This is a genomic window from Micromonospora sp. PLK6-60, from assembly GCF_019890675.1.
GTDB lineage: Bacteria > Actinomycetota > Actinomycetes > Mycobacteriales > Micromonosporaceae > Micromonospora.
Genome location: NZ_JAIOAA010000005.1, coordinates 1 through 424,954, shown reverse-complemented (window position 1 = coordinate 424,954; position 424,954 = coordinate 1). Strand labels below are relative to the sequence as shown.

Sequence of the window (424,954 nt, the reverse complement as noted above, 5' to 3'; positions counted from 1 at the left end):
GGTGCGGAACACCGCGACCGCCCCGCGCCGCAGCACGATCAGCGACTCGCCGGGGTCGTTCTCCACGAAGAGCAACTGCCCCTTGCGGTAGGTGCGCGGCACCGCCGCCGCGATGACGCGTTGGCGCACCTCCGGCTCGAGGCCGGCGAACATCTCGACGCCGGTCAGCGCGTCGCCCGGCTCCGGCAGGCGAACCTCCACGGCCCAACCCCTCCCCGGTCAAGGACCACATCCACGCACCGGGTGAACCAGGCAGTCGCCGGTACGAGGTCGACTGAACCGGTCCGGCGTCCGGTAGCGGTACACATCAGATCATGACGGTCCGGTCGCGTGCTGTACACCCCTCAAAACACTTCCGTGACGACCGGCGGTCCGCCCTGACGTGCGGATCCGTCGCCGATGACGGTCGTGGCCGTCGACCCGCGCCCCGCCGTCGGGTCGGCCGGCCCGGTGGGCGAGGATGGCGGGGATGGCCTACCGCTACTTCTACGACTGCGAATTCATCGAGGACGGCCGCACCATCGACCTGGTGTCGATCGGCGTCGTCGACGAGTACGGCCGCGAGTTCTACGCGGTCTCCACCGAGTTCGACGACTCCCGCGCCGTGCCGTGGGTCCGTCGCAACGTGCTGGACCGGCTCCCGTCGCCGGCCGACCGCGCCTGGCGCTCCCGGGCGCGGATCCGCGACGACCTGTACGAGTTCCTGGTCGAGCCGATCCGTGACCGCCCGGGCGAGCAGATCGAGCTCTGGGCCTGGTACGCCGCGTACGACCACGTGGTGCTGGCCCAGCTCTGGGGCTCGATGACCGGGCTGCCGCGGGAGATCCCCCGGTTCACCCGGGAGCTGCGCCAGCTCTGGGACGACCGGGGCCGGCCGAGGCTGCCCGACGCCGAGGCGGAGCGGCACGACGCGCTTGTCGACGCCCGGCACAACCTGGCCCGGTGGCGGGCGATGACCGGCCGCTGAGCGGGTCGCCGTAACTGGCCGGCTGTCCCAGGTTTGACCCGTTCCGTCCCGGGCACCGTCCCGCCAGAGGGACGCGAGGGGGTACGCCATGACCGACGAGTCGACCGCGGCCGACGGCCGCCAGCGGGTGACCGAGCTGATCCGGCAGGCGCGGATCTGCATGCTCACCACCATCGGGGTGGACGGCCGGATGATGAGCCGACCGATGGGGTTGCAGGAGGCCGAGTTCGACGGCGACCTGTGGTTCTTCGCGCACGCCGACTCGGCGAAGGTGCGCCAGATCCGGGTCAACCCGGAGGTGAACGTGGCCTTCTCCGACCAGCGGCACCACGCCTGGGTGTCGATCGCCGGGACCGCCCAGGAGGGCTTCGACCGGGCGCGCGCGGAGCGGCTGTGGAATCCGCTGCTCAAGGCCTGGTTCCCGGACGGCCTGGACACCCCCGGCCTCACGTTGATCAAGGTGCACGCCACCTCGGCCGAGTACTGGGACTCGCCCGGCGGCACGGTGGTCACCCTGTTCGGCTTCGCCAAGGCGGCGGTGACCGGCAAGCCGCCGAAGGTGGGCGAGAACCACGGGGTCGACTACTGACGGGTAGCCGGTCCGCCGGGCGGGACGCGCCGGGCCGCGGTGCCGGCACCCAGCCAGGGCGGCTACAGTTCGCGGTGACGGCCCGCCCCGGGCCGGCAACGGCGCCGACGGTCTGATTCCGACCCATATCCTGGGGCTTGATCCGGGCTTCACCTGATGCTCCAGGAGGATGAGCAGATCATGCGTATCGGCGTGCTCACCGGCGGCGGCGACTGCCCAGGGCTCAACGCGGTAATCCGGGCGGTGGTCCGCAAGGGCGTGGCCACCTACGGTCACGAGTTCGTGGGTTTCCGGGACGGCTGGAAGGGCCCGCTGGAGGGCCTGACGAAGCCGCTGGGCATCGCGGAGGTCCGGGGCATCCTGCCACGCGGCGGCACCATCCTCGGCTCCTCCCGGACCAACCCCTTCAAGATCGAGAACGGCGTCGAGCGGATCAAGGAGAACCTCGCCGCCCAGGGCGTGGACGCCCTGATCGCGATCGGCGGCGAGGACACCCTCGGGGTCGCCACCAAGCTGCACGAGCTGGGCGTCAACGTCGTCGGTGTGCCGAAGACCATCGACAACGACCTGGGCGCCACCGACTACACGTTCGGCTTCGACACCGCGGTCAACATCGCCATGGAGGCGATCGACCGGCTGCACACCACCGCGGAGAGCCACCACCGCACCCTGGTCGTCGAGGTGATGGGCCGGCACGCCGGCTGGATCGCCCTGCACGCCGGCCTCGCCGGCGGCGCCAACGTGATCCTGCTGCCCGAGCGGCAGTTCGACGTCGACCAGGTCGCCGGATACGTCGAGAAGCGCTTCCAGCACCAGTACGCCCCGATCGTCGTGGTCGCCGAGGGCGCCCAGCCGCTGGACGGCCAGATGGTGCTGCACAACCAGGAACTCGACTCGTTCGGTCACGTCCGTCTCGGCGGCATCGGCCAGTGGCTGGCCGAGCAGCTGGAGGCGAAGACCGGCAAGGAGGCCCGCACCGTGGTCCTCGGGCACATCCAGCGCGGCGGCACCCCGACCGCGTTCGACCGGGTGCTCGCCACCCGGCTCGGCCTGCAGGCCATCGACGCGGCGCACGAGGGCGACTGGGGCAAGATGGTCGCGATGCAGAGCACGGACATCGTCCGGGTCCCGCTGGCCGAGGCCACCGCGGAGCTGAAGACCGTCCCGCTGGAGCGCTACGCCGAGGCCGAGGTCTTCTTCGGCAGCTGAGCGGTAAGGAGGGGCCCCCTGTTAACGCCTCGTGCATAGCAGGGGGCCCCGCTTAACAGTCGTCGGACGAGGAGGCGCGGGTGGTCGGCGAGCGGACCGACAGGGGTGGGTCGGCAGCGGGCGGGCACACGGTCGCGGTGATCGGCGCCGGCAAGATCGGCGAGCTGATGCTCTCCGGGCTGCTGCGCTCGGGTTGGCCGGTGGAGCGGCTGCTGGCCACGGCCCGCCGCCCGGCCCGCGCCGAGGAACTCGCCGCCCGCTACGGCGTACGGGTGGTGGACAACCTCACCGCGGTCGACGAGGCGGCGGTGCTCGCCATCTCGGTCAAGCCGCAGGACGCCGGCGCGCTGCTGGACGAGATCGGCGCCAAGGTGCCGGCCGACAAGCTGGTCATCTCGCTCTGCGCCGGCCTGCCCACCAGCTTCTTCAACCGTCGGCTGCCCGACGGCACCCCGGTGGTGCGGGTGATGACCAACACCCCGGCGCTGGTCGACGAGGCGATGACCGCCATCTCCGCCGGGGCGCACGCCACCGGCGCGCACCTCGCCCTCGCCGAGGAGATGTTCACGCCGCTGGGCGCCACCATCCGGGTGCCCGAGTCGCAGCAGGACGCGGTGACCGCCCTCTCCGGTTCCGGCCCGGCGTACTTCTACCTGCTGGTCGAGGCCATGGTCGACGCCGGCATCCTGCTCGGCCTGCCCCGCCAGGTGGCGCACGAGCTGATCGTGCAGACCGCGATCGGCTCGGCGGTCATGCTGCGCGACTCCGGGGAACACCCGGTCAAGCTGCGCGAGGCGGTCACCTCGCCGGCCGGCACCACCATCTCCGCCGTCCGAGAGCTGGAGAAGCACGGCGTACGCGCGGCGCTGCTGGCGGCCCTGGAGGCGGCCCGCGACCGGGCCCGCGAACTAGCCGCCCAAGCCGACTGACCGCTGGCCTGCCGCATCCCTCGATCGTTGGCAGCGGAGCAGCACGACACGCCGAGGCGGCAACAGCTGAGCCGCCAACGATCAACGGGTGCGGGCAGCTGCCGCGTCTGCCGGCCGGCACGCGGTGGGCTGAGTGCCCCATACTGCTCGGGTGTTCACTCTCGCCCAGTCGCGACACCTGGTGGCGACCCTGCGCCCGCGGATCAACGAGCTGATCCGGATCCGCGCCGACCTGGCCGAACTCCGGGCGGACCTGGCCGACCACGGGATGAGCGTGCTCGGCGGGCTGCCCGAGGTGAAGGCGCTGGAGGCCCGGCTGCACGGCGTCCTGGACGAGCTGCACGAGCACGAGATCCAGGTCAAGGGGATCGCCCCGGTGCTGCTGGACTTCCCCGGCGAGCGGGACGGCCGGGCGGTGCTCTGGTGCTGGCTGGAGGGGGACAGCGACGTGCGCTGGTACCACCGGGCCGAGTGCGGCTTCGCCGGCCGCCGCCCGATCTGACCGGCCCGGCGCACCGGGCCCCGGCCGCCGTCGAACAGGGACCGGCGCACCGGGCCCCGGCCGCCGTCGAACAGGGACCGGCGCACCGGGCCCCCGGCCGCCGTCGAACAGGGGCCAGCGCACCGGGCCCCGGGCGCCGTCGGGCGGGGGTCAGCGCGCCGGGCCGGGCCTAGATCGAGGAGCGGTCAGCGCGCCGCGGAGTCGGGGAACAGGTCGCCGGTGGCCTCGGCGACGGCGAGCACCACCAGGTTGTCCCGGTAGTGCCGGGCCCGCCGGTCGAAGTCGCCGGCGCAGGTGATGAGGCGCAGCTCCGGGCCGGGCGTCGGGCCGTACACGGTGGTGGTGGGGAAGTTGTCCTTGCCCACCACCAGCGTTCCGGTGACCCGGAACGCCACCGGGACGCCGCCCCGCCACACCTCGATCCGGTCGCCGGGACGCAGCTCGGCCAGGCGCGCGAAGACGGCCGGGCCGTCCACCGAGTCGACGTGTCCGGCGATCACCGCCGGGCCGGGGTCGCCGGGGCCGGACCGCCGCCGTACCAGCCGGCCTCGGCGAAGTCGGCTGGCGGCACCAGCGCCCCGGACCGGTCCAGCCCGAGCACCGCCAGCCGCGAGTCGAGGCCGATGCGCGCGACGCGTACCCGGGTGGGCTGGCCCTGGGGGCGGCGGACCGTGGGGTCGGCCTCGGCCCGGCACCCGTCGGCGCAGCCGGCCACCCACCGGCCGGCCGGGGCCGGCGGCGACTGCGCCACGGCCCCGCACCCGGCGGTCAGGCAGAGCGCCGCGACCAGCCCGGTGGTCCGGCGACCCCCCCAGTGCCGCCGGACCACGTCATCCCCGCCCCGCTCGGGGCCGCCGGCGGACCAGCAGCACACCCGCCACCACGGCCGCCGCGAGCAGGCCGCCGGCGATCATCGGGTACGCCCCGACGCCCGCCCCGGCCGAGCCGCCCGCGCCGGTCTCCACCCCTCCGGTGGGGGCCCGCGAGCCGCCGCGCGCGTCCTCGCGCAGCTCGGTGACCAGCCCGCCGCGCTCGGCGTCCAGCACCAGCAGCGAGTAGACCGCGCCCCGGGCGAGGGTGACCTCGGCCTGGGTGCTCGGACCGTTGGCGCCGGCCAGCCGCAGCCGCCACCGCCCCGGCTCGACCTCGCGGTAGTCGGTGGTGGTGGCGAACCGGACGGCGTCGGCGATCGCCGGCCCGTCGGCGGCGGCGACGTCGAGCACCGGGGTACGCACCGACGCCTGCACCACGCGCACCTTGGCCCGCCCGGCGGCGGGGGCGCTGAGATCGTCGGTGAGCACCCGCAACCCGAGGTCGGCGTGCCGGCCCACCCCGGCCACCGTGTACGCCCGGCCGGCGGTCACCGAGACCTCGGTGGTGAGCACGGGTGGCTGGTCGGCGGGGGCGCCCGCCGTGCGCATCGCCACCGCGTACCGGCCCGCCGGCAGCGGCAGGTACTGCGACACCACCCCGTACGCCACGGCGGGGAAGCGGCGGGGCTGGTCGGCGTCCGGCGCGGACAGGTAGACGTCCACCGCCGGGGTGTCGGGGGACAGGTGCGCCAGCCGGACGTACCCGACGGTGGCCGGCGCGGCGGCGGCCGGGCCGGGCCCGGCGACGACGCCCGACGCGGCGCCGAGCAGGAGCGCGCCCGCGACGGCCAGTAGCCGGCACGGTCTGAGCAGGGGGAGCGGCATCTCACCTCCGACGTGGTCCGGGGGGCGGTGCGCCCCGCCCGCCCCAGGGTCCCGTCCACGGGACTGTGGCGCAAGTCGACCGCCCGGTACGTCGGGTTCCTGACCGCGGCGGTCGCCGTTTGGTGGATGTTGCAGCGAATTATCTCTATGGGCGGTGGGCGGAAAACCGCAGGCTACCGCCGGGTACGATCTTATTGATATCAATCTCCCACCACCACTTCCCACCCCCAGGAGTGCCCCGTGCGGAGATCCCGTCTCGTTACCCTCGCGCTGAGCGCGGCGACGTCCCTCGCCGCCACGCTCGCGCTGGCCGCCCCCGCCCAGGCCGCCCCCACCGACAACTACGTCGCCCTCGGCGACTCGTACGCCTCCGGCGTCGGCGCCGGCAGCTACACCTCCGAGAGCGGCTCCTGCCAGCGCAGCACCAGCGCCTACCCGGCGCTCTACAACACCGCGGTGCGGCCGGCCTCGTACCGCTCGGTGGCCTGCTCCGGCGCCCGCACCACCGACGTCATCAACAACCAGCTCTCCGCGCTCAGCGCAAGCACCACGCTGGTCAGCGTGACCGTCGGCGGCAACGACGTCGGCTTCGCCAACATCATGACCACCTGCGTGCTCTACGGGGAGTCGCAGTGCGTCGCCGCCGTGCAGGCCGCCCAGGACAAGGCCCGCGCCGACCTCGCCCGCCTGCTCGGCAGCGTCTACAGCGGCATCCGGAGCCGGGCGCCGTCGGCCCGGGTGGTGGTGGTCGGCTATCCGGTCTTCTACCAGCTCGGCACGGTCTGCGTCGGGCTCAGCGCCACCTCGCGGGCGAAGATCAACGAGGGCATCAACCTGGTCGACGACATCACCCGCAGCGCCGCCCAGGCGGCCGGCTTCGCGTTCGCCGACGTCCGGTCGATCTTCGTCGGGCACCAGCTGTGCAGCTACGGCGACAAGTGGCTGCACGCCCTGAACATCACCAACATCGGCATCTCGTACCACCCGACGGCGGCCGGCCAGTCCGGCGGCTACTACCCGGTGTTCCGCAACGTCGCCGGCTAGGTGCAAGGAGGGTGCCCTTGTTAACGCCTCCGGTAGAGGAGGGGCCCCCTGTTAACAACCGCCGCCGCGGAGCCGGGCAGTGCGCCCGGGCTCCGCGGTCGGTGCGTCAGGCGGGCAGAACCTTGTCGATCGCGCCGCGCAGCTCGGGGGAGTCGGGGGCGACCTGCGGGGCGAACCGGGCGGCCACCGTACCGTCCGGCGCGACCAGGAACTTCTCGAAGTTCCACCGCACGTCGCCGGTGTGCCTCTCGGCGTCCGGGGTGGACGCCAGCGCGGCGTAGAGCGGGTGCCGCCCGGGGCCGTTGACCTCCACCTTCTCGGTCAGCGGGAAGGTCACCCCGTAGTTCACCTCGCAGAACTCGGCGATCTCGGCGGCCGTGCCGGGCTCCTGGCCGGCGAACTGGTTGCACGGCACGCCGAGCACGGTCAGGCCCCGGCCGGCGTACTCCTCGGCGAGCGCCTGGAGGCCGGCGTACTGCGGGGTGAGGCCGCAGCGCGAGGCGACGTTGACCACCAGCAGGGCGCGGCCACGGTACTGCCCGAGGTCGGCGGGGCCGCCGCCGAGGGCCTCGATCTCGATGTCGAAGACGGTCATGCCGCGAGGCTACGCGCCCGTGCCCGGCCTGGCCGCGCCGGTGGCGTGGCGTGTCCCGGTCCGGTCCGCGGCCCTCGTCGGGGGCGAACCATAAATCGACGCATGCACATCTTGACGAAGTGATGACGCCGTGAGTAGCGTCTCTGCAAACATCTGGAAAGTTTCCTAACTATTAGGGGAGGCGCCATGAAGAGATCGCTCCGCCGAGCCCTCTGGGCCGGTGGCGCCGCGGTCGCCCTGGCGGTCGCGGCCGTCCCGGTGGCGACCGCGGCCGCCGCCGGCAGCGTGACCGCCACGTTCACGAAGGTGCAGGACTGGGGGACCGGTCACGAGGCGCGCGTGACGGTCACCAACGGCACCAGCGCCAACGTGGACACCTGGCGCATCGAGTTCGACCTGCCCTCGGGCACCGCCGTCGGCAGCTTCTGGGACGCCGACGTCACCCGCAGCGGCAACCACTACGTCGCGGTCAAGAAGAGCTGGGCCGGCCCGCTCGCGCCCGGGGCCAGCTTCAGCTGGGGCTACAACGGCACCGGCCCGTACTCCGGGCCGTTGAACTGCACGGTCAACGGCGCGTCCTGCGGCGGCGGCACCCCACCGCCCACCACCGCGCCGCCGACCACCACGGCGCCACCCACCACGGCCCCGCCGACCACGCCGCCCCCGACCACCCCGCCGCCCACGACCCCGCCGCCGACCGGCGGGAAGAAGGTGGTCGGCTACTTCGCCGAATGGGGCGTCTACGGCCGCAACTACCACGTCAAGAACATCCACACCAGCGGCTCCGCCGCCAAGCTCACCCACATCCTGTACGCCTTCGGCAACACCACCGGCGGCCGGTGCACCATCGGTGACAGCTACGCCGACTACGACAAGGCGTACACCGCGGCGGACAGTGTGGACGGCGTCGCCGACACCTGGGACCAGCCGCTGCGCGGCAGCTTCAACCAGCTGCGCAAGCTCAAGAAGATGTACCCCAACCTGAAGGTGCTCTGGTCCTTCGGCGGCTGGACCTGGTCGGCCGGCTTCACCCAGGCCGCGCAGAACCCGGCCGCGTTCGCCGACTCCTGCTACGCGCTGGTCAAGGACCCGCGCTGGGCCGACGTCTTCGACGGCATCGACATCGACTGGGAGTACCCGAACGCCTGCGGCCTCCAGTGCGACAGCAGCGGCCCGAACGCGTTCAAGAACGTGGTAAACGCGCTGCGGAGCAAGTTCGGCGCCAACTTCCTGGTCACCGCGGCGATCACCGCCGACGGCAGCAACGGCGGCAAGATCGACGCGACCGACTACGCCGGCGCGGCGGCGAACCTCAACTGGCTGATGCCGATGACGTACGACTACTTCGGGGCGTTCAACGCGCAGGGGCCGACCGCGCCGCACTCGCCGCTCTACTCGTACACCGGGATCCCGCAGCAGGGCTTCTGGTCCGACGCGGCGATCCAGAAGCTCAAGTCCAAGGGCGTGCCGGCCAACAAGCTGCTGCTCGGCGTCGGCTTCTACGGCCGGGGCTGGACCGGCGTGACCCAGACCGCCCCGGGCGGCAGCGCCACCGGCGCGGCACCGGGCACGTACGAGGCCGGCATCGAGGACTACAAGGTGCTCAAGAACACCTGCCCGGCCACCGCGACGGTCGGTGGCACGGCGTACGCCAAGTGCGGCAGCAACTGGTGGAGCTACGACACCCCGGCGACCATCGGCGGGAAGATGAGCTACGCCAACACCCAGGGACTCGGTGGCGCGTTCTTCTGGGAGCTCTCCGGAGACACCAGCAACGGTGAGCTGATCAGCGCCATCCGGGGCGGTCTCGGCTGAGCCGAGCGCCGACGCACCATCCCACCCGACGGGGAGGGGCCGCTCCGGCCCCTCCCCGTCCGCGCGCCCCGGGTGTAAGGAGGGGCCCCCTGTTAACGCATTCGGTAGAGGCGGGGCCCCCTGTTAGCACCCGCTGCGGCGTCCACACCCCTGCCCCCGCAACAGCGGGAGGCGGGCCTGAGTGCGGCGCCGGCGGAGAGCGGGTGTTAACAGGGGCCCCCTGCTATGCAGAATGCGTTAACAGGGGGCCCCTCCTTTCAGCTCAGAGCCAGAGGGCGGGGACGTTGGGGGGTTCCCAGCCGACCAGCGAGGTGTGTGCCTGGCGGCACTGCCAGACGCGGCCGGCGTAGCTGACCCGCGCGCCCACGGCGTACGGGGTGTTCGGCTGCCACGCGGGCGCGGTGCCGGTCGGCGACGGGCTGGGCGGGGTAGGCGTGGGGCTGGGCGGGGTCGGCGTCGGGCTGGGCGGGACGGTGGGGCTGGGCGACGTGGTGGGGGAGGGCGTGGTGGTGGGCGTAGTGCCGCCGAAGGTCACGTCGGAGCAGGTGTAGAAGGCCTCCGGGCTGTCCGAGCGCTGCCAGATCGAGTAGATCAGGTGCCGGCCGGTGCGCTGCGGCAACCGGGCCGCCATCCGGTACGCCCCGTCGGTGAGCGCCGGGTCGGTGGCGGTGTGGAACAGCTCCAGGTCGGCCCAGCGCAGCGGGCCCGTCGGGTCGTAGCCGGTGCGGGTGACGTACAGCTCGAAGGTGCCGCGGTGCGGCGCGGTGGCCCGGTAGGCGAAGGTCCAGGTGCCGCCGGAGGGCAGTGCGGTGGCCGGCCAGTCGGCGCGGGCCAGGTCGAGGCCGCGGTACTTGTCCCGGTTGGCGCTGCACAGCCGGCCGTCCGGGATGAGCTGGCGGTGCCGCCCGGCGGCGTCGGCGATGTTCACCTCGTTCCAGTCGTACAGGGCCTGGGTGCCGCCGGCCGCCACCGCCGCCCGGCAGGCGGGCGAGGTCGGCGACTCCGGCCCCTCCAGGAAGCAGGCGTACGGGCGGCTGACCGGCGACTGCATCGAGCCGTGCGCGCCGGCGGAGTCGACCAGGGTGAGCGACAGGAGCAGCGGGGCGGTCCCCACGGCGGCGACGGCGAGGCCGAGGCGTCCTCGTTTCATCGAAACCTCCAAATCAGTTAACAAACTTAACTAAAGAGTGTCGACGAGGCGGCCGGGAAAGGCAACCATCGATGGCTTGCTCCCATCTGCCGGTATGGCAACCCTCGAGGTCAGGTTCCGGATGCCGTCGCCGTACGCTTTCTGTCATGCGCCATGAGTGGCATCAGTTGAGCTACCCCGCGGTGGGCAGCCCCGCCCTGCAGACCAGCCGGCCGACCGTCGACTCGGCGGAGGACGCCGCCCTCGGCCTGGACCGGTGGCGCGAGCTGCCCCGCGCGCAGACCCCGCCGTGGCCCAACCCGGCCGAGGTCGCCGAGGTGTGCAAGGTGCTCGACACCGTCCCGTCGATCGTCGCGCCCTACGAGGTCGACCAGCTGCGGCAGAAGCTCGCGCTGGTCTGCGAGGGCAAGGCGTTCCTGCTCCAGGGCGGCGACTGCGCCGAGACGTTCGCCGACAACACCGAGAGCCACCTGCTGGCCAACGCCCGCACCCTGTTGCAGATGGCGATCGTGCTCACCTACGGCGCCTCGCTGCCGGTGGTCAAGGTGGCCCGGGTCGCCGGGCAGTACACCAAGCCCCGCTCGCTGCCCACCGACGCCCGTGGGCTGCCCGCGTACCGGGGAGACATGATCAACGGGCTGGAGGCCACGCCGGAGGCCCGGGTCGCCGACCCGCAGCGCATGATCCGGGCGTACGCCAACTCGGCGGCGGCGATGAACATGCTGCGGGCGTACCTCGGCGGTGGGCTGGCCGACCTGCACGCCGTGCACGACTGGAACAAGGGCTTCGTGCGCAACTCCCCGGCGGGAGAGCGCTACGAGGCCATCGCCCGGGAGATCGACCGCGCGCTGGCCTTCATCCGCGCCTGCGGGATGACCGAGGAGGAGGCGCTGCGGACGGTCACCCTCTACTGCTCGCACGAGGCCCTCGCGCTGGAGTACGACCGCGCGCTGGCCCGGGTGTCGGGCGGCCGGGCGTACGGGCTGTCCGGGCACTTCCTCTGGATCGGCGAGCGGACCCGGCAGATCGACGGGGCGCACATCGACTTCATCTCCCGGATCGCCAACCCGATCGGGGTCAAGCTCGGCCCGACCACCACCCCGGACGAGGCGCTCGAGCTGTGCGAGAAGCTCAACCCGGACAACGTCCCCGGCCGGCTGACCCTGATCAGCCGGATGGGCAACCACAAGGTGCGCGACGCGCTCCCGCCGATCGTCGCCAAGGTCACCGCCTCCGGCGCCAAGGTCGTCTGGCAGTGCGACCCGATGCACGGCAACACCCACGAGTCCTCGAACGGCTACAAGACCCGGCACTTCGACCGGATCGTCGACGAGGTGCTCGGCTACTTCGAGGTGCACCGCGGCCTGGAGACCCACCCCGGCGGCCTGCACGTCGAGCTGACCGGCGAGGACGTCACCGAGTGCCTCGGCGGCGCCCAGGGCATCGAGGACCTCGACCTGCCCGACCGGTACGAGACCGCCTGCGACCCCCGGCTGAACACCCAGCAGTCGCTGGAGCTGGCCTTCCTGGTGGCGGAGATGCTCCGTGGCTGAGGCGAGGAGTGAGCTTGCGAGCCCCGCAGTCGGCGGCCGAAGGGATGACAGTGGCTGACGCGAGGAGCGAGCTGGTCGACCTGCGTTCGGACACGGTGACCCGGCCCACCGCCGGGATGCGGGAGGCGATGGCCACCGCCGAGGTCGGCGACGACGTGTACGGCGAGGACCCGACGGTCACCGCGTTGGAGGCGGAGGTCGCCGCGCTCTTCGGGCACGAGGCGGCGCTGTTCGCCCCGACCGGCTCGATGGCCAACCAGATCGCCCTGCAACTGCTGGTGCCGCCCGGCGACGAACTGCTCTGCGACGCCGACGCGCACGTCGTGACGTACGAGATCGGGGCCGCGGCCGCGTACGGTGGGATCTCCTCGCGGACCTGGCCGGCGGTCGGCGCGGACCTCGACCCGGACGTGGTGGCGCAGCTGGTGCGGCCGGACGGCTACTTCGCGGTGCCGACCCGGGCGATCGCGGTCGAGCAGACCCACAACCGGGGTGGCGGCGGGGTGATCCCGCTGGGCGTGCTGCGCCGGCTGCGGGGGGTCGCCGACGAGCACGGGCTGGCGCTGCACTGCGACGGCGCCCGGATCTGGCACGCGCACGTGGCCGACGGGGTGCCGCTGGCCGAGTACGGTGCGCTCTTCGACACCCTGTCCGTCTGCCTCTCCAAGGGGCTCGGCGCGCCGGTCGGCTCGCTGGTGGTGGGCAGCGCGGAGCGGATCGCCCGGGCCCGGGTCGTCCGCAAGCGGATGGGCGGCGGGATGCGGCAGGTCGGCGTCCTCGCCGCCGCCGGCCGGTACGCCCTGGCGCACCACGTGGCGCGGCTCGCCGCCGACCACGCGAAGGCGGCCCGGCTGGCCGAGGCGATCGCCCCGTTCGGGGTGCTCGCCGGGCCGGTCCGGACCAACATCGTCCCGCTCGACCTGACCAAGCACCCGCTCGACGCGCGGCGGTTCGCCGCCGCCGCCCGCGAGCGCGGCGTCCTGGTCTCGGTGCTGGGCCCGAACACCGCCCGCCTGGTAACCCACCTCGACGTCGCCGACCCGGACATCGACCGCGCCACCCAGTCCCTGACCCAAACCCTCCGCGCCTGACCCCACCCCCGCCCCCGCGTGCCGCACGCCGGCCCCTCCCGCGTTGATCATGAAGTTTGCGTCGTGGATCGCCCGGAACTCGACGCAAACTTCATGATCAGCGCAGCCCAGGGAGGGCGGGGTGGGTCAGGGGTGGAGGCGGGTGAGGGTGGCTATGTCGGCGGCGTGGCCGACGTGCTTCTCCGTCGGGGTTTCCACGACGACGGGGATGCCGGCGGTGGCGGGGTGGCGCATCAGCTCGGCGAAGGCCGGTTCGCCGATGGTGCCCTTGCCGATGTTCTCGTGCCGGTCCCGGGTGGAGCCGCACAGGTCCTTCGAGTCGTTCGCGTGCACCAGCTTGAGCCGGTCGGCGCCGACCGTGGCCACCAGGGTGTCCAGCGTCGCGGTCATCCCGCCCTCGGCCGCCAGGTCGTGCCCGGCCGCCCAGGCGTGGCAGGTGTCGAAGCAGACCCCCATCATCGGGTGCCGCTCCACCGCGTCCAGGTACGGGCCCAGGTGCTCGACCCGGGAGGCCAGCGACCGGCCGCCACCCGCGCTCGGCTCCACCAGCAGCATCGGCCCCCCGACGGCGGCCGCCTCGTCGAGCAGCGGCAGCAGGCTCTCGCGTACCTGCCGCATCGCGGTCTCGGCGTACCCGGCGTCCACCGCGCTGCCGGCGTGGAACACCACGCCCCGGGCGCCGATCGCGCGGCCCCGGCGCAGCGCGTGGGCCAGCGTCTGCGCCGACCGCTGCACCGTGGCCGGGGTGGGTGAACCGAGGTTCACCAGCAGCGACGCGTGGATGTAGACCGGCACGCCCCGCTCGTCGCAGCCGTCGCGCAGCAGCGCGTCCTGGGCCGGGTCGCCGGGCGGCAGGGCCCAGCCCCGGGAGTTGGAGACGTAGACCTGCACCACCCGGGAGTCGGCCGCGTCGACGTACGGCAGGACCGCCCGCGCCAGGCCCCCGGACGTGGGGGTGTGCGAGCCGACCGGCCGGTGGGCGGCCGGCGCGGCGGGGGCCGGGCCGGTCACAGGCAGCCGATCGTGACCGGGGTGCCCGGGGGCACCTGCGCGTTCTCGCCCGGGTTCTGGAACCGCACGGTGCCGTTCGGGTTGAACTGCACGTTGACCGGGAAGCCGAGGCCCTGGAGCTGCTGCTGCGCCTGCGGGCACGGCAGGTCGATCACGCGGGGCACCACCACGGCGGGCGGGCCCTTGCTGACCTCCAGCTTGACCTGCGCGCCCTTCTCGACCCCGGTGCCGTCGGCCGGGCTCTGCCCGAGGATCTCGTCCTTGGGCTTGTCGGAGTCCTTGTACGTCTCGACCGGCTCCAGCCCGAGCTGCGCCAGCGCCGCCCGGGCGTCGTTGACGTTCTTGCCGACCAGTTGCGGGACGCTGATCGGCGCCCGCCCCTTGCTCACCACCACGGTGATCTTGTCACCCGGCTTGACCTGCGCGTTGGCCTTCGGGCTGGTTGCCACCACGACGCCCTTGGGCAGGTTGTCGTGGTAGCGCGGGGCGCCCTTGACCACCACCAGCCCGGCGCTCTTGAGATCCGAGTCGGCCAGCGTGAAGTCCTTGCCGATCACGTCGGGCAGCGGGAAACGCTCGGGGCCCAGGGACAGGGTGAGGGTGATCGTGCCGCCCTTGAGGATCCGGCCGGCCGAGGCGGGGTTCTGCCCGATCACCTGGTCCTTGGGGGCCTTCTCGTCGTACCGCGCCGGGGCGTACTCGAGGTTGAAGCCGGCCTCGGCGGCCCGCGACTCGGCGTCGGCCTTGCTCATGCTGACCAGCTGCGGGGCGACCGTGTACCGGCCCACCCCGAACCACCAGCCGCCCAGCGCGGCGAGCAGGCCGAACACCACCACCACGGCGGCGATGCCGAGCCGGTTCTGGCCGTCGCCGCCGCCCATCCGGCCGCGCAGCGCGGCCAGCTTGCCGCCCAGCGCGGAGCCCTGCGGCGCCGCCCGGCGCCGGTGCGGCGGCTGGGCCGGCGCCTCGGGCAGCCGCGCCCAGGCCGGCCGCTGGGCCGGCTGCACCGCGGCCACCACCATGGTCGGCTCGGCCACCGGCTGGTCGTCGCTCACCCGGCGCAGCACCGCGGTGTGCGAGTTGTCCGGCGTGCCCAGGCCCTCCCGTGCGGTCTGCACCTCGCTGAGCAGCGCGCCCGCGTCGGTCGGCCGGGCACCCGGGTCGCGGCGGGTGGCCCGCGCGACCAGCTCGTCCAGCTCGCGGGGGAGCCCCGGCACGAGCGTCGAGGGCGCCGGCACGTCCCGGTCGACGTGCTGCCAGGCGATGTCCACCGGCCGGTCCCCGTCGTACGGCACCCGGCCGGTGAGCATCTCGAACAGCACGATGCCCGCCGAGTAGACGTCGGTACGGGCGTCCGCCCGGCCCTCGGTGACCAGCTCGGGCGCCACGTACGCGACGGTCGCCATCAGCTGGTTGCCGTTCTCCTCGCTGGCCTCCACCGCCCGGGCCAGCCCGAAGTCGGCCACCTTCACCACGCTGTCGACCAGGTTGGCCGGCCCGCCGGTGGGGGCCTCGGCGACCAGCACGTTCTCCGGCTTGACGTCCCGGTGCACCAGCCCGGCCCGGTGCGCGGCGGCGACCGCGGCGAGCATCTGCTCGGCGATGGCCAGCGCCTCCTCCGGGTTGAGCCGGCGCCGCTCGGCCAGCACGTCACGCAGGGTGCGGCCGCGGACGTACTCCATGACCAGGTACGGCAGCCCGGCGTGGTTGCCCTGGTCGTAGACCGCGACCACGTTCGGGTGGGTCAACCGGGCGATGGTCTTCGCCTCGTCGGTGAACCGCGCCACGAAACCGGCCAGCCGGGCCGGCGACTCCGGTGCCTGGCTCGGATGAATGATCTTGACCGCCACGGTGCGCTCGAGGCGCTCGTCGGTGGCGGTGTACACGGTCGCCATGCCGCCACGCGCGACGCGACCGCGAATGCGGTAGCGCCCGTCGATCAGCGAGCCCAGCAACGTGTCGGCGACCTGTGTGTCCATCGGCAGGCAGTCTATGTGTCGGAGGCGTGAACGTTGAACAGGATGCTACAGCCGAGGGTCCGGCACGCCTGTCCCGCCGCGCTGACGCAGGTCACGGGGGTGCCGGTGGTGGCCCGCCGGTGGCACGTGGCAGGGTGGTCAGGTGACCGATTCCGTGCCCTCCGGGCAGCCCGCCGCCGCGGGACCCGCCGACCCGGCCGCCTGGCTGACCCTGCCGGACGTGGCCGAGCGCCTCGACCTGTCGATCAGCAAGGTGCACCAGATGATCCGGGACCGGGAGCTCGTCGCGGCGCGCCGCGACGGCGTCCGCCGGATCCCGGCCGATCTCGTCGCCAACAAGCAGGTACTCAAGCACCTGCCCGGCGTGCTGAACCTGCTGGCCGACGCCGGCTATGACGACGAGGCGGCGCTGCGCTGGCTCTACGAGGAGGACCCCACCCTCCCCGGCACGCCGGCCGCCGCGCTCGCCGGCGACCAGGCCCGCGAGGTCAAGCGCCGCGCCCAGGCCCTCGGCTTCTGACCCCGCGCGGGCCGGGCCGGCGTCGCGCAGGCCGGGCGGCGTCGGCCCGACATGCGGCATGTCGCGCGGACCCCATTGGCCGGGCGGCCCGGAATGCGGCATGTCGGGCTCTTCTGCGGATCTCCGCGCCCCACGGGGGAGCCGCGCCCCACGGGGGAGCGAGGTCAGAGGGTACGGCGGGTGGCGGCGATGGCCAGGTCCACCAGGGCCTGGCGGGCCTCGGTCTCCAGGTCGACGGTGCCCAGCGCGCCCAGCGCGGTCTCGGTCAGCGCGGCGATCCGCTGCTCGGTGCGCGCCAGCGCCCCGCTGGCCGTGATCAGCTCCCGCAGCCGGGCCACCCCGGGCTCGTCCAGCTCCGGGTCGCCGAGGCGGGCGAGCAGCAGCTCCCGGCCCGCCTCGTCGGCCGCCGCCACGGCCGCCGCCACCAGGTACGTCCGCTTGCCCTCGCGCAGGTCGTCCCCGGCCGGCTTGCCGGTCTGCGCCGGGTCGCCGAACACCCCGAGCACGTCGTCGCGGAGCTGGAACGCCTCACCCAGCGGCAGCCCGTACGCCGAGTAGGCGGCGCGGACCGCCTCCGGCGCGTCGGCCAGCGCGGCACCGAGCAGCAGCGGCCGCTCGACCGTGTACTTCGCCGACTTGTAGCGGGCCACCTTGCCGGCCCGCTCCACCGAGATGTCCCCGGTGGCCTGGGTGAGCACGTCGAGGTACTGCCCGACGGTCACCTCGGTGCGCATCTCGTCGAAGACCGGCCGGGCCCGGGACACCGTGCGCGGGTCCAGGCCGGCGGAGTGCAGCAGCTCGTCCGACCAGACGAGGCACAGGTCGCCGAGGAGGATCGCCGCGGCGTCGCCGAAGCCGTCGGCGTTCCCGCCCCAGCCGGCCCGCCGGTGCCGGGTGGCGAACCGCCGGTGCACCGCCGGCTCGCCCCGCCGGGTGTCCGAGCGGTCCATCAGGTCGTCGTGGATCAAGGCACTGGCCTGCACGAACTCCAACGCGGCCAGGGTGCTCACCACCTGGTCCGAGTCGACCCCGCCGGCACCCCGGTAACCCCAGTACGCGAAGGCGGGCCGTAACCGCTTGCCGCCGCCCAGCACGAACCGTTCGATCGCCTCGGCCACCGGCGCGAGGGCATCGTCCACCCCCCGCATCCAGGTGCGCTGCTGGGCGAGGAACTCGGCGAGGGCCTTGTCCACCCGCTGGCGCAGGCCGGCGCGGTCGACGGGGGACACGGGAGCGGCGTCGGTCACGCCACGACGCTAGCCGGTCGCCGGGGCGCCCGCCGCATCCCGGGGCCGGCGGATCGGTCGAGGTGGGTCGGCGCGTCGGCCACCCGGACCTGGCCGGCCGGCCATCGGCGCGCGGCGGGGCAGCCAGGGCCGGGCCGCGGCGGCGAGCGCGTCGTGTCGGCGTACCGCCGGGTCGTCGGCCCGCCCGGCCAGCCGGCGGCGCACCTCGGCCAGCTCGCCGACGGCCCGCGGCGACCCGGCCCGGACGGCGTCGAGCAGCGCGGCCCCGGCCACGGCGCAGGCCGCCTCCAACTCGCCGAGCTGGAGGTGGCCGCGGGCCAGCCAGGCGCCGTAGACGGCGGCGGCGCGCGGCCGGGCCGCCCGGCGGGCGGTGCGCAGCAGCGGCACGCCGGCGCCGGCCCGGTCGAGCGCGACAAGCGTGCGCCCGGTCATCGCGGCCAGCTCGGCGGCGTCCAGCCAGTAGAGCCAGGGCGGCTCCCGGTCCGGCTCCGGCGCGACGGTCACGCGCCGGGCCGCGTCGAGCGCCGCGCCGGCGGCCCGGCGCCGCCCGCCGAGCGCGGCGGCCAGTGCCACCCGGTGCAGCAGCAGGGCGCGCAGCCCCGGGCTGGCCGCCCGCCGGGCGCCGGCGTATCCGGTGCGGGCCAGCAGCAGCGCGCCCGCCGGGTCGCCCGCGCCGGCCAGCAGGTGACTGGCCGAGCCGAGCACGTGCCCGGCCAGCGCCCGGTCCCCGGCGGCCGCCGCCGCCCGCAGGCCCAGCCGGTACGCGGCCAGCCCGCCGGCCGGGTCGCCCGCGTCGGCCGCCAGCCACCCGGCGAGCTGGGCCGACTCGGCCAGCACCGGCAGCAGCCGACGGCGCCCGGCCGGGCCGGCCCCGGACAGCCGGCGCACCGCCCCGCGCAGCCGGTACGCCCCGAGCGGCGCCAGGTCGGCCCCGCCGGCCAGGTCGTCCCACCGGCGCAGCTCGGCCAGCCCGGGCGCCCGGTCGAGGAGCTGGGCGGGCGGCTGACCGGCGGGCGTGCCGTCGCCGACCTGGGCGGGCAGTTGGCCGGCGGTCGGCGCGGCGAACAGCCCGCCGCCCGGGTCGGCCAGCCAGCGCCGGGCCACCGCGAGCAGCGCCGCCCGCGGCCGGGAGCCGACCCGCGCCCCGGGCGGCGGACCCGGGTGCCGACCGTGCGCCGCCGCGTCGGCGAGCAGCCCGGCCGGCACCCCGAGCACGGTGGCCAGCCAGGCCAGCCAGAACTCGCCGGGCAGCCGCAGGTGGCGCTCCCACCGGGAGATCTCGTGCCGGGTCAGGGTCGGCACGCCGGCGGCGGCGCACAGCTGCGCGGCGAGCCGCTGCTGGCTCCAGCCGCGGGCCGTCCGGAGCTGGGCCAGCAGCGTCCCGAGCGGCGGGGGCGGGGTCATCGGTCCTCCGAAAGGCGTCGGCGCGGCGGCGCCGACCGTCCCGAGTACGGACGCGCGTCGCCGATCGGTGCTGATGACCCCCGGGTGACCCCCGCGCGTGCCCCTGGCCGGCCCGGCCGGCCGACCTCGCGCTGCCCCCAGTGATATCCCAGGGGTACGACGCCCCCGCCCGACACGGCCCGCTCCGACGGGTGGGAAGGTCGTCGGCACGGGGCGTCCGGGCGGCTAGAGTCGGGGCGTGGCGCTCGGTCTTCCCTCCGTCCTCCCCAATCCCCAACCGGCGATCGGGGAGCTGATCCGCGACGGTCAGCCGACGTTCTCGTTCGAGTTCTTCCCGCCCAAGACCGAGCAGGGCGAGCGGCTGCTCTGGCAGGCCATCCGCGAGCTGGAGTCGCTGCGCCCCTCGTTCGTCTCGATCACCTACGGCGCGGGCGGGTCGACCCGGGACACCACGGTCGCGGTCACCGAGCGGATCGCCACCGACACCACCCTGCTGCCGATGGCGCACCTGACGGCGGTCAACCACTCCGTCGCCGAGCTGCGCAACGTGATCGGCCGGCTGGCCGGCGTGGGGGTGCGCAACGTGCTGGCCGTGCGGGGCGACCCGCCCGGCAACCCGGGCGGCGAGTGGGTCCCCCACCCGGAGGGCGTGCAGTACGCCGAGGACCTGGTCCGCCTGGTGCGCGACGCCGGTGACTTCAGCGTCGGGGTGGCCGCCTTCCCCTACAAGCACCCGCGCTCGCCCGACGTGGCCAGCGACACCGAGCACTTCGTCCGCAAGTGCCGGGCCGGCGCCGAGTTCGCGATCACCCAGATGTTCTTCGACGCCGACGACTACCTGCGGCTGCGCGACCGGGTGGCCGCCACCGGCTGCGACACCCCGATCCTCGCCGGAGTGATGCCGGTGACCCAGCTGAGCACCATCGAGCGGTCCGTGCAGCTCTCCGGCGCGCCCTTCCCGCCCGCCCTCGCCGAGCGGTTCGAGCGGGTGGCCGACGACCCGGAGGCGGTGCGCCGGCTCGGCATCGAGCAGGCCAGCGAGATGTGCGCGCGGCTGCTCGACGAGGGCGTCCCGGGCATCCACTTCATCACCCTCAACCGGTCCACCGCGACCCGCGAGGTGTGGCAGCACCTGCGGATCGGGGCGCGGGTCTGACCCCGGGTTCGCGACACCTGGACGCTGCTGCGACGGTTGACCGGTGGTGGGCACACAACTGAGCTGGGACGAGTACGCCACCGCCTGGGCTCGGCTGCACGGCGGGTTCGACCCGCGGGTGGCGGCGCCGGTGGTCCGGAGCTGGCTGCGCTTCGCGTACCACGTGGGTTTCATCCTGGGCCGGCTGCGGGTGGGCCCGACGGCGGTGACCGCCGTGGGGGTGCTGCTCTGCTTCTGCGTGCCGCTGTTCGCGGTGCGGCCGGGAAACGGGCCGTTCGTGGCGGCGCTGTTCGTGCTGGCCGCCGCGGTGGCCGACAGTGTGGACGGCGCGGTCGCCGTGGCCACCGGCCGGACCACCCGCCTCGGTTACGTCTACGACTCGCTCGCCGACCGGCTCGGCGAGGTGGCCTGGCTGGCGGCGTTCTGGCTGCTGGGTGCGCCCGGCGCGCTGGTCGTCGCGGGTGGGGCGCTGTCCTGGTTGCACGAGTACGCCCGGGCCCGGGCGGTCGCCGCCGGCATGCGGGAGTTGGGCGCGGTGACCGTGGGGGAGCGGCCCACCCGGGTCTGCGTGGCCCTGGTCGGGCTGCTGCTGGTCGGGGCGAGCGGCCTGATCGCCGCCGACCTGACCGCCGGGACCAGCACCATGGTGACCGCGGTGTGGGTGCTGCTGGCCGGCTTCGGGCTGGGCCAGCTGCTCTCCGCGATCCGCCGCGCCCTGGCCGACGCCGGCTGACCCGCGCGAGGTGTTAAGAGGGGGCCCTTCCTATACCGCAGGCGTTAACAAGGGCACCCTCCTTACCCCCAGGCCGGGCCGATCTCCTCGGCGACGATCTCCGCGGAGAGGGTCACCATCGGCAGCCCGCCGCCCGGGTGGCTGGAGCCGCCCACCAGCCACAGCCCGCGCGCCGGCCCCCGGTTGGCCGGCCGGAGCAGCCCGCCGGCGGTGCCGTAGATCGACCCGCCCGGCGCGGCGGCGGCGGTGGCCAGGTCGGCCGGGGTACGCACCTCGCGGAAGAGCAGCCGGTCCCGGACGTCCACGCCCCGCTCGGCCAGCACGTCGAGGATCCGGTCGGCGTACGCCTGCGCGAGCCCCGGCCGGCGCCAGTCGACCGCGCCGGCGGCGGTGCCGTGCCGGGCGGCGTTGACCAGCACGAACCACGCCTCGTGCCCGGCCGGGCGGGCCGCCGGGTCGTCGGCCACCGTGACGAAGACCGTCGGGTCGAGGGCCGGCCGGGCCCGCACCCCGCGCCCCGGGTCGCCGAAGACCGCGTCGAACTCGGCGTCGTAGTCGCGGGGGAAGAAGACGTTGTGGTGGGCCAGCCCGCTGTCGCCACGCACGCCGAGCAGCAGCACGAAACCGGCCAGGCTCCGGTCGGTGAGCCGGGCCAGCCGGCGCGGGTGGGGCAGCAGGTCACGGTAGAGGGTGAGCGCGTCCACGTTGGCCACCACCACGTCGGCGGGCAGCGGCGCGGCCGTCCCGGCGAGGCGTACCCCGTGCACCCGCCCGCCGGCGGCGTCGATCCGGGTGACCGCGGTGTCGGTGCGGACCACCACGCCCAGGTCCAGGCAGCGGGTGAGCAGGGCGTCGGCGAGGCTGCCCAGCCCGCCGCGCAGGTACCAGCCGCCGTAGGCCAGCTCGGCGTACGGGACGGCGACCAGCGCGGCCGGGGCGCGGCGCGGGTCGGCACCGGTGTAGGTCGCGTACCGGTCGAGCAGCATCCGCAGCCGCGGGTCGGCCAGGTGCCCGCGGCCCAGGCCGCGCAGCGTCCGCCCGGGGGCGATGGCGGCCAGGTCACCCAGCCGCCAGGCCAGCGCGGCCAGGTCCCGCGGCGAGTCGACGCTGCGCCGCAGGATGTCCCGGTGCGAGGCCGCCCACACCCGCTCGGCCCGCCGCCACAGCCGCCGCCAGTCGGCCGCCGCGCGGTCGCCGAACGCGGCGCCGATCCGGCCGGCGAACCCGTCCGGGTCGGCGCACGAGTCGAGGGTGGACCCGTCGGGGAAGACGTGCCGCACGATCGGGTCCAGCGGCACCAGGTCGAGATATTCGTCGAGCTTCGCGCCGGTCGCCTCGAACAGGTCGTGGAAGACCTGCGGCAGGGTGAGCAAACTCGGCCCGGTGTCGAAGTGGAACGACCCCTCGGCGGTGTGGTGGGCGTACCGGCCGAGCTTGCCGCCGACCGTGCCGGCCTGTTCGAGCACGGTCACCTGATGTCCGGTGGCGGCCAGCCGGGCGGCGGTGGCCAGCCCACCCACGCCGGCGCCGACGACCACGATCCGCGCCATGCCGCGCCCCCTTAGCTGACCGGGCGACCGCGCCAGGACAGGCGGCGCCGCTTCCGCAGATGGTACGACCGCAGCGTCAGCCAACCGAGGACCACGACCGACACGGGGTGTGCCAGCGCGTCGGGCCAGGCCCGCCCGCCGGTCGCCCGGGCGCAGACCACCCGCCCGGCGACGCCCGCCAGGTAGGCCAGGAACGCGGCGCCGGCCACCGCCGGCGCGCCGGCCGCCAGCGCCGCCACCGCCAGCAGCGGGGGAGCGGAGTAGAGCAGGAGCAGCAGGGTCAGCACCAGCGCCGCGGCGCTCGGGTGCCCGAACGAGGCCCACAGCGACTTCGAGTAGCCGTCGCGCAGCTGCGGCCAGTCCTCGTACATCCGGCAGGAGGCGAGCCGCGCGCCGTCGGCCAGCGCGATCCGGCCGCCGGAGCGCTTCACCGCCCGGGCCAGCTCGATGTCCTCCAGCACCTTGTCGGCGACCGCCGCGTGCCCGCCGGCCCGCAGGTACCCGGCCCGGTCCACGACCAGGAACTGCCCGCCGGCCGCCGCCAGCGACGGCCGCGGCGAGCGTTCCATCGCCCGCAGCGGCAGGAAGGTCAACCACAACCACTGCAACAGCGGCTGCACCAGCCGGTCAGCCGCCGTCCGCACCACGATCCGGGGGTACGCGGACAGCAGCGCCGCCCGCGCCGCGCGCAGCTCGGCCACCGCCGCCGCGACGGCGTACGGGCTGAGCACCACGTCGGCGTCGACGAAGGCGAGCACGGTCGGGGCCGGGTCGGTCCGGGTGGCCAACTGCCAGCAGGCGTGCGGCTTGCCCAGCCAGCCCGGCGGCGGGGCGACCCCGGTGAGCAGGGTGACCCGTGGGTCGCCGCCGGCCACCGCCCGGACCACCTCGGCGGTGCCGTCGGTCGAGCCGTCGTCCAGCACCACGATCCGCAGGTCGGGCACGCCCCGCTGGGCGAGCAGCGCGCGCAGGCAGGGGGTGACCCGGTCGGCCTCGTCGCGCAGCGGCAGCAGCACCGCGACCGGTTCGCCGACCTCGACCGGCCCGTCGGGCGGCCGGCGCAGCCAGCGGGTGGCGTTCACCCAGGAGTGCCCGGTCAGCGCGACCACGCCGACCAGCAGGACGAGGGCGGCGGTGGTCATCGGGTCGCGTCGGCCTCGGCGGCCGGTGCCGGCACCGGCCGGGCCCGGTCGGTCCGGGCGGCGCGACCCCGGGCGAGCGTCACCGCCAGCGGCACGGCGACCACCGCCATGCCGGCCGCGCCCCACAGCGCGGAGGCGGGCAGGTCGAGGAAGACCGCGTGGGCCAGCACGCTGGAGGCGTACGTCCACAGGTAGAGCGCGTACATCGGCCGGTCGGCGGGCCCGGTGCGGCCCACCGTCGGACCGGCCAGCGGGCGCAGCGCCGCCATCACCAGCACCCCGAAGAGCAGCCAGCCGAGGTAGTTGCTGACCGGGATGCCGGGCAGCCCGGGCAGCGCCGGGGTGGCGTCGAGCCAACGCCAGTGGCCCTCCGCGACCATCTGCGGGTCGAGGAAGAGATCCCAGGCGGCCAGCCCGACCGCGCCCAGCGCGACCCGCGCAAGGAAGGGCCCCTTGTTAACGCCTCCGGTAGAGCCGGGGCCCCTTCTTAACACCTGAGTGAGCCGGACCGCGGCCAACCACGCCGGCCACGCCATCCAGGTCCAGGCCAACGGGATGATCAACGGCACCCCGGCCAGCTTCGGGCCGAGCTGCCCGGAGTAGTCGTAGCTGCCGAACGGGAAGCCGGTGGCCACGCCGAGCGCCTCGATCGCGAAACCGCCCCCGGTGGCCACCGCGACCAGCGCGACGGCGGCGCGCGGGCCCCGGCTGAGGGCCGCGTGGGTCACCGACAGCAGCCAGCCCAGCACCACCGTCGCCACGGTGAGCCGGTTGCGGGTGACCCCGCCGGTCAGCGGGTAGCAGATCTGGGCGAGGACCAGGACGGCCAGCAGCGCCCAGGGCAGCAGCCGCCGGTGGCTCACGGCGTGCCCGGCCCGGGCCGGCCGGCGGGCGGGTCGGCGGGCGGGCCGGCGGCGCCGAAATGATCACGCCGGCCAGCCGGCCCGGGCCGGCCGGCGCCCGCCGGCTCCAGCGGCAGGTCCCGGCCGAGCACGCCGAACGGGCGCTCGTCGCCGGGGAAGTGGAAGTGGCGCAGCAGGTCGACGAAGCCGAACCGGCGGTAGAGCCGCCACGCCCGCGACCGCTGCTCGTCGGCCTCCGGGGTGGAGAGCAGGGTGGTGTCGCCGTCGGCCAGGTCGAGCAGGGCGCGCAGCTGGCGGGCGCCCAGGCCGTGCCCCTGGGCGGGCGGCCGGACGTGCAGCTCCACCACCTCGAAGCAGTTGCCGAGCCAGCGCTTGCGGGCCGGCGGGTCCAGCGCCCGGGACACCTGGTCGTGCCACCACTGCCCGGCCGCGCCGAGGTAGCCGTACCCGAAGCCGGCCAGGTGCCCCTCGGAGGTCAGCCCGGCCACCGCGCGGAAGCCGGGGCGGCGGACGTGGGTGGCGATGTAGCCGCGCCGGGCCTCCAGCAGGTCGGCACGGTAGCCCATCGCCTCGCCGTAGACGGCCACCACGTCGTCCAGCCGTCGGACGAGATCCTCCGGCGTCCACCGGACCAGCCTCATGCGTGCCCCTTCGTTCCCACGCCGTCCGCGCCGGACCAGCCCAGCACCGAACGGTCGCCCACCACGTCGCGCACCTCGAACCGGGCGAAGAGCTCCTCGGCGTACCACCCCTCGGTCGGGGTGCGGGCGATCGCGGCCCGGTGCTCCGGGTGACGGTACGCGAACGCCACGAGGTCCGCCGCGTCGCGCCACACGCTGACCGTGCCCTGCCAGCCCAGCGGCGCCTCGCCCACCCCGAACCGGGCCAGCAGCCCGGGCGCGGCGTGCAGCGCGGCGGCCACCGGCGGGACGGCCCGCCAGAAGGTGACCGCCCGCGCCGGACGCAGCCGGGCCCGGGTCAGCGCCAGCACCGGGCCGTCGACCCGGCCCCCCGGCGGGTCGCCGAACGGCCGCCGGCCGGACCACTCGCCCCGGCTGGTCAGCGGGCGCAGGTCCAGGCGGGCCGAGGCGCGGGCGACGCGGGCCCAGGAACGGCCGACCGGCGTGGTGTCGAAGCCGGCCGCCGCGGCCGGCGAGTCCCAGACCAGCAGGGCGGCCCACCGGGTCAGGTCGGCGTCGCCCGGACCGAACCCGGTGCCGCTGCCCGTGCCCAGCAGCTTGCCGAACCGTACGCCGGGGAGGCGGCGCAGCCGCGGCGGATGCGCCGCCATCCGGGTCAGCACCCGGGGCAGCGCCGCCCGCGACGTCCGCCACACGTGCAGGGTGACCAGCTCCGGAACCGGCCCGCCCGGCTCACTCCTCGCGCTCACGGTGCCGTCTTCGGTTCGCGACTGCGGGGCTCGCAAACCCGGCTCGCTCCTCGCGCTCACGGTGCCGTCTCGGTTCGCGACTGCGGGGCTCGCAAACCCGGCTCACTCCTCGCGCTCACGCCACCTCGGCCGCGGTGCCCGCGGTGATCCGCAGCAGGTCGGCGTACGTGGTGGGGAAGACCGCCCGGGGCACCCCGCCGGCCGCCCAGATCTCCGGGTACTGGTCGAGGGCGGTGTCGACCAGGGTGCGCAGCGGGCGCGGGTGGCCCACCGGGGCGACCCCGCCGATCGGCTGGCCGGTGTGCTCCCGGACGAACTCGGGGGTGGCCCGGCGCAGGCGGGTCACCCCGAGGGACGCGGCCAGGCCGGCGGTGTCCACCCGGTGCGCCCCGGAGGTCAGCACCAGCAGCGGAGTCCCGTCGGCGTCGAAGATGAGCGAGTTGGCGATCTGGCCGACCTGGACGCCAAGCGCCTCGGCCGCCGCGGCGGCGGTGTGCACCGCGTCGGGCAGCAGGCGTACCTGGGTGGCGGCGCCGGCGGCGTCCCGCGCCTTGGCCTCGTCGAGGGCCCGCTGTACCGCCTGCACGTTCGGGTGTGGCTGCATACCGGCCATTCTCCCCGGCGCGTCCCGGGGCCGTGCGGTCAGCCCACGCCGGTGGCGCGGGTGGCGATCAGCACCGCGATGCCGTCGAGGATGCGGGCCAGGCCGAAGTCCAGGGTCGGGTCGCCGACGGTCCCGGCCGCGGCCGGGCGCAGCGCGGCGTCCAGTGCCGGGTAGCGGTCCTCCCGGCCGCGTACCAGTACGGTGAAGGCGGCCTCCCGGCCCTGCCCCGCCGGGCCGGCCGACGCGTGCTGGGCCAGGTTGCGGGCGTGGCCGAGCAGGAGCACCGCGACGTCGAGCCGTTCGCCGCCGGTCAGCCCGGTGTCGGCGAGGGCGGCCACCACCCGTTCCAGCCAGGCCAGCTCGTTCGGCCCGGGCACCCGGGGGGCGACGGTGGCCGCGTGCGCCCACGGGTGGCGGCGGAACCGGTCGTACATCTGCCGGGTCCAGTCGTCCAACTGCCCCCGCCAGTCCACCCCGGTGGGCGGGGGTCCGGGCTCGCCGATCGCCGTCTCCAGCATCAGCGCGACCAGTTCGGCCCGCCCCGGCACGTACCGGTAGAGCGCCATCTTGGTGACCTCGAGCGACTCGGCGACCCGCTGCATGGTGAGCCCGTCCAGCCCGTCGGTGTCGGCGATGGCGATGCCGGCCCGGGCGATGGCCGCCAGGGTGAAGGCGGGGCGCGGCCCGCGCCGCGGCCCGGCGGGGGCGACCCAGAGCAGCTCGTAGAGCCGCCGCTTGTCGATGCCACCGCTGTCCACCGGCATTCCTCCTGCGCCTCTGGGGAAACGTGGCCCACGGTAGTCCCGGGCCCGGCTGCCGTCCCCTACCCGGCTACGCGGCGCGGGCCGCCGGCCGGTGGCCGGGCCAGGCCGGGGTGGTCCGGGTCCGGCCGGCGGCGTCCACCAGCAGGGCGGCGTACCCGTCGAGGGCGGCCAGCCAGTCGAGCGCGTCGGCGCCGCGGGCGACCGCCGCGGTGGCGTACACGTCGGCCCAGAGCAGCTCGGGGCCGACCACGGTGACCGACCGGACGGCCTGCGCGGGCCGGCCGGAGCGGGGATCGGTGATGTGCGCGCCGCGCCGCGCGGTCCCGGAGGTGGCGACCGCGCCGTGGGTCAGCTCCAGCACGTCGAGCAGCCGGTCGGGGCGGGCGGGGTCCTCGACGCCGACCCGCCAGGCCGGCCGGCCCGGCGTGGTGCGCAGCAGCACGTCGCCTCCCGCGTTCAGGCACAGGTCGTGCCCCGGCAGGTCGGTGAGCCACCGCGCGGCCCGCTCCACCGCCCAGCCCTTGACCAGCCCGGACGGGTCGTAGCCGAGACCACCGCCGGGCAGCGGCAGGCGGCGGGCGTCGAACCAGCCGCCGGTGCGCGCCCGGGCCTCGTCGCAGCGCCGCGCCACCTCGCGCACCGCCGGCGTGGCGGTGGCCGGGTCGGGGGCGGCCCCGCCCAGCCGGCCGATCTCGCTGTCCGGCCGGTACGTGCTGAACACCGCGTCCACCTCGCGCAGCTCGGCGAAGAACCGCTCCACCCGCTCGGCCACCGCGTCCGTGTGCGCCTCGGGGCCGCGCAGGTGCGCGCTGACCGGCAGCCCCATCACCTGGAGCACCCAGGCCCGCCGGTCGAGGTCTATGGTCGTGGTCATCGCGTCCTCACTTCAGGTGCGCCGCGTCGATCGCGGCCTGCAGGGACTCGCGGTAGCCGTCGCTGGTGACGGTGGCGCCGGAGACCGTGTCGATCTGCGCGCTCTGCGCGGCGATGGCCTCCTGCCGCAGGATCGGCACCGCGTAGTCGTTGATCTGCTGGTCCCGGAAGTTGCCGTCGGGCACCCGCACCGCCGTGACGTCGGTGATCTTCCCGCCGGAGACGGTGATCCGGACCTGCACCGGTCCCCACCGGGTCTGCGCCACCGACCCGGTGACTGTGCCGCCGGACGACGAGCCCGACGAGGAGCCGCCGGACGAGGAGCCGCCGGACGACGGGTCCGCGCCGGTCGCGCCGTCGTCGGTCGCGCCCCACGGTGCGCTGGCCGTGCCGTCGGAGCCGGCGGCGACCGCGCCGCCCGCCCCGCCCGGCCCCATCGTGCTGGTCCGGTAGCTGAACAGCAGCACCACGGCGGCGACCGTGGACAGCAGCCAGAGGGTGATCCGTCGCATGGATCCGTCCTTCCCGCCCGTCACCAGGCGAACTTCTCGTGGTGGACGTGCGCGTCGGGCACGCCGGCGGCCCGGGTCGCGGTGCGGACGGCGTCGACCCAGCCGTCCGGGCCGCAGAGGTAGACGTCGTGGCCGGCGATGTCCGGCGACAGCCGGCGCAACGCCTCGGCGTCGGTCAGCCCCTCGGCGTACGCCGGCAGCCAGGACGGCCGCCGCCCGCGCGGCCCGACCAGGTGGTGCACGACCAGCCCGCGCGCGGCGGCCAGCCGGTCCAGCTCGGCGGCGAAGGCCAGCTCCCGCGGGGTACGCGCGCGGTAGAGCAGCACCGCCCGCCCCGGGGCGTACGGCAGCTCCCAGAGCAGCGCCAGCAGCGGGGTGATGCCGACGCCGCAGGCGAACATGGTCACCCCGCCGCCGCGCCAGTGCTCCCCGGTCAACCGCCCGTACGGCCCCTCGATCAGCACCTTCGTGCCGGGGCGCAGGGTGGCCACCCGGGAGGTGCCGTCGCCGAGGTCCTTGACCGTGATCCGCATCAGGTCGCCCGAGGGCGGCGCGGACAGCGAGTACGGGTGCGCCCGGGACCAGCCGGGGCCGGCCAGGAACCGCCAGTTGAGGAACTGCCCGGCCCGTACCGGCAGCCGGTGCAGGTGCCGTCCGCGCAGCCAGACGGAGGTGACGCCGGGCGCCTCGGGGACCACCGCGGCCACCTCCACCCGGTGCCGCAGCGAGCGCCAGGCCGGCAGGCCCAGCCGGTACACCAGCACGCTGGCCAGCGCCAGCAGGTACACCGTCCACCAGTAGGCCCGGGCGACCGGCGAGCCGACGAGGTCGGCGCCGGTCCAGAGCTGGTGCGGCAGCGCCAGCGCGATGCCCAGGTACGCGTACAGGTGCAGCAGGTGCCAGGACTCGTAGCGCAGCCGCCGCCGGGCCGCCCGGACCGAGGTGACCACCACCAGGACCAGCAGCGCCAGCGCCGCGGTGGCCAGCAGCATCCCCGGGTACGCGGTGACCAGCAGCCACGCCTGCGCGAGCGGGTTCTGCCGGGCGGTGCCGGCGTACCCGAGGGTGGTCAGCGCGACGTGCGCGAGCAGCAGGTGGAAGGAGGCGAAGCCGGCGAGCCGGTGCCAGCGGGCGATCCGGTCCTGCCCGAAGCGCCGCTCGATCAGCGGCACCCGGGCCATCAGCACCACCTGGATGAGCATCAGGTCGGCGCTGAGCAGGCCGGTGAGCCGCCCCAGCGAGGTCAGGCCGGTGGCGACGCCGGCGACCAGTTCCTGCACTCCCCGGTCGGCGGTCCAGAGCGCGGTGACCACCAGCAGGCTGAGCGCGGCGGCGCTGCCCACCAGGTCCGCCCACCAGCCGGGCGCGGCGGCGGGCGGGCGGTGCGGGGCGCGCCGGTCCGCGACGGCGGCGGTCACCGGCGGGTCTTCCGGGTACGACTGACGGTCATGACCACCACCCTGCGCGGCGGACCTCCGCGCCGGCTTTGCCGGCCCTGTGTGCGGGCTGAGAAGTTCCGGGGCCCGCCGGGGCATTTTCGTCGGACGCGCCGCCCGCCACACGTTGCGTTTTTGTCGGTGGGGAGGTGTACTGTCAGCGGTAGTTAGAACGAGTGTTCGATTGAGTCGTACGCTCGTTCCAATGATCTCCGGGAGCGGTGTTTCGCGGCGCCGGCTCCCGGGAGGCGCGGTTCCGCGGACCGCGCCGGGGCACCGGGCAGTCGCGAGCCCGGTTCCCGTCAGGCAGGACCGTCGTCCGCCGCCCACCGACCCCCGGGCGGCGGACGACGGACCCGCCGGTACGCCGGCCGGGTGTGGTGTGGGGAAGCGTCCACACCCGGCCGGCCACCACCCGGTGCGTCTTCCTCCGCACCACCCGCCCCGGGCGCGCCGCCCGGCGGACTCCGGTCCGTCGCCGACGCGCCCGACCCGGCCACGTGGAGGAGACAGCCATGCCGACCAGTCCGGCGCCGACGGTGCCCGCGCACGTGCTGCCGCACCGCACCCCCGCCCAACTGCTCGCGGTCGCCCGGCACGGGCTCGCCGAGGCCACCCGGACCGGCCCCGACGGTCTCCGGTACGCCGCCGCCCACCTCGCCGCGCTGCGCGCCGCCGCCGCGGTGCTCGCCGCCCGGGCCCGCCCGGCGCCCGCCCGGCGCAACCGGATCACCAGCGTGTGGGTCCTGCTCTGCGCGGTCGCCCCCGAGCTCGACGAGTGGGCCCGCTACTTCTCCGCCGGCGCGGGCAAGCGGGCCGCCGCCGAGGCCGGCATCCCCCGCGTGGTCACCGCCCGCGAGGCCGACGACCTGCTCCGCGCCGCCGAGGAGTTCGTGACGCTGGTGGAGGCCATGCTCGGCGTGGCGCACCAGCCGGCACTCGACGGGCTGGCCGCCTGACCCGTGGCGTCCGGCCACCGGCGGGAGGACAGGTGGCCGGACGTCACGCCGCACTCGACCATCAGCACAGGCACGACCGGGGGCGTACGCCCCCACGGCAACACGACGGGGGGTTGGTCCGATGGCGGGCCGCATGGTGCTCGGCTCCGCCGCACTGGCCGCGCTGGTGCGTCCGGCGAGCGCACCCGATCCGGCCGGCGGCCACCGGGTGCTACCGGTCGCACCCGAGCTGACCGGGCTGCTGCCCAACCGTGGCCTGCGCCGGGGCAGCACCATCGCGGTGGCCACCGGGCAACCGCGCCGCAGCGGTGGCACCTCGCTGGTGCTGGCGCTGCTCGCCGAGGCGTCCCGGGCCGGCTCGTGGTGTGCCGTGGTGGGCGTGCCCACGTTCGGCGCCGGCGCGGCCGCCGAGGCCGGCATCGCCCTGGACCGGCTCGCCCTGGTGCCGAACCCGGGTCCCGACTGGCCGACCGTGGTCGCCGCGCTGATCGACGGGGTGGACGTCGTGGTCACCGCCGTGCCGGCGACCGTCTCCGCCTCGGTGGCGGCCCGGCTGGCCGCCCGGGCCCGGCAACGCGGCAGCGTGCTCGTCCCGTACGGCCGGTGGGACGGTGCGGACGTCACGCTCCAGGTGGTCCGGGGTGTCTGGGAGGGGCTCGGGCCGGGCCGGGGCCGGCTGCGCCGCCGCGAGGTCACCGTGTCGGCCCGGGGGCGTGGCGCCGCCGCCCGCCCCAAGGAGGTCAAGGTCTGGCTGCCCGGGAACACCCTCACCCGGGTGATCCCCCGGCCGGCCCGGCTCGCCGATCCGTCCCGCCGGGGCGCGTTGACCCTGGTCGGCTCGGCATGACCGGCGCACCGGTACGCACCCTGCTGCTCTGGTGCCCGGACTGGCCGGTCGTCGCCGCCGAGATCGTCGACGGGGTGCCGGCCACCGACGCGGTCGCCGTGCTGCACGCCAACCGGGTGGTGGCCTGCTCGGAGCGGGCCCGCGCCGAGGGGGTCCGCCGGGGGTTGCGCCGGCGGGAGGCCCAGGGGCGTTGCCCGCAGTTGACCGTCGTCGACCACGATCCGGCCCGGGACGCCCGGGCCTTCGAACCGGTGGTCGCCGCGGTGGAGGAGGTGGCCGCCGGGGTCGAGGTGGTCCGGCCCGGCGCCTGCGCGCTGGCCGCCCGGGGGCCCAGCCGCTATCTCGGCGGGGAGGAGGCGGCCGCCGAACGCCTGATCGAGCAGGTGGCCCAGGCGTGCGCGGTGGAGAGTCAGGTCGGGATCGCCGACGGGGTCTTCGCCGCGGGGCTGGCCGCGCGGACGGGCCGGGTCGTCCCGCCGGGCGGGACCCCGCGGTTCCTGGCCGGGCTGCCGGTGGCGGCGCTCGGCCGGCCGGCCCTGACCGACCTGCTGCGCCGGCTCGGGGTGGGTAGCCTGGGCGACTTCGCCGCGCTGCCGGCCGGGGACGTGCTGGCCCGGTTCGGCTTCGACGGTGCGCTCGCCCACCGGCTCGCGGCGGGGCGGGACCACCGGCCGCTCGCCGTCCGGCAACCCCCGGTCGACCTGGCGGTGACCGCCGACCACGACGAGCCGCTGGACCGGGTCGACGCGGCGGCGTTCGCCGCCCGGGCGCTGGCCGAGCGGCTGCACGAGCGGCTCGCCGCGCACGGCCTGGCCTGCACCCGCCTCGGCATCGAGGCGGTCACCGCGCACGGGCAGGAGCTGCACCGGGTCTGGCGGCACGACGGGCTGCTGACCGTCACGGCCATCGCCGACCGGGTCCGCTGGCAGCTCGACGGCTGGCTCTCCGGCAGCAACGGCCGGTCCGGCGCCCGTCCGGCCCGGCCGACGGCGGGCATCGTCCGGCTGCGGTTGGTGCCGGACGGGGTGCTCACCCGGGCGGGCCTGCAGGCCGGGCTGTGGGGCGAGGCGGGCGAGGAACGCGAGCGGGCGCACCGCGCGTTGAGCCGGGTGCAGGGCATCCTCGGGCCGGAGGCGGTGGTCACCGCCGTGCTCGGCGGTGGTCGCTCGCCGGCCGACCAGGTGCGCCTCGTCCCGTGGGGCGACGAGCGGCTCCCGACCCGCCCCGGCCCGCCACCGCTGCCCGCCACGGCACCCTCGAACGGCACGGCACCCTCGAACGGCACGGCGTCCTCGGGCGGCGCGGCGCGGTCGGGTGGTGCGGCGCGGTCTGGTGGTGCGGCGCGGTCGAACGGTGCGGTGCGGTCGGGCGGCGCGGCGCGGTCGGCGAGCCCGCCGAGCCCGCCGTGGCCCGGCCGGATCCCGCCGCCCGCGCCCGCCGTGGTGCTGCCCGAGCCGCTGCCCGCCACCGTGCACGACGCCACCGGCGAGCCGGTCACGGTCAGCGCCCGGCTCCAGGTGAGCGCCGCGCCGGCCCGGCTGGTCGTCGGCACCGCCCGACCGGCCGAGATCGTCGGCTGGGCCGGCCCGTGGCCGGTGGACGAGCGCTGGTGGGCGCCCGCCGAGGCCCGCCGCCGGGCCCGGTTCCAGGTCTGCCTGGCCGACGGGTCGGCCCTGCTGCTCGCCGTCGAGGCCGGTCGCTGGCTGGTGGAGGCGAGCTATGACTGAGCGGTCCCGATGAGCTTCCACAACCCGAAGCTGCCCTGGTCGGAGCTGGAGCGGGTGCTCTCCGGCCGGCCTGCCGACAACCGGGCGCGGGGCGGGAACGGGCGGGCCCGCGAGGAACGGCACCTGCACGTGGTCGATCCGCTGGCGGTCGACGCTGACGGCGGCGACTCGCCGGCCTGGAGTCGCAAGCGCCAGGAATACCGGCCGCCCGAGCTGGACCGCCCGGACGACACCGTCGCCTACGCCGAGCTGCACGCGCACACCAACTTCAGCTTCCTCGACGGGGCCAGCCACCCGGAGGAGTTGGCCGAGGAGGCCGCCCGGCTGGGGCTGACCGCGCTCGCCGTCACCGACCACGACGGCTTCTACGGCGTGGTGCGCTTCGCCGAGGCGGCCCGCGCGCTGCACCTGCCGACCGTCTTCGGCGCCGAGCTCTCCCTCGGGCTGCCCGGCCCGCAGAACGGCGAACCCGACCCGCTGGGCCGGCACCTGCTGGTGCTCGCCCACGGCCACGAGGGGTACGCCCGGCTCGCCGCCACCATCTCCCGCGCCCAGCTGCGCGGCGGGGAGAAGGGCCGGCCGGTCTACGGGGAGCTGGAGGAGATCGCGCAGGAGTTGCGCGACCACGTGCTGGTGCTCACCGGTTGCCGCAAGGGGCACGTGCCGGCCGCCCTGCTCACCGAGGGGGTCGACGCGGCGGCCCGGGAGCTGGACCGGCTCACCGCGCTGTTCGGCGCGGAGACCGTGGCGGTGGAGCTGACCGACCACGGCCACCCGCTCGACGCCGACCGCAACGACGCCCTGGCCGAGCTGGCCGCGGCGGCGGGCCTGCCCACCGTGGCCACCAACAACGTGCACTACGCCACCCCGGGCCGGCGCCGGCTGGCCACCACGCTGGCCGCGGTGCGGGCCCGGCGCAGCCTGGACGAGATGGACGGCTGGCTGCCCGCCGCCGCCACCGCCCACCTGCGCAGCGGTGCGGAGATGGCGGCGCGGTTCGGGGCGTACCCGGGGGCAGTGGCGCGGGCCGCCGAGTTCGGCGCGGAGCTCGCCTTCGACCTGCAACTGGTCGCGCCACGGCTGCCGGCGTACCCGGTGCCGGCCGGGCACACCGAGATGAGCTGGCTGCGCCACCTCACCCTGGCCGGCGCGCACGAGCGCTACGGCCCGCCCGAGGCGCATCCCGAGGCGTACGCGCAGCTGGAGCACGAGCTGCGGATGATCGACGAGCTGGGCTTCCCCGGCTACTTCCTGGTGGTCTACGACATCGTCAGCTTCTGCCGCGAGCAGGACATCTACTGCCAGGGTCGGGGCTCGGCGGCCAACTCGGCGGTCTGCTACGCGCTGCGGATCACCAACGTGGACGCGGTCCGGCACCGGCTGCTCTTCGAGCGCTTCCTCGCCCCGGAGCGGGACGGCCCGCCCGACATCGACGTGGACATCGAGTCCGACCGCCGGGAGGAGGTGATCCAGCACGTCTACGCCCGGTACGGCCGGGAGCACACCGCCCAGGTCGCCAACGTCATCTCGTACCGGCCCCGGTCGGCGGTGCGGGACGTGGCGAAGGCGTTCGGCTTCTCCCCGGGGCAGCAGGACGCCTGGAGCAAGCAGATCGACAGGTGGGGTTCGGTCGCCGCGATCGACGTCGAGGACATCCCGGAGGAGGTGGTGACGTACGCGAACGAGTTGCAGACGTTCCCCCGGCATCTGGGCATCCACTCCGGCGGGATGGTGATCTGCGACCGGCCGGTGATCGAGGTCTGCCCGGTGGAGTGGGGGCGGATGCCCGGGCGCAGCGTGCTCCAGTGGGACAAGGACGACTGCGCCGCCGTCGGCCTGGTCAAGTTCGACCTGCTCGGCCTCGGCATGCTCTCGGCGCTGCACTACGGCTACGACATGATCGGGATGTCCCTCGACCTGGGCGACATGACCCTGGACGATCCCGAGGTCTACGACATGCTCTGCCGGGCCGACTCGGTCGGGGTGTTCCAGGTGGAGAGCCGGGCCCAGATGGCCACCCTGCCCCGGCTCAAGCCCCGCGAGTTCTACGACCTGGTGGTGGAGGTGGCGCTGATCCGCCCCGGCCCGATCCAGGGCGGCTCGGTGCACCCGTTCATCCGGCGCAAGAACGGCCAGGAGCCGGTCACGTTCGCGCACCCGTTGATGCGCAACGCGCTGGAGAAGACCCTCGGCGTGCCGCTGTTCCAGGAGCAGCTCATGCAGCTCGCCATCGACCTGGCCGGCTTCGACGCGGCCGGCGCCGACCAGCTGCGCCGGGCGATGGGGGCGAAGCGTTCGGTGGAGCGGATGGCGCAGATCGCCGACCGGCTGTACGCCGGGATGGCCGAGCGGGGCATCACCGGCGAGCTGGCCGACGACGTCTACCGCAAGCTCACCGCGTTCGCCAGCTACGGCTTCCCGGAGAGCCACGCGATGAGCTTCGCCTACCTGGTGTACGCCAGCTCCTGGCTCAAGCGCTACCACCCGGCCCCGTTCCTGGCCGCGCTGCTCAACGCCCAGCCGATGGGCTTCTACTCGCCGCAGACCCTGGTCGACGACGCCCGTCGGCACGGCGTGGAGGTGCGCCGGCCGGACATCAACGCCAGCGGCGCGCAGGCGGTGCTGGAGTCCACGCCGGAGACCCGGTGGGGCAGCGCGCCGGGCGAGCCGCCGCACGCCTGGGGGCTGGGCGGGCCGGCGGTTCGGCTCGGGCTGGGCAGCGTCCGTACCCTCGGCGGCGAGGTGGCCGAGCGGATCGAGGCGGAGCGGGCGGCGCACGGCCCGTACGCGGACATGCCGGATCTGGCCCGGCGGGTCGGCCTGACCGCCGCGCACCTGGAGGCGCTGGCCACCGCGGACGCCTTCGCCGGTTTCGGGCTGACCCGGCGGCAGGCCCTCTGGGCCGCCGGCGCCGCCGCCCAGGACCGGCCGGGCCGGCTGCCCGGCACGGTGACCGGCGCGACCGCGCCCACCCTGCCCGGGATGGCGGCGGTGGACCGTCTGGTGGCCGACGTCTGGGCCACCGGACTGTCCCCGGAGAGCCACCCGGCCCGGTTCGTCCGGGACCGCCTCGACGCCCTCGGCGCGGTGCCGATCGCCCGGCTCGGCCGGGTAGAGCCGGGCCGGCGGATCCGGGTCGGTGGGATCGTCACCCACCGGCAGCGGCCGGCGACCGCGGGCGGGGTCACCTTCCTCAACCTGGAGGACGAGACCGGGATGCTCAACGTGACCTGCTCGCCGGGGCTGTGGCAGCGCTACCGGCGGGTCGCCCGGACCAGCGCGGCGCTGGTGGTGCGGGGCCGGTTGCAGCGGCACGAGGGGGTCACCAACCTGGTCGCCGACCGGCTGGACGCGATCGACCCGCCGGTCGCCCCGGCCTCCCGCGACTTCCGCTGACCCGGTCACCGAGGCCGACCTGCCGCAGGTCGGGGTGTCACGGCCGCGGGTGAGCGCAATCTGCGGCAGGTCGGGCTGTCGTGGGCGCGGGCCGGCCGGAGATGCCGCGCGCTGTTCGGGATCATATTGTTGATCACACTGGTGCGGATGAAGTTCCGCGACAGGTTCGTGTTCCACGAGGAGGAGAGCAAGTGACGGGGAACCACGGTCACAACGGCGTGGCCAACTCGCGACGCACCCGGCTGGGCGCCGGTTGGCTGCCGATGCACCACACCGAGTCGCGGGAGTACGAGGTGACCGACGGTCCGGTCGCCAACGACCGACGCTCCCGGGCGGAGGACGAGGCCCCGGCGGGGGGCGAGTCGTAATGTAAGGAGGGGCCCCTTGTTAACGCATTCGGTAGCGGAGGGGCCCCCTGTCAACAACCCCCGTCGTGACTAGGCTCGGCGGCGTGGAGCAGACCCGAACCCTCACCCCGCGCACCGCCGTGATCTGGTCGGTGCTCCGGGGCGAGCTCGACCGCCGCCCCGGCGAGCGGCTCACCGTGCTGGACGTGGGCGGCGGCACCGGCGGCTTCGCCGTGCCGCTGGCCGAGGCCGGCCACCAGGTCACCGTGGTCGACGCCAGCCCCGACGCGCTCGCCGCGCTGACCCGCCGGGCCGCCGAGGCCGGGGTCGCCGACCGGGTACGCGCCGTGCAGGGCGACGGTGACGCGCTCGCCGGGCTGGTCGAGCCGGCCAGCGTCGACCTGGTGCTCTGCCACTCCGTACTCGAGGTGGTGGACGACCCCGCGCCGGTGGTGGCGGCCCTCGCGGCCGCGCTGCGGCCGGCCGGCGCGGCCAGCGTCCTGGTCGCCGGCCGGGCCGCCGCGGTGCTCGGCCGGGCGGTGAACGGCCACCTGGACGTCGCCGCCGCCCTCGCCGCCGACCCGCACGGCAGCGCCGGGCCGCGGGACACCCTGCGCCGACGCTACGACGCCGAGGGCGCCGCCGCGCTGCTGGGCGCCGCCGGGCTCGCCGTCGAGGAGATCCACGGGGTACGCGTCCTGGCCGACCTGCTGCCGGCCGCCGTGTCCGACGGCCAGTCGCCCGCCCTGGTGGAGCTGGAGCTGGCCCTGGCCGGGCGGTCGCCGTACCGGGACCTCGCGGCCCAGCTGCACCTGTTCGCCCGCCGGCCGGGATGACCGGCCCGGTGCCGCCGGCCGACCCGCTGGCCCGGGTAGCCCCCGCGTACGGCGGCGGCAGCCTGGCCGACGTGCTGCCCAGCGCGCTGGCGGTGCTCGGGGTGCCCGGCGCCGCCGACCCGCTCGGCCTGGTGCCCGGGCTGCCCGGCGTACGCCGGGTCGCGGTGCTGCTGGTCGACGGCCTGGGCTGGTACCAGCTCCCGACCGCCGCCCCGTACGCGCCGACCCTGGCCGGCCTGGCCGCCACCGCCGGCCGGCCGCTCACCGCCGGCTTCCCGTCGACCACCCCGACCAGCCTGGTCACCCTCGGCACCGGCCGGGCCCCGGGCGCGCACGGGGTGCTCGGCTTCACCGTGCGGGTGCCGGGCAGCGACCGGGTGCTCAGCCACATCGAGTGGGCCGACGACCCGGAGCCGCTGCGCTGGCAGCCGGTGCCCACCCGGTACGAGCAGGCCCGCGCCGCCGGGGTGGCGGTGACCGTGGTGAGCCGTCCGGAGTACGGCGGCAGCGGCCTGACCCTGGCCGCCAACCGGGGCGGCGACTACCGGGGCGCCGCCGACGTGGACGCGCTGGCCGCGCGGATGCTCGCCGCGCTCGCCGCCGGAGCCGGGCCGACGCTGGTCTCCGGTTACCACCCCGACCTCGACCGGCACGGCCACCTCAGCGGCGTCGACTCGGTCCCGTGGCGGCTGGCCGCGACCGAGGTGGACCGGCTGCTGGCCCGCCTGGTCGACGGGCTGCCACCGGACGCGGCGCTGCTGGTCACCGCCGACCACGGGCAGCTGAACGTGCCGCCGGACGACCGCTTCGACCTGGACACCGACCCCCGGCTGCGGGCCGGGGTCCGGGTGGTCGCCGGCGAACCGAGGGTGCGCTACCTGCACGTGGCGCCGGGCGCGGTGCCGGACGTGCGGGCGGCCTGGTCGGCCGTGCTGGGCGACGCCGCGCGGGTGCTCACCCGGGAGGAGGCGGTGGCCACCGGCTGGTTCGGCCCGGTGCCGGCGGAGCACCTGCCGCGCATCGGTGACCTGGTGGTGGTCTGCCAGGACCGGTACGCGGTGCTGGCCACCCGCTCGGAGCCGCCGATGGCGTCGCGCCTGGTGGCGTACCACGGGTCGGACACCGCGGCCGAGATGACCGTCCCGCTGATCGTGGTGCGCGGCTGACCTCCCCGCCTGCCGCATCCTGGCCTGTCCGGCGGTGGTGACCTCCCCGGGTGCCGCATCCTGGCCTGTCCGGCGGTGGTGACCTCCCCGGGTGCCGCATCCCGGCCTGTCCGGCCGCGGCGGCCGACCCCCGGCGGGGGTGTCGGGGGTGGCCGCTAGCCTGCGGACATGGGTCGCAGCCAGTCGTTGCCCCGAGGCGGTGATCCCCGCTTCGGGCCGGACGCCGACGACTCCGGCTGCCCGATCCTGCACGTCGACATGGACGCCTTCTTCGCCTCGGTGGAGGTGCGCCGCCGGCCCGAGCTGCGCGGCCGGCCGGTGGTGGTCGGTGGGATCGGCCCGCGCGGGGTGGTCAGCTCCGCCAGCTACGAGGCCCGCCGCTACGGCGTCCGCAGCGCGATGCCCACCGCGCGGGCCCGGGCGCTCTGCCCGCACGCGGTCTACCTCCCGCCGGACTTCGCGCAGTATTCGGCGGCCTCGCGGGCGGTGATGCGGATCTTCCGGGACGTCACCCCGCTGGTCGAGCCGCTCTCGCTGGACGAGGCGTTCCTCGACGTGGCCGGCGCCCGCCGGCTCTTCGGCGCCCCGGCCGAGATCGCCCGGCTGATCCGCCGCCGGGTCGCCGAGGAACAGCGGCTGAGCTGCTCGGTCGGGGTGGCGCCGAGCAAGTTCGTGGCCAAGCTCGGCTCCACCCGGGCCAAGCCGGACGGCCTGCTGGTGGTCCCCGCCGACCGGGTGCTCGACTTCCTGCACCCGCTGCCGGTGGACGCGCTGTGGGGCGTGGGGGAGCGGTCGGCCCAGGCGCTGCGCCGGCTCGGCCTGGCCACCATCGGCGACCTGGCCGAGGCCCCGCACGGCATGCTGCGCCGCGCGGTCGGCGAGGCGTCCGCCCACCACCTGCACGAGCTGGCCGCCGGGCGGGACCCGCGCGCGGTCAGCCCCGAGCAGGTGGAGAAGTCGATCGGCGCCGAGGTCACCTTCGACGTCGACGTGGTCGATCCGGTGGAGATCCGCCGCAGCCTGCTGGCGCTCAGCGAGAAGGTGGGGGCCCGGCTGCGCGGGGCCGGTCAGGCCGGCCGGACGGTGTCGCTCAAGGTGCGACTGTCCGATTTCCGGACGGTCAACCGGTCCCGCACGGTCGGCACCCCGACCGACGTGGCCCGGGAGATCTTCGACACGGCGTGGGCGCTTTACACCGCCCTCGACCCGGGGGAGCCGATCCGGCTGGTCGGCGTACGGGTGGCGGGGCTGGCCGGGGTGACCGGGACGCCCCGGCAGCTCACGCTGGGTGAACCCGAGCGGGGTTGGCGGGAGGCGGAGGCGGCGGCGGACGCCGCGGCTGCCCGATTCGGGCGGTCCGTCATAGGTCCGGCCAGCCTGCTGGGGCGGCGCGATCATCGACGAAATGAAAATCCACCCCGGCCATAGGTCGTCCCGCTTTCCGACGCGCGACCCCCCTCGTAGACTTGCGGGTAAGCAGCCGGTTGGCTGCCACGGTCTGTCGGCCCGCCCGGGCCGACCAACGTGACCGGGGAGGAGTGCCGTGCCGCTCTCGGAGCACGAGCAGCGGCTGTTCGAGCAGATCGAGCGGTCGCTTGCCGAGGACCCCAAATTCGCCTCGGCCGTGCGCGCCAGCGATCCGCGTTTCCACGCGCGGCGTCGCCTGCTCGTCGCTGCCGGTGTGGTCATCGTCGGACTGGGCCTGCTGGTCTACGGCGCGGTGATCAAGACTCCGCCACTGGCGGTGGCGGGCTTCGTCGTAATGTTCGGGGCGCTGATCTACGGGGTGCAGTCGCACCGCCGGGCGCAGTCGCCCGACCTGCACGTCGTGGGCGGCACGACCAGCCGCCGACGCCCGCGTGGTCGGGCCGGCCGGCGCCCGTCGTTCCTCGACCGGATGGAGGAGAGGTGGCGGCAGCGCCCGGAGGGGCACCGCTGACCCACCCCGACCCAGCCACCCCGCACGGCCCGGCCGCCTGACCGGATCCGGGCCGCGCACCTCAGGCGCCGCCCGAGGTGTCTACACCGCAGGCCGCAACTTCGGGGAAGATGCTGTCTCCCGTCCACCGGAGACAGCAACTTCGGGGAAGTTGCGGCCGTCTGTCGTCGCCGTGGCCGGCCGGCCACGGCGCCTCCTCCGCCGGCGGGATCGGGCCGGCGCCCGGCCGCCGGCGGGATCGGGCCGGCGGCCGGGCGGGGCGGGGTCAGCGGGTCGCGCGGCCCGCCAGCAGCCGTCGCGGGCTCCACCGGCGGAGCAGCCGGTAGCGGCTCTGGCTCATCGTCGACACCACGGACGACGATCGATCCGCCAGGCCGGTGCGCCAGCGCAGCAGCACCGACGGCGGCAGCACCGCCGCCAGCAGCCGGGTCCGCCGGTCGGCCCGCGACGCCAGCTCGGTGCGGACCGCCCGCAGCGCGGGGTGCAGCTGCTCGCCGGTGAGCGGCTGCGGGGCGTACCGGGCCCGCTCCTCGGCACGGCCGAGCAGCCGGACCGCGTCACCGGCCGTGAGGTTCTCGCCCAGCTCGGCCCGGACCAGCCGGTCGGCGGTGGCCCGGGGCGTCTCCGTCCCGATCACCCGTACGCCGTAGTCGACGAGCGTGTCGAGCAGCTCGTCCCAGGCGGCGTGCGCGTCGGCCCGGGCCCGGTCCTCGTCGGCGCCGAGGACCACCATCCGGGCGTCGCCCGGCGCGGCCCCGTCGACCGCGGTGCTCACCGCCGGTCGCGCCGGCCGCCGGCTGGCCTGCCGCCGCCGGCGCAGCGCCAGCCGGCGCAGCGCCGGGAACGCCAACAGCAGGAGCAGGGCGAGGCCGCCCGCGACCCACCAGGGCCAGACCGGTGCCTGCGGCGCCTGCTCCCCGGCGCCCAGGCTCAGGCCGGAGTCGGGGTCCCGGTCGGCGTTGTCCCGCTGCTGCGCGCCGGTCGACGGGTCGACCCCGGCGGGGGCGCCGCTGGCGCCCGGCGCCGGCGCGGCCGGCTCCGGCGCGTCCACGTCCGGCGCCCACGCCGAGCGGGTGGAGCCCTGCACCCCGTACGCCGGGGTGGCGTCGAACGGCACCCAGCCCATCCCGTCGAAGTAGACCTCCGTCCAGGCGTGCAGGTTCCGGTTGGTAAGCGTGTACGTGTTGCCCTCGGCGCTGCTGCCCCGGGTGAACCCGACGGCGACCCGGGCCGGGATGCCGGCCGCCCGGACCAGCCAGGCCATCGCCGCGGCGTACTGCTGGCAGTAGCCGACCTTGTTGGTCAGGAAGTCGACGATCTCCTCGCCGCTGCTGCCCTCCTCGGTGGTCACCCGATAGCTGAAGCCGTTCGACGCGGAGAAGTGGTCGTAGATCGCCAGGACCTTGTCGTACTCGGTCTGCTTGCCCTGGACCAACTCCTTGACCAGGGCGTCGACCTGCCGCACCGCGGGGGTGACGGTCAGCCGCTTGATCGGGTGGTCGGACGGCAGCGGCCGGACCTGGCGCAGCAGCTCCGGAGAGTACGTCGAGCGGACGAAGTCGAACGCGTAGCGCTTGCCCCGGGAGTTGTCCCGGTTGGAGAAGAGGATCTGCATGTTCGGGTCGTACAGCCAGGCGCCGCTGAGGTCCTCGGTGCGCACCGGCTCGGTGTAGACCGGCAGCATCGGCATGTTGAGGTTCTTGCTGACCTCCACCGTGGCCCGGTACGTCCGCTGCACCACCCCGCGGGCGGTGCGCTCCGACGGGTCGGGCAGGGTCCGGTTGGCGGGCTGGCCGGTCGGCGGCCGGGCCTGGAAGCCGTTGGGCCGCAGGTCGTCGACGACCCCGAGCCGCAGGTAGAACGGGTCGGGGTCGGTGGTGGTGACCTTGACCAGGTCCATCACCTGGGTCTGGTTGAGCTGGCCGCTGAGCGCGGCGAACAGGTCGATCCGGCTCGGTGAGCCCTGACCGGGGCGACCGGTGCCGGTGCCGTCGCCGGTGCCCGAGTTGAACGAGTTGAGCAGGCCGCCGGTCATCCCCGGCACGGCCAGCGGCAGGGCCACGGCCAGCGCCACGCCCAGCACCGCCAGCCGGCGGCCGGCCGCGGCCAGCGGCGACGCCTCCCACACGTCGATGTCCCGGCCCTCGCCGGTGAACCGGCGGCCGAAGCGGCGTACCCGGTCGACGTTGTCGCTGATCAGCAGCCACAGGTAGCCGGCCGCGCCGATGGCGAACGGCAGCGCGGGCACGCTGTCGACGTAGACCGCGACCGGCACCGAGTAGATGGCCAGCATCGGCAGGCCGGCCAGCGCCGGCCGGCGCAGCCCGACGGCCAGCACGTCGACCAGGACGGCCACCCCGCCGATGCCGAGCACGGTGATGAACAGCAGCGGCTCGGTGTCCGGCACCTTCACCCCGTACGAGCGCATGTCCTGCGCCGACGCCGACAGCAGCTCGCCGAAGTGCGCGAAGGTGGCCGGGGTGGGCAGGAACAGCAGCGCCTCGGTGCCGCCGGGGAAGATCCAGGTCAGCGCGAGCAGCAGGCCGGCCAGCATGCCCAGGATCTGCCCCCAGAGCGGCGCCCGGACCAGCCGGGTCAGCGCGGCCACGCCGGCCACCACGGCCACCGCGAGGGTGGCCTCGATCAGCCAGGTCCAGCGCTGGAAGATGGTGGACAGCGGGGCCGCCGCGAGCAACGTGGCCGCGGCGGCGACGAAGCCGAGGCTCCGGTGCCCGATCATGAGGTCGTCCTCCCGGTCATCGTCGGCCTCCGGCCACCGTCTCGGCCATCGCCGCCCGCAACGCGAAACCCTGCGAGCCGCGCCCCACCTGCGGCCAGAGCCCGGCCAGCCGGGCGCCGTGCTCGACGCCGATCACCCGCCACCCGCTCTGCAGCAGCGCCAGCGCGGCGGCGTCGTGCGCCCGGTCCGCCTCGGCCCGGGCCTTCGTCGGCAGGTTCAGCCAGGTGGAGCTCTCCAGCAGGAACGCCACGCAGGTGGCGTTGTTGGCGCGCAGCCCGGCCAGCAACTCGGCCTCGGCGGTGCTCAGCGAACCGAGCAGGGCGATGATCAGGCCGCCGTCGGCGCGCTGCCGGACCTGCTGGACCAGCGTGCTGAGCTCGATGCGCTTGTCCGGCCGGACCTCGGCGAGATGGTCCAGGATCAGCCCGTCGCCGTCGCCCGCGTCGGCGTTCACGTCCACCCCGGCCCCGGTGACCAGGCGCAGCTTGTAGCCGGCCTGACGCAGGTGCACGGCGACACTCGCGGCGGCCGAGACCGCCCACTCGAAGCTGGCCGTCGGCCCCTCGCCCCGGTGGCCGTACGCGCGGGTGTCCAGCACGACGGTGGCCCGGCTCTCCCAGGGCTGCTCCTCCCGGCGCACCATCAGCTCGCCGGTGCGGGCGGTGGACTTCCAGTGCACCCGGCGCAGGTCGTCGCCCATCCGGTATTCCCGGGTGGCGGCGTCGTCCTCGCCGTGCACCGCGACCGACCGGGCCCGGCTGTCGCCGCTGCCCGCGTACTCCCCGGGGAGCCGGGCCGACGGCAGCGGGGTGACCTGCGGGATGACCGTCAGCCGGTCGGTGCTGGGGAAGGCCCGGGACAGCTCGCACAGGCCGAACGGGTCGGTCATCCGCACCACCAGCGGCCCCACCTCGTACCGGCCGCGCACGTCGGCCCGGACCGTGTACGCCACCGAGCTGGCCTGCTGCGCGCCGAGCCGCTCCAGCACCACCCGGGGCCGGCTGCCCAGGGCGTACGGCAGGCGGTCCTCCAACAACAGCGTGCCGGTGGGCAGCCGGGACATGTTCTGCAACCGCAGCACCACCCGGGAACTCGCCCCGACCGGGGTGCGGTGCGGCTCCAGCGACCGGTTGCAGGCCAGCTTGTAGCGGCTGCGCCCGACGTACGCGGCGGCCAGCAGCGGCAGCACGGCGAGCAGGACGGCCACCCGCAGCAGGTCCTTCTCGCCGAGGATGGCCGCGGAGACCGCGGCGGCGATCGCGGCGGCCAGGAACGACCGGCCGCGGGTGGTCAGGCCGCGCATCCCCTCCCGCACGTCACGGCCTCCGCGGCTCGTACGGGCCGTGCCCGTTGTTCGGCGGGGCGGGCCGGGTGTCGTACGGCGAGCGGCGGCTGCGGTCGTGCGGCAGCGGCAGCCGGTGCACCAGCTCGGCGACGACGGCGTCGGTGGTGCGCCGGGCCAGCTGGGCGTCGGCGGTGGGAATGATCCGGTGCGCCAGCACCGGCACCGCCAGCACCTGGAGGTCGTCGGGCAGCACGTAGTCGCGGCCCTCCAGGGCGGCCACCGCGCGGGCGGTGCGCAGCAGCTGCAACGTCGCCCGCGGGGAGGCGCCCAACCGCAGGTCGGGGGACTCGCGGGTGGCGGTGACCAGGTCGATCGCGTATTGCTTGACGGCGTCCGCGACGTGCACCTGCCGCACGTGGCCGATCAGCCGGCGGACGGTCGCCGCGTCGGAGACCGGGCGCAGGTCCTGCAACGGGTCGACCGCGCCGTGCCCGTCCAGCATGGCCAGCTCCGCCTCCGGACCCGGGTAGCCCATCGCGATCCGGGCGGTGAACCGGTCGCGCTGCGCCTCGGGGAGGGGGTACGTCCCCTCCATCTCGATCGGGTTCTGGGTGGCGATCACCATGAACGGGGTCTGCAGCTGGTAGGTGACCCCGTCGACGGTGACCTGCCGCTCCTCCATGCACTCCAGCAGGGCGGACTGGGTCTTCGGCGAGGCCCGGTTGATCTCGTCGCCGACCACCAGGTTGGCGAAGACCGCGCCGGGGCGGAACTCGAAGTCGTGGGTCTCCTGGTTGTAGACGCTGACCCCGGTGACGTCGCTGGGCAGCAGGTCGGGGGTGAACTGGATCCGCCGCACCGAGCAGTCGATGGACCGGGCGAGCGCCTTGGCCAGCTTGGTCTTGCCGACGCCGGGCACGTCCTCGATGAGCAGGTGGCCCTCGGCGAGCAGGACGGCCAGGGCGAGCCGGACGGTCGCTGTCTTGCCCTCGATGACCCGCTCGATGTTGCCGACGATGGCTTCGCTGGCGGCGCGGAACTCGTCGTGCGGCAGCAGACCGCCCACCTCGTCCCAGGTCTGTTGTGTCACGGGCCTCCTCCTCGTCGCTGAACGGCAGCTCTGTAATAGAGCACCTGGACCCGCCGTAGGGTTCGCGACGTGCGAGCCTCGTCTGCCGCAGGAATCTCACTGGCCTTCAGGCTAACCATGTTTCTCGTGATCGCCGACCCGCGCAGGCAGCCGGTCGGTTACGCCCGGAATATTCGCCCGTCCGGGGACGCACGGCGCGACCGGACGGCCACGCGGCGTCTCCACCGCGGTCGCGGCGCGTGGACGCCCCGCCGTGCGGGCCCGCCGGGCGGGGTACACTGCCCGCATGGCCGGAGTCTTCCTGCTCCTTACCGAGCCGTGCTGATGCGCTGAGCGCGCGACAGCACGGCGGCCCCTCCTGCGCGAGGGGCTTTTTTGTGCCCGGAGCAGACCGCCCGAGACCCGAACCGACCGCCATGACCGCGCCGAGGAGACGCCATGAGTGAGGCAGCCGCACCGGCGAACGACATTCCCCCGTTCCGGTACACCGCGGCCCTGGCCGACGAGATCGAGCACCGTTGGCAGGACACCTGGCAGCGGGAGGGCACCTTCCAGGCGCCGAACCCGACCGGCCCGCTGGCCGACCCGACCCACCCGCGGGCCGGCGCCGAGAAGCTGTACGTGCTGGACATGTTCCCGTACCCGTCCGGGGCGGGCCTGCACGTCGGTCACCCGCTGGGCTACATCGGCACCGACTGCTTCGCCCGCTACCAGCGGATGGCCGGGCGCAACGTGCTGCACGCGATGGGCTTCGACGCGTTCGGCCTGCCCGCCGAGCAGTACGCGGTGCAGACCGGCACCCACCCCCGCACCACCACCGAGGCGAACATCGAGCGGTACAAGGCGCAGCTGCGCCGGCTGGGGCTGGGCCACGACGAGCGGCGCTCGGTGGCCACCATCGACACCGACTTCTACCGCTGGACCCAGTGGATCTTCCTGCAGATCTTCAACTCCTGGTACGACGCCGACGCCCGCAGGGCCCGGCCGATCGCCGAGCTGATCGCCGAGTTCGAGGGCGGCACCCGGTCCACCCCGGACGGCCGCCCGTGGTCCGAGCTGACCGTCGCCGAGCGGCGCGCGGTCGTCGACGACCACCGGCTGGCGTACGTCTCGCAGGCCCCGGTGAACTGGTGTCCGGGGCTGGGCACCGTGCTGGCCAACGAGGAGGTCACCGCCGACGGCCGGTCCGAGCGGGGCAACTTCCCGGTCTTCAAGCGCAACCTGAAGCAGTGGATGATGCGGATCACCGCCTACGGTGACCGGCTGCTGGACGACCTGGACACCCTGGACTGGCCCGAGCCGATCAAGCTGATGCAGCGCAACTGGATCGGCCGGTCGACCGGTGCCCACATCGACTTCCCGACCGAGATGGACCCGGTGCGGGTGTTCACGACCCGGCCGGACACCGTCTTCGGTGCCACCTACCTGGTGCTGGCCCCCGAGCACGAGCTGGTCGACGTGCTGACGCCGGCGGCCTGGCCGGCCGGCACCAAGGACGGCTGGACGGGCGGGCACGCCGCGCCGCGGGAGGCGGTCGAGGCGTACCGGAAGGCCGCCGCGGCCAAGACCGACGTGGAGCGGCAGGCCGACTCCCGGGAGAAGACCGGCGTCTTCACCGGCGCGTACGCCACCAACCCGGTGACCGGGGGGCGCATCCCGATCTTCATCGCGGACTACGTGCTGGCCGGCTACGGCACCGGCGCGATCATGGCGGTGCCCGGCCAGGACGAGCGGGACTGGGACTTCGCCGAGGTCTTCGACCTGCCGATCGTGCGCACCGTGCGGCCGGCGGAGGGCTTCGACGGCAAGGCGTACACCGGGGAGGGGCCGGCGATCAACAGCGCCGCGCCCGAGCGCGGCCTGGACCTGGACGGGCTGGGGGTGGCCGAGGCCAAGGCCCGGATCATCGAGTGGCTGGAGGCCAACGGGCACGGCACCGGCGCGGTGACCTGGCGGCTGCGGGACTGGCTGTTCTCCCGGCAGCGCTACTGGGGCGAGCCGTTCCCGATCGTCTACGACGAGACCGGGGCGGCCATCGCGCTGCCCGAGTCGATGCTGCCGGTCGAGCTGCCCGAGGTGGACGACTTCGCGCCGCGCACCTTCGACCCGTCGGACGCCGACAGCGACCCGGAGACCCCGCTGTCGCGCCGCCGGGACTGGGTGGAGGTGGAGCTGGACCTGGGCGACGGGCCCAAGCGCTACACCCGGGAGACAAACGTGATGCCGCAGTGGGCCGGCTCCTGCTGGTACGAGCTGCGCTACCTGGACCCGACCGACTCCGAGCGCTTCGTCGACCCGGCGAACGAGGCGTACTGGATGGGCCCGCAGGGCCCGGGTGACTGCGGGGGCACCGACCTGTACGTCGGCGGCGCCGAGCACGCCGTGCTGCACCTGCTGTACGCCCGGTTCTGGCACAAGGTGCTGTACGACCTGGGCCACGTCTCGTCGTTCGAGCCGTTCCGCAAGCTGTTCAACCAGGGCTACATCCAGGCGTACGCGTACCGCGACCCGCGGGGCACCCCGGTCCCGGCGGAGGAGGTCGTCGAGGTCGACGGCCGGTTCTTCCACGGCGAGCAGGAGGTCCGGCGCGAGTACGGCAAGATGGGCAAGTCGCTGCGCAACGTCGTCACCCCGGACGAGATGTGCGCGGCGTACGGCGCGGACACCTTCCGGGTGTACGAGATGTCGATGGGCCCGCTGGAGGTCTCCCGTCCCTGGGACACCCGGGCGGTGGTCGGCTCGTACCGGTTCCTGCAGCGGGTCTGGCGGGCGGTGGTCGACGAGCAGACCGGGCAGACCCGGGTGGTGGACGCGCCCGCCGACGAGGCGACCCGGCGGCTGCTGCACAAGGTGGTCGACGGGGTGCGCGGCGACATGGCGGGGATCCGGTTCAACACCGCGATCGCCAAGCTGATCGAGCTGACCAACGCGCTGACCCGGCTGCCGGAGACCCCGCGCGAGGTGGCCGAGCCGCTGGTGCTGATGCTGGCCCCGTTCGCCCCGCACGTCGCCGAGGAGCTGTGGGCCCGGCTGGGGCACTCCGGTTCCCTGGCGTACGCGGACTTCCCGACCGCCGACCCGGCCCTGCTGGTGACCGAGACCGTCACCTATCCGGTGCAGGTCAACGGCAAGGTGCGCGGCCGGATCGAGGTGCCCGCCGACGCGGCCGAGGACGACGTCCGCGCCGCCGCCCTGGAGGCGGTCGCCGCCACCCTGAACGGCAAGCCCCCCCGCAAGGTCATCGTGGTCAAGGGCCGGATGGTCTCCGTCGTCGCCTGACGCACCCACCTCCACCCGCCCTCCCCGCGCCTCGGTTGGCGGGGAGGCAGCAACTTCGTGGAAAGAGTGGCCTCCCGACGCGGGGAGGCCACTCTTTCCACGAAGTTGCGCGAATCTCGCGTTGGCGGTCAGGGTTCCCGGCGGTGCACGACCAGCGCGGCGACCACGGTGGCGACGACCGGCCAGACGGCGAAGACCACCCAGGAGCCGGGAACGGTGGCCAGGTGTTCGTTGAGCGCGATGTACGGGTTCGCGACCAGGCGCTCCCAGGCGGGCACCGGCAGCGCGTTGTGGATCGCGGCCGTCCAGCGGTTCGTGATGTCAAAGGCCAGCGGCAGCAGGAGCAGCAGCGTGGTGGTGACGACGATCGCCGGGGCGGTGTGCCGGACCAGCGCGCCGACGCCCAGCCCGATGAGCGCGCAGAGCGGGAGCAGCAGCGCCGACGCCGCGACGGCGCGCAGCGCCTGGGGTTCGGCGATCGACGCGCCGGCGTGCCGGCCGGCGAGGATGGCCTGTGACAGCCAGAACGCGGCCGTCGAGGCCAGCACGCCGACCGCCAGCATCACCCCGGCGAGCACCGCCACCTTGGCCCCCACCACGGCCCGGCGGTCCGGTACCGCCGCGAACGTGGCGCGGATCTGGCCGCTGGCGTACTCGCCGGCGATCATCAGCGCGCCGACCGTGCCGGCGGCCAGCATGATGAACAGCCAGCCCTCCTCGGGGAAGGCGTCGTGGATCGGGTCGAACGCGGCCTGCCGCTCGGGAGAGTAGTCCGGCCAGTTGTGGTGGTCGGCCAGGGCGGCCCGGGCGCTGAAGAGCAGGGCGGACACGGCCACCAGCGCCAGCGAGCCGTACGTGGAGCGCAGCGACCACAACTTGATCCACTCGGCGGCGAGCAGGTCGCGGAAGCGGGCGGCGGGGTCGGCGGCCCGCCGGTCGGCCGCGGTGACGGTACGGGGCGGCATGCTCATCGCTGGTCTCCTGCCAGGTAGTCGACGTGGTCGGCGGTGAGGTCCATGAACGCCTCCTCCAGCGAGGTGGCCCGGGTGGCCATCTCGTGCAGCGCGATGCCGTGGGCGAAGGCCAGCTCGCCCAGTTCCGCGGCGGTCAGCCCGGTGACGGCGAGCGCGCCGTCGCCCGCCGTCGTCACCTGCCCGTCGGCCTCCCGCGCCACCGAGGTCAGCCGCGCCGGCTCCGGGGTACGCACGACGACCTGCGGGCGACCGCCCCGGGCGGCGAACTCCGTCAGGCTCTCCTCGGCGATCAGCTTGCCGCGCCCGATGACGACGAGGTGGTCGGCGGTCTGCTCCATCTCGCTCATCAGGTGGCTGGAGACCAGCACGGTGCGCCCCTCGCCGGCCAGCCGGCGGAACAGTCCGCGCACCCAGCGCACCCCCTCCGGATCGAGACCGTTGAACGGCTCGTCGAAGAGGAGCACCGGGGGGTCGCCGAGCAGCGCGGCGGCGATGCCGACGCGTTGCTTCATGCCGAGGGAGAAGCCGCCGATCCGGCGCCCGGCGACGTCGGCCAGGCCGACCTCGCCCAGCACCTCGTCGACCCGTGAGCGGGGGAGACCGTTGCTGCGGGCGAGCGCGGCCAGGTGAGCCCGGGCGGTACGCCCGCCGTGCACGTCACCCGCGTCGAGCAGCGCGCCGACGTGGCGCAGCCCGCGGGGCCGCTCGGCGAACGGGCGCCCGTTCACCAGGGCGGTGCCGCCGCTGGGCCGGTGCAGGCCGATGACCAGCCGCAGGGTGGTGGACTTGCCCGCGCCGTTCGGACCGAGGAAGCCGGTCACGTGTCCGGGTCGGACGGTCAGGGTCAGCCGGTTGACAGCGGTGGTGCCGCCGTACCGTTTCGTGAGGTCATGTAGCTCGATCATGCCGTCGACGCTGCCGTACGACCGGCGACCTTTCGTCGGGCCTGCGGCCACACCGGCCTGGGGCGGATGCGCCCGCAGGCGTACGCCCGTGGGCCGATGACCGCACCGCCGCCGGCTCGCTACGTTGGTTCCGTGCAGGCCGTCGCCCCGCGTCCCCGTGCCGCCGCCCAGCGGTTGCGGACGATCGTGATCTGGGTGGGCGTCGCGCTGCTCCCGGTCGTGGTGCTGCTCGCGTCGACCGTCGGTGGGCCGGGTCCCGGGCTCGGCGTCACGACGCTCGGCGGTCCACTGCCGTTCCCGGCGCATTACCTGCTGCCGGCCCTGGTGGTCCTCCTGCCCACGGGCCTGCTGGGGCGTCATCCGCTGCTCGCCCTCGGGTTGACGCTGGCCGGGTCGGCGGTGGTGACCGTGACGATATGGCGCGGGGACGACGACTACCTGACCGTCGTCTGGTATCTCCAGTTCCTCGTCGTCGACCTGGTGCTCGGGCTGGTCACCGCGCGGGCCCCGCGCCGGGTGTCGCTGGCCGCCGCCGGGGTGGTGCTGGTGGTGCAGGTCGCGGCGGGCTTCGTCAACCCCGCCGTCGACCCGGTGGACCGGGCCGTCGTCTCCGCCCTGGCCGTGGTCACCGCCTGGGTGACCGGGAACTCGGTCCGGAACCGTCGCCGGCACGCCGAACAGCTGCGGGCACACGCCGCCGCCGAGACGGTCGCCGCCGAGCGGCTGCGCATCGCCCGTGAACTGCACGACGTGGTGGCGCACAGCATCGGGGTGATCGTCATCCAGGCCGGAATGGGGGCCCGCGTCATCGACACCCAGCCGGGGGAGGCCCGCGCCGCGCTCGCCACCATCGAGCGGACCAGCCGGGAGACGCTCACCGGGCTGCGCCGTACGCTCGGCGCGCTGCGCCGTCCGGACGGCGCAGCGGCGCTGGACCCGGCGCCCGGACTGGCCGATCTCGACCGGCTGGTCACCGCGGCGGCGGACGCCGGGGTGCGGGTGGCGGTCCGCCGCGACGGCGAGCCCCGGCCGCTGCCCGCCGAGGTCGACCTGGCGGCCTACCGGATCGCGCAGGAGGCGCTGACGAACGTGGCCCGGCACGCGGCGGTGGCCCGGTGCCGGCTGACGATCGGGTACGCGCCCGACGCGGTCCACGTCGAGGTGGTGGACGACGGCCGGGGTGGCCCGCTCGGCGACGAGGGACACGGCATCGTCGGGATGCGGGAACGGTCGACCCTGCTGGGCGGCCGGTTCTCCGCCGGCCCCCGCCCCGAGGGCGGCTTCCGGGTCGCCGCGTGCCTGCCGGCCCCCGGGGCGGACGGGTGAGCGTCCGCGTCCTCCTCGTCGACGACCAGCCCCTGGTCCGGGCCGGACTGCGGGTGTTCATCGCCGACGCCCCTGACCTCGAGGTGGTCGGTGAGGCGGGCACCGGCGCCGAGGCGGTCCGGCTGGCCCGCGAGACCGTGCCCGACGTGGTGCTGATGGACCTGCGGATGCCGGGCACCGACGGGATCGCGGCCACCCGGGCGATCAGCGCGGCCGGCGGCCCGACCCGGGTGCTCGTCCTCACCACCTTCGACGACGACGAGCACGTCCACGCCGCCCTGCGCGCCGGGGCGAGCGGGTTCCTGGTCAAGGACATGGCGCTGGAGGAGATCCTCGGCGCGGTCCGGGTGGTGGCCGCCGGGGACGCGCTGATCGCGCCCGGGGTCACCCGCCGGCTCATCGCGGAGTTCGCCCGCCGCCCCGACCTGCCGCCCCGGCCGCGCGGCCTGCCCGGCGTCACCGAGCGGGAGCGGGAGGTGCTGACGCTGGTCGGGCGGGGACTGTCCAACGCGGAGATCGCCGGCGCACTGGTGATCAGTCAGGCCACCGCGAAGGCGCACGTGGGCCGACTCTTCACCAAGCTCGGCGCCCGGGACCGGGTGCACCTGGTCATCGCCGCGTACGAGGCGGGCCTGGTCTCGGCGTCGAGGTGAACGGGCCGCGGGTCAGCCGCGCAGCGCCGCCTCGACCGGGTCGCGATGGGCGAGCAGCCAGCGCTGCCAGGCGCGTACCCCGTCGACGGCGCCCGCGGCGCGCAGCCGGCGCATGCCGGGCTCGTCCCGGTCGGCGCCGGCGTCGATGCCCCGCCAGGTGCGCTCGATCTGCTGGAGCATGACGTCGACCAGCTCGGCGCGGGGGAGCGCGGCCCCCGGAGCCGCCGCCGCGTAGGCGTCGCAGAGCAGCCGGCAGCGCCGGCCCAGCTCCGCCGGGTCGGCGCCCTCGCCGAGCGCGGCGAAGTGCCAGCCGGCGAACGCCACGTCGGCGATCCGCCGGCCCGGCGCGGCCAGGTCCCAGTCGAGCAGGGTCACCGGCAGCGGCCCGGCGGGGGAGTCCCGGTAGACGGTGTTCTTGGGCGACAGGTCGAGGTGGCAGACGGTCTCCGCGCCGCCGGCCAGCGGGGTGCCGGCGCAGGCGTCGTGCAGCGTACGGATCAGCTCGGCGAGCCGGGTCAGCGCGGCGTCGGAGCGGAACTCGGCGCTGACCGGCTCCCGCCAGGGGACGTGACCGTCGACGTGGCCGAGCACCTGCCGGCCGTGCTCGTCGTAGCCCAGGTGGCGGGGCGCCAGGCCCGGCGCCGCCCGCGCCAGGTGCCGCAGCAGCGCCGCGACGAAGTCGGCGTTCGCCGGCCGGGTACGCCGCACGGTGTCCCCGACCCGGAGCACCTCGTTGACGAACCCGCCCGGCAGCCGCTCCACACCGTCCATCTCAGCTCGGTGCCTCCCGCCGCCGCCGCTCGGCGCGCCACCACCGGTGGATCAGCACCGCGCTGGCGATCAGGCCGAGGCTGGCCGGGGCGGCGGCGTACCAGTTGACGTGCCCGGGTGAGGTGGCTGCCGCACCCAGCATGGCGTAGCCGATCGCGGTCGGCGCGGAGGCGAGCACGCTGCCGACCAGGAACGGCGTCACCCGCGCCGCGGTGGTGCCGTAGCCGTAGCTGACCAGCCCGAACCCGGCGATCGGCAGCAGCCGGACGGTGGCCACGCCGAGCACGCTCTGCCGGGCGAACCAGCCGTCCAGGCGGGCCAGCCGGCCGCGGACCCGTTCCGCGACGAACTCCCGGCCCAGCGCCCGCCCGACCGCGAAGCCGATCGCCGCGGCGAGCAGCGCGGCGCCGAGCGCGTACGCGGCGCCCTCGACCGGGCCGAAGATCGCGCCCGAGGCCAGCGTGATGAAGGTGCGGGGGACCAGCGCCACCAGCAGCAGCGCGCCCCCGACGATCGCCACCACCGGGGCGAGGCCGCCCAGCGAGTCGGCCAGCTCCGGCAGCCGGGCCGGGTCCGGGCGGGGCAGCGCCGGCAGCAGCGCGGCGAAGGCGGCCAGCAGGAGGAGCAGCAGCGCGAACCGCCGCGCCGACGGCTGGCCGAGCAGCCGCCGCGCGGCGCGGATCATGCCCGGGCGGCGGCGGCCACCGCGGCGCGACGCTCGTTGCGCAGCCGGTCCGACCAGGTGTCGTCCAGCGGCGGGAGCTGGTGCACGCCGGTGGCCCAGCGCAGCAGCAGGTCGGCCAGGGCCGGGTTGCGGGCCAGGGCCGGGCCGTGCGAATACGTGCCGAGCAGCTTGCCGCGCCACGCCCCCTCGGTCACGCCGTCGTTGCCGATCCCGGTGGTGACCCGGGCCAGCGGGGCGACCTCGGGGCCCAGCCGGGTCCGGCCGCCGTGGTTCTCGAAGCCGGACAGCGCCGGCAGCCCGAGCCGCTGGTCGATCTCGCCGGCCAGCTCGCCGACCGCCCGGGTGGGGCCGCGGTCGGAGGCGAGGTCGAGCAGCTCCAGCCCGGCGTACTTGGTGCCCTTGGCGAAGAAGGAGGTGCCGAGCAGCTGGTAGCCGGCGCAGACGCCGAACACCACCGAGCCCTGGGCGACCGCCCGGTGCAGGCCGCCGTCGGCGAGCAGCCGCTGGGCGCCCAACGCCTGCGGGCCGTCCTCGCCGCCGCCGATCAGGTAGATGTCGGCGGCCGCGGGCAACCGCTGGTCGGAGCGGATCTCCAGCACCTCGACCGGCATCCCGCGCCGCTGCGCCCGGCGGGCCAGGATCAGCGCGTTGCCCCGGTCGCCGTACGTGGACAGCAGGTCGGGGTAGACCCAGACGATACGCAGGCTCTCAGTTGACACGGTCCAGCTCCGCTCGGATGTCCTGGAAGGCGGTGTAGTTGGCGATGACCTCGAGCCGGCCCGGCGGCACCGCCCGGACCGCGTCGTCGAAGCTGCGGACGTGCTGGAACGGCACGTCGTTGACGTCCAGCCGGACGGCCAGGTCGTACGCCCGGTCGCCGGTGATCAGCACCTGCCGGCCGCGCAGCGGGGCGAAGTCGACGTCGAACAGCCAGGAGGTGTCCAGCCCGTCGGGGTCCCGGGCGTTGATGGAGAGCAGCGTCGGCGCCTCGTCGGCCATGTCGAACGCCTCCAGCCAGCTGGCCGGGTTCTTCGCCAGCAGCAGCCGGATGTTGCGCCCGTCCCGCTGGACCTGGGCGTACCGGCCGGCCACCGAGGCGACCGAGCCGAGCCGGGACACCGCGTCGACCGGGCGTACGCCGAACTCGGCGGCGACCGCGAGGGCGGTGGCGGCGTTGCCGACGTTGACCTTGCCCGGCAGTTGGAGCGTGACCTTGTGCCAGGCGCCGGTCGGGTCGGTCACCCCGTCGTCCTCGACGGTCCACTGCGGCTCGGGGCGGCGCAGCGGGCAGCCGCTGCACCACCACTGCTCACCGGAGCGCTGGATGGTGGAGCCGCACTCCGGGCAGACCCACGAGTCGTCGAGCCAGCGCTGGCCGGCGCTGAACCAGGTGACGTGCGGGGGGTGGATCCCCCGGGCCGGGTCGGCCGGCGGGGTGGCGGCCCAGACCACCATCGGGTCGTCGGCGTTGGCGACCACCCGGATGTCGGGGTGCCGGACCAGGGCTGCGCGCCAGAGCTGCGCCATCATGGCGACCTCCTTGGCCCGGTCGAGCTGGTCCCGGCTGAGGTTGAGCAGCGCCACCACGTGCGGCTCGGTGGCCTCCAGCACCTGCGCGAGGTAGTGCTCGTCCACCTCCAGCACCGCGTACGGGGTGCTGCCGGCCCGGGCCAGCGCGGAGGTGTGCCCGGTGGGCATGTTGGCGCCGAAGGAGTTGGTGGCGACCCGGCCCAGCACGCCGACCGCGGCGGTGGTCAGCCGGGTGGTGGTGGTCTTGCCGTTGGTGCCCGAGACCAGCGCGATGGCGCGCCCGGCCGACAGGTGGGCGAGCAGGTCGGGGTCGATCTTCAGCCCGATCCAGCCCCCGATCACCGAGCCGTCGCCCCGGCCGGCGGCCCGGGACAGCGCTCCGGCCGTCCGGGACACGGAGCTGGCCACCTTCGCCCGCAGGGGCATCTTCGCGTCCGTCACGCGAGCGAGGTTACCGGACCGGCGGACCCGCCAGATCGCCGCCGACGGCGAACCGTTCGGGCGGGGCCCCGCGCGCGTCCGGTCAGCGGGACGTCCGCCGGACGGAGTCGATCAATGTCGGGAAGCGGACGCGGCGCACCGGCCCGCCACCCCTCCACTCCGCTCCACCGGGTTTGACGTGCGGTTTTGTCGGCGAGCGCGGCGCGCCACGCGGGCGATTCTGGTTGCAGGTGGAGGGAAGTGGAGTAGAGTGGGGCGCGATGGTGAGGCCGGGAGGGCCCACCGGCCCGGGGGGTGAGCGGCGCCGCGAACGCCGCTTGGAAGGGCGAGGGGGTTGGGCCGATGTTCCTCGGCACCCACACCCCGCGCCTGGACGACAAGGGCCGGTTGATCCTGCCGGCGAAGTTCCGGGATGAGCTGGCGGGGGGTGTCGTGATCACCAAAGGGCAGGAGCGCTGCCTCTACGTCTTCCCGATGCCCGAGTTCCAGCGCATCGCGGAGCAGTTGCGCGCGCAACCGATGACGAGCAAGGCGGCCCGGGCCTACAACCGGGTCTTCTTCGCCGGCGCGCACGACGAGGTCCCCGACAAGCAGGGCCGGGTCACCATCCCGTCCCACCTCCGGGAATACGCCGCGCTCGACCGCGATCTCGTGGTCATCGGGGCGAGCACCCGGGTGGAGATCTGGGACAAGACGGCCTGGGAGACCTACCTCGCCGACAGCGAAGACGACTTCGCCGACATCGAGGAGGGGGTGCTGCCCGGCGGTCTGTAGGGCGTGGCGACGCCCGACGTACTGCGAGATCTCCAGCCGCTTTCGAGTTCCTGGCGCCCCTTCCCCGGTGCCAGGCGCACGATCCGTAGGAGGGCCGCGGCCTCCGGCGGGCGGGAGCGGATGGGGATCTGGCGGTACGACGGATGGCGTCGCCCGACGAGCAGGACGCGGAAGGAACGGACGGTTCAACCAGTGGGGGTCGACATGGGGGAGCTTCGCGGCACGCACGTGCCCGTGCTGCTCGAGCGGTGTCTCGAGTTGCTGGCCCCCGCGCTGGGGCGGAACGGACGGACGGTCCACGTCGACGCGACGCTGGGGTTGGCCGGGCACGCGGAGGCGGTCCTGGAGGCGCACCCGAACACGGTGCTGATCGGCCTGGACCGGGACACCGAGGCCCTCGCCCACGCGCGGGTCCGACTGGCCCGGTTCGCCGACCGTGTGCACCTGGAGCACGCCGTCTATGACGAGCTGCCCGAGGTGCTCGACCGCCTGGGCTACCCGGCAATCGACGGCGCGCTGTTCGACCTCGGGGTGTCCTCGCTGCAACTGGACGCCGCCGACCGGGGGTTCGCGTACGCGCAGGACGCGCCGCTGGACATGCGGATGGACCAGACCCGGGGGGTGACTGCCGAGGAGGTGGTCAACACCTACTCCCATCCGGAGCTGGCCCGGGTGCTGCGGGTGTACGGCGAGGAGAAGTTCGCCGGACGGATCGCCTCGGCGATCATCCGCGAGCGGGAGCGGGCCCGGATCACCTCGTCGGCCCGGCTCGCCGAGCTGGTCAGGGAGAGCATTCCGGCACCAGCCCGACGAACCGGTGGACACCCGGCCAAGAGAACGTTTCAGGCTTTAAGGATCGAGGTAAACAGAGAGCTGGCGGCGCTGGAGTCGGCGCTGCCGGCCGCGCTCGACAAGCTCACCGTGGGCGGTCGCCTGGTGGTCCTGTCCTACCACTCGCTGGAGGACCGGCTCACCAAGCACGCGCTCGCCGATCGGGTCCGGAGCACCGGCCCGATCGACCTCCCGGTCGAACTGCCCGGGTCGGGTCCGACGTTCCGGCTGCTCAGCCGGGGCGCCGAACTCCCCGGGGAGGCGGAGGTCGCCGCCAACCCGCGGGCCGCCTCAGTGCGGCTGCGGGCGGCGGAACGCATCGACCCGAACGCGGCACAGCAGGGGCGTACCGACCGCGAACGGTACCGCCGGCGGGTCAAGGCGATGCACCAACCGGGGACGGCGACGACGGGATCCGGGGCGGATCCCGCGCCGCCGGGGGACGGCAGTGGGACGGACGAAGAGGGGGAGGGGACATGAACGTAGACGAGCGCGACCGCCGGGACCGGACCGGCGGCGGGCAGCGTGCACCGCGGTCGGGGGGCCGGACCGCGGCGCAGCGGGCCACGCGCGCCGAGGCGAGCACGCCGGACCGGACCGGCCGGCCGGGTCAGACCCGGGGGGCGCGGGAGTTCCCGACCCAGGGCAGCGCCGCGCTGCGGCCGGTCGAGCGGCCGGCCCGGCGGGAGACCGAGCCGGCCACGCCGCGGCTGCGGGTCGCCCCGCCGCCGCCGATCTCGGTGCCCCGGGCGCCGTTCGCCGCCCTGATCGTGGCGCTGGTGGTCGGCGGGGTGCTCGGCATCCTGCTGGTCAACACCAAGATCAACGAGAACGCCTTCCGACTGGAGAAGCTGCACGAGCAGCAGGCCAAGCTGGACCTGGACCAGCAGCAGCTGGAGAAGCAGATCGCCGAGGCGGAGGCGCCGGGCAACCTCGCCGCCAACGCCCGCAAACTCGGGCTGGTCGAGTCGGACGAGCCCGCGTACATCCGGCTGCCCGACGGCCGGGTGATCGGGGTGCCGCAGCCGGCCGCCGGCAGCAGCGCGCAGGGCACGGGGGGATAGCCAGGTGTCCCCCAGATCGGAGGACCCGCGCCGGGACGCCACAGGCTCCCGGCGCGGTTCGTCGGCCCGTACCGGCCGGGGCGCGGAGCCGCGGGCCGGTGAGCCGGGCGTCGGCGGGATCTCCGGTGCGCGGGCGTACACCCCGCGCGGGCGGACCGTGCGGGAAAACAGTGAGCAGCGCGACCCGGTCGACCGGCCGGAGCGGGCCGCCCGGTCCGTCGCCGGCGGGGGCGGCCAGCGACGTACGCCGCGCAGCAGCCGGGCCGCGGACCCGTTCCGGCCGGCGTTGCAGGTGCTCGACGGCGGCCGGACCGGGCAGGCGCGGGCCGGCCGACGGGACGCCCCGGCGGCCGGCCGGACCGGCGTGGTCCGCACCGTGCGGGCCCGGCCGGTCGGCGCGGAGCCCTTCGACGACGACGAGCCGCCGGCACCGCGCCGCCGGCCCGGCCCCCGCGCGCCCCGCCGGCCGGAGCGCCCCGCCGCCCGGCGGCCGTCCCGCAAGCCGCGCCGCCCGCCGAAGCTGGCCGACCCGACCCGCCGGCTGCGGCTGGGCACCCTGCTCACCCTGGCGCTGTTCGCCACCATCGGGATCCGGCTGGTGTTCCTCCAGACCGCCGACACCCCGGCGTTCGCCGGCGGCGGGGTCAGCGACCGGCTGAACCGGGTGGAGCTGCCCGCCCCGCGCGGCGCGATCTACGACCGGTCCGGCGCCCTGCTGGCGCACAGCGTCGAGGCCCGGTACGTCTCCGCCGACCCGGTCCTGGTGGAGAACGTCGGCGCCACCGCGAAGGCGCTCTCCCCGCTGCTCGGCGTGCCGGTCTCCGAGCTGGTCGAGAAGATGCGGCCGCGGACGCTCAACGGCAAGGTGCTCCGGTTTCAATACCTGGCCCGCGGCGTGCCGATCGACAAGGCGAAGCAGGTCGCCGCCCTGGAGCTGAAGGGCATCTACCTGCACCGGGACGAGCGTCGCGAGGTGCCCGGCGGCGATCTCGCGGCCAACCTGATCGGCTTCACCGGCCAGGACATGGTCGGCCTGGAGGGCATCGAGGCCAAGTACGACGACCTGCTGCGCGGTGTCGACGGCAAGCGGGTCTTCGAGGCCGGCCAGGGCAACCTGGCCGCGCCGATCCCGGGGGGATACAGCCAGACCACCCCGGCCCAGCCGGGCAGCTCGCTGGAGCTGACCATCGAACAGGATCTGCAGTACCAGGCCCAGCGGATGCTCAAGGCGCAGGTGGACAAGGTGCGCGGCAGCGTCGGCGCCGCGGTGGTGATGGAGGTGCCCTCCGGCGAGGTGCTGGCCCAGGCCAGCCACCCGACGTACGACGCGGCCGACCCGACCCGCAGCCGGCCGACCGACCGGGAGGACGCCGCCACCAGCTTCGTGGTGGACCCCGGGTCGGTGCACAAGGCGATCACCTTCGGCGCGGCGCTGCAGGAGGGGTTGATCACCCCGGAGACCACGCTGCCGCTGGCGAACACCATCCAGAAGGGCGACCAGGTCTTCCGGGACAGCCACCGGGCCAACGGCCGGGCGATGAGCATCCCCGGAATGCTGGCGTACTCGTCGAACGTCGGCACCATCACCGTCGGCGAGATGCTGGGCCCGGACCGGTTGATCGACTACCAGAAGCGGTTCGGCCTGGGCCGGGCGACCGGCGAGGGGATGCCGGGTGAGGCGACCGGCCGGCTGCTCCCCGCCGACCAGTGGAGCGGCTCGTCGCACGGGTCGGTGCCGATCGGGCACAGCGTGGACGCCACGCCCCTGCAGATGACCGCCGCGTACGCGGCCATCGCCAACAACGGCACCTACGTGCAGCCGCACCTGATCCGGGCCACCATCACCAAGGGCAAGCGGACCCCGGCCCCACCGCCGGTCACCCGACCGGTGCTCAGCGAGCGCAACGCCGTCGCGCTGCGCACCATGCTGGAGGCCGTCACGACCGTGGACAACGCCACCGGCCTGGCCGCCGCCGTGCCCGGCTACCGGGTCGCCGGCAAGACCGGCACCGGATGGCGCTACGAGAACGGGGTCAAGCAGCCCGGGGAGGTCGGCTCGTTCATCGGCATGGCCCCGGCGGAGAACCCGCGGTACGTGGTGGCGGTCTTCGTGTGGAGCCCCAACGGCGGGGGCGGCACCGTGGCGGCGCCGGCCTTCCGCGACATCATGGGCTTCACCCTGCGTCAGAAGCGGGTGCCGCCGAGCACCACGCCGGCCCCGAAGTTCGTGGTCTATCCCCGGTGACCGGCCGGAACGGGACATCATCGGTGGGTGGGGACGAAGCACCGGGGCGGCTGTGCGGTCGGAACCGGAAGACCGGGTAGGGTCTGACGCCGTGCCCGGCAATCCACGTCCCCAGACCGTGCATCCCGTCCGGCTCGGCGACCTCGCCGCCCGGTTGCGGGCGAGCGCGACGAGCGAGCCCGCGAGCCCCTCGGCGGCGGGCCCGGAGCAGGCCCCGCCGCTGTCGCCGGACGCCGCCGACGTGGCGGTGACCGGGGCGACCCACGCCAGCCAGGAGGTCCGCCCCGGCGACCTGTACGCCGCGCTGCCCGGCGCCCGCCGGCACGGCGCGGAGTTCGTCGCCCAGGCCGCGGCGGCCGGCGCGGTGGCCGTGCTCACCGACCCGGCCGGCGCCCCGGCGGCGGCCGAGGCCGGCCTGCCGGCGCTGGTCGTGCCCGACCCCCGGGCGGCGCTCGGTGTCCTCGCCGCCGCCGTCTACGGCGATCCCAGCGCCGGGCTGACCATGATCGGGGTGACCGGCACCGCCGGCAAGACCTCCACCGCCTACCTGATCGAGTCGGGGCTGCGCGCGGCCGGCCACGTCACCGGGTTGATCGGCACCGTGGAGACCCGCCTCGGCGACCTGGTGGTGGACAGCGTCCGCACCACGCCGGAGGCGACCGACCTGCACGCGATGCTGGCCGCGGCCCGCGAGCGCGGGGTGACCGCCGTGGTCATGGAGGTGTCCAGCCACGCGCTGGCGATGGGCCGGGTCGGCGGGGTCCGGTTCGCGGTCGGCGGCTACACCAACTTCGGCTCCGACCACCTGGACTTCCACGCCGACGTCGACGACTACTTCGCGGCCAAGGCCCGGCTGTTCGACGGGCGCTGCGCGGTCGAGGTGCTCAACCACGACGACCCGGCGCTGCGCCTGCTGTTCAAGCCGGCCACGGTCAGCTACTCGGCGGCCGGCGACCCGACCGCCACCTGGTACGCCACCGACGTCAGCGGCGAGGGGTACGCGCAGCGGTTCACCGTGCACGGCCCGGACGGGGTGACCCTGCCCACCGGGGTGGCCCTGCCGGGCCGGCACAACGTGGCGAACGCGCTGCTCGCGGTGGCCGTGCTGGTCGCGGTCGGGGTCGATCCGGCCACCGCCGCCGCCGGGGTGGCCGCCTGCGGGGGCGTGCCCGGGCGGCTGGAGCTGGTCAGCGGCGACGCGCCGGTGCGCGGGGTGGTCGACTACGCGCACAAGGCGAACGCGATCGAGGCGGTGCTGGCCGCGCTGCGTGACCTCACCTCCGGCCGGTTGATCTGCGTGGTGGGGGCTGGCGGCGATCGGGACCGGGGCAAGCGGCCGGTGATGGGCGCCGCCGCGGCCGAGGGCGCCGACGTGGTGCTGGTGACCGACGACAACCCGCGCACCGAGGACCCGGCGACGATCCGGGCCGAGGTGCTGACCGGGGCGTACGCGGCGGGCACCGAGGCGCGGATCATCGAGGCGCCCGGCCGGCGGGAGGCGATCGCCGAGGCGGTCCGGTTGGCCGAGCCGGGGGATGTGGTGGCGTTGCTGGGCAAGGGGCAGGAGCGGGGCCAGGAGGTGGGTGGCGAGGTGCTGCCGTTCGACGACCGGGTGGAGTTGGCGGCGGCGCTGCGCGCCCGCTACGGCGACCGGGTGGGGCAGCGATGATCCCGCTGACCCTGGCCGAGGTCGCCGCGGCCGTCGACGGGCGGCTGGTGGCCGCCGACCCGGACGCCCGGGTCACCGGTGGCGTCGAGTTCGACTCCCGCAAGATCGGCCCGGGCGGGCTCTTCGTGGCCTTCCCCGGCGAGCAGGTGGACGGGCACGACTACGCCGCCGGCGCGGTGGAGTCCGGCGCGGTGGCCGTGCTCGGCACCCGCGAGGTGCCCGGGGTGCCGATGGTGCTGGTGTCCGACGCGCTCGACGCGATGGGCCGGCTGGCCCGCGCCGTGGTCGACCGGCTGCCCGGGCTCACCGTGATCGGGCTGACCGGCTCCTCCGGCAAGACCACCACCAAGGACCTGATCGCCCAGCTCGCCGTGCGGCTCGGCCCGACCGTGGCGCCGCCCGGCTCGTTCAACAACGAGCTGGGCCACCCGTACACCGCGTTGCAGGCCACGCCGGAGACCCGCTACCTGGTGATGGAGAAGGGCGCCCGCGGGGTGGGGCACGTGCGCTACCTGTGCGAGGTGGTGCCACCGCGGATCTCGGTGGTGCTCAACGTCGGGGTGGCGCACCTCGGCGAGTTCGGCTCGGTGGAGACCATCGCCCTGGCCAAGGGCGAGCTGGTCGAGGCGCTGCCCGCGGACGGGCTGGCGGTGCTCAACGCCGACGACCCGCTGGTCGACGCGATGGCGGCGCGGACCGCCGCCCGGGTGGTCCGCTACGGCGAGTCGGAGCGGGCCGACGTACGCGCCGTGGACGTGACGCTCGACGAGCGCGGACGCCCGGCGTACACCCTGGTGACGCCGGAGGGCAGCGCGCCGGTACGGCTCGGGCTGACCGGCCGGCACCAGGTCTGGAACTCGCTGGCCGCCGCCGCGGTCGCCCGCGAGCTGGGCATGCCGCTGGCCGACCTGGCGGCGGCGCTGGGCGAGCTGGGCCTGGTCTCGACCCGGCGGATGGACGTGTTCGAGCGACCCGACGGGGTCACCGTGATCGACGACTCGTACAACGCCAACCCGGCGTCGACCGGCGTGGCGCTGCGGGCGCTGGCCAGCATGCGGGGCACGGGGCGTACCGTCGCGGTGCTCGGCTACATGGCCGAGCTGGGCGACTTCGAACGCGAGGGGCACCGGCAGGTGGGCCGCCTCGCGGCCGAGTTGGGGGTCGACCGGCTGCTCGTGGTGGGCGAGCCGGCTGCGCCGATTCACGAGGGCGCGACAGCGGTAGGCGAGTGGGGAGGAGAGTCGGTGCTGCTCACCGATCAGGCGGCGGCCGTCGAGGTGCTGCGGGGCGAGCTACGGCCGGGCGACGTCGTCCTGGTCAAGGGCTCCCGGTACCGGACCTGGGAGGTGGCCGACGCGCTGCGCGCGGACGCCCGGGAGGGTGCCGCATGAGGGCGGTGATCGTCGCCATCGGGGTCGCCTTCATCATCTCGCTGTTCGGCACCCCGATCGCGATCAAGGTGTTCACCCGGCTGAAGGCGGGCCAGCCGATCCGGGCCGAGGGCCCGGCCATGCACCAGGGCAAGAAGGGCACGCCGACGATGGGCGGCGTGGTGTTCATCCTCGCCACGGTCATCGCGTACGTCGCCGGCCACCTGGCCCTGACCACCCTGCCGGACCAGCAGATCGCCCAGGTCGAGCCGACGATCACCGCCCTGGTGCTGCTGGGGTTGATGGTCTTCTCCGGCGCGGTCGGCTTCATCGACGACTTCCTCAAGGTCCGCAAGCGGCACAGCGGCGGCCTGAACAAGCGGGGCAAGCTCGCCGGCCAGATCCTGGTCGGTGCGGTCTTCGGGATCGTCGCGCTCTATTTCCCGAGCACCATGACCGACGTCAGCGGCAAGGCCACCAACACCGAGACCGTCGCCAGCACCACGCTGAGCTTCATCCGGGACATCCCGGCGCTGGAGATCGGCAAGATCGGCTCGGTGATCGTCATCATCATGGTGGTGATGGCGGCGACCAACGGGGTGAACCTCACCGACGGCCTGGACGGGCTGGCCACCGGCGCCTCGGTGATGGTGCTGGCCGCGTACGCGCTGATCGCGTTCTGGCAGTACCGGCACTGGTGTGCCGACCCGAACTACACCGAGAGCTACTGCTACACCGTGCGGGACCCGCTGGAGATCGCGTTGATCGCCGGGGCGGCGGCCGGGGCCTGCGTGGGCTTCCTGTGGTGGAACACCTCACCGGCGCGGATCTTCATGGGCGACACCGGCGCGCTCGGCCTGGGCGGCCTGATCGCCGGCATGGCGATGTCCACCCGGACCATCCTGCTGCTGCTGATCCTGGGCGGCCTCTTCGTGATCATCACGATGTCCGTGGTGATCCAGATCATCTCCTTCCGGACCACCGGCAAACGGGTGTTCCGGATGTCGCCGTTGCAGCACCACTTCGAGCTGGCCGGCTGGAGCGAGGTCAACATCGTGGTCCGCTTCTGGATCATCGCCGGCATCGGCGTGGCCATCGCGCTGGGGCTGTTCTACAGCGAGTTCTTGGCCGCCGTCAGCTGAGCCTGAGGTGTAAGGAGGGGCCCCTTGTTAACAGACGTCTGTTAACAAGGGGCCCCTCCTTACACCTGGGCGACACGCCGAGCGGGCCGTTCACCGGCACCGGCCCGCGGGGAACCGCAATGATGAACGGGTGGGGGAGGACCGAGGAACCGGCACGACGACCGACGCGGCGACCCGGCGGGCGGCCGGCGCCGGGCGTACCACCGACCCGCCCGCGCCGCCGGGGCTGACCGCCGCGGCCGGGCTGTCCGCGCTGCGCGGCCTGCTGGCCCGGCCGCTCGCCTCGTACTACCTGCTGCTGTCCAGCGCCGGCCTGCTGCTGATGATCGGCCTGACCATGGTCTTCTCGGCCACCAGCGTGATGGACTTCGCGGCGGACGGCAACGCCTCGGCCTCGCTGGCCAAGCAGGCGGTCTTCGCGGTGATCGGCATCGTCGCGTTCTGGGCCTGCCAGCGGCTGCCGGCGAGCACCTACCGCTCGGTGGGCCGCACCGTGCTGGCCGTCGCGATCGGCCTGCTGCTGGTGCTCAACCTGGTGCTCGCGTACGGCCGGCTGACCGGGCAGCAGGAACCGTCGCTCGGCCCGCTCCAGGCCCACCTGAACTGGCTGTACCTCGGCCCCGTCCAGTTGCAGCCCTCCGAGCTGGCGAAGTTCGCGCTGGTGCTCTGGGGCGCCCGGTTGATCGTCCGCAAGGGCGCCGCGCTGGGCTGGTGGAAGGAGTTGGCCACCCCGCTGTTCCCGGTGGTGGGGCTGCTCGCCGTGCTGGTCGGCTACAACGACCTGGGCACCATGCTCTGCCTGCTGGCCATCGTGGTGGGGCTGCTCTGGGCGGCCGGCGTGCGTGGCCGGGTGTTCGCCGTGCTCTCCGCGGTCGGGCTGGCCGGCATCGGGTTGCTGATCGCCGCCGCCTCGCTCGGCGCCGGCTCCGGCGAGCGGGACGCCACCAACTACCGTTTCGCCCGGCTCACCTCCTTCCTGGAGGACCCGGAGAAGTGCAAGCTCGACGGCTGCTGGCAGATCTACCAGGGGCGGTTGGCCATCGAGCACGGCGGCTGGTTCGGCGTCGGGCTGGGCAAGAGCAGCCTGAAGTGGGCCTGGCTGCCCGAGGCGCACAACGACTTCATCTTCGCGATCATCGCGGAGGAGCTCGGGGTGGTCGGCTGCACCGTGGTGCTGGTGCTCTTCGCGGTGCTGGCGTACAGCGGGCTGCGTATCGCCCGGCGGGTCGAGGACCCGTTCCGCCGGCTCGCCGCCGCGGCGGTGACCACCTGGCTGGTCAGCCAGGCCGCGATCAACATCGGTGGCGTGGTGGGCCTGCTGCCGATCACCGGCCTGCCGCTGCCGTTCATCTCCGACGGCGGCAGCGCCCTGGTGGTGACCCTGGCGGCGGTCGGCATGCTCGCCTCGTTCGCCCGCGCGGAACCCGACGCGGCCCGAGCCCTGCATGCCCGTCCGCCGGCCCGATGGGTCCGACTAGTGTGGGCCCCGTTGCCGCCGCTTCCCGGCCGGCGCCGCCGACCGGCGACGCCGCCGGCTCCCCGAGGGTCCGTGCCCCGGTCGCGCGCGCGGCGCGAGGACGACCAGGCCGCGCCCCGCGGCGCCCGGACGGGCCGGGCGGGGACGGCGAGCGAGAGGAGACGCTGATGGGTCCGCTGCGTTCGGTGGTGCTCTGCGGAGGGGGCACGGGTGGCCACATCTACCCGTTGCTGGCCTTCGCCGACTGCCTGCGCCGACACGACCCCGGCGTCCGGATCACCTGCCTGGGCACACCCCGCGGGCTGGAGAACGAGCTGATCCCGCCGCACGGCTACGACCTGCGCCAGATCCCCGCGTACCAGCTGCCCCGCTCGGTCAACATGAACCTGGTCCGCACCCCGGACCGGATGTGGAAGGCGGCGCGCGCGGCGGGCAAGGTGATCGACGAGGTACAGGCCGACGTGGTGGTCGGCTTCGGCGGGTACGTCTCCGTCCCCGGCTACCTCGCCGCCTGGCGCCGCGAGCTGCCGATCGTCATCCACGAGGTGAACGTGCCGCCGGGGGTGGCGAACCGGATGGGCATGAAGTTCACCAAGCACGTCGCGGTGGGTTTCCCGCACCAGCCGGCCCAGGCCGAGTCGCTGCGCGAGGCCCGGGTGGTCGGGGTGCCACTGCGCCGGGGCATCGCCACGCTCGACCGGGCCGCGCTGCGCGATGCCGCCCGCGCCCACTTCGGACTCCGGCCGGACCTGCCGGTGCTCTTCGTCGCCGGCGGCTCGCAGGGCGCCCGCTCGATCAACCTGGCGGTCTCCGGGGCGGCCAAGGAACTGGCCCGCAACGGCGTGCAGGTGCTGCACGTGATCGGGGCGCGCAACGAGCCGGTGCCGATCCCCACCGACCTGCCGGTGCCGTACGTGACCCTGCCCTACCTGTCCGAGATGGAGCTGGGCTACGCGGCGGCCGACCTGATGCTCGCCCGGGGCGGGGCGATGACCTGCGCCGAGGTGGCCGCGATCGGGCTGCCCACGATCTACGTCCCGTACCCGCACAGCAACCAGGAGCAGAAGCGCAACGCGCTGCCTGTGGTGGAGGCCGGCGGCGGGCTGCTCGTCGACGACGGCGAGCTGACCCCGGACTGGCTGGAGCGTACGGTGATCCCGCTGGTGCGGGACCCGCAGCGGCTCGCGGCGATGAGCGCCGCCGCCGCCGGGTACGGCCGCCGGGACGGCGACGAGGCGCTGCTGAGGTACGTCTACGAGGCGGTGGCCCGATGAGGCATGCCGCGACCGAAAGGCACACCGCATGAACACCGCGCAGTTCAGCCCGGCCGGCACCCGTACGGCGGAGGACCTGGGCCGGATCCACCTGATCGGGGTCGGCGGCGTCGGCATGGCCGGCCTGGCCCGGCTCCTGCTCACCCGGGGCCTGCCGGTCTCCGGCAGCGAGCTGCGGGAGTGGCCCTCGCTGGCCGGCCTGCGCGCCCTCGGCGGGACCATCCACATGACCCACGAGGTGTCCAACCTCGACGGCGTGGACACGGTGGTCTATTCGACGGCCATCCCGCAGGACCACCTGGAGATGGTCGAGGCGCGCCGGCGCGGGCTGCTGGTGCTGCACCGCTCCGAGGCGCTCGCCGCGGCGATGACCGGCCGGCGCACGGTGGCGGTGGCCGGTACGCACGGCAAGACCTCCACCACCTCGATGGTGACCATGGTGCTCCAGCAGGCCGGTGTGGACCCGTCCTTCGTGATCGGTGGCGAGATCTCCGAGGCCGCCTCCAGCGCCCACCACGGCACCGGCGAATACTTCGTGGTGGAGGCGGACGAGAGCGACCGGTCGTTCCTGATCTACCGCCCGTACGTGTCGATCATCACGAACGTCGAGGCGGACCACCTCAACACCTACGGCGACCTGGCCACCCTGGAGGCCACCTTCGCCGAGTTCGCCCGGCTCACCGACCCGGAGGGCTTCATCATCACCTGCGCCGACGACCCGGGCGGGCGGCGGCTGGCCGAGACGCTGCGGTCCGAGGGGCGCCGGGTCTGGACGTACGGCGAGGCGCCCGACGCCGACCTGCGGATGAGCGAGATGGCCTCGTCGGCCCGGGGCGTGCGCTTCCTGGCCGAGGTGGACGGCACGTCGCTGGGCGAGATCCGGCTGCCCATCCCGGGCCGGCACATGGGGCTCAACAGCGCCTCGGCGGTGCTCACCGCGTACCTGCTCGGGCTGCCGCTGACCGCGGCGGAGGCCGCGCTGGGCGCGTTCCCCGGGGTGCGGCGGCGCTTCGAGCGCAAGGGCGTCGCGGACGGTGTGCTGGTCTACGACGAGTACGCCTACCACCCGACCTCGATGCGGCTGGCGCTGGAGACGTTGCGCGAGGTGGCCGGGGAGGGCCGGCTGATCGTGGTGTTCCAGCCCTACCGGCTCTACCGGACCCGGGACAACCAGGCCGAGATCGCCGCCGCCCTGGGCATCGCCGACGAGGTGGTGCTGCTGGAGGTCTTCGGCCCCGGTGAGCTGCGCGGGCCGGGCGAGGGCTCGGTGGCCCTGATCGCGGAGGTGCCGCTGCCCGCCGACCGCAAGGTCTTCGTCGACTCGTGGGACGACGCGCCGGTCGAGGTGGCGCGCCGGGCGCGGGCCGGCGACGTGGTGGTCACCATGGGCGCGCCGCCCATCTCGCTGATGGGGGACCAGTTGCTCGACGCGCTGGCCGCCCGGGCCGAGGGCGCCGGCACGGCCACGCTGGGCGCGGTCGCGGCGGACCCGGCCACCCCGGCCGGATGAGCCCGGGGCCGGCGCGCGGCCGGAGCGCCGGCGGCGACTCCGGCGGCCCCCGGCGCGGGCGGCCGGCTCGCCCAGGTACGCCCGGGTCGGGCGCACCGGTGCGGCGTTGGCAGCTGATCCGGGCCGGTACGGACGCGGTGCCGCCGTCCACCCGGCGGTTCATGGCCCGGGCCCGGCAGCGCCGGATGCGGGCCGCGTTGCCCTGGGCGGTCGCCGCCGGGGTGCTGGCCCTGGCCGGGTTGGTCGCCTGGACCCTGCTCGGCACCGGGCTGTTCGGGGTGCAGCGGGTCCGGGTGGAGGGGGCGAAGCTGGTCACCCCGGTCGAGGTGCGGGAGGCGGCCGGGGTGCCGGACGACCAGCCGCTGGCCCGGGTGGACCTGGCCGCCACGGCCCGGCGGATCGGTGCCCTGGCGCCGGTGGAGCGGGCGACGGTGCGCCGGGACTGGCCGGACGGGCTGGTGATCCGGGTGGTGGAGCGCCGGCCGGTGGCGGCGGTGCCGCAGGGGGATCGGTACGCGGTGGTCGACGGCAGCGGGGTGGTCTTCCGGACCGCCGACGAGCAGCCGCCCGACCTGCCGCTGCTGCGGGTGGCCCGGCCCGGCCCGGACGACCCGGACACCAGGGCCGGGCTGGCGGTGCTCGCCGCGGTGACGTCGCCGCTGCGCGCCGTGCTGCGCGAGGTCGACGTGGACGGGCTGGCCCGGATCAGCCTGCGCCTGGCCGGTGACCGGACGGTGTTCTGGGGCGACGCCAGCCGGGGGACCGACAAGGCGCGGGTGGCCGCCGCGCTGCTGGGTCGGGAAGTCGACACCATCGACGTCAGCGCGCCGGACGTGGTGACCTTCAAGTGATCGGGCGGTCACCGCGACCGGCCCGTGGTCCGGGTCGGCGGGGGGCGGGACGTGAACCGTCCCGCTCAGGGCGGCGACACGCCGGGCGGGTCCTTGGCTCTCGGCGTGGGTGCGCTTACGTTGCCCCGAAGAGGATCAGTGGTTGACATAACTGTAAGCCTCTAGTAGAGGGTTAGGGTTCACCCCCGATCCTCCACTGGGGACTGTCGGGTCGGCCGCCGGTCTGGCCAAGCCGTACCCGGTCGGCCCACGCCAATCTCGACGGAAAGGACCGGAGATGACACCTCCGCACAACTACCTGGCGGTCATCAAGGTCGTCGGCATCGGTGGCGGCGGCGTCAACGCCGTCAACCGGATGATCGAGGTTGGGCTCAAGGGCGTCGAGTTCATCGCGATCAACACCGACGCGCAGGCGCTGCTGATGAGCGACGCCGACGTCAAGCTCGACGTCGGCCGGGAGCTGACCCGCGGGCTCGGCGCGGGCGCCAACCCCGACGTCGGCAAGAACGCCGCCGAGGACCACCGCGACGAGATCGAGGAGGTGCTCAAGGGCGCCGACATGGTCTTCGTGACCTGCGGCGAGGGCGGTGGCACCGGCACCGGCGGCGCGCCCGTGGTGGCCAACATCGCCCGCAAGCTGGGCGCGCTGACCATCGGCGTGGTGACCCGGCCGTTCTCCTTCGAGGGCAAGCGCCGCCAGGTGCAGGCCGAGTCGGGCATCGACGAGCTGCGCAACCAGTGCGACACGCTGATCGTCATCCCGAACGACCGGCTGCTCGCGCTCGGCGACCGCAACATCAGCATGATGGACGCCTTCCGCACCGCGGACCAGGTGCTCCTCTCCGGTGTCCAGGGCATCACCGACCTGATCACCACGCCGGGCCTGATCAACCTGGACTTCGCCGACGTCAAGAGCGTGATGAGCGGCGCCGGCAGCGCGCTGATGGGCATCGGCAGCGCCCGGGGCGAGAACCGGGCCGTCGAGGCGGCCGAGGCGGCCATCTCCAGCCCGCTGCTGGAGCAGAGCATGGACGGCGCGCGGGGCGTGCTGCTCTCCATCGCCGGCGGTTCCGACCTGGGCCTGTTCGAGATCAACGACGCCGCCCAGCTGGTCACCGACGCGGCCCACCCGGACGCCAACATCATCTTCGGTGCGGTGATCGACGACGCGCTCGGCGACGAGGTGCGGGTGACCGTGATCGCGGCGGGCTTCGACGGCGGCACGCCCGCGTACAAGGCGGCGGAGCCGGCCCGCAAGACCAACCAGAACCAGCCGGCCCAGCCGAGCACCCCGGTGGCGTCGCCGACGCCGATGCCGGCGCCGGCCCAGTCGCCGCGTCGGGTGCTCTTCGACGACGTCGACGTGCCGGACTTCCTCAAGAACGGGTCCTGAGCCGTACCGATGACGCAGTACGACGCCACGGTGCGGCCGGACCGACGGGCCGAGCTCGCGGCCGCCCTGGGCCAGGTCCGGTCCCGGATCGCGGACGCCTGCCTGGCGGCGGGCCGGGACCGGTCGGCGGTCACCATGATCGCGGTCACCAAGACCTACCCGGCGGGCGACGTGGTCGCGCTGGCCGGGCTCGGGGTCACCGACGTGGGGGAGAACCGCGACCAGGAGGCGGCGCCGAAGGCCGCCGAGGTCGCCGCGGCCGGGGTCGCGCCGCGCTGGCACTTCATCGGCCAGTTGCAGCGCAACAAGTGCCGTTCCGTGGTCCGGTACGCCGACGTGGTCCACTCGGTGGACAGCGTCCGGCTGGCCGGCGCGCTGGCCCGGGCCGCCGCGGCCCGGGACCGGCCGCTGGAGGTGCTGGCCCAGGTCAGCATCGACGGCGACCCGGCGCGCGGCGGGGCGGTGCCGGACTCGGCCGACCCGGATCGTGGGCTCGGCGCGGTCACCGGGGCGCTGGCCGGGTCGCCGGGGGTGCGCTTCGCCGGTCTGATGGCGGTGGCGCCGCTGGGCTGGGAGCCGGAGCGGGCCTTCGCCCGGCTGGCCGAGGTGGCCGCGGCGGTCCGCCGGGACCATCCGGGCGCCACGGCGCTCTCCGCCGGAATGAGCGCGGATCTGGAAATCGCCATCCGGTTCGGCGCGACACATGTCCGCGTCGGCAGCGCGTTGCTCGGAATGCGCCCCACGCTGCGGTAGCCTGACCGCGAGAGAAGCAAATTACATCAGTGTTGTTTTGGATCGGCTTCCCCGTTGTTCGGGGGGCGTGGCGGGCGGAACGCGAACCGGCCGCCAGGGGATTGCCGATCCGATCCGGTGGGCATCATCGTTGTCCACTCGTGATCAAGCGACACGGCACGGGGGTGCGTGCCGCACGGCGGACGGAAGGGCGCGGGATGGGTGCACTGCGCAAGGCGGGGGTCTGGCTCGGGCTCGTCGAGGAGGACGACGAGCGGGGCTACGACGACGGCGGCTACGACAAGGGTGGCTACCGCGAGTCGCGGTACCGGTCGAGCAGCCGGTACGCCGAGGATTTCGCCGACGACGAGGACGAGGAGTCCGAGGAGCCGCCGGCGCCGCGACCGCGGCTGGGCGAGCGCGGCCGGCTCGGGGAGCGGTCCACCGGCCGTGGCCTGGACGGCGACCGGGGCGACGACGACCGCCCGGAGCGGGTGGAGCGCGTCGAGCGGTCCAGCGTGCGGTCGATCACCCGGTCCGGGGCCGGGGAGACCTCGGGGGCGCTGACCTACCACACCCGGGACAACCTCGCCCTCGCGCCGCAGGCGCAGCCGCGGGAGCGGGTCGTCCCGGTGGAGGAGGAGCAGCGCTACCAGATCACCACGCTGCACCCGACCACCTACCGCGAGGCGCGGACCATCGGCGAGCACTTCCGGGACGGCGTTCCGGTGATCATCAACCTCACCGAGATGGACGAGGCGGACGCCCGCCGTCTGGTGGACTTCGCCGCCGGGCTGGCGTTCGGGCTGCGGGGTACGATCGAGCGCGTGACCAACCGGGTGTTCCTGCTCTCACCGGCCAATGTCCAGGTCACCGCGGAGGACAAGGCCAAGATCGCTGAGGGCGGCTTTTTCAGCCTGAGCTAGCCGAGGGACGTCGCCTGCCGTGTTGTCGATCCTGCTACAGGTTCTCTACCTGATCCTGTACGTGTTCCTGCTCCTGCTTTTGTCCCGATTTGTCCTCAGCGCCGTGCTCCAGTACGGTCGCCGCTGGCAGCCGGGCCGGGGAGCGGCCGCCGGACTTGAATCCGTGTGGAGCGTCACTGATCCGCCTCTCAAGGCGTTGAGGCGAGTGATCCCTCCATTGCGAATTGGTACCGTGAGCATCGACCTGGCCTCCCTTGTGCTCCTGGTTATCCTGTTCGTGCTGATGGAGTTCGTGTTGAAGGGGCTGATCCTCCGGTGAACGACCCGGTGGGACAGCCCACTGCGCGGCCGCAACTGACCCGAGGAGTTTCGATGCCGCTGACCCCGGCCGACGTACACAACGTCGCCTTCAAGAAACCGCCGATCGGTAAGCGGGGGTACGACGAGGAGGAGGTCGACGCCTTCCTGGACGAGGTCGAGCGCGAGCTCGCCCGTCTGATCGAGGAGAACAACGAGCTGCGTGCCCAGGTGGAGCGCGGTGGCCGTGGCGGTGCGCCCGCCGGCCCCGGTGGCGACGCCCGACTCGCGGCCGAGCTCAACGACGTGAAGGCCCAGCTCGACCGGGTCCAGCGTGACAAGGCGGCGGCCGAGCAGGCGGCCCGTGCGATGCAGGCCGAGCTGGAGCAGGTCCGCTCCACCGGCGGCCCGGGCGTGGGGGTGCCCACCGGTGCCGACGGCGAGCAGCAGGCACTGCGGGTGCTGATGATGGCCCAGCGGACCGCCGACGACCACGTCTCCGACGCCCGTCGCGAGGCCGACCAGCTGCTGTCCGAGGCCCGCACCAAGGCCGAGGAGGTCACCCGCGAGGCGCGGGCCAAGGCCGACGCCCTGGAGCGGGACGCCCGCCAGCGGCACCAGGAGGCCATGGGCGGCCTGGACGCCAAGCGCACCGCGCTGCAGAAGCACATCGAGGAGCTCAAGCAGTTCGAGCGCGAGTACCGCACCCGCCTCAAGGCCTACCTGGAGAGCCAGCTGCGCGACCTCGACGGCCGGGGGCAGGGCCTGGAGGCCGAGATGACCCGTGGCGTGGAGGGCGGCAACCGCTCCGGCGGCACCAACGGTCTCGCCGCAGCCGGTCTCGCCGGCTCGTACGGCGGCGGCCGCTCCGGCGGCGCCCTCGAATCGGGCCGCTGATCCACCCGTCGGCGGTCGTCGCGACAGCGACGGCCGCCGACCGTGCCAGACAACACGACGCGGCGGGGGTGAGCCGTGATAGTCGCAAGCCTGCTGCTCATCCTCGTCGCCGTCGGATTCCTCGTCCTCGGCCTGGCCGGTGGCTCCAGCACGCTGCTGGTCGTCTCGATCGCGGCCAGCCTGCTGGCCGCCGTCGCGTTGGTGGTGGGCGCCCGCCAGGCGGTCGCCGCCCGCTCGGCGGCGGGCCGCTCCGGTCCGTTTCGTCGCGCCGCGCCGACCGGGCCCCGGCGGGACATCCCCGTGCAGCACGTTCCCCCGACGGTCGGCACCGACGAGCCCGGGTGGCGGCAACCACCCGGACCGTCGGCGGCCGGGGGCGATCCCGACGATCCGTTCCGGGCCGCACCGGACCCCTTCCTCGATCCGCCCGCCGGTGACCCGCCGGCCGCGGATCCCCGCCCGGCGGCCGGTCGCCGCTACGCTGACGCCCCGTTCGCCGACGATTTCTACGACGACGAGCCGTACGCCGGCGCGGAAAATCCGTACGCCGGCGGCGCGAATCCGTACGCCGCGACCGGTCCTCGGGTGACCCCGGCCGGCGCGGCCGGTCCGAATCCCTGGGCCGATCAGCCGGGGACGGACCCGGCCGGCGGTACGGCCGCCGCCGGCGCGTCGGCGACGGGCCGCGCGCCGACCCCGGCCGACCCGGACGACGAGCCCCCGCCCGAGCCGGTCACCCCCGAGCGGGCCGCCCTGGTGGCCGGGCTGGTCGACGAGGTGCGGGTGGTCGACGGCCGTCCCCGCTACCACCTCGCGGGCTGCCGGCACCTGCTCGGCCGCGACGACGAGGCGTTGCCGGTCGCCGAGGCGGTCGAGCTGGGCTTCACCCCGTGCGGCCGGTGCACTCCGGACACCGTCCTGCTCACCGGCGCCCGTCCGAGCTGAGTCGCCCCGACGTGACCGGCATCGACGACCCGCTCACCGTGGCCGTACGGGTGAAACCGGGCGCCTCCCGGACCCGGGTCGGTGGCCGGTTCGACGGCCCGCACGGTCCCGCCCTCGTCATCGCGGTCAACGCGCCACCGGTCGACGGCCGGGCCACCGAGGCGGCCCGCCGGGCCCTGGCCGACGCGCTCGGCGTACGGCCGTCGGTGGTGTCGCTGCGCGCCGGCGCGGCCAGCCGGGACAAGCTCTTCCTGGTCGAGCGCCCGGCACCCGGCCTGGCCGGGGCGCTGGCCCGGCTGCGCGACGGATCGGTCGGGTGACGGCGCTGCGGGAGGACGCGCCGTGACGCACGGGCTGGATCTCGCCCTGCTGCTCGGCGCCGGCGTCCTGCTGGTGGCGATCGGCGCGGTGCGCTTCTCGACCCGGCTCGGGGTCCCCAGCCTGCTGGTCTACCTGGCGCTCGGGGTGGCGCTCGGCGAGGGTGGGCTGGGCATCCGCTTCGACGACGCCGAGCTGACCCGGATGCTGGGTTTCTGCGCGCTGATCGTGATCATCGCGGAGGGTGGGCTGAGCGCGCGGTGGAGCACTTTGCGCCCGGCGCTCGGCTTGGCCTCCTCCCTGGCCACCGTCGGCGTGCTGGTCAGCATCCTGGTGGTCGGGCTGATCGTGCACTTCGCGCTCGGGCTGGACTGGCGGCTGGCGCTGCTCTACGGCGCGGTGCTGTCGTCCACCGACGCGGCGGCGGTCTTCGCCACCCTGCGCCGGCTGCGGCTGCCGCCCCGGCTGGTGGCCGCGCTGGAGGCCGAGTCGGGGATGAACGACGCCCCGGTGGTGCTCCTCGTGGTGCTGCTGTCCCGCAACGCGCCGGCCGGCCACCCCTGGTGGTACGACGTGCTGCTGGTCGGGTACGAGTTGGCCGCCGGCGCCGCGGTCGGCGTGCTGGCCGGCATCGCCGGCCGGTTCGCGTTGCGCCGGGCGGCGCTGCCCGCGTCCGGGCTGTACCCGATCGCGGTGGTCGGCTTCACCGTGCTGGCGTACGCCGCCGGGGCGGTGCTGCACGCCTCGGGCTTCCTCGCCGTCTACGTCGCCGGCGTGCTGCTGGGCAACGCCCGGCTGCCGCACCGGCAGGCCATTCTCGGCTTCGCCGACGGGCTGGCCTGGCTCGCCCAGATCGGCCTGTTCGTGCTGCTGGGCCTGCTGGCCACGCCGGCCCGGCTGGGCGACGCGGTGCTGCCCGCGGTGGTCACCGGGCTGGCGCTGCTGCTGGCCGCCCGGCCGCTGTCGGTGGCGGTGGCCGCGCTGCCGTTCCGTGTCGGCCTGCGGGAGCAGGCGTTCCTGTCCTGGGCCGGGCTGCGTGGCGCGGTGCCGATCGTGCTGGCCACCATCCCGCTGTCGCAACGGGTCCCCGGCGCGGACCGGCTCTTCGACGCGGTCTTCGTGCTGGTGGTGATCTTCACGCTGCTCCAGGCGGGGACGCTCGCCCCGGCGGCCCGCCGGTTGGGGGTGACGGCGCCGGCCGAGGCGGAGGAGATCCGGGTGGAGACCGCGCCGCTGGAGCGGATGCGGGCGGACCTGCTCCAGTTGGAGGTGCCGCCGGGGTCGCGGCTGAGCGGCGTGCACGTGGACGAGTTGCGGCTGCCGGTCGGCGCCTCGGTGACCCTGGTGCTGCGCGACGGCACCGGGTTCGTGCCCGATCCCTACACCCGGCTGAAGGTGGGCGACAGCCTGTTGATCGTGGCCATCGCCGGGGCCCGCGACGAGACCGAGCGCCGGCTGCGCGCGATCAGCCGGCGGGGTCGTCTGGCCCGGTGGTTTGGCGAGTACGGCGAGGACCGGGACGATTGATCTGCTAGCGTTCCTTTTGCCCTGCTTAGGGGCAGATCACGGTGGAATTACGGTGCGCCGGTGCGGCACGTTGTCGGACGCCTGTACGTTCCGTATTCTTGCCACCCTCCGGAGTGCGCGGCCATCGATGTCGTGTGCCCGTTTTGTATGTACGTGGGGGACGCCGGGGCGGCGCACCTCCGCACCGCCGACCGCCGCGGGACCCGTGGCCGAGGGAGCTGACCATGGCGAAGCCAGCCGACACCAGGACCGCCGGCCGTAAGCCGGTGGTGAAGGCCACCCGCAGCGCGGCGGAGACCGAGAAGATCCGGGCGGCCCTGGCGGCCCGTCGGGACGAGTTGCGCGCCGAGTACGATCAGACGCTGAGCGAGATCACCGAGCTGCAGCGCGACCGGCTGACCGACTCGGCCGGGGACGACCAGGCCGACACCGGCACCAAGACGTTCGAGCGGGAGCAGGAGATCTCTCTCGCGAACAGCATCCGGGAACGGATCACGCAGGTCGAGCGGGCGCTGGAGCGGCTCGACGAGGGCGGCTACGGCTGGTGCGAGCGCTGCGGCGACCCGATCCCGGTGGAGCGGCTCGCCGCCTTCCCGTCGGCGACCCTCTGCGTGAAGTGCAAGCAGCTGGAGGAGCGGCGCTGAGGTCCGCTCCCCGGCGGCCGATCAGTCGGCGGTGAGGCCTCACCGCCGGGAAGACCTCGATGGGGAGCCGATGACCGCAGCGCCACAGGCCGGATCCGGGACCGCCGAGCCGGGCGGCGGCACACCCCGACGCCGGGCGGTCGGGATCCTCGTCGGCATCGCCCTGGTGGCCTTCCTGGCCGACCTGTTCACCAAGCACCTGGCGTTGCAGAACCTCAGCGGCCGGGGCCCGGTGAGCCTGCTCGACGGGACGGTCTATCTCACCCTGACCCGCAACAGCGGCGCGGCGTGGAGCATCGGCTCCGACCACACCTGGGTGTTCCCGCTGATCACCATCGGGGTGATCGCCTGGATCGGCTGGATGGCGGTCCGGCTGCGTTCGGTGCCGTGGGCGGTCTCGCTCGGCCTGGTGCTCGGCGGCGCGCTGGGCAACCTCGCCGACCGGATCTTCCGCGCCCCCGGCCACTTCGTCGGGCACGTGGTCGACATGATCAGCCTCTTCGACCCGTACGGTCAGGTCTGGCCGGTGTTCAACCTGGCCGACAGCTCGCTGGTCTGCGGGGTGGTGCTCGCGGTCCTGCTGGAGCTGACCGGCCGGCAGCGCGACGGGAGCCGGGCCGGCGCCGCGGCGGACGCCGGGACCGACGCGGAGCCGGCCGGCGCGGCGCCGGCCGACTCGACCGCCGACGAGCCCCGGGGGCGCGCGTGACCTCGGCCTTCTCCACCGGCGGCGACCACCGTTCGCTGCCCGTCCCGGACGGCCTGGACGGCATGCGCCTGGACCAGGCGGTGGCCCGGCTGCTCGGGCTCTCCCGCACCGCGGCGGCGGCGCTCGTCGACGCCGGCGACGCGCTTGTCGACGGCGTCGCCCGGGCCAACTCGCACAAGGTGAAGGCCGGCTCCTGGCTGGAGGTGACGCTGCCCGCCCCGGCCGCCCCGCCGACCGTGGTGCCGCAGGCGGTTCCCGGCCTGACCGTGGTGTACGCCGACGACGACATCGTGGTGGTGGACAAGCCGGTCGGCGTCGCCGCGCACCCCAGCCCCGGCTGGACCGGCCCGACCGTGATCGGCGGGCTGGCCGGGGTCGGGCACCGGATCTCCACCAGCGGCGCCGCCGAACGGCAGGGCGTGGTGCACCGGCTCGACGTCGGCACCACCGGGATCATGGTGGTGGCCAAGAGCGAGCGGGCGTACACCGCGTTGAAGCGGGCCTTCAAGTTCCGCGAGGTGGAGAAGCGTTACCACGCCGTGGTGCAGGGCCACCCGGACCCGCTGCGCGGCACCATCGACGCGCCGATCGACCGGCACCCGCACCACGACTACCGCTGGGCGGTGGTCTCCGGCGGCAAGCCCAGCGTCACCCACTACGACACGCTGGAGGCGTTCCCGTCGGCCAGCCTGCTCGACGTGCGGCTGGAGACCGGGCGTACGCACCAGATCCGGGTGCACTTCTCCTCGCTGCGGCATCCGTGCGTCGGCGACCTGACCTACGGCGCCGACCCGACGCTCTCCGCCCGGCTCGGGCTGTCCCGGCAGTGGCTGCACGCCCGGTCGCTGAGCTTCCTGCACCCGGGCACGGGCGACGAGGTCACCTTCGTCAGCGAATACCCGGACGACCTGGCCCGGGCGCTGGAGATCCTGCGCGACTGACCGGGAAGACGATGACCCGACCAGGGGAACCATCCGCCGTGCTGGCCGGGTCGGCGCCGCGCCGGCGCCGGCCGCGCCTGCTCACCGTCGCCACGCTGGCCGGCGCGGTCGCGGTGGGGGCGGTGGCCGCCCGGACGGCCGCCCGGGCGCCGGTGGGCGACCCGACCGTGGGCGAGGTGACCCGGGTCGGCGTGGTGGCCGGCGGATCGGTGCCGGACTACCTGCGGGCCGCCGCCGCCGAGCTGGCGGCGCTCGGCGGCACCGAGGAGGCGTACGCCCTGGTCTCGCTCACCGGCTACCGGCCGCCGGGGTCGTTGGCGCCGGCGCTGGCCGGGGTGTCCGTCGCCGAGGTGGTCGCCCGGGTCCCGCTGCCCGACCGGCAGACCGAGATCGTCCGGATCCCGGTGCAACTGGTGCCCGAGCACGTGCGCGCCGGCATGACCGAGGTGGCCGGGCGCAAGGACCGGGAGGCGGCCGACCAGCGGGCCCGGGCGGCGGCGCTGACCGATGCCACGGACCGCGACGGCGAACTGCGGCGGCGCTACGACAGCGGCGCCCGGGTGGCCGCCGCCGAGGCTGCCGCGTACCGGTCCGGCTGCGCCTGCGTGTACGCCGCGCTGGTGCGCGCCGATCCGCCCGCGCTGCGGGCGCTGGCCGCCCGGCCGGGGGTGCGGGTGGTCGATCCGGCGCCCGAGCTGCGCCGCCTCGACCGGTCGGTGCTCACCCCGCCGCTGCCCGAGCAGCGGGACACGGCCCGGCCGCCGGCCGACCGGGAACCGGGCCGTCCGACGCCCGGTGCCTCGCCGGATGTGATCGGTTCGTCACGATCTCCAGAAGGTGCGACAGAAGGTGCGAACTCCGGCGGCTCCCCGGGCCCGCCGCGTTGACCTCGGCCGATGTGCCCGATTCCGCCCGCCCGGGGTGGCCCGGGGGCGGGGGATGTGCGCGGACCGGTGTGGTCCGCATAGGGTTTCGTTCGTAGCCTGTCAGGCGGGAAGCGACGGCGCTGGGGGAGGGCGAGCCTTGGACGGCACGGAGACCGGCTGGGGACGGCCGGCCGAACCAGCACCGCGCTGGCGGGCGCTGTTCGACCGGGCGCGCCTCGGCGGCCGCGCCGCGGAGCAGTCCGACGCCGACCGCCGTGCCGAGGAACCGCCACCGTCGCGGCGCGCGCCCGACGACGGCTACTCCGGCCGGGCGTCCGCGTTCGGCCGGGCGGAACCGGCGTCGGCGTTCGGCCGGGCCGAGCCGGCGTCCGCGTTCGGCCGGGCCGAGCCGGCGTACGACCCGCAGGGCTACCGGGCGGAGGGCAGTTACCGGGTCGACCCGGCCTACCGGGCCGAGCCGTCCTGGCGGGCGGAGCCCGGCCACCCCGCCGAGCCGGCGTACCCGGAACCGTCCTACCCGGACTCGTCCTACCCGGGGCACGCCGAGTCCGGATACGGGAACGGGGGATACCGCGGCGAGTCCGGCTACCCGGGCTACCGGGCCGAGGCGCGCTCGCCGGTCGAGCCCTACCCGGCCGACGGCGGCTACCCGGCCGACGGCGGTTACCGGGCCGACGGCGGTTACCGGAGCGAGCCGGCCCCGCCGCCGGAGCCGCCCTACCGGGACCCGGCGGCCGAGTCGCGGTACGCGCTGCTGGACAACGGCTACCGGCCCGAGCCGCCGGTGGAGTCCCGCTACGCGCTGCTGGAGGGGAAGGGTTACCGGCCCGAGGCGCACCCGCCGCAGGCGTTGCAGCGGCCGTCCGCCCCCGAGCCGGCCTACCCGGCCCGCCCCGGCCAGCTCGAGCCGGAGTGGCGGCCCGAGCCGAGCTATCCGGCCGAGCCGGCGTACCGCCCGGCGGTCGAGCCGGCGTACCGGGCCAGCGCCGCCGTCGAGGTGTCCCCGCCGGTGGTCGCCACCGCCGCCGTGGTGAGCGAGCGGGCCGGCCCGGACCGCGAGCAGGAGCGCGCGGCCGGGGTGCTCCGCCGGGACCTGGGCAGCCCCCGGGTGCTCGCCTTCGCCAACCCCAAGGGCGGCGTGCACAAGACCACCGCGACGGTGCTCGCCGCCGCCACGGTGGGCAGCGTACGGGGGCAGGGGGTGCTCGCCTGGGACGACAACGAGCTGCGCGGCACGCTGGGGCTGCGCGCCGGCAGCGCCCGACACGCCCGCACCATCCGCCACCTGATCCACGACCTCGCCCAGATCGAGATCATGGAGGGCGACACGCTGCTGGCGCACCTGGACGACTACCTCCGGCATGCCGCCGACGGCTCGTACGACGTGCTGGCCGGGGAGGAGAGCCCCCGGTTCGCCCAGCGGCTCGACCAGTTCACCGTCAAGCGGGTGCTGGAGCTGCTGCGGCGCACCCACGACGTGGTCTGCGTGGACACCGGCAACAACGTCGAGAGCGCCAACTGGCGCACCGTGATGCAGGCCGCCGACCAGCTGGTGGTCACCACGGTGCCGCGGGAGGACGCCGCGTTCAGCGCCGACTGGATGCTCGACCTGCTGCACGAGGTCGGCATGGGTGAGCTGGCCGACAACGCGGTGACCCTGATCTCCTGTCCCACGCCCGGCCGGTCCACCCTCCAGGCCGACCTGGAGCGGCACTTCGCCACCCGCACCCGGGCGGTCGCCGTGGTGCCCTACGACCCGGCGCTGGAGACCGGCTCCTCGATCGAGTACCACCAGCTCCAGGCGGAGACCCGGGCCGCCTGGCTGGAGGCCGCCGCCGTAATGCTGGAACCCTTCGCCCACTACCCCGCCCCCCGCCCCCCCCCGCCCCGCCCCCCGCCCCCTCACCTGGTCGATCATGGAGTTGTGGTACCTGGCGAAGGCCGCACACAGGACATTCGAGGCGCCAGTACTTCATGATCGACGGTGGGTGTGCCGGCGGCGGGCCTGCCGGAGAGGACATCACCGTGCACTGGGCCGGGCGCTTCGTTCGCGCCGTTGTCCGCCTGCGGCTCCTGTGCCGAGGCAGCAACCGGGCGTCGGGGGTGGCAGGGTTTTCCGAAGCGCGTCGTGGACCGGCGGACGCGGGGGCGGCCCGGCCTGAGAGGATCATCGGGTGAGTCCGGAGACCTCCGATTCCGAGCGGCCGCGTCCCGCCCCGACGACCGGCCCGGCCGGCACCCCGTCGCACCCGGCCCCGGGCGGTACCCCGGCCCCCGGCGCCGCGCCGACCGGCGTTCCCGATCCGCAGGCCAGGCCCGATCCGCACGCCATGCCTGATCCGCATGCCATGGCCGATCCGCACGCCAGGCCCGATCCGTACGCTGCGCCGGACCCGGGTGGGGCGGTGCCCTGGTGGTGGGAGCAGCCGGTCGCGCCGCCGCCGGGCGGCCGGCGCCGGGCCGTGCGCGCCGGCCTGGTCGCGTTCGGCGCGCTGACCGTGCTGGGCGCCCCGCTGGGCCTGCTCTGGGCGGCGGCGGCGCCGGCCACGCCGGTGGTCAAGACGGCGCAGGGCGCGGTGTACGCCCAGCCGCAGCCGGAGCAGCCGGTCGCCGCGGACGGCTGGTTCAGCCTGCTCGGCCTGGGCTTCGGGGTGCTCGCCGCGGTGGCCCTGTGGTTCCTGCTGCGCCGCACCCGGGGCCCGGGCCCGCTGGTCGGCGGGACGGTCGGCGGGCTCGGCGCGGCGCTGGTGGCCTGGCAGCTGGGCCGCCGGATCGGCCTGTCCACGTACCAGCGGCTGCTGGACGGCGCGCCGCCCGGCACGGCCTTCACCAAGCCGGCCGACCTGCGTGCCGGCGGGATCGACTGGTTCCACGGCGTGCTGCCCTACCCGCACGGCAACCTGCTGCTGCCGGCGTTCGGCCTCGCCGTCACGTACACCCTGCTGGCCGGCTGGTCGCGCTGGCCGTCGCTGCGGCCGGAGCCGGAGCCCGGCGGCCTCAGTTCGGTGCCGGTGGCGGGCCCGCCAGCTCCGTCAGCGGCACCGGAACCGCCCGGACCTGGCGCAACAGGGCCGTCTCCCGGTTGAGCAACCGCAGCTCGGCGCGGAGCCGGCCGGCGGTGTCGTCGATCGCGAGCAGCCGCTGGCGGTCGTCCACGGTCAGCGCGGCGGTGGCCGCGACCAGGTGGGACAGCACGGTGGGGTCCTCCGGCAGCTGCTCGGAGATCTCCTCCGGGTCGGGCCGGATCAGGCCCAAATACTGTCGGAAGACCGAGATCACCCGGGCGGCCAGCAGCTCGGCGCCCTCGTCGGCGCCGGCCGGCTCGGGCAGCCAGTCGACCTCCGCCGTCAGGTAGGGCGCGGAACGCGGGTCGACGTCGGCGATGCGGAACCGGCGCCGGCCCACCGTCACGATGTCGTAGCCGCCGTCGGCCAGCTCGGTGACCTGGCGCAGCTCGGCGGTGCAGCCCACCTCGTGCAGGGTCACCTCGCCCCCGCCCGGCACGGCCCGCCCGGTGCCGGGCGCCACCTCCCAGCCGGCCCGGATGGCCACCACGCCGAACTCGCGGGGGGCGCCGTCGGGCAGCTCCACCAGGTGGCGCACCAGGGCGCGGTAGCGCTCCTCGAAGATGTGCAGCGGCAGCACCAGCCCGGGGAAGAGCACCGTTGTGAGGGGGAACACCGGCAGCCGTGCGGTCACGGCTCCGAGCCTAGCCGCCGCCGTCGGTGGCGGCGTGGCCCGGCTCACCGTCCCGGCGTACGGGCGGCGCGGGCCGGCCCGCCGCGGGGCCGCCTAGACTCGCAAGGGTGCTGAACCGGATCGACCTGCGCGGCGGGTTCCGTGACCCGCGCCGCCTGCTGCCCCGTGCCCAGCTCGACGTGTCCGTGGCCGTCGAGCGGATCCGCCCCCTGGTGGCGGCGGTCGGGGAGCATGGCTACCCGGCGATCCGGGAGGCGAGCGAACGGTTCGACGGCATCTGCCCGGAGCACCTGCGGGTGCCGGTGGAGGTGATCCGCGAAGCCGAGGGCACGCTCGACCCGCAGGTCCGGGCGGCGCTGCTGGAGTCGATCACCCGGGCCCGCAAGGTGCACGCCGACCAGCGCCGCACCGACCACACCACCCAGGTGGTGCCGGGCGGCACGGTGACCGAGCGCTGGGTGCCGGTCGACCGGGTCGGCCTGTACGTCCCCGGCGGCCTGGCCATGTACCCGTCGACCGTGGTGATGAACGTGGTCCCCGCCCAGGCGGCCGGGGTGCGCTCGCTGGTGGTGGTGAGCCCGCCCCAGCAGGACAACGGCGGCCTGCCCGACCAGCGGGTCCTCGCGGCCTGCGCGCTGCTCGGCGTGGACGAGGTCTACGCGGTGGGCGGCGCCCAGGCGGTCGCCATGCTGGCGTACGGGTCGACCGTCGACCCGGCGGGCGCCGAGCGCTGCGACCCGGTCGACATGATCACCGGCCCGGGCAACATCTGGGTCACCGCCGCCAAGCGGCTGGTGCGCGGCGTGGTCGGCATCGACGCCGAGGCCGGGCCGACCGAGATCGCCGTCCTCGCCGACGACACCGCCGATCCGGCGCACGTCGCCGCCGACCTGATCAGCCAGGCCGAGCACGACCCGCTCGCCGCCAGCGTGCTGGTCACCCCGTCGGTGGCGCTCGCCGACGCGGTGGACGCGGAGCTGGCCCGGCAGGTGCCGGCGGCCAAGCACGCCGAGCGGATCGGCGCCGCGCTGGGCGGCGAGCAGAGCGGCGTCGTCCTGGTCGACGACCTCGAGGCGGGGCTGCGGGTGGTCGACGCGTACGCCGCCGAGCACCTGGAGATCCAGACCGAGCACGCCCGCGAGTGGGCGCTGCGGGTACGCAACGCCGGGGCGATCTTCGTGGGCGCCTGGTCGCCGGTGTCGCTCGGCGACTACTGCGCCGGTTCCAACCATGTGCTGCCCACCGGCGGCTGCGCCCGGCACTCCTCCGGGCTGTCCGTGCAGTCCTTCCTGCGCGGCGTCCACCTGGTCGAATACACCCACGACGCGCTGCGCGAGGTGGCCCCGCACGTGGTCACCCTGGCCGGGGTGGAGGACCTGCCGGCGCACGGCCAGGCGGTCAGCGTCCGGTTCCCGGAGGCCCGCCCGTGACCACCCTCGACGACCTGCCGATCCGGGACGACCTGCGGGGGCGCACGCCGTACGGTGCGCCGCAGCTGGACGTGCCGGTGCGGCTGAACACCAACGAGAACTCCTACCCGGTGCCCGAGCCGGTGGTGGAGGCGATCGGCAAGGCCGTCGCGGCCGAGCTGCGCGACCTCAACCGCTACCCGGACCGGGACGCGACGGCGCTCCGCGCCGACCTGGCGGCCTATCTGGGGCACGGGCTCACCGCCGAGCAGGTGTGGGCGGCCAACGGCTCCAACGAGATCCAGCAGCAGCTGCTCCAGGCGTTCGCCGGTCCGGGCCGCACCGCGCTGGGCTTCGTGCCGGCGTACTCGATGCACCCGCTGCTGGCGCTCGGCACCGGCACCCGGTGGGTCCCGGGCCGGCGCGGCGCCGACTTCGGGCTGACCGCCGACGAGGCGGTCGCCCAGGTCCGCGAGCACCGGCCGGACGTGGTCTTCCTCTGCTCGCCGAACAACCCGACGGGCACCGCGCTGGATCCGGCGGTGGTCGCCGCCGTGCTGGACGAGGCGCCCGGCATGGTGATCGTGGACGAGGCGTACGCCGAGTTCGCCCGGCCCGGCACGGTCAGCGCGCTGGCGGTGCTCCCCGGCCACCCACGGCTGGTGGTGACCCGGACGATGAGCAAGGCGTTCGGGTTCGCCGGCGGCCGGCTCGGCTATCTCGCGGCCGACCCGGCCGTGGTGGCGGCGGTGCAACTGGTCCGGCTGCCCTACCATCTCTCGGCGCTCACCCAGGCCGCCGCCCGCGCGGCGCTGGCCCACCGGGCCGCCCTGCTCGGCACGGTCACCGCGATCATGGCGCAGCGGGACCGGATCGTCGCCGAGCTGCGCGCCCGCGGGCACCGGGTGGCCGACAGCGACGCCAACTTCGTGCTCTTCTCCGTCGGCGGGGACCAGGTCGCCGCCTGGCGCACCCTGCTCGACGCCGGGGTGCTGGTCCGCGACGTCGGCCTGCCCGGCTGGCTGCGGGTCACCGCCGGCACCCCGACCGAGACCGACGCCTTCCTCGCCGCTATGGAGACTGTCCAATGAGCCGCACCGCCCGGATCGAGCGGGTCACCAACGAGACGAAGGTGCTTGTCGAGATCGACCTCGACGGCACCGGCAAGGCCGACATCGAGACCGGTGTCGGTTTCTACGACCACATGCTGCACCAGATCGCCCGGCACGGCGGCTTCGACCTGACCGTGCACACAGTCGGCGACCTGGAGATCGACGCGCACCACACGATGGAGGACACCGCGCTCGCCCTGGGCGCCGCGTTCGACCGCGCGCTGGGCGACAAGGCCGGCATCCGACGGTACGGTTCGGCCACCGTGCCGATGGACGAGGTGCTGGTCCGGGCGGCGGTCGACGTCTCCGGCCGGCCGTACGTGGTGCACGACGAGCCGGCGCTGGCGCCGTACATCGGGCCGGTCTACCCGACCAGCATGACCCGGCACCTCTGGGAGTCGTTCGGTCAGTCGGCCCGGCTCACGCTGCACGTGGACGTGCTGCGGGCGGCCCGTCCGGGTGGTCACCCGGACGCGCACCACGTGGTGGAGGCGCAGTTCAAGGCGGTCTCCCGGGCGCTGCGGGAGGCCGTCGCGCTCGACCCGCGCAACGTCGGCACCATCCCGAGCACCAAGGGGGCGCTCTGATGAGCGCGAGGAACGCAGCGCAGCGGAGTCCCGCAGTCGCGAATGAAGGGCGGCTCTGATGGGTGCGGTGCTGCCGACACTGTTGCTGATCCTCGCCGGCCTGCTGGTCGGCGGGGCCTGGTCGTTGCACCGGCAGCAGGCACCGCGCGGGGCGGTGCTGGTGACCGCGCTGCTCGCGGTGCTGGCGACCGTCGGCGGCGTGCTCTGGCTGCTGCCCGGGGAGGGCTGATGGGCACGCCACGGCGGGTGGTGGTGCTCGACTACGGCTCGGGCAACCTGCGGTCGGCCGAGCGGGCCCTGGCGCACGCCGGGGCCGACGTGTCGGTGACCGACGACCTGGCCGCCGCGGCGGCGGCCGACGGCCTGGTGGTGCCGGGCGTCGGCGCGTTCGCCGCCTGCATGGCCGGGATCGAGGCGCTGGGCGCCGGGCCGGTGATCGCCGAGCGGGTCGCCGCCGGCCGCCCGGTGCTGGGCATCTGCGTCGGCATGCAGGTGCTCTTCGAGCACGGCGACGAGCACGGTGTGGTCACCAAGGGGCTGGGCCTGCTGCCGGGCGGGGTGACGAAGCTGCCGGCGTCCCGGCTGCCGCACATGGGCTGGAACACGGTCGACCCGGCGGCAGGCACGGTGCTCTTCGCCGGTCTGCCGGCCGACGCCCGGTTCTACTTCGTCCACTCCTACGGGGCGACCGACGCGGCGGGGCTCGCGGCGGCCGGGGCGAGGGTGACCACCGCGGAGCACGGCGCCCGCTTCGTCGCGGCGGTGGAGCGCGGCTCGCTCTCGGCCGCCCAGTTCCACCCGGAGAAGTCCGCCGACACCGGCGCCGCCCTCCTGCGCAACTGGCTGGGCACCCTGTGAGCGCGAGGAGTGTGCCGGGCTTGCGAGCCCCGCAGTCGCGAACGATGGGGGCGCTGTGAGCGCGAGGAGTGTGCCGGGCTTGCGAGCCCCGCAGTCGCGAACGATGGCCGCGGGTGAGTAAGGAGCGGGCCCGGCGGCGGGAGGTCCGCGAGGCCCAGCAGGCCGCGGAGCGCGCGGCGCGGCAACGCCGGGTGGCCCGCCGGGAGCGCCGCCGGGCCCTGGTGCGCCGGTTGACTCCGCGGGTCCGGCTGGGTCGGTCCGGCCGGCTGCCCCGGCACACCCGGGGCGAGCGGGCGGGGATCGTGCTGCTGACCGGCGTGGCGCTGGCCGGGATCTGGAGTTTCGTCGACGACCTGGCGCTGCGGCTGGCGCTGGTCGTGCTGTTGCTGCTGGTCCTGCCGGCGATCGTGGTGATCGCCCTGGACCGTCGTTCCTGAACCGAGGAGATGAAGCGTTGACGCTCACCCTGTTGCCCGCCGTGGACGTCGCCGACGGCCAGGCCGTCCGGCTCGTGCAGGGCGCCGCCGGCAGCGAGACCGCGTACGGCGATCCGCTGGAGGCCGCCCTCGCCTGGCAGCGTGACGGCGCGGAGTGGATCCACCTGGTCGACCTGGACGCCGCGTTCGGCCGGGGTACGAACGCGGCGTTGCTGGCCGACGTGGTGGGCCGGCTGGACGTCAAGGTCGAGCTCTCCGGCGGGATCCGGGACGACGAGTCGTTGCGGGCCGCGCTGGCGACCGGGGCGGCCCGGGTCAACATCGGCACCGCCGCGCTGGAGGACCCGCAGTGGTGCGACCGGATCTGCGGCGAGTACGGCGACCGGGTGGCGATCGGGCTGGACGTGCGCGGCCGTACCCTCTCCGCCCGGGGCTGGACCCGCGACGGCGGTGACCTGTGGGAGGTGCTGGAGCGGCTGGACAAGGCGGGCGCCGCCCGGTATGTGGTCACCGACATCACCAAGGACGGCACGATGCGTGGGCCGAACCTGGACCTGCTGCGCGACGTCTGCGCCCGGACGGCGGCCCCGGTGATCGCCTCCGGTGGCGTGTCCACCCTGGACGACCTGCGCGCCCTGGCCACCCTGGAGCCGGCGGGGGTGGAGGGTGTGATCGCGGGCAAGGCGCTCTACGCGGGCGCCTTCACGGTCGCCGAGGCGCTGGCGACCCTGCGGACCGCCGGGTGAGCGCGGCCGTCGCCGAGCCCGACCCCTCGGTCACGGTCACCCGGCTGGGTTCGGGTGGGCCGTGGGAGGCCGCCTACGGCTACTCCCGGGTGGTCCGGGCCGGCGACCGGGCGGTCACGGCCGGCTGCACCTCGACCGTGGACGGCGTGGTGGCGCACGTCGGGGACGCGGCCGCGCAGACCGCCCAGGCGATCCGGATCGGCCTGGCCGCGCTGGCCGAGGTGGGTGCCGGGCCGACCGACGTGATCCGGACCCGGATGTACGTCACCGACCGGCTCTACGCCGACGAGGTGGGCCGGGCGCACAACGCGGTGTTCGGGGCGGTCCGCCCGGTGGCGACCATGGTCGTGGTGGCCGGCCTGATCGACCCGGACCTCCTGGTCGAGGTCGAGTTGGAGGCGTATCTCCCCGTCTCTTGACCTCGGCGGGCCTGGTGGGTGGCCCCGGGCGTCGGCCTCGTGGCGGTCTTCGGCCTGGCCCCGTCGGCGATTAAGTTGTGCACAACTTAATCGCGCGCTACGGTCGGGGACGTGACCGATGATCTGGTGCTGCGGCGGCAGGTGTGCTTCGCGCTCTACGCCGCGTCGCGCGCGCTGACCGACGTCTACCGCCCGATCCTCGACGAGCACGGCCTGACCTACCCGCAGTACCTGGTGCTCATCGCGCTCTGGGAGCGCGAGGGGCCGCCCACCGTCTCCGAGCTCGGCGCCGCGCTGCATCTGGACTCCGGCACGCTCTCCCCGCTGCTCAAGCGGCTGGCGGCGGCCGACCTGGTGACCCGGTCCCGCTCGGCGCGCGACGAGCGCCGGGTCGAGGTGGGCCTCACCGAACGGGGCCGCGCCCTGCGCGAGCGGATGGACGAGGTGCCGCGCCGGGTGGCCGTGGCCACCGGCCTCACCGAGGCCGAGCTGGTCGGCCTCCGCGACACCCTCACCCGGGTCACCGAGACGATCCACCGACAGAAGGAGCAGTGACCATGCAGGTCATCTACACCGCGTCCGCCAAGTCCACCGGCGACGGCCGCGACGGCCACGTCCGCACCTCGGACGGCACCCTCGACCTCGACCTCGCGGCGCCGAAGGAGATGGGCGGCGCCGGCGGCGCGGCCAACCCCGAGCAGCTCTTCGCCGCCGGCTACGCGGCCTGCTTCCACTCCGCGCTGCGCATCGTCGGCCAGCGGGCCAAGGCGGACGTCGCCGGCTCCGTCGTCGAGGCTGAGGTGGGCATCGGCCCGAACGGCAGCGGCGCCTACGGCCTGACCGTGGCCCTGCTGGTCGACCTGCCCGCCGTCGAGCGGGCGACCGCCGAGCAGCTGGTCGACGCGGCCCACCAGGTCTGCCCCTACTCGAACGCGACCCGCGGCAACATCGAGGTCACGCTGACCGTCCGGGCGGCCCGATGAGCGGCGTGAACCGGGAGATCCAGCTGGCGTCCCGTCCCGAGGGTTGGCCGACCGCCGAGAACTTCCGGCTGGTCACCACCGACGTGCCGACGCCGGGGCCGGGCCAGGTCGTGGTCCGCAACCAGTTCATGTCCGTCGACCCGTACATGCGCGGGCGGATGAACGACGTCAAGTCGTACGTGCCGCCGTTCGCGCTCGACGCCCCGCTCGACGGCGGCGCGCTCGGTGAGGTGGTGGCCGGCGAGGCCGGCGGTCTCAAGCCCGGCGACACCGTGCTGCACGGGCTGGGCTGGCGGGACTACGCGCTGCTCGACGCCACGGCCGCCCGCAAGGTCGATCCGGGCCTCGCGCCGGTCACCGCGTACCTGGGGGTGCTCGGCATGACCGGGCTGACCGCGTACGCCGGCCTGCTCGACGTGGCGGCGATGAAGCCGGGCGAGACCGTCTTCGTCTCCGGCGCGGCCGGCGCGGTGGGCAGCATGGTCGGCCAGATCGCGAAGCTGCGCGGCGCCGGCCGGGTGATCGGCAGCGCCGGCTCCCGGGCGAAGGTCGAGCGGCTGACCGCGCTCGGCTTCGACGCGGCCTTCGACTACCACGACGGCCCGGTGTACGAGCAGCTCAAGGCCGCCGCCCCGGACGGCGTCGACGTCTACTTCGACAACGTCGGCGGGGACCACCTGGAGGCCGCGATCGGGGCGATGAACCTGCACGGCCGGGCCGCCATCTGCGGCATGATCGCCCAGTACAACGCCACCGAGCCGCCGGCCGCCCCGCGCAACCTGGCGCTGGTGATCGGCAAGCGGCTGACCCTGCGGGGCTTCCTCGTCGGTGACCACGGTCACCTGCGCGAGCAGTTCGTCCAGGAGGTGGCCGGCTGGCTCCGGGACGGCAAGCTGTCGTACGACGAGACGATCGTCGACGGCCTGGAGAACGCCCCCGAGGCGTTCCTCGGCCTGCTGCGCGGCGAGAACCTCGGCAAGATGCTCGTCCGGCTGTAAGGCCGGGCCCCCTGTTAACGCCTGCGGTATAGCTGGGGCCCCTTGTTAACACCCCGGCGGCGGCCGGCCGGCCTCATCCGGCGGCCGCCGCCGACGGTGGCGTTGGATAGGCTCGCGGCATGACGGTGGCGGTACGGGTGATCCCCTGTCTGGACGTGGACGCCGGGCGGGTGGTCAAGGGCGTCAACTTCGTCGACCTGCGCGACGCCGGCGACCCGGTCGAGCTGGCCGCGGCGTACGACCGGGCCGGGGCGGACGAGTTGACCTTCCTCGACGTCACCGCCTCGTCCAGCGACCGGGGCACCATGCTCGACGTGGTCCGGCGCACCGCCGAGTCGGTGTTCATCCCGCTCACCGTCGGCGGTGGCGTGCGGACGGTCGCCGACGTCGACACCCTGCTGCGCGCCGGGGCGGACAAGGTCGGGGTGAACACCGCGGCGATCGCCCGACCGGAGCTGATCGCCGAGATCGCCGACCGGTTCGGCCGGCAGGTGCTGGTGCTCTCCCTCGACGTGCGCCGCGCACCGGGCACCGTCGGGGGCGATCACGGCGGCGGCACGCCGAGCGGCTTCGAGGTGACCACGCACGGCGGTCGCCGGGGCACCGGCCTGGACGCGGTGGAGTGGGCCCGGCGCGGCGCCGAGCTGGGCGCGGGGGAGATCCTGCTCAACTCGATGGACGCCGACGGCACCAAGGCCGGTTTCGACCTGCCGTTGATCGAGGCGGTCCGGCGGGTCGTCGACGTGCCGGTGATCGCCAGTGGCGGGGCCGGCGAGGTGGCGCACTTTCCGCCGGCGGTCGGCGCGGGCGCCGACGCGGTCCTGGCGGCCAGCGTCTTCCACTTCGGTGAGCTGACCGTCGGCGAGGTCAAGGACGCGCTGCGCGGGGCTGGCCACCCGGTCCGCTGACCGTCGGCGAGGCCAAGGACGCGCTGCCGGTGGTCAGCCCCGTTCCGGGTGGCCCTCCGGGGACCGCCGCGGGGCCGGGATCGAGCGGACGAGGTATTCCTGCACCGCGGCGGCGTGTTCCTCGTCGGCCAGCTGCCAGTCGGCGTCACCGGGCGTGTGCCGCCGGCTGAGCACCCCCTGCACGGTGTCGACGGTGGTGGCCAGGCCGGCGCTGGGCCGGGTGCGCCAGAGCCGCTCGCCGTCCGGGGTGATCCGGAACCAGCCGTCGGCGACGCTGACCAGCCCCGCCCCGGCCAGCCGGCGCACCGCCGCCTCCACCTCGTGCCGCTCGGGGATGGCCCGGTTCAGGTGGTCGGCGGTGGAGAGCACGTCGGCCAGGCGTACCCCCTCCGGGCGGCGGGTCGACGCGGCCCGGCGGTGCCGCCCGGCGCCGCTCGCGATGACCACGGACACGAAGATCCAGGCGTCCGTCCGGCGCCATCCGTTCTCCCCCATGCGGAAATGATGCCCGGCACTCTCGGCGAAGAAAACACCTGATTCCGTGTACCGGGCGTCACCGCAGCTCAGCGGGGGAGGGATTGGCGGAAGTGGCGGTGGGCGGAACCGGCGCGGGTGGGTCGGCGACGGTGAACACCGGCAGGAACAGTTGGGTCAGCGGCCCGATGCTCACCGCGTACGCGACCGTGCCGAGGCCGACCGTGCCGCCGAGCAACCAGCCCAGGCCCAGCACGGTGACCTCGATGACCGTGCGGACCAGCCGGATCGACCGGCCCGGCCGGCGGGCCACGTAGCCGGTCATCAGCCCGTCCCGGGGGCCGGGGCCGAGCCGGGCGCCGATGTAGAGCCCGGTGGCCGCGCCGTTGGCCACGATGCCGCCGACCAGCAGGGCGATCCGGGCCGGTAGCGGCAGGCCGGCCGGCAGCAGGATCATGGTGGCGTCCACCACCAGGCCGATCACCACCACGTTGCTGACCGTGCCGATGCCCGGGCGTTGCCGCAGCGGGATCCAGAGCAGCAGCACCAGCGCGCCGACTGCGATGGTCACCGTGCCGAAGGAGAGCCCGGTGCGCAGGGACAGCCCCTGGTGGAAGACGTCCCACGGGTCCAGCCCCAGGCCGGAGCGGATCATCATGGCCATGCTGACCCCGTACAGGACCAGGCCGGCGTAGAGCTGGGTCAGGCGGCGGGCCGGCCGGTGCCGCAGATTGCCAATCGGAGCCATGCATGCCACCCTAGGATCCAATTTCTGGATTGTTAGAGCCAATTCCGGAGGGGTGGCCATGAGCAGCCAGGTGCGGGGCAGCCAATTGGCACGCCTGCTCGGCGAGTGGCATGCGCTGCCCGGTCGCCGTCGCAACCCGGACTACGCCGCGCTCGCGGCCGCGGTCCGCGGCCTGCTCGCCGACGGCCGGCTGCCGCTGGGCGTACGCCTGCCGGCCGAGCGGGAGCTGGCGGAGGCGTTGCGGATCAGCCGCACCACGGTCACCGCCGCCTACCGCCAGCTGCGCGAGACCGGCCACCTGGCCAGCCGCCGGGGCGCCGGCAGCTGGACGATGCTGCCCGGCAACCACCGGATCGCCGGCAACGGGCTGTGGACCCCGCAGGACGACCGGGACATGATCGACCTGGGGGTCGCCGCGCTGGCCGCGCCGCCGGAGCTGGTCGCCGCCGCCCGGGCCGCCACCGAGGACCTGACGCGCTACCTGGGCGGCGCCGGCTACCACCCGACCGGCATCGTCGAGCTGCGCGAGGCGGTCGCCGGGGGGTACACCGCGCGCGGGCTGCCGACCAGCCCGGAGCAGATCATGGTGACCAGCGGGACGCAGCACGCGCTGGACCTGGTGCTGCGTTTGGCACTGAATCCCGGCGGCAGCGTGCTGGTGGAGTCGCCCACCTACCCGAACGCGCTGGCCGCGCTCGCCGCGCGCCGGGCCCGGATCACCACCCACGGCCTGGCCACCGACGGGCCGGGGTGGGACGCGGACCTGCTGCTGGGCAGCATCCGGCAGGGCCGCCCCAAGCTGGCGTACCTGATCCCGGAGTTCCAGAACCCGACCGGGCACCTGATGACCGCCGGGCTGCGGGAGCGGCTGGTCGCCGCGGCCCACGCGGCCGGCACCGACCTGATCATCGACGAGTCGTTCGTGGACCTGCCGCTGGACGGCACGCCGCTGCCGCCGCCGGTGGCCGGCTTCGACCGGCACTCCCGGGTGATCAGCATCGGCGGGATGAGCAAGCCGTACTGGGGCGGCCTGCGGATCGGCTGGGTGCGGGCGTCCGCGCCGCAGGTGCAGCGGCTGGCCGCGGCCCGGGTCGGCGTCGACATGGCCAGCCCGGTGCTCGACCAGCTCCTCGCGGTCCGGCTGCTGGCCGACGCGCCGAGGATCGTGGCCGCCCGGCGGGCCCAGCTCACCGTCCAGCGCGACGCCCTGCTCGGCGCGCTGGCGCGGCGGCTGCCCGACTGGCGGGTCACCGTGCCCCGCGGCGGGGTGACGCTCTGGGCCGAGCTGGACGGGCCGGTCTCCAGCGCGCTGGCCCGGGCGGCCGAGGAGGCCGGCGTACGGCTGGCGCCCGGCCCCCGCTTCGGCCTGGACGGCACCCTCGAACGTTTCCTGCGGCTGCCCTTCACCCTGCCCGCTGCGGACCTGGTGGAGGCGGTCGACCGGCTGGCCGCGGTCCGCTACGGCCTGGACCGCACCGCCCGCCCGCGGTGGCGGGAGCCCGCCGTCATCGCCTGACCGGCTCGAACCGGCTCGTCGGGGTCGCTGTGGCTGCCAGACTGCCGGAGTGGGCAACGGCGGCGGAACCCGGTGGTCGCAGGCGGTGCAGCCCGGCGCGCCGGGGTCGCGGACCACCCGGTTGGAGCTCTTCTACGACCTGGTGTTCGTCTTCGCGTTCCTCAACGTGACCAGCCTGACCGCCACCCACCCCAGCCCGGTCAACCTGTACCGCTGCCTGCTGGTGCTGGCGCTGCTGTGGTGGTGCTGGACGGGCTTCGCCGGGCTCGGCAACGCGGTCCGGGCGGATCAGGGCGTGCTGCCGCTGGTCGGGTTCGTCACCGTGGCGGCGGCCTTCATGCTGGTGCTGAGCATGCCGGGCGCGTTCGTCGACCGCCCGGGTGGGCTGAACGGTCCGATGGTCTTCGCGGCCTGCTACCTGGTGGTCCGGGTCGCCCAACTCGTGATCTTCTTCTGGGTGGCCCGCGCCGACCCCGAGCGGTGGCGGCGACTGTCGATGATCGCCGTGCTGCCGGTGGCGGCGACCGCGCTGCTCGTGGTCGCGGGTACGGTGCCGCCCCGGCTGCTCGACCGGCCGGTGGCCATCGCGGTGCAGCTCACGCTCTGGACGGCCGCACTGGCGCTGGAGTACGTCGGCGGGGTGATCCTCGGCCGGCCGTGGTGGGTGGTGATCTCGGCGGGACACTGGGCCGAACGGCACGCGCTGATGGTCCTGATCGCGCTCGGCGAGTCGATCATCTCGCTGGGGCTCGGGGCGAAGTTCTTCACCGACCTGCCGCTCACCGGGCCGGTGGCGCTCGCGGCCGTGCTCGGCATCGGTGTCACGGCGATGCTGTGGTGGGCGTACTTCGACACCCTGTCGACCGGCCTGGAGCAGGCGCTGCACCGGGCCCGTGACCCAGGCCGGCGGCTGCGGTTGGCCCGGGACGCGTACACCTACCTGCACCTGCCGATGATCGCCGGGATCATCTTCTTCGCCCTCGGGCTCAAGGATCTGCTCGCCGAGGCGGCGCAGCCGGGCAGCCCCGACTGGGGTGTGCCGTTGGGCGGCTTCTGGATCACGGTGCTCTACGGCGGGGTGGGGCTGTACCTGCTGAGCATCGTCGCCTGCGCCTGGCGGGCGCTGCGCCGGGTGCGCTGGCCGTTGCTGCTGGCGGTGGTGGTGCTCGCCGTGGTCGCCCCGTTCGCCGCCCTGCTGCCGGAGCTGGTGGCATTGGCGGTGCTCTGCGGCATCACCGTCGTCATGACCGTGGCAGAGACGGTGCGCGAGGACGGCCGGCGGCGCCGGATCCGGCAGCTCGCGTTGGCCGAGCAACTCGCCCTGGAGGTGGACCAGACCCGGTGGCGCCAGCAGCACCTGTGACCCGGGGCCACCCCGTCGCACACCGACGGCCGTGCCCCGGGACGGTGGGGCACGGCCGCCGACGTGCTGGTGCGGTCAGAGCTCGGCGAGCGTGCCCGCGTACATCTTCTCGATCTCGGCGGCGAAGTTGCTCTCCACGCCCCGGCGCTTGATCTTCAGCGACGGCGTGATCTCGCCGTGCTCGATGGACAGGTCACGCGGGAGGATGGCCACCTTCTTGATGGTCTCCCAGCGGTTGAGCTTGGCGTTGAGCTCCGCCACGTAGCCCTCGACCATCTCCCGTGCCGCGTCGGAGGTGACGATCTCGGTGTAGTCCAGGCCCTCGAGCGGACCGCCCGCCGCCCAGCCCTTGATCGCGTCCGGGTCGAGGGTGACCAGCATGGTGCAGTAGTTGCGGGCCTGACCGACGACGATCGCCTGGGAGGTGTACGGGCAGATGGCCTTGAACATGCCCTCGATGTGCGAGGGCGCGATGTACTTGCCGCCGGAGGTCTTGACCAGGTCCTTCTTCCGGTCGGTGATGCGCAGGTAGCCGTCGTCGTCCAGGCTGCCGATGTCGCCGGTGCGGAAGAAGCCGTCGGAGGTGAACGCGGCGGCGGTTTCCTCCGGCAGGTTGTGGTAGCCGCGCATCACCGGCCGGCCCCGGACCAGGATCTCCCCGTCGGTGTCGAGCTTGCACTCCAGGTCGCCCATGGCCCGGCCGACGGTGCCGATGCGCAGCCCGTCCGGCGGGTTCACGAAGTTGCCGGCGCTGGTCTCGGTCAGGCCGTAGCCCTCGGAGATGGGCAGGTTGGCGGCGGCGAAGAAGGTGGCGATCTCCGGGCTGAGCGGCGCCGCGCCGGAGACCAGCACCCGGATCCGCCCGCCGAGCCGCTGCTGGATCTTGCTGAACACCAGCTTCTCGGCCAGCGCGTAGCGGACCTTGAGGCCGGCCGGGACCGGCTTGCCCGCCTGCTCCAGGGTGACCTTCTCCTTGCCGGTGCGGACCGCCCAGGCGAAGATCTTCGCCTTCGCCCCGCCGGCGTCCTGCGCGGTGGTGACCGACTTGTTGAAGACCTTCTCGAAGACCCGGGGCGCGCCGCACATGAGCGTCGGCCGGATCACCGCGAGCAGCTCGACCAGCTTCTCCACCCGGCCGTCGACGTACGTGGGCAGACCGACGTGGGTGGCGCCGCAGAGCAGGGTCTTGCCGAACGAGTGCGACAGCGGCAGCCAGAGGTATTGCAGGTCGTCGTCGCGGAGCAGCCCCACCTGCTCCTGGGCCACCCCCTCCCAGCACCAGCCGCCGTGCAGCAGCTCCACGCCCTTGGGCCGGCCGGTGGTGCCGGAGGTGTAGATCAGGGTGGCCAGGTGGTCCGGGCCGATCCCGGCGACCAGCATGTCGATCAGGTCCGGCTCGGTCGCCAGGGCCCGGGTGCCGCGCTCCTCCAGCTCGGCGAGGGTGAGCTGCGGGACGGCGGCGGCCGGGTCGGGTTCGCCGTCGAAGAGGACCACGTGGGTGAGCCGGGGCAGCTCCGCGCCGGCGATCTTCGCGGCCTGGGCCGGGTTCTCGGCGAACAGCACCCGGGAGCCGGAGTCGGCGAGGATGTAGGTGGCGTCCTCCGGCTCGGTGGTCGGGTAGACGGTGGTGGTCGCCCCGCCCGCGCACATGATGCCGAAGTCGGCGAGCACCCACTCGATCCGGGTGTTCGCGAGGATCGCCACCGGGTCCTCCAGGCCGACGCCGAGCCCGTGCAGGCCAGCCGCGACCGCCCGCGCCCGCTGCCCCACCTGCTCCCAGGTCAGCCAGACCGGCCCGGAGTCGTCGGGCGCCGGGTGGGCGAAGGCGTCACGGTCGGGAGTCGCCGCGACCCGCTTGAGGAACATGTCGGGAATGGAGTGGTACGGTACATCGAGAGCCATCGCTGAAGCCGCCTTCAGGGGTGGTGGCGTGACGGGGGTCACGTCCTTTTTCGGTTACCGAAGGGTATTGCCTGCCCCCGGGCATCGGCTAGTGCTCGTTACCGTCCTGCGCCGTCGGCGCGCCTGCGGCGCCGGACCGGAGAGAGGCGTCAGGCGTACCGGGTGGCGGCCAGCGACCAGTCGTAGGTGGCCCGGATCCAGTCCCGCCGGGTGGCCAGGTACGCGTCCACCGCCTCGTCCCCGCCGGCCAGCAGCGCGGCCTCCCGGGCACCGTACGCGGCCAGCGCCGCGTTGTACCGCTCCGCCGCCGCGCGCAGCGCCGCCTCCTCGCCCAACCCGGTCTCCCGGGCGATCGTGGCGACCAGGTTGTGCGCGTCCGGCCCGGTGCCGCGCTCCTTGCCGTAGGAGAAGAGGTCGTTGCACCAGCAGACCAGGTCGGCGGCGAGGGCGTCCACGGCGACCAGTGCCGGCTCGGACCGCCGGGCCGCGTCGGGCAGCCCGTCCCGGCTCAGGTCGGTAAGCGTGAAGGCCGGCCGGGCACCGCCGGTGTGCCGGCGCATCTGCACGTACTCCTCCGTGCCGGGTACCCGGCGGTGCTCCCGGTTGGCCGCCTCCCAGAGCAACGCGAGCAGGTACTCCCGCAACTGGCTGATCAGCCGCAGCAGGGCGCCCGGCCGCCGCCGCGCCCGGACCCGCCGGCACACGTCGTTGAGCGCCACGCCCAGCGGACCGGCCTCGACCGGCGCCGGCGCGGTCGGGTCGCCGTGCCGGTCCAGCACGGCCAGCAGGGCCGCCACCACCGGCGCGAGCCGGGTCGGGTTGGCGCCCAGCCCGTCCTCGTCGCAGGCGTCGTCCATCACGAACAGCCAGGTGATCAGGTCGGCCAGCAGGCGCAGCCGGTCGGCGGGCCCGTCCGGGCAGGCCCGGGCGGCGAGGTCGGCCGATCCGGCGGCGCGCAGCCGGCGCAGCTTCGCCGGGGCGCCGACCAGGCCGCACTCGCGCGCCCAGCCGGCGCTCTCCTCGGCCACCACGGCCGCTGCCGGGTGCCGGCGCGCGGGATACGGGGGCTCCCGTAGTGCCGCTACCGCGAAGCTGCGCATCGGTGCCCCCTGTCGCGGCCCGCCCGGGACGGGGCCGGAGGGCAGCAGTGTACGGCAGGGCATCGAACGTCGTCGCTGGGCCCGGTCCCCGCTCACCGGTGCGTGACGGGGACCTGCACGGTCGGTCAGAATCCCAGCCGGGCCGAGCGCAACCGGTCGGCCGCCGCGGTGGGGCCGTCCACCTGCACCCGGGCCACCCGCTGCCGGCCGGAGAGGAAGAGCACCACCTCGCCGGGGGCGCCCACCAGTCGCAGCCGGTCGCCGCCCCGGCCGACCCGCAGTTCCCCGTGCCCGGGGGCCTGGACCAGCAGGTCCGCCGGATACCGGCGCAGCGACATCCGGGCCAGCAGCGCGGCCCGCTTCCAGAGCGCCGCCGACAGGCCGGCCGGCAGGTCCCGGGGCAGCCAGCCGCCCTGGGCCCGGCGGACGTCCTCGTGGTGGATGAAGTACTCCACCAGGTTGGCCAGCTCGTCGGTGAGCGGGTTGCTCACCGGACTCCAGAGCGGGGGCCGACGCACCCGGCCGACCAGCTCGGCGTACGGCAGCGCGGCGGTCCGCCGGCGCACCGCCTCGCCGTACCCGCGCAGCGGTGGCAGCAGGATGCCGCCGGCGGCGTCCGGCCGGCGTTCCCGGACGATCAGGTGGGCGGCCAGGTCCCGGGTGGTCCATCCCTCGTTGACGGTCGGGGCGTCCGGTCCCAGTTCGAGCAGCAGGTCGGCGAGCGCCGCACGCTCGGCCCGGGCATAGCGCGACATGGACCGATGGTAGGCGCGGGGCGGCCGGACGGCGCGGCGGGCGCGGCCCGGGGCGTCGTCCGGAGGGTCCGACGTGATGCCGGACATAGCGGCGCGGGGCGGCGGAGCCGGCCGCGACCGGTAAGGATGAGAGAGATACTGGTGGCTTACGGCGGGGGAGAGCGTGACGGGCGGGACGAGTCGGGATGTGCTCGGCCGGGGACTGGCGGTCCTCGGCCAGGCGATCCGCGAGCAACCACGGATCTTCGCGGTGGCGGTGGCGGGCAGCGTGCTGTTCGGCGCCATGGTCGTGGCCAGCGCGTTCGTGGTCGGTGCGGTGGTCGGCGAGGTGGTGGTGCCGGCGATCGCCCGCGGCTCGGTGGGCACCGGCGTGCTGGCCCTGGCCGCCGCCGCGTTGTTCGGGCTCAGTGTGCTGCGCGTGGTCGGGATCTTCGGCCGCCGGCTCGGCGCCGGCTACATGCAGTTCCGGCTCCAGGCCGCCTACCGCCGCCGGGTCACCCGCCGCTACCTCGACCTGCCGCTGGCCTGGCACCAGCGCAACGCCACCGGCACCCTGCTCTCCAACGCCAACTCCGACGTGGAGGCCGCCTGGTACCCGATCGCGCCGCTGCCGTTCGCGGTCGGCACGCTGGTGATGCTGGTCGGCGCGGTGGTCTCGCTCTTCCTCACCGACTGGGCGCTCGCCCTGGTCGGCCTGGCGGTGTTCCCGGCGCTGTTCGCGCTCAACGTGGTCTACTCCCGCCGGATGGCGCCCCGGCAGGCCCGCGCGCAGCGGCTGCGCGCCGAGGTCAGCGGCATCGCCCACGAGAGCTTCGACGGCGCGCTGGTGGTCAAGACGATGGGCCGCGAGGCGCAGGAGACCGCGCGGTTCGGCGCCCGGGCCGGTGAGCTGCGCGACGCGCTGATCTCCGTCGGCCGGCTGCGCGGCATCTTCGACCCGATGCTGGAGACGCTGCCCAGCCTCGGCACGCTCGCCGTGCTGGTGGTCGGCGCGATCCGGCTTCGGCAGGGCGCGATCACCGTCGCCGAGCTGGTCAGCGTGGCCTTCCTCTTCACCGTGCTGGCCTTCCCGGTCCGGGCCATCGGCTGGGTGCTGGCCGAGCTGCCGCGCAGCGTCGCCGGCTGGGACCGGGTGCGCCGGGTCCTCGACGCCACCGGCGAGATGCCGTACGGCGGGCGCCGGCTCGACCCGGCCGAGTCGCGGCCGGCCACGCTGGCCTTCCACGACGTGCACTTCGGGTACGAGCCGGCGGAGGCGCACCTGCCCGGCGCCCAGGTGCTCGGCGAGGTCGGCTTCACGGTGCCGGCCGGGAAGACCGTCGCGCTGGTCGGCCCGACGGGCGCCGGCAAGTCCACCGTCGCCTCGCTGGCGGTGCGCCTGGTCGACCCGGACTCCGGCACCGTCACGCTGGACGGGGTGGACCTGCGCGAGCTGGCCGCCGACTCGCTGGCCGGCACCGTCGCGCTGGTCGCCCAGGTGCCGTTCGTCTTCGACGACACCGTACGGGCCAACATCACCCTCGACCGGCCCGGCATCGGCGACGAGGACGTCTGGGCGGCGCTGCGGCTGGCCGAGGCGGACGGGTTCGTCGCCGCGCTGCCCGACGGGCTGGACACCATGGTCGGCGAGCGGGGCACCTCGCTCTCCGGCGGGCAGCGGCAACGGCTCACCCTGGCCCGGGCCCTCGCCGGCCGGCCCCGGCTGCTGGTGCTCGACGACGCCACCAGCGCGGTCGACCCCCGGGTGGAGGCGGCGATCCTGGCCGGGCTGCGCGCCCCGGCCGGCGGGGGCGCCCCCGCGTCGATCCTGGTGGTGGCCTACCGGCGGGCCACCATCGCGCTCGCCGACGAGGTGGTCTACCTGGAACACGGCCGGGTGCTGGCCCGGGGCACCCACCCCGAGCTGCTCGCCACCGTCCCCGGCTACGCCGACCTGGTGACCGCGTACGAGCAGGCCGAGCAGGAACGTGAGCAGAGCGGGACGTACGACGAGGTCACCCCGGCGACCTCGGGCCTGGAGATGGACCGATGAGCGCTACCCCCACCACCGACGCCGAGCGGGCGGAGCGGCCCGAGACGACCTGGCGGACGCTGCGCCGCGGGCTGGCCCTCTCGCCGGAGCTGCGGACCGGCCTGGCCGGCACCCTGGCGCTGGCGCTGATCTACATGGTGGGCCGGGTGGCCGTGCCGGTGGCGGTGCAGCGCGGCATCGACGGCGGGATCGTCGGCGGTCTGAACCTGGACGTGATCTCCACGGTGGTGGTCGCCACGGCCGCCGTGCTGGTGGTCACCACCGTCTGCGGCTACCTGATGATGCGGCGGCTGTTCACGGTCAGCGAGACCGCGCTGGCCAACGTCCGGACCCGGGCGTTCCGGCACGTGCACGACCTGTCCATGCTGCACCAGCAGTCCGAGCGGCGCGGCTCGCTGGTCTCCCGGGTCACCAGCGACGTCGACCAGATCACCCAGTTCCTCCAGTGGGGCGGGGTGATCCTGCTGGTCAACCTGGGCCAGCTGGCGGTCACCACGGCGGTCATGCTGGCGTACTCCTGGCAGTTGACGCTTGTGGTCTACGCCGCCTTCGCGCCGGCGGTGCTGGTGATCCGGTTGCTCCAGCGCCGGCTGGCCGTCGCGTACGGCACGGTCCGGCAGCGGATGGGCGTCCTGCTCGGCACCATCGCCGAGAGCGTGGTCGGCGCGCCGGTGATCCGGGCGTACGGCGTCGCCGGGCGGACCGCGCGGCGGCTGGACGAGGCGATCGAGCGGCAGCGGGAGGCGCAGCAGAAGGCCATCCGGATCAGCATCCTGGGCAGCTCGGTGGGGGAGCTGGCGGCCGGCGTCGCGCTGGCCGGCGTGGTGGTGGTCGGGGTCAGCCTCGGCGCGGACCGTACCCTGTCGATCGGCCAGCTCACCGCGTTCCTGTTCCTGGTGACGCTCTTCATCCAGCCGGTGCAGATCGCCACCGAGGTGCTCAACGAGGCGCAGAACGCCATCGCCGGCTGGCGCCGGGTGCTCGACGTGCTGGACGTCGCCCCGGACGTGGCCGACCCGGGCGAGCAGGGCCGGGAGCTGCCGCCGGGCCCGGTGGACGTCCGCTTCGCCGGGGTGGGATACCGCTATCCGGGTGGTCCGCCGGTGCTGCACGACGTCACCCTGGACATCCCGGCGAAGAGCCGGGTCGCGGTGGTCGGCGAGACCGGCAGCGGCAAGACCACCTTCGCCAAGCTGCTCACCCGGCTGATGGACCCGACCACCGGGCAGGTGCTGCTCTCCGGTGTGCCGCTGGACGCGGTGCGGTTCTCCTCGCTGCGCTCGCGGGTGGTGATGGTGCCGCAGGACGGTTTCCTGTTCGACGCCACCGTCGGGGAGAACGTCCGCTTCGCCCGCCCCGAGCTGACCGACGAGCAGCTCACCGCCGCCTTCACCGAGCTGGGCCTGGCCGACTGGCTGGACGGCCTGCCGTCCGGCCTGGACACCCCGGTCGGGGAGCGCGGCGAGGCGCTGAGCGTGGGGGAGCGGCAGCTGGTCGCGCTGGCCCGGGCGTACGTGGCCGACCCCGACCTGCTGGTGCTCGACGAGGCGACCAGCGCGGTGGACCCGGCCACCGAGGTACGCCTCCAGCGCACCCTGGACGCGGTGACCCGGGGGCGGACCACGCTGGCCATCGCGCACCGGCTCTCCACCGCGCAGGCCGCCGACGAGGTGATCGTGGTCGACCGGGGCCGGATCGTGCAGCGCGGTCCGCACGAGGAGCTGCTGAAGGATCCCGACTCGGTCTACGCCCTGCTCTACGCCTCCTGGCTGGAGCAGACCCGCTAGTCAGGGCCAGTCCTGTCGATCTTGTGCGATAGCGGGGTGAGACCCCGGGGTCTCGCCTCGGGGGGCGGTAATGTCGGTGCGCCTGGATAGAGTCGCCGCCATGGCGGAGGAACCGAGCTTCAGCTCTTCTGATCTTGCATACCTGAACACCGAGTATCGGACCTTGGAGCAGCTCTGCGCCGGCCGCGACGAGACGCCCGGAGATGTCCGGGAGCTGATCGCGGCAGGCCGACTGCCGCAGGCGACGTATGTGCTCCCCGACGGCGTGGAGCTCTACCCGCCCGATTATTTCGCGCTGATCGACGATGCCGGCGGGGTCGATGAGTTGTTCGAGCGCTTCCGTTCCCGCTATGCCGCAGCGTCGAGTGATCTACCCGATGACCTGAACGAGACCTGGCAGGGGTACCTCTCGGGGCAGTTCGGGAAATGCCTGTGGTCGGTGACGCCGGAGGCGATGGCGGAGAAGACCCGCCTCATGAATGCGATCGAGGCGCTCGTCGGTGCTTCCGAGGAAGTCTCCGAGGTCTGGCGCACCGCCCTCCGGGGAAATGTCGACCGGCTCGATGCCCTGGAACGGCCCTTCACCGAGTACGACCGAGGGCTCTGGGGTGACACCAGCCGGGACCGCTGTATCACGCGGGTTCGGCAACGCTTCCCCGCAGTGTTCGACGCGCCCGCCATGTCCTGAGTTGCGTCTCGGCGGCCTGGTAGCGGTGGGTAGTTGATCAGCCCCATCGACTGACTCCGGGGTGTCACGCTCGATCTGACCTTCGCTCTGGTCGGTTCACGCCGCTGCCCGCCGCTCCGCCCACGCCGGGCCCGCCGGTCAAGTCGCCGGTGAGGTAGCGCTGGAGGGTGGGGCCGATCGCGGCGACCAGGGTCTCCCGGTCGGCGGAGGCGATCGGGTCGAGGCGGATGACGTAGCGCATCATGGCCAGCCCGGCGACCTGGCTGGCCAGCAGCGCACCGCGCAGCGGCCGCTCGGCCGGGTCCAGGTCGAGCTGGTCGAGGACTCGGCGCAGGATCTGGGTGGACAGGAACTCGCGCAGCAACCGGGCCGTCCACTCGCTGCTCACCGCCGAGCGGAGCAGGGCCACCGCGGCCTTGCCGACCGGGGAGTCCCAGACGGTCAGGAACGTGCGGACCAGCCGTTCGCCCACCTCGTCCGGGCCGCCGGCCAGCACCGCCGGCAGCAGCTCGGCCGGGTCGATCGGGATCGCCACGGTGGCCCGGAACAGCTCCTCCTTTGTGCCGAAGTAGTGGTGCACCAGGGCCGGGTCCACCCCCGCGGCGGCGGCGATGGCCCGGATCGAGGCGGCGTCGAAGCCCCGCTCGGCGAACGCCGCCCGGGCCGCCGCGAGGATCGCCTCCCGGGTGTCCGGCCGGCCGGGCCGGCGGCCGGTCCGCCGCGGCGTCACCCGCTGCGCCGGCGCAGCGTCGCGGCGGCGAGCACCAGCGCCACCACCGCCGCGCCGGCCACGACCGCCGCGTCGCGCCACATCGTGCCGGTCGGGTCCGGGTGCGCGCCGACCTCCTGCAGGGCCTCGACGGCGTACGACAGCGGCAGCACGTCGCTGATCGCCTGGAGCCAGCCGGCCATCTGGCCGCGCGGCACGAAGAGCCCGCAGAGCAGCAACTGCGGCAGCACCACCACCGGCATGAACTGCACGGCCTGGAACTCGGTGCGGGCGAACGCCGAGCAGAGCAGGCCGAGCGCCACGGCCAGCACCGCGTTGATCCCGGCGATCATGATGACCAGCCAGGCGCTGCCGGCGGTGGCCAACCCGAACACCCGGTACGCCACCAGCGAGGCGACGGTGGACTGGAGCACGCCGGCCAGCCCGAACGCGATGCCGTATCCGAAGAGCAGGTCCAGCTTGCCCAGCGGGGTGGTGAGCAGCCGTTCCAGCGTCCCGGTGGTGCGTTCGCGCAGCATCGCGATGCTGGTCACCAGGAACATGATGATGAACGGGAAGAAGCCCAGCATGATCAGCGCCACCTGGTCGAAGAAGCTGGGCTGGCCGGGCGGGGTGGGCTGGTCGACGTACATGTAGTAGACCAGGGTGAGCAGCACGGTGGGGACCACCAGCAGCAGCGCCACGGTGCGCCGGTCGTGCCGCAGCTGGCGCAGGATCCGCCCGGTGGTGGCGGCCAGGATGCGCGGGTTCATGAGTTCGCCTCCTCGTTCGCCCGGATCAGCCGCAGGAACGCCTCGTCGAGGTTGTCGGTGCCGGCGGTGGCGCGTACCCCGGCGGGGGTGTCGTCGGCGATCAGCCGGCCCTCGCGGATCAGCAGCAGCCGGTCGCAGCGGGCCGCCTCGTCCATCACGTGGCTGGACACCAGCAGGGTCGTCCCGCTGGCCGCCATGGCGTGGAAGCGGGCCCAGAGGTCGGCCCGCAGCACCGGGTCCTGGCCGACCGTCGGCTCGTCGAGGATGACCAGCTCCGGGTCGCCGACCAGGGCGCAGGCCAGCGACGCCCGGCTGCGCTGGCCGCCGGAGAGGGTGCCGACCAGTTGGCCGGCCGCGCCGGCCAGCCCGACGTCGGCGACCGCCCGGTCGGCCTCGGCGCGGCCCCGGCCGTGCAGCGCCGCGAAGTAGCGGGCGTTCTCCCGGACGGTCAGGTCGGCGTAGACGCTGGGCGCCTGGGTCAGGTAGCCGACCCGGTGGCGCAGCTCCCGCGCCCCCGCCGGCCGGCCCAGCACGGTGACCCGGCCCGAGGTCACCGTCTGCACCCCGACCACCGCCCGCATCAGCGTGGTCTTGCCGCTGCCGCTGGGCCCGAGCAGGCCGGTCACCGTGCCCCGGGGCACCGCGCAGCTCACCCCGTGCAGCACCCGCCGGCCGCCGCGCGCCACGACCAGGTCGTGGGCCGCTATCGCCGCGTCCATCGCCGCCTCCCGGAAACTCATCAAGCGTTGAACTCAACGGTAGATGAAAAACCATCGGTCGAGCAACGGTTGACTTCGAGTGGACTCGAACTGAAAGCCTGTCCGGGTGGACACCCGCACGCAGGAGCCGAGTCTCTCGGTGGGCGAGGCCGCCGCCCGGGTCGGCCTGACCACCTACACGCTGCGCTGGTACGAGCAGGAGGGCCTGGTCGCGCCGGTCGGGCGGGACTCGGCCGGCCGGCGGCGCTACACCGAGGACGACGTCGGCTGGCTCTTCCTGCTCACCCGGCTACGCCGCACCGGGATGCCGGTGCGCGACATGCGCCGCTACGCCGAGCTTGCCCGGCTGGGCGACCGGACGATCGGCGCGCGGCGGGCGCTGTTCGAGGCGCACCGGGCCCGGGTGCTGGCCCGGATGAGCGAACTGGAGGAGGACCTGAAGATGCTCGATCTCAAGATCGACCTCTACCGCCGGGCGGAGGAGGAACTCGCCTGACCTGGCGGCGGGTGGGCCCGCAGACCGGACAGCCAGTGCGGCAACGGGCATTGCGCCCCGAAAAGGGGTACGGCACGATGGCGCGGTGGGTCACCCTGCGTCACTTGAGCACGGCTTTCTCGCCGACTGGGTGGCCCGCCTGCGCCGGGACGTCCGGCGCCCGGTCCTCGGCATCCTGCTGCGCGGCAGCCACGCCCGCGGCGGCGCCACCGAGCACAGCGACGTCGACCTGGACGTGCTGGTCGGGGCGGGGGCGCCGGAGGCCGGCCCGGCCGGTGACCCCCACCGGGCCTATCTCGCCGAGACCGGCGGGCGGCTGGTGCACCTCTCGGTGGCGGTCTTCGACCTGCGCCGCTGGCTGCGCCGCCTCGGTGAGCCGGCCGACTGGGCGTTCGGGTTGCCGGTCAGCGCGCCCGCCCGGCTGCTCTGGGCCGATCCGGCCTGGCGGGCGCGGCTGGACCTGCCGGTGCTCTGCCAGCCGGCCGGGCCGCCCCGGCTGGAGGAACTGATCGCCACGCTGGGTAAGGTCGCCGGCGCCCGCGCCGAGGACGACCCGATCGGGGTCCGGCTGGCCGCCGCCGACCTGGCCCGGCTCTGCCCCTCGGTGTTGCGGCTGGTCAACCCGGAGGTCCGGGTGGTCTCCCGCCGGGCCGCGCTGGACGCGGCGCTGGGCCTGCCGACCGCCCCGCCCGGCTACCGCGAGGACATGCTGCGCTGCCTCGGGCTGCGCCCGGCCACCGTGGCCGAACTGCACACCGCCGCCGACCGGCTGGTCGGCGGGACCGTCGCGCTGGTCCGCCCGTACGCCGGGGAGGTCGCCGCGGTGGCCGGGCCCGACCTGGCCGCCGCGCTGGCCGATGGCCGGCTGGGTCGGTACCTGAGGCAGCTGTCGCCGCCGGCGGGCGGGACGCCGCGACCGCGCCGGGACGCGGCGACAGTGGCGGTGGCGCGTGCGGGACAATGGGTCACTGTGCCCGTACCTGACGCCGCCCCGACCGGCGGACCCGCCCCGACCGGCCCGGCCCGCCCGTCCCGCCTCGATCCCGCCATCGCCGCCCGGCTGCGGCGCACCCCCGACGGCCTGGTGGCCGCGGTGGTCCGCCAGCACGACTCGGGGGAGGTGCTGATGCTCGCCTGGATGGACGACGAGGCGTTGCACCGCACCCTGACCACCGGCCGGGCCACCTACTGGTCGCGCAGCCGGCAGGAATACTGGGTCAAGGGCGCCACCTCCGGCCACCACCAGCACGTCCACTCGGTGGCGGTGGACTGCGACGGGGACGCGTTGCTGGTGAGCGTGGATCAGGTCGGGGCGGCCTGCCACACTGGGCACCGCTCGTGCTTCTTCGAGGAACTGCCGGTCACCCCTGGAGGCGATGCCGCATGACCGACGGGACGGTCAGCCCGGATCAGGCGAGCTTCGCCGAGCTGGCGGCGCGCTGGCGGGTCGTGCCGGTCACCCGCCGGCTGCTCGCCGACGCGGAGACCCCGATCGGCGTCTACCGCAAGCTGGCCGGCGGCCCGGGCACCTTCCTGCTGGAGTCCGCCGAGCAGGGCGCCGGCTCCGCGGGCACCCCCTGGTCGCGATACTCGTTCATCGGGGTGCGCAGCCTCGCCACGCTCACCGAGCGCGACGGCGCCGCGGTCTGGACCGGCCGCCCGCCGCCCGGGCTGCCGACCGGCGGTGACCCGGTGCGGGTGCTGCGGGAGACCGTCGAGTCGCTGGCCGGGCCGGTCTGGGATCCGGCCAGCGGCATGCCACCGCTGACCGGCGGGCTGGTCGGCTATCTCGGCTACGACTTCGTCCGCCGCATCGAGCGGCTGCCCGAGCTCACCGAGGACGACCTCCGCCTGCCCGAGCTGGGCATGCTGCTCGCCACCGACCTGGTGGTGCTCGACCACTACGAGGGTTCGGCGATCCTGGTCGCCAACGCGGTCCTGCCGCCGGCGGACGCCCCGGACCGGGAGCCGCTGGTCGCGGCGGCGTACCACCACGCGGTGGGGCGCCTCGACGCGATGACGACCGCGCTGTCCCGACCGATTCCGCCCATGATCTCCACGGTCGAGCGGCCACCGGTGGGCGGCGTGGTCAGCCGCACCCCGGAGGGCGGCTACCAGAAGGCCGTCGAGGAGGCCAAGGAGGCCATCCGGGCCGGCGAGTGCTTCCAGATCGTGGTGGCCCAGCGCTTCGAACGGGCCACCGAGGCGGACCCGCTGGACGTCTACCGGGTGCTGCGGGCGACCAATCCCAGCCCGTACATGTACCTGCTGCGTTTCGACGGGTTCGACATCGTCGGCTCGTCCCCGGAGGCGCACCTGAAGGTCACCGGCGACGCCGACGGGCAGCGCCGCGCGCTGCTGCACCCGATCGCCGGCACCCGCCCGCGCGGCGCCACCCCGGAGGCCGACGCCCGGTTCGCCGCCGAGCTGCTGGCCGACCCGAAGGAACGCGCCGAGCACGTGATGCTTGTCGACCTGGGCCGCAACGACCTGGGCCGGGTCTGCCGCCCGGGCACCGTGGAGGTGCCGCAGTTCGCCACCGTCGAGCGGTACAGCCACGTCATGCACATCGTCTCGACGGTGACCGGCACCCTGCGCGCCGACCGGACCGCCTTCGACGCGCTGGCCGCCACCTTCCCGGCGGGCACCCTCTCCGGCGCCCCGAAGGTCCGGGCCATGGAGATCATCGAGGAGCTGGAACCGGTCCGGCGCGGCCTCTACGGCGGCACGGTCGGCTACTTCGGCTTCGGCGGCGACCTCGACATGGCCATCGCGATCCGCACCGCGCTGCTCCGCGACGGCCGGGCGTACGTGCAGGCCGGGGCGGGGGTGGTGGCCGATTCCGATCCGCACGCGGAGGACCAGGAGACCCGGAACAAGGCCGCCGCCGTGCTGGCCGCGATCGCCGCCGCCGAAACCCTCAAGGCGGCCCGGTGAGTACCCCGGCCGACGAGCCGACCCGGCGGGCGCGGCGCGAGCTGACGTACGCCGTCCTGTTCTGTCTGGCCGGCGCGGGCCTGGCGCTCTGGGCGGCGACCCGGACCTGGGCGGTCGAGCTGGCCGAACGGCCGCCACTGCCGCCGGTGCGCACCGCCCGCACCGGCGGCGCGCTGCTGCCCTGGTTGCCCGCGCTGGCGGTGGTCGGGCTGGCCGGCGGGGGAGCGGTGCTGGCCACCCGGGGCGCGGTGCGGCGCGCGCTCGGCGTCCTGCTCGCGCTGCTCGGCCTGGCCGTGGCGGCCGGCGGCGGTTACGGCCTGGTCGCCGCGTTCGGTGGTGAGGTGAGCCGGCAGTGGCCGGCGTTGTGCCTGGTGGGTGGGGTGCTCGCGGCGGCCGGCGGCGGCCTGACCGCGGTACGCGGGCGGGGCTGGCCGGCGATGGGCGCCCGGTACGAGCGCCCGGCCCGCGACGGCGACGGTGGCCCGGTGCCGGCCGAGGGGCGGGTCACCGGGCGGCGCACCACGGAGGCGTGGGACGCGCTGGACCGGGGCGAGGACCCGACGGTCAGCTGACCGGCTGGCGGTCCCGGGCCGCGGCCCGGGCGGCGGCCAGCTCGGCCACCAGCCGGTCCAGTTCGGCCCGCTGGTCGGCGCGGGCCCGGTCGGCGCAGACGGCCTCCCAGGCGTTGCCCCGGGCGGTCCGCATCCGGGACTCGCCGACCACGGCCCGTTCCAGCGTGTGCACCACGCCGACGGCCAGCGACGCCACGGTCCGGGAGATGGTGGTCAGATCGATGCTGGACGACTCGGGGCTGGTCATGGTCACCTCGCACGGTCAACGGTGGCGACGGTCGGGCGGACGCCTCGTCGAGTCTGCCCGAACCGATGCTGCCCGGCTCACGTTTCGCCGTGGTGACGGGCGGATCAACTGTCCCTTGACCTGCCCGACCTGGGTAGGGCCGATCAGCCTTGAGCTTGGTCACACCGCCGGACCGGGCCACCCCCGTGCTGCGCGGGGCAACGGATCGTGGTCAGATAGGTCATGGGCGGTGATCGATGAAGCGGTCGGGAGTGCCGCCGCCGGAGTGTGACGGCGGTCGATCCGCGCGGTGGCCGTGCGTGACATCCCGTTCACCGGAAGTCGGTCATTATGCCGCAGTCCATTTCGTGAGGAGCGCCATACCCCCGGCACCTGGCGGCTGGTGGCGCCCCCTAGCATCGGCCCATGACGCCCGGAGAGGGGAGTCCGTTGGTGACTGCTGAGCATGCGCACGCGGAGGGGGACGACGCCGGGACCACGGCGGCGTCCGCAGGCGTGCTCGACGAGATCCTGGCCGGGGTGCGGGAGGACGTCGCCCGGCGGCAGGAACAGGTTCCGCTGGAGCGGATCCGGGAGCTGGCCGCGGCCGCGCCGCCGCCGCTCGACGCGTACGCGGCGCTGCGCCGGCCCGGGGTGGCGGTGATCGCGGAGGTCAAGCGGTCCTCGCCGTCGAAGGGGCGGCTCGCCGACATCGCCGACCCGGCCGACCTGGCCGGTGACTACGCCGCCGGTGGGGCCCGGGCGATCAGTGTGCTGACCGAGGGCCGCTGGTTCGGCGGGTCGCTGGACGACCTGGCCGCCGTCCGCGCCGCGGTGAAGATCCCCGTGCTGCGCAAGGACTTCGTGGTCTCCAGCTACCAGGTGCACGAGGCCCGCGCGCACGGCGCCGACCTGGTGCTGCTGATCGTCGCCGCGCTGGAGCAGAACGCGCTGGTCGGCCTGCTGGAGCGGATCGAGTCGTTGGGCATGTGCGCGCTGGTCGAGGTGCACACCGAGGAGGAGGCCGACCGGGCCCTGGAGGCGGGCGCGCAGGTGATCGGGGTCAACGCCCGTGACCTGCGTACCCTGGAGGTCGACCGGTCCGTCTTCGAGCGGATCGCGCCCGGCCTGCCCAGCAGCGTGGTCAAGATCGCCGAGTCCGGCGTACGCGGTCCGCACGACCTGATCCGGTACGCCTCCGCCGGCGCCGACGCGGTGCTGGTGGGCGAGGGCCTGGTGACCCAGAAGAGCCCGCGCGAGGCGGTGGCGGAGCTGGTCAACGCCGGCAACCACCCGGCGACTCCCCGGCCGGTGCGCTGACGCGCCCCGGCACCCGTTCGCAGCGAGAGGAACCCGCGATGAGCGCCGACGCGCTGTCCGCCGCGTACCCCGACACCGCCGGTCACTTCGGCCGGTTCGGTGGCCGTTTCGTCCCGGAGGCCCTGGTGGCCGCCCTGGACGAGCTGGACGGGGCGTGGCGTGCCGCGACGGCCGACGCCGGTTTCCGGGCCGAGCTCGACGCCCTGCTGCGTGACTACGTCGGCGCCCCCTCCCTGCTCTACGAGGCCCGCCGGTTCTCCGCCGAGGTCGGTGCCCGGGTGCTGCTCAAGCGGGAGGACCTCAACCACACCGGCGCGCACAAGATCCGCAACGTGGTCGGGCAGGCGCTGCTCACCCGGCGGATGGGCAAGCGGCGGGTGATCGCCGAGACCGGCGCCGGCCAGCACGGCGTGGCCACCGCCACCGCCGCCGCGCTGTTCGACCTCGAGTGCGTGGTCTACATGGGTGAGGTGGACACCCGGCGGCAGGCGCTCAACGTGGCCCGGATGCGGATGCTCGGCGCCACCGTCGTGCCGGTGACCACCGGCTCGCGCACCCTCAAGGACGCGATGAACGAGGCGATGCGGGACTGGGTCGCCAACGTCGACGACACCCACTACCTGATCGGCACCGCCGCGGGTCCGCACCCGTTCCCGGCCATGGTCCGCGACTTCGTGCGGGGCATCGGCGAGGAGGCCCGCCAGCAGTGCCTCGACCTCACCGGCGGCCTGCCGGACGCGGTCGCGGCCTGCGTCGGCGGCGGGTCCAACGCGCTGGGCATCTTCCACGCCTTCGTGCCGGACGCCGACGTGCGGCTGTACGGCTTCGAGGCCGGCGGCGAGGGAGTGGAGACCGGCCGGCACGCCGCGAGCATCACCGGCGGCAGCTCGGGCGTGCTGCACGGCACCCGGACGTACGTGCTCCAGGACGCCGACGGGCAGACGGTCGAGTCGCACTCGATCTCCGCCGGCCTGGACTACCCGGGGGTCGGGCCGGAGCACGCCTGGCTGCACGACAGCGGGCGGGCCAGCTACCTGCCGGTCGACGACGACGCGGCGATGGCCGCCTTCGAGCTGCTCTGCCGCACCGAGGGGATCATCCCGGCGATCGAGAGCGCGCACGCCCTCGCCGGGGTCCGGGTGATCGCCCCGAAGCTCGCCGCCGAGCTGGGCCGGGAGCCGGTCGTCGTGGTCAACCTCTCCGGGCGGGGCGACAAGGACGTGCACACCGCCGGCGAGTACTTCGGCATCCTCGACAAGGAGCAGTGACCGTGAGTCGGATCGGGGTCGCGTTCGACAAGGCCCGCGCCGACGGGCGGGCCGTGCTGGTCGGCTGCATGCCGGCCGGCTTCCCGACCGTCGAGGGCAGCATCGCGGCCATGCGGGCGATGGTCGAGGCGGGCGTGGACGTCATCGAGGTGGAGATCCCCTACTCCGACCCGGTGATGGACGGCCCGGTCATCCAGCGGGCCAGCGACATCGCCCTGGCCGGCGGCGTACGCACCGCCGACGCGCTGCGCATCATCGAGGCGGTGGCGGCGGCCGGCGCCCCGGTGGTCACCATGACCTACTGGAACCCGATCGAGCAGTACGGCGTCGACGCGTTCGCCCGGGACCTGGCGGCGGCCGGCGGCACCGGCCTGATCACCCCGGACCTGATCCCCGACGAGGCGGCCGAGTGGCTGGCCGCCTCGGACACGTACGGACTGGACCGGACCTTCCTGGTCTCGCCGTCCTCCACCGACGCCCGGCTGGAGATGACCACCCGGCACTGCCGTGGTTTCGTCTACGCCACGGCGGTCATGGGGGTGACCGGCGCCCGGGCGCAGACCTCCGACGCGGCCCCGATCCTGGTCTCCCGGGTCCGTGGCGTGACCGACCTGCCGGTCGGCGTCGGGCTGGGCGTCGGCACCGGCGCGCAGGCGGCCACCGTCGCCGGCTACGCGGACGCGGTGATCGTCGGCAGCGCCCTGGTCCGCTGCCTGCTCGATACGCCGGACCTGGCCGGCGGCCTGGCCGCGCTCCGGACACTCAGCGCCGAACTCGCCGAGGGCGTCCACAACCCCGCCCGCTGACCCACCCGCTGTCCGGCGCCGGGCCGGGGCCGGCGTTGGCCCCGTATGCGGCATGCCGGCCGGTCCTGGGCCGGGGTTGGCCCGCTCTGCGGCATGTCGGGCGGTCCTGGGCCGGGGATGGCCCGATGCGCGGCATCTCGGGCTGAGCCGGGCTGGGGATGGCCCTCGCTGCGGCAGGTGGGGCCCTCAGGACGGCGCGACGTGCGGCGCCTCGGGCTGTCGGGTGCCGGGGACGGTGCGCGTACCCTCCGGGCGCAGGTCGCGCAACACCCCGGACCGGCCGGCGGTGGCGTCGGCGACGGCGGCCCGGGTCACCGGGGTGACGTCATCGGGCAGCGCGTCCGGCCGGTGCCAGGCCAGCGCGCAGCCGGCCGGTGGTTCGGCCGCCGGCCGGCCGTCGACGGCCCGGAACACGTGCACCACCACGTCGGGCGGAGAGCCGGGCGGCAGGTCGGGCGGAGAGCCGGGCGGCGATCCGGCCGGGGCCGGCCGGCCGCACGGCGACCCGCTGAGGTGATAGATCCCGACCAGGTCGACCGGCTCCACCCGTCGGCCGGTCTCCCGCCGGACCTGCGCGGTGACCGCCGCCGTCGGGCACTCCGGGCGGCGTGGCCGGCCGCCGGGCAGCGCCCAGCGCCGTTCGCCGCCGCCCTGGCGGCACAGCAGCACCCGGCCGGCGTCGTCGACGACGATCGCGGCCACCGCCCAGGTCGGCCCGCTCATGGACAAAGAGCCTACGGCCCGGCAAATCATTCGTCACCGGTTACGACCGGCCACCGGACCGGGGGTGCCGCCGGGGCGGTCCGCAGCGGTAGCGTGTGCACCCGTGACCCTCGCCTCGACGATCCCCCAGGCGGCCCTGCCGAGCCCCGCCACCGCCGTGTGGCAGCTCGGGCCGGTGCCGATCCGGGCGTACGCGCTCTGCATCATCCTCGGCATCGTGGTGGCCTGCGTGGTGACCGAGTACCGGTTGCGCCGGCGCGGCGTGGCGCCCGGCGCGGTGCTCGACATCGCGGTCTGGGCGGTGCCGACCGGCATCATCGGCGCCCGCGTCTACCACGTGATCACCTCGCCGGAGAAATACTTCGGCGCCGGTGGTGAGCCGCTCAAGGCGTTCGCCATCTGGGAGGGCGGCCTGGGCATCTGGGGCGCGGTGGCGGGCGGCGCGCTCGGCGCCTGGATCGCCGCCCGGCAGCTCGGCATCCCGCTGACCGTGGTGGCCGACGCGCTCGCCCCGGGCCTGCCGCTGGCCCAGGCGGTGGGCCGGCTCGGCAACTGGTTCAACAACGAGCTGTACGGCGGCCGGACCACCCTGCCGTGGGGGCTGGAGGTCCACCGGATGGACCCGGCGAACCCGGGCCACGCCCAGACCGCCGACGGGCAGCCGGTGCTGCTGCCCGGGCTCTACCATCCGACGTTCCTCTACGAGGCGCTGTGGAACGTCGGCGTGGCCGCGCTGGTGGTCGTCCTCGACCGGCGGTTCAAGCTGGGCCGGGGGCGCGCCTTCGCGCTGTACGTGATGGGCTACACCGCCGGCCGGTTCTGGATCGAGCTGATGCGGGTCGACGAGGCGAACACGATCCTCGGGCTCCGGCTGAACGTCTGGACGGCCGCGCTGGTCTTCGCGGGCGCGCTGATCTACTTCCTGCGGGTGCGCGGCCCGCGGGAATACCTGGTCCCGGTCGGCGTGCCGGCCATCCCGGCGCCGGTCGGCGGCGGCGACCTGTCCCAGGTCGACCTCGCCGAGCGGGAGGCCGGGGCGCGGGCCGTGGCCCCGGAGGGCTACCGGGTGGTCGGCGAGGAGGAGTTCCGGCGCTACCAGGAGACCGGGGAGCTGCCCGAGCCGGCCGTGGAGCCGGTCGAGCCGACCGCCGCCACGGCGGCGGATGAGGCGCCCGACCAGCCCGCCGGCCCGACGGCCGAGGACCGGCCCGCCGCCGAGGGCGCCGAGGATCGGTCCGCCGGCACGGAACCCGACGACGAGCGGGCCGGGGCGGCCGGCCGCCCCGACCGGGACAGCTGAGCGGGGGAGGAGCGGCGCCCATGCGTACCGCGGTGGTGGTCGGTGCCGGCCTCGGTGGCCTGGCGGCGGCCGGGGCGCTGGCCCGCTCCGGGTGGCGGGTCACCGTCCTGGAAGCGGCCGACCGGGTACGCCCCGAGCCCACGGCCGTGGTGCTCTGGCCCAACGGGGTACGCGCGCTGCGCGCCCTCGGCCTCGGCGCCGGCCTCGACGCCATCGCCACCCCGCTGACCGACGGCGGGGTGCGCCGCCCGGACGGCCAGTGGCTGGTGCAGCCCCGTCCCGCGCCGGCCGACCGCACCCCGGTGGTGGTGCACCGGGAGGACCTGCACGACGCGTTGATCGCCGGCCTGGGTGAGCTGGTGGAGCTGCGTACCGGGGTGCGGGTGCGGACGGTGACCGCGTCGCCCGGCGAGCGGCCGGCGGTCGGCGACGGCCGGCAGCGCGTCGAGGCGGACCTGTTGATCGCGGCCGACGGCACGGACAGCGTGATCCGCCGGCACCTGGCGCCGGAGGCCGGTGTGGTCAGCTCCGGCTGCGCCGCCTGGCGGGCGGTCATCCCCTGGTACCGGGTCCCCGACCTGCCCGACGACCAGCCGGTCAACGGCGAGACGCTGGGCGCCGGCTACCGCTTCGTGGCCGCCTCGTTGGGCCGGCGGGGCGAGTCCCGGCGCGGCGGCGTCTACTGGGTGGCCACCGCCGCGGGCGCGCCCCGGCCGGAGCCGCCGGAGACCCAGCTCGCCCTGCTGCGCCGCTGGTACGCCGGCTGGCCGGAGCCGATCGCGGCGCTGCTCGACGCCACCGACCCGGCGGACCTGGTCCAGCAGGAGGTGCGCGAGCTGCGGCCGCTGCCCCGGTCGTACGGATTCCCGGCCGGGCCGGGCGGGGTGGTGCTGCTCGGCGACGCCGCGCACGCCATGCCCCCGCACCTCGGGCAGGGGGCCTGCCTCGCCTTCGAGGACGCCGCCACGCTCGATTCGCTGCTGCGGGAGCGCCGGCTGCCGGACGCGGTGCAGGCGTACGACCGGGCCCGTCGTCCCCGGGCGGCCACCGTGGTCCGGCAGACCCGCCGGATGTCCGCCGTGCTCCAGACCCGGGGCCGGCTGGCCCTGCGGGCGAGGGACGCCGCGCTCGGCGCCATCACCCCCCGCCTACGCAACAGCGCCGCCACCTCCGCCGCCCAATGGCACCCCCCCACCCCATAACCCCACCCACCCACCCCGCGCCCCCGTACCTCCGCGTTGATCATGGAGTTAGCGTCACGACACGCCGGTGCGAGTGACGCTAACTCCATGATCAACATGGTGGGCCCCGGGCGGGGAGGGGGTGGGGTGGGGGGTTAGGGGAGGAGGGCGGTGGGTTCGGCGATGCAGGCGGTGCCGATCCGGTGGAAGCCGACGCGCAGGTAGACGCGGGCGATGTCGTCGCTGCCGGCGGAGAGGAAGATCAGGTCGGTGCCGGCCGCGCGCAGCTCGTGGGCGAGGGCGGCGGTCACCGCGGCGCCCAGGCCGCGGCGACGGGCGGCCGGCAGGGTGGCCACCCCGGCGATCTCCGCCACGTCGTCCACCCGCATCGCCATGCCGCTGGCCAGCGCCCCCTCAGCGGCGGTGCCGGCGAGCACCGAGATGCGGCGGCCCTCGGCGATCCGCTGCCGCTCCTCGTCGAGCGCGGCCACGTCCAGCTCGGTGACGGCGGCGTCGCGCTGCGCCGGCCCGGCGTCGCCGCGTTCGGTGCCGGCGGCGGAGAAGCCGACCGCGGCGACGGCGCGGCGGGCGGCGACGTCCGCCGGGAAGTGCGGGCTGGTCGGGTCGAGGGTCCGCACCGGTACGTCGGTGAGGCTCGTCACCTCCGGCAGCGCCGCCGGGTCCAGCACCATCAGCGGCGCCTCCAGCACGCTCAGCCCGGCCGAGCGGGCCACCGCGAGCAGCTCGGGCGTGCGCTCGTGCACCCACTCGAAGGACTCCGGCAGGCCCAGCTCACGCTGCCGTTCGCGTACCGTGTTGATGTCCGCCAACGACGGCGGCTCGGCGGCGTCCAACCGGGGGCGGGCATAGAACGGCCAGCCGGCGCCGTCGCGGACGAAGAGCACCAGCGGGCCGTGTTCCTCGCCGCGGGCCGCGTCGCGGGGCACCGCGTCGTAGAAACGTTCCAGGCGGTCGAACAGCTCAGCGGGGACGGAATCCACCGCGCGAGACTACACGTCCCAGATGCTGGAAGTGTGATCAATCTGCCCGGGTCTTGCAATCGGCGGCCTAACGTAGACTCAATAGACCCTTCAGGGCCGACGTCGTCCCGACCGTGATCCCACAGCTGTGCGACGACAGGAGGCCCGGTGGCCCTTCCGTACCCTCACACCCCGCAGGCGGCGCCCACGGCCGGCCCGGGGCGGCCCGCGACCGGGCTCTACGACCCGGCCCAGGAGCACGACGCGTGCGGCGTGGCCTTCGTGGCGGACCTGCACGGCCGGCCCTCGCCCGAGGTCGTCGCGAACGGCCTGGCGGCGCTGGTCCGGCTGGACCACCGGGGCGCCCGCGGCGCGGAGCCCAACACCGGCGACGGCGCCGGCATCATGATCCAGGTGCCGGACGGGTTCCTGCGCGCGGTGGTCGACTTCCCGTTGCCGCCCGCCGGGCAGTACGCCACCGGCCTGGTCTTCCTGCCCGACGACGACGCGGCCGAGGCCCGCGCCCGGCAGGTGGTGGAGAAGTACGCCCTGGTCGAGGGGGCCGAGGTGCTCGGCTGGCGGGTGGTGCCGACCGACCCGTCGGGGCTGGGTGAGACCGCGCTCGCGGCGATGCCCCGGATCCGCCAGCTCTTCCTCGCCGCGCGCCGGCTCACCGACTCGCCGGCCGGCCCGGCCGGCTCCCCGCTGTCCGGGCTCGACCTGGACCGGGTGGCGTTCTGCGTACGCAAGCAGGCCGAGCGGGAGACCGCCGAGCGGGGGGTGCCGGCCTACTTCCCGTCGCTGTCCGGCCGGACCATGGTGTGGAAGGGCATGCTCACCCCGGACCAGCTCCCGGCGTTCTATCCGGAGCTGACCGACGAGCGGGTGGCCAGCGCCATCGCGCTGGTGCACTCCCGGTTCTCCACCAACACCTTCCCGTCCTGGCCGCTGGCCCACCCGTACCGGTTCATCGCGCACAACGGCGAGATCAACACGATCCGCGGCAACCGCAACTGGATGCAGGCCCGCGAGGCGTTGCTGCGCACCCCCGACCTGCCCGGCAACATCCGGCGGGTCTTCCCGGTCTGCACGCCGGGCGCCTCCGACTCGGCCAACTTCGACGAGGTCCTGGAGCTGCTGCACCTGGCCGGGCGGAGCCTGCCGCACGCGGTGCTGATGATGATCCCCGAGGCGTGGGAGAACGACCCGGGGATGAGCCCGGACAAGCGGGCCTTCTACCGCTTCCACGCCAGCCTGATGGAGCCGTGGGACGGCCCCGCCTCGGTGGCCTTCACCGACGGCGAGCTGGTCGGCGCGGTGCTGGACCGCAACGGGCTGCGCCCGGGCCGCTGGTGGCGCACCGCCGACGGCCTGGTGGTGCTGGGCAGCGAGGCGGGGGTGCTCGACCTCGACCCGGCCACCGTGGTCGCCAAGGGCCGCCTCCAGCCGGGCAAGATGTTCCTGGTCGACACGGTCAACGGCCGGATCGTCTCGGACGACGAGATCAAGACCGAGCTGGCCGCCGCGCGGCCCTACCAGGACTGGCTGCACGCCGGCCTGATCGGGCTGGACGAGCTGCCCGCCCGCGAGCACACCGTCTACACCCACGACTCGGTCCGCCGCCGGCAGCAGACCTTCGGCTACACCGAGGAGGAGCTGAAGATCCTGCTCGGCCCGATGGCCCGGGGCGGCGCCGAGCCGATCGGGTCGATGGGCACCGACACCCCGATCTCCCCGCTGTCCACCCGGCCGCGGCTGCTCTACGACTACTTCCACCAGCTCTTCGCCCAGGTGACCAACCCGCCGCTGGACGCCATCCGGGAGGAGCTGGTGACCAGCCTGGCCTCCACCATCGGCCCGGAGGGCAACCTGCTCGACCCGGGCCCGGCGAGCTGCCGGCAGATCGTGCTGCCCTACCCGGTGATCGACAATGACGAGTTGGCCAAGATCCTCTCCATCGACGAGGACGGCGACCTGCCCGGCTTCAAGGCGGTCCGGGTGTCCGGGCTCTACCGGATCCGCGACGGCGGCGCCGGCATCAAGGCCCGGCTCACCGAGATCTGCCGGCACGTCTCCGAGGCGATCGAGGACGGCGTGCGCATCCTGGTGCTGTCGGACCGGGACTCCAACGCCGACCTGGCCCCGATCCCGTCGCTGCTGCTCACCGCGGCGGTGCACCAGCACCTGGTCCGCGAGCAGACCCGGACCCAGGTGGCGCTGATCGTGGAGTCCGGCGACTGCCGCGAGGTGCACCACGCGGCGGTGCTCATCGGGTACGGCGCGGCGGCGGTCAACCCGTACCTGGCCTTCGAGTCGGTGGAGGACATGATCTCCACCGGCGCGCTGGCCGGGGTGGAGCCGCGCACGGCGGTCCGCAACTACGTCAAGGCGCTCGGCAAGGGCGTCCTGAAGATCATGTCGAAGATGGGCATCTCCACCGTGTCGTCGTACTGCGGCGCCCAGGTCTTCGAGGCGGTCGGGTTGGACACCCGCCTGGTGCACCGGTATTTCCGGGGCACCCCCACCAAGATCAGCGGGATCGGGCTCAACGAGATCCACGCCGAGGTGGCCGCCCGGCACGCGCTGGCCTGGCCGGCCCCCGGCACCCCGGCCAGCGACCGGCTGGAGGTCGGCGGGGAATACCAGTGGCGCCGCGAGGGCGAGCTGCACCTGTTCAACCCGGAGACGGTCTTCCTGCTCCAGCACGCCACCCGCAGCCGCCAGTACGACGTCTTCCGGCGGTACACCGCCAAGGTCGACGAGCTGGCCGCCCGGGCCGGCTCGCTGCGCGGGCTGTTCACCCTGCGCACCGGGGTGCGCCCGGCGGTGCCGATCGAGGAGGTCGAGCCGGCCACCGAGATCGTCAAGCGGTTCGCCACCGGCGCCATGTCGTACGGGTCGATCTCGGCCGAGGCGCACGAGACCCTGGCCGTGGCGATGAACCGCCTCGGCGGCAAGTCCAACACCGGCGAGGGCGGCGAGGACGTCGAGCGGCTGCACGACCCGCTGCGCCGCTCGGCGGTCAAGCAGATCGCCAGCGGCCGGTTCGGCGTCACCAGCGAATACCTGGTCAACGCCGACGACCTCCAGATCAAGATGGCCCAGGGCGCCAAGCCAGGCGAGGGCGGGCAGCTGCCCGGCAACAAGGTCTGGCCGTGGATCGCCCGGACCCGGCACGCCACCCCGGGCGTCGGCCTGATCTCGCCGCCGCCGCACCACGACATCTATTCCATCGAGGACCTGGCCCAGCTGGTGCACGACCTGAAGTGCGTCAACCCGGCCGCCCGGGTGCACGTCAAGCTGGTCAGCGAGGTCGGCGTGGGCACCGTCGCCGCCGGGGTGGCCAAGCTCAAGGCCGACGTCATCCTGATCTCCGGGCACGACGGCGGCACCGGCGCCTCCCCGCTCAACTCGCTCAAGCACGCCGGCACCCCGTGGGAGCTGGGGCTGGCCGAGGCGCAGCAGACGCTGCTGCTCAACAAGCTCCGCGACCGGGTCACCGTGCAGGTCGACGGCCAGCTCAAGACCGGCCGGGACGTGCTGGTCGCGGCGCTGCTCGGCGCGGAGGAGTTCGGCTTCGCCACCGCCCCGCTGATCGTCTCCGGCTGCGTGATGATGCGGGTCTGCCACCTGGACACCTGTCCGGTGGGCATCGCCACCCAGAACCCGGTGCTGCGCGAGCGGTTCCCCGGGCAGCCGGAGTTCGTGGAGAATTTCTTCCTCTTCCTCGCCGAGGAGGTCCGGGGCTACCTGGCCGAGCTGGGCTTCCGCAGCATCGACGAGGCGATCGGGCATGCCGAGCTGCTCGACGTCACGCCGGCCATCGACCACTGGAAGGGCCACGGGCTCGACCTGGCCCCCGTACTGCACCTGCCGGAGCTGCCGGCGGACGCGGCCCGGCGCGGCGTCCGCGCCCAGGACCACGGCCTGGAGCTGGCCCTGGACAACGAGCTGATCGCGCTGGCCGGGCCGGCGCTGCGCGACGGCACCCCGGTCCGTACCGAGGTCGCCGTCCGCAACGAGCACCGCAGCGTCGGCGCGATGCTCGGCGGCGAGGTCACCCGCCGCTTCGGCGGCGACGGCCTGCCGCCGGACACGATCGAGTTCCTGCTGCGCGGCACCGCCGGGCAGTCGTTCGGCGCGTTCCTGCCGCGCGGGGTCACCCTGCGGCTGCACGGCGACGCCAACGACTACGTCGGCAAGGGCCTGTCCGGCGGCCGGATCGTCGTCCGCCCGGACGCCGCCGCGCCGTTCGCCGGCCCGAACGCCGCGGCCGGGCAGCGCGCCGAGGACCAGATCATCGCCGGCAACACCATCCTGTACGGGGCCACCGCCGGTGAGCTGTTCCTGCGCGGCCGGGTCGGCGAGCGGTTCGCGGTGCGCAACTCCGGCGCGGTGACGGTCGTCGAGGGCGTGGGCGACCACGGCTGCGAGTACATGACCGGCGGCACGGTGGTGGTGCTCGGCGCGACCGGGCGCAACTTCGCCGCCGGCATGTCCGGCGGCACCGCCTTCGTGCACCGGCTGGACCGGGACCGGGTCAACGCCGAGCTGGTCGACCTGGCCCCGCTGCGCGACGAGGAGCGGGGCCGGCTGCACGAGCTGGTGCAGCGCCACTTCGCCGAGACCGACTCCTCGGTCGCCGAAGAGCTGCTCAAGCGGTGGCCGGAGGCGGTGGAGGAGTTCACCGCGGTGGTCCCTCGGGACTACCGCCGGGTGATGGAGATCATGCGGGCCGCCGAAGCCGCCGGCCACGACGTAGACGACGCGGTGATGAGCGCGCTCGCGCCGCAGCCGGCGCCCGCCGCCGCGTCCCTGCCGCCCGCGCCGCGGGCGGTCGCCCAGGAGGTGGCTCGTGCCTGACCCGAACGGTTTCCTGCGCTACGACCGGCGGCTGCCGGCCCGCCGGCCGGTGCCGGTGCGGATCCTGGACTGGCGGGAGGTCTACCCGCCGGCCGGCGAGGAGCTGATCCGCGAGCAGGCCACCCGGTGCATGGACTGCGGCATCCCGTTCTGCCACGACGGCTGCCCGCTGGGCAACCGCATCCCGGACTGGAACGACCTGGTCCGCACCGGCAACTGGGACGCCGCCGTGGAGTCGCTGCACGCCACCAACAACTTCCCGGAGTTCACCGGGCGGCTCTGCCCGGCGCCCTGCGAGGCGGCCTGCGTGCTCGGCCTCGGCGGGCAGCAGCCGGTCACCATCAAGCAGGTCGAGGTGGAGATCGCCGACGCGGCGGCGGCCGGGGGCGGGCTCGACCCGCGCCCCGCGCCGGCACCGACCGGGCGATCGGTCGCCGTGGTCGGCTCCGGGCCCGCCGGCCTCGCCGCCGCGCAGCAGCTCGCCCGCGCCGGCCACCGGGTCACCGTGTACGAGCGCGACGACGCGACCGGCGGCCTGCTCCGCTACGGCATCCCCGACTTCAAGCTGGAGAAGCGGCACGTCGACCGGCGGCTGGCCCAGCTCGCCGCCGAGGGGGTCGAGTTCCGCACCGGCGTGCACGTCGGCGTGGACGTCACCGCCGAGCGGCTGCGCGCCGAGCACGACGCGGTGCTGCTGGCCTGCGGGGCGTTGCAGGGCCGGGACACCCCGGAGACCCCGGGCCGGGCGCTGCGCGGCGTACACCAGGCGATGTCGCACCTGGTGGCCGCGAACCGGGTGGTGGCCGCGTCGGGTGCGGGCCGGCCGGCCCTGGCCACCCTCCCCGACGGCACCCCGATCGACGCGGCCGGCAAACACGTGGTGATCATCGGCGGTGGCGACACCGCCGCCGACTGCCTGGGCGTGGCCCACCGGCAGGGCGCGGCCGGGGTGCACCAGCTCGACCTCTACCCGGAGCCGCCGCACGCCCGGGACGCCGAGCGGGACCCGTGGCCGACCTGGCCGTGGGTGCTGCGCAGCTACCCGGCGCACGAGGAGGGCGGCGAGCGGGTCTTCGCCGTCGCCGTGCAGGAGTTCGTCGACGACGGCACCGGCCAGGTGAAGGGCGTACGGATCGCCGAGGTGACCGTGGAGAAGCGGGACGGCCGGCGGTTCCTGACCGTGCTGCCCGGCACCGAACGGGAGTTGCCGGCCGACCTGGTGCTGCTGGCCATCGGCTTCGAGGGCACCGAGGAGCAGCCGCTGCTGGCCCAGTTCGGGGTGACCCGCAACGCGCGGGGCGCGGTGGACGCCCGGCCGGACTGGCAGGCCGCCGACGGCGTCTTCGTCGCCGGGGACATGCACCGGGGGGCGTCGCTGATCGTCTGGGCCATCGCCGAGGGGCGGGCCGCCGCGGCGGCGATCCACGCGTACCTGGGCGGGGTGGGGGAGCTGCCCGCCCCGGTCGACCCGGCCCGCCAGCCGCTGGCCGCCCGCTGACCCGTGTAAGGAAGGGGCCCCTGTTAACGCATTCGGTATAGCAGGGGCCCCCTGTTAACAGCCGCCGGTAGCGGCGGGAGTCAGCGGGCCCCCACCGGCGCCAACTCGCCGGTGGGCTCCGCACCCCGGACGCGGCCGCCACCACCGCCACCATCCGGCGCCACGGCCGGCACGCCGGGTGCGGCCGGAGCGCCGGGCACGGCCCGTACGGCTGGTCCGGTGCGCCGGGCCCGGCGCCCGGACGGTACGGCCAGCGCGGCCAGTGCGGCGGCCAGCGAGATGCCGGTGAGCAGCAGGAAGCCCGCGGTGAAGCCGGCCTCCCGGGGCAGGCCGCTCGGCTGCGGGTTGGCGGTGATCACGGTGCTGGCCAGCGCCGCGCCGATCGCGCCGCCGATGGTGCGGATGTTGGCGTTCATGCCGGTCGCCGCGCCGGTCTGGCGGGCCGGCACGTTGGCCACGATCAGGTTCGCCATCGAGGCGAACGCCAGCCCGATGCCGAGCCCCACCAGGCCGCCGGCCAGGCCGACCTGCCAGCGGGTGTCGTGCGCGACGGTGAGCATCGCCGCGGCGGCCACGTTGAAGACCGCGCCGGTGCTCAGCTGTGCCTTGGCGCTGAACCGGGACTCCAGCCGCCCGGCCAGCAGGCCGGCCACGAACATGCCGACCAGCATCGGCAGCATCAGCAGCCCGGCCTGGGTGATGCTGGCGCCGAAGCCGTAGCCGGCGCTGGCCGGGATCTGCGCGAACTGCGGCAGGAAGGCGTAGACGGCGAACATCGAGGCGCCGTAGAGCAGCGCGACCAGGTTGGTGGTCCAGACCGCGGGCAGGCGCATCATCCGCAGGTCGATCAGTGGGTTCGCGGCGCGGGCCTCGACCGCCAGCCAGCCGGTCACCAGCACCACGGCCAGCATCAGCAGCCCGATGACCCGGCCGGAGCCCCAGCCCCAGGCGGTGCCCTTGCTGACCGGCAGCAGCAGCGCCACCAGCCAGCCGGAGAGCAGCACGGCGCTGGCCCAGTTGATCCGGCCCGGGGTGCGCACCGGCGAGCGGGGCACGAACCGGTGCGCGGCCAGCGCGGTCAGGCCGACCACGACCAGCGGGATCCAGAACAGCCACCGGTAGCCCAGGGTGGCCACGATCGGGCCGGCGAGCACGACGCCCAGCCCGCCGCCGACGGCCACGACCGCCGAGATCGACGCCACCGCCGAGCTCACCCGGGCGGCGGGAAACTCGTCGCGGATGATGCCGAACGACAGCGGGAAGACGGCGCCGCCGATGCCCTGGACCACCCGGGCGGCGATCAGCACGCCGACGCTCGGCGCGACGGCGGCCAGCAGGCAGCCCAGCGCGAGCGCGGCGAGCGAGACGACAAGCATCCGCTCCTTGCCGACCATGTCGCCGACCCGGCCGAGGATCGGCGTGAAGATCGACGCGGAGAGCAGGTACGCGGTCAGCACCCAGGTCACCGTGTTCGGCGTGGTGTGCAGGTCGTGCTGGATGGTGGGCAGCGCCGGGGTGATCAGCGACTGGAGCATCGAGAAGAAGCCGGCGCCGGCCGCGAGGACGAGGAACGTCATCCGGCGCGAGCCGCGCCGGAAGGTGTCGATCATGTGGGAGAACTCCCGTTCGGTACGGAATGGTGGCCGCTCGCGCGGAAGGGCGGCGATGGCGGCGCGGTGGGCCGGGGCCTCCGGAGTACGCTATCCGGAGGGGTGCCTCCACCAACGTAGTGGAGGGATCCCTCCGGTTGCAAGACGGAAGGAGTGACGCGCGTCATGCCCAGCGCTGACCAGTCGAACGAGGTCTTCGCGCGCCGCCCGAAGCGGGCCGACGCCCGGCGCAACTACGACGCGCTGATCGCCGCCGCCCGCGAGGTGTTCGGCGAGTCCGGCGCGGGCGCGTCGTTGGAGCAGATCGCCCGCCGGGCCGGGGTGGGCATCGGCACGCTCTACCGCAACTTCCCGCAGCGGCGGGACCTGTTCGAGGCCGTCTACGTGGAGGAGGTGCGCGCGCTCAGCGCCTCCGCCGCCGACCTGGCCGACCTCGCCCCGTGGGACGCCCTGGTCGGCTGGCTGCACCGGTTCGTCGCCTACGTCGGCACCAAGCGGGCGCTGGCCGAGGAGCTGGTGCACGACTCCGAGGTGTTCCGCAGCTGCCGCACCGAGATCTATGCCGCGGGCGAGCCGCTGCTGCGCCGCGCCCAGGCCGCCGGGGCGGCCCGGCCGGACGCCGAGTTCGGTGACGTGGTGCGGCTGATCAGCGGCATCACCGCGTACCAGTTCCCCGACCCGGCGCAGCGCGACCGGGTGCTGACCATCGCGCTGGACGGCCTGCGCCCGCCGCAGGTGTCATCCGGCGCTCCCGCCTGACGGCCGCGCCGGCCGCGCGGGTGGACCCGCTGTCGCCGACGCGTCGCGGTGTCGACCGACGAGCGGGCGCGTACGCCGGTTGCGGCTCGGCCGGCGACGCATACGGTGGCACCATGGCGTTGCCGTTCGTGGTCACCTTGCGCGGTTATGACATGGGCCAGGTCGAGGAGCTCTTTGCCCAGGTCGACGCGGCGCTGGCCGCCGACAGCGAGGTGCTGCGGGCCGCCGCGCGAGACGCGCTTCGGGCGGCCGACCTGCGCCGGCGGGTGCGCGGTTACGCCCCGCACGAGGTGGATGACGCGGTGGCGCAACGGCTGGCCGCACTCGCGTTCCCGGCCGGCTGGAACGGACCGGTGCCGCCGCGAGCGGCACCCGTCGCGCCGGTGGGGTTCGTCGTCACCGCCGGCGGATACGACATCCGCCAGGTCGACCGACTCTTCGCCCAGGCCGACGCGGCGCTGGCCGCCGACAGTCACGCGGTGCGGGTCGCCGCGCGGGACGCGCTGCGCACCACCGTCCTGCGCCGGCGGTTGCGGGGCTACGAGCGCCGCGCCGTGGCTGACGCGGTGGCCGAGCGACTACAGGCGCTCTGACCACCCGCCGGTGAGCAGGGGGCCCCGCTTAACACCCGGGTGTTAAGCGGGGCCCCTTCCTTACCTCCTGGCCCGGGGTTGCGGCGGGTGTCGACAATGGTGCGACACCCGGCGTGACCCGGAGGTGACCATGCGCGAACCCGCGACCCGGCCGCGGCCCACCCGGGAGCAGCTTCCGGCCGGCGGCGCGGAGCTGCTCTCCCTGCTGGCCCGGCTGCTGCGCCGGCCCCGCCGTGGCGATCGCCGGCTCCCGCTGCTCTGGCTGCTGCGGCCGGCGAACGAGAGCGCGGGCGAGGGCGCGGACGAGAGCGCGGGCAGCGGCGCGGTGGCCGCCCTGCTGCGCCGCTTCGTGGCCCGTGGGGCCGGGCGGCGGGTGCCACACGCGGTGCTGGACCTGACCGACCGCCCGCCGACCGACGACGTCGCGACGCTGCTGCGCGAACTGCACCGCCAGTTCTCCCTGGAGGCGTTCGGCGCGCCCCGGTTGCGGTTCCGGCACTATCCCCTCGCCGACTGGCTGATGCACCAGACCCTCGCCGTCGACGTGGGCACCACGGACAGCGGCCGGGCCACCCTGGTGCGCCGGCTGCGGGACTGGCGGGGCCGGCGTACCGGCGACGACCCCCAGGTGGACGGCGACTCCGGGCTCGGCGCCGCGCTGCAACTGCTGCTCTGGCTGCTGCGCCGGGCGGTGCCCAGCGTGGTGTTCCGGATCGCCGTCTCCGGCCGGGTGCCGGTGGTGGGCCGGCAGTACCGCTGGTTCATGCGCCAGCAGTACCTGGCGCCCCGGCAGTCGGTGACCTTCCTCGGCTTCGCCGAGCGGCTCACCGCCGGCTGGCGCGACGGCGAGCACCCCGCCCAGGTGCAGAAGCTGTTGCTGCACGCCTTCCTGGAGGATCTGCGGCTGGCCTACCGGCGGCGGTTCTGGCGACCGGGGGACTGGCGGCGCACCGCCTACCCGGTGCTGCTGCTCGACGGCGTACGCCCGGACAACGTCGGGGACACGCTGGTCCGGCTCTTCGGCGAGGTACGCAACGAGACCGGCCGCAACGACCCGCTGCTGGTGGTCGCCGTCGCCGTCGCCGCCGACCCGCCGCCCGAGCCGGCCGCGCCCCGGCCGGTGGGCCAGGCCGAGGAGGCGTACGAGGAGTGGGCGGAGGCGCTGCCGGAGAACCGCCGGCTGCGCCGCCCCGGCGCCTGGCTGCTGGTGCTCCGGGCGGACGGTGACGACGTCGCTGTCCCGGTCGGCGTCACCCCGCCGGCCCTGGTCGCGCCGGACCCGCCGTGGTGGGCGCGGCGCTTCCTGCCGGCGGCGGTGGCCCTGGTGCTGGTCGCCGGGGTGGCGGTGTGGGCGCACGGCCGGTGGGCGCCGGACTGCCGTCCCTGGCCGGCGGACCGGGTCAGCGTGCGGCTGGTGGGCGGGGAGTGCGTCGGCTACAGCGACACCGCCCGGCAGGTCTTCAACAGCGAACCCGGCCAGGACCGGTTGCGCGCGGTGCAGCGGCGCATCTTCGCCCAGAACCGGGCCGCCGAGGAGGTGTGGCGGCGCAGCGAGCACCGACGCCCGTACCTGACCCTGGTCTATCTCGGCAGCCTCACCGGCAACCGGACCCGCACCGACGAGGAGTCGTACGTCTCCGAGCGGGAGGAACTGGAGGGCATGGCGACCGCCCAGTACGCGCTGCTCAAGGAGTCGGCGGCGGCGGACGACGCGGCGCTGCTGCACATCGTGGTGGCCAACGCCGGCCGGCAGATGCGGCACGCCGAGGACGCGGTGCGGATGCTGGAGGGGCTGGCCCGCGACGACCCCACCGTGCTCGGCGTGGTCGGGCTGGTGGACAGCCGCACCAGCACGGCGGCGGCGCTGCGCGAACTCAACCGGGTCGGCCTGCCGGTGCTCGCGCCCACCCTGTCGGCCGACCGGATGGACGCCAACTCCAGCCTCTATCTGGCCATGTCGGCGCCCAACCGGGAGCAGGCCCGGATGGTCGAGGCGTACGCCCGGCAGGTGCTGCGGGTGCGGGAGGCGCACGTCTACTGGACCACCGGCGAGGGCAGCTCGCTGACCGACGACCTCTACGTCGCCACCCTGGTCGACGGCCTGCGGGAGCGGTTCGGCGACCGGCTCACCCGGCTCGACGAGTGGCGCAGCGGGCGGCGGCTGACCCAGGAGTGCGGCTGGTCCGGCATGCTCTTCTTCGCCGGGCGTTGGTCGGAGTTCGACGGGTTCCTGCGGGCGCTCAAGGAGTGCGGCGCGAATCCACCCCGGCACCTGGTCGCCGACGACTCGGTGAACCGCTACATGGCCAACCCGGGGCTGCGGGCCAGCGCGCCGGGCAACCTGCCGGTCACGTACGTGTCGAAGGCCGCGCTGGCCACCTGCGACGCGCTGCGGGCGGCGCAGGCCGGGCGCGACGACGCCCGCGGCAGCTTCCTCACCTGGATCGGCGCGGACGACCTGCTCGACCCGCCGCGCTGTCGCGCCGGGGCCGGCCCACCGGTCGGCGAGCGGGTGAGTCTCGCCTACGACGCCACCACGATGATGGTGCGCGCGTTGGAGAGCCTCGCCGCTCGGCTGCGGCACGCCGACACCGGCCGGCGCTGGGACCCGCGCGCGGTCAACCCGGCCGGGGTGCACGCCGAGGTGCTGCGGCAGAACGCCGCCGGCGGCTACCCGGGGGTCAGCGGACTGATCCGGTACGCCCCGGACTCCGGCGAGCCGGTCGCCAAACGGTTGGCCCTGCTCACGGTGGCGAAGGTGCCCGACGTGGCCGCCGCGCCGGTCGAGGTCTTCCACTGCGGGATGGCCGACAGCGGCCCCGACCCCGGCTGCCGCGCCGGATAGCGCCCTCGGCACAACGACGGAAGGATTGGCAGGATGACGGCTGGAGCATCGGCGCGCGACGGTGGGGAGCTGGACGGCTTCCACCTCGGACATCTCCTACCGGGCATCGGTGAGCTGGTGTCGGACTTCGCCACCGAGTGGGAGGACGTCAGCTTCGCCACCCGGGTCTGGGAGCGCCCGGTCGGGGACGGCTACCGGGTCGACCTGCGGGTGCACGTGCTGCGCGGGGAGCGTCTCGCCGACCTGGGCGAGCTGCGCGACTTCCTCGCCGAATACCACGAACGCGACGCCGCCGCCGGCGACCTTGCCGACTTTGCCCACCCCGACGGACCTAGGCTGATCGGCGCGACGGAAGCCCTCTGGCTCGCCGCCCCCGGCGTCGCGGTGGACGTGCTTGTCGATCCCGAGGCGGCCGACGCCGTCGCGCTGCGGTCGATCGCCCAAGGCGTGCGCGGGCCCGGCGCCGAGGTGGGGACCGCTCGCGGCCCGGTTTGGCCGGTCCCACCTCGCTGATCGTGAAGCGGCGGGTGGTCTTCGCCCGGTCTGGGTGGGGTGCGGTTGCGCCCTACCAACTTGATGTCGTAGCCGAATCATGCAGTCGCTGCGTCGGGCCCGATTGCGGCAATGGTGGGGGTCGGTGATTCCTTTGTGAGGTCAAGTTGGTAGCGGGCGGACGAGGTGCCGCCGGCGTCTCGTGCCTGCGGGCCGGGCCTCTCTCGGCCCGCGCGTCCGATGTGGCCCCCTCGGGGAGGAGCCGTCCCGGTCCGCGACCTGCCTCAGCATCAGCTCGCCCCGCTCGCGTCGCGGATGGCGTAGTGGTGCATCGTGACGCCCTGCGGAAACGACCGCTGCTCGATCAGGTCGAGCTCGATCGGCCGGTCGTAGTCGTCGAACAGCGGCCGGCCGAAGCCGAGGATCGTGGGATGGGTGAAGAGCAGCAGCTCGTCGAGGAGCCCCGCCCGGAGCAGCTGGGTGGCGAGCGTCGCGCCGCCGACACCGATGGTGCCGTCGGTCTCGGCGCGCAGGGCGGCGAGTTGCTCGATCGCGTCGTCCCCGCCGATGATCCGGGTGTGGTGGTCGGCGGTGTGGCGGGTGCGGGAGACGAGCACCTTGGGCGCGGCGGTCCAGATCTCGCCGTACTCGCGCATGAAGTCTGGCAGCGACGCGTCCTCGCGGGCCCGGGGCCAGAACTCCTCCATCGTCTCGTAGATGACCCGGCCCTGGACCATGGCCGCGAGCTCCCGCGCCCGCGCGTTGAACTCGCGGTGCAGTTCCTCGCCGATGCGCAGCCACTCGCCGGCGCCGTCGTCACCGGGCACCTGCTCGATCCGCAGGTCGAGGGAGACGTTCATCCAGTACAAGAAGCGACCCATCCGCTCCCCATCCCCTAGTGATTGCATTTCGCAACCACTATATTGATCGCGACATACCTGTCAAGGAGGGAAGCGTGGAACCACGGTCCGGGTGTCCGATCAACGCGGCCGTCGAGGTGCTCGGGGATCGCTGGTCGCTGCTGGTGCTCCGCGACGTCATCTTCGGCGACCGCCGCTACTTCCGGGCGCTGCTCACCGGGTCGATCGAGGGCATCGCCTCGAACATCCTCGCCGACCGTCTGGTGCGGCTCGTCGAGGCGGGGATCCTCACCCGGGGCGCCGCGGCCCGGGGGCAGCGCGCCCGCTACAGCCTCACCGAGGTGGGCATCCAGACCGTGCCGATCATCTACGCGCTCGGCAACTGGGGCCTCGACTGGCGGCCGGGCAGCGACGAACTCCGGAGCCGGCAGCGGTTCCTGCGCGACGCCGGTCCGGCGTTCGTCGAGGAGCTGATGGCCGAGCTGAGGGTGCGCCACCTGGACGCCCCACCGAAGCCGCACCCCGGCCCGGGACCCCTCGATCGGCTGAACGCCGTCTACGCCGCCGAGCGGGAACGCCGCGAGGCGGATCGTTCGGACGACTGAGGAGGTGGCCGGCGGCTCCCGTCGGGGAACCGCCGGCCGCCGCCGTTCGTCAGGGCTGCGCGTTGCTCGGCCGTCCCCACGGACCGGTGATCGCGAAGACGTAGCCGGGCGACTGGATGTTGGCGAACAGGATCTTCCCGTCCGCGCTGAACGTCGGGCCGGTGAACTCGCTGTCGTTGAGCTCGTTGCGGGCCAGCGGGTACGCCTTGCCCTGCTCGGTGATGCCGACCAGGTGGGACAGGCCCTCGCCGTCCTCGGCCAGGATCACCCCGCCGTACGGCGACACGGTGATGTTGTCCGGGCCGTCGTAGCCGCCCTCGGCGTCCGGGTCCGGGTTCACCCCGAAGATGGTCTTCAGCGTCACCGACTCGGTGCGCGGGTCGTAGAACCAGACCTGGCCGTCGTGCTCGTTGGCGCTGCCGTCGGCCCGCCGGGCGTAGCTGGCCACGAAGTACGCGCCACCGTCGCCCCACCAGGCGCCCTCCAGCTTGCGGCTGTTGGTCACCTGCTCCGGCGCGAACTGCTTGCGCACCGAGACGGTCTTCGCGTCCCGGTCCGGTACCGCCACCCAGCGCACCTTGTACCGGGTGCCCGGCGTGGTGGCCTCGGACAGGTCGCCGATGTGCCGGTCGCCCAGCCAGCAGCTCATCGCCTCGAGCGAGCCGGCGGTGTCGCCGTCCGGTCGGGTGGCGAGGGCCCGCAGGGCGCCCTTGCCGCCCCGGAAGCCGGCCGGCGGGGTCCAGCGGAAGTAGAGGCCGTTCGGGTTGCCCGCGTCCTCGGTCAGGTAGATCGCGTGGGTGTACGGGTCGACCGCCACCGCCTCGTGGGCGTACCGGCCGAGGAACTTCAGCGCCACCGGGTCGAGGTTCTGCTCCTGGTCGTGCGGGTCGACCTCGAAGACGTACCCGTGGTCCTTCAGATACCGGCCGCCGGCCCGCTGCTCGGTCTCCTCGCAGGTCAGCCAGGTGCCCCACGGGGTGATGCCACCGGCGCAGTTGTTGTGCGTGCCGGCCACGCTGACGTACTCGCGCAGCCGCCGGCCGGCGCCGTCCACCTCGATGGTGGTGGTGCCGCCCCGGGCACCCGGGTCGTAGGTCAGGCCGGGCAGCGGCGGCACGCCGAACGGCTCGCTGCCGCCGATCTCGTGGTTGTTGACGATCACCGAGCCGGTGGGGGACCGGAAGCAGCCGTTGCCGTCGGCGTCGCTCGGCGTCGGGTGGCCACTGTCCAGGGTGGTCACCCCGGCCTCGGCCACGATCGTGTACGAGAAGCCGGGCGGCAGCGCCAGCAGGCCCGCCGGGTCGGGGACGAGCGCGCCGTAGCCGACCGCGGGCCGGACGGCGGCCCGCGCGGCGGCGGGACCGGCGATGGCTTCCAGGCTGCCAGCCACCACGATGCCGAGGCCGCCGGCCGCGCCACCGCGCAGCACGTCCCGGCGGGAGAAAGAGGAGGTCACGTCGATGCCTTCCGGTTAACGATGCACTGAACCCGTGAGCAGGGAATCCGGGGCGGTGGAACGCGGCCGGCGCACCGGGTGACGCCCGGGCGAACAGTGGCCCAACGTCGGGTGCCGCCGGTGGCCGGTCGGCGTGGACTGTCCCGATCGATGCGCGTCCGTTAGGGTTCCGGAGTCGGTCGGCCGTGGGCGTTGGGGGCGGGATTGGGCAGGCTAGCGTCGGCGTACGGGCAGGCCGTCGCCGCTCACCGCCAGGCCGCGCAGCGGCTGGCCCGGGCCCGCCGGGCGCTCGCCGAGGCCGTCGCGTCGGCCGCCCCGGACACCGCCGACCTGGTCGCCGGCCTGGAGCGGCTCGGCGCCACGCTGACCGGCCCGGGGGCCGACGGCGGCCACCCGGCCGCCGGTCCCGTACCGGTGCGGATCGGCGCGGCGAGCACCCTCTCCGACGGCGGCTTTCCCGTGCTGGTGCCCCTCGGCGCCGGCCACCACCTGCTGGTCGACCGGGACGCCCGGGACGCCCGGGTCGGCGCGCTGCTGCGTACGGTGATCCTGCGGCTGCTCGCGGCGGCCCCGGCGGGTGCGGTCCGGGTCGCCGGCATCGACCCGGCCACCCTCGGCGCCACCTTCCTGCCGCTGCGTTCGCTCGTCGACGCGGGCGTGCTGGCCACCGCGGCCACCACCGACGCCGAGATCGCCGCGCTGCTCGACGACGCCGAGCGGCACGCCCGTACGGACCGGGCAGCCGGCGGTCCGGAGCCGGAACTGCTGCTGCTGGTCGTGGCGTCCGTGCCCGGCGCCCGCGAGCTGGCCCGGCTCACCGCCCTCACCCACGCCGGTGCCGCGGCGCCGGTCTGCGTGCTGCTTGCCGGCCTGTCGCCGGGCGGCGAGCGGGCCGCGCCGCGGGCCACCGCGCTGCGCCTCAACGAGCGGTACGCCCTGCTCGGCGACCCGCCCGGATTCACGTTCAGCGGCGACGGGCGGGGCCTGGCCGCGCCGGTGCAACTGGACGGGGAGCCCCAGCCGGGAACCGCCGCCGGGCTGGCCCGGCAGCTCGGCCCGGCGGCCCGCCGCGACGACGCGGTCGGCTTCGCCGAGCTGCTGCCCGCGCGACGCTGGGCGGAATCCGCCGCGGCCGGCCTGCGGACCGTGGTCGGCCGGGCCGGGCGGGACCCGGTGACCCTCGCCTTCGACGACGCCACCCCGCACTGGCTGGTCGGCGGCCGCACCGGCGCCGGCAAGACGGTGTTCCTGCTCAACGTCCTCTACGGACTGGCCGCCCGGTACGCCCCGACCGAGCTGCGGCTGCACCTGCTCGACTTCAAGGAGGGGGTCAGCTTCACCGAGTTCGTCCCCACCGACCGGGACCCGTCGTGGCTGCCGCACGCCCGCGCGGTCGGCATCGAGTCGGACCGGGAGTACGGCCTGGCGGTGCTGCGCGACCTGCGCCGGGAGCTGCACCGCCGGGCCGGGGTGTTCAAGCGGCACGGCGTCACGAAGCTCGCCGACCTGCCGGCGGACGCCGCGCTGCCCCGGGTGGTGGCGGTGGTCGACGAGTTCCAGGTGCTGCTCGCCGGCACCGACCAGGTGGCCCGGGCGGCCGTCGACCTGCTGGAGGAACTGGCCCGCAAGGGCCGCTCGTACGGCCTGCACCTGGTGCTGGCCAGCCAGAGCGCCACCGGCGTCGAGTCGCTCTACGGCCGGGCCGAGGCGATCTTCGGGCAGTTCCCGCTGCGGGTGGCGCTGCCCGGCGGTGGCGGGGTGCTCGACCCGCTGAACGACGCGGCGAGCCGGCTGGCCGTCGGCTCCGCCGTGGTCAACACCGCCGGCGGCGCGACCGGCGCGGACACCGTCGTGCGCTTCCCCGACCCGCACGCCGACGCCGCCGCGCTGGCCACCGCCCGGCACGAGCTGTGGCAGGCCCGCCCGGCCGGCTCGCCGCCGCCCGCGGTCTTCCGGGGGTACGCCGGCGCGTACCCGCAGGACAGCCCGGCGTTCGCCGCGCTGCGCCCGGTGGACGGCAGCCCGGCGGCCCTGGTCGGCCGGGTGGTCGACGTGGACGGCACCGCGGCCGGCTTCACCCTCGACCCGGTGCCCGGCCGGCACCTGGCCGTGGTCGGCACCGACCCCACCGGGGCCGAGGTGCTCTGGGCCGCGGTGTCCGGCCTGGCCCGGCAGCACGCCCCCGGCGGCGCCCGGTTCCTGCTGGCCGCGCTGACCGCCGAGCCGGTGGCCGACGAGCTGACCGAGGCGCTGACCGCCGCCGGTCATCCGGTCGAGCGGCTCGACGCCGCCGGCCTGCGCGACCGGCTCGCCGACCTGGCCGGGTCACCCCCGCCGGACGCCGGGTCGGTTCGGACCTACCTGGTGGTGTTCGGGATGGAGGCGGCGGCCGGCACCCTGGACCGGCCCGACGCGGACAGCTTCCGCTCCGGCCGGGAGGACCTGCGGACCGTGCTGCGCGACGGGCCGGCCCGCGGGGTGCACCTGCTCGGCTGGTGGCGGGGGTTGCGGCCGCTGGCCGACGACCTGGGCGGCGCCCACCAGCGCGACGACATCGCCTGCCTGGTGGCGCTGAACGTGCCCGGCGCCGACCTCGGCCTGCACCTCGGCGCGCACGACCTCGACTGGCGGCCCCGACCCAACCGGGCCCTGCTGGTGGACCGGCACGACCAGCGCACCGAGCTGATCGTGCCGTTCGTCCGCCCCGGACACGAGCGGGACGAGGAGCGCTAGGTGTCGAGCTTCGACGAGTACGCGGCGCTCGCCGCCCAACTGTCCGACCAGCTCCGCACGGGGGAGCGGGCGGCGGTCGAGGAGACCCGCCGGCTGCGCGGCCTGACCACGGTGGCCGACCAACTGGGCGAGCGGCTGGCCGCCCAGGCGCACCGCCTGGAACAGCTCGGCCGCGCCATCGGCGTGGCGGAGACCGGACCCGACGCCGGCACGCCCGCACCGGCAGCGGCTCCGCCGGCGCCGTCCCCGGTCGGTGCCGGGCCGGCACCGAGCGCCGACCCGGCCGCCGAGCTGACGGCGGTCCGGCAGCTCGCCGACGAGGCGGACCGGCACGTGCAGGCCACCGAGGCCATCGGCCGGCAACCGGCGCTGCTGCCGACGTGGTCGCCGGCGGCCCGGGCGCTGACCGTCTACTGTGCCTGCGCGCTCGCCGGGGCGACGCTGATGCTGGTGATGGTGCTCGCCTCCGGCATCGGCCTGATCGGCGGCTTCACCCTGGGCGCCTGGATCTGCGCCGGGCTGCCGGTCGTCTCGTTCGTCGCCGGCTACCTGGTGCTCGGCCGGTTCGGCAAGGCGCCGCTGATCGCCGGCCCGCCACCCCGGTACGTGCCGATGGGCTTCGTGATCTGCGTGCTGCTGGTGCCCTTCGTGTACTGCGCCTACCTGCTGCTGGTGCGGTTCCTCCGCTGAGTCGTGAGGGCGCCGCCAGCTGCGGACCGCAGAATCTGTCGGATACCCGATTCCCGACGGGGTTTTGTACGTCGACTCACATTCATATTCTGACGTGTTCACCGTCGACTATGGACGTGGAGAGTCGTGGATCCGCAGCAGGTACGCCGCTTGGCGGAGCAGTCCGCCAACTTCGGCTTCTTGAAGGACCATCCGCTCCTAGTTTGGTATGGCGCCGGTGCGGAATCACTCGTCTACGTCGACGCACAGGCGGCGATGGTGAAGACCCGCAGCTTCGGCGAGGTGCTGGCCCGGGACCTGGTCAGGCGCACCGGGGCGCGAGCCCAGAGCACCAAATTCGTCCACCAGGTGCAGGCGCTCAACGCCGACGGCACGCTCACCCCACCGGTGTACGCCGCTTTTGAGCGCTTGCGCAGCGTCGGCAACGAGGCGGTGCATGGGCACCTGAGCGAGGTCCGCGAGGCCCTTGCGCTGCTGCACACCTGCTTCGAGCTGGGGCTGTGGTATCACCGGGCGCTGACCAGTGACCGCACGCCGAGGGGCTTCGTGCCGCCCACCCCGCCGACTGCCCAGGTTCCCGCCTCGATCGCCGACAGCCTCCAAGCCGAGATCGACCGCTACAAGCGGGAACTCGCCGACGCCAAACTGCTGCTGGCGGGGAAGGCGTCGCTGGAGCAGGCGCAGGCCGACGCGACCCGGGACGCCGAGGCCGCGGTGCGCGAGGCTGACGCTCGCCGACCGCAGGCCGCCGCGTTGGTGGCGAGCCTGGAACCGGCCGCCGAGGCCGCCCAGCAGGAGTTCGACAGCGCGAAGCCGGCGAAGGTCTCCGCCGGCAAGCGGGAGGATCTGATCGCCCGCGCCCGCCGCGCGTCCCACGAGCCGCTCAACGAGATGCAGACCCGGGTCGAGATCGATCGGCAGCTCACCGCCGCGGGCTGGCAGGTCCAGGACGAGAACCAGCTCAACCTGTACGCCAGCAGCGGCGTCGCGGTGCGGGAGGTGACCCTCGCGACGGGCCGGGCCGACTACCTTCTCTACGTCAACCAACGGCTGGTCGGCGTGATCGAGGCCAAGCGGGAGGGCACCGCCCCACGTGGGGTCGAGGCGCAGCTCGACCGCTACCTCCACGGGCTCACCGCCGAACAGCGATTCGGCGCGTGGCGGCGTGAGGAGGCGCTGCCCTTCGGGTACGTCGCCACCGGCACTGAGACCGCCTTCGTCAACCGGCTCGACCCGTTTCCGCGTACCCGTGAGGTCTTCGCCTTCCATCGGCCGGAGACGCTCGCGCGGTGGATGCGGGAGGCGGACGACGAGCCGGCCGCGCCCACCCTGCGGGCCCGACTGCGGCGCATGCCTACGCTGGACCGGCTCGGCCTGCGCCCGGCGCAGATCGACGCCGTTGACGGCCTGGAGCGGTCGCTCGCCGAGGACCGACCCCGGGCGCTGATCCAGATGGCCACCGGGGCGGGGAAGACCTTCACCGCTGTCACCGCCAGCTACCGGCTGCTCAAGCACGCCCGGGCCCGCCGGATTCTCTTCTTGGTCGACCGGAACAACCTCGGCAAGCAGACGCTACGCGAGTACGCCGGCTACCAAACCCCGGACGACGGACGGAAGTTTACCGAGCTGTACACCGTCGATCGGCTGTCGGGCGCCGGCATGCTCGACTCGTCCAACGTGGTGATCTCCACGATTCAGCGGCTGTACGGGGCGCTGCGCGGCGCCGAGCTTCCGGATGTCGACCTGGACGATCGTGCCTACGACAGCTACGACCTGGAGGAGCCGGCCGAGGTCGGGTACAACCCGCAGCTGCCACCGGAGACGTTCGACCTGGTCGTGGTCGACGAGTGCCACCGCTCGATCTACGGCAAGTGGCGGGCTGTCATCGAGTATTTCGACGCCTTCGTGGTCGGGTTGACCGCAACGCCGGTCAAGCAGACCCTTGGCTTCTTCCAACAGAACCTGGTCTCCGAGTACACCTACGAACAGGCGGTCGCCGACGGCGTCAACGTCAACTTCGACGTGTATCGGATCAAGACCGAGATCACCGAATCGGGGGAGAGGATCGAGGCCGGCACCGTCGTGCCGCTGCGGGACCGCCGCACCCGCGCCGAGCGCTACCAGGAGCTGGAGGACGACTTCACGTACGCCGGCCGCCAGGTGGGCCGGTCGGTGATCTCCAAGGGGCAGCTTCGGCTGGTACTGAAGACGTTCCGGGACCGGCTCTTCGCCGAGATCTTCCCGGGCCGCTCCACTGTGCCGAAGACGCTTATCTTCGCCTGCGACGACAACCATGCCGAGGAGATCGTGGCCATGGTCCGACTGGTCTTCGGACGTGGCAACGACTTCGTCAAGAAGATCACCTATTCCTCCCGCCGGGACGGCGACAACCCCGACACGCTCATCCAGGCGTTCCGCAACAGCCCGGAGATGCGGATCGCGGTGACCGTCGACATGATCGCCACCGGCACCGACGTCCGGCCCTTGGAATGCGTCTTCTTCCTCCGGCCGGTGCGCAGCGCCACCTACTTCGAGCAGATGAAGGGGCGCGGCGCCCGCACCATCGACCCGGCCGACTTCCAGTCCGTCACCCCGGACGCCGAGGTCAAGGAGCGGTTCGTCATCGTCGACGCGGTCGGCGTCACCGAAGCAGAGCTGGACGAGGCGGTGCCGCTGCAACGGCACAGCGAACAGCAGATCTCCCTGCGCGACCTGCTCCGCAAGGCCGGCACCCTCACCGCCAACCCGGACGAGGTGGCCACCCTCGCCTCCCGGCTGTCCCGCCTCGACCGGCAGCTCACCGACGACGAACGCGCCGAGCTGGCCGAGCTGGCCGGGCAGCCGCTCACCGGCATCGTGCGCGGCCTGGTCGACGCCGTCGCCCCCGAACAGCTCAACCCGGCGACCCAGGCCGGACCGGACGCCGTCCGCGACCTGCTGGCCGGCGCGCTGCGCCCGCTCGCGGCCAACCCGCAGTTGCGGGAACGCATCCTGGAGATCCGCCGCGCCCACGACATCACCATCGACGAGGTAAACGTCGACCGGCTCGTCTCGGCTGCCGGGGTGCCGGCCGAAGAGCGCGCTCAGGTCACCGTGCGGAGCTGGCACGACTACCTGGAGCAGCACCGCGACGAGATCACTGCCTTGCAGGTCTTCTACGAGGGCAAGGGCCGGATCAGCTACGACCAGCTCAAGGAGCTGGCCGCGCGGATCGCCCGCCCCCCGCAGGCGTGGACGCCGGAGTCGCTGTGGAAGGCGTACGTCCTGCTCGGCCGGACCTCGGAGCAGGCCGGCTCGCGCGGGATCACCGACCTGGTCGCTCTGGTCCGCTACGAGCTGGGCATCGACCAGGAGCTACGCCCGTACCGGGCGTCCATAGAGGAGCGCTTCCGTGGGTGGCTGCTGCGGCAGCAACAGGCGGGGGCCACGTTCACGGCCGACCAGGTGTGGTGGCTGGAAAGGATCAAGGACGTGATAGCGGTCAGCGTGGAGATCACGCCCGACGACCTGGAGGGTGTGCCGTTCACCGAACGGGGCGGGATCGACGGGTACGCGGGGGCGTTCGGGGAGCGGGCGGAGCCGCTGTTGGACGAGCTGAACGAGGAGTTGACCGCGTGACGGATCTGCCTCCGGGGTGGACCAACGCCCGTCTGGGAGACGTTGTCGCTATCAATCCTCGGACTTTCGACCATCAGCCCGACGACGATGACATGGTCTCCATGGTGCCGATGGCATCGGTGGAAGCTGAGTCCGGGAGAATGGACGCTAGTCAAAGCATTCGTTACGGAGACGCCAAGAAGCGGTCGCTGACGCCCTTTCAGGAGGGCGACGTGATGTTCGCCAAGGTGACCCCTTGCATGGAGAACGGCAAGATTGCTCTGGCGTCTGGACTCGTCGGCGGTCGGGCGCTGGGAAGTACCGAGCTGTTCGCCCTGCGTTCCCTGGGTGCTGTCGAACCCGGATATCTTGCTCATTTCTTGTTGCAACCGGCTGTCAGGAGGGCAGCTCAAGCGGCGATGACGGGTGCGGTGGGCCTTCGTCGTGTGCCGCGCTCTTACCTTACTGAACTGCTTCTGCCTTTGCCGCCGCTGCCCGAGCAGCGTCGCATCTTGAGTGCAATTGATGCAAAGCTATCTCGACTCAAGGCAGGGCTGGGCATCCTCGTTAAGCAGCTGTTGCGCCTGCGTGCACTTAAGAAGCGGCTGCTGATCGAAGCTGTTCCGTTGCGCGGCGGCGAGTGTTGGCGAACCGTGACAGTCGCGGAAGCCGGGCGTGTCGATCTGGGTCGCCAGCGTCACCCAGACTGGCACACCGGATTGCATATGCGTCCCTACCTACGAGTGGCCAACGTGTTCGAGGATCGCATCGACACGAGCGACATCATGGAGATGGACTTTCCACCGGCTGTCTTTGAGCGGTTCAAGCTTTCACCCGGGGACATCCTCCTCAATGAGGGCCAGAGCCCCGAGTTGCTCGGCCGTCCGGCGCTCTATCGCGGGGTTCCCGAGGATATTGCCTTCACCAACAGTATTCTCCGCTTCCGGGCCGGCCCCGGCGTCGACCCAGAGTGGGCGCTTTTGGTCTTTCGGCGCCATATGCATGCTGGTCGTTTCTCTCGAGAGCTGCGTATTACGACCAACATCGCTCATCTTTCAGCATCCAGGTTCAAGGCGGTGGAGTTTCCGGTTCCCCCGTTGGCCGAACAGCGAGACATCGTTGCTCGCACCAATGAACGGCTGTCTGGCATCGAGAGGCTGATTGAGGCGATCGAACGAACCAGAAAGCAGGCCGCAGGGCTGCGCGCATCGTTGCTCGCGGAAGCGTTCGCGGGACGCTTTGTCCCTCAAGATCCGAACGACGAACCCGCCACCGAACTGCTCGCCCGGATCAAGGCCGAGCGCGCCATGACCATCCCGAAGCAGCGCACCCGCTCTCGACGTACCCCCAAGGAGCTGCCGGCTCCGCCGACCAGGGTGACCGGCGACGACTACCAGCAGGAGACCTTGCCACTGTGAGCACTGTGGATTCGCGCCGTCTGGTGCACAAGCTCTGGAACTACTGCGACGTCCTGCGCGACGACGGCGTCTCGACCATTGACTACGTGGAGCAGTTGACCTATCTGCTGTTCCTCAAGATGGCCGACGAGCGGGCCAACCGGAAGCTCAAGCCGGAGCAGATCGTGCCGGACGAGCTGAGCTGGCAGACCCTGCTGGACGCCGAGGGCGACGCGTTGGAGGTGCAGTACCGGCACATCCTCATCGGGCTGGCCCGGGAGGACGGCACCCTCGGCACGATCTTCCGCAAGGCGCAGAACAAGATCCAGGACCCGGCGAAGCTCAAGCGGCTGATCGTGGACCTGATCGACAAGGAGCAGTGGTCAAGCGCCGGGGTTGACGTCAAGGGTGACGCTTATGAGGAACTGCTCGCCAAGGGCGCCGAGGACGCGAAGTCCGGCGCCGGACAGTACTTCACCCCACGCGCGCTGACCGCCGCGATGGTCGACTGCATGCTGCCCAGCCCCGACGACACGATCACCGACCCGGCCTGCGGGACCGGCGGCTTCCTGCTGGCGGCGTTCGAGCACATCCAGCGCCACCACGGCAACGCCCTCACCCCGGACCAGCGGCGGCGGCTCGCCAGCGGCGCGATCTTCGGCACCGAGTTGGTCGACGGCACCGCGCGGCTCGCGGCGATGAACATGCTGCTGCACGGCATCGGCAGCCCGAACGGGCCGTCGCTGATCGACGTGCGCGACGCACTTGGCCGGGAGCCGGACCGGCGGGTCAGCCTGGTGCTCGCCAACCCACCGTTCGGCCGCAGCTCGTCGATACGGATGGTCGGCGAGGACGGGCGATCTTCCCGGGAGGAACGCGAGATCGAGCGCGCCGACTTCTGGGCCACCACCGCCAACAAGCAGCTCAACTTCGTGCAGCACATCGCCTCGCTGCTGGAAATCGACGGCCGGGCCGCGGTCGTCCTGCCGGACAACGTGCTTTTCGAAGGCGGCGCGGGGGAGACCATCCGCCGCCGGCTGCTCAAGCAGTACGACCTGCACACCATGCTGCGCCTGCCCACCGGCATCTTCTACGCCGGCGGGGTCAAGGCCAACGTTCTCTTCTTCGAGCGCAAGCGCGCCCGTGAGGAGCCGTGGACCCGAAACCTCTGGGTGTACGACTTCCGCACCAACCAGCACTTCACCTTGAAGCAGAACCCGCTGCGCCGGGAACACCTCCAAGACTTCGTCGATTGTTACCTGCCCGGCAAGGACCGCGCCGAGCGGGTGGAGACCGAACGGTTCCGGCCCTTCTCCTACGACGAGCTGATCGTCCGCGACAAGGTCAACCTCGACATCACCTGGCTCAAGGATGCGTCCCTGGAAGACGCCGACGCGCTACTGCCGCCCGAGGTCATCGCGCAGGAGATCGTGGAGGACCTTCAGGCGGCGTTGCGGGAGTTCGCCGCCATCGCCGAGGCACTGACTGCCCGGGCCACAGATCTTCATGAGGGCTCGGCACGATCCGAGGCGGGGGAGGTGGCCTGATGCCGGATGCGCCGATCCGAGGTGACGGTTTCACGATCCAGCAGCTGTTCAGTCAATTTCAGTTCCGGCTCGACCCCTATCAGCGGGAATACAGCTGGGGCCGCGAGGACGTCAAGATCCTCGTGGACGACCTGACCGGCCACTTCGTCGAGGACTGGACGCCTGGGGACGAACGGCGGGAGGTCCGTCACTATCGCCCATACTTCCTCGGGCCATTCGTCTACTACCGGGACGACGACCTGGCCGCGCTCGTCGACGGCCAGCAGCGTGTGACGACGCTTCACCTTCTCCTGTTGCACTTACGCCGCCTGGCGATCGAGGCTGACCGGCCGGAGTACCAGAACGACATCGCCGCGCTGGAACCACTGATCGCCGGCACGTCGTACGGTGAACGCGCGTACGCGATTCGTTCCGACGCGCGGGCACCTGTGCTTGAGGCGATCTACGAGGACAAGCCCTACATCCTGCCGCCAGATGCTGGTGCTTCGGTCCGCAATCTGTACGAGCGGGGCATGGAACTCCACGAACTCCTTCCCGAGTCTGTGCGGGACGAGGCACTTCCACTATTCATCCACTGGCTGCTCAACCGGGTCTGTTTGGTCGGGATCAACGCGAACGATCGTAGGCAGGGCTGGGAGATCTTCGAGACCATGAACGACCGGGGGATACAGCTCGGTCCGGCTGACCTGCTGAAGAGCTTCCTCTTGCGCAAGGCGAGTAACCGCAACAACCTGCCCCGCCTCGGGGATGCCTGGAACCGGGCCTTCATCCGGATCGGGAGCCGGGCGCCGCAAACCGCCGCACGATTCCTCCAGGCGCTGCTCGTCGGCCGTTTCGTCCAGACGGAGGAAGAGGCCGCGGACGTCGCGGTGTCATTCCACGGTTGGGTGCAGGAGAATCACGCCGGGCGGATGGGTCTCGTCAACGCGCCCGATTTCGCCCGATTCATCGAGCATGAGCTCTTACGTCTGGCCGAGCGCTACGCCACGCTCAACGCGGCTGCGGCGGTTCTCGAGCCAGGTCTGGAGCCGGTCTTCTACAACGCCAGGAACGAACTCGATCAGATGCCGTTCCTGATGGCCGCGCTCGCCCCGGATGACTCGGACGCCCAGTTCCGGGAGAAGGCATTCCTCGTGGCCGCCTACCTCGACCTGGTCTTCATGAGGATGGCCGTCAACAACCGGATCACCAAGCCAGGTGGGTTGCAGGGTGACATGCTTGCCGTCCTGATCGAGTTGCGCGCGTGTCGTGACATCGATGCCTTGGCCAAGGCGCTGGGGCGGCGGATCACCGGGCTGGACGCCGACTTCACCGGTGTCAAGGGCTACGGCCTCCGTGCGGACAATCGCGCGCAGGTCAGGTACCTTCTGGCGCGGCTGACCGCGTTCGTGGAGGTTGAGTGTGGGCGTCCTAACGAGATGGCGCGTTACCTGGACAAAGATGAGCCTTACGAGATTGAACACATCTGGGCCAACAAGTTCGAGCGCTACCAACCCGAGGCAAGAACTGAGGCGGCGTTCCGGGTGCACCGCAACCGGGTCGGGGCGTTGCTGCTCCTCCGGAAGTCCTACAACGCCAGCTATCAGGACGCGCCGTACGAGCAGAAGGTCGAGTGGTATCGCGGGCAGAACCACCTGACAGCGTCCCTTCACCAGGTCACCCACCAGCGGAACAAGCCTTTCACCGAGGGAGTCATCAAGAGGTACAACCTCGGGAAACTCTTCCATCCGATGCCGGACTTCGGCCTCGCCGCGATCGACGTCAGGCAGCGACTCTACGAGCGGCTGTGCGAGATCATCTGGGATCCCGAGAAGCTGGGCTTCATTCTTCCGCCCGGCACCCTCCCGGCGTCCAGTGCGCCGGCGGAGACGCCGCCGGAGCTTCCCCTTCAGCAGGTGCCCACGCGAGTGTCGCGGCGGACGCGGGCTTACTTCGGGGGAGTAACTGTGGCTCGTCTGGTGAGCGTCGGCGCCTTGAACGTGGATGAGGAGCTGGTTCTCACCTACAAGCGGGTAGCTCACACGGCTCGGATCAGTCGTGGTGGGCAGATCCAGCTTGACGGCGGCGAAGTCTTCGAATCTCCCTCTCCCGCCGGCTCGACGGTCACTGGCAAGGCAACTATCAATGGCTGGAGTGCCTGGAAGGTGCGCCGCAACGGCAAGTTGGTGCCCTTGTTCGACATCCGCGCAGAGGCGCTTCGCCGCGGTCTGCTCGATGAGACCGGATAAATCCAGGTGTCCCGGTGCGATGCTGTGCGGGCTGTATCGCCAAGTGGCGCAGGAGACGGTGGAGGACGGTCAAGTGGCGGCGGCGTGACCGAGCCCGTCCTACGCGGTCGTCGCGGAGGAGTTGCCGGCGAACGACGACCGGCACGACCTGCGAGCACCATTCCTCGGCTGAGTCCAGAGGCAGCGTCCTACCTCGAACGGGCCCAGGTCAGGAACCGGTCCTCCAGACGCGGGGCGTTGCCGCAGTCGAGGTCGGTCAGTTGCTCCTGCGCGACCGCCATCAGCGACGCCAGGTAGACCAGCAGGCCCGCGCGGTCGTGGCCGTACTGGCGCAGCAGCGTCACCCGGGCCTCCCCGCACGGCCACGGGTGTGCGCAGGCGCGGCAGAGCCAGGTCGGCGGCAGGGCGGTGTGCTCGCGCCGGTGGGGGGAGGCGGTCACCGGGTGGCCCCCGCGCGGCTGTGCACCTGCCTGCGCGGGCCGGGTGAGCAGGGCGGTGTTGCCCATCGCAAGCCTTCCCGCAGCACGAACAGCTCGCGCTTGGCGACCGCCTGATCCCGCGCGCCCAACTGGTAGCCCTCGATCCACGTCCAGCCGTGCGGCGGGTGCCGGTCGACCAGCTCGCGGATGACCCGGAGGCGGATCGAGGTGGCGGCGAACTGCGGTGACGCGTCGCCCGTCAGGTGCAGCACATCGCCCGGCTTGATCTTTCGCATCGTCGGTTTCTCCAGTCGTTACCGTCCTCTGTGCCCAACCCTCCGTTCTGTTGCTGGGCAGATACACCGCGTACCGATATGGTCGGCGGATATTTCGGACGTCCGATAGGAGTGCGCGTGAACGACGCGTTGCGGGCAGCGCTGAACGAGACGGGGCTGACCACGGAAGCCCTCGCCGAGCGAGTGGGTGTCGATCCGAAGACCGCCGGCCGGTGGCTGAGCGAGGGCCGGATCCCGCACCCCCGGCACCGGATGGCGGCGGCCGAGGTGCTCCAGCGGGACGTGGTGGACATTTGGCCGGACACTTCGAGACGTCGTGAACCAATCTGGTTCCGTCCCTGGCAGGAGATTGAGCGAGACGCGGTGTCGCTGCGTTGGTTTGAGCCGCTGGTTCTGCCGGGCCTGCTCCAGACCGAGGCTTACGCCCGAGCTGTGCTCGGCGGGGCTGGGCTGATTCCGCGCGCTGACGTCGCCCGCCATCTGACCGCCCGGCTGAACCGGCAGGGTGCCCTGCGTCGGGACGATCCACCCCAGCTCACGGCCGTCATCGACGAGGCGGTGTTGCGGCGGCCGGTGGGCGGGCCGGCCACCATGCGCGAGCAGTTGCAGGCGATCGTCACGGCCTGCGCCGAGTCGCACGTCCGGGTGCACGTGGTGCCGTCCACAGTGGGCGAGTATGCCGGGCTGAACGGACCGTTCGTGCTCGCCACCTCCCCGGACCACCGGGTCGCCGGCTATCTGGACAACCTGTTGCAGGGGCAAGTGGTTAGCGATCCCGACGACCTCGCGGCCATAATGGCCGCGTGGGAGAACGTGCGCGGCGAGGCGCTGTCCCACCGGCAGTCAGTCGACCTTTTCGCGGAAGTGGCAGAGACATGGACCTGATCGGCGCGCGGTGGCGCAAGAGCAGCCGCAGCAGCGGCAACGGTGGTGCCTGTATCGAGGTGGCCGACAACCTGCCGGGGGTGGTCGGGGTCCGTGACTCCAAGGACCCGGCCGGACCGGTCCTGACCTTCGCCCCCGACTCCTGGCGCACGTTCGTCGCCGGAGTCGCCCGGCGCCCCTGACCCCTCCCCATCCCACCTCCCTACGCCCGCCCCGACCATCCGGGGCGGGCGTTCTGGTCGTGCCGCCGCCAAGATCCGGACAACTTCAGTGCAGTTGTTGCCTCAATCCCGTTACGAGGCAACAACTTCAGCGAAGTTGTGCGGATCTTGCGGGCTGCGGGGCGCCTCACGGGGAGCGGATATGGGGGTTTGTGCGCTCTGGGGGACAACGGGTTACCGGCGCGTAACTTTTCATTGACGGGTGTGAAACAAGACACGCATCATCGTGTCCACGATCGATCGCCCCCCACCCGTCCCGCCCGGACAACCCCGGGCACCTCCCACCGGAGGCGCAGCCATGCTGCTTCGATCGATCCTCGCCACGGCCACCGCCGCAACCGTCCTGCTCGCTCCCACCGCCGCGAGCGCCGCCACCGCCGACCGCGCCGCCCCCGACCGGCCCGCGATCACCACCATCGCCGACCGGACCGCCACCACCACCGGCCGGGACGCGGCGGCCAACCGAGCCGCGACCAGCGCCACCGCCGACGGCCCCGGGGCCGCCACTACGGCGAGCGCCACCACCCTCGCCGCCGCCAACGCCAACCCGGTCATCGTGGTCGGCGGCCTGATCGGGGTCTCCATCGCGTACGAGCCGATCGCCGCGCGGCTGCGTGCCGACGGTTACCGGGTCTGGATCTATCAGCTGCCCAACCTCGGCTTCGGGGACATCCGGCAGTCCGCGCAGGCCCTGGGCGCGTACGTGGCCCAGGTCCGGGCGGCCACCGGGGCGGCCAAGGTGGACCTGGTCACCCACTCCGAGGGTGGTCTGGTCTCCCGCTGGTACGTGAAGTTCCTCGGCGGCACCGACACCGTGGGACGCTACGTCAGCCTGGGCAGCCCCCAGCAGGGCACCTACGTCGCCAACATCGTCAACTTCGTCGGGTTGGGCAGCTGTGCCGGCATCGTGGCCTGCCAGCAGATGTCCATCGGCTCGGACTTCCTCGCCACCCTCAACGCCGGCGACGACACCCCGGGGGCGGTGCGCTGGACGACCGTGCGTACCTGGCAGGACGAGCTGGTGCGCCCGGTCGACAACGCGGTGCTCGCCGACGGCGCGACAAACGTGCTGATCCAGGCGGCGTGCCCGCTGCGGGTGGTCGGCCACCTCGGCCTGGTCCTGGACGGCACCACGTACACGGTGGTCCGGCAGGCGCTCGCCGACGCGGCGATCCGCCCCAACTGCTTCGCCGTCTGACTCCGGCCCACCCCGGCCGGTCGCCCGCAACCGCGTCGACCGGCCGGAACCGGGAGAACGGTGCGCCGTCGCCGCCGTCGTCTGGACCGTGGTGATGGTCGGCATCGAGATGTGGACCGTCCTGCGGTGGATCTGGGACTGACCGGTCACCCGCGTCTCATCGGCGGCCGTGGCCCACCCGCTCCGGACGGGTGGGCCACGGCGGCTGTTAACAGGGGGCCCCTGCTATACCGCAGGCGTTAACAGGGGGCCCCTCCTTTCAGGCGGCCTTCGACAGCGCCTCGTACTCGTCGTCGGTGAGCTGCACCTCGGCGGCGGCGACGTTCTCCTCCAGGTGCGCCACCGACGACGTACCCGGGATGGGGAGCATGACCGGCGACCGGCGCAACAGCCAGGCGAGCGCGAGTTGCGCGGGCGTCGCGCCGTGCTCGGTGGAGATCGCGTCCAGCGGCCCGCCGGGCTTGGCCAGGTTGCCGGTGGCGATCGGGAACCAGGGGATGAACGCCAGGTCGTCGCGCTCGCAGTAGCTCACCACGTCCTCGGCGCTGCGGTCGGCCAGGTTGTAGAGGTTCTGCACCGACACGATCGGGGTGACCTTCCGGGCCGCGTCGATCTGCGCGACGCTGACCTCGGACAGGCCGATGTGCCGGATCTTGCCCTCCTGCTTGAGCAGGGCCAGCTCGCCGAGCTGGTCCTCCAGCGGCACCTTCGCGTCGATCCGGTGCAGCTGGTATAGCCCGATGGCCTCCAGGCCCAGGTGGCGCAGGCTCAGCTCGCACTGCTGGCGCAGGTATTCCGGGCGACCCACCGGCCGCCAGTCGCCGGGCCCGGAGCGGGTCAGGCCGGCCTTCGTCGCGATGACCAGGTCATCGGCGTACGGGTGGAGCGCCTTCTTGATCAGCAGCTCGGAGACGAACGGCCCGTACGAGTCGGCGGTGTCGATGAAGGTCACGCCCAGCTCGTAGGCGCGGCGCAGCACCCGCACCGCCTCCGCCGGGTCCTTCGGGTCGCCCCAGACCCCGGGCCCGGTGAGCTGCATCGCCCCGTACCCGAGCCGGTCGACCTGCAGGTCACCCCCGATCCGGTAGGTCCCCGAGGCATTCGCGGGCTGTGCGCTGGTCGCCATGGGCTGGTCCTCCATCCGTCGGTCGTGGGCGGCGGCGGCCGCCCACGGTCTGCTTTCCCCCAGATCGCCGGCCGCAACGCGAACGGACGAACCGGTCGCCGGCGCCCGCTCAGCGGGCGTGCCGGATCACCACCAGCGCCTGGTCGTCCTCGGCCCCGGACAGGCCGGTCAGGATCGCGTCGGCGACCGCCTCCACCGGCTCGTCCCGCAGCGGCGTGATCACCTCGTGCAGCGCGGCCACCCCCGCGTCGTACGGTCGGCCGCGCCGCTCCACCAGGCCGTCGGTGTAGAGCACCAGCAGGTCGCCCGGGGCGAACCGGACCCGGGTCACCGGCACCGGCTCGCGGACCAGCCCCAGCGGCAGCGAGTTGCCCGTGGTGACGGTCTCCGGCACGCCGCCCGCCGGCACCCGCACCGGGTGCGGGTGCCCGACCCGGGCCACCGCCGCCTCCCCGGCGGCCGGGTCGACGATCAGCGCGAGGCAGGTGCCGAGGAAGCCGTACCCGATCAGCTCGGTCACCCGGCCGAACACGTCGGCCAGCGGCACCCCGGAGCGGATCAGCGTGTTCACCACCGTGCGTAGCTGGGCCATGTCGGCGGCGGCCTCCACCCGGTGCCCCACCACGTCACCGAGCACCACCGCGAGCCGCCCGCCGTCCAGGGCGATCAGGTCGTACCAGTCGCCGCCGAGGTGCAGCCCGGTCATCGCCGGCCGGTAGCGGGTGGCGATCTCCAGCGGTTCCGGAACCTGGGTCGCGGTCGACCGCAGCCGCCCCGCCAGCCGGGTCACCAGGTTGTGCTCGGCGGCGGCCAGCCGGACCCGTTCCAGGGTCTGCTCGCACAGGTCGGCGATGGTGTCCAGCAGCGCCAGGTCACCGGCGCGCAGCGGGCGTTCCCGGTGCCAGCCGAAGGCCAGCGCGGCCACCGGCCGGCGGTCCCCGTCGAACAGCGGCAGCGCCACCGTGGTCACGATGCCGTGCCCGCCGACCGGATCCGGCAGCTCCGGGAACTGCCGGGCGAAGTCGGCCCGGTCGCGCACCGTGACCCGTTGGCCGGTGCGCAGCGCCCGGGCGATCGGCCGGGGATCGTCGGCGCGCAGGCCGTCGAACGTCGCGGCCAGCGATTCCGGCACGTCGTGGTCGTGGTACCACAGCCGCACGCCCAGCCCGCCGTCCCGCATCGCCAGGCCGGGCAGCGCGGCGCCCAGCGCGAGCGGCGCGGCGGACAACATGACGTCGATGGCTTCGGCGGTGGAGCGGGTGACGCTCAGCCGGGCGGCGAAATCCGCCATGGCCCGCGCCGAGGCGGTCAGCTCCGCCCGGCGCAGCGCCTGGCTGCACAGGCCGGCCACCGTGTCGAGCAGGTTGCGCCGCGCGTCGTCGTCGGCGACCGGCTGCGCCCAGCGCAGCTCCAGCGCGCCGAGCACGCCACCGTCGCCGTAGCTCAGCGGCAGGCAGACCCCGGCACCGTCGGGCAGCGGGGTGGGCGCGCCGTCGCGGACCGCCCGGGCCAGCGGGACGTCCGCCTCGACGGCCAGCCGCACCGGGCCGGTGTGGTCGGTGACCTCCAGCGTCGGGGACCCCGGTGGGGCCAGGGCCAGCCGTACGGCGTCGGCCCCCACCACGGCCGGCGCGGTGGCGACGATCACCGCCACGATCGCCGCCGTCTCCTCGGCCGAGCTCAGCGCGCCGGCCAGCCGGGCCAGCTCCTCGGCCTGGCGCAGCGCCCGCTGCCGCGCGGTGACGTCCCGGGCCTCGGCCAGCACCCGGTCGTGGGTGTCGGCGATGGTGCCGACCCACTCGGTCACCCGCCCCGACTCGTCGCGCAGGCTGGCCGCGCGCAGCGCGAAGTGCCGGTACCCGCCGGTGGCGGCGTGCCGCAGCCGGCCCTCGGCCTCGAACAGCGGCGCCTCGGCCGCGACCACGTCCCGCCAGGCCGCGCCGATCCGCGCCCGGTCGTCGGGGTGCAGCGCGCCGGCCCAGCCGTCGTCGGCGTACTCCGGCCAGACCTGGCCGGTGTAGGCCTCCCAGGAGGGCTGTGGCTCGACGATCCGGCCCTGCCGGTCGGCCGTCCAGACCACCGCCGTGGACGCCTCCACCAGGGTGCGGAACCGCCGGTCGGCCCGCTGCTGGGCGGCGCGGGCGGCGGCCTCGGCCTGCCAGGCGCGCTCCCGCTCGCCGGCCTCCCGGACCGCGCCGCGCAGCCGCTCGGTCGCCTCGTCCTGCCGGGTCACCGCCTCCAACCGGAGCAGCGCCTGGACGCCGGCGGCGACCAGCAGGCCGCCGAGCAGGTGCTCCTCGGCGGGCACCGGGCGGGGCCGGGGGAACGCCACCCAGCTGCGCCACCGCCGGGTGGCGGTGCTGAGCCGCCCGGCCACCCCGGGTAGCTCACCCGGCCCGGGCGGCGCCTCGGCCGCGCCGGTCAGCGCCGCCGCCACGGCCGAGTCCAGCGTGGGCACCTCGACCGGGCCGGTGGCGGTGCGCGCCACCGGCGGGCCCTGCTCGGGCAGCAGGTACGCCGTGCCGTCGAACGCCTCGCCCAGGGCCCGGGCGGTCAGCGCCAGCACCTCCTCCTCGTCCCCGGCCGCGGCCAACCGGTCGGCCAACGTGGCCGCCCGCTGGTGCCGCAGCCGGGCCAGGTGCTCGTCGGTGACGTCCCGGATGGTGCCGACCAGCAGGTTGCGGTCGTGCGGCGGGTCGGGGACCTCGCCGGCGGAGACCGACATCCAGCGCAGCCGCCCGTCCGGGCGCCGGAACGGCACCTCGTACGCCCCGGTGTGCTCGCCGAGCAGGTGGACCAGGCCCCGCTCGATCAGCGCCCGCTCCTCCGGGTGGGTCTGCGGGTCCGGGAACCACGGGTGCGGCGGCGGGTAGGGCACGCCCTCCGGGCCGTACCCGGTCAGCTCGCCGAAGGTGGTGTCGACCTCGATGACCACCCCGTCGGTGTCGGCCACCCAGACGCCCTCGGTGATCGACTCGACCAGCTGGGTGGCCCAGTCGCCGCGGCGCAGCCGGTCCCGGGCCCGATCCAGGTTGGCCTGCACCCGGGCCAGCAGCTCGCCGGCCGAGAACGGCTTGACCAGATAGTCGTCGGCGCCGGCGGTCAGTCCCTCGACGGCCGCCTCCGGCCCGGCCCGGGCGGAGAGCAGCACCACCGGCAGGTGCGCGGTGGCCGGGTCGGCGCGGACCGCGGCGAGCAGCCCGTAGCCGTCCAGCAGCGGCATCATCACATCGGCCAGGACCAGGTCGGGCGGGTCGGTGGCGATCACGGCGAGCGCGGCCCGGCCGTCGGCCGCGGTGCGCACCCGGAACCGCGGCGCGAGCAGTTCCGTCACGTACGCCCGCAGGTCGGCGTTGTCGTCGACCAGCAGGATGCGCGGGCCGTCCGCCGCGCCCACCTCGCCCTCGGCCGGGCCGGCGGTGGCCACGACGAGCCCGGCGGCGGCCGGTGGTTTACCGGTGCCGGTCGCCCGCCCCGGGCGGCTCGCGCCGGTGCCGTACGGCATCCGGACCTCGAACGTGGCGCCCGCACCCAGGGTGCTGGTCGCGGAGACCTCCCCGTCGTGCAGCTGCACCAGCTCGCGGACCAGGGCCAACCCGATGCCGGTGCCCTCGGCGGACCGGCCGGTCGGGCCGGTGACCCGGTGGAACCGCTGGAACAGCTGGGGGAGCTGGTCGGCGGGGATGCCGACGCCGGTGTCGGTGACGGTGAGCCGGAACCCGCCGCCGGTGCCCGCCACCCGCAGCCGGATCCCACCGGACAGGGTCGCCTTGAGCGCGTTGGAGAGCAGGTTGAGCACCACCTTCTCCCACATCGACCGGTCCAGGTAGGCGGCCCGGGGCAGCCGCGGGCAGTCCACCTCGAAGGTCAGCCCGGCCCGCTCCACGGCGGGCACGAAGGACGCGGCGATCTCCCGGGTGAGCCGGGCCACGTCCACCGCCACCCGCTCCGGGACCAGCCGGCCGGCCTCGATCCGGGTGAAGTCGAGGACGCTGTCGACGAGCCGGCGCAGCCGGGCCGCGTTGCGGTCGACCAGCTCCAGCCGGCGCCGCTGGGCCGGGAGCAGGGGTTGGGCCGGGTCGTCGAGGGCGTCCCGGACCGGCCCGGTGATCAGGGTCAACGGGGTGCGCAGCTCGTGACTGACGTTGGCGAAGAACGCCGACTTCGCGGCGTCCAGCTCGGCCAGCGCCTCCGCCCGCCGGTGCTCCTCCTGGTAGGCGCGGGCGCCGGCCAGCGCGGTGCCGACGTGCCCGGCCAGCAGCGCGACGAAGGACAGGTAGCCGGCGTCCACCGGGCGGCGCGGGTTCAGCCCCACCACCAGCACCGCGCTGGGCTCGGCGCCGCCCGGCTCGGTCACCGGCTCCAGGGCCACCATCGGGCAACCCGGCCGCTGCGGGTCGTCGGCCGGGTCGGCCGGCAGCAGCCGGTGGCGCCCGTCGGCCAGGATCTCCGCGATCGGCCAGCTCGACTCCGCCCCGGGCGGCGGCCGCGTCCCCGCCGCGGCGGCCAGCCGGGGCCCGTCCGGGTCGGTCAGCCAGAGCCGGGCCATCGGCACGGCCGGACTGCGGGTCAGCACCGCCACCGTCCGGCGGGCGACCTCCTCCGGGTCCACCACGTCGACCAGGGCGGCGGCCAGCTCGCTGACCGCCCGCAGCCGCCGGTCGCTGACCACCCGGTCGGTGGTCTCGGTGACGGCGGTGAAGACGCCGCCGGGCGCGCCCGACTCGTCGATGATCGGACTGTACGAGAAGGTGAAGTAGCACTCCTCGACGAAGCCGTACCGGTCCAGCTCGAGCAGCTGGTCCTGGTTCCAGGTGGCCCCGTCGCCGCCCAGCACCCCGGTCAGCATCGGCCCGATGACGTGCCAGATCTCCGGCCACACCGCCGGGCCGGGGCGACCCAGCGCGTCCCGCTTCGACGCGCCGAGCACCGGCAGGTACGCGTCGTTGTGCAGCATCACCAGCTCCGGGCCCCACCAGAGCAGGATCGGGAACCGGGAGTGCAGGCAGATGGAGACCGCCGTACGCAGGCTCTGTGGCCACTTCTCCACCGGGCCCAGCGGGGTGGCCGCCCAGTCGTGGGCGGCGATCCGGGCGCCCATCTCCCCACCGGCGGCGAACACGTCCCGCCACCGGAACTCGCCCGGCCCGGTCGTTCCGGAGGGGGAGTGGGTCACGTCGTCACCTCTCCGGTCGGGCACCACCAGTGGGACCGTACCAGCGGGATCCGACTGTCGGTCTCGTTGATCATCGACGGTGCGGCGCGGGTCCCGGACGGTCGCCGCGGCCCGGGCGGAATCGGTCACGCCGCGACCCGAGTTGGTCGGAGCCGCCGCTGGGACGGGCCGTGCCGTGCGAGGCTGGGGCGAGTCGGGTGGCTCCGCCGCGGGCGGCGCCGGCAGCGCGGAAGGGAGCGCCATCGTGGGGACCCCGAAGCTGGACTTCGCGCTCGACACCTACGAGTGCATCGTGCTCTATCCCGGCCCGGCCGGGCCGGCCCTGCCGGAGGAGACGGTGCAGCGGTTGCAGGCCGAGCACTTCCAGCACATGCAGGCGTTGCAGCGGCGCGGGATCGTGCTGGTGGCCGGCTCGGTGGACGGCCCGGCCCGGGAGCCGGCCCCGCCGATCGGTTTCGGGCTGGCCCGCACCGGTTCGGTGGACGACGTGCGCGGCGTCATGGCGGCCGACCCGGCCGTGCAGGCCGGCCTCTACCAGGTCGACGTGATGACCTTCCTCTGCCCGGCCGGCTCGCTGGATTTTCCGCTCGCGAAGGCGCAGAGCTGAGGGCCGGACCCCCGGCGGCGCGCCGTCGAGGTGGCGGGCGGTCCGGGGGCGGGTGCGTCCCCCCGGCGGCCGGCGCGGCCGAGCGGTACGATTCCCGGCGCGCGGTCGCCGATGCCCGCCACTCACGAGATCCCCGGTGCGGTCGCCCGTCCCCGGCCGCGCACCCGCGCGCCACCGGACGGGGGAGTACCGCAGTCCGTAAGGGGTCGGCCGGCAGGTCGATCCGGAGGAGAGACTAGCCTGATGGGCGTGAACCGCCGCGCGAAGATCGTCTGCACCCTCGGCCCCGCCACCTCGTCCCCGGAGCGGATCCGGGGCCTGGTCGAAGCGGGCATGAACGTGGCGAGGTTGAACTTCAGCCACGGCAGTCACGCCGACCACGAGGCGGTCTACCGCCTGGTCCGCGAGGCGGCGGACGCCGCCGGCCGGCCCGTGGCCGTGCTCGCCGACCTGCAGGGCCCCAAGATCCGCCTGGGCCGCTTCGCCGACGGCCCGCACGAGTGGCGCACCGGTGACTCCGTCGTGATCACCAGCGACGACATCGTCGGCACCCGGGAGCGGGTCTCCTGCACCTACAAGAAGCTGCCGCAGGAGGTCAAGGCCGGTGACCGGCTGCTGATCGACGACGGCCGGGTGGCCGTCGAGGTCAGCGAGGTGGCCGGCGCCGACATCCGGGTCCTGGTCACCGAGGGCGGGCCGGTCTCCAACAACAAGGGCGTCTCGCTGCCCAACGTGGCGGTCAGCGTGCCCGCCCTGTCCGACAAGGACGCCGCGGACCTGCGCTTCGCCCTGGGGTTGGGCGTCGACCTGATCGCGCTCTCCTTCGTCCGCTCGGCGGACGACATCAAGCTGGTCCACTCGATCATGGCCGAGGAGGGCGTGCAGCGCCCGGTCCTGGCCAAGGTGGAGAAGCCCGAGGCGGTCGACAACCTCGAGGCGATCGTGCTGGCCTTCGACGGCGTCATGGTCGCCCGCGGCGACCTCGGCGTGGAGCTTCCGCTGGACCAGGTGCCGCTGGTGCAGAAGCGCGCCGTGCAGCTGTGCCGGGAGAACGCCAAGCCGGTCATCGTCGCCACCCAGATGCTCGACTCCATGATCGAGAATTCCCGGCCGACCCGCGCCGAGGCCTCCGACGTGGCGAACGCGGTGCTCGACGGCGCCGACGCGGTGATGCTCTCCGGCGAGACCAGCGTCGGCAAGTACCCGGTGCTCACCGTCAGCACCATGGCCAAGATCATCAGCACCACCGAGGCCGGCTCGATCGCCGTGCCCCGGCTCCAGCACGACCCCCGTACGCACGGCGGCGCGCTCACCGTCGGCGCGTCCTCCATCGCCCGGGCCATCGGCGCCAAGGCCCTGGTCGCCTTCTCGCAGACCGGCGACACCGTCAAGCGGCTCTCCCGGCTGCACTGCGACCTGCCGCTGCTGGCCTTCACCCCGGTGCCCGAGGTGCGCAACCAGCTCGCCCTCTGCTGGGGCGTGGAGACCTTCCTGATGCCCTTCGTCGAGCACACCGACGACATGTTCCGCCAGGTCGACCAGGCGCTGCTCGGGCTCAACCGGGCCACCCCCGGCGAGTACGTGGTGATCGTGGCGGGCAGCCCGCCCGGCACCCCCGGCTCCACCAACACCCTGCGGGTGCACCAGCTCGGTTCGCTTGTCGACGCGGCCTCCGCCCGGGCGCTGCAGTGAGCGCGGCTCGGCGCTCGTCTACCGGGGTGACCGGGTGACCGGCGGTGCCGCCGCGGTCGGCCAGGCCGCGGTCGACCAACTGCTGGAGGTGCTGGACCTCGACCACACCGGCGAGATGACCTTCCGGGGGATGAGCCCCCCGGTCGGCCCGCAGCGGGTCTACGGCGGGCAGGTAGCCGGGCAGGCCCTGGTCGCCGCCGGGCGCACGGTGGACGCCGAACGCTTCGTGCACTCGTTGCACGGCTACTTCGTCCGGCCGGGCGACCCGGCCGAGCCGATCGAATACCAGGTGGAGAACGTCCGCGACGGCCGCTCCTTCTCGGTGCGCCGCTCGGTGGCCCTGCAACACGACAAGCCGATCTTCTTCATGTCGGCCTCGTTCCAGCGGCAGGAGGAGGGGTTGGACCACCAGGCGCCCACCCCGGCCGACGTGCCCGGCCCGGACGAGGTGCCCACCATGACCGACCGGCTCTCCCGCTACCCGGAGCGGCTCGGCATCTGGGGCCAGATCCCCCGCCCGATCGACGTGCGCTACGTCGGCGAGCCCGGCTGGGTGCGCCCCGGCGACCGGCCGGCCGAGCCGCACCAGCGGGTGTGGATGCGCATCGACGGCAAGCTGCCCGACGACCCGCTGCTGCACGCCTGCGCCCTCACGTACGCCTCCGACCTGACCCTGCTGGACTCGGTGCTCTCGGTGCACGGCGAGGTGTGGGGGCCCGGGGGAGTGGTGGGTGCGAGCCTCGACCACGCGCTCTGGTTCCACCGGCAGTTCCGGGCCGACGAGTGGTTCCTGTACGACTGCTGGAGCCCTTCGGCGTCCGGCGCCCGGGGCCTGGCCACCGGCCGGATGTTCACCACCGACGGCCGGCACATCGCCAGCGCCGTGCAGGAGGGGCTGCTGCGCCGGGTCGGCGCCTGACCTCGACGCCGCCGGCTGTCCGCCTCGCGGTCCTGTCGGCTGTCCGCCTCGCCGGCCCGCCGGCTGTCCGCTTCCCGGGCCCGCCGGCTGTCCGCCTCGCGAGCCTGCCGGCTGTCCGCCTCGCGGGGCCGCTGGCTGTCCGCCTCGCGGGGCCGCTGGCTGTCCGGCTCGCGGGGCCGCCGGCCGGGGCAGGCCGGTTGCCGGTGGGCGGCCCGGCCGAGCGGCGGAGGGTCGCTCGCCCGGGCGGATGATCGCCGACTAACCTTTGCCGCATGCGTCTCTCCGCCCGGGTCGACTACGCCCTCCGCGCGGCTGCCGAGTTGGCGGCGGTGACCGACGGCACGGCGACCGGCGGGCGCAGCCGGCCGGTCACCGCCGAGCAGATCGCCCGGGCGCAGGAGATCCCGCCGAAGTTCCTGGAGAGCATCCTGCTCCAACTGCGCCGGGGCGGCATCGTGCACGCCCAGCGCGGCCCGGAGGGCGGCTACTGGCTGGCCCGGCCGGCCGCGGAGATCTCCCTGGCCGAGGTGATCCGGGTGATCGACGGGCCGCTGGCGCACGTCCGGGGCCAGCGTCCCGAGCAGCTCGGCTACCAGGGCGCGGCCCGGGCGCTGCAGGACGTCTGGATCGCGCTGCGGGCCAGCGAGCGGGAGATCCTGGAGCAGGTCACCATCGCCGACGTCGCCACCGGCACCCTGCCGGGACGGGTCAGCGAGCTGGCCGCCGACCCGCGCGCCTGGAGCTGAGCTCGCCCTGCCGGCCTGCCGCCCCGCCGTCCCGCCGCCCTGCCGTCCCGCCGCCCTGCCGTCCCGCCGCCCTGCCGGTCCGCCACCCCGCCGGCCCGCCGCGCTGTCCCGCCGACCGGTCGCGCTCGTCCGACCGACCGGCCGCGTCCGACCGACCGGCCGCGTCCGACCGACCGGCCGCGTCCGACCGACCGGCCGCGCCTGGGCCGCTCGGGGCGACGCCGTCGCCTGCGTTTCGCCGCCGGTCCGGCTGGTGCGGTCCGCAGCCTACGAACTTGATGACGTAGACGGTTCAACCGGGGCATGGAATGCCCGGTTTGTCGGCCGCGGTGATTCGTTCACGCCATCAAGTTGGTAGGCGGTCGAGGCGGCCCTCGGCCCTCGGCCCTCGGCCCTCGGCGCTCGGCGCTCGGCGCTCGGCGCGAGGGCCGGGCGAGGCGGACCGAAAACCGCCGGGGCGATCTTCCGCTGGATGCGCCGCCTGCTGTCGTGCCCGCCAGCCACCTCCTGCCGGCCGCGTCCGTTTCGGGTCGGCCGTCTCACAAGGCGGATGAGGGCTTGACCCCGGGCCGCCCCGTGCCGCATTGTCGACCAAGTCGATAGGAGATGCCGAAAAGTCAGGGGGCGCTCGTGCGCAAGCTGCTGGTCCTCGCCCTGGTCGGGTTCGCCGCGCAACTGGTCGACGGCGCGCTCGGCATGGCGTACGGGCTGACCTCGTCGACGCTGCTGCTGCTCGCCGGGGTCGCGCCGGCTGCCGCCTCCGCCTCGGTGCACCTGGCCGAGATCGGCACCACCCTCGCCGCCGGCGTCTCGCACTGGCGCTTCGGCAACGTCGACTGGCGGGTGGTCGGCCGGATCGCGTTGCCCGGCGCGATCGGCGCGTTCGCCGGGGCCACCTTCCTCAGCTCCATCTCCACCGAGTCGGCCGCCCCGTGGATGGCCGCCATCCTGTTCACCCTCGGCGCGTACCTGCTGGTTCGCTTCTCCCGGCCGCTGCGCGCCAACCGCGCCGGCGGCCGGCTGCGCAGCCGCTTCCTCGCCCCGCTGGGACTGGTGGCCGGCTTCGTCGACGCCACCGGCGGTGGCGGCTGGGGGCCGGTCGCCACGCCGGCCCTGCTGGTTTCCGGACGGATGGAGCCGCGCAAGGTCATCGGTTCGGTGGACACCTCCGAGTTCGTGGTGGCGGGCGCCGCCAGTGTCGGTTTCCTGATCGGGCTCGGCGCGGAGGGCTTCCTGCTGCCGATCGTGGCCGCGCTGCTGGTCGGTGGCCTGATCGCCGCCCCGATCGCGGCCTGGCTGGTGCGCATCGTCCCCGCTCAGGTGCTCGGCGCCGTCGTCGGCGGGGTGATCGTGCTGACCAACGCCCGTACCCTGATGCGCGCCGGTGACCTGGGCGGCACCGCCCGCCCCGCCGTCTATGCCCTGCTCGCCGCCGGTTGGCTGGTCGCCCTGGTGCTGGCCGTGCGTGCGCTGCGCCGCACCCGCCGGGCCCGGGCCGTCGCCGCCACCGCGCTCGCGGCCCCCGCACCCACCGACCACCCCGCGCCGCCCGCCGTGGGCGACGCCGAGCCGTCGCCCACGCTGGCCGCCGTCGACCGCTGACCATCCCGGGTACGTCACCCGGGTTCGCCCGCCCGCCGAGGTCGCTCAGCTGCGCCGGTCGGTGGCCGGTGCCGCATTCCGGCCGACGCGTCGCGGTTCGCCGCCCGGCCCTTGCCCGGGTAGGCGGCCGGGCCGGGTCAGGGCGCGACCAGCTCGTCCGCGGCGCTGCTCAGCAGCTGCCACGCCTCGTCCACGTGTGCCTCGGTGGTCGACGGCGAGCCGACCGCCAGCCGCAGCGTGTACCGGCCGGCGACCCGGGTGTGCGTCAGATGCACCCGACCGGTGGCGTTCACCCGGCGCAACAACTCGGCGCTCGCCTCGTCCCCGGCGGACAGCCGGAAGCAGACCAGCGAGAACGGGTGCGCCGCCGTCAGCTCGAAGCGGTCGTCCTCGGCCACCCGCGCGGCGAACCGGTCGGCCAGCGCCACCCCGGAGCGGATGTGCGCCCGCAACCCCTCCGCGCCGTACCAACGCAGCACGAACCAGAGCTTCAGGGCGCGGAACCGGCGGCCCAGCGGCACCTGCCAGTCCCGGTAGTCGATCACCGCGCCGGATTCGCTCGCCGCGTTGCGCAGGTACTCCGGCATCACCGTCAGCGCCTCGACCAGCTCGGCCCGGTCGGCCACCCAGAACAGGTCGCAGTCGAAGCCGGTGAGCAGCCACTTGTGCGCGTCGAAACAGTACGAGTCGGCGTGTTCCAGCCCGGCGTGCGCCCAGCGCAGCTCCGGGCAGACCGCCGCCGCCCCGGCGTACGCGGCGTCGACGTGCAGCCAGACGCCGTACTCGGCGCAGATCGCGCCGATCTCCGGTAGCGGGTCCACCGCCGTGGTGGAGGTGGTGCCCACGGTTGCCACCACGATCGCCGGTACGTCCCGGGCGGCCAGGTCGGCCTCGATCGCCGCCCGCAGCGCCGTCGGGTCCATCGTTTGGCTGGCCGGGTCCACCTCGACCACGCGTACTCCCTCGGCGCCCAGCCCGGCGACCCTGGCCGCCTTCTCGATGGAGGAGTGACCCTGGGTGGAGGTGTAGGAGCGGTAGCGCCGGTCCAGGCCGTCGGTGCGCCACCGGCCCTTGCTCGCCCGGTGCAGCGCGGCGAGCGTGGCGACCAGGGTCGCCGACGACGCCGAATCCTGGATGACCCCGCCGCCCGTGCTGGTGGAGCGGAACCGCTGCGGCAGGTCCATCAGCTCGGCCAGCCAGTCCAGCATCACCGTCTCCAGCTCGGTGCAGGCCGGCCCGGTGGCCCAGAGCATCCCCTGCACCCCGAGGGCGGAGCTGACCATGTCACCGAGCACGCTGGGACCGCTGGTGTTGGCCGGGAAGTAGCCGAAGAAACCCGGATGCTGCCAATGGGTCAGCCCGGGGGTGACCAGGGTGTCCAGGTCGGCCAGCACCGCGTCCACCGGCTCGCCGCGCTCCGGCGCTGTCGGCGGCAGCGCGGCGGCCACCGTGCCCGGCGGGTCCTGGGAGGTCACCGGCCGCTCGCCGAGCGTCGACCAGTATTCGGCGATCCAGTCGACCACCGCGTAGCCGGCGCGGCGGAACTCCTCCGGGGTCATGTGCGCAGCCATGCCACGAGTCGATCAGGTCGACCGGCCCGGGGCAAGAGTGAGTCGTTGTGCGGTCACCGGGCGCTGCCCTAGCATCGGCGGTACGCGGAGCCGAACAACGGACGTCGATACGTCCGTCCCCCGTCGTTCCGCGCGGCGCAGCCGCTGGCCCCGGGCAGGCCGGCGTCGCAGCACGCCCCGCGCACACCTCCTCCGGAGGCCATTTCCGTGCACCCCAGCACAGCACGCTGCCGTACCCTGCTGCTCGCCGTGGCCGCGGCAGGCACCCTCACCGCCGCCGGCCTGACCACCGTGACTGCCTCCGCGGCCGCGGCCGGTTGCCGGGTCGACTACCGGATCACCAACCAGTGGGGCGGCGGCTTCGGCGCCGACGTCACCGTGACCAACCTCGGCGACCCGGTCAACGGCTGGACGCTCGGCTGGAGCTTCACCGCCGGCCAGCAGGTCACCCAGGCCTGGAACGCCACGGTCAGCCAGTCCGGCACCCAGGTCACCGCCCGCGACGCCGGCTACAACGGGGCCATCGGCACCGGCGGCACCGCGAACTTCGGCTTCAACGCCTCGTGGAACAACACCACCAACCCGGCCCCGGCCGCCTTCACGCTCAACGGCACCACCTGCACCGGCGCGCCGCCGACCTCGACGCCGACCACCGCACCACCACCCACCACCGCACCACCTCCCACCACCGCCCCGCCACCCACCACGCCGCCGCCGACCACCCCACCGGCCGGCGCCAAGCAGATGGAGAAGCTGGACCGAGGGCTGGTCAGCGTCCGCTCCGGCTCCGGGAACCTGGTCTCCTGGCGGCTGCTCGGCACCGAGACCTCGGGCGTGGCGTTCAACCTCTACCGCGGCGCCACCAGGGTCAACGCCAGCCCGATCACCGGCGCCACCAGCTACCTGGACGGCGGCGCGGCGGCCGGGTCCGCGTACACCGTGCGGGCCGTGGTGGACGGCGCCGAGCAGGCGGCGTCGGCCCCGGCGCTCCAGTTCGCCAACGGCTACCTGGACGTGCCGATCCAGGCCCCGCCGGGCGGCACCACGCCCAGCGGCGAGGCGTACAGCTACTCGGCCAACGACGCGAGCGTCGGTGACCTCGACGGCGACGGCCGCTACGAGTTCGTGCTCAAGTGGGACCCGTCCAACAGCAAGGACAACTCGCAGTCCGGCTACACCGGCAACGTCTACGTCGACGCCTACACCCTGACCGGCGCCCGGCTGTGGCGGATCGACCTGGGCCGCAACATCCGCGCCGGCGCCCACTACACCCAGTTCCAGGTGTACGACTACGACGGCGACGGGGACGCCGAGGTGGCCATGAAGACCGCCGACGGCACCCGCTCCGGCACCGGCCAGGTGATCGGCTCCGCGTCGGCCGACCACCGCAACTCCAGCGGCTACGTGCTCGCCGGCCCCGAGTACCTGACCATGTTCGACGGCCGCACCGGCGCCGCCCTGTCCACCGTCGACTACGACCCGCCGCGCGGCACCGTCTCCTCCTGGGGCGACTCGTACGGCAACCGGGTCGACCGGTTCCTCGCCGGCACCGCCTATCTGGACGGTCAGCGCCCCTCGCTGATCATGGCGCGTGGCTACTACACCCGCGCGGTCATCGCCGCCTGGGACTTCCGCAACGGCGCGCTGACCAAGCGCTGGACGTTCGACTCCAACGCCGCCGGCAACGGCGCCGCCGCCGGTCAGGGCAACCACCAGCTCTCCGTCGCCGACGTGGACAACGACGGCCGCCAGGAGATCGTGTACGGGGCGGCCACGATCGACGACAACGGCCGCCTGCTCTATTCCACCGGCAACGGCCACGGCGACGCCCTGCACGTCGGCGACCTCGACCCGTCCCGCGCCGGCCTGGAGGTCTTCAAGGTCGACGAGGACGGCAGCAAGCCCAGCTCGTGGATGTCCGACGCGCGTACCGGCCAGCTTCTCTGGCAGACCGCGCCGAACGGCGACAACGGCCGGGGCGTCTCCGCCGACGTCTGGGCCGGCAGCCCCGGCGCGGAGTCCTGGTCGTCGGCGGTCGACGGCCTGCTCAACACCCGTGGGCAGAACGTCGGCCGCAAGCCCTCGTCGGCGAACTTCCTGATCTGGTGGGACGGCGACCCGGTCCGCGAGCTGCTCGACGCCACCAAGATCGACAAGTACGGCACCGGGGGCGAGACCCGGCTGCTCACCGGCAGCAACGTCGCCTCCAACAACGGCACCAAGTCCACCCCGGCGCTCTCCGCCGACCTGTTCGGCGACTGGCGCGAGGAGGTGGTCTGGCGCACCGCCGACAGCACCGCGCTGCGCGTCTACAGCACGCCCGTCACCACCGGGCTGCGGCTGCCCACCCTGATGCACGATCCGCAGTATCGGGTCGCGATCGCCTGGCAGAACACCGCCTACAACCAGCCGCCGCACCCGGGCTTCTTCCTGGGCGACGGCATGAGCACGCCGCCTGCGCCGAACATCTATCTGCGCTGAGGCCGAAACGGCAGGCACCGGGCCGCCGACCGCGGAATCCGCACAGTCGGCGACCCGGTGCACCACACCGCGGCATTCCCGACCCGTCCCGACCGGGAATGCCGTACCACCACCGGGGATAAAGCTATGCGTTGTGCGCGACGCTGCGGTGACGTGGCTATGAAGAGCGTGTTTCGGCCCTACCGGCGCAGGCCACCGGCCACCTTCTCGGCGATCAGCTCGAACGAGCGCACCCGGTCGGCCACGTCGTACACCATCGTGGTCAGCATCAGCTCGTCGGCGGCCGTGCGCTCCAGCAGCGCACCGAGCTGCCGGGCCACGGTCTCCGGCGAGCCGGTCGCCTGGCCGTCCCGGCGCTGGGCGACGAACTCCCGCTCGAACTCCGAGTACGGGTAGGCGGCCGCCTCCTCCGGCGTCACCAGCGGCTCGGGCCGCCCCGACCGCAGCTTGAGGAACGACAGGCCGGCCGGGCCGGCCAGCCACTCCGCCCGCTCGTCGGTCTCCGCGCACACCGCGTTCACCGCCACCATCGCGTACGGCCGGTCCAGCCACTGCGACGGCCGGAAGCTCTGCCGGTAGAGCTGCAACGCCGGGACGGTGTTCTGCGCGCTGAAGTGGTGCGCGAACGAGAACGGCAGCCCGAGCAGGCCGGCCAACTGGGCGCTGAACCCGCTGGATCCGAGCAGCCAGACCGCCGGCGACTGGCCCCGACCCGGGGTCGCGGTGATCGGGCCCGGCTCGGCGCCGCTGAAGTAGTTCATCAGGTCGGCCAGCTCGCGCGGGAAGTGCTCCGCCGACAGCCCCTCCATGGTCCGGCGCAGCGCCAGCGCGGTCACCTGGTCGGTGCCCGGCGCGCGGCCGATGCCCAGGTCGATCCGGCCCGGGTGCAGCGCCTCCAGGGTGCCGAACTGCTCGGCCACCACCAGCGGCGCGTGGTTGGGCAGCATCACCCCGCCCGAGCCCAGCCGGATGGTGCTGGTGTGGGCGGCCAGGTGCGCCAGCAGCACCGCCGGCGCCGAGCTGGCGATGGCCGGCATGTTGTGGTGCTCAGCCACCCAGAACCGCCGGTAGCCCAGCTCCTCGGTGCGGCGGGCCAGCGCGGTGGTGTGCCGCAGCGCCTCACCGGCGGAGCCGGTCGCGGCGACCGGAGCAAGATCAAGAACAGACATCGGTACGTCGATCACGACTGTGGCCAACGTGCGGCCCGCCCGAATTGTTCCACCAGAATCTGTCGCCGCGCTCCGAACAGGACACGGGGTCATGGAACGGACGCGGATGCCCTATCGTTAGCCAGCCCTGATCACCCCTCTCCACAGGAGCAGTCACTTTGAGTAACCGACGAGACCGGCGCGCCGGGTACCGGCGGACCGTCGCGGTCGCCGCGGCGCTGCTGCTCGGCGCGCTGGCCGGAGTGTCGCCGCCCGCGCAGGCCGCAGATCGCGCCTTCGTCAACGGCAGCTTCGAAAGCGGCCTGACCGGCTGGAAGCAGTTCGGGGTGGGCGGCAACACCGTCACCACCGAGAAGGCCTCCGACGGATCCACCAGCCTCAAGATCGCCGACGGCAGCACCGAGACCGGCACCGGGCTGGAGACCGCGGGCACGGCCAGCACGCCGGCCATGCAGGTCGTCGCCGGCGCCTCCTACACGGCCTTCGCGAAGTTCTGGGTCGACGAGGAGGCGACGCCCCAGCTCTACCTGCGCTTCTACGACGCGAACGGCGGATACCTGACCAGCGCCATCACCGCGTTCAGCGGCACCCGGGGCGGGTGGAGCCCCATCCGGGTGACCGGCACGGCCCCGACCGGCAGCGCCTTCATGTCCGTGCTGCCCTACTCCTCGGGCGGCAGCAAGGGCACCTTCTACGTCGACGAGGTGGCGGTCAGCAACCAGGGCGAGAGCGTCTACGTCGGCGCGCAGGTCGACGCCGGCCAGGTCAACGCCAGCACCTTCGGCATCGGCACCGACCAGAACAAGGTGTACGGCGTCTTCACCGGCTCCAGCGACACCACCAACAACCCGGCCAAGCTGGCCACCGTCGACGTGGACACCAACGCCGTGGTGGACACCCCGCAGAAGCTGCCGGGCGCGGCCGGCGGCTGGGCGGCCACCACCGCCACCGACGGCTCGGTCTACGTCGGCACCTACCACAACGCCGGCCTGTACCGGTACCTCCCCGGCACCAAGTCGCTGATCTCGCTCGGCTCCGCCGTGCCCGAGTCCAAGGAGAGCTACGTCTGGGACCTCGCCCCGGGGCGGGGCGGCCGGATCTACGGCGGCACCTACAACACCGCCGGCTTCTTCAGCTACGCGCCGGGTGACCCGGGAGACACCATCACCACGGTCGGCAGCGTGCCGTTCTGGCCGGGCAAGACCTACGTGCGCGCGCTGGCCTTCGACCCGGAGTCGGGCCAGACCGGGCACACCGGCCGCACCTTCCTGGGGGTGGGCACCCCGGCCGCGCTGCTCAGCTACGACCGGGACAGCGGAAAGACGTACGACATCACCGTCGGCGGCCACGCGGACGAGGCCACCGTCGGCGGCATGACCTGGACCGGCAACCGGCTTTTCGTGGTCTGGGGCAGCGGAAAGCTCTCCGTCCTGCGCGTCGACGAGAACGCGAACGGGGTGCCGTCCGCGGTCGAGGAGGCGACCTTCGCCAACTCGGCCCTGACCGTCGCGCCCGCCCGCGACGGCAAGGTCTACGTAATGAGCAGCAACCAGCTCAAGGTCTACGACATCGCGAACCCCGGCGCGGGCCTGACCGGCGTCACCGACGGGGCCGGGCAGCCGATCGGCACCTTCCTCACCGTCAACAGCCTCGGCTGGGTGCAGATGAAAGCCACCTCCCTGCCCGGTGAGACGCTCGTGGTCGTCGGCCACGGCTCGGACGGCAAGAGCTACCTGTTCAAGTACAACCCGACCACCAACTGGAGCGAGACCCGGGAGATCGCCGGCGCGCCGCTGCTCGCCATGGACATCAGCGCCATCGGCACCGGCCCGGACGGCCGGATCTACAGCGGCGGCTTCCTCACCGGCGGCATCGGGGTCTACCAGCCCATCCGTGGCGACGCCGCCGAGATCACCCCGGACGCCCCGACCAGGCGCGGCGTCACCCAGGCCGAGACGATCACCACCCAGGGCAGCCGGATGTACATCGGCGCCTACCCGCACGCCAAGGTCTACGAGTACGACCCGGCGCGGCCGTGGAACTGCCCCCGGCAGGGCAACGCCGTGCTGAGGTGCACCGGCCTGCCGGAGAGCAACCCCCGGGAGCTCCCGCTGGACCTGGGCAGCAAGGACAACTACCAGGACCGGCCGTACGCCATCACGACGGGCGGCGGCAAGCTCTTCGTCGGCACCGTACCCAAGTCCAACTCGCACAGGGGCGCGCTCACCGTCGCCAACCTGGACGGCTCGGCCGCGGAGGTCAAGGTGGACTTCGTGCCCGACCAGAGCGTCGTCTCGCTGGTCTACCTCAACGGCAAGCTCTACGGCGGCAGCTCCATCCGGGGCGGGCTCGGCGTCGAGCAGAAGCCCACCCAGTCGTGCGCCGAGTTCTTCGTCTACGACCCGGTCACCAAGCAGAAGACCGTGCCCAGCCCGTGCCTCGGGCGCTCGGCCCTGGCGGACAAGATCACCGCCATCACCGCGCTCGCCGAGGTGGGCGGCAAGATCTGGGGCATCGGCGAGGGCTACCTCTTCGTGTACGACCCGGCCACCAACAAGGTCACGTCGGTCGAGAGCATCCTCGACATCAACTACGACAACGGCATCTACGAGGACGCCAAGCTCCTCACGATCCCGCAGGACACCGCGAACGTGTACGGCCTCGCCGGCGACACGCTGTTCAAGATCAACCGGAGTACCCGGAAGCTGACGGTGCTGGACACCAACGTCGGCGCGGAACACCTCGCCTCGGACAGCTGGGGCAACCTGTACTACACCAAGAACCACCGGCTCTACCGCTTCACCCCCTGACCGGTGCCGCCGGTGGGTGGGGCCTGACCCGCCCACCCACCGGCGCGCGGTCAGCCGAGCCCGCGCGCCTGCTCGAAGATCAGGCTGGTCTGGGTGTGCTGCACCGCCGGATCGACGGCCAGCTGATCCAGCACGAAGTCGCGCAGTGCGTCACCGGAGGCGGCCCGCACGTGCAGCACGTAGTCCTCCGCGCCCGCCACGTGGAACACCGACACCACCCCGGGCAGCCGCACCGAACGGGCCCGGAACGCGTCCACCGCCGCCCGCTCGTGCGCCGTCAGGCGCACCGACACCAGCGCCTGCAACGGCAGGCCCACCGCCGCCGGATCCACCTCGGCGTGGAACCCCCGGATGGCGCCACACTCCCGCAGCGCCCGGGTCCGGGTCAGGCAGGTCGACGGGGCCACCCCGACCCGCTCGGCCAGGGCGTTGTTGGGCAGCCGGCCGTCGGCGGCCAGCTCGGTCAGGATCGCGCGGTCGGTGTCGTCCAGGGCGGCGAACCGCCGTACATCGTTCGGTGCGAGGGGCATCCGGCCATCCTCCACCGAACCACTCCGCCCCGAAAGCCCTCGTTGCAGAATCTTGTTCGGATCTCTTGCCCTTGATGGGCCTGATGTTCGACGCTTCCGGCCATGACGACCCTGGACACCCGAGCCGTGCACGCCGGACGCGACGACCTGTCCGCCCTCGGGGTCCACGTCCCACCCATCGACCTGTCCACCACCAACCCGCTGCCCGGCGTAGCCAGCGGCGGCGACGCCTACGAGACCCTCGCCACCGGCGGCACCATGGCCGGCGCCGCCAGCGCCGTCTACCAGCGGCTCTGGAACCCCACCGTGGCCCGCTTCGAGACCGCGCTCGCCGAACTCGAAGGCACCACCGACGCCGTCGCCTACGCCAGCGGCATGGCCGCCCTCACCGCCGCGCTGCTCGCCGCCACCCGCGACGGCAAGCGACACGTCGTCGCCGTCCGCCCCCTCTACGGCGGCACCGACCACGTGCTCGCCACCGGTCTGCTCGGCACCGAGGTCAGCTGGGCCCGCCCGGACCAGGTCGCCGCCGCCGTACGCCCCGACACCGCCCTGGTCATCGTCGAGACCCCGGCCAACCCCACCCTCGACCTGGTCGACATCGCCGCCCTCGCCGCAGCCGCCGGGGACACCCCGCTGCTCGTCGACAACACCGTCGCCACCCCCGTGCTCCAGCAGCCCGCCCGGCACGGCGCCACCCTGGTGCTGCACAGCGCCACCAAGAGCATCGGCGGTCACGGCGACGTGCTCGCCGGCGTCATCGCCTGCGACGCCGAGTGGGCCGCCCGGCTACGCCAGGTCCGCGCCGTCACCGGCGCGATCCTGCACCCGCTCGGCGCGTACCTGCTGCACCGCGGCCTGCAGACCCTGCCGCTGCGGGTCCGCGCCCAGCAGGCCGGCGCCGAGAAACTCGCCGCCTGGCTCGCCGAGCACCCGGCCGTCGAACGGGTCCACCACCCCAGCGCGCACGACCCGGCCGGGCTCGTCGGCCGGCAGATGTCCGGCACCGGCAGCCTGCTCGCCTTCGAGGTACGCGGCGGCGCGCCCGCCGCGGCCGCCGTCGCGGACGCCTGCCGGCTGATCACCCACGCGGTGTCACTGGGCGGGGTCGACACCCTGATCCAGCACCCGGCGTCGCTCACCCACCGGCCGGTGGAGGGGGAGGCCAAGCCGTGCGGCGGGCTGCTGCGGATCTCGGTCGGCCTGGAGGACCCGGAGGACCTGCGGGCGGACCTGGCCCGGGCGCTCGGCGCCCTCTGACCGGCCCTGTGAGGGGCGACTTGCGGCGTGTCGGGGTGTCGGGGGCGGCGGATGGGCCGGCTTCCGGCATGTCGCGGTGCCCAGGGCGGCGGAGAGATCGGCTTGCGGCGTGTCGGCGGTGTCCGTCAGCGGGGGGGACAGGCCGAGGTGCCGCATGTCGTGGCGAGCAGCGTCCGCGATGCGTCAGGACTTCGGCCCGACGTGGCGGTCGAGGGCGGCGACGGCCTCTCGCCGGGCGACCGACAGGGAGTTGCGGCGGTTCATCCGCCAGGCGATGCCGAGCAGGTCGAGACCCCACTGGCAGAGGCCCATGATGTCGGTCGACTCGTTGGTGAACATGTAGCGCGGGTAGGCGTACTGCTTGCCCCGGACGGTGACCCGGTTGGAAATGCGGCAGCCGTCGGAGTGGAAGAGGCCGCGCAGGAAGTCGCCCGGGTGCGCCTCGACAATGGTCCGCTGCCAGTCGGCCAGGACGATCGGGCGCTCGTGCTTCTTGCCGGGCCCGTGCTGCGGCAGCAGGCACGGCCAGTGCCTGCCGTAGCTCTGAACGGCGACGCAGCCCTCCTTCTGCACCCGTTGCACCGAGGTGGCCAGGACGTTCTTCATCGCGTTCTCGCACGCCGATATGAGCTCGGGCCAAGCGTCGGCACAGTAGATGCGAAGCACCGGAACCCGCGCCAGGACGAGGTGCCCGTCGCCGAGGTAGAGACCGAGTAGGTAGGCGTACTGCCCGGGGCTTGTCGGAAAGTCGACGTCATCGCGGCAGCGGAAACAACGGATCGCCGTGCCCAATTGCTTCGGCTCTGGCCGGTCCTTGCACCAGTGTTGAACGGTGGGATAGGGCAGCCCTACCGCCCGGGCGGCCTCGGCGACCGTCGCCCCGGCGAGGTACATGCTTCGGGCTCGGGCGCGAATCTCGGGTGGATGCACAGCAGCATCATCGAACAGGTGTATGACAGAAGTGCCGGGAGCGGGACTCGAACCCGCAAGCCCTTTCGGGCAGAAGTGTTTGAGACTTCCGTGTATTCCGTTCCACCATCCCGGCGAGTTGCGGTAACTGTACCGGACTAGGCTCATGCGGGAGCATGGTGGTAGCCGTACTGGGATCGATGGTGGGAGTGGCTCGTGGCCGAGACGCAGACGGATGCCGAGCGCAGGCGGGTGTTGATCGCCGAGGACGAGGCGCTCATCCGACTGGACCTGGCCGAGATGCTGGTCGAGGAGGGCTACGAGGTCGTCGGCGAGGCCGGCGACGGCGAGACCGCCGTCCGGCTGGCCGAGGAACTGAAGCCGGATCTGGTCATCCTCGACATCAAGATGCCGATCATGGACGGGCTGGCCGCCGCCGAGCGGATCGCCGGCGCGCGGATCGCCCCGGTGATCATCCTGACCGCGTTCAGCCAGCGGGATCTGGTCGAGCGGGCGCGGGCCGCGGGCGCGATGGCCTACCTGGTCAAGCCGTTCCAGAAGAGCGACCTGGTCCCGGCGGTCGAGATCGCGCTGTCCCGCTACTCGGAGATCGCCGCGCTGGAGGCGGAGGTGGCCGGTCTCACCGACCGGCTGGAGATCCGCAAGACGGTCGAGCGGGCCAAGGGGGCCCTGATGACGACATACGGGATGACCGAGCCGCAGGCGTTCAAGTGGATCCAGCGCACCGCGATGGACCACCGGATGACCATGAAGGAGGTCGCCGAGCGGATCCTCGCCGAGACCGCCGGCGGCGAGGTGGCGCAGCCGACCGCCTGACCCGCGTACGCCCGGCCGCGGTGACTCCCGCGGACCGGCGCTGATCGATACCATCCGGGTGTGTCCCCTCGGCGTGCCCTCGCGGCGCTCGGCGTTCTCGCCGTGCTGGTGGCCGGCTGCGATCCCGCCGCCGGCGGTGACGACGGCGCGCCGGAGCCGGTGCGGCCGGGCTGGCGCGAGTTGACCCTGCCCGCGCCGCCGGGCCCGCCGGGCCGGGTGCAGGTGCGCGACGCGGCGGCCTGCGGCGGCCGGTGGTTCGTGGTGGGCGGGGTCGCTGACGCCGCGGGGGAGACCCGTCCGGCGGCCTGGTCCAGCGTGGACGGTGCGACGTGGACGGCGCTGGCGTTGCATCCGCGGACCTATTACGGCGAGCGGCATGTGTTCTACTCGGCGGCCTGCCGGGACGGTCGGGTGGCGCTGCTCGGCGCGAAGCGCGGGGGCGCGCACGCCAACCCGCGGACGAGCAGTTGGCGGCAGTTGCCGGATGGCTCGCTGGACGAGGTGATCGCGCCGTTCGACCTGTTCGGCGGCCCGTACGCGGTGGACGTGGCGCGGATGGTCGCCGGCGGGCGGGGTTGGTTGATCACCGGCAACCGGACCAGCGGCGCCGCGGTGTGGTGGTCGTCCGACTCGGCCCGGTTCACCCTCGTCGAGCGGGAGCCGCAGCTCGCCTCGGACGGCGCGGGGGAGACGTGGAACTTCGACGCGGTGGAGACCGCCGCCGGCTGGCTCTCGGTGGGTGGGATCGTGCCCGCCGGTCGGGTGGATCGTGACCCGCTGGCCTGGATCTCGCCGGACGGGGTGGCCTGGCGCCGGGTGCCGGTGCCGGGCGGGCCGGAGTACGACGAGTTGCAGCGGGTGGTGGCGCTGGACGGCCGGCCGGTGGCGGTGGGGCTGCGGGGCCGCGCGTTCGGGGCCTGGCGGGCCGACGGTGATCCGGGCGGGGCGTGGCGGGCGGCGGGCGGGTTCGGCCGGCCGCGGGCCGACGGGATTCCGGGGGTACGGGGTCTGGCGGTCACCGGCGCTACGCTGTGGGCGGCCACCACGGACGGCTTCGCGTACGCGGTGTGGCGGTCGGTGGACGGCGGGGACGCCTGGGTGCCGGTGACGCTGCCCGGGCCGGCGCCGGCCGGGGCGGAGCGGGCGGTGGCCCTGCTCGGCGCGGGTGACGACCTGCTGCTGCTGATCGACGACGGGCAGCGGAGTCGGGTGTTCCTGGCGCGTTTGACCGATTGATGAGTCCTGCGTGTGACGGATCAGGACCTATCAACGCTCTTGTTCGTAACGTTTTGGCAAGCCTCTCTCGCAGGCCTTCCGGAGCCATTTGCTGCTCCAGTACGCTCCGCCATCACGAGCCGTAACGCGGGTGTGCGGATTCTCACCGGGCGTCGGCAGTGTGACGAGCACGACCGACCGCTCACCGGTTCCGGCGTGCCCGCGATCTGGAGGAGGTCAGAAAGCCGTGAGGCGTAATTTCGTACGGGCGCTGGGCGCCGTGGGGCTGGCCGCGGCGATGTTCGCCGCGGCTGGGTGCCAGGACTCGGGCGGCAATGGCGGCGACAACGCCGCGGGCGGCGACAACAAGTGCGGTGGCAAGGTCGCCATCTTCGGCGCCTTCACCGGCCCGAACTCGGGCCTCGTGCTGCCGTCGCTGAACGGCGCGAAGCTGGCTTTCAAGCAGTTCAGCGAGAAGAACCCGGACTGCAAGGTCGAGCTCAAGGAGTTCGACACCACGGGTGACCCGACCCAGGCCACCCCGGTGGCGAACCAGGTCGCCCAGGACCAGTCCTTCGTGGCGGTGATCGGTGGTCACTTCTCGGGTGAGACCAAGGCGACCATGCCGATCTACGAGGCCGCCGGCCTGGTGATGGTGAGCCCGTCGGCCACCGCCGCCGAGCTGACCACCCAGGGCAACAAGGCGTTCCACCGGGTCGTCGGTAACGACGCCACCCAGGGCGCCGCGGCCGTGACGTACCTGAACGACGTGCTCAAGCCGAACAAGGTCTTCGTGATCGACGACGGCCAGCCGTACGGCGCGGGCATCATCAACGAGGTCAAGAAGGGTCTCGGCCCGAAGGTCGTGGCCAGCGACAAGGTGCAGACCGACCAGACCAACTTCGACGCCACCATCTCGAAGATCAAGGCGTCGGGTGCGGACGCGATCGCCTACGGCGGTTACACCAACGAGGCGGCCCCGCTGCTCAAGCAGGCCCGCGCGGCGGGTGTGACGGCCAAGTTCCTCGGCTTCGACGGCCTCTACGACCCGGGCTTCCCGGCCGGTGCGGGCGCGGGCGCCGAGGGCGCGATCGTGACCTGCCCCTGCCTCCCGGCCAGCGAGGCCGGCGGCACCTTCTCCGCCGACTACGAGAAGGAGTACGGCCAGGCGCCGGGCTCCTACGGCGCTGAGGGCTTCGACGGCGCGAACGTGCTGCTGGACGGCTTCAAGGAGGGCAAGACCTCCCGCAAGGACCTGATGGAGTGGGTGGACTCCTACGACAAGCAGGGCGTGTCCAAGTACATCAAGTTCGACGACGCCGGCGACGTGGAGAAGTCCAAGGTCGTGATCTGGGCCTACGAGATCAAGGGCGGCAAGATCGAGCCTCAGCAGGAGATCAAGCTCAGCTGAGCCGGATCCGTGACAGCGGCCGGGGGGCCTGGCGGTCCCCCGGCCGTACGCGGGTAAAAGAGGAGATTTCGTGAACTTCGATGAACTCTTCGGGCATCTGGGTCAGCACACGGTGGACGGTTTGGCGAAGGGCTCGATCTACGCCCTCGTCGCACTGGGCTACACGCTGGTCTACGGTGTGCTGAGGCTGATCAACTTCGCCCACGCCGAGGTATTCATGGTGGGCACCTTCACCATCGTGGGGGTGTGGAGCCTGATGGGCGCGACCGACTCGCCGCCCCTGGGCACGTTGATCCTGCTGCTCGTGGCGGGTCTGCTCGCAGCCGCGGCGGCCTCCGGCCTGACCGCGGTGGCGGTGGAACGGATCGCGTACCGCCGGCTGCGGCGGATGAACGCGCCACCGCTGATCTTCCTGATCACCGCGATCGGCCTGTCCCTGGTGATGTCCGAGGCGTTCGGCCTCTGGCAGGGGCGGCTGGTGGTCGGCATGCCGACCGTGCTGGAGCGGCGGGTGGTCTTCTCCATCGCCGGCACGGACGTGACCAACACCCAGCTGCTCACCGTCGTCGCCGCGCTGATCATGATGGCCGGGCTCGACATGTTCATCAACCGCACCCGGTACGGCCGGGGCGTGCGGGCGGTGGCACAGAACCCGGACACCGCCGCGCTGATGGGCGTCAACAAGGACCGGGTGATCGCGCTCATCTTCCTGCTGGGCGGCCTGCTGGCCGGCGCGGCCGCGCTGCTGTGGGCGGTCCGCTACGGCAACACCAAATTCAACGTGGGCTTCATCCTGGGCCTGAAGGCGTTCACCGCGGCCGTGCTCGGCGGCATCGGCAACCTGCGCGGCGCGCTGCTGGGCGGCCTGCTGCTCGGCGTGGTCGAGGTGTACGCGGCGACGCTTACCTCGTCCAACTGGGAGGACGTCGCGGCGTTCGTGGTGCTGGTCGTCGTCCTGCTGTTCCGCCCGACCGGCCTGCTCGGTGAGTCTCTGGGGAGGGCCCGCGCATGACCACCACGACGACCCGCAAGCGGCCGCTGGACGGCCTGCGCAACGCCACGCACGGCATGGGCGACCGGTTCCACGCGCTGCCGAAGTGGCAGCGCGGGCTGACCTTCCTCGCCTTCGTGGCCTTCCTGTACTACCTGCCGCTGCTCGGCATCCCCGGCCTCACCTGGCTGCGGACCGACTCCATCGAGGGCGGCAACAACTGGGCGGGTGTGCTCTTCATCTGCGCGGTGTACGTGCTCATCGCGATCGGCCTGAACGTGGTCATCGGTCTGGCCGGCCTGCTCGACCTGGGCTACGTCGGCTTCTTCGCCGTCGGCGCGTACAGCGTGGCGCTGTTCGGCTCGACGCAGTCGCCGGTGGTGCAGGCCCTGCAGAACCGGTTCGACATGCCACAGGGATGGGCGGTGGCGTGGGCGATCTGTATCCCCATCGCCATCGCGCTGACGCTGATCTCCGGGGTGATCCTGGGCTGGCCGACGCTGCGGCTGCGCGGCGACTACCTGGCCATCGTCACGCTCGGCTTCGGCGAGATCATCCGGATCGTGGTCCGCAACGTGGAGTGGTCCGGTGGTCCGGCCGGGGTCGCCGGGATTCCCGGCCCGGAGGGTCCGCCGTCGTCGGACAACACCGTCTTCGGCCTGATCGACGCCAAGCCGTGGTACTGGCTGGCGCTCACCTCGGTGCTGGTGCTGGTGTTCGCGGTGCGCCGGCTGGAGAACAGCCGGGTCGGCCGGGCCTGGCTGGCGGTCCGCGAGGACGAGGACGCGGCCGCGGTGATGGGCGTGTACCCGTTCAAGTTCAAGCTGTGGGCGTTCGCCATCGGCGCGGCGCTGGGCGGTGTGTCCGGCGCGCTGTTCGCCAGCCGGCAGGGCTTCATCGAGCCCAACCAGTTCAACGCCCAGCTGTCCATCCTGTTCGTGGCGATGGTGGTGGTCGGCGGCGCCGGCAACATGGCCGGCGTGGCGCTGGGCGCGTTCCTGCTGGCGTACCTGCCGGAGCGGTTCCGGGACTTCGCCGAGTGGCGGTTCTTCGCCTTCGGCCTGGCGCTGGTGCTGGTGATGCTGCTGCGTCCGCAGGGCCTGATTCCGAGCCGTCGGCGGGCCCGTGAGCTCAAGGACCGTGCCGAGGAGGTGCCGGCCAGTGTCTGACCAGAAGCCCGATGTGCAGCCCACCAAGCAGGCGGATCCGGAAGAGATCCAGGGCAACCAGGAGCCGGATCTCGACGAGATCAAGCTGGGCGGCCCGATCCCGCGGCAGCGGGAGGTGCTGCTCGACGTCGATCACGTGACGCTGAAGTTCGGCGGTGTGACCGCGCTGAACGATGTCAGCTTCAGCCTCTACCAGGGTGAGATCCTCGGTCTGATCGGCCCGAACGGCGCCGGCAAGACCACCTGCTTCAACGTGATGACCGGCGTCTACCGGCCGACCTCCGGGGCGGTCCGGTTCGCCGGGCAGCAGGTGACCGGCCGCAAGCCGCACCAGATCAACCGGATGGGCATCGCCCGGACGTTCCAGAACATCCGTCTCTTCCCGGAGATGACGGCGCTGGAGAACGTCATGGTCGGCACCGACTCCCAGCACCAGACCAGCGTGGTCGGCGCGCTGTTCCGGTTGTACCGCAAGCGGGTCAAGCCGCACGAGCTGCCGGTGGTCGACTCGACAAACGGCCTGGTGCGGGCCTGGCAGCAGGTGCGCCGCAGCAGCGCGAAGGTGTTCGGCATCTCCCGGCACACGCTGGAGGAGCGGGCCGGTGAGCGCAAGGCGCTGGAGCTGCTGAAGTTCGTGGGCATCGTGGGCCGGGCCAATGAGCTCGCCCGCAACCTGCCCTACGGCGACCAGCGGCGCCTGGAGATCGCCCGGGCGCTGGCCACCGAGCCGAAGCTGCTCTGCCTGGACGAGCCGGCCGCCGGCTTCAACCCGGCGGAGAAGGAGGAGCTGCTCCAGCTGATCCGGCGGATCCGCGACCTGGGCTACACGGTCCTGCTCATCGAGCACGACATGCGCCTGGTCATGGGGGTCACCGACCGGATCGTGGTGCTGGAGTTCGGCAAGAAGATCGCCGACGGTTCACCGGCCGACGTTCGGGACGACCCGAAGGTGATCGCGGCCTACCTGGGGGAGTCCGCAGATGCTGCTTGAGATCGAGAACCTGACCCTGGCGTACGGGCGGATCGAGGCACTGCACTCGGTCGACCTGCACGTCGACGAGGGCGAGATCGTGGCCCTGATCGGCGCGAACGGCGCCGGCAAGACCACCACGATGCGGGGCATCTCCGGCTTGCTGGCGGCCCAGTCCGGGAGCATCCGGTTCAACGGTGAGGACATCACCAAGCTCCGCGCCGACCTGCGGGTGGTGCGGGGCATCTGCCAGGCGCCGGAGGGCCGGGGCATCTTCCCGGGCATGACGGTGCTGGAGAACCTGGACATGGGGGCGTACACCCGGCGGGACCACGCCGGCATCGCCGCCGACCTGGACCGGGTGCTGACCCTGTTCCCGCGGCTGGGCGAGCGACGCAAGCAGGCCGGTGGCACGCTCTCCGGCGGCGAGCAGCAGATGCTCGCGGTCGGCCGGGCGCTGATGAGCCGGCCGAAGCTGCTGCTGCTGGACGAGCCGTCGATGGGTCTGGCGCCGATGGTGATCCGGCAGATCTTCGACATCATCACGGAGATCAACCAGCAGGGCACCACGATCCTGCTGGTGGAGCAGAACGCCCAGCAGGCGCTCTCCCGGGCGCACCGGGGTTACGTGCTGGAGACCGGCCGGATCGTCAAGGAGGGCACCGGCCAGGACCTGCTGCACGACCCGTCGATCAAGGAGGCGTACCTCGGCGTGGCGTGACGGACGGTGGTGTCACGGCCGGCCTGCCGGCCGTGACACCACCCCGGTCGCCCCGCCGCGCAGCCGCCGGGGGTCGACCACCGCCACCAGCCGCTCCGTCGGCAGGTAGCCGAACATCCGGGAGTCGACGCTGTCCGCCCGGTTGTCCCCGACCAGCACCACCGTCGCCGGTGGCACCACCCGGCCCGGGACGAGGACCGACTCGCCGCCCAGGTCGGGCGTGGCGTCGCCGGGCAGCGCCGCGACCCGTTTGACGAGGTACGGCCCCGGCTGGCCGACCGGATCCCCCGCCCGGCGCGGCCGGCGGAACACCACCACGTCGCCCACCGTCACCGACCGGGTGCCCGTCCGGCGGGCCAGCACCCGGTCGCCCGGCAGCAGGGTGGGGCTCATCGACGGCCCGTCCACCGCGACCAGCAGCCACCGGCGGCGCCCCTGCCGGAACGCCAGCAGGGCGGCGCCGGTGAGCCCGAGCGCGGACAGCAGCCACCACATCCCCGCCGCCTAGGCCCGGTCCCCGCCGGGGCTGGCGACCAGCTCGTCGGCGCCGTCGCGATAGCCCGCCGCCTGGAGGCGGAACAGCCCCGCGTACGCCCCGTCGGCGGCCAGCAGGCTGTCGTGGTCGCCCTCCTCGACGATCCGGCCGCCCTCCAGCACGACGATGCGGTCGGCCAGCCGCAGGGCGTTGAGCCGGTGGGAGATCAGCACCGCCGCCCCGCCGCCGCCGAGGGACCGGAGCCGGCGGTGGATGTCGTGCTCCGCCCGGGCGTCGAGGCCGGCGCTGGGTTCGTCGAGCACGAGCAGGTCGCGCCGGCCGCGCAGCAGGCCCCGGGCAAGGGCGAGGCGCTGCCACTGCCCGCCGGAGAGCAGCACCCCGGTGCCGGCGTCGGCCCGGTCGCTCTCGTCCACGAACAGCCGGGTCAGCTGGGTGTCGTAGCCGTGCGGCAGCGCCTCGACGGTGTCGTGGACGCCGGCCTGGCGCGCCGCGGCGACCAGCCGCTCGCGCCGGTCGAGGGCGTCGGTGTCGCCGACGCCGATGTTCTCCGCGGCGGACAGGTCGTAGCACATGAAGTCCTGGAACAGCGCGGTCATCCGCCGGCGCAGCTCGTCGACGCGCAGCTCGCGCAGGTCGACCCCGTCCCAGAGCACCGCGCCCCGGTCCGGGTCGTAGAACCGGACGAGCAGTTTCACCAGGGTGCTCTTGCCGGCGCCGTTGAGCCCGACCAGGCCGATTGTCTCGCCGGCCCGGATGAACAGGTTGACCCCGCGCAGGATCCACGGCTGGTCGTCGGCGTAGCGGAACCAGACGTCGCGCAACTCGATGCCCTCGCGCAGCCGCGGGACCGGCCGTTCGCCGGCCCGCTCGGGCGTGGGCGCGGTCAGGTCCCGGTAGTGGGTGAAGATCAGCAGGCCGTGGTGGGCGGTGGCGAAGCGGCCCAGCGAGCCGCTGACCGCCCCCTGCACCGCGCCGACCGCCGCGACGAAGACGGCGACGTCGCCGACGCTGAGCGTGCCGGCGCGGGCGGCGAGCACCGCCCACACCAGGCCGCCGCCGGCGGCGACCGCGCCCAGCACGGCCAGCGCCACCTGGGCCACCAGTTGCCGGCCCTCCAGGCGGCGGTGCGCCGCGTTGATCGACCCCAGCTCGCCGAGCATGCGCTTGTGGAACAGCCCGGCGAGACCGAACAGCCGGACCTCCTTCGCGGCGGCCAGGCCGGTGAGCAGGTCGGCGTAGAAGTGCTGCCGGCGGGCGGCGGGGCTGACCTGCCAGAGCATCCGCGCCCGTTGCCGGGACAGCGACAGCTCGGTGCGGGCGGTGGGGATCGCGGCGACGGCGACCAGCGCGACCATCCACGGGTTGAGGCCGGCGAGCACCAGCGCGAACCCGCCGACGGTGATCAGGCTGCGGGCGAGTTCGAGCAGCCCGCCGGCCACCAGCACCGGGCTGCTCCGGCCGGCCTCCTCGGCCAGCCGCAGCCGGTCCCGGAAGGCGGGGTTCTCCAGCTCGCGCAGGCCGGTCATCCGGTTGAGCGCCGCGTACAGCCGGGACTGGGCGACCACCGCCGCCGCGCGGTCCCAGTTCGCCTCCACGTACCGGTTGAGGTGCGGCAGGGTGGCGGCGCCGACCCCGGCGGCGGCCAGGCCGAGGGCGAGGGCGACGAGCGGGCCCCGGGCGGAGCCGTCGGCCGCGATGCGGTCCAGGACGAGCTTGGTCAGTACGCCCAGCGCGAGGGGCGCGAGGCCCCCGGCGACCGCCAGCGCCACCTGCGCGAGGGCGAGGCCGGGCGCGGCGCCGGCGGCCAGCCGCAGCGCGGCGAGCGCGGTGCCGAGGGTCGCCCGGGGCTCCCGACCGGTGCCGTTCACGCCGCGGTCAGCCGGGGCAGCCGGTCCAGCCCGACCCCGCTGTCCCGGACGGTGCCGTCGGCGTCGAGCAGGCACCACGCCGGGAAGGCGCCGATCCGGAAGGCGGTGCTGACCGGGCCCGACCCGGTCTCGACCACCACCCGGGCCACCGGCGCCAGCTCCCGGACGAAGTCGTCGGCCTGGCCCCCGTCGCCCTGGACGACGGCGACGGTGCGGGCCCGGCCGCCCGGGCTGTCGGCCGCCTGCCGGACGAAGGTGGGCAGCTGTTCCACGCAGGCGCCGCAGCCGGTGGAGAAGAAGCCGATCAGGGTGGCCGGGTTCGCCGCGTCGTCCAGGACCGTGCCGTCGAGGTCGTACGCGACGAACGGCTCCGGGCGGTCGCCCGCGACCGGCACCGCTCCGGTGAAGTCCGGTCCCGGCTGGGACGTCGCGGTGGCGGCGTTCTCCCGCAGCCGGCGGATCACCGCGAAGGTCAGCAGGAGGTTGACGAGGGTGGTGGCGCCGACCAGGACCAGGCCGGTCACGACATAGATCATCTTAGCTCCTCAGGGTGTCAGTCGCCCGTCCGGCGGGCGTGAACAGGGCGGCGACGTCGTCCATCCGGGACACGAACAGGCCGAGCACGGCGCCGGCCGGCACCGCCACGGCGGCGGCCGCGAAGGTCGGTGCCGCCGGGGCCACGGCCGCGGCGCCGGCGGCCGCGAGACCGGTCAGCGCCACGTCCCGCACCAGGTGCCGGCCGGCGACCAGGTCGCCGCCCGGGCCGAAGCAGGCGCACCGGACCGCCCGGCCGCGGGTGAGCGCCCAGCCGGTGCCGGCGGTGAAGCAGGTCAGCAGGGCGGTGGCGGCGAGCAGGCCGAGCCAGGCCGACCGGGGTACGGCGAGCAGTCCGGCCACCGCCAGCTCGGCCACCGGCACGGCGACCGCGACGGCGTCGCGCCAGCGGGCCGGCAGGAAGGCGTACCCGTCCAGGGAACGCCGGAAGTCGCGGTGGTGCCGGCGGCTGCGCAGCTTGCCGAGCGCGGCGAGCAGCAGCACGGTGGCCAGCAGCGACCGGACGCCGAGCAGGAACGGGGACACGCGGGCACCTCCGGTTCGGGGTGGGCGGGACGCGGCCGGGCCCGTCGGGCCCGGCCGCGTGGGTCACCTGGTCAGCAGGCGCCCGAGACGTAGCACGGGTAGCAGCTGCCGCTGTACTTGCAGCAGTTCCGGCTGTACTTCAGCCCGCCCGAGCAGTAGCAGAACTGCACCGAGGTCGGGCCGCACGGCTCCGCCCTGGCGGTGATCCGCGGTGCCAGCAGACCGAGCAGCCGGTCACCCACGGCGTTGACGAACCTGGTCATCTCCACCTCCTCTTCTGAAGACCGGTGGCCGGCGGGGTCGCCGGCCACCGGGTGCGGCGGCATGCCGCTCGTGCGGGTCAGCAGTTCTCGCTGACCGCGTAGCACGGGTAGCAGGAGCCGCTGTAGTAGCAGCAGTTCTTGGCGTAGCGGATGCCGTTGCGGCAGTAGCAGAACTTCGACACCAGCGGTCCGCACGGCTCGGCCTTGGCGCTGACCGTCGGCACCACCATGCCGAGCAGGCGGTCGCCCAGCGCGTTGAGCGTTCTCCTCATCCAATCCTCCTTTCAGGCGTTGATGTCGATCGTTACGGAGGGGTCTGGACGGCCAGTGGAGGGCGGCTGGACGACTACGATGACCGTGGATGCGACGCTGCCGCCGATCGGGGGACGGATGAGCGAGCTACAGGTCCGCCATGCCTCAGACGAGGTGTCACTCGAGATGCTGGGGCCGCTGCGCCTGCGGCGGGGCGGCGAGGAGCTCGCCGTCGGGCCACCGCAACGCCGGGCCGTGCTCGCCCTGCTGGCGCTGGCCGGCGGGCAACCGATAGGGCGCGACGAACTCTGCGCGGCGCTCTGGCCGGTCCGGCCGCCGACGGCGGCGGCGAACGTGCTGCAGACGCACGTCAAGAACCTGCGGCGGGTGCTGGAGCCGTGGCGGCCCCGGCGGGCCGGCAGCGTCCTGCTGCCGAGCGTCGGACCGGGGTACGCGCTGCGGGTGCCCCGGGCGGCGGTGGACGCGCTGCGGTTCCGCGCCCTGGTGGCCGCCGCCCGCGCCGCCCGGGTGGCGGGCGACCGGGAACGCCTGCGGCGGGAGGCCGGGGCGGCGCTGCGGCTGTGGCGCCGGCCGTTGCCCGACGTCCCCGCCCTGGCCGGGCACGGCCGGGTGGCGGCGCTGGTCACCGAGTGGCGGCAGGTGCTCGGCTGGTACGCCGACGAGGCGATCCGGGCGGACCGCGGCGACGAGGTGCTGACCACGGTGGAGCAGGACGCCGGCCGGCATCCGCTCGACGAGCGGGCGCAGGCCCGGCTGCTGCGGCTGTACTGCGCGGTGGGGCGGCGTGCGGACGCGGTGGCCAGCTACCACCTGGCCCGGCGTCGGCTGCGCGACGAGCTCGGGATCGATCCGGGACCGGAGCTGGCCGGGGCGTACCGGGAGCTGCTGCGGTGCCGGGGACCGGTCCGGGCGGCGCCGGGCGGGGCGCCGGCTCCCGGGGTCCCGCCGGCGCAGCTCCCGCCCCGTCCGGCGGAGTTCGTCGGCCGGGCCGCGGAACTGCGCCGGCTCGACCTGGCCACGGCCGCGCCGGTGGCCGCCGCGGAACCCGTGCTGCTGGTCGTCGAGGGCCCGGCCGGGGTGGGCAAGAGCGCGCTGGCGTTGCAGTGGGCGCACCGGGGCCTCGGACGGTTCCCGGACGGGCAGCTCTACGCCAACCTCGGCAGCACCGCCGCCGGCCCCGCCGAGGTGCTGCGGAACTTCCTGCGCGCGTTGGGGCTGCCGGAGGTGGCCGAGCGCACCAGTTGCCTGGACGGGCTGGCGTCGGCGTACCGGTCGGCGGTGGCCGGGCGGCGGCTGCTGGTCGTCCTCGACGACGTCCGCGATCCGGCCCAGGTGCCGCCGCTGCTGCCCGGCCGCGGTCCGAGCGTCGTCGCGCTCACCACCCGTGAGCCGATCGGTGGCCCGCTGGTCGTGCACCGGGGGGAGCGGGTGCCGCTCGGCCCGCTGTCGCCCGAGGAGGCCGTGGCCCTGGTGCGTCGGCTGGACGCCCGGCAGCGCCGGCCGGCGCCGGGGGAGCCGGCGGTCCCGGTGGCGGGGGACCGGCCGGTGGTCGGCGAGCCGACGCCGGGCGGCGCGGCGGCGGTGGCGTACGCCTGGTCGATGCGGTCCCTGCTCAGCCGCCATCCGGAACCGGCGTCGGCGCTGGTCACCGTCGCGGTCGCCGGTGGCCTGCCGCCGGACCGGGCGGCCGGCTGGATCGGGTGGGTGACCGCCGGCCGCGGCGTCGTGCCGCCGCCGGACGGACCGGCCGCGCCGCCGGCCGTGGCGGAGGACCGGGCTGTCGGGGGTACGGGCTAGAGTCGCTGCCGTGACAGCTACGACGCCGCGCCTGCTCCTCGTCGACGGACACTCGATGGCATACCGGGCGTTCCACGCCCTGCCGGTCGAGAACTTCTCCACCACGACGGGCCAGCCGACCAACGCGGTCTACGGCTTCACCTCGATGCTGATCAACGTGCTGCGGGACGAGCAGCCGTCGCACATCATCGTCGCCTTCGACGTCTCCCGCCGCTCCTTCCGCACCGAGAAATACGCGGAATACAAGGCCGGCCGCAAGGAGACCCCGACCGACTTCAAGGGCCAGGTGAGCCTGGTCAAAGAGGTGCTGGCCGCGCTGCGCATCCCGGTGGTGGAAAAGGAGGGCTACGAGGCCGACGACGTCATCGCCACCCTCGCCCACCAGGCCCGCGACGCCGGCATGGAGGTGCTGATCAGCAGCGGCGACCGGGACTCGCTGCAACTGGTCGGCGAGCGGGTCACCGTGCTCTACCCCCGCAAGGGCGTCTCCGACCTGGTCCGGATGGACCCGGCGGCGGTGCTCGACAAATACGGCGTGGGTCCGGAGCGCTACCGCGACCTGGCCGCCCTGGTCGGCGAGGACAGCGACAACCTCTCCGGGGTCGACGGCGTGGGCCCGAAGACCGCCGCCAAGTGGATCAACCTGTACGGCGGGGTCGACGGCGTGGTCGCCCACGCGGATGCGATCAAGGGCAAGGCCGGTGACAACCTGCGGGCCCAGCTCTCCCGGGTGATCCGCAACTACGACCTGAACTGCCTGGTGGCGGACCTGGAGCTGCCGCTGCGCCCGGAGGACACCCGCTGGGAGGGGTGGGACCGGGAGGCCGTGCACCAGGTCTTCGACACCCTCGAGTTCCGCATCCTGCGCGACCGGCTCTACCAATACCTGGAGGCCGTCGAGCCGGAGGCCGAGGCCGGCTTCGACCTGGCCGGGCAGGTGCTCACCGAGCCCGGCGCCGTGGCCGGCTGGCTGGAGACGCACGCCCCGGCCGGGACGCCGGTCGGGCTGGCCGTCAAGCTGGACACCGGCCCGAACCGGCGGCACACCGCCACGGTCACCGGGATGGCCCTGGCCACCGCGGCCGGCGCCGGCGCCTGGTTCGACCCGGCCACCCTGGCGGCGGCCGACGAGACGGCGCTGGCCGGCTGGCTCTCCGACGAGGCCCGGCCCAAGGTGCTGCACGACAGCAAGCCCGCCGTGCTCGCCTTCGCCGCGCACGGCTGGGAGCTCGCCGGCATCGCCCGCGACACCCAGATCGCCGCCTACCTGGCCCGCCCCGACCAGCGGTCGTACGACCTGACCGACCTCGCGCTGCGCTACCTGCACCGGGAGCTGCGGGTCGACACCCCGGAGACCGGGCAGCTCACCCTCGACGGGCTGGGCGACGACGGGGTTGTCGAGCAGAATCTGATGCTCCAGGCCCGGGCCACGCTCGACCTGGCCGACGCGATCGACGCCGAGCTGTCCCGCGACGGCGAGCAGTCGGCCCGGCTGATGGCCGGGGTGGAGCTGCCGCTGATGCGGGTGCTCGCCGGCATGGAGCGCACCGGCATCGCCGCCGACACGCACTACCTGTCGGAGCTGGAGGCGCACTTCGCCGCCGAGGTGAAGGCCGCTGCGCAGGGCGCGTACGCGGCGGTCGGCCGGGAGTTCAACCTGGGCTCGCCCAAGCAGTTGCAGGAGATCCTCTTCACCGAGCTGGGGCTGCCCAAGACAAAGCGGATCAAGACCGGCTACACCACCGACGCCGACGCGTTGCAGTGGCTGTACGCGCAGAACCCGCACCCGGTGCTGGAGCACCTGCTGCGCCACCGGGACGTGGCCAAGCTGAAGTCGACCGTCGACGGCCTGCTCAAGTCGGTCTCCGACGACGGCCGGATCCACACCACCTTCAACCAGACGGTGGCCGCCACCGGCCGGCTCTCCTCGACCGAGCCCAACCTGCAGAACATTCCGATCCGCACCGAGGAGGGCCGGCGGATCCGGCGGGCGTTCGTCGTCGGGCCCGACTACGAGTGCCTGCTCACCGCCGACTACAGCCAGATCGAGATGCGGATCATGGCGCACCTGTCGTCGGACGACGCCCTGATCGAGGCGTTCAACTCGGGCCACGACTTCCACGCCGCCACCGCCTCGTCGGTCTTCACCGTCGAGGTCGCCGAGGTGACCGCCGACCAGCGTCGCAAGATCAAGGCGATGAACTACGGCCTGGCGTACGGGCTCAGCGCCTTCGGGCTCTCCCAGCAGCTCGGCATCAGCGCCGAGGAGGCGCGCGGGCTGATGGAGAACTACTTCGCCGGCTTCGGCGGGGTGCGCGACTACCTGCGCGAGGTGGTGGAGCGGGCCCGGCGCGACGGTTACACCTCCACCATCCTCGGTCGCCGGCGCTACCTGCCCGACCTGGTCAGCGACAACCGGCAGCGCCGGGAGATGGCCGAGCGGATGGCGCTCAACGCCCCGATCCAGGGGTCGGCGGCGGACATCATCAAGGTCGCCATGCTGCACGTCGAGAGCGCGCTGCGCGACGCCGGGCTGCGCTCCCGGATGCTGCTCCAGGTACACGACGAGCTGGTCTTCGAGGTCGCCCCCGGTGAGCGGGAGGCCCTGGAGGCGCTGGTCCGCCGGGAGATGGGCGCGGCCTACCCGCTGTCGGTGCCGCTGGAGGTCTCCGTCGGCGAGGGCCGCGACTGGAACAGCGCCGACCACTGACCCACCCCTACCCTGCGGAATCGATAGAGGGGTTTGCGTCGCGGGACGGCCGGATCCCGACGCCAACCCCCTGATCATCGAGGTGGCGCGGCGCGGTCGGTCGTCGTCGGGGTCAGCGGCCCGGGCCGCGGCGCTCCTTGGGCGGGGCGCCGTGCCGGCGCAGCGCCTTGCGGGACGGGCCGCCGGGCGGCGGCAGCGGGGCCTTGACCGGGTCGTGCCCCCAGTTCATCAGGGAGTACCGCCACCGGGTCGCGCGGACGTCGCCGCTCGGGCGCTGCGCCATGTGCCGCCGGACGTAGCCGACGACCTTGCGCATGTGCCGGAAGTCGGCCTCGGAGAGCTGGTCACGCTTGCGGCGCAGCAGCTCGATGATCCGGCGGCCGGACTCGTGGCCGACCGACTCGCCACCCTTGGTGCCCTTCCGCCAGCCGACGTGCTTCGACTCGTCGGTCTCCAGCCACTTCTGGAGTTCACCGGGCTTCATGTTCACCGCCTCGGTGAACTCCTGATAGGTGTCCCGTTCTCCGTCAGCCCGGCTCACGGCGCAGCACCTCCGGTCGGTGGGCGACGTCCCGGCCCGAGTCGTCGTTGGTGATCCGGTACTGCGGGTCCGCCGGCGAGGCGTTCACCGGGTGCCCGCGTACGTGGGTGCGTTCGGTGAGCTTCTCCATGACCACGCCGTGCGCCCGGCCGCTGTGGCTGGCCCAGGAGACGTGGTCGCCTCTGCGGAACTCCTGCTCGGCCATGCCGCCCGGTTACCCGGGGCCGGCGGGCGGAAACGACGCGCTGCCGGGTCCTACGGGGTGATCTCGGCGACCGGGAGCTTGATGTCGAACGGCTCGGCCAGCTCGATCAGGTCGGCGCTGTCGGCGACCAGCTCGTACTGCCGCTCGCCGCCCGGACTCGGCCGCTCGCTGAGGCGGTAGGCGTAGAGGTGCACCGGATCCTGCTCGATGCGCCAGAAGAACGGGATGCCGGCGGCGGCGTATTCAGCCGGCTTCGCGAAGCGGTCAACCCGTCGGGTGCCCGGCGAGACGATTTCCACCGCTAGCACGACCGCTGCCGGCGCGACCTCCGACACGTTCGACGGCACATCCGCGCGGCACAGCAGCAGGTCTGGCCGTCGGCTCGTGTTGCGGGCCAGCGTCACTCCGACGTCCTGGGCCACTCGCAGGCGTCGCGGTGCCCGGGTGTGCAGCCAGAGCCGCAGCAGGAAGGAGATGTCCTGGTGGCCGAGGGTGGGGGAGGGTGTCACCTGGAGCACTCCGTCGACGAGCTCGACGCGGGGGGCGTCGTCCGGCAGGGCGAGCAGGTCCTCCAGCGTGTAGTCGGCGCGCTGCTGCCGCATCGGATCCGGACACCAGGGGCCAGGTGGTGTCGCGATCGGCTCGGCGCTCACCGGCTCAGCGTAACCCCGCCGGGGGTCGATGGAGTCGGACATGCTGTCCGGTTGGCGCGTTATCGCGGCTTCTCGGTCACGAAGATCGCGGTGCCCGGGAAGAGCCGGCCGCGCAGCGGGCTCCACTGCCCCCAGATCCCCTCGTGGCCGGCCGGCCACTCCGGTTCCACCAGGTCGACCAGGCGGAAGCCGACGCCGACCAGCTCCCGGATCCGGTCGCCGAGGGTGCGGTGCTGCTCGACGTAGCTGGCCACCCCGCGGTCGTCCTGCTCCACGTAGGGGGAGCGGTCGAAGTACGAGTGCACGGCGACCAGCCCGCCCTCGCCCGGGTCGTCGAGGAAGATCCAGCGCATCGGATGGGTGACCGAGAAGACCCAGCGCCCACCGGGACGCAGCACCCGGTGCACCTCCCGCATCAGCGCCGCCGAGTCGTCCACGAACGGGATCGCGCCGAAGGCGGTGCAGGCCACGTCGAACGACCGGTCGGCGAAGGGCAGCGCGAGCGCGTCGGCCTGCACCAGCGGCACCCGTACGCCGGAGGTGTCGGCCGCCCGGGTCGCGTGCCGCAGCATGCCGGCGGACAGGTCGAAGGCGACCGGCCGGGCCCCCTGGGTGGCCAGCCAGCGGGCGCAGGCCGCGGCGCCGCAGCCCACCTCCAGCACCCGCCGTCCGGCGACGTCGCCGAGCAGCCGGGCGTCGGCCTCGCGCAGCCCCTCGGGGCACCAGACGAAGTCCACGTCGCCCAGGAAGGCGCCGTGCTCGGCCTGGTACTCGTCGGCGTCGGCGTCCCACCAGCGGCGGTTGGCCCGGCGGGCCTCGGCGTCGCCGACCCGCCGACGGGTCACCCGGTCGGAGTCCATCCGCTCACGCTAGGCTGCCGCTGCCCGGCCACCGCCGGCGGGCCGGTGGGTCCGGCGGGGTGAATGTGACCTGTGAGACAACCGGGGCGGGTGGCGGCCGAAATCTCCGCTTTCGCAGCTGGCGAGGCCGCAGGGACCCGGGAGGGCTTGCACGCTGTGGTAATGCAGCGGGTAGGGTAGACGATGCGCTCGCGGATCGTGTGCCTCGGCAGGGAGCAGGTGCGCGGTCGCTGGAGCCACTAATGATCTTCTGACGGCGATCGTTCGGTGTGCCCGGCGACGGATCCGCTGGCGCTGACGAGTCACCGCGACACCACGCCTGCTGTGACAACCCATCCGACCGGAGCAACCGCCCACATGACGAGCAGCATCGAGGCCCCCTCGAGCGCCAACAAGGTCACCCACGACGATCTCGGTTCCGAGGAGGCTTTCCTCGCCGCGATCGACGAGACCATCAAGTACTTCAACGACGGCGACATTGTCGAAGGCACCGTCGTCAAGGTCGATCGGGACGAGGTCCTGCTCGACATCGGCTACAAGACCGAGGGTGTCATCCCCTCTCGGGAGTTGTCGATCAAGCACGACGTGGACCCGGCAGAGGTCGTCTCGGTGGGTGACCACATCGAGGCCCTGGTCCTCCAGAAGGAGGACAAGGAGGGTCGTCTGATCCTCTCCAAGAAGCGGGCGCAGTACGAGCGGGCCTGGGGCACGATCGAGAAGATCAAGGACGAGGACGGTGTCGTCCGCGGCTCGGTCATCGAGGTCGTCAAGGGTGGTCTCATCCTCGACATCGGGCTGCGCGGCTTCCTGCCCGCCTCCCTGGTCGAGATGCGGCGGGTGCGTGACCTGCAGCCGTACGTCGGCCGCGAGCTCGAGGCCAAGATCATCGAGCTGGACAAGAACCGCAACAACGTGGTCCTGTCCCGCCGGGCCTGGCTGGAGCAGACGCAGTCCGAGGTGCGCACCGAGTTCCTCAACAAGCTGCAGAAGGGCCAGGTCCGCAAGGGCGTCGTCTCTTCGATCGTCAACTTCGGCGCGTTCGTCGACCTGGGCGGCGTGGACGGCCTCGTGCACGTCTCCGAGCTGTCCTGGAAGCACATCGACCACCCGTCCGAGGTCGTCGAGGTGGGCCAGGAGGTCGAGGTCGAGGTTCTGGACGTCGACCTGGACCGCGAGCGGGTCTCGCTGTCGCTGAAGGCGACCCAGGAGGACCCGTGGCGGCAGTTCGCCCGCACCCACGCGATCCAGCAGATCGTCCCGGGTAAGGTCACCAAGCTGGTGCCGTTCGGCGCCTTCGTCCGGGTGGACGACGGCATCGAGGGCCTGGTCCACATCTCCGAGCTGGCCGAGCGCCACGTGGAGATCCCGGAGCAGGTCGTGCAGGTCGGCTCCGAGGTCATGGTCAAGGTCATCGACATCGACCTGGAGCGCCGCCGGATCTCGCTGTCGCTCAAGCAGGCCAACGAGGGCTTCGTCGAGGGCGAGGAGCACTTCGACCCGACCCTCTACGGCATGGCCGCGACGTACGACAACGAGGGCAACTACATCTACCCGGAGGGCTTCGACCCGGAGACGGGCGAGTGGCTCGAGGGGTACGACAAGCAGCGGGAGACCTGGGAGAACCAGTACGCCGAGGCCCGTCAGCGCTGGGAGGCGCACACCAAGCAGGTGCAGAACTCCCGCGCCGCCGACGCCGAGGCCGCGGCGAACCCGGCCCCGCCGACCACCAGCACCACCTCCTCCTCGACCAGCGCGGCCCCGAGCCGCCAGGCCGAGGAGCCGGCCGGCACCCTGGCCACCGACGAGGCGCTCGCCGCACTGCGGGAGAAGCTCGCCGGCGGCAAGTGACGCCGCGCCAGCTCCGACCCGGCCGCCTCGGGCAGCCGACCGGGAGCTGACGACGATCGGGCCCCGTCCCCGCGATCCGGTACGCCGGACCGCCGGGGGCGGGGCCTTCGCGTGTCCGCCGCCATCCAGCCCTTGACGCGTCCGCCTGGCCGGGGCGGGTGGGTCGTGGTTGGCAGCGGCTCGATGATCGGGTTGACTGGTCCGGTGCTGAGAGTGGGCCTGACGGGCGGGATCGGATCCGGCAAGAGCGCGGTGGCGGCCCGGCTGGCCGCGCTGGGCGCGGTGCTGATCGACGCCGACCGGATCGCCCGGGAGGTCGTCGCGCCGGGCACCGAGGGGCTGGCCGAGATCGTGGCGGCCTTCTCCGACCGGGTGCTGGACCCGGCCGGCGCCCTCGACCGGGCGGCGCTCGGCGAGCTGGTCTTCGCCGACCCGGCGGCCCGCCGCCGGCTGGAGGCGATCACCCATCCCCGGGTCCGCGCCCGCACCGCCGAGCTGGTGGCGGCCGCGCCGCCGGACGCGGTGGTGGTCAACGACGTGCCGCTGCTGGTCGAGGTGGGGCTGGCCCCGACGTTCCACCTGGTGGTGGTGGTGCGGACGGCCGTGCCGCTCCGGTTGGCCCGGCTGGAGCGGGACCGGGGGATGCCGCGCGCGGAGGCGCAGCGGCGGATCGCCGCGCAGGCCGACGACGAGCGGCGCGGCGCGGCGGCGGATGTGCTGCTGTCCAACGACGGCACCCTGGCGGAGCTGCACCGGGCGGTGGACGCGCTGTGGCGCGACCGGCTGCTGCCGTACGAGGCCAATGTGCGCCAACGCCGGGTGGCCCGCCCGGAGCGGGTCGAGCTGACCGGGCCGGACCCGACCTGGCCGCAGCAGTACGCCCGGCTGGCCGCCCGCATCCGGCACGCCGTCGCCCCCGCCGACCTGCGCGTCGACCACGTCGGGTCGACCGCGGTGCCCGGGCTGGCCACCACCGACGTGATCGACATCCAGCTCACCGTGCCCACGCTGGCCGAGGCGGACGGTCCGCTGGCCGAGCGGCTCGCCGAGGCCGGTTTCCCCCGGGTGCCGGGCGAGTCGTGGGACAGCCTCCGGCCGCCCGACCGGGGCCGCTGGCCGAAGCGCCTGCACGGCAACGCCGACCCGGCCCGCCCCGCGTACCTGCACGTGCGGGAGGCCGGCTCGCCCGGCTGGCGGTACGCCCTGCTGATGCGGGACCACCTGCGCGCCGATCCGGACGGCCGGTCGGCGTATCTGGGGTTGAAGCGCGAGCTGGCCGCCGCCGCCCCGGACGACGGCGGGCACGGCACCGCCGACGACCCGTGGTTCGACGAGGAGCAGCTGCGGGCCGAGGAGTGGGCGGCCGGCACCGGCTGGCGACCCTGAGTCGGGCGGTGCCGCGTCGCGGTGGGCGTGAGGGGGAGACGTTAGGGGGCGCTCGCGGCGGCCGGTCTGCGCCTTCAGCGCGACCACGAGGGGTGCGCACGCCGGTGATGTCCGGGTGCTGCGACCCCGCGTGCCGGGGGCGGGAGCCCGCTGAGGGCCCGGCCACCTGCCCGGTCGGCCGCCGCGAGCGGCCTACCCGTTCAGGCTAGCGTGCTGAGAAGTGGCTCACAATGGGAATATCGAAGCCGATCACGGACCGACGGTAGTCGGGCCGAACTGTCGGACCTGCGGCGTACCGTGGGGAACATGGCGCTCGACATTCCCCGGCTCGACGGCCGGTTCCAGGTCGTCTCCGAGTTCCAGCCGGCCGGCGACCAGCCGGCCGCCATCGACGAGCTGGAGCGTCGGGTGCGGCGCGGTGATCGCAACACCGTGCTGCTCGGCGCGACCGGCACGGGCAAGAGCGCGACCACCGCGTGGCTGGTCGAGCGGCTGCAACGCCCGACGCTGGTGCTCGCCCCCAACAAGACCCTCGCCGCCCAGCTGGCCAAGGAGTTCGGCGAGCTGCTGCCGCACAACGCGGTCGAATACTTCGTCTCCTACTACGACTACTACCAGCCCGAGGCCTACATCCCGCAGACCGACACCTACATCGAGAAGGACTCCTCGATCAACGAGGAGGTCGAGCGGCTGCGGCACTCGGCGACCATGTCGCTGCTCACCCGCCGCGACGTGATCGTGGTGGCCACCGTCTCGGCGATCTACGGCCTGGGCACGCCGGAGGAATACCTGGACCGGGCCGTGCGGGCCAAGGTCGGCCAGGAGCTCGACCGCGACCAGTTGCTGCGCCGGCTGGTCGACATCCAATACACCCGCAACGACATGGCCTTCCAGCGCGGCACCTTCCGGGTCCGCGGCGACACGCTGGAGATCATCCCGGCGTACGAGGAGCTGGCCGTCCGGATCGAGCTGTTCGGCGACGAGATCGAGAAGCTGTATTACCTCAACCCGTTGACCGGTGACGTGGTCCGCGAGGTGGACAGCCTGGTGATCTTCCCGGCCACGCACTACGCGGCCGGGCCGGAGCGGATGGAGCGGGCCATCCGTGACATCGAGGCCGAGCTGGGCGAGCGGCTGGCCGAGCTGGAGCGGCAGGGCAAGCTGCTGGAGGCGCAGCGGCTGCGGATGCGCACCACCTACGACATCGAGATGATGCGGCAGGTGGGCTTCTGCTCCGGCATCGAGAACTACTCGATGCACATGGACGGCCGGCTGCCCGGCAGCCCGCCGCACTGCCTGCTCGACTACTTCCCCGACGACTTCCTCACCGTGGTCGACGAGTCGCACGTGACCATCCCGCAGATCGGCGGCATGTACGAGGGCGACGCCTCCCGCAAGCGGATGCTGATCGACCACGGCTTCCGGCTGCCCAGCGCCGCCGACAACCGGCCGCTGCGCTTCGACGAATACCTGGAGCGGGTGGGCCAGATGGTCTTCCTCTCCGCCACCCCCGGCCCGTGGGAGCTGGAGCAGGCCCAGGGCGAGTTCGTCGAGCAGGTGATCCGGCCGACCGGCCTGATCGACCCCGAGGTGGTGGTGAAGCCGACCAAGGGGCAGATCGACGACCTGATGCACGAGATCAAGCTGCGCACCGAGCGGGACGAGCGGGTGCTGGTCACCACCTTGACCAAGAAGATGGCCGAGGACCTGTCGGACTACCTGCTGGAGAACGGCATCCGGGTGCGCTACCTGCACTCCGAGGTGGACACGCTGCGCCGGATCGAGCTGCTGCGCGAGCTGCGCAAGGGCGACTACGACGTGCTGGTCGGCATCAACCTGCTCCGGGAGGGCCTCGACCTGCCGGAGGTCTCCCTGGTGGCGATCCTCGACGCCGACAAGGAGGGCTTCCTGCGCAGCGGCCGGTCGCTGATCCAGACCATCGGCCGCGCGGCCCGTAACGTCTCCGGCCAGGTCCACATGTACGCCGACAAGATCACTCCGTCGATGGCGGCCGCGATCGACGAGACCAACCGGCGCCGGGCCAAGCAGATCGCGCACAACGAGGCGCACGGGATCAGCCCCGAGCCGCTGCGCAAGAAGATCCACGACATTCTCGACGACATCTACCGCGAGGCGGAGGACACCGAGAACACCACGGTCGGCGGGGCCGCCCGGCAGCTCTCCCGGGGCAAGGCGCCGGTCAAGGAGACCCGCAGCCGCGGCCGGGGTGGGGCCGCCGCGCCCTCGCGCGAGGGGATGGCCCGGGCCGACCTGGCCAACCTCATCCAGGAGCTCAACGACCAGATGCTGGCCGCCGCCCGGGAGTTGCAGTTCGAGCTGGCGGCCCGGATCCGCGACGAGGTGTCCGACCTCAAGAAGGAGCTGCGCGGGATGGACGCGGCCGGGGTGAAGTGAGCCGGGGATGGCCGGTGCGGAGTTCGTCGTCGGGCGGCCGGCGCCGCCGCTGCGCCCGTTCGTCGACCGCTACCTCGGCTACCGCGAGCCGGCGCCGGCTCCGCTGATCCGCACCGAGGTGGCCGGCGCGTTCGTGGTGCTGGTGCTCGGTTGGGGCGACCCGCTGGACGTGGTCGACCCGCGCGCCGCCGAGCGTGGCGCGTACGGGGTGGATTCGTTCGTGGCGGGGCCGTTCGACGCATACTGCACCACCTCGATGGTGGGCCTGGGCGCCGGCGTGCAGCTGCTGCTGGCGCCGTTGGCGGCGCGCCGGATCCTCGGCGTGCCGCTGGGCGAGCTGGCCAACCGTGCGGTCGCCGTGGGCCAGCTCGACGACCCGTGGCTGGACCGGCTGCGCGGGCGGCTGGCCGAGGCGCGGGACTGGCCGGCCCGCTTCGGCCTGCTCGACGCCGCGCTGCCTGCCCGGCTCGCGGCCACCGGCCCCGTCGACCGCCGCCTCGACCGGGCCTGGGCCCGGCTGACCGGCAGCGACGGGCGACTCGGCGTCGCCACGCTCGCCGCGGAGCTGGGCTGGAGCCGGCGGCACCTGGCGGCCCGGTTCCGCGCGGAGATCGGGCTGACGCCGAAGACGGCCGGCCGGCTGCTGCGCTTCCAGCGGGCGTACGCGACGCTGGCGCGCGGTCCGCTGGCCGCCCCCGGCCGGGCCGGCGCGGTGGACGGCGGGTGGGCGGAGCGGGCGGCCCACCTCGGTTACTACGACCAGTCGCACCTGATCCGGGACTTCCGCCGGTTCGCCGGGGCGACCCCGACCGCGCTGGCCGGCACCGGTTCCCATTCGTCCAATACCGGCTGACCGGCCGGGCCGCACACTCGACCCATGCGAAGCATCCACCCGGTGTTCCGGTACCCCGACGCCCCCGCCGCCATCGAGCAGCTCTGTGCCGCCTTCGGCTTCGACGTCCGCCGCCGCTACGACGGGCCCGACGGCGCCGTCGCGCACGCGGTGCTGGGCCTCGACGACCACACCGTCATGGTGAGTTCCGGGCGGGACTCCCGGGGCCGCCCGGCGGACGACGACTACGCCGTCTACGTGGCGGTCGACGACGTCGACGCCCACCACGAGCGGGCCCGGGCGGCCGGCGCGGAGATCGTCCGGGCCCCCTTCGACACCGACTACGGCTCCCGCGACTACGCCGCCCGGGACCTGGCGGGCAACGTCTGGTCGTTCGGGACGTACCGGCCCTGAGGCGCCGCGGGCACGGCAGGACCCCCGGCGCGACCAGTGGACGTTGCGGTGTGCGAGCGAGGTATTGCCGTGCGTGATCGTCCTGCGTACTCTCCGATTCGGGGAGGCCAGGATGCCGTTTTCAGCGAGTCCGGTGATTCGACGCGCCCGGCTCGGCGCGGAGCTGCGCCAGTTGCGCCGGCGCGAGTCGCTCACCCTGGAGCAGGTCTGCGCCCGGCTCGGCTGGGCGTCGACGTCCAAGCTGTCCCGCATCGAGCTGGGGCAGAGCCGTCCGGACCTGGCCGACGTGCTCGACCTGCTCGACGTGTACGACGTCCCCGAGGCGCACCGCGCCAAGCTGATCGTCATCGCCCGGGACGCGGCCACCAGCCGCGGCTGGTGGAAGGCGCTCGGCGAGATGGGGGAGCGGCAGCGCACCTACGCCGAGCTGGAGTCGGGCGCGGCCACCATCCTCGAATACCAGCCGGCGCTGGTGCCGGGGCTGTTGCAGACCCCGGCGTACGCCCGGCTGCGGGTGCGGGCCGGGCAGTCGCTGCACCCGGAGCTGGACGTGGAGGCGGACGTACGGGCCCGGGTCGCCCGCCAGGAGGTGCTGTGGAGCGAGACGCCCCCGCAGTACACGGCGGTGCTCGACGAGCGGGTGTGCGAGCCCGGCGGCGCGCCCGAGGACGTCTGGCGGGAGCAGTTGCGCCACCTGGTCGCGGTGGCCGGCCGGCCCAACGTGCGGCTGCGGGTGCTGCCCCGGGGGGCCGCCGTCGCGGGTGGCGTCCACCCACTGACGCCGTTCGCCTGCTACTCGTTCCCGGATCCGGCCGATCCCCGCACGGTGATGGTCGAGGCGCTCACCGCGGACGTGCGGCTGGTCGCCGAGCCGGACGTGCTGCGCTACGAGCGGCTCGGCGAGTGGTTGCTCGCGGCGGCGCTGTCGGAGCGGGACAGTGCCATGCTGCTGGCCGAGCGCGCGGCGGGCGGGGTGGGACCGGAGGTGCCGGGGCAGCGGGCAGCGCCGGACGCGGCCGGCCGGGTGGCGCCGGACGGGGCGGGGCCGGGCGGGAACGGCGGATCGGCGGCGGAGGGGTCGCCGGCCGGGCGGGCGCCGGGCTGAGTCGCCGGTTCACCGGTGTCGCCGGAAGCCACCCTCGGAGTCGATCACCTGGCCGGTGAGCCAGCCGGCGTCGGTGGAGCAGAGGAACCCGACCAGCCGGGCGGCGTCCTGCGGGGTGCCCCACCGCCCGCCGGGGAAGAGCTGGGCGACGGCGGCGTGCACGTCCGGCGGCGCGTACCCGGTGTCGGTCGGGCCGGGGTTGACGCAGTTGACGGTGATGCCGTCGCCGATGAGCAGCGGGGCGAGCTGGAGGGTCAGGTTCTCCACCGCGGCCTTGCTGGCCGCGTAGGCGAGCTCGCCGGGCATCGGGCCGAGGCGCTGACCGCTGGAGAAGAGCACCAGCCGGCCGCCGGTGCCGGCGGTGAACGCGGCGGCGAACGCCTCGGCCAGCAGCAGGGTCGCCCGGACGTTGACCAGCAGGTGCCGGTCGATCTCGGCCGCTCGGAGCCCGCCCAGCGGGGTGTGCGTGGAGTATGCGTGCACCGCGACGACGGCGTCGAGCCGGCCGTGCCGGGCCAGCGCCTCGGCGACCAGCCGGCCGGGCGCCGCCGGATCGAGCAGGTCGGCCGTGACGTGGCCGGCCCGGTCGCCCAGCTCGGCCAGGAGCGCGGGCACCCCGTCCGGGTCGTCGCCGTGGGGCTGGGCCCGGTCGTACGCCGGCAGGCCGCTGAGCAGTACCTGCCAGCCCTGGTCGACCAGGGTGCGCCCGACCGCCGCACCGATGCCGATCCGCCGGCTCACACCGGTCACCAGAGCCACCCGTTGCGTCATGATCGCCAGTCAACCGCGCCGACCGGCCGTACGCCAGCGGGTTGTCGGGCACGCGGCGGCCGTGCGGACCGCGCGGCGGTGTTGCGGAGCGCGGCGGTCCGGGAGCAGGCAGCGGCGCGAGGAATGCGCGGCGGCCCCCGGACCCGGCGCGCCCCCGAACCCGTCGGGGCCGGCGACCGCGCGCGGGACGGAGGTTAACTCACGGGTACGACACTCTGCGCGGGACGGCTCAGGCTGGGCGCGGGACGGCTCAGGCCGGCACGTCCAGGAAGTGCTCGACCACCGGCGGACCGGCGAAGTGCGGGCCGAGCAACGCCCGCCACTTCCCGAACGCCTCGGTCTGTCGGAAGTTCTGGTCGTGCGCCTCGACCGAGTCCCACTCGACCAGCAGCACGAACCGGGTCGGGGTCTCGATGCCCCGGGTCATCCGGACCGACCGGCAGCCCTCGGCTGCGGTGATGATCGGATGCGCCTGCTGGTACGCGGCGGCGAAATCGTCCTCGTGTCCGGGCAGTACGTCGATGAGCGCGACCTCAAGCACCATGTCCGAAAGCCTGCCACGGCCGCCCGGCCGGCGTCGCCCCGGGCCCGGCCCCGGCGGCGAGCCGAGCCGCCGAATAGCACCTAGCCTCCTAGGAAGCCTTAGCGAGTGTGCGCCCCGCGCCGTGACATCGGCGTCAATTGCGGCGCCTGGGGATGCGCCGGCGGGGCGGGATGGTGAACAATGGCGGCCGAGGAGGGGAGTATTCCCCCGCGACGGAGTCGTCAGCACGGTCGACCGCCAACCCCCGGCACCCGACCCGGCCCCGCCGGTCAGCGACCCAGCCTGGGCCGTTGACGGAAGAGACCTCCGACAGTCACCACAGTCAGCGTCGCCGCACGCCGTGCCGTCACTCGGCGTACCGTCGTGCCCGACGCCGCGTGTCTGCCGGAGGAATGGATTGAACGTGTCCGGATGGGTGTGGGCGGGAACTCTCGTCGCACTGACAGCGGTTCTCCTCGTCGACCTGCTGATCATCGGTCGGCGTCCGCACGAGCCCAGCGTCCGCGAGTCGAGCCTCTGGGTCAGCTTCTATGTCGGGCTGGCGCTGCTCTTCGGCGCCGGGCTCTGGCTCACCGCGGGCGGCGCCGTGGCGGGTGAGTTCTACACGGGCTGGCTCACCGAATACAGCCTCTCCGTCGACAACCTCTTCGTCTTCGTGATCATCATGGCCCGGTTCGCGGTGCCCCGGCAGTACCAGCAGAAGGTGCTGCTCATCGGCATCGTGCTGGCGCTGGTCATGCGCGGTGGCTTCATCGCCGCCGGTGCGGCCCTGATCTCGCAGTTCTCCTGGGTGTTCTACATCTTCGGCGCGTTCCTCATCTACACCGCGGTCAACCTGGCGCGGCAGGGCGAGCCGGACGAGGAGGAGTTCACCGAGAACGTGCTGATCCGGTGGAGCCGCAAGGCGCTGCCGGTGTCCAAGGACTACGACGGCGCGAAGATGACCACCCACGAGGGGGGCCGGCGGCTCTTCACCCCGATGCTGATCGTGATGATCGCGATCGGCACCACCGATCTGATCTTCGCGCTCGACTCCATCCCGGCGATCTTCGGGATCACCCAGGAGCCGTACCTGGTCTTCACCGCGAACGTGTTCGCGCTGATGGGGCTGCGTCAGCTCTACTTCCTGGTCGGCGGGCTGCTGGACCGGCTGATCTACCTCAGCTACGGCCTGGCCGTGGTGCTCGGCTTCATCGGCGTCAAGCTGGTGCTGGAGGCCCTCGCCGACAACCACCTGCCGTTCGTCAACAACGGCGAGCCGGTGGGCTGGGCGCCGCACATGCCGATCTGGTTCTCGCTGACCGTCATCCTCGGCACCCTCCTGGTGGCCACGGTGGCCAGCCTGGTGAAGTCGGCCCGGGACCGCCGGCGGGAGCTCGCCGAGGCGCGACGCTGATCGGGGCCGCGGGGCGCCGGCCGGTCCGGCACCCCGCGGGACCGGCGGCCGACGGTCAGATCCGGCCCGCGGCGACCAGGGTGGCCAGCCGCTCGGCGGGGAGCGCCTCCTCCACCACGTGCCGCTGCCGGTAACAGGCGTGCAGCATGCGCCGCTCGCCGCCCGGCTCACCGGTCACGAAACCGACGTGGTGGATCGGGCGGCCGGGCCGGGCGAAGAAGTAGAGGTCACCCGGTTGTTCCTCGCCCAGCGGCACCGGAACGACCGCCTGGGCCTGGTCGTACGCGTCGCGCGGCACCATCACCCCGAACCGGCGCCAGGCCAGGTGCACCAGCCCGGAGCAGTCGATGCCGTAGGGGGAGAGGCCACCCCAGACGTAGGGCACGGCGCGCAGCCGGTCGGCGACGGCCATCGCCGCTCGCGGGTCGGCTCGCCGCGCGGGAGGCGGCGCCGCCTCGGTCTCGCCGACCCACACCGGTGCGGCGTGGCCCGGGGCGCGCACCGGCAGCCAGCCGTCGACGGCGGGACCGGCGGTGGGCAGCCGGGTGCCGAGCACCGCGCCGGCGAGCGCGGTCGGCCCGGCGGGGCGGCACCGCAGGTCGGTGGCGGTCGAGTCGAGCGTCACGGACGCGGCCGGGCCGTCCTGCGGCGGCGCGGGGGTCAACTGCGCGGTGGGCAGCCAACCTGGATAGCCGCGCGGGTCGAGCCGGGCGGCCGGCTGCTCGACGGCGATCACCCGGGTCCACCCGTCGGGGCGGACCTCGTCGACCAGCACCCGCTCGCCGAGCAGCAGCTGGCTGAGCACGCAGTCGCCGACCCGCTGGTCGGGCGCCATGCCGTCGATCCAGCGCCGGACGTCGGTCTCCCCGGCGAGCGCCGGGTGGTCGACCGGTCGCACCGCCTCGGGCGCGGCCCAGAGCGTGGCGACCGCGACCCGGACGAGGGCCTCCCGGCCCGGTTGCAGCTGCACGTGCCCCTCCAGGTCGCGCCGTCCCTCCTGAGCGACGATATGAAAGAAACCGCCGAAGCTCAACCTTGGCGACGTAGCTTTGCTTCAGTAACCGACTCGATACCGAGACCGGGGGCGTCCGGCAGGACGACTGTCGCGTCCTCGTAGCGGAGGCCGCCGCGCACCGGGGTCCAGGCCAGCCACCAGGCCGCGTCCAGATCGGATACGGCGGTGGTGCCGTACGCGGCCACCAGGCTCGCCGCCGCGCCCACGCCGACCTGGCTCTCCATCATCGACCCGACGACGGTGCCGACCCCGTGCGCCGCGGCCAGGTCGAGCAGCGTACGGGCCGGCAGCAGGCCACCGCACTTGGCGAGCTTGACGTTGACCAGGTCGGCGGCCCGACGGCGGATCACCTCGACCAGGTCCCGGACGCCGAACACCGACTCGTCGGCGAGGATCGGCACCGGCACCCGGTCGCTGACCCAGGCCAGCCCGTCCAGGTCCCAGCGGGCGACCGGCTGCTCGACCAGCTCGACGTCCAGCCCGGCGTCGGCGATCCCGTTGATCACCCGGACCGCCTCCCGGGGCGTCCAGCCCTGGTTGGCGTCGAGCCGGATCCGTACCCCGGGCCCGACCGCGGCGCGTACCGCGCGGACCCGCTCCAGGTCACCGGCGGCGTCCGTGCCGACCTTAAGCTTGAGCACCGAGAACCCCTCGGCCCGCCGCTGCCGGCCGGCCGCGGCCAGCTCGGCCGGGTCGCCGGCGGCCAGCGTGACGTCCGTCGGCACCCGCAGGGCGGTGCCGCCCAGCAGCCGCACCAGGGGTACGCCGAGCCGCCGCGCGGCCAGGTCGTGCAGCGCGACGTCCACCGCCGCCTTGGCGGACTCGTTGCCCACCACCGCCCGGGCCACCTCGCCGCAGCGGGCCATGAGGTCGTCGGCGTCCCGGCCGGCGATCAGCGGGCCGAGCACGTCCTGGACGCAGGCCTGCGCCCCGGTCACCGAGGCGCCGGTGACCTGCCACACCTGCGGGGCCTCCCCGAACCCGGAGCGCCCCTCGTCGTCGACGACCTCCACGACCAGGGTGTCCACGGTGGTGGTGCGGCGCAGCGCGGTGACGAACGGGGTGTGTAAGGGGGCGGAGAGCCGGTGGGTGCGTACCGCGGCGATTGTCATGTCCGGCACCCTATACAGGACGCATCGCGGACAGGGGAGGCTCGATGGTCGTACCGGACTGGGCACTGGTGGGCGCGCCGCAGGCGCGTGACCTGGGCGGCCACGTCGGCGCCGACGGGCGGCGGGTGCGCGTCGGGCGGCTGATCCGGACGCCTGCCCTGGGCCGGCTGACCGACGACGACCTGCGGGTGCTGGCGAAGCTCGCCCCGGCGTGCGTGGTGGATCTGCGGGACGCCGCGGAGATCGACCTCGCGCCGGCCGACCGGCTGCCCGGCGAGCCACGGGTGGTGCACCTGCCGGTGCTGGACCCGCGGCACCCGGTCTTCGTCTACGTGTCGGCGGTGCTGCTCGGGCACGACCTCGACGCGTACGACGAGCTGGCGCGGGAGGGCACGCCGGCGGCGATGCGGGAGATCTACCGCTGGCTGGTGACCGGTCCGGCGGCGGTGGCCGGGTTCGGGGCGGCGGTGCGGCTGGCCGCCGACGCGGAGAACCTGCCGCTGCTGTTCCACTGTTCGGCGGGCAAGGACCGCACCGGGTGGCTGGCCGTCGTCCTGCTCACCGCGCTGGGGGTGGACGAGGAGGCGGTCCGGGCGGACTACCTGCGCCACAACGAGCTGGCCGGCAGCCTGAACGAGGTGCTGCTGGAGGCGATGACCCGGCGCCGGCCGGAACTCGACCCGGCCGTCGCGCGGCCGGTGCTGGAGGTCCGGCCGGACTACCTGGACGCGGCGTACGCGGAGGTGCGCCGGGTGCACGGCTCGTTCGGGGCGTACCTGCGCGACGGGCTGGGCGTGGACGACGCGACGCTCGCCGCGCTGCGGGCGCGCCTGCTGGAGTGAGCGGCGGTCAGCCGGGCAGGTCGTGCCGGGCCGCCCAGACGCGGGCGGAGACGTCGGCGATCAGCTCGCAGGCGTCGTCGGTGCCCTCGCCGTCCGGGCCGCCGTCGGCCAGGTCGGTGGTGGTGCAGACGGCGATGGCGTAGGGCGGGGCGTCGTCGGGGAAGACCACTCCGGCGCCGTGCCGGACGCCGCGTACCCAGCCGTTCTTGTGCGCGATGCGGGTGCCGTCGGGCAACCCGGCGGCGAGGTCCTCGCGGTGCTCCTGGGCGAACAGCACGTCCAGCATGGCCGCGCAGCCGGCCGGGGCGGCGAGCGGGCCGGGCCGTCGCGCGCCCAGGGCCAGCCCGCCGAGCAGGGCGGCCAGGTCGGCGGCGGTGACCAGGTTGGTGATGCCGGCCTCGCGGGCGGCGAAGTCCTCGATGCCGCGGCCGGTGACGCTGTGCCGGGCGCCGGCCAGCGTCCACACCTGCGCGATGGCCGGCAGCCCGAGGTGGCCGATGACGATGTTGGTGGCCAGGTTGCTGGACCGGACGATCATCCGGTGGGCGAGCCAGCGCAGCGGGGCGGTGGCGCCGACCCGGGCCCAGACCGCCTCGTCGTTGTCGTAGTTGCGGTCGCAGCCGAAGCGGGGCGCGCCGGGCTGGGCGGAGTCGAACTCGTTGGTGACCGGGACCGGGGCGTCCGGGTCGATGGCCCCGGCCTCGGCGGCGCGGTGCAGCGCCACCAGCACGCCGACCTTCATGGTGCTGGCCGCGTAGTGGGTGGCGTCGGCCCGCCGCGTCCAGGCCGACGCCGCGCCGAGTCGTCCCACGTACGCCGAGACGGTGCCGGACACCCCGTCGAGCCGCCTGTCGAGTTCCGCCCAGATCATGTCGCCGACCGTAGCGGATCCCCGTCCCGGAACGGGCGGAGCCCGGCCGCTGTGGGCGGCCGGGCTCCGGTGGTGCGGGATGGGTCAGCCGGCGTGCTTGCGGCGGGCCGCCATCCGGCCGCGCTGGGTCTGGTCGAGGACGACCTTGCGGATGCGGACGGCGGCCGGGGTGACCTCGACGCACTCGTCCTCGCGGCAGAACTCCAGCGCCTGCTCCAGGGAGAGCTTGCGCGGCGGGATCAGCTTCTCGGTCTCGTCGGCGGTCGACGAGCGCATGTTGGTGAGCTTCTTCTCCTTGGTGATGTTGACGTCCATGTCGTCGGAGCGGGAGTTCTCCCCGACGATCATGCCCTCGTACACCTCGGTGCCCGGCTCGACGAAGAGCTGGCCGCGCTCCTGGAGGTTGGTCATCGCGAACGCGGTGACGCTGCCCGACCGGTCGGCGACCAGCGAACCGTTCTGCCGGGTGCGCAGCTCGCCGAACCACGGCTCGTACGACTCGAAGACGTGGTGCAGGATGCCGGTGCCGCGGGTCTCGGTGAGGAACTCGGTGCGGAAGCCGATCAGCCCGCGCGCCGGGACCAGCCACTCCATCCGGATCCAGCCGGTGCCGTGGTTGACCAACTGCTCCATCCGGCCCTTGCGGGTGGCCAGCAGCTGGGTGATCGCGCCCAGGTATTCGTCGGGGGCGTCGATGGTCAGCCGCTCGACCGGCTCGCAGGTCTTGCCGTCGATCTCCCGGGTGACCACCTGCGGCTTGCCGACGGTCAGCTCGAAGGACTCCCGGCGCATCTGCTCGACCAGGATGGCCAGGGCCAGCTCGCCACGGCCCTGCACCTCCCAGGCGTCGGGCCGCTCGGTGGGCAGCACCCGCAGCGAGACGTTGCCGATCAGCTCCTTGTCGAGCCGGTCCTTGACCATCCGGGCGGTGACCTTGGCGCCCTTGACCCGGCCGACCAACGGCGAGGTGTTGGTGCCGATGGTCATCGAGATGGCCGGCTCGTCGACGGTGATCAGCGGCAGCGGCACCGGGTTCTCGGCGTCGGCGAGGGTCTCCCCGATCATGATCTCCGGGATGCCGGCGACCGCGATGATGTCGCCCGGGCCGGCCGACTCGGCGGGCTTGCGCTCCAGGCCCTCGGTCATCAGCAGCTCGGAGATGCGGACCCGCTGGGTGCTGCCGTCGGTGCGGCACCAGGCCACGGTCTGGCCCTTGGCGATGGTGCCCTGCCGGACCCGGCACAGCGCCAGCCGGCCCAGGAACGGCGAGGCGTCGAGGTTGGTGACGTGCGCCTGCAACGGCGCGTCCTGCTCGTATGCGGGGGCCGGGATGGTGTCCAGCAGGGTGCGGAACAGCGGCTCCAGGCTGTGGCTGTCGTCGGGCACCGCGCCGTCGGCCGGCTGGGTGAGCGAGGCGATGCCGTCGCGGGCGCAGGCGTAGACGATCGGGAAGTCGATCTGCTCCTCGTCGGCGTCCAGGTCGAGGAAGAGCTCGTAGGTGTCGTCCACGACCTCCTTGATCCGGGCGTCGGGACGGTCCACCTTGTTGATCACCAGGATGATCGGCAGCCGGGCGCGCAGCGCCTTGCGCAGCACGAACCGGGTCTGCGGCAGCGGGCCCTCGCTGGCGTCGACCAGCAGCACCACCCCGTCGACCATGGTCAGGCCGCGCTCGACCTCGCCGCCGAAGTCGGCGTGGCCGGGGGTGTCGATGATGTTGATGGTGACCGGCTCGGACCCGTCCGCCGGCAGATACCGCACGCCGGTGTTCTTGGCCAGGATGGTGATGCCCTTTTCCCGTTCGAGGTCCATCGAGTCCATGACCCGCTCGGTGTCCTCACCACGGGCGCCGTAGGCGCCGGCCTGCCGCAACATGGCGTCGACCAGGGTCGTCTTGCCGTGGTCGACGTGGGCGATGATGGCGACGTTGCGGAGGTCGGTGCGTAGCTGCATACCCTCCATACTCCTGTCTGCGGTTGCCGGGACGCGGGCCGGGGTCACCCCCGGACGGCGTCCGGATCTTCAGCGTTGACTGCGGTGCCGACCGTTCGCACGGTGGGCCGGACGTCGGCCCGGCGCGTCCGGGCCGGGCGTGACCTGCCGAGTCGCGGCAGGGCCCGCCGTCGCCGCCGGCCCGACAGCCGGCCGCGGGGACGCGGCCGTGGGTCGACGATGATCTTCGGCTCGGGTACGCCGGGTGAGGCGGCCCGCTGCTGGTCGGCCTCCTAGCCTACGCGGCCTCGCGCCGCACCGGGTCCGCGCTGCCCGGCGTACGGGGTCGTCGTGACCGGCGACACACCGAGCCGCGCGTCCGGGGGGCCGGTGGCTGGTCGCCGCCGGCCCCCCCGTAGCGGTTCCTACCGCAGGGCCGGCCGGGGCTCGGCGGCGTCCGGCTGCTCGGTCGCCGGCCGGGTGCGCGGCGGCCGTCCCGGCCACCAGAAGCGGTCGCCGAGCAGGAACGCCAGCGCCGGCACCAGCACGGTACGCACCAGCAGGGTGTCCAGCAGCACGCCGATGCAGACGATGATGCCGATCTGGGTGAGCGTGATCAGGGGCAGCACGCCGAGCACGGCGAAGACCGCGGCGAGCAGCACCCCGGCGCTGGTGATCACCCCGCCGGTGACCCGCAGCGCGGAGAGCATGCCGTCGCGGGTGCCCATCGTGCGGGCGTCCTCGCGGGCCCGGGTGACCAGGAAGATGTTGTAGTCGACACCGAGCGCCACCAGGAACACGAAGGCCAGCAGCAGCACCCCGCTGTCCAGGGCGGGGAAGTCGAGCACGTGGTCGAAGAGCAGCCAGGCCGCGCCGAGGCTGGCGAAGAAGGACGCGATCACCGTGAGCACCAGCAGCAGCGGGGCGAGCAGGCCGCGCAGCAGCAGGATCAGCACGGTGCCGACCAGCGCCAGGATGATGGGCAGGATCAGCCGCAGGTCCCGGCTGTTGGCGTCGGTGCTGTCCAGCGTCGCGGCGACGGTGCCACCGACCAGGGCGCCGCGCGGCGCGTCGGCGCCGTCGACCGCCGGGGGAGCGGACCCGGGTACGGCGGCCACCGCGTCGCGCAGCGCCTCGATGGCCCGGTCGGAGGCGGCGGTGCCCGGCTCCGCCTCCAGCACCACGTCCACCTGGGCGACGTTCGGGCCGGCCTCGCCGGGGCGGGCGGAGGCGATCCCGTCGACCGCGGCCGCTGCCTCGGTGACCGCGGCCACGGCCGCCGGGGTGGTCAGCACGGCCACCGGCTGGGTCGTGCCGGCCGGGAACGCCCGGGCCAGGGTCTCGGCGGCGACCACCGCCTCGGGCTGGGCCCGGAACTGCTCGGTCTCGGACAGGCCGGTGCGGATGCTCAGCCCGCCGAGCGCCAGGCCGACCAGCAGCAGCGTGGCGAGCGCGGCGACCGGCGCGGGCCGGCGGACGACGGCGGCGCCGAGCCGGCCCCACAGCCGGCCCTCCCGGGCCGGGCCGCCCACCTTCGGCACGAACGGCCAGAACAGGCCCCGGCCGAAGAGCACCAGCGCGGCGGGGAGCACGAACAGCGCGGAGAGCATGGCGAACACCACACCGGTGGCGCAGGCCACGGCGAGGGCGCGGTTGGTCTCCTGCTCCGACAGCAGCAGGGTGAGCGTGCCGAGCACGACCGTGGAGCCGCTGGCCAGGATCGGCTCGGCGGTACGCCGCAGGGCGTGCCGCATGGCGGCGAACCGGTCCTCGGTGCGGCGCAGTTCCTCCCGGTAGCGGGCGATCAGCAGCAGGGCGTAGTTGGTGGCGGCGCCGAAGACCAGGACGCTGGCGATGCCGGTGACCTGGCCGTCCTGGAGGAAGATGCCGAGCGCCGGGACGATCGACTCGACGGCGCGCAGGGTGAGCTGTTCGGTGGCGGCGACGACCAGCAGCGGCACGATCCACAGGAACGGGCTGCGGTAGGTGATCAGCAGCAGCACCGCCACCACGGCGGCGGTGACGATGAGCAGGGTGGTGTTGGCCCCGTCGAAGACCTTGCTGAGGTCGGCGGTGAACGCGGGCGCGCCGGTGACCTGTGCGGTGAGCCCGTCCGGCACGGCGGCGAGCGCGTCGCGCAGTTCGGTGACCCGGTCGGTGGTCGGCAGCACCCCGCCGGCGGTGGACACCGGCACCACGACCAGCGCCACGGTCCCGTCCGGTGAGGTCTGCGGCGGCGGGATCCGGCCGCCGACGGCGTACCGGCTCAGGTCGACCGGGTCGCCGGCCAGGGCGGCGCGGTCGGCGTCGGTGAGCCGGCCGCCGTCGGCCCGGCTGAGCACCACGATGGCGGGCTGGACGTCGCGGTCGGGCAGTTGCTCCTGCAACCGCTCGACCTGGGTGGACTGCCATTCCTCGGACAGGCCGGTGGCGGAGACGGGTGCCGGGTTGTCGGGCCGGGGCAGCGCGAAGACCGCCGCGCCGAGCGCGATCGCCGCCGCAATGGTGAGCCAGGCGGCCAGCCGGCCGCGGGCGACGCGGGTGAACAGGGACATCGGATGCCTCATCGTCTGTCGGCGGGGTTTCGAGCGCGGGGCCCGCGGAAAGGGGGAGGAACGCGGGGACCGGGCGGTACGCTCGATCACCGAGTATCTTGATGGTCGAGATTATCTTCGGCTGCTCTATGCTGCAACCGGACCGGCGCGGGAGGAAACGACGGGCGACGTGGCAGCGCACGAGATGTACCGCCGACGGGAGACCCAGCGCGGTCGCCTGATCGCCGACATCGCCAACGACCTGCGCCGATACTCGGTGGACGCGCAGCACATCGGGCACGCCTTCGCCGGCCTGCACGGGCTCGGCGCCACCGACCTGCACGCCCTCATCGCGGTGATGGACGCCGAGCTGGTCGGCGACCCGATCACCCCGGGGCGACTGGGCGAGCTGCTCAACCTCTCCTCCGGGGCGGTCACCGCCCTGGTCGACCGGCTGGAACGGGCCGGCCACATCCGGCGGGACCGGGACACCGCCGACCGCCGCAAGATCCTGCTGCACTACGCCGACCGGGGCGCCGCGCTGGCGATGGAGTTCTTCGGCCCGCTCGGTCGGCGTACCGACGAGGTGATGGACGGGTTCGACGACGCCGAACTGGCGGTCGTGCACCGCTTCATGACCGCGATGGTGACCTCGATGCGGCAGCACCGCGACGAGGTCCGGGCGCTGCGCCCCGAGCCGCCCCGGCGCCCGGCGGACTGAGCGTGGACCGGCTCGCCGCCCGCCTCGCCGCCGCGGTGCTGCGGCTGCCCGCCCCGCGCACCCGGCGGGTCACCGTGCGCCGGGACATCCCGGTACGGGTCCGCGACGGGGTGACCCTGCGCACCGACCACCACGCCCCCGACCTGCCGGACGCGCCCACCGTGTTGATCCGCACCCCGTACGGGCGGCGGGGGCCGATGCGGCTGCTCGCCCGGGTCATCGCCGAGCGTGGTTACCACGTGGTGATCCAGTCCTGCCGCGGCACCCACGGCTCCGGCGGGACGTTCGCGCCGCTGGTGCACGAGCGCGACGACGGGTTGGACACCGTCGACTGGCTGCGCCGCCAACCCTGGTACGCCGGCTCGTTCGGCATGTTCGGCGTCAGCTACCAGGGCTTCGTGCAGTGGGCGGTGGCCGCCGAGGTGGGCGCGGAGCTGGGCGCCATGGTCGCCGTGGCCACCGCGTCGGCCACCCGCGACTCCACGTACGCGGGGGAGTCGTTCGCCCTGGACACGGTGCTGACCTGGGCCGAGCTGCTCCAGGCGCAGACCGTGCCCTGGCTGGCCCGGCAGTGGGAACTCAAGCGCGGCCAGCCCCGCCTGGCGGCGGCGCTTACCCATCTGCCGCTGGCGGAGGCCGACCGGATCGCCACCGGGGTGCGCATCCCGTTCTTCCAGGAGTGGCTGCGCCACCACACCCCGGACGCCGACTACTGGCGTACCCGGGTGTTCGGCGCCCGGCTGCCCGAGGTGCGGTCGCCGGTGGTGCTGGTCAGCGGGTGGCAGGACATCTTCCTCCCCGCCCAGCTGGACGACCACGCGGCGCTGCGGGCCGCCGGCGCCCGGCCGCGCCTGGTGGTCGGCCCGTGGACGCACGGCAGTCCGGGGTTGTTCGCCGCCGCGCTGCGGGAGGGGTTGGCCTGGCTCGACGAGCACCTGGCGGGCCGGCCGGCGGCCAGCCGGGCGCCGGTACGCATCCACCTGGGCGGCGCCGGCGGCGGCTGGCGTGACCTGCCGGACTGGCCGCCCCCGGCCACCGAGCGGCGGTGGCACCTGCACGGCGACCGGGCACTGGCCCCCGACCCGCCGCGCCCGTCGCCCCCCACCGAGTTCTGGTACGACCCGGCCGACCCGACCCCGTCGCTCGGCGGGCCGCTGCTGGTCGCCCAGCGGGCCGGGCCGGTGGACAACCGGCCGGTCGAGGCCCGGCCCGACGTGCTCACCTGGACCAGCGCCCGGCTCACCCGGCCGGTCGAGGTGATCGGCCCGGTACGCGCCGAGGTGTACGTCGACAGCGACCTGCCCTACCTGGACGTGTTCGTGCGGCTGTGCGACGTGGACCGGCGGGGCCGGTCGTGGAACGTCTGCGACGGCCTGGTCCGGGTTGCGCCGGAGCGCTTCCCGGCCGACGCGGCCGGCGTGGTGCGGGTGCCGGTCCCGCTCTGGCCCGCCGCGCACCGCTTCGCCGCCGGCCACCGGTTGCGGGTGCAGGTCTCCGGCGGCGCCCACCCCCGCTACGCGCGCAACCCGGGCACCGGCGAGCCGCTGGGCACCGCCGTCACGCTGCGCGCCGGAGCGCGACGGATCCGGCACGACCCCGCCCACCCGTCGGCGCTGATCCTGCCGATGACCGGCAATGTGCCGGGCCGGCCGGCCGCCTGATACAGGCACTTTGACCTGGGATAACTCACATAATCGTTGGTTATGCTTGAACACAGCTGCCCGACGATGTGCATCAATCGGCCGGGTGCGCCCGGTCTCCGTCCGCTACGGACGGTGATCATCGCTCCGGCCCTCTTACCCTAAGGGGGGGGCTGCCATGACAACGGCGCCGGCGAACCTGCTCGCGGTTCGCCACCTGCTCCTCAGCTATCTCGACGTCGACCCGGACACACCCCGCGGCCAGGATCTCGAACCCGACGAGGTCGGGATCGTCGCAGACGCCTACCACCACGGCGGTTACCACTGTGGCGCCGACCGAGTGGTGGCCGACGACTACTCGGTGGTGGAGTCCGCACGAGACCGGGCCGGCCTGACCCTGCACGCGTCCGCCGTGGACGTCGGTGAGTTCGAGGTGCAGGTGAAGGGCCGCACCCACAACCTGATCACCTTCTCCAACTGGTGCGTGGCGCAGTGCGTGGCCGACGCTCCCGGCACCCGTGATCTGCGCGAGGTCATCTACTCGCCGGACGGCCGCACCGTCAGACGCTGGGACCGGTTGGGCCGGCGCTCCACCGGCGACAGCACCCACCTCACCCACACCCACTTCAGCTTCTTCCGCGACTCGACCAAGGCGGACCGGGACCAGACCCCGCTGTTCCGCCGCTACCTCACCGAGATCGGACTGATCCCGTCCACACCCCAGGAGCACGTCATGGAACAGAACGACAGGCTTGTCAAGGCCACCGGCTACCCCGAGCGCACCGTCGGCGACGTCCTCGCCGACCTGGAGAACCTGCGCAACTGGCTGATCTCGCCGGTGGGCACCGCCGGCCTGCTCTCGGTGCCGATGGCCGGGTCACCGGCGGCGCGGCTGCTGGCGATGGCGCAGGGCTGGCCCGCGCTGGTCGCCCAGGTCACCGCGCTGTCCAACAAGGACTTCGTGGACGAGAAGGCGATCGTGTCGGGCGTGCTGGCCACGCTCACCCCGCAGGCGATCGCGGCGGCCATTCCGCCCACCGTCGCCAAGCAGGTGGCCGACGAACTGCACGCGCGACTCGCCGCCTGACCCGGCAGGTTGACAAGAAGGGTTGCGCAACCAATATTGCGCAACCCTTCTTGTCCATGTCAGCCTGGGGTCATGGAAGACGTCACCGCTGCGGGGGCCCACCCCGACCCCGAGGTGCGCCGGGTCACCGACTCCCGGGTGCTGGCCGCGCTGGCCCACCCCCTGCGCCGCCGACTGATGGACGTGCTCAAGGTGCACGGCGCGTCGACGGTCGGCACGCTCGCCGAGCAGACCGACCAGGCGCCGGCCAACATCAGCCACCACATGAAGGTCCTCGCCGCCGCCGACCTCGTCACCGAGGCGCCCGAGCTGGCCCGCGACCGGCGGGAACGGTGGTGGCGGCTGGTCAACCGGGGAGTCCGCTGGTCCACCGCCGACTTCGACGCCGACCCGGCCGCCCGGGCCGTGGCCGACGCCGCCACCTCGCTCAACCTCGACCGGCACGTCGCCCTGGCCCGTGCCTGGCACGCCGCCGGCGACGACGCGAAGCAGACCTGGGGCGACGGGCCGTTCTCCACCGACCGGTGGCTGCGGCTGACCCCGGAGGAACTGGCCGACCTCGGCCGGGAACTGGTCGACCTGCTGGCCCGCTGGGGCGAGCGGGAGATCCCCGACGACGGGCGGGAGCGCCAACCGGTCTTCCTCTTCGCCTACGGCGTACCGGCGCGGCCGTGACCCGCGCCGCCCGCCGGCCGGCCGGCGGCGCGCGTCGCGGCGGACTGTTGTGGCACCGCGATTTTCGGCTGCTCTGGGCCGGCCAGACCGCCAGCGCGATCGGCAGCAACGTCACCACGGTGGCGCTGCCGCTGGTGGCGGTCTCGGTGCTCGACGCCGGCACCCTCCAGGTCGCCGTGCTCACCGCCGCCGCCTGGCTGCCGTGGCTGCTCATCGGCCTGCCGGCCGGGGCGTGGGTGGACCGGCTGCCCCGCCGGCCCGTCATGGTCGGCTGCGACCTGGCCTCGGCGGCCCTGTTCGTCAGCATCCCGGTGGCCGCCGTGCTGGACCTGCTCACCGTCGGGCACCTGCTCGTCGTGGCGCTCGGCGCCGGGGTGGCCCGGGTGTTCTTCGAGACCGCCGACCAGGTCTATCTGCCGGTGCTGCTGCGCCCCGACCAGCTGCCCGAGGGCAACGCCAAACTCCAGGCCACCCAGACCGCCAGCTACGTCCTCGGCCCCGGCCTGGCCGGCCTGGTGGCGCAGCTCGCCGGCGCGGTCACCGCGCTGCTGCTCGACGCGTTGAGCTTCCTGGTCTCGGCCGCCTGCCTGCTGCGCATCCGGACCACCGAACCCCCGCCGGCCCGGCCGGTGGGGGCGCCGTCGCTGCGCCGGCAGATCGCCGACGGCCTCACCTTCGTCGCCCGCGACCCCTACCTGCGGGTGTTGACCGGGTACGGGGCGGCCAGCAACATCGGTCTGGTCGGCTACCAGGCCGTGCTGGTGGTCTTCCTGGTCCGCACGGTCGAGCTGCCGGCGGGACTGGTGGGTGCCGTGGTCGGCGCGATGAGCGTCGGCGGGGTGCTCGGCGCGCTGCTCGCCACCACCCTGAGCCGCCGGCTGGGCAGCGCCCGTGCGCTGCTGCTCGCCGCCGCCCTCACCGGCCCGCCCGCGCTGCTCGTGCCGCTGGCCCGACCGGGCGCCGGCCTGCTGTGGCCGGTGCTGGGCGGCCTGCTGGTGAGTCTCGGGGTGGCGGTGGGCAACGTGGTGAAGGGCGCGTTCCGGCAGGCGTACACCCCGCACCACCTGCTGGGCCGGGTGACGGTGAGCATGCAGCTGCTCAACTACGGGATGATCCCGCCGGCCGCGCTGCTGGCCGGGACGCTCGGCGCGACGCTGGGGCCGCGAGCGGCGATCTGGCTGATGACCGGGTGGCTCGCGGCGAGCCCGCTGCTGCTGCTGATCGGCCCGCTACGGCGCCGACGGGAGCTGCCGGCGGCATCGGCGTACCACGCCGACCTGCCGGCGGTGCCGGCCGCACTCGGCCGCTGAGCCGCCGGCCGCACTCGGCCGCTGAGCCGCCGGCCGCACTCGGCCGCTGAGCCGCCGGCCGCACTCGGCCGCTGAGTCGCCGGCCGCACTCGGCCGCTGAGTCGCCGGCCGCACTCGGCCGCTGAGCCGCCGGCCGCACCACGGCGTTTAGCTGCCGCAGCGACCGGGGCCGCCGGCCCCGGTCGCCACAAACGACGTCGTCACCGGGGCGGCGGCCGCTACGGCCGCCGCCACCGGCACGGAACTACAGCGGACGGACGTTGTCCGCCTGCGGACCCTTCTGCCCCTGGGTCACCTCGAACTCGACCTTCTGCGCCTCCTGCAGCTCTCGGTAGCCGCTGGAGGCGATGGCCGAGTAGTGGACGAAGACGTCGGGGCCTCCGCCGTCCTGCTCGATGAAGCCGAAGCCCTTTTCCGAGTTGAACCACTTGACCGTGCCGGTTGCCATGCATCTCTCCCTGTTCATGCGGCGGACCACCGACGTGTCGTCGATGATCGCCCTTACTCCCTCGACAGTAACCGCCCGAAGCCCGATCCGGTGGCGGAAGTGCCGGCGCGCCCCGGCGAATCCGCCGAGGGCGGAAAACCGGCCCATCGCGACGGCGACTGCGGCATGCTGGCCCGGATGGTCCTTACCGCAGCCTCCGCGCTGACCGAGCTGGAGCACGAGATCGCGGCTCCGGGCGCCGGGCTGGACCGGCTCCAACTGGTCGAGACCCCCTTCGTGCCCGAAGTCCGGCTGCACCTCGCCGAGGACGCCATCGTGTTCTGGGCGCGGATGGAGGCGGCGGCGGGACGGCCGCTGCCCGCGCCGTACTGGGCCTCCGCCTGGGCGGGCGGCCAGGCGCTGGCCCGCCACCTGCTCGACCACCCCGAGCTCGCCCGCGGCCGCACCGTGCTCGACCTGGGCACCGGCTCGGGGCTGGTGGCCATCGCCGCCGCGCTGGCCGGGGCCCGGCGGGTGGTGGCCAACGACATCGACCCGTACGCGGGCGCCGCGGTCGTCGTCAACGCCCGCGCGAACCGGGTCACCGTCGCGCCGGACATCGGTGACCTGCTCGACGCCGACGTGGACGCCGACCTGCTGTTGGCCGGCGACGCGCTGTACAGCGGGGCGATGGCCGCGCGGGTGCTGCCGTTCCTGCGCCGGGCCGCGGCCGGCGGCACGCAGGTGCTGGTCGGTGACCCCGGCCGCGGCCACCTGACCGCGCCGGGCTGGGAGACGGTGACGAGCTATCCGGTGCCCACCACCGAACCGACCGTCGACCTGGCGCCGCGCCGGGTCCGGGTGCTGCGCCCGCTGCCCTGACTGCGCCCGGCCGGGGGCTCACCAGCCGCGGGCCCGCCACTGGGGCAGCGCCGGGCGCTCCGCGCCGAGCGTGCTGTCCTTGCCGTGACCGGGATAGAACCAGGTCTCGTCGGGCAGCCGGTCGAAGATCTTGTGCTCGACGTCGTCGATCAGCGACGCGAACCGCTGCGGATCCTGGTCGGTGTTGCCCACCCCGCCCGGGAAGAGCGAGTCGCCGGTGAACAGGTGCGGCCCGCCGGCCGGGTCACGGTAGAGCAGCGCGATCGAGCCGGGAGTGTGCCCCACCAGGTGGATCACCTCCAGCGTGCAGTCGCCCACCGCGACGGTGTCGCCGTCGCGCAGCGGCTCCGCCGCGATCGGCAGGCCCTCGGCGTCGTCGGCGTGCACCGCGGCGCGGGCGCCGGTCTTGGCCACCACCTCCTCCAGCGCCACCCAGTGGTCCATGTGCCGGTGGGTGGTGACCACGGTGGCCAGCCCGCCCTCGCCGACCAGCTCCAGCAGCCGGGGCGCCTCGTTGGCGGCGTCGATCAGCAACTGCTCGCCGGTGTCGCGGCAGCGCAGCAGGTAGGCGTTGTTGTCCATCGGGCCGACCGACACCTTGGTGACGGTGAGCCGGTCGAGTTCGCGTACGGCCGGGGCGCCGTTCGGGGCGACGTCTCCGCTGTAGGTCATGGTCTAGATCCATTCCGGTGGGGTCGGGAGCGGGCCGTCGGGCTCGACGGTGAGCTCGGTGCCGTCGGCGCGACCGATCAGCCAGGCGGCCAGCGCGGGCGCCGGGCCGGTGATCGTGGGCGCCGGCGCCGTGCCGATCGGCAGCTCGTGCCGGCTGCCGTCGAAACGCAGCACCATCGCCGGCGCGTCCGGGCGGGCGGCGAGGTCGGCGGCGACCTCGTGCAGCAGCCGGTGGCCGAACGCCTCGGGCCAGTCGGCCGGCGTGTAGCCGGCGCCGAGGTCGACGTGGTGCACCTCCACCTCGCGCAGCCGCGTCCAGACCAGCCGGGCCGCGACCAGCGGGCCGCGGTGGGTCTGCACCGTCGCCGCCCAGGCCGCCGCCGGCATCGCGGCCACCGCCGCGGCGAAGCGCTCGTGCGAGCGGCGCAGGTCGTCCAGGTGCGCGGCGGGCGGCCGGGCGGCGCCGGCCTCGATGTCTGCGGTGCGGGCGGCGGGGCTGGCGTACATCGGGATCCGCTCGCCGGTGCGGGCGGCGGTCAACAGGTTGACCAGCCCGTCCGCGTTGCGGGCCAGGTGGGTCAGCACGTGCCCGCGGGTCCAGCCGGGCAGCGGCGCGGCGGCGGTGATCGCGGCGGTGTCGAGGGTCTCCGCGGTGGCCAGCAGGCGGGCCGTGGCGGCGTCCACCTCACCGGTCAGCAACAGCGGGTCGGTGGTCACCCGTCGACCCTAGCGGTCCGCCCGCGCCACGTCGCCGCGGAAATCGCTTTCGGCGCGTCGGCGGGCACCCTACCGTCGGCGTCGACGGCCTCGGGTCGCGGCGCGGCGCCGGCCGCGCCGCGCAAAGCCGTCGCAGCGCGCGGCACCGACAGTCGGAAGGCGAGGTGGTGACCATGCCGGACGTAGCACGCCAGTTCCGCCACAGCCAGCTTCGACACCGATGAGGAACCGCCATGACCATCGATCTGACCGCCCTCGGCTGGGACGCCGAGCGGGCGGCGCACGTATCCGAGCGGCCCGGGCGTCGCCCCGGCCGGGTGGCCCGGGTGGACCGCGGGGTGTGCACCGTGCTGACCGCCGACGGGCCCACCCGGGCCAGCCTGTCCGGCGCGGTGCTCGCCGCCGCGGCCCGGGACCCGGCCACCCTGCCCTGCGCCGGTGACTGGGTGCTGCTCGAACGGTGGCCGGACGGGCCGGTCACCGTCGAGGCGGTGCTGCCCCGGCGCACCGCGCTGATCCGGCGTACCGCCGGCAAGGACGCCAGCGGCCAGGTGCTGGCCGCCAACCTGGACGTCGGCGCGGTGGTCGAGCCGGTGCACCCCGAGCCGGACGTCGGCCGGATCGAGCGGCTGCTGTCGGTCGTACACGAGTCGGGGGCCCGGCCGCTGGTGCTGCTCACCAAGGCGGACCTGGCGGCCGATCCGGCCGCGATCGCCCGGCAGTTGGCCGCGGTGGCGCCGGGGGTGCCAGTGCTGCCGGTCAGCGCCGAACGGGGGGAGGGGCTGGACCCGGTGCGACCGCTGGTCGCCGCCGGCCGCACCCTGGGTCTGCTGGGCCCCTCCGGCGCGGGCAAGTCGAGCCTGGTCAACGCGTTGGCCGGGGCCGTCGTGATGCCGACCCAGGCGATCCGGCGGGTCGACGGCAAGGGCCGGCACACCACCACCTGGCGGGCCCTGGTGCCGATCCCCGGCGGCGGTGCCGTGCTGGACACCCCGGGGGTACGCGCGGTCGGGCTGCTCGACGGCGCGGCCGGCCTGGACCGGGCGTTCACCGACATCACCGAGCTCGGCGCCGGCTGCCGCTACGCGGACTGCGCGCACGACGCCGAGCCGGCCTGCGCCGTGCGGGCCGCGCTGGACGCCGGTGAGCTGCCGGTCCGGCGGTACGAGAGCTGGCGCCGGTTGCAGCGTGAGCTGGACCACGAGAGCCGCCGCCGGCAGACCCGGGTGGCCGCCCAGCGCCGGGGCGGCTGGCGCGGCGAGCGGCGCCGGGCCGCCCGGTCGACGCTGCCGCCCGAGCCGGGCGGGTACTGACCGGTGAGCGCGGGTCGGGCGGGGTGCGGGAGCGCCCCGCCCGACCGTGCTGAGCTGGGGGAATGCGCGCGGGGGGAAAGTTGTCGTACCTCGGGGCTAGAGTTGCCCAGGCGTCTTTTCTGCGCCTCGACAACGTTCCGAGAACCGCTCAGACCCCGCTCCGAGCGGACAGATCCGCCGCACATTCTTCTTCCGGGAGCACACGCACCGTGGCCGACCGACTGATCATCCGTGGCGCGCGCGAGCACAACCTGCGTGACGTCAGTCTCGACCTGCCCCGGGACGCCCTGATCGTCTTCACCGGGCTCTCCGGGTCGGGCAAGTCGAGCCTGGCCTTCGACACCATCTTCGCCGAGGGGCAGCGCCGCTACGTCGAGTCGCTGTCGTCGTACGCCCGGCAGTTCCTCGGCCAGATGGACAAGCCCGACGTCGACTTCATCGAGGGCCTGAGCCCCGCGGTCTCCATCGACCAGAAGTCCACCTCGCGCAACCCGCGCTCCACGGTCGGCACCATCACCGAGGTCTACGACTACCTCCGGCTGCTGTTCGCCCGCGTCGGCGAGCCGCACTGCCCGGTCTGCGGCGAGCGGATCTCCAAGCAGAGCCCGCAGCAGATCGTCGACCGGGTGCTCGCCATGGCCGAGGGGACCCGGTTCATGGTGCTGGCCCCGGTGGTGCGCGGCCGCAAGGGCGAATACGTCGACCTCTTCGCCGAGCTCCAGGGCAAGGGTTACGCCCGGGCCAGGGTCGACGGCGTGGTGCACCCGCTGACCGAGCCGCCCAAGCTCAAGAAGCAGGAGAAGCACACCATCGAGGTGGTGATCGACCGGCTCACCGTCAAGGCCGGCGCCAAGCAGCGGCTGACCGACTCGGTCGAGGCGGCGCTGGGGCTCTCCGGCGGCATCGTGCTGCTCGACTTCGTCGACCTCGCCGAGGACGACCCGGACCGCGAGCGCCGCTACTCCGAGCACCTGGCCTGCCCGAACGACCACCCCCTGGCCATCGAGGACCTGGAGCCCCGGGTCTTCTCCTTCAACGCCCCGTACGGCGCGTGCCCCGAGTGCACCGGGCTGGGCACCAAGAAGGAGGTCGACCCGGAGCTGGTCATCCCGGACCCGGAGCGCACCCTGCGCGAGGGCGCGATCCAGCCCTGGTCGACCGGGCACAACCTGGAATACTTCCTGCGCCTGCTGGAGGCGCTCGGCGAGAGCCAGCACTTCGACATCGACACCCCGTGGCGCAAGCTGCCGTCCCGGGCGCAGAAGACGATCCTGCACGGCTCCGACGACCAGGTGCACGTGCGATACCGCAACAAGTACGGCCGCGAGCGCTCCTACTACACCGGCTTCGAGGGCGTGGTGCAGTGGATCGAGCGCCGGCACGCCGACACCGAGAGCGAGTGGTCGCGGGACAAGTACGAGGGCTACATGCGGGACGTGCCCTGCGCCGCCTGCGGTGGCGCCCGGCTCAAGCCCGAGGTGCTGGCGGTGACCCTGGCCGGGCGGAGCATCGCCGAGGTCTGCAACCTCTCCGTCGGCGAGGCGGCCGACCTGCTCGCCGGCATCGAGCTCACCGACCGGCAGAAGATGATCGCCGAGCGGGTGCTCAAGGAGATCAACGCCCGGCTGCGGTTCCTGCTCGACGTCGGCCTGGACTACCTCTCCCTGGACCGGCCGGCGGGCACCCTCTCCGGCGGTGAGGCGCAGCGCATCCGGCTGGCCACCCAGATCGGCTCGGGCCTGGTCGGTGTCCTGTACGTGCTGGACGAGCCCTCCATCGGCCTGCACCAGCGGGACAACCACCGGCTGATCGAGACGCTGGTCCGGCTGCGCGGGCTGGGCAACACGCTGATCGTGGTGGAACACGACGAGGACACCATCCGCACCGCCGATTGGATCGTCGACATCGGTCCCGGTGCGGGCGAGCACGGCGGCCGGATCGTGCACAGCGGCTCGGTGCCGGCGCTGCTGGAGAACCCGGAGTCGGTCACCGGGGCATACCTGGCCGGCCGCAAGGAGATCCCGACGCCGCCGGTGCGGCGGCCGCAGACCCCGGGCCGGGAGCTGGTGGTGCACGGGGCGCGCGAGCACAACCTGCGCAACCTGACCGTGAGCTTCCCGCTGGGCCAGCTCATCGCCGTCACCGGGGTCAGCGGCTCCGGCAAGTCGACCCTGGTCAACGACATCCTGCACGCCGTGCTCGCCAACCAGATCAACGGCGCCCGGCTGGTGCCGGGCCGGCACACCCGGGTCAGCGGGCTGGAGCACGTGGACAAGGTCGTCGGCGTCGACCAGTCGCCCATCGGGCGGACGCCCCGGTCGAACCCGGCCACCTACACCGGCGTCTGGGACCACATCCGCAAGCTCTTCGCCGAGACCACCGAGGCCAAGGTCCGGGGGTACGGTCCGGGTCGCTTCTCGTTCAACGTCAAGGGCGGCCGCTGCGAGGCCTGCTCCGGTGACGGCACCATCAAGATCGAGATGAACTTCCTGCCGGACGTGTACGTCCCCTGCGAGGTGTGCAAGGGCGCGCGCTACAACCGGGAGACCCTGGAGGTGCACTACAAGGGCCGCACCGTCGCCGAGGTGCTGGACATGCCGATCGAGGAGGCGGCCGAGTTCTTCTCCGCGATCCCGGCCATCCACCGGCACCTGCGGACCCTCGTCGACGTCGGCCTGGGCTACGTTCGCCTCGGCCAGCCCGCCCCGACGCTCTCCGGCGGTGAGGCGCAGCGCGTCAAGCTCGCCTCGGAGCTGCAGAAGCGCTCCACCGGGCGGACGGTCTACGTGCTCGACGAGCCCACCACCGGCCTGCACTTCGAGGACATCCGCAAGCTGCTGATGGTGCTGGAGGGGCTGGTCGACAAGGGCAACACGGTGATCACCATCGAGCACAACCTCGACGTGATCAAGACCGCCGACTGGCTCATCGACATGGGCCCCGAGGGCGGCCACCGGGGCGGCACGGTGCTCGCCACCGGCACTCCCGAGGAGGTCGCCGAGGTGCCCGAGAGCCACACCGGTGAGTTCCTGCGGCAGGTGCTCAAGCTCGACGGCGCGGCCAAGGGGGCCGCGGCGGCCACCAGCCGGGCGGCGAAGGCCAACGGCACCGGCCGGTCCCGGGCCCCCCGCAAGGTGGCCGCCGCGACGCGTTGACCCCGGCTTCCGGCCGATTGACGGCGCAACGTGCCGGAGGTCGGCTTGTCGCGGTGGGCCGCGCGCCACATGGGTTAGCTCGGCGTCGTCCCGGCGGAGCGGCGGCGCGACATGCGGCGCTTCGGTCTGTCCGGGCGGGCCGGCGCGACATGCGGCATCTCGGTCTGTCCGGGTGGGGCGATGGCGCGATATGCGGCATCTTGGCCTGTCCCGGTGGGGCGATGGCGCGATATGCGGCATCTTGGCCTGTCCCGGTGGGGCGATGGTGCGGTGTGCGGCAGGTCGGCGTGGGTCCCGGCGGAGCGGCGGCGCGATATGCGGCGCCTTGGCCCGTCCGGACCGGGCGATAGCGCGATGTGCGGCAGGTCGTCCGCCGCATCGGTGCGAAGCTGTGCGTTTCCTGCGAATACCCCTTCCGTGACGCGCCGGTATGAACCGGACCGCAGAATGCGGCGTGTGGACGGGTAGGGTCGCGGATCATGGCCGCGGCCACGCTGAGGAGGGGCCGACATGGGTGACGATCAGGTGCTGACCGAGCCGGGCAAGCAGACGCGCCGGACCCTGCTGGCGGGAGCCGGCGCGGTCGGGGCGGCGGTGGTGCTGGCCGGCTGCGGCGGCAGCGACGGCGGGGGCTCGGGCAGCCCCGCGCCCACCAGCGGTGGTCCGGGAGCGACCGGCGCCGGGGACGCCGAGGGCGGCGACCGGGACAGCACCGGCCCGCTGGCCCGGACCACCGACATCCCGGTCGGCGGCGGCGCGATCTTCGCCGACAAGGGCGTGGTGATCACCCAGCCGGAGCCGGGGCAGTTCAAGGCGTTCAGCCCGATCTGCACCCACCAGCGCTGCCCGGTGTCGAACGTCGACGGCGGCACGATCAACTGCACCTGCCACAACAGCCGCTTCTCGATCAGCGACGGCTCGGTCAAGCAGGGCCCGGCCACCAAGCCCCTGCCGCCGAAGAACATCAAGGTCACTGGCGAGCAGATCACCCTGGCCTGAGGGCCCGGCGGCGGGCGCGGCGCCGGACGGGAGTGTCGGGGGAGCGGACTACGCTTGGCGCGTGGCTGACCCCTCGACCTACCGTCCCGCGCCCGGCACGATTCCGGAGTCGCCCGGGGTCTACCGCTTCCGCGACGGCACCGGTCGGGTGATCTATGTCGGCAAGGCGCGCAGCCTGCGCAGCCGGCTCAACTCCTACTTCGCCGACCCCGTCAACCTGCACCAGCGCACCCGGCAGATGGTCTTCACCGCCGAGTCGGTGGACTGGATCACCGTCGCCACCGAGGTCGAGGCGCTCCAGCAGGAATACACCTGGATCAAGCAGTACGACCCGAAGTTCAACGTCCGCTACCGCGACGACAAGTCGTACCCCTACCTGGCGGTCACCCTCGACGAGGAATACCCGCGGTTGCAGGTGATGCGCGGCGCCAAGCGCAAGGGGGTGCGCTACTTCGGGCCGTATTCTCACGCCTGGGCGATCCGCGAGACGCTCGACCTGCTGCTGCGCGTCTTCCCGGCCCGCACCTGCTCCTCCGGGGTGTTCAAGCGGGCCGGTCAGGTCGGCCGCCCCTGCCTGCTCGGCTATATCGGCAAGTGCTCCGCGCCCTGCGTCGGCAGCGTCACCGCCGAGCGGCACCGGGAGATCGTCGACGGCTTCTGCGACTTCATGGCCGGCCGCACCGACAGCATGGTCCGGCAGTTGGAACGCGAGATGCTGCGGGCCAGCGAGGGGCTGGAGTTCGAGCGGGCGGCCCGGCTGCGCGACGACGTGGCCGCGCTGCGTCGGGCGATGGAGAAGCAGACCGTGGTGTTGGGCGACGGCACCGACGCGGACGTGGTGGCCTTCGCCGACGATCCGCTGGAGGCCGCCGTCCAGGTCTTCCATGTCCGGGGCGGCCGGGTCCGCGGCCAGCGCGGCTGGGTGGTGGAGAAGACCGAGGACGTGACCACCGGCGACCTGGTCCATCACTTCTGCACCCAGGTGTACGGCGGTGAGCAGGGTGAGGCCGACGTGCCCCGCGAGCTGCTGGTCCCCGAGCTGCCCGGTGACGTCGACGCGCTCGCCGACTGGCTCTCCACCCGACGGGGCAGCCGGGTGTCGCTGCGGGTGCCGCAGCGCGGCGACAAGCGGTCCCTGCTGGAGACTGTGGAGCGCAACGCCAAGGACGCGCTCACCCGGCACAAGCTCAAGCGGGCCGGCGACCTGACCACGCGCAGCAGGGCACTCGACGAGATCGCCGACGCGCTCGGCATGCGGACCTCGCCGCTGCGCATCGAATGCTTCGACGTGTCCCAGATCCAGGGCACCGACGTGGTGGCCAGCATGGTCGTCTTCGAGGACGGGCTGCCCCGCAAGAGCGAATACCGGCGGTTCATCGTCCGGGGCGCCACCGACGACCTCTCCGCGATGTCCGAGGTGCTGCGTCGGCGCTTCGCCCGCTACCTCGACGCCCGGGCCGAGACCGGCGAGCTCGGCGAGGAGACCGCCGGCGACCCGGACCGGCCGGGCGTCGACCCCACCACCGGGCGGCCGCGCAAGTTCGCGTACCCGCCGCAGCTGGTGGTGGTGGACGGCGGTGCGCCGCAGGTGGCGGCGGCCGCGCAGGCCCTGGCCGAGCTGGGCATCGACGACGTGGCGCTCTGCGGGCTGGCCAAGCGGCTGGAGGAGGTCTGGCTGCCCGACGACGACTTCCCGGTCATCCTGCCGCGCACGTCGGAGGCGCTCTACCTGCTGCAACGCGTACGCGACGAGGCGCACCGTTTCGCCATCACCTTCCACCGCCAGCGGCGCTCCAAGCGGATGACCTCCTCCGCGCTGGACAACATCCCCGGTCTGGGTGAGGTGCGCCGCAAGGCGCTGCTGCGGCACTTCGGCTCGCTGAAGCGGCTCTCCGCCGCCACCGTCGAGGAGATCACCGAGGTGCCAGGGGTGGGGAAGCGGACCGCGGAGGCCATCCTGGCCGCGCTGGAGGCCGACGCCAGCCCGGCCCCCTCGGCCTCCTCCTGACCGCCGACCCACCCGACCCACCTGACCCACCCCGGCCCCGGCACAACCCCGTTGATCATGGAGTTAGCGGGGAAAAATGTCCGGATTCTGAGCCGCTAACTCCATGATCACCGCGAACGGGTGGGCGTGGTGTCGGGGTTTGGGGTGGGTGTCCGGTGGGCGGGTGGGCGGGGTCACCGTGGGGGTGGAATCGGGGCGGGGTCGCCGGCGTTGGACATGGCTCACCGCGCGGCACCACGACCCCCGGGCCCCAGCCCGCGGCACCACCACCCGGGCCTCAGCCCCCGGGGAATGGCCCGCCGCCGGTCGTCGTTACATCCCCGGGCACCCGAGCAGGCCACGCCGCCGGGCGGCCCGACCCCTGAAGACCTTGCGGCGCCCTCGCGCGCGCCGCGTACCCCCGAGCAGAGGAGTCGCACATGCGTACCGATCTGATCCGCAAGAGCGCCCTGACCATCGCCGGCATCGCCGCCACCGCCGGCGGCATCGCCGGACCCGCCATCGCCGCCCAGGCCACCCCGGCCGAGAAGACCGCACAGGTCAGCACCCAGCGCGGCGGCGAGCGGGAACTCGGCGTGCGCTACGAGGCGCAGCCCAACTTCTACTACTGCGGCCCGGCCGCCGCGCGTAACGCCCTGTCCGTGCAGGGCAAGAACATCGACGTCGACGCCATGGCCAAGGAGATGGGCACCACCGAGGCCGGCACCAACTCCATCAACGACATCACCCCGGTGCTGAACAAGGAGACCGGCAAGGACGTCTACAAGTCGGTCGAGATCCGCGACCGCAAGGCCGACGACAAGCAGACCGACAAGCTGCGCTCGGACATCGTGCGCACCGTGGACGACGGCCGCGCGGTGGTCGCCAACATCGCCGGCACCGCCACCGACACCGACGGCAACACCCACTCCTTCGAGGGCGGGCACTACATCAGCGTCATCGGCTACAAGGACGGCGGCAAGATCGTCACCATCGCCGACTCCGCCGACCCGAACATGGCCTCCTACCGGATGAGCGTGGACAACCTCGCCGACTGGATCGCCACCCGCGGCTACGCCACCAACTGACCGCGGTCGACAATGCGAAGGGCCCGACCCCACCCGGGGTCGGGCCCTTCGCGCGTGCCGGAGTGCGGTCAGTCCTCGGCCAGTACGGTGAGGATTCCCTCGCCGTACTTCGCCAGCTTGTTCTCGCCGACGCCGCTGATCCGGGACAGCTCGGCCAGCGAGGTGGGCGCCTCGGTGGCGATCTGGCGCAGGGTGGCGTCGTGGAAGATGACGTACGCCGGCACGCCCTGCTCCTTGGCGGTGGCCGCCCGCCAGGCGCGGAGCCGCTCGAAGAGCGGGGCCGCCGCCGGGGACAGCTCGGCGGCCGGGGCCGCCGACCCCCGCGACCGCGTGGCGCGGGCGGGGCGTTCCGGTTCGCGGCGCATCATCACCGTCCGGCGCCGGCCCAGCACCTCCGCGCTGGCCTCGGTCAGGGCGAGGGTGCCGTAGTCGCCCTCGACCGCCAGCAGGCCCTCGGCCAGCAGTTGCCGGACCACGCCGCGCCACTCGGCCTCGCTCAGCTCACCACCGATGCCGAAGGTGGAGAGGCCGTCGTGGCCGTGCTGGGTGATCTTGTCGGTCTGCTTGCCGAGCAGGATGTCGACGCAGTGCCCGGCGCCGAACCGCTGATTGCGCTCCCGGTCCAGGCGGTAGACGGTGGAGAGCAGTTTCTGCGCCGGCACGGTGCCGTCCCAGGACTCCGGCGGCGCCAGGCAGGTGTCGCAGTTGCCGCACGGGCCGGCCGCCGGCTCGCCGAAGTATTCCAGGAGCTGCGCGCGGCGGCAGCGGACCGTCTCGCAGAGCGCCAGCATCGCGTCGAGGTGGGCGGCGAGCGAACGGCGCCGGGCCAGGTCGCCGTCCGAGGTCTCGATCATCTTGCGTTGCTGCACCACGTCCTGGAGCCCGTACGCGAGCCAGGCGGTGGACGGCAGCCCGTCCCGCCCGGCCCGACCGGTCTCCTGGTAGTAGCCCTCCACCGACTTGGGCAGGTCGAGGTGGGCGACGAAGCGCACGTCGGGCTTGTCGATGCCCATGCCGAAGGCGATGGTCGCCACCATCACCAGGCCGTCCTCGCGCAGGAACCGCTGCTGGTTGGTCGACCGGGTCGCCGCGTCCAGGCCGGCATGGTAGGGCAGCGCGGGGATGCCGTTGGCGACCAGGAAGTCGGCGGTCTTGTCGACCGAGGAGCGGGACAGGCAGTAGACGATGCCGGCGTCGCCCGGGTGCTCGTCGCGCAGCAGGCCCAGCAGTTGCTTGCGCGGCTCCCGCTTGGGCACGATGCGGTACTGGATGTTGGGCCGGTCGAAGCTGGCCACGAAGTGCCGCGCGTCGGTGAGGTCGAGCCGGGTGGCGATCTCGGCGCGGGTGGCGGTGGTCGCGGTGGCGGTGAGCGCGATCCGGGGCACCTTGGGCCACCGCTCGTGCAGCATCGACAGCGCCAGGTAGTCGGGGCGGAAGTCGTGACCCCACTGGGCCACGCAGTGCGCCTCGTCGATGGCGAACAGCGCGATCGCGCCGCGGTCGAGCAGGTGCAGCGTGGACCGGGAGCCCAGCGCCTCCGGCGCCAGGTAGAGCAGGTCCAGCTCGTTGTCGAGGAACGCCCGCTCGACCTGCCGCCGGGCGTCGAGGTCCTGCGTCGAGTTGAGGAAGCCGGCGCGTACGCCGACCGCGGTGAGCGCGTCGACCTGGTCCTGCATCAGCGCGATCAGCGGGGAGATCACCACCGCCACGCCGTCGCGGACCAGCGCCGGGATCTGATAGCACAGTGACTTGCCGCCGCCGGTGGGCATCAGCACCAGGGCGTCCCCGCCGTCGACCAGGTGGTCGATGACCTCCCGCTGGAAGCCGCGGAACGCGTCGTAGCCGAAGATCCGGCGCAGCACCCCGGCCGCGTCCTCGGTCCGTTGCTCGGTGGTGGGGGAGACCATTCGGGCAGTCTACGAGCGTCCCCCGACAGCGCCCGACCCCGGCGAGCGCGTCGCCGGGGTCGGGTCGCCCGGTCAGCCGGCCTGGGCGGCGGACCGGTTCGCGAGCGCCCGGGGCGGGGCCTTCATCCCCACCACGATGTCCACGATCTCGATGTACTTGGCCTTGCTGCCCATCCGGAACGCGGTGGCCGCCGCGTTGATCTCTTCCAGGGTGTCCGCCTCGACCATGGTCACCTGGTCGTACCTGCCGTTCACCCCGGTGCAGACCACGTGGGTCAGTTGCTTGGCGAACCGGGCCAGGTCCCGCGCGTGCTCGGCGGAGACCTGGTGGATGCCCTCCCGTCCGAGGGCGAAGTACTCCGGGCTGATCCTCATGAACAGGAAGCCGACGTACTTGTTCTTCTCTGCCAGATCGTGCATCGCACCCCTCCACTTCTGGCATCACCTGCGGTGATCGCGCTGAGCGTAGGACTGACTACAGATCGTCAGCAATGGCCGGGAGGTGTCGGGTCGGCGACCGGAACGCGGCGGGCCAACGGCCGGTGATCGCGCGCCGCCGTTCCGGGGCCACCGTCGCGGTCCGTGGGTGGCATCATCACGTACGGTGCCGCGCGGCGCGGCCCGGTCGACGGTACGGGGTGGGAGGCGGCAGGTGGACCCGGGACCGGGGGACGGCCAGCTCACCAGCCGCGCGGACCCGCCGCCGGACCAGCCCTCCGCCGCGGACCGGGAGGTGCGCCTGGAGGCCCACGCCTCCGGCTCCGGCGTGATCTACCAGGCCGGTCGGGACCAGCACCTGCACTTCGGTCCCGGTGGCGTCCGCCGGGCCGAGGGCGGCCCGGTCGCCGACGAGTGCCCGTTCCCGGGCATGGAAGCCTTCGACGTCGACCAGGCGGCCTGGTTCTTCGGCCGCGACCGGGTGACCCACCGGCTGGTCGACCGGCTGGACGAGCGGCGGCGGGCCGGGGGAGCGCTGGCGGTGGTGGCCGCCTCCGGCGCCGGGAAGTCCTCGTTGCTGCGGGCCGGGCTGCTGCCGGCGCTGGCCCGCGGCGCGCTGCCCGGCTCCCGGCACTGGCGTCACCTGGTGCTCACCCCCACCGCCGACCCGGTGGGGGAGCTGACCAGCCAGCTCGCCGAGCTGACCGGCGCCGGGCCGGCGCAGGTCGCCGGGGCGATGGCCAGCGGCCCGGCCGCCGTGGTCGACGTGGTCCGCGCGGCCGTGCCGGCGGATGCCGCCCCCCATCCGGGGCCGCGCCTGCTCGTCGTGGTCGACCAGGTCGAGGAGCTGTTCACTCTCGGCGGCGACGCCGCCGCCCGGCGGGGCTTCCTCGAGGTGCTCGCCGCCCTGGCCGAGCCGGGCGCCGGCGGCGAGCCGCCCCTGGCGCTGGTCGTGCACGGGATCCGCGCCGACTTCTACGCCGCCGCCATGGCCGAGCCCCGGCTGAGCGCGGCATTGCAGGAGGGCCAGGTGATCCTCGGCCCGATGACCACCGCGGAGCTGCGCGAGGCGATCCTCAACCCGGCGTCGCGGGCCGGGCTGGAAGTCGAGCCGGGCCTCACCGAGCTGCTGCTGCGCGATCTCGGCGCGCTCGGTGCCGGCGACGGTGACGAGCCGGAGACCGGCTACGACGCCGGCCGGCTCCCGCTGCTGGCGCACGCGCTGCGGGCCTGCTGGCAGGAACGGCACGGCAACGTCCTCACCGTGGCCGGCTATTTGACCACCGGCGGCATCCGGGACGCCGTCGCGCGCACCGCCGAGGGCGTGTACGACCGGCTGGACCCGGACGCCCGGCAGGTCGCCCGGACGATGTTCCTGCGCCTGGTGCGGATCAGCGAGGACACCGAGGACACCCGGCGGCGGCTGCCCCGCACGGACCTGGTCGAGCGCGCCGCCGACCCGGCGACGGCCGAGGCGGTGATGGCCGCTTTCACCGAGCGCCGGCTGCTCACCCAGGGCCGCGAGACGGTGGAGATCACCCATGAGGCGCTGATCCAGCACTGGCCCCGGCTGCGCCGGTGGATCAGCGAGGAACGCGCCGACGACCTGACCCGGCAGCGGCTGGAGGAGGCAGCCGCCGGCTGGGACCGGGACGGGCGGGACGCCGGCGCCCTCTACCGGGGCACCCGGCTGGAGACCGCGCGCGCCTGGGCGGCCGGCGGGGACCGACAGCTCAGCCCGGTGGCCGCCGCGTTCCTGGACGAGTCGGATCGCCGCGAGCGGAGCGCGCTGCTGCGGGGGCGGCGGGTGGCCCGGTTCCGCCGGCGTGCCCTGGCCGCGATGACCGTGCTGGCGGTGCTGGCCAGCGTCGGTGTGGTTGTCGCCGGGGCGCAGTACCGCAGCGCCAGCCGAGGGCGGGCGCAGGCGCAGGAGGCTCGTCTCCGCGCCGAAGAGCAGCGCCGCCTGGCGGTGGTGCGGGCAGCGGTCGGTGAGTCGGCGGGCGAGCGGGAATCCGATCCGCGGGACGCGCTGCGGGTGGGCCTGGCGGCGCTGACGGTCAGTCCGTCGGCACAGAGCCGCGGTGGGTTGCTGGAGACGCTGCGGCAGACACGGCTCGACGGCGCCGGCCCGGAGCCCTCCCCCCTGGGGAAGGTGGGCGGCGCGGCGTTCAGCCCGGACCGGCGGTGGCTTGCCGTCCAGGCCGACGCGTCGGCGGGACCGGTGACGCTGTGGGAGGCGACCGACCTGGCGCGGCCCCGGAAAGTCGCCGACCTGTCGGTGGGCGGCAGGGCCAGCAACGTCGCGTTCAGTCCGGACAGCCGGGCACTGGCGGTTGCCACCGACAAGGGTCCCGTGTGGTTCGGCAGGGTCGCGGGACCGGACGGCCACCCGGCGCTGGCTCAGTTGCCCGGATCGCGCAATTCCTCCGGTGTTGCCTTCGCGCCGGACGGTCGCACCCTGGCGACGACGGTCGACCGGGGGGATGCGGACGATCTGATCCTCTGGGACGTCCACGACCCGGCCCGTCCCCGTCGGTTGAGCGTCCGGCCGGCCGACGAGAGCTCCGACGAGGCGTGGTTCAGCCCGGACGGGCGCCTGCTGGCGACCGCCTCGGGGCTGGTGAAGTGGCGCCGCAAGCCTCTCACCTCCGAGAACCTGATCCAGGACTCCGGGGTGACCCTCTGGGACGTCAGCCAGCCCACCCGGCCCCGCCGGTTGAGCAAGTTCCGCTACTTCGGCGGCGACTTCCGGTTCCACCCGAGCGGTCGGTTGATCGCCGCCAACGACTACCGCAGGGTGGCGCTCTGGGACGTGTCGACGCCGGCCCGGCCGCGTCTCGCCGGCCGGGTCGATCAGTCGTCCTCGAACATCGGGAGGCTCGCGTTCAGCCCGGACGGCCGGCACTTCGCCACCGGCCTCGACAACGACCAGACCGTGCTCTGGGACGTGGCCGACCCGGCCCGTCCGGTCAGGGTGACCGCGGTCGGCGGTCGGCGGGCCGAGATATCGGCCGTCGTCTTCAGCCGGGACGGCCGGACGTTCACCACGCTGGACCAGCAGGGCCGGCTCGCGCGGTGGTCGGTGCAACCGCCGCGCCAACCGGCCGTGCGGTACCGCAGCGAGCAGACCAGCGTCGAAGCCGCCGGGTTCGGCCCCGACGGCGGGACGCTCGTGGTGGCCAACCTCGGTGCGGACGTGACGCTGTGGGACCTGACGGACCGGTTCGCGCCGGCCCGGCCGGTGCGCCTGCCCGGCTCCGCGTCGGGCGGCGTCGGCCGCGGATCCCTCGCCGTCTCACCGGACGGCGCCACCATCGCCACCCTCGGCCCCGACGAGCAGGTGCTGCTCTGGGACGTCCGGGACCGGCGCCGTCCCCGACGGACGGCGACGGTCCCGGCGGGCGGCAGCGTTCAGTTCCTGGCGCTGCGGGAGCGGGCCGGCCGGCGGCTGCTGTTCGTCGGCGACAACCGGCTGACGGTGTGGGACGTGACGGCGCCGATCCCGGTCCGGATGGTCGCCGCCGCCTACGCCGGCGGGGACGCAAACGCGGTGAGCCCCGGGGGTGATCTCGCGCTGCTCCCCGACGGGCAGGTCTGGCCGGTGCCCGCAGCGACGGACCACGGCGACGCGGCGGAGCCGGTCCTCCCGGACGGGACGCGGGATCCGGCGCGCGGCCTCGGGGGCGCCTTCGACCGGTCGGGGCGGACGCTCGCCGCCGCCGGCTGGCCGGACGACAACGGCACCGTCGTCGGTCTCTGGGACACCGCCCAGGGGAGCGGACCCGGCCGGCTGGCGTCGATACGGGTCGCCTCCGACCGGATCACGGGGCTGGACTGGCATCCCAACAGCGCGCTCCTCGCCGGCGCGGACACCGACGGTCGGGTGGTCCTGTGGGACGTCCGGGACCGGGGCGAGCCCGTAACGGTCGCGGAGCTGCGCGAGCACACCGGCCGCACCTTCGTGCGGCTCTCCCCGGACGGGCGGACCATGGCCACCTGGAGCAGGTCGGCATTCCTCCTCTGGGACCTCGGCGACCTGCCGCAGATCTCCGCCGACCCGGTCGGTCGGGCCTGCCGGATCCTCGGCGGCGCCGGTCTCGACGAGCGGGAGTGGGCCGAGCGGCTGCCCGGCATCCCCTACCGGCGGTCCTGCCCCTGAGCCGGGAATGGCCGGCGTCGCCGCACGCTTGTCGAGTGACGGGGATCGGTCCGCCGGGGGTGCCCGATCGACGGGCCCGCGCGGGATAGAGTCGCTGTTCGACCACGCGCGGCCGGAAACGGGCCGGGACGTCACGGGTAAGGGGTAGTGGGTTGAGCGAGGCGGAAACTGCTCAGAACCGGACAGCGGGCGACCTGCCGGCCGAGCCCGGGGTGCACGGGGCGGTTTCGCACGCGGTCGCGCCGGTGACCGGTGAGCTGGCGCCGGGGGAGGGGGAGACCTCCCTGGTGGTGGTGACCGGGCTGTCCGGCGGCGGGCGCAGCACCGTGGCCCGGGCGCTGGAGAACGTCGGCTTCTACGTGGTGGACAACCTGCCCCAGGCGCTGATGCTGGACATGGCCGAGCTGGCCCTTAAGGCCGGCGGCGCGGCCCGCCGTACCGCGATGGTGCTGGACGTGCGGTCGCGGGCCTTCTCCACCGACCTGGCCGGCGCGATCCGCGAGCTCAAGGACCGCGGCTTCCACCCCCGGGTGGTGTTCGTCGACGCCGACGACGAGGTGCTGATCCGGCGCTTCGAGAGCGTCCGCCGGTCGCACCCGTTGCAGGGCGACGGCCGGTTGGCCGACGGCATCGCCGTGGAGCGGGCGCTGCTGGAGGAGGCGCGGGACCAGGCCGACGTGATCATCGACACCAGCCACCTGAACGTCAACCAGCTCCGCCGCCGGGTGGAGGAGCTGTTCGGCGGCGAGGAGGCCCGCCGGCTGCGGGTAACCGTGCTGTCCTTCGGCTTCAAGTACGGGCTGCCGCCGGACGCCGACTTCGTCCTCGACGCCCGGTTCCTGCCCAACCCTTACTGGGTGCCGGAGTTGAGGGAGCACACCGGGCGGGAGGAGGCGGTCAGCGCGTACGTGCTGGGCCAGGAGGGCGCCGACGAGTTCGTCGCCGCGTACGCCGAGCTGGTGAACGCGACCACCGCCGGCTTCGAGCGCGAGGGCAAGCGCTACCTGACCGTGGCGGTGGGTTGCACCGGTGGCAAGCACCGCAGCGTGGCGATCACCGAGGAGCTGGCCGCCCGGCTGCGGCACGCCGGCATCGCCGCCAACGCGCAGCACCGGGACCTGGGGCGGGAATGACGGTCAAGGTGGTCGCCTTCGGCGGCGGGCACGGCCTGTCGGCGTCCCTGCGGGCGCTGCGGCACTGCACCCCGGAGCTCGATCTGGACATCACCGCGGTGGTGACGGTGGGCGACGACGGTGGCTCCAGCGGCCGGCTGCGCGCCGAGCGGGGCGGCCTGCCCCCGGGCGACCTGCGGCAGGCGCTGGTCGCGTTGGCCGGGGACGCGCCGGCGACCCGGCGCAGCGCCGGGCTGTTCCAGCACCGGTTCGCCGCGGCCGGCGGCTCCGCCGACGCGCTGGCCGGGCACGCGGTGGGCAACCTGGTGCTGTGCGGGCTGATGGAGCAGCTGGGCGATCCGGTCGCCGCGCTGGAGCAGGCCGGCGCCATGCTCGGCACGGTGGGCCGGGTGTTGCCGATGTCGCCGCAGCCGGTGGGCATCGAGGCGCTGGTCCGCGGCGCCGACCCGGCGCAGCCGGACCAGGTGTGCACCGTCCGGGGCCAGCACCAGGTCGCGGTGACCGGCGGCCGGGTCGAGTCGCTGCGGCTCACCCCGGACGCGCCGGCCGCCTGCGCCGAGGCGGTGGCGGCCACCGGCGAGGCGGACTGGCTGATCTTCGGCCCGGGCAGCTGGTACACCAGCGTGCTGCCGCACCTGCTGGTGCCCGGGCTGGCCGCCGCGATCGTGGACAGCCCGGCCCGGCGGCTGGTCACGCTGAACCTGGCGGCCGAGAAGGAGACGCTCGGGCTGTCGGTCGCCGACCACCTGGCGGCGCTGCACTGGTACCTGCCCGAGCTCAAGGTCGATCTGGTGCTGGCCGACGGCAAGGCGGTGGGTGACCCGGAGCCGGTCGAACGTGCGGCAGAATCGCTGGGTGCCCGCCTGCTCCTCGCTCCGCTCGCCGTCGCCGACGGCACGCCCCGACACGATCCGGCCGCGCTGGGCGCCGCACTGGTGCCTGTCCTGGGCGCCGATCGTTAAGCACGTACGTAATCACCGGCGACACGCCGCTACCGGACCGTGAGGGGGCGCAGAATGGCGATGACAGCTGCGGTCAAGGACGAGCTGAGCCGGGTCGACGTGCCCAAGCCGTGCTGTCGACGCGCGGAGATGGCCGCCCTGCTGCGCTTCGCGGGTGGCCTGCACATCGTATCCGGCCGGGTGGTCGTCGAGGCGGAACTCGACACCGGCGCGGTGGCCCGGCGGCTGCGCCGGGAGATCGCCGAGGTGTACGGCTACCCGAGCGAGATCCACGTGCTCGCCTCCGGCGGGCTGCGCAAGGGCAGCCACTTCATCGTCCGGGTGGTCAAGGACGGCGAGGCCCTGGCCCGCCAGACGGGCCTGCTCGACGTCCGGGGCCGGCCGGTGCGCGGCCTGCCGCCGCACGTGGTGGCGGCCAACGTCTGCTGCGCGGTCTCCGCCTGGCGGGGCGCGTTCATGGCGCACGGCTCGCTGACCGAGCCGGGCCGCTCCAGCGCGCTGGAGATCACCTGCCCCGGGCCGGAGTCCGCGCTGGCCCTGGTCGGCGCGGCCCGGCGGATCGGCATCACCGCCAAGAACCGCGAGGTCCGCGGGGTGGACCGGGTGGTGGTGAAGGACGGTGACGCGATCGCCGCGCTGCTCACCCGCATCGGCGCCCACTCCAGCGTGCTGGCCTGGGAGGAGCGCCGGGTGCGCCGGGAGGTGCGGGCGACCGCCAACCGGCTGGCCAACTTCGACGACGCGAACCTGCGCCGCTCGGCCCGCGCCGCGGTGGCCGCCGCCGCCCGGGTCACCCGGGCGCTGGAGATCCTGGCCGACGAGGCGCCCAACCACCTGACCGACGCCGGCCAACTGCGGCTGGAGCACCGGCAGGCCTCGCTGGAGGAGCTGGGGGCGCTGGCCGACCCGCCGCTGACCAAGGACGCCATCGCCGGCCGGATCCGCCGGCTGCTCGCGCTGGCCGACAAGCGGGCCCGCGACCTGGGCATCCCCGATACGGAAGCGGCAGTCACGCCGGACATGCTCGTGGTCTGATAGGACGGTGGCGGCCGGAGGAACTGACCGAGCGCGGCGCGGGACGGTGGCCGGGGCGTACCGGATCTTGCCCCGGCGCAGCGCGGGCCCGCGCGCTCGGATAGGGTCACGACGTACGGCAAGGGGGCCGGCACAGGCACTCCTCGCCGTGCTCACCGCCTCGGGCGGTCAGGTCCTTCCGGACCGCGGCGGGGTGGCCGAGATGAACCGTCAACGGCCGGCTCCAACGGTCGGCGCACACCATTTCGCCGGCCCGGGTCTGACGCCGGCGGACCAGAACGCGAGGAGATGGGACCTGTGACCATCCGGGTTGGCATCAACGGCTTCGGCCGCATCGGCCGTAACTTCTTCCGGGCAGTGCTGGCGTCCGGCGCCGACATCGAGGTCGTGGCGGTCAACGACCTGACCGACAACGCGACGCTCGCCCACCTTGTCAAGTACGACAGCATCCTGGGTCGCCTCCCGCACGAGGTGAAGGCCAGCGCCGACGAGATCACCGTGGGCGGCAAGTCCATCAAGGTGTTCGAGGAGAAGGACCCCGCCAAGCTGGCGTGGGGCGAGGTCGGCGTCGACGTCGTCATCGAGTCCACCGGCTTCTTCACCGACGGCGGCAAGGCGAAGGCGCACATCGACGGCGGGGCCAAGAAGGTCATCATCTCCGCGCCGGCGAAGAACGAGGACGTCACCGTGGTCATGGGCGTCAACCAGGACCAGTACGACCCGGCCAAGCACAACATCATCTCGAACGCCTCCTGCACCACCAACTGCCTCGCCCCGATGGCCAAGGTGCTGCACGACACCTTCGGGATCACCAAGGGTCTGATGACCACCATCCACGCGTACACCCAGGACCAGAACCTGCAGGACGCGCCGCACAAGGACCTGCGTCGGGCCCGCGCCGCCGCGCTGAACATCGTCCCGACCTCGACCGGCGCCGCGAAGGCGATCGGCCTGGTGCTGCCGGACCTCAAGGGCAAGCTGGACGGTTACGCGCTGCGGGTGCCGATCCCGACCGGTTCGGCCACCGACCTGACCGTCGAGGTCGGCCGGGAGACCACCGTCGAGGAGGTCAACGCCGCGCTGAAGGCCGCCGCCGAGGGCCCGCTGCGGGGCATCCTGACCTACAACGAGGACCCGATCGTCTCCTCGGACATCGTCACCGACCCGGCGTCGTGCATCTTCGACGCGCCGCTGACCAAGGTGATCGGCAACCAGGTCAAGGTCGTCGGCTGGTACGACAACGAGTGGGGCTACTCGAACCGCCTGGTGGACCTGGTCAAGCTGGTGGGTCAGTCCCTGTGAGTGGGATCCGCAACCTCGACGACCTGCTCGGCGAGGGGGTGTCTGGTCGGCGCGTGCTGGTGCGCGCCGACCTGAACGTCCCGCTCGACAAGCAGACCGGTGAGATCACGGACGACGGCCGGATCCGCGCCGTGCTGCCCACCCTGGGCGCGCTGGTGCGGGCCGGTGCCAAGGTGGTCGTCTGCTCGCACCTGGGCCGCCCGAAGGGCGCGCCGGACCCGCAGTTCAGCCTCCGCCCGGTCGCCGGCCGGCTGGGCGAGCTGCTCGACGCGCCGGTGGCCTTCGCCGAGGACACGGTCGGCGACTCCGCCCGGTCCACGGTGGAGGGGCTGGCCGACGGCCAGGTCGCCCTGCTGGAGAACCTGCGCTTCAACAAGGGCGAGACCAGCAAGGACGACGCCGAGCGGGGCGCCTTCGCCGACCAGCTCGCCGCCCTCGCCGAGGCGTACGTGGACGACGCGTTCGGCGCCGTGCACCGCAAGCACGCCAGCGTCTACGACGTGCCGGCGCGGCTGCCGCACGTGGCCGGCCGGCTGGTGCTGCGCGAGGTGGAGGTGCTCAGCCGGCTGACCGGCGAGCCGGAGCGGCCGTACGTGGTGGTGCTGGGCGGCTCGAAGGTCTCCGACAAGCTGGCGGTGATCGAGGCGCTGCTGCCGACGGTCGACCGGCTGCTCATCGGCGGCGGGATGTGCTTCACCTTCCTCAAGGCCCAGGGCCACGAGGTGGGCACCTCGCTGCTGGAGGAGGAGATGGTGGAGACCTGCCGCAACCTCCTGGAGCGCTCCGAGGGCAAGATCATGCTCCCGGTCGACGTGGTGGCCGCCGACGCCTTCGCGCCTGACGCCGCGCACGACACGGTGCCGGCCGACGGGATCCCGAGCCACCGACTGGGCCTGGACATCGGCCCGGAGACGGTCGCCGGGTTCGCCGCCGCGATCAAGGAGGCCGCCTGCGGCGAACCGGGAGGCGCGCGGACGATCTTCTGGAACGGCCCGATGGGCGTGTTCGAGATGCCGGCCTTCGCCAACGGCACCCGCGGGGTGGCCGAGGCGATCGCGAAGGCCGACGCGTTCAGCGTGGTCGGTGGCGGTGACTCCGCCGCGGCGGTACGCGCCCTCGGGCTGGACGAGTCGTCGTTCGGGCACATCTCCACCGGTGGTGGCGCCTCCCTGGAATACCTGGAGGGCAAGACCCTCCCCGGCATCGCGGCCCTGGAGAACTGAATGGCGAGCACCACCCGCCGGCCGCTGATGGCCGGCAACTGGAAGATGAACCTGAACCACCTCGAGGCCAACCTGCTGGTGCAGAAGTTGGCGGCGAGCCTGACCGAGAAGCAGCTCACCGACGTCGAGTGCGTGGTGCTGCCGCCCTTCACCGACCTGCGGACGGTGCAGACCGCGGTGGACGGCGACAAGCTGCTGATCGGCTACGGCGGGCAGGACCTGTCGCCGTTCCAGTCCGGGGCGTACACCGGGGACATCTCCGGGCCGATGCTGGCCAAGCTGGGCTGCACCTACGTGGTGATCGGGCACTCGGAGCGCCGGCAGTACCACCACGAGGACGACGCGCTGGTCAACGCGAAGGTGGTCGCCGCGCTGGAGAACGGGCTCACCCCGATCCTCTGCATCGGCGAGGGGCTGGAGATCCGGGATCAGCTCAAGCACGTGCCGCACTGCTGCGACCAGCTGGACGGCGCGTTGCGGGGGCTCACCGCGGAGCAGGTCACCCGGGTCGTCGTCGCGTACGAGCCGGTTTGGGCGATCGGCACCGGCAAGACGGCGACCCCGGAGGACGCCCAGGAGGTCTGCGGCGAGGTGCGCAAGCGGCTGGTCGAGACCTTCGACGAGGCGACCGCGGAGCAGGTCAGGATCCTCTACGGCGGGTCGGTCAAGGCGTCGAACGTCGCCTCGATCATGGCCCAGCCGGACGTGGACGGGGCGCTGGTCGGCGGGGCGAGCCTGGACGCCGAGGAATTCGCGCAGATCTGCCGGTTCCCGGAGCACATCGCCCGCTGACGGCTCGCTATCCTTGACGCTGCCCGTCCACCGGTCGGTGCCGCTGTGCCCGACAGGACCGGGCAGTGATCGCAACGAGAGGACTGACCCCCGCCATGCCGATCTGGTTCGCCTACACGATGATCACGCTGCTGGTCATCACGAGCATCGTGCTCATCCTGCTGATCCTGCTGCACCGAGGTAAGGGTGGCGGGTTGTCGAGCATGTTCGGCGGTGGCGTCAGCTCCAGCCTGGCCGGCTCGTCGGTGGCCGAGAAGAATCTGGACCGTTACACCATTCTGGTGGCTATCGTGTGGTTCGCCTGCATTGTCGGGCTCGGTCTCTGGCTCAAGCTCCAGGTGGGCACCGGGGCCGCCTGAGCGAGGCATTTACGCCGTACAATCTGCGCGCGGTCCGTCACTCGACGGGCCGCGCGCAGTTCTCTTTCCGCTGCACCGCGTCGCCCGCCGCCCGCCGAGCGGCGGTCCCCTCCGACGACAGGAGCGAGCAGCCGTGCCGAGTGGCAACGTCATCCGCGGCACCCGGGTCGGGTCCGGCCCCGAGCGGCCGCCCGAGCGCTACGCGCCGGCCCCCCGCCAGGCGGTCACCTACTGGTGCCGTAACGACCACGGGTTCGACATTCTGATCGCCGCCGAGGCCGAGGCGCCCGCGCTCTGGGACTGCCCGCGCTGCGGGCAACCCGGTGGGCAGGACCGCGGCAACCCGCCGGGTCGGGCGCGGGCCGAGCCCTACAAGACCCACCTGGCGTACGTGAAGGAGCGGCGCACTCCCGAGGAGGCGGAGGCGTTGCTCGCCGAGGCCCTCGACGCGCTGCGCCGCCGGCGCGGCCGGGCCTGACAGCCGGGCGGGGTGTTAAGCGGGGCCCCCTGCTATACCGCAGGCGTTAACAAGGGGCCCTTCCTTACCGTTCAGCGCAGGCTGCGCAGGCGGGGTGGCACGTTCGCCGCCGCCGCCCGGTCCAGCAGCCAGAGCGTGCGGGCCACGCCCCGCACCCCGGCGGCGGGCAGTTGCTGCGGCCCCGCCCCGGCCAGCGCCATGCCGACCGCCCGGGCCTTGTCCGCGCCGCCGGCCACCAACCACACCTCCTCGGCGGTGTTGATCGTCGGCAGGGTGAGCGTGGTCCGCACCGGCGGCGGCTTCGGGCTGCCCCGCACGGCGCTGACCGGGCGGTTGTCGTGGTGCACCGGGTGCTCGGGGAAGACCGAGGCGACGTGCCCGTCCTCGCCCACCCCGAGCAGCAGCACGTCGAAGTGGGGGAGCGGGGCGGTGCCCGGCCGGGCCGCCCGGGCCAGCTCCCGGGCGTACCCGGCGGCGGCGGCCTCCGGGTCGTTGCCGGCCGGCCCGTCGGAGGCGGGCATCGGGTGCACCCGGGCCGGGTCCAGCGGCACGGCGTCCAGCAGGGCCGCCCGGGCCTGGGTCTCGTTGCGTTCCGGGTCGCCGGCCGGCAGGAACCGCTCGTCGCCCCACCAGACGTCGACCCGGGACCAGTCGACCGCGTCGCGGGCCGGCAGGGCACCGACCGCCCGGTACACCGCGGCGGCGATCCGCCCGCCGGTCAGCACGACCGACGCCTGGCCCCGGTCGGCCTGGGCGTCGAGCAGCTTCACCACCAGCCGGGCCGCCACCGCCTGCGCCAGCAGGTCGGCGTCGGCGTGTACGGCGACACTCGCCTCAGTCATTCGCTGTGCCCTCGTGTTCCGACCGCCACGCGGTCACTCGTTCGCGGTCGCGCCGGCGTGCGCGGTGACCCCGGCCTCGGCCCGCTGGGCGGTCGCCGGGTCCTTCCAGACGTGCACCCGCTGCGGCGGCCGCTGGTCCAGGCCGGTCAGCCCGGCCGTGGCGCCGAGCGCCTCGGCGTACACCTGGTCGGCGTCGAGCCGGCGCAGCTCTTCGGCCAGCTCGTCGCCGAGCGGGCGGCGGACCAGCGGCAGCGTCCGGTCCTCCTGGCCGGTACGCCGGAAGATCGCGATGCTGTCGTCGCGGGTCAGCGACAGCTCGTCGCCGTTGGCGCAGCGCAGCTGCACCTGGCGCATCCGGGGGAACTCGTCGGTCGGCTCCCAGACCGGGTCGATGCCGAGCCGGGCGGCCAGCCAACCGCGCATCAACGCGGCCGTCGGGTCGGTCGCCGGCGCCACCACGGTCGCCTCGGTGACCTGCGCCTGGGTGGTGTCGAAGGCGCCCGCGACCAGGGTGCGCCACGGGGTGATCCGGGTCCAGGCCAGGTCGGTGTCCCCGGGCGCGTAGTCGTGCGCCCGCTGCCGCAGCGCGGCGATCGGGTCGACGGCCTGCGCGCTGTCCGTGATCCGCCGGTCCGCCACCACGCCGAGGAAGTCGGTCGCGATCTCCTCCGGCGGCTCGCCGTGCCACCAGGTCACCACCGGCACGTCCGGCACCAGCAGCGGCATCACCACCGACTCGGCGTGCAGCGCGAGCCGGCCGTACATCCGGGTCACCACCGCCTCGCACGGGCCGAGTCGGCCGCCGACGACGATCTCCGCGTCCAGCCGGTTGCGGTTGCGCTCGACGTCCGAGCGGACCACCACCAGCAGCCGGCAGGGGTGCGCGGCGGCGGCGATGGTCGCCGCGGCCTCTGCCTCCCGGACCCGCTTCTCGTCCACCACCACGATCAGGGTGAGCGCCATCCCGCTGGCCACCCCGCCCGCGCTGCGCCGCTCGGCGGCGAGCGCCTTGACCACCTCGTTGCCGGTGGTGTCCCACAGCCCGATCAATGGAGCCTCCTGGTTCGCTCGCTCTGCTCGCTCACGCTCTTCGCCAAGCCCGGCCCTCGCGAGCCAGCATCTCGTCGGCGGCCCGGGGACCCCACTCGCCGGCCCGGTACGGCTCCGGCTTGGTGCCCTCCCAGGCGTGCTCCAGCGGGTCGACCACCTGCCAGCTCTGCTCCACCTCGGCGGCGTCCGGGAAGAGCGTCCGGTCACCGATCAACACGTCCAGCACCAGCCGCTCGTACGCCTCGGGGCTGGACTCGGTGAACGCCTCGCCGTACTGGAAGTCCATCGCGATGTCGCGGACCTCCATGGTGGTGCCGGGCACCTTCGAGCCGAACTTCAGCACCACGCCCTCGTCGGGCTGGACCCGGATGACGAGCTGGTTGGGGCCGAGCGACTCCATGTCGGCCTCGTTGAAGGGCAGGTGCGGCGCCTTCTTGAACATGATGGCCACCTCGGTGACCCGCCGGGGGAGCCGCTTGCCGGCCCGGATGTAGAACGGCACGCCGGCCCAGCGCCGGTTCTGGATGCCGAGCTTCACCGCCACGTACGTCTCGGTGGTGGAGTCCGGCGGCACGCCCTCCTCCTCCAGGTAGCCCTTGGCCCGCTCGCCGCCCACCCAGCCGGGCAGGTACTGGCCGCGCACGGTGTCCCGGGCGATATCGGCCGGGATCGTGATGGCCTTGAGCACCTTGAGCTTCTCGGCGCGGATCTCGTCGGCGTCGAAGCTGGTCGGCTCCTCCATGGCCACCAGCGCCAGCAGCTGGAGCAGGTGGTTCTGCAGCACGTCGCGGGCGGTGCCGACCGAGTCGTAGAAGGCGGCCCGGGTGCCGATGCCGACGTCCTCGGCCATGGTGATCTGCACCGAGTCGACGTACTTGGAGTTCCACAGCGGCTCGAACAGGTTGTTGGCGAAGCGCAGCGCCAGGATGTTCTGGACCGTCTCCTTGCCGAGGTAGTGGTCGATCCGGAACACGTCCTGCCGGGTGAACACGTCGTCGACCAGGTCGTTGAGCGCCTTCGCCGAGGGCAGGTCGTTGCCGAACGGCTTCTCCACCACGACCCGGCGCCAGCCGCCGGACTTGGCGTTGTCGGCCATGCCGGTGCGGGCGAGCTGCTTGAGCACCACCGGGAAGGCCGCCGGGGGGATGGAGAAGTAGAAGGCGGCGTTGCCGGCGATGCCGTGGGTGTCGCGCAGGTCGTCCAGCGTCGCCGCCAGGTGGTCGAAGGCGGCGTCGTCGTCGAACGAGCCACCCACGAACTTGATGTTGCCGGCCAGCCGGGCCCACACCTCGTCCCGCCACGGGGTCCGGGCGTGCTTGCGGGCCGCCTCGCAGGCCAGCGTCTCGAAGTCCCCGTCGCCCCAGTCCCGGCGGGCGAAGCCGAGCACCACGAACCCGGGGGGCAGCAGCCCCCGGTTGGCCAGGTCGTAGACCGCCGGCAGCAACTTCTTCCGCGACAGGTCACCGGTCACGCCGAAGATCACCAGGGCGCACGGCTCCGGGATCCGTGGCAGGCGCCGGTCCTGCGGGTCGCGCAGCGGGTTCACCGGGCCACCTCCTCGCTCCGCTTGGTTGGCGTCAATCATCGTCACGTCAGTGTCCGTCCGGCCAGTGCGAGCAGCTGGGCGAGGCCCGCCGCCCGGTCGGTCAGGTGCAGGCGCAGCAGCGGGCGACCCCGGCCGGCCAGGGCCTGCCGGTCGCCCGCGGCCTGGGCCGCCTGGAGTTGCGCGAAGGTGTACGGGCGGCCGGGCACCGGCAGATCATCGGTGACCGCGCCGGTCACCTGAAGATAGCTCCCGACCGCCGGACCGCCCTTGTGGTACTGGCCGGTGGAGTGCAGGTACCGCGGCCCCCACCCGAAGGTGACCGGCGCCGGGGTGGCCCGCGCCAGCAGCGGGCGCAGCCGGGCCGCCTGCGCGTCGGCGCACCGGTCCAGGTACGCCGTCACGGCGAGGTAGCCGTCGTCGGGCACCCCGTCGAGCAGCCAGCGCAGCGCGCCGGTCAGGTCGGGCGGGCCGCCCACCGGGGCGTACACCTCGACGGCGCCCTCGACGAACGCCGGCTCCTCCGCCGGCGCGCCCTCGGTCAGGATGCGCGCGGTGTTCTCCTTGGCCGCGGCCACGTCCGGCTGGTCGAACGGGTCGACGCCGAGCGTCACCGCGGCGACCGCCGTGGCGTACTCCCAGGCCAGGAACTGGGCGCCGAGCGGACCGTTGACCGCCAGGTCGGGCGCGACGCCGCCGCCCGGCACCACCCCCGGGGCCAGCGACCCGCCGTAGGTCACGGTCAGCACGCCGTCGCCGGTGGCCCCCGGGCTGTCCGGCGACTCCACCACCACCGGCAGCAGGCCGCGGCCGCCCTTGCCGGTGGACTCGGCGAGCAGTTGCTCCACCCAGTCACCGAGGCCGTCCAGGCCGGAGCCGTCGGAGACCAGGGCGATCCGGTCCCGGCCCGCGCCGGCCGCGGCGGCCAGGGCGGCGCCGAGCGCCAGCGCGGGATTGTCCCGGTCCCCGGCCAGCGAGCCGGCGAACGCCTCCGCCTCGTCCAGCAGCGCGGGCACCTCCGCCCCGATCAGCGCGGCCGGCACCAGCCCGTACGCGGTCAGCGCGGAGTATCGGCCGCCCACGTCGGGGTCGGCGAGGATGGCCAGCACGCCCAGCTCGGCGGCGGTGGCCTCCAGCGGGGAACCCGGGTCGGTGACCACCACGACGTGCCGGGCCGCCTCCGCCTCGGTCGCCCCGCCGTCGAGGAACGCCTGCCACGCCGCGCGCAGGTGGCTGTCGGTCTCCACGGTCGTGCCGGACTTACTGGCGACCACCAGCACGGTCCGGTCCAGCCGGCCGGTCAGTGCCGCCCGGACCTGGCCGGGGTCGGTGGTGTCCAGCACCGTCAGCGGCCGGCCGGTGGTCCGGGCGATCACCTCGGCGGCCAGCGAGGAGCCGCCCATCCCGGCGAGCACCACGTGGTCGAGGTCGGCCAGTTCGGCGGTGAGCTCGGCGAGCTGGGGAAGCAGTTCGCGGCTGCGCCGGTGGGTGTCCAGCCAGCCGAGCCGCTGCCGGGCCGTCGCCTCGGCCGCGGGCCCCCACAGGGTGGGGTCCTGGGCGGCCAGCCGGCCGGGTACGCCGGCGGCGAGCAGCGCGTCCCGGGTGGCGCCCGGGTCGACCCCGGCCGCCCGGTGCACGGCGAGCCCGGCCGCCGCCTCGACGCCGGCCAGCTGCTCGGTCACGTCCGCCACCGCGCCGGTGGGGCGACGACGGGCGGCGCCCCGGGAGTCCCCGGGGCGCCCGCACCACGCATCGTCACGCGTTGCCCCCGGCCGCCTCGGCGGCCCGCGCGTTGCCGGTGGCGGCCTCGTTGGGGCGACCGGCGCCCCGGGCCGCCTCGGCCAGCGACTTCTTCACCCCGTCGATCAGTTCCAGCCAGCTCGCCTCGAACTTCTCCACGCCCTCGCGTTCCAGGGTCGCGATCACGTCGGCCATGTCGACGCCGACCGACTCCAGGTCGGCGAAGACCTTGCGGGCCGCGTCGTACGAGCCGGTGATGGTGTCGCCGCGGGTCTCCCCGTGCTCGGCGTAGGCGTGGATCACCGCCTCCGGCATGGTGTTGACGGTGCCGGGGGCGATCAGCTCCTCGACGTAGATGACGTCCCGGTAGTCGGGGTTCTTCGTCGAGGTGGAGGCCCACAGCGGCCGCTGCGGGTGGGCGCCCGCGTCGGCGAGGGCCTGCCACCGGTCGGAGGAGAAGACCTGGCTGTAGCGCTCGTAGGCGAGCTGGGCGTTGGCCACGGCGGCCTTGCCGCGCAGCGCCTTCGCCTCGTCGGAGCCGATCTTCTCCAGCCGCTTGTCGACCTCGGTGTCGACCCGGGAGACGAAGAACGACGCCACCGAACCGATCTTGGACAGGTCGTGCCCGTTCGCCTTCGCCTGCTCCATGCCGGCCAGGAACGCCTCCATGACCTGGGAGTAGCGGTCCAGCCCGAAGATCAGCGTGACGTTCACGCTGATCCCCTCGGCCAGGGTCGCGGTGATCGCGGGCAGGCCGTCCTCGGTCGCCGGGATCTTGATGAAGAGGTTGGGGCGGTCCACCAGCCACCACAGCGCCTTGGCCTCGGCGACGGTCTTCTCCGCCTCGTGGGCCAGCCGCGGGTCGACCTCGATGGAGACCCGGCCGTCCACGCCGTTGCTGCCGTCGTACGACGGGCGCATCACGTCGCACGCCCAGCGCACGTCGTACGTGGTGAGCATCCGGACCGCCTCTTCCACGTCCACCCCACGGGTGGCGAGGTCACGCAGCTGCCAGTTGTACTCGTCGGCGTCGCTCAGCGCCTTGGCGAAGATCGTCGGGTTGGTGGTCACCCCGGCCACGTGCTGCTCCCGGCGGAGCTGGTCCAGCCCGCCGGAGCTCAGTCGTACCCGGGAGAGGTCGTCGAGCCAGACCGCCACGCCCGCGGCGGTGAGATCCTTCAGCCTGTCCGTCATGCCGTCCACGCTCCCTCAGTTGCCGGTCGTGAAACCGGTGATGTCGCCCACCCGGGTCAGCGCCGCGTGCGCGGCGGCCACGATCCGGTCGGGGGTGAACCCGAACTGCTCGAAGAGCACGGTGTAGGGCGCGCTCGCGCCGTAGTGCTCGATGCTCACGCACTCGCCGCTGTCGCCGACGATCGCCCGCCACGACATGGCGATGCCCGCCTCCACGCTCACCCGTGCCTTTACCCCGCGCGGCAGCACCGACTCCCGGTACGCCTCGTCCTGCGCGAAGAACCACTCCTGGCAGGGCATGGAGACCACCCGGGTGGGGGTGCCCTCGGCCTCCAGCCGCTCCCGGGCGGTCAGGCAGAGCTGCACCTCGGACCCGGTGCCGACGATAATCACCTGCGGCTTGCGGTTGGACGCCTCGGCCAGCACGTACCCGCCCTTGGCGGTGCCCTCGGCGCCGGCGTACTCCTGCCGGTCGAGGGTGGGCAGCGCCTGCCGGCTCAGCGCCAGCGCGGTCGGCCGGTCGGTGTGCTCCAGCGCCTGCCGCCACGCCCAGGCGGTCTCGTTGGCGTCGGCCGGGCGGACCACGTCCAGGCCGGGGATGGCCCGCAGCGCGGTCAGGTGCTCGATCGGCTGGTGGGTCGGGCCGTCCTCGCCGAGCCCGATCGAGTCGTGCGTCCAGACGTAGGTCACCGGCAGCTTCATCAGCGCGGCGAGCCGCACCGACGGGCGCATGTAGTCGCTGAAGACCAGGAAGGTGCCGCCGTACGGGCGGGTGCCGCCGTGCAGGGCGATGCCGTTGAGGATCGCGCCCATGGCGTGCTCGCGGATGCCGAAGTGCAGCGTGCGGCCGTACTCGTCGCCCGGGAAATCCTTGGTGGCGTGGGCGGCCGGGACGAACGACGGCTCACCCTTCATGGTGGTGTTGTTGCTCTCCGCCAGGTCGGCCGAGCCGCCCCACAGCTCCGGCAGCACCGGGGCGAGCGCCTCCAGCACCTTGCCGGAGGCGGCCCGGGTGGCCACGCCCTTGGCGTCCGCCGGGAAGGTGGGCAGCGCGTCGGTCCAGCCCCGCGGCAGGGTACGGGTGGTCATCCGGTCGTAGAGGGCCTTGCGCTCGGTGTTGGCGCCGGCCCACGCGTCGAACGCCTTCGTCCACTCCTGCTCGGCGGCCTCGCCGCGGCCCAGCACCTGACGGGCGTGGCCGAGGACCTCCTCGTCGATGTCGAAGGTCTTGTCCGGGTCGAAGCCGAGGATCCGCTTGGTGGCGGCCACCTCCTCGCCGCCCAGCGCCGAGCCGTGGATCTTGCCGGTGTTCTGCTTGTTCGGCGCGGGCCAGCCGATGATGGTGCGCAGCGCGATGAAGGAGGGGCGGGCGGTCTCCGCCTTGGCGGCCAGCAGCGCCTGGTAGAGCGCCTCCACGTCCTCGTGGTAGTCGCCCTGGTCGGCGTCGCCGCGCCGCCAGTCGACGGTCTGCACGTGCCAGCCGTACGCCTCGTAACGGGCGGCCACGTCCTCGCTCTTGGCGATCCGGGTGTCGTCCTCGATCGAGATCTCGTTGTCGTCGTAGATCAGGCAGAGGCTGCCGAGCTGCTGGTGGCCGGCGAGCGCGCTGGCCTCGTGGCTGATGCCCTCCTCGATGTCGCCGTCGGAGGCGATGCACCAGATGTGGTGGTCGAACGGGGAGGTGCCCGGCTCGGCGTCCGGGTCGAACAGGCCGCGCTCGCGGCGGGCGGCCATCGCCATCCCGACCGCGTTGCCCAGGCCCTGCCCGAGCGGGCCGGTGGTGGTCTCCACCCCGGGGGTGTGCCCGTGCTCCGGGTGGCCCGGAGTGAGCGAGCCCCACTGCCGCAGCGCCTTCAGGTCCTCCAGGCTCAGCGGGTAGCCGGAGAGGAAGAGCTGGATGTAGAGGGTGAGGCTGGAGTGCCCGGCGGAGAGCACGAACCGGTCGCGGCCGGCCCAGTTCGGGTCGGCCGGATTGTGCCGCATCACCCGGTTGAACAGCAGGTAGGCCGCCGGGGCCAGGCTCATCGCCGTGCCGGGGTGGCCGTTGCCGGATTTCTCCACGGCGTCCATGGCCAGCACGCGTACGGTGTCCACGGCGCGGCGGTCGAGGTCGGACCAGTTGAGAGCGGATTGCTCGGATCGCTTGGCAGCCACGATGGTTGTGCTCCTCGGCAGATGGGCGGAACCCTCACTGATGACCCTATCGAGCGTGCCTAAACGTCCGCCCGGGGATCTGTGCACGCTGTCTAGTACGTTCCGGTGGGGTGCCGCGTTCACTGTGACGGCCCGCACCCCGGTCGGGTCGCCCGGGCAGCGAAAACGACGACGCGTAGTGTGTGTGCCGGTGTGCGGGCCCGCGACGCGGGCGCGTGACCGATCTCCCCGCCGACGCCGGAAGGTGGCAATCCGTGAGCACGATCACCGAGCGCCCCGTCAGCAACCCTGCCGGGCAGCCGCCGGTGCGCACGGTGCCCGAGGCGTCGGCGGTCGCCCGGCGGGACGTGCGGGCCGTGGTGGCCGCGTACGTCGCGCTGACCAAGCCCCGCATCGTCGAGCTGCTGCTGGTGACGACCGTGCCGGCGATGATGCTGGCCGACGGCGGCCTGCCGTCGTTGTGGCTGATGGCGGTGGTGCTGATCGGCGGGTCCCTGGCGGCCGGCGCGGCCAGCGTCCTGAACTGCTACATCGACCGGGACATCGACCAGTTGATGCGGCGCACCAAGCGGCGCCCGCTGCCCGCGCACACCGTGTCGCCGCGCGCCGCGCTGGTCTTCGGCCTGGTGCTGGCGGCGGTCTCGATCGCGCTGATGGTGGCCTTCACCAACCTGTTGGCCGCCGCCCTGACCCTGGCCGCGATCGTCTACTACGACGTCGTCTACACCCTCTGGCTCAAGCGCACCACCACGGCGAACACGTTCTGGGGCGGGGCCTGCGGGGCGGCGCCGGTGCTGATCGGCTGGGCCGCCGTGACCGGGTCGCTGGCGCCGCAGGCGTGGGTGCTGTTCGGGGTGGTCTTCTTCTGGCAGATGCCGCACTTCTATCCGCTGGCGATGAAATACAAGGCCGACTACGCCCGCGCGGGCATCCCGATGCTGCCGGTGGTGGCCTCCGCGCGCCGGGTAAACGCCGAGATCCTGATCTTCGCCTGGCTGACCGTGGCCACCTCGCTGGCGCTCTGGCCGCTGGGGATGAGCGCGATCTACGGGGTACCCACGGCGGTGGTGGGCGGGTTCTTCCTGCTCGAGGCGCACCGGCTCTGCCGCCGGGTGAGCCGGGGTGAGGCGGAGAAGCCGATGCGACTGTTCCACTGGTCGACCACGTACCTGACCATCGTCTTCGCCGCGGTGGCCCTCGACGCGCTCATCTGAGCCGCGTTTTCCCAGCTCATCGGCGGTCGCCGGGGGCGCGACGCGCCCGAGGTGAACGTGAATGAGGAATTGTTCTCGGTCACGCTCCGTCGTTACAACCCGGACACATCAGGGCGAAGTCGCCCGACCGTTTCGCCCGGTAATTTCCGACCTGTCCGGGCAATTCACCGATGCTCCCCGGTAAACCCGTAGGTAATTGGCATCACAATTCGTACACGGTTCACCCTCCTGCGGTGGCGATGGTGCATAGGCTTCGCGTCATGGCAGATGGTTCCGATTCGACGCTGACGGCCGAGCAGAGCGCGCAGGCCCCCAACGGCCTGGTCGCCGGCCTCCGGTCCTTCGCCGCCGGGCACGGTGGCGCCAAGGCCGTCATCGAGTACGTCGGCAAGCGCGGTGCCCGGATCGTCCTCGTGGGCGAGGACGGCGTGTGGGGTGACCAGTTCGCGGACGACACCGTCGTCGCGCGGGAGGCATGCGCCAAGGCCGGCGTGACCGTGGAGAACGCCTGGGAGCGCGAGCTGATGGACCAGATGCGCCCGAGCAACGACCTCTGGCGGTCGATGGCCCGGCGCACGATGGCCCGTTGACATAAAGTGACAGACCACCACCAGTCGACCCGGGGGGAACCCCGGGTCGCTCTCGTCACCTGTGCCGCGCTGCCCGACCTCGACCCCGACGACCGGCTCGTGCTGGCCCCGCTCGCCGCCCGTGGCATCGCCGCCGAGGTCGCCGTCTGGGACGACCCGGCCGTGGACTGGTCCGCCTACGACCTGGTCGTGCTCCGCTCGCCCTGGGACTACGCGCTGCGCCGCGACGAGTTCGTCGCCTGGGCGCGCACCGTGCCGGCCCTGGTCAACCCGGCCGACGTGGTCGCCTGGAACACCGACAAGCGCTACCTGGCCGAACTGTCCGCCGCCGGGGCGGCCACCGTGCCGACCGAATGGGTCGCGCCCGGGGAGGACTGGACGCCGCCCGCCGACGGCGAGTACGTGCTCAAGCCGGCGGTCAGCGCCGGCAGCCAGGACACCGGCCGGTACGACATGGCCGACCCGGAGCACCGCGAGCTGGCCGAGGCGCACGTGCGGCGGCTCTCCGCCGCCGGCCGGGTCACCATGGTCCAGCCCTACCTCGACGCGGTGGACACCGCCGGGGAGACCGCGCTGCTCTTCCTCGCCGGACCGGACGGGCTGGCCTTCAGCCACGCCATCCGCAAGGGCCCGATGCTCACCGGCCCGGACCGGGGCGAGCCCGAGCTCTACAAGGAGGAGCGGATCGACGCCCGCACCGCCACCCCGGAGCAGCGCGCCGTCGCCGAGCGGGTGCTGGCCGCCGTGCCGGGCGGCACCGACCGGCTGCTCTACGCCCGGGTCGACCTGATCCCCGGCCCGGACGGCGCGCCCGTGCTGGTCGAGCTGGAGCTGACCGAGCCGAGCCTGTTCGTCGGGTACGCCGACGGCGCCCCGGACCGGCTCGCCGACGCGATCGCCACCCACCAGGCCCACCTGGCCCGCCGGGCCTGACCGCGCGGCGTCGCGTCCCCGGGCGAGATGCGGCGGGTGGGGGTGTCCTGGCCCTGGGACGGGCCGAGATGCGGCGGGTCGGGGTGTCCTGGCCCGGGGACGGGCCGAGATGCGGCGAGTCGGGGTGCCCTGGCCCGGATGCGGCGGGTGGGAGTGTCCTCGCTCGGGGATGGGCCGAGATGCGGCGGGTGGGGGTGTCCTGGCCTTCGCCGCCGAGGCCGGCTGAGGCGCCGGCTCAGTCGCGGTCGGTGTGGTTGCGGTCCCAGCGACCGCCGATCGGCGGGGTGTCCAGCCGCAGCGCCGCCGTCGACCCGGCGAGGTCGTTGTCCTCGACCGCGCACGACACGCAGCTCCCCGCCTCGGTGACCCACAGCCCGTACGCCTGGGTGTCGGCGTCCCGGTGCCAGATCCGGTTGCCGCGCACCGTGGCCGAGTCGAACGGGGCGGCCACCGCGATCCCGGCGTGGTCCGCCGACCCGTCCGGCAGCTCGTACGCCGAGCCGGGCGACGGCGTGGCCTCGTTCCAGGCCGTCGTGCCGTCGGGGCGTACCTCGGCCAGGGAGAGCTGGTTGCCGGTGTTGTCCGCCACCACCGCGTCCCGGGAGCCGCTGCGGACGACCTTGCCCCGGTGCCCGCCGGCCGGCCAGTCCGCCGCGCCGTCGGTGACCTCGCGCGGGCCGTAGCGCACCGCGTCGCCGGCGCCCCGGTGGGCCGGCGCGGACCGGCGACCGTTGTCCCGGATCCGGTTGCCGACGATCGACGCGTCGCGCATCGGCCGGTCGACCCGGATCCCGTCCAGCGCGTTCTCCCGGATGTCGTTGTCCTGGATCACCACGTCGCTGGCCGCGCCCCGGTAGCCGTGGCCCAGGTCGTGCTCGTGGTAGCCGTACCCGCCGTTGCGGCTGATCCGGTTGCCCTGCACCGTGTACGGGCCGGGGGTGTTGCCCATGCTGATGCCGTCGCCGACGTTGCAGTCGAGCACGCAACCGGTGAGCAGGCCGCCCCGCCCGGCGACCCCGGCGGTGCCGTTGGCCGAGACGTCGAAGCTGGCCTCCAGGTTGTTGGTCATGGTGCAGCCGGAGACGATCAGCCCGTCCGCCCCCCAGTCCGAGATGCCGAACCGGTTGGCCTGGCTGTGACAGCCGATGATGCGGATGCCCCGCGGCGGCTCCCAGTAGTCCTTCTGCAGCTCCAGGAAGATGCCGTTGGTGCCGTTGCCGACCGTGGTGCAGTTGGCGATGGTGAGCCGCTCCACGTCGCCCCAGCCGCCGATGCCGACGCCGATCCCGGCCCCGCCCATCTGCAGGCCGTTGTCCAGCCGGCCGCAGCCCACCGTGACCACCCCGTCGATCAGGCTGTCCTGGAGGAAGTCGCAGCCGAGACCGGTCGCCCCGGTGTGGTGGATGTAGAGGTTGCGGAACACGCCGCGCACCACGTATTGCAGGCCCAGGCCCTTGGCCAGGTAGTCGTACCCGGTCTGGCCCACCCCGGCGCCGTCGATCTCGAAGTCGGCGAAGGTGCAGTCGGTGATGTGCCGGTCCCGGTCCGCGCCGTGCTGCACGGTGGTCCAGTAGGCGAGCGGGACCGGGGCGGCGCGGTTGCCCTCGTTGCTGAGCAGGAACCGGGTCGCCGCCGGGCCGGCGCCGATCAGCGAGACGCCGCTGCGCCAGACGGTGCCGGCGTCGCGGATCGAGTACAGGCCCGGCGGGCAGTAGATCACCCGCGCCCGGCCGTCGGCGTCGTATCCCGCGCCGAGGTGGTCCACCAGCGCGGCCAGGGCCGGTTGGTCGTTGGTCACCCCGTCGCCGGTGAGCCCGAACTCGCGGGCGTCGCACCACAGCGGCGCGCCGGCCACCGGGGTCAGCCGCTGCGGGGTGGTCGTGGCAAGGCCCTTGCGCGACACCGGGTGCTCCCCTCGGGCGTACGGTCCGTCCGGGCCGCTTTCCCGCTCCCGCCGGGCGGTAACGCCCGGCTCAGGCGGCGGCGCCCACCGGCTCGGCGGCGGGCGCGGCCGGGGCCGGCGGGGTGGCCGGGCGCCGCTCCCGGGTGGCCCAGAGCACGCCGAGCGTGGCCAGCAGCACCAGGCAGGAGCCGAGCATGTGCGCGGCGACCAGCAGCGCGGGCAGGTTGGTGAAGTACTGCACGAACCCGATCAGCCCCTGGCCCAGCTCGACCGCGAGGAGCACCCCGGCGGCCCGGGCGGCGCGCTGCGCGCCGACCGCGCGGAACGCGAAGAGCAGCGCCACCGAGAGGCCGATCAGCAGGAAGACGCCGTCGGCGTGCACCTGGGAGATCGTCGCCGGGTCCAGGCCGTTGCGGGCCGCGCCGTGGTCGCCGGCGTGCGGGCCGCTGCCGGTCACCCAGGTGCCGACCACCAGCACCGCCGCGCTGACCACCGTGGTGAGCCAGGCCAGGGTACGCAGCGGCGCCGGCACGGTCGGGGTCACCGGCCCGTCCGGCTCCCCGACGCGCCGCCAGAGCGCGTACGCGGCGGCGATCACCACCATCGAGGCGAGGAAGTGCAGCCCGACCACCCACGGGTTGAGGTTGGTGAGCACGGTGATGCCACCGATGACCGCCTGGGCCGGGATGCCGAGCAGCACGCCCACCGCCAGCGGCAGCAGCCCGCGGCGGCGGGGCCGGTGGGCCAGCACGGCGAGCACCACGGCCAGCGCGATGAGGCCCACCGCGAAGGTGAGCAGCCGGTTGCCGAACTCGATCACCCCGTGCACGCCCATCTCGGGCGTGGTGGTGTAGGAGTCGTCGGTGCACCGGGGCCAGGTGGGGCAGCCGAGGCCGGAGGCGGTGAGCCGGACGGCCCCGCCGGTGACCACGATCGCCACGTTCGCGATGATCGAGGCGAGCGCCAGGCGGCGCAGCAGGGTGGTGGAGGCCGGCAACCGGACGGATCGCTTCACGGTGCGAATCCTACGCACCGTAGTTGATCCCGATCGGGTGACTCCGCCGAGCCGGTGGTCGGGATCACCGGACCCCGGGTTTGCGGGCCTGGAGCGAATTACGTAACGTTGCCGTTGTGAAAAACGTGGCGGCGCCTTCCGGAGGGCCGGTGACCAGTTCGGTCGCCGGCGTCCCGGCGTCCGCCGACCTCTCCACCCGGGACCGGGTGACCCAGCTGCTGCTGGAGCGGGGGGCGACCACCGCCGCCCAACTCGGCTCGGCGCTGGGGCTCAGCCCGGCGGCGATCCGCCGGCACCTCGACGCGATGCTCGCCGACGGTGACGTGGTCGCCCGCGAGCAGGCGGTGCGGGGCAGCCGGGGCCGGGGCCGCCCGGCCAAGGTGTTCCTGCTGACCGACGCGGCCCGGGTGCGCTGCGGCACCCACCACTACGACAACATGGCCACCGCCGCGCTGCGCTGGATCGCCCGCAGCGGGGGAGCGCGGGCGGTCGAGGCGTTCGCCGCCGAGCAGGTCGCCGCGTTGGAGAACCGCTGCCGCTCCGCCATGGAGGACGCCGGGGACTCCCCGCTGGCCCGGGCGGAGGCGCTTGCCGACGCCCTGACCGCCGAGGGCTACGCTGCCAACGCGTCCACGATCGCCTCCGGCGGCCAGCTCTGCCAGCACCACTGCCCGGTGGCGCACGTGGCCGCCGAGTTCCCCCAGCTGTGCGAGGCCGAGACGGCGGTCATCTCCCGTCTGGTCGGCACCCACGTGCAGCGCCTGGCCACCATCGCGCACGGCGACGGGGTGTGCACCACGCACATCCCGGCCCAGCCGCGTGCCCAGTCCGGTAACACCGTCACCACTGTGAGGACAGATAAATGACCGAGCAGATCGTCCAGCCCCTGACCCAGGAGGAGCAGCTCGCCGCCCTCGGTCGCTACGAGTACGGCTGGGCCGACCCCGACGTCGCCGGGGCCGCCGCCCAGCGCGGCCTGAACGAGGCGGTGGTGCGGGACATCTCGGCGAAGAAGAACGAGCCGGCCTGGATGCTCGACCTGCGCCTGAAGGGCCTGCGGCTGTTCGGCCGCAAGCCGATGCCGGCCTGGGGCGCCGACCTCACCGGGATCGACTTCGACAACATCAAGTACTTCGTCCGGTCCACCGAGAAGCAGGCCACCAGCTGGGAGGACCTGCCGGAGGACATCAAGAACACCTACGACCGGCTGGGCATCCCCGAGGCGGAGAAGCAGCGGCTGGTCGCCGGCGTCGCGGCGCAGTACGAGTCCGAGGTCGTCTACCACAAGATCCGTGAGGACCTCGAGGAGCAGGGCGTCCTGTTCCTGGACACCGACACCGCGCTGCGCGAGCACGAGGACGTCTTCAAGGAATACTTCGGCACGGTGATCCCGGTCGGCGACAACAAGTTCGCCGCGCTGAACACCTCCGTGTGGTCCGGCGGCTCGTTCATCTACGTGCCGAAGGGCGTGCACGTGGAGATCCCGCTGCAGGCGTACTTCCGGATCAACACCGAGAACATGGGCCAGTTCGAGCGGACCCTGATCATCGTCGACGAGGGCGCGTACGTGCACTACGTCGAGGGCTGCACCGCGCCGCTCTACTCGTCGGACTCGCTGCACAGCGCGGTCGTCGAGATCGTGGTCAAGAAGAACGCCCGCTGCCGCTACACGACCATCCAGAACTGGTCGAACAACGTCTACAACCTGGTCACCAAGCGCGCCGTCTGCCACGAGGGCGCGACCATGGAGTGGGTCGACGGCAACATCGGCTCCAAGGTCACCATGAAGTACCCGGCGGTCTACATGACCGGCGAGCACGCCAAGGGCGAGGTGCTCTCGGTGGCCATGGCCGGCGAGGGCCAGCACCAGGACGCCGGCGCCAAGATGGTGCACGCCGCGCCGCACACCTCCTCGACCATCGTGTCGAAGTCGATCGCCCGGGGTGGCGGCCGGACCTCCTACCGGGGCCTGGTGCAGGTGCTGGAGGGCTCGCACCACAGCCGCAGCACGGTCAAGTGCGACGCGCTGCTGGTCGACACCATCTCCCGCTCGGACACCTACCCGTACGTCGACATCCGCGAGGACGACGTGGCGATGGGACACGAGGCGACCGTCTCCAAGATCAGCGATGACCAGCTCTTCTACCTGATGAGCCGCGGTCTGAGCGAGGACGAGGCGATGGCGATGATCGTGCGCGGCTTCATCGAGCCGATCGCCAAGGAGCTCCCGATGGAATACGCGCTGGAGCTCAACCGCCTGATCGAGCTCCAGATGGAGGGCGCGGTCGGCTGACGCCGCCCCGCTCGTGCGGCGGGCCGGGAACCCCGGCCCGCCGCGCCAGGACCAGACCTCGTCGTCCCGGAACAGACAGACCAAGGAAGAGATGACTACCCAGGCTTCCGCGCCGCCCAGCACCAAGTCGCAGGCGCTCCGCTCGTACGATGTCGCCGACTTCCCGGCCCTCACCGGCCTGGAGGAGGAGTGGCGGTTCACCCCGCTCAAGCGCCTGCGCGGCCTGGTGGGCGGCGACCTGGCCGCGACCGGCACGGTCCGGCACGAGTACGGCGAGCTGCCCTCCGGCGTCACCGTGACGCGCATCGCGAAGGACGATCCGCGGGTGGGCAGCGTGCTCACTCCGGTGGACCGGGTAAGCGCGCTGGCCTACGGCGGTGCCGCGGACGCGCTGCTGGTGCAGGTCGCCCCGGACGCCGTGGTGGACGCGCCGGTGCGCCTGCGGGTGGTCGGTGACGGCGCCGACGGGGTGGCCCTCGGGCACACCTTCGTCGAGGTGGGGCGCTTCGCCGAGGTGACAGTGGTGGTGGAGCACCTCGGCTCGGCCACGCTCGCCGACAACGTCGAGGTCTCCGTCGCCGACGGCGCGAAGCTCAACCTGGTCACGGTTGCCGACTGGGCGGCCGACGCGGTGCAGGCCCAGCACCTGAAGGTGAAGCTGGGCCGGGACGCCACGGTGTCGCACATCCAGGTCAGCCTCGGCGGCGACCTGGTCCGGCAGAACACCAGCGTGGAATACACCGGCCGGGGCGGCGAGGCCGAGCTGTACGGCGTCTACTTCGCCGACGGCGGCCAGCACCTGGAGCACCGGCAGCTGGTCGACCACAACGTGCCGGACTGCCGCAGCTACGTCGGCTACCGCGGCGCCCTGCAGGGCGACGACGCGCACACGGTCTGGGTCGGCGACGTGCTGATCCGGGCCGAGGCGACCGGCACCGACACGTACGAGATCAACCGGAACCTGCTGCTCTCCGACGGCGCCCGGGCCGACTCGGTGCCCAACCTGGAGATCGAGACCGGCGAGATCGCCGGCGCCGGCCACGCCAGCGCCACCGGCCGCTTCGACGACGAGCAGCTGTTCTACCTGATGGCCCGGGGTATCCCGGAGGGCGAGGCGCGCCGGCTGGTGGTCCGTGGCTTCTTCGCCGAGCTGATCAACAAGATCCCGGTCGAGGAGCTGCGCGAGCGGCTCGGCGACGCGATCGAGGCCCGGCTGGCGAAGGCCGGCGCCTGATGATCCGGATCTGCGCGACCGACGACGTGCCGAAGGGCACCGCGATCAGCGCCGACGTGGACGGCACCCGGCTCGCGATCGTGCACGGCGACGACGACGTCTTCTACGCCGTGTACGACGAGTGCTCGCACGCCGCCGTGGCGCTGTCCGAGGGCGAGGTCGAGGGCTGCACGCTGGAGTGCTGGCTGCACGGCTCCCGCTTCGACCTGCGTACCGGCGAGCCCACCGGGCTGCCCGCCACCGAACCCGTACCCGTCTATCCCGTCGAAGTCCGCGACGGTGAGGTCTACGTCAGCATGACGCCGAGCAATGGAGTGACCCCCTGATGAGCACCCTGGAGATCCGCGACCTGAAGGTGTCGGTCAAGCTGCCCGAGGGTGAGCTCAAGCCGATCCTGCACGGGGTCGACCTGACCGTGCGGTCCGGTGAGACCCACGCGATCATGGGCCCGAACGGCTCCGGCAAGTCGACGCTGGCCTACTCGATCGCCGGCCACCCGAAGTACGAGATCACCGGCGGCTCGGTGACCCTCGACGGCGAGGACGTGCTGGCCATGTCCGTCGACGAGCGGGCCCGCGCCGGCCTCTTCCTGGCCATGCAGTACCCGGTCGAGGTCCCCGGCGTGTCGGTGGCCAACTTCCTGCGTACCGCCAAGACCGCCATCGACGGCGAGGCGCCGAAGCTGCGCACCTGGGGCGGCGAGCTGCGCGGCGCCATGGAGCGCCTGCAGATGGACCCGGCGTTCGCCCAGCGCAACGTCAACGAGGGCTTCTCCGGTGGTGAGAAGAAGCGGCACGAGATCGTGCAGCTTGAGCTGCTCAAGCCGAAGATGGCCATCCTCGACGAGACCGACTCCGGCCTCGACGTGGACGCGCTGCGCGTGGTCAGCGAGGGCGTCAACCGGGTCCGCGACAACGGCGACACCGGCCTGCTGCTGATCACCCACTACACCCGGATCCTGCGCTACATCAAGCCCGACTTCGTGCACGTCTTCGTCGCCGGCCGGATCGTCGAGCAGGGCGGCCGCGAGCTGGCCGACAAGCTCGAGGAAGAGGGCTACGAGCGGTACGCGGCCGGGGCCGGTTCGGCCCGGGCCTGAGAGCGAGCCTGAGATGACCTCCATCGCGATCCCGGCGGGCATGCCGCAGTACGGCGACGTGCCGCGCTTCGACGTGGCGCGGGTGCGGGCCGACTTCCCGATCCTGGACCGGGAGGTCAACGGGCACCCGCTGGTCTACCTCGACAGCGCCAACACCTCGCACAAGCCGCGCCAGGTGCTCGACGTGCTGCACGAGCACTACGCGCGGCACAACGCCAACGTGTCGCGCTCGGTGCACACCCTGGGCACCGAGGCGACCGAGGCGTACGAGGGCGCCCGGGCGAAGATCGCCGGGTTCGTCAACGCGCCGAGCGTGGACGAGGTGGTGTTCACCAAGAACTCCACCGAGGCGATCAACGTCGTGGCGTACGCGTTCTCCAACGCATCGCTGCGCGCGGACGCCGACCCGCGGTTCCGGCTCGGGCCCGGCGACGAGATCGTGATCTCCGAGATGGAGCACCACTCGAACATCGTGCCGTGGCAGCTGCTCGCGGAGCGCACCGGCGCGACCCTGCGCTGGTTCCCGGTCACCGAGCAGGGCCGGCTGGACGAGTCGGGCCTGGACGACCTGGTCACCGAGCGGACCAAGATCGTCTCGTTGGTGCACGTCTCCAACATCCTGGGCACCGTCAACGCCACCTCGCGGATCACCGAGCGGGTCCGCCAGGTGGGGGCGCTGCTGCTGCTCGACTGCTCCCAGTCGGTGCCGCACATGCCGATCGACGTGGTCGACCTCGACGCCGACTTCATCGTCTTCACCGGCCACAAGATGTGCGGCCCGACCGGCATCGGCGTGCTCTGGGGCCGGGGCGAGCTGCTCGCCGCGATGCCCCCGGTGCTCGGCGGCGGGTCGATGATCGAGACGGTGACCATGGCGCGGACGACGTTCGCCGCCCCGCCGGCCCGGTTCGAGGCGGGCACCCCGCCGATCGCCGAGGCGGTGGCGCTCGGCGCGGCCGTGGACTACCTCTCCGGCGTGGGGATGCCGGCGATCCAGTGGCACGAGAAGGAGCTGACGGCGTACGCGCTGGACGCCCTGGCCACCGTGCCCGGTCTGCGGATCTTCGGCCCGACCGTGCCGGTCGGCCGGGGCGGGACGATCTCCTTCGCCCTCGGCGACGTGCACCCGCACGACGTCGGGCAGGTGCTCGACTCGCTCGGCGTGCAGGTGCGCGTCGGCCACCACTGCGCCAAGCCGGTGTGCGCCCGGTTCGGCGTACCGGCCATGACCCGGGCGTCGTTCTACCTGTACACCACCACCGAGGAGATCGACGCCCTGGTGGCGGGCCTGGAGCGGACGCGGAAGGTGTTCGACTGATGCAGCTTGAGTCGCTCTACCAGGAGATCATCCTGGATCACTACAAGCACCCGCACGGTCGCGGCCTGCGTGCCGCCGAGGATCCGGCCGACCAGGTCGCCGAGGCGCACCACGTCAACCCGACCTGCGGCGACGAGGTCACCGTCCGGGTGGCCACCGACGGCGCGGTGCTGCACGACGTCTCCTACGACGGGATGGGCTGCTCGATCAGCCAGGCGTCGGCGAGCGTGCTGCACGAGCTGCTGCGCGGCCGGGACGCCGGTGCGGCGTTCGCCGTGCACGAGGCGTTCGTCGAGTTGATGTCCGGCCGTGGCCAGGTCACGCCGGACGAGGACGTACTCGGTGACGGGGTGGCGTTCGCGGGTGTCGCCCGCTACCCGGCCCGGGTCAAGTGCGCGCTGCTGCCGTGGATGGCGTTCAAGGACGCCGCGGCACGCGCCGGTGTGGGCGTGAGCCCGGAGGTGAAGGCATGAGCGAGAACACCGCTACCGAAGCGACGTCGGAGACCGGCGACGCCGTGACCCCGGTGGCCGGCGGCGACGCCGCCACCGCGCCGGCGGGCGCCAGCAAGGCCATGATCGCCGACATCGAGGAGGCGATGAAGGACGTCGTCGACCCGGAGCTCGGCATCAACGTGGTCGACCTGGGCCTGGTGTACGGCGTGCACGTCGGCGACGACAACGTGGCCACGCTGGACATGACGCTGACCTCGGCGGCCTGCCCGCTGACCGACGTGATCGAGGACCAGGCCCGGCAGGCGCTGACCACCGGTCCGGGTGGCGGGCTGGTCGACGACATCCGGATCAACTGGGTCTGGCTGCCCCCGTGGGGGCCGGACAAGATCACCGACGAGGGGCGCGACCAGCTCCGCTCACTCGGCTTCAACGTCTGACCCGGCGTCTTCCGGTCGCTCGTCGAGCGCGGCACCCCTGGCGGGTGCCGCGCTCGACGCGTCTACCTCGGATCCCGGGCGGGCAGCCAGGGCGTGAGCAGGGTCTGATCAGCGACGGACAGTGTCACCTGGTCACGTTCAGCGGCGCTCAGCGGCAGCGCCCGCAACCGGGCACCCCACTCCGGCGCGCGTTCCTCCTCGTCCAGCGCGACCGACAGCTCGATCAGCGCGGCGAGCGCCAGCGCCTGCTCGACGGGCGACGCCGCCTCGCCGCGCCGGCGCAGCCCGGAGTCGAGCGCGCGGAAGGCGGCCCGGTCGTCGTTCTTGAACTCCCGCAGGATCCGGGCGTTGTCGAGCACCCGGGCCAGCCCCGCCAGTTCCTTCGCGCCGCCGTACTCGATGTTCGGTTCGTTCCGCTGGATGAAGACGATGATGTTGCCGGAAGGATCGGTGACGGTGAAGCGGGAGGCGCCGGGCCGCAGCCGGCCGATCCGGGGCCGTCCCTTGGCGAGCACCCTGCCGTACCCGCGGCGCATCGCCTCGGCGAACGCCGCATGGTACGGGGCGACCGCGTCGACCATCACCAGAGCGCCACCGGTCTTCTCCGCCGATGGGTCCACCCCGTCCGGCGCGGCGCGGTAGTTCAGCTCGAATCCGCTCCACCGGAAGGCCAACCACAGGTACGGCCTGGTCTGTTCCCAGGTCACCGCGAAGTCGAGTGCCCGCCAGAACGCCAGGGTCTCCTCCGGCGACGTGCAGTGCAGCAGCGGCACGACGGTCTCGTTGGGTTGCACGCGTTCCTTGGTCATCGGCACCTCGGTCGTCGGCAGGCTGGTCGGACTGTCCCGTCAGTCTGTCCAGTCGCGGGCCGGGACGGTCTTGCCGAAGGCGACAGAGATCCCGGTCCGAGCGTGGCGGGTCCGTGCGTTCTCCGGACGAGCGGAACCTGATCTGCGCGGCGGGAAATCGGTGGTGGGGGTGCGGCGGCGGGGGCAGGATGAGCGGGTGATCGAGGCGTACCCGGTGCAGGTCCCTGTCCGCGCGGCCACCGCCGCGCGTCGACAGCGCGTCCCGTCCCGGCCCGTCTCGACCCGTCACCCGTCGTCGTGACGGCGTTCCTCGCCGGGCTGGTGGCCGGCTACGGCGTCGCCATCCCGGTCGGCGCGATCGCGATCCTCATTCTCGGGCTCAGCGCCCGTACCTCGTTCCGGGTCGGCGCGGCGGCGGCCCTCGGTGTGGCCACCGCTGACGGTCTCTACGCCGCCGTGGCGGCCCTCGGCGGCGCGGCGGTGGCCGGTCTGATCGCCCCGTACGCCGGTCCGTTGCGGCTGGTCGCGGCGGCGGTGCTGCTGGGGCTGGCCGGACACGGCGCGTGGCGTGCCCTACGCCCGCCCGCCGCGACCGGTGCCCGGCCGGTCCGGCGCGGGCTGGGCACCCCGGCCCGGGCGTACTGGGCGATCCTCGCCCTGACCCTGCTCAATCCGGCCACCGTGGTCTACTTCGCGGCGCTGGTGCTGGGGCGGGGCCACCCGGGCGGTGCCGATCCGGTGGCCGCCGGGCTGTTCGTGCTCGGCGCCTTCGCGGCCTCGGCGAGTTGGCAGTTGCTGATCGCCGGGGGCGGCACGCTGGTCGGTCGGGCCCTCACCGGTACGCGCGGCCGGCTGATCACCGCGCTGGTGTCCAGCGCGATCATCGCCGCGCTCGCCATCGCCGTGCTGGTCGGCTGACGCCCGCCGCCCGCCGCCCCGGGCGGCGCCGCCCGCCCGCCCGCCCGATCCCGCCCGCGCCCGCACCCGCCCGCCCGGTCGCGCGCGCCCGCATCCGCCCGCCCGCCGCCCGCCCGGGGTCGCCGATGCGACCACAGTGGAGGCCGCAAGTGTGACAGCCACATGACGGTTGATCTTCAGGAGTGTTACGGCGGCATCGGCCGAAACGGCAGGTCCGGGCATCGATCGCATCGGTCTTCCTGCATCTCCGACCACCTGTGATCGGCCGTCGGGGCGGTCGCTCCCGCGTGCGCCGCCCCCGGCGACGGCCGGCGGTCACCCGGTGGGCGGGCCCGGCCGACGTTCCGTCCACAGTCGCCTCATCCTTCCGGCTGATGTCGGGATCCGTTCGTCCGCCTAGGTTCCTGACCAATCCGTGGATCAGCCGTGCCCGCCCCGCCCACCCCCCCGCGAGGTCGGACGCGTCCACCACCCCTCAGCGAGCAGGGAGACGCCTTGAGGAAAATCCTGACGCGCCCGCCGCGCGACCGCGCCCCCGGCGGCCGGCCCCGGCGGCGGATCGTCACCCTACTGGTCACCGCCCTGGTGGCGACGGCCCTGCCGGCGCTGGCGGCGCCCCCGGCGGCCGGTGCCGCCCCGCCCGCCGACAGCGGCCCGTGGCGCAAGGTGGACGGCAAGCCGGCGCCCACCAAGGGCGGCAAGAAGGCCACCGTCAAGGCGAAGCGGCTGGCCGCGTTCACCCTGGACCGCAGCGGCCTGAAGAGCAGCCTCGACCGGGCGCCGCGCGAGCGCGTGAAGGCCGCCGCCCCGCAGCGGCAGATCGTGTCGCTGCCCGCCCCCGACGGCACCCTCCAGCGCTTCGAACTGGTCAACTCCCCGGTGATGGAGGCCGGTCTCGCGGCGAAGCATCCCGAGATCACCACGTACGCGGGCAAGGGTGTGGACGACCCCACCGCGACCGTCCGGGCGGACCTCACCCCGCTGGGCTTCCACGCCTCGGTCCGCTCGGCGGCCGGGAACTGGTACGTCGACCCCTACTACCACCTCGACCAGAGCCTCTACGCGAGCTACTTCGCCCGGGACCTGGAGAACCCGCACGGCACGTTCGTCGAGCGGGAGGACGTCACCGACGCGGCCCACGCGCTGGCCGACGAGGTCGCCGGGGCGCAGGCCGAGGTGCCGGCCGGTCCGCTGGTCAAGCTGCGCACCTACCGGGTCGCCCTGGTGACCGACCCGTCGTACGCCACCTTCTTCGGCGCGGAGAACGTCACCGCCGCCAAGGTGACGCTGATGAACCGGGTGACCCAGATCTACGAGGACGAGACCGCCATCCGGCTCGTGCTGATCAACGACACCGACAAGACCAACCTGAACACCCCGGCCCTGGCCACCGAGCCGAACGGCCCGTGCGGCGCGGCGGCCTGCTTCACCCCGCAGCAGCTCACCTCGTGCGGCAGCAGCACGCTCAGCCGCAACCGGATCGTGCTCGGTCAGCTCGTCGGCGCCAGCAACTACGACGTCGGCCACATCGGACTCGGTGTCAACGGCGGTGGCGTGGCCAGCCTCGGCGTGATCGGCGGCAACAGCAAGGCGCAGGGCTGCACCGGCCTGCCCACCCCGATCGGTGACTTCTACGCGGTGGACTACGTGTCGCACGAGATGGGCCACCAGTTCGCCGGCAACCACACCTTCAACGGCACCCAGTACAACTGCTCCGGCGGCAACCGCAGCGCGGCCAACTCGTACGAGCCGGGCAGCGGCTCGTCGATCATGGCGTACGCGGGCATCTGCCAGCAGGACAACCTCCAGCCGCACAGCGACCCGTACTGGTCGCACCGCAGCTACACCGAGATCACCAACTACGTGACCTCGGTCCGGCCGGCCATCAACGAGGTGCAGACCGTCTCGCTGCGCGACTTCGACACCGACGGCGACTCGTTCACCGTGCGCTGGGCGGGCGCCGACTCGGCACCGATCGTGCGGGGCGCCAACTACACCACCGCCGGCATCAAGGCGGCCATCGAGGGGATCGCCGGCTGGCCGGCCGGCGCGACGGTCACCGTCGCCGCCTTCGGTGGCAGCGGCACCCTCGCCGACACCGGCTTCCAGGTCACCTTCGGCGGCACCCTGGCCACGACGAACGTCGACGCGCTCGGGCTGACCAACCTCTCCGGCGCGGCCGGCTTCGTCGGCGAGACCGCCAAGGGCGGCGCCATCGACAACGGCGGCCACCTGGTCGAGGAAACCGCCAACCACGCCCCGGTGGTCACCGTGCCGGACACCGTCACCATCCCGGTGCGTACGCCGTTCGCGCTGACCGGTGCCGCCACCGACGCCGACGGCGACCCGCTCACCTACCTGTGGGAGCAGAACGACCGGGGCGCCGCCGCCGGCACCGCCCTGGTCAACAACACCAAGACCAACGGCCCGCTGTTCCGGGTGTTCAGCGAGGCGGCGTACGTGTCGCCGACCGACACCCTGAAGTACCACTCGCCGGGCCTGAACGCGGTGGGCACCGACTCGACCCGGGTCTTCCCGGACCTGCGGCAGATCCTGGCCGGCAACACGAACGCGAAGACGGGCGCCTGCCCGGCCGCGCCGGCGCCGCCGCCCACCGGTGGCGCGTCGAACGTGCCGGCCGAGCTGGTGGACTGCTACTCCGAGTTCCTGCCCACCCGCGACTGGGTCGGCTTCACCAACGACCGGACCCTGCACTTCAAGCTGACCGCCCGGGACGGGCGGCTCGGCGGCGGCGGCCTCGGCAGCGCCGACGTCGCGGTGGTGCTGGCGCCGGACGCCGGGCCGTTCCTGGTCACCTCGCAGGGCTCCGCGGCCGTGCTGGACGGCGGCTCGACCCAGACGGTGACCTGGGACGTGGCCGGCACCGACGCGGCGCCGGTCAACACCGCCGAGGTGAAGATCTCGCTCTCCGCGGACGGCGGGCTGACCTTCCCGTACGTGCTGGCCGAGCGGACCGCGAACACCGGCAGCGCCACGGTGACCGTGCCCAACGTGGCGACCAGCCGGGCCCGGATCAAGATCGAGGCGGTCGGCAACGTCTTCTTCGACGTCAACGATGCCGACCTCACCATCCGCTCCGCCCCCGTCGTCGCCAACGACGCGCCGGCCGGCGGCGCCCGCGTCCAGTACAGCGACGCGCTCGCGCCGACCGTCACCGTCACCGCGACCGACGGCGACACCGCCGGGGCGGCGCTGACCGCGTCCGCCGCGGGGCTGCCGGCCGGCCTGTCCCTGGCCGTGGCGGGCACCTCCGCGGCGGACGCCCGCCCCGGCAGCCGGAGCTGGACGGTCACCGGCACCACCACGGCGGCTCCGGGCGACTACCCGGTCACCGTGACGGTGTCCGACGACGCCGGCCTGACCGGCAGCACCTCGTTCACCGTCACGGTCACCGCCGAGGACGCGGCGGCGACCTGGGCCGGTGACACGCTGGTGACCACCGGCGCCGCCGCCGGCACGGCCCTGCTGCGGGCCGTGGTCCGGGACAGCTCGGTGCTGCCCGGGGCGACGGACACCACCGCCGGTGACGTCCGCAACGCCACCGTCACCTTCTCCGAGGGCGGCGTGCCGCTCTGCACCGCGGCGGTGGAACCGCTCGGCGCGGCCACCACGAGTGGCTCCGCGGCGTGCACGGCCAGCCTGCCGGCGGGCGCGCACACCGTCACCGCCACGGTCGGCGGGTACTACACCGGCGCCACCAGCGCCCAGGTGACGGTCGGGGTCTCCGACGGCGGCTTCCTCACCGGTGACGGCGAGTTCACCGCCACCCGCTCCGCCGGGGCGTACCCGGCCGACGCGAGGTCGAAGGTGGCGGTGGACCTGACCGCGAAGCCGGCCACGGCCGGCAAGGCCGCCTCGGGTGACGCGACCGTCGCCTTCCGCTCCGGCGGCCGGGCGTACACGGTCAGGGCCAGCACGGTCGACGGGCTCGGCATCACCTCGGCGGGCAGGACCGCCCAGGTGCGCTACCGGGCCAGCCTGTACGACAGCACCGGCAAGCTGGTCGCCGGTGACCTGACGCTGGCGGTGACGGTCACCGACCGGGGCGCTCCCGGCCGGACCGACACCGTCGGGGTCACCCTGTGGCAGGGCGGCGCCCTCCTCTTCTCGTCCGACTGGACGGGTGGCGGGACCGCCGAGGTCACCCTGACGAGCGGCAACCTCACCGTCCACTGACGGCGTGGCTGATCCGGGAGGGCACCCGCTCCGGGTGCCCTCCCGGATCGCTGTTCAGCTCACCCTGAATCGTGGAAGTAGTGGCCTCGACGCGCGTCGGAGGCCACCCGATCCCGGAAACAGCACGATCTACGAGGGGAGCGGGACTGATGCTTCGTCAATGGCTGGCGGAGATGGGCAGGCTTGTGGTGGCGATGGTCGTGGTTGTCCCGGTGGTGACCTTCGTGTTCCGCTCCGATGACCTGGCGAGCTACTGGAGCCAGGCCAAGACCGCTGCGGTCGTTCTGGTGGCGGCCGGGATCTTCCGTTTCGTGCAACTTCGCCGCGAGGCGCGGCGCGCCGCCGGGCGGGACGACGCCCCAACCTGACGGCGGAGCACCCCGGCTCGCGGCCCCGGAGGACCGTTGGCCCCGAGGTGCGGCGAATGGGGTGGTCGTCGCCGGAGGACAGCCCCAGCTCCCGCATGTCGGTCACCGGTGACGGCCGGCGCGCCGGTGCCCCCGCTGCGGGTGTCGTACGGTCGTGGCATGAGCAGCAGACCCGCGGCCGGCGGCGGGCGGTGGGTCGAGATCGGCCCGGAGCGCACGGCCCGCTGGGTGGCCGGCTTCACCGACCGGCACGGCCCGCCCACCATCACCGCCCAGCCGTACGGCCTGCTGCTCGCCGCCCCGGACGGCGCGACGGCCGAGCTGCACGCCCCGCCGGGCGCCCCGGCCGGCGCGGACCTGACCGCCTTTGTGGCGGCGGCCACCGCGCCCCGCCGGATCGGCCTGCTGCTGGCCCGCAAGGGCGCGGTGGCGATCGGCGTGGCGGCGGGGGAGGAGCTGACCGTCTCCAAGGTGGACACCCGGTACGTGCAGGGGCGCACCGCCGCGGGCGGCTGGTCGCAGCAGCGCTTCGCCCGGCGGCGCGACAACCAGGCGAAGGCGGCCCTGGGTGATGCCGCCGACCTGGCCGTACGCCTGCTGCTGCCGGAGGTGGCGACGCTGGCCGCGCTGGTCTGCGGCGGTGACCGGCGGGCGGTGGACACCGTGCTGGCCGACCGGCGGCTGGCCCCGCTCGTGGCGTTGCGCGCGGAGCGCCTGCTCGACGTGCCGGAACCCCGGCACGCGGTGCTGGTCGCGGCCGTCGCCGCCGCCCGGGCGGTCCACATCCTGGTCCGCTGAACGGGAAAGATCACCTAAAGCAGGTCAATCACCCTCGCCGACGACGCATCGAGCTGAACCGATGCTTAAGGTTGGTGCCGTGAAGTGGTGGGTCTCCGGGCGACCCGCCGGGGCAGCTTCGCCTCCGCCATTCAGGCACCGACATCGTTGGGAGAGAACAATTTCATGAGCGGACATCAGGACGGCCGGCTCCAGGCCCGGTGGCGCCGTGCGACCAGGCTTCTCGCCGCTGCGGCGGCCATCTGCGTCGGGAGTCTCGTGCTCACCGCCGCACTGACGACCGGCCCGGCGACCGCGGGCACCGCCGAGCGCGCCGCGCTCGCCGCCCCGGCGGTCACCAGCGTCACCGCGGGCGGCGCACACACGTGCGCGATCAACGCCGACGGTGGGCTGTGGTGCTGGGGCTCGAACTACGCCGGGCAGCTCGGTGATGGGACCACCACGAACCGGAGCACCCCGGCTCGGGTCGGCACCGCTACCTGGACCGGTGTCGACGCCGGCTCCGGGCACACCTGTGCGGTCCGGACGGACGGGACGCTGTGGTGCTGGGGTGGGAACTTCCGGGGCCAGCTCGGCGACGGCAGCACCACGAGCCGGAGCACGCCGGTGCAGGTCGGCACCGCCACCACCTGGGCCAGGGTCAGCGCCGGCCCGGAGCACACCTGCGCCGTACGGACCGACGGCACCCTCTGGTGTTGGGGCTTCAACCGGACCGCGCAGTTGGGCGTCGGCAGCTCGCCGTGGGTGGCGAGCACCCCGCTCCAGGTCGGCACGGCGACCAACTGGGCGAGCGTCTCGACCGGCTTCGGGCACACCTGCGGGGTCCGCACGGACGGCACGCTGTGGTGCTGGGGTCTCAGCTCGGACGGTCAGCTCGGTCTCGGCTTCCTGGGCTCGCAGACGACGCCGGCGCAGGTCGGCACCGCGGCCACCTGGTCCGGTGTCACGGCCGGATACGCGCACAGCTGCGGGATCCGCTCCGGTGCCCTGTGGTGCTGGGGGGAGAACGGCTACGGGCAGTTGGGGGTGAGCGGCAACTACCAGACCGCGCCGGTGCAGGTCGGCACGACCACCAGCTGGAGCCGGATCGACGCGAGCGGCGACACGTCGTGCGCGGTGCGCACCGACGGCAGCCTGTGGTGCTGGGGCAAGAACGCCTTCGGGCAGGTGGGGGACGGCACCACCACCCACCGGTCCGCGCCGACCCGGGTCGGCACCGCCACCACCTGGAGCGGCGGGCTCGCGGTCAGCGACCACGGCTGTGCGATCCGCACCGACGGCAGCCTGTGGTGCTGGGGCGACAACAGCGGTGGGCAGTTGGGTGACGGCACGACCACCGGCCGGCCCACTCCGGCCCAGGTGACCTTCCCGGCCTGACCGGTCGGGTCACCAGAACGGGCCGCCGGACCGCGCCGCCGCAGGACTGGGCGGTGCGGGCCGGCGGCCCGGGTGCTGAGCGCTCGCGCCTACTGGCTGGTGCCGAAGGTGTCGCAGGACTTGGGGCTGCCGCTCTCGTAGCCCTTGGTGAACCACTGCTTGCGCTGCTCGGACGAGCCGTGGGTGAACTCCTCCGGGTTGACCGGGCGGTTGGCCCGCTTGGAGATGGCGTCGTCGCCGATCTTCTCCGCGGTGTCGATCGCCTGCTGGATGTCCTGCTCGGTGATGCTCTTGAAGATCTTCACGCCCACCTCGTCGGCGGTGCCGGTGGCGTTCTTGGCCCAGGCGCCGGCGTAGCAGTCGGCCTGCAGCTCCAGCTTGACCGAGAGCGCGTTGGCGTTGTTGGGGTCGCGCTGCTGCTGGCGGCGCATCTGCGCCTCGGTGCCGAGCAGGTCCTGCACGTGGTGGCCGTACTCGTGGGCCAGCACGTACGGCTGGGCGAACTCGCCCTCGGCGCCGAGCTGCTCGGCGAGCACCTGGTAGAAGGTCAGGTCGATGTAGACCTTGTCGTCGGCGGGGCAGTAGAACGGGCCGACGCCGGAGTCGGCGTTACCGCAGCCGGTGTTGACGGCCTGGCTGAAGAAAATGGTCTTCGACGGCTGGTACCGCTCGCCGAAGACCTCCGGCATGGCCTTGTTCCAGTACGCCTGGATCGAGTTGATGTAGGCCGTGTTGCGGCAGTCCAGCTGCTGGAGCGCGTCCGACTGGTCGCACTTCTCCTTCAGTGCCGTGTTGTCGCCGGCCGCGTCGCCGCCGTCGTTCATCGCGTTCAGCCCGAAGCCGCCGCCGACGAGCGCCACCAGCACGGCGATGATGATGCCCACGATCCCGCCCCGGCCGCCGCCGATGGGGATCGGGATGCCCATCCCGCCGCCGCCTCCGGACCCTCGCCGGTCCTCCACCTGGCTGGTGTCGATCCGCGCGTTCTCGTTCAGCTCCATGTTGACCCCGATCACCGAAAAATCACTTTTGGGGGTTGCGGTGCCGGACCGGGTCCGGACGGCAATTCGGATACCCGATGATCTTGTCAGGTAATCCGGATCGGTCGCCGGGGCGGCCCCGGTACACTTGTCCCGTGCTGCGCTGCGAAGGCTGAACGGCCCCGCGCCGACGGGAAGTGATGACCCGCCGGCGCTTTCGCGTGCCCTGAGTCAGCCCTTCCAGACCCCCCGAGAGCGAGTCCTCGAAATGATCACTGCCACCGGCCTCGAACTGCGCGCCGGTTCCCGGATCCTGCTGGCCGACACCACCCTGCGGGTGCAGCCGGGGGACCGGATCGGCCTGGTCGGCCGCAACGGCGCCGGCAAGACCACCACGCTGAAGGTGCTCGCCGGGGAGGGCCAGCCGTACGCCGGGCAGCTCGACCGGCGCAGCGCGATCGGCTACCTGCCGCAGGACCCGCGCACCGGTGACCTGGACGTCACCGGCCGGGACCGGGTGCTCTCCGCTCGCGGCCTGGACGTGCTGATGGCCCAGATGAAGGAGTTGGAGCACCGGCTCGCCGAGGACACCGACGAGAAGCTGGTCCGCCGCTACGGCGCGCTGGAGGACCAGTTCGCCGCGCTCGGCGGGTACGCCGCCGAGGCGGAGGCGGCCCGGATCTGCTCGAACCTGGGCCTGCCCGACCGGGCCCTCGGGCAGACCATCGGCACCCTCTCCGGCGGCCAGCGGCGCCGCATCGAGCTGGCCCGGATCCTGTTCCGCGACGCCGGCGAGAACGGCGGTGGCATCCTGCTGCTGGACGAGCCGACCAACCACCTGGACGCCGACTCGATCACCTGGCTGCGCGGCTTCCTGGCCAACCACAAGGGCGGGCTGATCGTGATCTCCCACGACGCCTCGCTGCTGGAGTCGGTGGTCAACAAGGTCTGGTTCCTGGACGCCACCCGGTCCGTGGTCGACGTCTACAACCTGGGCTGGAAGGCGTACCTGGAGGCGCGGGAGACCGATGAGCGGCGCCGTCGCCGGGAGCGGGCCAACGCCGAGAAGAAGGCCGGCGCGCTGATGGCCCAGGCCGACAAGATGCGGGCCAAGGCCACCAAGACGGTGGCCGCGCAGAACATGGCCCGCCGGGCCGAGCGGCTGCTCTCCGGCCTGGACGAGGTGCGGGTGTCCGACAAGGTGGCCAAGGTGCGCTTCCCCAACCCGGCCCCGTGCGGCAAGACCCCGCTGACCGCCACCGGCCTGTCCAAGTCGTACGGGTCGCTGGAGATCTTCACCGACGTGAACGTCGCGGTGGACCGGGGCTCCCGGGTGGCCATCCTCGGCCTCAACGGCGCCGGCAAGACCACCCTGCTGCGGATGCTCGGCGGACTCCTCGAACCCGACACCGGCGAGGTTCGCCCCGGCCACGGGCTGCGGCTCGGCTACTACGCCCAGGAGCACGAGACGCTGGACGTGGAGCGCACCATCCTGGAGCACATGCGCAGCGCCGCGGCGGACCAGACCGACACCGACCTGCGCAAGATCCTCGGCGCGTTCCTCTTCTCCGGCGAGGACGTGGACAAGCCGGCCGGCGTGCTCTCCGGCGGTGAGAAGACCCGGCTGGCGCTGGCCACCCTGGTCTGCTCCGGGGCGAACGTGCTGCTGCTCGACGAGCCGACGAACAACCTCGACCCGGTCAGCCGGGAGCAGGTGCTCGACGCGATCGCCCGCTATCCGGGCGCGATCGTGCTGGTCACCCACGACCCGGGCGCGGTGACCGCGCTCAAGCCCGACCGCGCCATCCTGCTGCCCGACGGCGACGAGGACGCCTGGTCCGACGACCTGCTCGAACTGGTCGAACTGGCCTGACCGCGCCCGGCGGCGCACCGCTTCCGTCGCGCCCGGCCCCGCACCGCATCCGTTGCGGTGGCGCGGGGCTCAGCCGGGCCGGCAGCCGTGATGCTCAGCCGGGCCGGCAGGTGCGATGCTCAGCCGAGCCGGGCGGCGAGGTGGGGCACCACGCCGGAGGTGAGCAGGATGGTGGCGCCGATGGCGATGAAGACGGCCGGGACCAGCCAGTGCCCCACCCGGCCGAGCAGGCCGACCACCCGGGGGTGGCCGCCGAGCAGGGCGGCGACCGCGCACCAGACGGCCACCAGCGCGGCGAAGACCAGCAGCCAGACCAGGCCGGTCGCCGGGTCGAGGGTGCGGAACACCGGCACGTAGACGGCGATGTTGTCGGCGCCGTTGGCGATGGTCACCCCGGCCACCCCGAGCAGGCTGCCGACCACGGCCGGCGGGCCGTCGTCGGTGGCGCGGGCGACCAGCGCCCGTACGCCGAGGGCGATCGGCAGCAGGCCGAGCAGGCCGGTCCACGGGTCGGGGACCACCAGCAGGCCGGCCGCCGCGACCACGGCGGCCCCGACCAGTGCGCCGATGCCGAGGTATTGGCCGGCAACGATGTCCCGGGGTCGGGGTCGGCCGGTTCCTCGGGCCGCCACGAACAGCATGGTGAGCACCACGACGTCGTCGAGGTTGGTGGCGGCGAAGACGAGGGCGGCACCGGCCGCGCTCGCCAGCAGGTCGGTCATCGGGGCAGCGTACGGCCCCGGTGGGCGGCCATGATCCGCCTGGTGGAGGCGCTCCGGCCGGTCGGCAGCGTCACTCTATCGGGAAGGTGACACTCCATAGCGTGTCGGTTGGCGAAGAGTTGATATCTGGCGCATGATCGTTCGAGGCGGTCTAATAGGTGGGACCGTATCCGAACCGCACAGTCTGGGACGTGAGGAATCAGCATGGCAGCCACCGGCACAGCCACCAGCACTGAGAAGGGTCGCCGGATCGTCGGGGCCGAGCGTCAGACGCTCGCCAAGGACCTGGTAAAGCGGTACACCGGGGGAGAGAGCATCCGCGCGCTCGCGGCCTCGACCGGACGATCCTACGGGTTCATCCACCGGGTGTTGACCGAGTCCGGGGTGCAGCTGCGTCAGCGCGGCGGTGCCCGGCGCCGGAAGAAGGCGTGACCCGCCGCCCAGCGTCGTCCATCAGCGTCGCACCTCGGGCGGTCCGGTGACCGCCGAGACGGCCGGGGTACGACTCGACTGCGACGGGCCGGTCGCGACGGTCACGTTGTGCCGGCCCGACGTGCTCAACGCTCAGACGCCGGCCATGTGGCAGGCGATGAGCGACTTCTCCCGGGACCTGCCGGGCGACGTCCGCGTGGTCGTCGTGCGCGGTGAGGGGCGGGCCTTCTCCGCCGGCCTCGACCTGTCGGTGGCCGGCGCCTCCGGGCCCGGCTCCTTCGCCGAGCTGGCCACCCTGCCCGAGTCGGAGTGCGCCGAGCGGATCGCCGCCTACCAGGGCGGTTTCACCTGGCTGCACCGCCCGGACGTCATCTCCGTCGCCGCCGTGCAGGGGCATGCCATCGGCGCCGGTTTCCAGCTCGCGCTGGCCTGCGACCTGCGGGTGCTGGCCACGGACGCGCGGCTGTCCATGGCCGAGGTGACCCTCGGGCTGGTGCCCGACCTCGCCGGCACCAAGCGCCTGGTGGAGCTGGTCGGCTACGCCCGCGCGCTGGAGATCTGCGCCACCGGCCGCCGGATGGACGCCGCCGAGGCGGACCGGATCGGCCTGGCCAGTCTCGTCGTGCCGAACGACGAGCTGGACGCGGCGGTGCGGGACCTGATCGCCGGCCTGCTCGCCGGCAACCGCGACGCGGTCGTCGAGATCAAGGCGCTGCTCGCCGGCGCGGCCGGCCGCTCCCACGCCGAGCAGCAGCGGGCCGAGCGCGAGGCGCAGACCCGCCGGATCCGGGACCTCGCCGGCCGGGGAGAATAACTCGTAAGGACCGTTCGGGAAGATCCGGGTTACGCGCGAGGTTGTCGTAGGGGGTCTGAAGAATTGACCCGACGGTCGCCGGCCGTCCGCGACCCCCGGAGGTGACAGTGTCCAGCCCGATGCACGGTGGCGGGATGGGTGGCTGGAGCATGCTCCGGTCCATGCGCGCCAAGGACGAGGTCAACGCCCACCAGCTCAAGCGCGGCACCGCCAAGCGGATCATCGCCTTCGCCCAGCCCTACCGGCGCGACATCGTGGTCTTCCTGGTCACGGTGGTGATCGCCGCGGTGATCGGGGTCGCCACGCCGGTCCTCGCCGGTGACGTGATCAACGCCATCAACCGGGGCGGCCCGGAGGCCCGGGCCACGATCGTCCGGCTGGCCCTGTTCATCGCCGCGCTGGCCGTCGCCGACGCGCTCTTCTCACTGGCCCAACGGTGGTATTCGGCGCGTATCGGCGAGGGGATCATCCTCGACCTGCGCACCAAGGTCTACGACCACGTCCAGCGGATGCCGCTGCAGTTCTTCACCCGGACCCAGACCGGCGCGCTGGTCAGCCGGCTCAACAACGACGTGCTGGGCGCCCAGCGGGCGTTCACCTCCACCCTGTCCGGGGTGGTCAGCAACGTCATCCAGCTGGTGCTCACCGCCGCCGTGATGTTCACCCTCTCCTGGCAGATCACCGCCCTCTCGCTGGTGCTGCTGCCGATCTTCATCATCCCGGCCCGCCGGGTCGGCCGGCGGCTCGCCGAGATCACCCGCGAGTCGTACAACCTCGACGCCAAGATGAACGCCACCATGACCGAGCGGTTCAACGTCTCCGGCGCGCTGCTGGTCAAGCTTTTCGGCTCGCCCGAGGTGGAGGCGGACCGGTTCGGCCGTCGGGCCGAGCGGGTCCGGGACATCGGCATCCAGTCCGCGATGTACTCGCGGACCTTCTTCGTGGCCATGCTGCTGGTCGCCTCGCTGGCCCAGGCGCTCACCTACGGGCTCGGCGGCTGGCTGGCGGTCACCGGTGCGGCCAGCGCCGGCACCGTGGTCACCCTGGCGCTGCTGCTCACCCGCCTGTACGGTCCGCTCACCGCGCTGTCCAACGTCCGGGTGGACGTGATGAGCGCGCTGGTCTCCTTCGACCGGGTCTTCGAGGTGCTCGACCTGCGCCCCGGCATCGAGGAGAAGCCGGCCGCGACGGCCGTGCCCCGGGGCAACGGCCGGATCGAGTTCCGCGACGTGCGGTTCCGCTACCCGAGCGCCGCCGAGGTGTCGCTGGCCTCCCTGGAGGAGGTCGCCACGCTGGACCGCACGGTGAACGAGCCGGTGCTCAAGGGCGTCTCGTTCGCGGTCGAGCCGGGGCAGATGGTGGCCCTGGTCGGCCCGTCCGGCGCCGGCAAGTCCACGCTGTCGATGCTGATCTCCCGGGTCTACGACGTCAGCGACGGGCAGGTGCTGGTCGGCGGGGTCGACGTGCGGGACGCCACGCTCGCCTCGCTGCGCGACGAGATCGGCGTGGTCACCCAGGATTCCCACCTGTTCCACGAGACCATCCGGGAGAACCTGCGCTACGCCAAGCCGGACGCCACCGACGACGAGATCTGGGCGGCGCTGGCCGGCGCGCAGGTGGCCGACCTGGTCCGCGCGCTGCCCGACGGGCTGGACACCACGGTCGGCGAGCGGGGCTACCGCTTCTCCGGCGGCGAGAAGCAGCGCATCGCCATCGCCCGGCTGCTGCTCAAGGCCCCGTCGATCGTGATCCTCGACGAGGCCACCGCACACCTGGATTCGGAGAGCGAGGCGGCGGTGCAGCGGGCGCTGTCGGTGGCGCTGACCGGGCGTACCGCGCTGGTGATCGCCCACCGGCTCTCCACCGTGCGCGACGCCGACCAGATCCTGGTCCTGGACGAGGGGCGGATCGTCGAGCGGGGCCGGCACGAGGAACTGGTCGCGGTGGGCGGGCTCTACGCCGAGCTGTACCGGACCCAGTTCGCCGTCGCCGACTCGCCCACCCCGTACGCCGAGCCGGAGCAGCCGGAGCCGGTGGTGACCACCGTGCCGCTGGGCACGTACGTGGCGCAGGAGGCGCTGCCGCCGGCCGCGGCGAACTGACCCGTCCGGGCCGCACGGACCTTCAACCCGGCCCACCGGACCCGACCCAGCGCCTCAGGGCGCGGCCGGCGGGGCTCCGGGCTCGGCCCGGACTGCGGCGTGCAGTTCGGCGAAGGCGGCGCCCAGCGTCTCCGGGGTGAAGTGGGCGTTCAGCCCGCTCGGGTTGGGCAGTACCCACACCCGCGAGCCGCCCAGCGGCTCCGGCTGCCGTCCGAACGTCGCCTTCGGCCGCAGGAAACCGATCCGGTACGCGGTCACCCCGACCACCGCCACCCAGCGGGGCCGGTACCGCTCGACCTTGCCGGCGAGGATCCGCACCCCGGCCACCAGCTCCGCCGCGGTCAACTCGTCGGCGCGGGCGCTGGCCCGGGCCACCACGTTGGTGATGCCCAGCCCGTAGCCGGGCAACAGGTCCTGCTCGCTGGGGTGCAGCAGCCGAGGGGTGAACCCGCCGAGGTGCAGGGCCGGCCAGAACCGGTTGCCGGGGCGGGCGAAGTGCCGGCCGGTCGCGGCCGACCACAGCCCCGGGTTGATGCCGACGAAGAGCACGTCCAGGCCGGGTGCGATGACGTCCGGCAGGGTCCGGTCCCCGGCGGCGGCGAGATCCTCCCGGGTGGGCCGCGGATACCGCGCCACCGGCAGCTCGCGCGGCGGGCCGCCCTCGGCGTCGCCGGGTCCGCGCCCGGGTCGGGGGGTGCCGGCCGCGCCACCCGCACGCCGGGGCGGTTCCACCGGTCCGCCAGCCGCACGCCGGGGCGGTTCGGCCGGTCCGCCACCGCCACGCCACGGCGGTTCCGCCGGTCCGGCACCGCTGGGCCGGGGTGGTTCCGCCGGCCCGGCACTCCCACGGCGGGGCGGTTCCATCGGTCCGGCACCGCCGCGCCGGCCGGCCTCGGGGCCGGTGCCGCCGCGACCCCGGCCGGGGGAGCGGCCGGCCGGTCCCGGCTCCCGGCCGGTCACAGGCCGCGCAGCAAGCCGCCGTCGACCGGCAGGGTGATGCCGGTCAGGTAGCTCGCCGCGGGTGAGAGCACGAACGCCGCGACCCGGCCGAACTCCGCCGGCTCGCCGATCCGGCGCAGCGGGATGGCGGCCTCCGCCTCGGCCCGCGCCCGGTCCGGGTCCCCGCCGGCGGCGAAGAGCGCCCGGTTGCGGTCGGTCAGGATCCGTCCGGGCAGCAGCCCCACCACCCGTACGCCGCGCGGGCCGTACTCGTCGGCGATGTCCTTGGCCACGCCGACCAGGCCGGGCCGCAGGCCGTTGGAGATGCCCAGCCCGGTCAGGGGACTGCGCGCCGAGGTGGAGAGCACCAGGCCGATCGCGCCGCCGTCGGTCAGCGCCGCGGCCACCGTACGGGCGGTGCGGACGCTGCCCAGGAAGATCGTCTCGAAGGACTCCCGCCACTGCTCGTCGGTGGCCTGCGCGGCGGTGCCGGCGGGTGGACCGCCGACCGACACGAGCGCGCCGTCGAGCCGGCCGAAGTGCTCGCGGGCGGCGGCGACCAGCCGACCCGGGGTCTGCGGGTCGGTCAGGTCGGCGGTCAGCCCGATCGCCCGCTCCGGGCCGCCCAGCGCCGTCACCGCCGCGGCGACCTGCTCGGGGGCGCGGGCCGAGAGCACCACCCGGGCGCCGTCGGCGACCAGGTGCTCGGCGGTGGCGAAGCCGAGGCCCTTCGAGGCGCCCGTCAGCACGTACACCCGGTCGGCGAGTCCGAGATCCATGTCGCCGATCCTGCCGTACGCCGGCGGGGCCTGCCACCGGTCCGGGCCGGTCAGCGGGGGGCCGGGCGGAGCAGGCGTACCCGGCCGGCGAGCTGCACCGCGACGGCGCCGCCGGCCCGGCCCACGGCCGGCAGCCGGCGGGGCCGGGGCGCCTGCCGCCCGTCGTAGCGGGCGGCGGCCTCCCGCAGCGCCAGTTCCTCGGCCGCCACCGGCGGCAGTGCGTCCCGCTCGCGCAGCGTGCGGGCCAGGTCCCAGCCGTCGCGCAGGGATCCGTTGCCGGGGCGACCGGCCGCCCAGCCGGCGAAGGTGGCCGGCCAGTCGGCGCCGAGCCCGGCGGCGAGCAGTGGCCAGTGCCGGGCCACCTCGCCGCCGCGCTTGCGCAGCAGGGCGCGGCGGGCCGCCTCGACCGGCCCGGCGGCGAACCCGGGTGGCAGCGGTCCGCCGGCCACCAGCGCCGAGACCAGCGCCGCCTGCCGGGCGGCCAGGTCGTGCGCCGCGCCGGTCATGTCACCGCCGGGAAACCCGAGGCGGCGGCGAGGGCGTCGAGTTCGGCGCGCAGCTCGGCGGCGGGCGGGTAGTGCCCGTCCCGCTCCAGCAGCAGCGCGGGCGGCCGCCGCCGGTCGCAGAGCGCCCCGACCAGCTCCAGTACGGCCGCCGGCACCGGGTCGGTGTGTGTGTCGTGGTAGACGCCGGCCTGCTCGGCGCCGCCGGCCACGTGCGCGTAGGCGATGCGCTCCAGCGGCAGGCGGTCGAGCAGGGCGAGCGGGTCGGTGCCACGGTTGCGCGCGTTGGCGTACACGTTGGCCACGTCGAGCAGCAGGTACGCGTCGGTGGCGGCGATGATCTCGGTGAGGAAGTCGGCCTCGTCCAGCTCGTCGTCGGGCCAGTCGAAGAGCGCGGCGATCGGCTCCAGCGCGATCGGCACCGGCAGCTCGGCGCGGGCCCGGCGCACGTTCGCGGCCACCGCGGCCACCGCCTCCCGGGTGCGCGGCAGCGGGAGCAGGTGCCCGGCCTCCAGGCCGCCGGCCCGGACGAAGGCGATGTGCTCGCTCACCAGCGGCGCGTCGACAAGCGCCGCGACCCGGGCCAGGTGCGCGACGCGCGCCGGGTCGACCGGCTCCGCGCCGCCGAGGGAGAGCCGCACCCCGTGCGGTACGACGGTGACGCCGCGCCCGCGCAGCGCGGCGAGCCCGTCGGGGAGCGGACCGCCGGCGGCCAGCGCCTCGGCGACCACCTCGACGAAGCGCAGCCCGGGCAGGTCGGCGACGAACCCGGCGATCTCCGGCCGCCACCCGATGCCCAGCCCGGCCGGCCCGGTCGCGGTCATCCGCCGCACCCGCCCCCGCCGCCGCAGGAGCTGCCGCCGCCGCACGACGAGCCGCCGCCGCACGACGAGCCGCCGCCGCAGGAGCTGCCGGGCGAGGTGCTGGACGAGCCGCCCGCGGTGGCGATGACCTGCCGCTGGATCTCGGCCTGCTCGGCGAAGCCGGGGTCCATGGCCCAGAGCGAGGCGGTGCCGAACAGCGCGACGCCCATCGCGGCGCCGGTGGCACCGTAGGTGGCGTAGGCCGGGTTGGCCGCGGGGGCCAGGTAGGTGTGCCGGCGGCGCAGCTCGCGCAGCGCCTGGTCGGCGGCCCGGGTCCGCAACGGCACTCGTCCGAACACGAGGGCGGCCGTGACCAGCACCGGCATGGTGAGCAGCAGCCAACCCACCGGGCGGTCGTTGGCCAGGCCGGCGACGATCCGGAACGCCCCCAGCAGGATCAGCGCGAGCAGCAGGAACCCGCCGCGCCGCAGCGTGCCGCGCAGCTGCGCGGACACGGCCAGGCCGCGCTGCTCCAGCCCGGTGCGCAGCTCGGTCAGCGCGCGGGTGACCCACTCGTCGGTGGGCAGCTCCCGGGTGTGCAGGTGCCGGTTCGCGGCGTGGTGGATGGCCCGGTCCAGCGGGGTGGCTCCGGCCGGGGGCGGCCCGCTCGCGGCCAGCCGCCGATCGGGCTGGACGTCGACGGTCCGGCTGCCGCGCAGGCCGCCGAGCGCGGTCCAGATCGCCAGCTGGTCGCCGCCGTTGAGGTAGGCCACCTGCTGCGGGCCGAGCTGCGCGTCGCCGACGACCGGGGTGCCGGCGAGGGCCCGCCGCCGGTGCACCAGCGTGCCGACCACCAGCACCGCCGCGACCAGCAGGTAGGCCCGGAGGAAGGCCGGGCCGGAGATGCCCCAGGTGTCCGCCGCGAGAATCGTCATGGTGTGCTCCTGTCGCGCGAGGGGGACGCCACGCCACCATTGTGGAGCCGCCCCGCCACCCGGGATCCGGGGCGGGCGTCGAGTTACCGAGCCGAGACCTGGGCTGGCGGCCGAGCCGGTCAGCGCCGGCGGACGGCCTCCTCGACCAGGTCGAGCACCGGGCCGAGGTCGCCGGCGGGCCGGCCCATGGCCAGGTGCAGCACCAGGCCGTCGTAGGCCAGCTCCAGGAACTGGGCCAGCACGTCGATGGGTACGTCCTCGCGCAGCACCCCGGCATCGCGCTGGCGGGCCAGCCGGTCCCGGGTGGCCTCGGCGATGGCGGCGGAGCGTTCCGCCCAGCGCTTGGCGAAGGCCGGATCGGTGCGCAGCCGCCGGGACACCTCGAGCTGGCTGCCCAGCCAGCCGGTGGTGTCGGGGGAGACGGCGCGGGCCAGCAGGTCCCGCATTACCTGCACCAGACCGTTGCGGGCCACCGTCTCCACCATGGCGGCGGCGTCGTCCTCGGCGACGGCGAGGAAGAGCGAGTCCTTGTCCCGGAAGTGGTGGAAGATCGCGCCCCGGGACAGCCCGGTGGCCTCCTCGAGCCGGCGCACGGTGGCGCCCTCGTAGCCGTGCCGGGCGAAACAGGCCCGCGCCGCGCCGAGAATCTCCTGCCGGCGGGCGTCGAGCTGGTCCTGACTTACTCTGGGCACGAGACGATCGTGGCAGGTCGGAAGGCCGTAGGCAAACCGTACGTACGGCTTGGGAGGCGGGTCCCGCCAGCCGCGAGGTCCATGATCGGGACGGCCGGCCGAGTCCGGTTACGATCGGCCGGTGACCGCACCCGAGGCCGACCCGGCCGGCGCCGCCGCACTGCCCACCGTCCCGCTCGTGGTGGCGGCCGTCCAGGCCGAACCGGCCCCGGGGGAGCTGTCGGGCAACGCGCGGGTGGCCGCCGACCTGGCCCGCCGGGCCGCCGCCGCGGGGGCCCGGGTCGCGGTGCTGCCCGAGCTGTTCCTGCCCGCGTACCATCCGCCGACGCTGGCCGCCGACCCGGCCGGGACCGACGTGGTGGCCGACCACGCCGGGCTGGTGACCGACCCGCGCCTGGACCCGCTGCGCGCCGCGGCCCGGGACGGCGGGGTGACGGTGGTGGTCGGCGCGGCGGTCCGCCACCCGGACCGGCGCCGGACCATCGCCGTGCTGGTCGTCGACCGGGCCGGCACGGTCACCGCGGCCTACCACAAGCAGCAGCTCTGGAGCGGGGAGCGGGAGCTGTTCAGCCCCGGCGACCGGGGCGCCACCCTGGTCGTCGACGGCTGGCGGCTCGGCCTGGGCGTCTGCTACGACGGTTGCTTCCCGGAGCACGGCCGGGCGGCCGCCGCCGACGGCGCGCACGGCTACCTGTGCCCGTCCGGCTACCTCGCCGGTTCCGAGCACCGGCGCGACCTCTACTACGCCGCCCGCGCCCTCGACAACACCATGTACGTCGTCTTCGCCAACGCGGTCGGCGGCCCGCCGCCGTGGCGGTTCAACGGCGGGGCCGCCGTCTACGACCCGCAGGGCCGGCCGTTGGTCCGGGGCGCCGACACCGGCGCGGACGTGCTCGTGACCACCTGCGATCCCGGCGTGCTGGCCGAGACCCGGGCGGCCCACACCATGCTCGCCGACCGGCTGCCGGACCAGGGCGCCCGCCGGACCACCCTGACGGGTTGAGCCGCGCCGGCCGCCGGACCTGTCGGCCGGGCGAGCCGTCCCGTAGGGTTTCCCGGTGCCACTGCTCCTGCTGGACCTGGACAACACGCTGCTCGACCGCGCCGGGTCGTTCCGTGCCTGGGCGGAGCGGTTCCTGGCCGGCGTCGGTGCGCCCCCGGCCGATCTGGACTGGCTGCTGTCCATCGACGCGGACGGGCTCACCGACCGGTGGGACGTGGCCGACGCCATCCGCGACCGGTACGCCCTGCGGGTGCCCTCCATCGACCTGGTCGAGGAGCTGACCGACGGGGTGGACGCGCGCTGCCGGCTGGATCCGCTGGTCGCCTGCGCGCTGCGGATCGTCAAGGACGCCGGCTGGGTCCCGGTGGTGGTCAGCAACGGCTCCGCCCGCCAGCACGACGCCAAGATCAGGCGGACCGGCCTGGACCGGTACGTCGCCGACTGGGTGATCTCCGAGGAGGCCGGGGTGAGCAAGCCCAACCCCCGCATCTTCGCGCTGGCCGCCCAGCGGGCCCGGCTGCCGCTGCGGGGGGCCTGGGTGATCGGCGACGGTCCGGAGGCGGACATCGGTGGCGCGACCGCCGCCGGCCTGCCCAGTGTCTGGCTGCACCGGGGGCGCACCTGGGCCGACGACCGGTTCGCCCCCACCCGTACCGCCGACGGGCTGATCGCCGCCGTGGCCACCGTGCTCGCCGGCTGACCGACCGGTGCGCCGCCGGTAATTCGGTTGCGCCGGCCGGTCGTGGGGCCGAGCATGGTGCGGCGCGAACGCGTGTCCCGGGCACCGCCCGGTCGAGGAGAGGAGGTCGGTAATGGCCGTCTTCGCAGGGTCGTTCCTCCTGCCTCCACCAGCCTCGATCAAGGGATCACCGACGCAGTGCGCGATCATGACTTCGCGGCGCGAGAGCGCCGTAACCGCGGCAAGGGCCGCTTCGACGACGACGAACCACACTTCCTGAAGCGCGGCCGGGCGACGGCGCCCGCGCCGCCGGAATCCGCCCTCGAGCTCGACACCGGGGACGCCGAGCCGCACCCGGACGACGGGGACCCGTGGTCCTCCTGGGACGCGGCCGAGCACGGCCCGGAACCGTACCCGGACTGGCTGGTCACCGACCTGGCCGCCCGCGACACCGAGCTGGGGGTGCTCAAGACCGGCAAGGAGGCGGACGTCCACCTGGTCCGCCGGGCGGTGCCGGACACCGACCGGTCGTGCCTGCTGGCCGTCAAGCGCTACCGGGACCCGCAGCACCGGCTGTTCCACCGGGACGCGGGCTACCTGGAGGGGCGGCGGGTCCGCCGGTCCCGCGAGATGCGGGCGATGGCCGGGCGGACCGCCTTCGGCCGGCAGATGATCGCCGGTCAGTGGGCGGCGGCGGAGTTCGCCGCGCTCGCCCGGCTCTGGCAGATCGGGGCCGAGCACGGCAGCATCGCCGTGCCGTACCCCGTCCAGTTGCTCGGCACCGAGCTGATGCTGGAGTTCGTCGGGGACGCGGACGCGGGTACGGCCGCGCCGCGGCTGGCCCAGCTCCGCCCCGCCCCGGAGGAACTGCGCGGGCTCTGGCGGCAGCTGGTCGACGCCCTGGTGGTGCTGGCCCGGGCCGGCTTCGCCCACGGTGACCTCTCGCCGTACAACCTGCTGGTGCACGACGGGCGGCTGGTGCTGATCGACCTGCCCCAGGTGGTCGACGTGGTGGCCAACCCGCAGGGTCCGGAGTTCCTGGCCCGGGACGTCCGGGTGGTCGCGGCGTGGTTCGCGGCCCGCGGGTTGCCGGCCGAGCGGACGGACCCCGTCGCGCTGACCGAGTTGCTGCTGCGGGAGGCGGGGGTGCGCTGACCCGGGGAGCGGTGGCGGGCGCCGACCCGGGCCGCCACCCGCCCCTCGCCGGGGCGGGTGGCGGACGTCCGGCCGGCGCGGCCCGTCCCGCCGGGTGTCACTGGAGGTAGCGCTCGACCTCGGGGATGGGGCGCTCGCCCTGGGCGTCCGGGTCGCCGTGTGCCTGCCGGGCTGCCCGCCGGCGGCGCAGCAGGTCCCAGCACTGGTCCAGCGACTCCTCCAGCTCGCGCAGCCGGGTCTTCGCCTCGTCGTCGGTGCCGACCTCGTGTTCCTGGGCCGAGGCGCGGAGCCGGTGCTCCTCGTCGACCAGTTCGGAGATGCGGCTCAGGATGGTCTTGTCGTCCATGACCCTGAGCCTGGCACAGACCGCCGGCACGCGCCCGCATACCGGCGCCGTGGCGCGCACCACGCCGAAGCCCGGGAAACCCGGTGGTCGCGCCCGACCGGCGCGGGGCGCCGGCCGCGCCCCGGTGCGCGGTCGCGGCCGGCGGTCTTCGGGCCGGGCCGAGGCCGACGCGGCAGGGGGTTGCGGCGGCGGCCGGCCCCGCCCGGCGGGGTAAGGGACCGGCGCGGTGGCCGACGCCCGGCCCCGGGCGGGCGTCGGAGTCGCCCCGGGTCGACGCCGGGTCAGCCGCGACGGGAAGCGTTAGCAGGGCGGTCTTCCACGCCGCCGAAAGTCCTGCGTGGAGTGATTGTTGCCACGGAATCCTTTATGGGCAAGCATTCCCACCGGCAGAATTTCCTTCGCCTTCTCTTCCCTCGTGACGGTGCCGAATGGCATGCTCGGCACCACCGTGACGCTGGACAGCGGTTCGATGACTGTCCGTCACCACGGAGGGTGACCCAAACCGAAAGGGAGCCGACGTGCCGGACGCGATGGCCAAACTCGACTCCGCCGGCTCAGCGGCCCGGGGCGCGCACGCCGTGCCCCTGCTCCGCACCCTGCCCGGCCTGCTGCGCGACCCGCTGCGCGAAATCGTCCGGCTGGCGGACGCGGCCCCCGACCAGGTGGTCCGGCTCAATCTGGGGACCCTGCGACCGTACCTGGTGACGGAACCGTCGCACGTGCAGCACGTGGTGCGCGACAACGCGACCAACTACGTGCGCGGCGGTGACAACCTGCTCTGGCGGCCGGTGCGCCGGCTCACCGGCGAGGGCATCATGTCCGACGGGCCACCATGGCAGGACAGCCGGGCCCGGATACAACCGCACTTCACCGCCAAGCGGATCGACGGGCTGGTGGATTCCATCAGCCAGGCCGTCAGCGCCGCCGTCGACGAGTTCGAAGAGCCGGCCCGCTCCGGCCGGTGGCTGGACATCGGGGCCGAGCTGGGCCGGATCATCTGCCAGGGGATCAGCAGCGTCTTCTTCGCCAACCGGCTGTCGACCGCCGACCAACTGCGGATCGTGGCCGCCCAGAACCGCATCTCGGCGGCGCTGCGGGGGCGGCTGCTGCTGCCGTTCCTGCCCGATGCCGTCCCGGTCCCGGGCGACCGGACGCTGCGCCGGTCCATCGAGGTGGTCGACTCGATCATGGTCCCGCTGGTGCGGGCCGAGCGGGAACAGCCGCGCGACGGCGACGACCTGCTGGCCAGCCTCGCCCGCGCCCGCGACGCCGACGGTCGCCCGCTGGACGAGCGGCGGGTCCGCGGCGACGTGGTGTCGGTGTTCGCCACTGCCACCGAGACCACCTACGCGGTGCTGACCTGGCTCTGGCCCATCCTGGACGCCCACCCGCAGGTCGCCCGGCGGCTCTATGCGGAGCTGGACGAGGTGGTGGATCCGGACGCCGCGGTCAGTCGGGAGCAGCTCGAACGGCTCACCTACACCCGGATGATCACTGACGAGCTTGTGCGGATGTATCCGGCGGGTTGGCTTCTCCCGCGCAGCGCGGTGGCGGACGACGAGATCGGCGGCACCCGGATCCGGGCCGGCGACCTCGTGGTCATCAGCCCGTACGTCACTCAGCGGCTGGCCCGGCACTGGGATCGTCCGGACGTCTTCGATCCCGAGCGGTTCGCTCCCGACCAGCCGCGCCGTGCCCACCGGTACGCGTTCTTCCCCTTCGGGGGCGGGGAGCACCAGTGCATCGGCATGCACCTGTTCAACCAGGAGGCCCCGCTGGTGATCGCCACCATCCTCAGCCGCTACCGGTTCCGGCTGCGCGAGCGGGGCATGCCGCCGAAGCAACTGGGGGCGGCGCTGCGGCCGGGCCGCCCGGTCATGATCTCCCTCACCCGCGTGTCCGGCCGGGGGCGCGGGTGATCCCGGCCCCCGTGCAGGACCGCCGCGAGCGGGACCAGCTGCACGACGCCCAGGAGCAGGGCCGGGTGTGCGGCCTGGCCATGCGCGGGCAACGCGACCTCCAGGCGCAGGCGGCGGCCCACCCCGGGCTGTTCCCGGCCGACCCGTTCGACCCGATGCTGTTCGCCAACATCTCGCTGGCCATTGCCTTCGGCGCCCCCTGGTGCACCGCCGGGCAGTTGCGGGCCGCCAACCGGATCGTGCTGTGGGGCTTCGCCCTCGACTGGCTGATCGACCACCGGGCGGGCTCCCGGGACGAGGTCTCCGAGCTGGTGGCGCGGTGCCGGGCGGTGGCCGACGGTGCGCCGCCCGCCGCCGGTGACCACCTCGGCGCGTACCTGGCCGCGGTGCAGGCGGAGCTGGACACGGCGCCGGCCTTCGCCGCGCACCGTCCGCTGTGGCGGGACTGCCTGCGCACCACGGTCGAGGCGATGGCCCGGGAATGGGCCTGGAAGGACGCCTGGCGCTCCGGCGGCCGGGCGGCCCTGCCGAGCCTGGAGGACTACCTCGCCAACGCCGACAACCACGCCTGCACGATCGTCAACATCGGACACTGGCTCTACACCGGTGACGAGGCGACCCTGGCCCATCTGGACGAGCTGGTCGCGGTGAGCAACGAGGTGCAGCGGGCGCTGCGCCTGGTCAACGACCTCGGCACCTACGAGCGCGACCAGCGCTGGGGTGACCTGAACGCCCTCCTGCTGGTCGAGGACGAGGCGCAGGTGCGGGACCGGCTCGCGGCGCTGGTGGCGGACTGCCGGCGCCGGCTCGTCCCGCTGCGGTCGAGCTGCCCCCGCGAGGCGGACTACCTGGCCCGGCAGATCGGCTTCAGCAGCGGCTTCTACCAGTTGGCCGACTTCTGGGGAATGTCGTGACGGCTGCGCCCTCGACCACCCCGGGGCGCGCCGGGACCGTCCCGGGCCAGCGTGCGGCCGGGGCCGGCACGCCGGGCAGCACGCACACCGCGCCAGCCGACCCGCTCGCCGCCGCGCACGAGCTGGTCGTCGCGCTGGCCGCCCGCCCCGCCGGCTCGGTCTCACCGTCGGTGTACGAGACGGCCCGGGTGGTGAGCGACGCCCCCTGGCTGGGCGGCCACGCCGAGCGGTTGCGCTACCTGTTGGCCGGCCAGCGGCCCGACGGCGCCTGGGGCGCCCCCGGCGGGTACGCCCTGGTGCCGACGGTCAGTGCGGTGGAGGCGCTGCTGCGCTCCCGGCGGTGGCCGGGCCCGCACCCGGACGAGGTGGCGCGGGCCGCGACGCGGGGGCTGGCCGCGCTGCGCGATCGGCTGCTCGTCGCCGACGAGCCCGTGCCGGACACGCCGGGTGTCGATCTGATCCTGCCCGAGCTGCTCGACCGGATCGGCGTGCTGCTCGCCGCCGGGGACGTGGAGCCGGGGTCGCCCGCCGCGCTGCCGCTGCCGCGGGGCATGACCCGCCGTCGGTCACAGGCGGTCGGCGCGTTGCTGGTCGCCGGCCGGCCCGTCCCGCAGAAGCTGTGGCACGCCTTCGAGGCGCTGGCCGTGCCCGCCCGGGCCGGCGTCGCGGTCCGTCCGGTCCACGGCGCGGTCGGCGCGTCGCCCGCCGCCACCGCCGCCTGGCTCGGCGACCGGGCCGACCCGCAGGTGGACCAGGCCGCGCTCGGCTATCTGGTCCGGGCCGCGGGGGCGCAGGACGGGCCGGTGCCGTGCACGACACCGATCACTGTCTTCGAGCGGGCCTGGGTCCTGGCGAGTCTGGCCCGGGCGGGCGCGGCCCGCGACGTACCCGAGCGGCTGCTCACCGAGCTGGCCGCCGCGATCGGGCCGACCGGCGCGGCCACCTCGCCCGGCCTGCCCACGGACGCCGACACCACTTCCGTCGCCCTCTACGCGCTGGCCCGGCTCGGCCGGCCGGTGCCCCCGGACAGCCTGCGGGAGTACGACACCGGCGCCCACTTCTGCACCTGGCGGGGCGAGGACGGCAGCTCGGTCACCACGAACGCCCACGTGCTGGAGGCGCTGGGCTGGCACGCCCGGCACGCCGGGTCGCCGGAGCACGCCTCGGCGGCGCAGCGGGTGGCGGGCTGGCTCCTCGACGGCCAACTGCCCGACGGCAGCTGGACGGACCGGTGGCACGCCTCGGCGTACTACGCGACCGCGAGCGTCGCGGTGAGCCTGGCCGGGTACGCCCCGGACCGGGCGCGGCGGGCGGTCGACCGGGCGGTCGACTGGGTGCTCGCCAGCCAGCGCGCCGACGGGTCGTGGGGGCGGTGGGGCGGCACGGCCGAGGAGACCGCGTACGCCCTGCACGTGCTGCTCGGCACCGGGCGGCCGGCCGGCCCCGGCGTGGCGGCCGCCGTGCGCCGGGCGGTCGACTTCCTCGACGACGACCCGGACGGCACCGCCACCGACACGCCACTGTGGCACGACAAGGACCTCTACCACCCGGTGCTGATCGTGCGCGCCGCCGTGGTCGCCGCGCGGCAACTGGTCCGGGCGGCGGGATACCCGACGCGGTGAGCATCCTTTGTGGTCGCACCGAGCGCCCGCGCGTCCGGGTGTCTCGGATCGACGGTAGCCATGATCAGGACTGCTTGAGTGATCCCCCGGACACTGCTACCGTGCGCCGGGTCGGTCGACGCACACGCGGATACCGCTGACCGGTCAATCAGTGGCTCCCCGCCAGGGATGGTTGTGATGAACTCCCGCAGCTCCAATCTGCGCCGGAAAGTCGTGGCACTGCTGGCCTCCCTCGTGGCGCTGTGGGCGTTCGCCGCCTGGGTGACCCTCCGCGAGGGCGCCAACCTGCTGTGGGTGCAGATGCTCGACAGCCAGGTGGCGCAGCCAGGAGAGCCGCTGGTGGTGGAGTTGCAGGCCGAGCGGCGGGCCTCCGCCGCCTTCCTGGGCGGCGCCGAGCGCGCCGAGCTGACCGAGCAGTGGGAGCGGACCACCCAGGTCGCCGACGAGTTCCGGGGCTCGGTGGACAACTGGCGGGTGGACCTCGCGGCCAGCGACGACAACCAGGGCCAGATCGACGCGGTGGTCACCGGGCTGGACCGGCTGGAGACGGTCCGCAAGGCGGTCGCCGCCCGCCAGGTCGACCGCGTCGAGGCCACCACGGCCTACACCGAGCTGATCGACTCGGTCCTGCGGATGTACGGCTCGCTTGCCCAACTGGATGACGCGCGGCTCGCCCGGGAGACCACCGCACTTATCCAACTGACCCGGATCCGCGAGCTCATCTCGCAGGAGGACGCCCTGCTGACCGGGGCACTCGCCACCGGCCGGCTGACCCCCGCGGAGAGCGCCGCGTTCGCGCGTACCGTCGGCGCCCAGCGCTACCTGAGCGACCAGGCCCGGGCCTCGCTGTCCGACGCCGACCGCCGGGGCTTCGAGCAGGTGCTCGCCAGCGAGGCGTACACGGCCTTCCGGAGCCTGGAGGATCGGGTGGTGCTCTCCACCCGGTCGTCGACGACCCCGCAGGTGACGGCGGAGCAGTGGCGTCCGGCGGTCGACCGGGCGGTCGCGGAGCAGCAGCGGTTCATCGTGGACGCCGGTGACGGCCTCGTCGACCGTGCGGTGCCCGTCGCGGTCGGGGTCATCCTGCGGCTGGTGCTCGCCGCCGGTCTCGGCCTGCTCGCCGTCATCGCCTCGGTCATCGTCTCGATCACCACCGCGCGGGCCCTGCTCAGTCAGTTGGAGCGGCTGCGGGAGGCGGCGTTCCAGCTGGCCAACGAGCGGCTGCCCGGGGTGGTGGAACGGCTCGGCCGGGGCGAGGAGGTCGACGTCGCCAAGGAGGCCCCACCGCTGGAGTTCGGCGACGACGAGATCGGGCAGGTCGGCAAGGCGTTCAACGTCGTCCAGGAGACCGCCCTGCGCACCGCGGTCGAGCAGGCCGAGCTGCGGCGCAACGTCCGGGAGGTGTTCCTCAGCCTGGCCCGGCGCACCCAGGCGCTGGTGCACCGGCAGCTCACCCTGCTGGACGCGATGGAACGGCGGGAACAGGACGCGGAGGAGCTGGAGGACCTCTTCCGGGTCGACCACCTGGCCACCCGGATGCGGCGCAACGCCGAGAACCTGATCGTGCTCTCCGGCTCGACGCCCGGCCGCGCCTGGCGGCGCAACGTGCCGATGGTCGACGTGATCCGGGGCGCGGTCGGCGAGGTCGAGGACTACACCCGGGTCAACGTGCTGCCGCTGGGCCGGGTGTCGCTGGCCGGCCGGGCGGTGGGTGACGTCATCCACCTGCTGGCCGAGCTGATCGAGAACGGACTGTCCTTCTCGCCGCCGCACACCAGCGTCGAGGTGCGCGGCCAACTGGTGGCCACCGGGTTCGCGATCGAGATCGAGGACCGCGGGCTGGGCATGAGCGAGGAGGACCTGGCCGCCGCCAACCACCGCATCGTCGACCGCTCCGAGTTGAACCTCGCCAACGCGGCCCGCCTCGGCCTGTACGTGGTGAGCCGGCTGACCGAACGGCACGGCGTCCGGGTGCGGCTGAAGGAGTCGCCGTACGGCGGCACCACCGCCGTCGTGCTGATCCCGCTGGAGCTGGTCACCGTGGACGATGCCGACCCGAACACCTCGGGCGGCTTCCCGGTCGGGACGGCCGCCGCGACGGTGACGGCGGGGGAGGCGCAGCCCGCCGCGCCGGCGACTGTCGAGCGGCCCGCCGCGCCGGCGGCCGTCGAGCGGCCCGCCGCTCCGGCGACGCTGACGCAGGCCCGGGACGCGTCGGCGTCCCCGGCGCCCGCCCCGGCGTCGCCCCGGCCAGCCGCCGGAGCGGCGGAGGAGGTGCCGGTGGGGGAACCGGAAAACCTGCCCACCCGGGTCCGGGGCGCGGCCGCGCCGGCACCCGACGCCGCGCTGGCGCGGCCCGCGCCGGCCACCATCGAGGGGACCGCCGCGCCGGCCGCCGACCGCCTTCCGGCGTCCGCCGAGGCCGCGCAGACGGACTCGGGTCTGCCGGTACGCGTACGGCAGGCGCACATCGCCCCCGAGCTGCGGGACGAACCGTCCACCGACACCGACGTCGAAGACGAGGCGGCGCGACCGCCGGAGCAGGTGCGCCGAATGATGAGCTCGTACCAGACCGGTACCCGGCGCGGGCGGACCGACGCGGCGCGGCTGATCGGCGGCGCCGCCACCGGGACGCGGGCGGAGACCGCCCCGGAGGCCGGCGGCGAGCAGGCGACCTGAGCGGCAACGGCGCGCGCCCCGCGCGCCGGCCGCAGGCTCCAGACGGACACGGCGACACCAGCCGGAAAGAAGAGGACGACGAGTGGCGCAGAAGACGGCTTCGAGTGCCGACCTGACGTGGTTGCTGGATGATCTGGTGGGCCGGGTGAAGCAGGCCGAACACGCTGTCGCGCTCTCCACCGACGGCCTGCTGATGGCGGCGTCCCGGGGGCTGAGCCGCGACGACGGCGAGCACCTGGCGGCGATGGCGGCGGGCATCCAGAGCCTGGCCCGGGGTGCGGGCAAGCGCTTCGGCGGTGGCCAGGTGCAGCAGACCATCATCGAGATGCAGTCGTCGTTCCTCTTCGTGACCGCGGCCGGACGCAACGCGTGCCTGGCGGTGCTCGCCTCCGAGGACGCCGACGTCGGTCTCATCGCGTACGAGATGGCCATGCTGGTGACCCGGGTGGGCAAGTTCGTCGCCTCGCCGAACCGGGTGCCCGAACAGCCGACGGGGGAGAGCCAGCCGAGATGACGGCCAACGGGGAGCCCGAGGAGATCCAGTGGGTGGACGACCACGCCGGACCGGTGGTGCGGCCGTACGCGGTCACCCGCGGCCGGGCCCGCCCGGTCACCGGCACCTTCGATCTGATCTCCCTGGTGTCGGCGACCCGCGGAGAGGCGACACCGGAGGCCGGGCTGGGCCCGGAGCATCTCGCCATCGTCGCCCTCTGCCAGCGGATCCAGTCCGTGGCGGAGGTGGCCGCCCACCTGGACCTGCCGGTGGGCACCATCCGGGTTCTCCTCGGTGACCTGGTGGCCCGCGAGCTGGTGCAGGTCCGAGAGCCGCGCGCTACCGCCGGCGTTCCTGACGACAGTGTTTTCGAGGCGGTTATCAATGGACTACGGGCACTCTGAGCGGCCGGCGGGCGCGGCGCCGCTGCCCACCGCGATCAAGATCCTGGTCGCCGGTGGTTTCGGCGTCGGCAAGACGACCATGGTCGGCGCGGTGAGCGAGACCCGCCCGCTGCGCACCGAGGAGGTGCTGACCGAGACCGGGGTCGGCATCGACGACCTGTCCGGGGTGGAGGGTAAGGCCACCACCACCGTGGCGATGGACTTCGGCCGGATCACCATCAGCGACGACCTGGTGCTCTATCTGTTCGGCACGCCCGGGCAGGACCGCTTCTGGTTCGTCTGGGACGAGCTGGCGCTGGGCGCGATCGGCGCGGTGGTGCTGGCCGACACCCGACGGCTGGCGGACTGCTTCCCGTCGATCGACTACTTCGAGGGCCGGGGCACGCCGTTCGTGGTGGCGGTGAACTGCTTCGAGGGCGCCAAGCAGTTCCGGCTCGACGAGGTGCAGGCGGCGCTGAACCTCGACCCCGGGGTGCCGGTGCTGCTCTGCGACGCCCGCCGGCGGGAGTCCAGCAAGGAGGTGCTCATCACGCTGATGGAGCACGCCATGAAGGCCCGGGAGGCCCGCCGCCGCGCCGCCACCGACTGACCGCCCAGTCGTTCACCGGCCCGCTGGTCAGTCCTCGAAGTCGACCCCGGCGAGCGTGGCCGTACGGTGGGCGGCGAGGCGTTCGGCCTGCTCGACGACCGCGCGGCGCCGGCTGTCGGGCAGCTTCGCCCAGGGGCGGACGGTGACGGTCAGCCGGCTGCCGGACTTGCGCGGGCGCCAGGTGCCGACCAGTTCGCCGTCGACCAGCACGGCGCCGGGCCGGCCCAGCACCGGCCACAGCTCCCGGGCGTGCGCCGCGTCCGGCACCAGGGTCGCCCGGTCCTTCGCCTGGAGGAAGAGGTCGAACGGGCCGAGCAGGCGGGTCGCCGGGGCCTCGGCCGACGCCAGTGCCGGCGCGTCCGCGGCCAGCAGTGCGCGAGCCTCGCCGTCGACCGTCACCTCGACCACGTCCCGCGGCCAGCGCGCCTTGACCTCCTTGACCGGGGCGTCGAGATAGCCGGCGACGTCCCGAGGGGTGGCCGGGCCCAGCAGCCGCAGGTACGCCCGGATCAGGTCGAACCGGTCGCCGGCCGCGTCGGCCTTCGTGAACCCGGGGATGCGCGCCAGCACCGGTGGCGACGTGCCGGGCCGCAGCTCCAGACCGGCCCGCAGGGCGGCCAGCCGGAACGGCATCTCGTAGAGGTGGGTGGCCTGGCAGGGCCGGCAGAACCGCAGGTAGGGCTCGGGCAGCAGCTGCGCCAGGCGGCCGGAGACCTCGCCCTTGACCGTCGGTCGGGTGACGACGGACCGCAGCCGCGCGGCCACCTCGTCGAGGGCGGCGAGGATGCCGATGCCGGCGGCCTTCAGCGGCTTCGCGGCGTCGTAGATGCGCCTGCCGGCGTCGGCGTCGGACCACGGCGCGACCGCGGCCGCCACCTGACCCACGTCGGCCCGCCGGTAGAGGTGCGGCGCGCCGCGCACGGTCCAGAGCAGGATCAGGTCGTCGCCGGTGGACGCGGGTGGGGTGACCCCGCGCTGCGCCAGCGCCCAGCCGCCGCCGTCCTGGCCGGTGTCCTGCACGCCGATGTCCAGCACGGCGGTGTCCGCCGGCGTGCCCTCGGCCCGGGTGAGCTGCTGGGCCCGGGCGCGGAAACTCAGCACCTGGCGTCGGTCGACCACCCGGTCACCCTACGCAATGCGCGGCGCGACGGGGCCCCATCCGATGTCGACATCCGTGGCAGGATCCCCGGCCGGCCCGGTCGGCGGAACGCGCCAGGGCCCCTCCCCGCTCGTCGCGGGAAGGGGCCCTGGAAACGGTACGAGATCAGCTGGCGATCATGCGGCGCAGCACGTACTGCAGGATCCCGCCGTGCCGGTAGTAGTCCGCCTCACCGGGGGTGTCGATGCGGACCATCGCCTCGAACTCCACGCCGGTGTCGGTGGTGACCGTGACCGTGCGCGGGGTGTCGCCGTCGTTCAGCGCGGTGACGCCGCTGATCGAGAACGTCTCGGTGCCGGTCAGGCCCAGCGACTCGGCGGTCTCGCCGACCGGGAACTGCAGCGGCAGCACGCCCATGCCGATCAGGTTCGAGCGGTGGATCCGCTCGTACGACTCGGCGATGACCGCCTTGACGCCGAGCAGCATGGTGCCCTTGGCCGCCCAGTCGCGGGACGAGCCGGAGCCGTACTCCTTGCCGGCCAGGATGACCAGCGGGACGCCGGCCTCCTGGTAGGCCATCGAGGCGTCGTAGATGGAGGTCTGCTCGCCGGTCAGGTGGTTGACGGTGACGCCGCCCTCCACCCCGGGGACCAGCTGGTTGCGCAGCCGGATGTTGGCGAAGGTGCCCCGGATCATCACCTCGTGGTTGCCCCGGCGGGAGCCGTACGAGTTGAACTCGTGCCGGGCCACGCCGTGCTCGGCCAGGTACCTGCCGGCGGGGGAGTCCGCCTTGATCGAGCCGGCCGGGGAGATGTGGTCGGTGGTCACCGAGTCGCCCAGCTTGGCCAGCACCCGCGCGCCGGCGATGTCCTGCACCGGGGTCGGCTGCTGCTGCATGCCCTCGAAGTACGGGGGCTTGCGGACGTAGGTGGACTCGCCGTCCCAGGCGAAGGTGTCCCCGGTCGGGGTGGGCAGCGACTGCCAGCGCTCGTCACCGGCGAACACGTCGGCGTACGCGGCGCTGAACCCGGTGGCGCCGATCGCGGAGGCGATGACGTCCTGGATCTCCGCGGTGTTCGGCCAGATGTCGCGCAGGAAGACCGGGTTGCCCTCGCTGTCCTCGCCGATCGGCTCGTTGGCCAGGTCGATGTCCATGGTGCCGGCCAGCGCGTACGCGACCACCAGCGGCGGGGACGCCAGGTAGTTCATCTTGACGTCCGGGTTGATCCGGCCCTCGAAGTTCCGGTTGCCGGACAGCACCGAGACGACGGCCAGGTCGCCCTCGTTCACCGCAGCGGAGACCTCCTCCGGCAGCGGGCCGGAGTTGCCGATGCAGGTGGTGCAGCCGTAGCCGACCAGGTTGAAGCCGAGCTTCTCCAGGTACGGCGTCAGGCCGGCGCGCTCGTAGTAGTCCATGACGACCTTGGAACCCGGGGCCAGGGTGGTCTTCACCCAGGGCTTGCGGGCCAGGCCCTTGTCGACCGCGTTGCGGGCGAGCAGCGCGGCGCCGATCATCACCTGCGGGTTGGAGGTGTTGGTGCAGGAGGTGATCGCGGCGATCACCACGGCGCCGTGGTCCAGCTCGTACTCGACCCCGTCGGCGCCGGTCACCCGGACCGGGTTGGTGGCCCGGCCACCCGCGCCGGCGGCGGCGGTCTCCAGGTCGCGCGGCTCGTCGGCCGGGTCGCTGTAGTCGTTGGCCGGCGGGTCGCTGGCCGGGAAGGACTCGGCGCTGGCCTCGTCGGCCGGGCCGTTGGCGCCGCGCGGCAGCTGCTCGCGGGCCACGCCCGGCTTCAGGTCGCGCTCGCCGGTGCCGCCGTCGGCGACGTAGTCGGTGAGCGCGGAGCGGAACAGCGTCTTGGCGGCGCCCAGCGGCACCCGGTCCTGCGGGCGCTTCGGGCCGGCGAGGGACGGCTCGATGGTGCTCAGGTCCAGCTCGAGGCGCTCGGAGTACTCCGGCTCGTGGTTCGGGTCGTGCCAGAGGCCCTGCTCCTTGGCGTACGCCTCGACCAGCGCGACCTGCTTCGGGTCGCGGCCGGTCAGCTCCAGGTAGCGGACCGTCTCGGCGTCGATCGGGAAGATCGCCACGGTGGAGCCGTACTCCGGCGACATGTTGCCGATGGTCGCCCGGTTGGCCAGCGGCACCGCGCTCACGCCGGGGCCGTAGAACTCGACGAACTTGCCGACCACGCCGTGCTTGCGCAGCATCTCGGTGATGGTGAGCACCAGGTCGGTGGCGGTGGTGCCGGCCGGCATCTCGCCGTGCAGCTTGAAGCCGACCACGCGCGGGATCAGCATGCTGACCGGCTGGCCGAGCATCGCGGCCTCGGCCTCGATGCCGCCGACGCCCCAGCCCAGCACGCCCAGGCCGTTGACCATGGTGGTGTGCGAGTCGGTGCCGACGACGGTGTCCGGGTACGCCTGGCCGTCGCGCTCCATGATCGTACGGGCCAGGTACTCGATGTTTACCTGGTGCACGATGCCGGTGCCCGGCGGGACGACCTTGAACTCGTTGAACGCGCTCTGGCCCCAGCGCAGGAACTGGTAGCGCTCCTTGTTGCGCTCGTACTCCAGCTCGACGTTGCGCTCGAAGGCGTCCTCGCGGCCGAACAGGTCGGCGATGACGGAGTGGTCGATGACCAGCTCGGCCGGCGCGAGCGGGTTCACCTTGGTGGCGTCGCCGCCGAGGTCGCGGACGGCCTCGCGCATGGTGGCCAGGTCGACGACGCAGGGCACGCCGGTGAAGTCCTGCATCAGCACCCGGGCCGGGGTGAACTGGATCTCCACGCTGGGGTCGGCGGTGGGGTCCCACGCGCCGAGCTGCTGGATGTGGTCGGCGGTGATGTTCGCGCCGTCCTCGGTCCGCAGCAGGTTCTCCAGCAGGATCTTCAAGCTGTAGGGCAGCCGGGCGTGGCCCTCCACCTTGTCGATCCTGAAAATCTCGTAGCTCGCGTCTCCGACGCGCAGCTGGGTCTTCGCACCGAAGGTGTCGAGGCTCGCCACGTCGTACTCCTTCACACCAGCGACCGTGAGTAGTCCTGAGCAGTTTGTCGCACCGGCCGGGGCGCTGCCGTGCTTAGGCAACACTTACCCGCGGCGGGCTCTACAAAACCGTACGTCCGTCTTGCTATTCGCGCAACCTCGACGCGGGTGCGAGTCTGCTCCCGAGGGTGGCCGGCGGTGGAGCGGACCGTCGGTTCCCGGGATCCGGAGTAGGGTTCGGAGCGGATCGGAAGGGGCTCCGCGGTGGTCGACGTACAGCACTGGCTCTCCGCGCTGCCGCCCGGCGTGGTCTACCTGATCGTCGCCGGCGTGATCGGCGTCGAGAGCATGGGCGTCCCGCTGCCGGGCGAGATCGTCCTGGTCAGTTCGGCGTTGCTCGCCGCGGCCGGGGTGGTCGAGCCGGAATGGGTGGCCAGCGCCGCGGCGTTCGGCGCCATCGTCGGCGACTCCATCGGGTACGCGGTGGGCCGGCGCGGCGGGCGTCCACTGCTCGCCCGGCTCGGCCGGCGCTTCCCCAAGCACCTCGGTCCGGCGCAACTCGCCCGGGCCGAGCAGAGCTTCGCCAAGTACGGCGTGTGGGCGGTCTTCTTCGGCCGGTTCGTGGCCCTGCTGCGCATCCTCGCCGGCCCGCTGGCCGGCGCGCTGCACGTGCCGTACCGCCGGTTCCTGCTGGCCAACGCGGCCGGCGGCCTGGTCTGGGCCTTCGGCACGACCTACCTGCTCTACAGCGTGGGCCGGGCCGCCGAGCACTGGCTCAAGGACATCTCCTGGGCCGGCCTGGTCATCGCGGTGCTCGCCGGCCTGGCCAGCACCTGGTGGCTGCGCCGGCGCGCGCACAAGATGACGGCGGTGGAGACCCCCGGCGAGGCCGAGCCGGTGCGCGCCGGCACCGACCGCTGACCCCCTGGACGCGAAAGGGCCCGACCCCGCGATGGGGTCGGGCCCTTCGTCACGCTCAGGAGGTGTAGCCGCGGCTGGCGATCCAGTGCGCCAGGGTCTCCACGTCCAGGTGGTACGAGGCGGTGTCCGGGTTGGCCGAGTCGGCGATCGTCACGACCTTCCCGCCGTCGCGGTAGCCCACGACCGAGATGTAGTGCCCGCCCTCGAAGGAGTGGGTGTTGCCGTCGGTGTCGGTGGCGGTGCCGGCGATGTTGGCGACCACGGCGCGGCCGTCGTCCACGGTCCGGACGATGTCGCCACGCAGCTTGTCGACGCGCTTGCCGTCGACCTTGCCCGCCGGGATCTCGGTGGACTTGTAGACGTCCTTGCCGGTCTCCTTGTTCAGCACCGGGGTGATGTCGTTGATGGAGTTGGTGCCGGCCTCGGTGGTGCCCATCTCCTTGGCCATGGCGTCCACGTCGATGTTCTTGCCCTGCACGGACAGGGCGTTACGCGCGGCGGCCGGGCCGCAGTAGTAGAAGTTGGGCTGGGCCTCGTAGCGGACGCCGAGTTCCCGCTCGCCGCCGCGCTGGGTGCTGACCTGTGCGGTCTTCTCGGCCGGGGTGGCCTGGGCGGCGATGGCGGGTCCGGCGATGCCGCCGGCGGTGGCGGCGATGCCGGCGATGGTCAGGGCGCTCTTGCGGATCAGATCGGTACGCATGTGCGACTCCTCTGTTCGGGGGTGCGCGGCAGCCAGGGGGTGGGGTGCCGCGGAAAGTCTTTGGGGGGTTGGGCGGCCCGGCGGTCAGCGGTGGTGACCTGCTCGGGTGGCCCGGGGATGTAACGACGACCGGCGGCGGGTCATTCCCCGGGGGGCTGAGGCCCGCGGTGGTGGTGCCGCGGGCTGGGGCCCGGGGCTGGTGGTGCCGCGCGGTGAGCCATGTACAACGCCGGCGACCCGCCCCGATTCCGCCCCCACGGTGACCCCGCCCACCCCCACAACGGGACCCGCCTGCCGATCCACCCCAAAGCGCACGTCGGCCTGGCTCCCGTCGCGCCACCTGGCCACGACGCCACGCCGCCGTGGCCAGAATCCGACAAATCACCCCTAGCCAACTTCCGGCGCGGATCTTGGAGAGTTACCGTTCGCCACGAACGACAACTTTCCAAGATCCGCAAGGGTCAACCCCGAGAAACGGACTCGGCGGACATATCTGGCGACGGGCGCGACGGGTGGGTCAACGGCGCCGGGCGGGAAGTGCGTGGCGGCCCGGCGAGGGTTCAGGCCGGGCGGAGTAGGGCGATCACCGCGTCGCGGGCGGTGCGGACGGCGTCCCGGGACTGGTCGGTGTGGTCCAGGGCGTCGAAGCCGTGCTGGCCGTCCGGCGCCTCGATGAGCCGTACCGGTCGTCCCGCGCGGGCGGCCCGCGCGACGAACGCGTCGATGCCGGCCAGCAGCCCGGGCAGCGCGTCCCGGCCGGCCCGGACCAGGATCACCGGCGGCCCGTCCGCCGCGCCCAACGCCTCGGCGGGCCGGAAGCGCGGGTCGACGTCCCACCCGGGCAGCGGCACGAGCAGCGGGTACGTCGCGGCGATGCCGCGCAGCCACTCCGGCGGGGTGCGCAGCCAGTCGGCCATCAGCAGCGAGCCGCCGGAGAAGAACCAGAGCGCCACCCGGTCGGCGTCGACCCGCGGATCGGCGCGGACCTGTTCGACCAGGCCGGCGATGTGCTCGGCGGCCGCCGGCAGGGCGGCCGGCTCGGGCACCTGGTAGCTGACCACGGCGGCGACCACGCCCTGCTCGGCGAGGAGGGCGCCGTAGCCGCGAAACAGCAACCAGTCCCGCGGGTCGGGTGCGCCCGGGGGGAGCGGGGCGCCGTGCACCACCACGACGGCGGGGTGCGGGCCGTCGCCACCCGGCAGGTGCAGATCGACCGCGCCCTGCCGGTCCACCGGCGCGGGCGGCGGCGCGAGGACAAACTGTGTCTCCCAGAAACTGTTTCCCATGTCGCCCAGGTTAGAGCCTGTTCGGTACAGAAGAAACCCCGTCGACCCCCCAGGGTGGACGGACGGGTGGGCGGGTCAGCCGGCCTGCGCGTGCCGGTCGCGCAGGCGGGCCCGGATCTCCTCCGGGGTGTACGCGCGGCGGCGCCGCTCGGCGCGTGCGATGACCACCCCGGAGGCCGCCACCCCGGCCAGCCCGGCCAACCCGAGAACCTTCCACCACCGCATCCGTTGCCGCATCGGCTTAGGGTAATCGCTCATGAGCGTGCGTGAGGCGACGGAATGAGCATCAGCCTGGACGAGGCGGTCGAGCTGACCCGGACCGGGGACGTGTGGGTGTTCCGTGGGCGCAGTGCCCCCGACCGGGCCATCCAGTTCACCACCAACAGCCCGGTCAACCACGTCGGGATGGCGGTCGTGCTGGACGACATGCCACCGCTGATGTGGCACGCGGAGCTGGGCCGGTCGCTGCCGGACCTGTGGTCGGGCACCCACCAGCGCGGCGTGCAGCTGCACGACCTGCGGGACGCGGTAGGCGTCTGGGCCAACCGCTACGGCCAACGGGCCTGGCTGCGCCAGTTGGAGCCGCCGGCCGGCGCGGAGATGGAGCAGGCGGTGCTGCGGACCATCGCCCGCCTCGACGGCACCCCGTTCCCGTCCACCAGCCAGCTCGCCTGGCGCTGGCTGCGCGGCCGGGTCCCGGCGGTACGGCTGCCCCGGCCGCCCGGACGGCAACGCGCCGGCGCCGTGCCGGACCGGGCGCTGGAGACGGCGTACTGCGCCGAGGTGGTGGCGGTGACCTACGAGGCGATGGGGTTGCTGCCCGCCGGCCGCCGGCCCAACTGGTACGACCCGGGCCGGTTCTGGAGCGGCGACGACCTCGGTCTCACCGGGAACGCCCAGCTCGGCGCCGAGATCCAGGTGCGGATTCCGCCCCGCTGAGGTTTGCCGGCCGGTAGTCGCGGCAATTGTCTGCGCCGTGAAGGCTTCCACCGATCTCGACACGTTGACCGAGTTCTTCGACCGGTACGGCGTGGCCCTGACCACCGGGGACGTCGCCGCCGTGGCCGGCTGCTACGCGCTGCCGGGGCTGGTGGTCGCCGACTCCTACAGCTTCTCGTTCGCCTCACCGGCGGCGGTGGCACTGTCCTTCGTGGGCGCCGCGCCCGACTACCAGGAGCGTGAGCTGGTCGCCGCGCACGCCCTGATCGAGGATGTCCAGCCGATGTCCGGGGCACTGACCATGGTGGCCGTGGAGTGGGAGTTCCTGGACAGCCAGGGCCGGGCGGTGCCGGGGGAGCGCTACCGGTACCTGCTGCGCGGCACCGCGGAGGGCCCGCTCATCTGCACCGTCGTGCGGGCCTGACGGGCCCCGGCCGGTGTCCGGGCGGGACGACGGGCCGCTCTGGCGCCGGCTGATGCTGACCGCCGCCTGCGTCGCCGCGGCGGTGGTGGCCGCGCTCGCCCGTTCCTGGCCGACCGCGGTGCTCGGCCTGGCCGGTGCGGTCACCGGCGCACTGGCCGTACGCCGGATGCGTCGCGTCTCGGACCCGGCGGCCGGCGTCGCGCCGCCGGTGCCCGGCGCGCCCCACCCACGGCTGCGGGGCGGGCTCATCCTGCTGGGGTCCGGCCTGGTCGCGGCCGTTTCGGTGGTCCTGCTGACCCGCTCCGGCGGCAACCGGGCCGCCTCCCTCGGGCTCGGCGCCCTCCTCGCGATCTCGCTGTACGCTGTCGGCGCGACGCTCCTGCTGTGGGGCCGGGTGTTCGGTGACCGGCCGGGTTGACCGGTGGCCGGCAGCCGAACCGGCGCACCCCGACCAGCCCTTTTCGGTGCCGTCCCCTCCGGACGGTCCGTTCCTGGTGGGGCGGCTGGGCCCCGCCGTTTTCGCTGGCTACGCTGGCGCGTCGGCTCCGACGAGGGGGGACCTCATGAACGACCGGACCGCCGCACGGCCGGGGGCGCGATCCGCGCCGGCCGTGTTGACGTCCGTGCCGTGGCTGGTGGTGCTGGTGGGCGTCGGCCTGCTCGCGACGCTGCTGGTGGTGGCGATGCTGTCGTTCCGGGGGCCGGAGCACCGGGCGGCCGCGCCGCCGCCCGCCCCGCCGCTGTACCTGCCGACCCTGCCACCGGCCGCGTCGGCCTCGCCCAGCCCCGCCGGGCGCGAGGAGGTGGCGACGACGGTGGTGACCTCCTCGCCGCCGGCCAGCCCGTCCCCGTCCCCGTCGGCCGCGTCGAGTTCGGCCAGCGCGTCGCCGTCAGCCGCCCGGCCGTCGGCGTCGGCCGAGGCGCCGGTGGTGCTCGACGCCGCCGGCTCGTCGGGGACGCTGAGCGCCCGCTACCAGGTCGTCGCCACCGACCGCGACTCGTTCGACGCCCAGCTGCGCCTGGACAACGGCTCCGGCCAGGCCCAGGAATGGCAGGTGGAGCTGGCCTTCGCCGGCAACGTCAAGACCGCCACCGTGCTGTCGCCGGGCATCTCGGTGACCGTCGGCGGCGGGTACGTGCTGCGGGGCGCCAGCGCCCTCGCCGCCGGGCAGAGCACCACGGTGACCGTCCGCTTCCTGCGCAACGGCGCGGGGGACCAGCCCGGCCGGTGCACGGTGAACGGTGCCGCCTGCACGATCGGCTGACGGGCGTCCGGCTCGCCCGCCGGCACGCGGGGCCACTGAGGGAGGACAATGTCCGGGATGCGTCGCCTGCGGTCCGGCACCGCCAGGGTGGTCACCTCCTCGCCGTGGGTCCTGGTGACCCTCGGCGTAGTGGTCATGGTGGTGTTGCTCGTCGTCGCGCTCGGCGCGTACCGGGCGAGGACGCCGGCTCGCGACGCGCTGCCGGCGCCGGTGCCGGACGCGACGATGTCCCTGCCCGAGCTGCCCCCGTCGTCGACGGCCGGCGACACGGCCGGGCCGCCCCCGCCGGTGCGGCCCGGGCTCTCGCCGCGGTCGACCGTGCTACCGAGGCCGACCACCGCCGCCCCGGCCGCACCGACCGGGGGTAACGCCGGCGCCGTCACCGTCCCGCCGCCCGTACCCTCGTCGGCGCCGCCGGCACCGGCCCCGCCGCCGCCGTCACCGCCGCCGACCGTCACCGGTAGCTACCGGGTCCTCGACCGGTTCGACGGCGGCTTCATCGGTGAGGTGCTGGTCAGCAACGCCTCCGGGGACCCGCAGGGCTGGACGGTGCGGCTGACCTTCCCGTACGCGCGCCTGGTCACCGCCTGGATCGAGGGCGCGCCGCAGGGCGGGGTGAGCCGGTCCGGCGACACCTGGACGTTCACCAGCGGAGTGGACCTGGCACCGGGGGCGTCGGTGCCGTTGCGGTTCCACTTCGAGCGCGGCGGCACCGACACCCGCCCGAGCCGGTGCACCACGAACGACACTCCCTGCGCCGAGCCGCCGACCCGCTGACGCTCGCACTAGAGGTGTGCAGCCTCACCGGCCCACCCCGGGCGGTCCGTTCCGGCACCGTACCCGCCGGACGGTCCGTTCCTGCTGCGGCGGCTGGGCCCCGCGGTCCCCGCTGGCTAGGCTGACGCTCGGCTCCGACGAGGGGGGACCCATGAACGACCGGACCGCCGCCCGGCCGGAGGCGCGATCCGCCCCGGCCGTGTTGACGTCCGTGCCGTGGCTGGTGGTGTTGTCGGGCGCCGGCCTGCTCGCGGCGCTGCTGGTGATCGCGATGCTGTCGTTCCGTGCGCCGGAGCAGCGGGCCGCGCCGCTGCCCGCCCCGCCCCTGGACCTGCCGGCACCGCCGGCGGTCACCTCCGCCTCGCCGAGTGCCAGCGCGAGCAACGGCACCGAGACTGCGACGGCGGCGAGGGGGCGCCCACCGGGTCGCCGAGGGCGAGCAGCTCGCCGTCGGGGTCGGCCCTGGCAGCGAAGCCGAGCCCCTCCCCGCCGGCGTCGACACCGTCCCCGGTCCCGGTGCCGTCGAGCCCGGGACCGGCGGCGTCGGCGCAGGCGCCGGTGCTGCTGGACGCGGGCGTCGACCGGCTGACCGCGGACTACCAGGTGGTGCGCAGCGACCGCGACTCGTTCGACGCCCGGCTGCGGGTGGAGAACGGCACCGATCAGGCTCAGCGGTGGCGGGTCAAGCTGGTGTTCGACGGCACCGTGACGCGTGCCCGGATGCTCACGACCGGGGCCTGGGTGGGGGCCCGCAACGGCTACTTCGTGGTGGGCGGCTTCGGCGAGCTGCGCGCCGGACGGAGCAGCACGGTGACCGTGCGCTTCTACCGTACCGGCCCGGGCGACCAGCCGACGGAATGCTCGGTCAACGGGTCGCCGTGCGCCTCCGGCTGACCGCCGGCTCAGCCGGCCGCGGCGACGCCCGCCGAGCCGGTCGCGTGGGCGCTGGCCCGGGTACGCCGGCGGTGCAGCCAGCCGAGGGCGGCGACCACCAGCACCGCCTCCGCGACAAGGATGGCGACCGCCCAGAACGGACCGACCCAGGTGGCCAGCGAGACGTACCAGAAGCGCACCAGGAGCACCAGCAGGGTCAGCCCGAACAGCAGTGACGCCAGCCCGTAGCTCGCGTACACCACCCGGTCGCGGGTGCGGTAGCCGGTGACCGCCCGCCACCCGCCCCGCAGCAGCCGCCCGTAGAACTGGTACGAGTCGGCGCGCAGGTCGACCAGGTTCAGCGCGTGGCTGAGCATGTAGTAGCCGTCGAGGCGCAGGAACGGCACCAGGTTGACGGCGGCGGTGACGGTGCCGAAGAGCAGGATCGTGCCGGACAGGTCGTGCAGCACGCCAGCCGGTGGGCCCCAGATCCAGGTCGCGGCGAACGGCAGCAGCGCCAGCATGCTCACGAAGACCCCGGCGAAGGCGGTCGCCACCCGGCGGCGCGGGGAGAAGAGCACCACGTCGTCCACCTTGCAGTACGGCGCGAGCATCGGGAACCGCCACATCACCCCGATCTCGGTGACCCGGCCGCCGAAGTGCCGGCAGGTCAGCCCGTGTGCGCACTCGTGCAGGAAAACGACGGCCCAGGTGATCACCACGGCGGCGAGCACCGCGACCAGCGGCCGGTGACCACCGCCGACCACGCCGATCAGTTCCGGCAGGTGCAGTGCCACGTACCCGGCCAGGGCGAGCACCGCCGCCAGCGCGGGCAGCACGAACCACCAGGTGAACACCGGCCGCAGCGCGGGCAGCAGCCGGCTGAACAGCCGTTCCGGGTCCAGCAGCGGCAGCCGCGCGGACAGCGGCCCGCGCTTGTGCCGGGCCGCGTTCTCGGCGGCGGTGGCGGTGAGCCGGGCCAGCTCCGCCGGGTCGGTCGCGCCGTCGAGCAACTGCCGGCGGCGCAGCATCGCGAAGAGTTGCTGCCAGCTCTCCGGCCCGAGCCGGCGCCCGAACACCTCGGCGTACTCGGCCGCCAGCTCGTCGAGCGTACGGGTGCCGTCCATCCGGGTCAGCAGGAAGTGCTCCCGCGGGCCGATCCGGTAGTACCAGCCGGTCTGCGGGTCCTTCACGTGGTGGACGAGCTTCTCGCCGCGCCACTGCCCGGGGCCGAGCAGCACCCCGGGGCGCAGCCGGGGCCGCGTCCAGGTCTCCTCGGTGGTGGTCATCGCGAGCCGGCCGGGGCGAGCTGGTCGCCGGGCGCCGCCGGGTCAGCGGGTGTCACGTCTTCCAAGAGCGCGCTGCGGATCAGGTACGTCAGGTAGATCTCGTCGAGGATGCTCACCCCGAGCCGGTTGTTGGTCATGTGCACGTAGGAGCTGAGCAGGATGGCCATCGCGGCGTCGCGGTCGTCGACCACAGTCGGCTCCCCGCCGCCACGCTGGAAGACCAGCTCGCCCCGGTCGGCGGCGGCCACCACCCGGTCGCGCAGTTCCCGGCAGTGGGCCAGCCAGCGGCCCTCCACCCCGGTCACCCGGACGCCCTGGTCCCGGGCGGCGGTGCGGATGCCGGCGAGGCGCTCCCGCAGGGCGGCGTCCATCTTCTGGTAGCTGCGGGCGAAGCTGTCGTGGTAGTCGTCGCTGGGCTCCTGGTAGGAAACCTCCCAGAACCTGCGGTACTCGTCGAGGAAGCCGGCGATCTGCCGGTCGTCGGCCAGGAACGCCGCGCACATCATCGTGGTGAGCTGGGTGGACAGGCCCAGCAGCACTGGCCGGACGTGCACGTTGGTGGTGGCGAGCAAATCCAGCACCACGTCGCTGGAGTGCTCGAAGTGCCACTCCGCCAGGTCGATGCCGGCCGGGCCGCCGTAGCGGCCGTACTCCCGCTCGTAGGGGATGTGGTGGGCGCTGTTGTTGGCGCGCATCGGCATCGTGCCGTCGGCGCCGTACTCGGCGGTCCACCGCTCCTGCCCGTACTCGGCGAGGAACATCTGCTTGTACAGGTCGCCGAGGCCGTCGGCGTCCACCTCGTACAGGGCCGGCCGGCGGCCCAGGAAAGCGCTGATCGCCGCGTCCACCCGGGCCCGGACCAGTGCCGGGTCGACGCCCGGGGCGGGCAGCACCCGCAGCCGTACGTGCGGGCCCTCCATCCAGTACTTGATGAAGAAGTACCGGCTGATCAGGCCGTCGGCGCGTAACTCGTCGACCAGCGGCCGGACCCCCTCGACCAGCATCGGGTTGGCGTTGCTGGCGTAGAAGACGTGCACGCTGAGCCAGCCGTGGTCGGTCGGGGACGGGTAGCCGGTCACTGCTCCACCTCTCCGGCTCGTACGCCGTTGAGCTCGACGGTCAGTTCGGTGACGTACGTGCCGGCGGGACCGCGCAGCACCTGCTCGTCGCGGTCGGGCAGCATCTCGGTGAGCACCAGCCGGCTGCCCGCGGCTCGGGCGGTGGCATCCAGCAACCGCACCGAGAACAAGCTGTCGAAGTCGACGTAGAGGGGCTTGTGATCCGGCCGGCCGGCCGGTGGGGCGTCCTCGGCCGCCGGGGTGAGCCGACTGCCCTCGGGGGTGGCGAAGACCCGCCGGGGCAGCCGGTTCTCCCGCCGCCAGCGTTGCCAGCCCAGGAACCAGTCGGCCTCGCTCTGGTCGGGGGTGCGGGTGGCCGGCAGGAAGCCCGGGTGCAGCTTCCACATCCGTCGTTGCAACACCAGGTCGCCGTGGCTGATCCGGGGGTAGCCGACCATGCCGGTGCCCGGCAGCGGAACCGTGGTGCCGGCCCACAGGTCCGGTTGGGCCATCCCCAGGTACGCGAAGGTGAGCAGCACCTGCTGCACCTCGGGCAGCGCCATGGGCAGCAGGAAGCCCAGATAGACGGGAATCACCTCGGCGTCGAGCCGGCGTGAGCGCAGTAGCAGCCGGTCGGCGTCCGGGTCGTGTTCGACGCGCAGGTCGTCCATGTGGATCTGCTCGGCCGCCGGGCGGAAGCTGATCTCGCCCGGGCAGACCAGTTCGTACGGGGTGACCGCCGGGTGCAGGTTGAGGTTGGTGGCGTCGTAGCCGCCCTTGAGCTCGGCCAGCACCGCGCCGGGCGGCGCGAGCCGGGCCAGTTCGGCGCGGAGACGGTCGGCCAGGCGCTCCTCGCCGAACAGGTGCGCGAACCGGGAGAAGAGCAGCGTCATCCCGGAGTAGACCCGGTTGACCACCAGCCGGCCGCGCCCGTCCCGCTCGGCGATCTGGAGGAAGAACGAGCGCGGGTCGAGCACCCCGAGGGTCTGCGGCACCAGCGCTGCCACCTCGGTCATGAACGCGTCGTCGAGGACGAGTTCCTCGGCGCCCGGCGGCAGGGCCGCGTACGCCTCGTTCATCCGCCGGGCCACCTCCAGCCGCGCGTCGTCCAGGGCGGTGATCTCCGGCTGCCGGAACCAGTTCTCCTGCCGGACGTAGGTGTTGTCGGCGTCGAACGCGCGGCGGCGCATCAGCCGCCCGGTGTAGTGCTCGAAGAAGTCCTGCTGGAACTCGTGGGCGAAGGTGAGTAGGTCCTCGCAGCGGCCCCCGGCGCCGTAGCGGGCGCGGAAGAAGCCCTTGATGGCCAACCGGCGGGGCAGGTTGACGTCGAAGACCGGCATGATCCTCGCCAGCGCCCGCAGGCCGGGCAGCGCCTCCCGTTCCCAGCGGCCCCGGTCGGCGGTGACCGGTGTCCGGGTGCGCAGGGCGGCGTCCTCGTAGAGCAGGGTGCGGGGGACCGGGATGTCGGGGCGGCCCAGGTCGGCGTGGGCGGCGGCGAGTTCGTCGCGGATGGCGGCGAGGGCGTGGCGGCGGCCCGCCACGTCGTGCCCGGAGTAGCCGGCGGCGAGGCGGTTGGCCGCGGCGACCCGGGCTGCCAGCTTGTCGGCCCAGCCTCGGTCGACGGCCCGCAGCGCGGCCCGGTAGCCGTCGACCGGGTCGTCGGCGTGGATGTCGAGGTGCAGGGTCGGCACTACCAGCAGCCCGACCCGAAGCAGGTGGTGCAGGTACTGGGCGACCTCGTCGGCGGGCCGGCCGTCGACCGCCAGCTCGGCGACGAGGTCGGCCATCCGGGCCACCCGGCCGCCGTCGAGCGCGGTCAGGATGTCGTGCAGCATCCGCCCGGTGGGCAGCACGAACAGCGACTCGTGGATGGACTCCAGGGTGATCGCCGCGTCGCCGTCCTCCGAGGCGGTGCGCCGGCGGCGCAGGTAGCGCAGCCGGCCGTGCTCGATGCGCCAGCCGCTGGTGACGGTGACCGGAAGGTCGGCGCGTAGCGACTCCTCGGCCAGGACGATCGTCGAGAGCCGGCCGAGGGCGGCCAGGTTGAGCCGGGCGGTGCCGTGTTTCGGGGCGCCCGGCGCCGGGTCGACGTCGAGCAGGCCGCCGGCGTCATCGGTGAAGGTGCCGACGTTGACCGTGGTGAGGCGACTGAACGGGCTGGTCTTGCAGGCGGTGCGGAAGGCGTACTCGAGCAGGGAACGCTCCGCCCGGCGGGCCCGCTTGCCGAGCGTGGCGCCGGCGGTGAGGTAGCCCGGCAGGTACTGGTCCAGCGAGGGGGAGGCGAGCAGGATGCCGCCGCGCAGGTCCGGGTCGAGGGCCAGCTCGCGCAGCAGCCCCCGGCGCTCGCGCAGTTCGGTGTCGAGCAGCGCCGCGCCCTCGGCCAGCTCGGTCCGGTACGCGCCCCAGTCGGCCAGCCATTCGGCGAGCCGGGCGTGGGTGTCCGCGCCGAGCCGGTCGGCGGGCCAGGCCGCCGGATCGGCCGGGTGGGGCCGGCGCAGGTTGAACACGTCGCGGCGCAGCCGGATCAGCTTGCGCCGCAGCGCGTCGTCGTCGAGGTTGCCGGCGACCGCCGCGCCGAGGGCGTCGGCCAGGTCCCGGCCGGTGGCGCGGAGCCGGTCCTCCCGGTCGAGGACCCGCCGGGCCCAGCCGGCGGTCCGGTCGAAGGCGAGCCGGTCGGCGACCTCGATCGGCAGCCCCGCGGTGCGCAGCATGAACACCTCGGGCATCCGCCAGGACACCGGGCTGGCCGAGGAAGCGGGCAGGGTCACCGTCACGGCGTTCTCCTTCGTCGGCGCGTCACTGTTGGTCGGAGGCGTCACAGCCGGTACGCCAGGTCGGCGGTGGCCTCGGGGTGCCGGCCGAGGAGCAGGAAGAGCACCGTCCGTTCGTCGGTGCCGTCCAGCCCGAGCGCGGTGTTCATGGCGACGTTGTCGAAGCCGAGCACCGCACCACAGCCGAGCCGTTGCGCGGTGGCCGCCAGGTACGCCCGCTGAGCGAGCGTGCCGACCTCGGCGTTCAGCACGCGGTAGCCGCGCGGGCCGAGCACGTCCAGCACGGCGCCCGGCCGGCCGGAGATCGCCAGCACCGCGCCGACCTGGCCCATCGTGTAGTTGGTCAGGAAGTACTGCTGTTGCAGGAAGGCCGACATGCCGCCGTCGGGTTCGGCGGCGGCGGGCAGCAGGGCGTGCCGGCGCGGGCAGTAGGCGTACCCGCCGGCGGCGAGGCCGTCCACGTGGTTGACGAAGACCCACAACCGGGTCAGCGCGGGACCGCCGTCGGGAAGCTTGACGTCGGCGGGATAGTGGCTTCCGGCGGCGGCGAAGGCGAGCGTGGCACCGAGTTCGGCGGCGGTCAGCTCCGGTGGTCGGCGGAACCGGCCGAAGCTGCTGTTCCGGGTGGCCAGCACCGTCGACAGTGGGCGGTCCAGCCGGTCCGCCCCGGTGGCGGGCAGTGCGATCGGGTCGCCGGGTAGGTCCACCGGCCCGGCGCCGGTGAGCCGGCGCGGGGCGGGGGCGGTCACCGTCGCCGCCGCCCGATGCACGGCCACGACCTGCGGGAACTCGATGAACCGGCGGGATCGTTCGAAGGCGGCGGGCCGGACCCGTATCGGCGCCGGCGACCCGGTGGCCGGGGTGGCGGCGGACCGGGCCACCGAAGCGCCGGCAGGTGCGGCGCCCGCCCAGCGCACCGGCGCGACCGCGAAGACGCTCTGCTCGTCGCGGGCGAACGCCAGCAGGTCGTCCAGGGGCGCCGGGTCGAAGCAGAGCAGCCGGGGCAGCCGCGCGCCGAGCGCCGGGGCCAGCAGGTCCCACGAGCCGAGCAGCGCGCCGAGATCCTGGGTGACCACGTGGTAGCAGAAGCTGTTGTACTTGAACGAGTTCTTCCAGAACCTGATGCTGGCCAGCAGGAAGCTGTCGGCGCCGTCGCCGGCGGAGTCGCCCAGCGCCGCTCGCACCGTGCCGGTGACGTCGCCGACCAGCAGCCGTTCCAGCAGGTGCTGCCCGGTGTGGTAGTGGTATACGCCGGGCAGCAGCGGCCCCGACGGACCGGCGACCAGATAGAGCTCGACCGGGTACATGCCGCCGCCGGAGGCGGTGCCCCGCCCCCAGACCGCGTGCTCGAAGTGCGCCCGCTTGCCGGCGTCCTGGTTCCAGTTCACCGTCATCCGCCGGTCCAGCACGCCGTACGACAGGCGCAGCAGGGCGGCCAGCGAGTCCAGCGACCAGCCCTCGGCCGGTGGCAGGTCCGCCCCGGTCAGCAGGGCGCCCAGGCTGGCCAGTTCCGGCGTGGCCGCGGTGAGCGGCACCCGGGGCATGCCCGGGTACGACAGGTGCCGGGAGGGCTGGTCGCTCCAGTCCACCGCGAAGTCGAGCGGTTCCATCGGCACCCGGGCCCGGGCGAACACCGCCTCGGTGTACTCCCGGACGACCGCGACGGCCTCGGACTGCATGGCGTGCTCCTAGGGGAAGGGGTGCGGGTGGGGGTTGCGGGCGGTGGCGCCGAGCCGGTCCGGTCCCTGCCGGCCGCGGGCGAGGTGCCGCGCCAGCCGCTGGCTGTGCAGCACCCGCTGCCGCTGCCAGCCGAAGTCGATCGGGATCAGCGCTGGGGCGACCAGGGCCATCGTGTGCACCCCGGCGATCTCCTGCTCGGGGCAGGTCTGGTCGACGGCGAGCACGTCACCGCCCAGCCCGGCGATCAGGCCGGCCAGGTACTCGGTGTCGGCGGTCAGGTCGTCGTGCGTGGGCCGGACGGCGAGCCAGTCGGCGTATCGGTCGTCGATCGACTGCTTGGGCGGGTCGTCGAAGAGGAACGCGGCGTGTCGCGTCATCTCCGGCAGGCCGTAGAGCAACGCGTGGTGGCTCAGTTCGGTGACCTTCGTGTAGTCGCGGGTCATCTCCCGCAACTCCGGCAGGCTCGCCTCGACCCGCTCGTCGAAGCCGGGCACGTAGGAGGCGGTCTCGCAGACGGCCGCCCGGACCGCGTCGTCGGGGTCGAGGCTCGCCCCGGCGGCGAAGCAGAGTTGACCGAGGCCGCCGTCGCGCTTGACGGCCACCGCGGTCACCACCGGGACGGGCAGGTCGGCGCGGGTGTCGAAGAGCCGGATGTCGTACCCGAGCAGGCCGACCCGGTCGAGCATGAAGTGCACCTTCTCGTCCCGGCAGGTGGCCGGGTCGATCTCGGCGAGCCGGGACGAGCCGTACCAGGCGAGCAGGAAGGCGTCCCGTTCGACGAGTTCGAGCATGCCGTGCAGCAGCGCCTCCTCCGGCGAGCTGCCGCTGGCGCAGCCGTTGGAGCACTCCTGGACGAACTTGCGCTGCTTCTCGCGCCGGTCCAGGTAGTAGACGAGCTGTTCGGGCACGAGCCGGGGTCGCCGGTCGCGCAGCGAGTAGCCCCACACCCAGTGCATCGGCTCCGTCGGGGAGTACGGGGAGTAGTAGAGCCCGTGGCCGTGGTAGAAGGCCGGGTGGTAGCCCAGCCCGGCGGGGTCCATGGCGTCCGGGCCGAGGTTGGCGTAGCTGTCGAAGACCTCGGTGCACCGGGCCCGGGGGAACTGCCCGGCGTACCGCTCCAGCCCTTCCAGCAGCGCGTACGTCTCGCTGGTGCCGTAGCTGTTGGCGTGCCCGCTCCACCACATCTCGTGCAGGTCGTAGCGGCTGCGCACCCGGAAGTAGCCGGTGACCGGGGCGGTCGAGTTGGCGTTGTAGGCGCGCAGCGCGTTGCCGCCGAGTGCCCCGGCGACCGGGTTGGCCAGCGCGGCGACCGGCAGGTCCAGTTGCCCGGCGCTGCGCAGCCGGTATGTCGTCGGGTCCGGCTTCGGGCGGCTGGTCAGCTCGATCACCGCCCGCTCGGCGGTGTCCGGCGGGACGACCGCGCAGGCGGGGCACTCGGAGTCGGCCAGCACCTCCACCACCGTCGTGTCGAGGGTGTCCATCCGCAGTTGGTGCAGTCGTCCGATGCCGGGGCGGGTGTCGGCCGGGGCGCAGGCGAGCAGGAGGAGTGCCCAGATCGCGTCCACCGCGAACGAGGTCAGGTGGGGCAGCGGTCCGGCGACACCGACCGCGGCGGCGTGCTCCAGGGCGTGCCGCTCCTCCCGTACCCGGATGGCCTGCCAGCGGCGCTGGACGCAGAGCGGGCAGGGCCCCGGGCGGGTCGCGTCCGGACCGGCGCCGGACCACAGCGGGCCGACCAGCGCGGTCGCGCCGTGCAACCAGATCGGGAGGACGCCGCCGTGGGGTAGGTCGGCCGGTTCGCGGCTCGCGTCGGTCAGGCCGAGCGCGCCGAGGCGGACGGTCACGCCGGTCGGCCGGGCGCCCTGGCCCGCGGGCCGGCGGGCCGGATCGTGCAGCCGTTGGTGCAGGGCCTCGCCGAGCTGCTTGAGGCTGGTGTCCCACCCGGTGGAGGTGGTCCTGACGTCGACGATCATCTTCCTCACCTGGGGTGGCGGCCGGCTTGGCGGCGGAGGGTGGCGGGTCGGGGAAGGTGGGATCCCCGCCGACGTGCCAACGCCGGCGGGGACGGTGACGGGATCAGCCGCCGCCACAACCGGTGCTGGTGCTGCTGCTGCAGCAGCTGGACGTGCTGCAGGAGCAGCAGCTGGAGCAGGAGCAGCTCGAGCTGGACCAGTCCATTACCATCGCGTCGATCGCGTCGACGTCCTCGATCTCGAAGGTCTCGGTCTCCAGGGCGCGGAGTTCCTCAGCGAGTTCGGGCATTCTGTTCACACCTCCTCTCGTCGGCAGGCGGGTGCGGCACCGCGGACCGGTGTCCCCGGGTGCCCTGGGCCTAGCTCGTGCTGCTGCAACTCGACGAGGTGCAGCTGCAACAACTGGACGTGCTGCAACTGGAGCAGCTGGATGTGCTGGTGCTGCTGCTGCAGATGTCCATGACATCGGCGGACAGGTCCGCGATGTCCTCGACCTCGAAGGTCTCCGTCCGGAGGTTGCGCAGCTCGCTGCGAACGGCCTCCGGAAGAGCGTCTGATGCGGACGGTTTCGGTGCCATGGGGCCTCTCCTTGAGCCACGGGGGGATGCCAGTCGTTGCCGGGTGCTCCACTCCACCGTCGAGCGGGACGAGGGCGTACGGGGCGCTCGCCGGTCGGCGGGCCGACGGGCGTGCCGGTGGTGTGTCGCGGGTTCATCCGGGGACGGACTGGGCGGGCGTCAGCGTCGGGGTCGACCTCGGGCAACCGTCAGCCGCAGCTCGAGGTGCTGGTGCTGGTGCTGCAGCAGCTGGACGTGCTGCAGGAGCAGCAGCTGGAGCAGGAGCAGCTCGAGCTGGTCGCGGCGAGCGCCTCGCCGCCGTCCTCGACCTCCTCGATTTCGAAGGTTTCGGTCTCCAGCTCGCGGAGCTCGTGGTGCAACGTGATCGGCATGTTCTGTCACCTCCTTCCGGTCGGATTCCTCGTCCGGTCCACCAGGTGGTGGTTCATTGCGCCGCGGGCCGGTCCCGCAGCAGCACCACGCCGCTGTGGAAGGCCCCGCTGGCCCGGATGTCGCGCGTGGTGGTCTCGACCAGGAGCGCATCGACCCCCCGGGTGGTCAGCTCGGCGAGGACGGCCGCCCGGTCGGTCGCGGCGGGGGCGGGGACCGGGCCCGGACCGGCGACGCCGGCCAGCGTTGCCGGGTCGAGGCCGACCAGGAGGGGGTCCCCGAGATCGGCGTCGCTGTCCTCGAAGTGCCGGACCTGGATCAGGCCGACCAGGTCCCGGGTCGCGGCGAGGCGGGCGGCGGTGGGGTCGAGGTCGGCGCCCAGGGTCCACATCGGCGCGTCGTCGTCCGGTGCCCCGGCCAGGGCGAGGACGGCGTGCGCCGGCGCGGCCCCGAGCAGCGTGAAGGCCTCGATCGGCCGACCGAAGCGGTGCGCGGCCTTGATCACCAACGCCGTCTCGTCGTCGGCGACCAGTTCGTCCTCGCCGAGCCGCACCAGGGCGCTGCGACCGCGCAGCGCGCTGGTCAGCGCCCGGTAGGCCAGCGCGCTGGCGAGTCCCCGGTCGATCAGCTCGGCGCGGGTGGCGCCGACCGCGGCCCCGGCCGTGGTGCGCTCGGCGTGGCCGGGGGCGTTCGCCGCGGACGCGGGCAGCGCCAGGGCGGCCGGTACGTGGACGGTCGTGCCGTCGGCGAGGACGGTCGCGGGCACCCAGTCGACGGCTCGGTGCGGGTCGTCGGGCGCGGTCGCGCCGGCGGCGTCCAGCTCGCCCCAGGGCACCGGGTGCAGGCCCTGCTCGCGCAGCTCCGACGCGGTGCCGGTGACCGCGCCGGGCGGGGCGGCGTGCCGGGCCACGTGATCGCGTACGGCGGTCCGGTAGGCGTTGAGCCGGGCGTTCATCACGGTGTCCACGGCGAACGCGGTGATCTCCCGCGGTCCGGTGGGACCCGGTATCCGCAGCCGGGCGGTCTTCAGCGGGGCCTGCTCGAGCGGGTCGTCGACGAACCGGGTGAAGACGCCGGCGTGTTCGGAGACGAGCGCCTCGGCCCGGCGGTAGGTCTCCTCGTCGTCGGCCGGATCGTCGGCCGGCGCGGCGACCTCGACGTCCCGGCAGGCCGGGCACGCCGGATGGGGCAGCACCCGTTCCCGGGCCGATTCCAGGGTGGCGGGATCGAGCAGCACCACCGCGGCGCCGGTGTCCGGCGGCAGCGCCCCGGTACGGATCCGGAACAGCTCGAAGGCGGCGGCGTTGCCGAGCATCCGCGCGGTCACGTCCGGCAGTACGGTGGGCGTGGCGACCCCGGGTCCGAGGGCCAGCTGCCGCCAGAACGACGCGCCGGTCGCCGGCCCGGCGGACTCGGTGAGCCGGAGCTGGGCGCAGAGCCAGCAGGGGCTCTGCCCGGCGGTGACCGCGGGGCCGAGCACTGCCCGGTCGACGTCCCAGTAGACCGGCACCAGGGGCGGGCCGCCGCGCTGGGCGACCCGGGCCAGCTCGTGCAGCCGGCCCAGGCCGGTCGCGTCGGTGCAGTACAGCAGGGCGTCCGCGGCGGCGGGGTCCAGGGGTCCGGAATGGACGCGGACCTCGGCGTCGACCCCCTCGGCGCGCAGTTCGGTCACCTCGGCCCGGAACGCGTCGCGGTACGTCTCCGGGGCGTCGTCGGGGTGCACGTCCAGCTCGACGCAGCCGTTGCGGAGCAGCCCGGCGACGGCCGCGCGCAGGGTCTCGCCCCGACCGCCGAGGGCGACCCGGGTGGTGTGGAAGCGCTGAAACCGGCGGGCCGGGTCGTCGGCGAAGTGGCCGACGAACTCGATCTGGGTGGCGAAGCGGCGGGCCACCGGTTCGGGCAGGTCGCCGCGACCCTGGGCGTCCTTGGCGAAACCGCGGTCGACGAGGGCGCGGACCAGGCTGACCACGGTCCGTCGCTGCTCCGCCGCCAGCCCGGTGCAGAGCTGGGCGAGGGTGTGTCCCCCGTCGAGGTACGGGCTCAGGCTGCTCAGCCAGCGGAACGCGGAACGGCCCCTGATGAGAAACGCCGAATCGGGACCCCGCAGGTATGCCCCGGCCGGTGCGTCCAGAAACACCACATCGTGCCGCAGTTTGGGGCGCATATCCAGGATCCGGTCAGCGTCCTGTTGCAGGTCCATCGGCGCTCCTATGCCATCCACTGTGGCCGGATGAAAGTGCTCCCCATGGTGCACAAGACGTTCACGATGGTCAACGTTTTGTTTCCTGGTGGCGCTGCCCTGACGTGGGTTTCGGTGGCCTGACCTGGGGTGCAGGGATACCGCGGAATCTCGTACTACCGAAGCTGATCGCGCTCGGCTAGCCTGTGGGCGTCGATCGGCTAGCCGCAGGTCACGAGGCTGGAAGTGGCGTGACCCGGCGGCGCGATGCCGGCGTCGGCGGGCGCGGTCGCGGTGTGCTGGGCAAGCTGGCGGGTTTTTCGTGGGTTGTTTTCGCTGATGCCGGCTCGGCCTCCGAATGATTGCGGTGGCATTAATGGACGAGCCGAGGTGAGCGATGGTTAACGTGCCGCGAACATTGGTTGAAATGGTTGGCCGGTGGGTTTCAGGAACCTCTGGTAATTGCTGATGGGCAATGACTTCGCCATTGAGATGGACAGGGTGACAAAGCATTATCCGGGCGGTGTCACCGCCGTTGCCGACCTCGACCTCCGCGTCCGGGAGGGTGAGATCTTCGGGTTCCTCGGCCCGAACGGCGCGGGCAAGACGACCAGCATGCGGATGCTCGTCGGGCTGATCCGGCCCAGCGCTGGGCAGGTGCGGGTGCTGGGCCGTCCGCCGGGCGTGCCCGAACAGTTGTCGGCCGTCGGGGCGCTCATCGAGTCGCCGACCTTCTATCCGCACCTGTCGGGTCGGGATAATCTCCGGCTGGCCGCCCGATACTCCGGAAATTCTGAAGATGTGGTCGAGCGGTCGCTCGCCGAGGTCGGCCTCAGCGATCGGGCCGGGTCGCGATTCCGCGAGTACTCGCTCGGAATGAAGCAGCGGCTGGGAGTGGCGGCGGCGCTGTTGAAGCAGCCGAGGCTGCTCATCCTCGATGAACCGACCAACGGCCTCGATCCGGCCGGCGTGTCGGAGATCCGGGAACTGCTGCGCGCCCTCGGCCGGCGCGGCCAGACGGTGCTGCTCTCCAGCCACGTACTGGTCGAGGTGGAGCAGGTCTGTGACCGCATCGCGGTCATCGACAAGGGACGACTGGTCGCCACCGGCATCCCGGACGAGTTGCGCGCCCGGCTGGGCACCGGGCTGCTGGTCGTCGTCGCCGACCCGGTCGACAAGGCCGCCGCCTGCCTGCGCGACGACAGCCGGGTGCGCCGGGTGGACATCGTGGACGGGCAGTTGCGGGTGGCCACCGGCCCCGACCTCGCGGCGGAGCTGAACCGGCGACTCGTCGAGGCGGGCGTCAGCGTCCGGGAGCTGCGGCCGGTGCGCCACTCGCTGGAGGAGGCCTTCCTGGAGCTGACCGGAGGCCGGCGGCCGGACGGCGGAGAGCCGACGGACCCGGGGGAGGGGGAGAATTGATCGCCTCGATACGGGCGGCCTGGTTCGCCGATCGCAAGCGGCCCGCCGTGTGGACGGTCGCGGCCACCTGGACGCTCCTCGCCGTCGCGTTCGGGATCGGCATCCCGTACGTCGTGCACCTGGCCCTCGCCGGCGACCCGGCGCAGGCAGAGGCGGCGGACACCCTGCTCAGCAGCGTGCTGCCGGAGCAGGTGGTGCCCACCGGGATCGCGCTCTTCCCGCTCTTCGGGGGCGCGATGGTGGTGATCCTCGGCGCGCTGGTGGTGGGCAACGAGTACCGCTGGGGCACCCTCAATCTGATCTTCACCCAGCGGCCCCGGCGGGCCCAGGTGATGCTCGGGCACGCCGCCGCGCTCGGCGCGCTCACCCTGCTCCTGGTGCTGGGTACGTTCGCCGCGCTCGGCGTGGTCACCTCGGTGCTGGCGCTGGTCGAGGGCCGCGGATCGGACTGGCCACCGGCCGGGGACCTGCTCGGTGCGCTGGCGGCGGCCTGGTTGATCTGCGCGGCGTACGCGAGTCTCGGGTACTTCCTGGCGATCGCGTTCCGCGGGGCCGCCACCGCGATCGCCGTCGGGCTGGTGTGGACGCTGCTCGTCGAGAACGCGGTCAGCGGCCTGGCCCTGGTGCTCAAGCCCCTCGGGCTGGTGCAGAAGGTGCTGCTCGCGCCCAGCGCCGGCTCGCTGGCCGGCGCGCTCGGGGCCCGCTCCCAGTTCGAGGGCGGCACCCCGGGCGTGATCGAGTCGTCGGGTCCGTGGCTGCCGGCTATCGTGCTGATCCTGTACGTGCTCGTGCTGGTCGGCCTCGGCACCTGGCTGGCGGTGCGACGGGACGTCAATTGAGCGACCCGGAGAGGGGGTGCCGCGGATGGAGTTCCTGCTCGCCTTCCTGGTGACCGGCCTGGCGGCCAGTGGCGGCTGGATCGCCTGGGCCGGTGTGCGCGGCTGGGGCCGGTACCGGGACCGCCGACACGAGCTGGCGCTGGCCCGGGCCCGGGCCGAGGCGGACGTGCGGCGGGCCGAGCTGGCGGCGCACCTGCGCGAGATCGAGCTGGCCAACGAGACCTACCTGGACTTCAAGGAGCGTCACCCGACCGACGTCGAGCGACGCCACGGCGACGGCTGATCGGTTCCGGCGCACCCTCGGGCCCGCACCCTCCCACCGGGAGGGCGCGGGCCCGCCGTTCGTGGCGGGTGACGCGGGGCGGGCCGGCCCGACCGCACCGCAGGTCGTTGCAGTCGGCCGCAATATTTCGACTCTGTTTGCAAGCTATTGCAGAATGTTTCGGCAAGAGCTAGCGTGCGGGCGAATCACGACCAGAGGAAGGCCGTCGATGAAACCCCCGCCGATAACCCGCAAGGCGTTGCTCGCCCTCACCACCGCCCTCAGCCTCGCTCTCGTCGGCGCCCCCGTCGCCATGAACCAGCTCGGGGCCGACGCCGCCGAACGGACCGCCGTCACCGACCCGCTGGCCGCGACCGGCGCTGCCCGGTGGTCCACCGAGCCCAGCCCCGAGCTGCTGCTGCGGGCCAGCGACAACAGCGCCCGGGCCGAGCAGTTCTACTTCGTACTGCCCGACCGGTTCGCCAACGGCGACCCGCGCAACGACCGCGGCGGGCTCACCGGGGACCGGCTGAGCACCGGCCTGGACCCCAAGGACAAGGGCTTCTACCACGGTGGTGACCTCAAGGGCCTGATCGACAAGCTGGACTACGTCCAGGGCCTCGGCACCACCGCCATCTGGCTCGCCCCGATCTTCAAGAACCGGCCGGTGCAGGGCACCGGCAGCGACGTCTCCGCCGGCTACCACGGCTACTGGATCACCGACTTCACCCAGGTCGACCCGCACTTCGGCACGAACGACGAGCTGAAGAAGCTGGTCAAGCTGGCCCACCAGCGGGGCATCAAGGTCTACCTCGACGTCATCGTCAACCACACCGCCGACGTCATCAAGTACGCCGAGGACAAGTACGCCTACATCGACAAGCAGACCTCGCCGTACACCGACGCGCGGGGGCGGGCCTTCGAGGACCGCAACTACGCCGACGGCAGCCGCGACTTCCCGGACGTCGACCGGACCTCCTTCCCGTACACCCCGGTGTTCGACTCCCCGGGTGACGCGAAGGTCAAGGTGCCGGGCTGGCTGAACGACGTGACCATGTACCACAACCGCGGTGACTCGACCTTCGCCGGCGAGAACAGCGAGTACGGCGACTTCTTCGGCCTGGACGACCTGTGGACCGAGCGCCCCGAGGTGGTGCGCGGCATGACCAAGGTCTACGGGGACTGGATCGGCAGCACCGGCGTCGACGGCTTCCGCCTGGACACCGTCAAGCACACCAACCTCGACTTCTGGCCCCAGTTCAGCCGGGGCATCCAGCGCGCCGCGGAGAAGGCCGGCAAGAAGGACTTCTTCATGTTCGGCGAGGTCTACAGCGCCGAGCAGGAGATCCAGTCCACCTACGTGCGCCGGGGCGGGCTGCCCGCCACGCTGGACTTCTCCTTCCAGGAGGCCGCGCGCGGCTACACCGCCGCGAACGGCTCCGCCCGGGCGTTGGCCGACATGTACGCCAAGGATTCGCTCTACGCCGCCCGGGACACCGACGCCCGCCGGCTGCCCACCTTCCTCGGCAACCACGACATGGGTCGGATCGGCTCGTTCATCGCCGCGGCCGGCGGGGACGACGCCACCCAGTTGCGCCGCGACACCCTCGCCCACCAGCTGATGTTTCTCACCCGGGGCCAGCCGGTCGTCTACTCCGGTGACGAGCAGGGCTTCACCGGACCCGGCGGCGACAAGGACGCCCGGCAGGACATGTTCGCCTCCCGGACGCCCGACTACCTCGACGACGACCTGATCGGCACCACCCGTACCCACGCCAGCGACCAGTACGACACCGCGCACCCGCTCTACCGGAGTATCGCCGAGCTGGGCAGGCTGCGGCAGGCCCACCCGGCGCTGCGCGACGGCGTCCAGGTCACCCGGTACGCCGCCGACGGCCCCGGCGTCTTCGCCGTCTCCCGGATCCTGCCGAAGGACCGCATCGAGTACGTGGCCGCGGTGAACAACGCCGACAGCGCGCAGACTGTCACCGTGGACACCTGGTCGCCCGGCACCCCGTTCGCCGGCGTGTACGGCTCCGCCACCGCCGCCACCGCCGGGGCGGACGGCAAGCTCTCGGTGACCGTGCCGGCGATGTCCGCCGTGGTGCTCCGGGCCGCCCGGGCGATCCCGGCGGCCGACGCCGCGCCGCGGATCACCCTGACCTCGCCGGGCGCCGACCCGGTGGCCACCAAGGCGACCGTCACCGCGCAGGTGACCGGCGACCCGTTGGCCACGGTGACCTTCGCGGCCCGCCCGGCGGGCGGGAAGTGGACGCTGCTCGGCCGCGCCGACACCGCCCCGTACACCGTGCACCATGACCTGACCGGGCTGCCCGGCGGGACGACTGTGGAATACAAGGCGGTGGTCCGCGACGGCAAGGGCCGGATCGCCAGCACCCGGTCCAGTGGCGTGGTGGGCACCCCCGAGCAGGGCGCCGCGCGGGAGTGGGTGGTGGTGCACTACCAGCGCCCGGCCGGCGGGTACGACGACTGGGGCCTCTACGCCTGGGGCGACATCGACCCCGCGTACGCCACCGAGTGGCCCAAGGGGCAGCCGTTCGCCGGCGAGGACTCCTACGGCCGGTTCGCCTGGGTGAAGCTGAAGCCGGGCGCGAAGTCCGTCGGCTTCCTCGTGGTGGACTCCGACGGGAACAAGGACGTCGGCAACGACCGCACCATCGACGTGACGCAGACCGGCGAGGTCTGGGTCAAGCAGGGCGACCCGACCACCTATCCGACCCGGCAGGCGGCCACCGGCGAGCCCGACCCGGCGGTCGAGGAGGGCACCGCGGTCATCCACTGGCGCAAGGCCGACGGCAACTACGACGGCTGGGGCCTGCACCTGTGGGACGGCGCCGCCAACCCGACCGACTGGTCCAGCCCGCTGAAGCCGACCACGATCGACTCCTTCGGCGCCGTGTTCCGGGTGCCGCTGGCCGCCGGGGCGACCGGGCTGAACTACATCATCCACAAGGGGGACGAGAAGGATCAGCCCGACGACCAGCGGCTCGACTTCGCCTCCGCCGGCCGTGAGGTGTGGCTGCTGGCCGGGGTCAAGGGCCGGCTGCTGCCCGCCACCACCAACGGGGTGGCGAAGGACGTCGACATCACCAAGCAGCAGGCGCACTGGATCGACCGGTCCACCATCGCCTGGCAGACCGGGCCCACCGACGGCAAGCGGTACGAGCTGGCCGTCGCACCGACCGGTGGGCTGACCGTCGCCGACGGGGAGCTGTCCGGGACGTACACCCGGTTGCCGCTGCGGGCGCAGCGCAACGGGCTCACCGAGGCCCAGCGCGCGGCCTTCCCGCACCTGTGGGCCCACCAGACGTTCACGCTGGATCGGGCCGACCTGGGCAAGGTGCCGGCGGCGCTGCGCGGCCAGCTGGTGGTCACCGAGCGCGACGCCGAGGGCGCGCTGCTCGGCGCGACCGGGGTGCAGATCCCGGGCGTGCTGGACGACGTGTACCGCTCGGCCACCTCGGCGAAGCTGGGCGCGACCTTCGCCGGCAAGGTGCCCACCCTGTCGGTGTGGGCGCCCACCGCGCGCAGCGTGGCGTTGCAGCTGTTCGACTCGCCGACGGCGCAGCCGCGCACGGTGCCGATGAGCCGGGACGACCGCACCGGCGTCTGGTCGGTGCGCGGCACCCGGGACTGGGCCGGCAAGTATTACCGGTACCAGGTGCAGGCGTGGCAGCCCGCCGCGCAGAAGCTGGTCACCGCGTCGGTGACCGACCCGTACTCGGTGGCGCTGGCGCCGGACTCGACGCACAGCCAGATCGTCGACCTGAACGATCCGGCGCTGGCCCCGGCCGGCTGGGCGGCGCTGCGCAAGCCGGCCGCCCCGCCCGCCGCGAAGGTGCAGATCTCCGAGTTGTCGGTGCGGGACTTCTCGATCGCCGACGACACCGTGCCGGCGCAGCGGCGGGGCACCTTCCTCGCCTTCACCGACCCGGGCACGGCGGGCATGAAGCACCTCAAGGCGCTCGGCGACGCCGGGGTGAACTACCTGCACCTGCTGCCGGCGTTCGACTTCGCCACCATCCCCGAGAAGCGCGCCGACCAGCGCCAGCCCGCCTGTGACCTGGCGAAGCTGCCGCCGGACTCCGACGAGCAGCAGAAGTGCGTCGCGGCGGTGGCCGACACCGACGGCTACAACTGGGGCTACGACCCGCTGCACTACACCGTCCCGGAGGGCGGCTACGCCGTCGACCCGGCCGGGGCGGCGCGGACCGCCGAGTTCCGGCAGCTGGTCGCCGGGGTGAACCGGGCCGGCCTGCGGGTAGTGATGGACGTGGTCTACAACCACACCTCGGCCGCCGGCACCGACGAGAAGTCGGTGCTGGACCAGGTGGTGCCGGGCTACTACCAGCGGTTGCTGCCCGACGGCACGGTGGCCAATTCGACCTGCTGCGCCAACACCGCCCCGGAGCACGCCATGATGGGCAAGCTGGTGGTGGACTCGCTGGTCACCTGGGCCAAGCAGTACAAGGTGGACGGCTTCCGGTTCGACCTGATGGGCCACCACCCGAAGGCGAACATCCTGGCCGTCCGGGCCGCGCTGGACAAGCTCACGCTCGCCCGCGACGGGGTGGACGGGAAGAAGATCCTGCTCTACGGCGAGGGCTGGAACTTCGGCGAGGTCGAGAACGACGCCCGGTTCGTGCAGGCCACCCAGGCCAACATGGCCGGCACCGGGATCGGCACCTTCAACGACCGGCTCCGCGACGCGGTGCGCGGTGGCGGGCCCTTCGACGCCAACCCGCGGCTGCAGGGTTTCGCCTCCGGCCTGTTCAGCGACCCGAACGGGGACCCGGTGAACGGCTCGGCCGCCGAGCAGAAGGCCCGGCTGCTGCACCAGCACGACCTGATCAAGGTCGGGCTGACCGGCAACCTGCGCGGCTACCGGTTCACCGACTCGTCCGGCAAGCAGGTCACCGGCGCCCAGGTCGACTACAACGGCGCGCCGGCCGGCTACACCGCCGCGCCGGGCGAGGCGATCACGTACGTCGACGCGCACGACAACGAGATCCTGTACGACGCGCTGGCGTACAAGCTGCCGCCGGGCACCTCGGCGGCGGACCGGGCCCGGATGCAGGTGCTGGCGTTGGCCACCACCGCGCTCGGCCAGGGCGCCGGCTTCGTCACCACCGGCTCCGAGCGGCTGCGCTCGAAGTCGCTGGACCGCAACTCGTACAACTCCGGTGACTGGTTCAACCAGATCCGCTGGGACTGCGCCCAGGGCAACGGGTTCGGCGCCGGTCTGCCGCCGGCGCCGGACAACCAGGACAAGTGGCCGTACGCCAAGCCGCTGCTGGCCGATCCGTCGCTGGTGCCGGACTGCGCCGCGATCAACCTGGCCGACGCCCGGTACGCGGAGCTGCTGCGGATCCGCCGGTCCTCGCCGGTCTTCGGGCTGGCCACTGCCGGTCAGGTGCAGCAGCGGGTCGCCTTCCCGCTCTCCGGCGCGGCGGAGACGCCGGGCGTGCTCACCATGACCCTCGACGCCCGTGGGCTCGGCGGGCAGTGGACGTCGCTGACCGTGGTCTTCAACGGCACCCCGAAGGCGGCGAAGCAGCAGGTCACCGGCCTGCGCGGGGCGAACGTGGCGCTGCATCCGGTGCTGCGCGCGTCGGCCGACGAGGCGCTGCGGTCGTCCTCGTTCGACCGGACGAGCGGCACGTTCACGGTGCCGGCGCGCAGCGTCGCGGTCTTCGTCCAGAGCTGACCCCGCAAACGGTCCGGCCCCCTGCCATCGAGATGGCAGGGGGCCGGACGTCAGGTGGATCCGTTGTTCGCGCGTGGCGTCAGTTGAAGCAGTCCTTCACCGTGCCGGCGCAGTTGGTCGGGTCGTTGTCGGTCACCGTCGACTTGTCGTCGAGCCGGACCTTGCCCTTGTGGTTGAGGATGCCGCCGGCGATCCGGTGCAGCTTGGACGGGTCGGTGGCCGTGTTCTCGGTGACCTTGCTCTCCTCAAGGTGGACGGTGCCCTCGTTGTTGAAGATGCCGCCGCCGTTGAGCGCGGTGTTGCCCTTGATCACGGTTTCCCGCAGGGTGAGGAAGGCAGCGTCGCCCTCGCCGTCCACCCACTCCTGGTAGCCGTCCTCGACCGCCTCCAGGCCCTCTTCGCCGTTGAAGATGCCGCCGCCGAAGCGGCCGGCGGTGTTGTCGACGATGGCGCTCTCGGAGATGGTCGCGGTGGCCCGCTGCTCCTTCTTCTCGCCGCCGTACAGGGCTTCCTTCTTCTTTCCGCCGGTGTTGACGACGCCGCCGCCGTCCTTGCCCGCGTGGTTCTTGACCACGAGGACGTGGCGGATGACGAGGTCGGTGTTGTGGGCGTAGACGCCGCCGCCGCTCTTGCCGGCGGTGTTGCCCTTGATCACCGCGTGGACGACGAACTTGCCCTCACGGTCCTGGTCGCCGTCAGCGGCGACGCCGGCACCGTGGCCGCCCTTCTCGTCCTTGCCCTTCTCGTCCTTGTTCTCCTCGTGCTTGCCCTTCTCGTCCTTGCCCTCTTCGTGCTTGCCCTTCTCGTCCTTGTTCTCTTCGTGCTTGCCGTACTCGTCTTCGTCGTACATGCCCTTGCCGTGCTCGCCCTCGCGGTCCTCGAACTTGCCGTAGTCGCCCTCGCGGCCCTCGGCGTACTTCTCGAAGTCGCCCTCGGCGAACTTGCCGTGCTCGTCCTTGCTGCCCTCGATCTTGACGAAGCCGCCGGAGCTGAACACGCCACCGCCGTTCTTGCCGGCCCGGTTGCCCTCGATCTCGGTGTTGATGATCTCGACGCTGCCGGCCTCGTCCTTGCCCTCGACGAGCGGGTAGCTGTCCTTCCCGTGCTCGCCCTTGCCCTTGCCGTTGGCGACACCGCCGCCGTTCTCGCCGGCGGTGTTGTCGGCGATCCAGGAGTCCTCGACCTTGAGGACGCCGATGTTGAAGATGCCGCCGCCGTTCTTCCGGGCGTGGTTGTCCTCGATCTTGCTGTCCTTGACGTCGACCCGGCCGAAGTTGGCGATCGCGCCACCGTTGTTCTCGGCGTTGTTGCGGGTGAGCTTCACGCCGAACAGGCGGGCGCTGCCGCCGCGCTCGACCAGCAGCGCGCCGCCGTCGCCCTCGCCCTCCTTGACGTCCGGCTTCGGGCCTGGGGACAGCAGCGCGCCGTCGCCCCCGTCCTGAACCGGCGCGCCCACGGCGACCGGTGCGCCCACGGCGACCGGTGCGCCGACCGGCGCGCCCGGCGCGGCGGCCACCGCGGCCTGCGGGACCAGGGCCGCCGCCGGGGCGCCGGCGGGGGCCTCGAGCCCGGGGACGCCGGGCGGCGGTCCGCCGTACTTGAATTCGCTGGCGTTGCCGTCCTTGACGGTGAGGTCCTTCAGGGTCAGGTCGCCGCCGTCGGCGACGCGGAAGATCCGGAAGGCGTCCTCGGAGTCGCGCTTGATGGTGGCGTCGTTGCCCTTGATGGTGATTTCCTGCTTGATCGTCGGCAGGCCCGTGTTGGACTTCTTGTCGGCGAAGTCCAGCTCGTACGTGCAGTTGGGGGCCAGCTTCAGCGTGCCGCCGTGGTCCCGGTTGGCCAGGTCGACCGCCTCGATCAGCTTCTCGTCGTCGCAGGGCACCTCCCGCACGTGCCCGCGCTCGTCCCGCTTCTCGTCTCGGTCCTCGTCCCGGCCCTTGCCGCGACCCTCGCGCTTCTCACCCGAGTCGTCCTTGGTGAGCTGCTGGGCGGTGGACCACTTCACGTCGGCGAGCCGGTGGGGTCCGACGGCCCCGGTGGTCGCGTAGGCGACACCCGCGAGGCTGACCGCTCCCGTGAGACCGGCGACACCGGTCACGAGCCAGAGGCGGCGCCGCCGGGCCGACGTCATGGTCTCGCGGGCGTCATCGTTATTGCGAAGGTAGTTGGACATCGGAGCTCTCTGCCCTCTCCTTGTACCCAGACAAGGTCGCTTCGCCACGGCGAGGCGGCCTTCGCTACAAATCGGTTGTAGCTTCTGAAGACGACCGTATGAGAACCATCTTCGCCATGGGCCCGTATACGAAAAAACCCCACATTAGGGGTGGGGTGACTCAGTCGGGAGGAGGCCGGACGGCGGGGCCGCCGGGTCGCAGGAACACCGAACGGCGTGGACTGCGGCGGAAAGGGCCCGCCGTGCCGGTCGCCGGTCCGGAAGTCCCCGCCCCGCCCGAGGCGGGGAGCCCCTCCCCGTCGCAGCCGCGACGGGGAGGGACCCCAGCGTTATGTGGTGGCTCAGTTGAAGCAGTCCTTGACGGTGCCCGCGCAGTTGGTCGGGTCGTTGTCGGCCACGATCGACTTGTCGTCGAGCCGCACCTTGCCGCCGAGGTTGAGGATGCCGCCGGCGACACGGTGGAGCTTGGCCGGGTCGGTGGCGGTGTTCTTGACGACCTTGGTCTTGGTCAGGTGGACAGTGCCCTTGTGGTTGAAGATGCCACCGCCGTTGAGCGCGGTGTTGTGCTTGATCTCGGTGTTCCGCAGGGTGAGGAGGGCGTTGTCGCCCTCGCCCTCCGGTTGTCCGGCGAAGCCGTCCTCGACCTTGATCAGCCATTCGCCGTTGAAGATGCCGCCACCGAAGCGCCCGGCGGTGTTCTCGACGATGGTGCTGTCGGAGACCGTGGCGGCGCCGGCCCGGTCGTCGCTGGGCCAGTTCCAGTGCTTGCCGCCGGTGGTGACGATGCCGCCGCCGTTCTCCGCCGCGTGGTTCTTGGCCACCAGGACGTGGTCGAGGTCGAGGTCGGTGTTCTCGGCGTAGACGCCGCCGCCGTTCTCGCTGGCGGTGTTGCGCGTGATGGCGGTGAAGGAGATCGTGACGTGGCCGCCGGAGCTGAACACGCCGCCGCCGTTGCCGCCGGCCTGGTTGCCCTCGATGGAGGACTTGACGTCGACCTTCTCCCCGGCTCGGCCGAGGATCTCGACGATGCCCGCCTCGTCGTGGCCCTTGCCGTAGACCGGCGCGTCGTGGCCGGGCTTCTTGCCCCGGCCGTTGGCGATGCCGCCGCCGTTGTAACCGGCGGTGTTGTCGCTGACGTGCGAGCCGACGAGCTTGAGGACGCCGAGGTTGAAGATGCCGCCGCCGTCCTTCTGGGCGTGGTTGTTCTCGACCTTGCTGTCGTCGAGTTCGACCCGGCCGAAGTTGGCGATCGCGCCACCGTTGTTCTCGGCGTTGTTGCGGGTCAGCTTGACGCCGAACAGGTGGGCGCTGCCGCCGCGCTCGACCAGCAGCGCGCCGCCGTCACCCTCGCCCTCCTTGCCGCCGCCGTCGGGTCCAGGGAGGACCGCCGGGGCCTGGAGCTCCGGTACGCCGGGCGGCGGGCCGCCGTACTTGAACTCGCTGGCGTTGCCGTCCTTGACGGTGAGGTCCTTCAGGGTCAGGTCGCCGCCGTCGGCGACGCGGAAGATCCGGAAGGCGTCCTCGGAGTCGCGCTTGATGGTGGCGTCGTTGCCCTTGATGGTGATTTCCTGCTTGATCGTCGGCAGGCCCGTGTTGGACTTCTTGTCGGCGAAGTCCAGCTCGTACGTGCAGTTGGGGGCCAGCTTCAGCGTGCCGCCGTGGTCCCGGTTGGCCAGGTCGACCGCCTCGATCAGCTTCTCGTCGTCGCAGGGCACCTCCCGCACGTGCCCGCGCTCGTCCCGCTTCTGGTCCCGGTCCTCGTCCCGGCCCTTGCCGGACCAGTCGCGACCCTCGTCCGCACCCTTGTCGGCCTTCCCGCGCTCCGGCCCGGCGTCGCTCACGTTCTGCTGGGCGGCGGCCTGCTGATCCGCCGTCCGCTCTGCCCCGCCGGACTTGTTGTCGCGGGCGGCGAGGCCGCCGAGGGCCGCGAGACCGACGACGCCGGTCAGGCCGGCCACGCCGGTGGCGACCCAGAGCGCCCGCCGTCTTGTCGGCGCCGGTGGAGTGGTGTGTATCTCCCCGGCGGGAGTAGTTACGTCGTCGTTAGACATCAGAGCCTTCCGCCCTTTCCGCTACCAGACGGGTCGTGCCGATAGAAGGGGCGCGACCAGCCACAAATCGGTTGCAGCCTCCGATCGCCAACCTATGAGAACGATCCTCGCGACACAGGCGAATACGAAGAAAGCCCGCGTAAGGGCCTAGGAAAGGTAGTTAACGGGCGAGACGGACACAGCGACGGGCCCCGCCGACGGTGCGTGCGCACCGTGGGCGGGGCCCGTGGGGTCGGGGCCGGGCGGTCAGCCCGGCAGGCGGGGGCCGGCCTCGCGCTGCTCGGCCAGCCAGGTCTCCACCTCGTCGGAACGGCGCGGCAGGCCGGCCGAGAGGTTCACCGCGCCGGTCGCGGTCACCAGGATGTCGTCCTCGATCCGTACGCCGATGCCGCGCAGCTCCTCGGGGACCAGCTCGTCCTCGGGCTGGAAGTAGAGGCCGGGCTCGACGGTCAGCACGTAGCCCTCGCCGAGCGGGCCGTCCCGGTAGGTCTCCTTCCGGGCGTTGGCGCAGTCGTGCACGTCGATGCCGAGCATGTGGCTGGTGCCGTGCAGCGTCCAGCGGCGGTAGACCGTGGAGGACGGGTCCATCGCCTCGTCCACGCTCACCGGCAGCAGCCCGAGGTCCTTCAGCGCCTCGGCGAGCACCCGCATGGCGGTCAGGTGCACGTCCTTGAACGCGACGCCGGGCCGGATGATGTCGATGGCCGCCTGCTGGGCGTGGTGGACGGCGTCGTACACCTGGCGCTGCAGCGGGGTGAACCGGCCGTCGACCGGCAGCACCCGGGTGACGTCGGCGGTGTAGAGGTTGCGGTTCTCCACGCCCATGTCCATCAGCAGCAGCTCACCCGGGCGGGTGGCGCCGTGGTTGTGCACCCAGTGCAGGATCGTGGCGTGCTCACCGGCCCCGACGATGGAGTTGTAGCCGACCTCGTTGCCGTCGTGCCGGGCCCGCAGCGCGAAGATCCCCTCCAGCAGCCGCTCCGAGACCCGCCGGTCGGCCGGTAGCGCCCGGGCCACGTCCTCGAAGCCGCGCACGGTGGCGTCGCAGGCGTCCTGGAGCTGGGCGATCTCCCACTCGTCCTTGACCAGCTTCAGCTCCGAGATGGCGATGGCCAGCTCCCGGTCCCGGCCCGGCTGGCCGTCGGCGCGGGCGCCGTCGAAGGGCCGCACGGCCGCGTCCACCCGGGCGTCGAAGCCGCGCAACACCCGGGTACGCCCCGGCGCGCAGTCGGCCAGCGCCGCCTCCAGCTCGGTCAGGTCGGCGGTGGGCAGGCCCAGCTCGGTCGACTTCTCGCCGAGGGTGTGCCGCCGCCCCACCCACAGCTCGCCGTTGCGGCTGCGGAAGAACTCGTCGGTGACCCGGGACGAGCGGGGCCGCATGAACAGGGTGGCGTCGTGCCCGGAGCCGTTCGGCCGCAGCACCAGGACGCTGTCCGGGTCGTGGTCCCCGGTCAGGTACGCGAAGTCGCTGCCCGGCCGGAACGGATGGTCGGTGTCGTTGGCGCGTACCTTCTCCCCGCCGGTCGGGACGACCAGGGTCTCCCCGGGGAAGGCCGCGGAGAGCGCGGCCCGGCGCTTGGCGTAGTTCGGCACCTCCGGCCGGGGTCCCACCGGCAGTTCGGTGTCCCGCCAGCCCTGCCGCATGAACTCCAGGAACGCCTCCGGGAAATCCGGGTCGTGCGACTCGGTGCCGTCCGCCGGCTTCCCCTGGGCCCGCTCCTCAGCCATCTTCCGCCCTCCCTAGCGCCTCGATGCTGGTCCCGACGGTACCGCGCGGTGGGGGGCAGACCTCCCGAGGCGGCCTCGTGGCCGCCTTTCCCGTGCGACGATGCCAGTTATGTGCGGAATTCTGGCGTTTTTCAGTGCGCGCGGGGACGCGGCGGCCCAGCGGGACGCCGTCGCCGAGGCGCTGGAGTGCCTGCACCACCGCGGCCCGGACGACACCGGGGTGGAGGTGGTGGGTGACGTCTCCGGCCGGCGGACCGACGTCGTCTTCGGGCACAAGCGGTTGGCGATCATCGACGTGGAGTCCAGCCACGAGCCGCTTACCTACGCGGACGGGCGCTACCTGCTCACCTACAACGGCGAGATCTACAACTACGTCGAGCTGCGGGACGAGCTGATCCGGGACTTCGGCGCCCGGTTCGCCACCAACGGCGACGGCGAGGTGGTCGTCGCCGGCTACCACCACTGGGGCGAACAGGTGCTCAACCGGCTGCGCGGCATGTTCGCCTTCGTCATCTGGGACCGGCAGGAGCGCCGGGCGTTCGGCGCCCGCGACTGGTTCGGCATCAAGCCGCTCTATCACCTGGAGACCGCCGACGGGCTCTACCTCGCCTCGGAGAAGAAGGCGCTGCTGCCGTTCGCCCCGTCGGCGCGGGCGGGCGACGCCGGGGTGGACCCGGCGAACCTCAGCCACTACCTCACCCTCCAGTACGTCCCCGAACCCGGCACCCTGCACCGGGGGATCGGCCGGATCGGCTCGGGGGAGTGCCTCACCTGGAGCCCCGGCTACCAGATGGAGGTGCGCCGGTGGTTCCGACCGGTGTTCCACCCCGCCCCGGTCTCCGACGAGCAGCGCCTCTACCACCGGATCCGGGAGACCCTGCGGGACAGCGTCCGGATGCACATGCGCTCGGACGTGCCGGTCGGCTCGTTCCTGTCCAGCGGCATCGACTCGACCGCGGTGGTGGCGCTGGCCCGGGAGTTCAACCCGAACATCCTCACCTTCACCGTCGGGTACGACGTGGACGGCTACTCCGAGATCGACGTGGCCCAGGACTCGGCCCGGCACCTCGACGTCACCACCATCCCGACCAAGATCGGCCCGCAGGACATGATGGAGGCGCTGCCGAAGATCATCTGGCACCTGGACGACCCGGTGGCCGACCCGGCGCTGGTGCCGCTGTACTTCGTGGCCAAGAAGGCCGCCGAGCACGTCACCGTGGTCCTCTCCGGCGAGGGCGCGGACGAGTTCTTCGGCGGGTACACCATCTACCGCGAGCCGCTGTCGCTGAGCCGGGTCAACAAACTGCCCCGGGGCGTACGGGCCGGGCTGCGGGCGCTGGCCCGGGTGATCCCCGAGGGCGTCAAGGGCCGCAGCTTCCTGGAGCGCGGCACCACCCCGATCGAGCAGCGCTACTACGGCAACGCCCGGATGTTCACCGAGGCGGAGAAGCAGCGGCTGCTGCGCCAGTACGACCCGTCGGTGCGCTACACCGACGTGACCGCGCCGATCTACGCCGAGAGCACCGAGCTGGACGACGTCACCCGGATGCAGTACGTCGACCTCTACACCTGGCTGCGCGGCGACATCCTGGTCAAGGCGGACCGGATCTCGATGGCGCACTCGCTGGAGGTGCGGGTGCCGTACCTCGACCGGGAGGTCTTCCAGGCGGCCGCCGGCATCCCGGTGCACCTGAAGATCCCGCCCCGCTCCGACGCCACCAAGTACGCGATGCGCCAGGCGCTGCGGGGCGTCGTGCCCCCGGCCATCGTCAACCGCCGGAAGCTGGGCTTCCCCACCCCGACCCGGGTGTGGCTGCGCGGCGAGATGTACGAGTGGGCCCGGCACATGCTGACCACCTCCGGCGCCGGCGACCTGATCGACCTGCCGTACGCGCTGCGGCTGCTGGAGGCGCACAAGCGGGGCGAGGCCGACCACTCCCGCAAGGTGTGGACGGTGCTGATCTTCTGCGTCTGGCACGCCATCTTCGTCGCCCGGACCCTCGACCCGGGCATCCAGCGCAACCAGTCCGCCCTGCTCACCAAGCCCGCCGTCGGCAGCATGGTCCGCTGAAAGGAGGGGCCCCCTGTTAACGCCTGGCGTTGTACAGGGGGCCCCGCTTAACACCTGTGCTCGGTCAGCGACCGGTGCAGGTGACGGTGGGCAGGGTGTTGGCGCCCGGGGCGTTCGCGGTGAAGCCGAACGTGGTGGTGCCCTCCGGTGCCACGTTGCCGTTCCAGGCCGCGTTGGTGACGGTCACCGCCGCGCCACTGGTGCTCAGCGTGCCGTTCCACACCGAGTTGATGCTCTGACCGCTGGGCCAGGTCCAGTTCGCCGTCCAACCGGTGTACGCGCGGGAGCTGTGGTTCATGATCATGACCTCGCCCTGGAACCCGCCGGTCCAGGAGCTGACCACCTTGTAGACCGCCATGCAGGCGCTCCCGCCCGGCGGCGGCGTGGTCGGCGTGGTGGTCGGGGTCGGGGTGGGCGACGTCGGGGTGGGCGTCGGGTTGGTCGGGGTGGGCGTCGGGTTGGTCGGCGTCGGCGACGGGTTGTTGCCGCCACCGATCCCGGTCACCTCACCGTTGCCGCCGTCGAAGGTCACGTCCGAGCAGCCGAAGAAGTTCTCCTGGCTGTCCGAGCGGACCCAGCGGGAGTAGATGATGTGCCGCCCGCTCTTGTTCGCCGGCAGGGTGCCGGTGAAGTAGTAGTGGCCGTCGTTGGTGCCCACCGCGCCCCGCTGCGGCGGGTTGGTCACCTGCAGGAACGGCTGCTCCTCCAGGTCGCTCCAGGCCAGCGGGCGGGTCGGGCTCCAGGTGTTCTTGGTCACGTAGAAGTAGAACGTGCCCGGGTGGTGGGCCCAGTTGCTGTAGCGGAACTCCATCGTCCGCCCGGCGGTCAGGTGGGTGATCGGCCAGTCGTTGCGCGCCTGGTCGTAGCCGCTGAAGCCCGGGTTGCCCCCGCTGCACAGCTTGCCGTCGGGGATGAAGCCGGTGGTCCGGCCGCCGGCGTCGGAGCGCAACACGCTGAACCAGTTGTACAGCGAGTTCGCCCCGTTCTCGGCGACCGCCGCCGAACAGGCGGGGTTGTTCGGCCTGATCTCCCCGGTCGCGCTGAGTCCGTCCTTCCAGCAGAGGAAGGTACGGGCGCCCGGGGTCATCGCGGCGCCGTGCGCGGCGGCCGGGCCGGAGCCGGTGGCCAGGGCGATCGCGGCGCCCGCGGCCAGGGTGGCGACCGCGGTGAACAGCGCGGCCGTACGGGATCGGTGCACGGGTTCTCCTTCGAGGGTGGGTGAGCCCGTCGCCGCCGGCCACGGTGCCCGGCCGAGGCGTGGCGACAGGGGCTCGCCTGGGGGGGGAGCGACCGCGTCCACCGGCACAGGGGCGGGCGGACACGGCTGTCCGCGGTCCGTCGGTGCGGACCGGTGCCCTCGCGTGAACAGAACCCGGCGCGGGTGCGATGCGGCAGCCCCCGCACACACCCGGCAGCGCCATCCCACCACGCGCCGCCGCCGGAGCGCAATAGGAGTGCCTCGATGCGTCAGTAACGCTCGACGAGGTGGTCCCGGCGGCCCCGGATCCGCTCCCGGGTCTGCGGGAGGTCATAGACGACGTCCTCGGCGAGCAGCGCCCCGAACCGGGCCCAGTCGCGGTCCTCGCATGCGGCCCAGTACGCCAATACGGTGTCCTCAGGGTTCGTCACGGCGGCGAGTGTGCCAGCCTGGTGCGACGGATCTGATCTCTGGAGGACTCGTGGGATACGCGGTGGTGCTGGGCGAGGCGCTGATCGACCTGCTCGACGCGGAGCAGGATGGGCGGCGTGTGTTCCGGCAGGAGATCGGTGGCGGGCCGCTCAACGTGGCCGTCGGGGTGTCGCGGCTCGGTGGTTCGGCGCACTTCGTGGGCTCGCTCGGCGACGACGTGCTGGCCGACCGGATCCGGGCGTTCCTGGCCGACGCCGGGGTCGGCCTGGCCGGCGCGGTGACCGTGCCGGTGCCCACCTCGCTGGCGGTGACCACCCACGCCGGCCCGGAGCCGGACTTCCGGTTCTACGGCGACCCGCCCTCGTACGGGCTGCTCACCGCCGACGACCTGGACGTCGCCCTGGTCGAGGGGGCGGACGTGCTCTACGGCGGCTCGATCGTCCTGCTCTGCCCGCCGGTGCTCGCCGCCGCCCGCCGGGCCTGGTCGATCGCCGGCGGCCTGCGGGTGTTCGACCCGAACGTGCGTCCCCGGCTGCTCACCGGCCCGGCCGCGCTGGACGAGCTGCGCCGGATCGTGGCCGAGTTCGCCGCCACCGCGCACCTGGTCAAGCTCAGCGCCGCCGACGCCGAACTGCTCTATCCGCGCGAGCCGGTCGAGGGGGTCGCCGCGTACCTGCGCGAGCTGGGCGCCGGGACGGTGGTGGTCACCCTGGGCGCGGACGGCGCGCTGGTGGCCGCCGGGCCCGACCCGGTCCGGATTCCCGCGCCGAAGGTCGACGCGGTGGACGCCACCGGCGCCGGCGACTCGGTGATGGCGGCGCTGATCGCCGAGCTGCTGATCGACGGCGAGCCGGCCGAGCCCACCGGGTGGCGGGAGCGGGTGGCGTTCGCGTTGCGCGTGGCCGGCCTGGTCTGCGAGTCACCGGGCGGCGCGCTCTCCATGCCCACCCGGGCCGAGGTGACCCGCCGCTTCGCGTGACGAGGCCGGGCGAGCCGGGCCGGGTGACGACGACGGCGGCGGCCGGTCAGCCGGTGCCGTCGAGTTCGGCGAAGCCGCGGCGGGCGGCGATCAGTCCGGGCCGGGCGCCGAACGGGGACTCGGCCGCCACCCGCTCCGGCGGGGCGGCGGCGGTGTGCGCCGCCCGGATCAGCCACGCCTGGTCGACCAGCTGGCGGTGCTGGGCCCGGACGAACTGCACGTCGACCGGGTCGCCGTGCCCCGGCACGACCACCGTCGCCGGGGTGGTCAGGCGGAGCAGGTCGGCCACCGCGTCCGGCCACTGCAGGGGGTACGAGTCCTCGAACGCCGGTGGTCCGCTCTGCTCCACCAGATCCCCGGCGACCAGCACGTCGGCGTCCGGCACGTGCACCACCAGGTCGGCGTCGGTGTGCCCGTGCCCGGGGTGGCGCAGCACCACCCGCCGCCCGCCGACGTCGAGCACCGTCTCGGTGTGCACCGGGTGCGTCGGGGCCAGCAGCTCGGTGCCGGCCAGCTCGGCGGCCAGCTCGGGCTGCTCGGCGCGCACCTCCTCGTACGCCTGCCGGCGCAGCCGCTCCGGGTCGCGCATCGCCGCCGCGGCCAGCTCGTGCGCGTACACCGGGCGGGGTGGGTCCGCGGCCAGCGTGGCGTTGCCGAAGCAGTGGTCGAAGTGGTGGTGGGTGTTCACCACGCTCCACGGGGCGTCCGTGACGGCCCGGGCGGCGGCGGCGAGCGCGGTCGCCTGCCCCACCGTGGAGAGGGTGTCCACCAGCAGGGCCGCGCCGTCCCCGACGACAAGCGTGACGTTCACGTCGAGCAGCGGCTCGCGCAGCACGTGCACCCCGGAGGCCACCTCGCGGAACCGGTAGCCGTTCACGCGCCCTCCCCGACCCGGGCCAGGAACCGCTCCCGGTCGACCAGCACCCGCTCGACCCGCCCCCGGGCCACGGTCTCGTCGCCGTCGGTGACGGCCACCTCGAAGGCCAGTCGCCGGCCGTCCACCGCGGCCAGCCGGGCCTGCGCCACCACCGTCCGGCCGACCGGCGTCGCGGCCAGGTGGTCCAGCTCGACCCGGGTCCCGACGGTGGTGCGTCCCGGGGGCATCGGGGCCGCCGTGGCGGCCACCGTCGCCGCCTCGGCCAGGGCCACCACCCGGGGTGTGGCCAGGACCGGTACGTCGCCGGAACCCACCGCCGTGGCGGTGTCGGCAGCGGTGACGGTCAGCTCGACCCGGGCCACCAGCCCGGTCGGGAAGGGCTGCTCCTGCATGGCCCCAGCCTAGGCCCTGGCGATCATCACCGGCACCGGTACGCTGTGCGCCAGGACCCAGCGGGCGGGTGGGCGTCCGGTCGTGCGGCACCCGCCGTTAACCTGGATCGCGATGGCCGTCGTGACTGATCCCCAGCGCCCCGTCCCTTCCGGTAGCCCCGACCGGGCCGACGGCGGGCGCCGCCGCGTCGTCGCCATGGCGGTCTGGGGTGCCGCCTTCGTCGCGTGTTGGCTGGCCATCGGCCTGCCCACCGACCCGGCGTACGCCTTCGTCTGGATCTGGGCAGCCACCATCGCGTGGAACTCCGCCCGGCCCTGGCGCAGCCACCTGGCCTTCGCCCGGGACTGGGTGCCGGTGGTGCTGCTGTTGATCGTCTACAACCTCTCCCGGGGCTTCGCCGACAACGGCCGGGTCCCGCACGCGATGGAGCTGATCGTCGCCGACCGGTTCCTGGTGGGCTGGGCGACCGGCGGGGAGGTGCCCACCGTCTGGCTCCAGCAGCACCTCTACGAGCCTCAGGTGCAGTGGTACGACGTGCTGGTCAGCTGGGTCTACTTCTCGCACTTCGTGGTGGCGCTGGCCGCCGCCGGGGTGCTCTGGGTGCGCAGCCGCAAGCGCTGGGGCGCGTACATGCGCCGCTGGGGCTTCCTCTGCGCCAGCGGGCTGGTCACCTACTTCATCTACCCGGCCGCGCCGCCGTGGTGGGCGGCGCAGAACGGCCTGCTCACCGAGGTCGCCCGGATCTCCACCCGGGGGTGGAAGGCGTTCGGCATGCACGGCGCCGGCAACCTGCTCAACGCCGGGCAGATCGCCTCCAACCCGGTCGCCGCGATGCCCTCCCTGCACACCGCCTGGGCGCTGTTCGTGGTGGTCTTCTTCCTGCCGTCGGTGCGGCGGCGCTGGTGGCCGCTGCTGCTGGCGTACCCGCTGGCGATGACGTTCACCCTGGTCTACGCCGGTGAGCACTACATCATCGACGTGCTGGTCGGCTGGGCGTACGTGGGCATGGCGTTCCTGGTCGTCGGGCTGGCCGAGCGGGGCTGGGCCGCCTGGCGCTCCCGCCGAGGTCCGGCGGAGCCGACCCCGGCCCAGGCCGCCGCGGCACCCGACCCCGGCGAACCGGCCCCGACCGGTGGGGCCGGCGCCGCACCACCGGCGACCGGCGCCGTCCCGGCCGGTGAGAGCTCGGCCGGTCCCGCCCGGCCGTCCGCCCTGGGCGACCCGGACGAGGTGCCGGCGCCCGCGACTCGCTGATCCGCCGCCCGCGCCGCCAGTGGGCGGTCGCGGCGGCGCCGGGTCACCGCCAAGCGGTCGCGGCGGCGCCGCGTCACCGCCGGGCGGCGTATGCCCGCTCGGTCAGCTCGGCCGCCAGGGCCCACGCCTCGGCCAGGTCCCGGTGCGGCGCCGCCGCCCCCGACCCGCCCGCCGTGTCCGCGTGCACCGTGGCCAGCCGCAGCAGCCGTTGCACCGGCCCCCGCACCACCCGCACGCTCTGGATCCGGGCGTACGGCACCAGCGCCAGCTGGCGGGTGAGCAGGCCCGAGCGGACCACGAAGACCTGCTCGGTGAGCCCGGCGCCGAGCGCCTGCCGGCTCAGCGGTCGCAGCCAGCGCGCCCGCCGCGGCGGGGCCGTCGTGGGCAGCTCCGCCAGCCGTACGCCGGGCAGCACCTCCGCCACGATCCGCTCGCCGGTGCCGGCGTCGCCGACCGGCAGCAACCGGTCCGGCCGGTTCCGGTCGTCCGGCTCGGCGGCCGAGTAGCCGGCCACCTCCAGCCGCAGCCGCAGCCAGCCCTTCGGCCGCCACAGCAGCGGCCAGGTGACCCCGACGGTCTGCACCCGGGTCAGCGGCACGGTCTGCGCCCGGGTCTCCAACAGCCCGTTGCGGATCCGCAGCCGGCCGTCGTCGCTGGCCAGCCGGAAGTTCCAGTCGTCCAGCACCCGGCGGATCGGTTGCAGCAGCACACCGGCCATCGCGGTCAGCGTGCTGGCCACCGCGACGAACGACCAGGAACCCTCCGAGAGGAACTGCGACACGACGAAGAGCACGCCGAACGGCAGCAGGAAGGCCTGCGGGGTGAGCAGCTGACTGACCAGCAGGTCCTGGTTGCGTACCTCGTGCAGCCGGCGGCCGGGCGGTGCGGCCCGACCCGGCTCGCTGGCCGCCGCCGGTGTGCCCGGTGCCGGCGGCGCGCCGGGTGCCGCCGGTGCTCCGGCCGGTGTCGCGACCGGCACCCGACCGGCCAGGTCCAGCAGCCGCTGCCGCAGGGCGTGCGCCTCCGCCACGTTCAGGTACGCCAGCGGCGCCTCGGTCTTGCCGCCGCCCACCACCTCCAGGCGCAGCTCCGCCAGGCCGGTGAGCTGGGCGAGCAGCGGCCGGACCACCTCGACGGCCTGCAACCGCTCCAGCGGGATGGCCCGGGTACGCCGCCAGAGCAGCCCCTCGTGCACCCGCAGCTCCCGCCCGACCACGTGGTAGCCGGTGTTGTACCAGCTCACCACGGCGAGCACGGTGGCGCCGAGGGCGAGCAGCGCCACCATCGCCGCGAACCAGCCGAAGCCCACCCGGGACAGCGTCGACCAGGAGAGCCCGGCGATCACCACGACCAGCGACTTCGCCCCGTGCAGGGCCGGGCTGAGCGGGTGCAGCCGGCGCCGCGGCTCCTCGCCCACCGGCCCACCGGCCGCCGGGCCGGGCCATGGCGCGGCACCCTGCGGTCCCGCCGGCCCCGGGTACCCCGCCGGCCCCGGGTACCCCGCCGGCCACGGGTATCCCGCCGGCCACGGGTATCCCGCCGGCCACGGCATGCTCCCGGGCGGCGGCGGTTGGCCGCCGGACGGCGGTGGCCATGGTTGCTCTGGCGCGGGTGGTTGGCTGCCGGGCGACGGTGGCCACGGCATGCTCCCGGGCGGCGGCGGTTGGCTGCCGGGCGGCGGTGGCCACTGCTGTCCTGGCGCGGGTGGTTGGCTGCCGGGCGACGGCGGCCACGGCTGTCCTGGCGCGGGTGGCGGCTGGTTGCCGGGTGGCGGTTGGTTGCTCGCTGACGGCGGTGGCCATGGTTGACCGGGCGCCGTCGGTGGTCGCGCGTCGGCCGAGGTGGCCGGTTGCCCGGGCTGGGCCGGCGGCGGCCACGGCGGACCGGCGGGTTGCGGGGCGGGGGACGGCCACGGCGAACCGGCAGGTGACGGTGCGGGTTGCGGGGTGGCGGACGGCCACGGCTGACCGGACGGTGCCGGCTGGGCCGGTCCCGACTGCGGGTGATCGGACGGTGCCGGCGGCTGCGGGGCCGGCGGCGGCTGGGCCGGTCCCGGCTGCGGGTGGCTCGGCGGGGCGGGGTGCTGCGCGGCGTCCGGAGCGCCTCCCGGCACCGGGTACTGGTCGCCGGGACGGCCCTCCGGCCCGACCGGCCGGTCGCTCACCGCGTCTCCGCCGATCGCGGCGCCCCGTCCGGCCCCCACCCTCCGGCCCGCGCCCGCTCGACCGTCGAAGATCGTGCTCGATGCGGGAAGTAGTGGCCTTCACAGGCGCCCGATGCCACTACTTCCGAGAAGTAGCCGGCCAGGGCCGGCCGGGCTGCCGGGGCCGGCCGGGCTGCCAGGGCCGGGCGGGCTGCCGGGGCCGGGCGGGCTGCCAGGGCCGGGCGGGCGGGGGGTGGGGTGGTCACAGGCCCTCCGCGCGGTCTTCGCCCAACGCGGTGAGTCGGTCGCGCAGCCGGGACGCCTCGGCCGGGCGCAGCCCGGGCACCCGGGCGTCGCTCGCCGCGGCGGCGGTGTGCAGTTGGACGGTGGCCAGGTCGAAGGCCCGCTCCAGCGGGCCGGCGCTGACGTCGACGAACTGCATCCGGGCGTACGGCACGATGGACAGCCGCCGGACCAGCAGCCCGTGCCGGACCAGCAGGTCGTTCTCCCGCTCGGCGTAGCCCCAGGCGCGCACGGCGCGGACGACGGCGACCGCGCGCCAGCAGCCGCCGAGCACGACCGCCGCCAGGGCGAGGCCGACCAGCGTCAGGCCGGTGAGCGCCCAGGCCACCGAGAGGCCGAGCAGCAGGATGCCGAGGAACACCGCCAGCCGGATCAGTTCCACCCAGATCTGGTCGCGGGAGATGGGCTGCCACCGGACGGTGTCCGGCCAGGGTTCCAGGGGGCTGGCCGGGGCCGCTGCCGGCCCGGCGGGGTGGTCACCGTTCACCGGGGCGTCCGTTGCGCTCACTCACCCTTCGAGGGTAGGCGATCCGGGCGCCGGCACGACCTCCCGCAGGAAGCCGCGCGCGTCCAGGAAGCCGCCGAGCGACTCGCGGTGCGCGGCGCAGGCCAGCCAGGTCTTGCGCCGGTCGGGTTCGTGCAGGCGGGGATTGCGCCAGCGCAGCGCCCACTCCGCCGGGGCGCGGCAGCCCCGCGCCGAGCAGATCGGCGCCTCGTCGGCGGGGGAGTGAGGGGTCATCCGGGCGAGTCTAGGCCGCCGGGACGGGAAGCTTCAGCGCCGGGCGGCCACGGGGGGAGCCGCCCGGCGACGGGGTGAATCGTACACGCGCCGGACCCCTCCGTGTCCACCCGTGCGCGGCGATTACGCGCGGACCGGCGCGCGAGGTCCCGGGGACTGGACATGGCGGCGAAAATCGGGTTCTCCGCTCCTCGGTGGTCAGCCCGGCATGACAGTCTTGATACGCACCACGCCCGACGACGATCATGCTGTGGAGGACCGGTGGCCCAGCCGACCACGCCCGATGCCCCGACACCGACCGGCGGCGCGCCGGGCGCACCCGTGCCGGTGACCACCCCGGCCGAGGACGCCACGCTGCTGGAGCGGGCGTTGTTCGAGATCAAACGGGTCATCGTCGGGCAGGACCGGATGGTCGAGCGGATGTTCGTCGCGCTGCTGGCCCGGGGGCACTGCCTGCTGGAGGGGGTGCCGGGCGTCGCCAAGACCCTTGCCGTGGAGACCATGGCCAGGGTGGTCGGCGGCTCCTTCGCCCGGGTGCAGTTCACCCCCGACCTGGTTCCCGCCGACATCATGGGCACCCGGATCTACCGCCAGTCCAGCGAGAAGTTCGACGTGGAGTTGGGCCCGGTCTTCGTCAACTTCCTGCTCGCCGACGAGATCAACCGGGCACCGGCCAAGGTGCAGTCGGCGTTGCTGGAGGTGATGAGCGAGCGGCAGGTCTCCATCGGTGGCGAGTCGCACCGGGTGCCGAACCCGTTCCTGGTGATGGCCACCCAGAACCCGATCGAGCAGGAGGGCGTCTATCCGCTGCCCGAGGCGCAGCGGGACCGGTTCCTGATGAAGATCGTGGTCGGCTATCCGACCGACGCCGAGGAGCGGGAGATCGTCTATCGGATGGGCGTCTCGCCGCCGGAACCGGCGCCGGTCTTCACCACCTCCGACCTGATCGGGCTGCAGCACAAGGCCGACCAGGTCTTCGTGCACAACGCGCTCGTCGACTACGCGGTCCGGCTGGTGCTGGCCACCCGCAGCCCGGCGGAGCACGGCATGCCGGACGTCGCCCGGTTCATCCAGTACGGTGCCAGCCCGCGCGCCTCGCTCGGCCTGGTGCGGGCCACCCGCGCCCTGGCCCTGCTGCGTGGCCGGGACTACGCCCTGCCCCAGGACGTGCAGGACATCGCCCCGGACATCCTGCGGCACCGGTTGGTGCTCAGCTACGACGCGCTCGCCGACGACGTGCCGGCCGACCACGTGGTGCACCGGGTGATGTCGACGATCCCGCTGCCCTCGGTCGCGCCCCGGCAGCAGGCCACCCCACCGCCGGCCGCGCCACCGGGCGCCGGTTGGCCCGGGCAGCGGCCGTGACCCGACCCGAGCTCTCGCCGGCGCTGGCCGCCGGTGGGCGTACCGAGGCGGTGCTGTCCCGGTTGCAGCTGATGGTGACCCGCAAGCTCGACGGCCTGCTCCAGGGCGACTACGCCGGACTGCTGCCGGGGCCGGGCAGCGAGGCGGGCGAGTCCCGGGAATACCGTCCCGGCGACGACGTGCGGCGGATGGACTGGCCGGTGACGGCGCGGACCACCACGCCGCACGTGCGCCGGACGGTGGCCGACCGGGAGCTGGAGACCTGGCTGGCGGTGGACCTGTCGGCCAGCCTCGACTTCGGCACCGGGCAGTGGCTCAAGCGGGACGTGGTGATCGCCGCGTCGGCTGCGCTGGCCCACCTGACCGTGCGCGGCGGCAACCGGATCGGGGCGGTGGTCGGCACCGGGTCGCCGGCCGGCGACCGCAGCGGCGGGGCGGCCGGGCGGGTGTTGCGCCTGCCCGCCCGCAACGGCCGCAAGGAGGCGCAGGGGTTGCTGCGGGCCATCGCCGGGGTGCCGAGCCAACCCGGCCGCGGTGACCTCGGCGCGCTGGTGGACATGCTCAACCGGCCGCCCCGGCGGCGTGGCGTGGCGGTGGTCATCTCGGACTTCCTCGCACCGCCCGAGCAGTGGACCCGGCCGGTCCGTAAGCTCCGGGTCCGGCACGACGTGCTGGCGATCGAGGTGGTCGACCCGCGCGAGTTGGAGCTGCCCGACGTGGGGGTGCTGCCGGTGGTCGACCCGGAGACCGGGGAGCTGCACGAGGTGCAGACCGCCGACCCGCGGCTGCGCCGGCGCTACGCCGAGGCGGCGGCCGCCCATCGCGCCGCGATCGACGCCGCGTTGCGCACCGCCGGCGCCGCCCACCTGCGGCTGCGCACCGATCGAGACTGGCTGCTGGACATGGTGCGTTTCGTCGCCGCGCAGCGGCACGCCCGCACCCGAGGGACGACACGATGATCCGTTTTCTGCAACCGTGGTGGCTGCTGGCCGTGCTGCCGGTGCTCGCCCTAGCCGCCGCGTACGTGTGGCGGCAGCGCCGGCGCAAGGCGTACGCGATGCGGTTCACCAACGTGGACCTGCTGCGGACCCTGGCCCCGCGGGGGTTGGGCTGGCGGCGGCACGCCGCCGCGACCGCCTTCCTGCTCTGCCTGCTGGCGCTGGCCACCGCGATGGCCCGGCCGGCGATCGACACCAAGGAGCCGCTGGAGCGGGCCACCGTGATGCTCGCCATCGACGTGTCGCTGTCGATGCAGGCCGACGACGTGGCGCCGAACCGGCTGGAGGCCGCCCAGGAGGCGGCCAAGCAGTTCGTGGCGGAGCTGCCGCCCAGCTACAACCTGGGGCTGGTCTCGTTCGCCAAGGCGGCGAACGTGCTGGTGTCGCCGACCAAGGACCGGGCGGCGGTGACCGCCGGGATCGACGGGCTGGTGCTGGCCGAGTCGACGGCGACCGGTGAGGCGGTCTTCACCTGCCTGGAGGCGATCCGGTCGGTGCCGGCCGACGGGGCGGCCGGTATCCCGCCGGCCCGGATCGTGCTGCTCTCCGACGGCTACCGCACCTCCGGGCGTTCGGTGGAGGAGGCGGCGGCCGCCGCGCAGGCGGCGAACGTCCCGGTCTCCACCATCGCCTTCGGCACCGACTCCGGTCAGGTGGACATCGGCGGCCAGTTGCAGCGGGTGCCGGTGGACCGGATGGCCCTGGCAGAGTTGGCCGAGACCACCGAGGGATACTTCTACGAGGCGGCGTCGATCAGCGAGCTGAAGCAGGTCTACCAGGACATGGGCAGCTCGATCGGGTTCCGTACCGAGCCGCGCGAGGTGACCCAGTGGTATGCCGGAGTGGCGTTGCTGTTCGCCCTCTGCGCGGGGGCGATGAGCCTGCTCTGGACCTCCCGCCTCCTCTGAGCGCCGGCCCGGGGCCAACGCCCCGGGCGCCGGCGGGAGGCGGGCCGGTCAGTGGGTGGAGCCGGCGAGGACGAACAGGACGGCCACCCAGACGGCGGCGAGGGTGAAGCCCAGCGGGGCGACGTAGCGGCTCATGGACAGCTCCGGGTGGCGACTGGGCGGTCCGGACGGGACCGCCGAGGGATCAGGACGCGCACACGAAGTCGTGACCGGGCGGCTCCACCACCGCGCCGAGGGGTGACCCGGTCAGGTCGGCCGGGGCTTCGGCGGGGGTGGGAGCGGGATCTGGGTCAGCTCGCCTGACTGAGTCGTGGCTCAGCGGGGCTGACGGTCGGCCCGGCCACGACTAGGAGGATCGCTATCTCGCACAGCGATCACCTCCTGCGGTCGGCGGGGCCCGGAAGGCAGGCCGACGCAGCGGCCCGCAACGCCGATCATCGTACACCCGGCGGGCCGGGCGGGCGCACCTGGCCGAGCCGTCGTGGCCGGCCGCCGCGCGGCGGCGGCGACCCGGCTGACGCGCGGCCGTCGGCGGGCCAGCAACCCGGCCAGGACCAGCGCGAACAGCGGTAGCCAGCCGAGCCGGGCGGCCAGCCAGGCCGCCGAGGCGGGCGGGGTGTGCAGGCCCGGCAGGGCGAGGCCGGCCCGGGCGGCCAGCGCGGTCACCCCGATCAGCACCGGCTGGTGGCACAGGTAGATGCCCATCGCGTGCCGGTTGACCCCGTCCACCGCGCGTCGCACGGCGGCCCGCCGCACCAGCCGCTCCAGCGCCGGCCGGGCCAGCAACGCCAGCCCGACCTGGGTCATCGCGAGCGCCACCGCGGCCGACGACGGCGGGTGGAGGTTGGACACGTCGGCTCCCGGCACGCCCACCGCACTGGCCGGCCAGCCGAGCAGGAGCAGCCCGCCCAGCGCCACCGCGCCGCCGGCGGCCAGCGCGACCGCCGGACGCCGGCCGGTCAACCGGCCGTCGGCGTGCGCCACGCCCAGCAGCCACGGCACCGACCAGGCGGCGAGCAGCGCCACCGGCAGCCGCCCGGGTGCGACCGGCGCCAGTCGCCCGGCCAGGTCGGCGGCGACCGCCACGGCCACCGCCAGGGCCACGCACCGCGCCGCACCCCATCGGCGTACGGCGCGGTGCAGCGCGCCGGTCAGCGCGGAGAGCGCGAGCAGCGGCAGCAGGAACCACAGTGGACTGATCGTCAGCTCGATCGCGGTGGCGAGGGTGTCGTCCGGGGCGCCCAGCACGATCGCGGCCAGCAGCACCGCCGCCCCGCCGCCGAGCAGCGCGAGGGTGGGCAGCGCCAGCCGGCCCATCCGCCGCGCCAGCCATCCCGCGCCGCCGCCGGGGAACCGCGCCCGGGACCGGGTGGCGGCGTACCCGGCGGCGAAGAAGAGCAGCCCGAGTGTCTGGAACAGCCAGGTGGCGGGCGCCAGGGCCGGCATGGTGGCGAGCGGGCTGGCCACGGTGAGGCCGCCGTCCGGGGCGAGCACCAGCGCGGTCACCAGCCAGTGGCCCAGCACCACCCCGCCGACGGCCCAGGCCCGCACCGCGTCGACGGCCCGGTCCCGGCTCACCGGCCCGCCCCCGTCGCCGTCGCCGGCGCACCGGCCGGCACCGCACTGGCCGGCACCGCACCGGCCGGCACCGCACCGGCGGGCACCGCACCGGCGGGCACCGCACCGGCGGGCACCGCACCGGCCGGCAGCGCGCCGGCCGGCAGCGCGCCGGCCCGCGGCGAATCCGTCAGGTCGGCGGCGGAGGGCAGCGCACCGTCGCGGACCACGGCGGCGACCGCCGCCAGGGTGACCCCGCCGGGCGCGAGGTAGCCGTCGTGCCCGGCGACACCGGCCACCGGCAGCCGCCGGGCGCCGAACGCCGGATCCCCCGGCCGTACCCCGTGCCCGAGCCCGGCCAGCCGCAGCTCCGGCACCCGGCGGATCCAGTCGGTGGCCGCCTCGGCCGCCCACACCCGCACCCCCGGCAGGGCGTCGGCCCGGTCCACCCCGGCCCCGATCCCGCCCAGCGTCACCAGGTCGGTGACCTGCGCCGGGACGTCCCGGGCGGCGAGGCCGGCGACCAGCGCGCCGTAGCTGTGCCCGACCAACGTGATCCGGACGCCGGGGGCGGCCAGCTCGCGCAGCAGCGTGCGCAGGGCCGGTGCGCCCCGCCGGGCGGCGGCCGGGCCGGCGGCGGTGGCCACCCCGTCGGGCGGGTCGTAACCGAGCCAGGCCAGCACCGCCACCCGCGCCCCGGGATGCCCGGCGCGCAGCGCGGCGTACAGGTCGCGGGCCTGCCGGGCCGGGGCCCGGCCGGGGACCCCGCCGAGGCCCCGGTCGAAGTCGCGCAGGGTGCTGCCCACCCCGGGCACCAGCACCGCGATCCGGTCGGCGGTCGCCAGGTCACCCAGCACCTCCACCGCCAGCCCGTCGCCGCGCGGGTCGAAGCGCAGGAAGCGCCGGCCCGCGTCGGCCCACCCGGCGTAGGGCGGCCCGGCCGCCCGCAACGCCGCCGGGGTCACCGGGTACGTCCCCGGTGGCGCCGGCGCCGGGCCCGCCGGCAGCGCCAGGGCGGTCCCGAGCAGCGCGGTCAGGCCCGTACGGGCCGGTGGACTCCAGCGCATCGACTGCTCCCTCCGAGTCGGACTCAGGGAGCGTGCGGCCGGGGCCGGTCGCCGGTCGTCGCCCGGTGGCGGGATCCCGCCACTGGCTCTGCGGTGCTACTCGCCGGCGGCGACCAGACCCGACTCGTACGCGAAGACCACCGCCTGGGCCCGGTCGCGCAGCCGCAGCTTGCCCAGGATCCGCCCGACGTGGGTCTTCACGGTCTGCTCGGAGACCACCAGGTCACCGGCGATCTCGGTGTTGGACCGGCCGCGGGCGATCAGCCGCAGCACCTCGGTCTCCCGTGGGGTCAGCCCGGCCAGCTCGGTCGGGCGGGGCCGGTGCCGGTCGGGCCGGGCGGCGAACTCGGCGATCAGCCGACGGGTCACCGCGGGCGCCAGCAGCGCGTCCCCGGCGGCCACCACCCGCACGGCGTGCACCAGGTCGGCGGCCGGGGCGTCCTTGAGCAGGAAGCCGCTGGCCCCCGCGCGCAGCGCCTCGTAGACGTAGTCGTCGAGGTCGAAGGTGGTGAGGATGAGCACCCGGGGCCGGTCGGCGACCCGGTCGCCGAGCAGTTGGCGGGTGGCGGCCAGCCCGTCCAGCACCGGCATCCGCACGTCCATCAGCACCACGTCCGGGTCGAGCCGGCGGGCCTGCCGGACCGCCGCCGCGCCGTCCGCCGCGTCGCCCACCACCAGCAGGTCCGGCTGGGCGGCGAGCAACGCCCCGAAGCCCTGCCGGACCATCGCCTGGTCGTCGACGATCAGCACCTTGATCACGCGTCGTCCTCCCGGTCGTACGGCAGCCGGGCCGTCACCACATAGCCACCGTCCCCGGTCGACCCGGCGTGGAACGTACCGCCCAGCGCGAGGGCCCGCTCCCGCATTCCGGTCAGCCCGTGGCCGGCGCCCTCCCCGGCCGGCGTCGCGGCGATCGGGTCGTTCTCGACGCGTACGGTCAGGGCGCCCGGCTCGGCGCGGAGGGTGACCCGCGCCGCGGCGCCGGCCGCGTGCCGGGCCGCGTTGGCCAGCCCCTCCTGCACGATCCGGTACGCGGCCAGCCCGACCGGCGCCGGCACGTCCTCGGGCGGATCGCCGTCGCGGGTGACCGTCATCCCGGCCCGCTCGGCGGCGGCCAGCAGGGCGGCGACGTCGGCCAGGCCGGGCTGGGGTGCGGTATTGGCCCCGGTCGACTCGCTGCGCAGCACCCCGAGCAGCCGGCGCATGTCGGTGAGCGCCGCGCGGGCCGAGCCGGCGATCGCGGTGAACTCGGCCCGGGCCGGCGCCGGCACGTCGGTCAGCCGGTACGGGGCGGTCTCCGCCTGCACCGCGATCATCGACATGTGGTGCGCCACCACGTCGTGCAGTTCGCGGGCGATCCGGGTGCGTTCCTCCAGCAGGGCCCGGCGGGCCCGCTCCTGGTCGCCGCGCTCGGTCTGCGCGGCGAGGGCCCGGCGGGAGGCCAGGTTGCCGCGGATCAGGTCGCCGAGCACCAGGAGCACGCCGAGCAGCAGCAGCGCGCCGATCCGGTTGTTCGCGTTCATCATCGTCAGCACCGGGACGGCCGAGATCAGCCCCACCCAGATCAGCACCGGCCGGTCCACCCGGGCGGCCACCACCGCCAGTACCGCGACCGCGATCAGCAGCAGCACCGGAGTCCACGGCCAGGGGGCGTCCGCCGGGGCGTTGAAGGTGCAGATCGCCAGGGCGAGGAGGGTGAGCCGCCAGGCGGCCAGCGGCCGGCGGGGCAGCAGTGCGAGAGGTGCGACGGTGAGCGCCGCGAACAGCACCGCGACGCCGAACGGCAACGCCAGGTCGACCTCCTGCGCCAGCGCGGCGCAGAACAGACCGAGCAGGGCGAGCAGCCCGGCCGGGCCGGCGTGGCGGGCCAGCCGGGGCCACCGGGCCAGCGGCGACGACCCGGCCGGCACGTCGGGGCCGAGCAGGGTCCGGCGCAGCGCCGGCCACAGCGCGCCGGTCAGGGATGCCTCCACCATCGGCACGGTACGGCCAGGGCCGGTTTCCCGGCGTCCCGCCACGGGGTGAGGCGCTGGTCGTACCCAGGTGTGACGTGGCGGCCGTTAGCGCTTACCTGTCGGTAACGCCTAGGCTCGCCACCGACCGAAAGATCAGCTGAGCTTCAGGGGGAACCGTGGCCCGTACGGTGCTGGTGACCGGCGGAAACCGGGGAATCGGCCTGGCCATCGCGCAGGCCTTCGCCAAGCAGGGGGACCGGGTGGCGGTGACCCACCGCAGCGGGGCGGCCCCGGAGGGGCTGTTCGGGGTCACCTGCGACGTGACCGACGGCGAGTCGGTCGACGCCGCGTTCGCGGCCGTCGAGGCGGAGCTGGGCCCGGTGGAGGTGCTGGTGGCCAACGCCGGCATCACCGACGACACGCTGCTGCTGCGGATGTCCGAGGAGCAGTTCACCCGGGTGCTGGACACCAACCTGACCGGCGCGTACCGCTGCGCCAAGCGGGCCTCCGGGAAGATGCTGCGGGCCCGGTGGGGCCGGATGATCTTCATCTCCTCGGTGGTCGGGCTCGCCGGCGGGGCCGGTCAGGTCAACTACGCGGCGAGCAAGGCCGGCCTGGTCGGGGTGGCCCGCTCGATCACCCGGGAGCTGGGCAGCCGCAACATCACCGCGAACGTGGTCGCGCCCGGCTTCATCGAGACCGACATGACCGCCGGGTTGCCCGACGAGCGCAAGGCGGAGATCCTCAGGTCGATCCCGGCGGGCCGGATGGCCAGCCCGGAGGAGGTCGCCGCGGTGGTCACCTGGCTGGCCGGCGACGGCGCCGGTTACGTCTCCGGCGCGGTCGTCCCGGTCGACGGCGGCCTGGGCATGGGGCACTGAGAAAGCAACGGAGGTAACACCGACATGTCCGGACTGCTGGCCGGTAAGCGGCTGCTGGTCACCGGCGTCATCACCGACGCCTCCATCGCCTTCTCGGTGGCGAAGCTCGCCCAGGAGAACGGCGCCCAGGTCGTGCTCACCGGGTACGGCCGGCTCTCCCTGGTGGAGCGGATCGCCAAGCGGCTGCCCGAGCCGGCCCCGGTGATCGAGCTGGACGTGACCAGCCCCGAGCATCTCGCCGGGCTCGCCGACAAGGTTCGCGAGCACGTCGACGGCCTCGACGGGGTGGTGCACTCGATCGGCTTCGCCCCGCAGAGCTGCCTCGGCGGCGGCTTCCTCGACGCACCGTGGGAGGACGTGGCGACCGCGTTGCAGGTCTCCACCTACTCGTACAAGTCGCTCGCCATGGCGGCGCTGCCGCTGATGTCGGCCGGCGGCGCCGTGGTCGGGCTCACCTTCGACGCCACCAAGGCGTGGCCGGTGTACGACTGGATGGGCGTGGCCAAGGCCGGGCTGGAGTCCGCCTCCCGCTACCTCGCCCTGCACCTGGGCAAGCAGGGCATCCGCAGCAACCTGGTGGCCGCCGGGCCGCTGCGCACCATCGCCGCCAAGTCGATCCCCGGCTTCGACCAGTTCGAGGACGCCTGGACCGAGCGGGCCCCGCTGGGCTGGAGCCTGACCGACCAGGAGCCGGCGGCGCGGGCCTGCCTGGCGCTGCTCTCCGACTGGTTCCCGGCCACCACCGGGGAGATCGTCCACGTCGACGGCGGCTACCACGCCATCGGCGCCTGAGATGTAAGGAGGGGCCCCCTCTTAACGCATTCTGCATAGGAAGGGGCCCCGCTTAACACCCCCGGGGTGTTCGTTACCGCGCTGACCAGGGGGCGTCGCGGCGGCGTCACGGCGGGCGGGGGAGAATGGGACCCATGGCGTACGACGCGGTGGTGCTGGTCTCGTTCGGCGGCCCGGAGCGGCCCGAGGACGTGTTGCCCTTCCTGCAGAACGTGACCCGGGGCCGGGGGGTCCCCCCGGAGCGGCTGGCCGAGGTCGCCGAGCACTACCTGCACTTCGGCGGGGTGTCCCCGATCAACCAGCAGTGCCGGGACCTGCTCGCCGCGATCCGCGACGACTTCGCCGCCCACGGGCTCGACCTGCCGGTCTACTGGGGCAACCGGAACTGGGACCCGATGCTCGCCGACACCGTGGCGCAGATGCGCGACGACGGAGTCGAGCGGGCGCTGGCGTTTGTGACCAGCGCGTACGGCGGCTACTCGTCCTGCCGGCAGTACCAGGAGGACATCGCGGCGGCCCGCGCGGCGGTCGGCCCGGACGCCCCGGTGATCGAGAAGCTGCGCCAGTTCTGGGACCATCCGGGCTTCGTCGAGCCGCACGCCGACGCGGTGCGGTCGGCCCTGGCCCAGCTCGACCCGGCGCGGCGGGACTCCACCCGGCTGGTCTTCACCGCGCACTCCGTACCCACCTCGGCGGCGGCCACCGCCGGCCCCACCGGCGGCCGGTACACCGCCCAGCTGCAGGAGACGGCTCGGCTGGTGCACGCCGCCGCCGCGCCCGACCTGCCGTACGACCTGGTATGGCAGAGCCGGTCCGGCCCGCCGCAGGTGCCGTGGCTCGAACCGGACATCAACGACCACCTGGCCACGCTGGCCGGGCAGGGCGTGACGGCGGTGGTGGTCAGCCCGATCGGGTTCGTCTCCGACCACCTCGAGGTGGTGTGGGACCTGGACACCGAGGCCCTGGAGACGGCGAAGCAGCTCGGGCTGGACTTCGCCCGGGCCGGCACGCCCGGCACCGACCCGCGCTTCGTGGCCATGGTCCGCGAGCTCGTCGAGGAGCGCACCACCCCGGGTGGGGAGCGGCTGCGCCGTCGCCTCGGCGAGTTGCCGATGTGGGACACCTGCCCCACTCCGTGCTGCGTGCCGGCGGCCCGCCGGCCCTGAACCGACCGACTTTCGACACCCCTGGGGCGACACATGCATGACCGCAAGCCGGTGCAGAGCTGGCTCACCGACATGGACGGCGTGCTGGTGCACGAGGGCCAGCCGGTGCCGGGCGCGCCGGAGTTCATCAAGAAACTGCGTGCCTCGGGCAAGCCGTTCCTGGTGCTGACCAACAACTCCATCTACACCCCGCGTGACCTCCAGGCCCGGCTGGCCCGGATGGGGCTGGACGTGCCGGAGGAGGCGATCTGGTCGTCCGCGCTGGCCACCGCGCAGTTCCTGGCCGACCAACGGCCGGGCGGAACGGCGTACGTGATCGGCGAGGCCGGCCTGACCACGGCGCTGCACGCCGTGGGATACGTGCTCAGTGACTTCGCGCCGGACTACGTGGTGCTGGGGGAGACCCGCACCTACAGTTTCGAGGCGATAACCAAGGCGATCCGCCTGATCGACGACGGCGCCCGGTTCATCTGCACCAACCCGGACGCGACCGGCCCGTCGGTGGAGGGCGCCCTGCCCGCGGCCGGTTCGGTCGCCGCGATGATCTCCAAGGCGACCGGGGTGGAGCCGTACTTCGTGGGCAAGCCCAACCCGATGATGATGCGCTCGGCGTTGAACACCATCGACGCGCACTCGGAGAGTACCGCGATGATCGGCGACCGGATGGACACCGACATCCTCTGCGGCCTGGAGGCCGGCCTGGAGACCATCCTGGTGCTCACCGGGATCAGCTCCCGGGTCGAGGCCGAGCGTTACCCGTACCGGCCGTCGCGGATCGTCGACTCGGTCGCCGACCTGATCGACGAGATCTGACGGCCGATCGACGAGGTCTGCGGGCGGGCGGCGCTCAGGGGCGCAGCGGGGCGTTGCACGCGGCCACGAGGGCCTGCCGGCAGGCGGTGGTGAGCGGGCGCAGCGCCGCGTCGCGCTGTTGGGCCTCGTAGTTGTTGATCGCCCCGCCGGGCGCGCTGTGCCCGGCCAGGGCGAGCACCCGGTCCAGCACCGCGGCCCGGGCGAAGAGCCGGCGGGACCGGGGGTCGAAGCCCGGCGGCAGGTCGGTGGTGCCGTCCGGGCGGCGCAGCGCGGCGAGGGCGCCGGCCAGCTCGGGCCGCCACTGCGCCACGTCGAGCCGGGTCAGCGCGGCGGTGCTCTCGGCCAGCGCCGCGGCCAGCTCGGCCTCCGCCTCGGCGGCGCCGGGGGCGCTCAGCGACGCCTTCGGCGCGTCCGCCGGCAGCGGGTAGCAGCGCCAGAGCACCGTCTCCCAGGTCATCCCGGAGCCGGAGGTGTGCGTGCGAACCTCGGGGATGACGCCGAGCCCACCGGCCACCACGGCCTCCCCGGCGAGCAGGGCCGCGCCGGCGAAGTCACCCGGCCCGGGCAGGCCCCGCGGGTCGCCCGGCGCCGGCAGCACCAGGCGGATCTCGTCGGGGGAGAGCTTGGCCAGCGCGGGCAGCGCCTCCCGCAGCGGCACGTCCGTCCACGTGCCGGGGGCGTCGGCGACCAGGTGCTCCTCGTCGCCGGCGATCTCCTCGGAGACCTCGTCGAAGGGGACCAGCCCGGCGCGCCACGCGCGCACCCAGGCGACGAACCGGCTCGACCGGCGCGGAGTCAGGGTGGCCGCGCCCGCTGCGGGGAGGGACATGCCGAAAGGGTACGTGCTGACGGCCGTCCCTGTCTCGACTGCCGCCCGCCCGTCGCCGGCTGCCCCCAACTACGCCGTTCGCCCGCTTTGCCGCCCTCCGGCCCGCTCCCTGCGCACCTGCGGGCCGCGCCACCCGGCGGCCCCACCGACGGCCGACCGGCTGCCGGAGTACGGGTGGGGCGGCGCGTCGGCGGGTACCCGAGCGGCGAGCGGGTTAGCGTGATCGACATGGCCGGGCGATACAGCGAGGACGTGCTGTCGGGGAACTGGCGGCGGCGCAAGGCGATCCCCGAGGTGGACGCCGAGCCGGAGCTGGTGGTCGAGGACGCCGACTCGGGCTTCTGCGGCGCGGTGGTCGGCTTCGAGTCGGGCGCGGTGGTGCTGGAGGACCGGCACGGCCGGCGGCGCAACTTCCCGATGCTGCCCGCCGCCTTCCTGCTCGACGGCAAGCCGGTGACGCTGCGCCGGCCGGCCCGGGCGCCGGTGCCGGCGGCCCGCCGGCGTACCGCCTCCGGCTCGATCGCCGTGGACAACGTCCGGGCCCGGGTCGCCCAGGCCAGCCGGATCTGGGTGGAGGGCGTGCACGACGCCGCGCTGGTCGAGCGGATCTGGGGCGACGACCTGCGGATCGAGGGCGTGGTGGTCGAGCCGCTGGACGGCATCGACGCCCTCGACGCCGAGGTACGCGCCTTCGCCCCCGGCCCAGGCCGGCGTCTCGGCGTGCTCGTCGACCATCTGGTGCCGGGCTCGAAGGAGAGCCGGATCGTGGCCCGGGTGACGTCCCCGCACGTGCTGGTCACCGGCCACCCGTACGTCGACGTCTGGCAGGCGGTGAAGCCGCGGGCGCTGGGCATCGCGGCGTGGCCGGTGGTGCCCCCGGGACGGCCGTGGAAGGAGGGGGTCTGCGCGGCCCTCGGGGTGGCCGAGCCGGCGGACATGTGGCGGCACATCCTGTCCCGGGTGGACAGCTTCTCCGACGTGGAGACGCCGCTGATCAACGCCATGGAGCGGTTGATCGACTTCGTCACCGAACCGTCCTGATCGCCCGCCGCCCCCGCCCCGCCCCGCCCGCCGAGCGAACGCACCGACGATGCCGCCGGCGCGCGTACTGCCGGTGACCACATCGCTTGGCCACTCACCGTGACCGACGCGGGCTCCGGCCACACCGCTCTCGCCGCCTTTGCTCTGCTTCCGCCCGGGCAACACCGGCCCTGATCAGGGGCTTCGCCGGTGACTGGTGGTCGGTCCAGCCGGCCGGCCGGCCACACCTGGTGACTGTTGCCTCCGCGGCAGCAGAGCAAAGCGTCGGCGTGGGGGTGGGGCTAGGGCGGGGACGTGACGCTCAGCAATCGGCGGGTGGCCGGCCTGGCCGCGTCCGACGGGCGCGGCGGTGCGGGTCAGGGCTCCTGGTCGGGGGTCCGGGTGAAGACGAAGGTGCCGATGTCCAGGGCGACCGGCCGCCCGGCCTCGTCGCGCAGCACGGCCAGGATCTCCCCGTGCTGGCCGCCGGAGCGCCCCCGCCAGCGGTCCGGCCGCTCGGGGGTGAACCGCAGGGTGGGCAGCCCGACCGGCCCGCCGAGCAGGTCACCGGTGCCGGGGTCGGGCCGGAACTCGTACTCGAGGCCCATCCACCACCAGCGGCCGGTGAGTTCGGTCAGCTCCGCGCCCGGCGCGGTGGTGACCGGACGCCAGGCGGGCGGCCGGGCCGGCTCGGCGTCCAGCACCTCGGTGAGCGCCTGCCGGGCCAGCCCGACGATGTGGTGGCCGTTGCCCAGTCCGTACGAGTTGGCGAAGCTGATCGCCGCGGTGCGGCTGGGCCGGTGCACGGCCAGCCCGGCCACGTAGCCGGGCATCGAGCCGCCGTGGCCGACGTACACCCGGTCGCCGACCCGGTAGAGCTCCACGCCGAGGCCGTGGCCGCCGCGCCAGGACTCCAGGTCGTTGATCGCCACCGGCACGCACATCTCGGTGAGGGTGGCCGGGGCGAGCACCGCCGGATCGGGGTCGGCGAGGAACGCCGCCCAGCGGGCCAGGTCCGTCGCGGTGGACCAGAGCTGCCCGGCCGGGGCCATCGCCCCGGTGTCGGTCCGCGGCTCCTCGCGCAACGTGTCGTGGAACGGGTGTACGACGTAGCCGCGGGCGAACGGCTCGGTGGCCTGGTAGGTGGTCCGCCGCAGCCCCAGCGGTTCGAGCACCCGCTCGCGCAGCAGCGCGAACCACGGGGTCCCGGTCACCGCCTCCAGCACCCCGCCGAGCAGCCCGTACGCCAGGTTCGAGTAGTGGTAGGCCCGGTGCGGCGGGAAGGCGACCTTGTCCGGGGTGAGCCCGGCGACCAGCGTGGCCAGGTCGCCGCCCTCGTGCCGTTCCCACCAGTGGCCGTCCGGCTCGCGTTGCAGTCCGCTGGCGTGGCCGAGGAGCTGCCGCAGGGTCAGCGCGCCGACGGGGGTGCCGGGCAGGTGCCGCTCCAGCGGGTCGTCCAGGGCGAGCCGGCCGGCGTCGCGCTGCTGCATGACCAGCACCGCGGTCATCGTCTTGCTGATCGAGCCGAGCCGGTACTGCAGGTCGGCGTCCGGCCGGGGGTGCTCACCGGCAGTCGCCACGTGGGCCGGCGTCCCGTCCCGGACCACGCCGACGACCAGCGACGGGGCGCGCCCCTCGGCCTGCGCGCGGGCGACGAGGTCGTCGATCCGGCGGGCGGTGGCGGGTAGCAGTGACACGGTGATCTCTCCTCGGGGCAGGCGGCGCCCCGAGCGTACCGATCATGACAGTTCGATGACACGTGCGTTGGCGTGTCACGATCGGTGGGTGGACGCGGTGTGGTGGATCGTTCTGGGAGCGGTGCTGGCGGTCGCCGAGATCTTCACGACGACCCTGTTCTTGATCATGTTCGCGGTCGGTGCGCTGGCCGCGGCCGGTGCCGCCGCGCTCGGCGCGCCGGTCGAGGTGCAGGCGGTCGTCTTCGCGGTGGTGTCCGCGTTGACGGTGCTCGGCGTCCGGCCGACGCTGCGCCGGCATCGGATGTCGGCGATGGAGAGCGGCGATCAGCCGTTCGGCGTGGAGGCGATCGAGGGCAGCTCGGCACTGGTGCTGGAACGGGTCGACACCGACCACGGCCTCGTCAAGATCGACGGCGAGTTGTGGCAGGCCCGCGCGTACGACGCGACCCAGGTGTTCGCGCCGGGCGAGCGGGCGCAGGTGGTCCAGGTGCGAGGTGCCACCGCCCTGGTGTGGCGAGATGACATTTCTCCTTCCGGGGAGCTACCCGAAGCGAAAAGGTGACTAGATGGAATTCGTTCTCCCGGTCCTGCTGATAGCCGTGGCGCTGGTCGCGGTCATCACCCTGGCCAAGGCGGTGCGCATCGTGCCGCAGCAGCGCCAGGACGTGGTGGAGCGGCTGGGCAAATACAAGAAGACGTTGAGCCCGGGGCTGAACATCCTGGTCCCGTTCATCGACGCGGTGCGGACCAAGGTCGACATGCGGGAGCAGGTGGTCAGCTTCCCGCCGCAGCCGGTGATCACCTCGGACAACCTGGTCGTCTCGATCGACACGGTGCTCTACTACAAGGTGGTCGACTCGGTCCGGGCCACCTACGAGATCGCCAACTTCATCCAGGCCATCGAGCAGCTCACCGTCACCACCCTGCGTAACGTTATCGGTTCGCTCGACCTGGAGCGGGCGCTGACCAGCCGCGAGGAGATCAACCGGCACCTGTCCGGGGTGCTGGACGAGACCACCGGCCGCTGGGGCATCAAGGTGACCCGGGTGGAGATCAAGGCGATCGAGCCGCCGCCGAGCATCCGCGACTCGATGGAGAAGCAGATGCGCGCCGAGCGGGACCGCCGCGCGGCCATCCTCAACGCCGAGGGGCACAAGCAGTCGCAGATCCTCTCCGCCGAGGGTGAGAAGCAGGCCGCTGTGCTGCGCGCCGACGGTGACCGGCAGGCCCGGATCCTGCAGGCCGAGGGTCAGGCGAAGGCGATCCGTACCGTCTTCGACGCGATCCACACCGCCAACCCGAGCCAGAAGGTGCTCGCCTACCAATACCTCCAGGCGCTGCCGCAGATCGCCAACGGCACCGCCAACAAGGTCTGGATCGTGCCGACCGAGCTGACCAAGGCCCTGGAGGGCATGGGCGGCGCGCTGGGCGGGCTCAGCCGGATGGCCGGCGACGTGCCGGCGCCGGAGGCCCGGGACACCGCCAGCGAGGTGGAGCGGGAGGCCGCGGAGGCGGCCGAGGCCGCGGCCATCGCCGCCCGGGAGATCCACGACGAGGTACGCGTCGCCGAGGCGCAGGCCACCGGCGGGAAGGGTCCGCAGGGGCTGCCCGCACCGGAGCCGGTCTCGACGGACAGCCTGGTGAACGACCCGGCGGATCAGCGCGAGCGGGGCTGATCCGGTCCGCCCGGTCCTCGGGCGGTAAATGCGAAAACTGCTCATACGGCGCCCCGGTGCCTGCCACCATCGGTCGAAGAGACGGGTGGTGGCCAGGACCGGGGCGCCGGTGCGTCCCCCGCCGCCCGTCGGAGCCGAGCGAGGTGACGCATGAAGGACCCGGCGAACCGCCTCTTCTCCCGGACCCCGGTGCCCGGCGCGCACGACCCGGCCGGGCCGCTGGGCAGCCGGCGGGCCGGCGGCGGGTTCGGGGTGCTGCCGTTCGTCGGCGACCCCGCTCCGGCCGCGCCGGCCACCAACGCGAGCTGGGCCTGGTCGGTGCGGCGCTTCGCCCGCGCGGCGGTCTGGCTGCTGCCCGCGTACGCGGTCCTCTACGGCGTGGTGGCGATGGCCAGCGACGGCGGCGTGGGCCGCGCCCCCTATCCCGCCGACGGCAGCCCGCTGTACCTGGTCGGCTGGGTGGCGGCGGTCTGGCTCGGGCTGCTCGCGCTGCTGGCGCTGACCGGCCTGCTGGCCGCGACCCGCAGCCGGCGGGTGGCCGCGGCCGGGCTGCTGGCCAGCATCGCCGGCACCGTGTTCATGCTGCCCTTCGCCGGGCTGGCCGAGCAGACCCCGGTCTTCGGCGTCACCGCCCGGTCGGTGGTGCTGGCCGGCGCCACGTTCTACAGCGCGGGCTGGCTGCTCGTCGGCTGGTCGGTGGCCCGGTCCGGGGCCTTCTCCTACGGCGACGGGGCGATGCTGATGATCGCCGCCCCGCTGCTCGGCCTCGGTGGCGCCCTGATCGGCTCGCTGCAGACCTTCGGCGCCATCTTCGTGCTGATCGCCGGCATCGGCATCGGCTACCGCTCCGGCCGCCTGGTGCCCCAGGCCATCGCCCGCGACGCCGCCACCGCCAGCGTGGTCGCCGCCCCGCCACCCCCCGACGCCCCCCAAGGCCCCCTCCCCGCCGCCTGACCCACCCCCTCCCGCCCCCTCCCGCCCCCCCCCGGCCCCTCCCGGTCGATCATGAGGTTTGCGTCGGCTCGATCGCCCTTTGCGACGCAAACTTCATGATCGACGCAAGCGGGTGGGGTGGGGACGCGGGGGACGGCGGGGACGGGAGGGGGGTGGGGTGGGGAGAATGCTGGCAGGTCACGGTGAGTTAGCTGACAATCGCGTGCCGGAGTAGCCCGCTGCCGGTGCCGCTGGACATCCTTGCAGCCATGCCCCGACCCCGGTCGCCGCTGACGCGGCTGTTCACCGTGCTGCTCGCCGGCTTGCTCGTCGGCCTCGCCGTCGCGGTCGCCGCGCTCCCCGGCAGCCTGCTCGGCGGGTACGCCGCCAAGGCCGGCCTGGCGGCCTACGACGACCTGCCGGACGCGCTGCGTACCCCCGCCCAGCCGCAGCGCTCCTACCTCTACGCCAAGGACGGCGCGACGCTGCTCACCACGTTCTACGACGTGAACCGCAGCGACGTCCCGCTGGCCGAGATCGCGCCGGTGATGCGCCAGGCGATCGTGGCCGCCGAGGACCGGCGGTTCTACTCCCACGGCGGCGCCGACCTGCGCGGCATGGCCCGGGCGCTGGTCGCCAACGTGACCGGCGGCAACACCCAGGGCGGCTCGACGCTGACCATGCAGTACGTGCGCAACGTGCTCAAGACCGACCCCAGCCTCAGCGCGGCGGACCGGGCCGCGGCCACCGAGCAGACCCTCGGCCGCAAGCTCCAGGAGATCCGGTACGCCACCGCGCTGGAGGACCGGCTCAGCAAGGACGAGATCCTCAACCGCTACCTCAACATCGCGTACTTCGGCTCCGGGGCGTACGGGATCGCGGCGGCCAGTCAGCGCTACTTCGCCAAGTCCCCGGCGGACCTGACCCTGGCCGAGTCGGCCCTGCTCGCCGGCCTGGTCCAGTCGCCCGACCAGTACAGCCCCATCGGCGGCGACCAGCAGGCCGCGCTGGACCGGCGCGGGTACGTGCTGGACGCGATGGCCGAAACCGGCAAGATCACCGCTGAGCAGGCCGCGCGGGCCAAGGCCGAGAAGCTGGCCCTGCACCCCACCGCGCAGCCCAACGGGTGCGCGGTCACCGCCACCGCCGACACCGGCTTCTTCTGCGACTACCTGCGCCGCTGGTGGCTGGCGCAGCCCGCGTTCGGCGCCACCGTGGCCGAGCGCGAGCAGGCGCTGCGCCGCGGCGGCTACCGGGTGGTCACCTCGCTCGACCCCGACGTGCAGGCCACCGCCGTGGCCGAGGCCCGCAAGGTCTACCCGGCCGACGACAAGCGGGCGCTGCCCATCGCGGCCGTCGAGCCGGGCACCGGCCGGGTGCTCGCCATGGCGGTCAACCGCACGTACGGCCTGGGCAGCGGCGAGACCGTCAACCCGCTGGTCTCCGGCGGCGGCAGCGTCCAGGGATACCAGGCGGGATCGAGTTTCAAGCTGTTCACCATGCTCGCCGCGCTGGAGTCCGGACGTCCCCTGGCCACCGGCTTCGACGCCCCCAGCAGGCTGCCCACCCGGTACGCCGACGACGGCGAGGGCAACTGCGACGGCAAGTGGTGCCCGGCCAACGCCAACCCGGAGCGGATGGACGGCTACCGGATGATGTGGGACGGCTTCGGCCGCTCGGTCAACACCTACTTCGTCTGGCTGGCCGAGCAGGTCGGCGAGGACAAGGTGGTGGAGATGGCCCAGCGCCTCGGCATCACCTTCCGGGCCCAGGCCGACGCCGACTTCGCCGCGCACGACGCGCACAACTGGGGGGCCTTCACCCTCGGCGTGGCCGCCACCACCCCGCTCGACCTGGCCAACGCGTACGCCACCGTGGCCGCCGAGGGCACGTACTGCACCCCGACGCCGGTGGTGTCGGTGACCGCGCCGGACGGCACCAAGGTGCCGGTGGGCGAGCCGTCCTGCAAGCGGGTGCTCTCGGAGGACGTGGCCCGGGCCGCGACCGACGCGGCGCGCTGCCCGGTCGGCCAGCAGTCGGCGTACGGGCAGTGCAACGGCGGCACGGCCACCGCGGTGGACCGGATCGTCGACCGCCCGGTCGCCGGCAAGACCGGCAGCTCGGAGAAGAACGCCACCGAGACCTTCGTCGGCTTCACCCCGCAGGTCGCCGTGGCCGGCATCGCGGCCAACCCGGACGACTCCACCGACCTGGTCGGCTCGGCGGTGCAGGCCAAGGTGATCGACGCGGTGGCCCGCACCATCCGCACCGCCGTCGACGGCCTGCCGGTGCGCGACTTCACCGCGCCGAGCCCGGAGCTGGCCGGTGACCCGAAGCGCCCGGAACCGCCGCGCCCGACGCCGCCGACCCCCAGCCCCACCCCGCAGCAGGACCCCGGGCTGCCGCCGGACATCCTCCGCTGGCTCCAGGGCCGCCGCGGCTGAGGTGTAAGGAGGGGCCCCTTATTAACAGACGTCTGTTAATAAGGGGCCCCTCCTTACACCAGTGGGCCCACGCGGAACATGCCGGTCATGCCGTCGTGCACGGCGTAGCCGAAGCGGCGGTAGAGGCCGACGGACTCCCCGGCGGCGAAGAGCCCGACGAAGGTGCGGGGCGAGGCGCGGGGGGCGATCCACTCCTCCAGCCGGCGCAGGATGGCCGCGCCGACCCCGCGCCGCTGCCGCTCGGGCAGCACGGCCAGGTCCTGAAGGTAGTAGTAGATCGCCCCGTCGCCGATCAGTCGGCCGAGCCCGATCACCCGGTCGCCCTCCTCGGCCACCACGGCGTGCACGCTGGCCGCCAGCGAGGCCGGGATGGCCGCCGGGTCGTACGCGTCGCCCCAGCCCACCGCACGGGTGACGGCGACGAACTCCTCGACCGTGGGCAGCCGGTCGACCAGGCGATATTCCATGATCACAAGTTACCGTGCGCGCGGCCCGCCGGACCGCCGATCGCCGGCCAGCGCTCCGGCCACCCGGTCCAGCGCGGCGGCGACCTCGTCCGGGGTGCCGTCGCCGTCGATCACCACGAAGGAGCCGAACTCCGGCAGCGCCCGGTAGCCGGCGTCCAGCGCGGTCAGGTGCGCCAGCTCCTCGGTGTCGATGCCCCGGGCCAGCACCCGGGCCTGCGCCACCTCCGGCGGCACCGCCAGGAAGCAGACCACGTCCGGCCGAGGAAAGACCGCGTACGCCGCGCGGACCAGCCGCCGGCCCCGGTCACCCCGCGCCGCCATGATCACGTGTTGGCAGTACGTCCACCGGTCCAGCACCGCCACCCGCCCGGTCAGCCGCGACCAGAGCAGCGTGCGCACCATCGCCACCGCGCGCACCGTCGCCTCCAGCAGCGGATAGCAGGTACGGCCGAACAGCGCCATCCCGTCTCGGCGGCCGAGCGCGCGGGCCAGCCGGTTCCACAGCGGGCGGCCACCGGCGTTCTCGAAGTAGCGGGCCGGTACCCCCTGGTCGGTCAGCCGCCGGGCCAGGGCCCGGGCCTGGGTGCTCTTGCCGGATCCGTCGACGCCGACGAGCGCGATCATGAGGGGGCGGGCCACGGGTCCGGACGATAGCTCCTTCCGGCAAGCCGCCGGCGCTGCCGAACCCCGGCCGGAAACCCGCCGAGAAAATCTCCGCGTCGGCTGTCGGATTCGGCTCGTCGGCTCCGACCCACCGCTGAGAGCGCCCCGGACCGGGGCGCGCACCGCGAGGAGTGGACGGATGCGCAAGGTCATCTACTGGGTGCACCAGTCGGTCGACGGCTTCATCGAGGGGCCGAACGGCGAGTTCGACTGGCCGGTCATGGGCTCGGAGCTGTCGGCGTACTCGCTGGGCCTGAGCGAGCGGGCCGGCGCGTTCGTCTACGGACGCAAGGTCTGGGAGCTGATGTCCTGGTACTGGCCCCGGCCCGAGTCGACGTTCACCGACCCGCACGACTTGGCCTTCGCGCCGATCTGGCGGCGCACCCCCAAGGTCGTGGTGTCCCGCACCCTGACCGGCGCGGAGCACGACGCGCGGGTGATCGGTGGCGGTGACCTCGCCAAGCAGGTCACCGCGCTGAAGGAGGAGCCCGGCGGCGACCTGCTGCTGACCGGCGGTGCCGGTGCCGCCGCCGCGCTGACCGCGCTCGACCTGATCGACGAATACCAGGTCATCGTGCATCCGGTGGTGCTCGGCGGCGGCAAGCCGGTCTTCCCGGCCGGGGCACCGCGGCTGAAGCTGTCCCTCATCGACACCGAGGTCTTCGACGGCACCGCGACGCTGCTGCGCTACCGGCGGGCATGACACCCGACCGGCACGCCAGGGCAGGCTGGCCGCGCCGACCCGCGCCGCGCCGCGTCGACCTTAGCCCCGCGCCCGCGCCCAGCCGAGGAACCGCTCGGTCAGGTCGGGCGGCGGCGAATGGAGCTGCCCGAGCTGGTCGCGTGCCTCCACCAGCAGCGTGCCGAGATAGACCAGCAGGGCGGTCCGGTCGTGCCGGTACTCGATCAGCAGGGCGAGCCGGGCCGGCTGGCACGGCCACGGCGCGCCACAGTTGCGGCACCGCCACAACGGTCGCATGGCCTCGTGCGGCACGGGCGGCCGGCTCATCGCAGCCGCAGGGCCAGGGCCCGGCTCTCGTCGTCGGTCAGCGGCAGGAACCAGAGGAACCGCCGGACGATCTGCGGCGGCGTCGGACCCCCCGGCCGGCCCCGCAGGTCGCTGATGGCGGGCCGCAGCAGCGCGGCGATCGTCGGGATCAGCGCGGTCCGGGGGAGGAGCCTTTCCACGTACGTCCGGAAGAGCGCGCACGGCCACGGGTCGGCGCACCTGTCGCAGAGCCAGCGTGGGCGGCGGCCGACGTGCCCGCCGGTCATCGCGGCGTTGGTCAGGTCCAGCGGCCGGCCCACGATGGCCAGCGCCGCCGTCACCGCCGGCCCCGGCGCGGGCTCGGCGGGTGGCGTCGCCAGCGGGCAGCGGGGGAACGGACACAGCATCTCGACCTCCGGGGGACGTGGGCGGGAACCAGGCCGCGGGATCGCGGCGATCGTCGGATGCCGCAACTCGCCGCAGCACGGTGACAGTCTGGTGAGCTGGCCACTACCGTCGGAAGCCATTGACCCGGTTCGTGATCCCGTTCCGGTGCCGGGCCCGCGTTTCCGGCGGCGGTCGGCGGTCCTGGTGATTTCCTGGAGGAACAGTGGAAGCTGAGCTGACCGTCGACCGCATTCGCGTCCAGCTCCGCCGGGTGCGGGTGCTCGCCGGGCTGAGTCAGGAGGAGTTCGGCCGCCGCACGAACTACTCGGCGTCCACTGTCTCCGCCGTCGAGACCGGCACCCGCCCGGTCGACCTGCCGTACGTCAAGCGGGTGGACGAGGTGCTCGACACCGGCGGGCTGTTCGAGTCGTTGCTCCGGGCGGTCCAGCGCGACGGCCAGCCGTCGTGGTTCAAGCCCTGGCTGGAGGCGGAACGCAGTGCCGAGCAGCTCCGCTACTTCAACCCGACGCTGGTGCCCGGGCTGTTCCAGACCGCAAACTATGCCCGGGCGGTGCTGCGTTTCGACGACACAAGCCCGAGGCGGAGGTCGAGCAGCAGGTGCAAGCCCGGATGGAACGCCAGGAGGTGCTGGCCCGCGTGCATCCGCCCCAGGTCATCGCGGTCATCGACGAGCCGGCCCTACGCCGCACCGACGCCATCATGGGGGAGCAGCTCGGCCACCTGCTGCGGATGGCCGAGCTGCCGCACGTGCACATCCACCTGATTCCCGCCAACGCCGGGCTACACGTGGGGCTGTCCGGTCCGCTCGCGCTGGCCCGGTCGGCGGACGGCGGTTGGATGGGCCACCTGGACAACCAACTTGTCGGCTTGGATGTCGATGGTGAAGATGGCATCGCCAGGCTTCTGGCGAGATGGGAGAGCGTGCGGGGCGTCGCGCTCCCGGAGGCCCTGTCGGTCGCCCTGCTCAAGGAAGTGGAGAGCCAGCATGGACCTCAGTAACGCGCGGTGGAAGAAGTCGACCCGCAGCGGCACGAGTGGCGGTGAGTGCGTCGAGGTGGCCGGCAACCTGCCCGGTGTCGTCGTGGTCCGCGACAGCAAGGACCCGTCCGGCCCGGTGCTCGCCTTCGCCCCGACCGCCTGGCAGGCGTTCGTGACGTCGACCCGGCGGTAGCCCCCCGGATCCCACCGTCGAGGCTCGTCAGCGCGCCGCTGGAGGGCCTTGATCGTTGTCGATCAGCTTCTGGAGGGTGGTAGCCGCTCCGTCCCGCAGTGCGGCATAGGCATCTGGTTCGAACGCGGCGACCTCGTCAAAGAGGCGTACGGCTTCGGTGGTCGCCTCGATCGCCTGTCGAGTGTGCTCCCGAGCGCCGAGCAGCTCGGTGACCCACCCCACGGCCCACAGCGATCTTGCCAGGTTGGGTAGGTGGGCGTCGCGGTTGCGTTTCGCCAGTTCGCGGTACAGGGTGACGGCTTGGATGCTGGTGGCGAGCGCCTCGTCGCGTTGGCCGGCTTCCGCTTGTCGGATGGCGTGGTTGTTCAGCGATCCCGCCAGGTTGGGTAGGTGGGCGTCGCGGTTGCGTTTCGCCAGTTCGCGGTGCAGGTCGACGGCTTGGGTGCTGGTGGCGAGCGCCTCGTCGCGTTGGCCGGCTTCCGCTTGTCGGATGGCGTGGTTGACCAGCGCCATTGCCAGGTCGGATAGGTGGGCGTCGCGGTTACGTTTCGCCAGTTCGCGGTACAGGGTGACGGCTTCGGTGCTGGTGGCGAGCGCTTCGGCCCGTTGGCCGGCTTCCGCCTTCTGGACGGCGTGGTTGTTCAGCGATCTTGCCAGGTTGGGTAGGTGGGCTTCGCGGTTGCGTTCCACCAGTTCGCGACGCAGGGCGACGGCCTGGGCGCTGCTGGTGAGCGCCTCGGCGCGACGCCCGGCCGCCGCCAATCGGACGGCGTGGTTACCGCGCCAGATTGCGCGGTCCGCCGTCGAGGCGCTCGCGTCGCTGTTGGTGATCGCGGTGGTCAGTGCCAACGCCAGCCCGGTCAGCTCCAGCGACGGGTAGGGCACCCGCTCCGCGAGGCGTCGCAGCCACCGCAGGTCCCGCGGCGGCGCGTCGGTCAGCAGGGCGGTCATCCGGGCGGCGTAGCGGCCGGGAAACTGGACCGCCACCCGCACCACCGCCTCGGCCATCGTCGGCACGTCCGCCGCGAGCGCCTCGTCGATGAAGCCGTCCACCTCGGCGTGGCCGGCCGCGACCCGGTCGGCGGCGGCCCGGCCCAGCACGGTCAACGCCTGCACCGCCTGCCCGACGGCGAGTCGGCCGAACAGCGCCGTCCGTTCCGCCGCGGTGCAGCCGGCCAGCGCCCGCACCGCCAGGTGCTCGGCGAGCAGGTCCGGCTGGAGGGTGCCCAGCCGACCCGCCGTGGCCCCGGCTTCGGCCGGGTAGAGGCGGTAGAGCCAGCGTACCCATCGGTGGCAGCTGTCCTGGTCGGCCGCGGCGGCCGGCGCGGCGTGCCGGACCAGGGCGGCGGCGGCCGGTTCGTCGTCGGCGCCGAGCAGGGCCGCCACCCCGACCACCCGGGCCAGCAGGGCGTCGGCCTGCTCCTCGTCGGCGGGCAGGTCCACCCGCTGCCGCCGGGCGGCGTCGCGCCAGTAGCGCCGCTCGTGGCCCAGCACCTCGCCGATCGCGTCGCCCCGGCCGTAGCCGTCGGCCGGGCCGCCCAGCACCGCCACCAGGGCCGCCGCGTGCAGCCGCAGCACGGGCGCGTCCTCCTGGTAAGTGTGATCCGGCAGGTCCGGCATCGGCCGGTTGAGCCGGCGGGCGAACACCTCCGCCGCGTGGGCCACCACCTCGCCGGGGGCGCGGGTGTCCAGCTGCGCGGCCAACGGCATCAGGTTGCGCCGGTCGGTGGTCACCGCGTCCAACAGCGCCGCGTGATCCCCGGCGGTGGCCGACAGCGACGTCCACCACGGCCCCGCCGTCCGGGCCAGCAGCAGCACCCGGACCCGGTCCGCGCGCCGCCGCACGGCCGTCGCCAGCAACTGCGCCAGACCGTCGGGTACGCGGGCGTCGGCGTAGTCCACCACCAGCAGCAGCCGGCCCGGCGCGTCGTCGGCCGCCGCGCGTCGCGCCGCCTCGTGCTCCTGCCCCGGCCGCACCGGCACGCACTGCCACCCCTGGGCGGTGAGCTGCGTGGTCAGCCGCAGCGCCAGCCGGGTCTTGCCGTAGCCGCCCGGGGCGAAGACCAGCCGGATCGGTGACTCGCCCCGGTCGGCGCACCAGGCCAACAGCCGCTCGCGTTCCGTCTCCCGGCCCCGGAACGGAACGACCTCGTGCCACGGGTTCAGCAGCCAGGTCACCGACGCCGGTGGCACCGCGGCCACCGCCCGGAAGTCCACCCGCCGCCGCCCTGCCGTGAGCCGCTCGTACGCGGTCGGCGCGAACGCGCCCACCGTCGCGGCAAAAGCCCCGGCCAGCACCACGGTGGCCGGCTTGTCCTCGGTCGCGGCGCTCCACGCGGCGGACCCACCGACCGCCAGGCCGCACAGGCCGCCCAGCACCCGGGCCCACCACTGAGGCATGCCGGCACCGTATCGAGCGTGAGCAACCGGCCACCACCGACGAAAAGCGGCAGCAGGCCACCGGTTGGCGGCCGGTGCGGGCCGGGCAGGCAGAATCGTCGGGTGCCCGTCCACGAGATCACCGACCCCGACGACCAGCGGATCGCCGACTACCGCGCGCTGACCGACGTCGAGCTGCGTACCCGCTGGGAGCCCCCGCACGGCCTGTTCATCGCCGAGGGGGAGCTGGTGCTGCGGCGGGCGCTGCGGGCCGGCTACCCAGCCCGGTCGTACCTGGTCGACGCGAAGCGGGTGGACCAGCTCGCCGACCTGGACACCGGGGACGCGCCGGTCTACGCGGCCAGCCAGCAGGTGCTGCAACGGGCCACCGGCTTCCACGTGCACCGGGGGGTGCTCGGCTCGTTCCACCGCACCCCGCTGCCCACCGCCGCCGAGGTGCTCGCCGCGGCCGGCCGGGTGGTGATCCTGGAGGACGTCAACAACCACACCAACCTCGGCGCGATCTTCCGGGCCGTGGCCGGGCTGGGCGTGGACGCGGTGCTGCTCTCGCCGACCTGCGCCGACCCGCTCTACCGGCGCAGCGTACGGGTCAGCATGGGCGAGGTCTTCGCCATCCCGTACGCGAAGCTGGAGCCCTGGCCGGACGCGCTCGGGCAGGTCCGCACGGCCGGTTTCACCGTGCTGGCGATGACCCCCGCCCCGGACGCGGTGCCCATCCAGCGGCTCACCGCCGACCAGCGGGCCCGGGCCGCGCTGCTGATGGGCGCGGAGGGGGCCGGCCTGACCGGGGCGGCGATGGACGCCAGCGACGTACGGGTGGTGATCCCGATGCGGCGCGGCGTCGACTCGCTCAACGTCGCCGCCGCCACCGCGGTGGCCTGCTGGGAGTTGGGGCGCGACGATCCGCTCTGACCGCGCCGCCGTTTCCGGCGGGCGTCACGGACGGTAGCGTGTCGCCCGTGTTCCCTACCGTCCGTGAGGTGCTCGCGCTCGATCCGGTCCGGCACGGCGCCCCGCGCCTGGTGGCCGGCGAGGGCGGGCTGGACGGGCCTGTCCGGTGGGTGCACGTGGCCGAGGTGCCGGACATCGCCACCCTGCTCGGCGGCGGGGAGCTGGTGCTCACCACCGGTATCGGGCTGCCCGCCGACGACGCCGGGCTGCGCGCGTTCATCGGCGACCTGGCCGACGTCGGCGTCTCCGGCCTGGTGGTCGAGCTGGGCCGCCGGTACGTCAGCGGGGTGCCCCGGGTGATGGCCGCCGCCGCCGAGCGGCGCGGGCTGCCGCTGGTCGAGCTGCGCCGGGCCACCCCGTTCGTGCGGATCACCGAGGCGGTGCACGCGCTGATCGTGGACGCCCAGCTCACCGAGCTGCGGGCGACCGAGGAGATCCACCAGCGGTTCACCGAGCTGTCGGTGGAGGGGGCCGGGCCGGCCGAGGTGATCCGGCAGGCCGCCGAGCTGTCCGGGTGCCCGGTGGTGCTGGAGAACCTGTCCCGGCAGGTGCTTGCGTACGACCCGGCGGGGGAGAACGCGGAGCTGCTGCTGGACGGGTGGGAGCTGCACTCCCGGCGGGTCCGGCCGGCGGGCCGCACCGCGTACCACGCGGACAGCGGGTGGCTGGTGACCACCGTCGGGGCCCGGGGCGAGGACTGGGGGCGGCTGCTGCTGCGCTGGCCGGGCGGGGGTGACCTGGCCGGTGCCGGCCCGGGCGCGCGGGCGGCGGGGGAGCCGCCGACCCGGCTGACCATCCTGGTGGAGCGGGCCGCCTCGACGCTGGCGCTGGGCCGGCTGATCCGCCGGGACGTCGAGGGGCTGGAGCGGCAGATCCACCGCACCCTGCTCACCGCGCTGCTGGACCACTCCCGGCCGGTGGACGAGGTGGCGCTGCGGGCCAAGGCGCTCGGGGTGACCCTGGAGCGGCGGCATCTGGTCGGCGTGGTGGTCCGGCACCGCGCCGACGAACCCGAGGACGCCCCGACCGGGGAGAGCGGCCTGCCGGCGGAGACCCCGGCGGCCGGCCCGGCCCGGCTACGGGATCTCGCCGAGGCGGTCGGCCAGGCGTTGCGCGAGGCCAAGCTCACCGCGTTGACCAGCGCGGTCGACGACCAGGCGGTGGGCGCGCTGGTCGCCCTGCCCGACCCGGCCGCCGAGGAGCGGGCGTTGCTGGCGTTCGCCACCGCCCTGCGCCGGCTGCGCGGCGAGGCTGCCGCCGGGCGGGCCGGCTCGGTGATCGTCGCCGCCGGTGCCGGGGTCGGCAGTCTGCGGGAGGCCGGCCGGTCCCTGGTCGAGGCGCGGCAGATCGCCGACGCGGCCCGGCGGGACCGGCGGGACCTGCCGATCGTCCGGCTGCCGCAGGTGGGGCTCACCGGGCTGCTGCACCTGCTGCGCGACGAGCCACGGGTGCAGACCTTCGTCGAGCGGGAGCTCGGCGCGCTGCTGGCGCACGACGCCCAGCATCCCCGGGAGCAGTTGCTGGGCACCCTGCGGGCGTATCTCGACCAGGGCCGCAACAAGTCCGCGGCGGCCGGCGCGGCGCACCTGTCCCGGCCCGCGTTCTACGAGCGGCTGGCCCGCATCGCCCGGATCCTCGACGCCGACCTCGACTCGGTGGAGACCTGCCTCTCCCTCCACGTAGCCCTGCTGGCCCTGGACGCCATCCGCACCCCCTGACCCCGCCCCGCCCACGCGCGTCCCCGCCGCGTCCCCCCGCGCGTTGATCATGGAGTTAGCGGCGTCGAAACGGGCATTTCCCGCCGCTAACTCCATGATCAACGGATCAGGCGGGGGCGGGTCTCGCAGGGCGGGGTGGGTCAGGTGAGGGATTCGAGGGTTTTGGCGTAGGCCGGGGGGATGTGGTTGGGGCCGCCGGGGGTGAAGACGTCGGAGGTGGCCGCCGTGGACCAGGCGGTTTCCGGTACGGCGGCGGCGAGGGCGCGGACCACCGGGGCGTCGCGCCACTCGGGCTGCTCGGCGAGGAGGCTCAGCGCCACCACCGACTCCTCGACCTCGCCGACGCACTCGAACGGCTTGTGCCCGTCCACGCCGAGCAGCTCCCGGTAGCCGGGGAGTTGGGTCTCGTCGGCCAGCAGGTCACCGCCGAAGATGCCGACCACCCGCTCCCGGGGCATGAACGGCGCCATGGCCAGGAAGACGAACCGGCACTTCGGGCAGTTCCGGCACCAGCGCTCGCTCGGGTCACGCAGCTTGAACGCGGCGTTGCAGCTGGTCACCACGGCGTCGTAGCGGTCGATGGCGGCGAAGAGCCGGGCGATGTGCAGCTCCGACAGCGAGCGCAGCAGGGAGAAGTACGGTTCGGTGAGCCCGGCGTGCTCGGCCAGCGCCGCCCGCAGCAGGCCCTCCGCCTCGACGCCCTTGGACCACTGGTGGTTGATCTCGTGGCCGTCCCAGACCAGGTTCGGGTCCGACGCCGAGCGCTCGTTGGACATCACCACCGGGCCGAGCCCGTGCAGCACCGCGGTGGCGACCGCGATCAGCGAGTTGATCGCGGTGACCGGGATGTGCCCGTTCCGCGCGCCGGCCGCGTTCAGGTCGAACAGCACCGGGTCGATCCGCCGGCGGGCGGCCAGCGCGGGCAGCCCGGACGCCTCGTTGACCGAGACGATCACGTGGTTCGGGTTGACCGAGAAGGGCACCGGGTCGAAGCCGGCCCGGCGCAGCGCCTCCAGGGTGACGATCGAGTCCTTGCCACCGCCGACGGCCGACAGCGGGCGCCGGTCCGAGTTGTCCAGCGGCGCGGCCGGCGCCACCGAGCCGGTGGGGACCTCGGGGCGCAGCTGGAGCACGTGCGGCAGCTGGTTGCGGTAGGCGTACTCGGCGAGGCCCTTGGTGTAGACGGCCGTGACCAGCTCGACGGCGGCCGCGTTCAGCGGCGTCGGCAGCACCAGCCGGCGCGGCGCGGCGGCCTTGTAGTAGCTCACCCCGGCGACCACGTGCAGCAGTTCCAGCACCCGTTCCAGGGCGGCCACCGTCTCGTCCGAGGGCGGCTCGGCCGGCAACGGCAGCGTGATCACCTCGGTGAACCGCTGCTCGCCGTCGGGGCCGGTCAGGGCGTAGTCGAACAAGGCCTCGCCGGTGGCGAGATCGATGGAGAAGGACGGGAAGGTGAAGGCGTCCATCCGCCGGAGCTGCTCGTTGGGCACACGCCATACTAGGCCCTGGTTCGTCCGCCGTGCCCGAGTGCGCCGGACCTGGCCGCCCGCGACCGCCGCCGACCGGAGGAGTTACCTGTGCGCTTGTCTGACCTGCGCGGACGGAAAGTCGCCGTCTGGGGCGCCGGCCGGGAGGGCCGGGCCGCCGTGACCGCCGTCGCCGGGTACGGGCCGGCCGAGCTGGTCGCCGTCGACGACAGCGCGAACTTCCTCGCCCTGCCCTGGGAGGGGCCGCTCGCCGGGGCCGCCCCGCTGATCACCGGCGAGGAGGGCTTCGCCCGGCTGGCCGCCGCCGACGTGGTGGTCCGTTCCCCGGGCGTGCCGAGCACCCACCCGTGGATGGTCGAGCTGCGCCGCCGGGGGGTGACGGTCACCCAGGGCAGCGCGCTCTGGATGGCCGAGCACGCCGACCGGACCGTCGGGGTCACCGGCAGCAAGGGCAAAAGCACCACCTCCAGCCTGATCAGCCACCTGCTCACCGCGATGGACCGGCCGAACGTCTTCGGCGGCAACATCGGGGTGCCGCTGCTGGACCTGCCGGAGGCCGACCTGTACGTGCTGGAGCTGTCCAGCTACCAGTGCGCCGACCTGACCGACTCGCCCCGGGTGGCGGTGGTCACCGCGCTCTTCCCCGAGCACCTGGACGCGCACGGCGGCGAGCGGGAGTACTACCGGGACAAGCTCAACCTGCTGGCCCACGGCCCGCAGACCGTGGTGGTCAACGGGGCGGACCCGCGGCTCGCCGCCGAGCTGGGCGACCGCCCGGCGGTCCGCGCCGGCTCCCCGGACACCACCCACGTCGCCACCGGCCCGGACGGCACGCCCTGGTTCCACCTCGGCGACCAGCCGCTCTTCCCCCGGGCGGTGCTGCCGCTGGTCGGCCGGCACAACGAGGGCAACCTCTGCGTCGCGCTCGCCGTGCTGGCCGCGCTCGGGGTGGACGTGATCGCCCGCAAGGACAGCCTGGCGGTGGCCGTCGCCGAGTTCCAGGGCCTGGCCCACCGGCTCACCGAGATCGCCGACCCGTCCGGGCTGACCTTCGTCGACGACACCCTCGCCACCAGCCCGTACGCGGCGATGCACGCGATCGACGCGTACGAGGGGCGGCCGTTGACGGTGATCGTCGGCGGCACCGACCGGGGGCTGGACTACAGCCCGCTGCGCGCGCACCTGGCCGACCGGGAGATCACCGTGCTCGGCATCCCGGACAGCGGCTCGCGCATCGTCGAGGCCCTCGCCGGGCTGTCCGGGGTGCGTACCGAGGTGGTCGGCGACCTGGTGGCGGCGGTACGCCGGGCCCGCGAGCTGACCCCGGTCGGCGGGGTGGTGCTGCTCTCCCCGGCCGCCCCCAGCTACGGCCGGTTCCGCAACTTCGAGCACCGCTCGGAGGTGTTCGCCAAGGCGGTCGCGGAGACCGCCGGCTGAGCCCGGCGGCGACGCGAGGTGCCGTGGGCAGGGCGGGTTCAGGGTAATCTCTGCCCACCCGGCTCACTCCTGATTGGAGCGACGATGCCCGCACGGCGGCGTACCGTCCTCGCGGCCCTCGCCTCGGCGGCGGTCGGCACCCCCGCGCTGTTGGCCGCCGCGCCGCCGGCCCCGGCCCGCGCGGCCGGTGACCTGTACGGCTCGAACACCGCCCTCTACGCCGACCCGGGGCTGGTCGAGGGAACCGACTACGCCCGGCGGTACCGCCGCCAGCCCGCCTTCGACAACGACCTCATCACGAACGCGCCCTACCCCCAGGTGGCGGTCGTCGCGCCGCACGGCGGCGGCATCGAGGTCGGCACGTCGGAGCTCTGCCTCGCCGTCGCCGGCTACCACCCGGCCACCCTGGCGACCGCCACCGACGGCGCCGGCCTGCACGACTACTGGATGTTCGAGGGGCTGCGGGCCAGCGGCAACGGCGCCCTGCACGTCACCTCGACCAACTGCGACGACCCGTACGCCCTGTCGATCTGCGGCGGCGCCCGGCACGCGGTCGCCCTGCACGGCTGCACCGAGGCCGACGCCGGGGTGCCGGTCGGGACGCGCGCGGTCCTGGTCGGCGGCCTCGACGCCACCCTGCGCGACCTGCTCCGTCAGGAGTACGCGCGGGTCAACATCACCCTCGCCGGGGGCGGTGGCGCCGACATCGACGGCACCGACGCGCGCAACATCTGCAACCGGACGGTTACCCGAGCGGGCGGCCAACTGGAGTTGACCACCGCGCTGCGCACCGCGATGTTCGGCACCAACACCCGGGCCGAGCGGAAGAACACCACGCTGCCGCTGTTCTGGGATTTCGTGCGGGCGACCCGGACGGCGATCGCCCGCCGCGTCGGCTGACCGGTACGGCACACCGGGGCCGGCGGCGGGCACCCGCCACCGGCCCCGGCGGGTGACTACCGGTAGCTCCAGACCACCGGCCGGGCCTTGTAGATCGCCGCGCCGGCCAGATAGCGGTTGCCGACGTACGAGCCGTTGAGCCGGTACAGCCAGACGTTGCCGTTGCCGTACGTGCCGTCGCCGTTCGCGCCGCCGACCTTGGTGGTGAAGACCAGCCCGCCGGAGTGGTTACCGACGCTCTTGATCTTGCTGGTGTCGATGTATCCGGGGGCCCGCTGGAACCGGTTGCGGTTGATGTCGTACCGGTAGACGTGGCTGGTGTTGCTCATCCACAGGCCGGCCGAGGTGCCGTACACCGGCGCCAGGTCGTGCACGTTCCCGGTGACCGACCGGCAGGCGGCGTTGGTGAGCTTGGGGGCGGTGGCGGTGCCGCCCACCTGGTAGCTGCACAACCGGGTGCCGCCGGCGGCCCAGAGACGCTTGATGGCGCTGTCCCAGTAGACGGCGTGCGCCTTGGCGAACGCCTTCGTGGCGGCCGGGCTGGTGCGGCCCTTGCCGTAGAGGGTGAGCTTGCCGGGGTCGGACGAGGCGACCACCACGGCCCCGTTGGGCAGCAGCTCGATGGCGTGCGGGTTGCCGCCCGGCGCCACCTGGTACCGCACCTTGCGGGTGCTGTAGTCGACGATTCCGGCCCGGCCACCGGAGGCCGCCACCAGGACCACGTACCGCGAGCCCTGCTTGCGGAACTTGACGTCGGAGACGTTCTTCCAGCCGCTGCCGGTGGGCCGCTTCCACGACCACTGGGCCGAACCGGCCGTCCACCGGCTGGCGCCGGCGCTGAAGATCCGCACCCCGTACCGCTGGTCGACCACGGCGACCCGGTCGCTGGCCGCCTGCGCGCCGGTGGGCGCGACCAGCACGCCCACCAGGCCCACCGTCGCCGCGCCGAGCGTGGCACCGAACGTGCGCCACCACCGTCGCGTCCTGTCTGTCGAGCGCATCATCGCCATGAAACCTCCCGTGTGGCGAGCCCCGTCGGGGCGCTGACGGGTGCGGCCCACGGAACGCTCAGGCCGCACCACGACTGACGGTGTCTGAACGTATGCGAATGGTAGTGGGGCGGCAATGATGGTGATGGATAGGCGACAGGGTGTTAAGAAGGGGCCCTTCCTCTACCGAATGCGTTAAGAAGGGCCCCCTCCTTCCACCAGGGCGCGGTGCAGCGCCCGCATGGAGCGGATCGCGGAGCGGATCTCCTGGAGGTAGCGGCCGGGGCTCAGCACCGGTTCCGGCAGCACGGCCACGTCGGGCAGCGCCGGGTCCACCCCCACCGTCTCGACCCCGCAGCCGTACGGCAGTGCGAGGGTGCGCAGCGCGTCGCAGTGCTGGAACGGCACGTAGATCGGGGCGGTCACCATCAGCACCGGGTCGCCGGGGGAGAGCCGGACGTGGCCGGCCCAAAACCGCTGCGTGTCCGCGGTGTGCGCCCGCCGGCGGTCCGGCTCGCTGGACGGGGCGGCGAGCACCCGGACCGGGGGCAGCCCGGCCGGCCGGTAGGTCCGCGAGGACCAGGAGTGGTGCGGGTGTCCGGCGTCGTGCCCGTCCTCGTCGGCCGGCGCCGGGGTGCCGAAGACCCGGCGCACCGCCAGGTCGAGGGCGTCGACCTCGGTGTCGCAGGGCGGCAGCCCGGCCGCGGCCAGGGTCCGCCGCTCCAGGTCGGACAGCGGCCGGAAGCTGCCCAGCAGGGCCGTCTCGCCGGTCACCGCCGGCCCGACCCGCAGCAGGTGACCGGCGTACGCGACGCGGCGCAGGCAGGCGTGCGCCAGCCCGCCGAGGATCACCAGGTGGGCGTACGCCGGGCGGGCCGGCGGGACCGGCCGGACCAGGCCGAGCGCGGCGGCGGCGTCGGACACCAGCCGCGCGGTCGCCGCGTCCAGGTCGGGCTCGGTGGCGTCGGGGCGTTCCCGGCCGCGACGGAAGTCCCAGTGCCGGGCGGAGAAGTCGTCCAGGGCGGCCAGGGTGGCGGTCAGCTCCCCGGCCGGCCACTCGCCGCCGAACCGGTCGACCAGGCCGCGCAGCGGCGCCGAGCCGATCCAGGCGGCGATGCCGGCCGCGATCTCGTCGGGTCCCGCCCCCGCCGCGCCCGTGGGCAGGGCCACCTCCGCGATGCGCACCCGCCGGATCGTACGCGCGGGGCGGCCCGCCGCCGGGAGCCGGTGTGGCGGTGTCACCCCGCCGGTACGAAAAGCGCGGCCGTTCGGCCTCCGCGCACCCGGAAAGCGCGGTCGGTCCGCCCCGGCGTGCGGGAAAGCGTGGCGTGCGGGTTGACGCGCTGTCAGGTGCGGCCGGTCGGTGCGCTACACAGTGACAGTTGTCCCTGCCAGGTGGTGGTGAAAGCGTGCGGGGAACGCGAATTTTGCCGCTGAAGGGTGCGAGATGACCTCCGACGACCTGCTGGCCCGGCACCGGGCCGTGCTCCCGTCCTGGATGCCGCTCTACTACGACGAGCCGATCGAGCTGGTCGCCGGCTCCGGCCGCCGGGTCACCGACGCCCAGGGCCGCAGCTACCTGGACTTCTTCGGCGGCGTGCTGACCAACATGATCGGCTACGACATCCCGGAGATCCGGGAGGCGGTCGAGCGCCAGTTGCGCACCGGCATCGTGCACAGCTCCACCCTCTATCTGATCCGCCAGCAGGTCGAGCTGGCCGAGAAGGTGGCCCGGCTCTCCGGCATCCCGGACGCCCGGGTCTTCTTCACCAACTCCGGCACCGAGGCGAACGAGGCCGCGTTGCTGGTGGCCACCAACTACCGCCGCTCGCACCAGATCCTCGCGGTGCGCAACAGCTACCACGGCCGGTCGTACGCGGCGATGGGCGTCACCGGCAACCGGGGCTGGTCGGCCAGCGCGCTCAACCCGCTCCAGGTGGCCTGGCTGCACTCCGGCGAGCGGGTCCGCGGCCTGCTGGCCCGCCTCGGCGAGGCCGACCGGATCGACGCGGCGGTGGAGGACCTGCGCGAGGTGCTCGCCACCCAGACCGCCGGCGACGTGGCCTGCCTGATCGCCGAGCCGATCCAGGGCGTCGGCGGTTTCGTCGCCCCGCCGGACGGGCTCTTCGCCGGCTGGAAGAAGGTCCTCGACGAGCACGGCATCCTGCTGGTCTCCGACGAGGTGCAGACCGGGTGGGGGCGCACCGGCGAGCACTTCTGGGGCTACCAGGCGCACGGCGTCACGCCGGACCTGCTCACCTTCGCCAAGGGCGTCGGCAACGGCTTCGCGCTGGCCGGCGTGGTGGGCCGGGCCGAGGTGCTGGAGTCGGTGCCGGCGATCAGCTTCTCCACCTTCGGCGGCAACCCGATCTCCACCGCCGCCGGCAACGCCGTCCTCGACTACCTGCGCGAGCACGACCTCCAGGCCAACGCGGCCCGGGTCGGCGCGATCCTCGCCGACGGCCTGCGCGCCGCCACGGCCGGCCTGGACCGGGTGGCCGAGGTGCGCGGCCGGGGGCTGATGCTCGCGGTGGAGTTCGTCCGCCCGGGCGGCACCGAACCCGACCCGGCGACCACCGCCCAGGTCTTCGAGGCGTGCCGGGCCGGCGGCCTGCTGGTCGGCAAGGGCGGCCTGTACGGCAACGTGATCCGGATGGGCCCGCCGCTGACGCTTACCGAGGACGAGGCCCGGGAGGGCCTGGCCATCCTGGTCGACGCGATCCGCTCGTCGGTGGAGGTGCCGGCGTGAGCGCGCGGGCCGGCGAAGGCGCGGTGGACAGCATCGGGCACTTCGTCGACGGCAAGCGGGTCGCCGGCTCCGCCGAGCGGTTCGGGGACGTCTTCGACCCGGCGACCGGTCGGCGTACCGGCCAGGTGGCGCTGGCCTCGGCGGCCGACGTCTCCCGGGCGGTGGAGGCCGCCGAGCGCGCCGCGCGGGCCTGGCGGGACGCCTCGCTGGCGAAGCGGACCCAGGTGCTGTTCGCCTTCCGGGAGCTGGTGCACGCTCGGCGGGACCGGCTCGCCGAGGTGATCACGGCCGAGCACGGCAAGGTGCTCGCGGACGCCGCCGGCGAGGTGCAGCGCGGCCTGGAGGTGATCGAGTACGCCTGCGGGATCCCCTCGGCGCTGCGCGGCGGGTTCAGCGAGAACGTCTCCACCGAGGTCGACTCGTATAGCCTGCGGCAGCCGCTGGGCGTGGTCGCGGTGATCTCGCCGTTCAACTTCCCGGTGATGGTGCCGCTGTGGTTCGTGCCGGTCGCGGTGGCCTGCGGCAACGCCGTGGTGCTCAAACCCAGCGAGAAGGACCCGAGCGCGGCGCTGCTGCTGGCCGAGTGGTTCGCCGAGGCGGGCCTGCCGGACGGCGTGCTGAACGTGGTCAACGGCGACAAGGAGGCCGTCGACGCGCTGCTGGACCACCCGGCGGTGCGGGCGGTGTCGTTCGTCGGCTCCACCCCGGTGGCCCGGTACGTGCACCAGCGCGGTTCGCTGGCCGGCAAGCGGGTGCAGGCGCTCGGCGGCGCGAAGAACCACATGGTGGTGCTCCCGGACGCGGACCTGGACCTGGCCGCCGACGCGGCGGTCAACGCCGGGTTCGGGTCGGCGGGGGAGCGGTGCATGGCGATCTCCGCGCTGGTGGCGGTGGAGCCGGTGGCCGACGACCTGGTCGCCCGGATCGCCACGCGGATGGCCGGGCTGCGCACCGGCGACGGCCGGCGCGGCTGCGACATGGGACCGCTGGTCACCGCCGCGCACGCGGCGAAGGTTCGCGGGTACGTCGAGGCGGGCGTGGCCGCCGGCGCGCGGCCGGTGGTGGACGGCCGCGACGTCGAGCCGGACGGGGACCCGGCCGGGTTCTGGCTCGGCCCGACGCTGTTCGACCACGTCACCCCGGACATGTCGATCTACACCGAGGAGATCTTCGGCCCGGTGCTGAGCGTCGTGCGGGTCGGCTCGTACGACGAGGCGGTCGAGCTGGTGAACGCCAACCCGTACGGCAACGGCACGGCGATCTTCACCAACGACGGCGGCGCCGCCCGGCGCTACCAGCACGAGGTGGAGGTGGGCATGGTCGGGATCAACGTGCCGATCCCGGTGCCGATGGCGTACTACTCGTTCGGCGGGTGGAAGGCGTCGCTCTTCGGTGACCTGCACGCGCACGGCGCCGACGGGGTGGCGTTCTACACCCGGGGCAAGGTGGTCACCAGCCGCTGGCTGGACCCGCGCCACGGCGGGGTCAACCTCGGCTTCCCCACCCAGACCTGAGCAGTCGCAGCAGTCCCGCCCCGGCCAGGTACGCCACCAGCGCCGGAGCGGGCAGCCCGAGCGGCTCGGCCACGCTCTTGCCGGTGAGGCTGTTGATCAGCAGCCCGGCGACCACGCCCGAATACCCGGCGACCGCGAGGACGGTCCGCCATGGCGTGGACGGGGCGTCCCGGGCTCGGCTGCGGCGGCTGCGCGCCTCGATCGGGCCGAAGACGGCGACCAGGACGGACAGCACCACGGCCAGGGCGAGCAGCCAGGGGATCCGCCACGCCCACCAGGCCGCGGTGCCGACGACCGGGGTGGGCAGCACGCCGAGGGCGTCGAGCAGCCCGATCAGCAGGATCGCGGCGGTGAGGTGCCAGAGGAAGACGGTCAGCACCACCGCGTTCACCGCGATCACCGCCTGCCACGGGCGGGCGCGGCGCAGCCACCGCTCGGCCGGCCCGCGCAGCAGCAGGACCAGCCCGAGCTGGGTGGTGGCCGCGGCGAGCAGCGCCAGGCTGGGCGGTGCGGCGTTGTCCAGCCGCTCGCCGGGCACGTTCAACATCACCACCGGGTACGGCCCGACGACGGTCAGCAGGACCAGCAGCGTCAGCCCGGCGGCCAGCAGCAGCGCGCCGGCCCGCCGGGTCAGCGGCAGCCGACGGCGGCGCGGGGTGCCCGGGTCACGGGCGTCGTACCAGGCGAAGCCGATCTGGTGCACGGCCAGCCAGCCGAACAGGTAGTTGCCGGTGGCCAGCGCCTCGGGGCCGAGCAGCCGGCCCAGGTCGCCGAGGGCGACCAGCCCGACCAGCACCGCCGGCACGGCCAGCCCGAAGCGGCGGTGCAGCGCGTACATCGGCGGGGTCAGCGGGACCACCACCAGGTAGGCGACCAGGAACCAGAGCGGGATGGTGGCGAACCACGCCACCGTACGGATCTGGCTGGGGTCGGCGTGCCGCAGCCAGGCCACGGTGGCGCCGACGGCGAGCACGACCAGCAGCGCGGTGGTGGGGCGGACCAGCCGGGCGCTGCGGTCGACCAGCCAGCCGGTGGGGTCCCCGCCGCGGTTGCGGTGGGCGGTCAGCGAGGCGGCGTTGGCGAAGCCGCCGACCAGGAAGAAGACCGGCATCACCTGGGCCACCCAGGTCAGCGGCCAGACCCACGGCAGGTCGCCCAGCGCGGAGTGCCCGCTGGGCCGACCGGCCCGGTCGTGGGTGATCACCGTGATGCCCCAGTGACCGAGGACGACCATGGTGATCGCCAGCGCCCGGAGCAGGTCGACGTAGCGCTCCCGGCCAGCCGGGGTGCGGTCGGCGAGCTGGCGCAGGCGGCGCATGAGCCCAGGCTATGGCAGCCGCGGCCGGCCGGTGCTGATAACGGTTCGGTCGTCGGGTCTTGTGGCGGGCACCCCACTGCCGTAGAAAATCTTCGGAAACCTTCGTTGCACTGAAGACAAGCATCAGGTGACCCCGAGGAGCTGTGATGAACAGGCGTGACATCCTCCGACGCACCGCCACCGCCGGGCTGCTGGCCACTCCCGCCGCCGGCCTGCTCGCCGGCTGCGCCACCGCCGGTGGCGGCGACAAGAAGGACGGCGACACCTACCAGGGCAAGAAGAGCGAGCAGAACCCGCTGGGCGTCAAGGAGGACGCCCCGCTCGAGGTGGTGATCTTCAACGGCGGCTTCGGCGAGGAGTACGCCAAGGCCCACGAGGCCATGTACCAGGAGAAGTACCCCAAGGCGGAGATCAAGCACTCGGCCACCCAGGAGATCAGCAAGACCCTCCAGCCGCGCTTCGTCGACGGCACCCCGCCGGACGTGGTGAACAACTCCGGCGCCGGGCAGATCGACTTCAACGGCCTGGTCTCCCAGAACGCCATCGCCGACCTGGGCGAGCTGCTCGCCGCGCCGAGCCTCGACATCCCGGGCAAGACGGTCAAGGACACCCTGCTGCCCGGCACCGTCGAGGTCGGCTCGTACGACGGCACGTTCCTGGTGATGAACTACACCTACACCGTCTACGGCATCTGGCACTCCACCAAGCTCTTCGCCGACCGCGGCTGGCAGTACGCGAAGACCTGGGACGACCACATCGCGCTCTGCAAGCAGATCAAGGCCGCCGGCATCGCCCCCTGGACGTACGCCGGCCTGCACCCGCGCTACATGAGCTGGCCGCTGATCTCCACCGCGATCAAGTTCGGCGGCCCCGAGGTCGCCCTGGCCATCGACAACCTGGAGCCGAACGCCTGGAAGTCCGACGCGATGAAGTCCGCCGCCGACGCCTGGCACCAGATCGTCAAGGACAAGTACATCCTGGACGGCTCGCCGGGCCTGGACCACAAGCAGTCGCAGACCGCGTGGTGCCAGGGCAAGGCCGCCTTCATCTCCTGCGGCTCCTGGCTGGAGAGCGAGCAGGCCGACGTCACCCCGGACGGCTTCAACATGACCGTGCAGCCCACCCCGAGCCTGGGCAGCGGCGACAAGCTGCCGTTCGAGGCGGTCCGCGGCACCGCCGGTGAGCCGTTCATGGTCCCGGCCAAGGCGAAGAACGTCGCCGGCGGGCTGGAGTTCTTCCGGACCATGCTCTCCCGCAAGGGCGCCCAGGACTTCACCAGGAAGGTCGCCAGCCTCACCGTGGTGCAGGGCGCGACCGAGGGCGTCGAGCTGCCGTACGGGCTGAACACCGTGGTCAAGGCCCTCGACGCGTCCGGCGCCAACGGTTTCAACTGGGTCTACAACAACTACTACCGCAAGCTGGAGCGCAACCTGGTCGACGCCGCCTGCGGCGAGTTCTTCAGCGGGCGGATCGGCCCGGCCGAGTTCCTCGACCAGTGCCAGCGGGGCGCCGACTCGATCGCCCAGGACAGCTCGGTCAAGAAGTACAAGCGGGCCGCGTGACGTACCCGGTGGGGGCGGGACGCGCCCGCTCCCACCGGCCGAACCAGGGAGGGTCGCGCAGGTGCGACAGGGCCGACTACCGCTGATCATCAGCTTCCTGCTGCCGCCGCTGGTGCTGTACGGCGTCTTCGTGCTCTCGCCGTACCTCCAGGCCTTTCAGATCTCCACCACCGACTGGCTGGGCTACTCGGCGCAGGCCGACCCGGTCGGCCTGGCCAACTTCCGCACCCTGCTGCACGACGGGTACGTCTGGAACGCGTTGCAGAACAACGCGATCCTGCTGGCCGTGGTGCCGGTGCTGACCATCGCCCTCGGCCTCTTCTTCGCCACCATGCTCGCCATGGGCGGCCGGAAGGGGCGGGCCGGGGTGCACGGGGTGCGCGGGACGGCCGTCTACCGGCTGGTCTACTTCTTCCCGCAGGTGCTCTCGGTGGTGATCATCGCGCTGCTCTGGAAGGAGCTCTACAACCCGCGCAGCGGCCTGCTCAACGGCGCCCTCGGCGCGCTCGGCCTGCCCACCCCGGCCTGGCTCGGTGACCCCCGGTTCGCCTTCTGGTGCGTGCTGGCGGTGATGGTCTGGAGCAACGTCGGCTTCTACGTGGTGCTCTTCGGCGCCGCCATGCAGGCCATCCCGCGCGACATCTACGAGGCGGTGCTGCTCGACGGCGCCTCCCGCACGGTGATGCTGCGCAAGATCACCATTCCGCTGCTCTGGGACACCGTGCAGGTCGCCTGGATCTACCTGGCCATCGCCGCGCTGGACGGGTTCATCCTGGTGCAGCTGATGACCAACGGCGGCCCGAACTTCTCCTCGGACGTCATCGGCAACCGGATGTACGACACCGCGTTCGGCAGCGAGACCAAGTTCGGGTACGCCTCGGCGATCGGCGTGGTGATGTTCTTCCTGACCCTCTCGGTGGCGGTGCTGGCGCTGCGGGCCGCCCGGCGCGATCGGATCGAGTACTCGTGACCAGTGTGGACTCCGGCACCCGGCCGTCCCCGGTGACCGCCTCGGGGCGTACGGCGGACCGGCCGTTGCGCCGCGAGCTGGGCGTGGCGAACGCCTTCTCGCACACCTTCCTGCTGCTCTGGGCGGCGATGACGGTGCTGCCGCTGATCTGGATGGTGGTCAGCTCGCTGAAGACCAACGGCGAGATCCTGGCCGACCCGTGGGCGCTGCCCGAGGCGCTGCGGCTGGACAACTGGACGCGCGCCTGGACGAAGGCGCACATCGGCCGGTATTTCGTCAACAGCGCGGTGGTGGTGGCCGGCTCGCTGACGCTGACCATGCTCTTCGGCGCGACCGCCGCGTACGTCTTCGCCCGGTACGAGTTCCGCTTCCGGCAGGTGGTCTACTACCTGTTCGTCGGCGGCATGATGTTCCCCGTCTTCCTCGCCCTGGTGCCGCTCTTCTTCGTGGTGCGCAACGCCGGGCTCTTCGGCACCTGGACCGGGCTGATCCTGGTCTACTCGGCGTACTCGCTGCCGTTCACGGTGTTCTTCCTGACCGCGTTCTTCCGGACCCTGCCCACCTCGGTGGCGGAGGCCGCGATGATCGACGGCTGCGGGCACTTCCGGCTGTTCTTCCGGGTGATGCTGCCGATGGCCCGACCCGGTCTGATCAGCGTCGGCATCTTCAACTTCCTCAGCCACTGGAACCAGTTCCTGCTGCCCCAGGTGCTGATGCAGGGCGACGAGTCGAAGTGGGTGCTCGCCCAGGGGTTGAACGCGCTCGCCGTCAACCAGGGGTACGCCGGCGACTACGCCCAGCTCTTCGCCGGGCTGACCATCGCGACCCTGCCGGTGCTGGTGGTCTACGTGACCTTCCAGCGACAGATCCAGGCCGGCCTTACCGCCGGCCAGCTCAAATGAGGCAGGGGCGCTTGACCGGTAGGAAATCTCCTACCTATTGTGGGTGGCATGACCGTCACCCACGTGAAGCTCGTCTCCGTGCCCGTCGCCGACCAGGACCGGGCCCGTGACTTCTACCTCGACGTCCTCGACTTCGACCTGATCTTCGACAACCCGATGGGGCCCGGGGGCCGCTGGGTCCAGGTCGCGCCGAAGGGCAGCGACACCGCGCTGACCCTGGTCACCTGGTTCCCCAGCATGCCGCCCGGCTCGCTCAAGGGGCTGGTGCTGGAGACCGACGACCTGGACGCCGACGTGGCCCGGCTGCGCGAGCGGGGCGTCGACTTCGCCGACGGCGGGATCCAGACCGCGCCCTGGGGCCGGTACGCCACCTTCGACGACCCGGACGGCAACGGCATCGTCCTCCAGTCCACCCGGGTCTGACGTGGACGTCTTCGCGGCGCTGGCCAGCCCCACCCGCCGGGAGGTGCTCCGGCTGCTGCGGGACCGCGGCGAGCAGCCGGTGCAGTCGCTCGCCGACCACTTCGACATGCGCCGGCCCAGCCTCTCCGAGCACCTGCGGGTGCTCAAGGACGCCGGTCTGGTCACCGAGCGGCCGGCCGGCCGGCAGCGGCTCTACGCGCTACGGCCGGAGCCGCTGCGCGAGCTGGCCGACTGGCTCACCCCGTACGAGCGGTTCTGGCGGGAGCGGATCGCCGGGCTGCGCGAGGTGCTGGACGGGCTGCCGGATGACTGAGCCCACCACCGCCGTCGAGGTCGACGGCTTCCTGCCGCACCCGCCGGCCAAGGTGTGGCGGGCGCTCACCGAGCCCGAACTGCTCAGCCGCTGGTTGATGCCGACCGACTTCGCGCCGGTGCTCGGCCACCGGTTCACCTTCCGCACCACGCCCCGCCCCGACCAGGGCTTCGACGGGGTGATCCACTGCGCGGTGCTGGAAATCGACCCGCCGCGCCGGCTGCGCTGGTCCTGGCGGGGCGGCCCGCTCGACACCGAGGTCACCTGGACCCTGGCGGCCGAGGGGCGCGGCACCCGGCTCTTCCTGGAACACTCCGGCTTCGACCCGGACGACCCGCTCCAGCAACGCACCGCCGCCCTGCTCGGCGGCGGCTGGCGTTCGCACGTCTGGCGTCGCCTGGCGGAGACCGTGCGGACGCTCGCCCCCTGACTCGCGGCGTCGAAATCGGCGGGCTCCGGCAAACGAGCGCCCCGCCCGCCCGTCGTGTCGGTTGGTTACGCCGACGTGCGGTGGGTTGGGCGGTTGTGTCGGCTGGTCGCGCCGAGTTGCGGTGGGTTGGGCGGTTGTGTCGGCTGGTCGCGCCGAGTTGCGGTGGGTTGGGCGGTTGTGTCGGCTGGTCGCGCCGACTTGCCGCGGGTCGGGCCGTCGTGTCCGCTGGTCACCTCGACTTGCCGGCGGGCGGCGGCGGGTCGGGGGCGAGGTCAGGGGGGCCGGTTCGCGCCCTACCAACTTGATGTCGTGAACGAATCACCGTAGCGGGCAAAGCGGGCAAATGGCCTGCCCTGGGTCGCTCCGTGATTCGTCTACGACATCAAGTTGGTAGGGCGCGAACCGGCCCCCGACTGCCTGGCTCCGGTCGATGAGCGCGCACGCCCCCGCTTCACCCGACACCGCAGGATGCCGCACATTGGTCCGTTGGGCCCGCCGGACGGCGCGGGATGCCGCAGATTGGGCTGCTGGGCCCGCCGGACAGCGCCGGATGCCGCAGATTGGGCCGCTGGGCGCGCCGGGCGGCGCGTGCCGCGCAGTGGGCCGCTGGAGCGCCCGCCGGACTCCGCGGGATGCCGCATGTTGGTCCGTTGGGCGCGCCGGGCGGCGCGGGATGCCGCGCATTTGGGCCGCTGGAGCGCCCGCCGGACTCCGCGGGATGCCGCATGTTGGTCCGTTGGGCGCGCCGGGCGGCGCGTGCCGCGCAGTGGGCCGCTGGAGCGCCCGCCGGACTCCGCGGGATGCCGCATGTTGGTCCGTTGGGCGCGCCGGACGGCGCGGGATGCCGCGCAGTGGGCTCCGGCGCGTGGACGGCGGCCAGGCGCGGCACCTGCTGGCGCCGCCGGCCTTCCACCCGCTGAATCCAGTGGGCGGCGTGGCCTGGCCGGAGTCACGGTCGCCTGCCGACCGGTGTGGCCGGAGAGTCCAGCGGACCATGACCAGGGCCATGACCAGGGCCATCGCGGTCGGCGCCGGTTCGGCGCCAGTCGGTGAACCGGCCCGGGACGGGGGCGGGCTGTCAGCCGGCCGGGACGGGGGCGGGCCGTCAGCCGGGACGGGCGTCGGGACTGGGCAGCAGTCGGGCATGCAGGGCGGCCGGGTCGGTCACCTCGGGCAGGTCGCGGGCGGCGAGCCAGGCTGCCGCGGCGGCGCCGTCGCCGGCCGGGTGGACCGGTGCGTCCGGCCAGCGGAGCATGGCCTCGGCGCGTACCGCGGTGGCGAGCGGGGTGTCGGCGGTGAGCAGGCCGCCGCCGAGCACCAGCGGCGCCGTCGCGCCGGCCGGGCGGATCCGGCCCGCGGTCTCGGCGAGGTGGCCCGCGGCCTCGGCGATCAGCGCCACCGCGGTGGGCTCGTCGGCGCGGGCGGCGTCCACCACCAGCGGCGCCAGCCGGGCCAGTTCCACCGGCGGTCGTCGGGTCACCGCCTGCACGGCCGCGTCGACGGTGTCCCGGGGTCGGGCGGCCACCTCGTCGGTGCCGAGCAGTTCGGTGAGTATCCGCCGGTGCAGCGGGCCGGGCGCGCCGCCGGCGTCCAGGGTGGCCAGCAGTCGGCGGACCGCCTCCCGGCCCAGCCAGAATCCGGAGCCGGCGTCGCCGAGCAGCCAGCCGTGCCCGTCCGCCACCCGGTCCAGCCGCAGGTCGCGGACCTGGGCGGCGATCGCGCCGGTGCCGGCGATCAGCACCGTGCCGTCCGGCTCCGGGGTCCCCGAGGCGTACGCGACCAGGGCGTCGCCGTGCACCGCGTACGGGCAGCGCAGCCCCGCCTCGCGCCAGGCCCGGTCGAAGGCGGCCCGGCCGTCCGGGTCGGCGAGCAGCCGGCCCGCCCCGGCCAGCCCGATGGTGCCCGCACGGACCCGGGCGGGGTCCACGTCGGCGAGCGCCCCGCGCAGGGCGGCGAGCAATTCACCGGCGGCCCGGTCTGCGCCGTGGGTGGTGGGGTTGCCGCCACCGGCCCGGCCGGTGCCGACGCGGGTCCCGTCCAGGGTGGCGGCGGCCGCACGGGTGGACGTACCTCCGATGTCGAGACCGACCACGACGTCGCCGGGCATCGCTGTGGCCTCCCGAGGGTCGACGGTGCGGGCGCATCCATGCTGGTCGGCCGGCCGTTGCCGGGCAAGGCCCGGGCCGCGACGGGCGGCGCGCGGCAGGTAACGGTTTGAAAACTTCGCCCACACCCTTGACAGGAAGGCCCCCGCAGTAAGAACTTTTACCACTAACAGTTAACACTCTTTCCGAAAGGCTGTCGATGGCCGATCACGAGCTCGACACCGGTGCGGGCACCGCGGTGTTCGATGCCGACGCGGCCGATCGGCGGCCGGTGGCCGGGGTCGCCACCGACGGCGTGCTGGCCCGGGTCCGGGCCGGGACGGAGGAGCTGACCGGGGCGCTGCGCCGGGTCGCCGAGCACGTGCTGAGCGATCCGGAGGCGGCGGCCCGGGCGACCATCGTGGAGCTGGCCGAGCGCAGTGGCACGTCGCCGGCCACCATCACCCGCTTCTGCCGGGCGATGGGCTTCGACGGCTACGCCGACCTGCGGCTCGGCATCGCCGCCGAGACCGGCCGGGCCCGCTCCGCCGGGTGGACCGTCGACATCGGACGGGAGATCCAGCCGGGTGATCCGCTGTCCCGGGTGCTCGACCAGATCATGGCCGCCGACACCCGCGCCATGCACGACACCGCCGCGCTGCTCGACCTCGCCGAGGTGGAGCGGGCCGCGGTCGCCATCGCCGGTGCGTCCCGGGTGAACATCTTCGGCGCCAGCGGCAGCGCCCTGGTCGGCCGGGAGATGCAGTTCTGCCTGCACCGGATCGGGGTGGCCGCGTGGTCGTGGAGCGACGTGCACGAGGGGCTGGCCAGCGCCGCGCTGCTCGGCACCGGGGACGTCGGGCTCGGCGTCTCGCACACCGGGCAGACCCGGGAGACCATCGAGATGCTGGCCGAGGCCGGCAGCCGCGGCGCCACCACCATCGCGGTCACCGGCTTCCCGCGCTCACCCCTGGCCGAGCTGGCCGACATCGTGCTGCTCACCGCCAGCCAGGCCACCACCTTCCGGCCGGACGCCCTGTCGGCCCGGCACCCCCAGCTGGTCGTCCTCGACCTGCTCTACATCGCGGTCGCGCAACGCACCCACGACCGCGCCCACGCGGCCTTCCGGCGTACCGCCCAGGCCGTCGACGGTCACAAGGCCGAAAAGCACCTCACCCCACATCACAAGGAGAGATGACATGGCGGACACCAACCCGGCCGACCTGAACCGCCGGACCCTGCTGCGGCGCGCCGCCGCCGCGGGCCTGCTCGTCACGCCGGCCGCCGGCCTGCTCAGCGCCTGTGCCGGCAGCGAGCCCAGCAAGTCCACCGACACCGGGGGGTCGAAGAGCGCGGACAACCCGTTCGGCGTCAAGGACGACAGCGCCGTCAAGGTGGTGATCTTCAACGGCGGCCTCGGTGACCAGTGGGCCAAGGAGGACCAGGCCGTCTTCACGGCCAAGCACCCGAAGGTCACGGTCAACATGAGCTCCACCCAGAAGATCAAGACCGAAGAGCAGCCCAAGATGGCCACCCAGCCGAGCGACCTGGTGATGAACTCCGGCGCCGACATGATGGACATCAGCACCCTGGTCAACGAGGGCGCGATCGAGCCGCTGGACGACCTGCTCAAGGCCCCGGCCTGGGACAGTGAGGGCACGGTGGCCGATTCGCTGCTGCCGGGCACCGTCGAGGACGGCACCTTCCAGGACAAGTTCTACGTGGTCAACGTGGCCTTCACGGTCTGGGGCAACTGGTACAACGGTGCGCTGTTCGACAAGGAGGGCTGGCAGCCGCCGAAGACCTTCGACGACTTCTTCGCCCTGGCGCCGAAGATCAAGGCCAAGGGCATCGCCCCGTACGTGCACGACGCGGTGCACGGCTACTACCCGCGCTGGGCGCTGATGGCGACCATCTGGAAGTCCGCCGGCAAGCAGGCGGTGGTCGACATCGACAACCTGAAGGAGAACGCCTGGAAGGCCGACGGCGTCCTGCCCGCCCTGCAGGCGTGGGAGAAGCTGGTCAAGGACAAGCTGCTGCTGCCCGGCAACCTCAACCACACCCAGTCGCAGCAGGCGTGGCTGGACGGCAAGGCGGCCTTCATCCAGGTCGGCACCTGGCTGAAGAACGAGATGGCGGCCACCATCCCGCCGGGCTTCGAGATGAAGCTCTCCGACTACTGGGGCCTGGGCGCGAGCGACAAGGCGCCCGACGACGTCTTCGCCGGCGCCGGCGAGGGCCTGGTGGTGCCCAGCAAGGCCCCGAACAAGGCGGCGGCCAAGGAGTTCCTGCGCGCGGTGCTCTCCAAGGCCGGCTCGGCCAAGTACGCCGAGCTGACCAAGTCCCTGGCCTCCACCAAGGGCTCGGGCGACAATGTGCAGGACTCGGCGCTGACCACCGCCAACGAGCTGATGAAGAACGCCCCGAAGACCCTGATCAAGACCAAGTTCTGGGACTTCTACGCCGACCTGGACAAGGAGAGCCAGAACCTCTCCGAGGAGCTGATGGCCGGCCGCATCACCGCCCAGCAGTTCGTCGACAAGATGCAGGCGGCCGCGGACAAGGTCGCCAAGGACTCGTCCATCCAGAAGCAGACCCGCACCGCCTGACCCGTACGAGGAAGTGAGTCCCATGCGGCACGGTGTCGCGCGTTTCGTGACCGGGTTCCTGGCCCTGCCCGTCGCGCTGTACCTCTTCTACGTGGTGTGGCCCTTCGCCCAGGCGGCCGGCTACTCGCTGACCGACTGGGGAGGCTACTCCGATCGGCAGAACTTCGTCGGGCTGGACAACTACGTCCGGCTGCTCTCCGACGAGCTGATCCGGAAGGCGTTCTGGCACAACGTGTTCTTCCTGGTCACCGTGCCGCTGTTCACCATCGCGCTGGCCCTGTTCCTCGCGTTCCTGCTCAACGTGGGCGGACGCGAGGACAGGGCGGGCATCCGCGGGGTGTTCGGCTCCGGCTTCTACAAAATCATCTTCTTCTTTCCGCAGGTGCTGTCGCTGGTGGTCATCGCCGTGATGTGGCAGCAGATCTACCGGTCCGACAACCAGGGCCTGATCAACGGCCTGCTCATCAAGGTCGGGCTGGTCGACGCGGACAACCCGATCGCCTTCACCGCCGACCCGGAGCCGTTCCTGGGCATCCCGGCGGTGCTGTGGTGGCTGCTGCTGATCGCGGTCTGGAGCGGCGCGGGCTTCTACATGGTGCTGTTCTCCGCGGCCATGCAGTCCATCCCGAAGGACATCTACGAGGCGGCCATCCTCGACGGGGCCAGCCGTTTGCACACCTTTTTCCGGATCACCCTGCCGCTGCTGCGCGACACCATCTCGGTGGCCTGGGTCTATCTGGGGTTCATCGCGCTGGACATGTACGCGCTGGTCTTCGTGATGACGCCCAGCCAGGGTGGCCCCGACCACGCCAGCGAGATCTTCGCCTCGGTGCTGAACTTCACCGCGTTCCAGAAGGGCCAGTTCGGCTACGCCTGCGCGATGGGCGTGGCGCTGGCGATCTTCACGATCCTGCTCGCCGCGGCGCAGCTGAGGATCACCCGCCGTGAGCGGATCGAGTTCTGAGGAGGCCTGGACGATGAGCACCACGACCCATCCCCGTACCGATCAGGCCCCGCCGCCCGCCCGCCGCGACGCCGCCGGCGCCGCGCGGCCCCGCGGCGCCGGCCTGGGCGGACGCGTCTTCAACGGCTTCTCCCACCTGTTCCTGCTGGTGTGGGCGGTCATGGTGATCTACCCGCTGGTCTGGGTGGTGATGTCGGCGCTCAAGAGCGACTCGGAGGTGATCCGCAAGCCGCTGTCGCTGATCCCCGACACGCTGCGCTTCGAGAACTTCGGCCGGGCCTGGGGGGAGGGGCACCTCGGGGCGTTCTTCCTGAACACCGTGCTGGTGCTGGCCGGCAGCGTCACCCTCACCATGCTGCTCGGCTCGATGGCCGCCTACGTGTTGGCCCGGTACGACTTCCCGGGCAACCGGGCGATCTACTACATGTTCCTGACCGGCCTGACTCTGCCGATCTACCTGGCGGCGGTGCCCCTGTTCAAGGGCGTCTACAACATGGGCGTGGTCTTCCCGCTGCTCGGGCCCAACAAGCACCTGATGCTGATCGTGGTCTACGTGGCCTGGTCGCTGTCGTTCACGATCTTCTTCATGCACTCGTTCTTCCGGACGCTGCCCCACTCGATCGCCGAGGCGGCCCTGGTCGACGGGGCCTCGCACAGCCGGATGTTCTTCAGCGTGATGCTGCCGATGGCCAAGCCCGGCCTGATCAGCATCGGCATCTTCAACGTGCTCGGCCAGTGGAACCAGTGGTACCTGCCGACGCTGCTGATGCAGTCGGTGGCGGGGGAGCCGAAGCACCAGGTGATCTCGCAGGGGCTGATCGAGCTGTCGGTCAACCAGGGCTACAAGTCGGACTGGTCGGGGCTGTTCGCCGGGGTGACCATGGCGATGCTGCCGGTGCTGATCGTCTACATCGTCTTCCAGCGGCAGGTGCAGTCGGGCCTGACGGCGGGCGTGGGCAAATAGCTGGTCAGGAATCAAGAAGCCCAGGTCACGGCGGCGCAACTAGCCTGATCGTCATGAACCTCACCATTCACACCACCGCCCTGCCGCACGTCGACCCGGACGCCTCGGTGGCCTTCTATCGGGACGTCCTGGAGTTCGAGGTGCGCAACGACGTCGGCCAGGGCCGGATGCGCTGGATCACCGTCGGCCCCGCCGGCCAGCCCGACACGTCGATCCTGCTGGCGCCGCCGGCCGTCGACCCCGGGATCACCGACGACGAGCGGCGCGTGATCTCCGAGATGATGGCCAAGGGCACCTACGGCTGGATCCTGCTGGCCACGCCGGACCTGGACGGCACCTTCGAGAAGGTACGGGCCGGGGACGCCGAGGTCGTGCAGGAGCCGACCGAGCAGCCGTACGGCATCCGCGACTGCGCCTTCCGCGACCCCGCCGGCAACCTGATCCGGATCCAGGAGCTGCGCTGACGGGCGGCTGACGGACGCCGGGAGTTGATCATGTGCCACCCCTCGTGGGGTCGCGCCCGCAGCGCGGCCCGGCACCTGGACGACCTCGCCCGGCTGCGCCGGGTAAGGGACCGGATCGACCGGGAGTACGCGCAGCCGCTGGACGTGGAGGCGCTGGCCCGTGGCGCGCACGTGTCCGCCGGGCACCTCAGCCGCCAGTTCCGGCTGGCGTACGGCGAGTCGCCGTACGCGTATCTGATGACGCGGCGCATCGAGCGGGCGATGGCGCTGCTGCGCCGGGGAGACCTGAGCGTGACCGAGGTGTGTTTCGCGGTGGGCTGCGCGTCGCTGGGCACCTTCAGCACCCGCTTCACCGAGCTGGTCGGGATGTCGCCCAGCGCCTACCGGCGGGCGGCGATCCGCGCCACCGCGGGGCTGCCGTCGTGCGTGGCGAAGCAGGTGACCAGGCCGGTGCGGAAGCCGGAGGCGCGGGTGCCCGCGCGGTAGCCGGCGTGACCCGGGCGCCGGCGGCGGCCTTCCCGGCGGCATTTTTCATGTTAGTCTGACTAACATGAATCGGCGAGAGTACCGCCAGGGTGCGCGGGCCGTCACGGCCCGAGTCACCGGCGAGCGCATCATCGATGCGCTGGTCTCGCTCTTCCTGGAGCAGCCGCTGAGCGAGATCCGGCTCGCCGACGTCGCGCAGCGCGCCGGGGTGACGGTGCAGACCGTGATCCGCCGGTTCGAGAGCAAGAACGGCCTGGTCGCCGCCGCGGTCGAGCGGGTCAGCGCCGAGATCGCCGCGACCCGCGCCACGGTGGTTCCCGGCGATGTGGGCGCGGCTGTGGCGAACCTCGTCGAGCACTACGAGCAGGCGGGCGACCTGTCGCTCAAGCTCCTGGCGGAGGAACCGCTCGACCCTTCCGGGCGCTCGATAGCCGACCTCGGGCGCGACGTGCACCGCCGGTGGTGCGAGGCCGCGTTCGCGCCCGCGTTGGACCGGCTGACCGGCGCGACCCGGCAGCGGCGGCTGGCCCAGCTCGTCGCGATCTGTGACGTCGCCACCTGGAAACTGCTGCGCCGGGACGCGGGTCTGAGCCGAGCCCAGACCGAGTTGGCGCTCACCGAGATGCTCACCCCCCTCACGGAGGAGACCTGATGGCAACGGTGCTCGCCTACACCTCACCCGCGAAGGGGCACCTGTTCCCCGCCGCGGCCCTGCTGCTCGAACTTCGTCGCCGCGGCCACCCGATCGTGCTGCGTACCCTCGCGTCCGAGGTGGAGACGATGCGTCGGCTCGGCTTCGACGCGGCGCCGATCGATCCGCGCGTCCCGGCGATCGTGGAGCCCACCCGACTGCCGCGCGGCACCGTCGCCGCGCTGCGGGCCGGGATCGGCGTCTTCGCCCAGCGCGCCCCGCACGAGGCCGCCGACCTGCGCCAGGCCATCGCCGAGCACCAACCGGACGTCGTCCTCGTCGACGTGAACTCCTGGGGTGGCCTCGCCGAGGCCGAACGCTGGTCGGCGGCGACCGGCGGGCTCTTCGTCGAGTTCTCCCCCTACACGCCGGCGATTCCGTCCCGGGACGCGCCCCCCTTCGGCCCCGGGCTGCCACCGGCCCGCGGCCCGCTGGGTCGACTGCGCGACCTGGCGTTGCGGCCGCTCGTCTTCGGCACCCTGGAACGGGCCGCGCTGCCGATGCTCAACAAGGTGCGTCGCGACCTGGGCCTCAGCGACGTCGCCGACGCCCGAGACATGTTCACCCGGGCCCAGCTGATGCTGGTCACCACTGCCGAGCCGTTCGAATACCCGCGCCGTGACTGGCCCGAGCAGACCGTCCTGGTCGGGCCGTGCGAGTGGGAACCGCCCGTCGCCGAACCGGGCTGGCTGGTCGACCTCACCGACCCCGTCGTGCTCGTCACCACCTCCTCGGAGGCCCAGGACGACGGACGGCTCGTCCAGGTCGCCCTGGACGCCCTCGCCGATGAACCCCTGCTCGTGGTGGCGACCCTGCCGGCCGGCATCCGTGACTCGTACCGGATCCCGGCCAATGCGCACGTCGAGGAGTTCGTCCCGCACTCCGCCGTCCTGGCGCGCAGCGTGGTCGCGGTCACCCACGGCGGCATGGGGGCGACCCAGAAGGCGCTCGCCCGTGGCGTGCCGGTGTGCGTCGTGCCGTTCGGGCGCGACCAGCACGAGGTCGCCCAGCGGGTCCGGGCCAGCGGCGCCGGCACCACCCTCGGGTCCGCCCGGCTCACCCCCGAACGGCTCCGGTCGGCCATCCTCCAGGCGCGCGATCGTGCCGACGGGGCGCGCCGCATCCGGGACGCCTTCGACGCCTCCGGCGGGCCCCGGGCCGCCGCCGACGCCATCGAGAAGCGCCTGGCGGGGATCTCCACCGGCTAACGGCCGGGGCGCGGCCGGCAAGGTCTTGAGTCGCGACCCTCCGGTGGAGACATTGCAGATGCATCGCCAACCGACTACCGTGGGATGCAATGCAGTCGCATTGCATCGTGGGGGAGGTCGACGTGCAGGTGATCGCGTTGTCCGCGGCGACCGCCGACCGGGTCGACCTGGTCGGCGGCAAGGCGGCCGGGCTGGGCGAGCTGATCCGGCGGGGGGAGCGGGTTCCCGACGGGTTCTGCGTCACCACCACCGCGCACCGACTCGGCGTCATTCCGCGGGCGGAGATCGTCGCCGCGTACCAGCGGCTCGGTGCCGGCCCGGTGGCGGTGCGCTCCAGCGCCACCGCGGAGGACCTGCCGGAGGCCAGCTTCGCCGGGCAGCAGGACACCGTCCTGGACGTCACCGGCACCGCCGAGTTGATCGCCGCGATCGGGAAGTGCTGGGACTCGCTGCACACCGCCCGGGCCACCGCCTACCGCGACGCCCGCGACCTCGACCACCGGGCGGTGCGGATGGCCGTGATCGTGCAGCGCATGGTCGACCCGGCGGTCGCGGGGGTGCTGTTCACCGCGAACCCGCTGACCGGCCGCCGCGACGAGATGGTGGCCGACGCCGCGCCGGGTCTCGGCACGACGGTGGTCGACGGTGCGGCGACGGTGGATCACTACGTCCTCGACGGCATGCCCCGAGCCGACCCGGGCTGTCTGACCTCCGCGCAGCTGGCCGAGCTGCGCGCGGCGGGTGAGCGGCTGCAGGGTCACTTCGGCTGCCCGCAGGACGTGGAGTGGGCGTTCGACCGCGACGGCGTGCTCTGGCTGCTCCAGTCACGGCCGATCACCAGCCTGTTCCCCCGCCCACCGGAGACCGGGAAGCCCCTCCCTCGGATCTACCTGGAGTTCGGCCACGTGCAGGGGATGCGGCAACCGGTCACCCCGATGGGCATGTCGACCCTGCGGGCACAGATCGCGGCGATGCTCGCCACGCTCGGCGTCCGGGTCGAGATCGTCGACATCGGCGGCCGCCTCTACGGCGACCTGACCGACCTGACCCGCCGCAGGTCGTCCCGCAAACGGCTGGTGAAGCTCATGGCGGTCGACTTCGGCCCGCGGGCGCAGGCGGTGATGCGGCACGTGCTGGCGGACCCGCGGTTCGCGCCGACCGGGGGCGGCGCCGCCCGCCCTCCGGGGGCCGGCTCCCTGGGGACGGCCGGCCGCGCGGTGGTGGGGATCCTGCGCGCGCTGGCCCGTCCCGACGCGGCGCGGAGCCGGATGTTCCAGGCCATCGACGAGCTGCGGGTGGGCTCGGTCGCCCCCGCCGAGCTGCGGACCGCCGCCGACCGGCTCCGCTTCCTGCAGGCGCCGGACGCCGCGGGCGGCGCCGACGCGATCGTGTGGCCGATCGTCACCGGGATGCTCGCCGCCGCGCTGCCGGCCGCGCTGCTCAAGGGCGTCGCGAGCCCGGACGAGATCCACGCCGTGCTGGCCGGGATGCCGCACAACGTCACCATCGAGATGGACCTCGCGCTCTGGCGACTCGCCCAGAACGCGGGCGAGCACCGTCAACTCCTGCTCGACACCCCGCCGGCCGAGTTGGCCGCGCGCCATCTGGGTGGGACGCTGCCCGACGTGGGGATGGCCGGCTTCCTGACCGCGTACGGTCATCGCGGCGTCGCCGAGGTCGACCTCGGCGTGCCGCGCTGGGCCGAGGATCCGGCACCGGTCTTCGCGGCCCTCGCCAACTATCTGCGGGTCACCGACCCGGAGCAGGGGCCCGACCGGCGCTTCCGGCGGGCCGCCGCCACGGCCGAGGCGGCCCTCGACGAACTCGTGCGGCGGGCCCGCCGCCGACGGCCGGTACGCGGCACCCTGGCCGGGTTTCTGCTGCGCCGGGCCCGGTCGTTGGCCGGCCTGCGGGAGGCCGGCAAGTTCGCCGGGTTGTACCCACTGCGGGAGAGGCGACGGCAACTGCTGCTCATCGGCGCGGAGCTGCACGGTGCCGGGCTGCTGGAACGGCCCGACGACATCATGTTCCTGACCCTCGACGAGGCGCACGCCGCCGTGCACCGCGGCGTCGATCACCGGGCCACGGTCGCCACCCGCCGGGCGGTACACCGCCGGGAGTCCCGCCGCCGGGTCGTGCCGGTGGCGCTGCTCTCCGACGGCACCGACGTCGAGACCGTACTGCCGGCGGCGCCCGCCGCCGACGGCGTCCTGGCCGGCGTCGGTGCGTCGGCGGGCCGGGTGACCGGCCCGGCCCGGGTCGTGCACGACCCGGCGACCGCCCACATCGAGCCCGGTGAGGTCCTGGTCGCCGCGACCACCGACCCCGGCTGGACGCCGCTGTTCCTCACCGCCTCGGCGCTGGTCACCGAGACCGGTGCGATCATGGCGCACGGCCCCACCGTGGCCCGGGAGTACGGCATTCCCGCCGTCATCTGCGTGCCCGCCGCCACCCGGACGATCTCCACCGGTCAACTGGTCACCGTGGACGGCGGCGCCGGGACCGTCACCGTCCACTGACCGGCCGCCGGCGGACCGCCCGGGCCGGCCACTGTGAAACGATCGAGGTCATGCCCAAGAAGGTCGACCACCAGGAGCGACGCACCCGCATCGCGGACGCGCTGATGCGGGTCGCCGCCGAGCAGGGCCTGGAGGCCGTCAGCCTCCGTCACGTGGCTGCCGAGGCCGGGGTCTCCGCCGGCATGGTCCAGCACTACTTCCGCACCAAGGACGAGATGATGGCGTTCGCCATGGCCGTGGTCCGCGAACGCGGCCAGGCCCGGGTCACCGAGGCGGTGGCGCGGCTGGGCGAGAACCCGCCGGCTCGGCTGCTGCTGCGCACGATGATCACCGCGCTGCTGCCGCTCGACGAGCGGACCCGGGACGACGGGCGGGTGGCGCTGGCCTTCCTCGCCTACCTGGCGGTCCGGCCGGCCGCCGCGCCCCGCCTGCGGGCGGACACCGCGCAGCTGACCGAGTTCGTCGCCGGCGTCCTCCCGTCCCGGGACGCCGCCGCCGCGGCCGGCCTGCTGGCGCTGATGGAAGGGCTCGGTGTCTATCTGCTCGGCGGGCAGTACACCACCGAGCAGGCGTTGGCCGCGCTGGACGCCCACCTCGACCTGCTCTTCGGCGCGACAGCGGCCTGACCGAACGCCGGCCGCTGCACCGCCCCGGGTCACCCGTTGCGGGGCTCCCAGCGGAACCACCGCCGGGCCGCCAGCAGCCCCAGCACCAGCCAGGCGACCAGCACGCCGACCGACGGCAGCGCCGCCCAGACGCTCGCCCCCAGGCTCAGCCCGGCGCCCTGGTCGTCGCGGCCCAGCCAGCCCACCCGCAGCAGTTCCGTGAACGGCCCCATCGGCAGGAACCACAGGATCCGGTCCAGCGCCGGCGGCAACGTGTCCAGCGGCAGCAGCGCGCCCGGCGCGGCCAGGAAGACCACCATGGAGGGCAGGGTGGTCAGCATGGCCGCCTCGGAGCTGCGGGTGACGGCGGACAGGGCGGCCGAGTACGCGGCCATCACCGCGGCACCCAGCAGCAGCGCCACCAGCATGATCACCGGGTTGACGGGTGCGGGCAGGTCGAGCACCACCACGGCGTAGAGGACCAGTACGAGGGCCTGCCCGAGGAAGGTCAGCACGGTGCCGCTGGCCGTGCCGAGCAGGATGGTGCGGTCCCCGGGCAGGCCGGTACGCAGCCGCTTGAGCACCATCTCCTGCCGGCGCGCCGCGTACACGGTGGTCAGGTGGTGGTGCACCACGAAGGTCAGCAGCACGGCGCTGACGGTGGCCACCCGGCGGACGCCGGGGACCGGCTGGCCGCCGTACCCGCTGGTGAGCAGGATGGCCACCAGCAGTGGGGTGACCACGGACATCGCGGTGGCGGTCCAGTTGTGCCGCAGCACCAGCAGTTCCATCCGCAGCAGGGCCAGGATCTGCCAGGTCGGGCGGGTCGCCCGGTCGCGGGTGGCCGGTCCGGTCATCGTCGTACGGCTCATCGGGTGGTCTCCCGTTCCTGCTGCGGCACGCGCGGCTGCTGGTCGGCGGCGAGGTCGAGGAAGACGTCCTCGAGGGTGGCGGGGCGGGCGGAGAGCCCGGCCAGCCGGACCTGCCGGTCGGCGGCCCAGCTCAGCAGCCGGGTCAGGTCGTCCTGGAGGTCGCGGGTCTGGTAGTCGACCCGGTCGCCCCGCACGGACCGGGTGGCGTGCGGCAGGTCGGGGAGGGCGGGGTCGGCCGGCAGCCGGAAGGTGATCCGGGCGGGCAGGGCGGCCACCACGTCCGCCGGGGTGCCGGTGGCCACGACGTGCCCGCCGCGCAGCACCGCGACCCGGTCGGCCAGCACCTCCGCCTCCTCCAGGTAGTGCGTGGTGAGCAGCACGGTGGTGCCGGCCCGCTGGAGTTCCCGGACGATGTCCCAGGTGCGGCGCCGGGAGGCCGGGTCCATTCCGGTGGTCGGCTCGTCGAGGAAGAGCACCTCCGGCCGGCCCAGCACGGCCAGCGCCAACTCCAGCCGCCGGCCCTCACCGCCGGAGAGCTGGTCCACCGCCACCGCCGCCCGATCGGCGAGGTCCACCAGCGCCAACACCTCCCGGGCGGGGCGCGGCGCCACGGTGAGGCGGCGCCAGACCTCCACCGTCTCCCGGACGGTCAGCGAGCCGGTGAACCCGCCGTGCTGGAGCATCACCCCGGTACGCGGGCGCAGCGTGGTCCGGTCCCGCACCGGGTCGAGTCCGAGCACCCGGACCCGGCCGGCGGTCGCCGCCTGGAGCCCCTCCAGCACCTCGATGGTGGTGGTCTTGCCGGCGCCGTTGGTGCCGAGCAGGGCGAACAGCTCGCCCCGGTGGATCCGCAGCGAGACGCCCCGGACGGCTTCGAACTTCCCGTAGCTGTGCCGCAGGCCAGCCACGTCGATCACGACGTCATCCATGAGCTGACGATGCGGGCGCGGCTGTCACCCGGGCCACCCCCGCGACGTCACCTGCCGACCATGAGGAGTCCACGCCCGACCCGTGCGCCGCACACAACGCCAGATGATGGCTGTTGCACATCCTTGGCAACAAGCTAGGCTAACGGCCCGAGGGTGAGGGCGAGGGGGCTGTCGTGGTGGTGGACGACTGACCGGCCAGCCCGGCTCCGCTGTCCGTAACGCGGCGGGCTCGGCTGCCGGGTGGAAGACTGCTGTGGGTGACCACTGCACTCGTCCTCGCCGGTGGTGGCGTCGCCGGGATCGCCTGGGAGCTCGGTGTCCTGCGCGGGCTCGCCGACGCCGAGCCCGCCCTGGCCGACCGCATCCTCGCCGCCGACCTGGTCGTCGGCACCTCGGCCGGCGCCTCCGTCGCGGCCCAGATCACCAGTGGCACCCCGCTCGATGAGCTGTACGCTGCCCAGCTGAGTTCGGATTCCGCCGAGGTGGCGGTCGACGTCGACACCGAGCAGCTCTTCGCCCGGCTGGGTGAGGCGATGGCCGGCGCGTCGACGCCCGAGGAGTCCCGCCGCCGGGTCGGCGCGGTGGCGTCGGCCGCCGAGACCGTCGATCCGGCGGTGCGCCTTGCCGCGGTCGACGCGCGGCTGCCGGTGAAGCAGTGGCCGGACCGCAGTCTCGTGCTGGCGGCGGTGGACGTCGAGACCGGCGACCGGGTCGCCTTCACCCGCGACTCGGGGGTTTCCCTGCTCGACGCCGTCGCCGCGAGTGCCGCCGTGCCCGGCGTCTGGCCGCCGGTGACCATCGGCGGCCACCGGTATATGGACGGGGGTGCGTGGTCGATGGCGAACGCCGACCTGGCCGTCGGGGCGGAGCACGTGCTGGTGGTGCGGCCCGCCCTGGAGGGTGCGCCGGACCCGTGGGGCGACCTCGCCGAGGAGATCGAGACCCTGGCGCCGGCGAAGGTGCACGTGATCAGCGCCGACGAGGCGTCGGTGGCGGCGTTCGGCACCAACGCGCTCTCGCCCGCCACCCGCCCGGCGTCGGCCCGCGCCGGTCGTGCGGTCGGCGCGGCGCACGCCGCCCGGGTGGCGGCGCTCTGGCCGGTGGCCCGCCCGGCCTGAGCCGCTGTCACGTCCGCCCCGGTGGCTGTGGCGACGTTGTCGTAGGGGCGAGGCAGAATCGCGTTCGTGCTGGTGGCGGTGGAGTCGGACGACCGGGGCGGGGGAGTGCTGCAACCCCTCGACCCGGCCGGGACGCCGTGCGGCCCGGCCGAGCCGGTCACGGACCTGGCCGCCGCGGTGGCCGCCCGGGAGGCCGCCGCGCGTCCCCGCTGGGTCTGGGCCGCCGGCGCCACGAGCTATCCGCCGCTGCTGCGCGCCGGCGTGCGCCTGGACCGCTGTCACGACGTGGAGCTGACCGAGTCGTTGCTGCTGGGCCACGCCGGCCGGTGGGGTGAGCCGCGCTCGTTCGCGGCGGCCTGGGCGCGGCTCACCGGCGCCCCGGTGCCGGCGGACCCACCGCCCCGCCCGGCCGAGCCGCCCGGGCACGCCCAGGGCGCGCTCTTCGACACCCCCGCCGGGCCGCCGGGTCCGGGCATCGCGGCGTTGACCCGGGTGTACGCCGACCAACTCGCCCGCGTCGCCGCCGCCGAGCACCCCGGCCGGTTCCGGCTGCTGGTCGCCGCCGAGTCGGCCGGTGCGCTGGTCGCGGCCGAGATGGGCGCGGCCGGCCTGCCGTGGCGGGTCGACGTGCACGAGGCGGTCCTGACCGGGCTGCTCGGCGAGGCGTCCCCGGTCGGCGGGCCGCCGCGTCGGCTGGCCGAGCTGTCCGCCCGGATCGCCGACCTGCTCGGCGTGCCGGGGCTGCACGCCGACTCCCCGGCCGAGCTGATCAAGGCGTTCGCCCGGGCCGGGGTGGAGCTGCCGAACACCCGCGCCTGGGTGCTGCGCGGGGTGGACCATCCGGCGGTGCCGCTGGTGTTGGAATACAAGGAGCTCTACCGGATCTGGACGGCGCACGGCTGGGCGTGGCGGGACGCCTGGGTCTCCGGCGGCCGGTTCCACCCGGAATACGTGCCGGGCGGCGTGGTGTCCGGCCGCTGGGCCACCCGGGGTGGCGGCGCGTTGCAGATCCCGAAGGTGATCCGGCGGGCGGTGGTGGCCGATCCGGGCTGGCGGTTCGTGGTGGCCGACGCGGGCCAGCTCGAACCGCGGGTGCTCGCCGCGGTCTCCGGTGACGAGCGGCTGGCCGCCGCGGGTGGCGCCGGTGACCTGTACGCCGCGCTGGCCCGGGACGCGTTCGGCGGTGACCGGGCGCGGGCCAAGGTGGCCCTGCTGGGCGCGATGTACGGGCAGACGGGCGGGGCGGCGGTGCCGGCCCTGGCGGTGTTGAAGCGCAGCTATCCGACCGCCTTCGGCTATGTGGAGGCGGCGGCCCGCACGGGTGAGGCCGGCGGGCTGGTCCGCTCCTGGCTGGGGCGCACCTGCCCGCCGTCGTCGGCCGGGTTCGGTGACGGGTTGCCGGGGCTGGATCCGGAGCCGGCCGCCGATCCGCAGAGCCCGCGGGCCCGGGCGGCCCGCTCCCGCGGCCGGTTCACCCGCAACTTCGTCATCCAGGCCACCGCCGCGGAGTGGGCGTCGACGCTGCTGGCGACGCTGCGCACGGCGCTGGCCGGCACCGGCGGCGAGCTGGTCTTCTTCCAGCACGACGAGGTGGTGGTGCACTGCCCGGCGGAGCAGGCCGAGGCGGTGGCCGAGACGGTGACCCGCTGCGGCGAGCGGGCCACGGCGCTGCTGTTCGGGGACACCCCGGTCCGGTTTCCGCTGGATCTGTCCGTCGTGGACTGCTACGCCGACGCGACCTGACCGGCATTATTTCCGTTTTGCCCCGCTACCCCGGCCCGCGGGCGGTCGTTGGGCCCGGTGTGCGTACGACGGGACGGACCAGACGACTGCGTGCCCGGTCCGCCCCCACGGTCGAGGGGGCGCAGCTGAACCGGATCGCAGCAATGATCATCGCAGCGGGTGGTGGACGCCGGATCGGTGGACCCGAGGCGCTGCTGCACCAGGGCGAGAAGCCGCTGGTGAACCGGATGATCGACACGATGACCGAGGCGGGCTGCGGGCAGATCGTGGTCGTGCTGGGCGCCGCCGCGGACCAGGTCCGCGCCACGGCGGACCTGACCGGGTCGACCGTGGTGGTCAACCGCGCCTGGGGCACCGGCGTCGGCTCGTCGATCCGGGCCGGGCTGGCCGCCCTCACCGACGACGGCATCGAGGCCGTGGTGGTGGTGCCGGTGGACATGCCGGGCCTGACCGCCGCCGCGGTGCGCCGGGTCGCCGCGCTGCCGTACCCGGACGTGCTGGTCTGCGCCACCTACAACGGGCTGCGCGGCTATCCGATGCTCTTCGGTCGCCGGCACTGGTCCGGCATCGCCACGCTGGCCAGCGCGGACGTCGGCGCCCGGCCGTACCTGCTGGCGCACAAGGACCAGATCGTCGACATCGCCTGCGACTCGGTGGCCGACGGCAGCCGGGTGGACAGCCCGGAGCTGATGCTGCTGTACGGCCTGACCGTCCCCGAGCAGCGCGTCGGCGCGTAGGGCGGCGGAACGCGGTCCGTCCTTGACGTCCGACCCTCCATAGTGCACCCTGTTAATCGATTAACAGGAGGAGGGTCATGGGCAGCCGGACAACCCTGCGCTCCGTCGCCGAGGCGGCCGGGGTCTCCACGGCCGCCGTGTCGTACGCCTTCAACCGGCCGGACCGGCTCTCGACCCAGCTGCGGGCGCGCATCCTCGCGGTCGCCCGGGAGCTGGGCTATGCGGGGCCGGACGCGACCGCACGGTCGCTGCGCACCGGCCGGGCCAACGCCATCGGGGTCATCTTCACCACCGAGTTGACCTACGCGTTCAGCGACCCGTACGTCCTCGCCCTGCTCGGCGGCCTCACCGAGACGCTGTCGCGCAGTCGCACCAGCCTGGTGCTCATCCCGTTCGCGCCGGTCGTCGCGGGGCTGACCGACTCGCAGGTGAGCGAATCCCTCGACGCCGTACGCCGGGCCGTCATCGACGGCGCGGTCGCCGACGGCCTCACCGACGACCACCCCGCGGTGCGGGCGCTGGCCGACCGGTCGCTGCCCCTGGTCCGCTCCAGCGAGACCGCCACCGGCCGAGGGGTGCTGATCGACGACCGGCAGGCCGGCCGGGACATCGGCCACCACCTGGTCGAACTCGGCCACCGGGAGGTCGCGATGCTGGTCTCCGCGCCGCTGGCGCCCGGCCGGCTCGTGGACCGGGCGGACGAGGCGGCCCTCTACCCCTACTCCCGCAACCGACTGGCCGGCGTGCGCGACGCCCTGCCCGCCGACGCCCGGCTGCGCGTCGTCAGCGGCGGCGGCAACACCTCCGCCGCCGGGCGCACCGCGGCACACACGATCATCGCGGCCGCCGACCCGCCGACGGCCATCGCCGCGGACAGCGACGTCCTCGCCGCCGCCGTCGTCGAGGTGGCCGCCGGCCAGGGCCTTCGCGTCGGCCACGACCTCTCGGTCACCGGCTTCGACGACGTGCCGGCGGCGGCCCCGGCCGGGCTGACCACCGTCCGCCAGCCCATTCACGAGAAGGGGCAGCTGATGGCCCGCATGCTGCTCGACCCCGACGGCACACCGGACCGGGTGATCCTGCCGACCGAGCTCGTCGTCCGCGCCAGCACCGGTCCGGCGCCCGGGCGACGAGGCGAGAGGAGTGCGACATGACCGCGACACCGGCGCCACCCCTGCCAGTGCCGGACCCGGCCCGGCACTGGACCCCCGACGCGCTCGACCTGGACGCCTACCTGAAGCGCGTCGGGCATCGCGGCCCGGTCGCGCCGGACGGCCGGACCCTGCGGGAGCTGCACCGGGCACACGTCGCCGCGATCCCGTTCGAGAACCTCGACGTGCTGCTCGGCCGGGGGATCGCCGTCGACCTGGCCCGGGTGCAGGACAAGCTCGTCCACGCCGGCCGGGGCGGCTACTGCTACGAGCACGGGGTGCTCTTCGGCGCCGTCCTCCAGCGCCTCGGCTACCGGGTGGACCGGCTGCTCGCCCGCACCGGCGACCCGGCCGAGCAGCCCCGGCCCCGATCCCATCTGGTGCTGCGGGTCGACGACGGTGACCTGGTGTGGCTCGCCGACGTGGGCTTCGGCTCCGGCCTGCTCGAGCCCATCCCGCTGGTCGAAGGAAACCCGCGGCGGCAGGGCGCCTGGCACTACCAGCTGCGCCGTGGCGCGGACGGCGGGTGGCGCCTGCAGGAGCGGACCACGGGCGCCTGGAGCACCCTGCTCACCTTCACCGAGGAGCCGCAGTATCCGGTGGACGTCGAGGTCGCGAACCACAACACCGCCACCAGCCCGCAGTCACCCTTCACCCAGCGGTGCATCGTCGTACGCAAGGGCGACGCCACGGTCCGGCGGCTCATCGGCCGCGACTACGCCGAGGAACGCCCCGGCGCCGCGCCCCGCAGCCGGTCGGTCACCGACGAGGAGTACGGGTCGCTGCTGGCCGGCACGTTCGGCCTAGCCCTCGACCCGGCGGAGCTGCGGGCACTGCTCGCCACCCTGCCCCCGCCCGGCGCGGACCAGCCCACCGCACCGGACCTGGAGCTGAGAAGACCGACCGGAGACCACCATGAGTGACCCCTACCGGCTCGCCGTCATCACCGCGAGCGTCCGCCCCGACCGCATCGCCCCGACGGTGACCCGCTGGTTCCTGCGGCACCTCGCCGCGCACACCGACGCCGCCGTGGACCACCTCGACCTGGCCGCGCTCGACCTCCCCGGTGACCTGGGCGGCGGCGCCGACGCCGAACGGTTCACCAAGCGCGTCGAGCGGGCCGACGCCTTCGTCGTCGTCACCCCCGAGTACAACCACGGCTATCCCGGCCCGCTGAAGACCGCCATCGACACCCCGTACGAGCAGTGGCGGGCCAAGCCGCTCGGCTTCGTCTCCTACGGCGGGGCGTCCGGCGGCCTGCGGGCGGTGGAGCAACTGCGCACCGTCTTCGCCGAGCTGCACGTGGTCACCGTCCGCACCGGGGTGCTGATCCCGAACGTGCACGACGCGTTCACCACCGACGGTGAGCTGCGCGACCCCGGGCCGGCGCGGGCCGCCCTGGCCGAGATGGTGGGCCAACTCGACTGGTGGACCCGCGCGCTGGCCCGGGCCCGGCAGGAACGCGCGTACGCGGGCTGAGCGCGGCGGGACGGCGGGACGCGGCGGGCCTCAGGACGCGGCGCTGAAGTCGACGTCCTTGGTCTCGACGGTGCCGGCGGTGCGGCCGGGGGCCGCCTGGAAGCCCCAGTACAGGTTGGTGTGCGCGACCACCTGCGCCACCGGCGGCGCACCCCACGCCGTCTTGTCGCCGGCGGTGTGCGCGTCGCCCACCAGGGTGACGTCGTAGCCCCGGACGAACGCCCCGTGCAGCGTCGAGCGGATGCAGGCGTCGGTCTCCGCGCCGGTGACGACGAGCCGGCCGACCGCGAGGTCGGCGAGCACCGACTCGAGCGTGGTGTCCTCGAACGAGTCGCCGTAGTGCTTCTCGACGAGCGGCTCGCCGTCGGCCGGCACCAGCTCCGGCACGATCCGCCAGTCGTCGCTGCCCCGGACGAGCCCGTCGTCGGAGTGCTGCACCCAGACCACCGGCACCCCCTCCCGGCGGGCCTTCTCCACCAGGCCGGCGATGTTCGCGACCACCTCGTCGCGCCGGTGCGCCCCGCCGACAACCTCGTTCTGCACGTCGACCACCAGCAGGGCGGTGTGCGGGCGGTTCTCAAGCGTGGTCATGGGTCTTCCTCTCCCGTGGGGTTCGCCGAGAGGCTAGACCCGACCCCCGACTCTTTTCAGTCCGGCAGCGCGTTGCCGGCGACCAGCCGCCGGTACCAGTGCGCGCTGTCCTTCCAGGTCCGCACCTGGGTGTCGTAGTCGACCCGGATGATGCCGAACCGGCGGTCGTAGCCCCACGCCCACTCGAAGTTGTCCAGCAGCGACCAGACGAAGTAGCCGCGCACGTCGGCGCCCCGGTCGATCGCCACGCCCACCGCGTCGACGTGCCGGCGCAGGTAGTCGACCCGGCGCTCGTCGTGCACCGCCCCGTCCGGGGCGACCTCGTCGGCGAACGCCGCCCCGTTCTCGGTGATCATCAACGGCACGCGCGGGTACTCGTCGCGCAGCCGCAGCAGCAGCTCGGTCATGCCGGTCGGGTCGATGTTCCAGCCCATCGCGGTGTGCGGGCCGGGCTGGGGGAGGAAGTCGACGTCGCCGGCGCCGATCCACGGGGAGTGCGCGGAGCGGCCGTGCCCGTCGGCGTCCGAGCGGGGCGACACCCCGTCCCAGGCCCGGACCAGGGTGGTCGAGTAGTAGTTCACCCCGAGCACGTCCAGCGGCACCGCGGCGGTGCGCTCGTCACCGTCGTGGACGAAGGACCAGTCCGTCACCCGCGCCGTGTCGGCCAGCAGGTCCGCCGGGTACGCCCCGTCCAGCAGCGGGCCGAGGAACGCCCGGTTGGCCAGCGCGTCGATCCGGCGTACCGCGTCGGCGTCGGCCGCCGAGTCCGACGCCGGCCGGATCACGTGCAGGTTCAGCGTCACCGACAGCCGGGCCCGCGGGGCCAGCTCGCGGACCACCCGGCCGGCCAGGCCGTGCGCCAGGTTGAGGTGGTGTACGGCGGCCAGCGCGGCGGCCGGTTCGGTACGCCCCGGCGCGTGCACCCCCGAGCCGTAGCCGAGGTAGGCCGAGCACCACGGCTCGTTGAACGTGGTCCAGGTGTCCACCCGGTCGCCGAGCGCGCCGACGATGTCCGCCGCGTAGTCGCCGAAGCGCAGCGCGGTGTCCCGGACCGGCCAGCCGCCGGCGTCCTCCCACTCCTGCGGCAGGTCCCAGTGGTAGAGCGTGGCGACCGGCCGGATGCCCCGCTCCAGCAGCCCGTCCACCAGGCGGGAGTAGAAGTCCACCCCGGCCGGGTTGCGCTTGCCGCCGGGGAACACCCGGGGCCAGGAGATGGAGAACCGGTACGCGCCCAGCCCCAGCTCCGCCAGGTGGTCCAGGTCCTCGGCCCAGCGGTGGTAGTGGTCGGCGGCCACGTCACCGGTGTCGCCGTTCAACGTGCGCCCGGGCGTGTGGCTGTAGGTGTCCCAGATCGACGGCGCCCGGCCGTCCTCGTCGGCCGCCCCCTCGATCTGGTACGCCGCCGTCGCCGCCCCCCACAGGAAGTCGGGCGGGAAGGTCCGTGCCGTCATCGCGTCACCTCCGAGTCCACCACGTCGCAGCCGTACCCCGACGAGGTGCCGGCCACCAGCTCCACGGTCGCCGCACCGTCGGCGTACCGTACCTCGAACTCCGCGCCCGGCCCGTCGCCGGGAGCGGGAATGCGCACCCGGGTGCGCTGGCCCGGCGTCGGCGCGTACAGCCGCAGCCGGACCCCGTCGGCCCACTCGTAGTCCGGCCGGTCGTGCCGGTCACCGAACGGGATCACCGCGCCGGGCCGGGCCAGCACCGGCAGGCTGTCCGGGGCGTGTTTCTGGGTCACCCAGGCCGGCCCGGTCAGCCGCTCGCCGGTGACCAGATGGGTCCAGGTGCCGGCCGGGACGTAGAACGTCACCTCGCCGTCGGCGCTGAACACCGGCGCGACCAGCACGTCCGGGCCGAGCATGTACTGCCGGTCCAGGTAGGCCGCGGTCGGGTCGTCCGGGAACTCCAGCAGCATCGGCCGCATCACCGGCACGCCGTCGCGGTGCGCCTCCTCGGCCGCCGCCGCCAGGTACGGCATCAGCCGCAGCTTGAGCCGGGTGAAGTGGCGCAGCACCTCCACCGCCTCCTCGTCGTACGCCCACGGCACCCGGTACGACCCGGACCCGTGCAGCCGGGAGTGCGAGGAGAGCAGCCCGAAGGCGATCCACCGCTTGAACACCGCCGGGTCGGGGGTGCCCTCGAACCCGCCGATGTCGTGGCTCCAGTAACCGAAGCCGGAGGCGGCCAGCGAGAGCCCGCCGCGCAGCGACTCGGCCATCGCGGTGAAGGTCGACTCGCAGTCGCCGCCCCAGTGCACCGGGAACTGCTGCCCGCCGGCGGTGGCGGACCGGGCGAAGAGCACCGCCTCGCCCTCGCCCCGCTCGGCCTCCAGCAACTCGAAGACGGTCCTGTTGTAGAGGTGGGAGTAGTAGTTGTGCATCCGCTGCGGGTCGGACCCGTCGTGCCAGAGCACGTCGGTGGGGATCCGCTCACCGAAGTCGGTCTTGAAGCAGTCCACCCCCATGTCCAGCAGCACCTTGAGCTTGCCCGCGAACCAGGCGGCGGCGTCCGGGTTGGTGAAGTCGACGAGCGCCATGCCGGCCTGCCACTTGTCCCACTGCCAGACCGAGCCGTCCGGGTTGCGCACCAGGTAGCCGGCCTGCCGGCCCTCCTCGAACAGGTACGACCGCTGGGCGATGTACGGGTTGATCCACACACACCTTCAGCCCGCGTTCGTGCAGCCGGCGCAGCATGCCCTCCGGGTCGGGGAAGGTCGCCGGGTCCCAGACGAAGTCGACCCAGTGGAACTGGCGCATCCAGAAGCAGTCGAAGTGGAACACCGACAGCGGCAGGTCCCGCTCGGCCATCCCGTCCACGAACTCGGTGACCGTCTTCTCGTCGTACGAGGTGGTGAAGGAGGTGGACAGCCACAGCCCGTACGACCAGGCGGGCACCCGGGCCGGCCGGCCGGTCAGCGCGGTGTAGCGGCGCAGCACGTCCTTCGGGGTCGGGCCGTCGATGACGTGGTAGGTGAGCACCTGCCCGGCCACGCTGAACTGGGTCTGCGACACCACCTCGGAGCCGATCTCGAACGAGACGTGCTCCGGGTGGTCGACGAACACCCCGTAGCCGGCGCTGCTCAGATAGAACGGCACGTTCTTGTACGCCTGCTCGCTGGCGGTGCCGCCGTCGGCGTTCCACACGTCGACGACCTGCCCGTTCTTGACGTACGCGCCGAACCGCTCGCCCAGGCCGTAGACCGTCTCGCCGACGCCGAGCGCCAGCCGCTCGTGCACGTACGCCCCGCCGTCGGCGTCGGTGACCACCCCGACGCTGCGCTCGGTGGACGAGGTGACCACCCGGTCGCCGCGCAGGAAGTCCACCCGCCACCCGTCGACAAGCGCGACCCGGACGGTGAGTTCCCCGGTGGTCAGCGACGCGCTGAGCCCGGTGACCTCCACGGTGACCGGGTGGTCGGTGCTGGTGTCGAGCGCGAACCGGGGCTCCCGGGGCAGCCCGCCGCTGTGGTGGCCGATGGTCACCCCGACCACCCCGGGGGCGGGGGAGAAGAACCGTACGGTGATCACCGGGCGGTTGAGGGTGTCGCCGCGGCCGGTGATCCGGCCGGCGGGGGCGTACACGGTGAAGCCGCGCTCGTCCGGTTCGACCGACTCCACCACGCCGGGGCGCAGCACGCTGACCCCGGGGCGCAGCTGCCAGTACCCGTCGGTGAACTTCACTTCTCGGCTCCTACCGTGATGCCGCGGCTCAGCGTGCGTTGGAAGATGAGGAAGAACACGATGGCCGGGACGAGGCTCAGCAGCGCCCCGGCGTTGGTGGTCGGGGCGTCCATCAGCCGGTCGCCCTGCAACGAGGCGAGCGCCACCGGGACGGTCTGGGTCTCGTTGTCGATCAGCATGACCAGCGGGATGAGAAACTCGTTCCAGGTCCAGATGAAGAAGAAGACCAGCAGCACCGCGAGGGTGGGCCGGACGTTGGGCAGCACCACCCGCCACAGCGTCGTCCACTTGCCGGAGCCGTCCAGCGCCGCCGCCTCCAGCAGGCCCTTCGGGAAGGTGCCGAGCACCGAGGCGAGCAGGTAGGTGCCGAACGCGCTCTGGATGACGGTGAAGATGATGATCACGGCCAGCCGGGTGTTGTAGAGGCCGGCCTCCTTGGCGAAGTAGTACAGCGGGTAGACCAGCGACTCCTGCGGCAGCATGTTGGCCAGCAGGAACGCGCCGACGATCCAGAGCCGGCCGCGGACCCGGCCGATGCCCAGGGCGTACGCGTTGAGCAGCGACACCACCACCGCGAGCACCGCCACCGAGCCGGCGATGAGCGTCGAGTTCCACAGCTTGACCGGGAAGTCCGCCTCCCGCCAGTAGGTCACCAGACCCTTGGTGTAGAACTCGCTCGGCCAGCTCAGCGGCCCGTTCGTCGAGTAGTCGCCGGGCGACTTGAACGCGTTGAGCAGCATCACCGCGAACGGCACCAGCATCGCCAGCGCGGCCAGGGTGACCGCGGCGAGCACCAGCCACCGGGTGACGCCGCGGTGGTGCCGGTCCGGCGCCCGCCGGGCGGGCCCCGCCGGAGTGAGCGTGACGGCCATGTCAGCGACCCCCGTCGCGTCGTTCGGCGCGGTGCTGGGCCCGGATGAACAGCAGGGCCACCACCACGATGATCAGCGTCAGCACCGTCGACACCGCCGAGCCGTAGCCGACCTGGAGCTTCTTGAAGAACGTGTAGTAGGCGAAGTAGGACGGCACGTTCGTGGCGTTCTCCGGCCCACCGCGGGTCAGCGCGTAGATCGGCCCGAACACCTTCATCGCGGCGATGGTGCAGGTCAGCGCCACCACGAAGGTCTCCGGTCGGATCTGCGGCAGGGTGATCGCGCGGAACCGGCGCCACCAGCCCGCGCCGTCGATCTCGGCCGCCTCGTACAGCTCCGGGTCGACCCGTTGCAGGGCGGCCATGAAGACCACCACCGGGTAGCCGATCTGCACCCAGATCATCACGCCCATCACGGCGGGCAGGGCGGTGTCCGGATCACCGAGCCAGTCGTGCCGCCACCCGTCGAGCCCGACGGCGGCGAGCAGGCCGTTGACCGCGCCGTCGGGGCGCAGGATCCAGCCCCAGACGATGCCGGCGACCACCACCGGCAGCACCTGCGGCAGGTAGAAGGCGGCCCGCAGCGCCGCGGCGGTACGCGGCCGGAAGCGGCGGCCGATGGTGTCGAAGAGCACCGCGGCGAGCACCAGCCCGACCACGGTCGGCACCACCACCATCGCCACGATCATGGCGAGGGTGTTGCGGAACGAGGTCCAGAACACCTCGTCGTCCAGCAGCCGGCGGTAGTTGTCCAGGCCGATGAAGGTGGGGTCGCCGATGCCCGACCAGCGGGTCAGCGACAGGTACCCGGTGTAGATCAGCGGAACGCCGATGACCAGCGCGAAGAGCACGGCGCCGGGGAGCAGGTACAGCCACCACGTCAGGTCGCGGCGCGGGCGGCGGCCGGGTGGGGCGGGGGTGCGGGTCGCCGGTGGGGCGACCAGGGTGTCGGACGAAGCCATTGCCAGATCCCCTCCGGTGGCGGGCGGGTCCGTCGCCGGGCCCGCCCGCCCCAGGTCAGCCGCGCTTGATCTCCGCGACGCCGTCGGCGTACGGCTTCGCGATCGCGTCGAGGACCTGGTCCGGGGTCTTGGACTGGTTGATCAGCCCCTGGAACCCGGCGACCAGCACGTCGTAGTAGCCGGGCACCGGCCAGTCCGGGTAGAAGGCCAGCCCGTCGGCGGAGCTGACCCGGTTGAAGTCCTCGATCAGCTTCCGGTCCTTCGGGTCGCTGATCTTCGTCGGGTCGGCGGCCACCGGCACGCCGCCGTTGTTGCCGATCAGCGCCTGGATCTCCGGCCGCATGGTGATGTCGATGAAGTCGTACGCCAGGCTCTTGGCCTTGCTGTTGGCCGGGACCACCCAGAGGTTGCCGGACGAGCCGGCGTTGAGGGTGTTGCCGGGGAACAGGAAGGTGTCCCAGTCGAACTTGATCTCACTCTTGAACCGGCCGAACCACCAGCTGCCGGAGACGATCATCGGGGTCTTGCCGGCGATGAACGCGGTGCCCATGTCCTCCGCCTTGGCGCTGGCGGAGTCCTTGGACACGTAGCCCTTGCGCACCCACTCGGCGAAGGTCTCGGCGCCGTACTTCAGCGGGTCGGCCTTGAAGTCCACCGGGTTCTTGTAGAGCTGGTAGTTGTCGACGAAGGAGCGGTCCGCCTTGGCGAGGGCGAGCTGATAGAACAGCTGCCCGGCCGGGTACTCGGCACCGGCCGTGCCGAGCGGGGTGACGCCCTTGGCCACGAAGGTGTCCATCGCGGCGGTGAGTTGGTCCAGCGTGGTGGGCACGGTGACGCCGTGCTTCGCGAAGAGGTCCTTGTTGTAGTAGACCATCACGTACTCGCCGTAGTTCGGCACGCCGAACCACTTGCCGGAGCCCATCACGCCCTTGTCGTCGTACCGGGCGGTGGTCTGCAGGCTCGGGCTGAGCGCCTTGTCCCAGCCGCGCCGGGTGGCCTCGTCGGTCAGGTCGGTGAGCAGGCCCTGGGCGGAGAGCAGACCGGCCGTGGCGTTGCCCTTGTTGTACTCCATCACGTCCGGGCCCTCGGCCGAGTTGATGATCATCCCGGCGTTCTGCTGGATCTGCTCGAACGCCTTGCGCTCGAAGGTGACCGTGACGTTCGGGTGTTCCTGCTTGAAGATCTCGATGGCCCGGTCCCAGGCCACCCCCATCGCGCTATTGGCGCCCTCGTAGTGCCAGAGCTTCAGACTGGTGGCGTCGGCGCCCTCGCCGCCGCCGCCGTCGTCGTCACCGCACGCTGTCAGGCCCGTGGTCGCGAGCGCGGCCACCAGGGCCGCCGCCGCGATCCTGCGGATTCGTCGCATTGCTAGTCTCCTCGGTGAGTATCGAGCCGGTACTCCTCTTGGCCCGCCGCTGCGTGGCAGCGCGGCGGCGGGCTGCTCCGGTCCTGGTCGAAGCCGGCTCGTCGGAGCCGGTCCCGCCCACGCCGGTGACGGTCGCGCCGGTGTCCCGGGCGCCGGTTCCCTGCGAACGGGCCCCGGCCGCGCCGGTTCCCGAGGTACGCGCCGGCCCGCTGGAGCCCCGGACCTCCAGCGCGCACGGCAGCAACTGCTGGCGGACCTCGTCCGGATCGACGTCGAGGTTGCGCAGCAGGGTCTGCACCGCGGCCCGGCCCATCGCCGAACCGGGGGAGGCCATCGCGGTCAGTGCCGGGGTGGCCAGCTCGGCGACCTGCGGCGAGGTGACCATCGAGACGACCGAGACGTCGTCCGGCACGGTCAACCCCCGCCCGGCCAGCTCGCCGAGGATGCCGAAGATGGCCCGCTCGTTCATGGCCAGCACCGCGGTCAGGTCGGGGGCCTGGGCGAGGGCCTCGGTGAGCGCCCGCCGCCCACCCGCCGCGCTGTCCTCGGCCGGGATCATCAGCGGCGTGAGGCCGTGCTCGCTCATGGCGGCGGTGAACGCCTCGCCGGTGCGGGCGGCCGGGCCGTAGCCGGCGGCGATGGTGTCCGCCGAGTGGTTCACGTAGACGATCCGCCGGTGGCCGAGGCCGACCAGGTGCGCCACCGCGTCCGTCACGGTCTGCGCGAAGTCGATGTCGACGTACGACAGGCCGGCGGTGTCGGCGGTCCGGCCGATCAGCGCCAGCGGCACCCCCGCCTCGCGCAGCACCGGCACCCGGGCGTCGTCGAGCCGCACCTCCATCAGCAGCGCCCCGTCGAGCATCCGCTGGCTGGCCAGCCGCCGCAGGTCCTCGGCGTCCTCCGCGCCGACCGGGGAGAGGATCAGGTGGTAGCCGGCCTCGCTGGCGGCGGCGGCCGCGCCGGTGACGAAGGCCGTCTCGGTGGCGCCGAGGCCCCGGTCGTCCATCGGCAGCAGCAGGCCGAGGATGCGGCTGCGCCGGCTGGCCAGCCCCCGGGCCATCGCGTTGGGCTGGTAGTCCAGCTTCGCCATCGCGGCGAGCACCTTCTCGCGGGTGGTCTGCGAGATCGGGCGGGCCCCGGTGAGCACGTACGACACGGTGCTGAGCGAGACCCCGGCGAGGCGGGCGACGTCGTGCATGGTGGCCATCGGCGTGCCTCCCTCGGTGCTCCGGCGGGGGTTGTCGAAACGCTTCGACTAACCGTTTCGACGAAAGTAGGGCACCCGTTACGGGCGCGTCAATACCCGATGACGAACCTGCGTCATGGTCGTTTGCCCACCCGTAGGCTTCGGCCCGTTTCGTGCCGATCCCGCCAGGTCCGGTCCGTGCGGCGTCGGGCTCGGTGCGGTGGGCAGCCCCGGTCCGTGCGGCGTCGGGCTCGGTGCGGTGGGCAGCCCCGGTCCGTGCGGCGTCGGGCTCGGTGCGGTGGCGGCGGGCCCCGGTGAGGGGTCTTCCGCCCACTACCAACTTGATGTCGTAAACGAATCGCGGGTCCGACGTGACGGAGAGTTACCGCTGGTCACGGCGGTGACACCGGCTCCGGCCGGGCCGCGCTGATTCGTTTACGACATCAAGTTGGTAGTGCGCGGGTCAGGGTCTGTTGGGGTGGCAGTGGGCGGTCCAGCGCGCTTCAGCGTTTGTCGAGGCGGCAGTGGGCGGTCCAGCGCCCGGATCAGCGTCCGTCGGGGTGGCAGCCGGCGCCCAGCGGCGGAGCGGTGAGCCGGAAGCCGGAAGCCGCCCACCACGCACCCGCCGTGCACACCGAAGCCCCCCGGGGCCGGGAGAACGCCGGCGACCGTCGCGCCGTACCGTCAGACCTCGATGTCGAAGCGGCGCAGCAGGCCGGGCGCGACCAGCCCGACCGCGGCGAGCACCGCCACCACCGTCATCGCGGCCCGCAACACCACCACCTCGGCCTTGCTGCCGGTGCGCAGCGCGATGCTGTTCGGTAGGCCGATCATCGTCCACATCCGCCGTTTGATCGGGATGGGCCAGAGGATCGGCACCCCGGCACGAGTGATCATGTCGCCGAGGATGTGCACGAAACAACCGACCCCGACGGCCAGCCCGATCATCGGATAGCCCCGGTCGCCGGGCAGGTTGGCGAAGGTGAACCAGGCGGCGGCGGCCGAGGTCAGCGTGACGATCACCCAGCCGGCCCGCTCGGCCCACTCGTCGAACAACCCGCGCAGCGCCAAACCGATCATGAAGAACAGGATGCCGACCACCGCCCACTTGCCGTACGCGGTGCAGAGCGCGGTGGTGCCCCAGCCGACCAGCACGGTGAACGGGATGGTGTGGGTCAGCGTCCGGTGCCCGTTGTTGCGGCGCGGATCCTTGCTGAGCTTGGTGGCGTAGTAGACGCCCAGCGAGATCTTCTCCATCACCTCGGCGACGAAGAGGGAGAACACCCCGAAGGTGCGGGCCACCGTCGCGCCGCCCTGGTTGCGGGTGACCTTGCCGGAGAGGTCCAGGTCGGGGAAGAGGGCCCCGCCGGCACACACGGCGGTGCCCACAGCCAGCGCCAGTGGCGACTGGTGGTAGTCGGCGAAGTGGTCCAGCGCCCAGGACCCGGCCAGCCACACCGCCGCGCCAGACAGCGCGTGGGACGGTCCCATCATGCCGCTCTCGCCTCCCCGGAGGATCTTGATCCACAAACTACGCCACTGTGTCAGAGCGGTCTCGCGGGGGCAATCAACCGACCGTCCACACAGGAGGCAGGCTCAATCGCCGGGGCCGAAGCTCTGCCGGATCATCAGGAAGTACTCGCGGTTGACCTGCCAGTCGAACTCCTTGGTCAGCCACGCCACGGCGTACGCCCGCTGCGGCCCGGTGCGCAGCAGCAGCCGGGCGGTGTGCACCGGCACCCCGGCGTCGGTCACCCAGCCGCACTCCCAGAGCGCCCCGCCCCGGAACATGTCCACCGGGGCGATCTCGTCCAGCCGGTAACCGCGCAGCTTGCCGGCGCCGGTGAGCCGGCGCTCCTCCGCCCGCCAGTGCGCCACCGGGTCGGCCGGCGGGTCGAGCGTGGCCACGCTGAGCACCCGGAACCCGTCCGGCTCCCGGAAGCAGGCGACCCCGTCGTCGGTCCAGCGCAGCCAGTTCGTCGGCGCGGCGATCCGCCAGCCCGCCGGGTCGCGGTACCAGGTCCAGCCCGGCAGCAGGGCCAGCTCCCCGGCGCGCGGCCGGGTGGAGGCCACCGGCGTGGCCCCGGGCGGGGCAGCGCCGCACGGGAAGGCACCCGCCCGGGCGGGCGCCGCCCCCGCGCCGGTCGCGCCGGTCGTGGGCCCGGCGGTGCTGGGCGGGGCCGAGGCGGGGGCGGGGGAGCCGGCGCCGGACCCCCGGGGCCGGACCGTCCCGTCCCGGTCGGTCAGCGCCAGCGCGGTGCCGGCACCGGCCAGCAGCACGGCCACCACGCCCAGCCCCACCAGCCGGGACGGCCGCCGCCAGCCGGGGCGGGCGCGATCCGGGGTCGCACCGGGGGAGGCGGTCAGCGGAGCGGCCGAGCCGGGCCGCGGCGCCGGTACCGGTCGCAACCGCACGCTGCCCGGCCCCGGTCGAGGGCCGCCGCCGCCGGCGCGGGGCAGCTCCGGACCTCCGTCGGCGGGCGGGGCGCCGCCGGCGCGCGGCAGCTCCGGACCTTCGACGGTGGGCGGGGCGCCGCCGGCGCGCGGCAGCTCCGGACCTTCGACGGTGGGCGGGGCGCCGCCCGCCCGGGGCAGCTCCGGACCGTAGCCGGCGGGCGTGCCACCGCCGGTCGCGGGCGGTGCCGGGCCGGGCCACGCGGGCGGGGGATCACCGGCCGCCCGGGCCAGGCCGGCGGCCACCCCGGCCCGGGAGGCCGGGCCGTCCCGGGCCACCCCGGCCACGTCGCGCAGCAGCGGCTCCACCTCGACGGCGGTGAGCCGGCGGCGCGGATCGCGCTGGAGCAGCCCGGTGAGCACCGGCAGCAGCGGGCCGGCCCGGCGGGCCGGAGCCGGCGGTTCGGAGGCCAGCGCGCTCAGCGTCGCCATGGCGTTGGGCCGGGCGTACGGGGACTGCCCCTCCACCGCCGCGTACAGCGTCGCGCCCAGCGACCACAGGTCGGTGCGCGGGTCGGACGCGCCGTCGCGGGCCCGTTCCGGGGCGACGAACTGCGGTGAGCCCAGCACCAGGCCGGGACCGGTCATCGCGCCGTCGCCACCGGCGAAGGTGGCCAGCCCGAAGTCGGTGAGCAGCACCCGTCCGTCGTCGGCGATCAGCACGTTGTGCGGCTTGACGTCGCGGTGCAGCACGCCGGCCTCGTGCGCGGCACGCAGCGCGGCCAGCACCGCCAGCCCCACCTGCGCCGCCCGGCGTGGCTCCAGCGGCCCGTCGGCGCTGATGATCTGCTGGAGCGAGCGGGAGGGCACGTATTCCATCACGATCCACGGGTTGTCGCCCTCGTGCACCACGTCGTAGAGCCGGACCACGTTGGGGTGGTTGAGCCGGGCCGCCGTACGCGCCTCGCGCATCGTCCGCAGCCGCAGTTCCTCGCGTTCGCTCTCGGCCAGCCAGGCCGGCGGCACGACCTCCTTGACCGCGACCTCCCGGTGCAGCATCTCGTCGCCGGCCAGCCAGACCCGCCCCATGCCGCCCGAGCCGACCAGCTCGCGCAGCCGGTAGCGTGCGCCGACCAGCTGTTGCCGCACCTCGCGTCCCTTCGGTCACCCCGGGTACACGATATCCAGCGGTCCGCGATTTCTCAGCGGACGGCGACCGCGCCACGCGCCCCCGGGGTCAGGTCGGGGTCACCTGCGTCGACCCGGCGGAGCGGAAGCTCTCCCGGACCACCCCGAGCTGGGCGGCCGCGACGGTCCAGTCGGCGTCGGTGGTGCTCCAGCCGATCGTCCACCCGCGCAGGTCACCGCCCGGCAGCAGGCGCAGCGCCCGCTGCCGGGAGCCGAACGGCGCGTCCCACCGGCACTCCCACACCGTGTCGCCGCCGTCCGCCCCGAGGCGGACCTTGTCGTACCCGGGCAGTGCCCGCTCGTCGAGCGTCCGGCGTTCCTCGGCCCCCAGATGGGCCAGCGGGTCCACCGCCTCGGCGGTGAGCGGCTCGACGCTGAGCGTGCGCAGGCTGTCCGGGTCCCGGAAACAGACCACCGCGCCCTGCTGGCTGCGCAGCCAGCCCACCGGCACGGCGATCCGGTAGCCGGTGCCGTTCTGCCAGGTCCACCCGGCCGGCGGGCGGAAGCCGTCGTCCATCGTGGCCGGACCGCGGCCGACCGGCACGCCCACCGGGTCCGGCCGCAGGCAGGGGAACGGCGGCGGGATGCGCCCGTCGGGCGGGCCGGCCCGGTCCTGTCCGGCGCCCGGCGGTTCGGGCTGGCCGCTCGGTGCGGCGCTGCCGCCCCGCGACGGTGAACGGCCCTCGTGGTCCCGGGTGACCGCCAGCGCGGTGCCCACCCCGGCCACCACGGCCACCACCAGCGCCATCACCAGCAGTGCCCACCGCTCGTCGGCCAGCCGCCGCAGCGGCCCGCCGGCCGGGCGGTGCCCCGGAGCGCCGGCCGCTGCCCGCTCGTACCCGGGCTCGCCGGCCCGGCGGGGCCCGGCACCCGGATCCCCGGCCCGGCGGTGTCCCGGACCCGGTCCGCCGGCGACGCCCGCGGCGGCGGGGTCGAGCGGCCCAGTGGGCCAGCCGGGGCCGGTGCTGCTCGGCGGCGGGGTGGCCGGCTGCGGGCCGGCACCAGCCGGTGGGGTCTCCGGCCAGCCGGGGCCGGTGGCGGAACCCGCCTTCGCTGCGGCGCGCGGGTCGTCGGCGCCCCCGGCCGGTCGGGCCGGTCCGCCCCGCCGGCCGGTGCCCGTGCCGCCGAGCGGATGGAACAGCGGCGGCACGGAGGGCTCGGCGGGCCGGGCCGGCGGGGCGGCCGGCGCGGGGCTGGTGGGCGCCACGGCGGGGCTGGTGGGGGCGGCTTCGGCCGCCTCGGCGTCCGCGCCCGCCCGGCCCGGGCCCGGCCAGGCCGGCGGCGGGGTGACCAGCCCGGTCGCCGGGCGGGCGACCGGCATCTGCGGCACGGTCGGCGGCTCGGTGGTCGGCACCGGCCGGGTGACGGTCTCCAGTCCCCGGGCCGTCTCGTCGTGCCGGGTCCGCTTGCGCGGGTCGCGGCGCAGCAGGCCCTGCAGGACCGGGCGCAGCGGACCCGCGTTCGGGGCCGGGTCCGGCGGGGACGAGGCCAGCGCGGCCAGGGTGGCCATCGCGGTGCTGCGGGCGTACGGCGAGCGGCCCTCCACCGCGGCGTGCAGCGTGGCGCCGAGCGACCACAGGTCGGCTTCCACCGTGGACACCCCGTCCCGGGCCCGTTCCGGCGCGACGAACTGCGGCGAGCCGAGCACCATGCCCGGCCGGGTGGTGAGCCCGTCCCCGCCGTCGAAGGTGGCCAGCCCGAAGTCGGTGAGCATCACCCGGCCGTCGTGCGCGATCAGCACGTTCTGCGGCTTCACGTCCCGGTGCAGCACGCCGGCGTCGTGCGCGGCCCGCAACGCGGCCAGCAGCGACAGCCCGATGTCGGCGGCCCGGACCGGGTCGACCGGGCCGCTGGTGTCCAGCACCGTCTGAAGGGACCGCGAGGGGACGTACTCCATGATGATCCACGGGTGGTCGTTCACCTTGACCACGTCGTAGACCCGGACCACGTTCGCGTGGTTGAGCCGGGCGGCGGTGCGCGCCTCGCGCAGCGTACGCAGCCGCAGCTCGTCGCGGTCGGCCTCGGCCAGCCAGGACGGCGGGACGATCTCCTTCACCGCCACCTCACGGTGCAGCACCTCGTCCCGAGCCCGCCAGACCCGGCCCATTCCGCCCCGTCCGACCAGCTCGAGCAGGCGGTACCGACCGGCGATCACTACCTGCTGCACGGTTCTCCTCACCGTTGGCCGACGTACACGTTAACCAATGGATCGGAGCAGACCTATCGGCTGGCGGCCTTCATCTTGCTAGGAGGCCGCGGTGGCGAGCAGGTTGCCGTCCGGGATGGCGATCGGCTGCCGGCGGGGCGGCCCGTCGACCACGACCCGGCGGGCCGGTCGCGAACCGTGCTCGCGCCGGGCGGCGGCGTAGGTCTGGGCGGTGCGGGCGGCGATGGTGGCCCAGCCGTACCGCTGGCCGACCATGCTGCGGGCCTCGCGGGCGACCCGGCGGGCGAAGACCTCGTCGCCGAGGAGCTGGCCGACCGCGCCGGCCAGCGCCGGCGGGTCGCTGTGCGGGAACGTCACGCCGGTGACGCCGGGCTCGACGATCTCGGCCAGCCCGCCGGTGCGGGCCACCGCCAGCGGCGCCCCGGCCGCCGCGGCCTCCAGCGCCACCATGCCGAACGGCTCGTAGAGGCTCGGTACGACGGTGGCGTCGGTGGCGCCGAGCACCGCCGGCAGCTGGGTGTTGTCGAGGAACCCGGTGAAACGTACGGTGCCGCCGAGCCCGAGCCGGTGGGTGCGCTCCTCCAACTCGCCCCGGTAGGGGCCGTCCCCGGCGATCAGCACCCGCAGGCCGGGGTGCCGGTCGCGCAGCCGCGGCACCGCGTCGACCAGGTGCTGCACGCCCTTCTCGTAGACCAACCGGCCGGCGTACCCGACGAGCGGGCCGTCGGCGGCGAACCGGGCGCGGGCGGAGGCGACCGCGCGGGGGCGGGCCCGCCAGGCCCGGTCGTCGACCCCGTTGGGCACCACCTCGACCTGCCCGGCGGGCACCCCGAACAGGGTGGTGACCTGGTCTCGCATGTAGCCGGAGCAGGCGATCAGCCGGGTCGAGGAGGTGCTGAGCCAGTGCTCGACGCCGTGGATGGTGCGGTTCATCTCCTCGGGCAGCCAGCCCTGGTGCCGCCCGGCCTCGGTGGCGTGCATCGTGGTGACCAGCGGCAGCCGCAGGTGTTCGGCCACGGTGATGGCGGTGTGCGCGACCAGCCAGTCGTGCGCGTGCACGACGTCGTAGCCGCCGGTGCCGGCGGCGCGCAGGGCGGCCCGGGTCAGGGTGTGGTTGAAGGCCATCGTCCAGGCCAGCAGCGAGCCGGTGGCCAGCGGGAAGGTGACCGGGTCCTCGGCGGCGCGGACCACGCGCACGCCGTCGACGTGTTCCTCCAGCGGGGCGCCGTCGGCGTGCCGGGTGACGACGGTGACCTCGTGGCCGGCGGCGGCCAACGCCACGGACAGGGCGTGCACGTGCCGGCCGAGTCCGCCGACGAGCACCGGCGGGTACTCCCAGGAGAGCATCAGCACCCGCTGGCGCCGGGCGGGGTGGATGTCGATCACGTCGGCGGCTTCCGGTGACATGCGGCCCCCTTTGAGTTGTGTCGTACGCAGGCGCGTCCGGGCCGCCCTCGTCGGGTGCCGGGGTGTCGCCTGGGTTCGATCACCATCCTCACCGGAAGTGGATAACCAGCGGAGACGCCGCCGTTGCGGCGATGTAAAGCCCGGCTGTCAGGGGCGCCGCACGCGCAGAAGTTCCGCCACCGACCAGGCCTGGAAGGGGCAGCCGGTCGCGGCGTGCGGGGCGAGGCCGTCGGCCGTCTCGCTGACCGAGCCCAGCCCGTACTCGGTCAGGTGGCCGTCGAGGCCGACCAGCAGGTCCTCGGTCGGCAGCCCGGCCCGCCGGTGGGCGTCGACCAGCGGACCGGTCAGCCACGGCCACACCGTGCCCTGGTGGTACGCCCCGTCGCGGTCGGCCGGGCCGCCCCGGTGCCGGCCGGCGAAGCCCGGCGAGTCGGGGGAGAGGCTGCGCGGGCCGAGCGGGGTGAGCAGGGCGGCCCGCACCCGGCGCAGGGCCGACTCGTCCGGCTCCAGCGGGGCGTACGGCAGCGACCAGGCCAGCAGCTGGTTGGGGCGCAGCAGGTCGTCGTCGTGCCGCGCCGCCCCGCCCAGCGGGTACGCCGGCGCCGGGGAGTCCAGCACGTCGTACAGCCAGCCCGTCGGGGCGGGGAACCGGTCCCGGAACGCCGCCCGGGCCCGGTCGTGCAGCCGGGGCAGCTCGCCGGCGTCCCGCCCGGTCAGCCCGGCCAGCTCCACCAGGCCGGCCAGCCCGCTCACCCAGAGCGCGTTGACCTCCACCGGCTTGCCCACCCGCGGGGTGACCGGCACCCCGTACACCCGGGCGTCCATCCAGGTAAGCGCCACGTCCGGTGGGCCACCCTGGGTGAGCAGCCCGTCGGCCGGGTCGACGGCGATGCCGTACCGGGTGCCGGCCAGGTGCGCGTCGACGACCCCGCGCAGCGCCGGCAGCAGCTCGTCGGCGAGGTCGGTGTCGGCGGTGCGGGTGACGTGCCGGTTCACCGCGTGCAGGAACCAGAGCGTGCCGTCGACGGTGTTGTACTCGACCCGGCCGGTGTCGGCCGTGTTGGCCAGCATCCCCTCCGACAGCGTCGCCGCGTAGGAGCGCAGCAGCTCCCGGCCGAGGTCGGCCCGGCCGGTGCACAGGAACAGCCCCTCGTAGGAGATCATCGTGTCCCGCGACCAGGCGCCGAACCACGGGTAGCCGGCGACCACGTCCACCGGGGCCTGGTCGGTGCGCACCACGAACGCGTCGGCGGCCAGCGCCAGGGTCGCCTCGACGTCGTCGGCGGGCTTGGCCGCCGCCACCACCGTGCGGTTGCGCCGCCGGGCGGCCGCGACCACCTCCGGCGCCGGCGGCGGAACGGGGGCGGGATCGTGCGCCCAGGCCAGCACCGACACGGTGTCCCCGGGCCGGCGCAGCACGTCGTGGAACCGGCCCGCGTACCAGAGGTCCTCCGCGGCGGGCAGGCCGCGGGCCGCCTCCTCGCGGTGGTACGCCCCGCGCCACCAGTGGCCCTGCGGGGTCCAGCCCGGCCCGGACAGCCGGTACGCCCCCTCGAGCACCGCGCCGCCGTCGACCGGTTCCATCCGCAGCGGCGGGCCGTCGGCCCGCCGTTCGCCGTGCGCGTCCCGCCAGGTGCAGGCGGCGGCCAGCTCCAGCTCGACCGGACCGCCGCTGACCAGCCGGTGCACCACCGCGACGCAGGACCGGCCGGGCAGCATGGCCAGCTCCCGTTCGAGCACCACCTCGCCGATCCGCCACCGCCAGCGGGGCAGCCCGTCGGTGAGGTCGAAGCGCTCCAGCAGTTCGAAGCCGCGCGGGTCGACGTCGCCGGAGGCCCACTCGTGCGCGCCGAGCCGGGCGCGCGCCCCGGACGGCATGATCACCGCCGGATCGAGACTGGCGAGTCCCACCTTCCGGGAGGCCGGGGTTTCTCCCGGCACCACCAGCAGCCCGTGGTAGCGGCGGGTGCGCAGCCCGGCGACCGTGCCCATGGCGTAGCCGCCGAGGCCGTCGGGCACCAGCCATTCACGTCCGGCGGCGCTGGTCAGGTCGCCGCAGACCTGCGGGCCGAAACGAATCTCGATCAACTTTCCTCCACCGGCGGCGAGGTGTAACACGCCACGACGACAATGGCCGCTGTGGTGAAGTACCCCGGCGGCGTCGAAGATGTGCAGGTGATCACTGACCGCCCGACTTCCGCGACCCCCGACCCCGAGCGGCTCCGGCTCGCCCAGGCCGACGCCGGGGAGCAGGACTGGCGTGCATGGGGTCCCTATCTGTCCGAGCGGGCGTGGGGGACGGTGCGGGAGGACTACAGCGAGCACGGCACGGCGTGGGACTACTTCCCCCACGATCATGCGCGGTCCCGAGCCTACCGGTGGAACGAGGACGGCATGGCGGGCGTGTGCGACGACCGGCAGACGTTCTGCTTCGCGCTCGGGCTGTGGAACGGGCGGGACCCGATCATCAAGGAGCGGATGTTCGGCCTCGGCGGCGACGGCGGCAACCACGGCGAGGACGTGAAGGAATACTGGTGGTATCTCGACAGCACCCCCACGCACTCCTGGATGCGCTGGCGCTACCACTACCCGCAGGCCGCCTTCCCGTACGACGAACTGGTCGCGGTCAACGCGCTGCGCGGCCGCGACGACACCGAGTACGAGCTGGTGGACACCGGGATCTTCGACGACGACCGGTACTGGGCGGTGACCGTCGACTACGCCAAGGCGTCCCCGACCGACATGTGCATCCTGGTCACCGTCGCCAACCGGGGTGACCGCGACGAGACCCTGCACGTGCTGCCCAGCCTCTGGTTCCGCAACACCTGGGCCTGGGGGCTGCCCGGCGGCGACCGGATTCCGCGGCTGGTCGGCACCCCGGCCGTCCGGCGGGGCCGGGGCGCGCGGGCCGGCGCGCGGCTGGTCGGCGAGCACTGGGT

General features: G+C 73.8%; 364 protein-coding genes, 1 tRNA gene and 8 pseudogenes. 226 read left to right on the top strand and 147 right to left on the bottom strand.

The annotated features are described in order from the left end of the window. A partial coding sequence (locus K7640_RS13395) for a cyclic nucleotide-binding domain-containing protein (RefSeq protein ID WP_222955099.1) occupies nucleotides 1-201 on the bottom strand: 201 nt, incomplete at its 3' end. 268 nt (nucleotides 202-469) lie between these two features. On the opposite strand from K7640_RS13395, the gene K7640_RS13390 reads away from it, so the two are divergent. The 5 genes from K7640_RS13390 to K7640_RS13370 all read left to right on the top strand — a co-directional run bounded on the left by K7640_RS13390 (nucleotide 470) and on the right by K7640_RS13370 (nucleotide 4,196). Beyond that, on the top strand, nucleotides 470-967 hold the full coding sequence (locus tag K7640_RS13390; protein WP_222955098.1) for a polyadenylate-specific 3'-exoribonuclease AS: 498 nt from the start codon (nucleotides 470-472) through the stop codon (nucleotides 965-967). Between the two features lie 88 nt (nucleotides 968-1,055). Then, nucleotides 1,056-1,556, top strand: a complete 501-nt coding sequence (locus K7640_RS13385; RefSeq protein WP_222955097.1) for a pyridoxamine 5'-phosphate oxidase family protein — start codon at nucleotides 1,056-1,058, stop codon at nucleotides 1,554-1,556. A gap of 180 nt (nucleotides 1,557-1,736) precedes the next feature. Beyond that, nucleotides 1,737-2,765, top strand: coding sequence for a 6-phosphofructokinase (locus K7640_RS13380; RefSeq protein WP_222955136.1), 1,029 nt, complete (start codon nucleotides 1,737-1,739; stop codon nucleotides 2,763-2,765). Between the two features lie 80 nt (nucleotides 2,766-2,845). Continuing rightward, complete coding sequence (gene proC / locus K7640_RS13375; RefSeq protein WP_308042540.1) at nucleotides 2,846-3,694, top strand: pyrroline-5-carboxylate reductase; 849 nt, start codon at nucleotides 2,846-2,848, stop codon at nucleotides 3,692-3,694. Nucleotides 3,695-3,845: 151 nt separating this feature from the next. Next, on the top strand, nucleotides 3,846-4,196 hold the full coding sequence (locus tag K7640_RS13370) for a DUF2203 domain-containing protein (protein WP_222955096.1): 351 nt from the start codon (nucleotides 3,846-3,848) through the stop codon (nucleotides 4,194-4,196). Nucleotides 4,197-4,381: 185 nt separating this feature from the next. Here K7640_RS13370 and K7640_RS13365 read toward each other — a convergent pair whose 3' ends face one another. Genes K7640_RS13365 through K7640_RS13360 form a run of 3 tightly spaced genes read right to left on the bottom strand, consistent with a single transcriptional unit; the run spans nucleotide 4,382 to nucleotide 5,893 of the window. Then, nucleotides 4,382-4,696, bottom strand: a complete 315-nt coding sequence (locus K7640_RS13365) for a sortase domain-bontaining protein (RefSeq protein ID WP_308042539.1) — start codon at nucleotides 4,694-4,696, stop codon at nucleotides 4,382-4,384. Beyond that, entirely contained in the window at nucleotides 4,693-5,025 is a 333-nt protein-coding gene (locus tag K7640_RS30180) for a hypothetical protein (protein ID WP_255608963.1), read from the bottom strand. The genes K7640_RS13365 and K7640_RS30180 overlap by 4 nt, the downstream gene beginning before the upstream one ends. Nucleotide 5,026: 1 nt before the next feature. After that, the gene (locus K7640_RS13360; RefSeq protein WP_222955094.1) at nucleotides 5,027-5,893 is read right to left on the bottom strand and encodes a DUF4397 domain-containing protein; all 867 of its coding nucleotides are present in this window, start codon (nucleotides 5,891-5,893) and stop codon (nucleotides 5,027-5,029) included. A gap of 240 nt (nucleotides 5,894-6,133) precedes the next feature. On the opposite strand from K7640_RS13360, the gene K7640_RS13355 reads away from it, so the two are divergent. Next, nucleotides 6,134-6,937 (top strand): SGNH/GDSL hydrolase family protein, encoded by an 804-nt coding sequence (locus tag K7640_RS13355; RefSeq protein WP_222955093.1) that lies wholly within the window; start codon nucleotides 6,134-6,136, stop codon nucleotides 6,935-6,937. Nucleotides 6,938-7,043: 106 nt separating this feature from the next. Here K7640_RS13355 and K7640_RS13350 read toward each other — a convergent pair whose 3' ends face one another. Continuing rightward, nucleotides 7,044-7,532: a glutathione peroxidase gene (locus K7640_RS13350; protein WP_222955092.1), complete on the bottom strand. Its 489-nt coding sequence runs from the start codon at nucleotides 7,530-7,532 to the stop codon at nucleotides 7,044-7,046. A 186-nt stretch (nucleotides 7,533-7,718) separates the two neighbouring features. On the opposite strand from K7640_RS13350, the gene K7640_RS13345 reads away from it, so the two are divergent. After that, nucleotides 7,719-9,347, top strand: coding sequence for a glycosyl hydrolase family 18 protein (locus K7640_RS13345; RefSeq protein WP_222955091.1), 1,629 nt, complete (start codon nucleotides 7,719-7,721; stop codon nucleotides 9,345-9,347). 262 nt (nucleotides 9,348-9,609) lie between these two features. Here K7640_RS13345 and K7640_RS30585 read toward each other — a convergent pair whose 3' ends face one another. Further along, nucleotides 9,610-10,497, bottom strand: coding sequence for a lytic polysaccharide monooxygenase (locus K7640_RS30585; protein ID WP_305072216.1), 888 nt, complete (start codon nucleotides 10,495-10,497; stop codon nucleotides 9,610-9,612). Between the two features lie 146 nt (nucleotides 10,498-10,643). Between K7640_RS30585 and K7640_RS13335 the strand changes: the two genes are divergently transcribed. Together K7640_RS13335 and K7640_RS13330 are read left to right on the top strand one after the other, a co-directional pair. Next, nucleotides 10,644-12,050 (top strand): class II 3-deoxy-7-phosphoheptulonate synthase, encoded by a 1,407-nt coding sequence (locus K7640_RS13335; protein ID WP_222955090.1) that lies wholly within the window; start codon nucleotides 10,644-10,646, stop codon nucleotides 12,048-12,050. A 71-nt stretch (nucleotides 12,051-12,121) separates the two neighbouring features. After that, the gene (locus tag K7640_RS13330; RefSeq protein WP_222955133.1) at nucleotides 12,122-13,141 is read left to right on the top strand and encodes a low specificity L-threonine aldolase; all 1,020 of its coding nucleotides are present in this window, start codon (nucleotides 12,122-12,124) and stop codon (nucleotides 13,139-13,141) included. Nucleotides 13,142-13,267: 126 nt separating this feature from the next. Here the strand turns inward: K7640_RS13330 and K7640_RS13325 are convergent, their stop codons facing one another. Together K7640_RS13325 and pknB are read right to left on the bottom strand one after the other, a co-directional pair. After that, nucleotides 13,268-14,152 (bottom strand): deoxyribonuclease IV, encoded by an 885-nt coding sequence (locus tag K7640_RS13325; protein ID WP_222955089.1) that lies wholly within the window; start codon nucleotides 14,150-14,152, stop codon nucleotides 13,268-13,270. Then, entirely contained in the window at nucleotides 14,149-16,131 is a 1,983-nt protein-coding gene (gene pknB, locus K7640_RS13320) for a Stk1 family PASTA domain-containing Ser/Thr kinase (RefSeq protein ID WP_222955088.1), read from the bottom strand. Before pknB ends, K7640_RS13325 begins: the two co-directional genes overlap by 4 nt. A gap of 142 nt (nucleotides 16,132-16,273) precedes the next feature. Here pknB and K7640_RS13315 point away from each other — a divergent pair, with 142 nt between their 5' ends. After that, entirely contained in the window at nucleotides 16,274-16,651 is a 378-nt protein-coding gene (locus tag K7640_RS13315; protein ID WP_222955087.1) for an Rv2175c family DNA-binding protein, read from the top strand. Between the two features lie 164 nt (nucleotides 16,652-16,815). Here the strand turns inward: K7640_RS13315 and K7640_RS13310 are convergent, their stop codons facing one another. Both K7640_RS13310 and K7640_RS13305 read right to left on the bottom strand, forming a co-directional pair. Then, entirely contained in the window at nucleotides 16,816-17,898 is a 1,083-nt protein-coding gene (locus tag K7640_RS13310; RefSeq protein ID WP_222955086.1) for a polyprenyl synthetase family protein, read from the bottom strand. Between the two features lie 9 nt (nucleotides 17,899-17,907). Then, nucleotides 17,908-19,302, bottom strand: a complete 1,395-nt coding sequence (locus K7640_RS13305; RefSeq protein ID WP_222955085.1) for a helix-turn-helix domain-containing protein — start codon at nucleotides 19,300-19,302, stop codon at nucleotides 17,908-17,910. A gap of 238 nt (nucleotides 19,303-19,540) precedes the next feature. Between K7640_RS13305 and metF the strand changes: the two genes are divergently transcribed. Beyond that, nucleotides 19,541-20,458 (top strand): methylenetetrahydrofolate reductase [NAD(P)H], encoded by a 918-nt coding sequence (gene metF, locus K7640_RS13300; protein WP_222955084.1) that lies wholly within the window; start codon nucleotides 19,541-19,543, stop codon nucleotides 20,456-20,458. A 43-nt stretch (nucleotides 20,459-20,501) separates the two neighbouring features. Beyond that, nucleotides 20,502-21,191, top strand: coding sequence for a CDP-alcohol phosphatidyltransferase family protein (locus K7640_RS13295; protein WP_222955083.1), 690 nt, complete (start codon nucleotides 20,502-20,504; stop codon nucleotides 21,189-21,191). Between the two features lie 62 nt (nucleotides 21,192-21,253). Here K7640_RS13295 and K7640_RS13290 read toward each other — a convergent pair whose 3' ends face one another. The 10 genes and pseudogenes from K7640_RS13290 to K7640_RS13245 form a co-directional block, all read right to left on the bottom strand. Continuing rightward, on the bottom strand, nucleotides 21,254-22,741 hold the full coding sequence (locus K7640_RS13290; RefSeq protein ID WP_222955082.1) for an NAD(P)/FAD-dependent oxidoreductase: 1,488 nt from the start codon (nucleotides 22,739-22,741) through the stop codon (nucleotides 21,254-21,256). An 11-nt stretch (nucleotides 22,742-22,752) separates the two neighbouring features. Next, a complete protein-coding gene (locus K7640_RS13285; RefSeq protein ID WP_222955081.1) occupies nucleotides 22,753-23,883 on the bottom strand; it encodes a glycosyltransferase family 2 protein in 1,131 nt (376 codons plus the stop codon). Next, a complete protein-coding gene (locus K7640_RS13280; protein ID WP_222955080.1) occupies nucleotides 23,880-24,746 on the bottom strand; it encodes a carotenoid biosynthesis protein in 867 nt (288 codons plus the stop codon). Before K7640_RS13280 ends, K7640_RS13285 begins: the two co-directional genes overlap by 4 nt. Nucleotides 24,747-24,832: 86 nt before the next feature. Next, nucleotides 24,833-25,387 (bottom strand): annotated as a pseudogene (locus tag K7640_RS13275) (GNAT family N-acetyltransferase); the annotation flags it as partial. Further along, nucleotides 25,384-26,136, bottom strand: coding sequence for a monooxygenase (locus tag K7640_RS13270; protein ID WP_222955078.1), 753 nt, complete (start codon nucleotides 26,134-26,136; stop codon nucleotides 25,384-25,386). The gene K7640_RS13270 and the pseudogene K7640_RS13275, both read right to left, overlap by 4 nt. A 115-nt stretch (nucleotides 26,137-26,251) precedes the next feature. Further along, a complete protein-coding gene (locus K7640_RS13265) occupies nucleotides 26,252-26,740 on the bottom strand; it encodes a YbaK/EbsC family protein (RefSeq protein WP_222955077.1) in 489 nt (162 codons plus the stop codon). A gap of 38 nt (nucleotides 26,741-26,778) precedes the next feature. Beyond that, on the bottom strand, nucleotides 26,779-27,498 hold the full coding sequence (locus K7640_RS13260; protein ID WP_308042538.1) for a TetR/AcrR family transcriptional regulator C-terminal domain-containing protein: 720 nt from the start codon (nucleotides 27,496-27,498) through the stop codon (nucleotides 26,779-26,781). Nucleotides 27,499-27,571: 73 nt separating this feature from the next. After that, nucleotides 27,572-28,378: an FAD:protein FMN transferase gene (locus tag K7640_RS13255; RefSeq protein WP_222955075.1), complete on the bottom strand. Its 807-nt coding sequence runs from the start codon at nucleotides 28,376-28,378 to the stop codon at nucleotides 27,572-27,574. A gap of 7 nt (nucleotides 28,379-28,385) precedes the next feature. Then, the gene (locus K7640_RS13250; protein ID WP_222955074.1) at nucleotides 28,386-28,889 is read right to left on the bottom strand and encodes an FMN-binding protein; all 504 of its coding nucleotides are present in this window, start codon (nucleotides 28,887-28,889) and stop codon (nucleotides 28,386-28,388) included. A 20-nt stretch (nucleotides 28,890-28,909) separates the two neighbouring features. Next, entirely contained in the window at nucleotides 28,910-30,307 is a 1,398-nt protein-coding gene (locus tag K7640_RS13245; protein WP_308042537.1) for a ferredoxin reductase family protein, read from the bottom strand. A 533-nt stretch (nucleotides 30,308-30,840) separates the two neighbouring features. On the opposite strand from K7640_RS13245, the gene K7640_RS13240 reads away from it, so the two are divergent. The 10 genes and pseudogenes from K7640_RS13240 (at nucleotide 30,841) to K7640_RS13200 (ending at nucleotide 41,542) form a co-directional block, all read left to right on the top strand. After that, entirely contained in the window at nucleotides 30,841-31,284 is a 444-nt protein-coding gene (locus tag K7640_RS13240; protein ID WP_222955072.1) for an SAV_6107 family HEPN domain-containing protein, read from the top strand. A gap of 121 nt (nucleotides 31,285-31,405) precedes the next feature. Beyond that, on the top strand, nucleotides 31,406-32,131 hold the full coding sequence (locus tag K7640_RS13235; protein ID WP_222955071.1) for a hypothetical protein: 726 nt from the start codon (nucleotides 31,406-31,408) through the stop codon (nucleotides 32,129-32,131). Then, a pseudogene (locus K7640_RS13230) lies at nucleotides 32,128-33,390 on the top strand (DNA polymerase Y family protein); the annotation flags it as partial. The gene K7640_RS13235 and the pseudogene K7640_RS13230, both read left to right, overlap by 4 nt. A 132-nt stretch (nucleotides 33,391-33,522) precedes the next feature. Beyond that, nucleotides 33,523-33,858 (top strand): annotated as a pseudogene (locus K7640_RS30975) (DNA polymerase Y family protein); the annotation flags it as partial. Between the two features lie 9 nt (nucleotides 33,859-33,867). Then, complete coding sequence (locus tag K7640_RS13225) at nucleotides 33,868-37,254, top strand: error-prone DNA polymerase (RefSeq protein ID WP_222955069.1); 3,387 nt, start codon at nucleotides 33,868-33,870, stop codon at nucleotides 37,252-37,254. A 191-nt stretch (nucleotides 37,255-37,445) separates the two neighbouring features. Continuing rightward, complete coding sequence (locus tag K7640_RS13220; RefSeq protein ID WP_222955068.1) at nucleotides 37,446-37,622, top strand: hypothetical protein; 177 nt, start codon at nucleotides 37,446-37,448, stop codon at nucleotides 37,620-37,622. A 65-nt stretch (nucleotides 37,623-37,687) separates the two neighbouring features. After that, on the top strand, nucleotides 37,688-38,437 hold the full coding sequence (locus K7640_RS13215) for a methyltransferase domain-containing protein (protein ID WP_222955067.1): 750 nt from the start codon (nucleotides 37,688-37,690) through the stop codon (nucleotides 38,435-38,437). Next, the gene (locus K7640_RS13210) at nucleotides 38,434-39,603 is read left to right on the top strand and encodes an alkaline phosphatase family protein (RefSeq protein WP_222955066.1); all 1,170 of its coding nucleotides are present in this window, start codon (nucleotides 38,434-38,436) and stop codon (nucleotides 39,601-39,603) included. The genes K7640_RS13215 and K7640_RS13210 overlap by 4 nt, the downstream gene beginning before the upstream one ends. Nucleotides 39,604-39,771: 168 nt before the next feature. Next, nucleotides 39,772-41,031 (top strand): DNA polymerase IV, encoded by a 1,260-nt coding sequence (locus K7640_RS13205; protein WP_222955065.1) that lies wholly within the window; start codon nucleotides 39,772-39,774, stop codon nucleotides 41,029-41,031. A gap of 115 nt (nucleotides 41,032-41,146) precedes the next feature. Beyond that, nucleotides 41,147-41,542 (top strand): DUF3040 domain-containing protein, encoded by a 396-nt coding sequence (locus K7640_RS13200; RefSeq protein WP_222955064.1) that lies wholly within the window; start codon nucleotides 41,147-41,149, stop codon nucleotides 41,540-41,542. A gap of 265 nt (nucleotides 41,543-41,807) precedes the next feature. On the opposite strand, the gene K7640_RS13195 is transcribed toward K7640_RS13200, so the two are convergent. Genes K7640_RS13195 through K7640_RS13185 form a run of 3 tightly spaced genes read right to left on the bottom strand, consistent with a single transcriptional unit; the run spans nucleotide 41,808 to nucleotide 46,657 of the window. Further along, nucleotides 41,808-44,282, bottom strand: a complete 2,475-nt coding sequence (locus tag K7640_RS13195; RefSeq protein WP_222955063.1) for a DUF3488 and transglutaminase-like domain-containing protein — start codon at nucleotides 44,280-44,282, stop codon at nucleotides 41,808-41,810. Between the two features lie 16 nt (nucleotides 44,283-44,298). Beyond that, on the bottom strand, nucleotides 44,299-45,597 hold the full coding sequence (locus tag K7640_RS13190; RefSeq protein ID WP_222955062.1) for a DUF58 domain-containing protein: 1,299 nt from the start codon (nucleotides 45,595-45,597) through the stop codon (nucleotides 44,299-44,301). Between the two features lies 1 nt (nucleotide 45,598). After that, nucleotides 45,599-46,657, bottom strand: coding sequence for a MoxR family ATPase (locus K7640_RS13185; protein WP_222955061.1), 1,059 nt, complete (start codon nucleotides 46,655-46,657; stop codon nucleotides 45,599-45,601). Nucleotides 46,658-47,095: 438 nt separating this feature from the next. On the opposite strand from K7640_RS13185, the gene leuS reads away from it, so the two are divergent. Next, nucleotides 47,096-49,936: a leucine--tRNA ligase gene (gene leuS / locus K7640_RS13180; RefSeq protein ID WP_222955060.1), complete on the top strand. Its 2,841-nt coding sequence runs from the start codon at nucleotides 47,096-47,098 to the stop codon at nucleotides 49,934-49,936. Nucleotides 49,937-50,064: 128 nt separating this feature from the next. On the opposite strand, the gene K7640_RS13175 is transcribed toward leuS, so the two are convergent. Beyond that, entirely contained in the window at nucleotides 50,065-50,907 is an 843-nt protein-coding gene (locus K7640_RS13175) for a hypothetical protein (protein WP_222955059.1), read from the bottom strand. Continuing rightward, the gene (locus K7640_RS13170) at nucleotides 50,904-51,815 is read right to left on the bottom strand and encodes an ABC transporter ATP-binding protein (RefSeq protein ID WP_222955058.1); all 912 of its coding nucleotides are present in this window, start codon (nucleotides 51,813-51,815) and stop codon (nucleotides 50,904-50,906) included. Before K7640_RS13170 ends, K7640_RS13175 begins: the two co-directional genes overlap by 4 nt. 132 nt (nucleotides 51,816-51,947) lie before the next feature. On the opposite strand from K7640_RS13170, the gene K7640_RS13165 reads away from it, so the two are divergent. Beyond that, entirely contained in the window at nucleotides 51,948-53,141 is a 1,194-nt protein-coding gene (locus K7640_RS13165) for a histidine kinase (protein ID WP_222955057.1), read from the top strand. Beyond that, nucleotides 53,138-53,794, top strand: a complete 657-nt coding sequence (locus K7640_RS13160; RefSeq protein WP_222955056.1) for a response regulator transcription factor — start codon at nucleotides 53,138-53,140, stop codon at nucleotides 53,792-53,794. Before K7640_RS13165 ends, K7640_RS13160 begins: the two co-directional genes overlap by 4 nt. A 12-nt stretch (nucleotides 53,795-53,806) precedes the next feature. Here the strand turns inward: K7640_RS13160 and K7640_RS13155 are convergent, their stop codons facing one another. From K7640_RS13155 to K7640_RS13140, 4 genes are read right to left on the bottom strand one after another with little or no spacing between them, the layout of a single operon-like run. Beyond that, nucleotides 53,807-54,565 carry a phosphotransferase gene (locus K7640_RS13155; RefSeq protein ID WP_222955055.1) on the bottom strand — a complete coding sequence of 253 codons (759 nt, stop codon included), beginning with the start codon at nucleotides 54,563-54,565 and terminating at the stop codon, nucleotides 53,807-53,809. A gap of 1 nt (nucleotide 54,566) precedes the next feature. Further along, entirely contained in the window at nucleotides 54,567-55,250 is a 684-nt protein-coding gene (locus K7640_RS13150) for a TVP38/TMEM64 family protein (RefSeq protein WP_222955054.1), read from the bottom strand. Then, nucleotides 55,247-55,969, bottom strand: a complete 723-nt coding sequence (locus tag K7640_RS13145; RefSeq protein ID WP_222955053.1) for a type 1 glutamine amidotransferase — start codon at nucleotides 55,967-55,969, stop codon at nucleotides 55,247-55,249. The genes K7640_RS13150 and K7640_RS13145 overlap by 4 nt, the downstream gene beginning before the upstream one ends. After that, entirely contained in the window at nucleotides 55,959-57,206 is a 1,248-nt protein-coding gene (locus tag K7640_RS13140) for a MurT ligase domain-containing protein (RefSeq protein WP_222955132.1), read from the bottom strand. Before K7640_RS13140 ends, K7640_RS13145 begins: the two co-directional genes overlap by 11 nt. Nucleotides 57,207-57,563: 357 nt before the next feature. Here K7640_RS13140 and mraZ point away from each other — a divergent pair, with 357 nt between their 5' ends. From mraZ to K7640_RS13015, 25 genes and pseudogenes are all read left to right on the top strand, one after another. After that, nucleotides 57,564-57,995: a division/cell wall cluster transcriptional repressor MraZ gene (mraZ, locus tag K7640_RS13135; protein WP_222955052.1), complete on the top strand. Its 432-nt coding sequence runs from the start codon at nucleotides 57,564-57,566 to the stop codon at nucleotides 57,993-57,995. Between the two features lie 204 nt (nucleotides 57,996-58,199). Further along, entirely contained in the window at nucleotides 58,200-59,306 is a 1,107-nt protein-coding gene (rsmH, locus tag K7640_RS13130) for a 16S rRNA (cytosine(1402)-N(4))-methyltransferase RsmH (protein ID WP_222955051.1), read from the top strand. Then, nucleotides 59,303-59,890 carry a YhcB family protein gene (locus K7640_RS13125; protein WP_222955050.1) on the top strand — a complete coding sequence of 196 codons (588 nt, stop codon included), beginning with the start codon at nucleotides 59,303-59,305 and terminating at the stop codon, nucleotides 59,888-59,890. The genes rsmH and K7640_RS13125 overlap by 4 nt, the downstream gene beginning before the upstream one ends. A 4-nt stretch (nucleotides 59,891-59,894) precedes the next feature. Then, nucleotides 59,895-62,135, top strand: a complete 2,241-nt coding sequence (locus tag K7640_RS13120) for a penicillin-binding protein 2 (RefSeq protein ID WP_222955049.1) — start codon at nucleotides 59,895-59,897, stop codon at nucleotides 62,133-62,135. Nucleotides 62,136-62,187: 52 nt separating this feature from the next. Beyond that, on the top strand, nucleotides 62,188-63,804 hold the full coding sequence (locus K7640_RS13115; RefSeq protein ID WP_222955048.1) for a UDP-N-acetylmuramoyl-L-alanyl-D-glutamate--2,6-diaminopimelate ligase: 1,617 nt from the start codon (nucleotides 62,188-62,190) through the stop codon (nucleotides 63,802-63,804). Continuing rightward, nucleotides 63,801-65,195, top strand: coding sequence for a UDP-N-acetylmuramoyl-tripeptide--D-alanyl-D-alanine ligase (murF, locus tag K7640_RS13110; RefSeq protein WP_222955047.1), 1,395 nt, complete (start codon nucleotides 63,801-63,803; stop codon nucleotides 65,193-65,195). Before K7640_RS13115 ends, murF begins: the two co-directional genes overlap by 4 nt. Beyond that, on the top strand, nucleotides 65,192-66,316 hold the full coding sequence (gene mraY / locus K7640_RS13105; RefSeq protein WP_222955046.1) for a phospho-N-acetylmuramoyl-pentapeptide-transferase: 1,125 nt from the start codon (nucleotides 65,192-65,194) through the stop codon (nucleotides 66,314-66,316). Before murF ends, mraY begins: the two co-directional genes overlap by 4 nt. Nucleotides 66,317-66,560: 244 nt before the next feature. Further along, nucleotides 66,561-67,961: a putative peptidoglycan glycosyltransferase FtsW gene (locus K7640_RS13100; RefSeq protein WP_222955131.1), complete on the top strand. Its 1,401-nt coding sequence runs from the start codon at nucleotides 66,561-66,563 to the stop codon at nucleotides 67,959-67,961. Then, a complete protein-coding gene (gene murG / locus K7640_RS13095) occupies nucleotides 67,961-69,067 on the top strand; it encodes an undecaprenyldiphospho-muramoylpentapeptide beta-N-acetylglucosaminyltransferase (protein ID WP_222955045.1) in 1,107 nt (368 codons plus the stop codon). Before K7640_RS13100 ends, murG begins: the two co-directional genes overlap by 1 nt. Nucleotides 69,068-69,095: 28 nt before the next feature. Next, complete coding sequence (gene murC / locus K7640_RS13090; RefSeq protein WP_222955044.1) at nucleotides 69,096-70,577, top strand: UDP-N-acetylmuramate--L-alanine ligase; 1,482 nt, start codon at nucleotides 69,096-69,098, stop codon at nucleotides 70,575-70,577. After that, nucleotides 70,574-71,428: a cell division protein FtsQ/DivIB gene (locus tag K7640_RS13085; RefSeq protein WP_222955043.1), complete on the top strand. Its 855-nt coding sequence runs from the start codon at nucleotides 70,574-70,576 to the stop codon at nucleotides 71,426-71,428. Before murC ends, K7640_RS13085 begins: the two co-directional genes overlap by 4 nt. A gap of 277 nt (nucleotides 71,429-71,705) precedes the next feature. Further along, nucleotides 71,706-72,821, top strand: a complete 1,116-nt coding sequence (ftsZ, locus tag K7640_RS13080) for a cell division protein FtsZ (protein WP_222955042.1) — start codon at nucleotides 71,706-71,708, stop codon at nucleotides 72,819-72,821. Nucleotides 72,822-72,830: 9 nt separating this feature from the next. Next, nucleotides 72,831-73,574, top strand: coding sequence for a YggS family pyridoxal phosphate-dependent enzyme (locus tag K7640_RS13075; RefSeq protein WP_222955041.1), 744 nt, complete (start codon nucleotides 72,831-72,833; stop codon nucleotides 73,572-73,574). A gap of 197 nt (nucleotides 73,575-73,771) precedes the next feature. Further along, on the top strand, nucleotides 73,772-74,479 hold the full coding sequence (locus K7640_RS13070; RefSeq protein ID WP_222955040.1) for a cell division protein SepF: 708 nt from the start codon (nucleotides 73,772-73,774) through the stop codon (nucleotides 74,477-74,479). A 19-nt stretch (nucleotides 74,480-74,498) separates the two neighbouring features. Beyond that, nucleotides 74,499-74,798 carry a YggT family protein gene (locus K7640_RS13065; protein WP_222955039.1) on the top strand — a complete coding sequence of 100 codons (300 nt, stop codon included), beginning with the start codon at nucleotides 74,499-74,501 and terminating at the stop codon, nucleotides 74,796-74,798. A gap of 53 nt (nucleotides 74,799-74,851) precedes the next feature. Continuing rightward, nucleotides 74,852-75,673 (top strand): DivIVA domain-containing protein, encoded by an 822-nt coding sequence (locus K7640_RS13060; RefSeq protein WP_222955038.1) that lies wholly within the window; start codon nucleotides 74,852-74,854, stop codon nucleotides 75,671-75,673. 708 nt (nucleotides 75,674-76,381) lie between these two features. Beyond that, nucleotides 76,382-76,618: pseudogene (locus tag K7640_RS30175) on the top strand (hypothetical protein); the annotation flags it as partial. Nucleotides 76,619-76,629: 11 nt separating this feature from the next. Beyond that, complete coding sequence (locus tag K7640_RS13050) at nucleotides 76,630-76,938, top strand: DUF167 domain-containing protein (RefSeq protein ID WP_308042536.1); 309 nt, start codon at nucleotides 76,630-76,632, stop codon at nucleotides 76,936-76,938. A gap of 22 nt (nucleotides 76,939-76,960) precedes the next feature. After that, nucleotides 76,961-78,463 carry a potassium/proton antiporter gene (locus K7640_RS13045; RefSeq protein ID WP_222955036.1) on the top strand — a complete coding sequence of 501 codons (1,503 nt, stop codon included), beginning with the start codon at nucleotides 76,961-76,963 and terminating at the stop codon, nucleotides 78,461-78,463. Between the two features lie 224 nt (nucleotides 78,464-78,687). Next, nucleotides 78,688-79,107 (top strand): TraR/DksA C4-type zinc finger protein, encoded by a 420-nt coding sequence (locus K7640_RS13040; RefSeq protein WP_222955035.1) that lies wholly within the window; start codon nucleotides 78,688-78,690, stop codon nucleotides 79,105-79,107. A 70-nt stretch (nucleotides 79,108-79,177) separates the two neighbouring features. Further along, a complete protein-coding gene (gene lspA / locus K7640_RS13035) occupies nucleotides 79,178-79,816 on the top strand; it encodes a signal peptidase II (protein WP_222955034.1) in 639 nt (212 codons plus the stop codon). Nucleotides 79,817-79,878: 62 nt separating this feature from the next. After that, nucleotides 79,879-80,757, top strand: a complete 879-nt coding sequence (locus tag K7640_RS13030) for an RluA family pseudouridine synthase (RefSeq protein WP_255608933.1) — start codon at nucleotides 79,879-79,881, stop codon at nucleotides 80,755-80,757. Nucleotides 80,758-80,768: 11 nt separating this feature from the next. Beyond that, entirely contained in the window at nucleotides 80,769-81,644 is an 876-nt protein-coding gene (locus tag K7640_RS13025; RefSeq protein WP_222955032.1) for a hypothetical protein, read from the top strand. Between the two features lie 136 nt (nucleotides 81,645-81,780). Further along, nucleotides 81,781-83,622 carry an AAA family ATPase gene (locus K7640_RS13020; RefSeq protein WP_222955031.1) on the top strand — a complete coding sequence of 614 codons (1,842 nt, stop codon included), beginning with the start codon at nucleotides 81,781-81,783 and terminating at the stop codon, nucleotides 83,620-83,622. Between the two features lie 352 nt (nucleotides 83,623-83,974). Then, nucleotides 83,975-84,730, top strand: coding sequence for a DUF2567 domain-containing protein (locus tag K7640_RS13015; protein WP_308042535.1), 756 nt, complete (start codon nucleotides 83,975-83,977; stop codon nucleotides 84,728-84,730). Here K7640_RS13015 and K7640_RS13010 read toward each other — a convergent pair. Then, nucleotides 84,642-85,343 carry an LON peptidase substrate-binding domain-containing protein gene (locus K7640_RS13010; protein WP_222955030.1) on the bottom strand — a complete coding sequence of 234 codons (702 nt, stop codon included), beginning with the start codon at nucleotides 85,341-85,343 and terminating at the stop codon, nucleotides 84,642-84,644. The two genes, K7640_RS13015 and K7640_RS13010, sit on opposite strands and share 89 nt — an antisense overlap. Before the next feature lie 107 nt (nucleotides 85,344-85,450). Here K7640_RS13010 and hisD point away from each other — a divergent pair, with 107 nt between their 5' ends. The 12 genes from hisD to hisF all read left to right on the top strand — a co-directional run bounded on the left by hisD (nucleotide 85,451) and on the right by hisF (nucleotide 93,800). Then, the gene (gene hisD / locus K7640_RS13005; RefSeq protein WP_222955029.1) at nucleotides 85,451-86,773 is read left to right on the top strand and encodes a histidinol dehydrogenase; all 1,323 of its coding nucleotides are present in this window, start codon (nucleotides 85,451-85,453) and stop codon (nucleotides 86,771-86,773) included. Next, complete coding sequence (locus K7640_RS13000; protein WP_222955028.1) at nucleotides 86,770-87,843, top strand: histidinol-phosphate transaminase; 1,074 nt, start codon at nucleotides 86,770-86,772, stop codon at nucleotides 87,841-87,843. Before hisD ends, K7640_RS13000 begins: the two co-directional genes overlap by 4 nt. Then, nucleotides 87,840-88,451, top strand: a complete 612-nt coding sequence (gene hisB / locus K7640_RS12995; protein WP_222955027.1) for an imidazoleglycerol-phosphate dehydratase HisB — start codon at nucleotides 87,840-87,842, stop codon at nucleotides 88,449-88,451. Before K7640_RS13000 ends, hisB begins: the two co-directional genes overlap by 4 nt. A gap of 67 nt (nucleotides 88,452-88,518) precedes the next feature. Next, on the top strand, nucleotides 88,519-88,680 hold the full coding sequence (locus tag K7640_RS12990) for a hypothetical protein (RefSeq protein WP_222955139.1): 162 nt from the start codon (nucleotides 88,519-88,521) through the stop codon (nucleotides 88,678-88,680). Beyond that, nucleotides 88,680-89,309 (top strand): imidazole glycerol phosphate synthase subunit HisH, encoded by a 630-nt coding sequence (gene hisH / locus K7640_RS12985; RefSeq protein WP_222955026.1) that lies wholly within the window; start codon nucleotides 88,680-88,682, stop codon nucleotides 89,307-89,309. Before K7640_RS12990 ends, hisH begins: the two co-directional genes overlap by 1 nt. 113 nt (nucleotides 89,310-89,422) lie before the next feature. Continuing rightward, nucleotides 89,423-89,746: a hypothetical protein gene (locus K7640_RS12980; RefSeq protein ID WP_222955025.1), complete on the top strand. Its 324-nt coding sequence runs from the start codon at nucleotides 89,423-89,425 to the stop codon at nucleotides 89,744-89,746. Nucleotides 89,747-89,763: 17 nt separating this feature from the next. Further along, complete coding sequence (gene priA, locus K7640_RS12975) at nucleotides 89,764-90,492, top strand: bifunctional 1-(5-phosphoribosyl)-5-((5-phosphoribosylamino)methylideneamino)imidazole-4-carboxamide isomerase/phosphoribosylanthranilate isomerase PriA (protein WP_222955024.1); 729 nt, start codon at nucleotides 89,764-89,766, stop codon at nucleotides 90,490-90,492. Next, the gene (locus K7640_RS12970; protein WP_222955023.1) at nucleotides 90,489-90,911 is read left to right on the top strand and encodes a Rid family hydrolase; all 423 of its coding nucleotides are present in this window, start codon (nucleotides 90,489-90,491) and stop codon (nucleotides 90,909-90,911) included. Before priA ends, K7640_RS12970 begins: the two co-directional genes overlap by 4 nt. A gap of 111 nt (nucleotides 90,912-91,022) precedes the next feature. Next, a complete protein-coding gene (locus tag K7640_RS12965; RefSeq protein WP_222955022.1) occupies nucleotides 91,023-91,466 on the top strand; it encodes a MarR family winged helix-turn-helix transcriptional regulator in 444 nt (147 codons plus the stop codon). A gap of 2 nt (nucleotides 91,467-91,468) precedes the next feature. Continuing rightward, the gene (locus K7640_RS12960; protein WP_222955021.1) at nucleotides 91,469-91,894 is read left to right on the top strand and encodes an organic hydroperoxide resistance protein; all 426 of its coding nucleotides are present in this window, start codon (nucleotides 91,469-91,471) and stop codon (nucleotides 91,892-91,894) included. Next, a complete protein-coding gene (locus tag K7640_RS12955) occupies nucleotides 91,891-92,892 on the top strand; it encodes an NADP-dependent oxidoreductase (RefSeq protein ID WP_222955020.1) in 1,002 nt (333 codons plus the stop codon). The genes K7640_RS12960 and K7640_RS12955 overlap by 4 nt, the downstream gene beginning before the upstream one ends. A 119-nt stretch (nucleotides 92,893-93,011) precedes the next feature. After that, on the top strand, nucleotides 93,012-93,800 hold the full coding sequence (gene hisF, locus K7640_RS12950; RefSeq protein WP_222955019.1) for an imidazole glycerol phosphate synthase subunit HisF: 789 nt from the start codon (nucleotides 93,012-93,014) through the stop codon (nucleotides 93,798-93,800). Nucleotides 93,801-93,833: 33 nt separating this feature from the next. Here the strand turns inward: hisF and K7640_RS12945 are convergent, their stop codons facing one another. Next, entirely contained in the window at nucleotides 93,834-94,295 is a 462-nt protein-coding gene (locus K7640_RS12945; protein ID WP_222955018.1) for a hypothetical protein, read from the bottom strand. A 58-nt stretch (nucleotides 94,296-94,353) separates the two neighbouring features. After that, complete coding sequence (locus K7640_RS12940) at nucleotides 94,354-95,022, bottom strand: YitT family protein (protein ID WP_222955017.1); 669 nt, start codon at nucleotides 95,020-95,022, stop codon at nucleotides 94,354-94,356. A gap of 58 nt (nucleotides 95,023-95,080) precedes the next feature. On the opposite strand from K7640_RS12940, the gene K7640_RS12935 reads away from it, so the two are divergent. Further along, entirely contained in the window at nucleotides 95,081-96,538 is a 1,458-nt protein-coding gene (locus K7640_RS12935; protein ID WP_222955016.1) for a PLP-dependent aminotransferase family protein, read from the top strand. A gap of 49 nt (nucleotides 96,539-96,587) precedes the next feature. Continuing rightward, entirely contained in the window at nucleotides 96,588-97,901 is a 1,314-nt protein-coding gene (locus tag K7640_RS12930; protein ID WP_308042534.1) for a low temperature requirement protein A, read from the top strand. A 75-nt stretch (nucleotides 97,902-97,976) separates the two neighbouring features. Here K7640_RS12930 and K7640_RS12925 read toward each other — a convergent pair whose 3' ends face one another. The 3 genes from K7640_RS12925 to K7640_RS12915 all read right to left on the bottom strand — a co-directional run bounded on the left by K7640_RS12925 (nucleotide 97,977) and on the right by K7640_RS12915 (nucleotide 101,658). Then, nucleotides 97,977-99,803, bottom strand: a complete 1,827-nt coding sequence (locus tag K7640_RS12925; protein WP_222955015.1) for a long-chain fatty acid--CoA ligase — start codon at nucleotides 99,801-99,803, stop codon at nucleotides 97,977-97,979. Nucleotides 99,804-99,952: 149 nt separating this feature from the next. Beyond that, nucleotides 99,953-100,903 carry a terpene synthase gene (locus K7640_RS12920; protein ID WP_222955014.1) on the bottom strand — a complete coding sequence of 317 codons (951 nt, stop codon included), beginning with the start codon at nucleotides 100,901-100,903 and terminating at the stop codon, nucleotides 99,953-99,955. Between the two features lie 125 nt (nucleotides 100,904-101,028). Next, nucleotides 101,029-101,658: a TIGR03085 family metal-binding protein gene (locus tag K7640_RS12915; protein ID WP_222955013.1), complete on the bottom strand. Its 630-nt coding sequence runs from the start codon at nucleotides 101,656-101,658 to the stop codon at nucleotides 101,029-101,031. A gap of 163 nt (nucleotides 101,659-101,821) precedes the next feature. Here K7640_RS12915 and K7640_RS12910 point away from each other — a divergent pair, with 163 nt between their 5' ends. The 3 genes from K7640_RS12910 (at nucleotide 101,822) to K7640_RS12900 (ending at nucleotide 106,165) form a co-directional block, all read left to right on the top strand. Beyond that, nucleotides 101,822-103,690, top strand: a complete 1,869-nt coding sequence (locus K7640_RS12910) for an ABC transporter ATP-binding protein (protein ID WP_222955012.1) — start codon at nucleotides 101,822-101,824, stop codon at nucleotides 103,688-103,690. Next, nucleotides 103,687-105,477 (top strand): ABC transporter ATP-binding protein, encoded by a 1,791-nt coding sequence (locus tag K7640_RS12905; protein ID WP_222955011.1) that lies wholly within the window; start codon nucleotides 103,687-103,689, stop codon nucleotides 105,475-105,477. Before K7640_RS12910 ends, K7640_RS12905 begins: the two co-directional genes overlap by 4 nt. Before the next feature lie 100 nt (nucleotides 105,478-105,577). Then, complete coding sequence (locus K7640_RS12900; protein ID WP_222955010.1) at nucleotides 105,578-106,165, top strand: DUF6058 family natural product biosynthesis protein; 588 nt, start codon at nucleotides 105,578-105,580, stop codon at nucleotides 106,163-106,165. A 64-nt stretch (nucleotides 106,166-106,229) separates the two neighbouring features. Here K7640_RS12900 and K7640_RS12895 read toward each other — a convergent pair whose 3' ends face one another. Genes K7640_RS12895 through K7640_RS12885 form a run of 3 tightly spaced genes read right to left on the bottom strand, consistent with a single transcriptional unit; the run spans nucleotide 106,230 to nucleotide 108,366 of the window. After that, on the bottom strand, nucleotides 106,230-106,895 hold the full coding sequence (locus K7640_RS12895; RefSeq protein WP_222955009.1) for a TetR family transcriptional regulator: 666 nt from the start codon (nucleotides 106,893-106,895) through the stop codon (nucleotides 106,230-106,232). After that, nucleotides 106,892-107,647, bottom strand: coding sequence for an ABC transporter permease (locus K7640_RS12890; RefSeq protein WP_222955008.1), 756 nt, complete (start codon nucleotides 107,645-107,647; stop codon nucleotides 106,892-106,894). The genes K7640_RS12895 and K7640_RS12890 overlap by 4 nt, the downstream gene beginning before the upstream one ends. Further along, a complete protein-coding gene (locus K7640_RS12885; protein ID WP_222955007.1) occupies nucleotides 107,644-108,366 on the bottom strand; it encodes an ABC transporter ATP-binding protein in 723 nt (240 codons plus the stop codon). Before K7640_RS12885 ends, K7640_RS12890 begins: the two co-directional genes overlap by 4 nt. 106 nt (nucleotides 108,367-108,472) lie before the next feature. On the opposite strand from K7640_RS12885, the gene K7640_RS12880 reads away from it, so the two are divergent. From K7640_RS12880 to K7640_RS12865, 5 genes and pseudogenes are all read left to right on the top strand, one after another. Further along, nucleotides 108,473-108,862, top strand: a complete 390-nt coding sequence (locus K7640_RS12880) for a MerR family transcriptional regulator (RefSeq protein ID WP_222955006.1) — start codon at nucleotides 108,473-108,475, stop codon at nucleotides 108,860-108,862. 85 nt (nucleotides 108,863-108,947) lie between these two features. Then, a pseudogene (locus K7640_RS30805) lies at nucleotides 108,948-109,652 on the top strand (nucleotidyltransferase domain-containing protein); the annotation flags it as partial. Nucleotides 109,653-109,832: 180 nt separating this feature from the next. Continuing rightward, entirely contained in the window at nucleotides 109,833-110,249 is a 417-nt protein-coding gene (gene hisI / locus K7640_RS30165; protein ID WP_308042542.1) for a phosphoribosyl-AMP cyclohydrolase, read from the top strand. Further along, nucleotides 110,246-111,799, top strand: coding sequence for an anthranilate synthase component I (locus tag K7640_RS12870; RefSeq protein ID WP_222955004.1), 1,554 nt, complete (start codon nucleotides 110,246-110,248; stop codon nucleotides 111,797-111,799). Before hisI ends, K7640_RS12870 begins: the two co-directional genes overlap by 4 nt. Then, nucleotides 111,796-112,371 carry a Trp biosynthesis-associated membrane protein gene (locus K7640_RS12865; protein ID WP_222955003.1) on the top strand — a complete coding sequence of 192 codons (576 nt, stop codon included), beginning with the start codon at nucleotides 111,796-111,798 and terminating at the stop codon, nucleotides 112,369-112,371. The genes K7640_RS12870 and K7640_RS12865 overlap by 4 nt, the downstream gene beginning before the upstream one ends. Here K7640_RS12865 and K7640_RS12860 read toward each other — a convergent pair. Continuing rightward, the gene (locus K7640_RS12860) at nucleotides 112,364-112,618 is read right to left on the bottom strand and encodes a hypothetical protein (RefSeq protein WP_222955002.1); all 255 of its coding nucleotides are present in this window, start codon (nucleotides 112,616-112,618) and stop codon (nucleotides 112,364-112,366) included. The two genes, K7640_RS12865 and K7640_RS12860, sit on opposite strands and share 8 nt — an antisense overlap. Nucleotides 112,619-113,113: 495 nt before the next feature. Between K7640_RS12860 and trpC the strand changes: the two genes are divergently transcribed. From trpC to trpA, 3 genes are read left to right on the top strand one after another with little or no spacing between them, the layout of a single operon-like run. Next, nucleotides 113,114-113,917, top strand: coding sequence for an indole-3-glycerol phosphate synthase TrpC (gene trpC / locus K7640_RS12855; protein ID WP_222955128.1), 804 nt, complete (start codon nucleotides 113,114-113,116; stop codon nucleotides 113,915-113,917). A 38-nt stretch (nucleotides 113,918-113,955) separates the two neighbouring features. Then, nucleotides 113,956-115,185, top strand: a complete 1,230-nt coding sequence (gene trpB, locus K7640_RS12850; protein ID WP_222955001.1) for a tryptophan synthase subunit beta — start codon at nucleotides 113,956-113,958, stop codon at nucleotides 115,183-115,185. A gap of 2 nt (nucleotides 115,186-115,187) precedes the next feature. After that, nucleotides 115,188-115,991: a tryptophan synthase subunit alpha gene (trpA, locus tag K7640_RS12845; protein ID WP_222955000.1), complete on the top strand. Its 804-nt coding sequence runs from the start codon at nucleotides 115,188-115,190 to the stop codon at nucleotides 115,989-115,991. Nucleotides 115,992-116,177: 186 nt separating this feature from the next. On the opposite strand, the gene K7640_RS12840 is transcribed toward trpA, so the two are convergent. Next, the gene (locus K7640_RS12840; RefSeq protein WP_222954999.1) at nucleotides 116,178-116,714 is read right to left on the bottom strand and encodes an NUDIX domain-containing protein; all 537 of its coding nucleotides are present in this window, start codon (nucleotides 116,712-116,714) and stop codon (nucleotides 116,178-116,180) included. Between the two features lie 103 nt (nucleotides 116,715-116,817). Here K7640_RS12840 and lgt point away from each other — a divergent pair, with 103 nt between their 5' ends. Then, nucleotides 116,818-118,014, top strand: coding sequence for a prolipoprotein diacylglyceryl transferase (lgt, locus tag K7640_RS12835; protein WP_222954998.1), 1,197 nt, complete (start codon nucleotides 116,818-116,820; stop codon nucleotides 118,012-118,014). A 20-nt stretch (nucleotides 118,015-118,034) separates the two neighbouring features. Continuing rightward, nucleotides 118,035-119,216 (top strand): NAD(P)/FAD-dependent oxidoreductase, encoded by a 1,182-nt coding sequence (locus K7640_RS12830; protein WP_222954997.1) that lies wholly within the window; start codon nucleotides 118,035-118,037, stop codon nucleotides 119,214-119,216. Between the two features lie 134 nt (nucleotides 119,217-119,350). On the opposite strand, the gene K7640_RS12825 is transcribed toward K7640_RS12830, so the two are convergent. Beyond that, on the bottom strand, nucleotides 119,351-120,196 hold the full coding sequence (locus K7640_RS12825; protein ID WP_222954996.1) for a GNAT family N-acetyltransferase: 846 nt from the start codon (nucleotides 120,194-120,196) through the stop codon (nucleotides 119,351-119,353). A 147-nt stretch (nucleotides 120,197-120,343) separates the two neighbouring features. Here K7640_RS12825 and gltB point away from each other — a divergent pair, with 147 nt between their 5' ends. Together gltB and K7640_RS12815 are read left to right on the top strand one after the other, a co-directional pair. Then, complete coding sequence (gene gltB / locus K7640_RS12820) at nucleotides 120,344-125,038, top strand: glutamate synthase large subunit (protein ID WP_222954995.1); 4,695 nt, start codon at nucleotides 120,344-120,346, stop codon at nucleotides 125,036-125,038. Next, nucleotides 125,031-126,536: a glutamate synthase subunit beta gene (locus K7640_RS12815; protein WP_222954994.1), complete on the top strand. Its 1,506-nt coding sequence runs from the start codon at nucleotides 125,031-125,033 to the stop codon at nucleotides 126,534-126,536. The genes gltB and K7640_RS12815 overlap by 8 nt, the downstream gene beginning before the upstream one ends. Before the next feature lie 80 nt (nucleotides 126,537-126,616). Here K7640_RS12815 and K7640_RS12810 read toward each other — a convergent pair whose 3' ends face one another. Next, nucleotides 126,617-128,146, bottom strand: a complete 1,530-nt coding sequence (locus K7640_RS12810; RefSeq protein ID WP_255608768.1) for an MFS transporter — start codon at nucleotides 128,144-128,146, stop codon at nucleotides 126,617-126,619. A 165-nt stretch (nucleotides 128,147-128,311) separates the two neighbouring features. On the opposite strand from K7640_RS12810, the gene K7640_RS12805 reads away from it, so the two are divergent. The 4 genes from K7640_RS12805 (at nucleotide 128,312) to K7640_RS12790 (ending at nucleotide 132,856) form a co-directional block, all read left to right on the top strand. Further along, entirely contained in the window at nucleotides 128,312-128,905 is a 594-nt protein-coding gene (locus K7640_RS12805; protein ID WP_222954993.1) for a TetR/AcrR family transcriptional regulator, read from the top strand. Between the two features lie 113 nt (nucleotides 128,906-129,018). Beyond that, nucleotides 129,019-129,498, top strand: coding sequence for a hypothetical protein (locus tag K7640_RS12800; protein WP_222954992.1), 480 nt, complete (start codon nucleotides 129,019-129,021; stop codon nucleotides 129,496-129,498). Nucleotides 129,499-129,628: 130 nt separating this feature from the next. Next, entirely contained in the window at nucleotides 129,629-132,343 is a 2,715-nt protein-coding gene (locus K7640_RS12795; protein ID WP_222954991.1) for a hypothetical protein, read from the top strand. Nucleotides 132,344-132,376: 33 nt separating this feature from the next. Next, entirely contained in the window at nucleotides 132,377-132,856 is a 480-nt protein-coding gene (locus K7640_RS12790; protein WP_222954990.1) for a hypothetical protein, read from the top strand. A gap of 269 nt (nucleotides 132,857-133,125) precedes the next feature. Here the strand turns inward: K7640_RS12790 and K7640_RS12785 are convergent, their stop codons facing one another. Beyond that, nucleotides 133,126-133,716 (bottom strand): dihydrofolate reductase family protein, encoded by a 591-nt coding sequence (locus tag K7640_RS12785; RefSeq protein ID WP_222954989.1) that lies wholly within the window; start codon nucleotides 133,714-133,716, stop codon nucleotides 133,126-133,128. Nucleotides 133,717-133,790: 74 nt separating this feature from the next. On the opposite strand from K7640_RS12785, the gene K7640_RS12780 reads away from it, so the two are divergent. Next, entirely contained in the window at nucleotides 133,791-134,300 is a 510-nt protein-coding gene (locus tag K7640_RS12780; RefSeq protein ID WP_222954988.1) for a helix-turn-helix domain-containing protein, read from the top strand. Nucleotides 134,301-134,349: 49 nt separating this feature from the next. Here K7640_RS12780 and K7640_RS12775 read toward each other — a convergent pair whose 3' ends face one another. Next, on the bottom strand, nucleotides 134,350-135,756 hold the full coding sequence (locus K7640_RS12775; protein WP_222954987.1) for an alkaline phosphatase PhoX: 1,407 nt from the start codon (nucleotides 135,754-135,756) through the stop codon (nucleotides 134,350-134,352). A 204-nt stretch (nucleotides 135,757-135,960) separates the two neighbouring features. Here K7640_RS12775 and K7640_RS12770 point away from each other — a divergent pair, with 204 nt between their 5' ends. The 6 genes from K7640_RS12770 to K7640_RS12745 all read left to right on the top strand — a co-directional run bounded on the left by K7640_RS12770 (nucleotide 135,961) and on the right by K7640_RS12745 (nucleotide 147,948). Beyond that, the gene (locus K7640_RS12770) at nucleotides 135,961-138,489 is read left to right on the top strand and encodes an FtsK/SpoIIIE domain-containing protein (protein WP_222954986.1); all 2,529 of its coding nucleotides are present in this window, start codon (nucleotides 135,961-135,963) and stop codon (nucleotides 138,487-138,489) included. Continuing rightward, entirely contained in the window at nucleotides 138,490-139,179 is a 690-nt protein-coding gene (locus K7640_RS12765; protein WP_222954985.1) for a hypothetical protein, read from the top strand. It begins immediately after the preceding gene. A gap of 126 nt (nucleotides 139,180-139,305) precedes the next feature. After that, nucleotides 139,306-142,797 (top strand): DEAD/DEAH box helicase family protein, encoded by a 3,492-nt coding sequence (locus tag K7640_RS30800; protein WP_308042533.1) that lies wholly within the window; start codon nucleotides 139,306-139,308, stop codon nucleotides 142,795-142,797. Then, entirely contained in the window at nucleotides 142,794-144,194 is a 1,401-nt protein-coding gene (locus K7640_RS12755) for a restriction endonuclease subunit S (RefSeq protein WP_222954984.1), read from the top strand. The genes K7640_RS30800 and K7640_RS12755 overlap by 4 nt, the downstream gene beginning before the upstream one ends. 5 nt (nucleotides 144,195-144,199) lie before the next feature. Beyond that, nucleotides 144,200-145,720, top strand: coding sequence for a class I SAM-dependent DNA methyltransferase (locus K7640_RS12750; protein ID WP_222954983.1), 1,521 nt, complete (start codon nucleotides 144,200-144,202; stop codon nucleotides 145,718-145,720). After that, nucleotides 145,720-147,948: a DUF262 domain-containing protein gene (locus tag K7640_RS12745; RefSeq protein WP_222954982.1), complete on the top strand. Its 2,229-nt coding sequence runs from the start codon at nucleotides 145,720-145,722 to the stop codon at nucleotides 147,946-147,948. Before K7640_RS12750 ends, K7640_RS12745 begins: the two co-directional genes overlap by 1 nt. A gap of 188 nt (nucleotides 147,949-148,136) precedes the next feature. On the opposite strand, the gene K7640_RS12740 is transcribed toward K7640_RS12745, so the two are convergent. Together K7640_RS12740 and K7640_RS12735 are read right to left on the bottom strand one after the other, a co-directional pair. Continuing rightward, nucleotides 148,137-148,388 (bottom strand): flavin reductase, encoded by a 252-nt coding sequence (locus K7640_RS12740; protein WP_222954981.1) that lies wholly within the window; start codon nucleotides 148,386-148,388, stop codon nucleotides 148,137-148,139. After that, nucleotides 148,385-148,663 (bottom strand): hypothetical protein, encoded by a 279-nt coding sequence (locus K7640_RS12735; RefSeq protein ID WP_222954980.1) that lies wholly within the window; start codon nucleotides 148,661-148,663, stop codon nucleotides 148,385-148,387. Before K7640_RS12735 ends, K7640_RS12740 begins: the two co-directional genes overlap by 4 nt. Before the next feature lie 117 nt (nucleotides 148,664-148,780). Here K7640_RS12735 and K7640_RS12730 point away from each other — a divergent pair, with 117 nt between their 5' ends. From K7640_RS12730 to K7640_RS12720, 3 genes are all read left to right on the top strand, one after another. After that, complete coding sequence (locus K7640_RS12730; protein WP_222954979.1) at nucleotides 148,781-149,548, top strand: helix-turn-helix transcriptional regulator; 768 nt, start codon at nucleotides 148,781-148,783, stop codon at nucleotides 149,546-149,548. Further along, a complete protein-coding gene (locus K7640_RS12725) occupies nucleotides 149,539-149,730 on the top strand; it encodes a DUF397 domain-containing protein (protein WP_222954978.1) in 192 nt (63 codons plus the stop codon). Before K7640_RS12730 ends, K7640_RS12725 begins: the two co-directional genes overlap by 10 nt. A gap of 337 nt (nucleotides 149,731-150,067) precedes the next feature. Further along, on the top strand, nucleotides 150,068-150,967 hold the full coding sequence (locus K7640_RS12720; RefSeq protein ID WP_222954977.1) for an alpha/beta fold hydrolase: 900 nt from the start codon (nucleotides 150,068-150,070) through the stop codon (nucleotides 150,965-150,967). Between the two features lie 259 nt (nucleotides 150,968-151,226). Here K7640_RS12720 and K7640_RS12715 read toward each other — a convergent pair whose 3' ends face one another. After that, complete coding sequence (locus tag K7640_RS12715; protein WP_222954976.1) at nucleotides 151,227-152,093, bottom strand: aldo/keto reductase; 867 nt, start codon at nucleotides 152,091-152,093, stop codon at nucleotides 151,227-151,229. A 109-nt stretch (nucleotides 152,094-152,202) separates the two neighbouring features. Then, a complete protein-coding gene (locus tag K7640_RS12710) occupies nucleotides 152,203-157,269 on the bottom strand; it encodes a SpoIIE family protein phosphatase (RefSeq protein WP_222954975.1) in 5,067 nt (1,688 codons plus the stop codon). 244 nt (nucleotides 157,270-157,513) lie between these two features. On the opposite strand from K7640_RS12710, the gene K7640_RS12705 reads away from it, so the two are divergent. From K7640_RS12705 to K7640_RS12685, 5 genes are all read left to right on the top strand, one after another. Further along, entirely contained in the window at nucleotides 157,514-157,876 is a 363-nt protein-coding gene (locus tag K7640_RS12705) for a YciI family protein (RefSeq protein ID WP_308042532.1), read from the top strand. Nucleotides 157,877-158,119: 243 nt separating this feature from the next. Then, complete coding sequence (pyk, locus tag K7640_RS12700; protein WP_222954974.1) at nucleotides 158,120-159,568, top strand: pyruvate kinase; 1,449 nt, start codon at nucleotides 158,120-158,122, stop codon at nucleotides 159,566-159,568. 34 nt (nucleotides 159,569-159,602) lie between these two features. Next, nucleotides 159,603-160,487, top strand: a complete 885-nt coding sequence (locus K7640_RS12695; protein WP_222954973.1) for an acyl-CoA thioesterase II — start codon at nucleotides 159,603-159,605, stop codon at nucleotides 160,485-160,487. Between the two features lie 272 nt (nucleotides 160,488-160,759). After that, entirely contained in the window at nucleotides 160,760-161,233 is a 474-nt protein-coding gene (locus K7640_RS12690; RefSeq protein WP_222954972.1) for an Rrf2 family transcriptional regulator, read from the top strand. A gap of 630 nt (nucleotides 161,234-161,863) precedes the next feature. Beyond that, nucleotides 161,864-162,835, top strand: coding sequence for a sulfite exporter TauE/SafE family protein (locus K7640_RS12685; protein ID WP_308042531.1), 972 nt, complete (start codon nucleotides 161,864-161,866; stop codon nucleotides 162,833-162,835). 137 nt (nucleotides 162,836-162,972) lie between these two features. On the opposite strand, the gene K7640_RS12680 is transcribed toward K7640_RS12685, so the two are convergent. After that, nucleotides 162,973-164,406 (bottom strand): pyridoxal-dependent decarboxylase, encoded by a 1,434-nt coding sequence (locus K7640_RS12680; protein WP_255608764.1) that lies wholly within the window; start codon nucleotides 164,404-164,406, stop codon nucleotides 162,973-162,975. A gap of 207 nt (nucleotides 164,407-164,613) precedes the next feature. Here K7640_RS12680 and K7640_RS12675 point away from each other — a divergent pair, with 207 nt between their 5' ends. Then, complete coding sequence (locus K7640_RS12675) at nucleotides 164,614-166,887, top strand: cellulose binding domain-containing protein (RefSeq protein ID WP_222954971.1); 2,274 nt, start codon at nucleotides 164,614-164,616, stop codon at nucleotides 166,885-166,887. Nucleotides 166,888-167,066: 179 nt separating this feature from the next. On the opposite strand, the gene K7640_RS12670 is transcribed toward K7640_RS12675, so the two are convergent. Next, complete coding sequence (locus tag K7640_RS12670; protein WP_222954970.1) at nucleotides 167,067-168,056, bottom strand: LLM class flavin-dependent oxidoreductase; 990 nt, start codon at nucleotides 168,054-168,056, stop codon at nucleotides 167,067-167,069. A gap of 158 nt (nucleotides 168,057-168,214) precedes the next feature. Between K7640_RS12670 and K7640_RS12665 the strand changes: the two genes are divergently transcribed. Next, nucleotides 168,215-170,866: a carbohydrate binding domain-containing protein gene (locus K7640_RS12665; RefSeq protein WP_222954969.1), complete on the top strand. Its 2,652-nt coding sequence runs from the start codon at nucleotides 168,215-168,217 to the stop codon at nucleotides 170,864-170,866. Nucleotides 170,867-170,916: 50 nt separating this feature from the next. Here the strand turns inward: K7640_RS12665 and K7640_RS12660 are convergent, their stop codons facing one another. After that, nucleotides 170,917-171,396, bottom strand: coding sequence for an Lrp/AsnC family transcriptional regulator (locus tag K7640_RS12660; protein WP_222954968.1), 480 nt, complete (start codon nucleotides 171,394-171,396; stop codon nucleotides 170,917-170,919). Nucleotides 171,397-171,498: 102 nt separating this feature from the next. On the opposite strand from K7640_RS12660, the gene K7640_RS12655 reads away from it, so the two are divergent. Further along, the gene (locus K7640_RS12655; RefSeq protein WP_222954967.1) at nucleotides 171,499-172,656 is read left to right on the top strand and encodes a PLP-dependent aspartate aminotransferase family protein; all 1,158 of its coding nucleotides are present in this window, start codon (nucleotides 171,499-171,501) and stop codon (nucleotides 172,654-172,656) included. Between the two features lie 183 nt (nucleotides 172,657-172,839). Here K7640_RS12655 and K7640_RS30155 read toward each other — a convergent pair whose 3' ends face one another. Together K7640_RS30155 and K7640_RS12645 are read right to left on the bottom strand one after the other, a co-directional pair. Beyond that, the gene (locus tag K7640_RS30155) at nucleotides 172,840-173,262 is read right to left on the bottom strand and encodes a hypothetical protein (protein ID WP_255608763.1); all 423 of its coding nucleotides are present in this window, start codon (nucleotides 173,260-173,262) and stop codon (nucleotides 172,840-172,842) included. 356 nt (nucleotides 173,263-173,618) lie between these two features. After that, a tRNA-Leu gene (locus K7640_RS12645) sits at nucleotides 173,619-173,701 on the bottom strand. Between the two features lie 80 nt (nucleotides 173,702-173,781). Here K7640_RS12645 and K7640_RS12640 point away from each other — a divergent pair. The 7 genes from K7640_RS12640 to K7640_RS12610 all read left to right on the top strand — a co-directional run bounded on the left by K7640_RS12640 (nucleotide 173,782) and on the right by K7640_RS12610 (nucleotide 180,879). Then, nucleotides 173,782-174,402: an ANTAR domain-containing response regulator gene (locus tag K7640_RS12640; protein WP_088972284.1), complete on the top strand. Its 621-nt coding sequence runs from the start codon at nucleotides 173,782-173,784 to the stop codon at nucleotides 174,400-174,402. 60 nt (nucleotides 174,403-174,462) lie between these two features. Further along, nucleotides 174,463-175,638: a hypothetical protein gene (locus K7640_RS12635; RefSeq protein WP_222954965.1), complete on the top strand. Its 1,176-nt coding sequence runs from the start codon at nucleotides 174,463-174,465 to the stop codon at nucleotides 175,636-175,638. 226 nt (nucleotides 175,639-175,864) lie between these two features. Next, on the top strand, nucleotides 175,865-177,028 hold the full coding sequence (locus K7640_RS12630; RefSeq protein WP_222954964.1) for a branched-chain amino acid ABC transporter substrate-binding protein: 1,164 nt from the start codon (nucleotides 175,865-175,867) through the stop codon (nucleotides 177,026-177,028). Nucleotides 177,029-177,098: 70 nt separating this feature from the next. After that, a complete protein-coding gene (locus K7640_RS12625; RefSeq protein ID WP_222954963.1) occupies nucleotides 177,099-178,040 on the top strand; it encodes a branched-chain amino acid ABC transporter permease in 942 nt (313 codons plus the stop codon). Nucleotides 178,041-178,096: 56 nt separating this feature from the next. Next, nucleotides 178,097-179,188, top strand: a complete 1,092-nt coding sequence (locus K7640_RS12620; RefSeq protein WP_222955124.1) for a branched-chain amino acid ABC transporter permease — start codon at nucleotides 178,097-178,099, stop codon at nucleotides 179,186-179,188. Nucleotides 179,189-179,273: 85 nt separating this feature from the next. After that, entirely contained in the window at nucleotides 179,274-180,179 is a 906-nt protein-coding gene (locus K7640_RS12615) for an ABC transporter ATP-binding protein (RefSeq protein ID WP_222955123.1), read from the top strand. After that, complete coding sequence (locus tag K7640_RS12610) at nucleotides 180,169-180,879, top strand: ABC transporter ATP-binding protein (protein ID WP_222954962.1); 711 nt, start codon at nucleotides 180,169-180,171, stop codon at nucleotides 180,877-180,879. Before K7640_RS12615 ends, K7640_RS12610 begins: the two co-directional genes overlap by 11 nt. A gap of 12 nt (nucleotides 180,880-180,891) precedes the next feature. Here K7640_RS12610 and K7640_RS12605 read toward each other — a convergent pair whose 3' ends face one another. The 6 genes from K7640_RS12605 to K7640_RS12580 all read right to left on the bottom strand — a co-directional run bounded on the left by K7640_RS12605 (nucleotide 180,892) and on the right by K7640_RS12580 (nucleotide 184,858). Further along, nucleotides 180,892-181,374, bottom strand: a complete 483-nt coding sequence (locus K7640_RS12605; RefSeq protein ID WP_222954961.1) for a S26 family signal peptidase — start codon at nucleotides 181,372-181,374, stop codon at nucleotides 180,892-180,894. 9 nt (nucleotides 181,375-181,383) lie between these two features. Then, entirely contained in the window at nucleotides 181,384-183,243 is a 1,860-nt protein-coding gene (locus K7640_RS12600) for an ABC transporter ATP-binding protein (RefSeq protein ID WP_222954960.1), read from the bottom strand. Then, nucleotides 183,240-183,779: a TlpA disulfide reductase family protein gene (locus K7640_RS12595; protein WP_222954959.1), complete on the bottom strand. Its 540-nt coding sequence runs from the start codon at nucleotides 183,777-183,779 to the stop codon at nucleotides 183,240-183,242. The genes K7640_RS12600 and K7640_RS12595 overlap by 4 nt, the downstream gene beginning before the upstream one ends. Before the next feature lies 1 nt (nucleotide 183,780). After that, on the bottom strand, nucleotides 183,781-184,323 hold the full coding sequence (locus K7640_RS12590; protein WP_222954958.1) for a MauE/DoxX family redox-associated membrane protein: 543 nt from the start codon (nucleotides 184,321-184,323) through the stop codon (nucleotides 183,781-183,783). A 71-nt stretch (nucleotides 184,324-184,394) separates the two neighbouring features. Then, complete coding sequence (locus K7640_RS12585) at nucleotides 184,395-184,586, bottom strand: hypothetical protein (protein WP_222954957.1); 192 nt, start codon at nucleotides 184,584-184,586, stop codon at nucleotides 184,395-184,397. 77 nt (nucleotides 184,587-184,663) lie between these two features. After that, a complete protein-coding gene (locus K7640_RS12580; RefSeq protein WP_222954956.1) occupies nucleotides 184,664-184,858 on the bottom strand; it encodes a hypothetical protein in 195 nt (64 codons plus the stop codon). Between the two features lie 118 nt (nucleotides 184,859-184,976). Between K7640_RS12580 and K7640_RS12575 the strand changes: the two genes are divergently transcribed. Both K7640_RS12575 and polA read left to right on the top strand, forming a co-directional pair. Beyond that, a complete protein-coding gene (locus K7640_RS12575; RefSeq protein WP_222954955.1) occupies nucleotides 184,977-186,656 on the top strand; it encodes a BTAD domain-containing putative transcriptional regulator in 1,680 nt (559 codons plus the stop codon). A 10-nt stretch (nucleotides 186,657-186,666) separates the two neighbouring features. Next, nucleotides 186,667-189,366 carry a DNA polymerase I gene (gene polA, locus K7640_RS12570; protein WP_222954954.1) on the top strand — a complete coding sequence of 900 codons (2,700 nt, stop codon included), beginning with the start codon at nucleotides 186,667-186,669 and terminating at the stop codon, nucleotides 189,364-189,366. Nucleotides 189,367-189,478: 112 nt separating this feature from the next. Here the strand turns inward: polA and K7640_RS12565 are convergent, their stop codons facing one another. From K7640_RS12565 to K7640_RS12550, 4 genes are read right to left on the bottom strand one after another with little or no spacing between them, the layout of a single operon-like run. Continuing rightward, complete coding sequence (locus K7640_RS12565) at nucleotides 189,479-189,907, bottom strand: DUF3140 domain-containing protein (protein ID WP_222954953.1); 429 nt, start codon at nucleotides 189,905-189,907, stop codon at nucleotides 189,479-189,481. Next, a complete protein-coding gene (locus tag K7640_RS12560) occupies nucleotides 189,894-190,112 on the bottom strand; it encodes a DUF2945 domain-containing protein (RefSeq protein ID WP_222954952.1) in 219 nt (72 codons plus the stop codon). The genes K7640_RS12565 and K7640_RS12560 overlap by 14 nt, the downstream gene beginning before the upstream one ends. 50 nt (nucleotides 190,113-190,162) lie before the next feature. Continuing rightward, complete coding sequence (locus tag K7640_RS12555) at nucleotides 190,163-190,765, bottom strand: Uma2 family endonuclease (RefSeq protein WP_308042530.1); 603 nt, start codon at nucleotides 190,763-190,765, stop codon at nucleotides 190,163-190,165. Between the two features lie 59 nt (nucleotides 190,766-190,824). Then, nucleotides 190,825-191,625 (bottom strand): class I SAM-dependent methyltransferase, encoded by an 801-nt coding sequence (locus tag K7640_RS12550; RefSeq protein WP_222954951.1) that lies wholly within the window; start codon nucleotides 191,623-191,625, stop codon nucleotides 190,825-190,827. A gap of 357 nt (nucleotides 191,626-191,982) precedes the next feature. On the opposite strand from K7640_RS12550, the gene rpsA reads away from it, so the two are divergent. From rpsA to K7640_RS12520, 6 genes are all read left to right on the top strand, one after another. Further along, nucleotides 191,983-193,473 (top strand): 30S ribosomal protein S1, encoded by a 1,491-nt coding sequence (gene rpsA, locus K7640_RS12545; RefSeq protein ID WP_222954950.1) that lies wholly within the window; start codon nucleotides 191,983-191,985, stop codon nucleotides 193,471-193,473. Nucleotides 193,474-193,677: 204 nt separating this feature from the next. Next, nucleotides 193,678-194,859, top strand: coding sequence for a dephospho-CoA kinase (gene coaE, locus K7640_RS12540; protein ID WP_222954949.1), 1,182 nt, complete (start codon nucleotides 193,678-193,680; stop codon nucleotides 194,857-194,859). A 306-nt stretch (nucleotides 194,860-195,165) separates the two neighbouring features. After that, the gene (uvrB, locus tag K7640_RS12535) at nucleotides 195,166-197,274 is read left to right on the top strand and encodes an excinuclease ABC subunit UvrB (protein WP_222954948.1); all 2,109 of its coding nucleotides are present in this window, start codon (nucleotides 195,166-195,168) and stop codon (nucleotides 197,272-197,274) included. Nucleotides 197,275-197,281: 7 nt separating this feature from the next. Continuing rightward, nucleotides 197,282-198,127, top strand: a complete 846-nt coding sequence (locus K7640_RS12530) for an AraC family transcriptional regulator (RefSeq protein ID WP_222954947.1) — start codon at nucleotides 197,282-197,284, stop codon at nucleotides 198,125-198,127. 24 nt (nucleotides 198,128-198,151) lie between these two features. Continuing rightward, complete coding sequence (locus K7640_RS12525) at nucleotides 198,152-198,520, top strand: VOC family protein (RefSeq protein WP_222954946.1); 369 nt, start codon at nucleotides 198,152-198,154, stop codon at nucleotides 198,518-198,520. Between the two features lie 112 nt (nucleotides 198,521-198,632). After that, nucleotides 198,633-199,625 (top strand): helix-turn-helix transcriptional regulator, encoded by a 993-nt coding sequence (locus tag K7640_RS12520; protein ID WP_222954945.1) that lies wholly within the window; start codon nucleotides 198,633-198,635, stop codon nucleotides 199,623-199,625. A gap of 9 nt (nucleotides 199,626-199,634) precedes the next feature. Here the strand turns inward: K7640_RS12520 and K7640_RS12515 are convergent, their stop codons facing one another. Both K7640_RS12515 and K7640_RS12510 read right to left on the bottom strand, forming a co-directional pair. Continuing rightward, complete coding sequence (locus K7640_RS12515) at nucleotides 199,635-200,396, bottom strand: SDR family oxidoreductase (RefSeq protein WP_222954944.1); 762 nt, start codon at nucleotides 200,394-200,396, stop codon at nucleotides 199,635-199,637. Between the two features lie 250 nt (nucleotides 200,397-200,646). Next, the gene (locus K7640_RS12510) at nucleotides 200,647-200,940 is read right to left on the bottom strand and encodes an antibiotic biosynthesis monooxygenase (RefSeq protein ID WP_222954943.1); all 294 of its coding nucleotides are present in this window, start codon (nucleotides 200,938-200,940) and stop codon (nucleotides 200,647-200,649) included. 397 nt (nucleotides 200,941-201,337) lie between these two features. On the opposite strand from K7640_RS12510, the gene K7640_RS12505 reads away from it, so the two are divergent. Further along, nucleotides 201,338-202,336 carry a TerC family protein gene (locus K7640_RS12505; protein ID WP_222954942.1) on the top strand — a complete coding sequence of 333 codons (999 nt, stop codon included), beginning with the start codon at nucleotides 201,338-201,340 and terminating at the stop codon, nucleotides 202,334-202,336. A 55-nt stretch (nucleotides 202,337-202,391) separates the two neighbouring features. Here the strand turns inward: K7640_RS12505 and K7640_RS12500 are convergent, their stop codons facing one another. Then, nucleotides 202,392-203,306 (bottom strand): C40 family peptidase, encoded by a 915-nt coding sequence (locus tag K7640_RS12500; protein WP_222954941.1) that lies wholly within the window; start codon nucleotides 203,304-203,306, stop codon nucleotides 202,392-202,394. A 59-nt stretch (nucleotides 203,307-203,365) separates the two neighbouring features. Continuing rightward, nucleotides 203,366-204,463: a mandelate racemase/muconate lactonizing enzyme family protein gene (locus tag K7640_RS12495; RefSeq protein ID WP_222954940.1), complete on the bottom strand. Its 1,098-nt coding sequence runs from the start codon at nucleotides 204,461-204,463 to the stop codon at nucleotides 203,366-203,368. Nucleotides 204,464-204,507: 44 nt separating this feature from the next. On the opposite strand from K7640_RS12495, the gene K7640_RS12490 reads away from it, so the two are divergent. Next, nucleotides 204,508-205,305: a tyrosine-protein phosphatase gene (locus tag K7640_RS12490; RefSeq protein ID WP_222954939.1), complete on the top strand. Its 798-nt coding sequence runs from the start codon at nucleotides 204,508-204,510 to the stop codon at nucleotides 205,303-205,305. A gap of 7 nt (nucleotides 205,306-205,312) precedes the next feature. On the opposite strand, the gene K7640_RS12485 is transcribed toward K7640_RS12490, so the two are convergent. The 3 genes from K7640_RS12485 to K7640_RS12475 form a co-directional block, all read right to left on the bottom strand. Continuing rightward, on the bottom strand, nucleotides 205,313-206,176 hold the full coding sequence (locus tag K7640_RS12485; RefSeq protein ID WP_222954938.1) for a serine hydrolase: 864 nt from the start codon (nucleotides 206,174-206,176) through the stop codon (nucleotides 205,313-205,315). An 84-nt stretch (nucleotides 206,177-206,260) separates the two neighbouring features. Beyond that, entirely contained in the window at nucleotides 206,261-208,129 is a 1,869-nt protein-coding gene (typA, locus tag K7640_RS12480; RefSeq protein WP_222954937.1) for a translational GTPase TypA, read from the bottom strand. A 404-nt stretch (nucleotides 208,130-208,533) separates the two neighbouring features. Continuing rightward, entirely contained in the window at nucleotides 208,534-210,663 is a 2,130-nt protein-coding gene (locus tag K7640_RS12475; RefSeq protein ID WP_222954936.1) for an MMPL family transporter, read from the bottom strand. A 184-nt stretch (nucleotides 210,664-210,847) separates the two neighbouring features. On the opposite strand from K7640_RS12475, the gene K7640_RS12470 reads away from it, so the two are divergent. The 5 genes from K7640_RS12470 (at nucleotide 210,848) to K7640_RS12450 (ending at nucleotide 216,075) form a co-directional block, all read left to right on the top strand. Next, nucleotides 210,848-211,363: a MarR family winged helix-turn-helix transcriptional regulator gene (locus K7640_RS12470; RefSeq protein WP_222955121.1), complete on the top strand. Its 516-nt coding sequence runs from the start codon at nucleotides 210,848-210,850 to the stop codon at nucleotides 211,361-211,363. Between the two features lie 2 nt (nucleotides 211,364-211,365). Further along, the gene (locus K7640_RS12465) at nucleotides 211,366-213,024 is read left to right on the top strand and encodes a CocE/NonD family hydrolase (RefSeq protein ID WP_222954935.1); all 1,659 of its coding nucleotides are present in this window, start codon (nucleotides 211,366-211,368) and stop codon (nucleotides 213,022-213,024) included. A 157-nt stretch (nucleotides 213,025-213,181) separates the two neighbouring features. Continuing rightward, entirely contained in the window at nucleotides 213,182-214,090 is a 909-nt protein-coding gene (locus K7640_RS12460) for a hypothetical protein (RefSeq protein ID WP_222954934.1), read from the top strand. Between the two features lie 72 nt (nucleotides 214,091-214,162). Further along, complete coding sequence (locus tag K7640_RS12455) at nucleotides 214,163-214,765, top strand: helix-turn-helix transcriptional regulator (RefSeq protein ID WP_222954933.1); 603 nt, start codon at nucleotides 214,163-214,165, stop codon at nucleotides 214,763-214,765. Then, entirely contained in the window at nucleotides 214,762-216,075 is a 1,314-nt protein-coding gene (locus tag K7640_RS12450; protein ID WP_222954932.1) for an MFS transporter, read from the top strand. The genes K7640_RS12455 and K7640_RS12450 overlap by 4 nt, the downstream gene beginning before the upstream one ends. A 244-nt stretch (nucleotides 216,076-216,319) precedes the next feature. Here K7640_RS12450 and K7640_RS12445 read toward each other — a convergent pair whose 3' ends face one another. Then, entirely contained in the window at nucleotides 216,320-216,523 is a 204-nt protein-coding gene (locus K7640_RS12445) for a cold-shock protein (RefSeq protein ID WP_088975147.1), read from the bottom strand. A 177-nt stretch (nucleotides 216,524-216,700) separates the two neighbouring features. Between K7640_RS12445 and K7640_RS12440 the strand changes: the two genes are divergently transcribed. Further along, nucleotides 216,701-217,384, top strand: a complete 684-nt coding sequence (locus K7640_RS12440; protein ID WP_255608760.1) for a methyltransferase — start codon at nucleotides 216,701-216,703, stop codon at nucleotides 217,382-217,384. A gap of 18 nt (nucleotides 217,385-217,402) precedes the next feature. Here K7640_RS12440 and K7640_RS12435 read toward each other — a convergent pair whose 3' ends face one another. Both K7640_RS12435 and K7640_RS12430 read right to left on the bottom strand, forming a co-directional pair. Then, nucleotides 217,403-218,056: an MBL fold metallo-hydrolase gene (locus tag K7640_RS12435; RefSeq protein ID WP_222954931.1), complete on the bottom strand. Its 654-nt coding sequence runs from the start codon at nucleotides 218,054-218,056 to the stop codon at nucleotides 217,403-217,405. Between the two features lie 3 nt (nucleotides 218,057-218,059). Then, nucleotides 218,060-218,773 (bottom strand): maleylpyruvate isomerase family mycothiol-dependent enzyme, encoded by a 714-nt coding sequence (locus K7640_RS12430; protein WP_222954930.1) that lies wholly within the window; start codon nucleotides 218,771-218,773, stop codon nucleotides 218,060-218,062. 233 nt (nucleotides 218,774-219,006) lie between these two features. On the opposite strand from K7640_RS12430, the gene rsgA reads away from it, so the two are divergent. From rsgA to K7640_RS12405, 5 genes are all read left to right on the top strand, one after another. After that, nucleotides 219,007-220,086, top strand: coding sequence for a ribosome small subunit-dependent GTPase A (gene rsgA / locus K7640_RS12425; protein WP_222954929.1), 1,080 nt, complete (start codon nucleotides 219,007-219,009; stop codon nucleotides 220,084-220,086). A gap of 209 nt (nucleotides 220,087-220,295) precedes the next feature. Further along, on the top strand, nucleotides 220,296-223,241 hold the full coding sequence (gene uvrA, locus K7640_RS12420) for an excinuclease ABC subunit UvrA (RefSeq protein WP_222954928.1): 2,946 nt from the start codon (nucleotides 220,296-220,298) through the stop codon (nucleotides 223,239-223,241). Between the two features lie 510 nt (nucleotides 223,242-223,751). Continuing rightward, a complete protein-coding gene (locus tag K7640_RS12415; protein WP_222954927.1) occupies nucleotides 223,752-224,240 on the top strand; it encodes a Rieske (2Fe-2S) protein in 489 nt (162 codons plus the stop codon). Nucleotides 224,241-224,301: 61 nt separating this feature from the next. Then, nucleotides 224,302-226,248, top strand: coding sequence for an excinuclease ABC subunit UvrC (gene uvrC, locus K7640_RS12410; RefSeq protein WP_222954926.1), 1,947 nt, complete (start codon nucleotides 224,302-224,304; stop codon nucleotides 226,246-226,248). A gap of 419 nt (nucleotides 226,249-226,667) precedes the next feature. Further along, entirely contained in the window at nucleotides 226,668-227,315 is a 648-nt protein-coding gene (locus K7640_RS12405) for a C39 family peptidase (RefSeq protein WP_222954925.1), read from the top strand. A gap of 68 nt (nucleotides 227,316-227,383) precedes the next feature. Here K7640_RS12405 and recQ read toward each other — a convergent pair whose 3' ends face one another. Further along, nucleotides 227,384-229,222, bottom strand: a complete 1,839-nt coding sequence (gene recQ, locus K7640_RS12400) for a DNA helicase RecQ (protein WP_222954924.1) — start codon at nucleotides 229,220-229,222, stop codon at nucleotides 227,384-227,386. Between the two features lie 72 nt (nucleotides 229,223-229,294). Next, on the bottom strand, nucleotides 229,295-229,642 hold the full coding sequence (locus K7640_RS12395) for a hypothetical protein (protein WP_222954923.1): 348 nt from the start codon (nucleotides 229,640-229,642) through the stop codon (nucleotides 229,295-229,297). Nucleotides 229,643-229,874: 232 nt separating this feature from the next. Here K7640_RS12395 and K7640_RS30795 point away from each other — a divergent pair, with 232 nt between their 5' ends. The 9 genes from K7640_RS30795 to K7640_RS12350 all read left to right on the top strand — a co-directional run bounded on the left by K7640_RS30795 (nucleotide 229,875) and on the right by K7640_RS12350 (nucleotide 241,103). After that, nucleotides 229,875-233,819 (top strand): hypothetical protein, encoded by a 3,945-nt coding sequence (locus K7640_RS30795; protein WP_222954922.1) that lies wholly within the window; start codon nucleotides 229,875-229,877, stop codon nucleotides 233,817-233,819. Nucleotides 233,820-234,064: 245 nt separating this feature from the next. Beyond that, nucleotides 234,065-234,952, top strand: coding sequence for an RNase adapter RapZ (gene rapZ / locus K7640_RS12385; RefSeq protein WP_222955119.1), 888 nt, complete (start codon nucleotides 234,065-234,067; stop codon nucleotides 234,950-234,952). Next, nucleotides 234,949-235,914, top strand: a complete 966-nt coding sequence (yvcK, locus tag K7640_RS12380; protein WP_222954921.1) for a uridine diphosphate-N-acetylglucosamine-binding protein YvcK — start codon at nucleotides 234,949-234,951, stop codon at nucleotides 235,912-235,914. The genes rapZ and yvcK overlap by 4 nt, the downstream gene beginning before the upstream one ends. A gap of 54 nt (nucleotides 235,915-235,968) precedes the next feature. Beyond that, nucleotides 235,969-236,949, top strand: coding sequence for a DNA-binding protein WhiA (whiA, locus tag K7640_RS12375; RefSeq protein WP_222954920.1), 981 nt, complete (start codon nucleotides 235,969-235,971; stop codon nucleotides 236,947-236,949). Nucleotides 236,950-237,246: 297 nt separating this feature from the next. Then, nucleotides 237,247-238,251 (top strand): type I glyceraldehyde-3-phosphate dehydrogenase, encoded by a 1,005-nt coding sequence (gene gap / locus K7640_RS12370; protein WP_222954919.1) that lies wholly within the window; start codon nucleotides 237,247-237,249, stop codon nucleotides 238,249-238,251. 5 nt (nucleotides 238,252-238,256) lie between these two features. Further along, on the top strand, nucleotides 238,257-239,474 hold the full coding sequence (gene pgk, locus K7640_RS12365) for a phosphoglycerate kinase (RefSeq protein WP_222955118.1): 1,218 nt from the start codon (nucleotides 238,257-238,259) through the stop codon (nucleotides 239,472-239,474). Then, a complete protein-coding gene (gene tpiA / locus K7640_RS12360; protein ID WP_222954918.1) occupies nucleotides 239,475-240,266 on the top strand; it encodes a triose-phosphate isomerase in 792 nt (263 codons plus the stop codon). It abuts the gene before it with no gap. Nucleotides 240,267-240,361: 95 nt separating this feature from the next. Next, the gene (secG, locus tag K7640_RS12355) at nucleotides 240,362-240,625 is read left to right on the top strand and encodes a preprotein translocase subunit SecG (protein ID WP_222955117.1); all 264 of its coding nucleotides are present in this window, start codon (nucleotides 240,362-240,364) and stop codon (nucleotides 240,623-240,625) included. Nucleotides 240,626-240,758: 133 nt separating this feature from the next. Then, complete coding sequence (locus tag K7640_RS12350; RefSeq protein ID WP_222954917.1) at nucleotides 240,759-241,103, top strand: RNA polymerase-binding protein RbpA; 345 nt, start codon at nucleotides 240,759-240,761, stop codon at nucleotides 241,101-241,103. 71 nt (nucleotides 241,104-241,174) lie between these two features. Here the strand turns inward: K7640_RS12350 and pgl are convergent, their stop codons facing one another. From pgl to tkt, 6 genes are all read right to left on the bottom strand, one after another. Beyond that, nucleotides 241,175-241,945, bottom strand: coding sequence for a 6-phosphogluconolactonase (gene pgl, locus K7640_RS12345; RefSeq protein ID WP_222954916.1), 771 nt, complete (start codon nucleotides 241,943-241,945; stop codon nucleotides 241,175-241,177). A gap of 33 nt (nucleotides 241,946-241,978) precedes the next feature. Further along, nucleotides 241,979-242,995 (bottom strand): glucose-6-phosphate dehydrogenase assembly protein OpcA, encoded by a 1,017-nt coding sequence (locus K7640_RS12340; RefSeq protein WP_222954915.1) that lies wholly within the window; start codon nucleotides 242,993-242,995, stop codon nucleotides 241,979-241,981. Nucleotides 242,996-243,026: 31 nt separating this feature from the next. Beyond that, nucleotides 243,027-244,580 (bottom strand): glucose-6-phosphate dehydrogenase, encoded by a 1,554-nt coding sequence (gene zwf, locus K7640_RS12335; RefSeq protein ID WP_222955116.1) that lies wholly within the window; start codon nucleotides 244,578-244,580, stop codon nucleotides 243,027-243,029. A gap of 2 nt (nucleotides 244,581-244,582) precedes the next feature. Further along, the gene (locus K7640_RS12330; RefSeq protein ID WP_222954914.1) at nucleotides 244,583-246,220 is read right to left on the bottom strand and encodes a glucose-6-phosphate isomerase; all 1,638 of its coding nucleotides are present in this window, start codon (nucleotides 246,218-246,220) and stop codon (nucleotides 244,583-244,585) included. A 73-nt stretch (nucleotides 246,221-246,293) separates the two neighbouring features. Continuing rightward, the gene (gene tal, locus K7640_RS12325) at nucleotides 246,294-247,472 is read right to left on the bottom strand and encodes a transaldolase (protein WP_222954913.1); all 1,179 of its coding nucleotides are present in this window, start codon (nucleotides 247,470-247,472) and stop codon (nucleotides 246,294-246,296) included. A 15-nt stretch (nucleotides 247,473-247,487) separates the two neighbouring features. Further along, nucleotides 247,488-249,626, bottom strand: a complete 2,139-nt coding sequence (gene tkt / locus K7640_RS12320; RefSeq protein WP_222954912.1) for a transketolase — start codon at nucleotides 249,624-249,626, stop codon at nucleotides 247,488-247,490. 254 nt (nucleotides 249,627-249,880) lie between these two features. Between tkt and K7640_RS12315 the strand changes: the two genes are divergently transcribed. From K7640_RS12315 to K7640_RS12305, 3 genes are all read left to right on the top strand, one after another. Further along, complete coding sequence (locus tag K7640_RS12315; RefSeq protein WP_222954911.1) at nucleotides 249,881-250,840, top strand: heme o synthase; 960 nt, start codon at nucleotides 249,881-249,883, stop codon at nucleotides 250,838-250,840. Between the two features lie 260 nt (nucleotides 250,841-251,100). Then, the gene (locus K7640_RS12310) at nucleotides 251,101-251,430 is read left to right on the top strand and encodes a hypothetical protein (protein ID WP_222954910.1); all 330 of its coding nucleotides are present in this window, start codon (nucleotides 251,101-251,103) and stop codon (nucleotides 251,428-251,430) included. A gap of 6 nt (nucleotides 251,431-251,436) precedes the next feature. After that, complete coding sequence (locus K7640_RS12305; RefSeq protein WP_222954909.1) at nucleotides 251,437-252,363, top strand: RimK family alpha-L-glutamate ligase; 927 nt, start codon at nucleotides 251,437-251,439, stop codon at nucleotides 252,361-252,363. Between the two features lie 235 nt (nucleotides 252,364-252,598). Here K7640_RS12305 and K7640_RS12300 read toward each other — a convergent pair whose 3' ends face one another. Together K7640_RS12300 and K7640_RS12295 are read right to left on the bottom strand one after the other, a co-directional pair. Then, entirely contained in the window at nucleotides 252,599-254,266 is a 1,668-nt protein-coding gene (locus tag K7640_RS12300) for a right-handed parallel beta-helix repeat-containing protein (RefSeq protein ID WP_222954908.1), read from the bottom strand. Nucleotides 254,267-254,336: 70 nt separating this feature from the next. Beyond that, a complete protein-coding gene (locus K7640_RS12295; RefSeq protein ID WP_374198084.1) occupies nucleotides 254,337-255,299 on the bottom strand; it encodes a heme A synthase in 963 nt (320 codons plus the stop codon). Nucleotides 255,300-255,397: 98 nt separating this feature from the next. Here K7640_RS12295 and K7640_RS12290 point away from each other — a divergent pair, with 98 nt between their 5' ends. From K7640_RS12290 to K7640_RS12255, 8 genes are all read left to right on the top strand, one after another. Then, entirely contained in the window at nucleotides 255,398-256,147 is a 750-nt protein-coding gene (locus K7640_RS12290; RefSeq protein WP_374198083.1) for a helix-turn-helix transcriptional regulator, read from the top strand. Then, entirely contained in the window at nucleotides 256,144-257,574 is a 1,431-nt protein-coding gene (gene sufB, locus K7640_RS12285; RefSeq protein WP_222954906.1) for a Fe-S cluster assembly protein SufB, read from the top strand. The genes K7640_RS12290 and sufB overlap by 4 nt, the downstream gene beginning before the upstream one ends. Before the next feature lie 91 nt (nucleotides 257,575-257,665). Then, nucleotides 257,666-258,808, top strand: a complete 1,143-nt coding sequence (gene sufD, locus K7640_RS12280) for a Fe-S cluster assembly protein SufD (RefSeq protein ID WP_222954905.1) — start codon at nucleotides 257,666-257,668, stop codon at nucleotides 258,806-258,808. Continuing rightward, nucleotides 258,808-259,134 carry a non-heme iron oxygenase ferredoxin subunit gene (locus K7640_RS12275; RefSeq protein ID WP_222954904.1) on the top strand — a complete coding sequence of 109 codons (327 nt, stop codon included), beginning with the start codon at nucleotides 258,808-258,810 and terminating at the stop codon, nucleotides 259,132-259,134. The genes sufD and K7640_RS12275 overlap by 1 nt, the downstream gene beginning before the upstream one ends. Continuing rightward, nucleotides 259,134-259,907 (top strand): Fe-S cluster assembly ATPase SufC, encoded by a 774-nt coding sequence (sufC, locus tag K7640_RS12270; RefSeq protein WP_222954903.1) that lies wholly within the window; start codon nucleotides 259,134-259,136, stop codon nucleotides 259,905-259,907. Before K7640_RS12275 ends, sufC begins: the two co-directional genes overlap by 1 nt. Nucleotides 259,908-259,920: 13 nt before the next feature. Beyond that, nucleotides 259,921-261,225 (top strand): cysteine desulfurase, encoded by a 1,305-nt coding sequence (locus tag K7640_RS12265; RefSeq protein ID WP_222954902.1) that lies wholly within the window; start codon nucleotides 259,921-259,923, stop codon nucleotides 261,223-261,225. Further along, nucleotides 261,225-261,698 carry a Fe-S cluster assembly sulfur transfer protein SufU gene (gene sufU / locus K7640_RS12260; protein ID WP_222954901.1) on the top strand — a complete coding sequence of 158 codons (474 nt, stop codon included), beginning with the start codon at nucleotides 261,225-261,227 and terminating at the stop codon, nucleotides 261,696-261,698. The genes K7640_RS12265 and sufU overlap by 1 nt, the downstream gene beginning before the upstream one ends. Beyond that, nucleotides 261,695-262,117: a metal-sulfur cluster assembly factor gene (locus K7640_RS12255; RefSeq protein WP_222954900.1), complete on the top strand. Its 423-nt coding sequence runs from the start codon at nucleotides 261,695-261,697 to the stop codon at nucleotides 262,115-262,117. Before sufU ends, K7640_RS12255 begins: the two co-directional genes overlap by 4 nt. Before the next feature lie 62 nt (nucleotides 262,118-262,179). Here the strand turns inward: K7640_RS12255 and K7640_RS12250 are convergent, their stop codons facing one another. Beyond that, nucleotides 262,180-262,926, bottom strand: coding sequence for a glyoxalase (locus tag K7640_RS12250; RefSeq protein WP_222954899.1), 747 nt, complete (start codon nucleotides 262,924-262,926; stop codon nucleotides 262,180-262,182). A gap of 297 nt (nucleotides 262,927-263,223) precedes the next feature. On the opposite strand from K7640_RS12250, the gene K7640_RS12245 reads away from it, so the two are divergent. The 5 genes from K7640_RS12245 (at nucleotide 263,224) to K7640_RS12225 (ending at nucleotide 270,584) form a co-directional block, all read left to right on the top strand. Next, entirely contained in the window at nucleotides 263,224-263,844 is a 621-nt protein-coding gene (locus K7640_RS12245) for a LysE family transporter (RefSeq protein WP_222954898.1), read from the top strand. Nucleotides 263,845-264,339: 495 nt separating this feature from the next. Beyond that, nucleotides 264,340-268,041 (top strand): M12 family metallo-peptidase, encoded by a 3,702-nt coding sequence (locus K7640_RS12240; protein ID WP_255608758.1) that lies wholly within the window; start codon nucleotides 264,340-264,342, stop codon nucleotides 268,039-268,041. 149 nt (nucleotides 268,042-268,190) lie between these two features. Continuing rightward, nucleotides 268,191-268,409 carry a hypothetical protein gene (locus K7640_RS12235; protein ID WP_222954897.1) on the top strand — a complete coding sequence of 73 codons (219 nt, stop codon included), beginning with the start codon at nucleotides 268,191-268,193 and terminating at the stop codon, nucleotides 268,407-268,409. 159 nt (nucleotides 268,410-268,568) lie between these two features. After that, nucleotides 268,569-269,207, top strand: coding sequence for an acVLRF1 family peptidyl-tRNA hydrolase (locus tag K7640_RS12230; RefSeq protein ID WP_255608757.1), 639 nt, complete (start codon nucleotides 268,569-268,571; stop codon nucleotides 269,205-269,207). Nucleotides 269,208-269,372: 165 nt separating this feature from the next. After that, entirely contained in the window at nucleotides 269,373-270,584 is a 1,212-nt protein-coding gene (locus K7640_RS12225) for a hypothetical protein (RefSeq protein WP_222954896.1), read from the top strand. Between the two features lie 89 nt (nucleotides 270,585-270,673). Here the strand turns inward: K7640_RS12225 and K7640_RS12220 are convergent, their stop codons facing one another. Further along, the gene (locus tag K7640_RS12220) at nucleotides 270,674-271,585 is read right to left on the bottom strand and encodes a neutral zinc metallopeptidase (protein ID WP_222955112.1); all 912 of its coding nucleotides are present in this window, start codon (nucleotides 271,583-271,585) and stop codon (nucleotides 270,674-270,676) included. Nucleotides 271,586-271,832: 247 nt separating this feature from the next. Between K7640_RS12220 and K7640_RS12215 the strand changes: the two genes are divergently transcribed. Then, nucleotides 271,833-273,437, top strand: a complete 1,605-nt coding sequence (locus K7640_RS12215; RefSeq protein WP_222954895.1) for an ABC-F family ATP-binding cassette domain-containing protein — start codon at nucleotides 271,833-271,835, stop codon at nucleotides 273,435-273,437. Nucleotides 273,438-273,556: 119 nt separating this feature from the next. Here the strand turns inward: K7640_RS12215 and K7640_RS12210 are convergent, their stop codons facing one another. After that, complete coding sequence (locus K7640_RS12210; protein ID WP_222954894.1) at nucleotides 273,557-274,159, bottom strand: cadmium resistance transporter; 603 nt, start codon at nucleotides 274,157-274,159, stop codon at nucleotides 273,557-273,559. Between the two features lie 204 nt (nucleotides 274,160-274,363). On the opposite strand from K7640_RS12210, the gene K7640_RS12205 reads away from it, so the two are divergent. The 3 genes from K7640_RS12205 (at nucleotide 274,364) to K7640_RS12195 (ending at nucleotide 277,507) form a co-directional block, all read left to right on the top strand. Then, on the top strand, nucleotides 274,364-274,591 hold the full coding sequence (locus tag K7640_RS12205; protein WP_007072022.1) for a helix-turn-helix domain-containing protein: 228 nt from the start codon (nucleotides 274,364-274,366) through the stop codon (nucleotides 274,589-274,591). Nucleotides 274,592-274,637: 46 nt separating this feature from the next. Beyond that, a complete protein-coding gene (locus K7640_RS12200; RefSeq protein ID WP_222954893.1) occupies nucleotides 274,638-275,405 on the top strand; it encodes an enoyl-CoA hydratase/isomerase family protein in 768 nt (255 codons plus the stop codon). A gap of 119 nt (nucleotides 275,406-275,524) precedes the next feature. Continuing rightward, the gene (locus K7640_RS12195) at nucleotides 275,525-277,507 is read left to right on the top strand and encodes an ABC transporter ATP-binding protein (protein ID WP_222955111.1); all 1,983 of its coding nucleotides are present in this window, start codon (nucleotides 275,525-275,527) and stop codon (nucleotides 277,505-277,507) included. 54 nt (nucleotides 277,508-277,561) lie between these two features. Here K7640_RS12195 and mug read toward each other — a convergent pair whose 3' ends face one another. From mug to K7640_RS12165, 6 genes are all read right to left on the bottom strand, one after another. Further along, nucleotides 277,562-278,143, bottom strand: a complete 582-nt coding sequence (mug, locus tag K7640_RS12190) for a G/U mismatch-specific DNA glycosylase (RefSeq protein WP_308042529.1) — start codon at nucleotides 278,141-278,143, stop codon at nucleotides 277,562-277,564. Nucleotides 278,144-278,463: 320 nt separating this feature from the next. Then, entirely contained in the window at nucleotides 278,464-279,225 is a 762-nt protein-coding gene (locus tag K7640_RS12185) for an SDR family oxidoreductase (protein ID WP_222954892.1), read from the bottom strand. Between the two features lie 50 nt (nucleotides 279,226-279,275). Further along, on the bottom strand, nucleotides 279,276-279,731 hold the full coding sequence (locus K7640_RS12180) for a hypothetical protein (RefSeq protein ID WP_222954891.1): 456 nt from the start codon (nucleotides 279,729-279,731) through the stop codon (nucleotides 279,276-279,278). Then, a complete protein-coding gene (locus K7640_RS12175; protein WP_222954890.1) occupies nucleotides 279,728-280,552 on the bottom strand; it encodes a DUF692 domain-containing protein in 825 nt (274 codons plus the stop codon). The genes K7640_RS12180 and K7640_RS12175 overlap by 4 nt, the downstream gene beginning before the upstream one ends. Beyond that, nucleotides 280,549-281,466: a TIGR04222 domain-containing membrane protein gene (locus K7640_RS12170; protein WP_222954889.1), complete on the bottom strand. Its 918-nt coding sequence runs from the start codon at nucleotides 281,464-281,466 to the stop codon at nucleotides 280,549-280,551. Before K7640_RS12170 ends, K7640_RS12175 begins: the two co-directional genes overlap by 4 nt. A gap of 119 nt (nucleotides 281,467-281,585) precedes the next feature. Then, nucleotides 281,586-282,158, bottom strand: coding sequence for a TetR/AcrR family transcriptional regulator (locus K7640_RS12165; RefSeq protein ID WP_222954888.1), 573 nt, complete (start codon nucleotides 282,156-282,158; stop codon nucleotides 281,586-281,588). Between the two features lie 121 nt (nucleotides 282,159-282,279). Here K7640_RS12165 and K7640_RS12160 point away from each other — a divergent pair, with 121 nt between their 5' ends. The 3 genes from K7640_RS12160 to K7640_RS12150 all read left to right on the top strand — a co-directional run bounded on the left by K7640_RS12160 (nucleotide 282,280) and on the right by K7640_RS12150 (nucleotide 284,995). Further along, nucleotides 282,280-283,161 (top strand): carbon-nitrogen hydrolase family protein, encoded by an 882-nt coding sequence (locus tag K7640_RS12160; RefSeq protein WP_308042528.1) that lies wholly within the window; start codon nucleotides 282,280-282,282, stop codon nucleotides 283,159-283,161. Between the two features lie 55 nt (nucleotides 283,162-283,216). Beyond that, nucleotides 283,217-283,861 carry an HAD family hydrolase gene (locus K7640_RS12155; RefSeq protein WP_222954887.1) on the top strand — a complete coding sequence of 215 codons (645 nt, stop codon included), beginning with the start codon at nucleotides 283,217-283,219 and terminating at the stop codon, nucleotides 283,859-283,861. A gap of 177 nt (nucleotides 283,862-284,038) precedes the next feature. Further along, nucleotides 284,039-284,995, top strand: coding sequence for an RIO1 family regulatory kinase/ATPase (locus K7640_RS12150; protein ID WP_222954886.1), 957 nt, complete (start codon nucleotides 284,039-284,041; stop codon nucleotides 284,993-284,995). Between the two features lie 97 nt (nucleotides 284,996-285,092). On the opposite strand, the gene K7640_RS12145 is transcribed toward K7640_RS12150, so the two are convergent. Then, complete coding sequence (locus K7640_RS12145) at nucleotides 285,093-285,341, bottom strand: DUF2630 family protein (protein WP_222954885.1); 249 nt, start codon at nucleotides 285,339-285,341, stop codon at nucleotides 285,093-285,095. 518 nt (nucleotides 285,342-285,859) lie between these two features. Between K7640_RS12145 and K7640_RS12140 the strand changes: the two genes are divergently transcribed. The 7 genes from K7640_RS12140 to K7640_RS12110 all read left to right on the top strand — a co-directional run bounded on the left by K7640_RS12140 (nucleotide 285,860) and on the right by K7640_RS12110 (nucleotide 293,961). Further along, nucleotides 285,860-287,260, top strand: a complete 1,401-nt coding sequence (locus tag K7640_RS12140) for a cytochrome P450 (protein WP_308042527.1) — start codon at nucleotides 285,860-285,862, stop codon at nucleotides 287,258-287,260. Nucleotides 287,261-287,340: 80 nt separating this feature from the next. Continuing rightward, nucleotides 287,341-288,174, top strand: coding sequence for a terpene synthase family protein (locus K7640_RS12135; protein ID WP_222955107.1), 834 nt, complete (start codon nucleotides 287,341-287,343; stop codon nucleotides 288,172-288,174). Next, nucleotides 288,171-289,796, top strand: a complete 1,626-nt coding sequence (locus tag K7640_RS12130; protein WP_222954884.1) for a prenyltransferase/squalene oxidase repeat-containing protein — start codon at nucleotides 288,171-288,173, stop codon at nucleotides 289,794-289,796. Before K7640_RS12135 ends, K7640_RS12130 begins: the two co-directional genes overlap by 4 nt. A 177-nt stretch (nucleotides 289,797-289,973) precedes the next feature. Next, nucleotides 289,974-292,475: a nitrate- and nitrite sensing domain-containing protein gene (locus K7640_RS12125; protein WP_222954883.1), complete on the top strand. Its 2,502-nt coding sequence runs from the start codon at nucleotides 289,974-289,976 to the stop codon at nucleotides 292,473-292,475. A gap of 82 nt (nucleotides 292,476-292,557) precedes the next feature. Further along, entirely contained in the window at nucleotides 292,558-292,989 is a 432-nt protein-coding gene (locus K7640_RS12120) for a roadblock/LC7 domain-containing protein (protein WP_222954882.1), read from the top strand. Next, a complete protein-coding gene (locus tag K7640_RS12115; RefSeq protein ID WP_222954881.1) occupies nucleotides 292,986-293,372 on the top strand; it encodes a DUF742 domain-containing protein in 387 nt (128 codons plus the stop codon). The genes K7640_RS12120 and K7640_RS12115 overlap by 4 nt, the downstream gene beginning before the upstream one ends. Beyond that, nucleotides 293,353-293,961: an ATP/GTP-binding protein gene (locus K7640_RS12110; protein WP_222954880.1), complete on the top strand. Its 609-nt coding sequence runs from the start codon at nucleotides 293,353-293,355 to the stop codon at nucleotides 293,959-293,961. Before K7640_RS12115 ends, K7640_RS12110 begins: the two co-directional genes overlap by 20 nt. A 27-nt stretch (nucleotides 293,962-293,988) precedes the next feature. On the opposite strand, the gene K7640_RS12105 is transcribed toward K7640_RS12110, so the two are convergent. Continuing rightward, complete coding sequence (locus tag K7640_RS12105; RefSeq protein ID WP_222954879.1) at nucleotides 293,989-295,080, bottom strand: winged helix DNA-binding domain-containing protein; 1,092 nt, start codon at nucleotides 295,078-295,080, stop codon at nucleotides 293,989-293,991. Between the two features lie 145 nt (nucleotides 295,081-295,225). After that, complete coding sequence (locus K7640_RS12100) at nucleotides 295,226-298,078, bottom strand: aconitate hydratase (RefSeq protein WP_222954878.1); 2,853 nt, start codon at nucleotides 298,076-298,078, stop codon at nucleotides 295,226-295,228. A gap of 228 nt (nucleotides 298,079-298,306) precedes the next feature. On the opposite strand from K7640_RS12100, the gene K7640_RS12095 reads away from it, so the two are divergent. Next, nucleotides 298,307-298,963, top strand: coding sequence for a DedA family protein (locus tag K7640_RS12095; RefSeq protein ID WP_222954877.1), 657 nt, complete (start codon nucleotides 298,307-298,309; stop codon nucleotides 298,961-298,963). 55 nt (nucleotides 298,964-299,018) lie between these two features. Here the strand turns inward: K7640_RS12095 and K7640_RS12090 are convergent, their stop codons facing one another. The 3 genes from K7640_RS12090 to K7640_RS12080 form a co-directional block, all read right to left on the bottom strand. Then, nucleotides 299,019-299,663 (bottom strand): C39 family peptidase, encoded by a 645-nt coding sequence (locus K7640_RS12090; RefSeq protein WP_222954876.1) that lies wholly within the window; start codon nucleotides 299,661-299,663, stop codon nucleotides 299,019-299,021. 560 nt (nucleotides 299,664-300,223) lie between these two features. Beyond that, nucleotides 300,224-300,949: an alpha/beta hydrolase gene (locus K7640_RS12085; protein WP_222954875.1), complete on the bottom strand. Its 726-nt coding sequence runs from the start codon at nucleotides 300,947-300,949 to the stop codon at nucleotides 300,224-300,226. 75 nt (nucleotides 300,950-301,024) lie between these two features. Further along, nucleotides 301,025-301,186, bottom strand: coding sequence for a hypothetical protein (locus tag K7640_RS12080; RefSeq protein WP_222955138.1), 162 nt, complete (start codon nucleotides 301,184-301,186; stop codon nucleotides 301,025-301,027). A gap of 42 nt (nucleotides 301,187-301,228) precedes the next feature. Between K7640_RS12080 and K7640_RS12075 the strand changes: the two genes are divergently transcribed. The 6 genes from K7640_RS12075 (at nucleotide 301,229) to K7640_RS12050 (ending at nucleotide 305,248) form a co-directional block, all read left to right on the top strand. Continuing rightward, nucleotides 301,229-301,888 carry a hypothetical protein gene (locus K7640_RS12075; RefSeq protein ID WP_222954874.1) on the top strand — a complete coding sequence of 220 codons (660 nt, stop codon included), beginning with the start codon at nucleotides 301,229-301,231 and terminating at the stop codon, nucleotides 301,886-301,888. A 37-nt stretch (nucleotides 301,889-301,925) separates the two neighbouring features. After that, complete coding sequence (locus K7640_RS12070; RefSeq protein WP_222954873.1) at nucleotides 301,926-302,312, top strand: hypothetical protein; 387 nt, start codon at nucleotides 301,926-301,928, stop codon at nucleotides 302,310-302,312. A 13-nt stretch (nucleotides 302,313-302,325) separates the two neighbouring features. Further along, the gene (locus K7640_RS12065; RefSeq protein WP_222954872.1) at nucleotides 302,326-302,730 is read left to right on the top strand and encodes a hypothetical protein; all 405 of its coding nucleotides are present in this window, start codon (nucleotides 302,326-302,328) and stop codon (nucleotides 302,728-302,730) included. Between the two features lie 145 nt (nucleotides 302,731-302,875). After that, nucleotides 302,876-303,577, top strand: coding sequence for a hypothetical protein (locus K7640_RS12060; protein WP_222954871.1), 702 nt, complete (start codon nucleotides 302,876-302,878; stop codon nucleotides 303,575-303,577). Nucleotides 303,578-303,634: 57 nt separating this feature from the next. Further along, complete coding sequence (locus tag K7640_RS12055) at nucleotides 303,635-304,354, top strand: cellulose binding domain-containing protein (protein ID WP_255608753.1); 720 nt, start codon at nucleotides 303,635-303,637, stop codon at nucleotides 304,352-304,354. Between the two features lie 558 nt (nucleotides 304,355-304,912). Beyond that, the gene (locus K7640_RS12050; protein WP_222954869.1) at nucleotides 304,913-305,248 is read left to right on the top strand and encodes a hypothetical protein; all 336 of its coding nucleotides are present in this window, start codon (nucleotides 304,913-304,915) and stop codon (nucleotides 305,246-305,248) included. 8 nt (nucleotides 305,249-305,256) lie between these two features. On the opposite strand, the gene K7640_RS12045 is transcribed toward K7640_RS12050, so the two are convergent. From K7640_RS12045 to K7640_RS12005, 9 genes are all read right to left on the bottom strand, one after another. Then, nucleotides 305,257-306,516, bottom strand: a complete 1,260-nt coding sequence (locus K7640_RS12045) for a M50 family metallopeptidase (protein ID WP_222954868.1) — start codon at nucleotides 306,514-306,516, stop codon at nucleotides 305,257-305,259. Then, nucleotides 306,513-307,595 (bottom strand): thiopeptide-type bacteriocin biosynthesis protein, encoded by a 1,083-nt coding sequence (locus K7640_RS12040; RefSeq protein ID WP_222954867.1) that lies wholly within the window; start codon nucleotides 307,593-307,595, stop codon nucleotides 306,513-306,515. The genes K7640_RS12045 and K7640_RS12040 overlap by 4 nt, the downstream gene beginning before the upstream one ends. Next, nucleotides 307,592-310,348, bottom strand: a complete 2,757-nt coding sequence (locus K7640_RS12035; protein ID WP_222954866.1) for a lantibiotic dehydratase — start codon at nucleotides 310,346-310,348, stop codon at nucleotides 307,592-307,594. The genes K7640_RS12040 and K7640_RS12035 overlap by 4 nt, the downstream gene beginning before the upstream one ends. Nucleotides 310,349-310,389: 41 nt before the next feature. Next, entirely contained in the window at nucleotides 310,390-312,024 is a 1,635-nt protein-coding gene (locus K7640_RS12030; RefSeq protein ID WP_222954865.1) for a nitroreductase family protein, read from the bottom strand. Nucleotides 312,025-312,033: 9 nt separating this feature from the next. Beyond that, a complete protein-coding gene (locus K7640_RS12025) occupies nucleotides 312,034-313,998 on the bottom strand; it encodes a TOMM precursor leader peptide-binding protein (protein ID WP_222954864.1) in 1,965 nt (654 codons plus the stop codon). Nucleotides 313,999-314,101: 103 nt separating this feature from the next. Then, the gene (locus tag K7640_RS12020; RefSeq protein ID WP_222954863.1) at nucleotides 314,102-314,287 is read right to left on the bottom strand and encodes a thiazolylpeptide-type bacteriocin; all 186 of its coding nucleotides are present in this window, start codon (nucleotides 314,285-314,287) and stop codon (nucleotides 314,102-314,104) included. Nucleotides 314,288-314,357: 70 nt separating this feature from the next. Then, nucleotides 314,358-314,576, bottom strand: a complete 219-nt coding sequence (locus K7640_RS12015; protein WP_222954862.1) for a thiazolylpeptide-type bacteriocin — start codon at nucleotides 314,574-314,576, stop codon at nucleotides 314,358-314,360. A gap of 188 nt (nucleotides 314,577-314,764) precedes the next feature. Next, entirely contained in the window at nucleotides 314,765-314,947 is a 183-nt protein-coding gene (locus K7640_RS12010) for a hypothetical protein (RefSeq protein ID WP_222954861.1), read from the bottom strand. Between the two features lie 53 nt (nucleotides 314,948-315,000). Then, nucleotides 315,001-317,145, bottom strand: coding sequence for a TOMM precursor leader peptide-binding protein (locus tag K7640_RS12005; RefSeq protein ID WP_222954860.1), 2,145 nt, complete (start codon nucleotides 317,143-317,145; stop codon nucleotides 315,001-315,003). Nucleotides 317,146-317,616: 471 nt separating this feature from the next. On the opposite strand from K7640_RS12005, the gene K7640_RS12000 reads away from it, so the two are divergent. The 4 genes from K7640_RS12000 (at nucleotide 317,617) to pulA (ending at nucleotide 325,375) form a co-directional block, all read left to right on the top strand. Then, nucleotides 317,617-318,546 carry an ABC transporter ATP-binding protein gene (locus tag K7640_RS12000; RefSeq protein WP_255608750.1) on the top strand — a complete coding sequence of 310 codons (930 nt, stop codon included), beginning with the start codon at nucleotides 317,617-317,619 and terminating at the stop codon, nucleotides 318,544-318,546. Then, nucleotides 318,543-319,385, top strand: coding sequence for an ABC transporter permease subunit (locus tag K7640_RS11995; RefSeq protein ID WP_222954858.1), 843 nt, complete (start codon nucleotides 318,543-318,545; stop codon nucleotides 319,383-319,385). Before K7640_RS12000 ends, K7640_RS11995 begins: the two co-directional genes overlap by 4 nt. A gap of 25 nt (nucleotides 319,386-319,410) precedes the next feature. After that, complete coding sequence (locus tag K7640_RS11990; protein ID WP_222954857.1) at nucleotides 319,411-319,668, top strand: hypothetical protein; 258 nt, start codon at nucleotides 319,411-319,413, stop codon at nucleotides 319,666-319,668. A gap of 208 nt (nucleotides 319,669-319,876) precedes the next feature. Further along, a complete protein-coding gene (gene pulA, locus K7640_RS11985; protein ID WP_222954856.1) occupies nucleotides 319,877-325,375 on the top strand; it encodes a pullulanase-type alpha-1,6-glucosidase in 5,499 nt (1,832 codons plus the stop codon). Nucleotides 325,376-325,454: 79 nt separating this feature from the next. Here the strand turns inward: pulA and K7640_RS11980 are convergent, their stop codons facing one another. The 3 genes from K7640_RS11980 to K7640_RS11970 all read right to left on the bottom strand — a co-directional run bounded on the left by K7640_RS11980 (nucleotide 325,455) and on the right by K7640_RS11970 (nucleotide 331,327). Beyond that, on the bottom strand, nucleotides 325,455-327,473 hold the full coding sequence (locus K7640_RS11980) for a hypothetical protein (protein WP_222954855.1): 2,019 nt from the start codon (nucleotides 327,471-327,473) through the stop codon (nucleotides 325,455-325,457). Between the two features lie 416 nt (nucleotides 327,474-327,889). Beyond that, the gene (locus K7640_RS11975; RefSeq protein ID WP_222954854.1) at nucleotides 327,890-329,599 is read right to left on the bottom strand and encodes a hypothetical protein; all 1,710 of its coding nucleotides are present in this window, start codon (nucleotides 329,597-329,599) and stop codon (nucleotides 327,890-327,892) included. Nucleotides 329,600-329,845: 246 nt separating this feature from the next. After that, entirely contained in the window at nucleotides 329,846-331,327 is a 1,482-nt protein-coding gene (locus tag K7640_RS11970; RefSeq protein ID WP_222954853.1) for an aminopeptidase P family protein, read from the bottom strand. Between the two features lie 109 nt (nucleotides 331,328-331,436). On the opposite strand from K7640_RS11970, the gene asnB reads away from it, so the two are divergent. Next, on the top strand, nucleotides 331,437-333,398 hold the full coding sequence (asnB, locus tag K7640_RS11965) for an asparagine synthase (glutamine-hydrolyzing) (protein ID WP_222954852.1): 1,962 nt from the start codon (nucleotides 331,437-331,439) through the stop codon (nucleotides 333,396-333,398). A gap of 64 nt (nucleotides 333,399-333,462) precedes the next feature. Here the strand turns inward: asnB and K7640_RS11960 are convergent, their stop codons facing one another. Continuing rightward, on the bottom strand, nucleotides 333,463-334,596 hold the full coding sequence (locus K7640_RS11960; RefSeq protein WP_222954851.1) for a lytic polysaccharide monooxygenase: 1,134 nt from the start codon (nucleotides 334,594-334,596) through the stop codon (nucleotides 333,463-333,465). Nucleotides 334,597-334,865: 269 nt separating this feature from the next. Beyond that, a complete protein-coding gene (locus tag K7640_RS11955) occupies nucleotides 334,866-335,027 on the bottom strand; it encodes a nuclear transport factor 2 family protein (protein WP_222954850.1) in 162 nt (53 codons plus the stop codon). Nucleotides 335,028-335,077: 50 nt separating this feature from the next. On the opposite strand from K7640_RS11955, the gene K7640_RS11950 reads away from it, so the two are divergent. Continuing rightward, nucleotides 335,078-336,007 (top strand): carbohydrate kinase, encoded by a 930-nt coding sequence (locus K7640_RS11950; protein WP_222954849.1) that lies wholly within the window; start codon nucleotides 335,078-335,080, stop codon nucleotides 336,005-336,007. Between the two features lie 46 nt (nucleotides 336,008-336,053). On the opposite strand, the gene K7640_RS11945 is transcribed toward K7640_RS11950, so the two are convergent. Both K7640_RS11945 and K7640_RS11940 read right to left on the bottom strand, forming a co-directional pair. Further along, entirely contained in the window at nucleotides 336,054-336,884 is an 831-nt protein-coding gene (locus K7640_RS11945; RefSeq protein ID WP_222954848.1) for an MBL fold metallo-hydrolase, read from the bottom strand. Continuing rightward, nucleotides 336,881-337,276, bottom strand: coding sequence for a thioesterase family protein (locus K7640_RS11940; RefSeq protein ID WP_222954847.1), 396 nt, complete (start codon nucleotides 337,274-337,276; stop codon nucleotides 336,881-336,883). The genes K7640_RS11945 and K7640_RS11940 overlap by 4 nt, the downstream gene beginning before the upstream one ends. 112 nt (nucleotides 337,277-337,388) lie before the next feature. On the opposite strand from K7640_RS11940, the gene K7640_RS11935 reads away from it, so the two are divergent. Continuing rightward, nucleotides 337,389-338,531 (top strand): phosphatase PAP2 family protein, encoded by a 1,143-nt coding sequence (locus K7640_RS11935; RefSeq protein WP_222954846.1) that lies wholly within the window; start codon nucleotides 337,389-337,391, stop codon nucleotides 338,529-338,531. Nucleotides 338,532-338,604: 73 nt separating this feature from the next. On the opposite strand, the gene K7640_RS11930 is transcribed toward K7640_RS11935, so the two are convergent. The 3 genes from K7640_RS11930 to K7640_RS11920 all read right to left on the bottom strand — a co-directional run bounded on the left by K7640_RS11930 (nucleotide 338,605) and on the right by K7640_RS11920 (nucleotide 341,716). Further along, a complete protein-coding gene (locus tag K7640_RS11930) occupies nucleotides 338,605-340,083 on the bottom strand; it encodes a PH domain-containing protein (protein ID WP_222954845.1) in 1,479 nt (492 codons plus the stop codon). 853 nt (nucleotides 340,084-340,936) lie between these two features. Then, nucleotides 340,937-341,464 (bottom strand): PH domain-containing protein, encoded by a 528-nt coding sequence (locus K7640_RS11925; RefSeq protein WP_222955106.1) that lies wholly within the window; start codon nucleotides 341,462-341,464, stop codon nucleotides 340,937-340,939. Nucleotides 341,465-341,485: 21 nt separating this feature from the next. Continuing rightward, on the bottom strand, nucleotides 341,486-341,716 hold the full coding sequence (locus tag K7640_RS11920) for a hypothetical protein (protein WP_222954844.1): 231 nt from the start codon (nucleotides 341,714-341,716) through the stop codon (nucleotides 341,486-341,488). A 261-nt stretch (nucleotides 341,717-341,977) separates the two neighbouring features. On the opposite strand from K7640_RS11920, the gene K7640_RS11915 reads away from it, so the two are divergent. Genes K7640_RS11915 through K7640_RS11905 form a run of 3 tightly spaced genes read left to right on the top strand, consistent with a single transcriptional unit; the run spans nucleotide 341,978 to nucleotide 344,987 of the window. Continuing rightward, nucleotides 341,978-343,081: a MoxR family ATPase gene (locus tag K7640_RS11915; RefSeq protein WP_222954843.1), complete on the top strand. Its 1,104-nt coding sequence runs from the start codon at nucleotides 341,978-341,980 to the stop codon at nucleotides 343,079-343,081. Further along, a complete protein-coding gene (locus K7640_RS11910) occupies nucleotides 343,060-344,040 on the top strand; it encodes a DUF58 domain-containing protein (RefSeq protein ID WP_222954842.1) in 981 nt (326 codons plus the stop codon). The genes K7640_RS11915 and K7640_RS11910 overlap by 22 nt, the downstream gene beginning before the upstream one ends. After that, complete coding sequence (locus K7640_RS11905) at nucleotides 344,037-344,987, top strand: VWA domain-containing protein (RefSeq protein WP_222954841.1); 951 nt, start codon at nucleotides 344,037-344,039, stop codon at nucleotides 344,985-344,987. Before K7640_RS11910 ends, K7640_RS11905 begins: the two co-directional genes overlap by 4 nt. 315 nt (nucleotides 344,988-345,302) lie before the next feature. Here the strand turns inward: K7640_RS11905 and K7640_RS11900 are convergent, their stop codons facing one another. The 4 genes from K7640_RS11900 to K7640_RS30790 form a co-directional block, all read right to left on the bottom strand. Then, nucleotides 345,303-346,565, bottom strand: a complete 1,263-nt coding sequence (locus K7640_RS11900; protein WP_222954840.1) for an acyltransferase family protein — start codon at nucleotides 346,563-346,565, stop codon at nucleotides 345,303-345,305. Further along, complete coding sequence (locus tag K7640_RS11895; RefSeq protein WP_222954839.1) at nucleotides 346,562-347,611, bottom strand: alpha/beta hydrolase; 1,050 nt, start codon at nucleotides 347,609-347,611, stop codon at nucleotides 346,562-346,564. Before K7640_RS11895 ends, K7640_RS11900 begins: the two co-directional genes overlap by 4 nt. Nucleotides 347,612-347,707: 96 nt before the next feature. Continuing rightward, nucleotides 347,708-348,370: a response regulator transcription factor gene (locus K7640_RS11890; RefSeq protein WP_222954838.1), complete on the bottom strand. Its 663-nt coding sequence runs from the start codon at nucleotides 348,368-348,370 to the stop codon at nucleotides 347,708-347,710. After that, entirely contained in the window at nucleotides 348,367-349,584 is a 1,218-nt protein-coding gene (locus K7640_RS30790; RefSeq protein ID WP_222954837.1) for a histidine kinase, read from the bottom strand. The genes K7640_RS11890 and K7640_RS30790 overlap by 4 nt, the downstream gene beginning before the upstream one ends. A 158-nt stretch (nucleotides 349,585-349,742) precedes the next feature. Between K7640_RS30790 and fabG the strand changes: the two genes are divergently transcribed. The 4 genes from fabG to K7640_RS11865 all read left to right on the top strand — a co-directional run bounded on the left by fabG (nucleotide 349,743) and on the right by K7640_RS11865 (nucleotide 353,218). Further along, nucleotides 349,743-350,447, top strand: a complete 705-nt coding sequence (gene fabG, locus K7640_RS11880) for a 3-oxoacyl-ACP reductase FabG (protein WP_222954836.1) — start codon at nucleotides 349,743-349,745, stop codon at nucleotides 350,445-350,447. A gap of 24 nt (nucleotides 350,448-350,471) precedes the next feature. Further along, on the top strand, nucleotides 350,472-351,239 hold the full coding sequence (gene fabI, locus K7640_RS11875; protein WP_222954835.1) for an enoyl-ACP reductase FabI: 768 nt from the start codon (nucleotides 350,472-350,474) through the stop codon (nucleotides 351,237-351,239). 134 nt (nucleotides 351,240-351,373) lie between these two features. Beyond that, entirely contained in the window at nucleotides 351,374-352,405 is a 1,032-nt protein-coding gene (locus K7640_RS11870) for a ferrochelatase (RefSeq protein ID WP_222954834.1), read from the top strand. Nucleotides 352,406-352,438: 33 nt separating this feature from the next. Further along, nucleotides 352,439-353,218: an HAD-IIA family hydrolase gene (locus tag K7640_RS11865; RefSeq protein WP_222954833.1), complete on the top strand. Its 780-nt coding sequence runs from the start codon at nucleotides 352,439-352,441 to the stop codon at nucleotides 353,216-353,218. A 34-nt stretch (nucleotides 353,219-353,252) separates the two neighbouring features. Here K7640_RS11865 and K7640_RS11860 read toward each other — a convergent pair whose 3' ends face one another. Further along, on the bottom strand, nucleotides 353,253-354,047 hold the full coding sequence (locus K7640_RS11860; protein ID WP_222954832.1) for a hypothetical protein: 795 nt from the start codon (nucleotides 354,045-354,047) through the stop codon (nucleotides 353,253-353,255). 228 nt (nucleotides 354,048-354,275) lie between these two features. Between K7640_RS11860 and K7640_RS11855 the strand changes: the two genes are divergently transcribed. Continuing rightward, nucleotides 354,276-355,088, top strand: a complete 813-nt coding sequence (locus tag K7640_RS11855) for a DUF3097 domain-containing protein (protein WP_222954831.1) — start codon at nucleotides 354,276-354,278, stop codon at nucleotides 355,086-355,088. A 356-nt stretch (nucleotides 355,089-355,444) separates the two neighbouring features. Here K7640_RS11855 and K7640_RS11850 read toward each other — a convergent pair whose 3' ends face one another. Continuing rightward, entirely contained in the window at nucleotides 355,445-356,764 is a 1,320-nt protein-coding gene (locus K7640_RS11850) for a serine hydrolase (protein WP_222954830.1), read from the bottom strand. 88 nt (nucleotides 356,765-356,852) lie between these two features. Here K7640_RS11850 and K7640_RS11845 point away from each other — a divergent pair, with 88 nt between their 5' ends. The 4 genes from K7640_RS11845 (at nucleotide 356,853) to K7640_RS11830 (ending at nucleotide 361,817) form a co-directional block, all read left to right on the top strand. Continuing rightward, nucleotides 356,853-357,326, top strand: a complete 474-nt coding sequence (locus tag K7640_RS11845; RefSeq protein WP_222954829.1) for an NfeD family protein — start codon at nucleotides 356,853-356,855, stop codon at nucleotides 357,324-357,326. A gap of 4 nt (nucleotides 357,327-357,330) precedes the next feature. Then, on the top strand, nucleotides 357,331-358,440 hold the full coding sequence (locus tag K7640_RS11840) for an SPFH domain-containing protein (protein ID WP_222954828.1): 1,110 nt from the start codon (nucleotides 357,331-357,333) through the stop codon (nucleotides 358,438-358,440). Nucleotides 358,441-358,590: 150 nt separating this feature from the next. Then, nucleotides 358,591-359,394: a hypothetical protein gene (locus tag K7640_RS11835; RefSeq protein WP_222954827.1), complete on the top strand. Its 804-nt coding sequence runs from the start codon at nucleotides 358,591-358,593 to the stop codon at nucleotides 359,392-359,394. A gap of 248 nt (nucleotides 359,395-359,642) precedes the next feature. Beyond that, the gene (locus K7640_RS11830; protein WP_222954826.1) at nucleotides 359,643-361,817 is read left to right on the top strand and encodes a transglycosylase domain-containing protein; all 2,175 of its coding nucleotides are present in this window, start codon (nucleotides 359,643-359,645) and stop codon (nucleotides 361,815-361,817) included. Nucleotides 361,818-361,870: 53 nt separating this feature from the next. Here the strand turns inward: K7640_RS11830 and K7640_RS11825 are convergent, their stop codons facing one another. Together K7640_RS11825 and K7640_RS11820 are read right to left on the bottom strand one after the other, a co-directional pair. After that, nucleotides 361,871-362,284, bottom strand: coding sequence for a GNAT family N-acetyltransferase (locus K7640_RS11825; RefSeq protein ID WP_222954825.1), 414 nt, complete (start codon nucleotides 362,282-362,284; stop codon nucleotides 361,871-361,873). A 9-nt stretch (nucleotides 362,285-362,293) separates the two neighbouring features. Next, a complete protein-coding gene (locus K7640_RS11820; RefSeq protein ID WP_222954824.1) occupies nucleotides 362,294-362,923 on the bottom strand; it encodes a dTMP kinase in 630 nt (209 codons plus the stop codon). A gap of 163 nt (nucleotides 362,924-363,086) precedes the next feature. Between K7640_RS11820 and K7640_RS11815 the strand changes: the two genes are divergently transcribed. Beyond that, entirely contained in the window at nucleotides 363,087-363,650 is a 564-nt protein-coding gene (locus K7640_RS11815; protein ID WP_222954823.1) for a dihydrofolate reductase family protein, read from the top strand. A 60-nt stretch (nucleotides 363,651-363,710) separates the two neighbouring features. Here K7640_RS11815 and K7640_RS11810 read toward each other — a convergent pair whose 3' ends face one another. Beyond that, on the bottom strand, nucleotides 363,711-363,941 hold the full coding sequence (locus tag K7640_RS11810; protein WP_308042526.1) for a flavin reductase: 231 nt from the start codon (nucleotides 363,939-363,941) through the stop codon (nucleotides 363,711-363,713). Between the two features lie 11 nt (nucleotides 363,942-363,952). Continuing rightward, the gene (locus K7640_RS11805) at nucleotides 363,953-364,342 is read right to left on the bottom strand and encodes a hypothetical protein (RefSeq protein WP_255608749.1); all 390 of its coding nucleotides are present in this window, start codon (nucleotides 364,340-364,342) and stop codon (nucleotides 363,953-363,955) included. 203 nt (nucleotides 364,343-364,545) lie between these two features. Between K7640_RS11805 and K7640_RS11800 the strand changes: the two are divergent. Together K7640_RS11800 and K7640_RS11795 are read left to right on the top strand one after the other, a co-directional pair. Beyond that, nucleotides 364,546-365,342 (top strand): annotated as a pseudogene (locus K7640_RS11800) (helix-turn-helix transcriptional regulator). Next, nucleotides 365,329-365,514, top strand: coding sequence for a DUF397 domain-containing protein (locus tag K7640_RS11795; RefSeq protein WP_222954821.1), 186 nt, complete (start codon nucleotides 365,329-365,331; stop codon nucleotides 365,512-365,514). Before K7640_RS11800 ends, K7640_RS11795 begins: the two are co-directional and overlap by 14 nt. A gap of 27 nt (nucleotides 365,515-365,541) precedes the next feature. Here K7640_RS11795 and K7640_RS11790 read toward each other — a convergent pair whose 3' ends face one another. After that, complete coding sequence (locus K7640_RS11790) at nucleotides 365,542-367,914, bottom strand: hypothetical protein (protein ID WP_222955137.1); 2,373 nt, start codon at nucleotides 367,912-367,914, stop codon at nucleotides 365,542-365,544. A 102-nt stretch (nucleotides 367,915-368,016) separates the two neighbouring features. On the opposite strand from K7640_RS11790, the gene K7640_RS11785 reads away from it, so the two are divergent. Together K7640_RS11785 and K7640_RS11780 are read left to right on the top strand one after the other, a co-directional pair. Beyond that, nucleotides 368,017-368,826 (top strand): RNA methyltransferase, encoded by an 810-nt coding sequence (locus K7640_RS11785; RefSeq protein WP_308042525.1) that lies wholly within the window; start codon nucleotides 368,017-368,019, stop codon nucleotides 368,824-368,826. Nucleotides 368,827-368,864: 38 nt separating this feature from the next. Then, the gene (locus K7640_RS11780) at nucleotides 368,865-370,583 is read left to right on the top strand and encodes a PucR family transcriptional regulator (RefSeq protein WP_222954820.1); all 1,719 of its coding nucleotides are present in this window, start codon (nucleotides 368,865-368,867) and stop codon (nucleotides 370,581-370,583) included. 140 nt (nucleotides 370,584-370,723) lie between these two features. Here the strand turns inward: K7640_RS11780 and K7640_RS11775 are convergent, their stop codons facing one another. Next, entirely contained in the window at nucleotides 370,724-372,073 is a 1,350-nt protein-coding gene (locus K7640_RS11775; RefSeq protein ID WP_222954819.1) for a hypothetical protein, read from the bottom strand. An 87-nt stretch (nucleotides 372,074-372,160) separates the two neighbouring features. On the opposite strand from K7640_RS11775, the gene murD reads away from it, so the two are divergent. Together murD and K7640_RS11765 are read left to right on the top strand one after the other, a co-directional pair. Next, nucleotides 372,161-373,507, top strand: a complete 1,347-nt coding sequence (gene murD, locus K7640_RS11770; protein ID WP_222954818.1) for a UDP-N-acetylmuramoyl-L-alanine--D-glutamate ligase — start codon at nucleotides 372,161-372,163, stop codon at nucleotides 373,505-373,507. 84 nt (nucleotides 373,508-373,591) lie between these two features. Next, nucleotides 373,592-374,407: a poly-gamma-glutamate hydrolase family protein gene (locus tag K7640_RS11765; protein ID WP_222954817.1), complete on the top strand. Its 816-nt coding sequence runs from the start codon at nucleotides 373,592-373,594 to the stop codon at nucleotides 374,405-374,407. Between the two features lie 56 nt (nucleotides 374,408-374,463). On the opposite strand, the gene K7640_RS11760 is transcribed toward K7640_RS11765, so the two are convergent. Together K7640_RS11760 and K7640_RS11755 are read right to left on the bottom strand one after the other, a co-directional pair. Further along, complete coding sequence (locus K7640_RS11760; RefSeq protein ID WP_222954816.1) at nucleotides 374,464-375,411, bottom strand: DUF6528 family protein; 948 nt, start codon at nucleotides 375,409-375,411, stop codon at nucleotides 374,464-374,466. 180 nt (nucleotides 375,412-375,591) lie between these two features. Then, on the bottom strand, nucleotides 375,592-376,581 hold the full coding sequence (locus K7640_RS11755) for a hypothetical protein (RefSeq protein ID WP_308042524.1): 990 nt from the start codon (nucleotides 376,579-376,581) through the stop codon (nucleotides 375,592-375,594). Between the two features lie 262 nt (nucleotides 376,582-376,843). Between K7640_RS11755 and K7640_RS11750 the strand changes: the two genes are divergently transcribed. Further along, nucleotides 376,844-378,145 carry an aspartate aminotransferase family protein gene (locus K7640_RS11750; protein WP_222954815.1) on the top strand — a complete coding sequence of 434 codons (1,302 nt, stop codon included), beginning with the start codon at nucleotides 376,844-376,846 and terminating at the stop codon, nucleotides 378,143-378,145. A gap of 23 nt (nucleotides 378,146-378,168) precedes the next feature. Further along, nucleotides 378,169-379,659, top strand: a complete 1,491-nt coding sequence (locus K7640_RS11745) for a CoA-acylating methylmalonate-semialdehyde dehydrogenase (RefSeq protein ID WP_222955102.1) — start codon at nucleotides 378,169-378,171, stop codon at nucleotides 379,657-379,659. Here K7640_RS11745 and K7640_RS11740 read toward each other — a convergent pair. Beyond that, the gene (locus K7640_RS11740) at nucleotides 379,631-380,977 is read right to left on the bottom strand and encodes an acyltransferase (protein WP_222954814.1); all 1,347 of its coding nucleotides are present in this window, start codon (nucleotides 380,975-380,977) and stop codon (nucleotides 379,631-379,633) included. The genes K7640_RS11745 and K7640_RS11740 overlap by 29 nt on opposite strands. A gap of 146 nt (nucleotides 380,978-381,123) precedes the next feature. Between K7640_RS11740 and ngcE (K7640_RS11735) the strand changes: the two genes are divergently transcribed. From ngcE (K7640_RS11735) to K7640_RS11710, 6 genes are all read left to right on the top strand, one after another. Further along, the gene (ngcE, locus tag K7640_RS11735; RefSeq protein WP_222954813.1) at nucleotides 381,124-382,539 is read left to right on the top strand and encodes an N-acetylglucosamine/diacetylchitobiose ABC transporter substrate-binding protein; all 1,416 of its coding nucleotides are present in this window, start codon (nucleotides 381,124-381,126) and stop codon (nucleotides 382,537-382,539) included. Nucleotides 382,540-382,600: 61 nt separating this feature from the next. Further along, nucleotides 382,601-383,509, top strand: coding sequence for a carbohydrate ABC transporter permease (locus K7640_RS11730; RefSeq protein ID WP_222954812.1), 909 nt, complete (start codon nucleotides 382,601-382,603; stop codon nucleotides 383,507-383,509). Beyond that, nucleotides 383,506-384,411 (top strand): carbohydrate ABC transporter permease, encoded by a 906-nt coding sequence (locus K7640_RS11725; RefSeq protein ID WP_374198082.1) that lies wholly within the window; start codon nucleotides 383,506-383,508, stop codon nucleotides 384,409-384,411. Before K7640_RS11730 ends, K7640_RS11725 begins: the two co-directional genes overlap by 4 nt. A gap of 48 nt (nucleotides 384,412-384,459) precedes the next feature. Further along, complete coding sequence (locus K7640_RS11720; RefSeq protein WP_222954811.1) at nucleotides 384,460-384,834, top strand: VOC family protein; 375 nt, start codon at nucleotides 384,460-384,462, stop codon at nucleotides 384,832-384,834. Nucleotide 384,835: 1 nt separating this feature from the next. Next, nucleotides 384,836-385,147, top strand: coding sequence for a helix-turn-helix transcriptional regulator (locus tag K7640_RS11715; protein ID WP_222954810.1), 312 nt, complete (start codon nucleotides 384,836-384,838; stop codon nucleotides 385,145-385,147). Then, nucleotides 385,140-385,577: an SRPBCC domain-containing protein gene (locus K7640_RS11710; RefSeq protein WP_222954809.1), complete on the top strand. Its 438-nt coding sequence runs from the start codon at nucleotides 385,140-385,142 to the stop codon at nucleotides 385,575-385,577. The genes K7640_RS11715 and K7640_RS11710 overlap by 8 nt, the downstream gene beginning before the upstream one ends. Nucleotides 385,578-386,682: 1,105 nt before the next feature. Here the strand turns inward: K7640_RS11710 and K7640_RS11705 are convergent. Then, nucleotides 386,683-387,684: an N-acetylglucosamine kinase gene (locus K7640_RS11705; protein ID WP_222954808.1), complete on the bottom strand. Its 1,002-nt coding sequence runs from the start codon at nucleotides 387,682-387,684 to the stop codon at nucleotides 386,683-386,685. Nucleotides 387,685-387,881: 197 nt separating this feature from the next. On the opposite strand from K7640_RS11705, the gene K7640_RS11700 reads away from it, so the two are divergent. From K7640_RS11700 to K7640_RS11655, 10 genes are all read left to right on the top strand, one after another. Beyond that, on the top strand, nucleotides 387,882-388,859 hold the full coding sequence (locus K7640_RS11700) for a MurR/RpiR family transcriptional regulator (protein ID WP_222954807.1): 978 nt from the start codon (nucleotides 387,882-387,884) through the stop codon (nucleotides 388,857-388,859). A gap of 1 nt (nucleotide 388,860) precedes the next feature. After that, nucleotides 388,861-390,270 (top strand): N-acetylglucosamine/diacetylchitobiose ABC transporter substrate-binding protein, encoded by a 1,410-nt coding sequence (gene ngcE / locus K7640_RS11695; protein WP_222954806.1) that lies wholly within the window; start codon nucleotides 388,861-388,863, stop codon nucleotides 390,268-390,270. A 22-nt stretch (nucleotides 390,271-390,292) separates the two neighbouring features. Continuing rightward, complete coding sequence (locus tag K7640_RS11690; protein ID WP_222954805.1) at nucleotides 390,293-391,234, top strand: carbohydrate ABC transporter permease; 942 nt, start codon at nucleotides 390,293-390,295, stop codon at nucleotides 391,232-391,234. A 13-nt stretch (nucleotides 391,235-391,247) separates the two neighbouring features. Then, a complete protein-coding gene (locus K7640_RS11685) occupies nucleotides 391,248-392,198 on the top strand; it encodes a carbohydrate ABC transporter permease (RefSeq protein ID WP_222954804.1) in 951 nt (316 codons plus the stop codon). Between the two features lie 53 nt (nucleotides 392,199-392,251). Continuing rightward, nucleotides 392,252-392,662, top strand: coding sequence for a VOC family protein (locus K7640_RS11680; protein ID WP_222954803.1), 411 nt, complete (start codon nucleotides 392,252-392,254; stop codon nucleotides 392,660-392,662). A gap of 30 nt (nucleotides 392,663-392,692) precedes the next feature. Beyond that, on the top strand, nucleotides 392,693-393,148 hold the full coding sequence (locus tag K7640_RS11675) for a helix-turn-helix transcriptional regulator (RefSeq protein WP_222954802.1): 456 nt from the start codon (nucleotides 392,693-392,695) through the stop codon (nucleotides 393,146-393,148). Between the two features lie 64 nt (nucleotides 393,149-393,212). Continuing rightward, complete coding sequence (locus K7640_RS11670) at nucleotides 393,213-393,800, top strand: TetR/AcrR family transcriptional regulator (protein ID WP_222954801.1); 588 nt, start codon at nucleotides 393,213-393,215, stop codon at nucleotides 393,798-393,800. Continuing rightward, complete coding sequence (locus K7640_RS11665; RefSeq protein ID WP_222954800.1) at nucleotides 393,800-395,047, top strand: nucleotide disphospho-sugar-binding domain-containing protein; 1,248 nt, start codon at nucleotides 393,800-393,802, stop codon at nucleotides 395,045-395,047. The genes K7640_RS11670 and K7640_RS11665 overlap by 1 nt, the downstream gene beginning before the upstream one ends. 89 nt (nucleotides 395,048-395,136) lie before the next feature. Further along, a complete protein-coding gene (locus K7640_RS11660; RefSeq protein WP_255608748.1) occupies nucleotides 395,137-397,566 on the top strand; it encodes a PEP/pyruvate-binding domain-containing protein in 2,430 nt (809 codons plus the stop codon). 50 nt (nucleotides 397,567-397,616) lie between these two features. Further along, nucleotides 397,617-398,192 (top strand): TetR/AcrR family transcriptional regulator, encoded by a 576-nt coding sequence (locus tag K7640_RS11655; RefSeq protein ID WP_222954799.1) that lies wholly within the window; start codon nucleotides 397,617-397,619, stop codon nucleotides 398,190-398,192. A gap of 29 nt (nucleotides 398,193-398,221) precedes the next feature. On the opposite strand, the gene K7640_RS11650 is transcribed toward K7640_RS11655, so the two are convergent. Continuing rightward, entirely contained in the window at nucleotides 398,222-399,043 is an 822-nt protein-coding gene (locus tag K7640_RS11650) for an ABC transporter permease (RefSeq protein WP_222954798.1), read from the bottom strand. Beyond that, a complete protein-coding gene (locus K7640_RS11645; RefSeq protein ID WP_222954797.1) occupies nucleotides 399,040-399,972 on the bottom strand; it encodes an ABC transporter ATP-binding protein in 933 nt (310 codons plus the stop codon). Before K7640_RS11645 ends, K7640_RS11650 begins: the two co-directional genes overlap by 4 nt. Nucleotides 399,973-400,229: 257 nt before the next feature. Between K7640_RS11645 and K7640_RS11640 the strand changes: the two genes are divergently transcribed. From K7640_RS11640 to K7640_RS11615, 6 genes are all read left to right on the top strand, one after another. Continuing rightward, nucleotides 400,230-401,090 (top strand): patatin-like phospholipase family protein, encoded by an 861-nt coding sequence (locus K7640_RS11640; protein ID WP_222954796.1) that lies wholly within the window; start codon nucleotides 400,230-400,232, stop codon nucleotides 401,088-401,090. Nucleotides 401,091-401,147: 57 nt separating this feature from the next. Then, the gene (locus tag K7640_RS11635; RefSeq protein ID WP_308042541.1) at nucleotides 401,148-402,833 is read left to right on the top strand and encodes a bifunctional 3'-5' exonuclease/DNA polymerase; all 1,686 of its coding nucleotides are present in this window, start codon (nucleotides 401,148-401,150) and stop codon (nucleotides 402,831-402,833) included. 143 nt (nucleotides 402,834-402,976) lie between these two features. Then, the gene (locus K7640_RS11630; RefSeq protein WP_222954794.1) at nucleotides 402,977-403,570 is read left to right on the top strand and encodes an NTP transferase domain-containing protein; all 594 of its coding nucleotides are present in this window, start codon (nucleotides 402,977-402,979) and stop codon (nucleotides 403,568-403,570) included. Between the two features lie 77 nt (nucleotides 403,571-403,647). Further along, entirely contained in the window at nucleotides 403,648-404,724 is a 1,077-nt protein-coding gene (locus tag K7640_RS11625) for a LacI family DNA-binding transcriptional regulator (RefSeq protein ID WP_222954793.1), read from the top strand. Continuing rightward, complete coding sequence (locus K7640_RS11620) at nucleotides 404,721-405,644, top strand: arylamine N-acetyltransferase (protein WP_222954792.1); 924 nt, start codon at nucleotides 404,721-404,723, stop codon at nucleotides 405,642-405,644. Before K7640_RS11625 ends, K7640_RS11620 begins: the two co-directional genes overlap by 4 nt. Continuing rightward, nucleotides 405,637-406,200, top strand: a complete 564-nt coding sequence (locus K7640_RS11615; RefSeq protein WP_222954791.1) for an NADPH-dependent FMN reductase — start codon at nucleotides 405,637-405,639, stop codon at nucleotides 406,198-406,200. The genes K7640_RS11620 and K7640_RS11615 overlap by 8 nt, the downstream gene beginning before the upstream one ends. Before the next feature lie 30 nt (nucleotides 406,201-406,230). Here K7640_RS11615 and K7640_RS11610 read toward each other — a convergent pair whose 3' ends face one another. The 12 genes and pseudogenes from K7640_RS11610 to K7640_RS11555 form a co-directional block, all read right to left on the bottom strand. Beyond that, entirely contained in the window at nucleotides 406,231-406,791 is a 561-nt protein-coding gene (locus K7640_RS11610) for an isochorismatase family protein (protein ID WP_222954790.1), read from the bottom strand. Between the two features lie 56 nt (nucleotides 406,792-406,847). Beyond that, nucleotides 406,848-408,242 (bottom strand): GH1 family beta-glucosidase, encoded by a 1,395-nt coding sequence (locus K7640_RS11605; protein ID WP_222954789.1) that lies wholly within the window; start codon nucleotides 408,240-408,242, stop codon nucleotides 406,848-406,850. Then, nucleotides 408,239-410,276, bottom strand: a pseudogene (gene yicI, locus K7640_RS11600) (alpha-xylosidase). Before yicI ends, K7640_RS11605 begins: the two are co-directional and overlap by 4 nt. Nucleotides 410,277-410,470: 194 nt before the next feature. Beyond that, complete coding sequence (locus K7640_RS11595) at nucleotides 410,471-411,346, bottom strand: carbohydrate ABC transporter permease (protein WP_222954788.1); 876 nt, start codon at nucleotides 411,344-411,346, stop codon at nucleotides 410,471-410,473. Nucleotide 411,347: 1 nt separating this feature from the next. Next, nucleotides 411,348-412,307, bottom strand: a complete 960-nt coding sequence (locus tag K7640_RS11590; RefSeq protein ID WP_222954787.1) for a carbohydrate ABC transporter permease — start codon at nucleotides 412,305-412,307, stop codon at nucleotides 411,348-411,350. A gap of 55 nt (nucleotides 412,308-412,362) precedes the next feature. Continuing rightward, complete coding sequence (locus K7640_RS11585) at nucleotides 412,363-413,673, bottom strand: extracellular solute-binding protein (RefSeq protein ID WP_222954786.1); 1,311 nt, start codon at nucleotides 413,671-413,673, stop codon at nucleotides 412,363-412,365. Then, nucleotides 413,597-414,880, bottom strand: coding sequence for a LacI family DNA-binding transcriptional regulator (locus tag K7640_RS11580; protein ID WP_255608747.1), 1,284 nt, complete (start codon nucleotides 414,878-414,880; stop codon nucleotides 413,597-413,599). The genes K7640_RS11585 and K7640_RS11580 overlap by 77 nt, the downstream gene beginning before the upstream one ends. A gap of 663 nt (nucleotides 414,881-415,543) precedes the next feature. Beyond that, the gene (locus tag K7640_RS11575; protein ID WP_222954785.1) at nucleotides 415,544-416,353 is read right to left on the bottom strand and encodes a metal-dependent hydrolase; all 810 of its coding nucleotides are present in this window, start codon (nucleotides 416,351-416,353) and stop codon (nucleotides 415,544-415,546) included. A 102-nt stretch (nucleotides 416,354-416,455) separates the two neighbouring features. Beyond that, nucleotides 416,456-418,402, bottom strand: a complete 1,947-nt coding sequence (locus K7640_RS30580) for a protein kinase (RefSeq protein WP_308042523.1) — start codon at nucleotides 418,400-418,402, stop codon at nucleotides 416,456-416,458. Nucleotides 418,403-418,490: 88 nt separating this feature from the next. Next, nucleotides 418,491-420,608 (bottom strand): serine/threonine-protein kinase, encoded by a 2,118-nt coding sequence (locus K7640_RS11565; protein WP_222954784.1) that lies wholly within the window; start codon nucleotides 420,606-420,608, stop codon nucleotides 418,491-418,493. 78 nt (nucleotides 420,609-420,686) lie between these two features. Then, nucleotides 420,687-422,015, bottom strand: a complete 1,329-nt coding sequence (locus K7640_RS11560; protein ID WP_222954783.1) for a glycosyltransferase family 4 protein — start codon at nucleotides 422,013-422,015, stop codon at nucleotides 420,687-420,689. Nucleotides 422,016-422,162: 147 nt separating this feature from the next. Further along, the gene (locus tag K7640_RS11555) at nucleotides 422,163-424,103 is read right to left on the bottom strand and encodes an amylo-alpha-1,6-glucosidase (protein WP_222954782.1); all 1,941 of its coding nucleotides are present in this window, start codon (nucleotides 424,101-424,103) and stop codon (nucleotides 422,163-422,165) included. A 42-nt stretch (nucleotides 424,104-424,145) separates the two neighbouring features. Here K7640_RS11555 and K7640_RS11550 point away from each other — a divergent pair. Further along, nucleotides 424,146-424,954, top strand: a pseudogene (locus K7640_RS11550) (glucosidase); the annotation flags it as partial.

Bases quoted from the DNA above. Each gene is read 5' to 3' on its own strand.
- K7640_RS13390 (WP_222955098.1), top strand. From the start codon at position 470: ATGGCCTACCGCTACTTCTACGACTGCGAATTCATCGAGGACGGCCGC.
- K7640_RS13385 (WP_222955097.1), top strand. From the start codon at position 1,056: ATGACCGACGAGTCGACCGCGGCCGACGGCCGCCAGCGGGTGACCGAG.
- K7640_RS13380 (WP_222955136.1), top strand. From the start codon at position 1,737: ATGCGTATCGGCGTGCTCACCGGCGGCGGCGACTGCCCAGGGCTCAAC.
- K7640_RS13360 (WP_222955094.1), bottom strand. From the start codon at position 5,893: ATGCCGCTCCCCCTGCTCAGACCGTGCCGGCTACTGGCCGTCGCGGGC.
- K7640_RS13350 (WP_222955092.1), bottom strand. From the start codon at position 7,532: ATGACCGTCTTCGACATCGAGATCGAGGCCCTCGGCGGCGGCCCCGCC.
- K7640_RS13345 (WP_222955091.1), top strand. From the start codon at position 7,719: ATGAAGAGATCGCTCCGCCGAGCCCTCTGGGCCGGTGGCGCCGCGGTC.
- K7640_RS30585 (WP_305072216.1), bottom strand. From the start codon at position 10,497: ATGAAACGAGGACGCCTCGGCCTCGCCGTCGCCGCCGTGGGGACCGCC.
- K7640_RS13335 (WP_222955090.1), top strand. From the start codon at position 10,644: ATGCGCCATGAGTGGCATCAGTTGAGCTACCCCGCGGTGGGCAGCCCC.
- pknB (WP_222955088.1), bottom strand. From the start codon at position 16,131: ATGGACACACAGGTCGCCGACACGTTGCTGGGCTCGCTGATCGACGGG.
- K7640_RS13305 (WP_222955085.1), bottom strand. From the start codon at position 19,302: ATGACCCCGCCCCCGCCGCTCGGGACGCTGCTGGCCCAGCTCCGGACG.
- K7640_RS13290 (WP_222955082.1), bottom strand. From the start codon at position 22,741: ATGGCGCGGATCGTGGTCGTCGGCGCCGGCGTGGGTGGGCTGGCCACC.
- K7640_RS13285 (WP_222955081.1), bottom strand. From the start codon at position 23,883: ATGACCACCGCCGCCCTCGTCCTGCTGGTCGGCGTGGTCGCGCTGACC.
- K7640_RS13265 (WP_222955077.1), bottom strand. From the start codon at position 26,740: ATGCAGCCACACCCGAACGTGCAGGCGGTACAGCGGGCCCTCGACGAG.
- K7640_RS13255 (WP_222955075.1), bottom strand. From the start codon at position 28,378: ATGACCACGACCATAGACCTCGACCGGCGGGCCTGGGTGCTCCAGGTG.
- K7640_RS13250 (WP_222955074.1), bottom strand. From the start codon at position 28,889: ATGCGACGGATCACCCTCTGGCTGCTGTCCACGGTCGCCGCCGTGGTG.
- K7640_RS13240 (WP_222955072.1), top strand. From the start codon at position 30,841: ATGCCGACCAGTCCGGCGCCGACGGTGCCCGCGCACGTGCTGCCGCAC.
- K7640_RS13235 (WP_222955071.1), top strand. From the start codon at position 31,406: ATGGCGGGCCGCATGGTGCTCGGCTCCGCCGCACTGGCCGCGCTGGTG.
- K7640_RS13225 (WP_222955069.1), top strand. From the start codon at position 33,868: ATGAGCTTCCACAACCCGAAGCTGCCCTGGTCGGAGCTGGAGCGGGTG.
- K7640_RS13210 (WP_222955066.1), top strand. From the start codon at position 38,434: ATGACCGGCCCGGTGCCGCCGGCCGACCCGCTGGCCCGGGTAGCCCCC.
- K7640_RS13205 (WP_222955065.1), top strand. From the start codon at position 39,772: ATGGGTCGCAGCCAGTCGTTGCCCCGAGGCGGTGATCCCCGCTTCGGG.
- K7640_RS13195 (WP_222955063.1), bottom strand. From the start codon at position 44,282: ATGATCGGGCACCGGAGCCTCGGCTTCGTCGCCGCCGCGGCCACGTTG.
- leuS (WP_222955060.1), top strand. From the start codon at position 47,096: ATGAGTGAGGCAGCCGCACCGGCGAACGACATTCCCCCGTTCCGGTAC.
- K7640_RS13175 (WP_222955059.1), bottom strand. From the start codon at position 50,907: ATGAGCATGCCGCCCCGTACCGTCACCGCGGCCGACCGGCGGGCCGCC.
- K7640_RS13170 (WP_222955058.1), bottom strand. From the start codon at position 51,815: ATGATCGAGCTACATGACCTCACGAAACGGTACGGCGGCACCACCGCT.
- K7640_RS13155 (WP_222955055.1), bottom strand. From the start codon at position 54,565: ATGGACGGTGTGGAGCGGCTGCCGGGCGGGTTCGTCAACGAGGTGCTC.
- K7640_RS13150 (WP_222955054.1), bottom strand. From the start codon at position 55,250: ATGATCCGCGCCGCGCGGCGGCTGCTCGGCCAGCCGTCGGCGCGGCGG.
- K7640_RS13140 (WP_222955132.1), bottom strand. From the start codon at position 57,206: ATGCCCCTGCGGGCGAAGGTGGCCAGCTCCGTGTCCCGGACGGCCGGA.
- mraZ (WP_222955052.1), top strand. From the start codon at position 57,564: ATGTTCCTCGGCACCCACACCCCGCGCCTGGACGACAAGGGCCGGTTG.
- rsmH (WP_222955051.1), top strand. From the start codon at position 58,200: ATGGGGGAGCTTCGCGGCACGCACGTGCCCGTGCTGCTCGAGCGGTGT.
- K7640_RS13125 (WP_222955050.1), top strand. From the start codon at position 59,303: ATGAACGTAGACGAGCGCGACCGCCGGGACCGGACCGGCGGCGGGCAG.
- murF (WP_222955047.1), top strand. From the start codon at position 63,801: ATGATCCCGCTGACCCTGGCCGAGGTCGCCGCGGCCGTCGACGGGCGG.
- mraY (WP_222955046.1), top strand. From the start codon at position 65,192: ATGAGGGCGGTGATCGTCGCCATCGGGGTCGCCTTCATCATCTCGCTG.
- murG (WP_222955045.1), top strand. From the start codon at position 67,961: ATGGGTCCGCTGCGTTCGGTGGTGCTCTGCGGAGGGGGCACGGGTGGC.
- murC (WP_222955044.1), top strand. From the start codon at position 69,096: ATGAACACCGCGCAGTTCAGCCCGGCCGGCACCCGTACGGCGGAGGAC.
- K7640_RS13085 (WP_222955043.1), top strand. From the start codon at position 70,574: ATGAGCCCGGGGCCGGCGCGCGGCCGGAGCGCCGGCGGCGACTCCGGC.
- ftsZ (WP_222955042.1), top strand. From the start codon at position 71,706: ATGACACCTCCGCACAACTACCTGGCGGTCATCAAGGTCGTCGGCATC.
- K7640_RS13075 (WP_222955041.1), top strand. From the start codon at position 72,831: ATGACGCAGTACGACGCCACGGTGCGGCCGGACCGACGGGCCGAGCTC.
- K7640_RS13070 (WP_222955040.1), top strand. From the start codon at position 73,772: ATGGGTGCACTGCGCAAGGCGGGGGTCTGGCTCGGGCTCGTCGAGGAG.
- K7640_RS13060 (WP_222955038.1), top strand. From the start codon at position 74,852: ATGCCGCTGACCCCGGCCGACGTACACAACGTCGCCTTCAAGAAACCG.
- K7640_RS13040 (WP_222955035.1), top strand. From the start codon at position 78,688: ATGGCGAAGCCAGCCGACACCAGGACCGCCGGCCGTAAGCCGGTGGTG.
- lspA (WP_222955034.1), top strand. From the start codon at position 79,178: ATGACCGCAGCGCCACAGGCCGGATCCGGGACCGCCGAGCCGGGCGGC.
- K7640_RS13030 (WP_255608933.1), top strand. From the start codon at position 79,879: ATGCGCCTGGACCAGGCGGTGGCCCGGCTGCTCGGGCTCTCCCGCACC.
- K7640_RS13025 (WP_222955032.1), top strand. From the start codon at position 80,769: ATGACCCGACCAGGGGAACCATCCGCCGTGCTGGCCGGGTCGGCGCCG.
- K7640_RS13015 (WP_308042535.1), top strand. From the start codon at position 83,975: ATGCCTGATCCGCATGCCATGGCCGATCCGCACGCCAGGCCCGATCCG.
- hisB (WP_222955027.1), top strand. From the start codon at position 87,840: ATGAGCCGCACCGCCCGGATCGAGCGGGTCACCAACGAGACGAAGGTG.
- hisH (WP_222955026.1), top strand. From the start codon at position 88,680: ATGGGCACGCCACGGCGGGTGGTGGTGCTCGACTACGGCTCGGGCAAC.
- K7640_RS12960 (WP_222955021.1), top strand. From the start codon at position 91,469: ATGCAGGTCATCTACACCGCGTCCGCCAAGTCCACCGGCGACGGCCGC.
- K7640_RS12955 (WP_222955020.1), top strand. From the start codon at position 91,891: ATGAGCGGCGTGAACCGGGAGATCCAGCTGGCGTCCCGTCCCGAGGGT.
- hisF (WP_222955019.1), top strand. From the start codon at position 93,012: ATGACGGTGGCGGTACGGGTGATCCCCTGTCTGGACGTGGACGCCGGG.
- K7640_RS12945 (WP_222955018.1), bottom strand. From the start codon at position 94,295: ATGGGGGAGAACGGATGGCGCCGGACGGACGCCTGGATCTTCGTGTCC.
- K7640_RS12940 (WP_222955017.1), bottom strand. From the start codon at position 95,022: ATGGCTCCGATTGGCAATCTGCGGCACCGGCCGGCCCGCCGCCTGACC.
- K7640_RS12935 (WP_222955016.1), top strand. From the start codon at position 95,081: ATGAGCAGCCAGGTGCGGGGCAGCCAATTGGCACGCCTGCTCGGCGAG.
- K7640_RS12925 (WP_222955015.1), bottom strand. From the start codon at position 99,803: ATGGCTCTCGATGTACCGTACCACTCCATTCCCGACATGTTCCTCAAG.
- K7640_RS12920 (WP_222955014.1), bottom strand. From the start codon at position 100,903: ATGCGCAGCTTCGCGGTAGCGGCACTACGGGAGCCCCCGTATCCCGCG.
- K7640_RS12915 (WP_222955013.1), bottom strand. From the start codon at position 101,658: ATGTCGCGCTATGCCCGGGCCGAGCGTGCGGCGCTCGCCGACCTGCTG.
- K7640_RS12905 (WP_222955011.1), top strand. From the start codon at position 103,687: ATGAGCGCTACCCCCACCACCGACGCCGAGCGGGCGGAGCGGCCCGAG.
- K7640_RS12900 (WP_222955010.1), top strand. From the start codon at position 105,578: ATGGCGGAGGAACCGAGCTTCAGCTCTTCTGATCTTGCATACCTGAAC.
- K7640_RS12890 (WP_222955008.1), bottom strand. From the start codon at position 107,647: ATGAACCCGCGCATCCTGGCCGCCACCACCGGGCGGATCCTGCGCCAG.
- K7640_RS12885 (WP_222955007.1), bottom strand. From the start codon at position 108,366: ATGGACGCGGCGATAGCGGCCCACGACCTGGTCGTGGCGCGCGGCGGC.
- K7640_RS12870 (WP_222955004.1), top strand. From the start codon at position 110,246: ATGACCGACGGGACGGTCAGCCCGGATCAGGCGAGCTTCGCCGAGCTG.
- K7640_RS12860 (WP_222955002.1), bottom strand. From the start codon at position 112,618: ATGACCAGCCCCGAGTCGTCCAGCATCGATCTGACCACCATCTCCCGG.
- trpB (WP_222955001.1), top strand. From the start codon at position 113,956: ATGAGCGCCGACGCGCTGTCCGCCGCGTACCCCGACACCGCCGGTCAC.
- K7640_RS12840 (WP_222954999.1), bottom strand. From the start codon at position 116,714: ATGAGCGGGCCGACCTGGGCGGTGGCCGCGATCGTCGTCGACGACGCC.
- K7640_RS12830 (WP_222954997.1), top strand. From the start codon at position 118,035: ATGCGTACCGCGGTGGTGGTCGGTGCCGGCCTCGGTGGCCTGGCGGCG.
- K7640_RS12810 (WP_255608768.1), bottom strand. From the start codon at position 128,146: ATGATCGACACCTTCCGGCGCGGCTCGCGCCGGATGACGTTCCTCGTC.
- K7640_RS12805 (WP_222954993.1), top strand. From the start codon at position 128,312: ATGCCCAGCGCTGACCAGTCGAACGAGGTCTTCGCGCGCCGCCCGAAG.
- K7640_RS12800 (WP_222954992.1), top strand. From the start codon at position 129,019: ATGGCGTTGCCGTTCGTGGTCACCTTGCGCGGTTATGACATGGGCCAG.
- K7640_RS12795 (WP_222954991.1), top strand. From the start codon at position 129,629: ATGCGCGAACCCGCGACCCGGCCGCGGCCCACCCGGGAGCAGCTTCCG.
- K7640_RS12790 (WP_222954990.1), top strand. From the start codon at position 132,377: ATGACGGCTGGAGCATCGGCGCGCGACGGTGGGGAGCTGGACGGCTTC.
- K7640_RS12785 (WP_222954989.1), bottom strand. From the start codon at position 133,716: ATGGGTCGCTTCTTGTACTGGATGAACGTCTCCCTCGACCTGCGGATC.
- K7640_RS12745 (WP_222954982.1), top strand. From the start codon at position 145,720: ATGCCGGATGCGCCGATCCGAGGTGACGGTTTCACGATCCAGCAGCTG.
- K7640_RS12735 (WP_222954980.1), bottom strand. From the start codon at position 148,663: ATGCGAAAGATCAAGCCGGGCGATGTGCTGCACCTGACGGGCGACGCG.
- K7640_RS12725 (WP_222954978.1), top strand. From the start codon at position 149,539: ATGGACCTGATCGGCGCGCGGTGGCGCAAGAGCAGCCGCAGCAGCGGC.
- K7640_RS12720 (WP_222954977.1), top strand. From the start codon at position 150,068: ATGCTGCTTCGATCGATCCTCGCCACGGCCACCGCCGCAACCGTCCTG.
- K7640_RS12715 (WP_222954976.1), bottom strand. From the start codon at position 152,093: ATGGCGACCAGCGCACAGCCCGCGAATGCCTCGGGGACCTACCGGATC.
- pyk (WP_222954974.1), top strand. From the start codon at position 158,120: ATGGGCGTGAACCGCCGCGCGAAGATCGTCTGCACCCTCGGCCCCGCC.
- K7640_RS12690 (WP_222954972.1), top strand. From the start codon at position 160,760: ATGCGTCTCTCCGCCCGGGTCGACTACGCCCTCCGCGCGGCTGCCGAG.
- K7640_RS12680 (WP_255608764.1), bottom strand. From the start codon at position 164,406: ATGGCTGCGCACATGACCCCGGAGGAGTTCCGCCGCGCCGGCTACGCG.
- K7640_RS12670 (WP_222954970.1), bottom strand. From the start codon at position 168,056: ATGTCTGTTCTTGATCTTGCTCCGGTCGCCGCGACCGGCTCCGCCGGT.
- K7640_RS12660 (WP_222954968.1), bottom strand. From the start codon at position 171,396: ATGCCCCTCGCACCGAACGATGTACGGCGGTTCGCCGCCCTGGACGAC.
- K7640_RS12655 (WP_222954967.1), top strand. From the start codon at position 171,499: ATGACGACCCTGGACACCCGAGCCGTGCACGCCGGACGCGACGACCTG.
- K7640_RS30155 (WP_255608763.1), bottom strand. From the start codon at position 173,262: ATGAAGAACGTCCTGGCCACCTCGGTGCAACGGGTGCAGAAGGAGGGC.
- K7640_RS12620 (WP_222955124.1), top strand. From the start codon at position 178,097: ATGGGCGACCGGTTCCACGCGCTGCCGAAGTGGCAGCGCGGGCTGACC.
- K7640_RS12610 (WP_222954962.1), top strand. From the start codon at position 180,169: ATGCTGCTTGAGATCGAGAACCTGACCCTGGCGTACGGGCGGATCGAG.
- K7640_RS12605 (WP_222954961.1), bottom strand. From the start codon at position 181,374: ATGTGGTGGCTGCTGTCCGCGCTCGGGCTCACCGGCGCCGCCCTGCTG.
- K7640_RS12595 (WP_222954959.1), bottom strand. From the start codon at position 183,779: ATGATCTATGTCGTGACCGGCCTGGTCCTGGTCGGCGCCACCACCCTC.
- K7640_RS12585 (WP_222954957.1), bottom strand. From the start codon at position 184,586: ATGACCAGGTTCGTCAACGCCGTGGGTGACCGGCTGCTCGGTCTGCTG.
- K7640_RS12580 (WP_222954956.1), bottom strand. From the start codon at position 184,858: ATGAGGAGAACGCTCAACGCGCTGGGCGACCGCCTGCTCGGCATGGTG.
- K7640_RS12575 (WP_222954955.1), top strand. From the start codon at position 184,977: ATGAGCGAGCTACAGGTCCGCCATGCCTCAGACGAGGTGTCACTCGAG.
- K7640_RS12560 (WP_222954952.1), bottom strand. From the start codon at position 190,112: ATGGCCGAGCAGGAGTTCCGCAGAGGCGACCACGTCTCCTGGGCCAGC.
- K7640_RS12550 (WP_222954951.1), bottom strand. From the start codon at position 191,625: ATGGACTCCGACCGGGTGACCCGTCGGCGGGTCGGCGACGCCGAGGCC.
- rpsA (WP_222954950.1), top strand. From the start codon at position 191,983: ATGACGAGCAGCATCGAGGCCCCCTCGAGCGCCAACAAGGTCACCCAC.
- uvrB (WP_222954948.1), top strand. From the start codon at position 195,166: ATGGCGCTCGACATTCCCCGGCTCGACGGCCGGTTCCAGGTCGTCTCC.
- K7640_RS12530 (WP_222954947.1), top strand. From the start codon at position 197,282: ATGGCCGGTGCGGAGTTCGTCGTCGGGCGGCCGGCGCCGCCGCTGCGC.
- K7640_RS12525 (WP_222954946.1), top strand. From the start codon at position 198,152: ATGCGAAGCATCCACCCGGTGTTCCGGTACCCCGACGCCCCCGCCGCC.
- K7640_RS12520 (WP_222954945.1), top strand. From the start codon at position 198,633: ATGCCGTTTTCAGCGAGTCCGGTGATTCGACGCGCCCGGCTCGGCGCG.
- K7640_RS12515 (WP_222954944.1), bottom strand. From the start codon at position 200,396: ATGACGCAACGGGTGGCTCTGGTGACCGGTGTGAGCCGGCGGATCGGC.
- K7640_RS12510 (WP_222954943.1), bottom strand. From the start codon at position 200,940: ATGGTGCTTGAGGTCGCGCTCATCGACGTACTGCCCGGACACGAGGAC.
- K7640_RS12495 (WP_222954940.1), bottom strand. From the start codon at position 204,463: ATGACAATCGCCGCGGTACGCACCCACCGGCTCTCCGCCCCCTTACAC.
- K7640_RS12490 (WP_222954939.1), top strand. From the start codon at position 204,508: ATGGTCGTACCGGACTGGGCACTGGTGGGCGCGCCGCAGGCGCGTGAC.
- K7640_RS12485 (WP_222954938.1), bottom strand. From the start codon at position 206,176: ATGATCTGGGCGGAACTCGACAGGCGGCTCGACGGGGTGTCCGGCACC.
- typA (WP_222954937.1), bottom strand. From the start codon at position 208,129: ATGCAGCTACGCACCGACCTCCGCAACGTCGCCATCATCGCCCACGTC.
- K7640_RS12475 (WP_222954936.1), bottom strand. From the start codon at position 210,663: ATGTCCCTGTTCACCCGCGTCGCCCGCGGCCGGCTGGCCGCCTGGCTC.
- K7640_RS12470 (WP_222955121.1), top strand. From the start codon at position 210,848: ATGTACCGCCGACGGGAGACCCAGCGCGGTCGCCTGATCGCCGACATC.
- K7640_RS12460 (WP_222954934.1), top strand. From the start codon at position 213,182: ATGACAACGGCGCCGGCGAACCTGCTCGCGGTTCGCCACCTGCTCCTC.
- K7640_RS12455 (WP_222954933.1), top strand. From the start codon at position 214,163: ATGGAAGACGTCACCGCTGCGGGGGCCCACCCCGACCCCGAGGTGCGC.
- K7640_RS12445 (WP_088975147.1), bottom strand. From the start codon at position 216,523: ATGGCAACCGGCACGGTCAAGTGGTTCAACTCGGAAAAGGGCTTCGGC.
- K7640_RS12440 (WP_255608760.1), top strand. From the start codon at position 216,701: ATGGTCCTTACCGCAGCCTCCGCGCTGACCGAGCTGGAGCACGAGATC.
- K7640_RS12435 (WP_222954931.1), bottom strand. From the start codon at position 218,056: ATGACCTACAGCGGAGACGTCGCCCCGAACGGCGCCCCGGCCGTACGC.
- rsgA (WP_222954929.1), top strand. From the start codon at position 219,007: ATGACCATCGATCTGACCGCCCTCGGCTGGGACGCCGAGCGGGCGGCG.
- K7640_RS12415 (WP_222954927.1), top strand. From the start codon at position 223,752: ATGGGTGACGATCAGGTGCTGACCGAGCCGGGCAAGCAGACGCGCCGG.
- K7640_RS12405 (WP_222954925.1), top strand. From the start codon at position 226,668: ATGCGTACCGATCTGATCCGCAAGAGCGCCCTGACCATCGCCGGCATC.
- recQ (WP_222954924.1), bottom strand. From the start codon at position 229,222: ATGGTCTCCCCCACCACCGAGCAACGGACCGAGGACGCGGCCGGGGTG.
- K7640_RS12395 (WP_222954923.1), bottom strand. From the start codon at position 229,642: ATGCACGATCTGGCAGAGAAGAACAAGTACGTCGGCTTCCTGTTCATG.
- yvcK (WP_222954921.1), top strand. From the start codon at position 234,949: ATGACGGTCAAGGTGGTCGCCTTCGGCGGCGGGCACGGCCTGTCGGCG.
- whiA (WP_222954920.1), top strand. From the start codon at position 235,969: ATGGCGATGACAGCTGCGGTCAAGGACGAGCTGAGCCGGGTCGACGTG.
- tpiA (WP_222954918.1), top strand. From the start codon at position 239,475: ATGGCGAGCACCACCCGCCGGCCGCTGATGGCCGGCAACTGGAAGATG.
- secG (WP_222955117.1), top strand. From the start codon at position 240,362: ATGCCGATCTGGTTCGCCTACACGATGATCACGCTGCTGGTCATCACG.
- pgl (WP_222954916.1), bottom strand. From the start codon at position 241,945: ATGACTGAGGCGAGTGTCGCCGTACACGCCGACGCCGACCTGCTGGCG.
- zwf (WP_222955116.1), bottom strand. From the start codon at position 244,580: ATGATTGACGCCAACCAAGCGGAGCGAGGAGGTGGCCCGGTGAACCCG.
- tal (WP_222954913.1), bottom strand. From the start codon at position 247,472: ATGACGGACAGGCTGAAGGATCTCACCGCCGCGGGCGTGGCGGTCTGG.
- K7640_RS12310 (WP_222954910.1), top strand. From the start codon at position 251,101: ATGGCAGATGGTTCCGATTCGACGCTGACGGCCGAGCAGAGCGCGCAG.
- sufB (WP_222954906.1), top strand. From the start codon at position 256,144: ATGACCGAGCAGATCGTCCAGCCCCTGACCCAGGAGGAGCAGCTCGCC.
- sufD (WP_222954905.1), top strand. From the start codon at position 257,666: ATGACTACCCAGGCTTCCGCGCCGCCCAGCACCAAGTCGCAGGCGCTC.
- K7640_RS12275 (WP_222954904.1), top strand. From the start codon at position 258,808: ATGATCCGGATCTGCGCGACCGACGACGTGCCGAAGGGCACCGCGATC.
- sufC (WP_222954903.1), top strand. From the start codon at position 259,134: ATGAGCACCCTGGAGATCCGCGACCTGAAGGTGTCGGTCAAGCTGCCC.
- K7640_RS12265 (WP_222954902.1), top strand. From the start codon at position 259,921: ATGACCTCCATCGCGATCCCGGCGGGCATGCCGCAGTACGGCGACGTG.
- sufU (WP_222954901.1), top strand. From the start codon at position 261,225: ATGCAGCTTGAGTCGCTCTACCAGGAGATCATCCTGGATCACTACAAG.
- K7640_RS12255 (WP_222954900.1), top strand. From the start codon at position 261,695: ATGAGCGAGAACACCGCTACCGAAGCGACGTCGGAGACCGGCGACGCC.
- K7640_RS12250 (WP_222954899.1), bottom strand. From the start codon at position 262,926: ATGACCAAGGAACGCGTGCAACCCAACGAGACCGTCGTGCCGCTGCTG.
- K7640_RS12235 (WP_222954897.1), top strand. From the start codon at position 268,191: ATGCTTCGTCAATGGCTGGCGGAGATGGGCAGGCTTGTGGTGGCGATG.
- K7640_RS12230 (WP_255608757.1), top strand. From the start codon at position 268,569: ATGAGCAGCAGACCCGCGGCCGGCGGCGGGCGGTGGGTCGAGATCGGC.
- K7640_RS12225 (WP_222954896.1), top strand. From the start codon at position 269,373: ATGAGCGGACATCAGGACGGCCGGCTCCAGGCCCGGTGGCGCCGTGCG.
- K7640_RS12220 (WP_222955112.1), bottom strand. From the start codon at position 271,585: ATGGAGCTGAACGAGAACGCGCGGATCGACACCAGCCAGGTGGAGGAC.
- K7640_RS12215 (WP_222954895.1), top strand. From the start codon at position 271,833: ATGATCACTGCCACCGGCCTCGAACTGCGCGCCGGTTCCCGGATCCTG.
- K7640_RS12210 (WP_222954894.1), bottom strand. From the start codon at position 274,159: ATGACCGACCTGCTGGCGAGCGCGGCCGGTGCCGCCCTCGTCTTCGCC.
- K7640_RS12205 (WP_007072022.1), top strand. From the start codon at position 274,364: ATGGCAGCCACCGGCACAGCCACCAGCACTGAGAAGGGTCGCCGGATC.
- K7640_RS12195 (WP_222955111.1), top strand. From the start codon at position 275,525: ATGCACGGTGGCGGGATGGGTGGCTGGAGCATGCTCCGGTCCATGCGC.
- K7640_RS12185 (WP_222954892.1), bottom strand. From the start codon at position 279,225: ATGGATCTCGGACTCGCCGACCGGGTGTACGTGCTGACGGGCGCCTCG.
- K7640_RS12180 (WP_222954891.1), bottom strand. From the start codon at position 279,731: ATGACCGGCGCGGCGCACGACCTGGCCGCCCGGCAGGCGGCGCTGGTC.
- K7640_RS12175 (WP_222954890.1), bottom strand. From the start codon at position 280,552: ATGACCGCGACCGGGCCGGCCGGGCTGGGCATCGGGTGGCGGCCGGAG.
- K7640_RS12170 (WP_222954889.1), bottom strand. From the start codon at position 281,466: ATGACGATTCTCGCGGCGGACACCTGGGGCATCTCCGGCCCGGCCTTC.
- K7640_RS12145 (WP_222954885.1), bottom strand. From the start codon at position 285,341: ATGGACGACAAGACCATCCTGAGCCGCATCTCCGAACTGGTCGACGAG.
- K7640_RS12135 (WP_222955107.1), top strand. From the start codon at position 287,341: ATGCGCGGGCAACGCGACCTCCAGGCGCAGGCGGCGGCCCACCCCGGG.
- K7640_RS12125 (WP_222954883.1), top strand. From the start codon at position 289,974: ATGAACTCCCGCAGCTCCAATCTGCGCCGGAAAGTCGTGGCACTGCTG.
- K7640_RS12115 (WP_222954881.1), top strand. From the start codon at position 292,986: ATGACGGCCAACGGGGAGCCCGAGGAGATCCAGTGGGTGGACGACCAC.
- K7640_RS12110 (WP_222954880.1), top strand. From the start codon at position 293,353: ATGGACTACGGGCACTCTGAGCGGCCGGCGGGCGCGGCGCCGCTGCCC.
- K7640_RS12090 (WP_222954876.1), bottom strand. From the start codon at position 299,663: ATGCGTACCGATCTGATCCGCAAGAGCGCCCTGACCATCGCCGGCATC.
- K7640_RS12085 (WP_222954875.1), bottom strand. From the start codon at position 300,949: ATGGGAAACAGTTTCTGGGAGACACAGTTTGTCCTCGCGCCGCCGCCC.
- K7640_RS12080 (WP_222955138.1), bottom strand. From the start codon at position 301,186: ATGCGGCAACGGATGCGGTGGTGGAAGGTTCTCGGGTTGGCCGGGCTG.
- K7640_RS12075 (WP_222954874.1), top strand. From the start codon at position 301,229: ATGAGCATCAGCCTGGACGAGGCGGTCGAGCTGACCCGGACCGGGGAC.
- K7640_RS12060 (WP_222954871.1), top strand. From the start codon at position 302,876: ATGAACGACCGGACCGCCGCACGGCCGGGGGCGCGATCCGCGCCGGCC.
- K7640_RS12055 (WP_255608753.1), top strand. From the start codon at position 303,635: ATGCGTCGCCTGCGGTCCGGCACCGCCAGGGTGGTCACCTCCTCGCCG.
- K7640_RS12045 (WP_222954868.1), bottom strand. From the start codon at position 306,516: ATGACCACCACCGAGGAGACCTGGACGCGGCCCCGGCTGCGCCCCGGG.
- K7640_RS12030 (WP_222954865.1), bottom strand. From the start codon at position 312,024: ATGCAGTCCGAGGCCGTCGCGGTCGTCCGGGAGTACACCGAGGCGGTG.
- K7640_RS12025 (WP_222954864.1), bottom strand. From the start codon at position 313,998: ATGATCGTCGACGTCAGGACCACCTCCACCGGGTGGGACACCAGCCTC.
- K7640_RS12020 (WP_222954863.1), bottom strand. From the start codon at position 314,287: ATGCCCGAACTCGCTGAGGAACTCCGCGCCCTGGAGACCGAGACCTTC.
- K7640_RS12015 (WP_222954862.1), bottom strand. From the start codon at position 314,576: ATGGCACCGAAACCGTCCGCATCAGACGCTCTTCCGGAGGCCGTTCGC.
- K7640_RS12010 (WP_222954861.1), bottom strand. From the start codon at position 314,947: ATGCCGATCACGTTGCACCACGAGCTCCGCGAGCTGGAGACCGAAACC.
- K7640_RS12005 (WP_222954860.1), bottom strand. From the start codon at position 317,145: ATGGACCTGCAACAGGACGCTGACCGGATCCTGGATATGCGCCCCAAA.
- K7640_RS12000 (WP_255608750.1), top strand. From the start codon at position 317,617: ATGGACAGGGTGACAAAGCATTATCCGGGCGGTGTCACCGCCGTTGCC.
- K7640_RS11990 (WP_222954857.1), top strand. From the start codon at position 319,411: ATGGAGTTCCTGCTCGCCTTCCTGGTGACCGGCCTGGCGGCCAGTGGC.
- pulA (WP_222954856.1), top strand. From the start codon at position 319,877: ATGAAACCCCCGCCGATAACCCGCAAGGCGTTGCTCGCCCTCACCACC.
- K7640_RS11975 (WP_222954854.1), bottom strand. From the start codon at position 329,599: ATGTCTAACGACGACGTAACTACTCCCGCCGGGGAGATACACACCACT.
- K7640_RS11970 (WP_222954853.1), bottom strand. From the start codon at position 331,327: ATGGCTGAGGAGCGGGCCCAGGGGAAGCCGGCGGACGGCACCGAGTCG.
- asnB (WP_222954852.1), top strand. From the start codon at position 331,437: ATGTGCGGAATTCTGGCGTTTTTCAGTGCGCGCGGGGACGCGGCGGCC.
- K7640_RS11940 (WP_222954847.1), bottom strand. From the start codon at position 337,276: ATGCAGGAGCAGCCCTTCCCGACCGGGCTGGTGGCCCGGGTCGAGCTG.
- K7640_RS11935 (WP_222954846.1), top strand. From the start codon at position 337,389: ATGGCCGTCGTGACTGATCCCCAGCGCCCCGTCCCTTCCGGTAGCCCC.
- K7640_RS11930 (WP_222954845.1), bottom strand. From the start codon at position 340,083: ATGCCGTGGCCGGCGGGATACCCGTGGCCGGCGGGATACCCGTGGCCG.
- K7640_RS11920 (WP_222954844.1), bottom strand. From the start codon at position 341,716: ATGACCCCTCACTCCCCCGCCGACGAGGCGCCGATCTGCTCGGCGCGG.
- K7640_RS11905 (WP_222954841.1), top strand. From the start codon at position 344,037: ATGATCCGTTTTCTGCAACCGTGGTGGCTGCTGGCCGTGCTGCCGGTG.
- K7640_RS11895 (WP_222954839.1), bottom strand. From the start codon at position 347,611: ATGCGCTGGAGTCCACCGGCCCGTACGGGCCTGACCGCGCTGCTCGGG.
- fabI (WP_222954835.1), top strand. From the start codon at position 350,472: ATGTCCGGACTGCTGGCCGGTAAGCGGCTGCTGGTCACCGGCGTCATC.
- K7640_RS11870 (WP_222954834.1), top strand. From the start codon at position 351,374: ATGGCGTACGACGCGGTGGTGCTGGTCTCGTTCGGCGGCCCGGAGCGG.
- K7640_RS11865 (WP_222954833.1), top strand. From the start codon at position 352,439: ATGCATGACCGCAAGCCGGTGCAGAGCTGGCTCACCGACATGGACGGC.
- K7640_RS11860 (WP_222954832.1), bottom strand. From the start codon at position 354,047: ATGTCCCTCCCCGCAGCGGGCGCGGCCACCCTGACTCCGCGCCGGTCG.
- K7640_RS11855 (WP_222954831.1), top strand. From the start codon at position 354,276: ATGGCCGGGCGATACAGCGAGGACGTGCTGTCGGGGAACTGGCGGCGG.
- K7640_RS11840 (WP_222954828.1), top strand. From the start codon at position 357,331: ATGGAATTCGTTCTCCCGGTCCTGCTGATAGCCGTGGCGCTGGTCGCG.
- K7640_RS11835 (WP_222954827.1), top strand. From the start codon at position 358,591: ATGAAGGACCCGGCGAACCGCCTCTTCTCCCGGACCCCGGTGCCCGGC.
- K7640_RS11830 (WP_222954826.1), top strand. From the start codon at position 359,643: ATGCCCCGACCCCGGTCGCCGCTGACGCGGCTGTTCACCGTGCTGCTC.
- K7640_RS11825 (WP_222954825.1), bottom strand. From the start codon at position 362,284: ATGGAATATCGCCTGGTCGACCGGCTGCCCACGGTCGAGGAGTTCGTC.
- K7640_RS11815 (WP_222954823.1), top strand. From the start codon at position 363,087: ATGCGCAAGGTCATCTACTGGGTGCACCAGTCGGTCGACGGCTTCATC.
- K7640_RS11805 (WP_255608749.1), bottom strand. From the start codon at position 364,342: ATGCTGTGTCCGTTCCCCCGCTGCCCGCTGGCGACGCCACCCGCCGAG.
- K7640_RS11795 (WP_222954821.1), top strand. From the start codon at position 365,329: ATGGACCTCAGTAACGCGCGGTGGAAGAAGTCGACCCGCAGCGGCACG.
- K7640_RS11790 (WP_222955137.1), bottom strand. From the start codon at position 367,914: ATGCCTCAGTGGTGGGCCCGGGTGCTGGGCGGCCTGTGCGGCCTGGCG.
- K7640_RS11765 (WP_222954817.1), top strand. From the start codon at position 373,592: ATGCCCGCACGGCGGCGTACCGTCCTCGCGGCCCTCGCCTCGGCGGCG.
- K7640_RS11760 (WP_222954816.1), bottom strand. From the start codon at position 375,411: ATGATGCGCTCGACAGACAGGACGCGACGGTGGTGGCGCACGTTCGGT.
- K7640_RS11750 (WP_222954815.1), top strand. From the start codon at position 376,844: ATGACCTCCGACGACCTGCTGGCCCGGCACCGGGCCGTGCTCCCGTCC.
- K7640_RS11740 (WP_222954814.1), bottom strand. From the start codon at position 380,977: ATGCGCCGCCTGCGCCAGCTCGCCGACCGCACCCCGGCTGGCCGGGAG.
- ngcE (WP_222954813.1), top strand. From the start codon at position 381,124: ATGAACAGGCGTGACATCCTCCGACGCACCGCCACCGCCGGGCTGCTG.
- K7640_RS11720 (WP_222954811.1), top strand. From the start codon at position 384,460: ATGACCGTCACCCACGTGAAGCTCGTCTCCGTGCCCGTCGCCGACCAG.
- K7640_RS11710 (WP_222954809.1), top strand. From the start codon at position 385,140: ATGACTGAGCCCACCACCGCCGTCGAGGTCGACGGCTTCCTGCCGCAC.
- K7640_RS11705 (WP_222954808.1), bottom strand. From the start codon at position 387,684: ATGCCCGGCGACGTCGTGGTCGGTCTCGACATCGGAGGTACGTCCACC.
- K7640_RS11700 (WP_222954807.1), top strand. From the start codon at position 387,882: ATGGCCGATCACGAGCTCGACACCGGTGCGGGCACCGCGGTGTTCGAT.
- ngcE (WP_222954806.1), top strand. From the start codon at position 388,861: ATGGCGGACACCAACCCGGCCGACCTGAACCGCCGGACCCTGCTGCGG.
- K7640_RS11690 (WP_222954805.1), top strand. From the start codon at position 390,293: ATGCGGCACGGTGTCGCGCGTTTCGTGACCGGGTTCCTGGCCCTGCCC.
- K7640_RS11685 (WP_222954804.1), top strand. From the start codon at position 391,248: ATGAGCACCACGACCCATCCCCGTACCGATCAGGCCCCGCCGCCCGCC.
- K7640_RS11680 (WP_222954803.1), top strand. From the start codon at position 392,252: ATGAACCTCACCATTCACACCACCGCCCTGCCGCACGTCGACCCGGAC.
- K7640_RS11675 (WP_222954802.1), top strand. From the start codon at position 392,693: ATGTGCCACCCCTCGTGGGGTCGCGCCCGCAGCGCGGCCCGGCACCTG.
- K7640_RS11670 (WP_222954801.1), top strand. From the start codon at position 393,213: ATGAATCGGCGAGAGTACCGCCAGGGTGCGCGGGCCGTCACGGCCCGA.
- K7640_RS11665 (WP_222954800.1), top strand. From the start codon at position 393,800: ATGGCAACGGTGCTCGCCTACACCTCACCCGCGAAGGGGCACCTGTTC.
- K7640_RS11660 (WP_255608748.1), top strand. From the start codon at position 395,137: ATGCAGTCGCATTGCATCGTGGGGGAGGTCGACGTGCAGGTGATCGCG.
- K7640_RS11655 (WP_222954799.1), top strand. From the start codon at position 397,617: ATGCCCAAGAAGGTCGACCACCAGGAGCGACGCACCCGCATCGCGGAC.
- K7640_RS11650 (WP_222954798.1), bottom strand. From the start codon at position 399,043: ATGAGCCGTACGACGATGACCGGACCGGCCACCCGCGACCGGGCGACC.
- K7640_RS11645 (WP_222954797.1), bottom strand. From the start codon at position 399,972: ATGGATGACGTCGTGATCGACGTGGCTGGCCTGCGGCACAGCTACGGG.
- K7640_RS11630 (WP_222954794.1), top strand. From the start codon at position 402,977: ATGATCATCGCAGCGGGTGGTGGACGCCGGATCGGTGGACCCGAGGCG.
- K7640_RS11625 (WP_222954793.1), top strand. From the start codon at position 403,648: ATGGGCAGCCGGACAACCCTGCGCTCCGTCGCCGAGGCGGCCGGGGTC.
- K7640_RS11620 (WP_222954792.1), top strand. From the start codon at position 404,721: ATGACCGCGACACCGGCGCCACCCCTGCCAGTGCCGGACCCGGCCCGG.
- K7640_RS11615 (WP_222954791.1), top strand. From the start codon at position 405,637: ATGAGTGACCCCTACCGGCTCGCCGTCATCACCGCGAGCGTCCGCCCC.
- K7640_RS11610 (WP_222954790.1), bottom strand. From the start codon at position 406,791: ATGACCACGCTTGAGAACCGCCCGCACACCGCCCTGCTGGTGGTCGAC.
- K7640_RS11605 (WP_222954789.1), bottom strand. From the start codon at position 408,242: ATGACGGCACGGACCTTCCCGCCCGACTTCCTGTGGGGGGCGGCGACG.
- K7640_RS11595 (WP_222954788.1), bottom strand. From the start codon at position 411,346: ATGGCCGTCACGCTCACTCCGGCGGGGCCCGCCCGGCGGGCGCCGGAC.
- K7640_RS11590 (WP_222954787.1), bottom strand. From the start codon at position 412,307: ATGGCTTCGTCCGACACCCTGGTCGCCCCACCGGCGACCCGCACCCCC.
- K7640_RS11585 (WP_222954786.1), bottom strand. From the start codon at position 413,673: ATGCGACGAATCCGCAGGATCGCGGCGGCGGCCCTGGTGGCCGCGCTC.
- K7640_RS11580 (WP_255608747.1), bottom strand. From the start codon at position 414,880: ATGGCCACCATGCACGACGTCGCCCGCCTCGCCGGGGTCTCGCTCAGC.
- K7640_RS11575 (WP_222954785.1), bottom strand. From the start codon at position 416,353: ATGATGGGACCGTCCCACGCGCTGTCTGGCGCGGCGGTGTGGCTGGCC.
- K7640_RS11560 (WP_222954783.1), bottom strand. From the start codon at position 422,015: ATGTCACCGGAAGCCGCCGACGTGATCGACATCCACCCCGCCCGGCGC.